Here is a 451,571-nt window from a genome sequence, read left to right on the forward strand (position 1 = left end):
CATCACGCGCTGTTCGATACCGGCGCGGGCTATTGTGTGTTCAACGACCTCGCCGTGGCGGCCAACCGTCTGATCGCGGAAGGCGATGCGACCCGCATCCTCATCATCGATCTCGACGTGCATCAGGGCGACGGCACCGCCAGCCTGACCGCTGCGCGCGACGATGCCTTCACGCTCTCGCTCCACGCCGAAAAGAACTTTCCGGTGCGCAAGGCGCGGTCCAGCCTCGACGTGCCGCTGGCCGACGGGATCGACGACGACGGCTATCTCGATGCGCTCGACCGGCATCTGCCGCAGGTCCTGGCCGGGTTCGATCCCGACCTCGTGCTCTATCAGGCCGGGGTGGACGTCCATGCCGAGGACCGGCTCGGCCGCCTCGACCTCAGCGACGAGGGGCTGGACCGCCGCGACGCCTATGTGGTGCAGGCCATTCGTTCGCGCGCGGTGCCCCTGGCCAGTTCGCTGGGTGGCGGATATGGGGCCGATCCGCGGGAAATCGGCGCGCGGCACGCCCGTTCGATGGTGACATGCGCCAGAACGAACGCCGAATTCGCGCGTTCAGCTATCGGTAGCAATGGCAATGCTATAGGATAGGACGACATGAACCGCCGCGACCTTCTCAAGACCACCCTCGCCGCCAGCGTCGCCACGCTCGCGCCGGCACGGGTGTTCGCGCAGGCGAGCCCTACCGCCAGCCGCGACGCGCAGCTGATCGCCATCGCGCGCGAGCAGCTGGCCCGCGTGGGCGATGTCATCTGGAAGAAGGACATCGTCGGGATTGCCGATTTCGGCCTACACTCTTCGCGGCGTCGTTTTCACTTCGTCGACCTCGTGAACGAGAGGGTCGAAAGCTATCACGTCAGCCACGGCACCGGTTCGGACAGCGAACATGACGGCTGGCTCAAGCGCTATTCCAACATCGAAGGCAGCGAGGCGACCAGCCGCGGCGCCTATATGACGCGCAGCTGGTACACGGGCCGCTACGGCACCTCGATCCGCCTCGACGGGCTCGATCCGACCAACGATATGGCCCTGCCGCGTGCCATCGTCATGCACCAGGCCGAATACGCGCGCCCCGAACATATCGACCGCTGGGGCCGCCTCGGACGCTCCAACGGCTGTTTCGCGCTTGGGCCGGACCAGTTCGATGCGGTGTTGCTACGGTTGAGCGGCGGGCGACTGCTCTACGCCGAAAGCCTAGGCCTTGCCGAGGACGGTAGTAGAGTCGCACCGCCGGTCACGCAGACGGAATTGCTGCGCGGGCCGGCTGGTGGGACCTTCGAGCGGACCAATCCGGGCGTTTACTGAGTTTTCCCCCGCCAGGAGCTTAGATGAACCTGCAGAATCTCGGCGAAGCGCTCTGGGCCGCAATTCTTAGCGCCATGATCGTCGGAATTGCGGCTACGATGGGCTTTAGCGTCTGGGCCAGCGTCTCCAGCCATTCGTGGGATTTCGGGCCGCTTCCCGGCGGGCTCGTTGCGGCCTTCGTGATGAGCTTGGTAATTGCCGGACCGCTCGTCATCATGGCCACCACGCTATTCGGCATACCTGCGGCCTTGATCGTAACCTATCTGAAGCTCCCTCGCGCCTTGAGCCTTGTCGCCGTGCTGTTTTTCGCGGCGCTCCCGATGATGCTCATTGCATGGTGGCTGGGAGACGCGCCCGAGGACACGTCGAACGGCCCGACAGTCCTCGTCATTGCCTACTGGCTTTACGCAGCACCGGCTGCCTTCACCCTGTGGCGAAAGCTGATGGCGCTGCGCCAGCCAGCGGATACAGGCCCCACCCTCAGCTGATCTGCATATCGTCGACGATCTCGACGGCTTCCTCGCTGGTTTCGCGCGCACGGTCGGACACGCGCGGCGCGTCGAGCGCTTCGAGCACCGGCTTGTCGCGGTCGTAAATGTCTTTGAACGCCTTCATCTCGCCATCGACGTCGGTCGCCATGGTGAAATAGGTGATGTAGACCGGCCACTGCTTTTCCATCGGATAGCGCGTGTATTCGCCGCTCATGGTGATTTCACTCACCTCGTCGCGGATCGCCGGGATATCGGCCTTGGTCTTGGCGTTGCCCAGCATCGACATCGTCATGGCCAGTTCGCGTGCGCCCTGCACACGGATGCAGCCATGGCTGAGCGCGCGCATCTCGTTGGCGAAGAGGTGGCGGCTCGGCGTGTCGTGGAGGAAGATCGCGTGCTCATTGGGCATATCGAGCTTCATCAAACCGAGCGAATTGGACGGCCCGGGCTGCTGGATTACCGTGATCCAACCGCCAGCTCCCTTTTTTGCGGTGTAACCCGCGTTGCGCGCCCACGTGGGGTTGTTCAGCACCTTGTTGCCCAGCCCCTCGCCCACCACGATCGACTGCGGCACGGTCCAGGTCGGGTTGTAGATCACTGCCTCGACCATTTCGGCGAGCTGCGGCGTCGCCGTGCGGCCGGGCTTGCCGACCACCACGCGGTATGTGTCGATGATGCGCCCGCGCACCGTCAGGCGCAGCATGTATTCGGGCACATTGGTCATCAGGTACTGGCGGCCCAGATCCTGCGGCAGCCAGCGCCAGCGGTCCATGTTCGCGCGGATCAGCTGGATGCGCGCCGGATCGGTCGCGGTACCCAGTTCTTCGCGCAGGGCCGCGTAATCGGGGTGCTTGGGATGGAGCGCGGTCAGCGTAGCGGCAATGTCGCCGCTCGCCAGCGCATCCTCGAGCAGTTTCCACGTCGGCAGGCGGTCCGCATCGGGATCGACAACGAACCACTGGCGACGCGATTCCATCGGGGTGCGGCCATCGCGCAAGTCCTCGACTAGCCAGACGAAGATTTCGCTGGCGAGTTTGTTCAGCTCTTCGCCCTCGCCTGCGGCAATGGCAGCGGTCAGCGCGTCGGCACGGTAATCCGACGGGTTGAGCCCCTCGGCCTTCATGCCGGGGATGAACTCGAGCAGTTCCTGGGCCTGCGTCACGGTCCATACGCCCTCGAGCGATGGGACTTCTTGAACCACCTCGCCGCTGGCCATCTGGATGTCGCCGAACGCCTCTTCGACGGTCTGCGTGGCTGCGGGCGCAGCTGATTCTTCCGTCTTTGGCTGGGGCAGGATGCTTTCGGGCGCGCTGTCCTGCGCGCCGGCCGAAGTGGCAAGGAGGACGGCTGCAATCGCCGTGCCGGTCAGGGTCTGGAACTTGGTCATGGGGGGCCCACCGAAAATTGCCGAGTGCGGTATCGTGTCCGCACCTACGGCTAGATAATGTCTAATGCAGGGCGCACAATCGGGTATCGCGGCTTAGCCCCGGCTGAACCGAGTTGCGCCTGCGGCAGGGCGCACTATGGCAGCGATGATGAGCGACACGCACGATCCTCGCGGGCCGGTTCTGGCCGTTGCTGCCGGGATCGCCATGCTGTCGCTGATGGACGCCTTCATCAAGAGCGCGGCGCTCGCGCATGGCGCTTACATGGCGGCGATCCTGCGCGTGGGCATCGCCTTCGGCCTCTCGGCACCCTTCTGGCTCGCGCTGGGGCCGAAATGGCCCGAGCGTAAGGTCCTCAAGGTGCATTTGAAGCGCGGAATTGTGGGCGCCGCGATGGCGCTGACCTTCTTCGTTGCGCTCACCAAGCTGCCGCTCGCAGAAACGATTGCGATCTCCTTCGTGGCACCGATTATCTCGCTCTATCTCGCCGCGATCCTTCTGGGCGAGACGATAAGGCCCCGCGCGATCTGGGGCGCGACGCTGGGTCTTGTCGGCGTGCTGGTCATCGTCGGCGGAAAATTCGGGCGCGGCAATCTCGACAGCGAGACGCTGGTAGGCCTTGCCGCAATCGGCGTCTCCGCGCTGCTCTATGCCTGGAACCTCGTGATCCAGCGCGAACAGGCGCTGGTCGCCAAGCCGCTGGAAGTGACGACCTTCTACATGGGGATCGCAGGGCTGTGTTACCTGCTGGCCGCCCCGTGGCTGTTCGAAATGCCGCCCGTCGCAGAACTTGGCGACGTGAGCGTGGCAGCCGTGCTTACCGTGGCTGGAGCGCTGACCATGGCATGGGCCTACGCCCGCGCCGAAGCGCAGGTGCTCGTCCCGCTCGAATATTCGGGCTTTTTATGGGCGATGCTGTTCGGCTGGCTGCTCCTGCACGAAACCGTCACATGGACGGCCATTGCAGGCGCTGGCCTGATTGTCGCCGGCTGCTGGATTGCCACGACCCGCAAGCGGACCGAGCAGTCGGCGATCTGAGCTTTCAGGTGTTAGCGCTGCGCTGCCGCGACAGTCGGCGCGGTCTCTACCGCCTGCGCTTCGCTGCCGGCAAAGGTGGCGGCGGCGGTAAACATACCGGCCACGCCAAGGGCAGCGGCAACAACAGCAAGACGAAGGGTTCGGTGCGACGTGTTCGTCGCCTCGAGCAGGGCACTCATCGGTTCAACTCCTCATGTGGGCCGCGCGCTTTCGGCGGTTTGTGGCCGTGCGCAGCGATTGCCCAGATTTTGCCTTAATAACCGATGAAGAGCTTTTCTGGTTCCCGGCGAAGCGTTTCTGACGCGCGGCCACCCTTGATTTTTCGCCCGCTTCAGCGCACAGGCGCGGCACATTTTACCGCCCTGCCCATTGGTCAGGTGACGGACCCACACTCGAAAGGAAGAAGCCCCGCATGACCCAGGTCGGCCAGGACACGCTCGGAACACGTTCAACCCTCACCGTGAACGGCAAGGATTACGCCTATTATTCCTTCGCCAAGGCTGCCGAGAAGATCGGCGACGTGTCCAAGCTTCCGTTCAGCCTGAAGGTCCTCTTGGAAAACATGCTGCGCTTCGAGGACGGCGGCTTCACCGTCTCGACCGACGATGCGCAGGCGATTGCCGACTGGCAGAAGAACCCGGCGACCGGCAAGGAAATCCAGTACCGTCCGGCCCGCGTCCTGCTGCAGGATTTCACCGGCGTGCCCTGCGTGGTCGACCTCGCCGCCATGCGCGACGCGATTTCCAAGCTCGGCGGCGACACCGCCAAGATCAACCCGCAGGTTCCCGTGAACCTCGTGATCGACCACTCGGTCATGGTCGACGAATTCGGCCACCCCAAGGCCTTCGAAAAGAACGTCGAACTCGAATACGCCCGCAACGCCGAGCGTTACGACTTCCTCAAGTGGGGTTCGAAGAGCTTCAAGAACTTCACCGCCGTGCCCCCGGGCACCGGCATCTGCCACCAGGTGAACCTCGAATATCTCGGCAAGGGCGTGTGGAACTCGGAAGGCCCTGACGGCACCGCGGTCGCCTATCCCGACACCTGCGTCGGCACCGACAGCCACACCACCATGATCAACGGCCTCGGCGTGCTTGGCTGGGGCGTCGGCGGGATCGAGGCAGAGGCCGCCATGCTCGGCCAGCCGATCTCGATGCTGATCCCCGAAGTTGTCGGCTTCAAGCTGACCGGTGCGATGGCCGAAGGCGTCACCGCCACCGACCTCGTGCTGACCTGCGTGCAGATGCTGCGCGAAGTCGGCGTGGTCGGCCGCTTCGTCGAATTCTACGGCGAAGGCGTCGCCAACCTCACCCTCGCCGACCGCGCGACGATCGCCAACATGGCGCCCGAATACGGCGCGACCTGCGGCTTCTTCGGCATCGACGACAAGACCCTGGAATACATGCGCCTCACCGGCCGCGACGAAGAGACGATCGCGCTGGTCGAAGCCTATTCGAAAGAACAGGGCATGTGGTTCACGCCCGAGAACGAGCCGGTCTTCACCAAGACGCTCGAACTCGACATTTCCAAGGTCGTGCCCAGCCTCGCCGGTCCCAAGCGCCCGCAGGATCGCGTCGCGCTGCCGCAGGTGGACGAGCTATTCAACACCGACCTCAAGTCGCTCTACAAGAAGGACGCGCCGGTCCGCGTCGACGTCGAAGGCAAGGACCATGACGTCGGCGATGGCGATGTCGTTATCGCGGCCATCACCAGCTGCACCAACACCTCCAACCCCGACGTGCTGATCGCAGCTGGCCTCGTCGCCAAGAAGGCGCGCGAGAAGGGCCTCCAGCCCAAGCCGTGGGTAAAGACCAGCCTCGCACCGGGTTCGCAGGTCGTCACCGATTATCTCGAAAAGAGCGGTCTGCAGGACGATCTCGACGCCATGGGCTTCGACCTTGTCGGCTATGGCTGCACCACCTGCATCGGCAATTCGGGCCCGCTCGCGCCGCCGATTTCGAAGGCCATCAACGGCAACGACATCGTGGCCGCCTCGGTTCTTTCGGGCAACCGCAACTTCGAAGGCCGCGTCTCGCCCGACGTGCGTGCCAACTTCCTTGCCTCGCCGCCGCTGGTTGTCGCGTATTCGATCCTCGGCACGGTGACACAGGACATCACCGAAACCCCGCTGGGCCAGGACCAGGACGGCAACGATGTGATGCTGGCCGATGTCTGGCCGACCAACGAGGAAGTGCGCGAGCACCGCACCAAGAACATCGACCGCCAGATGTTCGAAACCCGCTATGCCGATGTCTACAAGGGCGACGAGCACTGGCAGGCGATCAATGTAGAGGCGTCGGACACCTACACCTGGAACCCGACCAGCACCTATGTCGCCAGCCCGCCCTATTTCGAAGGCATGGGCATGGAACCGGCTCCGCTGACCGACATCACCAACGCCAAGCCGCTCGCCATCCTCGGCGATTCGACCACGACCGACCACATTTCGCCCGCCGGTTCGATCAAGGAAGATTCGCCTGCCGGTGAATACCTGAAGAGCCACCAGGTCGCGAAGCAGGACTTCAACTCCTACGGTTCGCGCCGCGGCAACCACGAAGTCATGATGCGTGGCACCTTCGCCAACATCCGCATCAAGAACGAGATGGTCCCGGGAGTCGAAGGCGGCGAGACGGTCTACAACGGCGAACAGATGCCGATCTACGACGCTGCGATGCGCCACAAGGCCGACGGCACGCCGCTGGTCGTGGTGGCCGGCAAGGAATACGGCACGGGCTCGAGCCGCGACTGGGCGGCCAAGGGCACGATCCTGCTCGGCGTGCGCGCAGTCATCGTCGAAAGCTTCGAGCGTATCCACCGCTCGAACCTCGTCGGCATGGGCGTGCTTCCGGTCCAGTTCAAGGACGGCGACACGCGCCAGAGCCTCGGCCTGACCGCGAGCGACAGCTTCACGATTCTGGGCCTTGCCGACCTGACGCCGGGGCAGGACATCGAAGTCGAAGTCACCCGCGAAAACGGCGAGACCTTCAGCTTCACCGCGCTGTGCCGCATCGATACGGCGAACGAGATGGAATATTACCGCAACGGCGGCATCCTCCACTACGTGCTGCGCAAGCTCGCGGCATCGTAAGCTGAGAGGGCGGCGGCAATGCTGGACTGGCTGCGCCGCCGCCTCGCTTCTGGCACTTTCGACGAGAAAGCCGATCCCGCGCGCCTTTCCGCGATTGGTCGGAAGGTCGCAGAACGGCTGCGCGCTACCGACGATGTAAGCGAGCGGGGCGGCAAGAAGGCCGAGCTGTTCCTTATGCCCGGCTTCCTCGCGCCGACGGAATGCGCGCGGTTGATCGAGCTGATCGAAAGCAATCTCCTGCCCTCACCCCTGTTTTCCGACCCGACCGGAACCGGCGCGCGCACCAGCCAGACCCACTATTTCTCCGCCGAGGAGCCTGAGGTCGCGGCGCTGTGCGCCAAGCTCGACGACCTGCTCGGCCTCGAGCGGCGGCATGCCGAAACCGTGCAGGGCCAGCGTTACGACGTCGGGCAGGAATACCGGCACCACCGGGACTTCTTCCGGGTCGAGCGCGAACACTGGCAGCTCGAACGCCGCCGCGGTGGCCAGCGAACATGGTCGGCCATGGTCTATCTCAACGCGGTAGAGGCCGGGGGCGAGACCGATTTCCCCGTGCTCGACCTGAGCGTCGCGCCGGAGCCGGGGTTGCTCGTCGCCTGGAACAATGTGGACCGCCACGGTCACCCCAATCCGGCGACCCTCCACGCAGGCATGCCGGTCGAAGCCGGGCGCAAATATGTCGTGACGCAGTGGTACCGGATGGAAGACTGGTGCCGCAGTCCGCGACCGGCCGAGAGCGACTAGGCGTCGTCTTCGAACAAACCGCCCTGCGGGGGCTGCGAAGCCTGCGGGGGACGCATTCCGAGGTGGTTCCAGCCCCCATCGTTGAGCATCCGCCCACGCGCGGTGCGCGCGATCAGGCCCAGCTGGATGAGATAGGGCTCGATCACTTCCTCCACCGTGTCGCGCGGCTCGCTGAGACCCGCCGCGAGAGTTTCGACGCCGACCGGCCCGCCCTTGTAGGTCGTGGCAATCATGGTGAGGTAGCGCCGGTCCATCGCATCGAGGCCGAGGCTGTCCACCTCCAGCCGGGTCAGCGCCTCGTCGGCAACCTTGGAGGTCACGACCGGCTCGCCCAGCACCGATGCGAAGTCGCGCACACGGCGCATCAGGCGCCCTGCGACACGCGGGGTGCCGCGCGAACGGCGAGCAATCTCGCGCGCGCCGCCCTCGTCGATACCCATGCCGAGCAGCCCTGCCCCGCGGGTGACGACCTTCAAGAGTTCGTCCTCGGTGTAGAAATTGAGCCGCACCGGGATGCCGAAACGGTCGCGCAAGGGCGTGGTCAGCAGCCCCTGCCGCGTGGTCGCGCCGACCAGTGTGAAAGGCGGCAGGTCGATCCGCACACTGCGCGCCGAGGGCCCCTCGCCGATAATGATATCGAGCGCGCGATCCTCCATGGCCGGATAAAGCACTTCCTCGACCACCGGATTGAGCCGGTGGATCTCGTCGATGAAGAGCACGTCGTTGGGCTCGAGATTGGTGAGCAGCGCGGCGAGGTCGCCCGCCTTCGCGATCACCGGCCCGCTGGTCGCGCGAAAGCCGACGCCCAGCTCCTTGGAAACGATCTGCGCCAGCGTGGTCTTGCCGAGGCCCGGAGGACCGAAGAACAGCACATGGTCCATCGCCTCGCCGCGATTCTTGGCCGCCTCGATAAACACGCGCAAATTCTCGCGCGCCGCCTTCTGCCCGACGAATTCGGCGAGCGATTTCGGACGCAGCGCCGCATCCGGGTCTTCGGGTTGCCGCGAGGGCGAATGGAGGGGGACGGGTTCGGTCATCAGAGCGCGCCACTATCCCGCAGGATCGCCGCACAGTCGAGGGTCTGCCGGACGACGTCACCAACCACTTTCGCGTCGTGCCGGTTGCAGTCACCATAGGCCGCAAGATGCTGGTTCAACGTCACGCGCGGCCTCGCCCAGACGAGGATCGCCGAATTCATCCGTGCTAGATCCACATGCCAAGCTTCGGCTTCGAAGCTCTTGACCGAACGTGCGCCTGACATTTGGTAGACGCGCCAATCGGTGAGCTTAGCTCCGGTTTGGTCGGGCGCGTCCTCGCGGTACTTACCGATATGGTCCAGCACCGCCTCGCCCAAGCGCTCGTTCTCGCAAGTTTCTTCAAGAACGGAGGGCTCTCCGTATTCCGAGATGCCGGCAACGCTGGAGATGAAGTAGCGGCCCGAATGGCGATAGAGACGTGCCTTCGCCTGATACTGGACGTCGGCCTCTTCCGCATGACTCGAGCCGGTGAACAGGCGCGCAAACCTCCTCAAAACGGGTTCACCGTGTAGCTGCGCTGCTGGAGCTTGGCGTGGGCAGTCATAGCGGAGAGGTCCATCTCGACGCCCTCGATCAGCTGGTCGGCGCCAACGTCCTGCGCGGTGGCGCTCTGGCCACAGACGATGAAGCGCACGCCGTGGTCGAGCATGGCGCGGACCATTGCGGCGCTGCCGTTTTCGCCCTCCTTGTCGCGCGCCGCCCATCCCGAGGCGGAGAGTAAGTCCAGGACCGCGGGCCCATGCACCACCACGGCCACGCGGATATTCTCTTCCGCCACGCCATTGGCGACATGCATGTTGATGAACCGCGCCGCGCTTTCGAACCCGCGATTGCGCGCGCCATCCTCGGCCGCTTTCGCGACATCGAAGCTGTGCGCGAATTCGGTGTCGGCGGCGAAGGGCTCCAGTCCGTCGACCACGGCGTGGGGGCCGAATTCCTCGAACACCGGGCCGGTCGCGAAGGCACTCATGTCCTGCGCCATGGCCGGGCTGGCTAACAGGGCGAGAGCCAAAAACGTAGTCTTGCGCATAGGGTCTCTCCAGTCAGTCGGTTTGGGCGTGCGTGGTCAAGTCGTAACCGCAGTCGCTGCAATTGCGCGCGGGAAACAGGAAGCGAGAAGTTGGCGCACTGCGATACCAGGTAAGCTGCGCGGGCCCGAAGATCGACGCGCCGCAATCGGGACAGGCGCTGGACACGAAATTCTCGCCGAGTGCCTCATAGATACTTCCGGTGTAATCGTCGCGGCGCCCGGCCCGCAAGCGCTGGCGCGGGCTTACGATCATGCCGAACAAAAAGATCGTCGTGAAGGCGCCGAAGAACCAGCCGCCAATGAGAGTGGCAAAGGCGAGCCAGAGCAGGATCACCGCGGAAACGGTGTAGCCATAGGCGCGCCAGAAACCGAAGGGTGCGCGTAGTGAGGCGCGTTCCACCCGCTCCACAGGCTCAGCGGTGGCAGGAGCCTCTAAACCACTGAGATCAGGACGGCCTTCGCGCGTATCGGGTATGCCGCCCATCAGCCAGCGGCCCTCTTCAACGCGACGCGGATGAGGTCGCCCTCGCTCGCGCCTTCGCCCAGTTCGCCTTGCGCCGCCGCAACCGCGCGCGCGGCAACGGCGGGCTTGAAGCCGAGGTTCTCGAGCGCGCTCACGGCATCGGCGCTGGTGCCGCCCGCAGGCGTCGCGGGAACTACGCCGCCCGCTGCGCCGCCGCCCGGAAGCGCGCCCGCCTTGTCCTTCAACTCGTTGACGATGCGTCCGGCCAGCTTCGGCCCGACGCCCTGCGCGCGGGCCACGGTGGCGGCATCGCCGTTGGAGCAGGCCTGCTGCACCTCGCCGATCGAAAGCGCGGAGAGGATCGCCAGCGCGACCTTGCTGCCCACGCCCTGCACCTGCGTGAGCAGGCGGAACCAGTCGCGCTCGGCAGCTTCGGCGAAGCCTAGCAGGCGCATGTCGTTCTCGGAAACCTGCAGGTCGGTGTAGACGGTGCAGCCCTCGCCCTTCTCTCCCAGCGCGGCGAGTGTCTTGGTCGAGCAATGGACGAGATAGCCGACGCCGGACACATCGATCACCGCCCAGTCCACGCCGGTTTCGTCGAGCAGGCCCTTAAGCTTCGCAATCATGGTTTGTTCTTGCCCCTCAAGAAGGATTTGGTCCAGCGCGAATGGACACGCGCCCACAGTTGCGACAGGAAGGCGAGCATGAGCTGGAACACATTCGGACGCGTGCTGCGCTTCACCACCTGGGGGGAAAGCCATGGCCCTGCCATCGGCGCGGTGGTCGACGGGTGCCCTCCGGGGATCGCGCTGGCGGAAGACGATATCCAGCCCTTCCTCGATGCGCGCAAGCCGGGGCAGAACAAGTTCACCACGCAGCGCAAGGAGCCGGACGAGGTCCGCATCCTGTCGGGCGTGTTCGAGGGGAAAACGACCGGCACCTCGCTCTCGCTGCTGATCGAGAACACCGACCAGCGCTCGAAAGACTATTCCGAGATCGCCAACACCTATCGCCCGGGCCACGCCGACTACGCCTACGACGCGAAATACGGCTTTCGCGACTATCGCGGCGGCGGACGGTCGAGCGCGCGGGAGACGGCCATGCGCGTGGCCGCAGGCGCAGTGGCGCGAAAGGTCATCCCGGAGGTCGAAATCCTCGCCTATGTCTCGGAAATCGGCGGCGACCGGATCGCGCCCGAGAATTTCGACCGCGAGGAGATCGTCCGCAACCCCTTCTGGTGCCCCGACGCCGAGGCGGCGAAACGCTGGGAGGCGCTGGTGGACGAGGCGCGCAAGGCCGGCTCATCGCTCGGCGCAGTCGTGGAATGCGTGGCGACGGGCGTTCCGGCCGGATGGGGCGCGCCGGTCTATGCCAAGCTCGACAGCGATCTGGCGGCCGGCATGATGAGCATCAACGCGGTCAAAGGCGTGGAGATCGGCGACGGCTTCGACGCCGCGCGCCTGACCGGCGAACAGAACGCCGACGCCATGTCACCGGGCGAGAATGGCCCCGAGTTTGCCGCCAACCACGCAGGCGGCATCGCGGGCGGCATCTCGACCGGCCAGCCGGTTGTCTGCCGCGTGGCGTTCAAGCCGACCAGTTCGATCCTCACCCCTGTCGCCAGCGTGGACCGCGAAGGCAAGGCAACCGAAGTCCGCACCAAGGGCCGCCACGACCCCTGCGTCGGCATTCGCGGCACGCCCGTTGTCGAGGCCATGATGGCGCTGGTGCTGGCGGACCACAAACTGCTCCACCGGGCGCAATGCGGATGAGCATCAGTCGCAGGACCGTTCTTGCAGGACTTTTCGCAACCTGCGCGGCCCTGCCGTTCGCCCCCGTGAACGCCTGTGTGGACCACAGTCTCTCTGCACGCATCCTTTTCGACGACGTACCGCCAGATTTGCCGGACGGGATGGTCGCGAAGCACATCCACTTGGTCAATTCCGGCCCGGAGTTCGAACGCTATACCGAGCCTATGGAATTCGAAATCGAAGGATCGGGAGACGATTTGAAATTTTTCTCATTCGTTGGGATCGGCACCTTCGTAAATCCGTGGACCTACTGGTTTACAAAAAGACTTCCGGAGTGGGTGACCGGCAAGCCGAGATTTTTCCCGATTCTTGCGCCGGTATCGTCGTGCACCGGAGGGGTCATCGGGGAAGCCGATATGGTGGAACTGTTCGTTGGAAATCTCATGTCCCAGAAGAACGGCGAACCCGTGTTTGTCGCCGCCAGCAAACGCCTCTCGTCGGACCGCTGGATCACGCAATTGGGCGTAATTGACAAAGACTAAGTTGCACACAACTCAACGGAATACGAACATTGTTGCGCTTTTCGAAAGTTCCATTCCTGTGATTGAAAATTCCGATGCTCGCAATCGCAACATATCGCTTTTGTGCATTGCAGCAGGCCCTATCTGACGCCCATGAATTTCAAACCCGAATAACGGAGAAAACCATGGGTATCATCGGAAGCACTATCAAGCCGTTCAACGCCACCGCCTTTCAGGCCGGCAAGGACTTTTTCGACGTCACCGACGAAGACGTGAAGGGCAAGTGGGCCGTATTCTTCTTCTATCCGGCCGACTTCACCTTCGTCTGCCCGACCGAACTGGAAGACCTCGGCGAGCAGTACAACATGCTCCAGAAGATGGACGTCGAAGTCTACGCCGTGTCGACCGACACGCACTTCAGCCACAAGGCATGGCACGACACTTCGGAGAAGATCGGCAAGCTGAACTTCCCCTTCCTCGGCGACCAGAACCACGTCCTTGCGCGCAATTTCGACGTGCTGCGTGAAGGCGCCGGCCTTGCCGACCGTGCGACCTTCGTGGTCGACCCGGACGGCGTGATCCAGATCATGGAACAGACCTGCGAAGGCGTCGGCCGCAACGCCAACGAACTCGCCCGCAAGATCAAGGCCGCACAGTACGTCCGCGCCAATCCCGGCCAGGTCTGCCCGGCCGCGTGGGAAGAAGGCGGCGACACGCTGGCTCCCTCGCTCGACCTGGTCGGCAAGATCTAAGGCGACAGCCCTCATTAAGGCGGGCGCGCTTAAGCGCTCCCGCCCACAAGAGCCCGAGCCCATAACTCGGGTCGCTGGAAGGCCCGGGGCATCTCCCCCCCCCCCCCCCGCCCCGGGCCTTTTCCAACTCCCCCGATTTTCAAAACCCCGTCCGCAACCCACGCCCGGAGTCCGTCCATGCTCGATGCGAACCTTACCCAGCAGCTCAAGACCTATCTCGCCAACCTGCGCGAGCCGGTCGAACTCGTCGCCTCGTTGGGCGATGACGAAAAGTCGCGGCAGACGCGCGAACTGCTCGAGGAAATTGCTGCGTTGCATGACGACGTAAGCGCCAGCTTCGACGGCACGGACGAGCGCAAGCCCAGCTTCGTCATCCGCCGCGCGAGCGATGCGGAAAAGTGGGTACGGTTTGCCGGTCTGCCGATGGGGCATGAATTCACTTCTCTGGTCCTCGCCCTGCTGTGGGCAGGCGGCCACCCGCCGAAGGTCGACGCCGACCTCCTCGAACAGGTTCGCGGGCTGGAAGGCGATTTCCATTTCGAAATGTATTTCTCGCTCTCCTGCCACAACTGCCCCGACGTGGTGCGGGCGCTGACGCTTATGGCGCTGGAAAACCCGCGCATCACCGCGACGCTGATCGAAGGCGGCACCTATCAGGACGAGGTCGAGCGCCGCGACGTGATGGCCGTCCCCGCCACGTTCCTGAACGGCGAGCCCTTCTACAACGGCAAGATGGAACTGGCCGAAATCCTCGCGAAGATCGACACCGGCGCCGACGCCAAGGCTGCCGAGAAACTGTCGGCCAAGGAACCGTTCGAAGTGCTGATCGTGGGTGGCGGACCGGCCGGCGCGGCGTCCGGCATCTACACTGCGCGCAAGGGCTTTCGCACCGGCATCGCGGCCGAACGCTTCGGCGGCCAGCTGCACGACACGCTCGGCATCGAGAACCTGCCCGGCACCGCCTATACCGAAGGCCCGAAGCTGGCCGGCCAGCTGGAGAGCCAGATCGGCGAGAACGAAATCGACCTGATGAACCTCGCCAAGGCCGTGAAGCTCGTGCCCGCGAAGGAAGAAGGCGGCCTGCACACGGTCGAGCTGGGCAATGGCGCAAGCCTCAAGGCCCGCAGCCTCATTCTTGCGACCGGCGCACGCTGGCGCAATCTCGGCGTTCCGGGCGAAGCGGAATATCGCAACAAGGGCGTCGCCTATTGCCCGCACTGCGACGGACCACTTTTCAAGGGCAAGCGCATCGCGGTGATCGGCGGCGGCAATTCGGGCGTCGAAGCTGCAATCGACCTTGCCAAGATCGTCGGCCATGTGACGCTGATCGAATATGACGACAAGCTTCGCGCCGACGACGTGCTCCAGAAAAAGCTGCGGAGCATGAGCAATGTCGAGATCGTCACCAGCGGCCAGACCACCGAAATCACGGGCAAGGACGGCAAGGTCGACGGCCTCGTCCTGAAGGACCGCACATCGGGCGATGAGCGCCGCATCGAGCTGGAAGGCGTGTTCGTCCAGATCGGTCTCGTGCCCAACACCGAATGGCTCGAGGGCAGCGGTCTCGAACTGACGAAGTTCGGCGAGATCGTCACCGACGAGGAAGGCCGCACCAACCTGCCTGGTGTCTTCGGAGCGGGCGACGTGACCGACGTGCCCTACAAGCAGATCGTTGTGGCGATGGGCGAAGGCTCCAAGGCCGGCCTCTCCGCCTTCGATTACCTGATCCGCACCGAACCGGTCGAGGATATCGCCGAGGCGGCCTGATCGGTCATCAAGCGGACACGAAAGCGTCGCCATTCCAGCGGGATGGCGGCGCTTTTCGTATGGGCGGCTCGCTTCGCCGCAAAATCGCCTCAGCCAATCAATTTGACCCGTTTAATCGATTGGACGAATTAACGGGGGAGGTTCAGGGTCGCTTTCATTCTCGGACGGGAGACCGAGTCTTTATTTGAGAGGAGAGCGATTACATGGACGCCAAAACCGGAGATATTAGCGGCTGCCCCTTCACCGGCGACAGCGGCACACGCGCACTCTTCGGCCGCCGCAACCGCGACTGGTGGCCCGATCAGCTCGATCTGGAAATCCTGACCGAAGGCGGCCGCGCGGCCGACCCGATGGGCGAGGATTTCGATTATTGCGAGGCCTTCAACGCGCTCGATTACACCGCGCTCAAGCAAGACCTCACCGACCTGATGACCGACAGCCAGGAATGGTGGCCGGCCGACTATGGCCATTACGGCCCCTTCTTCATCCGCATGGCATGGCACGCGGCAGGTACCTATCGCACCGGCGACGGGCGTGGCGGCGGCGGCAGCGGCCAACAGCGCTTCGCCCCGCTCAACAGCTGGCCCGATAACGGCAACCTCGACAAGGCCCGCCGCCTGCTGTGGCCGATCAAGCAGAAATACGGCAAGCACATCAGCTGGGCCGATCTCTTCATCCTCACCGGTAACGTCGCGATCGAGAGCATGGGCGGTCCCGTGTTCGGCTTCGGCGGCGGGCGCAAGGACGTGTTCGATCCCGAAACCGTCTATTGGGGCACAGAAGAGAAGTGGGTCGATACGGGCGCCGAAACCCGCATTCATCCCGATGAGGGCCGCGCGCTCGAAAACCCGCTTGCCGCGATCCAGATGGGCCTGATCTACGTCAATCCCGAAGGCCCGGGCGGCAATCCGCATGACGCCGAGGGTATGGCCCGTGACATGCGCGAGACGTTCAGCCGCATGGCCATGAACGACGAGGAAACGGTAGCCCTGACCGCCGGCGGTCACGCTTTCGGCAAGGCGCATGGTGCCAAGCCCTCGGACACATTCAGCGGCGCGCCGGAGGGCGAAGGCCTCCATTCGATGGGCTTCGGCTGGCTCACCGACCCCGAGGAAATCGGCAAGGGCCACATCACGACTTCGGGCATCGAAGGCGCGTGGTCGAACAATCCGACCAAGTGGGGTGGCGACTACTTCCGCCTGCTGTTCAAATACGATTACGAGCTGGTCCAGTCGCCCGCAGGCGCATACCAGTGGCAGCCGATCGACCAGTCCGAAGAGGACATGGCTCCGGATGCGCGGGACCCGTCCAAGAAGGTCCCGACCATGATGACCACCGCCGACATGGCGCTGAAGCGCGACCCGGAATATCGCAAGATTTCCGAACGCTTCCGCGACGACCAGGCCGCGCTCGACGATGCCTTCGCCCGCGCGTGGTTCAAGCTGTGCCACCGCGACATGGGTCCCAAGGTCCGCTACCTCGGCCCCGAAGTGCCGAGCGAAGACCTGATCTGGCAGGACCCCGTCCCCGCCGGTTCGCAGGTTTCGGACAGCGACTTGTCCGCCTTCAAGTCGAAGGTCCTCGACAGCGGTCTTGGCATCGCGGCACTCGTCAAGGCAGCCTGGGCCTCGGCCTCGACCTATCGCAATTCCGACCATCGCGGCGGCGCCAATGGCGCGCATATCCGCTTCGACGAGATCAAGAACTGGAAGGTCAACGATCCCGAAGAATTGGGCAAGGTCCTCTCAAAGCTCGACGAAATCCGTGGCGGCATCTCCATGGCCGACGCCATCGTCATTGCCGGTTCGGCTGCGGTCGAGAAGGCGGCGAAGGATGCCGGTTTCGATATCTCCGTTCCGGTCACCACCGGCCGCGGCGATGCTCGCCCAGAAGACTTCGATGCGGAAAGCTGGGAGCCGCTCGAGCCCTTTGCCGACGGTTTCCGCAACTACCTCAAGACCAAGGCTTCGGTGAAGACCGAGGACATGATGGTCGACCGCGCGCACCTTCTCGGCCTCTCGATCCCCGAGATGACCGTGCTGGTCGGCGGAATGCGCGCCATGGGTGCGGTGACCAAGCACACCACCCACGGCGACCGGATCGGCGTGCTGACGGAGACCCCGGGCAAGCTCGACAACAGTTTCTTCAAGAACCTGCTCGGCATGGGCGTGATCTGGAAAGAGGTCGACGACAGCGGCGACGAGGAATTCGTCGGCACCTGCCGCAAGACCGGCAAGGAACTGTGGCGCGCCACGCGCACCGACCTCGTCTTCGGTTCCAACTCGCGCCTGCGCGCGGTGGCGGAAGTCTATGCCGAGAACGGCAACGAAGAGAAGTTCGTGCGCGATTTCGTCAAGGCCTGGACCAAGGTCATGGACGCCGATCGCTTCGACCTGACCTACGCGAAATACCACAAGTAAGGGGGCCAGACCCTTCGGGACCGCACCAAGCCCCCCGGCAGCAATGCCGGGGGGCTTTTTACGTGCTTACTCAACCGATCAGGCTGTGCGGTATTTTGAAGCTTGCAAACCGGAACGCCATGCGCGGCCCGTCCGTATGTCTTTCATCCTCCAGCAGAAAGGCACGTCGCCATGGCCGACCGCACAGTTCCCCCCACCACCACCGATGCCGGCATCCGCGCCCCGAGCGACGAGCATTCGCTGACGCTTGGCCGCGATGGCCCGATCGTGCTCAACGATCACTATCTCATCGAGCAGATGGCGAACTTCAACCGCGAGCGGATCCCCGAGCGCCAGCCGCACGCCAAGGGTTCGGGCGCTTTCGGCTATTTCGAAACGACGCACGATGTCTCGAAATACACCAAGGCCAAGCTGTTCCAGAAGGGCGTGAAGACCGACACGGCCATGCGTTTCTCCACCGTGGCAGGCGAACGCGGCAGCCCCGATACCTGGCGCGACCCGCGCGGCTTCTCGGTAAAGTTCTACACCGAAGACGGCAATTTCGACATGGTCGGCAACAACACGCCGATCTTCTTCATCCGCGATCCGCTGAAGTTCCAGCACTTCATCCGCAGCCAGAAGCGCCGCGCCGACAACGGCCTGCGCGATCACGACATGATGTGGGATTTCTGGACCCTGTCGCCCGAAAGCGCGCACCAGGTCACCTATCTCATGGGCGATCGCGGCGTGCCGAAGAACTGGCGCGAGATGAACGGGTACGGCAGCCACACATACATGCTGATTAACGAGGCGGGCGAGAAGTTCTGGGTCAAGTTCCACTTCATGACCGATGTCGGCGAGATGAGTGGCAACGCCCATTTGACGCAGGACGAGGCGGTCAAGAAGGCGGGCGAGGACAGCGATTACCACCGCCGCGACCTGTTCGACGCGATCCACAAGGGCGATTTTCCCAGCTGGACGCTCAAATGGCAGATCATGCCTTACGAGGACGCCAAGACCTATCGCATCAACCCCTTTGATCTCACCAAGACTTGGCCGCATGCCGATTATCCGCTGATCGAGGTCGGCAAGCTGGTGCTGAACGAGAATCCGGTCGACTGGGACACGCAGATCGAGCAGCTTGCCTTCGAGCCCAACAATATGGTGCCCGGCATCGGCCTGTCGCCCGACAAGATGCTGCTGGCACGCGGGTTCTCCTATGCCGACGCGCATCGCCACCGGCTCGGGGTCAATTACAAGCAGATCCCGGTGAACTCGGCGAAGAATGCCGAGGTCAATTCCTATTCGCGCGCCGGCGCCATGCGGGTGACGAATGCGGTGGACCCGGTCTATGCGCCCAATTCCTATGGCGGCCCGGCCGCTCAGCCCGAAGTGGGCGGCGAGGCGACTTGGCACGCCGATGGCGACATGGTGCGACAGGCCTATACCTTGCGCGAAGATGACGACGACTGGAGCCAGGCACGCGCGCTGGTGAACGATGTCATGGACGACGCGCAGCGCGAGCGGTTCGTGTCGAATGTTGCCGGGCATCTTGCCGACGGGGTGAGCGAGAAGATCCTCCAGCGCGCCTTCGAATACTGGAAGAATGTCGACGAGACGATCGGCGCGCGGATCGAGAAGGCGGTGCGCGACAAGCTGGGCGGCAAATCCACCGCGCCGGGTCTCGGTTCGGCCAAATCGACCACCGACGAGGCTACTCTGGGGCCCGATGTCGTGGAGGCGAAAGCGCGCGAGGCGGAACCCGCCGAATAGGGCGTCACGTAGCTCTGGCATTACGCAAGCAGTGCGTTAGGAGGCAGGGATGGACACCGCCTTCTCTCGCACCGCTCGGCTTTGCGCTGCGCTCGTTTCGCTCATCGCCATCGTCTCGCTGATGGTGCAGTCGGTCGGCAATCTGGAACGAGACGGCACGATGTTGGCCGCGTGGAGCGCGATGCTGCAATGGTTCACCATCTGGGGCAATGTCGCGGCTTCTTCGGCTGGATCGCGCTTCGCGGTCGGATCGAGCCGCGCATTCCTTTCGCGCTTGCCGCAGCGCTGATCATCATCGCGGCGGTCTACCACGTCCTGCTGGCCTCTTTTCACGACCCGCAAGGGATGGAATGGTGGACGAACATCGCGCACCACACCGTGGTTCCGGCAGGCGGCGTTGTGTGGTGGTTGGCCTTCTCGCGCGACGGCTTAGCCGGCTGGCGCTCGCTCCCCATCGTGATGCTGGTGCCGGTAGTCTACGGCGGCTTTGCACTGGTGAATGGCGCGCTTACCGGGTTCTACCCTTATTTCTTCCTCGACCAGCCGAGCCTTGGCCTTGGCACGGTGCTGCTCAACATGGTCGGTCTGGCAGTCCTTTTCCTGCTCGTCGCCGCGCTGCTGCTGGCGATCCGCAAGCTTATCCGCGCTCGCGCCTGAGCACGATGTAAAGCGCGCCATCGCCGCCGTGGCGGATATGGGCGCGGCGTACGGCGGCGATGGCCGCGTGGTGGCTGGAGGCCGCGAGCCAGTCGAGCACCTTGGCGCGGATTGCCCCGCGCTTGCTGCCACGGTCCGCCGGATCGACCGGACGCGGCTTGCCGGTCACCAGCAGGATCGTGCGTGCGCCCATAGCGCGAGCCTGCGCGACTCCGCTCATCAGCCGGTCATAGGCCGCATCGAGACCGTGGCCGTGGAGGTCGAGTGTGACATCGGGTTGGATGCTGCCGGACTTCAGCTTCTTGTCCCAACTGGAATCGAGCGAATTTTGAGGCGCGCGCGATGGCGGTGAGGGCCGCGGCGAAGCGGCAACAGGCCTGACCGGTACCTTCTTCGCCTTGGGCTGCCGCGCTGGCGGAAGCTTGACCACGGGCTTCGGCGTTTCCACACGCCGGATAGCCGGGTGCATAGGTGCGACCGTGGCGGCGACCTTTTCCCAGGCCTCCGCCTCTTCCTCCGTCAGACCACGAGGCGCGGTCATGGCTTGAGGCGCGCAAGCGTTCCCTTGGGCAGGAGCAGATAGGCGGTCCCGCGGCTGCTCATGCCACCCGCAATCTCGCGCGCATCCGCGCCGTTGCCCCAGAATGTGTCGAAGCGGTTCGCACCCTTGATTGCGCCGCCCGTGTCCTGCGCGATCCACAGCCCGTCGGCGACATCGGCCTCCATGTCGAGATAGACCGGCGCGCCGTAAGGCACGAACTTGGGATCGACGGCCACGCTGTCCTGCCGGAACACGGGCACTTCGAGCGAGCCCAGCGGCCCTTCGGTGTCGAGTTCGCGGAAGAAGATCCAGCTCTTGTTCTCGTTGAGGATCGCGTCGGCTTGCGAAGGATTGTCGCGCAGCCAGGCAATGATCCCCTGCATGGAGGTGGGGTATTCCGTCCCATCGCCGATCAGCCCGCGCTCGCGCATGGTGCGGCCGATCGCCACATATTCGCGGCCGTTCTGCCCGGCATAGCCGATGCGCATGACCTCGCCATCGGGCAGGCGAAGGAGGCCGCTGCCCTGGATCTGGAGGAAGAAGAACTCGACCGGATCGGCGGCCCAGGCGACAACCGGGACCTTGCCGTCCAGCGCCCCGGCGACGATTTCGGAGCGTTCGTAATATTGCACGAAATCGCCGTTCTCGTCGTAGCGGCCGAGCGGTGGGCGCCCGGTGCGTTCGGCCTCGGGCATATCGGCAGGCCAGGCGCGTACGAGGTCTTCCGGCATCGCGTAAACCGGCACATCGTATCCGGGGGCGCGCGTGCGGCTGCCGAGGATTTCGGGCTCGTAATAGCCGGTGGCGAAAGCGCTGCCGTCGCCGACCATCACCGTTTCGAACTGGCTCTTGAAGAACAGCACCGGATCGCTCGACCAGTTGGCGGCAGCGCCGCAGGGCGCCTGCCAGTCAACGCGGCGGGTCAGGCCGCTGGTGTCGTCACGATAGAGGATCTTGTCGCAGGATCGCTTGAACGCGGCGAGCGCGGGGGCGGCATCCCACCCGGCAAAAGGCATGGTGTCGATGGCCGGACCCGGCGAAAGCGTTGCGGCCAGCGCGGTATCGGCAGGGATCGGCTCGGGCACTTCCACGGCGCCCGTGTCCATCGGCGGGCGCGCATCGGGAATGGCAGCGCATCCCGCGAGACTGAAGGCTGCAGCCAGCCCGGCGAGAATACGCATGTGTCCTCCGGTGAATTTCGAAGTGGGATCAGCCCTGGTCGGTCTCGTCGAGCACCCAGTTCGGGTCACGCGCGTCGACATTGCGGCTGAAGGTCCAGATGTCCCGGCTCTCCACCGCATCGTCGAGCGAGCCGGCGATGACAGTGCCGTCTTTGTCGCGCGTGAGCGAAGCGATGTCCGAGACGAACAGGACGGCGATCCGCGCGGTGCGACCATCGAGTTCGGCCGAATGGATGGTCGCATCCTCAATCCGGATGAGGCGGTTGTCGAGCGTTTCGCCCGCCGCGTCGCGCGCGTCGATCGCGCCGGAGAAACCGGTATAGACATCGTCATCGGTGAGATCGCGCAGCGTTTCCTTGTCGCCCTTCCAGAAGGCTTCGAGGACCATGCCGTATGCGGCCTTGGCGCCTTCGAGGAAGGCCAGAAGGTCAAAGCGCTGGTCAGCGCTGGCGATGGCGCGGATGGCGTTTTCGTTGGCCGAGGAGGTGTTGTCCACGCTGCGCAGGCGCACAGGCTCGCGCACCGGTGCGGCCGGGCGGTCACCGGCAGGCGGGACCTGCGCGTCGGGCGCATCGAAGCGATGGCGCGCGGGCTCTTCCTCGTGCTCCGACCGCTCTCCGAGAACGGAATAAAGGCGCAGGCCGAGGAAGGCGGCGATGGCGGCGAGGATGACGATCTCGGTGATCACAAGTACTTGTCCGTTTGATGCTTCGTACTGCCTACGGGCCAACGGCCCTCGCAGTTCCAGTCCTGTCTGCCTTAGATAGGGTGTAATTACAAACGGACAATGACTCGCCGCCCTTCGCATGAGCCGGGGCGAAATGGCTGGGGATGCGCCGCATTGCCCCGCGCGTGCGGGGGTGCTAGGCGCGCGCCGAACCAGCCGGGTCGCGGCGATGCGCGCCCTGGCGACCAATGATTCGAATATTCGCGAAAGAAGTGATTTTCCCATGGCCGACGAAAACGACGTACTGACCGACCTCAACATGGACCCCGCCGCCGGCGCCAATGGCGCGGACAACCGCCCGACGGTCGGCGTGATCAACCAGTACATCAAGGATCTTTCGGTCGAGAACCCGAACTCGCCGGGCAGCTTCCAGTGGAACGAGCAGCCGCGCGTCGACGTGCAGGTCAATATCGGGGCCAACAAGGTCAACGACGAGATCACCGAAGTCGAACTCAAGATGACGGTCCGCGCCGATGGCGACAAGGGCAATCTCTACCTGATCGAACTGGCCTATTGCGGCCTCATCGGCATCCGCAACCTGCCCGACGAGCACGCCCACGCCTTCCTGTTCGCCGAAGCGCCGCGCCTGCTCTTCCCCTTCGCCCGCGCGATCGTGTCCGACGCCGTGCGCGACGCCGGCTTCCCGCCGCTGCTGCTCGACCCGATGGATTTCGGTTCGCTTTACCAGCAGCAACTCCAGGCTCGCGCGGCGCAGCAGGGCGAAAACGCGCCTGCCGTGCCGACCGGCGACGCCTGATCACACGCGCATAGCTAGGCCATGAGCCTGCTCAAACATGTCGGGACGATCGGCTCGCTCACCATGGTGAGCCGCGTCGCCGGCATGGCGCGCGAAATGATCTTCTCCCGCGTGCTCGGCGCCAATGCGGTGACCGATGCGTGGTTCCAGGCCTTCATCATTCCCAACGTCTTCCGTCGCCTGTTCGCGGAAGGCGCCTTTTCGGCAGCCTTCGTGCCGATGTTTTCCAAGCGCCTTCACGGCGAAGGCGGGCTGGACGACGCGCGCAGCTTTTCCGACGATGTGCTGAGCGTTTTCCTGCCGGTGTTGATCCTCGTCTGCGCCGTCATGATGCTGGCCATGCCGTGGGTGATCTGGCTGCTGGGCGACAAGGGGCGCGATCCGGCCAGCTTCCAGATGGAAGTCGATTTCGCACGGATCATGTTCCCCTACATCCTGCTGGTCAGCCTCGTCACGCTGTTCACCGGCATGCTCAATTCGGTCAGCCGGTTTGCGCCGGGTGCCAGCTTTCCCATCCTGCTCAACCTCACGCTGATTGCGGCGCTGCTGTTCGGCGAATACGCGATGAGCGCCTGGGGCTGGACGGTCGAGCAAGTAGGTTACAGCCAGGCCTGGGCCGTAACGCTGGGCGGCGTCATCCAGCTCGGATGGCTTTATTACTGGACCCGCGTGGAAGGCTTCCGGCCCAAGCTGTTGTGGCCGCGGATTACGCCGGAGGTGAAGCGCCTTTCGATCATCGCGCTGCCAGCCGCAATCGGCGGCGGGGCATACCAGATCAACACGCTGGTCCAGCTCTACTTCCTCAACCAGCTCGACAGCGGGTCGATCAGCTACATGAATTACGCCGACCGACTGAATCAGTTGCCGCTGGGGATCATCGGTATCGCGCTGTCTACCGCTATCCTGCCCACGCTGTCGAAATTCGTCGGCGCCAGGAACAAGGAAGGCACCGATCGCATCCAGTCGGACGCCATCGAGCTTTCGATGCTGCTGACCATCCCGGCGGCGGTCGCGCTGGCGGTCTGCGCCGTGCCTTTCGTGACCATGATCTTCCAGGGCGGCCGCTTCAGCCTCGAACAGGCTGATCTGACCGGACAAGTGCTTGGCGCGCTGGTGCTGGGTCTGCCGGCCTATGTGCTGGTGAAGGTCCTTGTGCCCAATTTCTACGCCCGTTCGGACACGCGCACGCCGGTTTACGCGGCCTTCATTTCGCTGGCCGTTTTCGTGGCCATGAACTTCGCTCTGCTCGACCGGTTCGGTGTGGTGGGCGTGGCCTTCGCCAGCGTCATCGGCGCGTGGATCAACGTTGCCTATCTCTACATCGTGCTGGTCAGGCGCGACTATTACGCCATCCCGCTGCAGCTGGTCGGCCGTATCCTGCGCCAGCTCGTGGCCGCCGCCGCCATGGGCGTCGCCTTGTGGTTCGCGCGCGATTTGCTAACCGGATGGTATTCCGCAGGCCTGTTCGAACGCCTCGGCGCGCTGCTCGTGCTCGTCGGCTGTTCGGCGGTGGTCTATTTCGGCGTGGCCTTCGCGGTCGGCGCCATCGACCGGCAGCGCATCGCTGCCCTCACCAAGAAAAGAGAGCCCTAGAACCTCATGCGCGTAGTCTCCGGCATCCAGCCCACCGGCAATCTCCACCTCGGCAATTACCTGGGGGCGATCCGCAATTGGGTGCGCATGCAGGACGAGATGGGCGACGGCGAACAGTGTCTCTTCTTCCTCGCGGATTTGCATGCGATCTCGATGCCGCACGATCCGGCGGAACTGAAAAAGGGCACGCTGGAAATGGCCGCGGCGCTGGTCGCCTGCGGGATCGACCCGGCCAAAAGCGTGCTTTTCAATCAGGCGCAGGTGCCGCAGCACGCCGAATTGCAGTGGCTGCTGGGCGGCACGGCGCGCATGGGCTGGCTGGGCCGCATGACGCAGTGGAAGGACAAGGCCGGCAAGAACCGCGAAGGCCAGTCGGTCGCGCTGTTTACCTACCCGGTGCTGCAGGCCGCCGACGTGCTGCTTTACCAGGCGACCCATGTGCCGGTGGGCGAGGACCAGAAGCAGCATCTCGAACTGGCGCGCGACATCGCGCAGAAGTTCAACAACGACTTCGCTTCCCAAGATGCGCCCGTTTTCACCCTGCCCGATCCGATCGTGCCGCCGCAAGCCGCGCGCATCATGAGCCTGCGCGACGGGTCGAAGAAGATGAGCAAGTCGGACGTCTCCGACATGAGCCGCATCAACCTTGCCGACGACGCGGACGAGGTGATGAAGAAGGTCAAGAAGGCCAAGACCGATCCCGAGCCCCTGCCGGGCGAGGAAAAGGGTCTGGAGGACCGCCCCGAGGCGCTGAACCTCGTGACGATCTACGCCGCGCTGACCGACAAGAGCGTCGGCGATGTGCTGGGAGAATTCGGCGGCGAAGGCTTCGGCAAGTTCAAGCCCGCGCTGGGCGAAGTGCTGGTCGAAACGCTGCGCCCGATTTCGGCGCAATTCAACGAGCTGCTCGAAGATCGCGAGGCGCTCGACGCCATCCTCGCACGCGGCGCAGCGCAGGCCCGCGAGATCGCGGTGCCCACGCTGGACGCGACGTACGAGGCGCTCGGCCTCGTGCGCGGCTAGGTCAGATCTTTACCGCGGTCCCGCTGGCGGAAACCATCAGCATCGAACCGGTGTCGCCGATCACTTCGTAATCGAGGTCGACGCCGACCACGGCGTTGCCGCCGCGCGTGGCCGCCTCGGCCTGCAGTTCCTCGATCGCCTGCTCCCGCGCGTCACGCAGAATGCGCTCGTAGCTGCCCGAGCGGCCGCCGACGATGTCGCGGATATTGGCGAAGAGATCGCGGAAAAGATTCGCGCCGACGATCACCTCGCCGGTGACGATGCCCAGATATTCCCGGATCGGCTGCCCCTCGATGGTGGGCGTGGTTGTAACGGTGACGCCGCGCGCGTCTTTCCAGGGTCCGGGCATGTGCAGTTCCTCCTATCTCGATTGGTGTATTATCGAGATAGGACGCAACCTCGCAAAATCAACCCATTCCGAGCGCGGCCTTGTAGGTGTCGAGGATGGTTTCCTGCTCGCTGCGTTCGTCGGGCTTCATCTTACGCAGCTTGATGATCTGGCGCATGATCTTGGTGTCGTAGCCAAATCGACCCCTACCAAAGTGTGATATAGTGCAAAGCGAACTACAGAATCTGGAGGCAGGGGTAGCGAGGAGCTTTTCGATCGAGCGCATCGCTGCCCCTGCCTTGGCACAGCCTCGAAATAGGAACGATGGACCCGTCGCACAGCGATGGGCCACCTAGCCCGCACTTGGTTTACGACCCGACAGCTATTGCTCATGCGTTACTTCTATGGGTCTATCGGCTTCAAAAAACTTGTCGGGGCTCGTTTCCAACGCCTGCGCGAGCATAAATAACATCTTCGCCGATAAGTTGATTTGGCCGCGCTCAATTCGACCGTAGTATGCTCGATCAATCCCAAACTCTTGAGCAAACGCTTCCTGTGTGAAACCTCGTCCTTCCCGGACGCGTCGGATATTCGAACCAAGTTTTTTGAGTTTTTCCTCGAACACCAAAGCCTGATGATTGGCTGACGCTGCCACGTCCACGGCCTCTCATGTCCCCGGCTTTACATATCCCACAAACTTGATAGATATGCGCGGTCTGCAAACAGGTTCGCTATGCTGAAGAACGACGACACTGCATCACCTCCCGAAGGAGCCGAAGACCTACGGGAATGGCTGGTATATTACCTCCAACGATATGATGGCAGTCAGGAGGCCTACGACAACATACTCGCTCGACCTCGCTACATGGCTGATCCAAACGAAATTACTCAGCATGAGCACCATCGAATTGGACTGTTCAAGCGCCTCGTAGTTAATCTGGAGGAGATGCTGGGTGGCGAAGAGTCCGCGCGAAATTGGCTATTCTACGACGAGGAGCTTGAACGCAAAACCGGCCATGTTCCGTTTGATTTTCTATACGGCGGGTTTCCCGACGCACTTGAACTTTTATCCGGCCTGTCGGCAATTGCGATGGAACGTCGGCGATCTGTTCCTGCCGATACCCTAGGGGAATTTTGGAATTGCCTTTTCGTGCACTCACAATGTCCCAAGTGTGGCTTTCTGTCTGAAGGCAATGAGTAGATCTATTGGGGGCTGCTGATTGCGCCTCGACGCCGGCAGGTTATGCAGATCTAACATTAAGAGATAGCGCTTGCCTTCATGCTTTCGGCAATATCGCAGCGCATTGGGGCATGACAGCTTCAGAGCAATGCCAGCTCCTCGAAGTCGACGACGAAAAGGTCCTTCAGGACTGGAAGGAGCGCGCTCGAGCCGGTGAACAAATTTCACTTCCGAATGACGTGTTGGAAGGCATCGGCTGTGTCCTCTCGGTTTACGCCTCGCTGGTGATCCTGCTCGACCATGATCGATCGAAAGGCTGGGTGCGCGCACCAAATCGAGCTCCGCTATTTGAAGGCAAGTGCGCGATGTCCCTGATGACGAGCGGAAATCGCAAGGATCTGGAAAATGTCGCTCGGTACTTGCTTAGCGAACGCTACAGATGAGTGGGCCATTTACAAGCTCGCCGCCTATCACCTTCAGCATGCTGCGTGAGCTTTCGCGATGAAGATTTCCCTCACCGTTGCGCCAGCAGCATCAGGACCAGGGTACGATGCCGTCTTGCAGGACTGGATCATTCTACCGCTGCCATCCTACCCTGGCACGCACCTCCTGGTGGGCATTGTGACCAACGACCGCAAGAACCGCTTTGCCGATGGAAGGTGCATCCACACCTCCGCAATTGTCACTCCGCTTGAGGAAATAGTGGAGGGCTCGGTCGCCGAAACTCTCAATACCCGATACCTGCTCGGAGAAGAACGCAAACGCAACTGAATGAGAGCCAGGCAGCGCGCAGTGAGCCGGCCCAAGGATCGCGGATATCGATAGAAGGGTTTTTATTCATGGCGGTAGAATTGCACGAAAGCTTTGCAATTCATCCCGGGCCATGGCTGCGCGAGCATGTAATCAAGCCTCGTGAGATGACGGTAACGGGTGCTGCTGCTCAACTACGGGTCGCTAGGTCAGCCCTTACCCGATTCCTGTACGGCAACACTCGCCTCTCCCCCCTCATGGCAATACGCTTCGAAAAGGCATTTGGGATTTCGGCAGCAACGTTGCTTCGGATGCAGTTGTCGCACGATCTAACGAAGGCGAAGCAGAAGACATCGACGATCAGCATCAGTCGAGTTCCGCCTCCAACGGAATAGCACAAAGTTGGGAGCCTGCTGTCGGCTGATCAGGGCCAATTATTGAGACCCGGCACCTTGGCGCCAGCGTATCTGATGACGTCTGCTTTGCGCCCTCGTTTCGGACGTTCGGGCTCTCCCTGCCAATGCCTGAAAGCGGACAGGCAGCTTTGCTCAGGCAGTTCGCAAGGGCGATGTCCGACTATGGGTGGAAAGCGGTCGCGGCGTTTAATCTGCTGAATTGCAGGCAAATATAAAGGCCCCGCCGTTCCCAGCAGGGCCTTGTAAATTTCCCTCACAGCCTTTCGGCCGAATACGTCCCGTAGTTACGAAGCTACCGTAACGGTGAAGGGGGCAACCGTGTGAGCCATCATTTCCTTGCCACGCGGGATGATTGCGCTCTTGCCGGTGATGACCATCAGCGGTGCAGCAAGCACCACAGCGCCGACAGCTGCGAGAGTGTCACCTTCGCCTTCTTGGCGGTATTCACCGGCAAGTTCGATGCGCTCACCGTTTAGGTCGACATAGCGCAGCGCCACTTCCATCTTGCCGGACTTGCCAAACACGGCCCGTCCAGTCTTCCAAGTCACTTCGCCAGTGGCAGGAGTGCCCATGGGTATGACCGTAACTCCGTTCACCTTTACATCGTGGACGACGGTGAGGCGAAACATCTGTCCTTCCTTAACGCGTCCACCCTTGGTGCTGAGTTCTTCCGACATGCGCAGGAGAACTTCCGAGTTCGCGGGAAGGACTACGGTTTTCACAGCAGGTGCGGCTTCGGGAGCTGCAACAGGTGCGGATGCGGCTTGAGCCGACTGCGGCTGCGCATTCATAACCTGAACGCGATTGTTCTGCGCTTCCTGAGCGTGTGCAGCGATAGGCGAAACAATAAGTGCAGCCGAAACGGCAAAATAAGTCTTATTCATTGGAATTACCCCCTTTAATGCGCTTCCTTTAAGAGAATGGACGTTTAAAAGATGCGATAATTCCTAATGAAATTTAGGTTAACATTGCAGTAGGACGGACGAAGAAACCACGATCGACATGTACATGGGCCAGGGCGGCGCACCCGAAGGTGTGCTGGCCGCAGCCGCGCTGCGCTGTGTCGGTGGCCAGTTCAACGGACGGCTGGTGTTCCGCAACGACGACGAAAAGGCGCGCGCTGCGAAATGGGGCATCACCGACCTCGACCGTATCTATACGCGAGACGATCTGGTGAAGGGCGACTGCATCTTTGCTGCGACCGGCGTCACCTCGGGCAGCCTGCTCGAAGGCGTGAAGTACCGGCGCGGCGGCAAGATGACGACCGAAAGCGTGGTCATGCGCGCCTCCAGCGGCACCGTTCGCTGGATCAAGGGCGAACATCGCGTCAGCTAGACGCCTCACTACCTGTAAACTCGACTAGGGAGACTCGGATTGGATCGCGACGCGATGGCGCTCAAGATTGCGCATGGTGACGGATTTATCGCCGCCTTGGACCAAAGTGGGGGCTCCAGCCCCAAGGCGCTCTCTGCGTATGGTATCGGTCCTGAGACCTATTCCTCTGGGGAGGAAATGTTCACGCTCATTCACGCGATGCGCTGCAGGGTCCTCAATTCGCCCAGTTTCAATTCTGATTCCATCCTCGGAGCTATCCTCTTCGAGCAGACGATGAACGGCGGAGATGGACGCGGTGGCCCATTCGTCGCCGCTTTGCGTGCCAAAGGCATCGTGCCATTTCTCAAGGTCGATCAGGGTCTCGAAGATATGCGCGAGGGAGTTCAGCTGATGAAGCCGATGACACGGCTCAGCAAACTGTGCGAACGCGCGAGATCCCTCGGTGTGTTCGGCACCAAGATGCGCGCGGTAATTCACCAAGCGAACGAAGCAGGTATCGAACGGATCGTGCGGCAGCAGATCGACTGTGGAATTCAGATTCTAGAGCACGGTCTCGTTCCGATCCTCGAGCCTGAAGTCAGTCTGGCTTGCCCAGAAAGGAGCAAAGCGGAAAGAATTCTTCTCGAGCTTGCAGAACGCGAGATAGCGCGGCTTCCCGCTGATCGGAAGATCATCTGGAAGCTCACGATTCCAGAGCAAGATGAATTCTATGACCAACTCGCGCAGTCCGAGAAGGTCATGCGTGTGCTCGCCTTGTCGGGGGGCTACACGCGAGATGAAGCTTGCAAGAAACTCTCGCATCAATCTCAAATGATTGCGAGTTTCAGCCGGGCCCTGCTCGAAGGTCTAGAGGTGAATATGAGCGCGGAAGCATTTGATCGAGCTATCGGCGAGAGCATCGAACAAATCAAACAGGCAAGTTTCTCACCTGCGTAAATGGAACCGAGGCAGTTCCGGCGAACACAGTCGGATCAGTAAAAACAGAATTCCGCTGCTGGCGATTTCAAAAATACACGTCTAAATTCATCATAAAGGCCCTGAAAGTCGAATTCGGGTGCGCAGAACCGCTCAAAACGCAAGGCCCTGCTGTTGGATCGTTGGCGGAGTCTGCTCTTAGAAGAAACTGACCGAAAGCAGACCGTCCGCTTACGGCCCCTTTTCTGACCAAGGCTCGACGCTCTCGAGATCGACAAAAATGAAAAAGGGGCGGCCCCGAAGGAGCCGCCCAATAGTAGAGAGCTTGTCGCACATCGGCTTCAAGCCCTTCGGGTCGCAAAACTGCGGGTAGCCTAGCATTATGGCGGAATGGTTTCAGTCTTTCGACAGTCCCGCATAAATTTGCTTGGCAATTGATTGAGTGTGGCGGCGGCTTATTGGTTCTCGCAAGCCGCTACCTATTGTAGAGAACCACTGCATGCAGCTCGACGATCTCTTGCGCCGCTATTTCGCCTCGACGGATTTGTCTCAGGTGACGCCCGATACGTTGGCGTCTGGTATCGAGCGATGCCTTGTCGATTTCGGCCTCGAGCAGGACCGGGGCAAACGCTTTGCGCTGTGGTCTTTCCTTCACATGTTCGGGTCCGCCCCTGCCCTCGACGTGGCGTTCGAGGAGGAAGACGATCGGGAAGCAGCGCGCAACTTTATCGATCTCCTGGCCGCATCAGAGGGCGAGCGCCAAGGCTGATCGCAGAACAGATTGGCTGTGTCCGGATGGTCTGAGTCGCACCCGAAAAGTAGTCCATCGGCCTGCGGCCCCAAAAGAGCCTGAGAGCAGAGAATAATCGGTTAGAGCAATCCTAAACTCCGGTGGATGGACTTGTCCTACCTACGGCCTCGATACGGTTCGCAAGCTATACCGTCCCCATCGCCATCCATATGCTCACCATAGCCAGGCTGTCCCCGATAAAGGGGTGTCACGCCCGCAGCCCGCGCTTCTCGGCAATTGCGATAATAGACGCTTGCTCGCGTCTGCTCAGAAAAGCTGCGAGCAGCTTCCCTGTCATTTGCCTCTTTCCTGGCCCTTTGTTCTGCGAGCATGGCACGTTCATTCTGGACAGTCGCAGGGTCTGTTGCCCGGAAGTCTTTGGGAGTTTGAAACGAACCAGCCCAAATCCCGACCTTGCGCGAGCGCGCGGCCTCTTCGTCTACGATGTAGTCGCGAGAAAACTCGGGTAGCGCGACGGCGAGACCCATCCGCACCATTGCCCGTCCTATGTCGCGCCCATCTCGTGTGCACACTGCTACAACGCGTCCATAGCGATCTACATCGCGGCTCTCGCATTGAAGGTTACCTCCTTCGACAATGGCCCCCAGGGCCGCTGCCGCATCCCGGCCACAGGCCCAAGTCTCTCCGTCGCGCTCGCAATTTTGCGAAGCCTCAACGGCATCAATCCCGAACAGCCTGATCCGCTCACCGCCAAGCTCGATGGTATCTCCATCTATTGCGAGCGCCGTACCGAAATAGACTTGGGCAAGCGCTGGAGTGCTCACGGCCAGGGTTCCCGCAATTCCACAGCAGGCGAGGACACGGCTAATAGCTTGCATCTATATGGCTTCCTTCGATCTCATCAATCATTGGAATACCGCGGCGCCCTCTATATTCGGTAAATAAACTAGTTCGTGGCGACGATAAGTCACAGATTTTATTCGGAGTATGCTGCACTGATTGCGCGGCTGGTTTCAGCGACTCTGTTGCCAATTGCGGACAGTCCGCTAACGGCCCCATTCCAGTCATTCAGTGCTACTTCCTCACGACGGCAGCTTTGGGGCCGTCTGCGGACCGTCCGGTCTTGGAGAATGCTGATATGAGATCGGACATTCCCCGAAACCAACATGCCCTCACGCCCTCAGCCCGATGCATACTGGAACTACGGCTCAGGGTATTCGAGACGAGCATTCCGGACAGGAAAACGTCCATCGAGGCGCAGGTAAACAGGATCACCAGACAGCAGCGGTCCTGATTCCGGCAATTCCTGCGCATGAATATGGAGATGCGGTTCGGTTGATTGCCCGGAGTTTCCGACCTCTCCAACCTGTTCTCCGGTTCGGACCCTCGCTCCTTGCGCCACACGCACACTGCCTTGGCGAAGATGAGCCACGAGTATGGCCTTGTTGCCGCATTTCAGGACGACGTGATTACCTTCAAGACGAGAAGTGTCGGTGACCGGCACTTCCATGTCGGGCATCCCGTCGTACATGCGCAGCACCTCTCCATCGCATGGCGCGAACACTGGTTTACCGAAAATCAGGTAGGCCGTGGGATCCGACGGGCGCCAACCTGTCGCCCTCAACCCCCAGCTGTCGACCTCGATAAGATCAACCGCGTAAGACTGCCCGCGATACGCTCGCTGCCGATCCGTTCTTGGATTGAGTGTAAGAAAGTGGCCGTTGATGCTCTCGCTCGCTCCGCCGCTCGCCACGAGATAATTGCCGGGGCCAAGCGGGAAGGCAAGATCGAGTACGTCTGAGCCGGGTGGGGCTTGACGACCCTTCAGCGCATCTGTCGTCATTGCTGCTCCCCAGATCCCCAGCAAAAAGAAAAGTGATGGCAAAACCCAACCCCGCCAGTTCTGGGGCCACCAGCGTGCAGGTATTCCCTTACGCCGGATAACCCTGGCGACCGTCACAATCAGCAATCCGAGATAGACGTACGGAACCCACCATGGCGGCACCATCCATACGGCGACCAGCAACAGCGCCAGCAGTGCCGATCCTGCCCCGAAAACACACACGGCCAGTTCAAGGCCACTTTTGCCCGCCAACAATACAACCGACGCAATGAGCACTAGCGGCAAGATGATTTGGAGAGCGACTGTAATCAGGTCGAGCATGGCCATTTCCACCTTCCCGCACGCTTCACTAATACCGATTGCTGCCTATTCCGATTCAATACGCAAGCCGGCGATCGCAATAATTGATCTTGATAAATCAATTGTTCGCGAAATGCTCTATGAGAATAGCTGACATCAACCTGAGTCGCTCCCTTCCAAATGGAGGCGTTATGGCGTGGTCTCGACGTGAATTCATTGCCGCGAGTGGGGTGGCTTCGACACTGGCTCTGGTCGGAGGATGCAGCGGCAGCGGCATGAGCGAGTATGATGCGGCGGCTGCCGACCTACGAGCCAAACTGCCGATGGAGCCGCAGCTCAATGACCTCGTGAGATACGCGACACTTGCTCCCAATTCGCACAACACTCAGCCATGGAAATTCCGGCTCGGATCCAATCAGGTCGATATCCTCCCCGACCTCGCCCGCAATTGCCCTGTCGTGGACCCGGACGATCACCATGTTTTCGTCACGCTCGGTTGTGCTGCGGAAAACCTGCTGATTGCCGGACGAGCACGGGGGCAACCGGGGCAGGCTACTATCAACCTTGATGGCAAGAACACTTCGATCAATGTGGGCCTCGGCCAGGGCGCAGTCAGCGATACAGAGCTGCTCGATGCTATCCCAATGCGTCAATCGACCCGCTCGGATTATGATGGGCAGGCGCTGTCGGCAAACGATCTCCGCCTGCTTGAACAAGCTGCAACAATGCCGGGCGTCGAGACACTTTTCATCACCGACCGCGCCCGGTTGGACGGCGTGCTCGACTATGTGATCGAGGGCAACAGCGTTCAGTGCGACGATCCGGCGTTCGTCCAGGAACTGAAGGACTGGATCAGATTCAATCCAGACGCGGCCTTAGAAACCAATGATGGACTGTTCACCGCCTGCTCGGGCAATCCGACGTCTCCCAACTGGCTTGGCAAGCTGATGTTTGACCAGTTCTTCTCGAAAGACTCCGAGAGCGAGAAATACAAGGGCCATATGAACAGCTCGGCTGGAGTGGTGATTTTTGTTGCCGACCGGGAAGACGAAGAGGGCTGGATCAATGTCGGGCGCAGCTTTCAGCGCTTCGCACTTCAGGCAACGGCACTTAGTGTCCGCCACGCGCACCTCAACATGCCAATCGAAGTGGCCGACGTCCGCCCAGAATTCGCAAGCTGGCTCGGCATTCCCGGCAAACGCCCCGACCTGGTGATCCGGTTCGGCAAGGCACCGGCCTTGCCGATGTCGCTCAGGCGGCAGGTGAGCGAGGTGCTGACGTAAGGAGGACGACTGTGCCCAAGACAGCAATTCTGTATTATTCTAGAACCGGCACTACAAAGAAGGTCGCCGAGACACTCGGAAGGGCCTTGAACGCTGAGGTTTTTCGCATTGGATGCCGTCGCTACGAAGGGGGCTGGTTCCGATACCTTTTGGCGGGCTATGACAGTGTCAAAGGTCGACTTCCACCGATCGAAATACCAGACGTCTCGTTGGAAGACCTCGATCTGGTCATTCTCGGCTCGCCCATCTGGACCAGCTATCCTGCGCTGCCGCTAAGGTCATTCCTGGAACGGAAGCCGCAATTGCCGGAACGGGTGGCGCTTCTCTTGACATGTGGCGAACACTCTCCTCCACGAAAAGCGATTGATCTGGTTGCCGAACTCCTGCCCGTGCCGCTGGAGCAGACGCTGACACTTTCCCAAGACGCGGTCGATGCCGATCAGTTTGATGATGCGCTGAACCACTTTGTGGACAAGTTCCAATGAAGAGGAGAACCATCATGTGGTTTGTGGGCGCTGGCGCGCTGGTCGCAATCGGTGGTGGTATCTATGCCTGGTCGACCAGTCTTTCGCGCGCTTTCAATGCACGCCGGGCCGACGCGGCGGCAGAGCCGATGGCGAAAATGCCCGTGCTGACCGAGGAGGACATTGCGCCGCTGCCCGAACCAGTCCGGCACTACATTGGACTCACTGGCTCGATTGGGCGACCTATTGTCACTGAAATCGTGATGCATTTCGATGCCGCCATGTTCGATGCGCCCGGCGAACCCGGCATGACCGGGCCGGTGGTGCAGTACGAGCGCTTCGACGTGCCTCACCGCCTGTTCTTCATGAACACGAAGATGAAGGGGCTTCCTGTCGCCGTGCTCCATGATTTCAACCGCGATCAGGCGACCATGCGCGTGCGGCTCGCGGGACTGGCTAACGTCGTCAACATTAGCGGACCAGAGCTGACCCGGACCGAGACCGTTACCATCCTCAACGATATTGCGTTCTATGCGCCCTCGCGCCTGACAGATCCGCGCCTTGAGTGGACCGCGATTGATGATGCTCGCGCCAAGGTCGACTTCACCCTCGGAAGCAACACGGTATCAGCCGAGCTGATCTTCAACGAAGCGGGCGAGCTGGTCGATTTCGTCTCCGACGATCGCGGCATGCTCGAAAAGGACGGCAGCCTGACGATTGCCCGCTGGACCACGCCTCTAGGCAATTATCGCGAGTTCGATGGCTGGCGGCTCGCGAGCGAAGGCGTTGCGATCTGGCACCTGCCCGAAGGTCCGTTCACCTACGGCCATCTGCGCCTGACCCATTACGAGGCGCGCTAGTCGTGAAACGACGCTGGCAGGCAGGGTTGGCACTTCTAGGCAGCCTTGCGATCCTGGGCGCAAGCGTCTCCGTTCTCGGCAATCGCGCAGCCGACAAGCGCAGGTCCGAACTGGCGGCGGAGCGCGCCCTCGCAGAAACGCGCCACGGGCAGATCGAGTACGTGAGCTGGGGTAAAGGCCCGCCAGTGCTTGTGGTCCATGGCGCGGGCGGCGGGTTTGATCAGGGGCGTCTGCTGGCAGAGGCCGTTGGCGGTGATGGTCACCTTTTTATTGCGGTATCGCGTTTCGGATATCTGGGTAGCGCCATGCCCTCCGATCCGTCCACCGCTGCGCAGGCTGAGGCCATGCTTGACTTGCTGGACCGGCTCGGGATTGGGCAGACGAGCATTCTTGCAATGTCCGGCGGGGTGCCTCCCGCGCTCAAATTCGCGGAGTTGTTTCCTGATCGCACGGAGCGGCTCGTGCTGTTGTCCTCCGCCCCGTTTTCCCCTTTCAGCCCGGAGGTTGAGGAACGCCCGATCCCGACCTGGGCTTACTCTACTCTGCTCGGCAATGACGCGGTCTATTGGGCGCTAACGAAGATTGCACCCGGCCAGTTGCGCAGCGCATTTGATGCGCGGTCAAAGTTGATGGATGGCTTGCCTGCCGATGAGGTGGTGTTCGTCGATCAACTGGTGGACGGCTTCCTTCCGGCATCCGACCGGCTCGCCGGTGTCGCAAACGAAGGCGCGGCGGTCGATTCTGATGCAACCTACAAGCTCGAAGCGATCAGCGCGCCATCACTTGTCGTGCACACCAAAGATGACAGCCTCAATCCCTTCGCGATCGCTGTGGAAATGGCGCAGCGTATCCCCAGGGCTCGCCTCGTCAACTTCGATCAGGGTGGGCACCTTCTGCTAGGCCACCATGGGGAGCTGCGTGTCGAAATTGACCAGTTCCTGGAAGCGGGAAGCCAATGACCGGCCTGATGATCTTTCTGGCTTTCGTTATTGGTTGCGGCGGCTCAGTTCCGTTTCTTACTGCTACGATGCGGTTTGCTGACGCGGTGAGATGGGTCAAGCAATGGCCGCTTTCGGGCTTTCTATTCATCACCGTGGATGAAAGGGATTGGAGCGCAAAGCGGACCTTTGTGCGAACGTCCGCAAACGGGTCGTTAGCGGCCCGTCAGCTTCTGGCACATAGCTAGCTCGGCGAAAGCGTCGTCAGATGGGTGGAAAGCGGAAGTCGGTTCGACGATTTCACTGTCTGGCTCAACGAGCGCTTTTATAAGAGACCGCCCCGAGACTAAGGTTCTCTTACCACCCACTGTCTTTCAGTCTCAAACGTCTCCAACACTTGGCTAAATAACTGGCATGATCCGTTGCAATCGGATGAGATTTCGACACTCAATGGAGTTCCCTGATCAGCAACTCTTTCCAACGCGATGACGGCCGTCCTGCCTTTCTCAGAAACCGTTGCCAAACCGCGATAGTCGCCGATGGGCGTCTCAGTTCCGCCTTCTGCCTCAAGCCACCCGTAGTAACCTAATTGCGGCGTGATGGTCACCTTTTCGTTTTCGCTCGCAATGACCCTCGGCAGGAACCCTTCGATTGGCACGGAACCATCGCTCTCCTTAAGAGCCCCGCTCGTGCGAAACGAGCAACATCCTGTGATCTCAACGAGAACCGATTCGCTCTCGCTTGCGGATGTCTCCTGATTTGATGGCGTCGCGCATCCGAAGACTGGAAGGGCAATTCCTGTAAAGAACGCTATTGCTTGGAAATATCGCATAATGAAGCGAACGCACCGGCCAATGTTCTGTGCCGATGTCCGCAATCGGGTCGTTCGCCGCCCGTCTGCTCCTGGCGCATCGCTAGCTCGGTGAAACTGTCGCCAGATGGGTGGATAGCGGATTGTCTGGTTTTATAGAATATATCGCCTCAAGCTGCCGCTGAATCGGATAGACCCTGAGTGATTGGTTACAAACTAAACAGTTGCGCAATCGATCGGGCACGACCCCGACTGCCATGAGGTTCGCGCGCTCTCTTTCGATTGCCGCGGTCGTTTTCGGACCTGCGCTATTTTTCGTGGGCTGGTATTTTCTGTCACCTCGTTACGCTATCTCACAGCTCAGTGATTGGAACACAGCGTCTCAGGAACTGACCGCATTTTACGATCGTGACAAAGTGCGATCGAGCTTCGAGAAGCAGATGTTGCCGCAATTCGAGACATATCCGCCTCCTTTGACAAAACACGTTGTTCTCGATGCGATGACCGATCCAAATGCGATCAGAGCCTTCGTCGTCGAGCCTTATGGAGACTGGCAATTCGCGGCCGCTTTAGGCCTACCCGACGAACTTAACTCTGAGGATCCGACAGGAGTGATGCCACGATTGATGGAGACAACGGAGAATTGGGAGTTTGAACGAATAGGGATCGATGAGTTTATCGCCTCTCCTTCTGATCGCGATGACCAGAAAGGTAACTCGTATCGGTTCGAGCGAGATGGATTGCGCTGGCGCCTGGTCAGCATCAAACTGACGACAAAAATCAGGTAATCAAAAGCCATCTGACAACGACCGTAAACGGGTCGTTAGCTGCCCGTCCGCTCATAGCACATTGCGAGCTAGGCGAAGCAGTCACGAATTGGGTGGTTTTGCGACCGTCTGCTTCTGGCGGCAGATGAAAAATAGCGGACAGCGGACTGACGACAAAGTAGGGCCGATAGCTGAAAGTCGGCCTTTAGCCTCGCAATTTTCGCATGATTTGAGACGCTTTCAAATAAGTAGCCACATTCCACCCAGAAGGGTTAGTGACGCAATTCCCATCAAAGTCGCCACAAAGCGCAGGTTCACCCGTCGTAGTGGTTCAATCGAATGCGGATCGAGACGTTGGAGAACTTTGCAGGCACTGCGTTCAGCCAGATAGAAAATGATTACGCCGGATATGATGAAGCCGGTGGCGATGAGCTTGGGTAGCCATTCGGGTTCCATTTTTCCGAATAGAGCGTTGAAGCCTAGCCCAATACCGACTGCCGCTAAGCCTGTGCGCATCCAACCTGCAAAGGTTCGCTCGTTTGCCAGAACCGTCCGATCCTCCGCCAAGTCGGTGCGCGTTGATGCGAGATCTATCGGTGCTTTATCTTCGTCAGCCATCACGACCGTCTAGACAACACGGTCCTCCTGACAATTGATGAATGTTTAGAAGGCGTAACGAACGATCCGAGGTTGGTGAAAAAAGTACCGACTAGGCGCCGTAATTACGCCCCCCGGCTCAAATTCGCGCTCGGCATATCTGACTAACCGATATCAGTTCTGGCTCGGCAATCGTGGTCGCCCGTTGAGGGTCAAAGCGATCCTGAACCTGTCCAAATTTCAGCGATCGCAGGCGTGAGGTAAGGCGACAACCGTCTTCACCTCACGCCACCACCGTTTGGCCATCACGAGGGTATATGTTCACGCAGCTTAATCCGCCTTTGCCAGTGACGGTACTCGACAAAGGGAACGGGTTTGCCATCGCCGTTATCGACTACGGACTAGAACACAATCTTATCTGGGTCACTGCGCTCGACAACTCAGGCGAGATCTGGTGCGCTCCCAATCCAAAGGTCAGGATGCAAGCCAACTGGACAGCGGGCCGGTTTATGGATGAAAATTTTCATACCTCCAGCGGAGAGGTTGCGCCAGCATGAGGCCGGGGATGCTTGCTGTTGAAGACCGGCTTGCTGGTCGCCTTGCGGAGGAGTTCGAAGCGCATATCGCTCAGACCCCTTTCCCTTGCGTCGGTGCGAAATCGGCACTTGCAAAGGATCTTTTGGAGATCGTGATTGCTTTCGACATGCGAAGCGGCTGGGATGATCTGCGCATACATGATCGACTTATAGGGTGGGCGGAAACCTACCGTGACGATCCGGAAGGCTTACGAAGCATCGCCGTCATCTTCTCACAACCGTCGAGGCTCGACGAGAAGGAATTCGAGCGGCTGCTGTGGGAGCGACTGCAATCGTTTGCCGAAAAGGACAATTGGCTCGGCCAGCCATACGATCCCGCGGTCAGTCCCGACCCACGCGATCGGCACTTCTCCCTGAGCTTCGGGGGACAGGCCTATTTTGTCGTCGGCCTCCATCCCGCTGCTTCACGACCGGCTCGACGGTTCTCGCATCCCGTGATGGTTTTTAACCTGCACGACCAGTTCGAAAAGCTACGCGCGGGCGGGCGATACGAGCGGATGCGTGAGGCTATCTTGGAGCGCGACAGACAGCTCGCCGGTGACATAAACCCGATGCTGGCGCGTCACGGCGAAAGCAGCGAGGCGCGTCAGTACAGCGGACGGATGGTCGGCGAGGATTGGCAGTGTCCTTTCCGCGATCCGAGAATGGAGAGAGAATGAAACGCATCGATCCACGAAGCGGCGTCGCCTTCACTATGCGCCGCGGGGCGACCCTCACGGTCAGCGATCCACAGGGTCAGCAAGTCTCCGACCTTGTTGCCTATAACCGTGATGACGTACGGGAGGTCATCTCCAATGGACGAACCTTCGATTATGAAGAAACCATCCATCTGGGCTGGGGCAATCGATTATGGTCGAACCGCTCGAACCCCATGCTCACGATCACCAACGATACTGCGCAATGCCATGACTTCCTGCTGACCCCTTGTTCGGAGCAAACCTTCAGGCATTTCTATCCGGACAAGCCCCTCCACCGCGGCTGTTTTGGCAATCTGGTAGAAGCGCTCGAGCCATATGGCATCGGTTCCGATGATATTCCCACCGCGTTCAACATTTTTATGAACGTGCCGGTGGATGGCGAGAGCGGATTACTCGCCGTGAAGCCGCCCATATCAAAGGCTGGCGACAAAATTCAGCTGCGCGCGGAGATGGATTTGATCATCGGTTTGACCGCGTGCTCCGCCTACGATTCCAATGGTGGGTCGTTCAAACCAATCGATTATTCGGTGAGCGAAATTGTCTGAAACCCTGAATATCTGGTCGAATTGGGAGCGGGTCGTGGAGATTTCCGCGAACGCGTTTCTGTTCTACATTCTCATCATCGTCATGGTCCGGGTCGTCGGAAAACGAACCACCAGCGAGTTCAACAATTTCGATTGGATCATCAACGTCGCCGTGGGCAGCCTGGCGGCAAGCGGGATCTTGCTGCGCAATGTCGCAAGTATCGATGCGATAGCGGCAATTGTGGTTCTCGCCGCCTGCCAGTTCGTCACGACGAAGCTTGTTCTGAGGAGTGAAGGTGTCGCCGATATCGTGAAGGCGGAACCGACCTTGCTCACTCACAAGGGTGAATATCTGCGCGATGCGATGGCCCGAACGCGTATCTCGGAAGAAGAGATAAAGACGGCCCTGCGCGCCGCCGGAATCACGGCGAATTCCGATGCCAACTGGGTGGTTCTGGAAACCAACGGCACCATGTCCGTGATACCGCGACAGGATGTCCATTGGGGCGACGCCGACGCCTTGTCGGACGTCAATTGTCCTGATGAACTGAAAGGTTAGTCCCAGTCTTCCTTCACCTTCAGCGGACCGTCGCCATAGAGATAGTCCGGATCGAACTGAGCGAAATCTTTCAGTGCGCTCCAGTCGTTGGTGTATAGGTCGCCCCTCCGAATTTCCGCGATCCCAAGCTCGCGTAGCTTACCCACGGCACGGTTGGCGTGGATCGCACTGACCCCGCACATGTCGGCCATGTCGAACTGGGTGAATGGAGTACGCAAAGCCCGCGTGACACTGCGACCGATCAGGTCGAGGCGAGTGTGCAACTCGGAATAAAGGTGCGCTATGCGGCGGGGTGCGTCCAGCTGTTCCAAGGTCTGGATCCATTTGCGATGTATTGCCGCATCGAGAAGCGTGGCGAACCACATTGCTCGGGCAACGCCCGGTCGATCCCTCATGACCCGGCGAAGCGTGTCATGACTGACGCAGCCCACTCTCACGCGTCCGGCAGCATCAATGTTGTGGTCCAAACGTTTTAAAGCGAAACCGTGCAGATCAACGAAATCGCCCGGAACGTGCACCCCCGTGATGAACCGCTTGTCCTCAATCTCGATAGTGCGGAAGATGTAGCCCTCGATCAGGATTGTGCTGCGATCGGTCCTGATGCCCCGTTCGAGCAGGCGCGAGCCGTCCTCGTGCTCCTCCACGTTCTCGACGAGTTCTTCGATGTAGTTCAAATCATCGAGACTAAGATTTCGTCGCAACCTGCCAGCGAGAAAATCGCCGGTGAGGGGGAAGCGACCGAGCTCGATGTCTCCAGTCTTTGCGTCCATAACGCGCGATTAAGCAAAGCTTTGGAAACGCGTCTATTGACGGATGTTAGCTTTCTGTTCTTTTTGTTCAGAAGGCTCGGATTTTATGAATTGATCCAATTTCATGGCGCGTGTGACCCCCTCGCGGATATCCCGCAAAGGGTGCCGACATATCGGCTCGAAAGGATCGCACTGACCGCCAGTTCGATAGCCCCAGTGCTGCATCCGTACTGCCAGCTCTTCGTCCAAGTCGTCTGATACGCGATAGCGGCGATTACCATCCATGATCTCGAGCCCGGTGGGCTGATCCTCGAGCGCTAGGAAGGCGAATGCCGCCCGGCGTACTGCGTCCGTGTCTGCCACCAGATCCTCATACCTGATTACAAGCGCTGAATGGAGGTAATATAGGTCCGTCGCCATCAGGTCATAGGCATCGAGCGCGTACCGAACGAGCTCCTGCGGATCCCTATCGACCCATTTCGCGAGTGCAGCTGCCATGACCTGTGGGTGACGCAGGATCACGATGAATTGCGATGTGGGGAACAACTGCTGATACAGTCTCATCCTCGTCAGGTTTACTGGCGACTTTTCGATCCACCACGGCTTGTCCGGCGCGAACCAGGGGCCCCAATCCGCGAGTAGGCGGTTCTTGGTTTCTAGCGTGTTGTAGGCGGAAGCCTCGGTATGGTGCTCCTCAGGGGCAGTGGCGTAGTGACCTGGTCGTCCATGGAGCGCCGTATGGGGGATCACGCCTTGGAGATAGCAGCCTTCGTTCTCCGGCACCGGAGAAGCCTGAATCGCGGAAACTTTCGGATGTGATCCGATAATCCGTGCGAGGAGCGTGGTCCCTGTGCGATGCAACCCTGCGACGAAAACGAACCTGTTTTTCCGAGGGTTCACCCCATCTTCCTTATCGCCAGTTCGCCTTCGCCGTAGAGATAATCGGGGGTAAAGCCAGCGTAGTCTTCAAGCATCCGGCGATCCGGAATCCTCACTTCCCCACGCTGAAAATTGACAAGCCCTTGCTTGCGTAAGTCGGCAAGCGCGCGATTTGTGTGGATAGGGGTGGCCCCGCACATATCGGCGATGTCGGCCTGTGTCAGCGGGGTCTCGAAACCGTCCGGATATCCAAGCCCCACCATCTCCAGCCGTCGCCAGATCTCGGCGAAAATATGCCCGATCCGCTTTGGCGCGGTCAGCTGTTCGAGCTTCATGATCCACTCGCGGTGCATCGCAGCATCCAATAGGGTAGAGAACCAGAAAAGGCGTGCCAGATGCGGCTTTTCCTGCATGATGCTGGCGATGGCCGTATGAGGAACCTGCGCAACTTTTGTGGGGCCGACGCAATCGATGTTGTGATCGAGCCGCTTCAACGCGAAACAGTGGAGGTCGACGAAGTCGCCCGGCACGTGAAAACTCACTCCATAGCGCCGGTCCTCGCTCTCCAAGGTTCGGAGCATGAACCCTTCGACGAGCATCGTGGAGCAGTCGCAAACGTCGCCGCGAGAAATCAGACGATGCCCATCTTCGAAGGCTTGCACATCGCCGGCCAGAGCCTCGAGTTCGGCCTTCTCGGCATCGCTCATGTCGTGCCGAAGCCGCCCAGCAAGGAATTGGCCAGTTTTCGGGTAAAGCTCCAGTTCGCTTGCGGCAGTCATCACACCTCCTATCCAATGAACCCAACGGCCCGCCGCCCGTTCCAGTCGCCTGTTCGACGAATGTTAGCTTTGCCGCGGCCAGGCAAATCGGCCCGTTCTGCGGGACATGTCAGATCGTCTTGAGATTATCCGGTGAAAATCGCCGTTCTCGCCCATATTCGCCATGCCATTGCCGAGCCATTCAGCGGGGGCATGGAAGCGCATTGCGACATGCTATGCCGCGGCCTGCGCGCAGCCGGCCACGAAGTCGATTTGTTCGCGGCCGACGGATCCAGCGACCCCGGCCTCGTTCCCATCTGCGATGCGCCTTACGACGAGGTGCTGCCATGGCGTGTCTATAGAGGCACACGGGAACTCGCCGCTTACCAGCGCGACGCATTCGAGCGGGTTCTAGCGCGGATTGGGACTGGCGAGTACGATGTGGTGCACAACAATTCGCTCTTCCCGGAGATCATCGTGTGGTGCGCTCACGCAGGTATCCCCTGCGTAACGTCGCAGCATGTCCCGCCCTTCGGCTCGATGTTCGATGCCGTCCTGACTGGCAGCCAACACCCCAACATCGGCGCCACCGTCACATCGCGCGATCAACTGTCCATATGGTCGCAAAAGGGGTTTACGGAACTGGAGGTCGTCCCGAACGGCATCGATACCCAAGCCTGGCTGCCGGAAGGACAGGTTGGCGATTACTTCACTTGGACAGGACGCATCGTACCGAACAAGGGTCTCGGACCAGCGGTAAGAGCCGCACGCCTTGCGGACGTTCGTTTAAAAATCTTCGGCCCGGTCGAAGATGCGAGCTATTTTGCGGACGAGGTCGAGCCCTTCCTTACGGACGGGATCGAGTTTCATGGCCACAAATCAGGGGACGTTCTCCGCAAGGCAGTGGCAGGCGCTCGCGGCGCTTTGGTCACACCGTTGTGGGATGAGCCGTTTGGCTTGGTGGCCGCCGAGGCGCTTTCCTGCGGCACTCCGGTCGCGGGTTTTGATCGGGGCGCGGTCGCCGAGGTAGTCGGGGATTGCGGCCACCTCGTGCAGGGCGGCGACGTCGAAGCGCTCGCGCATGCGATGGGCCGCATCGGACAAATCGAACGTGAGGCATGTCGTCGACGCGCAGTTCGACACCTCTCAATTCGAGCGATGATCCGCGGTTACGAAAAGTGCTATGCCAGGGTAATTGCCGGTGCCCGGCTCGCCTCCTTGCCGCGTCTGGCCTGGTCTTCTAGCGCCTCGAGTACGAGCGCACTGCTCGCATAAGGTCGATCTTCCTGCTGACGTGTCATCGCCAGATCGGCCCGATCGGGCTCCTTGAGCTTGGTCCAGCCGCCGTGCCCATCAGGCTCGATCAATCCCATCAGGCGAAAAGCCCGCAGCCAGTGCTGCATCGTGGGTTCGCCCCACTTCTCGGCGAAGATGCCAGCATTCTGTACCACGCTGTCGAGGTGATGGACCGGCGGCATGTGATGCTTGTGATATTGGTGATAGGCCTTGGCGCCTCGCGCCCACCAAAGCGGAATGTCCTTCGACACCAGCGTCCGACCGAAATCCGTGTCTTCTCCGCCGTAGCCGACATATCGAGGGTCGAACCCGCCGATCTCGTAGAAAGTTCGCGCCGGAAGGGCAAAATTCAGCGACCAGAAACAGCGGTAGTCTCCGCACTGTCCGACCATACCGCTAGGCGGACCTGCACGCTCGGAATGCTTGACCGCCAGGCTTTCGAACCTCTCGAAATCGATCCCTCTGTCGGTTGCGCCTTTAGGGAGGTATCCCACCTCGCCCATGAATACGCCATCGTTGAAGGCCGAAGCGGCGACATAATCCTCGACCAGCCGCGGCGCCGGGATGCAGTCGACATCCAGAAATACGAGCAGGTCGCCTTTAGCCTGCGCGGCCGCACGGTTACGCGCCTCCGCCAAGCATATCCCGGAATTCCCGAGCACCACCTGACGCACAGGGAAGCTCGTCGCCGGAAGATCGTATCGGCTCTCCTGCATGACAGAGATTACAAGTTCACCCGGCGGGCGGGTCGAGTGGTTCAGTCCCTTAACCAGATTGGCGAGATGCGTTTCGCGGCCATGTGCCAAGGTGCAGACGGTGATGGTCATGCCACGATCTCCAGCGCTGGCTTCTCTCCGGATCCCGCCCACAATCGCTGACACAAATCCTCTAGCCAGTCGGCTGCTTTCTGCGGTGCCTTCGGGTCGATCACCGCCCGCTGCCGCTCAACGTCGATCATCCGTGCTGCTGTCCAGAGCTTCTCCCAAGCCTGAGCATGCGACGGCCAGTGCCGCGACACCGCCGCAAGACCCTCACGATCGAGTACTTCGGCCTTGCAGAACTGCTCGTCGAAATAGCGCCATTCGGGAATGACGACCCATGGCTTGCCAGCGGCGAGGATCATATGAACCGTAGTGTTGCCGCAGGAAGAGACCACGCGATCTGCGGCGGCGATCCATTCATGGGGATTGTCCATCCAGCCCCTGTGTTCGAGATTGCCGGGGGGGGTCTCATGCCACTCGCTGCGTACCTTTCCGATGGTGACCCACTGCACGTCTGGTTCCGCGCGGGCACCGAGGGTTAATGGAGCTGATGGGCTGCCTTCCCCCCCGCCACCTGCGATCACGAGCACAAGCTCTTGCTCCGGATCGAGACCAAGCTTCTCACGGGCCGCGCTTTTGTCGATGTTCTGAGCACATTCCACGCCAACACCTGATGCGTAATGCGTTTTTCGACGCAAATTTACAGGACGGTCAGACTGTTCCAAACTTGGTGCAAACGGCGCAAGCAGCCCGACAGCGCTTTCGTAAGCCGCCATGTGTCCTGGGTCTGACCTCTCGCCATGCTGCAGCACGGCGACATGCGGTACGGAACAGAGGCGAGCCAGCTGGCCTAGTTCAGCCGAAACGTCAGTTACGAAGAGCGCAGGTTTCTCCTCTGCAAACCAACTTACGATACGCGAGACCGCTGAAGTTATCGCAGGCCAGCCGAGGGGAGCACAATGCACCGTATGGGGCATCGCGATTGAGGCCATGGCTGGTGCCTCGTCACCTTGAGGTTCAAAGAGGGAGGGGATAGCGATCACCTCGATACGCTTATCCAGATCAGGGAATATCTCCGGTTTTGCGCAGAAGAGAGTCACGCCTCGATGTCCCGCGATGCAGTTGGCAATAGAGGCGGCACGCTCGGCGTGACCGCGGCCCTGATGGTGCACGAAATAGGCAACGGGTCCGTTCTTGCTCATGCCGGAACCCCTGCCGCTTGGCGCATTCGCAATGTTCGCGCGCGATGGTGAACCAGAACGCCTTCCAACGCACCGGAAGCATTCTCCCGCCGCGAACGATAAACATTGCTACGCGCTGCCAGCGAAGCTACTTCCTCAGCATGATTGCCGACGAGGATCGCGTTTTCGCAAGCGGTTAGCATGTCGGCATCGTTGCCGCTGTCACCAGCAGCGAAAACATTGCTCTCCGGCACTTTGAAGCGTTCAGCCACATAATGCATCGCAGCAGCCTTGCCAGCCTTTGGCGGCAAAATGTCGAGTAGCCGACTGTGACTAAAGACAATACGGGCCGCTACACCCCCCGATCGCAGTGCCTTTTCGATTTCCGCGGCACGTCCTTCGTTTTCGACGAAATAACTACGCTTGTAGGGTCGCTGTTCGTAGGATGGTTGGGCAACAAGGTCCGGATACCCATCCAGCAAGCTGTCTACGGCTACAGCATCCCAATCCGCTTCGATCAACCGTGAATACTCTTGATCGAGCGTCAATTCGCCCCCTTCTTCATGGTACACCTCCGTTCCCACCGAGGTGATCCAGGCGAGGGGTCTCGGCAATCCCCAGTCGCGCACAAGTCGTCTGGCTTCGACAATCGATCGCCCGGTCGCCACGACAAAACCGATTTCTCGACGTCGTTCCATGAAACGTCGGAAGCGGCGGATGCCTTCGGGACAGCCAGTCAGTGTGTTGTCAAGATCGCTGACCAGGAGGTGCGTATGCTGTTTCTTCGGTTTTGGCTGCGCTAGCACCTCTCGGGCGATCTGTGTGAAACCGGCTGCGTATCTTTCCCAGTTCATCTCAAGACTGTTGGTCAGAGCATTGCGTGAGTACCGGTTCCACAGCTGCCGGTCGGTCACGAGGCGCTTTATAGCCGAGACGATCTCCGACATATCGCAGGGATCGACAAGCAGTCCGTGCTCCAGATCCGCAACAATGTCCTGCGGTCCTCCGACCTTGGTCGCTACAACGGGGAGGCCATGCGCCGCGGCTTCTACCAGCGTCAGACCGTAAGGCTCCATGAAAGCTGGATTGACAAAAACCCCGCGTGTTCGTGCAGCGAGCGCATAGAGTGCTTGAACGTCATCACGCGAATGGGACTTAGGGTAGGCTACGCAACCGTAGAGATCATGGCGGTCGATACGATTGACCAATTCGCGCTGGACCTCCTGCTGTTCTACGCTCCCGGTTTCTAGGTCGTCACGCAGTCCGGCAAGGATAACGAGATTGCACCGGTCCCGCAGCGTTGGGGAAGACGCGAAAGCATCAATTAGCGTGGCGAGGTTCTTCTTGCGGACAGGCCGTGCAATCGCGAGCACCATAGGCTTGGCGGGGTCACGGAGAAAGGGAGCGATAAGATTCGTAGCCGAGGCCAAGCTTGCAGCGCGCTGCTGCCGGTCGATACCCGGCACGAGCCGGTTTACCTTGCCAATTCGAGCCGACGGATAGGCGGTAAGCTGGCGTTCGCACTCGTCACGTGAGGACCCGATGACAGCGCAAGCTCGATCGATAGCCCGGTTTTCTTCTGCGATGCGGGCCTCAATTGCGTGAGAGTGCTCCGCCATAGCGGACCGCTTATCCAGCCCGAGCGAATGGGCGGTATAAACGAATGGGATGCCTAGTTCTTCTTCGACTTTGATCGCTACATCGGCTGCATCGGCGAAATGGGCGTGGATCACGTCCGGCAGTCGTTCGCGCTGGCGGAATTCGGCGATCAGAGCATCCGTAAATGCCTCGCGATCGGCTGTGAGCGCTTCCTTGGCCAGGTACTCAGAATTTCCGCTATCGATCCTTGTGATCACAAGCTTAGGGTTGATCCATTCTTCTGCTTGCTGGTGGACGATGCCAAGCCTTGGGGAATCGAAGCGGCGCGTTATGATCTCGGCAAAACTCACATCTTCCCGCCGGGACAACGCCTCCATTTCGCCCAAAATATAAGTAATGTGCCCGCCCGTATCCTCGGTCAGGCCATAACGGACGGGTTCGGCTTTGAGGCAGCCGCCGAGCGCGAGCGAAACAATATGCAACAGCAATCCCCTTGAAGGTTCAGTCCATCGAACAAGGGGAAGCGAGAGTCGGGTCATTAACCAACCAATGTTGGTGGAGAACCCATTTTCAGAAGGTTCAATCCGCGCTCGGCGACCCGTCGTGACTAGGCGATGCGCGAACCTGGCGCGATGTTTCGGTCAGGGCTGCTCTTTGCGGATTAGATAGCGCCAGACCCCCCAAGCATTGATGACAAGCAGAACTAAATTCATTGCCGCGATCGGCATAGCATCCTCGTTGAGACCGGAATAGATCCACATAAGGGAAACCGCAGTAAAGAGGACGAACCCCCATCCGGTCAGCCTCCGCCCCATATCGAGCGCAATCAGTCCGGCCGCGATTATCGTTCCTACTGATGCGATCCACTCGACCGGTCCTTCCATGCGACGCTCCTTTCACCCTCGATAAAAGATCAGATGGTTCAGAATTTACTGCGGGCACAACTCTTCCAAAGGTTAGGAAGCGGTGGTTCACCCACAGGGCCTCGGGTCGCTGGATCGTATTAGACGTGGCCCTTGGCAGAAGCTCTTGGCCAATTGCTTGGTGGGCGTGTGAGCGCTTGTGTGACGAGCTTACTACGATTTTGGCGTTGGTCTTTAAGGCAGTCGAATATAGCCTCGTAATGGCTGGAGGGGGGCGATAAGCTGGAAAGCCCCGTTTGTCGGAAATGTCTGCTCACCGCATCGGCCCTTCATCGCAATAACGTCAGAAATCGGGTCGTTAGCGGAAGTTCTGCTTTTGCGAAAATCTGGCAAGAAGCAGACCCACCCTTGGTGGCATCCCTATAGCCATACAGACCGCCGATCCACGATCCGCTGGAAGCCTGCAGCGAATGAGGTCGCTCTGGCTCGCAGCAAAGTTCGTCTGCCGTCCGCAGTCCGTGTGAACACGAGCTTTGATGAGCCAACATCCCTACGCCAGAGTTCAGCAAATCGTTCGGCATTTTCCTTGCGAGCACCGAGCACAGCGGGAACGGCGTGGTAATCAACCCGCTTCTTTATGCCGAGCCATGAATTGCGCACGTGCAGGTATCGTGGGTTCTGCACCGGTCCGAGAATTTCCGCGATCGCCTGCATGACCTGCCGTTCGGCGGCCCGGCTCACTCCGGTCAGGACGATATCCTTGCGCCCGTCCAAGCTTGTGCGGATTTCGACCTGCGCGGTATCCTGTTCGCGCTCGCTAATGACGTCGGCATCGAACAGCGACCTCAAGACGACAAGGGTTACCGCTTCCAGACTGCTTTCCAAAGAACCGTTGCGCCAAGCAAGCCTCCCAGCCTTTGCCAGACGGGGCAGGCTTGCGAGCGTGGCAACACCGGCAAGCCCCATCGCGATGACCCCAATTCCTTCGTAGGATGCAGGTCCCCGCAGTTCGTTGGCCGCTGCAAATGCTCCGCTAGCCGCCGCGCTCCAACCTAGAGCCTGCAAAGTGTCGAACCAGCTTAGCGCTCGCGGTGCGTAACGGGGAGCCGCAGTTTCGCGCACCTGCGCTCGCTCGGCCCCTTCACCGAGCGAAACCTTCCAGCGTTCTGCAATGGCTGGACGGTCCGCTGCGGCTGCAAATGTCGCGAGGTTCGCGAATGCCGCCGGTTTTGAAGGATCGAGGCCCAGGCGGGCAACACCGTCTTCGATAAGGGTAGACGCTCCATTGGAAATGCCTTCAAACGCCTTGAAGCGGCGCGCGACCACCTCGATGTCGGACAATCCGGGTGCCCCTCCATCGTTGAGGAAGCCCCAGTTGAATGTCGAGACAACCGCATCCCAACTTTCGCGATCTTCCGGATCGACTGTCGCCAGATGCCAGATATTGGCTACCTTGTCGGGCCTAGCCGGATCGATCCGGATTGCTCGTCCGCGCATCTGGTTGGACAGCATGAAAGAAGCCGTATTGCTCGCAAGTACCAAGCTGTTGAGCGCTGGCGCATCCCATCCCTCGCCGAGTAGCGACTGCGTGCCAACGAGTATGCGAATGAAGCCGCGTGTGAACAAAGCCGTGACGAGGCGGACCAGTTCAGCGGTGCCACCGGTCCTACATTCGATACGCACGTGTTCCGGGCAACCCGGCAGATCGCTTGCTCGAAACTTGCCAGGATCGATGTGCAAGTCTGCGGCGACCCGGTCGAGCTTCGGCAGGGCGCGCTTTGGAAGGATGACCAGGCTACCAGTCAGAACGCCGAGATAATCATCGGCGATGCCTGAGCGCCGCAGTTTTTCGAAGATTGGCACTACGCCGAGCTTGGCAGGCTTAAACTCTGCATCCGGACGGTTTGGGAGCTCACCAGCGCGAATATGATCGGATAATACGACCATGCGCAAATCGTCGTCCAGCGCAGACTGTTCTGCTTTCGCAATGTCCACAATCGAATCCAGTTTTGCGAGGCTGGAGGCCATCAGTTTGAACACTGAACGTGTGTGCTGCAGACGAACCCGGCCGCCTTCGATCAGGCCATGACGGCTCAGCCGATCGCACAGGCTCTTGAGCCGCGCCGGATCGAGCGGAAACGAGGCCGTTTGTTGCGATATCACTCCGTCCAGAAAGCGTTCGAGCCAGAACAGCGATGGCTGCGGCACATTGCGCGTCGACACGCCGAGGAGCTTGAGCGGGGGGCGGGGCAGTTCCCGTCCGGCTGATGCCAGCAGAACGAGCGCTGCCGATAGCATCTCGGGCGCTTCGAGGATCTTTTCGACATGTGCTTCCGATTCAGTGAGCCAGGGGTGTTCTGCCAGCCAGTCCAGCAACCCGTCGTCTTCGCGCAATTCCATGTGCAGCGAACCGATGGCCGCCCGCCTTCTATCGAGTTGCGCCAGAGCATCTTCGGTCGGTTCCGACAGGATGAGGTGATCCTGATGAGGACATAGATCGCCATTGCGCACCAGTTCGGGAATGCCGATTTCGAGGTCTATCGGCCCGCACAGTTCCTCGTAGCGAGACCATTCGGCGAAGCTGGCATCATAAGGCGGCGTTGCAGTTAGCGCGACCAGACGAACATGCTCTAGCCGGTTGGCCAGCTCGTTGAGGCATTTCCACCACTCCCGGCGCAGGTGATGTGCTTCGTCCAGAACCAGCGTCAGCGATCCTCGACCATTCAGCTTTTCAATCAAAGCATCGAGTTCCTCACCGCGACGCAGGCTATCGAGCGACTGGTAAGTCGCCAGTGTCAGTTCCTGGGGGTTTTCCAGATCGCGAGAGATTTCTGCAGCTTGAGGTGGGATGTCTAGAAACAGCGGGCAAAGACGGTGTGCCCACTGTTCGCGAATGGCGATCGTCGGAGCAAATACCAGAGCCGGCCTTCCGATCCGGCGCATGATCTCGAGCCCGAGAACGGTCTTTCCAGCGCCAGGAGCTGCAACAACGTGCAGTCTATCGTCAGCAAAATGCTCGTCCATCTCTTCAAGGACCCTCGCCTGATAGTCGCGCCAGGTCCCTTTGAAGTTCATATCCTTGAGCATGTCGTATGGGTTAGCGCCGTTCGCGGAATTCGCCTATCGCGATGTCAGCTATTTGCACTCGGCATATGCAAAGCTGACTGTCTCCTTACGGCCCCAAATCTGACTTGAGGGCTAGTCTCGCTGGATGACTGAAATTGGGCCGTTACCGGACCGTCCGCTGGTGGTTGCCAGTTACGGCAAAGCGGACATTCGTTGGCAACCCGATTGCGGCATCTCAGAATTGATGATGAGCGCCTGGCTTCGGGGACGTTGCGTAATCGGTGATCGCGATCATGGTCCTGTAGCTACTTACTAACAAGAGTCCGCTCACGACGCAGATCGCGACAGGTGTGCAGAGTTAAAAATGCGCGGAGAGCGAAGTGTCGGCCAAATGAGCGCAAACGTACATCGACGCACAACCGCGTTCGGCCCTAAAGCTGCATATCGATGAGGCCCGAGCACTTCAGCAATCGCGCTCCTATTACCCTCAGTTGCAAAGGCGGCCCACAAATACAGAAGCGGTGATCGCTTTCATAATGCGGTTTCACCGACCGCTTTCCAAGCTCCTCGCAAGGGTAGGATTGGCGAACTGAAGGCCCGCTTGATTTCGGATGACCTTTAGAAGGAGTACTTGGTCGAAACTTGGACCTTCTGCAGGTTTCCGGACTCTCCGCTCTCGAGCGTGCGCTCGGCGTACATGTATTCGAGGCCGATATCGATCGGGCTTGACGGCGAGTATATGACGTTTGCCAGCACGTTCCAGCTTTCGTCGGTCACCGCGCCGCTGGTGAGCACGACCGGGTTGTCCGCCTTGAAGTAGGCCCCAGCCACGCTCGAGCGAAGCTTGTCCGACCATAGGTGGCGATAGGCAGCGAAACCCGAATAGGTGAAGATCGGGTCGAGATCTCCGTTGGCGTCGAGCGCCGCGTCATTGACGATGTTGAGACCGATGTAACGGCCAAGGCCGTCGCCGACCGTGCCCATGAAGCGGAGGTCGTCCTTGGCGCCAAGCGCGATCTTGCCCGACAGGCTGAAGCCGTAGCCGACTGCACTGTCCTCGCCGGTACCGAAGTCGTCATCGGTAATGCGCAGGTTGCGCAGAATGCCTGAAGCGGTAATCGAGCCCCAGTCACCGCCGAGATTGTAACGGGCAACGAAGTCGGGGAGCGTGTCGTCACCGGCCAGCAGACGGCCACCCGCAGGCGTCGTCACAGTCGTTTCCGGCTGTTCGACTGCCAGCATCAGCCCGCCATTGGTATAGCGGACCATGGGTTGGCGCGCGAAGACCGTGCCAGGCGTCGTTCCAATGAAATCAAGGCTGTCAGGCAGCGCGCCGACGTTCTGGAAAGTCGACCACGTCTGGCCGAACAGCCAGTTGTCATAGGTAATGAAGGCCTGACGCAGGCGCGGCTGGTAGCTGTTGGAGATGCGCTCGTCGCCGTTCGGCGTGACCATGAAGTCCAGCTCGATCTGCGAGTTAAGCTTGTGCTCGGCACCAACGTCGGTCGACGTCTTGAAGATGAAGCGCGACTGGCGGGCGTTGAAATCGGTATCCCAGCCCGAGGCTTCCCCGCCGACCGGAATGACGCCGGGAATGAGGAAATCGCGCACGATGCTGCCCGAGGCGACCTGCCCGCCGCTGGTGCGCTGGGAAATCGCATCAAGCTTGACGTATCCGGCATAGGAAACCGTGGTGTTGCCGACGCGGAAGCCCTTGTCTTCCTGCTTCTTGGGCTCCTCGATCTGCGCGGCAAGCTCTTCCTGGCGTGCCTGCATTGCCCTGGTTTCGGCGAGGGCCGCCTCGGCCGCTGCAGCGCTTTCGGCCTGGTTGGCCTCCATCTGGCCTTCCTGCGCATCGAGTCGTTCGATCAGCCCCATGACCAGCGTCTCGAGCCGGTCGAGCCGCGCTTCGAACTCTGCGTCCTGCGCTGCGGCTGGCGTCGCCGCGAGGCAGGTCCCCGCCAGAAGAGCTACGCGAAATCCTTTCCTTACCTTGCAGCCAAGCATGTCCAATCTCCCTCGTTTGTTATGGGGAGGGACAATGCACCTCCATCATAGGAAGGATAAATCGGCAGATAGTCGTAAGACCTTGGTCTGACAGCGAAGCCCCTTGCCCTAGTGCTATTCCGAGTCGGGAAAGGGAGACCGACCATGCTCAATGCAGTTCACCGGATCAGCGACGCCACCGAAACCCACTGCACGCCGGAACAGTATGACGAGCTGTACCGCCGTTCGGTCGAGGACAGCGAGGGTTTTTGGCTCGAACAGGCAAAGCGACTGGACTGGACGTGCGCGCCGACCAGGGCCGGCCATTGGTCCTTTGACCCGGTCGAGATCAGCTGGTTCGCCGACGGCACTCTCAACCTATGCCACAATGCAGTTGATCGCCACCTGGCAGAGCGCGGCAATGAAACCGCGCTGATCTTCGAACCCGACGATCCGCAAAGCCCCGGTCGCACCCTCACCTATCGCCAGCTTCACGCTGAAGTTGTCGCGATGGCGAATGCGCTCAAGGCGCTGGGCGTCACCAAGGGCGAGCGCGTGACCATCTACATGCCCATGGTCGTGCAGGGCGTCACCGCGATGCTCGCCTGCGCAAGGCTGGGCGCGATCCACTCTGTCGTGTTCGGCGGGTTCTCACCCGAGGCGCTGGCCGGCCGGATCGAGGGTTGCGGCAGCCGCTTCGTGATTACTGCCGACGAGGGCCTGCGCGGAAGCAAGCGCGTGCCGCTCAAGGCCAATGTCGATGCTGCTCTCGACCAGCTAGGCGAGGACACGGGCGTCAAAGGCGTCCTCGTCGTTAGCCATACCGGCGGCGAGATTGCCATGACAGCCGGCCGCGACCAGTGGTACCACGAGCTTGCCAGTGATGCCGATTGCCCGTGCGAGGAAATGAACGCGGAGGACCCGCTGTTCATCCTCTACACCTCGGGCTCTACAGGAAAGCCCAAGGGCGTGGTTCACACGACCGGTGGCTACGGCGTCTGGACCGCCACGACCTTCAACTACGTATTCGATTACCAGCCCGGCGAAGTGTTCTGGTGCACTGCCGATATCGGATGGATCACCGGCCACAGTTATATCGCCTACGGCCCGCTCCTGAACGGAGCGACACAGGTCATCTTCGAGGGCGTGCCTAGCTATCCCGATCACAGCCGCTTCTGGGAGGTGGTCGAGAAGCACAAGGTCAACATCCTCTACACTGCGCCCACGGCGATCCGCGCGCTGATGCGCGAGGGCGACGACTTCGTGACCAGGCACGACCGGTCCTCGCTCCGCCTGCTCGGCACCGTGGGCGAGCCGATCAATCCGGAAGCCTGGCGCTGGTATTTCGAGACTGTCGGCGAGAAGCGCTGCCCGATCGTCGATACCTGGTGGCAGACCGAAACCGGCGGGGTGATGATCACCACGCTACCTTCGGCACATGACATGAAACCCGGTAGCGCGGGATTGCCCTTCTTCGGGATCCAGCCGCAGCTGGTCGATAATGAGGGCGCTGTTCTCGATGGCGCGACCGAGGGCAATCTGTGCATCACGCATAGTTGGCCCGGGCAGGCGCGGACGGTCTATGGCGATCACGAGCGCTTCGTGCAGACCTATTTCAGCACCTACGAAGGCAAGTATTTCACCGGAGACGGCTGCCGCCGCGACGAGGACGGTTATTACTGGATCACCGGCCGCGTCGACGACGTGATCAACGTCTCGGGCCACAGGATGGGCACGGCCGAGGTCGAGAGCGCGCTGGTGAGCCACGCGAAGGTCGCCGAGTCTGCGGTCGTCGGGTACCCGCACGATATCAAGGGACAGGGCATTTACTGCTACGTCACCTTGAACGCCGGCGAAGAGGGTTCGGACGAGCTCTATGCCGAACTGCGCGGCCACGTCCGCAAGGAAATCGGCCCGATCGCCTCGCCCGACCATATCCAGTTCACCGACGGCCTGCCCAAGACGCGGAGCGGCAAGATCATGCGCCGGATCCTGCGCAAGATCGCGGAGAACGAATATGGTTCGCTGGGCGATACTTCCACACTGGCGGACCCAAGCCTTGTTGATCGGTTGATCGAAGGACGGCAGAACCGCTGAGCATCATGGCCCAGCGCATCATCATCGCCGACGACCACCCGCTGTTCCGCACGGCGCTCAGCCATGCGGTGGCCAAGGTGTGGCCAGATGCGGAGATCGTCGAAGCGTCGAGCGCGGGAGAAGCGCGCCGCGAGGTCGAGCAGGGGGCGGAAGCCTTGTTGCTCGATCTTCACATGGAGGATTCGAACGGTCTTTCGACGCTGATGGACTTCCGCCAGGATCATCCCGCCCTGCCGGTCATCATTGTGTCGGCAAGCGAGGACCCGAGGGTGTATGCCGCGGCCAACCAGCTTGGCGCTGCAGCCTTCATCCCGAAATCCGCCAGCCTCGACGAAATGCGCGAGGCGCTCTCTTGCGTCCGCGAGGGCGACCGCTGGTTTCCCGACAGCGAAGACGAAACCGATGACGACCTCGCCCGCATCGCGTCACTCACCCCGGCGCAGCGTCGCATCCTCGGCCAGCTCAACGAGGGCCTGCTGAACAAGCAGATCGCCTATGAGCTCGATATCAGCGAAGCGACCGTGAAAGCCCACATTACGGCGATCTTCCGCAAGCTAGGCGTGGTCAATCGCACACAGGCCGTCCTGCTGGCCGGCAAGCTTATCGTCGATCAGGACACGGCGGATCCGGCCGAGGCCTGACCGCCTGCCTGCGCCCGGGCGATGCAATCGGAAATCAGGGCCCGTAGCGCAGCCGGCGAAGACGGTTTGAGCAACCGGTTCGCGCCCATCCGCTTCGCCGCAGCTTCGGTCTCCTCGCCTGCCTCCGCGGTGAGCAGGATCGCGGGAGGCCGCACCCCCCATTCCTTCGTCAGCGCATCGTAGACACCGTCACCACGTTCATCGTCGTCCAGGCGGAAATCCATGATTGCCATATCGGGTGCTGCCGGACATACGGCCCGCGCCTCGGCAAGACTGCCGGCACAGGTGACCTGAAGGCCCCACTTCGAAAGCACGGTCGATGTCGCGCTGAGAGCGGCGGGATCGTTATCGACCACCAGCACCCTTGCATCCGCAATCGCCGAGGCGCGCCGCTTCGGTTTGGCCTTGGGCCGCGTCTGCCAGCGCAGGACCGGCAGGCTGGCGGAAAAGCGGCTTCCCTTTCCGATCACCGAGCGCGTGACGATTTCGACGTCGAGCAGCGCGGCGATCCTGCGCACGATGGCAAGCCCGAGGCCGAGGCCTTCCCGGTTGCTCGAGGCGCCGCGCTGGAACTCGCCGAACAGCCGCTCGACATCCTTCTCCGCGATCCCCGGACCGGTATCGTAGACGCATAGAGAAATATCCTCTCCATCCCTGCGCACGCCGAGCAGGACCCCGCCCTCTTCGGTGTAGCGCACAGCGTTGCTCACGAGGTTGCGCGTAATGCTCGCCAGAAGGGCGCGGTCGGTATGCAACCACGCACTCGTCCGCACGCAGCGGAAACGCAGCCCCTTTTCCTCCGCCTGCACGGCAAACTCGCGCTCGATCTCGCGGAAGATCTCCTCGAGCGCGACAGGTTCGAGCTTCGGCTCGATCCCGCCGCCGTCGAGCTTGGAGATATCGAGCAGCGCGCGGATCAGGCGGTCGGCAGAGGAAATCGAACCGTCGAGATCCCTGACGAGGCGCTCGAGCTGGTCGCGTCCGCGCACCTCCTCGCCGAGAGCGGAGGCGAACAGCCTCGCCGCATTGAGCGGCTGGATCAGATCGTGACTGGCAGCAGCAAGGAAGCGCGTCTTGGACTGGGTCGCAGCTTCGAGCTTCTCGTTTGCCTCGATAAGCTGACGCGTACGCTCCGCGACCTTCTGCTCGAGCGCCTGCTCGGCCCGGCGCTCTGCCGTCACATCGCTGTAGCTGGTCACATAGCCGCCGCCCGGTGCCGGATTGCCGACGATCAGCATGATGCGCCCGTCGGGCTGCTCGCGTTCCATGCGGTGCGTCCTGCCTGCCCGCATGTGGTCGAGGCGGCGCGCGATCTGGCGCTCGATCTCGTCTTCGTCAGTGCCGCCGAGCCGCAGATTGAAGCGGATGAGCTCTGCGATTGGCGTTCCCACACTGGCCAGTTCGTCGGGCAGTCCGAACATTTCCTGATAGCGGCTATTCCATGCCACGAGGTTCATGTCGGCATCCACCAGCGCCACGCCCTGGTCGATGTTCTCGATCGCGAGCTGGAGCAGGGCGCCGCTGAAAGTCAGGCGCCGGTTGGTCTCGTCGAACATGGCGACGACCTTTTCCAGTGGCACCGGGTCGCCCTGTGACCAGCTCGCCATCAGCATCCGGGCCGACGGCGTTCCGACGACCCCAGCAATAGTGCGCTCGGCAAGCGCCATCACTTCCTGGTCGGCAGGCGCGTCGTCGCGATAGGCGTCCCCGAGGGTTTCGAGCGCCCGCTTCTGGCCGACGAATTGCGCGAGCAGGAGACGGATGTCGCCGACGCGTTTGCTGGTTGCGAAAGAAGGGCGCGTACCCGGGGGTGTCATGCCCACGAATGCCGCAGCCTGCGCGGCATCCACAAGCGTTTCCTGGCCGAAAGCGGAACCGGTCCAATAGGCAGCGACATTGGCGCCGAGGCTGAGGAGCACGCCTGAAACGAGCATATCGGGATGGATTGCAAGCGGCGGGGCCTGTCCTGTCGCCGAGGGAAGGATGAGCAACGTCAGCCAGCACACGAAGCCCGCGACCAGCCCGCAGACCATGCCGACCTTGTTGCCGTGGCGGCTGACCATGCCCAATACCAGCCCGGGCGCAAACTGCGCCATCGCTGCGAAGGCCAGCGTACCGAGGCCAGCAAGGTTCGCGGCGGCACCGAAGCCCAGATAGAACAGGTAGGCGAAGAACAGGAGCGCCGCGATGACGAGGCGCCGTACCATGAGGAGGCGGGTCGCAAGCCGGGAACGGTCCCCTCGCCCGCGCAGCTCTCGCCGGAATACAAGCGGCGACACGAGGTCGTTCGTAATCATGGCCGAGAGCGCCACGCTGGCGACCACGATCATGCCGGTCGAAGCCGCGAAACCGCCGATAAAGACGAACAGTGCGAGAGCCTCGTTCCCCCTGGCCAGCGGCAGGGCCATCACGATCATGTCCGAAGGCGTGGACGCTGGCAGGATGGCCAGGCCCGCCAACACGATCGGGACAATCACCAGAGAGGTCAGCAGGAGGTAGCCAGGGAAGAGCCACTGCATCGTGTGGCTTGCCCGGTCGGTCTGGGCCTCCACGAAGGTCATGTGGAACTGCCGCGGAAGGCATAGCGCGGCACAAGCTGCGATAAGCGTCAGTATGGCGAAGCGGGCATCGATCTGCGTGGCGGAAAAGGGCGAGGCCCCGGCCATCGTGGTGCTTTCCGTGGCGAAGATGAGCATTAGGGCAAAGGCTGCCACAGCCAGCAATGCGAGAAGCTTCACGACAGATTCGACGGCGATCGTGAGGACCAGCCCCGCATTGTCGCCGGCGCTGTCTCCCCTGCGCGAACCGAACAGGATCGCGAACAATGCCATGCTCCCCGCCACGAGCAGGACCAGTTCATCTGCCGAAACGCTGGATTGCAGGTCGGGATCGAGGGCAAGCAGCGTTGCGCCGACCGATTGGAGTTGCAGCGCCATGTATGGCAGCGAGCCAATGGTGGCGATAACCGTCACCAGCGCCGCAACCAGTGCACTCTTGCCGTAACGGGCCGAAAGGAAGTCGGCGATCGAGGTGGAATGCTGCGCCTTCGCCTGCGCGAGGATGCGCCGCACCAATCCGTAGCCGACTGTGAAAACGAGGATCGGTCCAAGGTAGATGGGCAGGTAGTGCCAGCCCGCACTCGCCGCCGATCCTACCCCGCCGAAAAAGGTCCAGCTGGTGCAGTAGACCGCGAGGCTGAGGCCGTAGATCCAGTCGCGCCTGCGCCGGGAAAGCGCGTGCCCCGACTGGCCGAGCCGGTCCTGCCGCGCAGCCAGCCAGAATAGCAGCGCGAGATAAAGCGTAGCCGCCAGGATTGCTGCACCAAACAGCATCTCATCCTCCCTCCGCTTGCCAGCCTAACCCAAGGCCGTGAACTTGCAAAGAAAAGGGCGACACCGCGCGGTGCCGCCCCTCTTCTGTGAGAGCCACGAAGGGCTTAGTGGGCGTGGGCTTCCCCTGCTCCGCGCGGGACGCGGATAGAGTCCACCAGCTTCTTGATCTCGACCGGCGGACTGGCCGTCATCTTCGAGACCGCGATGGCGATGGCGAAGTTCAGCACCATGCCGACCACGCCGATGCCTTCGGGAGAGATGCCGAAGAGCCAGTTCTCCGCCACGTTCGCTTCCGGGTTCATCAGCTTGAAGTAGAAGATGTAGCTGAAGGTGAAAGCGAGGCCTGAGACCATTCCCGCGATCGCCCCTTCTTTGTTCATCGACTTCGAGAAGATGCCCATGAAGATGGCCGGAAACAGGCTGGCAGCGGCAAGGCCGAAGGCAAAGGCGACCACCTGCGCCACCCATCCTGGCGGATAGATGCCGAGATAACCTGCCACCACGATCGCCGCTGTTGCCGCAATTCGCGCTGCCATCAGCTCGCCCTTCTCCGATATGTCCGGCTTGAAGGTCGATTTGAGCAGGTCGTGGCTGACCGAGCTGGAGATCACCAGCAACAGGCCCGCTGCCGTCGACAAGGCTGCGGCTAGGCCACCGGCTGCAACCAGCGCGATCACCCATCCCGGCAGATTGCCGATCTCGGGGTTGGCGAGGACCATGATGTCGCGGTCGACATAGATCTCGTTCTCGCTGTCGGCGACCGGCGCATTGGTCACCATGCGTTCGCCCGAGGCGCCAGTGCCTTCACCGAATTCCGGTGCGCCTGCGAAGGCATCACCGTTGCGATACTGCATGACGCCGTCGCCGTTCTTGTCCTGGAAGGCGATGAGGTCATTGCGCTCCCAGTTCTTGAACCACTCGGGAGCCTGCGAATACTCGGTCTCGTTCACCGTATCGATGAAGTTGATCCGGGCGAAGGCACCGACCGCGGGTGCGGTAGTGTAGAGCAGCGCGATGAATACCAGCGCCCAGCCAGCCGACTTGCGGGCATCCGACGCCTTGGGAACGGTGAAGAAGCGCACGATCACATGCGGGAGACCCGCCGTGCCCACCATCAGCGCAAGCGTGATGCAGAACACGTCGATCATGCTCTTCGACCCGTCGGTATACTCCCCGAAACCCAAGTCGCTCAGCACGAGATTGAGCTTCTGCAGGACGTACAGGCCGGACCCGTCGTTCACCGTCGAACCCAGGCCGATCTGCGGGATCGGGTTGCCCGTGATCATGAAGCTCAGGAAGAACGCCGGCACCATGTAGGCGAAGATCAGCACGCAGTATTGCGCGACCTGCGTATAAGTGATGCCCTTCATCCCGCCGAGCACGGCGTAGACGAAGACGATGCCCATGCCGATGATGACGCCCCAGAAGATCTGCACGTCGAGGAAGCGCGAGAACACGATCCCCACGCCGCGCATCTGGCCTGCGATATAGGTGAAGCTGATGAAGATCAGGCAGATCACCGCCACCACTCGCGCGGTCTTGGAATAGTACCGCGTGCCGATGAAATCAGGGACGGTGAACTGGCCGAACTTGCGCAGGTACGGCGCCAGCAGGAGGGCAAGCAGCACGTAGCCGCCGGTCCAGCCCATCAGGTAGACGCTGGCATCATAGCCGAGGAAGGCGATGAGGCCCGCCATCGAGATGAAGCTAGCCGCGCTCATCCAGTCGGCGGCGGTTGCCATGCCGTTCACGACCGGGTTCACCCCGCCGCCGGCAACGTAGAATTCCTTCGTCGAACCGGCCCGCGACCAGATCGCGATACCAATGTACAGCGCGAAGCTGAGGCCGACGAAAATGTAGATCAGGGTCTGTGTGTCCATAATCGCCTCCTCAGTCGTCGAGATCGTACTTGCGCTCGAGCGCCTTCATACGGACGACGTAGAAAACGATGAGCGCGATGAAGATGTAGATGGAGCCCTGCTGGGCGAACCAGAAGCCGAGAGGGTATCCGCCGAGCATGAATTGGTCGAGGAAGTCGCGGAACAGGATTCCGGCCCCGAAGGAGCAGGCGAACCAGATCGCCATGAGTGAGACCAGCAGGCGGATATTGTCGCGCCAGTAGGCGCCCTCCGCTTCGCTGGTGGTGTGGGTGTCTGTCTCGTCGGCCATCGCCTCCCCCTTTTCTCTCTCTGTTCGCCGCCCGTAGATTCGGGAGCTTCAAAGCAAGGCTAGGCAGGCCATGTCACCGCGACGAGCGCGACATTAGTCTAATGGCTTTCGATGGCTCCAAGCCGCGTGTCCGCCGACATTCGCGACAACTGGGCGAGCAGCAGCTCTGCAGCCGCAATGGCATCGGCCAGCGCGTCGTGTTGATCGTGCGCTGGCAGATTGTAACGTTCGCGGGTTGCGGCGAGGCGATAGGCCTCGCCGCCCGGCAGATTGGGCTTCAGCTTGCGTTCGAGCGCCAGCGTGCAGACGGTCCTGACCGGAATGGCGAGACCCAAGGCGGCTTTGGAAATGCGGGCAATGGCATCACGCTCGACGCTCGCCCCATGCGCAACGATGATCTTCCCGGCGAATTCGCGCAGAAAAAGATCGACGGTGTCCAGCAAGGCAGCGCCGCCGCGCGCACGCTGCTCTCCGATCCCGTGAACGGTCACTGCCTGATCGTCGAGCTGTCGCAAGCTGCGGACGTCGGTGCTTCGCGCCGAAGAAAGATCGATGCCTCCGTAGCTCACTGCGACCCAACCGGCCTGCAACACATGCGCGCCGCGTGCAAGGCCGTCCAATTCGAAGTCGAGCGCCATCAGCGGCGCTTCCAGAACGGGCGTATCTGATGAAGGCCAAGAGGCAGCCGAGTAGGCTTCCAGAGCGGGTATTCCGCTCTCTTGGCACGCGCGCAGCGCTCGCTCGAACCGCCAGCGGTGGACGCGCTCAAACAATGCCGCCGGCCATGTTGCGCTTCACCGATTCCAGCCCGTCGCGAATTACGGAAAAGCTGTCCTTGAGATAGTCGCGCTCAAGCGGCGAAAGCTCTCCGGGCGCGATGGCATTATCGGGATCCTTGCCACTGCGCAGTTGCTCTGCGTGGTGCGCGATCCTGAGTTCGTTCACGAACAGCATCGCATCTCTCAGGCTGTCGGCATCGCTTCGAGCCATGTGGCCGGTTTCGGCGAGCCATTCCAGCCGCTCGAGAGTTCCGACGGCAGGGCTTCCTTCCGCCAGCGAAAGCGCGCGGGCAATATCTATGATTGGAAGGATCGCCTGCTTCTTGGCATCGAAGACCTTCTGGCCGTCGCTCGATTTCTCGAGCACCAGATTGCGGAAAATGCCCAATGGGATGCGGGTGCGCTGGGCATCGCGGGCAAGATAGCTTAGGAAGAGCGAATTGGATTTGGCCTTCTGCCGCACGTCGTCGCGGAGCTGCCGGGCAAGTTCAATATTTCCCGACACCACGCGCATGTCGAAGAAAATCGTTGCGCGCAGGATGCGGTCTTCGTCCGGTTCGCTGATCCATTGGCCGAACCGGTCGCGCCACCCTGAAAGCGTGAGGCGCTGCGCGGCATTCTTCGCCATGATGCCGCCCTTGCAATAGACGAAGCCGCATTCGTGGAGGAGGTCGGAAAGCCATTTTCCGAAAGCTTCGAAATATCTCTCGCCAGCCGCGTCGACATCGTCGGACAGAATGAGGCCGTTGTCCTGGTCCGACCCTACCAATTGCTCGCCGCGGGCCAGCGAGCCGAAGACGAGCAGCGCGTAGGGACAGGGTGGCGGTCCTAGCTCGATTTCGGCGAGCTCGGCTGCGCGCCGGTGGACGGCTTCGCCGAGCGCGGAGGTGAAGCGCATCACGTGGCTCGCGTGAAAACCGCTCGATTCCATCCGCGCGAAGCCTTCGGGGATGCTTTGTGCCGCTGCGATCAGCGCCTCGCGGTTGCGGGCCTTCGCCACTTTCGTACCGGTATCGATCGTGCTGTCGCCGAGGAAGGCGAGGATGTCGGTGGCGCTCAGGATGGAGCGCAGATCGCCCTCGGCTGAAACGACGGGCACATGGCGAAAACCGCCAGCAGTCATGCGGGCCATTGCCTCGGACAGGCTAGCGGTCTCAGGCAGCAACACGGGGTCTGGCGTCATGACTTCGCTTACGGGCGTATCGAGATCGATCCTCGCCGCAACCACGCGGTTGCGCAGGTCCTTGTCCGTCAGGATGCCGCAGATCCGTTCGTTCTCGCACACTGCCAGCGTGCTGACATTGTGTTCGCTCATGGTCTTCGCGGCGTCGGCGATCCGGTCTTCCGGTTGGCACGAGACCGGCGGGCGATGCCTCTGAAGTCCGGCAATGCTCGTTTCTTCGAGGATATTGGAGCGCTTCTGCGAGAGGTCGCGCACGGCACTGCGCAGCCGCTCGCTCTCGTTCTCGGCGAAGAAGTCGCGCACCTCCCGCGATCCGTCGCGTAGGCGGTGGAATTCGGCCGCGGGGAGGAGGTAGGCGAGCGTATCTTCGAGGGCAACGGTCGTGTTTCGCACCTCACCGCCGCGCAAGAGCGAAGGGTAAGCGAACAAGCCGCCCAGCTCCATGCGCGCGGTCAGATCTTCGCCCGCCAGCCGCAATTCCACCGCGCCCGACCGAATGATGAACAGATGTTCGTTGTGCGAACCGGCTTCGAGAATGGTTTGCCCCGCACGAAAGTATCGCACGCTGATCTTGCGGGCGAGGGCGGCGATGCGCTCGCCATCGAGGCGATCGAGCGGAGGCACGGTCTTGAGGAAGGTCTCGATCGAAGCCAGTTCGCTATTCATGCCCCTATGCTAGCACCTGCTTGCCGCAAGTCGTCAGAGACTTTGGTAGCAAAGGCCCCGCGTAAAGCAGAGGGACCACTTTCAATCCAGGGTCCGACATTGGCGGTGCCGATTACCGGAGCAGTTCTGCAGGTCCGCTTTCAGCTATCCTTAGGAAGAGTTCGAAAGTCTGAAATGAGGGCGCATTGCTGCCCGGCAGCTTTCGGCATAAGCAGTCTGACGGCTTTTGGGCCGTCAGCGGAAGGTCCGCTTTTATCGCTGCGCTCAGGAAAGCGGTCATATTGAGCCACCTTGCTTCGAGTAATCAACGCGCCATTCCACCGCGATGTCGACCTATCGATCTAAATCGACGCCTTCCATACGTTAACTGATTGACGAAGCTCGCTGATCTACTAGCATTTCTCTCAAACAGGGGGAAATAATGGAAATTGAAGCCAGCATCGCAGAACTGCAGTCCACGCTCCGCAAGCACCGTGATAAGCTCGCCACTGAGGAGGCGGCCAAGACCACGCTTGTCCTGCCGTTTCTTCGAGCACTCGGCTACAACATCTTCGACCCTGATGAAGTTGTGCCTGAATTCACATGCGATGTTGGCACAAAGAAGGGCGAGAAGGTCGATTACGGAATCTGTGTTGGGGGCGAGATTAAGATTCTTGTCGAATGCAAGCCGGCCAATGGCGACCTGTCCATCAAGCATGCGAGCCAACTTTACCGTTATTTCGCTGCCACCGATGCGCGTCTTGCGCTCCTGACAAACGGAGTAATCTATCGGTTTTTCACAGATGCTGAGAAAACCAACATGATGGATGATCGACCGTTCTTCACTTTCGATCTCGACAACTACAAAGCCTCTGACCTCCGCACGCTTGCGACCTTTCAGCGTGCTGACTTCAATCTCGACCGGATTGTCTCACACGCGGGCGCCTTAAAGCTTCAGTCTGAAGTCCTCGCAGAGCTTCGAAAGGAGTTCGATGAGCCCTCGGACGATCTCGTGAAAATCATCGCTGGTCGGCTTCACGATGGCATCATCACGAAAGCCGTGAGGGATCGGTTCCGCTCAGCGATCACCCAAGCCTACGGCTCATTGATCAGGGACGGTGTACACCAGCGACTTGAGAAGGCGATTAGCGGCGGCGGTGATGAGCCGGACATTGAGATCGCTGAGGTAGACGATAATGGGGTAGAGACAACAGACGTCGAGATTGAGGGTTTCAACATCGTTCGAGCCATCTGTGCGGAGAAGGTCGATCCAACTCGCGTTGTGATGCGAGACGCTAAGTCCTACTGCGCGATCCTCTTGGACGATAACAACCGACGCACAATTGCAAGAATGCACTTCAATAGTCCGACCGCTCGCCATCTTGGGCTGTTCTCCGACAAAGTAGAGACGAGAGAGAGCATTGCGGGGCCCGTCGACATCTTCAAGCACAGGCGAGCGATCCTGAAGCGCATCGCTGAGCTTGAAGAGGAATGAGGGTGATTTTCCTATTTAGCGCCGTATTGGCCGCGTTTGGATGCTCGGAATCGCGGGTTCAACCTGAGGTCGAACCTCGCTCTGAAGCAATCTCTGAGGAGAGGTCTGTTACCTACACGCTCTATCGCAATTCAGATCTGTCGCGGGAACTCAGGGTGCATTGGGCATCCTTCGACGCTGATGATTTGCCCGGATACAACCTCAGTAACTGCCAAATGGCTGCGCGCCTTTTGAACGCCAACATCACGCAATCCGCGGAAGCAGATGGAAAGCGACCATATCAGTCGGTGGGATTTTGGTGTGAGGAAGGAAAGTATCGGGAGGAGGGAGACGTCCCTCTGCAATTCGACTCCGCTTTCCCAACCGATGTAAGCTGATCCAAGGCGCTCCATCAACTTTCCCTCTAGCTAATCCTCCCGCTTAATACGGCTCAGGGGCCGGTAGTGGAAGGTCCGCTCTCGAGATGTGGAGCGCATTACCGGACGTTTGGAAACTAACGCCTGAAAATTTCGTGTATTAGCTGCGTCCAGGAATGCGATAATTCGGCTTCTTCAGAGAGAGTTGATGTGCGACTGGGTCGTCTCTGCGGTATACCCCGCCTCCGAGGAACGACGATGTGCGCTGACCAAGCAGACGAGGAACCAATCACGGCTTTTGATGACATCCCTCGGGAGGGACAGGAACCTGCGAGCCACCTGATCGGGCAGTTCGACTATCTCAATTCCTCGGGCCGCCCCGAAGCCGCTGCAGTGCGGGGGCTAGTCGATGCGTGGCTCCTTGGCTATCCCGCCTTCCACCGCCCGGATTTGATCCGCCGGCTGCGTTCGCGCGACGACGTATCGCACCGGAGCGCGCTGTTCGAACTGATGCTGCATGCGCTGTTGCTGCGACAGGGCTTCACGATCGTTGAAATTGAACCGCGGCTGCCGAACGGTAAGGCACCCGACTTCCTTGTGGAGGCGCCCGACGGCCGTCGCTTCTATCTCGAAGCCACACTCGCTTCGGGAATAGACAATGTCGCAGCGGGCGCTGACCGACGGATGCGCGAAGCGCTCCAGGCGATCGACGATGTCCAGTCGCCTGATTTCTTCCTGCACTTGCACACACGCGGGACTCCAAACCAACCGATCGCTACCGCTCGCTTGCGCCGTGCGGTGCAGCGTTTCATCGACGAGTTAGATTACGACCAAGCGGTCGAGAGGGCCGAGGCTGGTCAGCCGCCCGCCCCGGTCTGGCGACACACCGAACACGGGGCACATTTCAGGATACATCCGGTGGCAAAAAACATTCGGCGGCGAGAGGGTCGCGCGATAGGTGGAAGGATGCTGCCAGGCGGAGTCATTCGCCCCGAGATTGCGATCAAGTCGGCAGTGGAGGGTAAGGCGGGGCGCTACGGCGATATCGGCCTTCCGTTGGTGATCGCGGTAAACGCTCTCGAAGAGTTCGCACGCCCAGACGACGCCATCGACGCGTTATTCGGCACGACAGGTGTGATCGTCTCGCCGGATGGTGGCGCGCGCAGAGTGAGGAACCGTGACGGCGCATGGCGCGGTCCTGGCGGGCCGGTTTACACCCGCTCGAGTGCCGTCCTGTTTGTTGCGCGCTTTTCCGCCTGGAACGTAGGGCAAATCTCGATGAGCCTTATTCTCAACCCTTGGGCGCGGAGCCCGATAGCGGGTCTTCCGCTGGGGGTTGAAGTTCGGGAGGTCCTTGAAGGCCGTTTGCAAACCCAACCCGGGCAATCGCTGCGCGAAACATTTGGCCTGCCCGAGGGCTGGCCTGAATAGAACCGAACCGGGGCGAAACGTGCGCGGTAGAACGTTTCACCCTAGATTGGCCTGCATACCGCTGCATCGCCGTTTGCAAGTGAAGATCCGGAGAGGAATTCGATGTCTGACGACTTCGACGAGTTTATCCAACTTGACCGCACGTTTCACGATCTCGCCCTTAGCGACGAGGAGGGCAAGGAGTCCGAGCTCTTCCGGCTGATGCGCCGCGACAAGCCGACACATTGGTCCGACCTGCTCGAGGAGCCCCGCGTCGTCCTTCTGTCGGAGGCAGGTTCGGGTAAGACGGAGGAGATCCGCCACGTCTGCCGCGACCTCCGTCGCCGCAGGAAATACGCCTTTTTTCTTCGCATCGAGCACTTGGGAGAAGATTTCGACGCCTCATTTGAAGAAGGAACGTTAAAGGAATTCGATGACTGGATCGCGTCCGGTGAGGACGGCTGGCTCCTGCTGGATTCCGTCGATGAGGCGAGGCTCAAGGACCCTAAGGACTTCGAGCGCGCGATTAGGAAGATTGGCCGCAAGCTCAGTGGCATCCTGCAGCGCGTCCACGTCGTCATCACCGGCAGAACCGACGCTTGGCGGCCCAAGACCGATCTCCTGATTTGTGAGAGGGCACTGCCGTGGACGCCGCCGGCGAGTGCGCCCACAGAGGATCAACAATCCGACGAGGCCGTGATTACCTCGGACACACCGAGAACCGAGCGGCAGAAGTCGCCCTTTCGCATCGTGGCGCTAGACGATATCACCGGTGTTCAGGTCGATCGCTTTGCTAGCGCCAAGGGCGTCACCGACATCAGGGCCTTCAAGAAGGCGCTCGACCGGGCCGAAGCATGGTCGTTTACCGCCCGCCCCCTCGACCTGGCCGAGACCGTGGAGTTTTGGATCGCCCACGAAAAGATCGGTTCGCGCCTCGACCTGATGCGGGCTAGCATCGACAAACGACTGGAGGAACGCGACCAAGACCGCGCCGACGCCAACCCGATCTCCAAGGAGCGCATCCGCGATGGCGCGCGCCTCGTCGCGGCGGCCGCGACGCTGGTCAAAGAGTCGGCGATCCGCGTGCCCGACGGCCAGCAAAACGACCGCGGCCTTCCGATCAAAGAGGTGCTGAGCGATTGGAACGACGCCGACTGCCGCACGCTCCTGACGAGGCCGATATTCGACGAAGGCATTTACGGGACGGTCCGCTTCCATCACCGTTCAGTGCGTGAATTCCTCACGGCAGAATGGCTCAGCACCATGCTCGTGGACGAGGGGTCGCGGGCGAAAATTGAGAACCTCTTCTTCCGACGTCAATATGGCATCGAAGTCGTGGTTCCAACGATGCGTCCGATCCTTCCTTGGCTCGCGCTTCTCGACCAGCGGATCCTCCAACGCGTCGTACGGTTAGCGCCCGAAGTGCTGTTCGAGGGCGGAGATCCCGCGCAGATCCCGGTGGATACACGCGCCCAGATTCTGCGCGAAACCTGCGAGCAGCTCGCTCAGCCGGCGCACGGCCGAAGCGCCACCGAATACTCTGCGGTGCAGCGCTTCACAAATTCCGATCTGGCGGAGGTGATTCGGGAGCTTCTCGGCAAGCATAGCGACGACGAGGACATCGTCTGGTTTCTGCTACGCATGGTCCAGCAGGGAGGCATCGCCGCACTGGCAAAGGAGGCCATGCACTTCGCCCTCACCTCGCGCGCCAAGTATACGCGGATAGCCGCCATCAGGGCAGTAACTGAGGTCGGGTCGCCCGATGCTGCCGCCGAGGTCCGCAAGTCGTTTATCATGGAAGCACCGCCGCTCCGTCGGAACTGGCTCAGCGAACTTATCGACGGGCTTGGCCAAACGAAGGATGACGTAAACTGGCTGATTGCTGCCCTTGAGCTCGCGGCGCCGAAGAAGCGGTTCCAAATCGATCCCCTCTCGGATGCACTCGCCAGTTATGTCGCCGCACTCCCGCCCGATCTCCTCTCCTCGCTACTCAACGGAATCGGCAAGCTACTGAACCGCAGGCCAGTCTCAGAGCAGCGCCACTGCGAAATCTCCAAGCGATACAGCTCACTCGGTCAGACCGCCGGCCAGATCCTGATGCGGATGATCGGACACCACGATCCAATGACGCTGCAGAAGACGGCGCTTTCAATCCTGCGAAAGCTACCGATCGCCGAAGACTACGGGCGCGGCGTGTTTGAAGAAATCCGCAACGAACTGCCTCAGCTAGTCCGCGGATGGCCCGAGCTGAACCGAGCGCTGTTCTGGCACAGCGTCGCCGAGGAGCGCGCGCGTAGGAAGCGCAAGAACGGCGAGCGGCTGACCGACTACTGGCACGTTTCGATCTTCGGCTCCTATTGGGCCTTCGACGGCTCAGACTTCGACTACATGCGCGACCAGATCGTCGCTCGCCGGCTCTTGGATAACAAGCTGGTGGCGCTAACGCTTGCCTTCGCGCTCTACCAGCAGAACGGCCGCCCCCGTGCTTGGCAAGGAGCCCTTAAGAAGGCGGCATCGATCGATCCCGCTGTTGAGGCGGAGCTCAACAGGCTGCTTAATCCACCCAAGGGTGCCAACGCCACGTTCAAGCGCCAGCAGGCCGCGTGGAAGCGGCGGTCCGAAAGGGAGGCGGCGAAGGAGACTGCGGCCAAGATAAAGGCTAAGCAAATCTTAGCGGGCCGCTTGGCAACGATCCGCGACTTCGGCAGGCCGGGCAAAATCTCCAACGACCAGCACTATCTCCACGAACAAATGCGTAGCTGCGAAAGTCAAAACAACTGGTGGACCGAGGGCAATTGGCAATCGCTCATCAAAGAGTTCGGTGAAGACATCGCGCTTGCGTTCAGGGACGGGGCCGTTGGATACTGGCGACAAAATACGCCTCAGCTCCGCTCGGAAGGCGCCGTCGCGAATACAACGCCGTTCTCGACGATCTTTGGTCTCACCGGGCTGTCGATAGAATCGCGGGAGATCGCTGAATGGCCATCCGCTCTAACCCCAGCAGAAGCGGAGATCGCAGCTCGATACGCGCTTCAAGAACTTAACGGCTTTCCCGAGTGGTTTCCTCGTCTGCACAAGGCATTTCCCTCACAGGTCCTCGACGTCCTGCTGCAGGAGATCAAATACGAACTTTCGACCGAAACGGCGGAGGGCGAGAGCCACTACGCGCTCTCCGACGTCAGCTGGCATGGCGACTGGGTTTGGGACCAGATCACACCGGCGCTGCTTCCCCAACTTCGGGCGAAGCGGGTCAACACCCGGAACCTGGGCTATTTGCTGGCGATCATCAACCGGTCATCGCTCGACGACAAGTTGATCGCCGCTATCGTTTCGCAGAAGGCGAGCGCCACCCGCAACCTCACTTTTTCTCCGATCTGGTTCGCCGCCTGGGTGGGCGTTGATCCCGCTGCTGCAATCCCTGCCCTCGCCGCCCGATTAGCTAATATGAATGACCCGGCCGACCAGACAAAGCTGGCGCTCACCTTCATCGTGGCCCTCATCGGCGGAAGGTCGCAGGAAGGCCGCGCCCGGGAGGCTTTCCGCACAGTCGAACATATGAAGTCGCTCTACCTGCTAATGGCTCGCTACATCCGGCGACAGGACGACATCGAGCGCGCGGGGCAAGGCGTGTATTCACCTGGCCTCCGCGACGACGCACAGGACGCGCGTAATGCGCTGATCGCCTTTATTCGCGAGACGCCCGGCAAACCGGCTTTCCTCGCGCTGCTCGAGATGGCGCGCGCGCACCCCGATGAGGAGACTAGACCGTGGATGGGATATCACGCGAAGTCGAAGGCGACCGCAGACGCCGACGTCGACTCGTGGACGCCGCTACAGGTGCGAGAATTTGGCAAGTCGCTAGTCAGCACACCGACTAATCATCGCGAACTCTGGTATCACGCCGTCGACAAACTGGGCGCGCTAAAGCACGACCTCGAGAACGGAGACTCCTCGATCGCGTCGATCCTCCAGGCTGTTGACCAAGAGACTGAATTCAGGAAATTCATCGGCGGGTGGTGCCGCGACCACGCCGCCGGTCGCTACGTTATTCCCCAAGAGGAGGAACTTGCCGACGCCAAGCGCCCAGATCTCCGCTTCTTCGGAGCAGGCTTCGACGCACCTGTTCCGGCCGAGTTGAAGCTAGCTGACAAGTGGACCGGTCCGCACCTATTCGAGCGTCTCGAGATACAGTTGTGCGGCGACTATCTGCGCGATCCGCGCTCTTGCCGCGGCATCTTCCTCCTCGTTTACCTCGGCACGAAGTCCTATTGGGACCTGCCCAACGGGAGGCGCGCCCACACATTTGAAATGTTGATCGATGAGCTCCAGCGACATTGGACGCTCATTTCTAACGACTATTCGGGTGTCGAGGACATCCGGGTTATCGGCATTGACCTAACCCGGCGGGGCCTAGACGCGAGGGCCGCTAAGGCCGCCTAAAGGGCAAAGAAGGCCACCAAGTCAGTGGCGAAACCGCCGAAGCCCGAATCGGGAAAGCGCAGGGCCGCTGCGGCTCCCCCTTCTTACCTCGAGATAAAGTCGAGCCCGTCTACCCAGAACGGCAGGAAGGGCGCAAAGAAGGGAATGAAAGGGAAGGGGCCCTAAGCGGCCGCTTCTAAAGTTTAGATTTGAGCGTCGAATGACCGAAATTAGGGCGCATTGCTGCCGTTAGAGTTTCGTCAACTCAGTCGCTGATTTTCATACAGCCGACAAGGGTTTCTACCGCCTGCGGTGTTTATGGGTCCAAAATATGCGTAATTGGTTCCAAATTCACTTTATATGGTTCCACTAAGATCTTTTAGTGCTGTAGCTCGGCCTCGATGTACTGGCGAACCGTTTTCAGATTCTTGATGACGCTATCAGCTATCGAACCAAGCTCAGTCCGATCGTCGGACGTTGCAGTTGCATTCGTCTGCTTCACCCATGCGGCTGCGATATCGCGGCCCGGCATCAGCGTGCCGCTCGCGTGGAAGTTGGCGAGGTTGTGCGAGACACGCAAGACAGTCTCCTTGCCGGAATCTGGCCTACTTCCATCCTTCTAAGCGCGCAGTAAGTTTCGTTCGGGCTGGCCAAGGATGGCCGCCTCGTCGTCGTTGTTCATGGCTGCTCTCCGACTTATCGGAGATCTATCAGCGGTGGGTCGTCCGAGCCCCAAAGCTGGTCTTGCAAAACGTCTTGCGCATCAGATTCTGCATTGAGCCACACAAGCGCAAGCCCGCTGCACGTGTAAACTGGGGCAGCCTTCGCGATTTCTATCTGCCTACGATATTCGGCCCAGACTCCTTTGGGCTTAACTCCAGCCCTTCTGAAAATGGCTTCTGCCGGATAGCCGGATGGTACAGTGTGCCGAAGGAGGGTGCGGTCATGCCGAGGTAGGCAGCCCGTGCCCGTAGGTCGGCATGGGGGTAGGGCAATTCCCTGAAGGTGTCGCGCCATGGCCCCTGCAGATCACCGCAGCCGATTACTCCGCTCAGGATAATTGGGGCAAAAGCCCGACAGCTTTAGGGAAAAATTCCCTTCCTCGTGGAAACATTACTGCTTCCGCCAAGTTCTGACGAAAGGATATATCTAGCCTGCAATTTTCCAGAAATTCACCTGCCCATTCAGGCCAATTTTCTCAGTTGTCCCGAATTAATCCCAGGTATTTCCTGAATTATACTAAATTATCCTAAATTATCCTGATTTGAACCACCAACAATCCACATATTATCGTAATCCTTATGTTTTCGGATCGTGATGCTCACATATTTTTATTATTGACTCGCCAGATTTTCATTCCTTATTATCAATGGCTGGTGGTAGTGGAGAGCGTGATGAACGGTCCGAAAGAAGGATTGATCTTGCCGATCACTTACCATGTGGTGGAAACGGTTCCGACATCGCCCCATGGAGAGTGCTTCCCGACCCTATTCATCGAAACCGCCGGAGAATATGGTGAGCACGCGAAGGCAAACCGGTGGGCTCACGACAACCGTCCCTTGAGGGCGCAGAAGACGATTGCTGCGGACCTAAGAGTGCTCGGCCGCCTGCATGATTATCACTTGGTCGGCTGGCTTGGCGAAGTCATTAGACCAATCGATCTCAGGCAATTTTTGCTGTCGTATCTTCACGTGAGGCTTCAAGGCACGGCCTTCATTGAACCGCTGAAACACCTTTGTTGGGCTCCCGCCCCTTTCACTACCGTCCGAAGTGAATTTAGAATTTTGGTCCGGTACTTGGCATCTCAGGAAAGCTCCGAACATAGTGACATTCTGAGTTTGTTTTCGTCGGATGAGCTAAAGGCAATTGGGAAGGTTTGCGAGACATCGAATAAGCAAAGTCTTCTCTCGCATTTGGCTGCGGGAAGTGCGCGGTGGGCCGAACTTTTCGGCGAGAAACTTCCGATGCCAAGTTTCCCTATCCGCGATACCAGCGCCCGATCCTCTACATATCTTGTCGATCGAACCATGGACCTCGAGGAAGTCCAAGAACTCGTCGATAGGGAGCCAAACCCGTTCTACAGGGCGATCTGGCTTCTGGCTGCGTTCGGAGGGCCCCGGTCCAGCGAAATTCTTCATATGTGGCAGTGTGATGTGCTGCCCCCAACAAGTGGTGAATTGATTACAGGCTATCGCTTATCGACCCATCTTGTATTGATAGCTAACCCCACGGAATCCAGATACACAGGTGATTTGAACCACTTGGGTAAAACCAGGTCTCAACATCTTAGAGCCAAGTACGGTCTGAAGCCACGCAACATGGTGTCAGGCTACCGGCATGTTGGATGGAAACATCCTATCGAGACGGATCGAAACCTGCGCGCTTCTCTGGTGTTCTGGTCTGATGAACGGCAAGCGAAGGCATTCGCAGAGGCAATCGCCGAGGTGCGCCACTTTCACTCGAACAATTGGACTAGTGAAAGACATCCATGGCTATGGGTCAATTCGAGAGTTGGTCCTGGCTTTGGATCGCCCATCGCGTCATCCCAGCTAAGAAAGGCATTTGATCGCGCTTGTAAGCGCGCCGGGCTGCGGCCGCACATTAATGGGAGGCGCCCCCACGGATTACGACATGCATATAAACTGCAGCTTGAACTGGCCGGCCTGACACGGAAGCAAATTCAAATCGCGATGAGGCATCAGTCGATCGAGAGCCAAGACGATTATGGCCGAGAGACCAGGGAACTGCGTCGAAGCCTCGAGATATGGCATAAAAGAGACGCATCGTGGAGGTAGTGCCGGCTGAAGATGGCGAACTAGAGACGTTCGAAAACGATCAATTCGCCCTCATCAACACCGGAAGCAGCGCGGCAGTCCTAAACCTCCCACCATTGGACCGGCTCGGAATTCTTTGGGAAGAATTTCTGGGCGAACTGCGGACCGAACTGCTGGCGCTGTTCACGATGACACAGGAGGAAGTCGCAGCTCAATTTGGACAACTAGGAACCAATAAGAAAAACAATTTATTACGGCAAGGAACTATCTTTGGGATTTCACCCCGAATATTCGCTCAAGACAAGGGCCTTGCTCGAGTAAAGCGCGATGCTGCGGTAAAAGCGATTATTGACGCCAAGTTGCTAAGCGCTGACGAATGCGGAGAGACTAAATTCAAGCCAAAGCAGGGTTTGGCAAAATTCCTAAGCCAACTGAGCTTACGCAATCAGAAGAAGTTCATATCGGCACTTTTGTCTTCCGACAGGCCGCTGGATGAAATTTTACAGTTCGCGCAGGGATGCGCATTTGATGCCGAAGAAGTTGATAGGCTTATGAAGTTTGCCGAAACCTCGGAAAGCTTTCTTCAGGGTCTTTCAGACGTGATGTGTGCGAACCTCGAGATACCAACACAAACGAGCAAGCGAAAACGAAACGTAAAGCGAAAGTATGCGGCGACTTGGTTTTCGGCCTACTTGGCAAAGCGTGAGGTGTGGCTACTCCCGCTGTCGCTAGTGACCAACATTCGCGAAGCCTTCCCAAATTGGACGACCCCCCTTTTGTGCGGCTTGCTGTTTCCTGCGAACAGGCGGGACTTTGCGGCCAAACTAATGAAAGATCATCTCGCTTCAGGCTCGAAGCAATCTGACCCGCTAGTAGTGTTCACAGCTCTGAAGCTATCGTGGTCGTCAAACATTTGGCAGCAAGGCTCTCTCTGTGCGGGGCCCCTCTTAGCATACAAGAAATTCGAACTGTCAGGACCTGAAACCTCGGGAAACCACTCATCCACTCACCGCTCTTGGGCGGCGAACAGACTATGGGATGCGCAGTTGGAGTATTTTGCGCTTTCACCCCTTGATCATCCAGACTCTCACGCATTCGTTATTGGGAAGCGCCTTGTCTCAAAAGGTCGCAGACTTTTTGAATGGATAAGACATCCAAACTCAAAAAATTTGAAAGATTATGAAAGAATTTACGGAACACCTCCGAGGCAGTTTCCGCGATGGTTAGTAGCATGGACGGACGCCCTTGAAGAACTTCTTCCACTATTCAATGTTGAGTCGATCAACCAAAAGATTGGTCCCCTCAACCTGTGGCTCCTCTACTTGATTGGCTGCCCAAATCCGCCCAAATCTTTCTCGGAAATTTCCAGAGAACAGCATATCGTGCCTTCTAAAGGAAACGATGGAACCGATTTCATCTCGTTCTTGACAAAGCATTACCAGGATAACCAAACGCGAACGGCCGGGATGGCGATGTCAGCGCTGCGTCAAGCTTGGGCTTTGGCTGCCGAAAAGGAAGGCTTTGCGTCGACCAAATCGAATCCAGTCGATTCGAAGGACTCCCCCATAAAATTTAGACCTGCATCGTTCCGCACTAGCAGACGCGCGCTCGATGCAGCGGTCGCTGACATTATCATCCGGGAGAACTCGCGCGATGACATGGCGTTTGCGCGTGGCCTGGGTCCGCCAAGTCGGAGGACGTGCAACAGAAAAGTTCGGTGTCCATACACTGGCGAGATCATCGAAGCATTCTTTCCCGCGGCTCCGATCCTCGTTCACGTAATCCTCCACACAGGCATGCGAGGCCTTCAAGCAATATGGCTGGATAGTGGAGAGGGGGACGAAGAAAGCATAGACGCAGTTTCGATCACGTCAGCTCCAAACGATAATCCTATCGCGATCAAGGGGCGCCGCGAAGGCTTTCTTAGAATTTGCCACGTTTTTGGAGACAAACGATCTGAAGTAATCGGTATGTGGGTAAACTCGGGAAAATCTGGGCCGCACGAGGTTCCCTGGGTTCATGAAAACATCGTCGAACCCATTCGACAAATGATAGCATTTCAGAAAACCTATTATCCCATTTTTCAACCGGTCGAGATCGATAATGCTCCAAATTTCGACTCAAGGTTCAAAAAAAAGAAGGGCTCTGCATTCCCCCTTTTTAGAGATCCGGTAAACAAGATTGGTTATCCGATATCGAAAAATCGCTTATTCAACTATTATACGAGCCTCCTCAAACATTGTCAGCCTATAGTCGATAAGGAATTGGGGTACCATTATCCTCTTTTCTCCGCCGATGGCACTTGCCTTTATGACCTTCATAGCTTGCGGGTGACTGTAATCACAACATTGTTGGATCACGGTGTCCCAGCATATGTTGTTCAATGCCTGGTCGGTCATAAATCACTGATCATGACTTGGTACTATTACGACAGCACCGACTATAAGGTCCATTCTGCGCTCCAAGCGGAATTTGAGCGACGTAAGAGACAAATCTCGGGCCTGACGTCGACAAAAGAGATTGATCAATCCTTATATTCCGACGCAGTTAGCTTTCGAGATGAGCAAGACTATGCGGGCGTTGAGCTTCTCAAATCTCACTGCGAGACCAAAACTTCCTTTGACGTATTCTCGCACGGAGTTTGCCCTAGCGGCGATTGCAACCACGGGGGTAAGCGCGTGATGCCGGGGAAATATGCGCCAGTGTGGCGGCCAAGAGCCTGCTCCTTTTGCCGTTACCGAGTTACTGGGCCCGCCTTCCTAAATGGTCTTGTCCAGCGTTCAAACACCCTTCTTTGGGAAATCAAGACTTCGGTGAGGAAGGAAAAGGACCTATATTGCTTGATTGAAGATGAAGAAGATGCTGGCCGCGAGGTCGCTCATTTGCGGTCAAGCGTCCGACAAGAGCAGGAACTTCGCGATCACCTGTTTGAGGAGTGGGCGCTTGAAGTCCGAACTATTATGGATTGCAACCGTAAACTCAAATCTTCGGCGGGATTGCAGGCAGATCTAGGAACGGAGATCTCGGAGAAAAGTCTCACAACTCATGATTCAGAACCGCGGCTACGCGAGGTTCACGACTTTGAGTTAGCACAGCGGCTTTCGAAAGATGCCGAGATTGTTCACTCGGCCTTGGAACTTCCACCGGACGTTATTCTCTTTAGAGATAAGGTATTAAATCGCATCGCGAATACCAATGATGTTGGCGCCTACTTCTTCAATCTGAAACCTGAAACTGCCAAGAAAGCTCTAGATCTTTTTGGCGAGCTACTCGTAACACATTGCGGCATTGAGGAGCTTGATGCGCTGATCGAAGGCACGATGCTGATTGAGGAAATTCCCGAACTACGGGACGCTCTCGTCGCCAACAATATTCCGTCACCTGGACAATTGCCGCCCCCAGCAAACCTGAACTGATGTCAAATACCGGTGACTCAAGAGAGGACACCTTGGCATTCCTCCATGCGCAGGTCGAGGCAACACACCATTCACAAATCCGCGAAACAATCCTCGACGCGATCTCGGAAGCGGAAAGGTACGACGATCCGAGGCCCCTCGCCACCTTGCGACGTACTGTAATGGCCTGTGAAGCGATCCTGAATGGAGACGCTGCGAAAATGTCCCGGCAGTTTAATATGTTCGAAGGGAGGTTCAGGAAAGACCGGCCTGCCTTAAACTCGAAAGCGGTCGAAGCCTATATCAAGTTGCGATATCAAAGTGACGTTTCCAAAGGAGTTACGGACTCCGAATGGACTGGCCCAAGAGCAGAAACACTGCGTCGAGGCGGTCCTGCAAGTCGTTATCTTTCTGCAATGCGGGACTCGCAGAAAAGCGGGGGGATTCGGCGCAGGTCAAACCGTCAAAGACAGCTCGAAGAGATCATTTCCAAGCTAAAGCGGGAAGAAGATCGGTACGTCCTCAGAGAAGAACTTGCTAGAGGTTCTCTAGCTATCCGCCGATTTTCAATACTGAGAAATTCCTTTGCCAAAGCCAACCCCGCGGTCGACATTGACAACCTAGAATCATACGATGTGAAGCACCGCCAAAAAAGCATCGCGTCAAACAGCGCTCATTTAATTCCAGCAATGATCTCTCTTAAAAATAGACTGCAAGACAACGATCAACTTCGGCACTTCGGTCTTGAAACTGACGGGAAGCGGCTGAAGACCACTTCCGGTCAGCACGTCATTCCGAAGGAGGAGTACGAAATCCTGATCGAGCTATTAGACAAGGCAATAGAACGCTAAATCATACCTAGTGCTGCCATATAGGTTTCCAGGATAGCTTCCTCCTCCTGATAATCTTCCTTCTTTTTCTTCCTGATTTTCAGGATCGTACGAATTGCTTTTGTATCAAAGCCGCGGGCTTTTGCTTCCGCCATCACGTCTCGGATGTCGTCCGCGATACCCTTCTTTTCCTCTTCGAGCCGCTCGGCCCGCTCGATGAGTAGGCGCAGCTCGTCGCCCGTGTTTGTACCTTGTCCGCCTATCGCATCAGCCATTTATTAATTCTCCTAAATACCCCGCGTCACACCGATAGATCACATGCGACGCGGATAACTAAATAAAAACTTTACTAAATCACGCGAATTGGGGTCGCTTAGTAGCCCACGGCCTTCGCTTCGGCGTAAACGTCGCGGATATCGTCGGCGATCCCTTTCTTTTCTTCCTCGAGGCGTTCGATGCGCTCGATCAGAAGGCGCAGGCGGTCGTCGGTGGCTTCGGCCATTTTCGTGAAAACTCCAGTGAAGGTGAGAATCGGTTGGCGGTTCGATAGCCATCCGCCAGCGCCGGGTGAAGGCGGCGACTCGTCAGTCCACGCGATTTTTCGCGATGCTCGCGTCCATACGCGCCAATTGCTCTTCGGTCGCGGGTGTCTGGCGGGTCGCCTTCCACTCGTCTTGCGGCATGCCGTGGATCAGCTCGCGCGCGGCCAGCTTGTCGCCTTCGAAGCCCGCATCCATGATCCAGTCGGCGAGGCAATTGCGGCAAAAACCGGAAAGGCCCATGAGATCGATGTTCTGCGCATCATGGCGATGCTGCAAGTGGCGCACCAGCCGGCGAAAGGCCGCTGCCGCTACGTCATCGGGGAGGTTTGCGAGGGCGTCTGAATTGGTATCCATCGAAAGCTTGTCCTTGAGTTGCCACACGTCTCTGCCATAGGCGGTGTCCATGCAAAAGCTCGATCCCAAACGCGTCGATCCCCGGGGCCGCAAGGTCAAGATCCTCGCCACCGTCGGCCCTGCCAGCCGTTCGCCCGAAATGCTCGCCCGCCTGTTCAAGGCCGGGGTCGATGCCTTCCGCGTCAACATGAGCCATGGCGAACACGCCGACCACGAAAAGACGATCCAGGCGATCCGCCAGATGGAAAAGGACTTCCATCGCCCGATCGCGATTCTGGCCGACCTTCAAGGCCCCAAGCTGCGCGTGGGCAAGTTCAAGGACGGACAGGCGGTGATCCGCCATTCGGGCCACTTCACGCTCGACCGCAAACCGGAGCCGGGCGACGAGACGCGCGTCGAGCTGCCGCACCCCGAGCTTTTCGGCCTGCTCGAAAAGGGCCAGCGCCTGCTGATCAACGACGGCAAGATTCGCCTCAAGGTCATCCGCGCCGACGAGAATGAAATCCTCTGCTCGGCAGAGGTCGGCGGGGTTATCTCCGACCGCAAGGGCGTCAACGTGCCCGATGCCGAGGTGCCGATCCCGGCGCTGACCGACAAGGACCGCAGGGACCTCGCCTTCGCCATGTCGCAGGGCGTCGACTGGATCGGCCTCAGCTTCGTCCAGCGACCCGAGGACCTTGCCGAAGCGCGCCGTCTGATGGGCGGCAAGGGTTCGCTCTGCGCCAAGATCGAAAAGCCGATGGCGGTGCGCCGCCTCGACGAGATCATCGAGATGTCGGACGGCATCATGGTCGCGCGCGGCGACCTCGGCGTCGAACTCGAACCGCAGGAAGTCCCGCCGCTGCAGAAGCGCATCGTCAACGCGGCGCGCACCGCTGGCAAGCCGGTGATCGTGGCGACGCAGATGCTCGAAAGCATGATCGAGAGCCCCGCCCCGACCCGCGCCGAAGTCTCCGACGTGGCCAATGCGGTTTACGACGGGGCCGACGCGGTGATGCTTTCGGCCGAAACCGCTGCGGGCGACTGGCCCGAGGAAGCGGTGACGATCATGCACAAGATCGCGCGGCAGGTGGAAAAGGACGACGCCTATCTCGAACGCGTGCGTTTCCTCGACACGCCGCCCGACAAGACTACGGCCGACGCGCTGGCCCATGCCTGCATGACCGTGGCCGACACCGTCGCGATCGAAGCGATCACAGTCTTCACCGGCTCCGGCTCCACCGCCCGCCGTGTCGCGCGCGAGCGGCCGAGCGTGCCGATGCTGGTGCTGACCCCCAGCATGACCACGGCGCGCCGTCTCGGCCTCCTGTGGGGCGCGCATGCGGTGGCGACCAAGGACATCGGCAGCTTCGAAGAGATGATCGCCAAGGGCAAGCGCATGGCGCTGCGTCACGGGTTCGGCAGCGCCGGTTCGAAGCTCATCGCGCTCGCAGGGGTTCCCTTCGGCACGCCTGGCTCGACCAACCTCATGCATGTCGTCACCATCAGCGGCGACGAGTTGGACAAGCACGAGGGCTGATTACTCAGGTCGGGGCAATCTCGGTCTGGAGATAAACCCCGCAGCCCTCCTCGACCGCCTGGCCGACGGTGCGGTGGAAGCGGCAAACCTGGCTGTCGAGCGAGGTGAGGCTGGCCGCAATCGGCTCGTGCACCTCGGCGAAATGCAGCGCGATGCCTTGCGACTTCAGCCGCTGGACCGAGCGGCGCAGCATGGCGACACCGCTTGCGTCGATGTCGTTCACCGCGCTCATGTCGAGCACCAGGCTGGTCACCCCTTCGTGGCGCGACAGCCGGTTGAACAGCTCTTCTTCGATATAGGCCGCGTTGGCGAAATAGATCGAACGGTCGATCCGCACCACGAGGGCAGGCAGCGTCGTCAGTTCGACATCGTCGCGCTCGATCGATCGGAAACTGGTGCCGCCATCGTCGGTCCCGACGCGCGTGACGCGTGGCACGCTGGAAAACCACAGGAAATAGGCGAGACCCAGGAGCGCGCCGACCGCAAGGCCCAGCCGCACCCCGAAGGCCAGCGTAGCGAGGAAAGCAGCAAGGATGATAACGCCTTCCATCCGGTCGTGCCGCCATACCGCGCGCATTTCCCGCAGGTCGATGAGGCCGAAGACCGCGCTGATGACGAGCGCCGCCAGCGCGGTGCGCGGAAGATAGGACAGCAGCGGGGCGAGGAAGAACAGCACGGCCACGATCGCCAGCGAGGCTATGGCCGAGGCAAGCGGCGTGCGTCCGCCGCTGTCGCGCACCAGGGCCGAGCGGCTGAGGCTCGCCCCGACCGCATAGCCGCCGGTCAGCGCCGCCGAGACGTTCGCCGCACCCAGCGCCACGGCCTCGCGGCTGGTGTCGAGCTTGCTGCGATCCTCTCCGGCCAGCGCCTTGGCGACGGCCGTGGCGGTCACGAAGATGATGACCGCAACCGCCAGCGCGCTCGGCAGGAGGCCGATCCAGTCGGACAGTGTCACGAAAGAGGTGAAGGGACTGGGCAGGCCGCCTTCGATGGACTGGACCGTAGGCACATTCGCACCGCGCAGGCTGAGCGCAATCCAGCCGGCAATCACGATCACCAGCAGAGGTAAGGATTTCGCCAACGCCAGTCGGAAGGGCGGCTTGACCCCCATCTTCCAGAGGATCGCGGCGGCGTAGCGATTGGCGAACAACAGGGCGATAAGCGCCGCTCCGCCGATCAAGGCCGTGGTTGGGCGCAGCTCGGAAAGGCCCGCCCATAGGCCGGAAAGGGCGGTCGGCAGGTCCCCGGCGCGCGCTGCGTCGATGCCCAGCAGGGTCGGCAACTGGCTCGCAGCAATCAGGAAGGCGGCCGCGGCGGTAAAGCCCAACAGCACGGGTTCGCTGATGAAATTGACCAGCCGCCCGAGGCCGAACCCTCCGAGCAGAAGCAGCAGAACGCCCGCCTCGATGGCAATGATCGCGGCGCCCACTTCGGGAGCAAGACCCGTGTTGCCGACCGCCTCACCGATGACCAGCGAGACGAGGGCCACAGGCCCTACCGACACAAACGGGCTGGTGCCGAAAAAGAGGTAGAGCAGCGGCGGTGTAAGCGCCGCAAACAGGCCCATCTGGGGCGGCAGGCCGGCAAGCTGGGCGTAAGCCATCGCCTGGGGCACGAGCAGGATCGACAGCACGAGCCCCGCAACCGCATCGCGCATCGCACTGCCCGCGCTCGTCGCTGCGAGCCAGCGTTTGGTAGGCACCAGTGCCTCGCCTGCCATCGTATCGTGTGCCCCCGCTTCTTTCCTGCGTATGGGGGCTTGAACGCGGTTAGGCGGCCGCGCGTTCCAGTCGGGCGCGCGCCTCCTCCTCGCCAATCAGGGGGAGGAGTTCCTTCATGTCGGGCCCATGGTCCATTCCGGTGAGCGCGCGGCGCAGCGGAAGGAACAGCTCTTTGCCCTTGCGGCCCGTCGTTTGCTTGAGCGCGCCTGTAAGGTTCTGCCAGGGCGTGCCGCTCCATTCCAGCTTGCCGGCGGCTTCGCGCAGATACGCCCGATCCTCGTCTGAGAAATCAAGCGCGGGGACGGGACCGGTCACCACCTGCCACCATTCGATAACCTCGCTCGCCTTTTCGAGGTTCGGGCGGATCGCGTGCCAGGCCTCGGGCGTGAAGTCTTCGGGCACGAAACCTTTCACCGCCTCGAAAGGCAGCTGGTGGACGATGTGCGCGTTGAGACGTGCCAATTCGACCTCATCGAACTTTGCCGGTGCCCGGCCGAAGGTGGACAAGTCGAAGGTGTCGATCAGGGGCGCGGGATCGGCAAAGGCCTCGACCGGCTGGCTGGTCCCCAGTCGACCCAGCAGCGAAACGATTGCCATCGGTTCGTACCCCTGCTCGCGAAAGGCATCGCAGCCGAGCGAGCCGAGCCGTTTCGACAACTTGCCTTCCTTGCCGACCAGCAGCGCCTCATGCGCAAAACGCGGCTTCTGCGCTGCGGCATATTGTGCAGCGATAAGCGCGGTAAACATCTGAATTTGTACGGCTGTGTTCGACACATGATCCTCACCGCGCAGCACGTCGGTCACGCCCATGTCGAGATCGTCAACCGCGCTCGGCAGCATATAGAGCCAGCTGCCGTCGGCGCGGCGAATGACGGGATCGGACAGCTGCGCCGCGTCGAATTTCTGCGGTCCCCGGACGCCGTCGTCCCAACGGATCGGCTCGTAATGGTCGAGCTTGAAACGCCAATGGGGTGCGATCCCTTCCGCTTCTTTCGCGCCGCGCTCTTCCTCGCTCAGCTTGAGCGAGGCGCGGTCGTAGATCGGGGGCAGGCCGCGGCCGAGCTGGATCTTGCGCTTGAGTTCCAGTTCCTGCGCAGTCTCATAGGCGGGATAGACCCGTCCCGCAGCTTTCAGCGCCTCGAACGCGGCTTTGTATTTCGCGAGCCGCTCGGACTGGCGGTACTCGGCATCTGGCGCAAAGCCGAGCCAGGCGAGATCGGCGCGGATCGCCTCGACATATTCCTCGCGGCTGCGCGCGGCGTCGGTATCGTCGATGCGCAACAGGAAGCGCCCGCCGGCCTTGCGCGCCAGAAGCCAGTTGTGCAGCGCGGTGCGGATATTGCCGACATGGAGGCGCCCGGTCGGAGACGGGGCGAAGCGAGTGATCGTGCTCATGGAGCGCGCCGATAGCAGCAGCCGCGCGCTATTGCGAGAAGAGGAGTAGGCTGCGCTCGTTTCCGTGGATCAGCACCCCGTTTTCGGGTGTGCGCTCGATGGTGTCGGCGGCTTCGAGCGCCGACCAGACCTGTTCGAGTTCGGGCGGATAGCCGATGTCGCACACCTCGAGATTGGCGTTCGACCGCGTCGGCGCCGTGAAGCGCGAGCCGGAGATGCTGTATTCGCGATATTGCAACGCACATTCGGGTTGCCACCAGATGTTGGTCTCGTCGGCGACCAGAGCAATGGCATAGGAAGCATCGAGCGGTGCGCCGTCGATCCCCGCCACACGCCACGCGCCCACAAGGCTGACCGCAGGCGCTTCGCTAGCCGCGGTCACAGTCGGCTCCGGTTGAGGAGTGCCGTCTTTGTCCGGAGCCGGTGAGCAGGCGCCAAGGAGGAGCGCCGCAAGGCCGACGAGGCGAGTCACGCCTTGCGCTTGGAAAGTTCGTTGCGCCGGGCAGCGCGGTATTCGAGATACTCTTCGCTCAGTTCCATGCCCTGTTCGTCACCCTCCCCTGTCCCGTCGGAAGCAATGAGGGTCACCTCTTCGGGTGGGACGGGGCGCGAGATGAGGAAGCCTTGGGCTTCATGCACGCCCAGTTTGCGCAGGATATCGAGCTGGCGGCGGTCCTCGATCCCTTCGGCCGTAGTGTCCATGCCCAGCGCGTCGGCAAGGCGCGTAATCGTCGAGATGATCGCCTGGCTACCGATATCGCTGGCGACATCGGTGACGAAGGTGCGGTCGATCTTGATCCGGTCGAAAGGGAAGCGCCGGAGGTAGGCGAGCGAGGAGTACCCCGTCCCGAAATCGTCCAGCGCGATGCGCACGCCCAGTTCGCGCAGCCGCAGCAGCGTGACGTGCCCGGCCTCGCCCTGGTCCATGAGGACGTGTTCGGTGATTTCCAGTTCGACCCGCTCGGGCACGATGCCAGTCGCGTGGATCGCCTGCGCGACGGTGGCGACGAGATTGGGATTCTTGACCTGCGTGGGCGAGAGATTGATCGCGATGCGGAATTCGCCAGGGATCGAGGCGGCGTCGCTCAGCGTCTGGCGGATGACCCATTCGCCCAGCGCCGTGATCATGCCGGTCTCTTCGGCAATTTGCAGGAATTCCCCGGGTGCAATGATCCCGCGGGAAGGATGGTACCAGCGAAGCAGCGCCTCGAAACCGGTCGTCTCGCCGCTGTCGAGGTCGACGATCGACTGGTAATGCATCCGCATCTGGCCGCGAGTCAGCGCTTCGCGCAAGTCGTTCTCGGTCTCGCGTCGCTCTCGCGCCTTGCGGTCCAGCGCGGGCTCGAACAAGGCGAGATTGTCGCGCCCCTTTTCCTTGGCGGCATAGAGCGCCAGATCGGCGCGGCGCATCAATTCCTCCGCATCGCAATCGCCTTCGTGGCAGCGCGCCACGCCCACGCTGGTGGACACGCGGTAGCTGTGACCGTCGATTTCGTAGGGCGCGCGGATCACGGAAAGGAACCGGTGCGCACGCTCGATCAGCAATCCGTCGCCCGCACGCGTTTCGATCAGCACCGCAAACTCGTCGCCGCCGAGGCGCGCCACGAGGTCCTCGTTGCGCACTTCCTGTTCGAGCCGCGTCCCGACTTCGCGCAGCAGACGGTCGCCGACCAGGTGCCCGCGCGTGTCGTTGATGGCCTTGAAGTCGTCGAGGTCGAGATAGAACAGCGCGATGTTGGAGCCGGTCGAACGGTTCTCCCCTGCAAGCGAGCGCAACCGCTCGTTGAAGAGGTAGCGGTTCGCGAGCCCGGTGAGATTGTCGTAATGCGCCATGAAGGCGACGCGTTCTTCGATCAGCCGGTCCGCCGTGACGTCGCGCGCGACACCGCTCAGGCGGCCATCCTCGCGCGGACGGGCGGAAAGGCGCCAATAATGGAGCTCGCCGTTGATACGCAGTTTGACGAGCAGGTCGCGAAACGGGCTGCGTTCCACGATCCGGGTCGCCAGCGCGTCGCGTTCTTCGCCCGGCAGGAAAAGGTCGAGGAACGGCGTTCCCTCCACATCGCGCGGCGACCGATGCAGCGCGCGTCCCAGCCGCTCGGACACATCGCGCATGTTTCCGCGTGGCCCCACGGTCCACAGCGAGTCGGAACTCTGCTCCTCGTAATCGTTGAGCAGCATGCGCACCGTCGCGCCGCTTTCGCGCCGCTCCATCTCGGCCTTGGCCGCCCCGACGAAATAGGATTCTTGCGTGCGCGTCGCGCTGATGAGCGCAATGGCGAAGGTGGCGATGAGGACCACAGTCGGCCAAGCGCTCCACGAACCGATGAGGATTGCGGCAAGGATGAGTGACGGGGACATGGTCAGCGTGTGGAAGATCGCTGCCGTTGGAGCGGTACGGTGAACCAGCAAGGTCCCGCTGAGGATTGCTGTACCCACGATCCCCAGCAGGGCAATATCAAGTCCCCGCGAGTAAGGCGCGAGAGCGGGGAAGACCACGACCCAAATCAGGCTGCCGATCGCCTGAAGGATGAGAAAACGGCGCCATTGTCGGCGCATTGCCTCATAGTCGGCAGTCTCAAGGTCGATTTGCCGGTCGAAGACGACAAAAACGGCCAGTTGCAGGATTTGGGAAGCAGCCCACAGGCCAAGGAGCAATTGCGGCGCGTCGTTCCAGAATGTCCAGACAAGAACGAGAATAGAAGCGAGCGCCGGCAGGAGTGATGCCGTGGCCCCGGCGCTGAAATTCTTGAGGCGCCGATAAAGGAGCAGGTAGTCGAGCGGGTCTTCGGCAGAAGCCCGCTGTTCGATCACCTGATCACCAGACCCGTTGTCGGGTTGCGACACAACAATCCCCCGTACGCAGTGGTCAAGCAGCCATTTGCCAAACTGCGGACTGCATTGGTGCAGGCTCATCCAATCCTGTCAAGTAAAGAGCGAAAGCGGCACTTTAACTTCGTCTAATGTGCCCCAAGGAAACCCTGTCTTCCGGGCAAAGAAAAAGCCCCGCCGGAGTGATCCGGCGGGGCCAATTCTTGGGGCTAGGGGAGCGACTTATTCGCCGTCCTTGGCCTCTTCGTTGAGGTAGTCGCCCGCATCGGCATCGGTGCCGTGGGTTTCCCCTTCCATCGCCGCCAGCGGATCGTCGCCGATCGCCGCTTCGGGGCCCTGGGCGAGTTCCGCCTCATGCTCTTCTTCGGCAGTGTTGGCCGCGATGATCGCTTCCTGTGCCTTCTTCCACGAAGCACGCAGCGCAGCGTCGCGGCTGGAGGCGGTCACGCGCATGCGGTTCATGCCCGCGCCGGTACCGGCGGGGATGAGACGGCCCACGATGACGTTTTCCTTGAGGCCGACCAGCGTGTCCTTCTTGCCCTCGACCGAAGCCTGGGTGAGCACGCGGGTGGTCTCCTGGAAAGACGCAGCCGAGATGAACGAACGCGTCTGGAGCGAGGCCTTGGTGATGCCGAGAAGGATCGGGGTGCCCTTGGCAGGCTCCTTGTTCTTCGCCAGCTTCGCGTTGGTCTCGTTCATCTCCTCGAGGTCGACCTGTTCGCCCGGCAGCAGCACGGTATCGCCGCTGTCGGTGATCTCGACCTTCTGCAGCATCTGGCGAACGATCACCTCGATGTGCTTGTCGTTGATCTTCACGCCCTGCAGTCGATAGACTTCCTGGATCTCCGTGCAGAGATACTCGGCCAGCGCCTCGACACCCAGAACTTCGAGGATATCGTGCGGGTTCGGCGAGCCCGAGATCAGCGTGTCGCCCTTCTTGACGAAGTCGCCTTCCTGGACGTCGATGATCTTGGTCTTGGGGATCAGGTATTCTACCGGATCACCCTCCTCCGGAACGATCGCGATCTTGCGCTTCGCCTTGTATTCGCGAACGAATTCGATCTTGCCCGAAATCTTGGCGATGATCGAATTGTCCTTCGGCACGCGGGCCTCGAACAGTTCGGCGACACGCGGCAGACCACCGGTGATGTCGCGGGTCTTGGCGGCTTCACGCGAAGCACGGGCAAGGATGTCACCGGCCTGCACTTCCTGACCGTCCTCGACCGACAGCACCGTGCCCGGAGCGAGCATGTAGCGCGCCGCTTCGCTGTCGTCGCCGGCATCGTTGAAGAGCGTGAGACGCGGACGCAGGTCGTCCTTCTTGCGGCCGGTGGCGCGCATTTCGGTGACCACGCGCTGGGCGATACCGGTGGCATCGTCGACGCGTTCTTCCATCGTCTGCGTGTCGACGAGGTCCTGGAAGCGGACCACACCCGACTGCTCGGTGATGATCGGGAGCGAGAACGGATCCCACTCGGCGAGACGATCGCCTTCCTTCACCTTGCCGCCATCCTTGTGCATCAGCACGGTACCGTAAGGCACCTTGTGGATTTCGCGTTCGCGGCCTTCGGCGTCAATGACGGCCAGTTCACCGTTACGGGCGAGCGACAGGATACGGCCCTTCTTGTCGGTGATCGTCGGCATGTCGCGATATTCGACCTTGCCGTCCGACACGGCTTCGAGATGCGAGGTCTCGTTGAGCTGTGCGGCACCGCCGATGTGGAAGGTACGCATGGTCAGCTGCGTGCCGGGTTCACCGATCGACTGCGCGGCGATGACGCCGACAGCTTCACCGATGTTGACCGGCGTACCGCGCGCAAGGTCACGGCCGTAGCAGGTGGCGCAAACGCCCTGCTTGGCTTCGCAGACCAGCGGCGAGCGGATCTTGGCAACCTGCGTTTCGGCTTCCTCGATCTGCTTGACCATCGGCTCGTCGACGAGCGTGCCGGCCTTGACGATCACTTCGCCGGTGGCGGCGTTGACGATGTCTTCGGCAACCGTACGGCCGAGGATACGCTCACCGAGCGAGGCGATAACGCTACCGCCCTGCACGATGGCGCGCATTTCAAGCGCGTTGTCGGTCTTGCAGTCCTCTTCGACGATGACGCAGTCCTGCGACACGTCGACGAGACGGCGGGTCAGGTAACCCGAGTTCGCCGTCTTCAACGCGGTATCCGCGAGGCCCTTACGGGCGCCGTGGGTCGAGTTGAAGTATTCGAGGACGTTCAGGCCTTCCTTGAAGTTCGAGATGATCGGGTTCTCGATGATCTCGCCCGAAGGCTTGGCCATGAGGCCGCGCATACCGGCCAGCTGCTTCATCTGGGCCGGGCTACCACGCGCACCGGAGTGCGACATCATGTAGATCGAGTTGATCTGCGCTTCCTTGCCGTCCTTATCGACCGGCTGCGAGCGGATTTCTTCCATCATGGCGTCGGCCACGCGGTCGCCGCACTGGCTCCACGCGTCGATGACCTTGTTGTACTTTTCCTGCTGCGTGATCAGGCCGTCCTGATACTGCTGCTCGTAATCGGCAACCAGCGCCTTGGTCTCTTCGACCATGCCCGCCTTGCTGTCGGGGATGATCATGTCGTCCTTGCCGAAGGAGATGCCGGCCTTGAACGCGTGGCGGAAGCCCAGCACCATGATGGCGTCGGCGAACAGCACAGTGTCCTTCTGGCCGGTGTGACGATAGACCTCGTCGATCACGTCGGCGATGTCCTTCTTCGTCAGCAGGCGGTTGACGATGTCGAAGGGAACCTTGTGGTTCTTCGGCAGGCATTCGCCGATGAGCATGCGGCCAGGCGTCGTGACGAAACGCTTCATCTCGACCTTGCCGTTCTCGTCGGCCTGGGGGACGCGCGCCATGATCTTGGAGTGAAGCGTGACCGACTTCACTTCCAGGGCCTGGTGCACTTCGGCCATGTCGGCGAACATCGGCAGCTGCTCGTGCTTCTCGCCATCGTCGCCTTCGATGAACTCGGGCGTCTTCTCCTGGCGCTCCATCGACAGGTAGTAGAGGCCGAGGACCATGTCCTGCGACGGCACGATGATCGGCTTGCCGTTGGCGGGCGAGAGGATGTTGTTGGTCGACATCATCAGGACGCGTGCTTCCAGCTGTGCCTCGAGGCTCAGCGGAACGTGGACGGCCATCTGGTCACCGTCGAAGTCGGCGTTGAAGGCGGCGCAGACCAGCGGGTGAAGCTGGATTGCCTTGCCTTCGATCAGCACAGGCTCGAACGCCTGGATGCCGAGGCGGTGAAGCGTCGGCGCGCGGTTCAGAAGGACCGGATGCTCGCGAATGACTTCGTCGAGGATGTCCCAGACTTCCTTGCGCTCCTTCTCGACCCACTTCTTCGCCTGCTTCAGGGTCATGGAGAGACCCTTGGCGTCGAGGCGGGCGTAGATGAACGGCTTGAACAGCTCGAGCGCCATCTTCTTCGGCAGGCCGCACTGGTGCAGCTTGAGTTCCGGACCGGTCACGATGACCGAACGGCCCGAATAGTCGACGCGCTTACCCAAAAGGTTCTGACGGAAGCGGCCCTGCTTGCCCTTGAGCATGTCGCTGAGCGACTTCAGCGGACGCTTGTTCGCGCCGGTGATGACGCGGCCGCGGCGGCCGTTGTCGAACAGCGCGTCGACGGCTTCCTGCAGCATACGCTTTTCGTTGCGGACGATGATGTCCGGCGCGCGCAGCTCCATGAGGCGCTTGAGGCGGTTGTTACGGTTGATCACACGACGATAAAGATCGTTGAGGTCCGAGGTCGCGAAGCGGCCACCGTCCAGCGGGACAAGCGGGCGTAGTTCGGGCGGAATGACCGGCACGACTTCGAGGATCATCCATTCCGGACGGTTGCCGGATTCGATGAAGCTTTCGACAACCTTGAGGCGCTTGATGATCTTGGCCGGCTTGAGCTTCGACTTGGTGGTCGCGAGCTCTTCCAGCAGATCGTCACGCTCCTGCTCGAGGTCGAGATCCATGAGCATAGTCTTGACCGCCGAGGCGCCGATGTCGGCCGAGAAGGCGTCTTCGCCATACTCGTCCTGCGCTTCGAGCATTTCGTCTTCGGTGAGAAGCTGGTTCTTCTCGAGCGGGGTCAGGCCCGGCTCGGTGACGATGTAGCTTTCGAAGTAGAGGACGCGTTCCAGCTGCTTGAGCTGCATGTCGAGCAGCAGGCCGATGCGCGACGGCAGCGACTTCAGGAACCAGATATGCGCAACCGGAGCCGCGAGCTCGATGTGGCCCATGCGCTCGCGGCGGACCTTGGTCACGGTGACTTCGACGCCGCACTTTTCGCAGACGACGCCCTTGTACTTCATGCGCTTGTACTTGCCGCACAGGCATTCGTAGTCCTTCACCGGACCGAAGATTCGCGCACAGAACAGGCCGTCACGCTCGGGTTTGAACGTACGGTAGTTGATTGTTTCCGGCTTCTTGATTTCGCCGAAGGACCACGAGCGGATGCGCTCGGGGCTGGCGATGCCGATCTGGATCTCGTCGAAGGTTTCGGGCTTCGCGAGCTGGTTGGTGAATTTGGTCAGTTCGTTCATGACGTAATTCCCTAAGGGGTATTTCTAATGGGCGGAAAGCGGGGGGGAGCGGTGCGCTCCCCTATTCCGCCGCGATCGCGAGGCCGTCGTCGTCTTCGTCGTCGCTGAGCGACTTGAGTTCGACGTTGAGACCCAGGCTGCGCATTTCCTTGACGAGAACGTTGAAGCTCTCCGGAATGCCGGCCTCGAAGGTGTCGTCGCCCTTGACGATGGCTTCGTAGACCTTGGTACGGCCGATCACGTCGTCCGACTTCACGGTGAGGATTTCCTGCAGCGTGTAAGCTGCGCCGTAGGCCTGGAGTGCCCAGACCTCCATCTCACCGAAGCGCTGGCCGCCGAACTGCGCCTTACCGCCCAGCGGCTGCTGGGTGACGAGGCTGTAGGGGCCGATCGAACGGGCGTGGATCTTGTCGTCGACGAGGTGGTGCAGCTTGAGCATGTAGATGATGCCCACGGTGACCTTGCGGTCGAAAGCTTCACCCGTGCGACCGTCGAAGAGGACCGACTGGCCGTCCGCGTCGAGACCGGCACGCTCCAGCTCCACGGTCACATCGCCTTCGCGTGCGCCGTCGAACACCGGGGTACCCATCGGGACGCCGCGGCTGAGGTTCGTGGCGAGCTCCACGATTTCCTCGGTCGAGCGCGCCTTCAGGTCCTCGGTATAGCGATCGCCATAGACGTCGTTCAGGCGCTCGATCACGGCTTCGGGCGGCTTCGCCTTGGCGTAATCTTCCGAAGCGTTCGGATTGGCCTTCTTCCAGTCTTCGAGCTGCTCGCCGATCTGCATGCCCAGGTTGCGGGCCGCCATGCCGAGATGCGTTTCGAAGATCTGTCCGACGTTCATGCGCGACGGCACGCCCAACGGGTTGAGCACGATGTCGACCGGCGTACCGTCGGCGAGGAACGGCATGTCCTCGACCGGCAGGATGCGGCTGATGACACCCTTGTTCCCGTGACGGCCGGCCATCTTGTCGCCCGGCTGCAGCTTGCGCTTCACCGCGACGAAGACCTTGACCATCTTGAGCACGCCCGGAGCGAGTTCATCACCACGCTCGAGCTTTTCCTTCCGGTCTTCGAACTTGTCGTCGATGACCTTCACGCTCTCGTCGTACTGCGACTTGACCGCTTCGAGCTGCTGCTGGCGGTTGTCGTCCGCAACGGCGAACTTGAACCACTCGTGCTTGTCGACGCCCTCGAGCACCTCTTCGGTGATCTCGGTGCCCTTCTTCACGCCCTTCGGTGCGGCCGAGGCCGTCTGGCCGACAAGCATGTCGCGCAGGCGGTTGTAGGTCGCACGGTTGAGAATGGCGCGTTCGTCGGCGGCGTCCTTGCGGAGGCGTTCGATTTCCTCGTTCTGGATCGCACGCGTACGGTCGTCGATCTCGATACCGTGACGGTTGAAGACGCGGACTTCGACGACGGTGCCGGCAACGCCCGGCGGCAGGCGAAGCGAGGTGTCGCGCACGTCGCTGGCCTTTTCACCGAAGATGGCGCGCAGGAGCTTTTCTTCCGGCGTCATCGGGCTTTCGCCCTTCGGCGTGATCTTGCCACACAGGATATCGCCCGGATGCACTTCGGCACCGATGTAGACGATGCCCGCTTCGTCGAGGTTGCGCAGGGCTTCCTCGCCGACGTTCGGGATGTCGCGGGTGATGTCTTCGGGGCCAAGCTTCGTGTCGCGAGCCATGACTTCGAATTCCTCGATGTGGATCGAGGTGAAGACGTCGTCCTTCACGATGCGCTCGGAGATGAGGATACTATCCTCGTAGTTGTAGCCGTTCCAGGGCATGAAGGCGACGAGCGTGTTACGGCCCAGCGCCAGTTCGCCCAAATCGGTCGAGGGACCGTCGGCGATCACGTCGCCCGGCTCGACCGTTTCACCCACCTTCACCAGCGGGCGCTGGTTGATGCAGGTGTCCTGGTTCGAACGCTGGAACTTCTGCAGCGTGTAGATGTCGACGCCCGACTGGCCGGGTTCGACATCGCCGATCGCACGGATCACGATACGCGTTGCGTCGACCTGGTCGACCACGCCGCCGCGCTTGGCGGTGATGGCCGCGCCGGAATCGCGCGCAACGGTTTCTTCCATGCCGGTGCCGACCCAAGGCGCTTCCGCCTTCACGAGCGGAACGGCCTGGCGCTGCATGTTGGCGCCCATCAGCGCGCGGTTCGCGTCATCGTTTTCCAGGAAAGGAATGAGCGATGCACCGACCGAGACGAGCTGCTTGGGGCTCACGTCCATCAGCGTGATGGTTTCGCGCGGAGCCATGAGGTTATCGCCCGCCTGACGCGCCGAAACCAGCTCTTCCACGAAGCCGCCGTTGTCGTCGAGTTCGGCCGAAGCCTGCGCGACGGTGTGCTTCTGCTCTTCCATCGCCGAGAGGTAGATGACCTCGTCGGTGACCTTGTTGTCCTTCACCTTGCGATACGGCGTCTCGATGAAGCCGTATTTGTTGACGCGCGCGAAGGTCGAGAGCGAGTTGATCAGACCGATGTTCGGGCCTTCCGGCGTTTCGATCGGGCAGATACGGCCATAGTGCGTCGGGTGAACGTCGCGCACTTCGAAGCCGGCGCGCTCGCGGGTGAGGCCGCCCGGGCCAAGCGCCGAAACGCGGCGCTTGTGGGTGACTTCCGACAGCGGGTTGGTCTGGTCCATGAACTGCGAGAGCTGGCTCGAGCCGAAGAACTCGCGCACGGCCGCGACGGCGGGCTTTGCGTTGATGAGGTCGTTCGGCATCACGGTCGACACGTCGACCGAGCTCATGCGCTCCTTCACCGCGCGTTCCATGCGGAGCAGGCCGACGCGGTACTGGTTTTCGAGCAGTTCGCCGACCGAGCGGACACGGCGGTTGCCGAGGTTGTCGATGTCGTCGACTTCGCCCTTGCCGTCCTTCAGGTCGACCAGCTCCTTGACCACGGCGAGGATGTCTTCCTTGCGCAGCGTGGTGACAGTGTCTTCCGCATCGAGCTCGAGACGCATGTTGAGCTTGACGCGGCCCACAGCGGAGAGATCGTAACGCTCGGCATCGAAGAACAGGCCTTCGAACAGCGCTTCGGCGGTTTCCTTGGTCGGCGGTTCGCCGGGACGCATGACCTTGTAGATCGCTTCCAGGCCCTCATCACGGTTCTCGGCCTTGTCGACCTTCATCGTGTTGCGGATCCAGGGGCCGGTGTTGACGTGGTCGATGTCGAGCAGATCGAGGCTGTCGACGCCGGCAGCGTCGAGAACTTCGAGGTTCTCGGCCGAGACCTCGTCACCCGCTTCGATGTAGATGCGGCCGGTGCTTTCGTCGATCAGGTCTTCGCTGGCGTAACGGCCGAAGACTTCCTCGGTCGGCAGCAGCAGGGTTTCGAGACCATCCTTGGCCGCCTTGTTGGCTGCGCGCGGGCTGATCTTCTGGCCGGCGGGGAAGACTTCCTCGCCCGTCTTGGCATCGACCAGCGGGAAGGCCGGCTTCTGACCGCGCCAGTTTTCGGCGACGAAGGGCAATTCCCAGCCATCCTTGGCGCGCTTCCAGGTGACCTTGTCGTAGAAGTGCGAGAGGATGCCCTCGCTGTCGAGGCCGAGCGCGTAGAGCAGCGCGGTGACCGGCAGCTTGCGCTTGCGGTCGATACGCACGTTGACGACATCCTTGGCGTCGAATTCGAAGTCGAGCCACGAACCGCGGTACGGAATGATGCGGGCAGCAAAGAGGAGCTTGCCCGAGCTGTGGGTCTTGCCGCGGTCATGGTCGAACAGCACACCCGGCGAACGATGCATCTGCGACACGATAACGCGCTCGGTACCGTTGATGATGAAGGTACCGTTGTCCGTCATCAGCGGCATGTCGCCCATGTAGACGTCCTGCTCCTTGATATCGAGGACGGAGCGGGTCTCGGTTTCCTGGTCGACTTCGAAGACGATCAGGCGCAGCGTGACCTTCATCGGGGCCGCATAGGTGATCCCGCGCTGGCGGCATTCGACGATGTCGTATTTGGGCGCTTCGAGTTCGTAATGGACGAAGTCGAGTTCGGCGGTGCCGGCAAAGTCGCGCAGCGGGAAGACCGAGCGCAGCGTCTTTTCAAGGCCCGAGACATGGCCGGTCGCCTTGTCGGAGCGCAGGAACTGTTCGTAGCTCTCGCGCTGCACCTCGATGAGGTTGGGCATGTCGACGACTTCGTGGATGTCGCCGAAGATCTTGCGGATACGCCGCTTTGCAGTGCCCGACGCGGTGTTGCGGGGTGCCTTCGCCTTGGTAGCCATAAGGGGTAGTTACCTCTTCTCGTGTTCGCCGACCCAAGTGTTCCGCTTGCGGGCGCGGAAACGGGCCGGAAATCTGTAAGTCTCATGCGCGTGAGAACCGTATCGCGAGACGCAAAAAGGCCGCAGCGAATGCACACCAATAGCGGCGGCAGCTGCAGCTCATCAAAAGCGTCGCGATATGGAAACGCCGCTTCCATCCTGTGTCCGATCCCCGCGCATGAATCAGACTCGCTCGAAGCGTGCGGTCGAGGGGGCATGTAGGAAGGGCGCAGGCGAAAGTCAAACCTCCTTCGACCATGTGAAGAACGCCCTGCGGCTGGGCGCGAATTCGTGCTATGCTGCTGCTCGATACGAAGGGATGAGAGATGCGGCACCTGCTGCTCCTGCTGGCGGCCCTGATGGGTTTGGCCGCGACCTCCGCAACCGCGGAGGCCGAGACACGCGTCCCTGACCGCATTGTCGCGATCGGCGACCTTCACGGCGACTACGAAGCGTGGGAAGAAATCGCGCGCGAGGCGGAACTCGTGGATGACAAAGGCCACTGGTCGGGGGGCACGACAACCCTCGTCCAGCTCGGCGACATTCCCGATCGCGGCCCCGAGTCCCTGAAGATCATCCGCCAGCTGCAGTCCCTGCATGAGGAGGCCGCCGCTGCCGGTGGCGAGGTGGTTGTCCTGCTCGGAAATCACGAGGCGATGAATGTCGTCGGCGACCTGCGCTACGTGCATCCGGGCGAGTACGAGGCGTTCGAGGACCGTCGCTCGGCAGGTCGGCGCGAGGCGACATGGAAGGCGAACCGCGAGAAACTGCTCGCCTTTTATCGGCAGGAGAACCCGGACCTGTCCGAGAAAGAGGTGAAAGCCTTATGGATCGCCGATACGCCGCTCGGCATGTTGGCCCATCGCAGGGCTTGGAGCCCGGGAGGCGAGCTCGGCACGTGGGCGGCGAGCCTTCCCGCAGTCGTCCAGATCGGGACGACGCTTTTTGCCCATGGCGGGCTCAGCGAGGAACGAACGCGTGAACCACTCGATGCGATAAACGGACGCTACCGCTACGCCCTGGGCGCAGATCCGCTGACCGACCGGAGCGTTCTCGAGGATCCGCTCGGTCCGCTATGGTATCGCGGAAATGTGATGCGCCCGGCTGCGCCTGAGGAGGGCGGAGTGAGTGATGCGAGCGATGCGCCCCCGCCGCGCCTTGGCCGTATGGAGGAGCTTGAACTCGTGCTCTCACGCTACGAGGCGCAAAGGCTGGTCATTGCCCACACGCCCTCGATGAAAGGCATCGTGACCGAGCTCGGCGGCAGGCTTATCCGGGTCGATACGGGCATATCGGCGCATTACGGCGGGCCCCGAAGCTTCCTCGTCATCGAAGGAGACGAGGTGCACGCCTTTCGGCAGGAGCCGGACGGTACGTGGCGACAGCAGCCGCTGGATGATGGCGAATGATGAAGGGGCTGTCCTGCGCTCTGGCCCTCGTGGCGATGCTCGCTTCGCCCACCCGGGCACAGGACAGCCACCAAGCTGTCACGCCTCTCTTCGCTTCCGACGACACGCTCGAAGTGACGATTACCGGGCCGATACGCAAGATCGCGCGCAATGCCGAGAAGTCGACCGAGGCGTATGCCGCGCGGCTGGAGGCCTCGGGCGAAACCTTTGCCATCACCTTGGCCGCGCGCGGAAAGACTCGGCGCCTCAAGGAAAGCTGCCAGTTCCCTCCCCTGCGCATCGCTTTCTCGGACAAACCGGGCGAACAATCCCTCTTCCATCGAAACGGCCGCATCAAGCTAGTCACCCATTGCCGCGACAACGACCGGTCGGAACAGACGGTGCTGCGCGAATACGCCGCCTATCGGCTTTATAACCGCCTGACACCGGAAAGCCTGCGCGTACGCCTCGCACAAATTACCTATATCGACGACGGCAAGGCCGTGGCCGAACGGCTCGGGTTCTTTATCGAGGATGTGGACGACGCCGCGCGCAGGCTGGGACGCAAGGAGGTGGACGTGGTCGAGGTCCCGCTGTCCGCGCTCGACCAGCAGGACGCCGCGCGATACGCGCTGTTCCAGTACATGATCGGCAACACCGACTGGGCCATGGCCGTCGGCCCTCCGGGCGAGCGCTGCTGCCACAATTCCCGGCTTGTCGGGGACGATGGAAACGCGCGTGAGGCCCTCACCCCGATCCCCTATGATTTCGACAACGCGGGTCTCGTGAACGCCAGCTACGCCGTCCCTAACGCGCAGCTGAGGACACGGTCGGTCCGCCAACGCGTCTATCGCGGGCTGTGCCGCTTCAACGCGCTCGTCCCTGCCGAGGCGGAACGGCTGCGAAACCTTCGCCGGGACCTCGAACAGGAAATCGCCGCGATTCCGTACGCCTCGGAGAGAACGCGCGAGAGCATGATGGATTATCTCGAAACCTTCTACCGCGACCTTGCCGAGTTGGATCGTAAGGTTTTGGCCGACTGCCGCTAGCGCGGATGCCTATTCGCTACCTTCGCCGGACTGGTCGTGATCGTCGTCGCCGGTGCTTGCAGGTTCACGGTCGGGTGAGCGCAAGTAACGGTGGGTGCCATCTTTGCCGCCATAATCCGCCATCCACAGCAGGGCGAAGGCGTAGTTGAAGGTGATGGTCATGACGAGCGCAATCTCCAGCGCCCCGATCCCCGCTGCCAGCCCGATCCCGATGGCAAGCAGGATGTAGATCGCATCGCCCGAGCTCTTCAGCGTGTTGCGAAAGCGTACCCCGCCGACGATCCCGGCAAGCGAGAACGCCAGCGCGAGCGAATTGTGCACCATGACAACGATGGCGGTCACTGCAATCGGCAGCACGATCATGGTTTCGACCAGCGCCTGGTCGTATTCGGCCCGGCTCCGGCTCGCCATATAGGTCCAGGTGACCGGCAAGGTTGTGAGCACAGCCCCGGCCACGGCGACGAACAGCCACAGCACCGAGCTTCCGAGGTTCGCCACTTGCTCCGCGCCGATCCTCACCCCGCTCAGCGGATCGGCGGAGGACTGGCTGAGGAGGGTTTGCGCCCCGCCAAGCGGCAGGAAGTCGGCGAGCGCCGGATTGAGAGTGACGGCCGCCACGGCAGCTCCTGTCACCACGAGGTAGAAGAGCGTGAGCCGGACGAACAGCTTGCCGAATATCATGGACCAAATCTCTCCCCGCGCCGGCTATATAACAAAGGACACGGGACGCCAAACCGCGCGCCCGAAATGGGGCATATCGAATTTCGATATTATTGATTGACAATAAGTGCGACTCGACTTATTGAATATCGATATTGAGCATCAAGGAGTTCGATAAATGCCTCGCTTCTCTCCCAATATCGCCGCCGCTTTCGCCGCTGCACTGATCACGGTTGCCAGCTTCCATGCGGTCACCCTCGTCCCCGCCGCCCACGCCGCCGTGCTGGCTGCGCCGGCCCTAGCCTGATCGAAGGAAAGTTCGAGATGACCAAGCTCACCTCCGACCCGCTGCTCGCGCTCGGCAAGATCGTCGTTATCCTCGCCCAGGCCCTCATGGGCCTCGCGGCCGCGGCTGTCGCGATCGGAACGCCCATCGTCCTCCTCATGAAGGATAAGGCCCAGGCCGACCTTCGCGCCGAACTGGGCAACCCGGACTTCATTTTTCCCGCCTTCTCCATCGCCGGCCTGCTCATTCTGGCTCTCGCGATCCTGCTGATGGCCTTTTTCTTCTTCGACCGGTTGCGCCGCATCATAGACTCCGTGGGTGCGGGGGATCCGTTCGAGCCGGCAAATGCCACGCGCCTCACCGCAATGGCCTGGCTGATGCTGGGCATCCAGCTGCTCGCCATTCCAGCAGCAGGGCTCGGCCTCTACCTCGTGAAGATCATGGAAGAAACCGAGGCCACCGTGGACGCGAGTCTCGACCTCAGCGGCATCGTCATGGTGGTGACGCTGTTCATCCTCGCCCGCGTTTTCCGTCACGGCTCCGCCATGCGCGCCGATCTTGAAGGGACCGTGTAATGCCAGCCGAAGAAGGAACCCATATCGTGGTCAAACTGGACGACCTCCTCCACGCAAAGCGCATGACGCTGACCGAGCTTGCAGACCGGGTGGGCCTGACCCTCGCCAACCTCTCGATCCTCAAGACCGGCAAGGCCAAGGCCATCCGCTTCTCCACGCTTGAGGCGATCTGCCGCGAGCTGGAATGCCAGCCGGGCGACCTGCTCGCCTACATGAGGGATTGAAGGAACAGGCTGCGGCGCCGAAGCGTTGCAATTAGGAAGAAAACGGAGTTGACCATGAAATTGCCCGTAATTGCCGCAGCCCTGTCCCTTTCGATCGGCCTCGTCGCCTGTGGAGAGCCCATCGACGGCAGCGACACTGCCGATATGGCGCCGGACGCAGTCTCCGGGGAAACCATCGATACCAGCGCAGCCGAATACAAGCCCGGCGAGGATGGCCCGCTGCAGTCCGATGGTATGGTCGATGATACTCAATACACGACCGAGGAATCCCTTGAGGAGGATCCGGCGGTAAACGAAGATGCGGCTATGTAAGCGCCAAGCTTTGGCTTGACAGAATCGCTCAAATCCTTAGAGGCCCGCCACCGAAGGCGGGTCTCTTTGTATCCGCCCTCATCCGTCCGAGACAGTTGGTGACCGGGATCTGCCGGTCTTAATTTCCAGCCTAGACGGGGAAAAGAGATTTTCATGGTGGGCCGCAAGACCCGCCGTTTCGCGCCAGATGGCGCACTCCTTCCCCCCTCAACGGACTCGCCCGTGTCGTGGTTTCGGCCCAAGCCGTCTCACGACAAGGACAAACGTAGCCGGTCGTCACGGAAGTCTCCGGGGCGGCCATAGTGAAGGAGTATGGCATGGATCGTTCGCAAAAAGCCGATTCGGTCGCCCAGCTCAACGAAGTCTTCAACCAGGCTGGCGTGGTCGTCGTGACCCGCAACCTGGGCCTGACGGTCGCTCAGTCGACTGAACTGCGTACGAAGATGCGTGAAGCCGGTGCGTCCTACCAGGTTGCGAAGAACCGTCTCGCCAAGCTCGCTCTCGACGGTACCGATTACACCGGTATCGCCGATCACCTCAGCGGCCCGACCGGCCTCGCGTACAGCGAAGACCCGGTTGCGGCTGCGAAGGTGGCGGTGGAATTCGCCAAGACGAACGACAAGCTCGAAATCGTCGGCGGCTCCATGGGAGCGACCGCACTCGACGAAGCCGGGGTCAAGGCGCTTGCCTCGATGCCGAGCCTCGACGAACTGCGTGGCACGATCGTGGGCCTGGTCAACGCGCCGGCAACCAAGGTTGTCCGCACGATCAAGGAACCCACCTCGATGCTCGCTCGCGTCTTCGGTGCCTATGGCGCCAAGGAAGCCGCGTAAGAGCTGGTTCTCGCGTAAGAACACATATTCATCGGGGCAGAGCCTTTCACGGCACCCCGGCCTATTATTTTGGAGTGAAACATCATGGCTGATATCGCCAAGCTTGTTGAAGAACTGTCGAAGCTGACCGTCATGGAAGCCGCTGAGCTTGCCAAGGCACTTGAAGAAGAGTGGGGCGTGAGCGCCGCTGCTGCTGTTGCTGTTGCTGGCCCGGCCGGCGGCGGTGACGCAGGTGCCGCTGCTGAAGAAAAGGACGAATTCGACGTCGTCCTCACCGGCGACGGTGGCAAGAAGATCCAGGTCATCAAGGAAGTCCGCGCCATCACCGGTCTCGGCCTCACCGAAGCCAAGGCTCTCGTCGAAGGCGCACCGAAGGCCCTCAAGGAAGGCGTCAACAAGGCTGAAGCCGAAGAAATCAAGGGCAAGATCGAAGCGGCCGGCGGTACCGTCGAACTCAAGTAAGCTTCGCTTACGCTTCGATCTCCTCGCGAGATCTAACGGAAAGGGCGGTGCCGCAAGGCGCCGCCCTTTTCGTATCTGGGCACTACGTCGGCAGCAGAGATAGGCGACGAGCGAAGAACGCAATCGCCCGAAAGTGCATCAGCCCTAAAAACGGCGATTCACGCGCAAGCCCATCATGTCGATGCCAGGGTTCTGTTCGCGGTTGAAGAGGCGGGCGTTCGATATGTGCACCCAACTCGCCTCAACGGACCATCTCTCGTCGAGGTCGACGCCGAGCGCGATTTCGGGCTCAAACAGCACGCGGCTGCCCAGATCGGTGCGATAGCCGGTCTCCGGGTCGACCCTGAGTTCGGGCGCATCATGCACGACCAGCCCGCCCCCCGGGCGCAGATAGACCGGACCCAGTTCCGCCTTCCAGCTCACGCCGACGCCCACGAAGCTGGTATCGCCCGAAAGGTTGGCCGAGCCGAAGACATAGGGCTGGACATCGGCCAGGCCTTCGATCGGATCGAAGCGGACGCCCGCCTGCACATCCGTGCCGCCTTCGCCCGTGTCGAAGGTGAACGGGGTGTCGACGGCATGGGCGTAGACCCCGCCATAGACTTCCTGCGCCGACAGCGAGGCGGGAACGGCAGCCGCAAGCACGGCGAGCGAGGTCAGGGTACGGGCTAGGCGCAAGATCGAATTCCCAAGTTTTCGTGAAGAGCCGTTAGGGATTATTACAGGGCAGCTTTCCGGGGGCTGAAGCAAACTGTTACCCCGCCGTTAACCTAGAGGCGAAACCGTTCCTTGAGCTTGCCCTCCTAGCAAGGGGGCATGATCAGAGCCGCCTCCTCGTCCGCCACGCTTCGCACCGCCTTGTTCGGTGCCGCCATGCTGGCGTGCATGCCGCAGGCGGCGCAGGCCGCAACGCCGGTTGTGGCGGTGCAGGCAGCAGAGATGGTTGCCAGCGATTGCAGCGCTTCGCTGCTCCGACCTTCCGCCACGACCGCCCCAATCTCCATCGCGGCACCGGCGCCCAGCAAGGCGGCACAGATCCTCGGCGGCGAAAGCGCGCTCGACGCGATCCGCGCCCGGCAGGCTGGCGCTCCGGCATCGCACCCGCTTCTTTCCGGCAGCCCGACCAAGGCGTTCGAGCCCGCTGCCGCTCCCATAGCCGCCCGCCCGGCAGGCTGCGCCATCGCGGCCAGCCCCTTTGCAGCCAATGCGCCGATCGATCTCGGCACTCCCGCACTCGCGCTTCCGCGCCGGGACGAGCCGGTACTCGGCGCCGCGCCCCAGGCCGACCGCGTGCTCGGCAGCCGCATGGTCCGCATCTCGCGCACCAGCTTCGATGCGCAGTGGCAGCGCGTTGGCGCCAGCCGCGCTGACCTTTCGGCCACGCTCGCCCGCGTCGGCTCCGCTTCGCAGGACCGCGCGGCCTTGGCGGCCAGCGTGAACGCCTGGGTCAATCGCGAGATTGCCCATGCCGAGGATATCGAGCTTTTCGGTCGCAGCGACTATTGGGCCGATGCCGCCACCACGCTGCGCCTGGGCCGCGGCGATTGCGAAGACTTCGCCCTGCTCAAGATGGAACTGCTCGCCGCCGCCGGCGTCGCGCGCGAAGACATGATGCTGACCCTCGCCCGCGATCTGATCCGCCGGCAGGACCACGCCGTGCTGATGGTCCGCACCGAGGACGGCCTGCTCATGCTCGACAATGTCGGCAGCGCGCCGCTCGATGGCACGCAGAGCCACGGCTACCGCCCGGTGATGAGCCTTGGCGCCAATCAGAGCTGGCTCCACGGCTATTAATCGCAAAAGGGGCGCGAGCGCCGTAGCGCCCACGCCCCTCGCTCTCCCCCAAGAAAGCCCTTAGCGCTCGGTCATCGCGCGGTCGAAGGCGCGGTTCACCGGCTTGAAGAGATAGGACAGCACGCTGCGGCGCGCGGTCAGGATCTCGACGTCGCAGATCATACCCGGGACGATGGGCAGGCGCGCCCCGCCCTTCTCGATGAAGGAGCGGTCGGTCTCGATGACCACCGAATAATAGGCTTCGCGCTCGACCTCGTCGAAGATGCTGTCGGCGCTGACCTGCACCACGCGGCCGCGCATCCCGCCATAGATCGAGAAATCATAGGCCGTGACCTTCACATTGGCACGGTCGCCGACCTTCACGAAGGCCCGGTCGCTCGGCGAGATTTTTGCCTCGATCAGCAGCTTGTCGCCCACAGGCACGATCTGCATGATCTTTTCGCCCGCGTTGACGAAGCCGCCTTCAGTAGTGACCTGCACATCGTTGACGATACCGTCGGAGGGTGCGCGCAATTCGTTGCGGTCGCGACGGGCCGAGGCCCCGCGAATGCTCTGCTCGTTGACCGCGATGCGCGTGGCAATCTCGCTGCGTTCGGCAAGCGCCTGCTGGCGGAAGTCGGCACGCGCCTGGCTTAGATCCGCCTGCGCCTGGCTGATCGCGGCCGACGCCCGGCCCGCCGCCTGGCGCGCGGCCGAAAGACGGCCCTGCAGGTCAACGACCTCGCGCTGGGCCTGCAGCAAGTCGGTCTGCGGTACGATGTTCTTGGCTGCGAGCGGACGCAGCATGTCGACTTGCTCTCGCGCCAGCCTCAAGCTGCTTTCGAGGCTGGAAGCGGTCGCCTGCGCTTCGGAAAGATCGCGGCGGCGCTGCTCGACAGCCGAGGCCAGCGAGGCTTCGCGTGCCCGGGCGGTGTCGCGGCGTGCCTGCGCAAGCCGCGCTTCTTCCGCGCAGGGCGTGCCGGGTTCGCACCCCAGCGCGCCGCCGGAGGCCTCGGTGTCGAGGCGCTGCGCACGGGCCGAGAGCCGCTCGTTTTCTGTCTGCAACTCGCCCAGCGCCGAGGCGCTCTGCGAATCGTCGAGGCGGACGAGGAGGTCGCCCTTCTTCACGCTCTGCCCGCTGCGAACGAGGATCTCGGACACCACCGAAGGCTCGGCCGGCTGCACCAGCTGCGCCTTGCTCGACGGGATGACCGTGCCAACGCCGCGCGTGATCTGGTCGACCTGCGCCACGGCGGCCCAGGCGAAGAGCAGCGCCATGCCCACCGCCGCAGTGACGATCAGGCGGCGCGAGGCGGTCATCATGTTCCAGCGCTGGAAAACACTCATTGCTCTTGCTCCGAAACCTCTGCGGGGGCAACTTCATCGGCGATGAGCGCGCCTTGCGAGGAAAGCGTGTTGCGATAGCCGGCGCTGGCCTCGACCGGATCGGGAATGGTCAGGCGCCAGGTCTTGGTCGTGTCGATCCGTCCGCCGACATCGGCCTTGGCGTGGCGGTCGGTGACGTCGGGTACGACGGTAAGACCGGGTATGTAGGTGGGCTCTGCCACGCGCGCCACACGCTCTTCGGTGTCATCGGCAAGGAAGCGTGCGAAGTCGACCTGTGGCTTGAACTCGCGGCCGGCCCAATTGCCGTAGAAACTTGCCGCGCGGCCGGGCGAACCGGGGAAGCGGTAGAAGATGTGCCGACCGATGGTGGCGAGCTTGCCCATCTTGAACGCCCAGTAGGGGACGACATAGTCGGCGTGGTAATGGGTGGCGGTGCCCACCTCGGCCACTTCACGTCCGGCAAGGGCCTCGCGCGCGATCTGCTTCGACTGGCGCCAGAGATTGGCTTGCGGCGCACGCATCAGGGCGCCGTCGCAGGTGAAACTGAACTGGCAGACGGGCTGGTTCCAGCCCTGGTAGACCACGCCGCAGACGGTGTTGGGATAGGCCGGGTGCCGCACGCGGTTGAGAACCACCTGCGCCACCGCGCGCTGGCCCTGTTCGGGCTCCAGAGCGGCTTCGTAATAGACCGCCTGCGCAAGGCACTCGCTCGCCGTACCATAGTGGCGCGAGGACATCGGGATGCCCGAGAAACCGCCCGCGCGCTCGATCCGCCCGGCCAATGTCGGGATGGCGAGGTTGCGTGCGAGCGCACCGCCCTCGTCGATCTCGACCAGCGTGCTTTCCGCCTCGGTGGAAGTCGTCATGTCGGCAAGGTCGGCCTGCATTTCGGGCGCGAGCTTGGCCATGGCGATAGCCTTATCCTGCGGCATCAGCAGCGAGGACGTGCCGATCAGGAAGCTGGTCGCCACGAGGAAGGCATAGCCCCAAGCGCGGCGGATGCGGGTGACGGCGGCCTTGCTCACGACACGCCTCCGCGCGAGGCGCCGGCCTTCGCGAGCACTTCCTTGATCGGGCCATCGGCGGCCACCCGGCCCTTGTCGAGCACGATCAGGCGATTGCAGATCGCGAAGAGCGCGGGGCGGTGGGTCGAGATGACCAGCGTCTGCTCGGGGCGCATCGCGCCCGACAGCCGTTCGACGAACATCTTCTCCGTCTCGCTGTCCATCGCGCCGGTCGGTTCGTCTAGGAACAGCAGCTCGCGCGGCTCTACCAGCGCGCGGGCGAGCGAGAGGAAGCTGCGCTGGCCGCCGGAAAGCTGGCGTCCGTCTTCGCCGACCGAACGGTCGAACCCGCCTGCATCGCGGCTGAGGAACTGGTCGGCTCCGGTCGAGCGCATGGCTTCGAGCAGCGCCTCCTCCGAAAGGCCCATGCGGCCGAGCGTAAGGTTGTCACGCACCGACCCCGAAAACAGCGCCGCGTCCTGCCCCACGAAGCCCAGGGCCTCGCGAAGCTGGTGCGGTCGGTACTGGCGGCTGTCGATGCCGTTGACTATCATCGCGCCCTTGCTCGGCGCGTAGAGGCCGCATAGCAGGCGGCCGAAGGTCGACTTGCCCGAGGCCACGCGGCCCACGATGGCGATCCGCTCGCCCGGCTCAATGGTGAGGTTGAGGCCGGTCAGCGCGGCAGGCGCTTCCTCGGCATAGCGGAATTCGGCATCTTCGAAGACGATGCGCGGACGCGTGATCGCAGCCGGCGCCACGCTCGCGCCAAGCTTGCGCTCGTCCGAGCCTTCGAACATCCGTTCGATGCTGGCGAGCGTTTCCTTCGCCTGCCGTCCGCGGGTCAGCAGGAAGGCGATCTGGCCAGCCGGGGCAAGCGAGCGCGAGGCGAGCATGACGATGGCGATGATCGCGCCCATGGTGATCTCGCCCGCCGCGAAGAGATAATAACCGCCGATGATCAGCGCGACGGTCGAGATCTGCTGGAACACCTGCGCGAGGCTGACTGCGACCGAGTTGATGTTGCGCAGGCGCAGCTGCGAATGGCCGCCGATATCGGCGAGGCGATGCCAGCGCGAGAGCATGCCGCCTTCCCCGCCCATGGCTTTCAGCGTTTCCGCACCGGTCAGCGATTCCACCAGCAGGGTCTGCTGCAATCCGTAATCGGCTTGCGCGTCCTGCGAGGCCTCGACCACCTTTTTCTGCAGGATGAAACCGGCGATCGCCATGGCGGCGATGATGGTCAGCGGCACCAGCGCGAGCCAGCCCGCGATGATGGCGATGACCGCCACGAAGACCACGAGAAAGACCACGTCGACCACCAGCACGACCGAGGTTGAGGCGAAGAAATCGCGCACGGTCTGGTATTCGGTGACGCGCGCCGCCATCGAGCCGGTGTGTCCCTTGCGCTCGGCGAGCGGCATGGCGAGCAGGCGGGAGAAGATTTTCTGGCTCAGCTTGAGATCAAGCCGCTGGGCGATCTCGTCGACGATGCCGGTGCGCGCGCGGCGCAGGGCGAATTCCAGCGCGAAGGCCAGCAGCACGCCGGTGCCGAGTACCCAGAGCGTTTCCTGCGCTTGGTTCGGAATCACCCGGTCATAGACGTTCATAGTGAAGATCGGCAGCGAGATCGCCAGCAGGTTCACCAGCAGCGAGGCGAGGATGACCGGCATGAAGGCGCTGCGTTCACGGCGCAGTTCGCCCCAGAACCAGTGGGTGCGGGCCTTGGCGTGCCAGGGTGCCTCGTCGGCGCGCATGCGGTCGGGATCGCCATAGACGGGCCACAGCGTGCCCTCGAAAGTCTCGCCGATATCGAGGCGCTTTTCCCAGCTCTCGGTGCCGGTTTCCGGGCGCCAGACGAGCAGTTCATCCTCTTGCGCCTCGAGGAGCAGGATGAACCCGCCCTCTTCCAGCGCGGCGATGGCCGGCAGAGTTTTTGCACTCGTAGGCAGGCGGCGCTGGCGCACGAGGTCGTGATGCAGCCCGGCGAGGTCAAGCGCGGCGGGTGCCTGGTGTGCGGGCAGCAGGCCTTCAGGGTTGCGGGGAAGCTGGGCGAGCGTGCTGCGCGCGAACGGCAGGCCGTATCGCTTCGCTGCTTCACCAATGCAATCGACGAGCGGGTCCAGGACCCGCCCGTCGATCTGTTTAGCCCTTGCTTGTTCCATAGCCCTCGAAGGCCCTTTGCGCTTGCGTCTAGTCTCCGTCGACGCGGCGCTGCAGTTCGGCTTCGACCGGCGGGCCGTAATCGAACCGTGCGCGTTCCTGTTCACCGGCTCCGGCACCCGGAGCGATGTTCAGTGCGTCGAGGAAGCGGTTGGTAGCAGCAAGCGTCTGGTACTGCGCGAACAATTGCGAGAACCGTGCCGTTTCGAGACGCACCTGCGTGTTGAAGCGCGTGTTCTGCGCATCGAGCACGTCGAGCAGCGAGCGGCGACCGATGTTGAACTGGCTGCGATAGCTCAGCAGGAGGTCGTCGCTGACCTGGCTCTGGCGGTCGAGCTGCTGCGTCACGCGGCGCTGCGTGTCGAGCTGCTGCCATGCGAGGCGGACGTCTTCTTCCGCTTCGCGCTGGCGATCGTGCAGGGCGTAGCGCGCAAGGCTGGCCTGGCGAATCGTTTCCTGCAGCTTGGCGCGGTTGATGCCGCCATCGAACACGTCCCAGCGCAGCACGACGCGGGCCTGAAGGTCGTTGGTCTCACCCTGAAAACCGTCGATATCCTCGCCCGTACGACCGCGGGCCTCGAGGCTGATGGTGGGCCAGAGGTCGCCCTCGGCCGAACCGACCAGTGCATTCGCAGCATCGACATCGGCCTGCGCTTCGCGAACCAGCGGGTTGTTCAGGCGGGCAAGGCCGACAGCGGTCGGCAGGTCGGCCGGCATGGCGCTCGAGAGATCGGGCGGCAGCGTGCCGACGTTGATGTCGAGACCGGTCAGGCGGCGCAGCGAGATATAGGCGTTCTGGAGTTCCAGATCGGCTTCCTCGTTGCGGACCAGCGCCGACTGCAACCGCTCTTCGGCCTGCTGCTGGTCGGCGATGGAGATCGAGCCCTCGTCGACACCGCGCGACAGGTCACCCACCAGCGTTTGGTGGAAAGCGGCGTTGTCACGCGCGGCGGCGGCCACGCGTTCCTGCAGCAGCACGTCCAGATACTGGCGCGCGATCTGGAGGGCGATGAATTCCGAACGCTCGACCACGCGCAGCGAGGCGCCGTCGACACGAGCCGCCTGGCGCAGCAATTCGCCGCGGCGACGACCGAAGTCGAACACGGTCCATTCGGCGTTGATGCCGGCTTCGAGCGGATAGAGCTCGTTATCGGAAATGCCGAGCGTACGGCGCGTCTGGTTTTCCAGGCGACGGACGCCCGCGCTCGCTTCGATGCCCACGCGCGGCAGGTAGAGGCCCTGCGCCTGGCGGCGTTCGAATTCGATCGCTTCCTTGTTGTACTGGGCCTGAAGGATGTCCGGGTTCGACTGCATGGCGATCGAGATCGCATCCTGCATCGAGACCGTATCGGCCGTGGCAGTCTGGGCGAAGGCTGCCGGAGCCGATCCTGCGAGCAGGAGCGCCGCGGCGGTGGCCAGGGTTGTCTTGCGCATTGTTCGTCCCCTCTCTTACTGGTTGACCAGGATTTCGACGCGGCGGTTCTGCAGCTCGCGTACGCCATCGGCGGTCGGCACGCGGGGCGTTTCTTCGCCCTTCGCCTGCGTGGTTATGGCCGCGCCCGAGATACCGCGGCTGGTCATGAGGCCTTCGATCGCATCGGCGCGGCGTTCGGACAGGCCCTGGTTATAGGCGTTGCTGCCCGCACGGTCGGTGTGGCCGACGACGGTGAAGCTGGTCCAGTTGCACGGTCCGGCGTTCTCGACGACATATTCCACCGTCTCGACAGCGTCCTGCTGCGGCGTGGCGGAATCGAATTCGAAGAAGATCAGGCCCGGCGCCTGCGCGGTGCAGACTTCGGGGCGCGGTGCCGGGGCTTCCGGCATCGGTGCGGCCACGCGGGCCTGCGGCGTGCGGTTCATCATGTCGTAGGCGAGCGCGCACTTCGACAGGCTGACTTCGTCCTTGGTGTTCGACTTGAGGTAACCGAGCGCGATCCCGCACTGGGCCTTGGCCTCGCTCGCCCAGATGTAGCGCGGGTCGTTGGCGGCGACGATGGCGCTGTTGTTGGTCATCGCCAGCGCGGCGTCGTAGCGCATCTGGACCGCATCGCGCAGCGTGTCCCCGTCCAGTGCCATCAGGTCATCTTGCGCGAAGGCCGCGGTGGGGGTGAGTCCCACTGCGGCTCCGGCCAACGCGAAAATCGCGGTTACTTTTTTCATTGCCAAGCCCCTTGTTGCTTAGATTTCATGGCGATTAAGCGGAAGCTGCTGCCAGCGCGGCGGCTTCGTCGTTCTGCTCCTGCGTCATCAGCGGTCCCCCGTGTGGGGTTAGGCCCGAATTGATGACATTGTCGAGAAGGCCCTCGGTCACGCTCATGGCGATAGCCGGAGCGTCGGTGGGTGCGAAGTGGTCGACGATGGCATCGACCTGCGCCTCGGCGTGGAGGTCGGCCAGGGCTTCACCCAGCGCGATTCCCTCGACGCGAGCCAGCGCGCCCTCGGCGATCTGTGCCGGAGCCTCGAGCATGAGCAGGGCTTCCATCGCGCCGCTTGCGTTGCCGTTGGCGAAGCCTTCGAAGACGCTCGGGCCACCTGCGAACTCATGCGCCGAAGCCATGTCGGCGATGAAGTCGGCAGCCTGAGCTTCGAACGCGGGAGCCGCGGCGAAGGAGGTGGCCGCAAGGCCGTCCATATCGCCCAGCAGATTGGCCATGCCGGCATCGAAGTCGAAGCCGCCGTCCATGTCGACCGTACCTTCGAAATTCGCCGCATAGGCCTCCGGCAGGTCCATCGGACGGATGTCGGGCGCCGGTGCAAACTCGAAATTAACCATCTCGTGTCCGGCGAAATCGGCGGCGGAGAAGGTCTGCGAAAGGTCCTGCTGGACCTGCGGCAGGGCAAGGCCGGTCGCCATGGCGGCGACGGTTGCCGTTTCGAGCGGACGCATGTCGATGCGCGAGCTTTCGAGGTTCTGCTTGGTCATGCCAGCGACCATGTCGTTGTCGTTGGCAAGCTCGGTGCTCAGCAGCGACTTCAACGCGGCCATTTGCGCCGGAGCGTTGGGATCGACGTCGATGGAGATCGTCGACACGGCGGTCGAGTCCCCGTCGGAGTCGGTCGCACTGACATCGAAATCAACGGTGAAGCCATCGGGCAGGATGTTCTGCGTGTAGCTCAGGTTGTCGAAGCGTGCGCCCTGACCCGAACCGCTGATCGCTTCGACCGTGAAGCGGTTGAAGGTATCGAGAACGCTCGGGTCGATGATGGCGACCGAGTTGTTGGCCGGCAGCGTACCGACGAACACCACTTCCGACGTCCCATCGGCATCGTTGTAGACGGTGATTTCATACACGGTCGAAGTGCTGCCGCGGTTCACCTGGAGCTCTGCGCTCGAGACATAGAGCGGATCGGTGAGCGGATCCTGGTCGCCCACAGCGCCCGCCGAGTGGAATTCCACCTCGAAGGCTTCGCCGTTGGCCACGAACTGGTTGTCGACACCAAAGCCCTGGCCGCCCGAGTTGACCCCGCGATTGGGATCCACCGCGTTGGGGTCGGAGAACTCGATGAAGCCATCGGGCGTCTCGAGGAACGGCGTCGGGCCGCCTGCGGACAGGCCGATCAGCGAAACCGTCGTGGTGGTGCCGGCATCCGGCTCGAGGAGCTGGAATTCGTAATTGCCTTCCACATCGACAGCGAACTGGAAGACCGGCGTGTTGCCGTCGGTCGTCGCGCCGACCAGCACTGCACCCTGTTCCATCACACCATCACCGTCGAGGTCGAGCATCGTCTGCGTGACCGTCTGATAGGTGATGCCGTCGAGTGCCGTTCCGGTGATCGCGAAGGACCCGTGTCCGTCGCCACCCGGCGAGTAGGAGAAGGTTCCTTCCGCGGTCGCGTTGTCCTCGTTCGGGATCGTCTGCGTGCCCGGCGTGAACGAGCCGATGATCGGGCTGTCGTCCTCGAACACCACGGTGATTGCCGTCGTGTTTGTGGTCGAAGTCGTGCCATCGTCTGCGGTGACCGGGATGACCAGCGAGGAGGTCAGAGCGTCTTCGACGTTGGCGGTCGGGTGGTCGATCTGCTGGAGCTGGTTGACCGTGAAGCTGCCGTCATCGGCGATCGTCACGGTGACAACCGGGTCATTCACATCGTTGGTATAGCCGACGAGTGTGGTGTCGTTGTCCTGCAGCGTCCACTGCACCGCAACGCCGCCCGAGCTGAGCGAGCCGACGGTCGGCAGGCCGAGCGTGACTTCCAGAGTGTCGCCATCGGTGTCGGACACATTTACCTGGCCGTTCGCCGTGTTCGAGTTGGTGGTGTCCTGCGGCGTGCCGACACTGTCGGGATTGCCACCGAGCAAGCCTTCGTCCGAAGTCGCCACCGCATCGGCGCCCACGACAGGTGCATCGTTGGTGCCGTTGATCGTGATTTCCAGCGTCGCGGTCGACGTGTCGCCGTCCGCATCGGTGATGGTGTAGGTGAAGGTGTCGGTCAGCGTGTCGCCCACACCCAGCCCCTGCACCGCCGAAAGGCCGTTGCTCAGCGTGTAGGTGTAATTTCCTTGCGCATCGATGGTCAGCGTACCGTAGCTGCCCGGTGTGTTGCCGCCGATGACGCCAGCTGCCGTGCCAACGATGGCCATGACCGCTCCGGCGCCGTCGGCACCGTAGCTGTCGGCACCCGCGGCGTTGCCGTCTTCACCGACGCCGGTGACGACATTGCCGCTGGCGCTGGTGTTGGTGTCTTCGGTGACCGCATCGGTGTCGTTGGCGGCCGAGGGGCCGTCGTCGCGGAATTCGATGGCGTTGCCGATGGCTGCGCTCTGCCAGACAAAGTCGCCATCGCCATCGGTCAGCGTGACCGTTGCGTCGACAAGGCCCGCCAGGTCGAGCGTATCGTCATGCTCGCCAGCCGAATTGTCGCCGTCTTCAAGGTGCTCGAGAGCGACATTCTGCTCCAGCGTGACCGTGCCGTTGGCGTTGATCGTCAGCGTGAAGGCCGTGAGATCGTTAGCGCCGTCGTTATAGACGCCGGTGATGACGTTCGGCGTGTTCGCATCCTGCACGAGGGTGATCGGGTAATCGCCCTGCGCCGTCTGCAGGCCGGTCGCGGCCTGGGTGATGTCGAGCGTGTAGACGACCGAATTGGCCGCTGCCGCGCCGTCCGTGCCGAAATCGCCAGTGTAGCTGATGATTGCCGCAGCGCTGGTGTCGGAGATCGGGAAGCCGGCCGGGCTACCCGCATCGGTTTCGTCGACCTCGACGCTGCTGTTTACGGCAACGTTGGTGATCGCCGGGCCATCGTCCTCGAAGGCGATGATGCCGCCGATGTCGATGGCTGCCGACTGGGCCGTGTCGCCGTCGCCGTCCTGCGCCGTGACCACCGCGTTAAGCGCGCCGGCCGCCAGGGTTTCGGGCGTCAGCGCTTCATCCGCATCGAGCGGATCGTCATGCTGGACCGAAAGGTACTGTTCGACCGAGACGACGCCCGTCGCCGGGTCGATCTCGACCGCGAAGGCTGCAGTGTTCGTGCCGTCGACCACGCCGACTACGACCGTGTCGCTGACGGCCACCAGGGTAATCGCCGTACCGTCGGTGGTGGAGACGCCTGAAGCGCCGCCATTGCCCACGGTCAGGCTGTAGGTCAGCCCGCCGCCGTTGACGTTGGAGTCCGCACCGAAATCGGCGATGACGGAGAGCACGTTGGTGCCCGAAGTCGAACCGATCAGGGTCGGCGAACCGCTGACGTCGCTGTCGCTGCCCTGCGTGTAGGTCGCGCCGAGATCGATGCTGCCGGCTGCGGCAACAAGGTCCGTCTCGTCGACCACGACCGAGGCACCGCCTGCCAGCGTCGCGCTGACGGTCGGACCGTCATCGAGGATCTGGAACGCGCCGCCGATATCAGCAGTGGCCGAGGCCGTGTCGCCATCGCTGTCGACGATGGTCGCCGTCAGCGTGATGAGATCGGCCGCCCAGCCCGGAACCGGCTCGGCGTCGTTGTGATCAGTGGTGATGTCGTGCTGGACGGCACGCAGCTGGTCGAACTCGACGCTGCCGGTGCTGTCGACCGTGATGGTGAAAACCAGGTCTCCGCCGAGCGCGGTGCGGCCTTCGACGACGCCGTTGTTCATGCCGAGGACGACCGCTTCGCCCGACAGCGTGTCGGTCAGGCCGGTGGCCGTGCCGTTCAGAGCCAGCGCGTAGCTGACCGGCGTGCCCGGATTGTCGGCGTTGAAGTCCGAGGTGAACAGGGTCGAGAAGTCGGCCGTCGCATCGGTATCGAAATCGGTTTCGTCGACGCTGAGGCTGTCGGCGGCCGGATCGGTTGCGCTGATGCTGGGCAGGTCGTCCGAGACCGAGACGCTGACCGTCGCGCTGGCGGTGTCGCCGTCGATATCGGTCGCGATGACGTCGACATCGCCGAGATCTGCGAGATCATCGACACTGATGGTCGGGTGATCGTCGTAATTGTCGTTGAGCGTCGCCGTGACGGTCGCAACATTGTTGGTGACCGAGAGATCGAGCGTGACGACCAGGCGTCCGCCGTCCGAACCGGTGATCTGCGTGTCGCTGACGCGGGTCCAGGTCAGGCCGCCATCGAGGGCACCGATGCCGCCGAAGACGATCGAGGCGATATCGTCCGAGCCTTCGGTGAACGTGATCGTGTCGCTATCGGTGGTCGCACCCGGGGTGGAGCCGTCGGCCAGGTTCTGGTCGTCGACGGTCAGCGAGATGTCGGGACCCGCCATCGGATCGGCACCATCGGTGATGCGGATCGGCTGGGTGGCGGTGTCGAAATCGCCGTCGCCATCGGTCAGCGTGTAGCTGAAGTCGGCGACGATCAGACCGTTCGTCTGGTTGAGGTTCGGGTTGGGATCGAAGGTCCAGTCACCGTTCGACTGGATGGTGTAGGTGCCGTTGGTCGTGATGACCGTGGCTTCGCCGTTCACCAGCTCGGTGGTGATGCCGCCGACGGTGATAGCCGTGACCATCGCGCCGTCCGCACCCTCGGTGTCGGGCGTGCCGTCGGTCATGACGTTGCCGCCGATGGCAGCCGCGTCTTCGGCGACATTGACCTGCGCCTGGTCGGTCGCAGTCGGGATGTCGTCGATGATGTTGACGACGATCGTGTCCGAACCGATCAGATTGCCCGAAGTGTCGCGCACTTCGTAGTTGAAGCTTTCCGCGCCGAGCACGGTGTTGGTGCTATTCTCATCGACCATGTCGGTGAAGGCGGTGTCGAGCGTGTAGGTGTAGGCGCCGGTCTCGGTGTTCAGCACGATCGTGCCGTAGGTGCCGTCGATCTGCACTTCGTTCGCGCCCGGACCTGCCACCGCGCCGTTGAGCGAGAAGGTGAAGGGACCGGTTGCGTCGGTGACCGTAATCTGGCCGTCGGCATCGATTTCGCTGTCGGACGCCGCGTCGCTGCCGGTAGCAAGTCCGGCTTCGTTCACCAGCACATCGTTGTCGGCGACATTGCCGGCAACGTTGGTGATGGCGATGTCGAGCGTTGCCTCGGCGATGTCGCCGTCGGCATCGATGATGCGATAGGTGAAGCTGTCGGTGACATCCGCATTGGTGGCGTTGGCGAAGCTTTCGTAGCTGTAGCCGCCATCCGCAAAGACGGTCAGTTCGCCATAGAGGCCGGTCACCACGAAGGGCGCACCGTTGTCGCTGCCGCCTGCGCCGCTCACGTCGAGGATGGTGAGCGAGCCGTCGGCGCCGTTCACGTCGACACCGAAGCCATCGTCATCGGTCAGCAGGTTGCCCGCAGTCGTCATGCCTTCGACAACCGCGTTAGTGTTGTCGGTGGCCGTCGGGGCGTCGTCGTCGAAGGTGATGTCGAGCGTTGCGGTGGCGGTCTCGCCCTCGCTGTCGGCGACGGTGAAACCGATGCTGGCGAGCGCGTCGTTTTCATCCATGCCATCGGCGTGGAGGACGTTCTGCAGCAGCGTGACGGTGTAGGTGCCGGTGGCCGTATCGGTGATCTCGACGGTGAAGATTTCGCCGCGAGCGCTCGATGCGGTCAGCGTGGTGCCGACGACCGAGTAAGTGACCATTTCGGCGCCCAGCATCGCGGTCGAACCGTCGAGGGCGGCGTCGAAGCCGATCGTTGCCGGAGTGTCGTTACCGACATCGAAGCTCAGCGTCCCGTTGAAGACGCTCTCGTCGGCCATGCCGGTGTCGAGGTCGCCCGTGACGGAGTCCGGGTTGCCAGCAGGCAGGCCGTCGTCATCGACAGCCGCAGTGACGGTGGCGCCGCTCGGCTCGCTGTCGGGCTGGAGCGTGACCGTGACCGAGGCGGTCGAGCTGTCGCCGTCTTGGTCCACGATCGTGTAGGTGAAGCTGTCGGTCAGTCCGCCGTTCGAACCGGCGCCTGCGACCGGCGTGTAGGTGAAGAGGCCGGTGGTGGCGTCATAAGTGACAGTGCCCTGCGTGGGCTGGGTTGCCACGAACACATCGGCAACGTCGGTGGTGTCGACGCCATCGGCGCCGAACACGTCGTTGGCGAGCGCGTCGATGGTGATCGAGGCGTTCTCTGCCGCCTGGGTGGCCGTATCGTTCACAGCGGTCGGCACGTCGTCGATGACTTCGATGTCGAGCGAGGCGCTGTCCTGCGAACCGTCGGTATCGGTTGCGACGACTTCGAGGCTGTCGATCAGCGAGTCTTGGCCCGCGACGTCATGCACCAGCGTGTTGTCGGAAAGCGTGTATTCGTAGGTGACGGTCGCATCGACCACGTCGCCATTGGCGTCGAACACCGGGGTGACGCCGGTGATGCGCACCGTGCCATAGGCGCCGGGGATCTCGATCGGGTAGGTTTCACCGCCACCCCAGACCTGCACGCCGCCCACGGTGAGCACGCTCAGGCCGTCCGGGCTGTCGACCGTGAACTGGCCGCTCTGCGTGAGAGCACCGGCATCGGGCGAGGAGCCGTCGGCCAGATCGTCTTCGTCCACCGTCAGTTCGGGCGTCTCGAGGTCGAGGCCGTTGATGGTGACGATATCGTCCGCGCCGTTGATGGTGACGGTCAGCGTGGTGACGCTGGTGTCGCCGTCGCCATCTGTCAGCGTGTAGGTGAAGACTTCGGTCAGGCTCTCGGTCGCGTCGAGGCCCTGGACGAACGCGTTCGTGTTATCGAGCGTGTAGGTATAGCTGCCGTCCGCGTTGAGAACGAGCGAGCCATAGGCACCGGCGGTCGCGCCATCGACCGTTCCGGCCATGCCGCCGAATTCGACGGCGGTCACGGTTGCGCCGTCGGCACCGGTGGTGTCGGCGCCCATGTCGCCATTGGCTTCGGCGTTGGTTATGACGTTGCCATCGGCAGTCAGCGGGCCGTCCTCGGTCACGCTGTCGGTATCGGCAACTGCGGTCGGCACGTCGTCGACGATGGCAATGTCGAGATTGCCGCTGGCGATGTCGCCATCCTGGTCGGTCACGACCACGGCGAAGCTGTCGAAGGTGTTGTCGCCGCTGGTGTTGGTGGTGAGCTCGTAGCTGTAGCCGATCGCGCCTTCGGCAATCGAGGTGATCGTCAGCGTGCCGAAGCTGCCGGTGATCGTCTGGCCGACCGTGGTCACGGCCTGGCCGTCGATGGTCACCGTGGCCGGGCCGTCGGGCGCGTCATAAGTGAAGGTGCCGCTGGTAAGCTCGCTGTCGCTGGCTGCGTCCGAACCGGCGGGCAGGCCGGCTTCGTCGACCAGCGTGCCGTCGCCGCCGACGACCGGCAGATCGAGAACGACCGGGCTGTCGGCAATCGCGATCACGAGGTTGGCGGTAGCCGTGTCGCCGTCGCCATCGGTGATGGTGTAGCTGAAGGTGTCGGAGACGCCGCCGTCCGTGCCCGGATTGCGGGTGTAGGTGTAGCTGCCATCGGCTTCGATGGTGAGCGTGCCGTATTCGCCCTGGATCGTGTCGCCTGCCGCGCCCGTGCCGTTCGCGCCGGTGAAGGAGGTGACATCGGCATCATCGGCACCGACGGTGTCGTTGGCGATGACATTGCCGGTGACCGGGCCGTATTCGCCGGCAGCGATGCTGTTGGCGTCGTCGGCTGCGGCAGGGTTGTCGTCGACGATGGTGAGCACCAACGTCGTTTGTGCGCTGTCGCCGTCGCTGTCGGTGACCACCAGAGTGAAATCGTCGGTGCTCGGATCGGTCAGCGTGTTGTCGGTGAGTTCGTAGCTGTAGCCATACTGGCCGTCGGTCAGCGTAACGGTCAGCACACCGCTTGCCGTGGTGACCGTGCCGCCGCCGGTGACATCGACGCCGTTGATGACGAGCGAAGCGACGGTGTCGCCGCCGGTCGCGATGGTGATGGCGCCGGTGGCGAATTCGCCGTCGCTGGCCTCGTTCGAACCGGCCGGCTCGCCGTCGCGGGCCGCCAGCGCTTCTTCGAAGACGGTGTCTTCGCCGCTCACGCCGATTTCGGGCGTCGAGTCGGGCTGCAGCGTGATGGTGACCGTCGCGGTCGCGGTGTCGCCGTCACCGTCGGTGATGGTGTAGTCGAAGGTGACCGGCGCTTCCTCGCCCGGAGCGGGCGCGTAGGTGAAGGTGCCGTCGCCATTGTAGGTGAGCGTGCCGCCGCCCGAGAGCGAGCCGTCGACAACGGCCACACCGGTGGCAAGATCGACGCCGTCGGCGCCGGGCGTGTCGTTGTCGATCACATCGACGGTGATCGAGGCGTTTTCGCTGCCCTGGGCGGCGAAATCGTCCAGCGCCTCGGGCGTGTCGTCGACGATGGTGATGACGAGATCGTCTTCGGCGGTGTCGCCGTCGAGATCGGTGATGACGATCGGGAAATCGACCGTGGTGCCGTCGGTATCGCCCGTGTTGTCGGTTAGCTCGTAGACATAGGTGATCGTGCCTTCACCGGTCACCGGATCATACGTGTAGCCGGTTACGGTGAGCGTGCCGGTTTCGTCGCTGACGACGACCTGCGGAAGGTTGTCGGGATCGACCACCGTGCCGCCGATGGTCACCGAGCCGACGCCATCGGGCGAGCGGAATGTAATCACGCCGGTAGCGGTTTCGGTGTCGCCGTCGAAGTCCGAACCCTGCGGTTCGTCGTCGCGCGTACCGGTGGTCGGCGGCAGCTGGCCTTCGTCGACCACGGTGGCGTCGTCGCCGGTCGGGACGTCGGTCACCGCATCGGGCGCGTCGCCGATGTTGATGGTCAGCGTTGCGGTGCTGGTGCTGCCGTCGCTGTCGACAATGGTGTAATCGAAAGTCTCGCTCACACCGCCCGGCGTGTTGACGAAGCGGGTGTAGCTGTAAGTGCCGTCGGCGTTGAGGGTCAGCTCGCCATATTCGCCAACGAGCGTGTCGCCAGGCTGGGCCGAGCCGCCGGCGTTGGAGAACCCGGACACGGCGCCTTCGGCGGCATAGCTGTCGGCACCCGATTCGTCGTTCACCAGCACATCGCCGGTGATCGGGCCATGCGTTCCGGCGGCCACTTCACCCGTATCATCGCGGGCGATCGGTGCGTCGTCGATGACATTGATCTGCAGCGTTGCGTCCGCACGGTCGCCATCGGTGTCGATGACGGTCATGACGAAGGAGCCGTCAAGGCCACCGCCGACCATGTTGTCGCCCAGCGTGTAGCTGAAGCCGATCTCGCCATTCGCCAGGTCGATGCTGGTGATGGTGAGCGTACCCATCGCGCCTTCGAAGGTCTGACCGATTTCGGTGATGGCCACGCCGTTGATGAGAACGGAAGCGACGCCGTCCGGCGCGTTGAAAACGATGGTGCCGGTCGCGGTTTCGCTGTTCGTTGCCTCGCGCGTACCTTCCGCTTCGGCGACGCCGTCGACCGTGCGTGCGGGCAGGCCGTCTTCATCGACGGTGGCGATGGCGTTGATGACACCGATCGGATTGTCCGGCGTTTCGATCACGATGACGGGGTCTTCCTCGACATCGTAGGGGATGATCTCGCGCTCTTCGGGCTGCGGGAACTGCAGCTCGGTGTAGGGCAGCAGGTTGCCGATCGCATAAGCTGCCTGGATGTTGCCCGGATCGACTTCGAAATTGCCGCCCGAGCTCTGCGGGTCGCCAGCGGCCGGCTGCGGTTCGTTGCCGGTGAGCAGGGCGGCGAGGTTGGCGGCAGGGACGGTAACGCCATCGACGACGATCTGCGGCACGATGATCGCGCCTTCGGGAATGATGATGCGCGAGCCGTCTTCCATCACGATGACGAGATCGCGGCCCTGAACACTCAGGTCGTCGAGCGAGATGCCGGCGGGGAGTTCGACCACTCCGTTCGCATCGGGCTGAAGGATGACATCGCCGCTGCGCGCTGCGCGGGTCGACGCGTTATCGGCCTGCGTGTCGGCAGCCTGGTTTTCGCTGTTATCCGTGCCAGCGAAGTCGTTGCGCGTTTCGAAGCTGTCCATGTCATCCGTCCTTGCTCCGCCGGGTGGAAGGAAGATCCTTCCGGTGCGGACAGTGGGCGGATGAGGAGCCGATCAGATCGGCCGTGGGCCTCTTATGCGGCTTGGCAATAGGCCGTTGCCTGAAGAGGTCATCCGTACTGTCTCGCGGTCCCGACTTGTTGTCCTGCCCCCCAAGGCGACTCAGCCAAGGGAATGTATGTCGTTGCAATTGAAGTAACCTTCGGAGCACACTCTATGCAATCGAATTAACGTTCTCTTCATGGTGCACACGAGGTCAATCGGGCCGCATATGACTGCTTTTCTACCCTAAAATGCTGATTTTGCTTGATAGTATGACCGCCTCCCGTTTTGGGACAGCGAGTCATGAGCGGAGGAGGCAGTGGCCGGTGGAGATACCCGCTTTACCATTTAAGCACAGGCGAATCGCAGCATCGGACGCCGTGGGACATGCAAATCCGGAAGGCGATTCCCCCTTGGAATTCATTCCAATGAAACGATTCGCTGCGAATCGGCCACGCAGTGCGCGCCAAATGTCACAATCGGCCAGGAAATTAACCTTGCCCCTTAACATCCCCAACACGTAAATCGCTGTTTTTAGAAGATACTTTTTATTGGTTGCAAGAAAGTTGACCCCAAGCTGCAATTCAGCGAACTTCTAAGGGCTTCGAAGGGAGCCAGCGTGCAACGATCGGCGCAAGGGCCGATAATAATAATCGGGCCGCGCCGGTTCCACACTACCCCCTTCGAGCGGCGGTTATCCGGAAATAGATGCCGGGACCTTCGACAAATTGGACGGGCAAATCCCAGCAGGGGGCCTTTCCGGATTAAACTTGGGGTAAATTACTATGTTCAAGAACTTTCTTCGTGACGAATCGGGTGCCTCGGCAGCTGAATACGCTCTGATCCTCGCCGTCGTCGGCGCCGGCATCGCTTTCGCTGCTTACGCACTTGGCCAAGCTGTTGACGGCTCGATCAAGGCAGCGACCTCGCAGGTCACCAAGTGCTCGCCGGGTGCAGCCGCTGGTGCATGCACCGCATAAGCACTAAAATTGAGGCCCCCGCGACACAAAGGTCGCGGGGGCCTTTCTTCTTTCATGCATTGGCGCATGACTTGAAGCCTTAAATACGTTAATCTTATTCTCGGGCGGCATATTCGCCTTGCCAAAGGGGGGCCTAGGCATGCGAGGAAGAAACCTCATTATCCTGGCGGTCGCGATATTCATCGGCCTGATCGCCGTTTTTCTTGCCAACTCCTATTTCAGCGGCGTCCAGGAACGCGAAGACCGCCGAGCCGAAGAGCTGCAAATGGCACGCATCGTCGTTGCCACGCAGGAAATCCAGTTCGGCCAACCGTTGACCGAGACCAATACCCGCCTTGTGAACTGGCCGGCCGGCTCGGTTCCGCAGGGCTCCTACACCAGTCTTCAGGAAGCGCTCGCCAACGGGCGTGTTGCGCTTCGTCCGATCACGATCGGCGAACCCATTCTTACCAGCAAGGTCAGCGGCGCAGACGGGCGCGCGACCCTGTCCGCCAATCTTCCGCCCGACATGCGCGCCGTGGCCATTCCCGTGAACCGGGTTGCAGGCGTCGGCGGCTTCGTGCGCCCTGGCGATGTCGTCGACATCATGCTGACGCGCCAGATTCCCGGCGAAGGTTCGGGCAACGCCGACAAGATGACCACCGTGGTCCTCGAGAATGTCCTCGTCCTCGCCACCGACCAGGTCGCCAACGACAAGGCAACCGAACCGCAGGTGAGCCGCACGGCTACCGTACAGACCGACCTGTTCGGCGCGCAGAAGCTGGCTCTCGCCCGCGAAGTCGGCACTTTCACCCTGGCGCTGCGCAATGTCGAGAACCAGGAAGTCGGCGCGACCGAGACCGTCGTGACCAACGATCTGGGCGGCAGCGGTTACCGTATCTACGGCCGTCGCGGTTCGTCCGGCGGCGCCAACGCTGGCGGCGGTGGCACCACGCCCGTCATCAACATCACGCCTGCCATGCTCGGGGGAGCAACGCAGGCCTCGCGTGCCGCCTCGGCCGCACCGAGCCGTCCGCGCGGGCCGACGATGAGCGTCGTTCGCGGCACCGACAGCAAGACTTACGAAGTGGAGCGCTAAGATGACCAGGTTCACGACGCCGCTCGCCGCACTTGCGCTGGCCTTGGCCGGCACCGCCCTCGCCCCGACCGCCGCCAGCGCGCAGGTCCAGGCGCAGAACGGGATGACCATGCACGCCGGCACGGTCGATATCGCCGTCAACAAGAGCCAGGTGCTCACCGCGGACACCGCGATCGACCGGGCGATGATCGGCAATGAGGAAGTCGCCGACATCCTCCCGATCTCCAGCAATTCGATCTATGTCCTCGGCAAGTCCGTCGGCACGACATCGCTGACGCTTTACGATCGCAACAACCGCGTGATCGCGGTGATGGACATCTCGGTTGGGCCCGACGTGGTCGGCCTGCGCGAGCAGATGGGCCAGCTCATGCCCGGCCAGCCGGTCGAGACACGCGTGTCGAACGGTGCCATCGTGTTGTCGGGTACGGTCAGCGATGCCGGCGTTGCGGACCGCGCGATGCAACTTGCTCGCGCCTATGCACCTGACGACAAAATCGTGAACCTGATGACGCTCGGCGGAAGCCAGCAGGTCATGCTGGAAGTTCGCTTCGCCGAAGTGTCCCGCACGATCGGCAAGGATCTCGGCGCCGGCGCCTTCTTCAGCAATGGCACCGATTTCGAAGGCGTGACCGGTGACGGCGCGCGGCTCGTAAACGGCGCGACCAACGCCGACGGTATCGTCGGGTCATTCGGCATCATCCGCGGCATCTTCAACGATGTCTTTGGCCTCACGGTCGATGCCACGCTCGATGCGCTGGAAGAAAAAGGCCTCGCCAAGACGCTGGCCGAACCGACCCTGATCGCGCTTTCGGGCGAGAGCGCCAGCTTCCTCGCTGGCGGCGAATTCCCGATCCCGGTCGTCCAGAGCGGCGGCGGTGGCGGGCAGGACGGCAACAACGCCGTCACCGTCCAGTTCAAGCCCTTCGGCGTCAGCCTCGGATTCACGCCGACGGTGCTGTCCGACAAGGTGATCAACCTGGTTGTCGAGCCGGAAGTGTCCTCGATCGACCCGACCGCCTCGATCAACATCAACGGCCTGCAAATCCCGGGTCTCCAGACCCGCCGGGCGAGCACCGTGCTCGAACTGCGCGATGGCGAGAGCTTTGCCATCGCCGGCCTGCTGCAGCGCGACTTCAAGACCACGGTCAACCAGGTCCCGCTGCTCGGCTCGATCCCAATCATCGGCACACTGTTTCGTTCCTCCTCTTTCCAGAAGGGCGAGACGGAGCTGCTGATCGTCGTCACGCCGCGCCTCGTTGCGCCGATCAAGCCCGGCCAGGTGCGCCTGCCGACAGACCGGATCTACGACCCGAGCGAGGCCGACGTGCTGCTCAACGGCGAAGCCTATCGCCCCAAACCGCTCGATCCCATCGCGGGCCCCGTGCCTGCCGATGCCACCGCTACGGAGGCCGACGACTATGCCTTTTGATCGCAAGAATCTCGTCCTTGCAAGCCTCGCCGCGCTGGCCGCAGGTGGCTGCACCAACACCGAAGGCCGGTTCGACCTGACGCAGGGCGACCCGACCTGGGGCGATGCCAACCGCGCCACCATGGCCGCGCAGGTGATCGATCCTTCGCCCGAATACGCCGATCCGATCCCGCCGACCTCGGCTGCCAACGCCGTTCGTGCTGCCGACGCCTATCGCGAAGGCCAGGTCGAACAGCCCGAGCGGATCAGCACCACCGACAACATCGACAACTGAGCGATACAATTGCGAGCATGAACCATGAAGGTGAACACGGTTAAGCGGTTCCTTGGCGACGAGAGCGGGGCGGTTGCGGCCACCTATGCACTCGCGCTGATACCGCTTGTCGCGTTCGCCGGCGTGGCAATGGACTATGCCCGCGTCATGGGCATGGACAGCGAGCTGCAGAACGGCGCGGACCAGGCAGCGCTTGCCGCGGCAAGCCAGCTCGACGGGCGTGCAGGAGCGTGCGAGCGCGCTGCCAACGCGGCCTCGGGCATGTTGCAGAACCTCGTCGTCCTGTCTTCCGACAGCCAGTTCGTCACCGTAACGGCCGAAACCGCCTGCGACGCGACGGGCCAGATCCGGTTCTACCAGGACAAGGAAAAGACCACCGCCGCCGATGCCGACGACAACGCCAATTATGTCGAGGTCTGGGTCGATGCGCGCTCGGTCGATTATTACCTCCTGCCGATCACCGGCCTGCTGACTTCGCCCGACATCCAGGGCATTGCCTTTGCCGGTCTGGGGTCGGCGATCTGCAAGGTCCCGCCGGTGATGATGTGCAATCCGGAGGAAGCGACCGGCTCGCTCGATTTCGACACCACGGCGCATGCCGGCAAGGGCCTGCGCCTGATCGCGAATGATCAGGGCGGCTATGTCCCAGGCGTCTTCGGTTATTTGGAAACCGACGCGGGATCGGGCGCCTCTGCGACCCGCGCTGTGCTCGGCCTGCCCACGCCGCCGGGCAATTGTATTGCGACGGACGGCGCGGACATCAAACCGGGTGTGCAGGTAAGCGTGCTGGACGCGCTGAACACCCGCATGGGCGTCTACGCCAACGGTCTAAACATCTGCGGTACCGACGGGGTCAACTGCCCCGCCTCCGGCAATTCGCGAATCGATCTCGTGAAGCCCAACCTGAATACCAATGGCAACGCTTGCGCAATCGGTCCGCAGGGCTTCAGCGTCGGCGGGGCCCCTTACCGACCGAACCAGTCGGGAGCGCTACCGGGTGGCACGGACTACACATTGCTCGACCCGATGGGCTACCCGCGCGACAAGTGTCATGCCTGGAGCAAGCTGGGCGACTGCGCATTCGGACGTATGGGCGACGGCAATTGGGACCGCGACGCCTACTACGGAAGCTATCAGGGCTATTTCGGCACGCGCCCGACGAGCTGGGACAGCTATGGCTATGACGAGCTAGAGGGCCGCACTCAGCCGACGCGATACCAGCAGTACCGCTGGGAATATGACGAAGGCCTGACCGGCACGCGCGGTGCGCTTACATCCGGTTATGTCCAAGGCGCTCCAATCTGCGGTCCGGCAGGGATTCCTCCGGCCAGCACCCCCGATCGCCGCGTGCTCTCCATCGCGATCATCAATTGCATCGACGAGGCGGTCAGCGCCAGCAGCACCGACGCGCCGATCCTGAAGTTCATCGACGTCTTCCTTGTCGAGCCTTCAGCGGCTCGTGGAAGCGGTGGCAACCAGCTGACCGAAGCGAGCGACGTCTATGTCGAAATCATTGGCGAAACCGTGCTGGGCGGCGGCGCTACGGAAGGGCAGAAGGTCCGCAAGGACGTTCCGTACTTGATCGAATGAGCAGTCTCTCCGCCTTCCTTCGCGACACGCGCGGTGCCGCAGCGACCGAAATGGCGCTGATGGTGCCGCTGCTGCTGGTGCTGATGTTCGCCGGGTTCGAAGCGGGCCACTACTTCTATACCGAACAGAAGATCATCAAGGCCGTGCGCGAGGGCGCTCGCTACGCCGGTCGTCTCGGTTTCAGCAACTATCCCTGCGGCGGCACGATCGATTCGACTGCCGTGGCACAGGTGCAGCAGGTGACGCGAACGGGCACGATCTCCGGCCAGACCGCACGCGTCCCCAACCTCGCCCTTGCCGACATAAGTGTCTCGCACCGGTGCGACGATTCTTACGAGGATCTCGGGATCTTCCGCGGCACCAATGGCGGCGCACCCATCGTGCTGGTGCAGGCGAGCACGAATTACAACTCGCTCTTTGAGGCGCTTGGTTTGATCGATTCCTCGGTCAAGGTGCAGGCGAGCGCCGAAGCCGTGGTGAACGGCATATGAGACGTTTCGCCGCCTTCTTGCGCAACAGCGCCGGCGCCATGGCGGCCGAGTTTGCGCTGGTCCTGCCGATCCTGATCCTGTTCCTGCTCGGCATCATCGATGTCGGCTTTTACGCCTGGACCCTTAACCGCGGCGAAAAGGCGAGCCAGATGGGCGCGCGCTGGGCCGTGGCGACCGATCTCGTACCCTCGGGCCTTGCGACCTATAGCTTCGCGACCGACGGCGGCATCCCGCAGGGAACCGTCGTCCCGCAATCGTCCTTCCCCGGGGTTACCTGCACCAGCACCGGCTGCACCTGCAAAGGCCAGTGCGATTTCAGCACCACGGCAAACAGCGACGCTTTCGACGCGATCGTCGAGCGGATGCAGGACTTCAAAAGCAACATCACCCCCGCAAACGTCCAGATCGATTACGACTGGTCGGGGCTCGGATATTCAGGAGACCCCAACGGTCCCGACGTCGCACCCATCGTCACCGTAAGCTTGATCAACATGGAGCACCGACCGCTCTATGGCATCCTGATCGGCTCGGTCGACTTACCTGACTTCACCTATTCGCTGACCTCCGAGGACGGCGAAGGGGATTACGCGAATTGATATGAGCATGAGCAATTTCGAAAACATCAACACGGCGGGGACAAGCGCAATGGCCGGACTCCCGGAACAGGTCTTCGTCTTCGCCCGCCCCGACGCTCTCGACGGGCTCGACTCGCTGGCCGAAACGGTCACGCTGGTCGAAATAAACCCGTCGCAGGCGCTGCCGGCGGAACTGGTGGAGCAGGCGCGGATCGCAGTGGTCGAAGTCGACCCGTCCGACCGCCGCTCGATCTCCCGGCTCGACACGCTGCGCGCCGCACGACCGGATCTCGCAATCATTGCCGGCCTGCCGCAGGTCGATCTTTCGATCACCCGCCTGATGCTGCGCAAGGGCATTGGCGACGTGGTGGCGATGCCCTTCACCGTCGACGAATTGCTCACCGCCGTGCTCGAGGTCGAGCGCGAGCTGGGCGATGCGCCGCAGGAGCAGGACGTGCAGCTGGCGCCCGTCATTGCGGTCCAGAAATGCGTCGGCGGCGTAGGGGCGACGACGCTGGCGACCCATCTTGCCGACGCGATGAGCCGCGAGCTTGGCCGCGATGCGCGGGCCTGCGTGATCGATCTCGACCTTCAGGCCGGCGATGTCGCGTCCTATCTTGAAACCGGTTCGAAAAAGTCGCTGATCGATCTCGTCGAAGCCGGTACTCGCCTTGATGACGAGCTGTTCAAATCGGTTGCCGTAGCCGGGCGCAAGACCTTCGACGTCATTGCCGCGCCCACCGACATCGTGCCTATCGAGGAGATCGAGCTCAGCGCGCTCAACGCGGTCGTCGCCCTCGCCCGGCGCAAATACGATGTCGTCCTGTTCGACATGCCCGCCAGTCTCACAAACTGGGCGATGTCGACGCTGCTGGCCGCCGATGCGGTCCTGCTTGTTGGTAACAGCACGATTGCCTCCCTGCGCCAGGTCAAGCGCAAGCTGCAGCTGCTGCAGGGCTTCGACTATCGCCCCGACCGCGTCGCCATCGCGCTCAACAACGAAGCCTCCGGCATGTTCAAGAAGCTCGACCGTCGCGGCATCGAGGACGCCCTCGGCCACATGATCGCGGGCGTGGTCCATTCCGAGACACAGCTGATCGAGCAGGCACAGGCCCAGGGCGTTCTGGTACGTGATGTCCAGCGCAAGAGCCGGTTCGCCTCCGATGTCGAGGCGCTGGCCGACCACTTGCTTGCGCTTGTCGAGGAGGGCTGAGCCATGTGGAAAGTCAGGCGTGCGGACGAACCGCAACAGGGATCTGAAATCGAAACCGCCTTCGTCCCGGACGAAGAGGAGCAGGAACGCATCCTGTTCGGCGAGAAGGACCAGCAGCGCGAAGCGATGCTGGACCTCAAGGTCTCGATCCACAAGGCCCTGCTCGACCGGCTTAACCTGGGGATGCTGGACAAGACCCCGGTCGACCAGATCAAGAGCCAGATCGCGGCGATCATGCCCGAGCTGGTGGCCGATTTCGACAAGCCGCTGAACCGCCAGGAACGCGAGGACCTCATCCAGGAGGTGGTCGACGAACTGCTCGGGCTCGGTCCGCTGGAGCCGCTGCTGCAGGACGACACGATTACCGATATTCTGGTCAACGGCCACGACACCGTCTTCGTCGAAAAGCGCGGCCAGCTCGAACGCGTATCGACCCGCTTCCAGGACGAAAAGCACCTGATGCGCGTGATCCAGAAGATCGTCAGCGCGGTCGGTCGCCGGGTGGACGAAAGCTCGCCCTTCGTCGATGCCCGCCTTGCCGACGGCAGCCGCGTCAACGCCATCGTCGCGCCGCTCGCGATCGATGGCTCACTGCTTTCCATTCGTAAGTTCGCCAAGTCGCCTATCAGCATCCAGAAGATGATCGGTCTGGGCTCGATCCCTGAAGATATGGCGCAGGTGCTCGAAGCGATTGTCGCCTCGCGCCGCAATGTGCTGATCTCGGGCGGTACGGGTTCGGGCAAGACGACGCTCCTCAACGCCATGTCGAGCTTCATCGACGAGCAGGAGCGTATCGTCACGATCGAGGATTCGGCCGAGCTCCAGCTCCAGCAGGCGCACGTCGCCCGCCTCGAAACCCGCCCGCCCAATATCGAGGGCAAGGGCGAAGTCACCCAGCGCGATCTCGTCAAGAACGCCCTGCGTATGCGCCCCGACCGCATCATCGTGGGCGAAGTTCGCGCCGGTGAGGCCTTCGACATGCTCCAGGCCATGAACACGGGCCACGACGGTTCGATGACCACGGTCCACGCCAACACCCCGCGCGATGCGCTTTCCCGCGTCGAGCAGATGATCGGCATGAGCGGAATCGACATCACCGCGAAATCCTCGCGCGCGCAGATCGCATCGGCACTCAACGTCGTGGTGCAGGTCGGACGCTTGTCCGACGGTCGCCGCAAGGTGAAGAGCCTGTCGGAACTGACCGGCATGGAGGGCGAGACCATCACCATGCAGGAAATCTTCCGCTTCAAGATGACCGGACGCGACGATGACGGCACCGTGCAGGGCCACTTCGAGGCGACCGGGATCCGACCCAAGTTCCTGCAGGACGCCGAGGCGCATGGCATCAAGCTGCCGCCCGAACTGTTCCGCCCGGAAATGAGGATCGGCTGACATGACCGAAATCATCGTCCGCGTGCTCTTCCTCCTCGCCGTGTTCATCGCGGTGTTTCTCGCGGCGCAAAGCTTTGCGCGCGCGGCGGCGGAGAAGAAGTCTTATTCCAACGCGGTCAACCGCCGTCTCCAGCTGATCCAGTCGGGCGTGGACCGGGACGAATTGATCGCGCAGCTGCTCAAGAACAGCCCGCGCCAGTATGTCGGCCTGCCGCCGATCATCCGTGGCCTGGTCGAGAATTTCAATCGCGCGGTCTTCGCCTCGGCCATTCCCTTCGGCACCGCGCAGGTCGCCTCGGTCATGGGTATCGCCGCGCTGTGCGTCTTCGCGCTGGTGATCGTCGTATCGCTGAGCTTCGGTGTGGGCATCGGGTTCGGTGTGATCCAGCTTGCGCTGCTCTTCTCGATCGCGCTTGCCGTGGTCCTGCCCTACCTCGTCCTCCAGCGGATCGCAGCTGCCCGCCGGCGAAAGGTGGAAAAGCAGTTCCCCGTCGCGCTCGATATCTTCGTGCGCGCCCTGCGTTCGGGCCATCCGGTCGCTTCGGCGATCGAACTGCTCACGCGCGAAATGGAAGATCCCATCGGCACCGAATTCGGTCTTGTCGCCGACGAGGTGACCTATGGCGCCGACCTCGTCACCGCGCTCAACGCCATGGCCGAACGCTGGGACCTGGAAGACATGCGCATGTTCGTCGTCTCGCTGGCCGTCCAGAGCGAGACCGGCGGCAACCTCGCCGAAATCCTCGAAAACCTTGCTACGGTCATCCGCGCCCGCGCCTCGATGTTCATGAAGGTCCGCGCGCTCAGTTCGGAAGGCCGCATGACCGGCTGGATGCTGACGGTGCTCCCCGTGTTCGCTTTCGTCAGCGTCTTCGTGGGCACGCCGCAATTCTATCTCGACGTGATCGAGGACCCGATCTTCATCTACGGCTCGATCACCCTCGTCGTCCTCTACATCTTCGGCGTGATCGTGATCCGCAAGATGATCGACATCAAGGTCTGACATGCTTGAACTTGCGATCTCCAACTGGTTCGTCCGCATCCTGATCCTGGGGCTGATCTTCGCTCTGGCCGTCGTGATCGTGCTGATCGGCGTCAATTGGGCCGCCAACCGTCGCACGGCCGGACGCCAGCTGGCCAAGCTCGGCACCGAGGAATCGCAAAGCTTCCAGACAAGCGTGCTCCAGCGCGAGCGTGAAGGTCGCTGGGCCAGGATCACGGAGTCGATCGAAAGCTCCGGCATCAAACTGACCGACACCGAAAACGACAAGATGGTGAAGCTGCTGAAAGCCGCCGGCTTCCGCAGCTCCGCAGCCCCGCGTATCTACACGCTCATCCGCGTCATCATGGTGCTGGCGGTTCCCTCGCTCGTGCTGCTCACGGTCTTCACCTCGCCCGAACCGCCCAGCGCCCTGAAAATCTATTTCTTCTGCGCGGCTGGTGCCCTTTTCGGTTTTTACGTTCCCTATCTCTTCGTGCAGGCGAAGGCCGATCGCCGCCAGCAGGCGATCATCAACGGTTTTCCCGATGCCCTGGATTTGCTGCTGGTCTGCGTCGAGGCAGGCCTCGGCCTCGAGGCGGCACTCGACCGCGTCGGCCGCGAGATTGCGTCTACCCACCCGCTCGTCGCCGCGCTCTTCACGGAGACGACGCTGATGATGCGCGCCGGTGCCAGCCGCGAGGAAGCCATGCGCCGCCTCGGCAGCACTTCGGGCGTCGACGAAATCAAGAGCTTTGCGACCCTGATGATCCAGTCGGACAAGCTCGGCACCAGCATCTCCAGCACGCTGCGCGTCTATGCCTCCGAAATGCGCGAGGCGCGCCGTATGCGTGCCGAGGAGAAGGCGCACCGGCTGCCGGTCCTCATCTCGATCCCGCTCGTCACCTGCATGCTGCCGGTGATGATCGGCGTTCTCATCCTGCCCGCGGCCGTTGGCGTCGTGCGCGAAATCTTGCCATCAATGGGGGGCTAAATCATGAAACCCGCAACCACTCTGGCGCTCGTAGCGCTCGCCACCAGCCTCGGCGGCTGCAAGAGCTTCGTCCAGGCGTTCGATTTCTCGCGCCATTCCTCCGCGCCGCAATACGCCATCGGCGAGGCGGATCTGGAAGAGGGCAAGGATGCCCTGCGCGCTGGCGCTGCCGGCAACGCGCTTTCTCCGCTGCATCGCGCCGCGCTCAACCCGCAGACCTGCGGCGAAGCGCTGAACGCGCTCGGCGTCGCTTATGCGCGCCTTGGACGCGGCGATCTTGCGGAGCGCTATTTCATCGCCGCCACGCGCGTCGATGCCGATAACGAGCGCTTTGCCGCCAATCTCGACCGTTTCTATCGCAGCGACCTTTCGCGCAGCGCCCGGGCGCTCCACGCCCAGCGCCAGACCGTCGCCGAAGCTTTTGCCGAATACGCGCAGAGCGAGGCGGCCGTGCCGGCCGAACCAGTGGCCGACACGCGTGTCGTCGAGAGCGGCGGCGAAAAGCGCACGATCACGCTTTCGGGTCCCGCCACTTCGACCCGCGTGTCGACTTCGAGCCCCGCGCCGGTTCGCACCGCGGCGACCCCCATCCGGGTTCGCATCTCCGGCGAGGCACCGAGCGCACCGCAGACCGCACGTCCGGCGGAGATGCGTATCGGTTCGGCCGCGCCCGCTATGCAGCCGCGCGTGCGCGTCGGCGTTGCGCAGGGTAATGCAAACTATCCGGTTCGCGTGACCCTGCCGGCGCGCCGCGCCGGTTCCGACAAGAACTGACTGGGCTGATGGGCGCGGCGACAATCTGGCTTGGCACACTTGGGGTCTTGGCCGCCTCCGGCGCAGCCCTGGATGTAGTCACCCGTAAACTGCCGAACATCCTGTGCGCGATCATGCTGGTGGCGGGCCTCGCCCTTGCCTTCGCCAGCAGCGCGTGGACTGGCCTCGGCCTGCATTTCGCCCACGCCGCCGCGGCGTTTGTACTCGGCTACGTCATATATCTGACCGGCCTGTTCGGCGCGGGCGACGCCAAGTTCTACACGGCCTGCGCAGCCTTTTTCCCGATCGCCGACATGCTGGGCCTGTTCGTCACGATCATCGGCGCAGGTTTTGTCCTGCTGCTGGCCTGGATGGTGGCCAAGCGTACGATCCGCACGCCCAAGGGCGCGGACGATTTTGCCAAGCTTCCTTATGGGGTGGCGATTGCCGCCGGTTCGATCGGCTTCGCCCTCCTCAAATTGCCATGATCCGGATGCGCGCTAGCCAAGGGCAGATGGTGCCCCTGATCCCGGCACAAGTCGGCCGCTGGATGGTGCTGCTTGTCACCCTGGCGACGATCTGCCTTTTCTCGTGGAGCATGCGTCCTGCCCATTCGAGCGGGGCGGTGGTTCGCGTGTCTCTGGCCAAGGTGCCTGAAGAACGTATCGTCACCTTCGGACACGAAAATCACGACTACGCGGCCTTGCAGCTATCGCCTCGCGATCCGCTTGGAATCGAATTCCCGGAGAGTCAGGAGGACAGTCCGGTGATGCCTCGCCCGGCAACCCGCTTGGCGAGTCGGCCGGAGACGCAACGCAAGATCACGCCTGCAGCGCGCGTAAAAGCCGATGCCAACGGGATATTGCCGATCGACTATTCCCTCCCCGAAGGTGTGTCCTCCACCAAGGGCGGGGTGAGCGTTGCCAAGACACTCGCAGCGGAAGGCGGTGAGGCTACCGGGCTCACGATCTTCCTGATCGGAGACGCCCTGATCGAAATCGATCGTAACGAACTTCTTGGCGCCTTGGCCCGGCTCGGCGCTGGAGAGCGCGTCAGCCAGGTACCCCCGGCTAGCGATAGCGGGCGGCTTTCGCTCGACCGAGTGCGAACGGCGGGTATCGACCTGCGCTACGATGCGGTCCGGGACCGGTTGGTCCTTCGCCCCTGAGAGGCCTCAGCCGTTATCCCAGTTGATATTGATGTCGACGCTGGCCTCATCGACGCCAGCGGCCTGCGCGATCCGCCTGCGGCTCACCCGCACCAGTTCGGCAAGCGACAAGGTCGCGTCCGCTTCGCCTTCGGCAATGGCCGCCGCCTTGCCCAGCCCCGGCGCGCCGTAAACCAGCTCGAGTTCGCTGACTTCGAGTTCATTCGCCAGGCGCTGCATCGTTTCGTGGCGGGGACGCACCTGGTCGCCCTCCCACTTCCAAAGCGTCGGCTTGCTGACCCCGACGCGCTCGGCAAGGCCGCGCATGGTGTGCCCACGTGTGACGCGCAGGCGCTTGATCCGGCTTCCCAGCGTCTCGTGGTCGACACCGAAGCGATGGTCCGGATCGTCGTCGAGCGAGGCGACATCGTTCGCAGCCTCAAGCTCTTCCTGCGAAATCGGGGTGGCGAAACTGCAGCCGTAAAGCTCGTCCGCGCCCCAGACGACTTTTGCTTTTACGGCGCCGCTTTGCGGCAAAACGACTTCGAGCGGGTCGTCCAACGACAGCTCGGCCTGGGTTTTCACCAGCATCCCTTCGCGCGAGAGATTCAGGATTTCGGCATCAAAAGCTCGGCCCGATTGGCCCACGCCGGTGCTCAGCCGCAGCACCAGCCGCGGTTGCCGCCGGTCCCTTTCGTCTGCTTCAGTCACATCAACCCCGTTTGTTATCCCCGTTTGAAGGACTGCCTAGCACGTTCCACATGCCAGTGCTTGTCCAATTTTGGCAGCCTTTTCCAGCCCGAACGACCGCTAATCGGGTTTTTTCGGTTCCTTGCGGTAAACAGTTCGACAAGGGCTCCATCTGCATTTCCGGTAGAGTAAGTCTTCGGAAACGGCACATAATTCCGAGGGCAGCAACTTAGGTCGTCGCCCCTGCAGAGCGGGCTGTCGCTCTTCGAAACCATGAAAAATCCAGCTTTCGGTAGCTTTCGGTTTACACTTAGCTGGCATTACCAGTTTCGTAACAAGACCAAACGTCATTGGGATCGTGACATGCAAACCGCCGCCTTGATCGCGGTGCCGGCCTATCTGGCCAGCACCTTCCTCCTGAGTGCCCTGATCGTGCGCTTCGCACCCAAAGCGCACAGCTCGCGCCAACTGCGCAAACATCTCGTCCTGTGCATGGTGCTGCCGATCCTGCTGGTGGTCGACGCGATCATGGCTGTCGACGCGCTGCGCAAGCTCGCGACGCGCATCATGCGCGGCGCGTTTGAGATCATCTCGGGCCGCCAACTGCTGTCGGGCGACGAATACGCCTATGCCTATTTCGGCTATAGCCGCCGTCGCCAGAACCGCCGCAAGAGCGATCGCCGGGCGAGCGCAGCGGCCGCAGGCAAGAAGGTTGCCGTCGGCGGCTGATCGCCCTCGCCACAGATTCAGTGTTTGAGCTATGGAGCCGATCCGCCTAAGCGGGTCGGCTCTTTTGCGTCCGGCGCCTAAGAGCGCGATGCGATGACACAAGACATCACCCCTTTGCCCCTGCCCCCCGAAACGGGATCCGGCAGCGAGGGCTGGCGCGGCGAATTTGCCGCGACCCTGAAGCTGAGCTGGCCGCTTGCTGCGGCGAACCTGCTGCAGATGCTGACTTACGCCATCGATGTGATCTTCATCGCTCGCCTGGGAGAGGCCCAGCTTGCCGCATCGGCGCTCGCCATCGCGCTGTTCGGTTTGGTCATGTGGGCGCTCTCGGGCCTGACCGGGGCCGTAGCTCCTGTTGCCGCTGCCGAGCTGGGCGAACGTGCGCCTGCGCTTAGGCCCGTGCGCCGTTCGGTCCGCATGGCCCTGTGGCTGGCGGTCTTCAGCGGTATTGCCGGTATGGGCATCTGCCTGCTGCTCGGGCCGCTGATGCGGGCGACGGGGCAGGAAAGCGAGATCATCGCGCTGGCGCTCGAATACAACACCATCCTGGTGTTTTCGATGGTGCCTTTTCTCATCAACAACGTCCTGCGCAGCTTCGTCTCGACACTGGACCGACCCATTTTCGCCACCGCGATTACCGCCGCCGGAATCTTCGTGAACGCGCTGGCGAACTACGCCTTCATCTTCGGCAATCTGGGCGCACCGGAGCTTGGGCTGCGAGGCGCGGCGGTCGCCACGATCATCACCACCCTGGTGACGCTGGCGGCCTATGTCGCCGCGATCCGGCTCGACCCGCGGCTTTACCGCTACCGCATCTTCGGACGCTGGTGGTTCCCAGACTGGCCGCGCTTCTGGCATATCACCCGCATCGGCACGCCGATCGCGCTCACCATCTCCGCCGAGGCCGGTATCTTCGGCGCCGCGGCCTTCCTGATGGGCAATATCGGCGCGACCCAGCTCGCGGCCCACACGGTCGCACTGCAGATCGCCGCGCTCGCCTTCCAGATACCCTTCGGCGTCGGGCAGGCAGCGACAATTCGGGTGGGCTACTTCTACGGCGCGCGGAATCGGGAAGGCATGCGCCGTGCCGGCTGGGCGGGCATTGTGATCGGCACCGGTTTCATGGCGGTGACCGCGCTGGCGATGATCGTCATCCCCAAGCCGCTGCTCGCAATCTATATCGACCCGTGGGACCCGAAAAACGCGGTTCTGGTGGGTTTTGCGTTCCAGTACATCGCTATCGCCGCCGCCTTCCAGCTGTTCGATGGCATGCAGGCCGTCGCGGCGGGCGCGCTGCGGGGACTACAGGATACGCGCGTGCCGATGTGGATCGCCGCCTTCTCATACTGGGTGCCGGGGATCGGGACGTCGGTCTATCTCGGTTTCTTCACCCCGCTCGAAGGCATGGGCGTGTGGATCGGCCTTGCGACCGGCCTGACCGTGGCCGCCATCCTGCTGACGTACCGGTGGGCGCGCCGAGACCGGCTAGGGCTGACGGTCAGGCCAGAGGCAATCAAGCCGCCCGCTGCGTGACCTCGCGCTGCGGGAACGGGATCGAGATACCGACATCGTCGAAGCGGGCCTTGGCCCGTTCGGTCAGGTCCCAGCTCACCGCGACGAAATCGCCCGTCGTACACCAGACGCGCAGGCCGATGCCCACCGAACTGTCGTCGAGCGAGGCGACGAAGGCTACTGGCTTGGGATCGTCCAGCACGCGCTCGTCGGCAGCGGCCAGCGCCAGCAATTCCTTGCGGGCCTGCTCCATGCTGTCCGAGTAAGCGATGCCGACGATCAGCTCGAAGCGGCGGATCGGGTGGCGATGGAAATTGACGATCGCCTGGTTCCACAGCTCGGAATTGGGCACCATCACAAAGAGGCCGTCGAACTGCTTGAGCTCGGTCGTGAAGAGCCCGATCTGCTGGACGGTGCCGGTGACCGACGCCGCCGAGATCGCCTCGCCGATCTTGAAAGGTCGCTGGACGAGGATCATCACGCCCGAGGCGACATTGCTCAGCGTGCCCTGCAGCGCGAGGCCGACCGCCAGCGCCATGCCGCCTAGCGCGGCCAGGATAGAGGTCGTCTCCACTCCGAATTGCGTGAGCACGGTGACGATCACCAGCGCCCAGAGCGCGTATTTGACGAGGTTGGAGAGGAAGTTCGCGACCGTCGCATCGAACCGGTCCGAACGCGCCAGCGCCCGTTCGACCCAGCTAGAAATGAGCTTGGCGGCGAGCAGTCCGAAGATCAGCACGGCGAAGGCGCCGGCGATGTCCATCATGTTGAGCCGCAGCCACAGAAGGGCGTGCTCGGGGATGGTCAGGGCCGAAACGGCCTTGTCGGTCTGCATGAATTGGGCTCCAGTGATCGAATAAAGGGCGAATTTTCGCGGCTCGATAGGAGTTGTGATGCGGTCTGGCCACCCCAGGCCACGGCCCAGCCCATTACGCGGAAATTTTTTGCATGTGCACCCGTTGACTCCGCGCAGGCGCGTCAACATATCCGCGCCACTGGCACTCTCGCACCGGGAGTGCCAACCAACATTTCAAACCAACTGAAAGGTCATCACTATGGCATTTCGTCCGTTGCACGACCGCGTTCTCGTGCGCCGCATCGAAGCAGAAGAAAAGACCGCCGGCGGGATCATCATTCCCGACAGCGCCAAGGAAAAGCCGAGCGAAGGCGAAGTCGTCGCTGTCGGCGCAGGTGCGAAAGCCGAAGACGGCACCGTCACCCCGCTCGACGTGAAGGCTGGCGACCGCGTTCTGTTCGGCAAGTGGTCCGGCACCGAGATCAAGCTCGACGGCGAAGACCTGCTGATCATGAAGGAAAGCGACATCATGGGGATCATGGGCTGAGCCCGATCCGCCACGCTTTCCAACACTAGAAACCAATTCCAGGAGAAACACCAATGGCAGCCAAGGACGTTAAGTTCGGCCGCGACGCGCGCGAAGGCATCCTGCGCGGCGTCGACACCCTCGCCAACGCCGTCAAGGTCACGCTCGGCCCCAAGGGCCGCAATGTCGTGATCGACAAGAGCTTCGGCGCACCCCGCATCACCAAGGACGGCGTTTCCGTCGCCAAGGAAATCGAACTCAAGGACAAGTTCGAGAACATGGGCGCGCAGATGCTCAAGGAAGTCGCTTCGAAGTCGAACGACGCCGCCGGTGACGGCACCACCACTGCAACCGTTCTTGCCCAGTCGATCGTGACCGAAGGCATGAAGTCGGTCGCAGCGGGCATGAACCCGATGGACCTCAAGCGCGGCATCGACCTCGCTGTCGAGAAGGTCGTCGCAGACCTCGCCAACCGCTCGAAGGAAGTGTCGGGCAGCGAAGAAATCGCGCAGGTCGGCATCATCTCGGCCAATGGCGACCGTGAAGTCGGCGAGAAGATCGCCGAAGCCATGGAAAAGGTCGGCAAGGAAGGCGTGATCACCGTCGACGAGAGCAAGGGTCTCGAATTCGAGCTCGAAACCGTCGAAGGCATGCAGTTCGACCGCGGCTACCTGTCGCCCTACTTCATCACCAACCCGGAAAAGATGACGGTCGAACTCGAAAACCCGTACATCCTGATCCACGAGAAGAAGCTCTCGAACCTTCAGGCGATGCTCCCGGTTCTCGAAGCGGCTGTCCAGTCGGGCCGTCCGCTGCTGATCATCGCGGAAGACATCGAAGGCGAAGCGCTGGCGACCCTCGTGGTCAACAAGCTGCGCGGCGGCCTCAAGGTTGCAGCCGTCAAGGCACCGGGCTTCGGCGATCGTCGCAAGGCCATGCTGCAGGACATCTCGATCCTCACCAAGGGCGAGATGATTTCCGAAGACCTCGGCATCAAGCTGGAAAACGTCACGCTGGGCATGCTCGGTGAAGCGAAGCGCGTCACCATCGACAAGGACAACACGACCATCGTCGACGGTGCCGGCTCGGAAGACGACATCAAGGCCCGCGTTTCGGAAATCCGTACGCAGATCGACAACACCTCGAGCGACTACGACCGCGAGAAGCTGCAGGAACGCCTTGCCAAGCTCGCTGGCGGCGTGGCCGTCATCAAGGTCGGCGGTGCTACCGAAGTCGAAGTGAAGGAACGCAAGGACCGCGTTGACGACGCTCTCCACGCCACCCGCGCAGCCGTTGAAGAAGGCATCGTCCCGGGCGGCGGTACCGCGCTGCTCTACGCTTCGAAGGCTCTCGAAGGCCTCGCTGGCGTCAACGACGACCAGACCCGCGGCATCGACATCGTCCGCCGTGCGCTGACCGCTCCGGTCCGCCAGATTGCCACCAACGCCGGCCATGACGGTGCGGTCGTTTCGGGCAAGCTGTTCGACAGCAATGACGAAACCCTCGGCTTCAACGCAGCCAACGACACCTACGAAAACCTCGTGGCTGCCGGCGTCATCGACCCGACCAAGGTCGTCCGCACCGCGCTGCAGAACGCTGCTTCGGTCGCCGGCCTGCTGATCACGACGGAAGCTGCCGTCGTCGACAAGCCGGAAGACAAGGCCGCGCCCGCAATGCCCGACATGGGCGGCATGGGCGGTATGGGCGGCATGGGCTTCTAAGCCTTACCGACCAGCCGAGAGGCACCGACAAAGAGGCCCGGCGGGAGCGATCCTGCCGGGCCTTTTTTGCGTGATGGTCCGATTGATGCCGGGCGGATCGGTGAAGTTAACTGCCCGGATAGCTCGACCAGACCGCGCGGCCTTCGGGACCGAACGCGATTACCTGATAGGCATCCTTGCGGTCGCCCATTTCCATGCCGGGCGAGCCGATGGGCATACCCGGTACGGCCAGCCCGGTCACGCCCTCGGGACGCGCGGCAAGCAGCCGCTGGACATCGGCGGCCGGGACATGGCCCTCGATCACATAGCCCTCGATAATCGCCGTGTGGCAGGAGACGAGGTCAGCCGGTACGCCGAACTCTTCCTTCACCGATGCGATGTTCTGGCTCTCGATGGTCTTCGTCGACACCTCGTCGTCCGCTTCGCCGAACCAGCTCTTCGCGTGGTCGAGCCAGGCTAGGCAGCAACCGCAATTGGGATCGCGATACATGGCGATCTCGGTTGCCTGCGCGGCCCCGGCGCAAGCCGTCAGCGCAAGGCCGAGCGAGAGGACAAGCGGGCTACGGGTCAGGGCGGATAGCGTCATCGGGTAGGTCTCCTCCTAAGGTTCTTACCAGAAGTCCAGCCCGATGCGCCAGTCGCCAGCGCACGCCCGAAAGGCCCGCGCTCCACGCCCTTAGCCTAGCCGCCCTTGCGGCTGTCCTCTGCGGCGCGCACCACTTCGTCGGGCCAGGTCACTTGCGTCTGAGTCTGCGGATTGAAGAGATCGCCTTCATAGGTCGCAGCCTCGGCGGCGGCGATTTCCTCTGCGGTCAAGAATTCGCTCGGTTCGAGGGCAAACACATCCAGTCCGCGCGCGATCTCGGTGGCGTAGATGCGGCCGTTGTACCAATAGGCGGACCAATAGCCGCCGGTAATCAACTGGTCCTCATCCACCGGACCGCGGTCGAAATAGGCGATTTCGAAGGGGTTGGTGGCGTCGGTGAAGTCGATCACCGAAATGCCGCCTTGGTACCACGCCTGCACGAAGATATCGCGCCCCGGTACGGGAATGATCGAGCCGTTGTGCGCGACGCAGTTCTCCTTGTCGCCCTGCGGTGCCGGCAGCTTGTACATGCCGCGGTATTCGAGCTTGCCGTCCTCGATGGCGTAGAACGCATCCGCCCCCCAGTTCGTGGGATCGCCCGCCTGGCAGCGCGGACGTCCGCCCCCGCCCCATTCGTCGGTGAAGAGCACCTTGGTGCCGTCGTTGTTGAAGGTGGCCGAGTGCCAATAGGCGAATCCCTTGTCGGTCACATCATCGATGCGGGTGGGCTTCAGCGGATCGGAAATGTCGAGGATGATCCCGTTGCCCGAACAGGCGCCTGCGGCAAGGTTCTTCGCCGGGAAAACAGTGATGTCGTGGCACATATTGGTGATGTAGGTGTCCTGCGTACCATCGCCGTGATTGCCGCCCTTCCACAGGCCTGCGATCTGGCCGTCGGCGGCAAAGATGCGCGGGCTGTCGATGATGCGCGCAGCGGCCGGATTGGCGACCGGCACTTCGATCACGTCGATGCTGAACAGCGCGGTCTCGTCGCCGGCGCTGTCGAAGCAGCCTTCCAGCTCCTCATTGTCGCGCACATAGCTCGTACCCGAATTGTAGAGGATGATGCGGTCGGCATCGGCGCTGACGATCGAATGCGTGTGGCTGCCACGGCAGGTCTGGACCTGACCGACCTGGCGCGGGCGGGTGATGTCCGAAATGTCGAAGATGCGCACTCCGCGGAAGCGCTCGGCGTTGACCTTGCCGGCCACGCCTTGAAGTCCGCAGTCGACGCGCGCGCGGCTGTCCTGCACGCTCATCACCAGCAGGTCGCCGACAATCGAGACGTCACCCTGCCCGCCGGGGCAGACGGTTGAGCTGACCAGCGTGGGCACGCCATCCTCGCCGAGGCGATAGGCGTTGAAGCCGTGGTAGCTGCCGGCAACCATCAGGTCGCCAGAGAAGGCGATATCCGTGTTGGCGAAGTCGAGCAGCGAACCGCGCTTGCCGAACTGGGGCTCGTCCTCTTCCTCGTCATCGCGCGTGGCGGCTTTGGCCTTCTCGGCGTCGCTCTCCTCCTCGTCCTTTTCGATCAGCGGCTGGAGCTGGGCAGGATTTTCCGGGTCGAAGAAGCCAGCAGGCTTGGGCTGCGCGACAACGAGGCGCAGGTTCGAAATCGCCTCGCCCGCATCGCGGAAACCGGCGGCCAACGTGGCGCGGGGATCGGTCGACAGCGAGGCGAGGACCGCGTTCATTCGGTCGATTTCGGCCTGCTGGTCGCTCACGACCTCGTTGGTGAATTCGAACATCACCGGATCGTAAGCGCTACCCGGGGACTCGTGCAGGTCCTTGACCATTTCGAGCGCGCCCTGGTGGTGGGCCACCATCCGCATCAGAAAGAGGCGATCGAACTCTGTGCCGTTGGCGGCGGCCAGCGCGGCCATCTGGTCCGGCGTGGCCATGCCCTTCATCGCGCCATGGCCATGCGCGCCGTGCTGCATGGAGTGCGGCATGGCGACCGGCTCGCTGCGCGCCTCGAGCCATTCGCGCATGAATTTCATCTCGTCCTTCTGCCCGGCCTCGATCCGGTCGGCCGTCTTCAGGATCGCGTCGTTATTGGTGCGCGCCTTGACCAACTGCGCCATGTCGACCGCCTGCTGGTGGTGGACGATCATGCCTTGCATGAAGTGCACGTCGGCTGGCGAATAGCGCGTGTCCGACAGCTTGATCGCTTCGGCTTCCCCGATGACGCGCGGCGCTTCGCCGGGCGCGCCGGGAAGGACGATCGACACTTCCTGGGCAAGCGCCAGGGTGGAAGTGCTCAGCAGGAGGCCGCCGGCTGCGACGCGAAGAAGTGAATGCATGATGTAAGTCCCCAAGATTGAAACGCGAATGAGGCAAATGCGCCGGGCTTGGTCAAGCCGAACTTCTGCCAACGACATGGGAGCGGGGTCTAAAGAGAGCCGTAGCGCCCTTTTCGCGGCCCCAGATAGCCGAACAGATACGCGCCGACCTTGCGCATCTGGATCTCCTCCGCACCCTCGGTAATCCGGTAGCGGCGGTGGTGGCGATAGATGTGCTCGAACGGCTTGTGCCGCGAATAGCCGATGCCGCCATGCACCTGCATCGCGCGGTCGGCGGCCTCGCACACCAGCCGGTTCGCCCAGTAATTGCACATGGAAACCTTGTCGGAGAGCGTCTTTTCGATCTCCTCATGCGGCATGCTGTCCATCTCCCACGCCGTCTTGTAGATCAGCAGGCGCAGCATCTCGCACTGGGTGGCGAGCTCGACCAGCGGGAACTGTATCGCCTGGTTCTGCGCGAGTTCCTCGCCAAAAGGCTTGCGGGTCCGGGCGTATCGGACGCTTTCCTCAACGCAATAGGTCGCCGCGCCGAGACTGCTCGCCGCCTGCCTAATGCGGTTCTGGTGGACGAAGCTCTGCGCCAGCGCGAGGCCGAGGCCTTCCTTCCCGAGCATCGCGCTTTCCGGCACCCAGACATCCTTCACCGACAGGCGAGGATGATCGGTGGGCATGTTGAAGGTCCACATCCACTCCTCGATCTCCAACCCCTCGGTCGGGTTGGGCACGAGCAGGCAGGTGATGCCACGCGCGTCGCCCGCTTCGCCGCTGGTGCGGCAGAACATGGCGCAATGGGTGGCGACGTGCATGCCGGTGATCCACATCTTCTCGCCATTGATCCGCCAGCCATCCACGCCATCGCAGGTTTCGCGCACGGCGGTTGTTTCCATGTGGGTTGCGTCCGAGCCATGGTCGGGCTCGGTCAGACCGAAGGCGACGCGACGGCTGCCCTCGAAGCCGCCGAGAATGAATTCCTGCTTCTGATCCTCGGTCCCCCACGCCTCGAACATGGCGACGAAGGGAAAATTGCCGACAATCGAATGCTCGTTCTGGAGGTCGTTGTGGAGACCCAGCCCGCGCTGCGCGAACCGATCGCGGATCACCGCCATCCAGAGGTTCGAGCCATCCTTCCCGCCGTATTTTTTCGGCACGGAAAAGCGCCAGTGTCCTGCCTCGTCCGCGACCTCGCGCGCCTGTCGCAGAAGGTTTTCCCACTCATGGTTCGGAAGTCCGCCCCGCTCCCAATCGGTCCGCGCGTTTTCGCGGCGGTGGTCGAAGAAACGGATGTTGTCATCCTTCGCGACCAACGGCTCGATCTCGGCCTCGATGAAGGAGACGAGTCCGGCGTAATAGTCCTCGAGGTCTTGCGGGATGGTGAAGTCCATCAGTTTTGCACCTTCGGGATTGTCCATCTATCGAGCGCGACCTGAAGCGAGGGATATTTGGGCGAGTCGACGGTAACCTTCTCAAGCGCTGCCTGACGGAGCCTGCCGATCACACCGTGCTGGTCGAGCCGCTTTGCTCCCGATATTATGTCTTGCGCCATTCGTTTGTTCGCATGGAGATGGGGCAGATAGCGGTCATCCCTGATGGCAATGCCCAAGGCGTTTATGGCTACGGCAAGCTGGAACCGGTCATGCCCTTCGACACGGTCTTTCATGGATGCAAGCCACTCCGAAACAGCGATAAGGATTTCCTCCATCGACGCGTCGCCAGTGTCTTCGTCCGGTCGCGGTTGCGGTTCCCATAGCTGTCGCACAGTGCAGTCTGTAGGAGCATCCTCTTCGAGAAGCAGCAGCAGGTCCACTTCCTGCTCACTCGTCCGCCGTGAAATCACGACCCGCTCGAGCATCCGGTCCTGACCTTCGCGCCAGACCCTCGCGTTCTTCAGGCAACCCAGCGCCCACCACACGGTGCGGTAGATCGTCCAGAAGCTAAAGCGCGCCGGATCGACCGTCCTACCGCCCGCCGCCTCATAGGCCGTGAAATAGTTCTCCAGCGAACCAAGCCCGAGCGCGGGGCGATCATATGCCCCGAAGCGCCAGACCGGCATGCAGCCGAAAGCCAGATCCTCGTGCCAGTCGCCGAAATGCGCCAGCTCCCAATCGAGCACGCCGGTGAGGTGCGAATCTTCGGCGAGCAGGTTGCCGAGGCGAAAATCGCCATGGTTGAGCACAGGCTCCACCGGCTCCGGCAGATTGTCCAGCAGCCAGCGCAGGCCCAGCGCGATGATGGGGCGATCGCCGCCCGCCTCCTCGAACTGCTCGCGCAGCTTCTCGACGCCCTCGCGGTAGTCGAGCATCGGAACATCGGCGGCCAAAGCGGCAGGCGCTAGCGAATGGATCCGGGCAAGGTCGCGTGCGGCCTCCGCAAGTATGACCTCCGGTTGCTCCATTGCCAGAATGGCGCGCGGATCGGGCGTCCCCGGTAGCGCGCGCATCACGAAGCCGCTGCCGATCCCGTCGCTCTCATCCAGTTCCACCACCACTTCCGGCGCGGTCACTCCGGCGTCGCGCGCGGCGCGGATCAGGGCCGCCTCGCTATCGTGACCGAAGGGGCGTTCCTCCATGAAGGCGAGGCTCGGCGCACGGCGCAGGACATAGGCCATGCCCTCTGCCTCGAAGCGCCAGCTTTCCATGGTTGCGCCGCCCGTCAGTCGTTGCAGTTCGGCGGGCGCACCGATCCCGGCGCGGCGAAGCGCGCGCGTCAGTCCTTCGTGCAGCAGGCTCTCGCCCTCGCTCTCTCCCATAGGCACTTTGTGGCGCAGAGCGGGAATGGCCACAAGCCCGGACCTCAAAGCGCGCTCGCCCGTTGGCCTAGTGAACCCCAACGAATTCAGGAGACAATCCCCATGAAGCTGCCGCACAAGGCCCACGTAGCCATCGTCGATGGCGAACATTTCACTGTCATGCAGAACAGCGGCCAGCCCTTCGAGCCCAAGCTCGGGGGCGCGCAGAAGCCCGACCTTAGCGCGACCAATTTCAGCGCCGGGGTGAAGCACCAGGACGATGTGGGCCAACGAACCGGCGCGACCGATCTCAACGAGCTGGCGCATGGCGCAGCCGCCGCCGAATGGCTCAACGCCAAGGCTATCTCGGGCGAGATCACCGATGTGCTGGTGATTGCCGATCCCAAGACGCTTGGCGAGATGCGTCGTCACTATCACTCGGAGCTGGAAAAGCGCCTCGTGGGCGAGATCGACAAGACGGTGACGGGCGAAACCACTGCGCGCATCGAAAAGGTCATATCCGCGGCCTGAGAGCTTTATGGAAATTTCCTTGCGCGGAAATAGTCCGCCGCATGCGCGACACAATTCGTGGTTATCACACTTGCGCAGGATTCAGAACCTGCGTTAAGGTTTTGATAACCACGAATTCGCTATTGAGAGGGCCATGCGGATCACAACACTCGGGAGATTGCTGGCAGCGGGCGCCTTGGCGCTGGGCCTGCCGGCACAGGCGCAGACAACCGGTCAGACCGCAAGGACGGCCTATTCCGCCCAGTTCGACCAGATACTGGGCACGGAAGTCCGCGCGCCGCAGGATTTCCGAGCCACTTACGATACCGGTCTCGAACGCACCGTTGCCCAGCTGGCGGACGGTTCGCGTGGCCGCATCGGCGTTTACGCGCTCGACCTGACGACCGGTCAGGAAGTCGGCGTCCTGGCCGACCAGCGCTTCCCCATGGCTAGCACCAGCAAGGTGGCGATTGCCGCCGTGTATCTTGCCGGTGTCGACGCCGGGAAATGGACTCTGACCAGCGAATGGCGCCTGCCGCGCCCGGGCGGGGCCTATCTCTCCGCGCAACAGCATATCGATCTGATGATCAGCAAGAGCTGCAACGCCTGCACCGACGCTATGCTGAACGCTGTCGGCGGACCGGCTGCGGTCAACGCCTGGATGCGCCAGGCCGGGATTACCGAATTCCAGCTCAATCGCGACATCGCCACGCTTATTCGCGAGGACGGACGGATTGACCCCGCCTCGAGCGTGGACCTGCGCGACAGTGCAACGCCGCGGGCCATGGGCCAGCTGCTCGCCGGCATTTATCAGGGCAAGTGGCTCAGCCCCTCGTCCCGCGCCGTGATCATGAACGCCATGCGCGCGACGACCACGGGCAAGAAGCGCATGCGCTCGGCCCTGCCGGTCAGCGCGGGGCTCGCTCACAAGACCGGAACGCTCAGCCGCACGGCAAGCGATATCGGTATCTTCCACACGCCCGATGGTCGCGCCGTCGCCGTGGCAATCTATGTCACCGGCCAGAGCTCCTCCATGGCCGCCGAAAACGGCAGCCGCGGGCTCAAGCTGCAGGCGCGCCAGATGCGCGATGCGCGGATTTCGACCATTGCCGGGGCCCTTTATCGCGGCTTCGCCTCACAGGGTGACGATGGCCGCGTTTGGGCCGACGCCGACTACGGCGGTTAAGTCCCCACACCGATCTGCATCACGCAAAGAGAAAGGGCGGAGCCTCGCGGCTCCGCCCTTCCTTGTTCGAAACGGTAAACCGTTCGCGAAACGAAGTCCGAATTAGTCGGCTTCTGCTTCTGCGGTGGTTTCGCCCTGAACTTCAGCTTCAACTTCAGCAGCTTCAGCGTCGACTTCAGCAGCAGCGTCTTCAGCGCCGGCTTCGATGGCTTCAGCGTTTGCTTCGGTGTCAGCAGCAGCCGATTCCATGGTGTCTTCAGCTGCGTCTTCGGTTGCTTCCGAGCAAGCTGCGAGCGAGAGAGCGGCGGCCGAAGCGGCGGCGACGAGTGCGATCTTGCGCATAATATGTAATCCTTAATCAGCGAGTTCTGGTGCGAAGGAAAAGGGAACCCATCCCCTCGCGCAAGGTCCGGCAATTCGGGCCTTACAATGTCTAAATAGTGGCCGGATTGTGGCGTAGCAAGCGCTTTCGCCACATTTCGCCATCATCTTGCCTCAATTCGACGCAATTCCGCGCTTTTCCAGCCCACATTTTTCCTGCCCTTATTCCTCCCCAAGCGCTCGACTCGCTGCTAACGCCTTGCCGATGGCCGACAAGCAGCACCTCTATCTCGTCGATGGTTCCGCCTATATCTTCAGGGCTTACCACCGCCTGCCGCCGCTGACAGATCCCGAAGGCACGCCGGTCGGCGCGGTCTACGGCTATACGACCATGCTGTGGAAGCTGGCCGACGATCTCGACAAGGCCGACGGCCCGACGCACCTCGCCGTGGTGCTCGACAAGTCGAGCCACTCCTTCCGCAACGAGATTTACGACCAGTACAAGGCGAACCGCCCCGATCCGCCGGAAGACCTGGTGCCGCAATTCCCGCTGATTCGCGACGCCACCCGCGCCTTCAGCCTGCCGCTGGTCGAAGAGCCCGATGTCGAGGCGGACGACATGATCGCCTCTTACGCCCGCGCCGCGCAGGCCGAAGGCTGGGATGTCACCATCGTCTCCTCGGACAAGGACCTCATGCAGCTCGTCGGCGAGAAAGATGGCGCGCGGATCGACATGCTCGACACGATGAAAAGCGCGCGCATCTATATCGAGGAAGTGGAGGAGAAATTCGGTGTGCCGCCCGAGAAGGTCGGCGATGTGCTCGCGCTGATGGGCGATTCGGTCGACAATATTCCCGGCATCTTCGGCGTCGGCCCCAAGACGGCGAGCAAGCTGATCGCCGAACATGGCGACCTCACCGCCGCGCTCGACGCGGCCGAGGAGATGAAGAAGAGCAAGCTCAAGGAGCGCCTGATCGAGCATCGCGAGGATGCGGAACTCAGCCGCGTGCTCGTGACGCTGAAGGAGGACTGCCCCCTCCCCATCGCCATCGACGACATGAAACTCAACGGCGTGCCGAGCGAGCCGCTTGCCGCCTTCCTCGAAAAGCACGGCTTCACCAGCCTTCTCCGGCGGCTCGAAACCGGCAGTGGCAGCCCCAACCGGGCGACCGATCTCAACCCGCCCAAGCAGGAAACCAAGGGCGCGGAGGCCGAGGCCGGCGGCAACAGCCAGCCGCTGCCCGAATTGCCCGCAATCGACCGCTCCGCCTACGAATGCGTGCAGTCGATGGAGCGTCTCACCCACTGGATCGAGCGGGCCGGAGCCGCGCGGCTGGTTGCGGTCGACACCGAGACCGACAGTCTCGATTCGATCCGGGCCGAGCTGGTGGGCGTGAGCCTCGCTCCCGGCCCGAACGAAGCCTGTTACATTCCGCTCGGCCATGGCGGCAGCGACATGTTCGCTGAGAAGCCCGAACAGATCGGCAAGGCCGAAGCCCTCGCCGCGCTGAAACCGCTGCTGGAAGACGACGCAGTGCTCAAGGTCTTCCAGAACGGAAAATACGACCTCAACGTGCTCGCGCGCGAGGGCATCGCGGTTGCGCCCATCGACGACACGATGATCATCAGCTTCGCGCTCGACGCCGGGCGCAGCGAGAGCGGTATCGGCGGCGGCCACGGCATGGACGAGCTTGCCGAACGCCATCTCGGCCACACCTGCATCAGCTTCAAGGAACTGTGCGGTACGGGCAAGAAAGCGATCCCCTTCGCCGAGGTCCCGCTCGACAAGGCAACCGAATACGCCGCAGAGGATGCCGATGTCACCTGGCGCCTCCATGCGATGCTGAAGCGTCGCCTGCCGGTGGAAGGCGGTACGAAAATCTACGAACGCGTGGACCGCCCCCTGGTCCCGGTCGTCGCCGGGATGGAGCGCCACGGCATCAAGGTCGACCGCGCGCGCCTCGCCAAGCTTTCGGAGGAATTTGCCACCGAAACCAAGCGGCTCGAAGGCGAGATCCACGAGATCGCCGGGCAGGAGTTCACCGTCGGCAGCCCCAAGCAGCTCGGCGAAATCCTGTTCGACAAGCTCGGCTTCAAGGGCGGCAAGAAGGGCAAGAGCGGCCAGTATTCGACCGACCAGTCGGTGCTGGAGAAACTGTCGGGCGATGGCGCGGAAATTGCCGACAAGGTGCTCGAATGGCGCCAGCTGGCCAAGTTGAAGTCCACCTATACCGACGCGCTGCAGGAAGCGATCAATCCCGAGACGGGTCGCGTCCACACAAGCTACAGCCTCGTCGGCGCGCAGACCGGGCGCCTGTCCTCGACCGATCCGAACCTGCAGAACATCCCGATCCGCACCGAGATCGGGCGCCAGATCCGCGACGCTTTCGTAGCCGAGGACGGCCATGTCCTGCTCGCGGCTGACTATTCGCAGATCGAGTTGCGGCTGGCCGCGCACATGGCGGACGTCGCCCCGCTCAAGGAAGCTTTCGCGGAAGGCGAGGACATCCACGCCCGCACCGCGACCGAGATGTTCGGCGAAGTTACCCGCGACACCCGCGCGCGCGCCAAGACGATCAATTTCGCCATCCTCTACGGCATTTCCCGCTGGGGCCTCGCAGGCCGGCTTGGTGTCGAAGCCGACGAGGCGCAGGCGATGATCGACACCTATTTCCAGCGCTTCCCCGGGATCCAGAAATACATCCTCCACACGCTCGAAAGCGTGCGGGAGAAGGGCTATTCGGAGACGCTCTTCGGCCGGAAAACGTGGTTCCCGCGCATCAATTCCAAGAACCAGGCCGAACGGCAGGGCAGCGAGCGCGCAGCGATCAACGCGCCGATCCAGGGCACCAGCGCCGACATCATCAAGCGCGCCATGGTGCGGATGAACCCCGCGCTGGAAGAGGCAGGGCTCGGCCATGTCCGCATGCTGCTACAGGTGCATGACGAACTGGTGTTCGAACTTCCTGAAGCCGATGTCACAGCGGCGTCCGAGGCCATCGAACGCGTCATGGCGCAGGCCGCCGCGCCCGCGGTCGAGCTGGCCGTTCCGCTCGGCGTGGAAATCGGCACGGGCAAGAGCTGGGGAGCGGCGCATTGAGCCGGTTCACCGCGACCCTGCCGCGCTGGCCGAACGCCGTGCTGCTGCTCTTCATCAGCGGCGCGATGCTGGGGCTGATCTATCTCGTCTACCAGACGGTCGAGGCCGAGCGGCAAGAGCGTGAACAGGCCGCCTTCACCAGCGACGTGCTCGAACAGCTGGTCCGGGTTCACACCGCTGCGCTTAGCGGCGAGACGGGACAGCGTGGCTACCTCATCACGCTCGACCGACGCTACTTGCGCTCCTACCAGGAGGGTAGCGAGCAAATCGAGCCGGCGCTGGAACGCCTGCGGTCATTGCTGAGCGACAACGCCACGTCGCGGCAGGAGGAATTGCTCGACGAGATCGACGCGCTTTCGCGGGCGAAATTCGACGAGATGCAGTCCTCCGTGCTCCTCTTGGAAGATGGGCGCCTCCTCGATGCGCGGCGCCAAGTCCTAACCGACGAGGGGCAGGAAACCATGGAGCGCCTCAACCGCGCGATCGACGAGATGGAGGAGATCGAACGCCGTATCCTTGCCGACCAGCGCAGCGAAACCGCGCGGATCGAGGGGCGTGTTCTGCCCTTGCTGCTGGCTCTGATCACGCTCCTGCTGCTAGCCATCCTGATCGGATCGCGGCTAGTTTCTCGTGCGGCCAAGGCCGAAGCGGAAGCCGCGCAGGCTGCTGCCATCGGCGAAGCGCGCGACCGGGCCGACCTGCTCGCGAAGGAGCTTAACCACCGGGTGAAGAACCTGTTCGCGGTCGTGCTCGCCATCGTCCAGATGAGCGCGCGCGACAAGCCGGACGCGAAGCCCGTGACCGACGCCATCAGCGCCCGCATCCGCGCCCTGCTGACCGCGCATGAGGTAAGCCAGGGCGAACTCGACCGTGAGCTGGCCTCGCTGGAAGCGCTGATCGAGACCACGCTGGCCCCCTATCGTTCAGCCAAGCAGACTGCGCATGTCGAAGGGCCGGAAGTCCTGCTTCCCGCAAAGCGCATCACCCCGCTCGGCCTTGTCCTGCACGAGCTCACCACGAATGCGGTGAAATACGGCGCCTGGGCCAAGGGCGGTACGATCGATGTAACCTGGAGCGAACAGGATGGCATGGTAACGCTCGTCTGGCGCGAGAAAGGCATCACGCTCGATGGGGCGCCGGATCGCAAGGGTTTCGGCAGCCTGCTTATGGACAGCGCCGCCAGGCAATTCGGCGGCAGCGTGACACGCGATTTCACGGCCGAAGGCTTGGTGGTGACGATCGAGCTGCGGCAGAACAGCGCGCAAGGTGCCATTGCCAGCGCGATGCCAGCCGCCTAGTCCCCCGCACATGCTGGACCGCTACCGCCTCGAAAACTGGCCGATTTCGCAGGAAGGCTTCGTTCACACGATCATCGTGCTGGGCGGTTCCGTTCTGGCCGCCCTTGCCATCCACTGGGTGCTCTTTGCCATCCTGCGCAAGGTCACCGAGGCCTCCTCCAGCCTGATGGACGATGTGGTGGTGGAGAAGGTCCGCCGTCCCGTGCGCTGGGCGATGATCGCCTTCGCCATTTCCATCGCCGCCGAGAACGACGCGCTGGTCGGCAACGGCTGGGACGTTTTTGCCGACTTCCTGACCCCCGCCGTCATCGGCTGGGTGGCCTTCGCCACCGTGAAGGGCCTCGCCATCGGCTACGAGCGCCAGCTCGAGCTCGAAGGCGACGAGGTAGCCAAGCGCGGATACCGCACCCGTATCGCGATCCTTTCGCGCACGGCGCGTGTGGGAATCGCGATCGTCACTATCTCGCTTATCATGCTCAACATTCCCGGTGTGCGCGATGTCGGCACGACGATGCTGGCCTCCGCCGGTCTCGCCGCTCTGGCTGTCGGTGCAGCCGCGCAGCCGGCGCTCAAGTCGCTGATCGCAGGCCTCCAGATGGCGCTGACCCAGCCCTTGCGGATCGGTGATCTCGTCAAGGTCGACGGGCAGGCCGGGCGCGTGGAAGAAATCCGGATGAGCTTTGTCACCGTGCGTACATGGGACGAGCGGGTACTCGTGGTGCCCACCAGCCGCTTCCTCGACCAGAGTTTCGAGAACTGGTCGCGCGTGAGCGAGAAGCTGACCGGTCCGGTGATGCTCCATCTCGATCCCGTCGCCAAGATCGAGCCGATCCGCGAGGAATTCGAGCGGTTCGTGAAGGGTCACGCCTTGTGGGACGGGCGCAATCTCGCTCTATTGATGACCGAGGCCTATCCCGAAAGCATCGAGCTGCGCCTGTCGATGAGCGCCGACACCATCGGCGACCTCTTCACCCTGCGCTGCGACGTGCGCGAGCATATGCTGGCGTGGCTGCGCGAGAAACAGCCCGACGCCCTGATCCGCCACCGGCTCGAAGTCGAGGCGGCGAATCAGCGGGCGAAAGGCGGCTAATCAGCTCTCGGTGCTGCCGTGCTTGCGGTCGCGGGTCGGCTCCAGCATGCCTTCGTGAATGAAGCCGATGGGCTGCACCTCGGCGGCCCGCTTCTTCAGTTCGCCGCGCATTTTCTTGTACTCGGCTTCCATCTTGCTGGTGACCGTGGCGCGGCTGTCCTTGAGCGCTTCATCGAAGTCCGCCGCGGTGACGTTCTGCACATCGCCGCCTGCGCGCTTCAGTGCATTCAAACCGGCACGGCGCACCACGTCTTCCAGATCCGCGCCGGTGAAGCGTTCGGTCTTGCCGGCAATATCGGCAAGGCTCACATCTTCACCAAGCGGCATATTCGCCGTGTGGATGCCGAGAATCTGCTCGCGGCCCGGCTTGTCGGGCGTCCCGACATAGACCAGCTCGTCGAAGCGGCCCGGGCGTAGCAACGCGGGATCGACCAGCGTCGGCCGGTTGGTCGCCCCGATGACGACCACCGACTGCAGTTCTTCCAGCCCGTCCATCTCGGCGAGGATGGTATTGACCACCCGTCCCGTGACCTGCGGTTCGCCCTGCCCGCTGCCGCGCGCCGGAACGAGGCTGTCGATCTCGTCGATGAAGATCACGCAAGGCGCAACGGCTCGTGCGCGCTTGAACATCTTGGCGATCTGTTGCTCGCTTTCGCCATACCATTTGGAGAGCAGGTCCGAGCTCTTCATCGAAATGAAGTTAGCCTCCGCTTCCTTGGCCACGGCCTTGGCGAGCAGCGTCTTGCCTGTCCCCGGAGGACCATACAGCAGGAAACCCTTGGCCGGGCGGATGCCGAGGCGATGGAAGGCGTCGGCGTTCTTCATCGGAAGTTCGATGCCTTCCTTAAGCTTGTCGATCGCATCGCCGACACCGCCAATATTGTCCCAGCCGACATTGGGGACCTGGACCATGACTTCGCGCATGGCGCTGGGCTGGATGCGCTTGAGGGCCGAGAGGAAATCTTCGCGTCCGACATAAAGCTCGTCGAGGACCTCGGGTGGGATCGTCCGCTCGTCGAGATCGATCTTTGGCATGATGCGGCGGACCGCATCGATGGCCGCCTCACGCGCCAGCGCGGCGATATCCGCGCCGACGAAGCCATATGTGGCCTTGGCCAATTCGGTCAGGTCGACCTTGTCGCCCAGCGGCATTCCGCGCGTGTGAATACCGAGAATCTCGCGGCGTCCCTTTTCGTCCGGCACGCCGACCACAATCTCGCGGTCGAAGCGGCCCGGACGGCGCAGCGCCTCATCGATAGCGTCGGGGCGGTTGGTCGCCGCGATGACGACGAGATTGGACCGCGCTTCGAGGCCATCCATGAGTGTGAGCAACTGCGCGACGAGACGTTTCTCCGCCTCCCCCGGCACGCGGTCGCGCTTCGGGGCGATGGAATCGATCTCGTCGATGAAGATGATGGCAGGTGCGGCCTTTGTCGCCTGCTCGAACACTTCGCGCAGGGCCTTCTCGCTCTCGCCATAGCCCGAGCCCATGATTTCCGGGCCGTTGATGGTGAAGAACTCGGCATCGCTCTCGTTGGCGACGGCCTGCGCAAGGCGGGTCTTGCCGGTCCCCGGCGGTCCGTGCAGCAGCACGCCCTTGGGCGGATCGACACCGAGGCGGGTGAAAAGCTCGGGATAGCGCAGCGGCAGTTCGACCATTTCGCGGAGCGCCTGGATCGTGTCGTCGATGCCGCCGACATCGTCGTAATTGACGACGGCGCGCGCGTCGCGCGGGGGCTCGAATTCGGCGCGCAGTTCGACCTCGGTGTTCTCGTCGATATGGACGATGCCCTTGGGCGTGGTCGAGACGACCGAGAGGCGGATCTGCGTCAGCGCATAGGCCGGCGCGTTGAACATGCGGCGCACTTCGGGCGGCATGTTCTGGACGGGCTGCTGGCCGGTCGTCGCCACGAGGTCACCGGCCAGGAGCGGCTTGCCCGCGAAATTGCGCTTCAGCGCCTGCGACGGGCCTTGCAGCCGCATGTCGCGATTGGCGGGAGCGAAGACGACGCGGGTGGCGGGTCGCGATTCGGCGGCTTTCACGACCACATGCTCGCCCGAACCGACTTCGGCGTTGCCACGCTGGAGACCGTCGAGGCGGATGACCTCGATCGTCTGGTCCTCGTCATAGGCCGACATCGCGATCGCGACCGTGGCGCGCTTGCCGACGATCTCGACCGGATCGCCTTCGGTCACGCCGAGCGCCTGAAAGGCCGAGCGCGGCATGCGAACGATGCCCTGCCCGCTTTCTTCCTGCCGGGCGGCGGCCACCTGCAGCCTCACAGTCTTCTCGTCCACCGGGGCGGCAGTATTGGCATCGGCCATATGGGGTCAGCTCCCTCGCAACTCTTATCCGTTCGGTCCCGCAGATGGGGACAAGTGATAGAGATGCAATGAGCGAGGCCCGCGAGAGGTCCGCGCGAGAAAGCCTTTCGGGCAAGAAAAAAGCCCGGCTGGCGAACCAACCGGGCTAGAAAAGTCTTGGGAGAGGATGCCTGAAAGGCAGAGAGACATATGCTTGCCGAGACGTTTTTGTGCAAGTGCGAAAAGGACAAGGTTTGTTGCACAAAGCGCAACTCAGGCCGATAAACGCTTGATTAACTGTGCCGTAGCGCACGCGCTATTTCGCAGGTGCAGCACAGGAGCGGATGCGGCGCGGCTCTGCCTCGGTGCCGAGGAACGCGCGGTATTCGGTCTTTTCGAGCGAGAATTCGTTGGTGCAGGTGCCCTTTTCGATCGTGAGCACGAAGGGGCTGTCCCCCGGCACGGCCCCCTCCCTTGCGCGGAACACGACGGTTTCGCCGCCGCCACTTCGGGTCACGTCGATCACCCGGTAGCCGGGGTCGGCATAGCTCTGGCTGATCGCCATGCGGCTGCCGCGGTTTTCGAACTGGATGAAGGGTTCGCCGAAATTGGCCTTGAAGTCACCCGGCCGTGCCGCGCCCGTCAAATGGTCGCGGCGCTGCGTCTCCTGTTTTACCACCACAGGGTCGGCCTCCTTCGGCTCGGGCTGCGGCACCGGTTCCGGCTCGCACGCCGTGAGAAAGGGAAGGAAAACCAGCAGCAGGCTTGCGCGCATCATGCATCTCCTTGTTCCGGGGGTGACTTATCACAAACTGGGCGCTAGCAGCCAAGCCGTAACGGAGGTCCGATGAACAAGCTCTTTCCCGACGCCGCTGCCGCCCTCGACGGGTTGCTCCATGACGACATGCTGATTGCCAGCGGAGGCTTCGGCCTGTGCGGCATCCCCGAACGCCTGTTGGAGGCGATCCGGGAGAGCGGGGTTAAGGGCCTCACATTCGCCAGCAACAACGCCGGGATCGACAACGAAGGCATCGGCATGCTGCTGCGCACCCAGCAGGTGAAGAAGATGATCTCGTCCTATGTCGGCGAGAACAAGGAATTTGAACGCCAATTCCTCTCCGGTGAGCTGGAGGTGGAATTCTGCCCCCAGGGCACGCTGGCCGAACGCATGCGCGCCGGCGGCGCGGGCATTCCCGGTTTCTACACCAAGACCGGCGTCGGCACGCAGGTCGCCGAGGGCAAGGAAGTGAAAAATTTCGACGGGGAAGACTACATCCTCGAACGCGGCATCTTCGCCGATCTCGCCATCGTGAAGGCGTGGAAGGCCGACGAGACCGGCAACCTCGTCTTCCGCAAGACCGCGCGCAATTTCAACCTGCCCGCCGCCACCTGCGGCAAGGTCTGCGTCGTCGAGGTCGAGGAAATTGTCCCGACCGGCAGCCTCGATCCCGACTGCATACACCTCCCCGGTGTCTATGTGCAGCGCATGATCGTCGGCGCGCCTTACGACAAGAAGATCGAATTCGTGACCACGCGCGAGCGGGAGAGCGCATGATGTTTGGCAGGAAGAGGCCGATGGCCGGCGAAATCGACGTTTCGAACTACGACTTCCTGTCGAAGTCCCTCGAATTTGCGCGTCTGTGGGCCGGCCCAGACGCAGGCATGACCGCGATTATTGAACCGCGGCATCTGGGCGCAGACCCTTTCCTGTTTGGGATGGCGCTGGTCGATGCTGCGCGCCATGGAGCGAAGGCCTATGCCCATGCCGTGAATATCTCCGAAGAGGATGCGATGGCACGGATCTGGGAAGGCCTCGATGCCGAGCGTAGCAATCCGACCGACGACCCTCTCGCGATCGATCTTGGTGGGAGCGCGCCGTCATGAAGCGCCTTGCCCCTTTCGCCGCGCTTGCGCTTGCCGCATGCCATACCGTGCCCGCCCCTGAAGCGTCGATTGCACCGGGTCTCGATGCCGAAGCGCCCGACAGCATGCAGTGGCTTTATGGTTCGGGCGAAGCCGCCGGGGCCTCGATCCAGGCTTGGCGCAGCCTTGCCGATTACGCCGTCGCCCGCAGCCGCGAACGCCGCGTGCCGCAATCGGTCGCCATGGGAATGGGCGGAGCGGTGGCCGAGCCGCAGCTGTGCTCTGACGGTCAGACCATCAAGCCGCTGGCGGTCGTATTCGACGTCGACGAGACCGTCCTGCTCAACACAGGCTACGAATATTGGGTCGCCGCGACCGGCAAGAGCTATTCGCGCGAGACGTGGAAGCTGTGGGAAGAGACCGGCGCGAGCTACATTCGCCCCGTCCCCGGCGCAGTGACCGGCCTACGCCGCCTGCGCGAGGCGGGCATCACCCCGGTCTTCAACACCAACCGCCAGTATAGCCCCGAAGGCGCGGCCAAAGCGATCGCGGCCGCCGGTCTCGGCGAAGCGGTCCACCGCGAAACGCTGTTCCTGCGCGGGGACGACGGCGTGGACAGCAGCGACAAGGACGGACGCCGCGCCCTGATCGCCGAGCGCTATTGCGTGATCGCGCTGGCAGGCGACAATCTCGGCGATTTCGCCGATATCTTCAACGACGACGATTTGCCCGCATCCCAGCGCCGCGAACTGGCGGCGCGCGGCGATCTGGCGCAGCTCTGGGGCAACGGCTGGTTCGTCCTGCCCAACCCCGTCTACGGCGATTCGCTCAAGGGAACGGTGGGCGAAGTTTACCCCGAAGGCACCCGCTGGTCGCCCGAGACCGCTCCTTCCGCTGCGCCTGCAATCATGAACGAAGGCAACTGACATGACCGATACGAACGTCCGCACCGGCTGGGACCGCAACCAGATGGCCGCCCGCGCCGCGCAGGAGCTGGAAGACGGCTATTACGTCAATCTCGGCATCGGCATCCCGACGGTGGTCGCCAACCACATTCCCGAAGGCATGCACGTCACGCTCCAGAGCGAGAACGGCATGCTCGGCATCGGCCCCTTCCCCTATGAGGGCGAGGAAGACGCCGACCTGATCAACGCCGGCAAACAAACCATCAGCGAACTGGCCCACAGCGCCTATTTCGACAGCGCGGCGAGCTTTGCGATGATCCGCGGCGGGCATATCGACCTCACCGTGCTGGGCGCGATGGAAGTGGCCGAGAACGGCGACATCGCCAACTGGATGATCCCGGGCAAGATGATCAAGGGCATGGGCGGCGCGATGGACCTCGTCGCGGGCGTGAAGAAGATCATCGTGGTGATGGACCACACCGCCAAGGACGGCAGCGCCAAGTTCATCTCGGCCTGTACCCTGCCGCTGACCGGGCAAAACGTGGTCGACATGATCATCACCAACCTCGGCGTCTTCCGCCGCAAGGACCACGAGAGCCCATTCCAGCTCATCGAACTGGCGCCAGGTGTGAGCGAGCAGGACATCGCCGACAGCACGACCGCCAATTACGAGGTCGCGCTCGGCTGATCCGACCATGGCCGACTGGCTCGCAAACCCGCGCAACGAGAACAGCCCGCTGGCCGGACTGAAAGTGCTCGAACTCGCGCGCGTCCTGGCCGGACCATGGGCCGGGCAAATCCTCGCCGATCTGGGCGCGGACGTGATCAAGGTCGAAAGCCCCGAAGGCGACAACACGCGCATCTGGGGGCCGCCCTGGGTCGAGCATGGCGGCGAGACGACCAGCGCCTATTATCACGCCTGTAATCGCGGGAAGCGCGGCATCGTGGCCGATTTCCGTGAGGAGGCGGACCTTGCGCGCGTCGCAAAACTGGCCGCCGGGGCCGACGTGGTGCTCGAGAACTTCAAGCCTGGCGGATTGGCGAAATTCCGCCTCGACTACGAGACGCTCTCGAAGAGCAACCCAGCCCTCGTCTACTGCTCCATCACCGGCTTCGGACAGGACGGACCCCGCCGCGACGAACCCGGCTACGATTTCGTGGTTCAGGCGATGAGCGGCTTCATGGCTTTAACAGGCGAACCCGAAGGCGAGCCGATGAAAATGGGCGTCTCGATCAGCGACTTGTCCTGCGGGCTTTGGGCGGCCAACGCCGTGCAGGCCGCGCTGCTGATGCGCCATCGCACCGGCAAGGGGCAATGGATCGACATGAGCCTGCTCGACAGTTCGGTCGCCCTGCTCGCCAACCAGGCGATGAGTTACCTCGCGACCGGCGAGAACCCGCCACGTATGGGCAACGCCCATGCGCAGGTGAGCGCCTATGGCGTCTTCCCTACCAGCGATGGGCAGGTCGTGCTGGCCCCTGCCAACGACGCGCTGTTCCGCAAGCTCCTGACCGTTCTCGGCCGCGAGGACTTTCTTGCAGACGAACGCTACGCCACCAACGCCGCCCGCGTCGAGCGGCGGGACGAGGTCGACACGCTGATTGCCGAGGCCACCGCGCAATGGTCGCGCGAAGACCTGCTCGCCGCCTGCGCCACGGCGGGCATTCCTGCCGGTCCGATAAACGAGATCGATCAGGTTTTTGCCGACCCGCAAGTGCAGGCGCGCGGACTCAGGCTCGATCTCGACGGTATGCCGTCGGTGCGCAGCCCCTTCCGGTTCTCGGATGCGGATCTGGCGCTCGAGGCGCCCTCACCTGCAAAAGGGCAGCACGACTAAAAGCGGCGCAAAAGAAAAAGGGCGGCTCCGAGAGGCCGCCCTTTTCGTATCCGGAGAACTCCGGGTCAGCCAATCGCCGCCTTGAGATCGTCGACCAGGTCGGTGCGCTCCCAGGGGAAGGCATCGCCTTCGGCTTGGCGGCCGAAGTGACCGTAGGCCGCGCTCTTGCGGTAGATCGCCTTGTTGAGGCCGAGGTGTGTGCGGATGCCGCGCGGGGTCAGGCCGCCGAGCTTTTCGATACCCGCAATCGCGTTTTCCAGGCCCTCGTCCGTCACGCCGTCGGCGCAGGTGCCGTGCGTGTCGACATAGAGCGAAAGCGGCTTTGATACGCCGATCGCGTAGGACAGCTGGATCGTGCAACGCTTTGCGAGTCCGGCCGCGACGATGTTCTTAGCGAGATAACGCGTTATGTAAGCGGCCGAGCGGTCAACCTTGGTCGGGTCCTTGCCGCTGAACGCGCCGCCGCCATGAGGGGCAGCACCGCCATAGGTGTCGACGATGATCTTGCGACCGGTGAGGCCTGCGTCGCCATCGGGGCCGCCGATCTCGAAGGCGCCGGTCGGGTTGATGTGCCATTCGGTCTCGTCCGAAACCCAGCCTTCGGGCAGGATCTCGTTCACGACCTTCTTCACATAGGCCTTGAGTTCGGCTTCCTTCTCGCCCTCGTGATAGCCCTTGCCGTGCTGGGTCGAGACGACAATCGCGGTGCAGGCGACCGGCTTGCCGTTTTCATAGCGCAGTGACAGCTGGCTCTTGGCGTCGGGCTCGAGGAAGGGTGCGGTGCCATTCTTGCGATCGGCGGCGAGGCGTTCGAGGATCTTGTGCGAATAATCGAGCGTGGCCGGCATGAGGTCGGGCGTCTCGTCGCAGGCGAAGCCGAACATGATGCCCTGGTCGCCGGCGCCCTCGTCCTTGTTGCCGCTGGCATCGACGCCCTGCGCAATCTCAGCCGACTGGCCATGGAGGTGGTTTTCGAAGGTCAGCGTTTCCCAGTGGAAGCCGTCCTGCTCATAACCGATCTCGCGCACGGTGCGGCGCACGGCCTGCTCGATCTCTTCCTTGGCACCGGGAGCCCAGCCGCCATTTTCGCGCCAGTCTTCGTTGTTCTTGTCATACATCGGGGCGCAGCGGATTTCGCCCGAGAGGATGACGCGCTGCGTGGTCGTCATGGTTTCGCAAGCGACGCGCGATTCGGGATCCTTGGCCAGCATCAGGTCGACGATGGCGTCGCTGATCTGGTCGGAAACCTTATCGGGATGGCCTTCCGAGACGCTCTCGGAGGTGAACAAGTAATTGGTGCGCATGAAGACCCCAGTAAAAGATATAAAGATAGCTTTAAGTGTGGCGCATCTCGTAGCGGCGCGCGCGCCGACTTGCAACCAGCGATGCGCCTAGAAGCACTATCCCCCAGACAAGCGAAAGCCAGTGGCCGAGGCGCGCGAACAGCGTCGGCGCAGCCGCTGGCGGGACAAGCGTATCGATGCGGTCCGCCTGCGCGCGTCCAATGTGGTCGCGCACCACGCCGCGCGCATCGATGATCGCGCTGATGCCCGTGGTGGTGGAGCGCAGGACCGGCAGGCCCTCCTCGATCGCACGGAGACGCGCCTGCGCTAGATGCTGCGGCGGGCCCCAGGCGCCGAACCAGCCATCGTTGGAGGGGTTGAAGATATAGTCGGGGCGGTCGGACCGGTCGGCCACTTCGCCCGAGAAGACGATTTCGTAGCAGATCTGCATACCGGCCTTGCCGTGCGGGCCGAAGTCGATCGTCTGCGGGCCGGGGCCCGGTATGAAGTCGATGGAACCGGCCACAAGACGAGACAGGCCGAGCGGTTCGAGCAGCGCGCGCATCGGCAGATATTCGCCATAGGGAACCAGATGCGCCTTGGCGTAGCGTTGGCCCAGGTTGCCCTGCGGATCGATGGGCGTGACCGCGTTATAGGCGCCGACTGCCCTGCGGCGTCCGTCGACTTCGCCGATTTCCAGGTCGACCGCGCCAGTTAGCAGCAGGCCGCCCTCGCCGATCGTCTCCCCGATGCGCTGGCGGGCGAATACGGGATCGGCCCCGGCGGTCATTTGAATGTAGTAGCGCAGCGGATAGCCGTCGCGCAGATAGTCGGGCACACCGCTTTCGGGCCAGAGGACAAGGCGGCGGCTAACCTGCCGCTGCGGCACGCTGAGTTTTGCTATGCGCTGGAACTGCTCTTCGAACTTGCTTGGATCGTCGAGCTCTTCCTGCCGCAGGTTCGGCTGAACGAGCGTGACCGGAAGGAAGCCCTCCTCAGCCGGGCGCGACGGCACCAGCATAGCTGCGAGCACGGCGACGAGGCTCACTCCGAGCGGCAACCATCGCCGGGTCGCCACCATCCACGCCAGCAGCCCGCACAGCGCCACCGCCAGACCCGAGAGGGCGTAGGTGCCGAGCCACGGCAGTGCCAAGGCCAGCCCGGGCCGCTCCCAGTCGCCCAGCAGCATCAGCGAGAACGGACCCCAGGCGTAGCCGGTGAAGACCCAGCTGCGCAGCCATTCCGCCGCGATCCAGAACCCGCCTAGCGCCAGCGAAAACGCCGGGAGGCCGCGCCCTCGTGCGATCAGGAACGCGCCCAGCACCGCCAGCGCGGGCCAGACGGCGAGATAGAGCGAAAGCAGCGGAACCGCCGCCCAGCCGAGCGCGGCGGGCATCTCAGCCTGATAGGTAAAGGCGGTCGCGATCCAGTTGTTGGTTAGCGTGAAATGCGCGACGCCGAACAGCCAGCCGAGGAGGAAGACGCGTTTTGCGCTCTCCTGCCGGAAAGCGAGCCAGACGAAGGTCGCAATGGCGGCGAGACCCAGCGGCCAAAGGTGCAGGGGCTGGAAGCCGGTCGCCGAAGCGAGGCCGAGAAGCAGCGCGCTCCACTTCGGGTGGCGCTGCAGGAAGTCGGGGATACGATCCATCACCCCGCGCCTGTTAATTCAGCATGCGGGGATGGCAAGGAAAACAGGCAGGTGGAGCGCGATCAGCCGACCGCGCTCACATCCTCGCCTTCTTCGCTCTTGCGCTTGCGGCGCCGGGGAGCGGGCTTTTCCTCGTCGCCGCCGATGGCGGGCGGAAGGACGGCCACGTCGATTTCGCCTTCGTTGCCGGGAACGCCTTCTTCACCCTTCTTGGCCTTGCGCGGAGCGCGGCGCTTCTTGGGCGCCTCGTCCTCGCCGTCCTTGCGGGTGAAGGGGTTGTCGGCGCGCTCGAAATCGTCCGCGTCGTCCGCATCATCGGCCTTGCGGCGCGGCTTGCGGCCACGGCTTTCGTTCTGGCCCTGTTCGTCGTCGCGGCGACCGCGGGGGCGACGGTTCTTGCGATTGTCGTCGCCGTCCTCGTCACCGTCGTCATCGTCGGACTGGTTGCCGCGTTCGTCCTGGCGCTTGGCCTTGGCCTCGTCCTGACGCGCCTTGTTGTCGGCGATCACGCGGAAATAATGGTCGGCGAACTGCAGGTAATACTCGGCCTGCACGCGGTCGCCATTGTGCTGGGCGTCCTGCGCAAGCTTCTTGTACTTGTCGAGCAGCTGGGGGGCATTGCCGCGCGCACGGCTGTCGATCCGGTTGGCCGAATTGCCGCCGCCCTGGTTACGGTTGTTGTTGTTACGACCGCGGCGACGGTTGTTGCGATTGTTGTTCAAGGAATACTCGTCCTTTTCATGGCGCGGTACAGACCCTCGGCCTGCTTCTATTCCCGCGTTGTCCATCGAGCATGCCGCACCCTCTCGCAGCATGCGCGCTCCTGTCTGAGCATGGTATGCGTGAGCCGAAGCCGTGCACCAAAACTGCCATGTCGGAGCTTAGAACCGGCGGGTCGGAACAGTCCGCGCACCGCTGGCCTGTGGCCAGAGGTAAAGCCTCGAATCGGCTTTGCCAAGCCCTTTATGTCAGAATGAGGGCGCGGGGCCGTCCGGCAAGGTCATGGCGCAGCTCGACGGCAAAGCCCTCACCCCGCGCAATTTCGCTTACAGCGGGCGATTGTTCGTGTCCTATTTCGAGAATCGCGACCGCCCTTTCGCTCATCAAACTGCGCAATTGCGGAAGGATAATGCGGTAATCGTCGAGCCCCTCCGGGCCTGCAAACAGCGCGCCATGCGGCTCGTGGGCGCGCACATCGGGGTCTAATACGGCCTCTTCCTCGACATAGGGCGGGTTGCACAGGACGAGATCGAATTGCCCCAGATCATCGGCCCAGCCGTCCCTGGTCCAATCAAGAAGGTGGAATCGCGCGCGATCCTCCACGCCCAGCAAGTCGGCGTTATCATGCGCCACGGCGAGCGCGGCGGGCGAACTATCTGTCCCGACGCCCCGTGCCTGCGTTTCCGCCAGCACGGAGAGCAACAGCGCACCCGTGCCAGTGCCGAGATCGAGCACCCGCGCGGCATCGCGCTTCCGTTCGAGAGCAGCCTCGACCAGCACCTCGCTGTCGCCGCGCGGGATCAGCGTGCCGGGGGTGACCTTGAAGCTGCGCCCGAAGAACTCCTGGTGGCCGAGGATATGCGCGACCGGCTCGTGCGCAGCACGGCGCTCGACGAGGGCCTCGAAGCCCTGTGGCGCAGGATCACGCATCGCGCGCAGCAACATGGCGGAACGCTCGGTCCCCAGCGCGTGGGCCATCAGCAATTCGGCATCGAGCCGCGCGGTCTCGCTGGTCGCGGCAAGACGCCCGGCGGCGGCGCGGATGGCCTCGGCGACGCTCGCCGTATCAGTCATTCATCGCCGCAAGGCGCTTCGCCTCGTCCTCGGCGATCAGCGCGTCGACCAGTTCGGCGAGCCCCGGTCCGGCGATGATTTGCGGGAGCTTCTGCAAGGTCAGCCCGATGCGGTGATCGGTGACGCGTCCCTGCGGGTAGTTGTAAGTGCGGATGCGTTCGGAGCGGTCGCCGCTGCCGACCATGGCCTTGCGCGCCTCCGCCTCGGCGCCCTGCGTCGCCTCGCGTTGGGCATCGTAAAGGCGCGTGCGCAGGACCTGCATCGCCTTTTCCTTGTTCTTGTGCTGGCTGCGCCCGTCCTGACAGGTCACCACCGTGCCTGTAGGAAGGTGGGTGATGCGGATGGCGCTGTCGGTCGTGTTGACGTGCTGGCCGCCCGCACCGCTGGCGCGATAGGTGTCGATCTTGAGTTCGGTCGGGTCGAGCTGCACGTCGACCTCGTCCGGCTCCGGCAGCACGGCCACGGTCGCCGCCGAGGTATGGATGCGCCCGCCGCTTTCGGTTTCGGGCACGCGCTGCACCCGGTGGACTCCGCTTTCGAACTTCAGCTTGGCGAAGACATTGGGGCCGGTCACGCTGGCGACGATTTCCTTGAAGCCGCCGACCTCGCTGGCGTTCATGCTGACGGGTTCGACCTTCCAGCCCTGCTCGGCAGCATAGCGTTCGTACATGCGGAAAAGATCGCCGGCGAACAGCGCCGCTTCGTCGCCGCCCGTACCGGCGCGGATTTCGAGCATGGCGGGCTTGTTGTCGGCGGAATCGCGCGGAAGCATAGCGATGGCGAGTGCCCGTTCGGCTGCGGGCAGGCGTTCGCGCAGGGCCGCCAGTTCTTCTTCCGCCATCGCCTTCATCTCGGGATCGGCGAGCATCTCTTCGAGGTTCACGATTTCCTCGCGCGCGGCCTTCACTTCGGCGGCCACCTTCGCGACGGGTTCGAGCTCGGCATAGTCGCGGCTCGCCTGGACGAATTCGTCGCCTTCAAGTGTACCCGAAGCCATCCGCGCCTCGAGCTCGGCGAAGCGATGGGCGATCTGGTCGAGGCGTTCGGCGGGGACTTGCAAGGTTTTGGCTCAGTTTCCTGAATGATGGAACGCTTGGAACAGGGTTCAAGGGTTAAGGACTCGAAGGTGGTACGTGGCGAAGGTCAGAGGCACTTTTGCGGTCGATCGGTATGGATCAGTAGCGCCGGATCGATGGGGTAGGAAAGAGTTCGCTCTCTCGTCATCCCGGCCCCCGAGCCGGGATCCCGCTTACTTGCGTCGCGCGACAAGAAAAGCGGGACCCCGGATCAAGTCCGGGGTGACGGCTCGCTATAAGCAGTGATGACGCTGAGAACGGGTTCCTCAAAATTATCGTGGCTGACGCTGTGCCCCATATCTCTTTGCAACGAGAGGATGACTTTCGGAGTACGCTTTACGGCCTTGTCATAACGCTTGCGAGGTGATCCGCCTGAAATCATCTCAGCAGTAAAGCCCTCTGCGCGCACCTGCTTCAACACTCCAAAGGCCTCTGCCAGACGGCCGTCGTCCTCGACCACAACGATGAGATCGCATTCTGCCTCACCCTTGTCACCCACCAGCATCGCCAGCCGCTCGATACCCGCAGCCCACCCGACCGCCGGTGTCGGCGCGCCGCCGAGGCTTTCCATCAGGCCGTCGTAACGCCCGCCGCCGAGGATGGTGCTCTGGCTGCCGAGCTTGCCGGCGGCCTCGCTGCCCTCGTCGGGGATGAATTCGAAGGCGGTGTGGCGGTAATAGTCCAAGCCGCGCACGAGGCTTTCCGCGCGCTGCCACTTCACGCCTGCCGCGTCGAGGCCGCTGGTGACGGCGTCGAAAAACGCCCGCGCGTCCTCGGACAGGAACTGGTCGATCTTCGGCGCGTCGGCGACGAACTTCTGGTCGCGGCGGTCCTTGCTGTCGAGGATGCGCAGCGGGTTCTTTTCGAGCCGCTCCTGCGAATCTTCCGAAAGCTCGTCCTTCACGGCGCGGAAATGCTCGACCAGCGCGGCGCGCCAGGCCTCGCGGCTGTCGCCATCGCCCAGCGTGTTGAGGTGCAGCGTCACGTCTTCGATACCGAGTTCGCGGATAACCTGGTCGGCCATTGCGAGCAGCTCGACATCAGCCTGTGGTTCGGCCGCGCCGATGATCTCGGCATCGATCTGGTGGAACTGGCGATAGCGGCCCTTCTGCGGACGCTCGTAGCGGAACAGCGGTCCGTGCGTCGCCAACTTGAGGGGCGCGTGCTGCTGCCAGCCGTTCGACAAATAGGCGCGCGCAATGCCGGCGGTGAATTCGGGCCGCAGCGTCAGCGATTCCCCGCCGCGATCCTCGAAGGAATACATTTCCTTCGAGACGATATCGGTGGTCTCGCCGATCGAACGGGCGAACACTTCCGTTTTCTCGAAGACCGGCATTTCGGCGCGGCGGAAGCGGTAGAGCTTGCGGACGCGCTCGAAGGTTTCAACCACGAAGGCGAAGGCTTCGGCGTCGGCGCCGAATATGTCCTGCGTTCCACGAATTGCTTGCGGGGTTTTTGCCATGGCCGCGCGCTTAGTCGAGAGAACAGGTTGCCGCAATATCGCTGGGACGCTATCGGCCCGCCAAGTCTTTCTGGGGAGAGGGGCCGTCTTTCTCCGCCTTTCGGCGGAACGGTGCCGGCCCGCTCCCCCTCCCAGCCACCCGATACGCTATCAGGGCATGATCGGGTGGCTGGGAGGGGGAGCGGGCTGGAACCGCCAACCACTAGAGTGAGCACAGATGCGCATCGACATGATCCCCGTGGGCGACAGTCCGCCCGAAAGCCTCAACGTCATCATCGAAGTCCCCACCGGCGGCGAACCGGTGAAGTACGAATTCGACAAGGAAAGCGGCGCGCTGTTCGTCGACCGTATCCTGCACACGCCGATGCGTTACCCGGCCAACTACGGTTTCGTGCCGCACACGCTTTCGGACGACGGCGATCCGCTCGATGCGCTGGTCATCGCGCGCTCGCCCTTCATCCCGGGCTGCGTCGTGCGTGCCCGCCCGATCGGCGTTCTCAATCTCGAAGACGAGCATGGCGGCGACGAAAAGCTGGTCTGCGTGCCGGTCGACACGACCTTCCCCTATTATTCCGACATTGCGGAAACGAAGGACCTGCCGTCGATCATCTTCCAGCAGATCGAGCACTTCTTTACCCACTACAAGGACCTCGAAGCCGAAAAGTGGGTGCGCATCGGCAATTGGGGCGATGCGGATGACGCCAAGCGCGTGGTACTCGAGTGCATCGAGCGCTACGAAGCGAACAAGAAATAAGACACGGAGAGGGGCGCTGCGAAGCGCCCCTTTTGCTATTGCGCGCCGGTCATTCGACGGGCCGCGAGGAATCGAGCAGGTCCTTGTCCTGCTCCCCGCCGCTTTCCCGGCGCTCCTTCTCCACCATCTCGGCAATCTCGTTGACCGGCCGCACATCTTCGTCAGCTTCGGTAACGGTGACCTGCTGCACGGCCTTCCTGGGCGCGACCTTTTCGTTCGCGCGTCCGGCTTCGGCGATATTCTCGAAGGGCAGCGTGGCCGAGCGCGGGTCGAAGCGCAGGCGATAGATGGGTTCGGGCAGGCCGAAGCCCGCCTCTTCCAACGCCTCTTTGACCGCCGGTATCGCGCGGCTCTGCGCTTTCCACCAGTCGGTCTTCTCCTGGTCGATCCAACCGAGGAAGCGGATCACCACGTTGGAATCGCCCACTTCCATGATGCGCGCCTCGGGAGCCGGTTCGTCGAGCACGAAGTCGAGCGCGGCCAGCGTGTCGCGGCCCAGCTGGCGGGCGGCACGCGCGTCGTCATCGGCATCCACGCCAAGGTCGAACTGGAACCGGCGCTGTGGGTTGCGCGTGAAATTGGTGATCACCGCGCGGAACACCTGCCCGTTGGGAATGCGCAAATGGTTGCCGTCGAGCGTCATCAGCACCGTCGCCCGGCTGGTAAGGCGGATCACGCGCCCTTCGAGGTCGTCGATCAGCACCCAGTCGTTGGCGCGGAAGGGCTGGCGCAGGCTCAGCATCAGCGAGGCGAGGTAATTCTCGATCGTCTCGCGCAAGGCGAAACCGAGCGCGAGGCCGATCACGCCCGCCCCGCCCAGCACTGCGCCGAGCAGCGCGCCCGCCCCGATCAGGTCGAGCGCCACGACGAGGCCGCCGATCACGAAAACAAAGCGGATCGCACTCGCGATAAGCTCGGCCAGGAAACTGTTGGGCGCGAGCCGGTGCCACAACGTACCGAGGCTGGCGATGAGATAGCCAAGCAGCGAAATCCCCGCCCAGACCAGCAGCGCCAGCCCGATCAGCGGGAGCATGGCCACCAGCCCGTTCCAGCGGTCGGCGAGTGAGGACAGCCCCGTGCCCTGGGCCGAGATGGAGACATTGCGTTCGAGACCGTTCTCGACCGTCACGACGCCCGAAACACGTGCCGCAATCGCCTCGGCGCGGGTGATGTCCTCCTGCTTCGGCACTTCGCCCGAAAGTGTGACGACGCCTTCGCTGACGGCGACTGAAACGCCCTGAAACGCGGGCAGTTCGGCGAAGATGCCAGAGATACGCTGGGCGATACGCTCGTCGGCGCCTTCGTCCTGCGTGTCGTCGATGGTCTGGACCGGCGCTTCGGGCTCGGCGGGGGCTTCGGTTTCGGGCGCGGCCGGAAGGAGAGCGGGGGCGGGTGCCGCGGTGAGAAGGGCAAAGCTGGCGAGGAGCGCCCTCACTCGCCCGCCACCGTCATGCCGTCGATCCGCAGCGTCGGCACGTTGATCGAGCGGATCATCTCGAGATCGTCGGCAGGGGTCAGCGCGCGGAACATTTCGAGGAGATTACCCGCAATCGTAATCTCGGCAACCGGTTCGGTAATCTCGCCCTTGCGAATACGGAAGCCTGTCGCGCCGCGGCTGTAATCGCCGGTGACCCCGTTGACGCCCTGCCCGAAGAGCGAGGTTACGTAGAGCCCGTCCTCGATATCGGCCATCAGTTCCTGCGGGGAAACGGTGCCCTTCTCCATGTGGACGTTGCTGGCGCTGACGCCGGGCGAACCACCCGAGCCGCGCGAGGCGTGGCCGGTGAGGCTGAGGCCGAGCTGGTCCGCGCTCGACACATTAGTGAGCCAGCCGGTGAGCTTTCCACCCTCGACCAGCGCGCGAGGGCAGCAGGCCACCCCCTCGCCGTCGAAGGGCCGTGAGCGCATCCCACGCTTGCGCAGCGGCTCTTCGAGAATGCGCACCGCGCTGTCGAACAAGGGCTCTTCCTCGCGGTCAAGCAGGAAGCTCGCCTTTCGTGCAATGGCCGGGGCGGACATGGCGCCGAGCAGGTGCCCGACGAGACCGCCGGCAATGCGCGGCTCGAAGACGATGGGCAGCTTGCGGCTCGGCATCGACACGGGATTGAGCCGCGCAACCGCACGTTGGCCTGCCTCGCGTCCGACTTCTTCGGGAGAGACAAGATCGGCGAGGAAGCGCGCGCTGCGTGAAGCGTGGTCGGTCTGCATCGCCCCACCCTCGCCAGCAATCACGCTGGCGGACAGCGAGAAGCCGCTGCCCGCATAGCCGCGCGCGAAGCCGGTCGAGGTCGCGAGCGCGGCGACCGAACGGCTCGCGCTCGCACTGCCGCCGTTGCTGTTGGTCACGCCAGCGACGCTGCGGGCAGCCTCTTCGACCGCGAGCGCCGCTTCGCGCAAGGCTTCGGGATCGCTGCGATGTGTGTCGGCAAGTTCGAGATCGGGCAGGTCGCCGGAAAGCTGCGTCTCGGCAGGGGCGAGGCCGGCATGGCGGTCCTCCGGCGCGTGGCGCGCCATCTGCACCGCGCGCTCGGCCAGCGCCTTCAGGCCCTCGGGCGCAAAATCGCTGGTGTGGATCGAGGCGGAGCGCTTGCCGACGAAGACGCGCAGGCCGATCTCCTCGCTTTCGGAGCGCTCGACCTCCTCCAGCGCGCCCAGCCGCATGCTCACCGATTCGGAGGCGTTCGCGCGGGCGACCGCGTCGGCGGCATCCGCCCCCATGCGCTGCGCCAGCGCGACGAGGTCCTGGCAGCGCAACAGCGCGGTGTCGGTGTCGATCATGTCAGCTCACAACCCTTTGCATTGCCATCTTCCGCATTCGGCTAGGCATCCCGCGCGGCGGGCGCAAGGGTCAGGCAATCGTAAGGAACAGTGCCTTGAGGATCGCGGTGATCAGCAGCGGCAGCCCGATGGCCAGCCCCCAGATGATCGCCTGGTCGCGGCGATAGGCCCCGCGCAGATCCTCGTCATGCGCTTTTTCCTCGGGCAATTCGCGCCAGCGCTTCTCGAACGCATGGCAGGCCGGGATGATCAGCGCGACGAGGATGATGAGGGCGAAATAGGGAAGCGTCGACGAAACACCCTGCTTCAGGGCGTTGACGGTCACGAAGATGGTGAGACAGGTGTAAACCACGAGCGCCAGCGCGACATTGTCGCTCATCCCCTTGCGCCAGTCGGGCGCATGGCTGCCCCCATGCGTTTCCAGCTCGCGGCCCTTATCGATCGTGTCGACCATCATCTGTCTCCCCAGACATTTTCTGTACGGCAATGTTTCAAACTTGCGCGCATCTGGCAAGGCATGAACCTCTGATTGCCGCCGGACAAGCATTCCCTGCACGAATCCTGCCAAATCGTCACAATTCGTGGGGACGTGGGGTTTTCCTCCCTGCATCGCGTGCTATGGCGCGAGCCATGGCCGAAGATATCCTCAGCGCGGACAACGAAGCCGTCCACGATGCCGCCCCGCCCATCCCGCAGGGCGGGCTGGAAGTCATCTCGATCGCCAAGAGCTACGACAAGCGGCAGGTCCTCACCGACATCTCGCTGACCGTCGGCAAGGGCGAAGTGCTCGGCCTGCTCGGCCCCAACGGCGCGGGCAAGACGACCTGTTTCTATTCGATCATGGGCCTCGTGCGCCCCGATGCCGGCCGCATCCTGATGGATGGCGAGGATGTGACCAAGCTGCCGATGTATCGCCGCGCGATCCTCGGCCTCGGATATCTGCCGCAGGAAACCAGCATCTTTCGCGGCATGACCGTGGAACAGAACATCAATTGCGTGCTCGAGATGGTCGAGCCGAACAAGGATACGCGCGCCGCCGAGCTCGACCGGCTGCTCGACGAATTCGGGCTCACCCGCCTGCGCGAAAGCCCCGCGATGGCGCTGTCGGGGGGTGAACGCCGCCGGGCGGAAATCGCCCGCGCGCTGGCCGCCAAGCCCTCGATCATGCTGCTCGACGAGCCCTTCGCCGGGATCGACCCGCTTTCGATCAGCGATATCCGTGACCTGGTGAAAGACCTCAAGACCCGCGGCATCGGCGTGCTGATCACCGACCACAATGTGCGCGAGACGCTCGAGATCGTCGACCGCGCCTGCATCATCTATGGCGGGCAGGTGCTGTTCGCCGGAACGCCCGAAGCGCTGGTGGCGGACGAAAACGTGAAACGCCTCTACCTCGGCGAGAACTTTACGCTGTGATCACGGCGCGCGCCCGGAGTTGAAGGCATGGCGCTTGGTCCGAGGCTAGACCTACGGCAGACCCAATCGCTGGTGATGACGCCGCAGCTGCAGCAGGCGATCAAGCTGCTGGCGCTGTCCAATCTCGAAATCGAAAGCTTCGTATCCGAGGCGCTGGAGAGCAACCCGCTGCTCGAAGTAGGCGAGGTCAGTCGCGAAAAGGGCGAGGACGCTCCCGAAGCATCGGCAGGCGAGCATGAAGCCACCCCCGACTTCGACGGCGACGCGGCGCTCGACATTGCCGACTACGCGCGAGATCCCGAAGCCGCACCCGGCGACAGCGGCGACTGGGCGCAGGCCGGCGGCATGGGCCTTGGCGGCGAGGACCTCCCCGATCTCGAGAACCGCTCGACCGAGGGTCCGAGCCTTGCCGAACACCTCTCCGGCCAGATCGGAGCGCTGGCGCATGACACGCGCGAGGCGCTGATCGCCGGGCGCATCGTCCACGAGCTCGATGAAGCGGGCTATCTCCACATGGAATTGCGCGAACTGGCGGAGGAACTTGGCGCACCGCTCGCCGAGATCGAACGCGGCCTGGCGCTCGTCCAGTCCCTGGAGCCGACTGGCGTGGGCGCGCGCAGTCTTTCCGAATGCCTCGCGCTGCAGGCGAAGGAAGCGGATCGCTACGATCCCTGCATGGCACGGCTGATCGACAATCTCGACCTGCTTGCAAACGGCGATATCGCGAAGCTCAGGCGGCTGTGCGAGGTCGACGAGGAAGACATCGCCGACATGCTCGCCGAACTGCGCAGCTATGATCCCAAGCCCGGCTGCCGCTATGGCGGTGGGGGCGAAGCGGCGATTGTGCCCGATGTCCTCGTCACGCCCGGCGAGGGCGGCGGCTGGCAGATCCGGATCAACGAGGCGAGCCTGCCCCGCCTCGTGGTCAACCGCGAGTATTACGTCGAGCTGGAAGCGGGCGCGCGCGACAAGGCCAGCCGCGCCTGGCTCAACGAACAGCTAGGCGAGGCCGACTGGCTGATCCGCGCGCTCGACCAGCGCCAGAAGACGATCCTCAAGACCGCCAGCGAGATCGTGACACTGCAGGAAGGCTTCTTCCGCGAAGGCGTCTCGGCCATGCGCCCCCTCACCCTGCGCGAAGTGGCCGAGCGAATCGAAATGCACGAATCGACCGTCAGCCGCGTCACCAGCAACAAATTCCTATCCTGTCCGCGCGGCACCTTCGAAATGAAGTATTTCTTTTCGAGCGGGGTGGCGGCAGCCGATGGCGAAGGCGCCAGCAGCGAAGCAATCAAGGCCCGCATCCGCGCGCTGTGCGATGCCGAAGACCCGAAGAAAGTCCTGTCCGACCAGAAGCTTGCCGACATGCTCAACGAGGAAGGCTTCGACCTCGCGCGGCGCACCGTGGCCAAGTATCGCGAGGCGATAGGCATCGGTTCGAGCGCGCAAAGGCGCCGCGAGAAGAAACTGCGCGGGCTCTGAATCCTTTTTGCAACAGGCAAAAAAGTTAACGCCTTTTACTTCACGTTAACCTTTTCCATTCACACCCCAAATGGTTAACAAGGGACAACGCCTTTTCTCAGGGGGAGAGGCATCGGAAACCAGGGCTAGGGGGACGAACCCATGCGTGTACTGCTGATCGAAGACGAGCCGACAACGGCCAAAGCCATCGAGCTCATGCTCACCACCGAAGGCTTCAATGTCTATTCCACCGACCTCGGCGAGGAAGGTTTGGATCTGGGCAAGCTGTATGATTACGATATCATCCTGCTCGACCTGAACCTGCCGGACATGCATGGCTACGACGTGCTCAAGAAGCTGCGTGTCGCCAAGGTGCAGACGCCGGTCCTTATCCTCTCGGGCGTTGCCGAGATGGACAGCAAGATCCGCAGCTTCGGCTTCGGCGCCGACGATTACGTCACCAAGCCGTTCCACCGCGAAGAACTGATCGCCCGCATCCACGCCGTGGTGCGCCGTTCGAAGGGCCACAGCCAGTCGATCATCCGTACCGGCAAGCTCGCCGTGAACCTCGATGCGAAGACCGTCGAAGTCGACGGCGCCCGCGTCCACCTCACCGGCAAGGAATACGCGATGCTGGAGCTGCTTTCGCTCCGCAAGGGCACCACGCTGACGAAGGAAATGTTCCTCAACCACCTTTATGGCGGCATGGACGAACCCGAACTCAAGATCATCGACGTCTTCATCTGCAAGCTGCGCAAGAAATTGAGCCACGCTTGCGGCGGCGAGAATTACATCGAAACCGTTTGGGGACGCGGCTACGTGCTGCGCGACCCGAACGAAGAGGCCGAAGCCGCTTAATTCGTTTGCCTCAGGCGCCGGCGGGGCCATCCGGCCCCTCAGGCTTCCGCGCCAAAAGGCGCGACGGCCGGTCGGCCTTGCGGATCGCAAGCGATCCGAGATTCAGATATCCTCCTTGGATGGGACAGCGAAACGTCCGGGAACTTCGGTTTCCGGGCGTTTTGTTTTGCGTCGCATATCGACACCGCACCGAGGGTTCCCACACTAGGTATTCATCCGGAGACGCGCTCGTTTCGCCCCCCTGCTATTTGCGCCTTTGACAGGAGAAACGGGGGGACCATGAGAAATTGCAAGAGCGGTGCAGTCGCAATCGTCGAGGATGACGAGATGCTGCGTTTCCTGTTGCGCGAAACCGTCCGCGCAAGCGGCTGCTCGGTGGTGGGCCTCGCCGAAACGATGCGCCACGCGCGGAGCCTCTTGGCGGAAGGAACGCCGGACATTCTCATTACCGATTTCGCCCTCACCGGCGCCGAAGACGGCTTGCAGCTGATCGAAACAGCCAAACGCCACAATCCCGGCATCACCACCATCCTCGTGACCGGCTGGGATGTGGAGGTGCTGCGCGACCGGATCGAAAGGGTCGGACCTACCCACGTCCTGCGCAAGCCCGTCCTGCCGCATCAGCTTGCCAGCCTTCTCGAAGCCCACGCCGGAACCCGCGAAGCGATGGCCGAGGCCGCCTGACCGTTTAGTTCGAAGTCTCGCTTGCCGAGATCGTGCCGGAGTGGCTGTGCGGCCGACCGGCGAGTATCCGCAGATAGGGCGAGAGGCGGTAAGCGACCTGGCGCAGGCGCCCTCCCCCGTAACGCGCGACGAAACGGCGCCAGTCGCGCGCGTGGACCTTCTTGTCCTCACCACACCGCGCCCTGAGGCGAGCGAGCTTTGACCGAGCGGGATCGAGCGAACCGCCCGTCACCGGATTGGCCTCGCAGGTCCCGGCCGCATCGCGCCCCAGTACCACCGGGATCATGGCCTCCCTTGCGCGCAGGCCATAGTCGAGATCGCCATAGATATGCTCGAACAGCGGGTCGAGCGTGCCCAGTTCCTCGAACGCCGCGTGCGACACGAGAACTACATTGCCGCTGATCGTGTCGATGCCCTGCACTTCGCCCGAAGGCGCGACGAGGCGCATCCGCAGCGGCTTGCGCGCCGGTTCGGGACGGCCATGCCCGCCATAGGTGACGATGTCCGCGTCCTCCGGATCGAGCGTCGCGCCGGCGCAGATTGCGCGGCCTTCCTCACCCGCTGCGGCCTCGGCATCGGCGAGCAGCGCACCGAGCGCGCCCTCGGCCAGCACGACATCGTCGTTGAGCCAGAGATAATAGTCGTAGCCTTGCGGGCTCGCGGCGGCATGCTCCCACGCGCGGTTCATCCCGCCGTTCCAGAACAGCGAACCGTCGCCCTCTATGACGTTGGCCTGCGGATAAACCTCGCGCACCGCATCGCCGGTCCCGTCACTCGATCCGTCGTCGACGAGGTAGAGATCGCCCGCCGCAAATTCCGGCTGGCGCGCCAGCGAGGCGAGGCAGCGCAGCGTCAGCGCGCGGCGATTGTGGCAGGTCATCAGCACGGCAATCCGCGCCGCGCCGCCGCTCTTTCCCTGCCTGTCGTGTCGCTCAGCCATCCGGAAACGCGGATAGACGCATCACCCGCGCGCCGCCAGTCCTGCAAGATCGAGACCGCTCGGCTGCTGGAAAATACGCAGGCCGAATTCGGGCAGGATGGCGAGCATATGGTCGAAGATGTCCGCCTGGATCGCCTCGTACTCGCCCCAATCGACCGTGTCGGTGAAGCAGTAGATCTCGATCGGCAGACCTTCCGGTCCGGGCGGAAGCTGGCGCACCAGCAGGGTAAAGCCCTCGCCTGCAATGCGCGGGTGGCTCTTGAGATAAGCGATCACATAGGCGCGCAGCGTGCCGATATTGGTGATGCGGCGCGCGTTGATATTGTCGCAATCGCTGGAGAGTTCGTGCCGGTTCCATTCGGCGATTTCCTCCGCCTTGCGCGCAAGGTATTCATCCAGCAGCTTGAACCGCCGCAGCCCGGCAATCTCCTCTTCGCCGAGGAAACGGACCGAGTTCTGGTCGATCACGAGACTGCGTTTGATCCGCCGTCCGCCGCTCTCGCTCATCCCGCGCCAGTTGCGATAGCTGTCGGCGATGAGGCGATGGGTCGGGATCGTGGTGATGGTCTTGTCGAAATTCTGGACCTTCACCGTGTGCAGCGCGATGTCGATCACGTCGCCGTCGGCGTTCATGCTCGGCATTTCGATCCAGTCGCCCACGCGCAGCATGTCGTTGCTGGTCAGCTGGACGCTGGCGACAAGGCTGAGGATGGTGTCCTTGAACACCAACAGCAGCACCGCAGCCATCGCGCCCAGTCCGGAGAGCAGGAGCAGCGGCGATTCTTCGATCAGCACCGCGATCATCAGGATCGCCGCGCCGCAGAAGACCGCGATCTTGAGCACCTGGATATAGCCTTTGATCGGACGGCTGCGCGCCTCCGGGCGGCGCGCGTAAAGCTCGTTCACGTAATTGAGCGCCCAGCTGATCCCCATCGCGACGGAAAACACGATCAGCGCCTGCATCACATTGACCGTGACGGTGACGACCGCCTCCGGCAGATGCGGCACCAGCAGCACGCCGCGCGACATCACCAGCAGCGGTATAACCGTCGCCAGCCATGCGGCCGCGCGGTCGGCGGTGTCGCTGCGCGTATCGAGATAGGGCGCGGCGAGTTTCAGAAGCACGCGCTTGATCAGCCAGTTGATCGCCAGCGCGACAATCAGGAGCGCGAAGAGGGCGAGTGCCGCCTGCACCCACGGCGCGAGGGCGAGGTAGTCGAGAAGGATGTCGTCCATAGCTGGCGCGCCCTACCCGCCTGCCCCGACAGCCTCAAGAGCACGCGCTGCCGCACCTAAGAGTCGCCCTGTCGCAAAGAAGGCTGTGAAAAATTGGGGAACCTCAGGCTTTGGTGTAAGTATTTGTGCCTAAAGGGCTTCGCAATACCACAAGAAAAATCGAAATCGTTCGTCTGGGGGGGCGGCGCAACGAACCGACTTTCACAGGGCGAAAGAGATGGTTCATGTCGCAGGAAAGATACCCCACTGTCGTGATCGTCGAGGACGATCCCACACTCTCCTTCATGATGGGCGAAATGTGTCGTTCGGCGGGTTTTCCCGTCGTCGGCAGCGCTCCCAGCGCGGACGAGGCCATCCGCCTTGTCGACAGGGAAAGACCCGATTTCCTTATCCTCGATTTCAATCTCGAGGGTGATCGAAACGGGCTGGAGCTTATCTCCGAAGCCAAAGAGCATTATCCGTCGCTCAGCACCATTCTGGTGACTGCGTGGGACATCAACGACATCGCCTCGCGCATGGAGGGCGACCAGCCCGACCGTATCTTGCGCAAGCCGGTCCTCCCCCATGTCCTTGTCGAGGTGATCGAGCATATTCACGAGTTGCGCGGCGCAGGCGTTCCCCCCGTGGGTGCCCCGCCCCGGCACGACTCGCGTCCCGGTCGTTCGCACTAGGCGCTACCCGCCACCTCCTTGCGCTGGACAAGCGCAGGCCGATTTGCTTAGCGCGGCGGCCATGTCTGCATTCAAGGAAGGCGATCCGACGACGCTCAACCGGCTCTATGGCCGCAGCCAGGGCAAGCCCCTGCGCAGCGGGCAGCAGGAGCTGGTGGACAGACTTTTGCCGCAGATTGCCGTGCCCACCGAAGGCCCTGTGACGGCCGAGGAGCTGTTCGGCTTCGACCGCCCGCTGCATTTCGAGATCGGCTTCGGCGGCGGCGAGCACATGGCCTACCGCGCCGACATGCTGCCCGATCACGGCTTTATCGGCGCCGAGCCCTTCCTCAACGGCGTGGCGCAGGCGCTCACCCATGTGCGGGAGGGCGGCCTTGCCAACGTCCGCATCCATCACGGCGACGCGCTCGATGCGCTGGCCCGTGTGCCCGACGGCGGGCTGACCATGCTCTACCTGCTCCATCCCGACCCCTGGCCCAAGAACAAGCACGCCAAGCGTCGGATGATGAACGATGGGCCGGTGAAGATGTTCGCCGATAAGCTGAAGCCCGGCGGCGAGTTTCGCTTCGGCACCGACCACCCCGTCTATTTGCGCCACGCGCTGATGGTGATGCGGCGCTTCACCGATGTGTTCGAGTGGGTGGTCGAGGACCGTCACAGCTGGGAAGACCGCCCCTCGGGCTGGTGCGAGACGCGCTACGAGCACAAGGCGCGCACCACCTATGGCCACGAGGTCTGGTACTTCCGCTTCCGCCGGAAATAGGACGCGTGGGGCCGCAGGGCATATTGGGAGCGGCCTTCGCCCTTGGCGGCGGAGCGATGTCTGCCGCCCTCCTCTTCCAGTTTGCCGATATCAGCCGGATTGCCTTGCTGGGCGTCGAGACCGAAGGAACTGTCGTCAGCCAGGCTCTGCGCAGCTCCGCTACGACGCACACCTCCAACGCCCCGATAGTGTCCTTCACCGACCAGGAGGGTCGCGAGCATACAATCGAAGGTCGCATGGGAGTGGGGCGTCGATTGAGCAGCGCTCGCACGACGCACGCCACGGGCCGCACAGTGACCGTGAGCTATCTGCCAGACCAGCCGCAAAACGCCGTTATCCGCGGCTTTCGCCAGCACTGGATATTTCTCGTCTGGGCGCTGGTCGCAGCGAGTTTCGTGCCCATCGGCTTGTGGTTCGTAAGGCGGGAACGGCGCGAAATGCGCGAGGCTGGCTGGTAGGCAACGCTCGAAAGGAACGGCTGCGGCTGGTGGCGATTGAAGAAGGGACCATCTCATCCGGAGCCTTTCCTTGATCACCACCACCAATCCCGCGACCGGCGAGACTATCGCCACTTATGAAACGCTCGACGAAAACGGCATCGACCGGAAGCTCGAGACCGCGACACGCGCCTATCGCGACTGGCGGACATCCTCGCTGGACGAGCGCACGAAAGTCCTGACGTCGCTCGGCGATCTTTACGAGAGCAACGAGGAAGAGCTCGCCCGCCTCGCGGTGACCGAGATGGGCAAGCCGATCACGCAGGCGCGCGCCGAAGTGCAGAAATGCGCAAACCTGCTGCACTACTACGCCGAACACGGCCCGCCGATGCTGGAATCGAAGTTCTGGGACCTCTCCGATGGCGGCCGCGCCGAGGGGCGCTGGCTGCCGCAAGGTCCCGTGCTGGCGGTGATGCCGTGGAATTTCCCCTATTGGCAGGTCGTCCGCTTCCTCGCCCCTACGATCCTCGCGGGCAATGTCGGACTGCTGAAGCACGCCAGCCTCGTGCAGGGAGTCGCCGCGCGGATGGAGGAACTGGTGCTTGAGGCCGGCGGGCCCGAGGGCCTGCTCCAGAATCTGTGCGTTTCCTCCGATCCCATAGGCACGGTGATCGACGACCCGCGCGTGGTGGCGGCCACGCTCACCGGCAGCGAGGGCGCAGGCAGCGCCGTGGCGGAGCGCGCGGGCAAGAACTTGAAGAAGGTTGTGCTCGAACTGGGCGGCACAGATCCCTTCATCGTGATGCCCTCGGCCGATATGGAGCAGGCGGTGAAGGACGCGGTCACCGCGCGCGTCCAGAACAACGGCCAGTCCTGCATCTGCGGCAAGCGCACGATCGTGCATGCCGAGATCTACGACGATTTCGCGGAGCGCTTCATTGCCGCGCTCAAGGACGTGAAGCTCGGCGATCCGATGGAGGACGACACCGAGCTCGGTCCGCTGTCGAGCGAGGGCCAGCGCGACACGGTGCTGGAGCAGGTCGACAAGGCGAAGGAAGAGGGCTGCACCCTGCTGTTCGGGGCGGAGAAGATCGACAAGCCCGGAGCCTGGATGACCGCCGGGCTGCTGACCGACGTCCCGCTCGCCGGTGAGACCGGGACCGACGAGATCTTCGGCCCCGTCGGCCAGCTCTACAAGGCGAAGGACATCGAGGAAGCGACCACCATCGCCAACACCATTCCCTATGGCCTCGGCTCGGCGGTCTGGACCAATGACGAGGACGAGAAGGAGCACTTCGCCAACGCCATCGAAGCGGGCATGACCACCTTCAACGCGGTCAACGGCTCCAAGATCGAAGCGCCCTTCGGAGGCACCAAGCGCTCGGGCCACGGGCGCGAACTGGCCGAATTCGGCCTCCACGAATTCATGAACCTCAAGACACTGGTCCACCCGGCCTAGGAGACACACGAATGAGCAAGCATATCCTTATCGTCGGCGCATCGCGCGGCATCGGCCTCGGCCTCGCGCAGGAATTCAAGGCGCGCGGCTGGGAGGTGACCGGCACCGAACGCTCGAAGAGCGAAGAATTGCACGCGCTGGACGGTGTGAGCGTCGCCACGCTCGACGTGACCGATTCGGCCACCTTCGACGTCGAGGGCGAGTTCGACGCGGTGATCGTCAACGCCGGCATCACGGGCGCCGAACATCAATCGAGTGAGAAAGCGACAGCCGATGAAGTCGCCAAGGTCATGATGACCAATGCCTTCGGTCCGGCGCATCTCGGCAAAACCCTGCTTCCGCAAATCAAGGATGGCGGTTCGCTGTCCTTCATGAGCTCGCTGATGGGCTCGATCGAGGACAGCTCGGGCGGCTACGAACTCTACCGGACCAGCAAGACCGCGCAGAATATGCTGGCCAAGGGCATTGCCGAACAGGACGCGGCCGAGCGCGACATCGCCGTGCTCTCGCTCCATCCCGGCTGGGTGCAGACCGACATGGGCGGGCCGAATGCCAAGATCACGGTCGAAGAAAGCGCGAAAGGCCTCGCCGATGTCGTCGAGAATGCGAAAGCAGGCTACGCATATGTCGACTACACCGGCAAGGCCCTGCCGTTCTAGCTGAGCGCTAGCGCTTAGAAGCGAACTGCGAGACCCGCGACCACCTGGTCGGTCGTCGCTTCGCCCTGATCGACGTCGGCCAGGTCGTTGTACTTCGAGCGGCGATATTCGAGGCGCGCTTCGAGCGGGCCGGGCAGTGCGACCTGGAGGCCGGCGCCATACCGCAGGCCATCGGCGTTTTCTTCCAGCTCGCCCAGCGAACCGCTCGAGGTGAAAGCGGTGGTGTCGAGCGCGGTGTAACCGACCTTGCCGTAGGCGGCGATGCCGGGGGTCAGCGCGAAACCGGCGCGGGCGCCGATGTAATATTGGCCGCCCGTTTCAAGCCCCTCGCGCGCGCCGCCGAAGCTGTCGGGGAAGCTCGTGTCGCCATTGCTGGTCGAAAGCTCGCCTTCGATGCCGACGAAAGCGCCGCCGAGGCTGAGGTCGTAACCGGCGTTGATGCCGTAGACCGCGCTATCGGCGCTGGCCGTGGCCGTACCGTCGGCGCTTTCGACATCGACGCCTTCATAGCCGCCGATTGCGCCGACGTAGAGGCCGCCGGGAGCGGTGCTCTGCGCCATGGCGGGGGTGGCGACGAGGCCTGCGCCGAGAACGGCGGTGGCGATAATCTTCTTCATGAAATGTCCTTTGCTATGTGCGATCCCTTGCACGTGGAAAGGCGCATAGCCGCCCGGTCGCTTGCCAAAAGGTGAACCGCGCCAAGGGCGGTGGACGAGCCGTTGCGAGGCTCCGGTCAGCCGAGGCAGTCGCGCAGCGTTTCGATCAGCACTTCGGTGTCGGCCGGCGTGTTGTAGAGGTGCGGAGTGACCCGCAGCGAGGTGCCGCGCAGCGATACGTGCACCTGCCGCTCGGCAAGGGTCTCGGTGAGGCCGTCGGGAACGCCTTCGGGGAATCCCAGCGAGAGGAAATGCGGGGCGCGCGTGCCGATTGGGGCCGATGTCAGGCCAAGCGCATCGGCCTCGCGGGCAAGCTCTTCTGTGCATTGGCCCAGTTCCTCCGCGATCGCCTCGACCCCGAATTCCATCAGGAAATCGAGCGCTGCGCCTGCGCCCATCAGCAGCGGTGCGTTGGATTTCTCGCCCATGTCGAAACGCCGCGCGCCGGGCTGGAAATCGTCGCGGTAATCGACCAGCCGCGCAAAATCTTCCGATCCCGCACGGTTGATCCAATTGTGCTCGATCGGTTCGCCCCCGTGATGCTTCGGCGCGACATAGAGCATGCCTACGCCATAGGGCCCCATCAGCCATTTGTAGCAGGCGGCTACGGCGAAATCGGGCTGCACCGTCGCGAAATCGAGCGGCATGGCGCCCAGCGATTGCGTGAGGTCGAGCACCAGCGCAGCCCCGTGCTCGCGAGCTTTACGTCCGACCCGCACGAGATCGACCATCCGGCCATCGGCCCAGTGATTGTGCGGCACGGCGACCACCGCCGTGTCCGGCCCGATGGCGTCAAGGAGCGCCTCGGTCCAGCAATCCTGCGAGGAACGCTCGACCGCGATGACCTTACCGCCGCAGCGCTTCGCCTTTTCCTGCCAGATATAGACATTGGAGGGGAACTGGTCGCCCAGCGTGACGATCGCCTGACCGCGCTCCACCGGCAGGTTTGCGGCTGCCACGGCGAGGCCATAGCTCACCGAGGGAACCACGGCGATGCAGTCCCTATCGACTCCGACCAGCCGCGCAGCGCGGCTGCGGAAATCCTCGGTAATGCGGAAGAAATCCGCCGGACGGAAATTCCACGGCTGTTCCTTCGCCCGCGCGCCCGCGACCATCGCCTCGCTCACCTCATGGCTGAGCGGCCCCATATAGGCGCAATTCAGGTAGTGGACGTCGTCCGGAATCGCGAAGCGATGCCGCTGCGAAGCGATGCGCGCCAAATGTCTCTCCTCAGCCCACCACGCCCGCGCTCGCGAGCACGGCCAGGGTGAGCAAATCGGGCGCAATCGCGGTCATCGGCGCGATCTGTACCGGCTTTTCGCTGCCGATCATCATCGGGCCGATCGTGGTCTCGCCGCCCAGTTCGCGCAACAGCTTGGCCGAGAGATTTGCCGACTGGAGGCCGGGCATGATGAGGACATTCGCCGGGCCCGACAGGCGGCTGAAGGGGTAGAGCGCCATGACCTTGGGGTTGAGCGCGGCATCGGGCGCCATCTCGCCTTCGTATTCGAAATCGAGGCCCTTTTCCGCATCGAGCAGCGCCACCGCATCGCGAATGTTGCCGAGCCACTGGCCGGACGGATTGCCGAAGGTCGAATAGGACAGGAAGGCCACGCGCGGCTCATGCCCCATGCGCCGCGCCACGGCGGCGGTTTCCTTGGCGATATGGGCCAGTTCCGCCGCGGTCGGGCGTTCGTTGATCGTGGTATCGGCAAGGAAGGTGGTCTGGTTCTTGCCGACCATCATGTGGATGCCAAACGGCGTTGCGCCGGGCTTGGGATCGATCACGCGGGCCACTTCGCGCGCGGTCTGGGCAAAGGTCCTGGTGAGGCCCGAAACCATGCCGTGCCCGTGCCCCAACGCCACCAGCAGGGCGGCGAAGACATTGCGTTCCTGGTTGACCATGCGGCCCACGTCGCGCTCGGTATAACCGCGGCGCTGGAGGCGCTTGTATAGATAATCGACCATCGCCGGCACCTTGTCCGACACGTTCGAGTTTTCGATAATCCAGTCGTCCGGATCGTCGACACCCAGCTCCTTGAGCTTGGCGAGGACCTTTTCCGTGCGGCCCACCAGGATGGGCTCGCCATAACCATAGTCGCGGTACTGGATCGCCGCGCGCAGGGCCACGTCCTCTTCGGCTTCGGCGAACACCATCCGCTTGGGATTGGCCTTGGCCTGTTCGTAGATATTGGTGAGCGCGCCGGTGGTCGGGTTGAGACGCGCCTTCAGCTGGTGGCGATAGGCGTCCATGTCCTCGATCGGTTTCTGCGCCACGCCGCTGTCCATCGCGGCCTGCGCCACGGCGGAGGATACGATCTCCATCAGGCGCGGATCGAAGGGAGCGGGGATGATATATTCCTCGCCGAACTGGTGCGTCACGCCATAGGCGGCGGCCACTTCCTCGGGCACGCGTTCGCGGGCGAGTTCGGCGATAGCGCGGGCGGCGGCGATCTTCATTTCCTCGTTGATCGCGGTCGCCTGCACGTCGAGCGCACCGCGGAAGATGAAGGGGAAGCCGAGCACGTTGTTGACCTGGTTTGGATAGTCCGAGCGGCCCGTGGCGATAATCGCATCGGGGCGCACCGCCTTGGCGTCTTCGGGCATGATTTCGGGCACGGGATTGGCCATGGCGAAGATGATCGGCTTGGCGGCCATCTTCTCGACCCACTCGGGCTTGAGAGCACCAGCCGCCGACAGGCCGAGGAAGACGTCCGCCCCCTCAAGCGCTTCTTCGAGGCTGCGATGCGGCGTTTCCACCGCGTGCGCGCTCTTCCATTGGTCGACATTGTCGCGGCCCGGATAGATCGGCCCGGCGCGGTCGCAGACGATCACGTTCTCGTGCCGCACGCCCATCGCCTTGATCAGCGCGGTGCAGGCTAGCGCCGAGGCGCCTGCGCCGTTCACCACCATCTTGACCGTGTCGAGATCGCGCCCCGTCAAATGGCAGGCGTTAATAAGACCGGCGGCGGAGATGATCGCGGTGCCGTGCTGGTCGTCATGCATGACCGGGATGTTCATCTTCTCGCGCAGCGCCTGCTCGATGATGAAGCATTCGGGCGCGGCGATGTCTTCGAGGTTGATGCCGCCGAAGCTCGGCTCCATCAGCGCGACCGCGTTGATGAAGGCTTCCGGGTCTTCGGTATCGAGTTCGAGGTCAATCGAATCGACGTCGGCGAAGCGCTTGAACAGCACCGCCTTGCCTTCCATGACCGGCTTCGACGCCAGTGCGCCGAGATTGCCGAGGCCGAGGATGGCGGTGCCGTTGGAAATCACCGCGACGAGGTTGGAACGGGCGGTGTAACGTGCCGCGTCTTGCGGATTGGCGGCAATCGCCTCGACCGGGGCAGCAACGCCCGGCGAATAGGCGAGCGCGAGATCGCGCTGTGTTGCCATGGGCTTGCTGGCGATGATCTCGATCTTACCGGGACGGATCGTCTCGTGGTAAAAGAGCGCTTCGCGCGTGTTGAAACCGGTCTGCTTTTCTTCGGCCATATGGGTCCTCTGACGTTACGGCCCTGCCCCTAAGGCCATTTTTCGCCAAGTCATAGGGGAAACACCGAAGGCATCGCTTCCCGAATCGCGCGATGGCCCGCTACGGCGGAACGCAATGGCCGACAAACCCACCCCGATGATGCAGCAATATCTCGCCCTCAAGGAAGAGGCGGGCGAGGCGCTGCTGTTCTACCGGATGGGCGATTTCTTCGAGCTGTTCTTCGACGATGCCAAGCGTGCCAGCCAGGTCCTGGACATCGCGCTCACGACGCGCGGCGAGCATGGTGGCGAGCCCGTGCCGATGTGCGGTGTTCCGGTGCATTCGGCAGAAGGCTATCTTGCGCGGCTGATCAAGGGCGGCTGCCGCGTCGCAATCGCCGAGCAGACCGAAACGCCCGACGAAGCGAAAGAGCGCACCAAGCGCGAAGGCAAGCCGGTGTCCAAGGCGCTGGTGTCGCGCGATATCGTGCGCTTCGTCACCGCCGGCACACTGACCGAGGAAGCGCTGCTGGAGCCGCGGCGCGCGAACCTGCTGGTGGCCGTGGCCCCGGTGCGCGACGGGGTGGGTATCGCGGCCTGCGATATCTCGACCGGGCGGATGGAACTGGAAGAGTGCGATCCCGAACGGCTCGATGCGGCGCTGGCACGGCTCGGGGCGAGCGAAGTCGTGGGGCCGGACGATTGGGAGGACGCGCCCTTCGATACGATTTCCCGCCCCCGCCACGATTTCCGCAGCGAGGATGGCGAAGTGCGGCTCAAAGCGCTGCATGGCCTCGGCACGCTCGACGGGTTGGGCGATTTCTCGCGGCCCATGCTGGCCGCCGCGGCGGGTCTGATCGCCTATCTCGACCACGCGGGACGCGGCAAGCTGCCCTTCCTGCTGCCGCCGGTCGCGCGCGGAATCGGGGCGAATCTCGCAATGGATGCCGCCACGCGCTCGAGCCTCGAGATCCTCGCCGCGCAAAACGGCGGGCGCGAGGGCAGCCTCATTGCCTGTATCGACCGCTGCGCGACAGGCGCGGGCGCTCGGCAGCTGGCAGAAGACCTCTCAGCCCCGCTCGCCGACCTCGCCGCGATCGAAATGCGTCTTGCGAGCGTGCAGCATTTCCATGCCGACCCGCTGCTGCGCGCCGATTTGCGCGCCGTGTTGCGGCAGGCACCCGACATCGGACGCGCGCTCGGACGGCTGGTGGCAGGCCGTGGGAGTCCGCGCGATCTCGGCCAGACCCGCGATGGCCTGTCCGAAGCGCGTCGCGTGCGCGACATGCTCTCCGCCAGCGCAGATCTGCCCCCGCTCCTCGCCCGCACTATCGATGATCTGGGCGGACACGCCGCGCTGGTCGACCACCTCGCCCGCGCTCTGGTGCCCTCCCCACCGACCGAACGCAGCCAGGGCGGTTTTATCGCCAGCGGCTACGACCATGCGCTCGACGCGTTGCGCGAAACCAGCGGCAACGCGCGCAAGGCGATTGCGGCGCTCGAAGCGAAATACCGCGAGGAGACCGCGACCCCCTCACTCAAGATCAAGCACAACAAGGTGCTCGGCTATTTCATCGAAGTGCCCGCCAAGCACGGCGACAAGCTGATGGCGCAGGACAGCGGCTTCACCCACCGCCAGACCATGGCCGGCGCGGTCCGCTTCAATTCGGTCGGCCTGCACGAGGAAGCCAGCCGCATCGCCGAAGCGGGCGCCCATGCGCTGGCCGCCGAGGAATCGCATTTCGAAGAGCTGGTCGGCGAAGTCACCGCCGCGCGCGAGGCGATTGCCGCGACTGCCGCTGCGCTCGCGCGGATCGATGTCTCGGCGGCGCTGGCCGAACGCGCGGTCGAAGGCGACTGGGCGCGGCCCGCCATTCTCGACGAACCGTGCCTCGAAGTCAGCGGCGGCCGTCACCCCGTGGTGGAGCAGGCATTGGCGAAGACGGGCGAGCGGTTCGTCGCCAACGACTGTTCGCTGGGTTCGGACGACCGGCTTTGGCTGATCGGCGGCCCAAATATGGGCGGTAAGTCGACGTTCCTGCGCCAGAACGCGCTCATCATGCTGCTCGCGCAGGCCGGCAGCTTCGTGCCCGCTACCGCGGCGCGCATCGGCATTGCCGACCGCCTCTTCAGCCGCGTGGGTGCGTCGGACAATCTGGCGCGCGGGCGCTCGACCTTCATGGTCGAGATGGTCGAGACCGCCGCCATCCTCAGCCAGGCCACCGACCGCAGCTTCGTCATCCTCGACGAAGTCGGGCGCGGCACTTCGACCTATGACGGTATGGCTCTGGCTTGGGCGGTGGTCGAGGCGGTGCACGAACAGCTCAGGTGCCGGTGCCTCTTCGCCACGCACTACCACGAGCTCTCGCGCCTTGCCGAGACCTGCGACTCGCTAAGCCTCCACCACGTGCGCGCCCGCGAGTGGAAGGGCGACCTCGTGCTCCTGCACGAACTTGCTAAGGGCGCAGCGGATCGCAGCTATGGCCTCTCGGTGGCCAAGCTGGCCGGCGTCCCGCCGCCGGTAATCAAGCGCGCCAAGGCGGTGCTCGACAGACTGGAGAAGGGCCGCGCCGAAACGGGCGGCCTCGCCGCCGGGCTCGGCGATTTGCCGCTATTCGCTGCAACCGCGCAGGCCGAGGAAGAACAATGCGACGCGCTGCGTGAGGCGCTCGAGGCTCTGGATGTCGATGCGCTCTCGCCGCGCGAGGCTCTAGACGAGCTCTATCGCCTCAAGGCCGAGGCGGCGAAAAGCCGATCTTAACCATTGGCGGGGCACAAGGGCCCCATGAACCTGCGCTCGACTCTCATCGGGATGTTTCTGATCGTCGCCCTGTGCGGCGGCAGCCTCTATGCGCTGCAAAGCTATTTCAGCCGCGAGAGCCAGATGCGAAACGCCGAGCGGGCTTTCCTGACCAGCCATGAGGCCAAGGCCGCTCCGCCACGTGCGGCCCCGAAGACTTCGACGCCGCAGCCTGCCCAAGTCTCGTGGGACCTGCCGGAAGACACGGTCGCGGGGGTCGAAACAGCGGCGGACGACCAGCCCCTGACCCTCGATGCGTGGTATGCCTCTGCCGGCAGCAATGAGGGCCCGGTCGATCCGACACCCGTCGACAAAAGCTACCTCATCAACACCGCCGAACCCTATTCGGACGGCGAACCCATCGGTTAGTTTTGGAACCGCTGCTTCGCTAACCCGCTTAGAGGGGCATGGCCGAGGACGATCCCGAAGACGAACGCGACCGGAGCACCCAGTGGGCGGAGTTCCGCACCGATCTGGCCGAGGACCGCAACATCATGGCGATGGAGCGCACCTTCGCCGGATGGATGCGCACCGCCTTTGCGGCCATCGGCATCGGCCTGGGTTTTCGCGCGGTGTTCGGCGAGTTCGAGCCGCCGTGGCTTGCCAAGGCGGTGGCCACGCTCTTCATCATCGGCGGCGGCTGGCTCGCCATTACAGCCGAAAGGCGCGCCTGCAGAACCATGACGCGCCTCGATTCCCATCAATATGAGGGGATTTCCCGACCGAATTTCCGGATCATGGCCTTCGCCGTGGCGACCGGCTCGGCGGTGCTCACGGCGGGGCTATGGATCCTGAATGACGGCGATATTGCCGGCTGATCAGTCGTTTTCGTTGGGCAGGTCGGGGTCGACTTCGTTCTTCTTGCCGTACTTGCCTTCGTTATCATCGTGGTTGGGCTCGCCGCGATAGGCGTTCATGTCGATCCGGCCCGAGCTTTCCATGTCGCGCATGTGATCGACGGTGTCCTGCGTGGAATCGCCCATTAGGCCCGACGAATTGTCGCCCTTCACGCTTTCGGTCGGCGAACCGGCGCTGCCGCGTTCCTGCGCCTGCTCGGCCACTTCCTGTGCCTGGCTGCGGTGATCGTCCTGTTCGTCGTTATGCGTTTCGGGCGCGAGGCCCGACTGGCGCGCTTCTTGGCTTTTGCCGACAGGGGTGTTGGTATTGATGTCGCTCATGGCGGAAAATTCTCCTTTCCACCTGAACGGCCAGCACGCCGGGGGCGTTCCCGTCAGCGCGTCGGCTGGGGCTCCTCGCCCGAATAGTCGTAGAAGCCGCGCCCCGTCTTGCGCCCGAGCCAGCCGGCCTCGACATATTTCACCAGCAGCGGCGCAGGCCGGTACTTGGTGTCGCGGGTGGTCTTGTAGAGCACCATCAGGATGTCGAGACAGGTGTCGAGGCCGACGAAATCGGCCAGTTGCAGCGGCCCCATCGGGTGGTTGAGGCCGAGGCGGCAGCCCTTGTCGATGTCCTCGATACCCGCGGTCGACTGGCCGAGCACGAAGACCGCCTCGTTGATCATCGGCAAGAGGATGCGGTTGACGACGAAGCCGGGCTCGTCCTGGCTCAGCACCACTTCCTTGCCCAGCGCCTCGGCAAACGCCTTGGTGCGATCGGTCGTGGTCGCGGAGGTCGCGAGGCCAGGGATGACCTCGATCAGGCCCATCACCGGCACGGGGTTGAAGAAATGGAGGCCGATGAAGCGCGCCGGATCGGGCGAATAATTGGCCATGCGCGTGATCGGGATCGAGCTCGTGTTCGACGCCATGATCGCATCGGCGCCGAGCTTTTCGCCCACTTTCTCGAAGATCGCCTGCTTGATCTCTTCCTTCTCGGTCGCCGCTTCGATGATGAACTCGGCCTCGGTCATGCGCTCGTAGTCGCCGACCGGGGTGATGCGCTTCATCGCAGCTTCGGCGTCGGCGATCTCGATCTTGCCGCGACCGACCAGCTTGCCGAGCGCCTTGTCGATCCCGGCGACCGATTTTTCGGCCACCTCGAGGCTGACGTCGGCCAGCAGCACGTCCATGCCGTGCTGGGCGATCGTCTGCGCGATGCCCGAACCCATCTGGCCCGCGCCGATAATGGCGATCGTCTTGCTCATCGAGAAATTCCTTCGCATGTGCAGCAAAGCGCGCCGTCTAGCGAAGGCAGGAGGGGCTGGCTAGCGGTTAGCGCCCGGAATCCACTTCACATCGCCCTTGCCGCCATCGTTGGCAACGCGGGCGAGGACGAAGAGGTAATCGGAAAGGCGGTTGATGTAAGCCAGCGCCTGCGGGTTGGTCGCATCCACACTCGCCATTTCGGTCATCGCGCGCTCGGCACGGCGAACGGCGGCGCGGGCGACGTGGAGCCGTGCCGCCGCTTCGCTGCCGCCGGGAAGGATAAAGCTGGTAAGAGGTTCGAGGCCCTCGTTGAGCGCGTCGATCGCGCTCTCGAGCCAGTCGACCTGCGCCGAGACGATCCGGAGCACCATTTCGGACGGCGCGAAATCCTCGTCCTCGCCCGCCGGCGTCGCTAGGTCGGCACCGAGGTCGAAAAGGTCGTTCTGGATGCGGAAGAGCGGCTCTGCGTGGTCGCTACCCGCGCACGCGACGGCGGCCAGGCCGAGCGCGGAATTCGCCTCGTCCACTACGCCGATCGCCTCCATCCGCGCGGCGTGCTTGGGTAGGCGCGAGCCGTCGACGAGGCCCGTGGTCCCATCGTCACCCGTGCGGGTGTAAATCTTGTTCAGCTTGACCACGCGTATGCCTCGCGTCAGTTCGCCACGGCGAGCATGACGGCGATGACCATGATCGCGACCGCCTGCCATTTGACGCGGGCCATCATCGCCTTGTTCTGCTTCAATTGCATATCGGTGGCGTCGACCTGCTGGCCGCTTTCCAGATCGACCTTGGTGCTTTTCAGGAACGCGACCACGCCGCGAACGAGGGAGACGACCACCATGACCATGGCGGCGAGCAGGATGATGATGAAGACTGTGTTCATGACGCCAATCTAGGCACTCGCCAGCGTAATTCCAGCGGGGAATTCGCAGCCACGCAGTTGCTCTGCCAGCGCGAGGCCGTCCTCGCCCGCCTTGCGCCTGTCCGCGAGGCTGGGCGAATTGCGGCGCTTGGCCAGCTTTTCGCCATCCGCCCCGATGAGGATCGGATGGTGGTGCCATATCGGCACCGGCAAGCCGAGCAATTCCTGCAGCACGCGGTGGATATGCGTCATGGCGAAGAGGTCCTGCCCGCGCGTGACCAGCGTGACACCGTCGGCGGCATCGTCGAGCGTGGCGGCAAGGTGGTAGCTCGCCGGCGCGTCCTTGCGCACCAGCACGACGTCGCCAAAGGCGCGCGGATCGGCGATCTGGGTGCCGTTGGTCTCGTCTTCCCAGAAGAGCTCGCCCAGTTCCGCCATGGCGCGGTCGACATCCAGCCGCAGGGCGACGGGTTTCTCGGGATCGAGCACCCGCCCCTTGCAGGTGCCGGGATAAATCGCGCCTTCCGGACCCAGCCGCGGCTCCAGCGCCATGATGTCCTTGCGCGTGCAGGTGCAGGGATAAAGCAGGCCGCGATGAATGAGGTCGCTTGCCACCTTCTCGTAGGACGCGAGCCGGGTCGATTGCGCGGGGACTTCTTCCCAATCGAGGCCGAGCCAGGCGAGGTCTTCGCGAAACTCGTCGGGCTTGTCCGCCAGCGAGCGTTCGCCGTCGATATCCTCGATCCGCAACAGGAATTTCCCGCCCCGTTCCTTCGCCAAATCGTGCGCGGTCACGGCCGAAAAGGCGTGCCCCAGATGCAGCGAACCGTTCGGACTGGGAGCAAAGCGCGTGACCACCATGGGCGCCTCCTACGCGCCTCTTTGTGGATATGCACGGGATAAGACTGTGGATAGCCGGTTGGTAACAGTCTTGACGCTTTGCCATGCAAATGGATGTGTAAGGGACAAGAGTATCGGGAGGGACGCGTAGTGTTCAGGGCCGAACTGCTTGAGAGAGCCGCACGGTTTCGCAGCGCCGAGGACGATCCGACGCGCAATCTGCAGAGCTGCCCCAGCCTGGTGCTGAACGCGGACTACACCCCACTGTCCTATTACCCGCTGAGCCTGTGGCCCTGGCAGACCGCGATCAAGGCGATCTTCCTCGACCGGGTGGACGTGATCGCGACCTACGATCGCGAGGTCCATTCGCCCAATCTCGACATGAAGATCCCCAGCGTGATCGCGCTAAAGCAATATGTGCGCCCGAGCGAATTTCCGGCCTTCACGCGCTTCAACCTGTTCCTGCGCGACCGCTTCGCCTGCCAGTTCTGCGGCGACCAGAGCAATCTGACCTTCGACCATGTCGTGCCCCGCCGACTGGGCGGCAAGACAACCTGGGAGAACATCGCCACCGCCTGCGCGCCCTGCAACATGAAGAAGGGCGGCCGCACACCGAAGCAGGCGGGTATGCAGCTTTACGCCGAGCCGATCCGCCCCACGCACTGGCAGTTGCAGCAGCACGGCAAGCAGTTCCCGCCCAATTACTTGCACGAAACCTGGCGCGACTGGCTCTATTGGGACATCGAGCTGGAGGAATAGCCCCTCTGTTGCCCGAATACCGCGCGAAATCGTGGCGGTTACCTCCTGTTAGGTGACATTCTCGCAACTATGGCAACAATTTGGCGTCACCAGCACAAACGCAATCGACATGGTCGATTTCGCAAGTAAAAAAGCTGCCAGCCTCAATCCAGAGGCAGGGATCGTTCTACAGGGGACTCTATGAACAAGTTTATTGCCGCTTTCGCGGCTGTTTCCGCTATCGGCCTTTCGGGTTGCGCCACCGTCGTCAACGGCCCGAACCTCGACTATGTCGTCGACACTACGCCCGATGGTGCCGCAGTAACTTTCCTCGACGGCCGCACCTGCGTCACGCCGTGCGAACTGGTCATGCCGCGCAAGGATTCGAGCCGCGTCGACATCGTTCGCGAAGGCTATGAGCCGACCTACGTCCTGCTCTGGAGCAAGTCGGGTGCTTCGACCTTCGGCAACATCCTGCTGGGCGGCGGCATCGGCGCCGCCGTCGATGCCGGCAATGGCTCGAACCGCTTCCTCTCGCCGCGTCCGCTGATCGTGCGCCTCGCGCCGCTCGGTTCGGGCGAAGAAGCCGTCCTGCTCGACAAGAAGGGCGAAGTCATCATGACCGTGGCCGAGCACAACGCCGAAGCTTACGAAAAGGTCGCCAAGCAGATCGGCGATGCGGCTGGCGAAGCTCCGGGCACCGTGACCGCCGAAGCGGAAGCCGAAGAAGTGGCTGTCGAAGAAGCCGCAGAAGAAGCTGCCACCAACTAAGCAGCGGGCGGGGCTTCTCCCCGCGCGAAACAACAAGGCCCGGAGGCGCTACGGCACCTCCGGGCTTTTTCATTACTCCGCTCAGGTAACGGCGGCGCGTTCCTGGAAGGCGGCGTCCCGATATTCGCCGCTCTCGATGACCTCGGCGAGATGCCGCGCGGCTTCCGCCATGTCGGCGAAACGCAAATAGGCGGGCGCAAAGCCGAAGCGAAGGATGTCGGGATCGCGGAAGTCGCCGATCACGCCGCGCGCGATGAGAGCCTGGCAGATCGCGTAGGCCTCCTCGTGGCGGAAGGACAGCTGGCTGCCCCGCTGCGCCGGGTCGGTCGGGCTGACGAGTTCGAGATCCAGGCCCCGTTCGGCAAGGCACTGGCGGAAAAATTCGGACAGCTTCTGCGACTTGGCGTAAAGGTTTTCGACGCCGATCTCGGCGATGAGGTCAACGCCGACCTCCAGCGCGGACAGGCCGAGGATTCCGGGCGTGCCGCAGAGCAGGCGTTCGATGCCGGGCGCGGGCGTGTAATCGTCGCTGAAGGCGAAGGGCGCTGCGTGGCCCATCCAGCCGCTGAGGGGTTGCTGTGCGGCCTCTAGGTGCCGTTCTGCGACAAAGGCGTAAGCGGGCGCTCCGGGACCTCCGTTCAGGTACTTGTAGCCGCAGCCGACCGCGAAATCGGCCTCGCAACCGTTGAGGTCCACCGGCAGCGCGCCGCCTGAATGCGAGAGGTCCCACAGCACCAGAGCGCCGGCTGCATGGGCGGCCCGGGTGAGCTCAACCATATCGAAAAGTTCGCCGGTCTTGTAGTGCGCATGGGTGAGCAGCAGCAGCGCCACGTCCTCATCGAGCGCCGCAAGAAGTTGCTCGCGCGCGGCCAGCCGCCGGGTCGCAAGCCCTTGGCTTTCGAGCCCCTGGATCATGTAGATATCGGTCGGAAAATTGCCCGGCTCGCTCAGCACGACCTTGCGGCCGGGACGCCCGCTTTTAGATTGAAGGGCGAGCGCGGCGGAAATGAGCTTGAACAGGTTCACCGAAACGCTGTCGGCGACGATCACCTCATGCGGCTGTGCGCCGATAAGCGGAGCGATCTTGCCCCCCACCTTGGCGGGAAGGTCGATCCAGCCCGCCGTGTTCCAGCTACGGATGAGATCGCGGCCCCATTCCTCGCGCAACACTTCCTCCAGCCGTCCGGCCGTCGCCTTGGGCAGGCAGCCGAGCGAATTGCCGTCGAGATAGATCATGCCCTCGGGCAGGTCGAAGCGCTCGCGATAAACCGCCAGCGGATCGCCCGCATCGAGCACCTGCGCGCGGTCAAGCATCGAGCAGCTCCCGCAGGATCGCGCGGCACAGCCCCGCGTCGCCGCCGCCAACCTTCAATGGCAGGGCGATGAGTTCGTAGCGCCCTTCCGCCACGTCATCGAGGACCAGCCCTTCGAGAATGCGCATATCGTGTTTGAGCACCGCGTGATGCGCGTCCATCGTCTTGCTCTCCTGCGGGTCGACGCTCGGCGCGTCGGTGCCGATCAGCTTCACGCCCTGCAGCGCCAGCCACTCCACCGTCTCGGCGGCAATCGGCAGCCAGTCGCTGCGCCATTGCTCGTGCGGGAAGGCATCCCAGGTGCGGAAAAGGACGCGGTCGACGCTCTCGATATGTGGGAGGTCGGCGACATCGACCTCGCCCGACACGCCGCGCGCATCGACCACGAGACAGGTCCCGATATAGGGATCGAGCTCCATTCCGGCGGCGTCCAGCCCGTCTTCGGCATAATGCAGCGGTGCATCGGCATGGGTGCCGGAATGCGTGCTCATGGTCATGCGGCCGACGTTGACCGGCGAGCCTTCGTCCATCCGCCATGTCCGCTCGAACGCGAATTCGGTATCGCCCGGCCATACGGGCAAGCCCGGACGCAGGACCTGGCTGATGTCCCAGATCCGGCGGCTGCTTTTCCAGCTGCTCACAGCGCCGTCCTCACGCTCAGCAATTCGGGGAAGAAAGCGGCTTTGAGCACGCCCGCGAGATAGGGCACGCCCGGCGTGCCGCCGGTGCCCTTCTTGAAGCCGATGATCCGTTCGACCGTCTTCAGATGCCCGAAGCGCCAGCGCTGGAAATGGTATTCGAGGTCGACCAGCTTTTCGGCGAGTTCGTAAAGGTCCCAATACTCCTTCGGGTCGCGGTAGACCTCGGCCCATGCGGCCTCGACCTCGGGCGAATGCTCCCATGTCGCTCCATGGTCGCGTTCCAGCACTTCCTCTGGGATCGCAAAACCGCGCCGTTCGAGCAGCGCGATCGCCTCGGCGTAGATGCTCTTGCGGGTGAGTTCGTCGCGCAGGGCTTCGGCGACCTCGGGAGTCGCCTCATGCATGGTGATCATGTCGGGATTGCGTCCGCCGAGGAGGAATTCCATCATCCGGTATTGCGCACTCTGGAACCCGCTCGACCCGCCGAGAAACGGGCGGATCGTGGAGTAATCATGCGGCGTCATCGTGCTGAGCACGTCCCAGCTCTGAATTAGCTGACCCTGCGCACGCGCCACCCGGGCGAGCATCTTGAAAGAAGGGCGCAGCCTGTCCGCCTGTATGCATTCCCGCGCTTCGAACAATTCGTGCAGGCACAGCTTGAGCCAAAGCTCGCTCGCCTGATGGACGATGATGAAGAGCATCTCGTCATGCGCATCGCTGGCCGGATGCTGCGCCGAGAGGATACGGTCGAGGTCGAGATAGCTCGAATAGGTAACGTCGGATGCCATGGGCCAGAGCCCTAGCGCGCCTTGGTCACCATTGAAACTACTGGTCGATGACCTTCGTTTCGGGGTGATGCTTGTCGAGGTGCTTCTTGACCGTCTTCAGGTTCCGGCTGTTTGAGCGGTAGACGATGTCGAAGGCATCGCCGACCACCGGCACCGAGCCGACCGCCGTATCGAGCCCGATGCGCCCCATCATGTGCCACAGCTTCCACTTCGGCAGGCCGAGATTGCGCGCTTCCCAGACGAGATAGCTGCCCATGGCTGCCGTGATGATATCGCCGATGACCGGCACGAGGCCGACTATGGTGTCCAGACCGATGCGATAATTCGTGCCGGGAAGGACCATGCTGCGCTCGAGGATCATTTCCATCGCTTCGATCCGGCGGCGGACCGATTGCGGGTCATTCCCGGTAGGAAAATCGAAGCGCAGCGGGCCGGTCTGGCGCTGCGGTCCGAAACCCTCCTGTCGCGGATTTTCCGGCTCTATCGGCGTGAGGCGATTGTCTTCCATAAAGCCTAGATGGGGGCGCGCGAGAGCGGGAACAAGGGATGAAAGGCCCAGCTGTTTTCGGCAAATCCCTCGACCCCGGCGCGCACCTGCGACCAGCGAATGGGGTTGCCGAGCGGGATGTAGAGATTGGTTGCCGTCAGCGTCTGCTCCGCTTCGGACAGGTAGGAAGCCTCTTCAGCAGGGTCCGCCGCGTCGAGCGAAAGCTGGACGAGAAAGTCGGTATCGAGCGAGCAGACCGGCGCGGACAGCTCGCAATTGAACTGGTTCAGATACCAGCGCGCCCCGGCGTAACGGGCAACCGTGTCGCGCAGTCGCAGGTCGGCCGTCTCGTTCTGCGAAACGCGGCTCAGGGTGACGCCGATGGCCGCGAAATCGCGGGCAAGCGCCTCGAACAGGAAGCGCGCGCCCGGTCCTTGCGGGAGTGCGATTGAAAGCGATGGGGCAACGCCGGAACCGGCGTGCCATTGCTGCACGGTGGCGCGGGCCCGCGCGCGGCGCTGTTCGAGCGAGAGGGCTTGCCACCTTTCGCCCACAACCCCGTCATCGCCCGGAAGCCCGCCTGTCACGATCCGCGTCGATCCGGCCCATCCGCCAACATTGAATTGCGTCAGGAGGGTGGATCGGTCGATGGCCATCGCAAGCGCCTCTCGGTTGGAGGGCGATGCGAGGAAGCCCTCGGGCTTCGCGACATCGATCCCGAACAGACCGACCGCCGAATCCAGTCGCACGGTCCCCCGCGACAGGGCTCCGGTAATCGCCAGCGGCAGGCTTTGGAGCTGGCCTCCGAGGATGATGTCGACCCGCCCTTGCGAAAAGGCGCGCGCCGCCTCCTGCGCTTCGAAGGCCGAGACATGGACCTCGCTGACCAATTCCTCCCAGTCCTCCTGCGCCGACAGCCCACGCTCCTCGGGAGGCATGGCGGAGAGCAGCGCCACCCCCTCCTCGATCCGCGCAACCATCGGCCCCGCATCGGCCTCGCGCAGGGCGACGCCCAGTTCGGGCTGGGCGAGCAGGCTGAGGAAGCCCGGCATGGGGCTGCGCAGGCGAATCTCGATCACGCGGCCCGTCATCGCCCGGATGTCGGACACCTTGGCAAGATCAAGGCCGAGGCTGGTCCCGGCCAGCCGGGCGCGGGTGCGGTTGAGTTCCTGCGCCACCGCGCCCGCAGTCAGCCGCGACCCGTCGGGCAGGTCGAATTCGTTGATGCGGAAAATATAGCTTCTGCCATCGTCGGTGACGATCCAGCGTTCAGCCAAGGCCGGGATTACTTCACCGCTGGCGTTGAAGCGCACGAGGCCCTGCCGCTGAGCGGAGCGCATCAGGCGCGCGCCAGGCGTCAGCTCGGTGCCTGAGGAATAGAGACTGGCCGCGTCCCCGATATAGGCGACATCGACCACCCCGTCGTCAGCCCCGCCACCGCAGGCGGCAAGCAAGGCGCAAAAGGCAAGAGCGTTCAGGGGGCGAAGCATTGATGCGCCGGATTAGCACCCCGCCTGTATCGCGCAAGGCGTTCGCGAACGGAGTATCAGAGCTTGCGAACGCTCCAGTCACCGCTGCGAGGAGCGACCGCCGGACGGGCATAGCGCGGCGCCTCGGGCATTTCGCCGATCAGCTTCGTGCGCACCTTGCTCGCATCGACAGGCTCGTCAAAGGCGATGCCGATCCGGGCGCTCTGCGTCCACGCGATCCGACCGCCGACGCTGCCGATTTGCTTGAGTGTCACCACGACCCGCTGACCGGTGGCAGCCACCAGGGGCCCTTCGATCATCATGCCGGTATCCGAAAGATTGCGGACCTTTACCCGGGTCGGCTGTGCGCTGCCGTCGAGAGAGACGTCGGCCATCAGGAACAGGCTGTCCCGCTTCATATTCCGTGTATCGATGGAAGTCATTGTTATCGCTTCCCGTTGCGTTACCCTGTCCGGACCCTAGGCGAGGACGGTAGGCCGAAAAGTCATAAGCAAGGGTTCGCAAACAGGGTTAATTCGCTAACCCTTTTCGAGCAACTCCCTCAATCGTCGCGGGAAATCTTTTCGCGGCGCTCGTGCGCTTCCTGCGCTTCGACAGTCATGGTGGCGACCGGGCGCGCGATCAGGCGGCGCAGGCCGATGGGATCACCCGTCACTTCGCACCAGCCGTATTCGCCCTGGTCGATGCGGCGGAGCGCGGAATCGATCTTGGAGATAAGCTTGCGCTGGCGGTCGCGCGTACGCAGTTCGATACCCCAGTCGGTTTCGGACGAGGCGCGGTCGTTGAGATCCGGCTCGCGCATCGGGCCGTCCTGTAGCGATTGCAGCGTCTGGCCAGCCGCGTCGTGGATCGACTTCTTCCAGTCGAGCAAAAGGACGCGAAAGTAATCGAGCTGCTTTTCGCCCATGTATTCTTCGTCGTCCGAAGGCGTGTAATCGGGATCGACGACGGCCTTCGCCTTGGCGAGCTTTTCGGAAACATTCGAAGCCGTGGTGGCCATTGAGCTTGGTACCCTTCTTCCCAAATCTCTCTTTCGAAGCGCCGTGCTTCCCGCCGGCCCGGATTTTTCCGGTACCCGCGACGCTCCGATGGCGCGGCCTATACGGAGGCCGCCGGACCCCCGCAAGCGGGTTTCCGGAAAACTCCATAGCCTGTGACACATTAAGCGCAGCCTACCGGGACGAAGCTATCCGCAATTAGTTGCGATCCGCGTTAACCAATTATTGACCATAAGCGCCGAATTTGGGTCCTGCCGGCGGGGGGTCGGCAAGAAAATGGGGGAGTTTGTGACATGCAACTCAAGGCTATCGAAGGCGGCGCAGGCCGTATCGAACAGGGCGACGAAGCTCTCGTCACCATTGCGGAATATCTGAACGAATACGCCAAGGGCTCGATCGACGCGCTCTACGATCTGGGCGTGGCCTTCTCGACCGGCAGCCACGGCTGCACCACCGATATGATCGAAGCGCACAAGTGGTTCAACATCGCGGCCAGCAAGGGTCACGAGGAAGCTGCCTGGTGCCGCGCCGATGTCTCGGACGAGATGACTGCCCGCGAAATTGCCGAGGCCCAGCGCCGGGCGCGCGAATGGCTCAGCGAGGGTGCCCGGAAGGTTGCATGATCTAGCCGCCTTTGCGGAAAGGCGTTCGTCGCTCGAGATAGTTGCGGTCGGCGGTCACGCCTTCGCGCTCGCGCTCGAGGAACTCCGCCACCGCCGCGCGGAAGCCGGGATCGGCGAACCAGTGCGCGGAGACGGTCTCGACCGGTTCGTATCCGCGGGCGAGCTTGTGCCCGCCCTGGGCGCCCGCCTCCACTTTCGCCAGGCCTAGTTCGATGGCGACGTCGATCGCCTGGTAATAACACAGCTCGAAATGCAGGAAGCGGACCTGTTTCGTGCAGCCCCAGTAGCGGCCGTAGAGCGTGTCGCCCCCGACGAAATTGAGCGCGCCGGCAATCGGTTCGCCCTCTTCCAGTGCCAGCACCAGCACGATCTTCTCGCCCATCCGTTCACCGAACAGGTCGAAAGCTTCGCGGGTGAGGTAGGGCTGGCCCCATTTCCTCGCTCCGGTGTCTTGGTAGAAATGCCAGAAGGCGTCCCAATGCTCGGGGCGGATTGCCTCTCCCGATAGCCGGACGATCTCCAGCCCCTGCTGCGCCGCTGCGCGTTCCTTGCGCAGATCCTTGCGCTTGCGCGAAGTCAGCGTGGCGAGGAAATCCTCAAAAGTCGCGAAATTGTGGTTGAGCCAGTGAAACTGGATATCCCTCCGCAGCAGCCAGCCCGCCTCCTCGAACAATCCAAGCTGGTCCGGCTCGATGAAGGTCGCGTGGGCGGAGGAAAAGCCGTTCTGCAGGCACACCTGCTCGGCTGCCGATAACAAGGGCGCGGCCAGCGCAGGATCGGAAAGCAACAGGCGCGGCCCCGTCGCCGGGGTGAACGGCGCGGCGATCTGTAGCTTGGGGTAGTAATTGCCCCCTGCCCGCTCATAGGCATCGGCAAAGGCGTGGTCGAAGACATACTCGCCCTGGCTGTGCCCCTTGGCATAGGCGGGCATGGCGGCCAGCGGAGGCCCGCCGTCGGTCGAGATAGCCAGCGGCACGGGCTGCCAGCCGGTCCCCGGCCCGACGCTCCCCGAATCCTCCAGCGCGGTAAGGAATTCGTGGCGCATGAAGGGATTGTCGCCCGCAAGCGCGTTCCACTCCGCCCGGTCGAAGGCTCCGACCGATCCTGCCATGCGCGCGGCCAGACCCTCCTCGCTCACGCCAGCCCGTCCCCCTCGACGATCAGCGCGTCGGCGTGCTCGCTTCCATGCGCGCGGGTTTCCGGCGAGTTCACGGTCCAGGTCAGCACCGGCATCCCCCGATCCCGCAGCGCCGTGACCATCGGGTTGGGCAAGGCCGCCACGTGATAGGCGATGAATTCGGGGCGCGCCGCCCAGAGCGCGACATGGCGCTGCCACGGCTTCTGCGTCATCCCGATCTCGTCCTCGCGCATGACGAGGCCGCGCACCGTCTGCGGCGCGTGTTCCGCAAACCAGATGCACACCCGCGGATCGAAACTCATCACCGCATACGGGCCCGCATAGCCTTCGAGAGCCTTGGCCACCGCGCGGCAGCTGCGCTGGACATCGTAGCCGCGCTTCGACTTGATCTCGATCAGGATCGGGACCTGCCCCGCGACGATCGGCAGCAGATCGTCGAGCCGGGCCAGCTTGTGCTCGCTGTCGAGGAAGGCGATCTGCGCCAGCTCCTCCGCGCTGTGATCGGCCAGCGGGCCGTGGACGCCCGTCAGGCGCTCCAGCTCCCAGTCATGGACCAGCATGGCGCAGCCATCGCGGCTGCGCTGGATATCGCATTCGATGCCCATCCCCCGCTCCACCGCCAGCGCAAAACCGGCGAGAGAGTTTTCGGGTACGCCCTCCCCGTGCAAACCGCGGTGGGCGTAAGTCCAGTCGCGCAGCCAGCCGACCCGCTCGGGGTCGGGCGCGGCAACGATCAGCCGGTCAAGCGGGGCGAAGGGCGACAATCGCGTCGACCTCGACCGCGGCGTCGAGCGGCAGGACCGGCACGCCCACCGCGCTGCGCGCATGGCGGCCCGCTTCGCCGAAGACCTCGGCCATCAGGTCGCTGGTGCCGTTCACCACCTTGGGCTGGTCGGTGAAGGAAGGCACGCTGGCGACGAAGCCGCCGAGCTTCACGACCTTCTCCACCCGCTCCAGCAGGCCCGCAGCCTTCAGCTGGGCGAGGATCATCAACCCGCAGGCGCGCGCCGCTTCTTGGCCCCGCTCGAGCGTCACGTCATGTCCCAACTTACCGGTGACGAGAGTGCCGTCGACGAAGGGCAGCTGCCCCGAGATATACGCCACGTCGTTCGAGACGACGAGCGGCTGGTAGCTGGCGACCGGTGCCGCCGCTCCGGGCAGGGTGATGCCCAGTTCTTCGAGTTTCGCCTCGATGCTCATGCGTTTTCCTTCTGCAATTGTTGGCGCAGCCACGGCAACGCCTCGTCCCAGCTGTCGATCCGCGCATCGGCATGACCCGAGGTGTGGGCGCAATCGATATGCGGGGCGAGCATGGGTTCGCCGCACAGGTGCAATGTGGTTATATCGGAAATTGTCTCGCGCGCCGAACGGTGGTGCTGCGCAAGATCGTCGATGAAGATCGCGTTGGAGGGGCGGTATTCCGCAAGGATGTTCTGCAGCGCCGGACCCTTGGGGCCCTGGTTGGTGAAGACCCGGGCGTTAAGGCCGTGCCCGGCCAGCTGCTCGGTCCGCATTTGCTGCCGCTTGTCGACGAGATTGGTGAGGATGACGACGTCCGCCTCCTCGGCCAGCGTGTTGATGCCTTCGATGGCGCCGGGGATCGGGTCCTGGCGATACATCTCGGTGTCGAAGAACAGGCCGAGTTTCTTCCAGATCTCATCCGGCTCAAGCACCTCGCCGCTCTCTTGCCAGCGCAGCGCCTGCGCAAAATCGTTGCCGTTCATGCGGAAATCGACGCCTTGCGTCTCGGCCAGCCAGTCCTTGAAGGGGCTGACCATGTAGAGCAGCACCTCGTCGCAATCGGAGATAATCAGCGGGCGGCTCATGCGTTCAATTCCCTCGCGGCGGCGACCAGAGTTTCGGGTTTCGTGTTCAAAGCGTCTGCGGCGGCAATAAGGTCCGGCTCGTGATTGGCGAGGAATTCGAGCACCGCGGCCTGCACGCCGCGGTCGTCGATGCCGTGGCGCAGCCGTTCGGGCGTCAGGCCGGTGAGCGACAGCAACCGTTCGGCGCGCTTCTCGTCGGTTAGTGCCCAGCCCAACGCCTCCAGCGCGAGAACCTCCGCCGTCCGGTTTTCTCCATCCGCCGATTTATCGCCTGTGTGAATTGTCAGTGCTCCTGCTAACGCCTACGCCTACCATCCCAGTGACAGGAGTGACCCGCCCCGTGGCAAAGAGAATCCTCGTTGTCGAGGACAACGACCTCAACCGTAAGCTGTTTTGTGACGTGCTGAAGGCGAACGGTTACGAGGTGGTGCCGGTTTCCGACGGAAACAACTTTCTCGCCACCGCGAAGAGGTCGGACCCCGCGCTGGTCATCATGGACATCCAGCTACCCAATGTCAGCGGAGTCGATCTGATTACCGACCTTAAGGCCGATCCGGGAATGCAGGGCGTGCCGGTTCTCGCCGTCACCGCCTATGCCGGCAAGGGCGATGAGGAACGCATTCGCGACGCCGGGGCGCAGGATTACCTAGCCAAGCCAGTGTCCATTGGCCCCTTCATGGCTGCCGTGCGCAAGCTCTTGGCGGACTGAGCGGGACAGAGCCGAAAGCTTGACAAAACGCTGCGGAAACCGCTTTGCCGCCCCATTCGTTAAGACCTGCACTATCGCGGGTCGCATCGCATTTTGAAGAACTGGACCCTTACATGGACCGTGCCGAGGTAGACGCCAAGATCTGCAACCTCATCGAACCCTTCAACAAGAAGGGTGTCGAGATCAAGGAAGAGACCACTTTCCAGGGCGATCTCGAATTCGACAGCCTGACCGTGATGGATTTCGTCGCCGAGATCGAGGACGAGTTCGACATCATCATCTCGATGAACCAGCAGGCGGAGATCGAGAATTACGGCCAGCTCGTCGATGCGGTCCACAAGCTGCAGGCCGACGCATGAGCGAAGGTATCAGCCAGCCCGACCAGCCCCAGCCGCTCGAAGCGCATGCGAGCGACAAGGACCTGTTCTCGAAGTTCGACGACATCATCGCGCTGCGCAAAGGGCTTCTCTCGCAGGGGCGCGAAGACCCGTTCAACCTCGTCATGGAGAAGGTCCTCTCGCCCACCCGCGCGATCTGCAACGGGCGCGAAACGATCCTGCTCGGCACCTATAATTACATGGGCATGACCTTCGATCCTGACGTGGTCGAGGCCGGCAAGCAGGCGCTGGCCGACTTCGGATCGGGCACGACCGGCTCTCGCGTCCTCAACGGCACGTACCAGGGCCACAAGGAATGCGAGGAGGCGCTGCGCGAATTTTACGACATGGACCACGCGATGGTCTTCTCGACCGGCTACCAGGCCAATCTCGGGATCATCTCCACCATCGCGGGCAAGGGCGATTACATCGTCCTCGACATCGACAGCCACGCCAGCATCTGGGACGGCTGCGCGATGGGCCAGGCCGAAGTCGTGCCGTTCAAGCACAACGACATAGAGGCGATGGAGAAGCGCCTTAAGCGCATTCCTGAAGGCGCGGGCAAACTCGTTGTCCTCGAAGGCGTCTACTCGATGCTCGGCGACATTGCTCCGCTCAAGGAAATGGTCGCCGTCGCGAAGAAATACGGCGCCATGGTGCTGGTCGACGAAGCGCATTCGATGGGCTTCATCGGCGAACATGGTCGCGGCGTGGTCGAGGATGCGGGCGTCATCGACGATGTCGATTTCATCATCGGCACCTTCTCCAAGAGCGTCGGCACGGTCGGCGGTTTCTGCGTGTCGAACCATCCCAAGTTCGAAATCATGCGCCTCGTCTGCCGTCCCTATGTCTTCACCGCCTCGCTGCCGCCCAGCGTAGTGGCGACAGCGGCGACCAGCATTCGCAAGCTGATGCACGGTTCCAACAAGCGCGCGCATCTGTGGGAGAATTCGAAGAACCTCCACAAGGGGCTGCGCGATCTGGGCTTCAAGCTCGGCACCGACGAACCGCAAAGCGCGATCATCGCGGTCATCATGCCCGACCTCGAAAAGGGCGCGCATATGTGGGAGGCGCTGATCCGCAACGGCCTCTACGTGAACCTCGCAAGGCCGCCGGCGACGCCCGCCAACATGACCCTGTTGCGCTGCTCGCTGTGTGCAGAGCATAGCGAGGAAGAAGTCGGCCAGATCCTCGAGATCTTCGAGAAGTCGGGCAAGGAAACCGGCATCATCTGATGCCTGAGTGAGCGGGCGGCGGGAACACTGCCGCCCCTTCGCCCGTCTCGTGGGGGAAGGAGAATACCCCCATGAAAACCACGAATTCCGGCAGCGCGACCTACGAAGGCCTTGGCAAGGACGGCAAGGGCCACGTCTCGACAGGCTCGGGCGCGCTGTCCGCCCAGCCCTACGGCTTCAACACCCGCTTCGAAGATGCGCCCGGGACTAATCCGGAAGAACTCATCGGCGCCGCGCACGCCAGCTGCTTCACTATGGCGCTGAGCTTCAAGCTCGCCGAAGCCGGCTTTACCGACGGCAGCCTGACCACCAACGCCGAGGTCACGCTGGAAAAGGAAGACGGCGGCTTCACCGTGACCAAATCCGCCCTCTCGACCAAGGGCAAGGTGGACGGCCTCGACCGCGCCAAGTTCGAGGAACTGGCCGAGGACGCCAAGGCCAATTGCCCGATCTCGAAACTGCTGAATTGCGAAATCACCCTCGAAACCGCGTTCGAGGGCTGATCCGAGGCGGCTTCAGGCGGCCGGGTTGACCTCGGTCGCCGCCGCGCAGCTTTCGGGATCCTCGGCATCGCCCTCGCCGCCGAGCTGGGTCAGGACCAGCACGCCGCCGACCACCAGCACGACGAACAGCGTCGTCACCGTGCCGAGGTATTTGTCGATCACGCGTTTGATCGGCGCGCCGAAAGCCCGGAACAGTATGCCCACGGTCATGAAGATTAGCGCGCGGGCGAACAGGCTGGAGAGCACGAAGGTGACGAGATTCATGCCGACGAAACCGGCGGTGATCGTCAGCAGCTTGAACGGGACCGGAGTCGCGCCCGCGATCAGGATCGCCTCGAAATCGTATTTGCGCAGATGGCAGGCGGCGACCGGGAAGCTCTCGGTGAGCCCCAACGTGCCGATCAGCCAGACACCAACCGTATCGTAAAGCCCCCAGCCGATCGCATAGCCCAGCAGCGCGCCGGCGACCGAGGACAGGGTCGCGACAGCTGCGAACTTCACCGCCTTCTTCGGTTCGGCAAGGCACATCAGGCCCAGCAGTGGGTGCGGCGGGATCGGGAAAAAGCTCGATTCGACGAAGCAGAAGAAAGCCAGCCACCACACGGCGTGCGGATGGGCCGCCTTGTCCATCGTCCAGTCGTAAAGCCCGCGCAGCGGTTTCATCAGCATCTGAGGGTGATTCCCGAGGTCCCGTGGAGAGCGGCGGAGTTACGCCAGCGCGAGGCTGTTGGCAACGCTCTCGCACGAACCTATTTGGTTCTTTTTTCTTGACATCGTGACGCTATTTGGCTAGCAATACAGAACATCGCGATAGTGTGACACCGGCCAGCAGGTCGGAGAGAACGGGCGGCTCCTGCCAGGGAGGCCGCCCTTTTGCCGTCGCCTGTCGCCGCTCGACGGGAGGGAGTCATGGCCAAGGCGAAGAAGGCACGCGGTGCGCGCACCAAGATCGCCCCGATCTATCGCAAGGGCGAGAAAGACAAGCTCGACCGCCATTGGCGCGGCTTCTTCCTCGACAAGCTGGCGGAGACGTCGAACATTTCGGCGGCCGCCAGCTTCGCCGGCATCAACCCCTCGCGGGCCTACAAGGTCCGGCGCGAGGAGCCGGAATTCGCGCGCCAGTGGTACGCGGCCCTCGTCGAGGGCTACGAGCATCTCGAACTCGAAACGCTGCGCCGTCTTCGCGAAGGCGTGCCTGCCGATGGCCCCAAGTTCGACATCGCCAACGCGCTGCGCCTCCTCGTGATGCACCGCGAAACGGTGGCGCGCGAGCGGGCGCGGATCGAGAATGCGGACGAGGCGAGCGTGCTGGCCTCGCTCAACGCCAAGCTGGAAGCCATGCGCCGCAACGAACAGGCGCTGGCAACCGCGCTGGAGAAGGACGGCGTCTACCGGGTCGAACAGTCCGATGCTGGGTGAGGAATTCCTCGTCTGGCTCCGGCGCAAGAGCGATGACGAGCGGCTCGGCCTGATCCGCCAGCTCGAAGAGCGCGAGCGCCAGCTTATCCAGCATGACTGGCCGCTCTGGCGTCGGGAGGGACAGTGTCCGCCCGAAGGGGATTGGGATTGCTGGATGATCTGTGCGGGACGCGGTTTCGGCAAGACGCGCACCGGGGCGGAATGGGTGCGCGAGGTGGCGATACACGATCCCGCTGCCCGGATCGCGCTTGTCGGCAGTTCGCTGGGCGAAGCGCGTGCGGTCATGGTCGAAGGAGAAAGCGGCATAATGTCGATCAGTCCCGAGACCTATCGCCCGTTTTACGAGCCCTCGCTCAAGCGGCTGACCTGGCCGAACGGGGCGATCGCACAGCTCTATTCCGCCGCCGAGCCCGAAAGCTTGCGCGGTCCGCAGCACAGCCACGCTCGCCGGACAGGCGCAAAAAGAGTTTACCGTCAACGAAGCGCTCTCCCGCATCGACATGCTGCTTCATCCCACAGTGACCGGCACTGCGAATAGCCCGCCCGCCACCCCCGCAGTCGGCGACTGTTACCTCGTCTCGGTAAGCGCAAGCGGAGCCTTTGCCGAGCATGAGGGATGCCTCGCTGGTTGGGACGGCCAGCAATGGACCTTCGCCGAACCGTTCGACGGGATGCGGCTTTACGATCACACAGCCGGCATGACATTGCTCTTCGATGGCGGGTGGAAAAGCGCGTCCGCCCCCGCAACGCCGACGGGGGGCTCGATCGTCGATGCCGAAGCGCGCGCGGCGATCGACCAGCTTGCCGAAGCCTTGCGAACCCTGCGCCTGCTTGCGTAGATTTGCAGGAACAAGACCGCCCGACTGACGTTGGGCCAGCGTCTAAGGAGGGATCTTCAACCCGGATATCTCTGAAAACAGTCGGGAATAGCGACATTCTTGCAACAGTTCCCGGCCATTGTCAGCTTGCCACTTTGCTTGTGCGACTATAGATAAGTTTCACTCGGTGGCTCCAATTCGCAAAAAGGGGAAATAAATAATGCGGAAACTAGTCATAGGAATGGCTATGGCATCGACGGCGCTTGCGTCGCCGGCGCTCGCCAGAGACAATTCGTGGTACATCGGTGGCGAATTCGGCCCGATGATCGCGGAAGACATGGATATTGGTGTCGTCGACGATGACGGCGATGTCACGGATGCCGGCATCATCGGCTTCGAAAAGGGCTTCGATGGCGGCGGTTTCGTCGGTTACGATTTCGGTGCGTTCCGTCTGGAAGCCGAAGTCAGCTACCGTGAAGCCGACCATGACGACGTCCAGGTCGGTACCCTCGGTACCTTCCCTGCCGACGATTCGACCAGCTCGCTTGCGTTCATGCTCAACGGCATGTTCGACTTCGGCCCCGACGATGGTCTCCAGGCCTATGCCGGTGGTGGTATCGGCGTTGCACGCACCAGCGTGAACGGCGAAGTCTTCATCCCGGGCATCGACAACAACCTGGTTATCGACGATTCGTCGAGCGACCTTGCTTGGCAGCTGCTCGCCGGTGTTCGCGCACCGCTGACCGACAACATCGATGTCGGCCTGCGTTATCGCATGTTCACGGCTGAAGATGTCAGCTTCGTCGACAACTTCGGTGACGAGTACGAGGGCAAGTTCCGCACCCACTCGCTGATGGGTACGCTGAGCTTCAACTTCGGTGCGCCGGTTCCGCCGCCGCCCCCGCCGCCCCCGCCGCCGCCCCCGCCGCCGCCTCCGCCGCCCCCGCCGCCTCCGCCGCCGCCTCCGCCGGCTCCGGTGTGCCAGCAGGGTCCGTACATCGTCTTCTTCAACTGGGACGAATCGGATATCACGCCGGAAGCAGCGACGATCCTCGACAACGCGGTTTCGGCATACGCCAACTGCGGCACGGCTTCGGTCATGCTCGCTGGCCACACCGACACCTCGGGCTCGGCTCAGTATAACATTGGCCTCGCCCAGCGTCGTAACTCGTCGGTTCGCGACTATCTCTCGGCTCGCGGTATTCCCGATGGCCGGATCAGCAGCGAAGCCTTCGGTGAAACGCAGCTTCGCGTTCCGACCGCCGACGGTGTCCGCGAACTGCAGAACCGCCGTGTGGAAGTTACCTACGGCCCGGGTTCGGGCATGTAATAACTCTTCGGAGTTGAACACCGAGAAGGGGCCGGAGCAATCCGGCCCCTTTTTCGTTGGTGTGTCGAACTCGGTTGGAAAGGAAACATTTCATGCGTCGGATCTTCGCTGCAACTCTCGCCTGTGCTGCTCTAGGGGCATGCTCCACACTCGACACACTGCCGACCGTGCGCGTGGCCGAAGCACGGCTAAGCTTTGCCAATGGCGTTCCGGCTGGGACCGCTCAGCTCCTTTCTGACGGCAAGACCATGACGCTGGCCATCGCGGCCACGGGCCTTTCCGTGGGCGAGCATGGCTTTCACCTGCACACCACCGGACGCTGCGAAGCGCCCGACTTCAAAAGCGCCGGCGGACACCTTAATCCTGCAGACCGAGAACACGGCTCGCTCAATCCGCAAGGCAAGCACCTTGGTGATCTTCCCAACCTGGTAGTCGGAGCCTCCCGCGGCGCAAGCGCGCAAGTGGACCTCGGTGCGGACACGGCTGCCCTGCGCGAAGATCTCTTCGATGCCGACGGGACGGCGGTCGTCATTCACGCCGGCGCCGACGATTATCGCAGCGATCCGGCCGGCGATGCCGGCGCGCGAGTCGCCTGCGGGGTTCTTACCGCCGCGGGCTAGGCGGCTTTAGACCTTCTCGCCCGCGGCACGCGCCCGCTCGACTACGCTGGCCCCGGCCGCAGGGACAAGCTTGATAGCCAGAAGCAGAAGGACGAGGCCGAAGGGCACGGCGACGAGCGTGGAGAGCACGCCAAGCGACAAATTGTCACCGTTCGTCGCCGACACATAGCCCGCCATGAACGGGCCCAGCCCGAGGCCGATCAGTGTGGTCGACAGGAAAAAGGTTGCCGTCGCCAGTCCACGCATGCGCGGCAGCACGAGCGCCTGGCTGCTCGCCGCTGCTGCGCCGAGCGCCGCCGCTGAGAACATGTTGGCGAAGAAGCTGGCGATGTAGAAAATCGTCAGCTCGGGAGTCGTATAAGCGACGAGAATAGCCGGGATCGGCGCGAGAAGGCCGAAGAGTACAACATAGAGGCGGCCCTCGGGTCGGCGCTCGAGCAGGAAGTCGGCCATACGCCCGCCGAGGATCACGCCAAGGAAGCCGGCAACGGCGGCCGGCGCGCCGAGGAACCAGCCGAGGTCCGACTTGTCGGCTCCCAGAGCGCGCTCGGCATAAGGCGCTCCCCAATAGGAACCGGCATAGGCCATGAAGGCGACCATCCCGTAACCGAGAATGACGGTGAGAAATGCGGGCGAACCCCAAGTCAGGCGGAAGGTCGGCAGATCACGCGCCTTGAGGCCCATGGCCCAGCTGTAGACCGCGTAATAGCCGATTCCGAGGAAGAGCCACTGGTCGGAAACGACGCCGGGCAGCAGCGATGCGCTCGCCGGGGCGATCTGCGTCATGATCCAGGCAAGCGCTGCAAAGCCGAACAGGCCCGCGAGATTAATCAGCAGCGCGCCAGTCCCGCGCGAAGCCGCGCCGAAGATTGTGAACGGCGGAATGACCTGGAAAAGCTCGCGTACGAATCCGCGAAACGGCTCGGGGTCTTCCGGCGTCGGAATGCCGTCGATCGCGCCGCGAACGGGCTCGCGCAGGCTGAGCACCCACATAGCGAGAAGCAGTCCGGGAATGCCGACGGCAAGAAATGCCGCCTGCCAGCCGACGAGGCCCAGCGGACCTCCGTCCGGATAGGCACCGTTCCACGCCTCCACGACCATCGCACCGATCAGCAGCGAAATGCCGCCGCCGATGTAAAGCCCGCTCGAATAGATCGCGAGGGCGGTGGCGCGCAGCCGCGCGGGGAACCAGTCCGAGATAAGCGAATAGGCCGAGGGGCTGGCCGTCGCCTCCCCCACACCCACGCCGATCCGGGCGACGGTCAGGGTGAGCGAGTTTTTCGCAAAGCCCGAAAGCGCCGTCATGGTCGACCACAGGGTAAGGCCGATCGCCATGAGCCGGACGCGTTTCCAGCTGTCGGCGAGCTTGCCCAGCGGAATGCCGAAAAGGGCGTAAAAGACCGCGAAGGCCGTCCCGTAGAGGAAACCGAGATAGTCGTCCTCGACCCCAAGGTCCGCCTTGATGTCGTTGGCGAGGATCGACAGGATCTGCCGGTCGATAAAATTGAGCATGTAGACCACGACCAGCACGCCCAACGCGTACCAGCTGTAGGCCGGGACCTTGGTCTCTGCTGCGCCTTCGGGGATTTCGGTCTCTTCAGGGGCAGCGGGCTGGCTCAATGTCTCACTCCGTCAGTGTCGGTGCATCCGTGGAATAGACTGTGGTATCGACAAGCCCCGCATCTTCAAACCCTTTTCGGCGAAGGCGGCAGGAATCGCAGGCGCCGCATGCGGTTCCTTCGGGCGTCGGATCGTAGCAGGACCAGCTCCACGCAGGATCGAGGCCGAGCCGGTGGCACTCGCGCGCGATGTCGGCCTTGCTCATGTGCTGCAGCGGCGCGTGAATCGAGAAGGGCTCCCCCTCCACCCCCTGCTTGGTGCCGAGGCGTGCGGTTTCGGCGAAGCTGGCAATGAATTCGGGCCGACAGTCGGGATAGCCCGAATAATCCAGCGCGTTGACGCCGATGAAGATGTCGCGCGAGCCGGAGGTCTCGGCAAAGGCCGTGGTCAGTGCGAGGAACACGAGATTGCGGGCGGGCACGTAGGTCACGGGGATATCATTCCCCACGCCGGTCTTGGGCACATCAATATCGGCTGTTAGCGCAGAGCCACCGAAGCGGCGCAGGTCCAGCGGTAATTCGACATGGCGCTCGACGCCCAGCTTTTCGGCAATCGCCTTGGCCGACTGGAGCTCGCGCACATGGCGCTGGCCGTAATCGATCGTCAGCGCGTGAAGCGCGTGGCCCTGTTCACGCGCGAGCGCGGCGGTGACCATGGAATCGAGGCCGCCCGACAGAAGGATGACGGCTGGACCGGGATTTTCGCTAGTCGAAGATGTCATGCGCGCCAGCTAGGGCTTGGCGCGCTTCGGGGCAAGTCAGCGGCACGCCCCGGTGCGACGGGCTTCGGCCGAGAACTGGAACGGGCGGCCATCAGCAATGCCCTGGCTGTCGATCTGGACTAGGCCAGCACCTTCCTTGCGGATGTTCGTACGGCCATAGCCATTGCCGCGGCAGGTGTACTGCACGGTGATCTGGTTCTTGCCATCCTCGACCACGAAGCGGTTGCAGCCGCTTTCGCTGTGCCTAAGCTGGATGAACTCCTGCCCGCTGCGCACGCAGATATTGCGCGGGGCCGAGCCGTCGCGATAGCGCACCTCCCAGCCCCCGCGATCAAGCGTGCCAAGCATCGCGAGCGAAGCCTGCGCAAGCGCGGGGCCTGCGAGGACGGTCGCCGTCACTGCGGCCAGTGCCGCCATTTTCCGATTCGAGATCGCTTTCATTTCACTACCTATAGCACATCAGATGCACCGATCTCCTTACCGAACGAAGTATATCTCAGCGATGAACCGTTTTGGAACAGCGACGAACTGTGTCAGAAGGAGTGAACCGCGCGAGGCTCGTTAAGCTTCGATCGGGAACTTGCGAGAACAGAATGCGCAATCGACAACAATGATCCCGTCGTCGTCGCGCATTTCGGCACGGTCGGCTTCGGGGAATTTCGCGAGCACTTCGCGGTAGTGTTCGACCGAGCAGCGGCAGCCCTTGTCGATCATCGCGCCAGGTTCGATCCGCACTTCGTCTTCTTCGTGGAACAGCCGCCAGACAATGGCTTCGAGCGAGAGGTCCAGATCGACCAGCTCCTCGTGTTTGACCGTTCCGCCAAGGATGGCGACATGCTCCCACTCAGGATGGTCTAGCCGTGCGTGGAGGCGCTCACGCCCCTCCTCGCCATCGGGGAGGTGCTGGATCAGCATTCCGGCCGCAAGGCACTTGCCGCCGTCCGACCGCACGGCCGTCCGGATCAGCGTCGGCACCTGCTCGGACTGGAAGAAATAGGTCTCGCAAGCCTGCGCCAGCGTCTCGCCTTCCAGGGGCACGATGCCCTGATAGCGGCCCTTGCCCTCGGCGATGTCGAAGGTAATCGCGAGATACCCCTTGCCGAACAGCGCGAAGAGCGAGGGGTTCGAACCCAGTTCGGCGAGCTTCGCATGATCGAAATCGACATAGCCGCGCAATTCTCCGCCTTTGTAGTCGCAAACCAGCAGCTTCACCGCGCCCGCCTCGGTCTGGGCTTGCATGGTGACCTGCGAGCCGTCATCCTTGAGCAGCGATCCCATCAGCGTGACCAGCACGAGCGCTTCAGCGAGCAGATGCGTGATCGGCGCCGGATAGTCGTGCGCGGCGAGGATCGCATCGAGCGTGGTGTCGAGCCGGACGATACGCCCGCGCGTGTCGCGCGAGGGGATGGTGAAAGCGAGGGTGCGGCCCGAATAAGTCTCTTCGGTAGCGGAGGATATATCGGTCATGGCCCCGCATATGGGAGCGACATGGTGAATTGAACAGGGGTGGCCCGCCGGAGAGCTAGGCGCCAATCTTTCCGAAGCACCAGAGCAGGATCGATTTCTGCGCGTGAATGCGGTTTTCCGCCTCGTCGAACACGACCGACTGCGCGCTTTCGAAGACCTCTCCCGTCACCTCGTCGCCGACATGGGCTGGGAGGCAGTGGAGGAATTTCGCATCCGGCTTGGCGAGCGCCATCAGCGCGCTGTCGACGCGGAAGGGCTCCATGGCGGCGAGCTTGGCCTCTGCGTGCTCCTGCCCCATCGATATCCACGTATCCGTCACGATAATATCCGCGCCGCGTGCCGCTTCGGCGGCGTCGCGGGTGAGCGTGACATTCGCCCCGCCCTTGCGCGCCATATCGACGAATTCGCTCTCCGGCTCGTAACCATGCGGAACGCCTACGCGCACGTTGAACTTGAAAATGCTCGCCGCCTCGAGGATCGAGTGCAGCACGTTGTTGCCATCGCCCAACCAAGCAACTTCAAGTCCTGGCAGCGCCTTTCCGTGTTCGACCATGGTCAGGAGATCGGCGACGATCTGGCAGGGGTGCGAGCGGTCGGTCAGGCCGTTGATGACGGGCACATGCGCGTGATGCGCCAGTTCTTCAGCCTTCGCATGATCGTCGGTGCGGATCATGATCGCATCGACCATGCGGCTGAGAACCCGCGCCGTATCGGCAATGCTTTCGCCGCGGCCGAGCTGGCTGGTCCCAGAATCGAGGATCAACGCACTGCCGCCGAGCTGGCGCATACCCATGTCGAAGCTCACCCGCGTCCGCGTGGAATTCTTCTCGAAAATCATGCCGAGCACGTGACCCGCTAGCGGCGAGTCGCTGTCCGGCTGACCCTTGGGCCACCCGCGCCGCGCCGCCTTGCGGTCCTGCGCGTCGGCAAGCATGGCGGCGATCGCGTCCCCGCCTGCGTCCGAGAGGTCGAGGAAATTCCTCACCGCCGGGGCCAGGTCGAGCGCGTCGCCGCCGGCCATCAGCTTGCGGCCGGATCGAAGCTAGCAGCGCCTGCCGAAAGCTTGTCCATGAATTCGTCGAACTCGGCATCGTCCGCCACCAGTGGCGGCAGCACGCGGAGCGTTTGGTCGCCTGCTGCCACGGTGAGCAGCTGGTGGTTGTCGCGCAGGTGGACGAAAAAGGGCCGGCTTTCGACCTTCATGCGAATGCCGAGCATCAGGCCCTTGCCGCGCACGAAATCGAACAGGTCGGGGTAGTTGCCGATGAACTGTTCGAGGCGGCTGCGCAGGCGCTCGCCCTTCGCAGTCACTTCGGCGAGGAATTCGTCATTGGCGACGGCTTCCATCACCGCCACGCCAGCGGCCATGGCGAGCGGGTTGCCGCCATAGGTCGAGCCATGGGTGCCGAAGCCCATGCCGCGCGCGGCCTTTTCGGTCGCTAGGCAGGCACCGACGGGGAAACCGCCGCCAAGACCCTTGGCGCTGGCCATGATGTCGGGCTCGATACCGTAATGCTCATAGGCGTAGAGCTTGCCGGTACGGGCAACGCCGCACTGGACTTCGTCGAAGACCAGCATGAGATCGTGCTCATCGCACAACGCTTTCAGCCCATGGATGAACTCGTCCGAGGCCGGGCGGATACCGCCCTCGCCCTGGATCGGTTCGACGAGGAAGCCTGCGGTCTTGTCGCTGACCAGAGCCTTGGCACTCTCGAGATTGTCGAACTCGGCATACTGGAACCCGGCGAGCATCGGGTAGAAGCCCTTGTGCATCTTCTCCTGGTTCGAGGCGCTGATCGTCGCCATCGTGCGGCCGTGGAAGGCGTTGGTGAAGGTGATCAGCTCGGTGCGGTTCGAATCGCCATGCTCGTGCTGGTGATAGGCGCGCGCAGCCTTGATCGCGCACTCCACCGCCTCGGCGCCCGAATTGGTGAAGAACACCGTATCGGCGAAAGTCTTGTCGACAAGGCGCTGGGCAAGGTCTTCGCCCTGCGGGCTGCCGTAAAGGTTCGAGACATGCATCAGCGTCTCGGCCTGACGCTGGATCGCGCCGATCAGGCCGGGGTGGCTATGGCCGAGCAGGTTTACCGCGATGCCGCTGGCGAAGTCGAGGTAACGCGTGCCGTCCTCGTCGATCAGGTGGCAATGTTCGCCCTTCACGGGGCGCACGCCGCAGCGGGGATAAACGGGCATCAGCGGACTGATCGACATTTCGGGTAGCTCTCCTCAGGAAGGTCAAAGACAAATGGCGGCCCCGGATCGGGAGCCGCCATCTGCGTGTTTGCCAGCGATCTATGCCTTCGCGCGGGTTTGGTCAAACGCCATGCGGAGGCCGGTCACTTGCCTTATTCGGCAGGGACCAGGTTGACCGCGGAATATTTGCCGCGTCGGTCGACTTCGAGGTCGAATTCGTAGCGCTCGCCTTCGTTGATCTGGCTGAGGCCCGAACGCTCGACCGCGCTGATATGCACAAACGCATCCGGCTGGCCATCGTCGCGGGTGAGGAAGCCGAAGCCCTTCATCGAGTTGAAGAACTTGACCGTACCCGTGGCTTTCTCGCCCGTGAGTTCGCGGCGCGGAGCTTCGCTGCGCTGCTCGACTGCGATCACGTCACCGACGACCTGAAGGTCCTGTGCGGAAACCTTGCCGCCGCGATCGACGAGGTTGAACTCGAGCTCCTGACCTTCGGCCAGGCCTTCGAGACCGGCACGCTCGACGGCGCTGATGTGGACGAAGATGTCTTCGCCGCCGGTTTCCTGCTGGATGAAGCCGAAGCCCTTCTGGCTGTTGAAGAACTTTACCGTTCCCTTGCCGGTACCGACGACCTGAGCGGGCATGCGGTTGCCACCGCCGCCACCGCCACCGCGCGGGCCGCCGCCGAAGCCGCCGCCACCGCCACGGTTGCCGCCGCCGAAGCCGCCACCACCGCCGCCGCCGCGATTACCGCCGCCGTAGCCGCCGCGATCACCACCGCCGAAACCACCGCGATCACCGCCGCCGCCGTAGCCGCCACGGTCACCGCCGCCAAAGCCACCGCCTTGGCCGAAGTCGCTCGGGGGACCACCGAAGGGATCGTAGCTATCCTCGCCGATGTTGTCCCGCTTGTCCCGTCCGCGGCGCCGCCCTCTGTCGTAACCCATAAGTCGTAAAATACCTTGTCGTGCAGCCCGGTAATCGAAGCGAGGGCACGAGGACTGCAAGACGTGCCGGTCGCTGGTGCGTGACGATCCCAGTCAAGAAATCCTCCCGCATCGCCCAACGCATAGCGCGAAAGATCGCGTGATGCGAATGATTTAGCGTTTGACGTCCTTGTGTGCCTGAAATGTGACAGTTTCGAAGGCTATTTTCGCCCCACGACGCCCTTGCCAGAAAGGCCGCGCTTGGGCATCGCACGCGACATGGACATACTGGCGCTTCTCTCCGATCCGGCCACGTGGCTTGCTCTCCTCACGCTCATCGCGCTCGAGGTGGTGCTGGGGATCGACAACCTCATCTTCATCGCGATCCTGTCGAACAAGCTGCCCGAACACCAGCAGCAGCGCGCGCGGCGAATCGGGCTCTCGCTGGCGCTGATCATGCGCATCGGGCTCCTTATGCTGATCGGCTGGCTGGTCACGCTGCAGACCCCGCTTTTCGATCTCGGTATCGAGGGGCAGCCCGGCCCGTATGGAGAGCCGACCTTCGAAACCGCTTTCTCGGGCCGCGATATCATCCTCCTCATCGGTGGCCTGTTCCTGCTGTGGAAGGCGACCAAGGAAATTCACCATTCGATGGAGCCGGAAGACAATTCGGGCGACCTGCTCGACAAGACCCCCGGTCCGGTCGACGCGGTCAAGGCGACCTTCGGCGTCGTCATCGCCCAGATCGTGGCGATCGACCTCGTCTTCTCGGTCGATTCGATCCTCACCGCGGTGGGCATGACCGACGATATCCCGATCATGGTCACCGCTGTGGTCATCACGGTCGGCATCATGATGGTGGCCGCCGATCCGCTCTCGCGCTTCATCGAGAAGAACCCGACGCTGGTGATGCTGGCGCTGGCCTTCCTCGTGATGATCGGGCTCGTCCTGATCGCCGACGGCTTCGGCTTCCACGTGCCCAAGGGATATATCTACGCCGCCATGGGTTTCTCGGTCGGCGTGGAAATCCTGAACATCGTTCAGCGCAAGCGCCGCACGCCCGCAACACCCGCCAAGGAGAGTTGAGCGATGGCCGACTTCAAGCGTCTTACCGACACGATGCTCGCATCGGGCCAGATCGCGCCCGAGGACGTGGCCGAAGCCGCGAAACAAGGCGTCTCGCTGATCATCAACAATCGCCCCGATGGCGAGGCTCCCGGGCAGCCGACCGGTGCGGAAATCCAGGCCGCTGCGCGCCAGCATGGCATCGCCTACAAATCGATCCCGGTGAGCTCGGCAGGGTTCAGCCTCCCGCAGGTCGACGAAATGCGCTCGGCGCTCGCATCGACCCGAGGCACCGCCCTCGCCTTCTGCCGCAGCGGCACGCGCTCGACCTTCCTGTGGTCCATGGCGCAGGCGAAGGACGGCCGCGATATCGAGACCGTGGCCGGCGAGGCGCGGCGCGCAGGCTACGACATTTCGTCGATCCGTCCGACGATGGATCTGCTGAGCAAGTCGTAAGGCCGCACCCGTGCCCGACCAGCTCGTGCAGTTCCTTGGCTCGCTGGCCGCAATTCTCGTGCTGGCGGCGATCGCCCGCGGGTTCCGGCTCGGCCCCGCACCGGTATTGAAAGATGAAAGCGAAGCCCGCCGCGCCGCCGATGAGGCGGTGGACGGGTTTGCGCCCCTCGAGATTGCGCTCGATGCGTGGGGGCGCGGCGCTGTGTTGAGCGATGCGCAGGGCCGCATCCTCCTCCTCCGCCCGCATGGCACCCATTTCGCCGGGCGTTTGCTGACGGCGCGCGCCGAAGCGCGGGTCGAGGGCGAAACTCTCGTCGTCGACACCGCAGAGCGCCGCTTCGGAGCCGCGCATCTGGAGGTCGCCGATCCTCAAGCTTGGGTTCAGCGGATCGAGGCTATAGACTAGGCCTCAGCCCATGCCAGATTTCTCGCCCACCCAATACGCCGTGCCCGGTTTCGTCGCCCTGGTCCTGATCGAGATGATCTGGGCCTGGCGCCGCAACCCTGCGGCCTATGAGCCGAAGGACACGCTCACCAGCCTCGCCTTCGGATTGGGCAGCACGGTGGCGGGCCTGCTGTTCGGCGGGCTGTTCTTCGCGCTCTACCTCTTCCTGTGGGACTATCGCCTGTTCGACTTCGGCCCCGAATGGTGGACCGTCTGGTGGGCCTGGCCGCTGTGCTTCGTGCTCGACGATCTCAAATACTATTGGGTTCACCGCACCGGCCACCGCGTGCGCTGGTTCTGGGCGAGCCATGTTAACCACCATTCCTCCCAGCACTACAACCTGTCGACCGCGCTGCGCCAGACCTGGACCGGTTTCCTGACGCTGGGCTTCGCCTTCGCGCTGCCGCTGGTCCTCCTCGGTTTCCACCCGGCGATGATTGCGATCTGCGGCGGCTTCAACCTGATTTACCAGTTCTGGATCCACACCGAGGCGATCGACCGCATGCCGCGCTGGTTCGAGGCGGTGATGAACACGCCCAGCCACCACCGCGTCCACCACGCGACCAACCCGCGCTACCTCGACCGCAATTACGCGGGCGTCTTCATCGTCTGGGACAAGATGTTCGGCACCTTCGAGCCCGAGGTGAAGGGCGAGAAGATCCGCTACGGCATCGTGCGCCAGCTCGGCAGCTTTAATTTGCTGTGGGCCGTCTTCCATGAATGGATCGGCATCGCGCAGGACATGTGGCGCGCACCCTGGAAGCACAAGCTGTCCTATCTCCTGCGCGAACCGGGCTGGACCCACGACGGCAGCCGCCAGACCAGCGACCAGATCCGCGAGGCGTGGCTGGCGCGGCAGGGCGGAAGCGAGACGCCCGAACAGGTTGCATCCCAAAACCCGATTGCAGGCAAGCCCGAGGCTGCCTAACCTCTCGAATCGAGAGGAGTTCTTCATGGATGAGTTTGATGTGGTCGTCGTCGGCGGCGGCAGCGGCGGCAGCGCGGTTGCCGGTCGGCTGGCCGAGGCGGGCAAGAGGGTGTGCCTGCTCGAAGCTGGCGGGCGCAACAACGGCATGCGCATCACCACGCCCGGCATGCTCGCCATTCCGAACAAGGCGGCGAACTACATGTACGACACCGTCCCGCAGAAAGGTTTGAATGGGCGGGTCGGTTACCAGCCGCGCGGCAAGGGGCTGGGCGGCTCCAGCGCGATCAACGCCATGGTCTACATCCGCGGCAACAAATGGGATTACGACAATTGGGCTGCGCTCGGCTGCACCGGCTGGGCCTATGCCGACGTACTTCCCTATTTCAAACGCGCCGAACACAATGTTCGCGGCGAAAGCCAGTACCATGGTGACGACGGGCCGCTGTGGGTCAGCGACCAGAAATACATGAACGAAGGCAGCCTCGCCTTCGTCGAGGCTGCGCAGCAGTTGCAGCTGCCGATCAACGCCGATTTCAACGGCGAGAAGCAGGAAGGGTTCGGCCTCTACCAGGTGACGCAGAAGGACGGCGAACGCTGGTCCGCCGCGCGCGCCTATGTCGAACCGCGGCGCGGCTCGGCAAATCTCGACACGCGCATCGGCGTGACCGTGCAGAAGCTCGAGATCGAGGACGGGCGCGTCACCGGGGTCACCTATTCCATCGGCAAGCGCCGCCGCACGGTGAAGGCGCGCGGGGGTGTGGTGCTGAGCGCAGGCGCGTTCAATTCGCCGCAGATCCTCATGCTGTCGGGCATCGGTCCAGCCCAGCACCTGAAAGAGCACGGCATCGAGGTGGTCGCAGACCGGCAGGCGGTCGGCGCCGACCTGCAGGACCATATCGACTACGTCTCGAGCTGGGAGAGCGACAACAAGGGCCTCATCGGGTCGACGCTGGCGGGCAACATCCGCATGGCCAAGGCGATCATCGAGCATCGCCGCAAGCGTACCGGCATCATGACCACGCCCTATGCCGAGGCGGGCGGCTTCTGGACCGTCATGCCCGACGCTCCGGCGCCCGATATCCAGTGGCACTTCGTCCCCGCCATGCTGGAGGATCACGGTCGCACCACGGTGAAGGGCTACGGCTTCTCGCTCCACGCCTGCGTGCTGCGCCCCGAAAGCCGCGGCACCGTGCGGCTCGCCAGCCGCGATGCGAAGGACGCGCCCCGCATCGATCCCAATTTCCTCGACGACGACCGCGATATCGCCACCTTGCGCGAAGGGGTCCGCCTGTCGCACCGCATTGTCGAAAGCCCGGCGCTGCAGGCTTACAATCCCAAGGACCGCTATCCCATCGACCTTGCCGACGACGCGCAGCTCGACGAGCTCATCCGCAGCCGCGCCGACACGGTTTACCACCCCGTCGGCACCTGCCGGATGGGTCCGGGCGAGGACGATGTCGTCGATCCCACGCTGAAAGTCCGCGGGGTGGAGGGCCTTTGGGTTGCCGATGCCAGCGTGATGCCGCGCCTCGTCTCGGGCAACACCAACGCGCCGAGCATCATGATCGGCGAACGCTGCGCCGACTTCGTGAAAGACGCGCTCGCTGGGTAGGCTGGCCGACTGGGCCGGGACCCTGAAGCGCGACGTTCTCGCGCTCTGGCTCGCCGCCCGCGACAAGCGCACACCGCTGGCGGCGAAGCTCCTCGCCGGGGGCGTCGCCGCCTATGCGCTGAGCCCGATCGACCTCATTCCCGACTTCATCCCGGTGCTCGGCCTGCTCGACGATGTGCTGATCGTGCCCGCCGGGATCTGGCTGGTCCTGCGCATCATCCCCGAACCGCTCATGGCGGAATTTCGGACCCGTGCCGGCGAACTCGCAGACAAGCCTCGTTCGACGGCGGGGCTGGTATTTGTCCTCGCAATCTGGCTGGCAGCAGCGGCCGCCCTCGGAATGCTCCTGGTGCCATAGAAAAGGGGCCGGAAGCGCAATGGCTTCCGGCCCCGTCTCTTTGCGTCAGGCTTTTTACCAGCTCTGGCGCACCGTCAGGCCGAAGGTACGCGGCGTGTTGGTGCGGTAGGCGAGGCGGGCGCGGCCGCCACGTTCGCGGTCGAAGCTGAGTAGCGCGTTCTCGTCGGTTACGTTGTTCACATAGGCGATCAGCGAGAGGCCCGAGTCGAAGTCGATCCCGGCACTCAGATTGACGACGTTGTAGCTCGGCAGAAGCAGGTCGACCGTGGTCGAAGCGGTATCGGGAGCGCCGCGATAAGCCAGCCCATGCACGAAGGTGCGCGGGTTGTTTTCCTGGTCGGCCGGCTGGGTGTAGCGGTTGCCGACATGGCTCCACGAAGCCGCGATGTAGGCGTCCGAGCCTGCGCCCAGCTGCCACTCGTAGCTGCCCGATGCGGTGAACTGCAGTTCAGGCACGGACGGCAGGCGGTTGCCTTCGCGGATGCCGGTTGCGGTGACGAGCGCCGCATCGTCGCTGATCGTACTGTCGAACTCGGCCTCGATCCAGCTACCCGACAGCATCAGGTCGAAGCCCGGAACGGGCTCGAACCCGACCTCGGCCTCGATCCCCATCGTATGCGCTTCGGGCACGTTGAAGACCACGCGCGACGAGCAGCTTCCGGCATCCAGCGTCACTTGCAGATCGCTGATGTCGTTATAGAAACCGGCGACATTGGCGAAGAAGCCGTTGCCGGTCGCCTTGGCGCCGACTTCGTAGTTCCACAGGGTTTCATCCTCGTAGGACTGGAAGTTGCCGAACAGCGCTTCGTCGGCCGGCGAGCAGAGCGTCACGTTGAGCGGATCGTTCACGCCGCCGAGGCGGAAGCCCTTCGACGCCTGCGCGTTGAGCGTGACCATGTCGGAAAGGTCATAGCTCAGCAGGATGCGCGGGCTCACCCCGTCGCTTTCGGTGCGGTCGAAAGCGTTGTCGCCATTGGCGAACAGGCCGCCCGAGTTGAACTCGCGTTCTTCCTCGTAATCGTACCAGCGCGCGCCGATGGTGACATCGAACGCCTCGGTCAACGCGTAGGTACCCTCGCCGAAGATGGCGATCTGCGCGAGATCGTAAGGCAGGTCCGCGTTGTAAGGCGAATCGAGATTGTCGAACCCGTTGGCCACCGCCGCCGAGGTGCCGGCCCCGAGCGTCGCATCGGTTACCGCCGCATAGCCCGGTGTGGGAAGGCGCTGGCGATAGAAACGGTCGGTCTGCGAGTAGAACCCGCCGACAACCCACTGGAACGGACCACCGGTATCGGACGAGAACCGCAGCTCCTGCGTGATGGCAGAAACGTCCGTCGTGTCGCGCAGGTTCGATGGCAGGTCGATACCGCCCTCGTCGGGATAGCCGAGGTCGACCGAGACCGAACCGGTCAGCGCGCTGGCGTCGCGGCTAACGAGGATGGCGCGATCGGTGTAGGAACTCACCGAAGTGAAGATGACCGGACCAAGGTCGGCCTCCGCCACGAGATCGAGAATCAGGGTCTCGTCCTCGAACGCCTCGCGCAGTTTCAGATACTGCTCGCGCTCGTCATAGACCGTGGCGGGCGTGGTGAAGGGGTTGGCGTAGAGGTTGAAGATCTCCTGCCGGTTGAAACCGTTGGCGCTGACCTTCTGGTAGATCAGGCGCGGCGTGATGCTGAAGCCCTCGCCCGTATCGACGCGGAAGGCAAGGCGGCCACCGTAGCGTTCACCGTCGTTGACATCCTCGCCGCCGGCCGGGCCGATCGCGTTGATGAAGCCGCCATACTGGGTGTAGTAACCGACCGCGCGCATCGCGACCTTGTCGCCCACCGGCACGTTGACCGCACCCTTGAGATGCCAGCCCAGATCGTCGCCATCGACGAGGTTGACGTTGCCTTCGACCTGTCCTTCCGTGACGCCGATAACCGGCTGGTTGGTGATGTAGCGGATGGTGCCGCCAACGCTGCCCGAACCGAACAGCGTGCCCTGCGGGCCGCGCAAAGTTTCGACGCGGTTGAGATCGAAGAGATCGAGATCGGGGGTGAAGAGCGAGAGCGAGATCACCGACTCGTCGAGATAGACGCCGACCTGTTCCTTAACGCCCGGCTGGTCGCGCACGACTTGGCCTGCGGAGACGCCGCGCACCGAGACCTGGCTCTGGCCCGGCCCCAAGTTCTGGACCGAGAGACCCGCGACGTTGCGGCTCAAATCCTCGAGCGTGTTGGCGCCCGACTTCTGGATGTCTTCCTGCGTCTGCGCGTTAATCGAGAAGGGAACGTCCTGGATCGCCTGGTCGCGCTTGGTGGCGGTCACGATGATGACCTGGCTGTCGCCATCGGTCTCTTCGACTTCCTGCGCCGCGACCGGGGCGGCCACCATGGCGAGCGCGCTTCCTGCCAGAAGGGCGGAACGCGATACGAAACGATTGAATTGATAGGTGTTTTTCAAGGTTTCCTCCTCTTTTCGGGCCTTTACGGGCCTTCTTCGTGAGGAACTTGGTGAATCGTCATGAAACAAAAGACAATCTTGGCCGCGTTTTTCTTGGCTACTATTTCGTCAGTTGTAGCAAATGAGTCACACGCGCCTTGGCCAAAAAAAGGGGCCGGAACTCGTCGGAGTCCCGGCCCTTCAAAAGTCGGTGTTCGCAGGAGGAACATGGATGGGCGGGGCCGCCCGGGAGAGAGAGGAGAGAGTAGGCGGCCCCGCCGAGCTGGGTGTTCTGTCTGGTCGCATCGCGAAAAGCGAAAACCGCTTCCCACTTTTCGCGCAATACTCCCTAGTTGTAGGCGCGCTCTCCGTGTTCGGAGATGTCGAGCCCGTCGACTTCGGCCTCTTCGCTGACCCTGAGGCCAACCAGTGCCTTGACGATGAAACCGGCGATCAGCGTGCCGATAGCGGCCCAGAGAATCGTGACGACGACCGAGAAGACCTGGATGCCGAGCTGCGTGCCGAGCGCGGTCGAACCGTCGCCTGGACCACCGATCCACGGCTGGTAGACCACCGCCGTGCCGATGGCACCGACGATGCCGCCCACGCCGTGGATGCCGAAGGCGTCAAGGCTGTCGTCATAGCCGAATTTGGCTTTTACCTTGGCGACGAAGAAGTAGCACACCGCTGCCGAGAGGATGCCGAGCAGGATGGCGCCGAAGGGGCCCGAGTTGCCTGCCGCCGGAGTGACGGCAACGAGGCCGGCAATCACGCCCGAACAGAAGCCGAGCGCCGAGCCCTTGTGGCCGGCCAGCTTCTCGATCACCATCCAAGCCAGAGCACCGGCTGCCGTGGCGACGAAGGTGTTGATCATGGCGAGACCTGCCGAACCGTCCGCCTCGAGTGCCGAGCCGGCGTTGAAGCCGAACCAGCCCACCCAAAGGAGGCCGGTGCCAACCATGGTCAGCGTCATCGAGTGCGGCATCATCGGCTCCTGCGGCCAGCCGCGACGCTTGCCGAGGAGGTAGGCGAGGACAAGGCCCGAAACACCGGCGTTGATGTGCACCACCGTGCCGCCCGCAAAGTCGAGCGCGCCGTCTTCGAACAGCAGGCCGCCGCCCGCCCATACCATGTGCGCGATCGGGAAATAGACGATGGTCAGCCAGATCGGCACGAAGGCCATGACCGCGCTGAACTTCATGCGCTCGGCGGTCGCGCCGAGGATGAGGGCGGCCGTGATCGCGGCGAAGGTCATCTGGAAGCTGATGAAGACATATTTGCTGATGACTTCATCGGTGAAGGTGGCTGCCGTGCTGCTCGCATCGGTGCCGGCAAGAAACAGGCTGCCCCCGCTGATGAAGAGGCCGAGCGTGCCTTCGTAGGTCGTGTCGCCGAAAGCCAGGCTGTAGCCCCAGATAACCCAAATAATCATGGCCAGCGCTGCAGTCGCGCCGATCTGAGTCATGGTGGAGAGCATGTTCTTGGAACGGGTCAGGCCGCCGTAGAACAGCGCCAGGCCCGGCAGGATCATCAGCATGACGAGGACCGTAGCGGTCATCATCCAGGCGTTGTTGCCGGGGTTGGGCACGGCGGCCGCGGCTTCCACGGCCTCCGGTGCGGCTTCCTGCGCATAGGCGGCAGTAGCGGTAAAGAGCGCGGTGCCCGCAGCGGCGGCGGCGCGCATGAGATTACGCATGGTCATTGTGTCCCTCCAGGGCGTGACTTCGGGCGTCACAGCGCGGTGTCGCCGGTTTCGCCGGTGCGGATGCGGGTGGCGCTGGCGAGGTCGAAAACGAAAATCTTCCCGTCGCCGATCGCCTCGGTGCTGGCGGTTTGCTGGATCGTTTCGACCACCTGGCCGGCCAGATCGTCGCCGACGGCGATTTCGAGCTTCACCTTGGGCAGCATATTGGTCGAATATTCGGCCCCGCGGTAAATCTCGGTCTGGCCCTTCTGGCGGCCGAAGCCCTTGACTTCGGAAACGGTCATTCCGGCCACTCCAATCCCGCCCAGGGCCTCGCGGACCTCGTCGAGCTTGAATGGCTTGATGACGGCGATGATGAACTTCACAGCCACACCCCTTCGTGTTGCGCACCGGTTCAAGCACCGGCTTTCGCACTTGCAGCAAAAGGCGTGCCAAGCCGCTTCAGGCGCAAAATTGCGCGCCCGACGCCGCGAAAGCATCATTTATTGCCCATTTATTGGGCTTGTGATTATTTTTTAATCAAATCGAGCGTGGCGACAACCGGCAGGTGGTCGGACGCCACGGCGGACAGGCCGGTGTGGTGGACCTCGGCCTCGACACAGCCCCAGTGCTTGCTCGCCACGATCCGGTCGAGCGTGGCAACCGGCTGGCGCGCAGGGTAGCTCTTTCCCGGAGTCACCACCATCCAGCGGTCGGAAAACTCGCGCATCGCGCCCGTCGCCCGGCCCCACTGGTTGAAATCGCCCATGATGACCGTGGGCAGGTTGCGCGAACATTTCTCGACGAAGCCGACCAGCGAACGGATCTGATCCCGCCGCCTGAGGCCCGAAAGGTCGAGATGGGTGCCGATGATGCGCAGGCGGTGGCCTTCCACCGTAATCTCCCCGCAGGCTGCGCCGCGTGGCTCCAGCGTGGGAAGGTCGAGAGCCTCGCCCTCGTGAACCTCGAAGTGTCGCCGGACCAGCAGCGCGTTGCCGTGCCAACCGATGCTGCGCGGCCGCTTGGCCACTTCGACCAGCCGCCAGTGGCTATCGTCTATCTCCGACCGCGGAAGACAGCTCTCGCGCGCGCCGATCCGGCGGTCGGCCTCTTGAAGCGCGATCACATCGGCATCGATCTCGTGCAGCACCGACAGTATCCGTTCGGGATCGCGCTTGCGGTCGAGCCCGACGGCCTTGTGGATGTTGTAGCTGGCGAAGGTCAGGCGCACAGTATCACCAATGCCTCGCCCCGGCCCTTGTGCCGCAGGCCCTTAGAGAAAATCCCTGATGGTCGCCATGAAGCGTTCGAACTGGTCGTGATGGAGCCAGTGGCCGGCGTTCTCGAATTCGATAACCTTGGCGTTGGAGAAATGGTCGAGCCTGCCATCGCCTTGCGGGTTTGATGCCCAGCTGTCGGCGCCGTAGAGCAGCAGCGTGGGTGCAGTGATCGCGGCCCAGGTCTGGTGCAGGAACTCGTCGGCAATATCCTCGATGTGCCAGACGTTGAGGTGCGGGTCGAACTTCCAGCTGTAGGTGCCGTCCTCGTTGCGGTTGACCCCGTGGATGGTGAGGTGGCGCGCCTGTTCCTCGGTGAGGTAGCTGTTTTCCTCGATCATGCGCGCAAAGGCGGCCTCGATGCTCTCGTATTTGCGTGGGGACCGGCCTGAGGCCTTGCGCTTCTGGCCGATCCATTCGGCCATGCGCTCCGGATAGCTTTTCTCGCGCATCTCGGCCTGGCGCTTGGGACTCGGGCCCAAGCCTTCGATGGCGACGATCTTGGTGACCATCTCGGGGAAGGTCCCGGCGTAACGCAGCGAGACATTGCCGCCCATCGAGTGGCTGACGATGGTGACGGGGCCGACGCCGAGCTGGTGGACCAGCTGCGCAAGGTCATAGACCATGTCGTTGACCTGGTAATTGCCGTCGCTGACCCAGTCGCTGTCGCCATGGCCGCGATGGTCCATCGCCACCACGTGCCAGTCGTCGCGCAATTCCTCGGCCACCCAGTCCCAGCTGCGCGCATGGTCGCGGCCGCCGTGGACCAGCACGAGCGGCGGTTTGCCGCGATTGCCCCAGTCGAGATAATTGAGCCGGAGGCGCTGCGAAATGAAGGTCTGGGAGGTGGGGCCGGTAAGCGTCATGGCCGCGCTTTGCGACAGTCCCGCGCGAGTTTCAACCTTAGCGCTCTTTCGTCGCCGAGAAGGTCAGCTCGGGGTTCTTCTCTTCCTGGTAGTTCACATCCCAGGGGCTCTTGGCCATGAAGACGAGGTCCCCATCGCGGTCCTTGGCGAGGTTGGAGAGGTTGAACTTCTCGAACTCGGCCATCGCCTTGTCATCGCCCTTGATCCAGCGCGCGGTGGCAAACGGCGAGGCTTCGAGTTTCGCTTCGACCTTGTATTCGGCCGAAAGGCGGCTGATCAGCACGTCGAGCTGGAGCTGGCCGACCACGCCGATGATCCACTGGCCACCGATCTCGGGATAGAAGACCTGGATAACGCCCTCTTCGGAAAGGTCGTCGAGCGCCTTGCGCAATTGCTTCGTCTTGGTCGGATCGACCAGTGTCACGCGGCGCAGGATTTCGGGTGCGAAGTTGGGCAGGCCGGTGAAGCGGACCTGGTTCTTCTCGCTCAGCGTATCGCCGACGCGCAGCGTGCCGTGGTTGGGAATGCCGATGATATCGCCCGGCTCGGCCGTGTCGGCCACTTCGCGGTCCTGCGCGAAGAAAAGGATCGGCGAATGGATCGCGACCGGCTTGCCGAGGCCGCTCGGCGTCAGCTTCATGCCGCGCTTGAAGGTGCCCGAGACCTGCCGCATGAAAGCGATGCGGTCGCGGTGATTGGGGTCCATGTTCGCCTGCACCTTGAAGACGAAGCCGGTGACCTCGTCGCGGTCCGGGCTGATTTGCTCCTCGCCCGCGGGCTGCGGACGCGGCGGCGGGGCGTATTTCGCAATCGCCTCGATCAGCTCGACCACGCCGAAATTCTTGAGCGCCGAGCCGAAATAGACCGGCGTCAGGTCGCCATTGCGATAGGCTTCGAGGTCGAACTCGGGATAGCCGATCTGGGCCAGTTCGACATTTTCCGCCACCGCTTCGGGCAGGTCGAAATCGGCGACGCGCGTGCCCTTGAATTCCTTCGACGGACCTTCGGGCACGACCACTTCGCCGCTCGCGAAATCGAGGATGCCCTGGAATTCGCCGCCCATGCCGACTGGATACATCTGCGGCGAGACGTCGAGCGCCAGCATGTCGGCAATCTCGTCGAGCAGTTCGAAAACCGGACGGCCCTCGCGGTCGACCTTGTTGACGAAGGTGATGATCGGCACGCTGCGCAGGCGGCAGACCTCGAACAGCTTGCGCGTCTGCGGCTCGATACCCTTGGCAGCGTCGATCACCATGATGGCGCTGTCGACCGCGGTGAGCGTCCGGTAGGTGTCTTCGGAGAAGTCCTCGTGCCCCGGCGTGTCGAGCAGGTTGAAGGTGATGCCGTCCCGCTCGAAGGTCATTACCGAGCTGGTCACCGAGATCCCGCGCTGCTGCTCGATCTTCATCCAGTCGGAGCGCGCACGTCGGGCCTGCCCGCGCGCCTTGACTTCGCCAGCCAAATGGATCGCGCCGCCGGTCAGCAGCAGCTTTTCGGTCAGCGTGGTTTTACCCGCGTCGGGGTGCGAAATGATCGCGAATGTACGGCGGTCTGAAGTCATGGTTCTCTTAGGAGCGCGCGACGCGGAAGCCGGCGAAGTCCTGGCTCACCGGCATCAGTTCGAGGCGGTTGATGTTGAGATACGGGGGCAGTTCGGCGATCCAGCGGATCGTGTCGGCGATGTCCTGCCCGGTCATCGGGTCGGCGCCGCGATAAAGGTCGTCCGAAGCCTGCTGGCTGCCCGTGCGCACCACGGTAAACTCGGTCTCGACCATGCCCGGCTCGATGCTGGTCACGCGCACGCCGGTGCCGTGGAGGTCGGCGCGCAGGGCTAGGGTGAAGTGGTTCGCGAAGGCCTTCGACCCGGCATAGACGTTGCCGCCCGGATAGATGTAGCTACCAGCCACCGAGCCAATCGCGATGATCGCGCCCTTGCGCTCGATCAGCACGGGCAGGAGCTTGCGGGTGAGCACTACCATGGCCGTCACATTGGTGTCGATCATGGTCTGCCAGTCGTCGAGATCGGCTTCCTGCGCGGGCGACAGGCCCTGCGCGAGACCGGCGTTGTTCACCAGCAGGTCGATGCCCGCGAAGTCTTCGGGCAGCGAGGCAATCGCCGCATCCATCGCGTCGCTATTGCGCACGTCGAAGCACGCGGCATGCACCTTGTCTGCGCCCAGCTCGGCAACCAGCGCGTCGAGCCGCTCCTTGCGCCGCCCTGTCGCCACGCAGCGCCAGCCGCTCGCGACAAGCGTGCGCACGGTTGCCTCGCCAATGCCAGCGGTGGCTCCGGTGACTATAGCGGTCCTCATTGGGAAGTCCCTGCTGTTGGATATCGTGTGCTGTAGATTTCCTCGATCGCGAGAAATGGGGTGGGCCGTCCAGGCTCGGGATAGTCGGCAGGCGCAGCCATCTCGTCTACTGAGACTCGTACTGTCGTTAGTACATCGACACCTGAGTACGGGGCCAAATGCGAGAGGGTGCGAAACAAATTCTTAGTCTGCTCAGGCAGGTTATGCCGGAAACCGACAAGCAGCACCTTGCCCTCGCAATCGGGGTGTTTCGCGACCACGCCGTGCGGTTGGATGTCGTAAAGAACTAACTCTGTCCGATAGGACCGCGATTTGAGTTCGAGGCCGCCAGTGGCGATCTCACAAAAATCTGTCAGCGTCTGCTTCGGTGTCGAGACGCACCCAGCAAGAGCAGCTGATAGGAGGATGACAACTAACCTCACCCGCGCAGCTCCGCGCCTTGCTTGGCGGCGTTCTTCACGATGTTTTCCGAGATCGCCTTGATCTCCTCGTCGGTGAAGCTCTTTTCCCCCGGCTGGAGGACGACTTCGACCGCTACCGACTTCTTGCCTTCGGGCACTCCCTGTCCGGCGAAGACATCGAACACGCGCGCATCGACGATGGCCTTCTTGTCCGCGCCGCGCACCGCCTTCACGAGGTCGCCAGCTGCAAGGTCTGCGGGGACGAGGAAGGCAAAGTCGCGGGTGATTGCCTGCAAGGCGGGGGGCGAGTAGGTCGCGCGCGCAAATCCGCCGCCGCCCTTCTTGCCCGGAATCGCATCGAGGAAGATTTCGACCGCCATCACCGGCCCGTCGATGTCAAAGGCCTTGAGCGTGTTCGGGTGGATTGCGCCGAAGCGGGCAAGCACATTCTTGGGGCCGAGGCGCAAGGTGGCCGATTGGCCGGGGTGGAACTGGTCGCCAGCCTCGCCCATGACCATGAGGTTGCCGACCGGCGCGCCAGCGGCCTCGAGCAGCGCCACGGCTTCGGCCTTGGCGTCATAGGCGTCGAACTTCGCCGCCTTGCCGCTGGCCCAGCCGCGCGGGGTCTTCTCGCCCGAGAGCACCACGCCCAGCGTCGGCTTCTCATCGCTCGCACCGTCTTTCCCGCGGAAATAGCGGCGGCCGATTTCGAACAGGCGCGCACCATCCGCACCGCGATCGGCATTGCGCTTTGCCGCCGAAAGCAGGCCGGGGATGAGCGAGGGGCGCATGGCCTTCATGTCCTCACTGATCGGGTTTTCGAGCACCCACAACTTGTCCCGACCATCCTGAGCCTGTCGAAGGACGAAATGCTCGGCCTCGGAAGGCGGCAGGAAGGACCAGGTGATCGCTTCGTTGAGGCCGCGCGCGGCGGCTGCACGGCGAAGTTTTCGCTCCATTTGCTGCAGCGGGGTCGCGGTCGGCAGCGCCACGCCCGGGCGGCGCGGCAGCGGCGTGCTCTTCACCTCGTCGATGCCGTGGATTCGCACGACCTCTTCCACCAGATCCGCCGGACCTTCGATGTCGTGGCGACGCGGCGGGCAGGTGACAGTCCAGTCGTCCGCCACGCTAAAATCGAGCGCTTCGAGGATCGCGCGCTGCTCTTCCTGCGCCACGCCCAGCGCGCCGAGGCGCTCGGTCAGGCGGGGGTCGAACTTGATCGTCTTGGCGTCGGTCGGCGGCGTTCCTGCACGGACCACTTCGGTCGGCTCGCCGCCGCAGGTCTTCAGGATCAGCTCGGTGAGTATGGCGAGGCCATCGTCGAGGAATTCGGGATCGACACCGCGTTCGAAGCGCGTGCGCGCGTCCGAGGCAAGGCCCAGATTGCGGCCCGTCACACCGATGCGCTCGGGATCGAAATAGGCGATCTCGAGCAGGACGTCGGTGGTGGCCTCGGTCGCTCCCGAATGCTCGCCGCCCATGATGCCGGCAATGTCGTGGACGCCCTTGTCGTCGGCGATCACGGTCATGGTGTCGTCGAGCGTGTAGGTCTTCTCGTTGAGCGCCTCGACTGTCTCGCCGTTCTGTGCACGGCGAGCGACGACGGCTCCCGAGAGCTTGGCAAGGTCATAGACGTGCGCCGGACGACCGAAGGCGAGCATGAGGTAGTTGGTCGCATCGACCAGCGCCGAGATCGGGCGCTGGCCCGCCGCGATCAGGCGGCGCTGCATCCAGTCGGGCGATGCCTTGGTGTTGTCGACACCGCGAATGACGCGGCCGTAAAACGCCGGGCAGCCTTCCGGATCGTCGGTGCGGATTTCGACCGGGCACGCACCCGAAACCGCAATGGCCGAGGCTTCGACCGGCTTGAACGTACCGAGGCCTGCCGCCGCGAGATCGCGTGCGATGCCCTGAACGCCCATGCAATCGGGGCGGTTCGGCGTGATCGCCACGTCGAACACCGGCGAAGCATCATGGTATTCGGCGAAGGTCTGACCGACCGGTGCATCCTCGGGCAATTCAATGATGCCATCGTGCTCTTCGCCCAGCTCGAGCTCGCGCACCGAGCACATCATGCCGTTCGATTCGACGCCGCGGATCGCGCTCTTGCGCAGTTCCATGCCGTTCGAGGGGACCACTGCGCCGGGCAGGCCCAGCACGCCCTTCATTCCGGCACGCGCATTGGGCGCGCCGCAGACGACCTGCAGCGGATCGCCCTCACCCGTGTCGACGGTGAGCACCTGCAGCTTGTCGGCATCGGGATGCTTGGCCGCGGTCAGCACCTTCGCGATGCGGAAGCCTTCGAGCTTGTCGGCCGGGTCTTCGATGCCTTCGACCTCATGGCCGATTCGATTGAGCGCAGCCGCGATGTCCGAAACGCTCGCGTCGGTTTCGAGGAAGTACTTCAGCCATTCGAGCGAGAACTTCATGCGCCTGCTCCCACGCCTGCAGAAAGCGTCGGCTGGTCGAAGGGCGAGAAGCCGTAGTGGTCCAGCCAGCGCTGGTCGCCGTCGAAGAAGGCGCGCAAATCATCCATCCCGTATTTGAGCATTGCGAGGCGGTCGACGCCTACGCCGAAAGCAAATCCCTGCCACTCGTCGGGATCGAGCCCGGCGAATTCGATCACGCGACGGTTGACCATGCCGCTGCCGAGCAGCTCCATCCAGCCGTGACCCGGCGCATCGCCGTCGCCGCCGAGGACCTTGCGGCCGTTGACGTTTTCCCAGCCCACATCGACTTCGACCGAAGGTTCGGTGAAGGGGAAGTAGGAGGGCCGCAGGCGCAGCACGATGTCGTCGCGCTCGAAGAAGGCCTTGAGGAAGGTCTCGAGCGTCCACTTGAGGTGGCCGAGATTGATGTCGCGGTCGATCACGAGGCCTTCGACCTGGTGGAACATCGGCGTGTGCGTCGCGTCGCTATCGGAGCGATAGACGCGGCCCGGCGCGATGATGCGGATCGGTGCGCCCTGCTTCATCATGCTGCGGATTTGCACGGGGCTCGTGTGGGTCCGAAGCAACATGCGGTTCCCGTCGGCGTCGCGGTCGGGGAAATAGAATGTGTCGTGCATGGCGCGCGCGGGGTGCGTTTCGGCCATGTTGAGCGCGGTGAAATTGTGCCAGTCGTCCTCGATCTCGGGACCGGTGGCGACCGAGAAGCCGAGGTCGGCGAAGATTTCCGCCAGCTCGTCCATCACCTGGCTGACCGGGTGGACGCTGCCCTTGGGCGCTTGCGGTGCAGGCAGGGTCAGATCGAGCCGTTCGGAGGCCAGCCTGCGCTCGAGCTCTTCCGCTTCGAAGGCATCCTTACGCGCGGCAATCGCGTCGGCCACCGCCGTGCGCGCGCCCTGAATTTTCGGCGCCTGTTCCTGACGTTCCTCGGGGCTCATCTTGCCTAGCGTCTTCATCAGCGCCGAGATCGAACCCTGCTTGCCAAGGTACTCGATACGCAGCGCTTCGAGCGCTTCGGCATCGTCGGCAGCGGCAATACGGCTGAGCGCGGAATCCTGCAGGGTGGCCAGATCGGTCATGAATCTCTCGGCTGGAGTGGGTGTGCGCCGCTGCCTCTAGCGGTGAATGCGCAAATGCTAAACCCCAGTTTCGTCCTCGATGACCTGCCCCGGCCCTTTGAGCGCCTGGTGCGGCACGCCCACGCTGGCCGCGGTTACCGCAACGGCGGCTTCGACGATGGGATGCGGGGTCTGCGCATACTCGCTCGGCGTCATGCCCATCGTCGCCTTGAAGTCGCGAATGAAATGCGCCTGGTCCCAGTAATGCGTGTCGAGCGCGTTGGTCCATTTCATCGACGGATCGAGCATGTATTTGCCCAGACTGCGCAGGAACCGCTGCTTCTTGAGCAGGGCGCGCGCGGAAAAGCCGAAATGCCGCTTGCAGAACCGCTCGAAGGTGCGCGGGTTCTTGCCCGCCATCGCTGCGAGCGGCGCGACGGAGGTGGTGTCCTCCGAGAGCAGGCTGAGATGCACCGCGTGGATCGTGCTTTCTTCCTGCGGGCGCCGGCCGAGCTGGTCGCGGAAGCAGCTGTTGATACGCTCGGCGGAGGCTTCCATGTCGTCGCCATCCTCGCGCAGGGTATCGAGCAGGTCGGCAATCGGCTCCAGCCCATCGACGCTGCGGATGTCGCGGAAGCTGTTGGCCATATCGGAGGCCTGGTGACCGATCAGCCGCGCCCAGCCGGCCGGCGTCAGGCCGATCCCCCAAAACTGGCCATGGCGAATGCGCAACCGCGTCACCCGGTTGGTCGCGCCCGACAACACGGCCAGGGGAACATCGACAAGCGGGTCGTCGCCGATCGCGGCCTCGTAGATTTCGGCCGTTCCCGTGCGAAGGTTCGCCTGTTCCGGCGGAAGCCAGTCCTCGACCAGCGTGCCTTCCGCCACTTCGGTCCGGTAGCAACCGAGCGTATAGGGTGCGAGATCGGGGGCGAGGCCGATGACCCTCAGGCGCAGGCCTGAACGGCTGAATTCGTTGATGGCGGGTCCGGAGTCGCCCATGCGCGCCCTATCGAACCGGATTGCCCCTGTTGGCAAGGGCTAGCGGGCTAGGCCTCTTTCCGATGCGAGGGCGCGGCGGGTCGCTGGAGGACCTGCATAGCCTCGCCTGCCGCCGCCATTCGCGCCTTCGCCGCCGCCGACAGGACCGGATGGTCGAGCGCGGCGTATTCGCTCGGCGTCATCGTCATGAAAAAGCGGAAATCACGCACGAAATGCGCCTGGTCGGTGTAATGCTGGTCGAGCGTTTCGAGCCATTTCATCGAAGGGTCGAGCATGAATTGCGCTAAGCTTCTGAGGAATCGCTGGCGCCTCAGCAGGAGTTGCGGCGAAAAGCCGAAAGCGTCCCGGCAGAACCGTTCGAGCGTGCGGGTCGACATCGAGGCGCAATGGGCGAGGTCCGCCACGCTGTGCGTCTGCGGATCGACCAGCGCCGCCTGCACGCGCACGATCGCATCTTCGCGGCGCGCAGGGGCCGCCAGCAGTTCGCGCATGGCAGCGGCGAGACTCTCGACCTGCTGCGCGGGCTCTGCGTCTTCACGCGCCATAATCGGTTCGAGCCGGCGCAGCCCGGCCAGTTCGTCCAATTCGAACGGATCGGAGATGCGGTCGGCCAACTGGCGCGCCGAAAGCGGAGTGAGGCGGGCGAGACCAAGCGGCAGGATACCGATCCCCCAGCTATGCGACGGCAAGGCCTCGAAACGCGTGTTGCGGCTGGTCGGTCCGGTGAGGCTCAAGGGCGGTATCGGCATCGGCTCGTCTTCGCCCACCGAGGCCTTGCACGCGCCTTCTGGGAAATAGCGCAGATTGGTCCATTCGGGATGGAGGCGATCGCGCACCGGCTCGTTCCGGCTACCCGTCACCTTCATCGAATAGAAAGTGCTGAGGAACGGCCGTAGGTCCTCCGGCGGGAGGAAGAACTGAAGCGAGACCCGCGGATGCCCGCCCGCAACCTGTCCGCTCATCCCGCGTCCTCGTCGAGGTCTCCGTGGCGCGGCACGTCGAGGGTCTGCACCGGCGAGCCCCACACGCGCTGGCGTTCGGTCATGAAGGCTTCAAGCACCGGGTGGGGGCGCTGCGCATACTGGCTCGGGCTCATGCCCATGAAATTGTGGAACTCGTGCACGAAATGGGCCTGGTCGTGGTAATGCCGATCGATGGTCTCGGACCAGTTCTGGCTGTCGGACAGCATGAAGGCGGCAAGGCTGCGCATCATCCGCTGGCGCCGCAGCAGAAGGCGCGGCGGAAAGCCGAAATGGCGTGCGCAGAGCCGCTCCAGCGTGCGCTTGGTCAGGCCGACCGTATCGGCCAGCGCGCCGACTTCGAGCAGGAAGGGATCGATCATCGCCTCGTGTACCTGCAGGATCCGCTCGGCATCCTTGGGCATGGGCGCCAGTTCGCGGAAGAACCAGGTGATCGCGGTGAATTCCTCTTCCGGCGACATGCCGGGCGCATCGACGATGTCGAGCAGCGGCAGGAACTTGGCGAAGGCCTCGCTGTGCTCGCCATCGCAGATCGTGTCGGCGAAGCCATCGGCGGGCATCTGCACGAATCGCGCCCAGCCGAGCGGGAGGAGGCCGATTCCCCACATGGTGGTCGACCCGATCTCGAAGCTCATGGGGTGCGAACTGGGGCCGGTCGCCTGGAAGCGCGAGGACACCGGATCGCCGCCGAGAAGCGGCTTGGCGACAGGCGGATTGTCCTTGAAGAACCGCAGGTTGGCCCATTCGGGCTGGAGCAGATCGGACAATATCTCGCCCGGCGGCAAGCGAACTTCCATACGGTAAAAGGTGGTGAAGCAGGGCGCGAGATCGTCCGGCGGCGCGAAGAACCGCACGCTGATGGCCTTGGCGCCGCCCTGTTCCCCGGCACTCCTCATGCACGCAGCGTACCGTATTTTGGAGGCCGCCTCCATATCCCGCAAAGAAAAACGGGCGCCCTCCACTTGGGAGGGCGCCCGCTTTTTGTTCTTGATCGCGTAAACGATTAAGCCGGAAGGGCTTTCTTCGCCTGTTCGATGATCGCCTTAAAGGCTGCGCCTTCGTTCATGGCGAGATCGGCCATGACCTTGCGGTCCAGCTCGATGCCGGCCAGCTTGGTGCCGTGCATGAACTGCGAATAAGTCAGGCCTTCGGCGCGAACGGCCGCGTTGATGCGCTGGATCCACAGGGCGCGGAAGTTGCGCTTCTTAACCTTGCGGTCGCGATAGGCGTACTGGCCGGCCTTTTCGACCGCCTGGCGCGCGACGCGGATGGTGTTCTTGCGGCGACCGCGATAGCCCTTGGCCTGGTCTAGGAGCCGCTTGTGCTTCTGGCGCGTGGTAACGCCGCGTTTAATGCGAGGCATATCAGATTCTCCTTAATTCGCGATCAGTCGAGGCCGTACGGCGCCCACTTCTTGACGGCTTTCCAGTCTGCTTCGGACAGGACAGTCGTGCCGCGGTTCTGGCGGATATACTTCGCGTTGTGGCTGGACAGGCGGTGGCGCTTACCGGCGACACCATGCTTGACCTTGCCGGTAGCGGTGAGCTTGAAGCGCTTCTTCACACCGCTCTTGGTCTTCAGCTTGGGCATTTTCATCTCCTAATCGGAATCGAATCAGAGACACGTACAACCAGCCCTGGCAGCCCTTACGGCCAGACCGGCAGAGGAATCACGTGTCGGTGAAGGCCGCGCAAATAACGATTCCTGCGCGCAATGCAAGCGTTGCGGTGAGGTGGAAGCGCCCTAAAGTGTATCAGGGTCGCACCGCAGATCGCGGAAAGGCACGCGCATGGCTTACACCTATCTCGATGAACTGACCACGAAGGGCGTGCGCGAGGCGCAACGCGAGAACGATGCGCGCGAGCAGTGGGAAGGGTTTTCCGGCTCGCGCGAGTTCACCCGGTTCGACGAAAATGCCGCCGCCTTCATCGCGGCCCGCGACAGCTTCTATATCGCCAGCAATTCGCAAAGCGGCTGGCCCTATCTCCAGCACCGCGGCGGACCGCCCGGCTTCATCAAGCTACTCGACGATCGCCGCCTCGGGATCGCCGATTTCCGGGGCAACCGGCAGTATATCACGCTGGGCAACAGCAAGGAGGACGACCGCGTCTCGCTGTTCCTGATGGATTATCCGCGGCGCAAGCGGATGAAGGTGCTGGCGCATATGAGCGTGCACGGCGCCGCCGATGCCGCCCTCGCGCGGACGCTCGTCGACGAGGATTATGGCGCCACGGTCGAGCGTTTCCTGGTGTTTACGCTGGTGGCCTATGACTGGAACTGCCCTCAGCACATCACGCCGCGCTTCACCAAAGTGGAACTGGCGGAGACGATGTCCGTGATCGAAATCGAGCTTAAACGCCTGCGCGCAGAGAACGCAGAGCTACGAGCGCGGCTCGGCGAGTAGTCCAGTCAGAAGTGGGTGACGTAGCCGCCGTCGACGATCAGCGTGTGGCCGGTGATGTAGGAGGCTTCGGGCGAGGCGAGGAAGGCCACGGGTCCGGCGATTTCCTCGGGTGTGGCCCAGCGGCCGAGCGAGGTACGACGCGCGAGGTGGTCGGCGATTTCGGGACCATCGGTGAACCATTCCTCGTTGCGTTCGGTCAGCACGAAGCCGGGAGCAACCGCGTTCACCGTAATCCCTTCCGGCCCAAGCTCTGCTGCCAGCGCGCGCGTCAGCCCGTCGAGCGCGGCCTTGCTCGCCGTATAGGAGGCGTCGCCGCGCGCGATGTGCGAGGCGATCGAGGTGATGTTGACGATCCGCCCATAACCGCTCGCGCGCATCAGCGGCACGGCCCTTCGCGCCAGATCGAAGGGGGCGACGAGATTGCTGTCCATCAGCCGCGCCATATCGCCCCGCTCGATATTCTCGAAGCTGCGACGGTCGCGTTCGCCGACATTGTTGACCAGGATGTCGAGCCCGTCTTCGGCAAGGCGTTCGAAGGCGGCAGCGGTGGCGGCCTCGTCGGTGACGTCGAAGGCGAGCGGGCGCGCATCGCCTTCCAACCCGGCGCAAGCCTTCTCGAGCGCGGCAAGGTCGCGCCCGCCCAGCCATACGCTCGCCCCGTCGGCGGCGAGGCGCGAAGCGATGGCGAGGCCCAGTCCCCGGGCCGCGCCTGTCACCAGCGCGCGGCGCCCTTCGAGTTTTCCCCCTGTCGTCATGTCAGTCTTCGTAGATCATCTTCACCGTCATGCCACCATCGATGTTGAGATGCTGGCCGGTGACGAAGCTGGCGTGGTGGAGATAGTCGACAGCCTCGGCGATGTCCTCCGGCTTGCCGATCCGCCCGGCAGGGTGCTGGTCGCGGTCTTTCGCGCGGTGATCGGGATGCGAGCGCGCGCCGCTCTTCTGCCACGGCCCCGTCTCGATCCAGCCGGGGCGGATCGCGTTGACGCGGATCGCCGGGCCGAGAGTGACCGCCATCGAATGCGTCAGGGCGTCGAGCCCGCCCTTCGCCGCCGCATAGGCAAAGGTTTCCGGCTCGCTCATGATTGCGCGAGTGGAGGAGATGTTGGCCACGCTGGCGCTCTTGGCACGCCGCAGGTGCGGGAGAGCGGCGCGAGTAACGAGGAAGGCGGCCGTCAGGCTCGCATCGATCCACTCCTGCCAGCTGGCGAGGTCGAGATCCTCCAGCGGACCGCAATAGGGATCGGCGATGCCCGCGTTGTTGACGAGGCAATCGAGCGGCGCGTCGCCCAGCCACTCCGCAATGCGCTCGAAGGCACGGGCGACCTCGCCCTCGCGCCCGACGTTGCAGGTCAGCAAGAGGGCGCGCTCGCGCGGCAGGGCATCGCGCAATTCGGCCAGCGCTTCGCTATCGGTGTCGAGACCGATGGTGCGCCAGCCCTTTCCGGCAAAATGCATCAGGATCGCACGCCCGATGCCATTGCCGGCACCGGTCACCAGCAGGGTCATATCCATATCCATGCTGGTTCAATGCATGAGCCGATGAAAAAGGGGCGAGGCGCCTTGCAGCGCCCCGCCCCCAATCGCTTTGCAGCAGATCCTGCCTTAGAAGCGCAGGCCGAGCGCACCGCCGAAGTGGCGACGCTGCACGTTCACGCCGTCGAACTCGCCGACGTCGGCGTAGCCGCCTTCGATGCGGCCGTAGAAATTGCTGCCGAAGCCCTGCTCATAGCCGAGAGCAAAGGCGATGCCGCCGTTGCTGTCGCTGATCGTGTCGATGCCGTCGGTGGCTTCGAGTTCAAGCTCGCCGTAGCCGAACTTGCCGTAGAGGGCGCCGTCGGGATTGATTGCGTAGCCGAGCGAAAGACCGGCTTCGAAATAGCTTTCGCTGCTCAGGCAGATGCCGTCGACGCAGGTTTCCACCGTGCCGAGTTCATACTGCGCATAGGGGCCGACCGTAAGGTCGCCGCCGATGGCTGCGTCGTAACCGACTTCGCCGCCCCAAGCCATGGCGCTGCCCAGCTTGTAGACGTCGCCGCTCTCGATGATCGAGCTGACGGTCGGGGTTTCGTAAGTAGCACGCGCTTCGATGCGGAAACCGTCGCGAGCGTAGTTTTCGTAATCACGATCCTGCGCCTGTGCAGCGGCAGGCACGACAACGCTCGCCATTGCGAGCGCGAGAACAGTCTTCTTCATGTAACTTATGCCCTTTGAAAAATCGCTATTCGAGTAGCGATTCCACATTTTATCTCGCCACCGGTTAGAGACGAGTAAATTTGCGAAGCGGGGTTCGAAAAGCCACAGCTGTTGCGCTAATGCCGCAAATCCATGGCCTCGAGCACATCCTCCAGGCGCGCAGGATCGCCGATCGCCAGCGCAGTGCCGTCGCTTTCGGCGTGTAGCGGCTCGCCGCGCCAGTCGCACATCATCCCGCCCGCGCCTTCAACGACCGGGGCGAGCGCCGCAAAATCGTGCAACTTCAGGCCCGCTTCGCAAACCAGATCGACATGGCCGCTGGCGACGAGCCCGTAATTGTAGCAATCGCCGCCGTAGATGATCTTGCGCTCCGCCACGGCCTTGGCGAGGCCCATGAAGTGGTCGGCCTCGTGGTCGGAAAACTGGTGCGGCGTGGTGGTGGCAAGAACGGCGTTCGCCAGTTCGCGGCAACGGGCCGTCGTCACCGGCTTGCCGTTGAAGGTCGTTCCTTCGCCCGTCCGCCCGGCCCAGCGTTCGCGGCCGATAGGCTGGTCGATGATGCCGAGTACGGGGAAACCGTCCTGCACCAACGCGATCAGGGTTCCGAAAATCGGTCGTCCGGCGATAAAGCTGGTGGTTCCGTCGATGGGGTCGAGCACCCACTGGCGACCTGCCTGTTCATTGCGAATGCCGTATTCCTCGCCGATGATGCCGTCGTCGGGACGCTCGGCCTCGATCAGCTGGCGCATGACCGCTTCGGCAGCGCGGTCGGCTTCGGTCACGAAGCTCTTGTCGGACTTCTGCTCCTCGTCCCAGTCTCCGCGGAACAAGGGTCGGATCGCTTCACCGGCAAGGTCGGCGAGGCGATGGGCGAGATCGAGGTCGGAACGTGTAGCCATGTCTGCGCATTTGACGTTCGAGGGGCGCGGGTCAAGACGCCCGTGCCATGACACAGCCTCACCCTTGAGGGTCGCACCCTAAGGGGAGTTCGCAATCGGACACGGTTCTGCCAGTGCCCATGGCAAGCGAAGCCCATCCGCGTCTTCGTCGGCGCTCGTTTCAACGACGGGCCTGACCCGGGACGGCCATCCGCTCGCCTACAGTCGCCCGCCAGCCGCCGACATCGCGCCATGGGTGCAATCGCTCGCGGCCGTCGACATCGTCACCGACAAGGTGCGCAGGCAGTGCGGTTTCTTTGCCGCCAATCCGGTTATCCGCGTGTTCCTGCGAGGCAAGTGGCGCCTCGAAACGGCGGGCGGCCCGCGCGAATTCGACACGGCCGAAGGCAATCGCACAGTCTATTTCGGCCCCCAGACGAGAGAAATGCCGGTGGAGGTGCAGGGGCCGATCCGCTTCCTCCTCCTCCAATTCCACCCCGGAGCCCCGCCACTCGACCAGAGCAAGACCCATGAGGCGACGCTCGACCGTGTAGAATGTTTCGACAGCGGACTTCCGCCGTCTATCCGGCGCACGGCCTACGATCCCTCCGAGCCCCGCGAAAAATGGCTCGACACCTTTGAAGCGCTGACCCGCGAGGTCCTGTTCACGCGGGTCGACAACGAACCGCCGCCGCTGGCTCACGATATCTATCGCCGTATGCTGATTGCGCCGGACATCGATCTGCAAGAGATAGCCGAGCGCTTCGGGGTCAGTCGCCGCACGGTCGAGCGGCAGGTGCGCACCAGCTTCGGCATCAGCCCCAAGCAGGCGACCCGCCGTGCGCGCGCTCTGGATATGGCAGCTGCCCTGCTCGGCGTTGCGATGCCCGAAGAAGAGGCCAGCTTCCGGCTACGCTATTTCGACCAGTCGCACATGACGCGCGAGATCCAGCACTATTTCGGGACTTCGCCCGGCGCACTGGCACGGCAGGAGGCGATCCTCTTGCGGATTGATCTGGAGATACGACAGATGCGCAGGCTGGAAGCCATGGGCGAACTCGGGATTACCGAACCGCCTTGGCGCGATCCCGCAGCCGAGCCTGTCCCGCCCGAAGGCTGGGACCCTTCGATCTAGTCGAACAGCGAACTGACCGAGCTTTCGTCGGCAATGCGGCGCACGGCCTCGCCGATCAGCGGCGCGATGGTGAGGATGCGGACCTTATCCGAATCCTTGGCCGCATCGGTCGGCTTGATAGAATCGGTGATCACCAGCTCGTTCAGCGCCGAACCGTCGACGCGCGCAACCGCCCCGCCCGACAGAACGCCGTGCGTAATATAGGCCGTGACCGAAGCCGCGCCCTGGTCGAGCAGCGCCTGCGCCGCGTTGCACAGCGTGCCGCCCGAATCGATGATGTCGTCGATCATGATGCAGTGGCGGTTGGAGACGTCGCCGATGATGTTCATCACCTCGCTCTCGCCCGGCCGGTCACGGCGCTTGTCGACGATGGCCAGCGGCGCGTTGTCGAGGCGCTTGGCGAGCGCGCGGGCGCGGACCACGCCGCCGACATCGGGCGAGACGACCATCAGATCCTTGTCGCCGTAGCGCGCCTGGATATCGGCAGCCATGACCGGCGCGCCGAAGAGGTTGTCGGTCGGGATATCGAAGAAGCCCTGGATCTGGCCGGCGTGAAGATCGACGGCGAGGACACGATCGGCGCCGGCTTCGGTGATGAGATTGGCGACCAGCTTGGCCGAGATCGGGGTGCGCGGGCCGGGTTTGCGGTCCTGCCGGGCATAGCCGAAATAGGGCACCACCGCCGTAATGCGGCGAGCCGATGCGCGCTTCAGCGCATCGATGCAGATCAAAAGCTCCATGAGGTTGTCGTTCGCGGGATAGCTCGTGGACTGGACCACGAACACATCCTCGCCGCGCACGTTCTCGTGAATCTCGACGAAGATTTCCTCGTCGGCGAAGCGGCGCACGCCGGCATCCACCAGAGGCATTTCGAGATAGCCCGCAATCGCCCGGGCGAGCGGCAGGTTCGAATTGGCGGCCATGATTTTCATGTAAGCGAATCCCCGTCGGAAGCTTTCGGTGCCCCCCGCCTAGCCGAGCGTCATGGGATTGCAACATCGCCCTACCCGTCGCCAGTGGAAAGCGCGGGGCAGGCCCGGTCGGCTACTTCCCGCGCCTGACGAGCCGCCACACTAGCCCAAGAATGGTAAGTCCCGCACCTCCTGCCATCAATCCGTCCGACAGGGCGCTGTCGCGTCCGAAAGCGGCCTGCTGCGCGGGGCTCGGATCGGGATAGGGAATGCCGGCGAAGAGTACGCCGTAAAGGAACCCAGCCAGCATCAGCAGTCCGCCCAGAAGGATCGCCGCATTCGCAAGGGTCTTCGACATCGGACGCATCAGCCGACGCGATGTTCGCCCCTGATCCAGCGGACCGTACCGGAGCTCGCGCGCATCACCACGCTCTCGGTCGTCATGGTGCCGCCCCGGCGGTACTTCACGCCTTCGAGCAGCGATCCGCTCGTCACGCCGGTCGCGGCGAAGATGCAGTCGCCCTTCACCAGGTCGTCGCGCGTGTAGATGCGGTCGAGGTCCTCGATCCCCCACTTCGCCGCGCGGGCCTTTTCATCCTCGTTGCGGAAGACAAGGCGGCCGTTGAACTGGCCCCCGACACAGCGCAGCGCGGCGGCGGCCAAGACGCCTTCGGGCGCGCCGCCCTGGCCCATGTACATGTCGATCGTGGTGTCCTCGTCGGTCACCGCGATCACACCGGCCACATCGCCATCGCCGATCAGCACGACGCCGCAGCCGAGGCCGCGCAGTTCGGCGATCAGGTCGGAATGGCGCGGGCGGTCGAGGACGCAGACGATAATGTCGGAGGGGTCCACGCCCTTGGCCTCGGCCACCGCTTTCACATTCTCGGTCGGCGATTTGGCGAGGTCGATGATGCCCTCGGGATAACCCGGCCCCACCGCCAGCTTGTCCATATAGACGTCGGGCGCGTTGAGCAGGCAACCTTCCGCGCTGGCGGCCAGCACAGCGAGCGAGTTGGGGCCCGCTTTGGCAGTGATAGTCGTGCCTTCGAGCGGGTCGAGCGCGATGTCGATCTTCGGTCCCCTGCCCGGCGCGCCGCCAACCTTCTCGCCGATGAAGAGCATGGGCGCTTCGTCACGCTCGCCTTCACCGATCACCACCGTGCCATCGATCTCCAGCGTGTCGAAGGCCTTGCGCATGGCCTCCACCGCAGCCGCATCGGCGGCCTTTTCGTCGCCGCGACCGATCAGCTTCGAAGCGGCCACGGCAGCGGCTTCGGTGACGCGCACCATCTCGAGGACTAGGACGCGGTCGAGAGGGTTGGAAGTGGGCGAGTTCATGGGGGGTTCAGTCCTTGAAGCCAGAGGTGTGCGGGCCGGCAAGGGCGCGCGTGAATTCGTATGCGCGCGCCGATAGACAGGGAGGACCGGATTGTCGAGACGTAGCCCGACGGCGCTGGGGATGGCCCTCGCCCTCCTCGCTTCCGGAGCGGGCGCACAGGAGGCCGATCGGGACACGGCGCTCGAAGCGCAAACGGGCGAGCCGCCTGAGACCATCGATCTGACAATCCGCTCCGAGGACCTCGAAGTTAACTATGAAGATTGCACCGAGGACCAGGAAGCCGCGATCATTTCGGGCGAGATCATCGTCTGCCGCCGCAAAAGCGAGCAGGAAGATCGCCTCTATTCCAACGAAGAAGCGCAGGATCGGCACGCGCAGCGGACCATGCATCAAGGCGATCCGCAAGCTCCGGACATGTTTGGCATCCCGAACCACGGCGTTGTGGTCGCTCGCGGGTGCTTCATCCCGCCTTGCCCTAAACCGCCGGTTCACATGATCGATTTCGACGAATTGCCAGAGACGCCAAAGGGCTCCGATGCGGAGCGGGTCGGCATGGGGCTCGCCCCGCGCGGGCCGCGCAGGACCGAGGACGGGGCGATGCTGATAGCCGGTGAGCCCGCCCTGCAGGCCAACGCCGACGAGCTCGGACTTCCGCCGCCGCTCGCCGGGGAGGAGAGCGATGTCAGTCCTTCAGGATCGGCATCACCAGAGGCGGAGCCGTCAGGCTAGCCGAGCCTTCGAGCAGATCGAGCGCCTTCCCGACGCAATGCTCGGGCCCTTCGTGCGTGACCATGGCAACCGCCACATTGCCCCCTTCGGTGTCGCGTCCACGCTGGATCAGGCTCTCGATCGAGACGCCGGCGTCGCGCATGGCCGCAGTAATCTCGGCCAGCACACCCGGGCGGTCGGCCACCGTGAAGCGGATATAGTCGCGCCCGATGCGCTCGCCCGGATCGGCAGGAGCGCATTCGACGAGGCTGGTACTGGGCACCGAGAAGGGTGCCCCGGCCTGCCCGCGTGCGATGTCGATGAGATCGGCCACAACGGCGCTGGCCGTCGGCTTGTCGCCCGCGCCCGCGCCCTGAAACAGGAGGCGGCCCGAGAAATCGCCCTCGGCCACAACCGCGTTGGTCGGGCCGGTGACGGCAGCGAGTGGGTGACGGAAGGGAACGAGGCAGGGCCGCACGCGCTGGAGAAGCCTACGCGCCTCGCCCTCGCCCGAGAGCGTGGCGATGCCGACGAGCCGGATCACGTAGCCGAGGCTGTCCGCCTGCGCGATATCGTGCGCGCGGACCTGCGTGATCCCTTCGGTGCGCACCGCCTCGAAATCGATCCGCGTACCGAAGCCGATGGCGGCCAGAATGGCGAGCTTGTGCGCGGCATCGACGCCCTCGATGTCGAAGGTCGGATCGGCCTCGGCATACCCCTTCTCCTGCGCGCTCGCGAGCATTTCGCCGAAGTCCGCACCGGTCTGCTCCATCTCGGAGAGGATGTAATTGCAGGTGCCGTTGAGAATGCCGTAAATCCGGTCGAGCGCGTTGGCGGCTGTGCCTTCGCGCAGCCCCTTCACCACCGGGATCCCGCCCGCAACCGCCGCCTCGAAAGCGAAAGCGGCCTGCTTCATCGCCGCCAGTTCCGCCAGTTCGAGCCCGTGGTGGGCGACCATGGCCTTGTTCGCGGTGACGAAACCCTTGCCCGCATCGAGCGCGGCGCGCGCCAGCGTGAGCGCCGGTCCGTCCGACCCGCCGACGAGTTCCAACACCACATCGACATCGGCGCGCGTGGCCATGGCCTGCATGTCGTCGACCCAGGCATAGGGCGAGAGATCGACACCACGATCCTTGCCGCGTTCGCGCGCGGTGACGGCGACGATCTCGATCGGCCTTCCGGCACGCGCAGCGATCATGTCGCGATTGGTCTCGATCAGCCGGATGACTCCGACGCCGACCGTGCCGAGGCCGGCGAGCGCGATACGCAGAGGTTCAGCCATCCACCGTCTCCCGTGCCGGGAATCCGAAGGCGCGGCGCACCGTGTCCGGCACCGGCGTCGGGCGGCCTTCGGGCAGGTCGACATGGACGGTGAGCAAGCGGATTTCGGCGCGCAAACTCCCGTCTTCCGCACCATGGAGCGTGATGAACGTCTTCATGCTCGACGCGCCGATCGATTCAATTGTCAGCCGGCCCTCGATGAGCTCGTCGAGCCGGATTGGAGCGAGGTAATCGACCTCGGCCTTGCGCACGTGGAATTCGACATCCTCGGGCATGCCGCGGGTGCGGGCCTCGCGAAAATGCTCGCTGACGAGAATGTCGGCGTATTCGAGATAGCGCGAATTGAAGACGACGCTCTGCGGGTCGACCTCGGCATAGCGCACGCGGAATGTGTGGCGGAATGGCTCCATGGGCCACCGCCTAGCGCAAGGCGTGAGGCAGCGGGAACCAGTTTGTCTTTGGACAGCCTAAGCTGGGCGTTCAGCCCGGCGCGCGGATCACAGCGAGCGCTGGCAGCTTCCCAGCTGTTCGAGCACGAAGGCGTAATCGCGCGCGGCAAGTTCCCGTGCGCGCGGGTCGCGCGACAGGTTGGCCTCGCTCGGCAGTTGCGCCGGCAGCGTGCAGGCGAGGCGATACCAGGCCAGCGTCTGGGCCTGCGGCGGGCGGGCCGACTGGTCGACGATCTCGGTCCAGGAAACGCCCCAGCGCGGCTGCTGGTTCGGACGGCGCACGACGGTGATCGAAACCGGCCCGTCGTTTTCGGTGTCGAGGAAAAGCTGGGTTTCCGATTCGCCTACCAGCGTGCCCTCGACCGCGAGCGCATCGGCCACGCGGGTAACGCGGGGCGGCGCGTCGGGAGCGACAAGCGAGGTGAGGACCGGACGCAGGCGCGATTCGAGATCGGCGCTGTAGATCTGCTGCGCGCCTTCGCCCACAAGCTGGAGCTCGCCCGGGCGCCCGGGGACGGTGCGCGCAAAAAGGAGCACTTCGGTTTTCTTGAGCTTGGGCGCCTTACCCTTGCTGGTGAGCGGGACATCGACGAGATAGCGCAGTTCCTCGCCCAGAGGTACGTCGCCCGCGATCAGCGCCTTTGTCCGCGCCTCGATGTAGAGACGCACATGACCCTGCGCGAGGCCCGGCGACCGCTCTGGCTCAAGTGCGGCCTGGTCACGGATTTCTGCCCGCACGACGAGCGGGGCAGCCTCCGCGAGACCGACGAGATCAGCATAGGTCAGAGCTGCGACATCGGATGCGGGCGCATCCTGTGCAACCGCGGGAACCGTCAGGGCCAGCGTCAGGGCTGCAGCGATAGAAGGAAGTGCTTTCATGACCTGCGGTCAATCCTCTCGTGAAATCCGTTGTTTGGGCTACTCGGAAACTTCGCGCGCCCGTCAAGCGTTCCCTGACCGACACGCCGTGAATTCGTCCTTAACCGATAAAGCGTTTGCCCAGTATGCCTCGCAAGGCTAAGGCGTGCACCAGAACCGGGTTCATGATACAATATTGCCTGAGAGTTGCCTTTGGCGAATTTATCAGGAACAAGCCCGGATAAGCGCCGACGTTCCTTTACGGGTTCGCCTAGGTGTGATTACGGAATGCGGCGCCGGGGACACAGTCTTGTGTTCACCCCCACGGCGTCGAACTTGGCCCGGTGCGAATCGGGCAGACACGATGGAGTGATGCAACCGAATGGCTTATGCTGACCAACAGATGAGTGGGAATCGCGTCGTCGCGATCATCATCGTTGCCCTCATACACATTGCCCTCGGTTACCTGCTTATCACCGGACTGGCCGTCGATGCGGTCAAGAATGTGGTCGAGCGTGTAACTACGATCGATGTGGATGAGCCCCCGCCGCCGGAGCCGGAAGACGAACCGCCGCCGCCGCCGCCGGAAGATATCCCGCAGACCGTGCCGCCGCCCGTCGCGCCGCCGCCGCCGATCAATATCGCGCGTACGCCGCCGCCGGTGCAGGTCACGCCGAATATTCCGCCGCCGTCACCGCCGGCAATCCGCATTCCGCCGCCGGCACCGCCGGCTCCGGCTCCGGCACCGCCGGCTCCGCCTTCGCAGGCGCGTGGCGCATCACCAGACGGCATCGGCCGCTGGGCTGCCCGCATCCAGGGCGACTATCCTTCCAGCGCGCTTCGTCGCGAGGAACAGGGGACCGTCACCATGCGGATCACGATCGGGGCCAACGGCCGCGTCGAGGCCTGCGCAGTCACTGGCTCGTCCGGGTCGAGCGCGCTCGACCAGGCCGCTTGCCGCGGGATGCAGCGTTACGCACGCTACAACCCGGCGCTTAACGCCGCTGGCGATCCGATTTCCGATACCACCACGCAATCGATCCGTTACGTCCTGCCCGACTAGGGACTTCGGCAGGTAACAGACGCAATTTTCTAGAGGACTTTCGCTTATGTACATCCAACTTCTTACCGCGGCGGCCGAGGCCCCCAAGAGCTCCTTCGGCTTCTGGGAAGCCATGGAAGAAGGCGGCCCCGTCGCCTGGTCGATCCTTGCCGTCATGGTCATCATGTCGGTCGGTTCGTTCTACATCCTCTTCACCAAGCTGTTCGAGCAGAACAAGGTGATGAAGCAGTACAAGAGCGTGCGAACCAACTTCTGGCGCACCAACAGCCTCAAGGAAGGCGCGACCAAGCTCGACAAGAACAGCGCATGGCGCCAGCTCGTCGACGATGCCCTCATCGCCGAAGAGAAGCACGCCAAGCTGAGCGACCAGATGGAAGCGCACGACTGGATGCACGGTTCGCTGGCCCGTTCGGAGCACGCCATCCAGGCGAAGCTCAACGGCGGCCTCCCGTTCCTCGCGACCGTGGGCGCGACCGCTCCCTTCGTCGGCCTGCTGGGTACGGTTATCGGTATCTACCGCGCCCTGATCAACATCGGTGTTGCCGGTTCGGCCTCGATCGACAAGGTCGCCGGTCCCGTCGGTGAAGCGCTGATCATGACCGCCATCGGTCTGCTCGTCGCCGTTCCTGCCGTGTTCGCCTACAACTGGCTGCAGAGCCGCAACCGCAAGATCTTCGACATGATGAGCGGTTTCTCGACCGATCTTCTCGCCAACATCAACTCGGGCGGCACCATCAAGCCGGCCACGATGACGGCAACCTCGACGCAGACCGCAGGCAAGGCCGCTGCTGGCCGTACCGTTCCGGGCGCCAAGCCCGCAGCCGGCACGACCACCACGACGACCACCACCAAGCGCTAAGACGAGCGGCGCGGGTCCGAAACACGGATCCGCGCCCTCCTCTTCGCAAGCGTGTGAAATTCAGTACGGATAGGATGTAAGCTATGGCGATTTCGATGGGAGGCGGCACTGAGACGCCCATGTCGGACATCAACACCACGCCGCTTGTCGACGTGATGCTGGTGCTTCTGATCATCTTCCTCATCGCGGTCCCGGTCGCGATCCAGACGATCGATCAGTTGGAAATCCCGGTTCTCGAATCGGTTGAATCGAAGGACAAGGTCGAGAACCTTCTGCTCACGGTCAGCACCAGCGACGAAAACGGTCTGAGCGCGGGCGACACCGGATATACGGGCGCCTCGCGCAATGGCGAGTGCCGCATCTACTTCAACAACATCACCCCCGTGACCTCGCAGGAACTCTATGACGAAGCGTTCAAGCGCCTCGACACGATCGTCCAGCGCGCAGGCGGACCCGAAGCGATCATGAACGATCCCGAGGCGATCCCGCAGGTTCACATCCGCGGCGACGTCAACGCCCCGTGGTCGTGTGTCGCGGGTGCGATCTACAACGTCCAGGCTGCCGGTTATCCGACTGTCGGCTTCATCTCGAACCCGATCGATCCGAACGGCTGATCGCCCGCAGGCGTATCGGTCCCGGTTCAAGAATTCAGGAGTAACCCACCATGGCAATGGCAGGCGGCAAGGATGATGGCGCCCCGATGATGGAAATGAACATGACGCCGTTGATCGACGTCCTGCTCGTTCTCCTCATTATGTTCATCATCACCATCCCGGTCGCGACCCACTCGGTCGATATCGACCTCCCGCAACCCAACCCGACCCCGGAAGACATCACTGTCGAGCCGGACAAGAACAAGCTCATCCTCACCCAGGATGATCGCATGTTGTGGAACGGCGAGGAGATCAATCAGGGCCAGCTCGTCACGCTGCTGCAGCAGTCGCTGACGATCAATCCCGAGCCCGAGCTTCAGTTCGAGCCCGAAGCGCTCGCCAGCTACGATCTGTCGGCGCGCACGCTGCAGATCATCAAGGCCAGCGGCGTGACCAAGTTCGGCTTCGTGGGCAACGAGCGCTACCGCACCTTCGGCAAGGCCGGAATGCAGTAAGCCAAGGCTTGCAAATCGATTACGGGAAAGGGGCGGAGCAATCCGCCCCTTTTTCTTTGCCTGCGCCCCTGAAGACAGCCTGCACGCGAAAGAACCCGCTCGCTACGGCTGCGGCCACCCTCGAAATTCTCGCCCCCTTGACCTCTACCTCATATTTGTGATGTTATTACATCAAATAACGAGGAGATGGCCGATGCCCTATGGAATGCACCGCAGCCCCGCTCACCAGCCGATGTTCAGCGATATGAACGTCACGCCCTTCATCGACGTGCTGCTGGTGCTCTTGATCATGTTCATCATGGTCATCCCCATCGCCACCCACGCCCTGCTCATCCCGCTCCCCGACGCTCGCGGCAAATTCGAGGTGCGCGACACCAACGTGGTCCATATCGACCGCAACGACGCGCTCTATTGGAACGGCAACGCTCTCGACCGCCAGGAATTGCTCAACCAGCTCGTCACCGCCGCCGAGGTCGATCCCCAGCCCACCCTCCGCTTCGAACCCGATGCGCGCGCCAGCTATGCAACCTCCGCCCGCACCATCGCCCTCATCAAGGATTCGGGCACCGAGAACTTCGCCTTCGTCGGCAACGAGCGGTACAAGGACTTCGGCAGGTGAGAAGCAGCACGGTCCGTCGCCGACGCCAACGGCGCTATCGGCCACCGCCCCTGCCGGTAGATGGGCCGATCCACCGGATCCCTCACCTCCCGATACTGATATTCTGCTCCATCGTGACCTGTGTGCTGCTGGTGCCAAATGGGATGCTCAGATCGCATGCCGTGATGATCGACCTTCCTTTCCCCTCGTCCTCGCCTGATCTCGCGCTTGGCTTTCCGACCGACCGGATCATCCTCACAGATGATTCCCAGGCCCTCTGGAATACCGTTCCCGTATCGACAGACGAATTGACCGACCTTCTGGTCGAGCGAGCGGAGCGCGGCGATAGGTCGGGACTGGTCTTCGATCCCAGCGGATCGGTCGATTACGACAGCGCCCTGCGCGTTCTGGCGCTCATCAAGGCCACCGGGAATGCCGAGGCGGGCTTTTGTTTTGGCGACCTCTCCCCCTATCGCCACTTCGACAAATACCCCGGCCCACCAATACCCCACGGGGAAAGCGATATGCGGCCCTGCAATCCTGCCGCCGACAGCCGCTTCGACCAACCGCCGCGCATGCCGGGCATAGTTACAGCCCCGGCAGATCCTCCACCCGCATAGCCGCGCCTGCAAGGCTTTCGGCTTCGAGCAACAGTTCGTCGTCCACCGACCCCTGCGGCGTCGCCTCGCGACCGATCATTACCATGACGGGCACGGCAAGCGGGCTGACGCGATCCAGTTCGACATGGACCAACTGTTCCGCCGAACGGTCGAGCAGATCGCCCAGCCGCCCCACATCGGTCATCCGCGTCCGCGCGTCCGCCCATGCGGCCTCAAGCAACACATGGTCGGGCTCGTATTTGCGCAGGACGTCGTAGATGAGGTCGGTCGAGAAGGTGACCTGCTTGCCCGTCTTGCGCTTGCCGGGATGCTGCCGCTCGACGAGCCCGCCGATGACCGCGACCTCGCGGAATGCGCGCCGCAGCAGGTGCGAGTTCTGCACCCACTCGATGAATTCGTCCTGCAGGATGTCGGGCGAGAGCAGCGGCGCAGGGTCCTCGACCGGCTTCAGCCCCCACACGGCGAGGCTGTAATCATTCGCCACGAAACCTCCGGGCAGCAGCCCCCTGTCCTCCATCCGCCGTGTAATCAGCATGCCGAGGCTCTGGTTCGCGTTCCAGCCCTCGAAAGTATAGTAGACCGAGTAATGACGCTTGGCGTGGGGGAAGCTCTCGACCAGCAATTGTCCCGGCCCCGGCATCTGGCTGCGCCAGTCCTGCACCTCCAACCACTCGCGCACGTCGTCGGGGAAGCGTGCCCAGCCCGCGCGATCGACCAGCATGGTCCTCACCCGCTCGGCAAGGTGCGTTGTCAGCGGCATGCGCGCGCCGCCATAGCTCGGTATCATCGCATTGGAGGTGGCGGCTTTTACCAGCACCTCCATGTCCTGCAGCTTGACCACTTCGAGGCTCATGCCGGCAAAGGCGAAGGTATCGCCTGGCGATAGCTGCGCGGCGAAGCGCTCCTCAATCTTGCCGAGGCTGCGCCCGCCCCGCCCGCGGCCTGAATTGATGCGCACCTCCAGCATCTCGCTGTCGATGATGATGCCCGCATTGAGGCGATGCCGCGCGGCCTGTTCGGGATGGGTTAGCCGCCACACCCCCTGTTTGTCGCGCACGATACGCTTGAACTTGTCATAGGCCTGCAGCGAGTAGCCGCCGGTGGCGACGAAGGTGAGCACGCGCTCCCACACCTCCTCGTCGACCCAGGCATAGGCGAGGCTGGAGCGCACCTCGCGCAGCAACTCGTCCTCCTGGAACGGCGCGGCGCAGGCGCAGGCCATGACATGCTGGGCGAGCACGTCGAGACCGCCGGGGCGGAAGTCCTCGCCATCGCGCTTGCCCTCGTCGACCGCCTCCTTGGCCGCGGTCGCCTCGAGGAATTCGAACCGGTTGCCCGGGACCAGCAGCGCGCGGCTAGGCTGGTCGAGCCGGTGATTGGCGCGCCCGATGCGCTGCAGCAAGCGGCTGGAGCCCTTGGGCGCGCCCATCTGCACCACGAGGTCGATATCGCCCCAATCGACGCCGAGGTCGAGGCTGGCAGTCGCCACCAGCGCGCGCAATTCGCCCCGCGCCATCGCGCCTTCCACCTTGCGCCGCGCCTCTTTCGACAGCGAGCCGTGGTGGATGCCAATGGGCAGGTTCTCCTCGTTCACATCCCACAGGTGCTGGAAAATATATTCGGCGAGGAAACGCGTGTTGGTGAAGACCAGCGTCGTGTTGTTGCGCCGGATTTCCTCGTAAAGCTGCGGGATGGCCCAAGTGGCCGCATGACCGCCCCAGGGCACGCGCTGTTCCTCGGGCAGCAGGATCTCGACCTCGGCAGGTGCGCCCTGTTCGCCCTCGACGAGCTCAACACTGTCAATATCACCCCACGGCGCGAGCCATTCGCGAAAACCCTCCGGCCCCGCCACCGTCGCCGAGAGTGCAGCACGCTGCATGTCGGGTGCAATCGCCTGTAATCGCGAGAGGGCAAGTGCGAGCAGGTCCCCGCGCTTACCGGTGGCGAAGGCATGGACTTCGTCGATGACGATGCGCTTGAGGCCGGAAAACATTTCGAAGCTGTCGGGATAGGACAGCAGCAGAGACATGCTTTCGGGCGTGGTCAGCAGGACATTGGGGGGCTTGGTACGCTGACGCTTCTTACGGTCCGAGGGCGTGTCCCCGCTGCGCGTCTCGACGGTGAGCGGCAGACCCATTTCCTCGACCGGCGTGAGAAGGTTGCGCTGCACATCATGCGCCAGCGCCTTCAGCGGTGAGACGTAGAGCGTGTGGAGACCTTCAGGCGGCTCACCCCCGGTGCGCGAAGACGCAAAGGCGGCCAGCGTCGGCAAGAATCCCGCCAGCGTCTTGCCCGCACCCGTATCGGCCACCAGCAGTGCATGGTGCCCCGCATCGCTTGCGCTGAGCATCTCGGCCTGGTGCCGCCGCACGCGCCAGCCGCGGCCGGCGAACCAGTCGGCAATCTCGGGCGGGATCTCGGCGGCGCTCACGCTACAAAAGCGCGAAGACGCTTCACGGGTTCCTAATGCCCGACGCTTTCCCCGCGTTCGAGGCCGGAGAGCGACAATTGCTCGTCGATTTGCCCGACGAGACGCTCCAGCCCTGCCTCGCTGTCGCTTTCGGCGCGGGCGACGAGCACGTCCTGCGTATTCGAGGCGCGCAGCAGCCACCAGCCGTCCGAAGTGTTCACACGCACGCCATCGGTGCCGTTCACGTCCGCATCAATACCCGAAAGGCGCTCCTTCACCTCCTCGATGGCGGCAAACTTGCGGCTCTCGTCGACCTGGAAGCGCATTTCGGGGGTATTGATCATCTGCGGCATATCGCTACGCAGCTGGGTGACCGATTTGCCCAGTCTTGCCGATGCCGCCATCAGGCGCACGCCTGCGTAAAGCGCGTCGTCAAACCCGTAATATTCGTCGGCGAAGAAGACGTGGCCGCTCATTTCGCCTGCCAGCGGCGAACCCGTTTCCTTCATTTTGGACTTGATGAGGCTGTGGCCGGTCTTCCACATCAGGGGCTCGCCCCCGCAGGCCGCGACATGGTCGTAAAGCGCGCGGCTGGCCTTGACGTCGGCGATGATGGTCGCACCCTTACGGGTTTTGAGCAGGTCCTCGGCGTAAATCATCAGCAGCTGGTCGCCCCAGATGACCCGCCCCTCACCGTCGATGGCGCCGATACGGTCGCCGTCACCATCGAAGGCCACTCCGAAATCAAGGGACTTTGCGGAGACCAGGCTTTTCAAATCTGCAAGGTTTTCCTCGACAGTAGGATCGGGATGATGATTGGGAAAACCGCCGTCGACCTCTGTGAAGAGGACGTGATGCTCGCCCGGCAGCTTCGCCACGAGCTTTTCGAGCGCGGGACCGGCCGCGCCGTTGCCCGCGTCCCAGCCGATCCGCATGCCGTCGAGCGCGCCTGTGTCGATGCCGTCGAGCGCGGTCAGCATGCGCGCGACGTATTCGTCCATGATCTCGCGATCCTCGACCGCGCCGGCCCCGTCGCTCCATTCTCCTGCGCCCGAACGGCGCCCAAGCTCCTGAATGTCGCTGCCGAAAAACGGGCGACCCTGAAACACCATCTTGAAGCCGTTGTAATTGGGGGGATTGTGGCTGCCGGTTATCTGGATGCCGCCGTGCACGTCCTCGTCGCTTGCTTCGGCGTAATATAGCATCGGGGTCGCCCCCAGCCCGACGCGCACGGCATCGCAGCCGCTTGCGGTCAGCCCTTCGACCAGCGCGTGTTCGAGCATGGGCGAGGACCGGCGGCCGTCATAGCCCACCGCCACGCGGCTGCCGCCCGCTTCGCGCAGCATCGAACCGAAGGTGCGGCCGATCGCGCGCGCGTCGTCCGCCCCCAGCGTTTCCCCGATGATCCCCCGAATATCGTATTCACGCAAAACGGTGGGATCGAAGGTATGGGTCACTGGGGAGGCTCCGGCGTCTCGTAAGGGAGTTCATCTAGAAGAAGGTCGCGCGCAGCGTTGAGTTCCTGCATCTGCGCCTTGCTGCCGCCCTTATCGGGATGCGCCATGGCCGACAAGCGCCGGTGCGCCTCGCGGATTTCCTTGTGATCGGCGCGCGCCGAAACATTCAGCAGGCTCCGCGCCTTGAACAGCGCCTGCTGGCGCGTCGGAGTGGGCTTCAGGTAATCCCAAGGCCACTTGCCAAGCGCCCAGCGGCACAGGACCGAGAGGACGGCCAGCAGCATAAGGAACTTGATCATGCGTGGACTTCTTCCAGCGGCAGCTCGACCTTCTGCGGCTCTGGCAGGCGCAGCGCTTGCATCAGCTGGCGAAGTTCCTGCCGGGCGACGAGGTGGCTGGTGCCGAGATCGCCCAGATGCCCCTTGTCGAGCAGCGTGAGGCCCGAGGGGAAGAGCTCGCGATAGATGACGCGTTCGGAAAGGCCGTGCGAGACACGGAAGCCGACACGCTTGGACATTTCCTTCAGCGCATCCTCGATCCGCGTGCGGTTGCGCGCCTCGGTATGGCCGGTGCGGTTGCGCACGACCACCCAGTCCATTTCGGGGCGGTTTTCCTCGATAGCCTTGCGGCTGCGCTTGATCCGCGCCTCCCAGATCAGTTCGGCGTAGAAGGACAGCTTGCGAACCTTGAAACTTTCGCCCTCGACCTGTCCGATGAGGTCGAAATCGACGAAGCTGTCGTTCATCGGCGTGACCAGCGTATCGGCATGGGTCGCGGCAAAGCGCGCCAGCGGATCATCGCGGCCCGGCGTGTCGATGAGAATGAAATCCGCATCGGCCGCGTGCTTTTGAACCAGATCGCCAAATTCCTCTTCGGGAATGGGCGGCACGGTATAGCAATCGATGGTCGGAAGATTGATCAGACGACGATGCGAGGTTTCGGCGCGATTTTCGATATAGCGGTTCAAGGTGCGCTGGCGATGGTCGAGATCGAAACCCACGATCTTCGCGCCCTTGTAGGCGAGCGCGATCGCCACATGCACCGCCGTGGTCGATTTGCCCGTGCCGCCCTTTTCGTTGGCGAAGGTAATCCAGTGAGGCGCGGCGTGGGGCAAAAGCGGGTGCTCGTCTTGTGGTTTTGCAGAATGCCCCGCAGTCGCTAGGGCAAGATTTTCGAAACCATATCCGAGGGGATTCCGCGTTGCAAACCGCTCGCACACTGGAAGTGTTGAGGAATTCGCTGTCTGTCCTGCGGCGGGACGGTGGCCGTGTGGCGCTCGTGCCAACCATGGGCGCGCTGCACGAAGGGCATCTGACGCTGGTGCGGCGGGCGAAGGAAGCGGCCGACCAAGTGGTCGCCTCGATCTTCGTCAATCCGCGCCAGTTCGGTGCGGGCGAGGATCTCGACGCTTATCCGCGGCAGTTGCAGCGCGATTCCGAACTGCTGGAGGCCGAGGGCGTGGCGCTGCTCTGGGCCCCGACGCCCGAGGAGGTCTACCCGCAAGGCTATGCCACCAACATCTCGGTTGCGGGCGTTTCTGAGGGTTTGTGCGGGGGTGACAGGCCCGGTCATTTCGACGGCGTCGCCACCGTGGTGTGCAAGCTCTTTAACCAGGTCATGCCCGACATGGCCTTCTTCGGCGAGAAGGACTGGCAGCAACTGGCGGTCATCCGCCGCATGGCGCGCGACCTCGACCTTACGCGGCCGCATGTCGATGCCATCCACGGCGTGGCCATCGTGCGCGAGGAGGACGGGCTCGCGATGAGCAGCCGCAACGCCTATTTGTCGGAAGGTCAGCGCGCATCCGCCGCGAGCCTGCCGCGCGCAATGAAGGACGCAATTGCGGTGCTTGCCGAAGGCGGCCAAGCCGAGCGACCGCTCGGCAATCTGCGCGAGGTGTTGCAGGTGTCGGGCTTCGACAGCGTCGACTACGCCGAGATACGCGATGCGGACAGCCTGGAACGGCTCGAGGCGGACAATGGCAACGCCCGCCTCTTCGTCGCCGCACGGATCGGCGGGACGCGGCTGATCGACAATATGCCGGTCAGCCGCACCGCCTGAGGGTCAGCTCCAGCTCCGCTTCCGCACTTCGTCGAAGCTGTGGCGGACGAGCAGTTCGCCGTTGCGCCAGACGGGCTTGAGCTGGTCCGCCGCCGGATCGATTCCGTCAAGCCGCTTGGCGACCAGCCTGCCGCCCTCTTCGACCACTGCCTGGCGTCCGGCCTTGCTGGCCTTGCTCGGATCGGTGGCGGGCTTTTTCGAGACATCGTGCCAGCTGCCGTCCTCGACCTGCATCGCGTTCGCCTTCATGGCGAAGCGCAGCGTATCGCGGTTGACCAGCTGCAGCAGCCCGCCGCCCATGCCGAAGGCGATGTTGTCGACTGCGAAACCCGCATCGCCGACAGCCTGGACGAGGCGCGCGATACTTTCCACATTCATGCCATCGCCCTGGATCACGCGGACATGCGGGTCGAGCACCTTGTAGCCCTTGCTGTTCGTCTCTCCGCCGAACAGGTCCCACAGCTTTCGAAGCGTGCGCAGCGGCGTTTCGACCGGGTCGCCGCTGTCGGGGCGGACCACCAGCGTGCCCTTGCGGCTGAGCACCTTGTCGCGAAGGCTGTCGCCCCAGATCTTCTCGACCGCGTGGTCGAGATCGTAGCTGTCCGAGACCACCGCCACGAGCGCGTTCTCGCCTTCGAAACGGTCGAGCATGTTCTCATAGGCCGCTTCCTCGCGCTCCCTTCCCCAGCTCGTCATCGTGCTGTGTTCGGCGGCAGGGATCGAGAAGCCGGGCATATCGGCCCCGTAGAACCGCCGCGCGGCAAGGATGCCTTCCAACGTATCGGTGCCGCTGAAGTTGACGAGATGCGCCATCCCGCCCAGCGCCGCGCTCTCCGCGCTCGACACTCCGCGCGCGCCGAAATCGTGCAGCTTGAAGGGGAGTTGGCCCGCCGGATCGTCGCTCGTGCGATCGAGGCCGGCGGCGATCACGCTCTTGCACTTGCGGCTGAGCGTGCCGACCGTCGTCGGATACCAGACCGCGCGCAGCAGGGCCGTTTCGATGAAGGTCGCCAGCCACGGCATGCGCGGGTCCGTGTTCACCACCTGGAACAGCGGAACCGAAGTCGGCACCATGCGCCCTTCCTCGAGCGCGCTGATCTCGATCGGGAGGTATCCGCCGTGATCGGCCAGGATGGCCTCCCAGCCCTCGCGGTTGAAGGGTACGCCATGGGCTTCGCACAGTTCCGCGGCTTCCTCGATATCTTCGCGGCTTAAGGGCTTGGCGAGATAGTCGAGCAGGAAGGCCTGCAGCCCGAGAAACAGGACCTCGTCCGCGAAATCGTTGGTGCGGCTCTCGCCATAGGCGCTGATCGCGCGCGCTTCGGGCGGGTACTGGAGGAAGTGGCTGTGCTTGTAGCTATCCGTCGACAGGATGATGTTGTTGGCCATGATGTGAACTCCTCACGTTTGGCTTTGCATTTGGTCCGGAACTCCTCCGAACCGGTTAAAATTCTAGAGATCTGCCATTTGTTCGATGATCGACCAGTGGTCCTCGAACATCTGTTCGGGGCGGAGTTCGCCGAGGCGATACCATTGGGCATGGGCCGCATCGTCCCCGCCCTTGACCTGTGCCAGTTCGCGGCGCTCGGGCAGGCGGAAGAGGAAGGCGTGGGTGATGATCCGGCCGCGCAAGGACCGGCTCGGCGCATCGAAGACGCGCGTTTCGCTGTCCTCGATGAAACTGGCCAGCATGGCGGGCGGGATTTGGCCCTTGCCGTCGGAAATTCCCGTTTCCTCGCGCAATTCGCGGATTGCGGCGTCGCGGATGCGCTCGTGCTTGTTCACGAAGCCGCCGGGTAGGGCGAGGAGGCCCTTGCCGGGCAGCTGGCCGCGTTCGACGAGGAGGATATGCCCCGCCTGGACCACTACCGCATCGGCGGTGACGAAGGGCCCCTCGCCCCATTCCTTGGGATAGGCGTCGAGATATTCGCGTTCGGCAAGCAGCCGCCGGAAATCGGCGCTGAGAGCGAAAGCTTCGAGTTGCTCCGCCACACCCTTCGACAGCGCGCGCTGCGGCACTTCGGGGATGCGCTGGAAGAAGCGCTCGCGCACCTCGGTCGCGCCGAAAGTGGAATCGCTCGATTCCAGCTGGATTGAGCCCCATTCGGGAAAGAGCTTGAGGTAATAGCTCGTGTTGTCCTTGCCGAAACCGGCGAGCACGACGCTGAAATCCTGCGTACCGTGGAGGCCCAGCCCTTCGGGGTTCGCCTCGCGCAGGATCACCTCGTTCACGCGGCGCTGCGCCTCGGCGACCCAAGCGGTGTCGGAATAGAGATGGTCGTCGAGCGGCTGGACGACGATGCGCCCCTGCGCCATTTCATAGGCGAAGGAGCCGCGCAGCATGTGCTCGCGCTCTTCGAAGGTGAAGGGGTTGCGCGGATCGCGCGCGACATTGGCCGATCCGACCAAAACGATCAGCTTCGCAACGCGTTCGAGCGCATCGCGGATGACGTGTTCGTGACCAAGGTGGAGCGGCTGGAAGCGTCCGATGAAGACGCCGTAATCGGCTTCGTATGCCATGATCGAGACTCCCTCGATTGAGATGTGCGCCGATGGACTCCCCATCGACGTATACGTATGTGATACAGGGGTACGGGGAAGTCAATTGTTCGTTTCGCAACAGGGACTTGCAGCAAAGTACGGTTAATTTTGCGCACCTCCTGTCCCCCCACCGGGGGACTGGTATTTCAGGATTCGCTAATTTAGGGGCTCAAGTCCGTTTAGGGCCGAAGATGCCCTTCGGGTTGCCATGGCCGGATGCGCGCACCTCCCCGCTCGCGTCCGGCCATTTTATTTGGGCCATGCGCGAATTTCTGCGGCTCTGGAGAGAGTGGAGCGGGTAAGGGGAATCGAACCCCTCTAGCCAGCTTGGAAGGCTGGAGCATTACCACTATGCTATACCCGCACAGCCAGCGCCCCTGTCAGGACGTTCGAGCGGAGGCGCAAATGCCACCGGCGATGGGGTTTCGTCAACCGCTCATTGCGATGGATTGCGCGCCTCTTTACGAGCCGGAGAGGAGGCTGCGGCCGCATCGCTTTCCTCCTCGCCTTCGGTGAGCGTCTCGATAAGCGTCTGCTCGCGCTTCGCGCGTCCGGTTTCGACCGTGACCTCGACCCGGCGGTTGGTGGCGCGCCCCTCTTCGTTTGGCGAGCCGTCCGGCAGGGCGTTGGGAGAGATGGGGTTCTGCTCGCCGAAAGCGATGACGGTGATTCGCTCCTCGGCGATGCCATTCTCGACGAGGAAATCGCGTACCGCTTCGGCCCGCTCGCGCGAGGCTTCGAGGTTTTCCTCGTCGCTGCCGACCGAATCCGAATGGCCGCGCAACACGATTCGCCCGCCCGCGTCGACCTGCTGCGAATCGAGGATTGTGGCGAGTTCGGCGCGGACTGCTTCGGTGAGATCGCTGGTGTCGTCGGCGAAGGAGAGCGTCGTTTCCAGCGGCGGAAGCTGCGGCACGGGAAGAACGCCTTTGCCGCCTTCGGCCGGATCCTCCTGGAAGATGGAGCGCGGGGTATCGCCGCCAGCGCCCTCGGCATCGCCGGCAGGCTCTTCCTTGCGATCACAGGAAGCCAGCGCCAGCGCAGCCCCGAGCGCCACCATCGGCATCAGCGAAAATCGTACAGCTTTCATGTGGCCGGTGCCCCCTTGCTCTTGGCCGCTTTCTTGGCCGCCACGTCTTCCGCCGTCTTCGGCTGGGGTGGCGAGAAACTGAGGATGACGTCGCCAGCGCGCGGCTCGGGCTTGGCGGCGTGGGTGAAGAAGCGGATCGTGCCGTTGTCGCGCACCAGCAGCAGCATGTTAGCGGCGTTGGGCAGCTTCTCCTGCATCTTCTCGAAGTCGAATTCTTCCGACAGGCGCGTCTTGCGGAAGACCCAGCCCTGGCGCTGCCGCTCGCTCACGTCCTCGACGCCGAAGCCGCTTTCGAACAACGCGCGGCCGCGCAATGAGGCGGGCAGCGCGTGGCGATCCTCGCCATCGGCGCTCTCGCCCAGCTGGAACACGCTGTCGCGCCCAATCTCATGCGCGAACTCGTTGCAGACCAGCGCGTTATAGGCCTCGTTCTCGGTCGCCGCGACGAGGTTCTGGTAAGGCGCGAGTTCGAGATTGTGCTCGGTCGCCTCGTTGAGGATTTCGCCGTGGTAGAAGGGAATGCCCTTTTGCCGGGCGAGCGCGAGGCGCTGCCAGCTGGCGTCGACCACGATCACCGGCGCTTTCATGTCGCGCATCTGCTCGGCCAGCGCGATGGTCCAGGGCGTGCTGCCGACGATCAGCATGCCGGGCCGCGTCACACCCTTTACCTTGAGCAGCTTGGCGACGAAATCGACCGAGAAGCCATGCGCGACGATGGTCACCACGACCACCGCGAAACTCAGGCCGATAAGGAGGTTGCCATCGGTGAAGCCAAGGTCGGAGAGGCGGAGCGCAAACAGGCCCGAAATGGCCACCAGCACGATCCCTCGCGGCGCGATCCAAGCAAGGAAGAGGCGCTCGTTCCAGGGGATGTTGCTGCCAAGCAGGCTCAAGAGGATCGTCGCGGGCCGTACGAGGAAGAGCAGCGCGAGGAGGAACCAGGCGATGGGCCAGTTGATGTAGCGCACATCCTCGATGCTGAGCGAGGCGGACAGCAGGATAAAGATACCCGAAACCAGCAGGACCGCGATGTTTTCCTTGAAGGGATGGATCGAGCGCAGCGATGTCACGTTCATGTTCGCCAGCGCCACGCCCATCACGGTGACCGCGACGAGACCTGCCTCGTGTTCGATCAGGTTGGAGATCACGAAGACGCCGATGACTGCGGTCAGAAGGACCGGAACCTTGAGATATTCGGGCACGGCACCGCGCGGGAAGGACCAGGCAATCGCAAGCGCGGCGACATAGCCGATGAGGCCGGCAAGGATCGCGGCGATGATCAGCGGCGGGACGACTTCGAACAGCGAGGCGCCCGGGCTTTCGGCGACCTTGCGGAAGTATTCGTAGGCGATGACGGCGCACAGCGCGCCGGTCGGATCGTTGACGATCGCTTCCCATTTGAGGATCGAGGCGGGGCGCGACTTGACCGAGCTCTGACGCAACAGCGGTATCACCACCGTTGGTCCGGTGACGACGAGGATGCCGCCGAACAGGATCGCGACCTCAGGCGCAAGGCCCGCGATGTAAATTCCAGCCAGCGCGCCGAAGAGCCAGCCGAGCACTACGCCGATGGTCGCCAGCCGTGCGACCGCGCCGCCGGTATGCCGGAGCTCGCGAAAATCGAGGCTGAGGCCGCCCTCGAACAGGATCAGCGCGACGCCGACAGCCACGATCGGTTCGAGCAATTCGCCAAAAGCGTGCTCCGGATCGAAGACGCCGAAGACCGGCCCTGCGAGGAAACCTGCTGCCAGCATAAGGACAATGGCCGGCCAGCCCGTGCGCCAGGCAATCCATTGCGCCCCGATGCCGAGAATTCCGACCAGCGCTATGACGAGTGTCTGTTCCATGCCCCTCGCGTGGTTACGGCCCCCTGCGAGCCGGCTCGTCCCTTCAATGCCTTAGCCGCGCGATTTATCCAAATTGCGCGGGAAAATTTTCAATCGCCCTCGAACTCCATCAGCGCGGCAACCGCCACGCCGCAGTCTTCGAGTTTCTTGGCGCCACCCAGATCGGGCAGGTCGATAACGAAGAAGGCGTGCTCGACCCGCGCCCCGGCCTGCCGCAGCAGTTTGGCGGTGGCGCACGCCGTGCCGCCGGTTGCGAGCAGGTCATCGACCATCGCCACGCGCTGGCCCTCATGCACCGAGGCCGGGTCCATCTCCAGCGTGTCGGAACCGTATTCGAGCGCGTAGTCCACCGAGATCGTGTCGCAGGGCAGCTTGCCCGACTTGCGCACGGGCAGGAAGGGAAGCGAAAGCCGGGCCGCCACCGCGGCTCCGAAGATGAAGCCGCGCGCTTCCATTCCCGCGATCGCCTCGGCCCCACTGGCGGTGACCTTTTCGGCCAGCCAGTCGACGGTGGCGGCGAAGCCTTCGCCATGGCCGATGAGCGTGGTGATGTCGCGGAACTGGATACCCTCGATGGGAAAATCCGGAATGGTGCGGACCAGCGATTTCAGCTCATGCGGCGCGATTGTCTTTCTCCCGGAAACGAAACCGCCCCTCGCATCGCGTGGATGGAGGGGCGTTTCAAGTCGCTTGTGCGAAGAGCCTTACTTCTTCGGCTTCACCGCCGACCAGATCTGCTTCTTCGACATGTAGGCGAGCACGGTCGCGAACAGGAGGAAGATCAGCACGGGCCAGCCGGTCTGCTTGCGCTTCACCAGCGTCGGCTCGGCGGTCCAGGTAAGGAAGGCGGCGACGTCCTTGCTCATCTGCTCGACCGAGGCTTCGGTGCCGTCGTCATAGGTCACCTGTCCGGCGCTGGTGAGCGGCGGAGCCATCGCGAGGTTGAGGTTCGGGAAGTAGGGGTTGTGATGCAGACCCGGTCCCGGTGCCGCTTCGGGATGCTCTTCGAGAAGCTCGGCCGACGGCGCCTGATAGCCCATGAGCAGCGAAGCGACGTAGTTGGTGCCGTCGCCGCGCGCTTTGGTCATCAGCGAAAGATCGGGCGGGATCGCGTTGTTGTTCGCCGCAGCCGCTGCCACATTGTTGGGATAGGGCGACGGGAAGTAGTCGGTCGGCAGACCTGCGCGCGTGGTCGCTTCGCCGGTGTTCGGGTCGATGCCAGGAACCTGCTTGGTCGCGGCGTAGGCCTTCACCTGAGCTTCGGAATAGCCGAGCTGCTCGAGATCGCGGAAAGCGACATACTTGAGGCTGTGGCAGGCCGAGCAGACTTCGTCATAGACCTTGAGGCCGCGCTGGAGCTGCTGCTGGTCCCACTTGCCGAAGGGCCCGTCGAAGGACCAGGCGAGGTCACGCGGGTGTTCGTAGGGCACATGGCCTGCGGCCTCTTCGGTCGCGGCGTTGATAGCGCCGACGACGAAGGCCCACAGGACGGCGACGGCAAAGCCGAGGCCGACGAGGATAGCGACAAGGCGGACGCTGAGAAGCTTGGTCATGGGTCTCTCGTTAACTCGCTTAGACGGCCGGCGACGTGTTTTCGCCTTTGACGACCTTCTTGTCCGAGCCGAGGACGGCTTCGGTGATCGAATAGGGCAGCGGTTCGGGTTTCTCGACGCTCGAGATGATCGGCAGGATCACCAGGAAGTGAAGGAAGTAGTAAGCCGTCGCGATCTGGCTGAGCATCACATAGGGTTCTTCAGCCGGCGCGCCGCCGCAGATGAACAGGACGATCATCGCGGGGATCAGGCCGAACCAGAAGAACTTGCGGAACAGCGGACGGTAGTGGCCGCTGCGCACCGGCGACTTGTCGAGCCAGGGCAGGAAGAACCACAGCAGGATCGATGCGAACATCGCGATGACGCCCATCAGCTTCGCCGGCACGAAAAAGAAGTCGACCGTGAAGGCACGCAGGATCGCGTAGAACGGCCAGAAGTACCATTCGGGCACGATGTGCGCCGGCGTCGAGAGCGGGTTCGCCTCGATGTAGTTGTCCGGATGGCCCAGCGCGTTGGGCAGGAAGAAGACCATCGCGAAGTAAAGCAGCAGTGCGATGCCGAGGCCGAAGCCGTCCTTCGCCGTGTAATACGGGTGGAAGGGCACGGTGTCGCTTTCGCTCTTCACTTCCACGCCCGTCGGGTTCGACGAACCCGGGATATGCAGCGCCCAGATGTGCAGGATCACGACGCCCGCGATCACGAAGGGCAGCAGGAAGTGCAGGCTGAAGAAGCGGTTCAGCGCGGCGTTATCGGGGGCGAAACCGCCGAGCAGCCAGACCTGGATAGGCTCGCCCACCAGCGGGATAGCGCCGAACAGGCCGGTAATGACCTTGGCACCCCAGAAGCTCATCTGGCCCCAGGGAAGCACGTAACCCATGAAGGCGGTGGCCATCATGAGGAGGAAGATGACGACGCCGAGCAGCCAGATCATCTCGCGCGGGGCTTTGTAGCTCGAATAGAACAGGCCGCGGAAGATGTGCAGGTAGACGACGATGAAGAAGAAGCTCGCACCGTTGGCGTGGGCATAGCGCATCAGCCAGCCCCAGTTGACGTCGCGCATGATGTGCTCGGTCGTGGCGAAGGCGACCTGCGCGTTCGCCGCATAATGCATGGCGAGCACCACGCCGGTGACGATCTGTACCACGAGGAAGAAGCCGGCGAGGACGCCGAAATTCCAGAAGTACGAAAGATTGCGCGGGACCGGATAGCCGGCACCGACGGCGTTGTAGACGAGGCGCGGAAGCGGCAGCTTCTCGTCAAGGAACTTGGTCAGACCGTTCTTCGGTTCGTACTGGCGTGCCCAGGGAAAGCTCATGTGTCTGTCTCTCGTCTTCTAACTCAGCCGACCTGGATGACCGTATCCGAGGTGAACTCGTATTCCGGCACTTCGAGGTTGGACGGCGCCGGGCCTTTACGGATTCGGCCTGCGGTATCGTAATGCGAACCGTGGCAGGGGCAGAAATAGCCGCCGAACTCACCCTTCACTTCGCCTTCGGCAGCGCCCAGCGGCACGCAGCCGAGGTGGGTGCAGACGCCCATGGTGACGAGGATGTCCTCGTGCCCTTCCTTGGTGCGGTCGGCTAGGCTCTGCGGGTCGCGCAGTGAACCGGTGGCGGTGGCGTTGGCGGCCTGGATTTCCGCAGGCGTCAGGCGCTTCACGAAGAGCGGCTGCTTGCGGAACACGGCCTTGATCGCCTGGCCCGGCTCGATGCCCGACACGTCGACTTCGGTCGAGCTGGCGGCGAGCACGTCCTTCGACGGCGCCATCTGGCTGACCAGCGGATAGACCACGGCGAGACCGCCGATGCCTGCCGCGCTGACCGCTGCGATATCGAGGAAATCCCGGCGACGGATACCGTCTTCGGTGGTGGTCACCGTCTCGGGGGTAGCGGGTGCAGTCGTGTCTGCCATCAGCGCCTTGCCTTGCCTGCCTTACATGCCGCGCCGAAGGAGCGCGGCGGAAAAAATTGTTGCGAACCTGACCGGAGCGGGAACCGGTTGCACCCGCATAGGCGGATTCAGCCTGCGCGAAAGCCCCCGGTGTTCCGGTTTGGACGCGCCTCTAGCCTCTCTGTCGCGCATTGCCAACCGCCATTTTGGCAACAACACTGCCGTCCGGAGCAAGCCTGCCCCCCCCACTGGCGACTGGACGTTACGGCAGGGCGATGGCGCTGATCTGGCGTCCGGCGGTCGGCTCGCCGCGATGCGTCGCCCGTCGATAGGAGAAGAAGCGCGCCTCGTCGGCATAGGTGTCGAGCCCGAGATCGGCGATTCGCCCCGTACCTGCGGTCTCCAGCCGGTGCGCGACATAGACGGGCAGGTCGAATTGCCAGTGTCCCTCGCGACCCGGTGCGAAGAAGCGCTCATCTGCCTCTTCGAATTGCGCGCGGAAGGCTTCGTCCACCTCGTAGCTCGCCTGCGCGATGGTCGGGCCGATAACCGCAGTGATACGCACCCGGTCCGCGCCGAGGTTTTCCATCGCTTCCAGAGTGGCCTCCAGCACACCGGCGCGCGCGCCTTTCCAGCCCGCATGGGCGGCCCCGACGACCCCGGCCTCGGCGTCGACGAAGAGCACCGGCGCGCAATCGGCGGTGACGATGCCGAGCAGGAGGCCGGGCCTGTCGGTGACCATAGCATCGCCTTCGCGCACCTCGCCGCCTGCCTCGCGCATCACGCATACATCCGCAGAGTGCACCTGCCTGAGCTTCACCAGCGGCGCGCCGGGCAGCACGTCGACGCTTTCCAGCCCCGCGCGGGTCGAGAAGCCGTGCGGCACCGTGCCGAGCGCCGCGCTGGTCAGTACCTCAGCCAAGCGAGCGGGTGACCTGCTCGAAGGTGTCGCGCGACAGCTTGGGCGCGGCGGCGATCCGTTCCAGCTGCTCGCGCATCAGGGCGCTGCGTCCCGGCTCCATCTTCCGCCAGCGGCCCAGCGCCGGGACGAAGCGCGCCGCGGTCTGGGCGTTGATCGGATCGAGTTCGAGGATCAGATCCGCGATCATCCGGTAACCCTCGCCGCTCGCATCGTGGAAGCCGTGAGGATTGGCGGCAAACGCCATGTAGAGCGAGCGCACGCGATTCGGGTTCTTGAGGGTGAAGTCCGGATGATCGGCCAGCGCCTTCACATGCTCGATCACCTTGGGGTGGAGAGACATGGCCTGGAGCGAGAACCACTTGTCAGTGACCAGTGCATTGCCTTGGTAACGGTTGTAGAAGTTCATCAGCCTTGCCGTGCGTTCGGCGCTGTCGATGCCGGTCAGCACCATCAGCGCGCCCTGCCGGTCGGTCATATTGTCGGCCCGGTCGTACTGGTGCGCGGCAAGCTCGGCGGCCTTTTCGGGGTCGCTGGCGGCGGCATAGACGAGGATCAGCGTCTTCAGCTTGCGCGCACCCTTCGCTTCGGCGCTCATCGAATAGGAGACCTTCTCGGCACGCTCATAGAGGCGGTGGAGCTCATCCTTGAGCGCGCTGCCGATAGCGCCCTTCAGCGCCTCGCGTTCGGCGAAGATGCGGCCCGGATCGGCGGCCTCGATCTGCTCGGAGATATAGGTCTGGCTCGGCATCGAGAGAAGTTCGCCGCGCATGAGGTCGTCGAGCGCTTCATCCTCGACGATGGCCTTGAGCGCCGCGACGATATCGCCGCGACCCGCCTCGCGGTCGGCATCGGACAAAGCGCCCGTGCTGGCGGCCACGAGATGGCCGACCATCAAATCCTGCATCGCCTCGTAGCGGGCGAAGGGATCGTCATCCTTCGCGGCAAGGAAGACGAGATCCTCGCCCGAAATGTCGCGCTGAATGGTCACGGGCGCGGAGAAATTGCGGTTGATCGAAAGCACCGGCTTTTCGGCAAAGCCGCCGAAGCGGAAGGTGTCGCTCGCCTTGTCGAGCACGATGAGCTGCTCGCCCGAATGCGTGCCGCTGGCGCGATCGAACAGCGCAATCTTCAGCGGGATCGGCATGGGCTGCTTGTCCGACTGGCCCGGCGTGTCGGGCACGGTCTGGGTGAGGGTCAGGACAGCTTCCTCGCCCTCATGCGCAAGGTCAACGGCGACCTTGGGCGTGCCCGCCTGGCTGTACCAGAGGCGAAACTGGGTGAGGTCCATTCCGGTGCCGTCCTCGATGGATTTGACGAAATCCTCGCAGGTCGCCGCCTCGCCATCGTGGCGGTCGAAATAGAGATCGGTGCCTTTGCGGAAAGCCTCTTCGCCCGCCATCGTGCGCATCATGCGGATGACTTCGGCGCCCTTGTTGTAGACGGTCGAGGTGTAGAAGTTGCTGATCTCTCGGTAGCTGTCGGGACGGATGGGATGCGCCAGCGGGCCCGAATCTTCGGGGAATTGCACGCCGCGCAGGACGCGCACGTCCTCGATGCGTTTGACCGGCTCGGACCCCATGTCCTGGCTGAACAACTGGTCACGCAGCACGGTGAAGCCTTCCTTCAGCGACAGCTGGAACCAGTCGCGGCAGGTGATGCGATTGCCGGACCAGTTGTGGAAGTATTCGTGGCCGATCACGCCTTCCACACCGTCGTAATCGCCGTCGGTGGCGGTTTCGGGGTCGGCCAGCACGTATTTCGTGTTGAAGACGTTGAGACCCTTGTTCTCCATCGCGCCCATGTTGAAATCGGAGACGGCGACGATGTTGAAGAGGTCGAGGTCGTATTCGCGTCCGAACACCTCCTCGTCCCATTTCATGCTGCGCTTGAGGCTTTCCATCGCGTGTTCGGTACGGTCGAGATCGCCGTCGCGGACATAGACATTCAGCTCGACCTCGCGCCCGTTCATGGTGGTGAAGCTGTCGCTTCGCGCGACGAGATCGCCCGCCACCAGCGCGAAGAGATAGGACGGCTTGGGCCAGGGATCGTGCCATTCGGCCCAGTGGCTGTCGCCCTCCTCGCCGGTTTCGACGCGGTTGCCGTTGCACAGCAGCACGGGGAACTGGGCCTTGGGTCCGCGTATCCGCACAGTGTAGGTCGAGAGGACATCGGGGCGATCGGGGAAGAAGGTGATGCGGCGAAAGCCTTCGGCCTCGCACTGGGTGCAGAGCATCCCCGAAGAGGCATAGAGGCCCATCAGTTGCGAATTGGCGCTGGGGTCGATCTCGGTGACAATTTCGAGCGTGTGCTTATCGCCCTCGAGCGTCACTACGAGATCGTCGCCTTCCATTGCGTGGCCGGCGCACTCGCCGCCATCGCATTTCAGAGAGACGAGCGCGATGCCGTCGCCGTTGAGGCGGATGCTGGGGGAATGGTCGGCGCTCGCGTTGCGCTCGACCTCGATCCGTGTGGTGACGCGGGTCTTCTCCAGCCCGAGCTCGAATTCCATGTGGGTCGTCGGCACGAGCCAAGGGAACGGCGTGTAATCCTCGCGGCGGATGACGGCCGGCTCTTTCGGTTCGACGGCGGCGTCGGCCATCTCGATATTGCCATCGGGGGTTGCGGGGGTGCGTGCAATATCCATGGTTTTCCTGTCATTTCCGGGTTCGTGAGCTAATACGCCCCGATGGCCCGATTGTTCATCTTCGGCCTCGGCTACACGGCGGGGCGTTTTGCGCAAGAGATGCGTGGGCGCGGATGGCAGGTCGACGCCACTGGCAGCGCGGGGAATATCGACTTTGCGGACGCCAATGCGGTGTCGGAAGCGCTGGTGGCGGCGAGCCATGTGCTGAATTCGGTCCCGCCCTCGGACGGCAGCGATCCCGTGCTCGACCGCTATGGCGCAGAGCTGGGCGGAAAGTGGCTCGGCTATCTCTCGTCCACCGGCGTATACGGCGATACGGCCGGGGCGTGGGTCGACGAGGCCAGCCCGACCGGCGGCGGCCGCCGCAGCGCCCGCGCCGAATGCGATACGCGCTGGCTGCACAAGGGCGCGCGGGTGTTTCGCCTGCCGGGCATCTACGGCCCTACCCGCAGCGCCTTCGAGCGGGTGGAGAGCGGCAAGGCGCACCGTATCGATCTGCCCGGGCAGGTCTTCAGCCGGGTGCATGTCGATGACATCGTCGCTGGCGTGGTTGCCGCGATCGAGAGGGATGCTCCGGAAGGCGCCTACAATCTTTCGGACGATCTCCCCACCAGCCAGAACGCGGTGATCGAGGAAGCCTGTCGTCTGATGGGCGTCGCTCCGCCGCCGCTTCAGGCTATCGAGGAGGCCAATCTCTCGCCCATGGCGCGCGGCTTCTATGCCGAGAACCGCCGCGTGGCGAACGGCAAGGCGAAGCGTGTGCTCGGCTGGGAGCCGCGCTATCCGACCTATCGCGAAGGTCTGGCGGCGATCAGAGCTCTGGCGTAGCGCGGCGCGGCGGAGGGGCCGCGCGTCCGCGCATGGCGACGACCATGCCGACCAGCGTAATCGCTGCGCCTGCTGCGGGAAGCGGACCCCAGACGAAACCCTCGAACAGCGTCGACAGTGCCATGGCGACAATGGGCACGATGACCGAACTATAGGCCGCAGTCCCCGCCCCGACCTTGCGCACCAGCCCGTAATACAGCGGGAAGGTGATCACCGACCCGGCAAGGCCGAGATACAGGGTGCCAAGTACGTAGGCCGGCCTTGTGTCGAATTGCGGAGGGCCTTGAGTCGCGAGACCATAAAGCGCGTTCATCACGACACTCAGCGCCATCGACCAGGCGAGCAGCGTCAGCAGCGGCTGGCGCTTCGCCCCCTCCATCGCCTGCACGATATTGGCGGCGCTGGCCGACAGGATGCCGCCCACCGTCAGCCCCGCGCCGAGCAGCACCTGCCCGAGCGTGGCAGGCGTAGCGCGGTACTCCTGCGCGAACAGCATCGCCACGCCGATGGCCGCGATCAGCGAACCGATGACGAATTCGCGCCGGATCGGCTGGCCGAGGACGAATTTGCCGAGGACCGCGTTGGGCACCACCAGCAGCGCGAACATCACCGCGACGAGGCCGGAGGTGATGTAATGCTCGGCATGGTAGACGAAGGTGAAGTTGAGCGTGAACTGGAACAACCCCAGCGCCGCTGCCCAGCGCCAGCCCCCCACCCCCAGCATCAGCGGCTCGCCGCGCAGTTTCGCGAGCGCAAACATGCCGAGCGCGGCCACGATGAAGCGCCAGGTGATCGACCAGCTCGGCGGCACGCTGGAAATCTGGTCGCGAATCACCAGCCAGGTGCCGCCCCAGATCAGGCTCACCAGCAGGAAGGCCGCAAGGTTCTTCGGGGCGAGCAGGCTCTCGCCGCCACTGGGCGCGCTCATAGGCTTGCGATGGCCTTTGCCAGCGCGAGGGCGTCGTCTTCGCGCGTGTTCCAGGCCGTGACGAAGCGCGCCGCGTCTTCGCCCCAGTCGTAAAAGCCGAAGCCCTGTTCGCGCAGCGCCTCGCGCTCCTCCGGGGTGCAGCGCACGAAGAGCTCGTTGGCCTCGACCGGATGCATCAGCCGGTCGGCGCAGGCGCCCGCGATTTCCGCAGCCGCGGCGTTGGCGCTGCGCGCGTTGCCCAGCCAGAGATCGCCGTCGAGCATGGCGTGGATTTGCGCGGCGAGGAAGCGGCCCTTGCTCTGGAGGTGCCCCGCCCGCTTGCGACGATAGCGCGCGATATCGGCCTGCCCTTCGTCGAAGAACACGATGGCTTCCGCGCTCATCGCGCCGTTCTTCACGAAGCCGAAGCTGAGCGCATCGACCGCGCCCGCAACATCGCCTGCCGGAGAGTCAAGGAAAGCGGCGGCGTTGCCGAAACGCGCGCCGTCCATATGGAGGCCGAGCCCCCGCTCGCTCGCCAATGCGCGGATCGCCGCGATCTCTTCGGGCCGATAGACGCGCCCGTATTCGCTCGCCTGCGTGATCGAGATTGCGTGCGGCTGGACCTGGTGCACATCGTCACGGATGGGGTCGATGACGGCGCGGATCGTGTCGGGCGTTAGCTTGGCGCCCTCGCCCTGGCACAGGAGCAGCTTCGCCCCGTGGAGAAAGAAGCCCGGAGCCCCACCCTCGTCCATCTCGATATGCGCTTCCTCGTGGCACACCACCGCGCCGTGCGGCGGCACCATGGTGGCGAGCGCAAGGCAGTTGGCGGCCGTTCCCGTCGCCACCCACAGCGCCGCGCAGTCGCGCCCGAAGAGCGCCGCCATCTTTTCGTCCAATGTGACGCTCAGACTGTCGCCATCGTAGGGAGAGGCGGCCGCGTCGGCCTTGCGCATTGCCTCCCATACGGCAGGATGAACACTGGCGGCATTGTCGGAGAGGAACTGCATCGGAACGCGTTTAGCGACCTGCGCATTGGTTGTGTAGCAAGGAAAGAAAAGAACATGGGTATCGCTCAAATCGAAATAGAACGCCGCGATCGCGTCACGCACGGCGATTATGTCGCAAAATTGGATAAAACCGACAGCATGGCGAAGCTCAGCTGGACCGACCGGGGTGGTGTACGCCATGCCGAACACACCTTCGTGCCGCCCGAAGCGCGCGGCAAGGGCGTGGCCGAGGAGCTTGTGAAAGCGCTGGTTGCCGATGCACGCCAGCAGGGTTTCAAGATTGCGCCCGACTGTTCCTACGTCGAACGCTATTTCGACCGGCACAAGGATCTGGCCGATTTGCGCGCTTAATTGAGGCGGGAGAAGTCGCGCCTTTGCATCGACCCCATCAGCTCTGCGCGAATCGCATGGGCGCGCGCCAGCGGGAGGCCTTCGATGGTCGGATAGGCTCCGGCCACTCCCAAATGAAGATAGGCGAAGCCGAAGTGCCGGGCGATAACCCCCTGCCCGATAGAGACCGTGTGCAGCTTCTCGCGCGGGACCAGTTCGAGGATGGAGGATAGCCAGCCGCTCCGGATATAGACCTGTTCCTCATCCATCGCGTAGCGCAGGCGCAGCAGCGCCATCAGCGTGCGCAGTGATTTCCACGCACCGATGACCACCGGGACCAGCGCCAGCCGAGGCGAGGCCAGCAGCCCGTCAGGCTCGGCGACATACTGGAACACCAGCACCGCCATCGCCAGTGCGGCCCACCAACGCAGGCGCCAGAGCGCCGTTGCTACCGCGTGGGCTGGGGACACGCGCTCCCACGTCAGGCCTTCATGCGGCATGCACAGCTTCGCTTCCGTAATGATCGGGGCAATCTCCTCGGGCCGGGCGAGCGGCGCGACGTCGTGATGGCTCGCGCCCGCATCGGCGGCGAGGCTGACGAGCGCGGCCCCGCGCCAGCCGAACAGCGCCTCGACCGGTCGCGCATCGACGATTGCCGCCTGCACCCGCCGGATGGGCAGGGTCACATCGGTGCGCGTGAACATCCCGCGCCGGCGGCGGAAGTCTTTCTCGGTCCGGTCGAGCCGAAAATTCCATTGCGCCAAGGCTGTGCGCACGATCCCGGTCAAAACGCCGAGGATGCCGAGCGTGGCGACCAGCACCGCAATCCCGATGGCCTGCGCCAGCGCGCCGAGACCCGCCAGCCAGGCTCCCGGGCCGGCAAGGCGCTCCCGCCAGCCGTCGATGTCCCACACATCGAAGGGCAGGAAGTCGTCGAACTGCGCAAGGAACGCGCCCGTAACGCCGAAAACAATGAGCGAGAAGTTGAACACGCCGAAGGTGAGGATGCGCCGCGGCGACATGGCGAAAAGTGGCGGTCGCTCGGCCTCTTCCTCGCTGTACGCTGCGTCGGCCACGGCGTCCGCTTCCCCTGCGCGATCGCGAATGACCTGCCGCAGACGTTCGCCTTCTTCCTCGCCGAGATAGGAGAGTGCGATATCCTCGCCCGCGCCCGCGCCGGTTTCAAAGGTGATTTCGACAAGGCCCAGCAGGCGGGCAAGGAAGCCCTGCGTGGTCGAGACATCCTGGATGCGCTCGATCGGGACCGAGCGGACCTTGCGCGACAGGAGGCCGCTTTCGACGCGAATTTCGGTCTCGCCGAGCGAATATGTGAGCCGCGTCCACTGGAGATAGGCGATCACGCCGCCGACCAAAGTGGCAAGCGCGCTCATGACGGCGCCGATGATCAGGATCGTCGATCCCTCGTCGGCCTTGGCAAAAAGGAAGATGCCGATCGGCAGGATCGTCGGGCGCAGGTTCTCGACCGTCTTGATTAGGAAACCGCGCGGATTGGTGCGCTGCCCACGGACAGCCGGATCGGGGCTCACCGGCTGCGCGCCTGCACGACGTCGCGCACATGGTCGCGCATGGCGATAGCGTCCTCATGCGCCAGCCCCTCGACCGAAACCGAGGCCGCTGCCGTTCCCGCCGTATGCAGGACCAGCGTAGCAATACCGTTCGCCCGCTCCAGCGGCCCTTGGTGCACGTCGATATGCTGGACGCGGCCGAATGGGACGACGATGTCCCAGTGGTTCCACACGCCTTGCACCGTGCGCAGCTCGTCCTCGCCCATGCGATAGCCGCGCGAACGATAGCGCCGCCCCGGCAGCACACCCGCCTGCACGATCCAGAAGATGAGCGCGGGGATCCACAGCACATCCGGCCAGTCGTCCAGGACGAGATCGGCCACGATGGCCCCCGCCATTACGACGAGCCCCCACAGGAGACCCTGCACCATGAGCACACGCTTGAAGCGAGGGTCGAGCCTCGTCAGTTCCTCGTCACCGTCCATGCGTTTGCTGACTAGTGCCGCCGTGCGCGCGGTCAACGCCTTTGATCGAAGCGCCGTCCGACGATGGCCGCCGCAATGTTGGTTTTCTGCACATCGGTCGTCCCGCCGGCAATGCCCCATGCGAACCCGTCGCGCACGCGCTGCTCCATACCGTAATCCTTGTGATAGCCGTAACCGCCCATCACCTGCATGCCGTTGGCGGTGACGCTGCGGACGATCTCATTGGCATAGCACTTGGCGGTAGAGCTTTCGTAGACGCTCGGCAGGCCGTCCGCATTGTGCGCAGCGTTGGCGGCGGCGCGGTAGATAAGGAGGCGCGCGGCCTCGACCTGCATCGCCATTTCGGCCAGCCGCATCTGCACCGCCTGGAAGTCGACGATGGGTTTGCCGAAGGCCTCGCGCTCCTGAACGTATTCGGTCGCCTGTTCGAGCGCGGCGGCGGCAAGGCCGAGCGATTGCGTTGCGTTCCCGCAGCGTTCGAGACCGAAGGCGCTCATCAGTTTCCCGAAACCGCCTGCGGGCACGATGAGGTTTTCGCGCGGCACTTGCACGCCGTCGAAGGTGATGTCGCGCGTCTCGATCCCGCGGAAGCCCATCAGCTGTTCGCGCCCCCCGAAGGACACGCCCTCCATCGCCTTGTCGACCAGCAGCGCGCCGATCCCCTTGGCGCCCGGCGCATCGGAAAGCCGCGTATAGACGACGTAATACCGCGCGTGGCCCGCGCCCGAGGTCCAGCGCTTGTTGCCGTCGAGGATGAAGTGGTCACCCTCCTCGCGGGCGCGTGTGGAAAGATCGGTCAGCGCGGTCCCGGCATCGGGTTCGGACATGGACACGGCCACGGTCGCCTCTCCGCTGACGACCTGCGGGATGATCTTCGCCTTGAGCGCGTCCGAACCGAATCGCTCGATCGTGCGGGCGGGACCCACCAACGCCTCGAAAATCGGAAAGGCGACCGCGTTGGAAATCATCGCAAACTGCTCGAGCACCAGGAGCGCCTCAAGATGGCCGAGCCCCAGCCCCCCATACTGCTCGGGCAGATTGACCCCGAGAAAGCCCATCTCGCCATACCGCCGCACCATCTCGGCCGGCACGGAGAAGTCCTTCTCCTCCATCTCGCGCGCGAGATCGGGCAATTCCTTGCGCGCAAACACCCGCGCCGCATCCTGAAGCTCGCGCTGCTGCTCGGTAAGGCGGAAATCCATTAGCGTCTCCTCTGGCGGCGAGGGGTGCCGTCCTGAGAAAGCGGGCGCAAGGGGAGAGCGATGAGTTTTTGTTTTTCGAACCGACCTCCGTCGGTTCGTCCTCGGGGCTGTTCCTCCGCTTCGCTACGGGCCCCTGCGGGCGGCCGGTCGGCCTTGCCGGGCCTCCGCCGGCCCGGTTTTGGTGCCAAACGCGAGCCGAAGGCGAGTGCAAGCGCGACTGCGCGCCCGCAGCGACGCGACCTTCAGGTCGTGTGAGCGAGGATAGCCAAGTGAGCGGATGCGAACGCCGGCGCTTGAGGCGTAACAAAAAACCATTTCCACCTGCGGTGGAAATGGTGCTGCTGGGGAGGATTGAACTCCCGGCCTCACCCTTACCAAGGGTGCGCTCTACCACTGAGCTACAGCAGCACATGCTGCCCGTCGGTCATACCGATGGGGTGGAGGCGCGCGCTATTGGCAGACGCGGCGGATAAGTCAACCTTCGCTTGCCCGGATTGGCGAAATTCGCAAAAGGAATGCGCCATGAGCGCCGCAAACGACAAGATGACACGCGAGGAACGCCTCGCCGCGAAACTTCGTGAGAACCTTCGCCGCCGAAAAACCCAGACCCGCGAAATGCGCGAATCGGGCGAGGACGGGGTTTCCAAGCCAGATACGGAGCGCTAACGCACGGCACTCCTAGCGAAAACCGGAGTAATCATGTCGAAGCTGATCCTCGTTCGCCACGGCCAGAGCGAGTGGAACCTCGCCAACCGTTTCACCGGCTGGTGGGATGTCGACCTCACCGAGAAGGGCGAAGCCGAGGCGCGCGAAGCGGGCCGGCTGATGAAAGCCAAGGGCGTGCTGCCGACGGTGTCTTTCACCTCGCTCCAGAAACGCGCGATCAAGACACTCAACCTGGCACTGGAGGAATGCGACCGGCTGTGGATCCCGGTGACCCGCGACTGGCATCTGAACGAGCGTCACTATGGCGGCCTCACCGGCCTCGACAAGCAGCAGACCCGCGACAAGCATGGCGACGAGCAGGTGCATATCTGGCGCCGCAGCTTCGACGTGCCGCCGCCGGAGATGGAGCGCGGCAGCGAATTCGACCTGTCGGACGACCCGCGTTACGCCGGGATCGACGTGCCGCTGACCGAAAGCTTGAAGCTCACCATCGAGCGGGTGCTGCCCTATTGGGAAGAGGCGATCCTGCCGCAGCTCGCCAAGGGCGAGACGGTCATTATCTCGGCCCACGGCAATTCCTTGCGCGCGCTGGTGAAGCATCTCTCGAACATCTCGGACGAGGAAATCACCGGCCTCGAAATCCCGACCGGCCAGCCGATCGTCTACGAATTCGACGGCGCGACGGTCTCGGGTGAACGCTATTACCTGAAGGACGCATAAGATGGCGCAAGGGGGAGGAGCAAAGGTCGCGATCGTCATGGGGAGCCAGTCGGACTGGTCGACCATGAAATGCGCGGCCGAGGTGCTGGAGGAACTGGGCGTCGCCACCGATGTGCGCATCGTCTCGGCCCACCGGACACCCGAACGGATGTACGATTTCGCCAAGGCAGCCGAAGGCGAAGGCTTTCACGTCATCATCGCTGGCGCAGGCGGGGCGGCGCATCTGCCGGGCATGATCGCCGCACTGACACATGTCCCCGTGCTGGGCGTCCCGGTCCAGTCGCGCGCGCTGTCGGGGCAGGACAGCCTGCTCTCCATCGTCCAGATGCCCGCCGGCGTCCCTGTCGGCACGCTGGCCATCGGCGAGGCCGGGGCGACCAACGCCGGTCTGCTGGCCGCGGCCATCCTCGCGAATAACGATGCGGAGCTCGGCCAGCGCCTGAAGGACTGGCGCAGCGCCCGCAGCGCCGCCGTCACCGAAAGGCCTGCCGACTGATGCTCAAACGCGGCTCCACCATCGGCATCCTCGGCGGCGGCCAGCTGGGCCGGATGATGGCGATGAGCGCCGCACAGCTCGGCTATCGCTGCATCGGCTACGCGCCCGAAGGCGACAATGTGATGAGCGCGGTCTGCGACGGCTTCGTCACCGCCGAATGGGACGATGAAGCCGCGCTCGCCGGTTTCGCCGCGCAATGCGATGTCGTGACCTGGGAATTCGAGAACGTCCCCGTCACCACCGCGCGCGCCATCCCGGCCGAGAAGATCTTCCCCGACCCCATTGCGCTGGAAACCGCTCAGGACCGCCTGACCGAAAAGCGCTTCATCGAAGGGCTTGGCGGCAAGCCCGCGGCCTATGACAAGGTCGATTCCACAAACGACCTCATCACCGCGGTCGACCGTTATGGCGCGCCCGGCATCCTCAAGACCCGGCGCGACGGCTATGACGGCAAGGGCCAGTGGCGCATCATGTCGGTCCGCGAGGCGCAGGCCCTGCGCGTGCCCGATGTGCCGTGCGTCTACGAAGGCTTCGTCGAATTCGACGCGGAATTCTCGGTCATCCTCGTGCGCACGCAGGACGGCGAAATCCGCTTTTGGGATTCGACCCGCAACATCCACGAAAGCGGCATCCTTGCCGCCTCGCGCTATCCGGCGGGGGCCGAGATCGAGCATCATGTCGCTCACGCCCGCGAACTGGCGCGCAAGGTGGCCGATGCGCTCAAATACGTCGGCGTGCTGACGCTGGAATTCTTCGCCACCCACGAAGGCCCCGTGTTCAACGAGATGGCGCCGCGCGTGCACAATTCCGGCCACTGGACGATCGAGGGTGCGGCCACCAGCCAGTTCGAGAACCACATCCGCGCCGTCGCCGGCCTGCCGCTGGGCGATACGCGCACCACCGCCGCCGCGGTCGAGATGCGCAATATCCTCGGCAGCGAGATCGACGGCGCCGCAGCGAAGCTGAGCGATTCGCGCGTCCACCTCCACGACTACGGCAAGGCCGAGGCGAGCGAGGGCCGCAAGATGGGCCACATCACCCAGATCTCCCGCGACACGCGCGCATGAGCCTCTTCCTGATCTACGCGCGCGCCGCCAATGGCGCGATCGGCAAACAGGGCCGCCTGCCTTGGCACCTGCCGGCCGATTTGAAGCGCTTCAAGGCGCTGACCATGGGCAAACCCATGATCATGGGCCGCAAGACGTTTGAGAGCCTGCCCGGCCTCCTCCCCGGACGCCGTCACATCGTGCTCACCCGCAAGGAGCGCTGGGATTCGACCGGTGCGGAAGTGGTCCGCTCGGTCGAGGAAGCCGTGGCGAAGGCGGGCGATGGCGACATCGCGGTCATCGGCGGGGCGGCAATCTTCGATGTCTTCATGCCGCTCGCACAAAAGGTTGAACTGACCGAAATTCACCGCGAATTCGACGGCGATGTCTTCATGCCGCCGCTCGGCCCCGAATGGGATCTGGCGGCGACCGAGGATTTCGAAGCGGATGGCGAAACCCCCGCCTACAGCTTCCACACCTATCGGCGTGTCGGGGAGGCGGCGAGCCTGTGAGGTTCCTCGACCACCGCGATCCGCTCCCCGAAAGCCTGCGCGGTGCGATCATTGCGCTGGGCAATTTCGACGGCTTCCATCTCGGCCACCAAGCGGTGGCGAAAGAGGCTATCGACTGGGCGCGCACCGAGGGGCGACCTTCCATCATCGCGACCTTCGATCCGCATCCGGTGCGCTTCTTCAAGCCCGACGCCGCGCCCTTCCGCCTGACCACGCTCGAGCAGCGTCAGGAACTCTATCTCGCCGCTGGCGCCACCGCCATGCTGGTGTTCCATTTCGACGGCGAACTGGCCGGGACCACGGCGGAGGATTTCGTCCGCGTGCTGCTCGCCGAAAAGCTCGGCGTGAAAGGCGTCGTAACCGGCGGGGATTTCACTTTCGGCAAGGCCCGCGGCGGCAATTTCGAGAAGCTGGTCGAACTCGGCAAGGAAGTCGGCATCGAGGCGCGCGCGGTCGATCCGGTGCTGGATGGTGGCGCTCCGGTGTCCTCCAGCCGCGTGCGCGAGGCCTTACGCGAGGGCGATCCGCAGGAAGCCGCGCGTCTCCTCACCCGCCCCTTCGCCATCCGCGGCGTGGTCCAGCACGGCGACAAGCGCGGCCGCGAGATCGGCTATCCCACCGCCAACCTCTCGATCGAGCAATACCTGCGCCCGAAATACGGCATCTACGCCGTCATAGGGCGCATCCTTTCGACCGGACAGGAGTTGCAGGGCGCGGCCAATATCGGCGTGCGCCCGCAGTTCGAACCGCCCAAGGAATTGCTCGAACCCTATTTCTTCGATTTCTCCGGCGATCTGTATGGCCAAGAAATCGAGGTGGCCTTCCACCACTTCCTGCGCGGCGAGGCGAAATTCGACAGTCTGGAAGCACTCACGGAGCAGATGGAAAAGGACTGCAACGAGGCACGGCGGCTGCTCTCCTCGTCACCCCGGACTTGATCCGGGGTCCCGCTTTTCTTCGATCCAAAGCGCCTCGCCAAAAGTTTAGCGGGACCCCGGCTCAGGGGCCGGGGTGACGGAAGTCGGTTGCAGGCGCGACTCTCCACTTTATTGCTTCGCGCAAATCCCCTAACGGCCACACCCTATGTCCGAACAGCGCGATTACAGAGACACGGTCTTCCTTCCCAAGACCGATTTACCAATGAAGGCCGGCCTCCCCCAGAAGGAGCCGAAGATCCTTGCGCGCTGGCAGGAAGAAAACCTCTACGAAGAGCTGCGCGAGAGCCGCAAGGACCGCGAGAAGTTCATCCTCCACGACGGCCCTCCCTACGCCAATGGCGACATGCATATCGGCCATGCGCTGAACCGCATCCTGAAGGACATGGTGGTGCGCAGCCAGACGCTGCTCGGCAAGGACGCGCCTTTCGTGCCGGGCTGGGACTGCCACGGCCTGCCGATCGAGTGGAAGGTCGAGGAACAGTTTCGCAAGAAAAAGCGCGACAAAAATGCGATTCCGGCCAGCGAATTCCGCGCCGAATGCCGCGCCTATGCGCAGAAATGGGTCGACGTTCAGCGCGAACAATTGAAACGCCTCGGCCTGATGGCGGATTTCGACAATCCGTATCTCACCATGCAGTTCGAGAGCGAGGCGACCATCGTTGCCGAGCTGATGAAGTTCGCCGAAGCCGGAAACCTCTATCGCGGATCGAAGCCGGTGATGTGGTCGCCGGTCGAGGAAACCGCGCTGGCCGAAGCCGAGGTCGAATACGAGGACATCACCTCGACCCAGATCGACGTGGCGTTCGAGATCGTGGAATCGCCGATCGAGGAGCTGGTGGGCGCGCATGCGGTGATCTGGACGACCACGCCGTGGACGATCCCGGTGAACCAGGCGATCGCTTTCTCACCGGACGCTGAGTATACGCTGTTCGAAGTTCGAGTTGCTCAAAAATTCCTCAAGCCCGAGGAATGGAATGACGCAGAATGGAAGGTCCACGGGCGCTATTTGACCGCCAAGGATCTCAACGGGACCATGTTCGGACGCATGCCGTCTGAATTGAGCGGCACGAGTGAACCGAAAATAATTTGGAAGGGCAAAGGCTCCGACCTAGCCGGAACCGTTGCCCGTCACCCGATGCACCATCTCGGCGGGTTCTACGCCAAGCCCCGCCCGCTGCTCGCAGGCGATTTCGTCACCACCGACAGCGGTACGGGCCTCGTCCATATGTCGCCCGACCATGGCGAGGACGACTTCCTGCTTTGCCGCGAGCACGGTATCGAGCCGGTCTTCGCAGTCATGGGCGACGGGCGCTATCGCGACGACTGGGAGTGGCTCGGCGGCAGCGACGACCGCCGCCGCGCGGTGATCAACAAGGCCTTCAACGCGCCCGACGGACCGATCTGTTCGGACCTGCGCGAAGCAGGCGCGCTGCTTTCGGCCAGCGACGATTACCAGCACTCCTACCCGCACTCATGGCGCTCCAAGGCCAAGGTCATCTACCGCTGCACGCCGCAGTGGTTCGTGCCGATGGACAAGGATCTGGGAGACACCTCCCAGTCCGTTCGCCCTGAGCCTGTCGAAGGGCCGCACTTCACTTCTGATGTGGCGCAAGAAGAAAAGGACGGGGCTTCGACAAGCTCAGCCCGAACGGTCGAGGGGAAGACGCTCAGACAGATCGCTATGCGCGAGATCGAGCGGGTGAAATTCTATCCCGAAAAGGGCCGCCGCCGCATCGGTTCGATGGTCGAGGGCCGCCCCGACTGGGTGCTCTCCCGCCAGCGCGCATGGGGCGTGCCGATCACGCTCTTCGTCCGCAGCGACGGCACCTATCTCCAAGACCCTGCGGTCAACGCCCGCGTGGTCGAAGCGGTGCGCGAACAGGGCGTCGACGCCTGGGACGAAAGCCGCAAGGCCGAATATCTCGGCACCGATCACGATCCGAACGAGTTCGAGATGGTCACCGACATCCTCGATGTCTGGTTCGATTCGGGCTGCACCCACGCCTTCACATTGGAAGGCGACCGCTGGCCCGAACAGCGCTGGCCCGCCGACCTCTATCTCGAGGGCAGCGACCAGCATCGCGGCTGGTTCCAGTCGAGCCTGCTCGAAAGCTCCGCCACCCGCGGCCGCGCGCCCTATGACGCAGTGCTCACCCACGGCTTCACCATGGCGAGCGACGGCAAGAAGATGTCGAAGAGCCTCGGCAACACCATCGATCCCTTGAAGGTCATGGAACAGTACGGCGCGGACATCATCCGCCTCTGGGCGCTCTCGGTCGATTTCACCGAAGACCACCGCATCGGCGATGAAATCCTCAAGGGCGTGGGCGACCAGTACCGCCGCCTGCGCAACACCTTCCGCTACCTCCTCGGCGCGCTCGACGGGTTCGTGGGCGATATGGGCGATGCGGGCGAGATTCCCGAGCTGGAGGTCTACATCCTCGCGCTGCTGGCGGACCTCGACGGCAAGCTGAAGAAGGCGCTCGAGGAGTACGACTTCAACACCTACACGCGCCTGCTTGTCGATTTCTGCAACGAGGATTTGTCGGCCTTCTATTTCGATATCCGCAAGGACACGCTCTATTGCGACGGTCCGGATTCGACCCGCCGCAACGCCTATCGCACCGTGCTCGACCTCCTGTTCCACGCGCTGGTCCGCTACGCCGCGCCGGTGCTGGTGTTCACCGCCGAGGAAGTCTGGACCACGCGCTATCCGGAAGGCGGCAGCGTCCACCTGCTCGACTGGCCGCCGGTCCCCGGTGTCACCGCCGACGGCGCGCGCTGGGACGCCCTGCGCGCACTTCGCGAGCGCGTCACCGAGGCGATCGAGCCGCTGCGCCGCGACAAGACCATCCGCTCCAGCCTCGAAGCCGATGTGGTGGTCCCGGCCAGCGCGGTGCCCGAAGGCTTCAGCGACGAAGATCTCGCCGAACTGTTCATCACCGCGTCAGTGACGCGTGGGCAGAGCGACACGGTGACTGTCTCGCGCACCGACGAAAACAAGTGCGGCCGCTGCTGGCGCCTGCTGCCTTCCGTTGAGGAAGACGGCGCGCTGTGCGACCGCTGCGAACCGGTCGTCGCCCAATTGGACGCAGCAGAATGAACCCGCTCCTGAAACTGCGCCTGATCGGCGTCGTCATCGCCTTTGCGATCTACGCGGTCGACCAGTGGGTCAAATGGCTGATGGTCGCCCCGCTGCAATTGCGGCAGGTCCGCGTGATCGAACTGCTGCCCTTTTTCGACCTGCGCTGGACGCAGAATTTCGGCGTGTCGATGGGCATGTTCGAGGCGGACAGCTTCGAATCGCGCTGGATCCTCGTCGGCGTGACCGCGCTGATCGCGCTGGTCGTCACCATCTGGATGTTCCGCGAGAAGGCCTTTGGCGACATCCTCGGCCTGTCGATGATCCTCGGCGGCGCGCTGGGCAATATCAAGGATCGCTACGAGCTCGGCTATGTCATCGACTACGCCGACCTCCATTTCGGGGATTTCCGCCCCTTCCTCATTTTCAACGTCGCCGATGCCGCTATCACCATCGGCGTCCTCATTATCCTTGCTCGCGCCTTCTTCATGCGCGACAAGGACGAAGACGAGGTCGACGACCTCATGCAAGGCAAGCCGGCAGACGCCGCGGAGAATACGAAATGAACACCATCGCCCGTATCGCCCTTCTCGGCGCCACTTCCAGCCTGCTCGCAGCCTGTGGCGGCGGCGGTTTCCTCAACCGTGACCGTCCGGACGAATTCGCCGTGCAGCGCCAAGCACCGCTGGTGGTCCCGCCCGATTTCAACCTCGTGCCGCCCGCACCCGGCGCCCCGCGCCCGGCCGAAGGTTCAGCTGCCGAACAGACGCTCGAAGCACTCTTCGGCGGCCCGGCCCAACGCAGCGCGGTGGAAACCAGCGCGCTTGACCGCGCGGGCGTGGCCGAACCCGGCATCCGCAGCCAGGTCGGCTCGGAAGGCACCAACACGGTCGCCAAGGGCCGCGTGACCCGCGACATCATCGCCGCCCCCGAAGGCGACGGTGCTACGGCGCAGGTCGTAATTCCGGGCTGACGCCCGCAATTACTTTTTCTTGTTTTGGGAGCCCGCCTCCGCGGGCTCATCCTCGGTGTTGTTTCGACGCGTGACCGCGTCGAGCACCTGCGGGCGCGCGGTCGCGCTTTGGCTGCCGCGACCAAGATAAAACCTAATTAGTTGGCGATGGTTCGGGCTGCGCCTAGCAGCCCGCAAGGCCGACCGGCCGCCCGCAGCGGGTGCGGCTTGCCGCACATCTAGCGAGGACGACTCCGCGGAGGCGGGTTCGAAAAACAAGAAATCTCAGTCTCCCGAGACGTCCTCGTCCTTTGCGGGTCCGACCGCGCTCACCAGCACCTTGTCGATACGGCGTTCGTCGAGGTCGATCACTTCGAAGCGCCAGCCCTGTTCCTCGAACCATTCGCCTTCGACGGGTAGCTTCTTCATCACGGCGAGGCAGAAGCCCGCCACCGTGGCGAATTCGCGGTCGTCGCCGTAGTCGAGGCCCAGTCGGTCGGCGAGCGCATCGGCGCTGAGCGAACCGGCGACCAGCAGCGAGCCGTCCTCGCGCTCGACGATGCCGGGCGTATCGTCCGGGTCCTGGTCGCTCGCGAAATCGCCCACCAGCGCGGTGAGCAGGTCGACCGGGGTCACGATACCGTCGAGATGGCCGTATTCGTCATGCACCATCGCCATGGCGATATCGGCCTGCTGCAGCACGCGTAGCGCGTCGACTGCATCGAGCTGGTCGGGCACGACCTCGGCCTTGGTCATCAGCTGTTCGAGCCGGACGCCCTCGCCCGCCAGCAAGGCACCCAGAACTTCGCGCACGCGCACGAGGCCCATGACCTTGTCGGGCGTGCCGTCCGCCACCGGCCAGACCGAGTGTGGGCTTTCTTCCAGCAGCGCGCGAATCGCTTCTTCGTTGGCGTTGACATCGATCCAGTCGAGATCGGTGCGCGGCGTCATAACTTCGCGCACGGGACGCTCGGCAAGCCGCACGACACCGGCGAGCATCTGGTGCTGCTCGGTCTCGATGATGCCCGTCCGGGTGGCCTCGGCGAAGAGCATGTGGAGCTCTTCCGCCGTCACGGCGCTCTGGCCCGCCGGCTTGACGCCGAGCAGGCGGATCAGCGCGCCCGAGGACGCGTCGAGCAGCCAGACCAGCGGCGCAGCGACCTTGGCGAGCAGCGCCATGGGGCGCGACATGGCGATGGCGATCGGCACGGCGGCGCGCAGGGCGACCTGCTTGGGTACGAGCTCGCCGACCACGAGGCTGAAATAGGTGGTGAGCGCGATGACCAGCGCGAAGCCTGCCTGATCCGCCCAGTCGGACGGCACACCGATGGCTTCGAGCCGCTCGCCGACCGGACCACCAAGGCTCGCACCCGAATAGGCGCCCGCCACGATGCCCACCAGCGTGATGCCGATCTGCACGGTCGAGAGGAACTTGCCCGGGTCCGCGGCAAGGTCGATCGCGGTCTTCGCGCCCGAGCTCCCCTGGTTGGCAGCCGAACGCAGCCGGCCGGTGCGCGCGGAAACGATGGCGAGCTCGCTCATGGCAAAGATGCCGTTGAGCAGGATCAGCCCGGCGATGATGAGAAGGTCGGTCCAGGGAAAGGGTGTCACGCACCCCCGCTAGCACAAAAGACCGGCTCTGCCAGCGTCTCTCGGAACACTGCGTGCTTTGAGTGGTTTGACCCTTCTAGAGACGCCGGTGGGTGCGTCCCACCGCAACCGGGCATGGGAGGGGCTGGAGCGCTCCGCCAAAACCCGGCTCGATAAAAGGGAACAGAACATATGAAAAAATCACGCTTTTTGCTCGCAGGCCTCTCCTCGATCGCCCTTCTGGGCACTTCAGCCTGTGTGACCGACCCCAACACGGGTGAGCGCAAGGTTTCGCGCACCGTCCTCGGCGGTGTCGGCGGCGCAGTGGCAGGCGGCCTTCTGGGCGGCGTCATCGGCGGCAAGACCGGACGCATCATCGGCGCAGCTGCCGGCGGCGCGGCAGGCGGCTATGTCGGCTATCGCATGGACCAGCAGATCAAGGAGCTGAAGGAGCAGACCGCCGGTTCCGGCGTGGACGTCACGGAAACGGACGGCGGCGAGGCCATCCTCGTGAACCTGCCCGACGGCGTGACCTTCGCCACCGGCAGCGCGACGATCAACTCGGCCTTCCGCGCCACGCTCGACAATGTCGCGGCGAGCATGGTCCAGTATCCGAACAGCCTGATCGACGTCTATGGCTACACCGACACCACCGGCTCGACCGAACTGAACCAGCGCCTGTCCGAACAGCGCGCGCAGGCGGTTGCCAACTACCTTATCAGCCGCGGCGTGAGTTCCTCGCGCATCCGCTGGCAGGGCTATGGCGAGCAGTACGAACACCTGAAGGTCAAGACCGGCGACGGCGTGAATGAGCCGCTGAACCGCCGCGTCGAAATCAAGATCATCCCGTTCGACCAGCAGGATGTGGAAGCGGCGCAGGCAAACCAATAGGTTGCTTCGCCAAAGAGTTCTTCGGGACTGTCGCAGAAGAAGGGTCGGGCGCAAGCCCGGCCCTTTTTATTGGGCGGAGACCTTTGCGGCACGCTCTGCCAGGTGATCGATCGTCGCCTGGTGGATGGCAGGGGAGCTGGCGACCACGCCGAAGGCACGCGGGTCGCGCTTGTTGTAATCGAGCTTGCGGCCGAAACTGTCCGACACCGCCGCCCCCGCTTCGCGCGCGATGAGCCCGGCGGCGGCGATATCCCATTCGAAGCCCCAGCGCAGCGTCGCCACGAGGTCGGCTTCGTCGGCGGCGACCATGGCGATGCGCAGCGCAATCGAGTTGGGCTGGTCGACCTTGGTCAGCATCCGGTCCTGCTTCATCAGGTCGGCAGCAGGCACGCGGGCACCGGCAAATTCAGCGCGCGTGGAGGCGGCGAGCTTTTCGCCGTTGCGAGTCGCCCCCTGCCCCGCCACCGCGTGCCAGACCTCGCCGCGCGCCGGGGCGCAGAGCGAGCCGATCAGAGGCCGCCCGTTGCTGATCAGCGCGACCGAAACCGCCCAACCCTTGCGCCCGCGGATGAAATCGCGCGTGCCGTCGACGGGATCGACCATCCAGATCAGGTTGTGCTCGAGCCGGATCGGATCGTCGGCGGTCTCTTCCGACAGCCAGCCGGCGGAGGGCAGCAGGGCGCCCAGTTCGCGCTTGAGGAAAGCGTCCACCGCGAGGTCCGCCTCGCACACCGGGCTGCCGGGAGATTTTTCCCAGGATTGCAGCTCGGCGCCCGCCCCGGGCCACAGGCCAAGGGCGATCTCGCCGGCGTGAGCGACGATGGATTCGAGGCGTTTACTGTCGATCATGGAAGTCGCCAGCGCCCTGCACCCGAATCCGGCTCTTTTCAAGAAGGCCTACGTATGCTTATGCGCGCATCGACTCCCTACCCCCCAAACGCGCGGCCTCGCGCGAAGGAATAGCGACCGACATGAACATCCACGAATATCAGGCCAAGGAACTCCTCGCGAAATACGGCATCGCCGTTCCCGCAGGACACGCAGCAATGACCGTCGAAGAGGCTGTCGAAGGCGCGAAACAGCTTCCCGGGCCGCTCTATGTCGTGAAGGCGCAGATCCACGCCGGTGGCCGAGGCAAGGGCAAGTTCAAGGAACTGGGCCCCGATGCCAAGGGTGGCGTCCGCCTCTCGCAAAGCATCGAGGACGTCGAAGCCAACGCCAAGGAAATGCTCGGCAACACGCTGGTGACCATCCAGACCGGCGACGAAGGCAAGCAGGTCAATCGCCTCTATGTCACCGATGGTGTCGACATCGAAAAGGAATACTACCTCTCCATGCTGGTCGACCGCGCCACCGGCCAGGTCGCGATGATCGCTTCGACCGAAGGCGGCATGGACATCGAGGACGTCGCGCATGAGACGCCCGAGAAGATCACCACCATCACCATCGACCCGGCGCAGGGCTTCATGCCCCACCACGGACGCGCGGTGGCTTTCGCGCTCAAGCTGACGGGCGACACCAACAAGCAGGCACAGAAGCTCGCCAAGCAGCTCTACACCGCCTTCATGGACCTCGACATGGAAATGCTCGAGATCAACCCGCTGGTGGAAGACAAGGAAGGCAACCTCCTCGTCCTCGACACCAAAATGAGCTTCGACGGCAATTCGCTCTACCGCCACAAGGACGTGGAAGCGATGCGCGACGAGACCGAGGAAGACCCGGCTGAAGTCGAAGCATCCGAATACGACCTCGCCTACATCAAGCTCGACGGCAACATCGGCTGCATGGTCAACGGCGCAGGCCTCGCCATGGCGACGATGGACATCATCAAGCTGAACGGCGCCTTTCCGGCCAACTTCCTCGACGTGGGCGGCGGTGCGACGACCGAGAAGGTCACCGCAGCGTTCAAAATCATCCTCAAGGACCCGGCAGTCGAGGGTATCCTCGTCAACATCTTCGGCGGCATCATGCGTTGCGACACGATCGCGGAAGGCATCGTGGTTGCGGCGAAGGAAGTCGACCTGGACGTGCCGCTGGTGGTTCGCCTCGAAGGCACCAATGTCGAGAAGGGCAAGGAAATCCTCGCCAACTCGGGCCTGCCGATCGTTCCGGCAGACGATCTGGGCGACGCCGCCCGCAAGATCGTGGCCGAGGTCAAGAAGGCGGCGTAAGCCTCCTTGCCGATCAAATACGAAGGCCGTGCCAGCTTCATGCTGGCGCGGCCTTTGCTTGTCAGGGGGTCGGCTGTGGCTCAGGCAGGGCAGGCGACTTCCCATCCGGGTAGGTCAGCCAGTTCTGCCAAATCGCACGCGTTCGCTGTTGGGTCAGGTCCCGCATGCAGGCAAGCATCTCGATGGTCCTGATCGAACCCATTTCCCGAGCGACTATCAGGCCACATTCTGCATTGCGATAGACTTCGAACGCTCTTTCGCTCGCCCTCATGCCATCCTCGAGCCCCGCTGCAGGCACGTAACCGGATTGGCTCCGTTCAGATGCCCTGGCCAATGCAGCTTTGAAGTAGCGGAGGCGTTCATCATCCGCGTGATTCAAGAGACCGGCAAAACACCGGTTCAACTCGCGAGTAGACCCTTCACATTGGTTTGGGTTCGATACGATCTGTCCGTCGGACGCCGACTCTCCCATCCGTTTGAAGCGGAAAATCAGTTCGTTGATCTCGTCGCCTTCACTCTTCATCCGCACGGCGGCGAGCAGTCCGTTTTCTCCATCGCACCTGAGCGTCAGCGAGCGGAAATAGGCGGCACACTCCTCCACCGCGATCAGGCGGAAGGTCAGCGTGCCGTCCTTCTCCTCCCACCCGGTGAGGTCGGCGTTGAAGTGCTTGAGCCGCAGCACCAGCGTGCCCTCTTCCTCCATCAGATAGAGATGCTCGGTGAAGCGGATGCCGCCCTCGGCGGTTTCCTGCACGAAAGTTCCGACCATCGTGTTGCCGCTCGGGGGTAGCCAGCTTTCCATCGCAGGCGCGCCGCCGATCCCGGTGCCGGTCCATTGCCCGACCAGCCAGTCCATCTGTTCGAGGGTGGCGGGCGGAGGCACGTAGTCTTCGGGCGCCACCCGCGTCTCCTGCGCAGCCAGCGGGCTCGAAACAAGGCCAATACCGCTGAAAGCATCATCCAACCGCGCATCGCAAACCTCCTGCCGTTCACCTGAAACTATTCGCCGCCCCGTCCATAGTAAAGATGAACGGCCCGACGCCGCTTGACCTCAGCTTTCCTGCGGGCAAGGGGCGGTGCGAAGGGTCACGATATAGCGCCCAGCGCAACTTGACGTTTACGTAAACGCAAGCTAGGCGGGCGCCACAGTTTCTTATCGAGAGGAAGGTACACCCATGAAAATCCTCGTCCCCGTCAAGCGGGTGATCGATTACAACGTCAAACCGCGCGTGAAGGCCGATGGCTCGGGCGTGGACCTCGCCAACGTCAAGATGAGCATGAACCCCTTCGACGAAATCGCCGTCGAAGAGGCCATTCGCATCAAGGAGGCCGGCAAGGCGGAAGAAATCGTTGCGGTCTCCATCGGCCCGGCAAAGGCGCAGGAAACGCTGCGCACCGCGCTCGCCATGGGCGCCGACCGCGCAATCCTCGTCGAAACCGATGACGAAGTCGAACCGCTCGCCGTCGCCAAGATCCTCAAGGCCATTGCCGAGGAAGAGAACCCGGGCATCGTGATGCTCGGCAAGCAGGCGATCGACGACGATTCGAACCAGACCGGCCAGATGCTCGCCGCCCTGATGGGCCGCCCCCAGGGCACCTTCGCCAACACGGTCGAAGTCGACGGCGACAGCGTCACCGTGAAGCGCGAGGTCGACGGCGGCCTCCAGACGGTCAAGCTGACCATGCCCGCCATCGTCACCACCGACCTGCGCCTGAACGAGCCGCGCTACGCGTCGCTCCCGAACATCATGAAGGCGAAGAAGAAGCCGCTCGATACCAAGAGCCCGGCCGATTACGGCGTCGACACCGCGCCACGCCTCAAGACCACCAACGTCTCCGAACCGCCGGTCCGCCAGGCGGGTGAGAAGGTCGAAGACGTCGATGCGCTGGTCGCCAAGATCAAAGCGCTCGGCATCGCCTGAAGCCCCACGGACGAGAAGGAACGAAAGCTATGAAAACCCTCGTTTGGGTCGAACATGACAACAAGACCGTCGCCGATGCCACGCTGGCCGCGGTGACCGCTGCTTCGAAGCTGGGCGAAGTCCACCTGATCGTGGCGGGCTCGGGCTGCCGCGCGGTGGCCGACGAAGCCGCCAAGATCGCGGGCGTGGGCAAGGTCCACCTCGCCGACGACGCCGCGTACGAGCACGCGCTCGCCGAGAACGTCGCGCCGCTGATCGCCGACCAGATGGGCCATCACGACGCCTTCGTCGCGCCGGCCACCACCACGGGCAAGAACATCGCCCCGCGCGTCGCCGCCCAGCTCGACGTGATGCAGATTTCGGACATTCTCTCGGTCGAAGACGACAAGACCTTCACCCGTCCGATCTACGCCGGCAACGCGATCGCCACGGTCGAAAGTTCGGACGAAAAGCTTGTCATCACCGTGCGCGGCACGGCCTTCGAAAAGGCCGCAACCGAAGGCGGTTCGGGCACGATCGAAGAAATCTCCGGCCCTGCCGACGCGGGCATCTCCAGCTTCGTCAGCGAGGAAATCGCCGAGAGCGACCGCCCCGAACTGACCAGCGCCAAGGTCATCGTTTCGGGTGGCCGCGCGCTGAAGGACGCGGAGACCTTCGAGCAGGTCATCACCCCGCTCGCCGACAAGCTTGGCGCCGGCATCGGTGCCAGCCGCGCCGCGGTCGATGCGGGCTATGTGCCGAACGATTACCAGGTCGGTCAGACCGGCAAGATCGTCGCTCCGGAAGTCTATTTCGCCATCGGCATCTCCGGCGCGATCCAGCACTTGGCCGGTATGAAGGATTCCAAGACGATCATCGCGATCAACAAGGATGAAGACGCCCCGATCTTCCAGGTCGCGGACATCGGCATCGTCGGCGATCTCTATAAGATCGTGCCGGAGCTGACCGAAAAGCTTTGACCCGATACTGCTTTTAATTCAGACCCCTTCGAACTGTTACTGGTTCGGAGGGGTTTTTCTATGTGGTCGCTTGCCAAATCACTGCCGTCTTTGCTCGCGGCAATTTCCATCGTCGCGCCCCAGTCGGCTGCAGCGAATGATGATCCGACGCTGATAGTGCTCCAACCCTCCAGCCCTTGGAACCTCGACATGGGCGAGCACAAGTGCCGTATTGCTCGGCTGTTTGGCGAGGGCGAGAACCAGACGATCTTCCTGATCGACCAATGGGACCCTTCCACGACGGCGCAATGGACTTTGGCCGGACCGGCCCTGGAAAAATACCGTAACGGCCGCGCTACGGAATATGAATTCGGCAATGGCGGCGACGCAGGAGAATTCGAGCTTCTGGGCTCCTCCTTCGGCGAATTCGGTAACGCCGTGCAGAGTTCGAGCGGTTTCGTTACGGGAGACCCTCTCGGCGATGAAGAGGATCAAGAGCGCGACTATCTCGTCAATCCACTTGGCCTGCCCGCTCTCGATGCAAAGGGTGCGGTCGGTATCGAATGGCTGACGGTGAGCCAGCGCGGGCGCACGCCGGTGCGGCTCCGGCTCGGTTCGCTCGAAGGTCCTCTTGCCGCGCTGAACGTGTGCATGGAGAACCTGGTCGAATTCTGGGGCTTCGATCTCGAAGAGCAGCGTCGCATCGCCAGCCCGCCCGAGGTCTCGAACATGCCGCAGGTCACGCGCGAGGTAGCCGAGCACTATCCCAATTCCGCCCTTCGCCGCGGAGCGCAGGCGGACTTCCACATTCGCATGACCATCGATACGCAAGGGCAGATTGAGAATTGCGTGCTTCTCAGCCAGACGGTGGCGGATAAGTTCGAGCTGGGCGGCCATCCCTGCACTTCCTTCGAGCGCTACGCCCGGATCGAGCCTGCACGCGACAAGACGGGCCAGCCCATCCGGGCCTATCTGACCAACCGGATCGTATACCGCATACCCTAGGCGAAGAGTTCCATCAGACCGTGAAGGGTTAAGCCAACCAGTCCGCCAACCAACGTGCCGTTGATGCGGATGAATTGCAGGTCGCGGCCCACCGCGCTTTCGACGCGGTCCGTCAGCGTGGTCGCGTCCCAGCGGCGCACGGTTTCGCTTACCAGCTGGACAATCTGGTCGCCGTAGCGTGTGGCGATGCCCACGGCCGTGCGACGGGCGAAGCGGTTGACTTGTTGCTGGAGGCGGATGTCGTCGCTCAGCGCGCCGCCCAGCTCGGCCAGCGTCTCGCCCAGATAGCCTCCGCCCGTGCCGCCGCTTTCACGGATCGACCGGATGAGGCGGGCGCGGATACGCTCCCACACCGATTGCCACCAGCTGGCGATGGCGGGGTTGTTGAGAAGCTCGACCTTCATCCGCTCGACCTTGGCCTGCATTTCCGGGTCTTCGCGCAGGCCCTTGGCGAGCTCTTCGAGCCCTTCCTCGATCTTGTCGCGCAAGGGATGCTCAGGATCCACCAGCACTTCGGCGAGCAGCTTGTAGAGACCGTCGATCACCGAATTGGCCAGCCGCTCGTCGAGGCCGGTGAAGCGCAAGACCGCGTTGGCGCGGCGGTGCACCATTTCGCGGACCATTTCCTCGTTGTCTTCGAGCACGAGGCCAGCCCAGCGAATGATCTTGTCGATCAGGATCGTATGCCGCCCATCCTCGATCATCGCCTCCAGCATGCTGCCGAGGAGCGGAGAGATTTCCAGCTTCTCGATCTGCGAGGCGAGCCCGGCGCGCACTTGGGTGCCGAGCCGTTCGGGATCGAGCGATTCCAGGACCTCCACCGCCAGCTCGCCCGCCCCGACGCGCACCCGTGAATCGCGCGAGGCCTTGGGATCGGCGAGGTAGCTGCCCACCGCGCCGGCGAGGTTCATCGCCCCCATCCTGCGCGCGACGACCTGCGGCGTGAGGAAATTCTCGCGCAGGAAGCCCGCCATGGTGTCGGCTATGCGGTCCTTGTTTTCCGGGATGATCGCGGTGTGCGGGATGGGCAGCCCGAGCGGACGGCGGAACAGAGCGGTCACGGCGAACCAATCAGCCAGGCCGCCCACCATCGCCGCTTCGGCAAAGGCGTGGACGTAGCCCCAGGCGGGATGCGCCTCGAGCCAGCGACCCGAGGCGATGAAGATTGCCGCCATCAGCACCAGCATGCCCGTTGCTGTGTGGCGCATAATGCGCGCACGGTCGGGCGAGAGCGGAGCGCCGCCCAAGGATACCGGTGTTTGCGAAGTGCCCGCCATATCCTAGGCGACGCTTACTCCGCCGGTTCGATCCCGGGCTGTGATCCGGAAGCCGTAACCTTGCGGTCCTCGTCGCCGGGGCGATAGGTGAGGAACTTGTTCCGCATCCACGGTCCGATGCGCTTTTCGAAGCCGTCGGCGAGGCTGAAGCCAGCCGGCACGATCAGCAGCGTGAGAAGCGTCGAGAGGATCAGCCCCCCGATCACCACCGTGCCCATCGGCGCGCGCCAGGCGCCATCGCCCGAAAGGCTGAGCGCGGTCGGGACCATCCCTGCAGTCATCGCGACCGTGGTCATGACGATTGGCTGCGCACGCTTGTGCCCCGCGTCGATGATCGCGTCGATCTTGCGGGTGCCGCGCTCCATCTCCTCGATGGCGAAGTCGATCAGCAGGATCGAGTTCTTCGAGACGATACCGAGCAACAGCAGGACCCCGATGAGGACCGGGAAGGACAAGGGTTGCCCCACGATCCAGACGAGGAAGATCCCGCCCAGCGGCGCGAGGGCCAGCGAGGTCATATTGACCAGGGGACTCATCACGCGCTTGTAAAGGAGCACCAGCACCGCGAAGACCAGCAGAATGCCCGCCATCAGCGCGATACCGAAGTTGTCGAGCAATTCCTGCTGCAATTCGTCCTCGCCCACCTGGTCGCGGATCACGCCCTGCGGCAGGTTGGTGAGAGTAGGCAGGGCGTTGATCTGCTCCATCGCGTTGCCGCGCAGCACGCCGCTGGCCAGGTCGGCGCCGATGAAGACGCGGCGGTTCTGGTTGTAACGCTGGATCGTCGTCGGACCCGAGCCGAAGCTGATGTCGGCGATACGGCCCAGCGGGACCGAGCTGCCATTGGCGGTCGGTACCGGCAGGTTGCGAATGGTTGTAATGTCCTCGCGCGCGGCCTCGGGCAGGCGAACGGTGATCGGGATCTGCCGATCGGACAGCGAGAATTTCGCCGCGTTTTGCTCAATTTCGCCCATGGTCGCGATCCGGATTGCCTGGCTGACCGAAGCGGTCGAGACACCAAGGTCCGCCATCAGCTCGGGACGCGGACGGATGATGATTTCCGGGCGCGGCACATCGGCGGTGATGCGCGGCGCAACCACCGAATCCAGATCCTTCATCTCCTCGACCAGCGCCGAGGCGGTGGCGTTGAGCAGGACCGGATCGGACCCAGCTAGCATGATCGTGAGATCGCGGCCGCTGCCTCCGCCGCCCGGGCCGTTCATCGAATTCCAGCGCACGCGGGCGTCGGGGATCTTGGCCAGTTCGGGCGCGAGATCGCGTTCGAAGACGTAGGACGGACGTTCACGATCCTTTGCAAGAGTGATGTAGAGCGTTGCGTCGCCTTCATTCACGCGTTCGAGCACAAGATCGACTTCCTGCTGCTCGTAAAGCAGGCCTGCCACACGATCGGCGACCCGTTCGGTCGATTCGAGCGTGGTGCCTGGCACCATTTCGATCCGCACCTGCGAATTGTCGCTGTCGACCTCCGGATTGAACTGGAACGGGGTCTGGCCGAACAGCAGGATCGTCAGCAGGAAGGAGAACCAACCGAGGCCAAGCATCCACACGCGATGATCGTAGAAACGCGCCTCGAGATAGCGCCAGGTCTGAGCAAGACGCTGGCCGAAAATACGAGTGATCAGGCCGAGCAGCTTGAGGAAGAGGAAGACAAGCGCGAAACCGGCGGCCGTTGCGACTGCTAGCTGGATGAGCTGCAACGGACGCATCACGATTGCATGGAAGAAACTTTCCTCGCTGGCCACGGCATCCGCAAGTGTTTTGGGCACATTGAGGCCGTCGATCGCCCCGAAGGTCATGAATACACCTGCACCCGAAATGCCCAGGAGAGCGAGGACAATCAGGAAAAGCGAAATGACATAAAGCCAGCGATATTTCGGTCCGGGCAAACCGTCACGGCGCGCGTGCATCTTCCCGCGCTCGAGCGACCAGTGAAGGACGCTCATGTAGCGGTCCATCCATTTTCCTTCACCATGCTCGGCGTGACCCTTGGCTTCGAGGAAATAGGCTGCGAGCATCGGGGTAATCATACGAGCGACAGCAAGGCTCATCAGCACCGCGACGACGACGGTAAGGCCGAAATTCTTGAAGAACTGCCCCGTCACGCCGGGCATCAGGCCGACCGGGAGAAAGACCGCGACGATGCAGAAACTCGTTGCCACCACCGGCAGGCCGATTTCGTCGGCCGCGTCGATGGATGCCTGATAGGCGGTCTTGCCCATGCGCATGTGTCTGACGATATTCTCGATCTCCACAATCGCATCATCGACCAGCACACCCGCGACCAGACCAAGGGCAAGCAGGGACATCTGGTTGAGGTTGAAGCCCAGCAAATCCATGAACCAAAAGGCCGGGATCGCGGAGAGGGGAATGGCGACCGCGGAAATGAAGGTCGCCCGCCAGTCGCGCAGGAAGAAGAAGACGACCACAACAGCGAGGATCGCCCCCTCGATCATGGCCGCGATCGAGCTGGAATACTGGTCCTTCGTGTATTTGACCGTATTGAACAGCTGGATGAAGCGGACGTCGGGATTCTCCGCCTCGATCGTCGCGATCAGCTCCTGCGCGTCGGCGAAAACGGTCACGTCCGAGGCGCCCTTGGCCCGGCTCATGTAGAAATTGACGACCTCCTTGTCGCGGACCTTCGAAATGGTGCGCTTCTCGGAATTGCCGTCGCGAACAGTCGCAACGTCGCCCAGCTTGAGCGTCGTGCCATTAGCAAGGCGGATCTGGCGTTGCGACAGCTCATAAGCGGTTTCGGTATTGCCGAGCACGCGAACCGACTGGCGGGTACCGCCCACTTCGGCCATCCCGCCCGCAGCGTCGAGATTGTCGCGGCGCAGGACCTGGTTGATCTCGCTCGCGGTGACGCCGAAAGCCTGCATCTTGGCAAGGTCGAGGGTGACCTCAATCTCGCGGTCGACGCCGCCGAACCGGCCCGCTTCGGCCATGCCTTCGATCGAGAGCAGGCGCTTGGCAACCGCATCGTCGATGAACCAGCTGAGCTGTTCGAGCGTCATGTCGCTGGCTTCGACGGCGTAGATGCCGAGGAAGCCCCCGGCGATGTTCACCTTTTCGATGCGCGGCTCGAGGATGCCGTCAGGCAGGCTCGAACGCACGCCGTCGATAGCGTTCTTGACCTCGGCGACCGCGTTGTTGGTGTCGGTGCCGATTTCGAATTCGATGAAGGTGTTCGAACTTCCTTCGCGCGCGGTCGAGGTGATCTTGTTCACCCCGTTGACAGCGCGCACCGCCGATTCCACGCGCTGCGTAATCTGGTTCTCGATCTCGGTCGGCGCGGCGCCGGGCTGCGAGATCGTGACGTTGACGGCCGGGAAATCGATATCCGGATTGTTGACCACGTCCATCCGCGCAAAGCTGAGGATGCCGGCCAGTAACAGCGCGGTGAAGGCAACCAGCGGAATGACCGGGTTGCGGATCGACCAGGCGGAAATGTTCTGGAAGTTCATCGCGGGACCCCCGTCACTTGCCCAGCGGGCGCGGGTTGACCGTTTCGCCTTCGGTGAGGAAGCCGCCGGCCTGCAGCACGATCTTCTCCGTGCCGTTGATACCGCTCTGGATGACGATGCCTTCGCTGGTCACGATGCCCGTTTCTACTGCTACGCGCTGCGCCTTGTTTTCCGAGTCGATCACGTAAACGAAGCTGCCCTTCTCGTCCGAGAGGACGGCGCTTTCCGGAAGGAGCGGCGCGGTCGTCGTGCCGCTCAGGATGCGCGCGGTGGCAAAACCACCCGGGCGCAGTGCGGGATCGTAGGACAGGGCAATGCGCGCCGTGCCCTGACGGGTGCGGTTGTCAATCGTGGGGGCGACCTGCCAAACTTGGCCACTAAAACTTTCGCTGGAACCCACCGGCGTGACTTCGGCGGAAACGCCGGCACGCAGGCGCGCCAATTCTTCCTCGCCCACCTGCGCTAGCATTTCGAGTTCGCCGCCGCGCGCAATGCGGAACAGCGGGCCGGAGCCTGCCGACACGGTTGCACCAATTTCGACATTGCGCTCGAGCACGAGGCCAGCCGAAGGCGCGACGATGTTGAGGCGAGCGTTGCGGGCCTGCAGCTCACCGACCTGCGCGCGAGCGACCTGCACACGGGCCACGGCGGCATCGCGCGTCGCAGTGAGACGGTCGACATCGGCTTTCGAGACGAAGCCACGCTCCACCAGCTGGAGGGCGCGGTCGAGATTCGACTGGGCAAGATTGGCGTCGGCTTGGGCAACCTGCACCTGCGCGGAAGCGGCGCGAGCCTGCTGCGTCTGGACCGAACGATCGATCACGGCGAGAACCTGGCCCTGGCGGACCCAGTCACCGGCATCGACCGGCACGGAAACGACACGCCCGCCTTCGCCGACCACACCGACAGGCGCTTCACGGCGCGCGGCGAGTACGCCGGTGGCGATAACCTGGCCTTCAACCGTCGTGCGGCCCGGCGAGATCACAGTGATCGCCGGAGCCTGCGAGCCGCGATCAGCCTCTTCCTCTTCTGCACCGGCGGTGAGCAGGACGTAGGCGGCGGCAATGGCCGCGAGCAGGAGGATTGCGCCGATGATGATGGCGCGGCGGCGCCGGGTAAGTGCCGACCCCCGCTCGGGCGGATCGTAGTCCAGATGCACGCTGCTGGCTTCGCCCCCGGAAGCCTTGATTTCGGACTCATACGTCATTGTTCTTGCCCCATCCGGCGCCAAAATTCTATTCAAGCGGTGTATTAGTCGACTAAATCACAAACCGCAAGTCCACGTTTTCCGAGGTATAACAGGATGGAAAATTCGGCAATCTTGCACTCGACCGGAGTAGTAAGCGGAAGGACGAATAGCGTCGATCCGAGGTTTTCAGGTCATGAGCGAAAAGAAAAGGGCGGCCCGGATAGACCGGACCGCCCTCAATTCTCTGCGAAAGTTCGCGCCGGATTTACCGGACGCGGCCACGCTGGACGAGATTGGCGATGCCGAGCAGCACGATGGCGCCGACGATCGCGATAATGAAGCCGGTGAGGTTGAAGGACTGAATCGTGCCTTCGATACCCAGAAGCGTGCCGGCAAGGAAATTGCCGATCAGCGCGCCGATGATGCCGACGATGATGTTCCAGAAGATGCCCATCGAGGCATCGCGATTCATGACCAGGCTTGCGAGCCAGCCGGCGACACCGCCGACGATAATTGCGATAATCCAACCCATTGCAAATCCTCCTGTTTCTCTCCCGTCCGACCCTGTATCAGCCCAACGTCGGGCAGGATCGGCGGTTCCCCTTGTCTGCATGGGGACAGAAAAGGAGCGGATTCAGGAGGTTTTGGTTCCCGCGAGGATGCGGAAAGGCGCGCGCCTAGTACTTGAACTGGCGTTCGTAGAGATCGCGATAGTGCTGGATTCGCGTCACGCGCAGCCCCTGCATGCCCGACCGGTCGACGGCGCGCTGCCAGGAAGCGAATTCCTCCAGCGTCAGGCCGTAACGTTCCAGCACCTCGTCGATCGTCAGCAGCCCGCCGTTCACGGCAGCCACGACTTCGGCCTTCCGGCGCACCACCCAACGTTTCGTCGAGGGAGACGGCAAATCCTCAAGGGTCAGCGGCTCGCCAAGCGGGCCGATTACCTGTGCAGGGCGGATGTCCTGATTTTCGATCATCTATTTCTCTCGGTCGCCTTGCACCGCACCAGTTGCGGCTCGGCCCTGACCTAGCGCCTCGCCTTTGCCATGCGCTAAAGCAGTGTGGTTAACAGCCCGTTTACTTTCCTCGCCGTTTTCGCGGCGGACATCGCCAAAGGCTTCGAATCCCCCGGGTTCCCCCCGTGCAAGCTCCTCGCGCAATTCGCGAGTCGCCGAGAGCTTCGCCACCAGTTCCGTCCAGCGAAACTGGTGCAGACCCGTGCTTTCGCGCGCGTCTTCGAGCGTTTTCTTGTTGATGTGCCCCTCAAACATGCTGCCGTGATAGGACGACATGGTAAAAGACCTGTGAATCATCGTCTGCCGCGCAAATCCGGTAATACTGGCGAGCGCGGCCAAGCTTGTGTACAGGGCCGCCATGCCCGAATCCCGTCTTCTCGAACCGGCGCTTGCCGCCGGATTGTTCGACCTTGAAAAGCCCGCGTCCGAAAGCCGGATCGTGGTCGCCATGTCGGGCGGCGTCGATTCCTCTGTCGTCGCGGCGCTGGCGGCCAAGAGCGGTGCCGAGGTAATCGGCATCACGCTGCAGCTTTACGATTATGGCGCGGCGACGGGCCGCAAGGGCGCCTGCTGCGCGGGCGACGATATCGCCGATGCGCGCGCCGTGGCCGACCGGCTGGGAATCGCGCATTACGTTTCCGACCATGAGAGCGCCTTTCGCGAGGACGTGGTCGAGACCTTCGCCGACGAATATCTCGCCGGGCGCACGCCGGTGCCCTGCATCCGCTGCAACATGGGGCCCAAGTTCACCGACCTGTTCGCCATGGCGCGCGAGCTGGGGGCGGACTGCCTTGCGACCGGCCATTACGTCCAGCGGCTGATGGGGCCGGCCGGCCCCGAGCTGCACCGCGCGACCGATCCGGCGCGCGACCAGTCCTATTTCCTCTACGCGACGACCGAGGACCAGCTCGATTTCCTGCGCTTCCCGCTGGGCGGCCTGCCCAAGGCGCAGGTACGCGAACTGGCCGAAGCCGCCGGCCTGCGCAACGCGGCCAAGCCCGACAGCCAGGACATCTGCTTCGTGCCTGACGGCGATTACGCCAAGATCGTCAAGAAAATGCGCCCCGAAGGCGCAGCGCCCGGCGCAATCGTCCACGCGGCCACGGGCGAGGAGTTGGGGACGCACAAGGGTGTAATCCATTATACCGTCGGTCAGCGCCGCGGTCTCGAAATCGGGGGGCAGCCCGAACCGCTCTATGTCGTCGGCATCGACGCAGGCGAGGCGCAGGTGAAAGTCGGCCCCAAGCGCATGCTGGCCGTGTCCGCGGCGCATCTTGTCGAGACGAACCGCATCGGGCCGCTTCCCGACGTTCCGCTCACCGCCAAGGTCCGCAGCCTTGCCAAGCCGGTCCCCATCACGCTCGACGGGCCGCTCGGCGAAGGCGCGCCCACCACCTTGCGCTTCGAGACGCCCGAATTCGGCGTGGCGCCGGGTCAGGCGGCGGTCATCTATGCCGGAGACCGGGTGCTCGGCGGCGGCTGGATCGATTCCACCACGCGCTGCGACGGGCATACCGCCTAGCCTTCCCACTTCCTGAGCACGCAGCCGTAACCTTCGCGATAGCTCGCCGTATCGGAGGCGACGAAGGGGATCGAGGCGGTCACGCTCTTGGTCGTCTCGTTGTCGCTCAGCGAGACGAGTTCCATGCCTTCCAGCTTGTCCTTCGCGCAATCCTCGAGACTGCGGCCCGCGACGAAGCGGCACGAGCACCCGACCCGCGCCGCATAGGCCGTGCCCGCCTCGCCGGTGCGCGTAAGCTCCTCTCCGCGCAAGAGCCAGGCAGCGCCCAGCCCCAGCACCACGAGCAGCGCCAGCCAGAACCACCAGCTGGACAGGAGAGAACGTTTTTTGGCCATTGCGCGGGTCATTTCCTCATGCGAGTGACGCGAGGGTATGTTCACTCGGTCGCGCCCTCTTATCGCCCTTGCCCTTGCCATGACAAGCCTTGCCGCGTGCGGTTCGCCCGGCCCTGCCGAAGCGCCCGAACTAAGCGAGGAAGCGCTCTCCGCCGTCACCAAGGACGCTGGCGCACCGGCCAAGGCGCTGGCGCGCGAGGTGGACGATCTCTTCACCATGGATGGCCTTGGCGAAACACGCGCGCTGATCGTGATGAAGGACGGCAAGATTGCGGCCGAGCGTTACGCCGATGGGTATGACCAGGACACGCGCTTCGTCAGCTGGTCGATGGCCAAGACGGTCACCGCGCTGCTGATCGGCCAGCTGGTGGGCGACGGCCTGCTCCGCCTCGACCAGCCTGCCCCGGTCCCGCGCTGGCAGCGCAGCGGCGATCCTCGCGCCGACATCACCTTGCGCCACCTCCTCCAGATGCGCAGCGGGCTCGAGCACACCGAGGCCGGCCCCGTGCCCTACGAGAGCAGCGAAGTGCGGATGCTCTTCCTCGACGGGCGCGACGACATGGCCGATTATGCCACCGCGCAGCCGCCCGAAGCCGAGCCGGGCGAGCGGTTCGAATACTCCTCCAACACCACGGTCATTCTCGCCGACATCGCCGCGCGGGCGCTGAGCGATGCCGACCATCCCGAAGCCCGCCGCCGCGCGGTGAGCGACTATCTCTCCGCCCGGCTGTTCGAGCCGCTGGGCGCGACCTCGATGGTCCCCGAATTCGACCGCGCTGGCACGCTGGTCGGCGGCAGCCTGATGCACGCCACTGCGCGCGACTGGGCGAGGCTCGGCGAACTGATGCGCCGCAAGGGTTCGCATCACGGCGAACAGCTGGTGCCGCGCAGCTGGGTCGAGGCGATGGTCACGCCCAGCCCCAAGTCGCCGCAGTACGGACTGCAGACCTGGCTCAACCGCCCGACGGGCGAAGCCGAGCACCCGCTGTTCCCCGACCGCGCGCCGCAATCGGCGTTCTCGATGATCGGCCACATGGGGCAATATGTCTTTGTCTCGCCCGAACAGGGGCTGACGGTGGTGCGCCTCGGCCATTCGAACCGCGAAGAGCGGATGGCCATGCTCCAGCAGCTCGCCGATGTGGTCGAGCTCTATCCCTACGAGGGCAGGTAGAAGCTTCCCTCCACTACGGTGACGCACTGGCCGCCCAGCACGGCCGTGTCGCCATCCTTGCGGCACTGCGCATAGCCGCCGCGCTGCGAGGCCTGGAAGGCGCTGAAGCTCTCCCGCTCCAGCTTGGCGGTCCAGAAATGCGTGAGGCAGGCGTGCGCCGAGCCGGTAAAGCTGTCCTCGTCCACTCCGCCGCCGGGCACGAAGACGCGGCTGACGACATCGGTGTTCTGGCCGAAGGCGGTGCAGATGAACTGGTCGTTCCCGAGCGCCTTCAGGCCTTTAAGGTCCGGGTCCAGCCCAAGCACCTCAGCCTCGCTGCCGTAATAGTAGATGCCGTAGCCATCGGGGTTGAGCCAGACTTCCTTCGGTTTCGCACCCAGCAGGGCCACTGCCTCGTCCCATTCGCCCCTTTCAGTCGGGATGAGCGGGAGGGCGAGTTCGTAGCCGGCCTCGCTCCGGCGCACTTCGAGGACGCCTGCCTGCCGCGTGCGGAAGGTCACCGCCTCGCCGCCGTCGCGGGTGAGGAGGACATGCCCGGAAGCCAGCGTCGCATGGCCGCACAGGCGCACCTCTTCGGTCGGAGTGAACCAGCGCAGTTCGTAATCAGCCTCGCCGCTCGCGTCCTTCACGAGGAAGGCGGTTTCGGCGAAGTTGTTCTCTTCCGCGATGGCCAGCAGCGTCGCATCGTCGAGCCAGGCCTCGAGCGGCATCACCGCCGCCTGGTTGCCGGTGAAAGGCCGCGAGGCGAAGGCATCGACATGGGTATAGGGCAGTTTCATCGCTCGTCCTGTTCCAGCTTGGCGAATTCGTCTTCCTCGACCAGCGGGTTGTCGGGCTCGTCGACATGGCCTTCGGGGTCGATGTGGATCAACAGCTCCATATGCGGGAAGCGCTTGCACAGATCCTCTTCCACCCGCTCGATGATGTCATGCGCTTGCTCCACGGTCATCGCGCCGGGCAGGTCGACATGGAACTGCACAAAGTCGCGGTTGCCGCTGGTGCGGGTGCGCAAATCGTGGAGGTTGGAGAGCTCCGGATGGCGCGCCGCGGCTTCGACGAAGGCGAGCCGCTTTTCCTCCGGCCATTCGCGGTCCATCAGGTCGTCCACAGCATCGCGCGCGGCGGTGAACGCCCCCCAGCCGAGCCAGGCCGCAATCGCAAGGCCGAACAGCGGGTCGGCCAGGCCGAAGCCAAGGAACTGGTCGAGTACCAGCGCCGCGATGACGGCGAGGTTGAGGAAGAGGTCCGACTTGTAATGCAAGTGATCGGTCTGGATCGCGAGGCTGCGTGTCCGGTTCATCACATATCGCTGCCAACCGAGCAGCGCGAAGGTGAGCGCGATGGCAATGACCGAAACCGCGATGCCCTCCTCCGCGGCGGCGGTCTGCCCGCCCTCCACCAGTTGGGTGATGGCGCGCACCGCGATGCCAAAGGCGGAAAGCGCGATCAGCATGACCTGGAAGATCGCCGCCAGCGCTTCGGCCTTGCCGTGGCCGAAGCGGTGATCCTCGTCGGCGGGCATGGAGGCGATCCACACGCCAGTGAGCGTGGCGATCGAAGCAATCAGGTCGAGCGCAGAATCGGCCAGGCTGCCGAGCATGGCGGTCGAACCGGTCTTCCAGCTTGCCCATGCTTTCAGGGCAACGAGGATCACCGCCACCGAGATCGAGGCGATGGCCGCCGAACGGGCGAGGCGGGCGCGATTGTCGGTCATGGGTAGAGCAGCGTGTTGGACCACGCCTCGCCCGGCCCTTCGCGGGTGAAGCGGCGGCGGTCATGTAGGCGGAATTCACGGTCGGACCAGAACTCGATGGCCGTCGGGGTGAGCAGGAAGCCGGTCCAGTGCTGGGGACGCGGAATGTCGCCTTCGGGATAGCGCTCCTCCAGCGCGGCCACACGGTCAAGATAGACCTGCCGGTTCGGCAAGGGCCGCGACTGGTCGCTGGCCGCCGAGCCAATCTGCGAGACGCGCGGGCGCGAATGGAAGTAGGCGTCCGCCTGCTCGCTCGACACTTCGGCCAGCGGGCCTTCGATGCGGATCTGGCGGCGCAAGCTCTTCCAGTGGAACAGCAGGCTGGCCTGCATATTGGCCCGGATCTCCTCGCCCTTGCGGCTTTCGGCGTTGGTGTAGAAGACGAACCCGCCGCCCTCGCCCCAGTGGCTGCCATGTCCTTTCAGCAGCACCATGCGCACCGACGGCCGCCCCTCGGGCGTCGCGGTGGCCAGCGCCATGGCGTTGGGATCGTTCGGCTCCGCTTCCTTCGCTTCGGCGAACCAAGCTTCGAACAGCGTGAAGGGGTCGGTGACGGGAATTGCGCTTTCGGTCTCGTTCATCGGGCCATCCTACAGCTTGGAGCACATGGAGCACGGTCCTGCGGGAAAAAGCGCCAGGCGCTGATTTCGCCCGTCAAATGCGGAACTTCTGCGGTTTGCGGACGGTTGGAGAGGCACATGATGCGCACCCCTAGCCCCCTTGCAAAAAGTAGGAAAGGCCGATCGGGCCGGTGCTCGCCCGCGCCCCACTTGCGCGCTGCCACCGTCGCAACTAGCTAACACACCATGGCAGACCCCTATTCCACCCTCGGCGTCACGCGCAGCGCAGACGAAAAGGCGATCAAGAGCGCCTATCGCAAGCTCGCCAAGGAACTGCATCCGGACCGCAACAAGGACAATCCCAAGGCGGCGGAGAAGTTTTCCGACGTCACCAAGGCCTATGACCTCCTGTCCGACAAGGACAAGCGCGCCCAGTTCGACCGCGGCGAGATCGACATGGAAGGCAATCCGACCAACCCCTTCGGCGGCATGGGCGGCGGCGGCTTTAATGGTGGCGGCTTCGGCGGCACGCGCGGAGCCGGCGGCCAGCGCGGCTTCCGGGCAGAGGACTTCGAGGGCTTCGGAAACGAGAACGTCGACCTCGGAGATATATTCGAAGGCCTCTTCGGCGGCGGCCGTGGCGGCGCGCGTGGGCGGGCCGGCGGTATGGGCGGCGATCCTTTCGGCGGCCGGCGGCCCCCGCCGCAGAAAGGCGCGGACATTGCGTATAACCTGCGGGTCGCCTTCACCGATGCCGCCACGCTGAAGGACCAGCGGATCACGCTGGCCGACGGCAAGACGATCGACCTGAAACTGCCCAAGGGCCTCGAGGACGGCACCCAGATGCGCCTCAAGGGTAAGGGGCAGCAGGGCCCCGGCGGCGCGGGCGACGGTCTCGTCACCATCAAGATCGACCGGCACAAGCTCTTCACGCGCGACGGTTTCGACGTGCGTTTCGACCTGCCGATCACGCTCGACGAGGCGGTGAACGGCGGCAAGGTCCGTGTGCCCACCGTCGATGGTCCGGTGATGATGAGCATCAAACCGGGCACCAATGGCGGGACCGTGCTGCGCCTCAAGGGTAAGGGGTTCACCAAGAAGGACGGCAGCCGCGGCGACCAGCTGGTGACGCTGGAAATCCAGCTCCCGAAAGACCTCGGCGAACTTGCCAAGCGGCTCGATGGGTGGAAGGACGAGAGCGACCCGCGAGCCGACCTCGGAGCCTAAGGACTGTCCGCCGCCCACCTTCCCCCGCCCAAAGAGCGCGAAGTCCATTCGCTCTCGCCCGAGGCGCGCCGCAAGGAAGCGCATCACCTGCGCGGGCGGATCAAGCACCACGTCGGCCCCGGAACGCGCGCGTGGGAAGTGGCCAAGCGCACGCTGGTCGGCACCTATAACGACGGTTTCATCCACGCCGGCAATCTCGCCTATCTGGCGATGCTGGCGATCTTCCCCTTCTTCATCCTCGGCGCGGCGATCTTTTCCGCCATCGGCGAGGAAAGCGAGCGCGCGGCGACGATCAACGCCGTGCTCTATGCCCTGCCCCCCGTGGTCGGGAATGTCATCGAGCCGGTCGCGCGCGACGTGGTGCAGGCGCGCAGCGGATGGCTGCTGTGGGCAGGCGCGCTGATCGCGCTGTGGACCGTCGGCAGCCTTGTCGAGACCATCCGCGACATCCTGCGCCGCGCCTATGGCACCGAGGCGACCAAGGCCTTCTGGAAGTACCGCCTGTTCTCGACGGGCGTGATCCTGGGCGCGGTGCTGCTGTTGATGCTGAGCCTGATGGCGCAATTCGTGATCGGCACGGCGCAACAGGTGATCGAGGCCTATTTCCCGCAGCTGGTCGACCGGCTGCTCGAACTGCAATTGTCGCGCATCGTGCCCGCCTTCGGCCTGTTCGGGTCGCTCTACCTCATCTTCTACACGCTGACCCCGTCGAAATACCGTCGTCGCCGCTATCCCAAATGGCCGGGCGTCCTGCTGACGACCTTGTGGTGGATCGCCGTCACGACGATCATGCCGGCGGTGCTAAGCCGCTTCTTCACCTACGATCTCACCTATGGCGGGCTGGCAGGCGTGATGATCGCGCTGTTCTTTTTCTGGCTTGTCGGCCTCGGTGTCGTTATCGGCGCGGAACTGAACGCTGCCTTGGCGGAAACTCCGGAAGAGGAGATGAACACCATCGGGCAGGAAGACGATCGGCGAAGGGCGCAGCTCGCCAAGGAAATGCTGGAAGAACTGGAAGGAACAGAGGAATGAGCGGTCTGATGAAGGGCAAGCGCGGCCTCATCATGGGGTTGGCCAACGACAAGTCGCTGGCCTGGGGCATTGCCAAGCAGCTGCACGAGCAGGGCGCCGAAATGGCGTTCTCCTATCAGGGCGATGCGCTCAAGAAGCGCGTCATCCCGCTCGCCGAGCAGCTGGGCAGCGATTTCACCATTGAATGCGACGTGTCGAACATGGAGGCGCTCGACCGCGCCTTCGACACGCTGAAAGAGCGCTGGGACACAATCGATTTCGTAGTCCACGCCATCGGCTTTTCCGACAAGAACGAATTGCGCGGAAAGTATCTCGACACCAGCCTCGACAACTTCCTCGTGACGATGAACATCTCGGCCTATTCGCTGGTCGCCGTGGCCAAGCGTGCGCGCGGGATGATGCCCAATGGCGGCTCGATCCTGACGCTGACCTATTACGGCGCGGAAAAGGTCATGCCGCATTATAACGTGATGGGCGTGGCCAAGGCGGCGCTGGAAACCTCGGTCCAGTATCTCGCCAACGATCTCGGCCCCGAAGGCATCCGCGTGAACGCCATCAGCGCCGGACCCATCAAGACGCTAGCCGCCAGCGGCATTGGTGATTTCCGCTACATCCTGAAGTGGAACGAGCTGAATTCGCCCCTGCGCCGCAATGTTACCATCGACGATGTGGGCGGCTCGGGCCTCTATTTCCTCTCCGACCTGTCCTCCGGCGTGACTGGCGAGACGCATCACGTCGATGCGGGCTATCACATCGTCGGCATGAAGCAGGAAGACGCGCCCGACATCGCGCTCGACAAGGGCTGACAGCTTCATGCGGATCCTCGTCACCGGGGCGGCGGGCTTTATCGGCGCGGCCGTCGCCGAGCGGCTTTGCGTGCGCGGCGACGAGGTGCTGGGGATCGACAGCGTCAACGACTATTACCAGGTCTCGCTGAAGCGCGACCGCGTGGCCCATGTCGAAGGCAGCGCCGGTGGGCGTTTTGCATTCAAGCAGGTCGATTTCGCCGATTGGTCCGCGCTGAGCGCAGCGCTGGAAGGCGAGAGCTTCGACCGCATCGTCCATGTCGGCGCGCAGGCCGGCGTGCGCTACAGCCTCGAAAACCCGCGCGCCTATGTCGAGGCGAACCTGATGGGGCACCTGAATCTCCTCGAGGTCGCCCGTGCGCGCGGTAGCTCGCACATGGTCTATGCGAGCTCGTCCTCGGTTTATGGCGGCAACGAAAAGCTGCCCTTCGCGGTGGAGGACCGTGTCGACCATCCCGTCTCGCTCTACGCCGCGACCAAGCGCGCCGACGAACTGATGAGCGAGACCTACGCCCATCTCTACGGCATCCCGCTGACGGGCCTGCGCTTCTTCACCGTCTACGGCCCCTGGGGCCGCCCCGACATGGCCGCCTGGCTCTTCACCGAAGCGATCCTGAAGGGCGAGCCGATCAAGGTCTTCAACCAGGGCGAGATGTGGCGCGATTTCACCTATATCGACGACATCGTCGCGGGCGTTCTCGCTTGTGTCGACAACCCGCCCGCCGATGACGGCGCGCCCAAGGCCGGCGGCAGCACCAAAGTCCACGCGCTCTACAACATCGGCAACCACCGCAGCGAGAAACTCACCCGCGTGATCGAGCTGATCGAGGACGCCTGCGGCAGGAAGGCGGAGGTCCAACTGCTCCCCATGCAGCCGGGCGATGTCGCACGAACCTATGCCGATATCGACGCAATCCAGCGCGATCTTGGCTACCAGCCGACCACGCGGATTGAGGACGGCATCCCGAAATTCGTCGCGTGGTACCGCGAGTACCACGGAGTCTAGCTTTTAGACCCAGCCCAATATCAAGGTAACTGCGTAGACGAGAAGCGCCAGCAACAGGAAATACAGGAAGCTGCGCGGAATCAACTGGCGTTCGCGCGCGTCTTCGGGATGACCTTGTGCGAAGGTGAGCCTCTCAGTCGAACCAATATCGGCCCGACCCTGGAAAAACCGGTCCGCTTCGTACTCTTGCCCTTCGTACTCGAACCGATAGCGGGCGGTCGGACCTTCCCGGTAAAGGAAGCCCGTGTGGCGGACGTTCGCGACCACTTGCGCGTCGACTGCCACTATCGGCCGCGTCATCCGCCGGAAATCCACGCGCAATAACCGCCACAGCGCGTAGCTGACGAAGGCGAGAATGATGGATCCGGCGATCAGCGCTCGCTCTCCGCCAACAGGTCGCAAATACGCTGCGAGGACTTCCCGTCGCCGAACGGATTATGCGCGCGGGCCATTTCGGCATAGGCGGCCTCGTCGTCGAGCAGGCGGTCGGTTTCGCGCACGATGGTGTCGGCATCGGTGCCTACCAGCTTTGCCGTGCCCGCCTCCACGCCCTCGGGGCGTTCGGTGGTCTCGCGCATGACCAGCACCGGCTTGCCCAGCGCAGGCGCTTCTTCCTGCACCCCGCCGCTGTCGGTCAGCATGAGGTGGCTGATGTCGAGCAACCGCGCGAAATGCGGATAGTCGAGCGGCTCGATCAGCGCGACATTGTCCAGCCCCTCGAGCTCGGCGTTCATGACCGCGCGCACATTGGGGTTCATATGGACGGGGAAGATAACCGCAACGTCATCGCGCGATGCAATCCGTTTAACCGCATTGGCAATATTCTGAATACCGTCGCCGAAATTCTCGCGCCGGTGACTGGTCATGCCGATGATGCGCTTGCCCGCAAAGCGCTCCTCCAGAGCGGCAAGGCCTTGGGCAAGCGAAGGCTGCACCTCGATACGCTTCGTCACCCATTTCAGCGCGTCGATCACCGTGTTGCCGGTGACTTGGACAGTGGCCGGATCGACGTTCTCGGCCAGCAAAGCCTCAGCGCTGGTCTGCGTCGGCGCGCAATGAAGGCGGGCGAAGGTCCCCACCACCCGGCGATTCACTTCTTCGGGCCAGGGCTGGTAGATATCGCCGCTCCTGAGCCCCGCCTCGACGTGGCAGACCGGGATCTTGCGGTAATAGGCAGCGATCGCGCCAGCCATGACGGTGGTCGTATCCCCCTGCACCACCACCCAATCGGGCTTTTCTGCGTCCAGCACGGCTCCGATCCCGGTCAGCGCCCGCGCCGTCAGCGCGTCGAGCGTCTGGCCGTCGGTCATCAGGTCGAGATCGTGATGCGGCTCCACCCCCGCTATCGCGAGCACCTGGTCGAGCATCCCGCGATGCTGCGCGGAAACGCAGACGCGGCTCTCGAAGCGGTCGTCCGCGTCCAGCGCGTGGATCAAGGGAAAGAGCTTGATGGCTTCGGGGCGGGTCCCGAAAACGGTAAGGATGCGGGGTTTGCTCATCAGCCAGAGCTAGTCCTAAACCCCGAGGCTACAAAGAAAAATCAGTCGTCCGGATCGCCCGCGACGACCTCGGCCTCGGCGGGCGGGCCGACGTCGGGCAGCGCCTCTTCCTCGCCCGGCGTGGCAGCCGCGCGTTCGCGTTCGAGGCGTTCCATATATTCGCGCTCGATCATCTCGACTTCGGCCTGCGTGCGCTCGGCATCGGCGTCGATCGTCGACAAACGCTCGGCGCGCGCGGCTGCAATGACTTCGCTGAAGCGCACGTCGGAGGAATTTTCCTTGTCGGCATAGGCCTTGCGGATCATTTCCTGCGTGCAGCCGGTCATGCCGCCAGCCCCGGCGGGCGAGCAAGACAGCGTGCCGAAGGCGCCGACCATTTCGAGGCTTTCGACGCGGCTGGCCCAGCTCTGCGCCTGCGGACCGTCCGTAAAGCGCAGGCTTTCGGGGATGCGATAGCGTTCGCTTTCCGCCTGGCGCGCGCACACGACGATGGTGCCATCATCGCTCTGCGGGCATTCGTCATCGCCGTAGACGATGACCATGTTGTAACTGTCGTCACCGGTTTCGACCGGGGTCTGCGCGTGGGCGGGCGCGGCCAGCGCGGCGGCGCCGAGGGCGGTAAGGGCGAGCAGGGAACGGGTCATGACGAGGCCTTCGAATTGGGACGACGCTATCAAGCGCCTTGCCGGGTGAACTCTTGATGAAGCGAGCGAGAGCGGGTGGGTGTTCCCGTCAGATCCGCTCCGAAATCCGGATCGCGGCCTTGCAGCCCAGCCGAATGAGACCCGAAAGCAACGGATAGGCCGGCGCGCGCTCGGCTCCGGCGGCCAGCGCCGCGTCGCGATGCTCGCGCTCGTCTTCGCGAAATTCCTCGATCATCGCGGCGAGTTCTGGGTCTTCGTTGGTCGCCTCGAGCTGGTCGAGCTGGTCCGAATAATGCTTGTCGATTTCGGTTTCGACCGCCGCCGTGCAGGCCATCGCCGCTTCGGGACCGATCAGCGCCGTGGCGGCACCCAGCGCGAAGCCCGCCTTGTCCCAGAACGGCTGGAGCGCTGTGGGCCGAACGCCGCGGCGCGCCATCAGCGCATCGAACTTGGCGCGGTGCCCGGCTTCCTGTTCTGCCATGCCGGCAATTTCGGCCGAATCGGGCGCGCGGTCGCCCATGACGGCAAGCTGTCCGGCGTAGATGCGGGTCGCCCCGAATTCCCCCGCCTGGTCGACGCGGATCATGCGCGCGATGTGATCGGGCGTGGCGGTTTTGCGCGTCGTAGTCATGCCTTGGCGTCCTTGCGCAGGAGAGTGAAAATGAACAGCGCGGCCCCGGCGGAAATCAGGAAGTTGAACCCGGCAAGGCTAATGCCGAGCAGCGTCCAGGGCGCTTCGTCGCAGCGGACCACCGGAGCGTTCATGATCGCGTCGAGCGCGCTCTGCCCCTCGGTCGCCTGAGGAATCGCCGCGCAGGAAGTGACACCCTCCCAAAGGTCGTATTCGACCCCTGCGTGGAAGAAACCGATGAGGCCCGACGTCAGGATGCCGCCCGCGGCCAGCGCGACCCAGAGCCGCTTGGGTGCGGCAAAGAAGGAGAGCAGCGCGAAGGCCACCGCGGCAAAATGCGGATAGCGCTGCCACCAGCACATCTCACACGGATAGAGGTCGAAGCCGTATTGCGAGATATAGGCGCCGGCAAGCAGCAAGGCAGGCACGGCCAGCGCAATACGCTGGGCGAGGCGAAACTGCGGATTTTCTATCGTGCTCACGAAGCGAGCGCTAGCCTCACTTGCCGCGCGAGGCAACGGCGCTCGGGCTGGTGCGGCGCAGGGTCTCGAGCGCGTAATGCAGCTGGAAATCCTCGATGCCCTGCTCTTCGAGCTGCTCGGCGGTCAGCTGGAAGCGCGGATCCTCGCGCTCGTCGCTTTCGAGGTCCTCGTCCTTGATGCCCAGCTCGTTGATCAGATGGCCGCGCAAATCGCTCTCGCGCATAGTGAAGCGGCTGCGCTTGGCGAGGTCCGGGTCGGAGAGCTGCGGCACCTTGATGTCGGGCGTGATGCCGCCCTCCTGCACCGAATGGCCCGAGGGCGTGTAATAGCGCGCCGTGGTCAGCTTGAGCGCCGCATCCCGGCCCAGCGGGAGGAGCGACTGCACGCTGCCCTTGCCGAAGCTGCGCACGCCCATGACGACCGCGCGGCGGTGATCCTGCAACGCGCCGGCCACGATCTCGCTGGCGGAGGCGGAGCCGGCGTCGATCAGCACGACGATCGGCAGGCCCTCGGCAATGTCGCCGCGGAAGACTGTTTCGGCATCATAGGTAATCGATTCTCCCCGGGCGCGACCGCGCTGCGAAACGATCTGGCCCTTGGAAAGGAACAGATCGGACAGCGCCACCGCCTCGTCGAGCGAGCCACCCGGGTTCGAGCGCAGGTCGAGCACGAGGCCGGTAAGCCGGCCCGTCGCCTCGCCCTGAAGCGCCTTCCACGCGGCAAAGACGTCGCTGCCGACATCGCGCGAGAATTCGTTGACCATGATGTGGCCGATGTTGCCGTCCTGCAGTTCCCAGGTGACCGGCTCCAGTTCGATGACACCGCGCGTCACGTCGACTTCCAGCGGTTCTTCGGCGCCGGGGCGGAAGACGGTCAGCCGGATGGAGGTGCCCGCCTGTCCGCGCATGCGGGCGACAGCCTCGTCGAGCTCGAGACCGTAGATCAGTTCACCGTCGAGATGGGTTATGTAATCGCCTGCCTTGATCCCAGCCTTGTCCGCCGGGCTGCCGCGGAAGGGCGAGATTACCTTGACCGCGCCGTCTTCGCCGACGACCGAAAGGCCGAGGCCCGAGTAATTGCCGTCGATCATGGTTTCGAGGCGCTGGAGATCGCTGCCGTCGAGATAGGCGGAGTGCGGATCGAGCGCAGACAGCATCCCGCTGATCGCACCGTTGATCAGGACATCGTCCTCGACCGGCTCTACGTAACTCGCCTTAACCCGCTGGTAGACCGCGAAAAGCTTGGAAAATTCCGGACCGGCGCTGCCGTCCACGCGGGCCATGCCGGCGGTGGTAGCGGGCACGAGCGCGACGGCGGTGACGAGAGCGGCCGAACGAACGAGGGCGGCGAATTTCATAAGAGGCAGGACTCCAGGCTTTGCGCGAAGTCTATATCGCATCGCCAGTGAATGAAAGATGAGCCGAAAAGTGCCGCCTGCGCGATGGTTTTTCGACCGACCACTCCCAGCGTCTATCAGCGCAGGCGATCGAGCGGGTTCACGGGCGTGCCGCCGCGGCGCAATTCGAGGCCTATCGAAGGGTCGCTGCGCGGCGCGAGGCCAAGCGGAGAACCTGCGCCGACCTCCTGCCCCGTGCGCACGGAAATCGAGGCAAGACCGGTCAGGAGGCTCGTCCAACTACCTTCGTGTTCTATGATAACGATCCTGCCATAACCCTCGTACTCGCCTGCAAAGGCGATCCGTCCCGCTCCGGACGCAACAACCTGGGCGCCCGGGCGCGGCGCCATGACGATGCCGGGACGGCGCGATCCGCCGGCGATCTGTTCGCCGAAGCCTGCGCTCACGCGTCCGGTGACGGGGAGGATATATTCGTCGAGCCCTCCGCTGCTCGCGGCACGCCGTGCGGGAGGGGGCAACGGGGCGGCGCCCGGTTCGGCGGGGCGTGCAATGGGTCCGTCGAGTGCGGCCAGCCGCGTGCGGAGCGCAGCGTTCTGTTCGAACCCGCCGACCAGCTCGTCGAGGTCGCGCGCTTCCTCGGCCAGGGCGAGCGCACGGGCCGCTTCGCGATTCGCGCCGCCGGCCGCCTGCGCTGCGAGCACGCGCTCCCTTTCGGCGAGCGTCGCCATGTCGCGCCGGCGCTTTTCGAGCCGTGATTCGGCCGCGCGCCGTTCGCCGAGGGCGGCGCGGCGCTGGTTTTCGAGGTCGCGGGCGCGCGCCAGCTCGCCGCGCAGGCCTGCCGTGCGCTGGCGGACGACGGGAATCGCGCTGCCGAGCACGGCGCGGGTGTGGACGACGTCGCGGAGCGATCCGGGCTGGAGCGCGGCCAGCGCCAGCGGGCGGCGCGCCATGGTCTCGAGCGCGGCAGTCAGGCGGACGAGCGGCTCGCGGCGCTCGGCCAGGCGTCGGTCGAGGGCGCGCCTCTCGCGCGTGACCAGCGCCAATTCCGCCTGCGCGGCGGCGACGCCGGCTTCGGCCTGCTGCACGCGCGCGGCCAGAGCGGCTGCCTCGCTGAGCGCCTTGGCCTCCGCTTCCTTGGCACGCGCGGTTTCCTGTTCGAGATTTTCCGCGCGGCGACGAGCGTTGCGCTGCTGCTGGCGCGCGATGTCGAGCGCCTGCCGCGCGCTTTCGAGATCCGGCGCGGTTGAGGACGTTTGTGCGGTAAGCGGCGCAAGCCCCTGCCATCCGGCGAAAATCGCCAGGCTGGCGGCAAGCAGGTAGGCGGCGGCGCGGTTCATGACGTCACAGGCTGTGCCCGATTATCCGCTACGATGGTAGGGGTGTCCGGCAATGATCGTCGTCGCACGGTAAAGCTGCTCGGCAAGCATGGCGCGGGCAAGGAGGTGCGGCCACGTCGCCTTGCCGAAGGCGAGCAACAGGTCCGCATCGCGCCGCTCCTCCTCCGAATGGCCATCGGCCGCCCCCAGCACGAAGCGACATTCGCGCATGCCGGCATCGCGCCAGCGTTCGAGGATTTCGGCGAGTTTTTCGGAAGGGAGATCCTTGCCCCGCTCGTCGAGCAGGACGGTCTTGTACGGCGTCTGCGGATCGGGAATGCGTCCGCCCGTTTCGGGCAGCTCGGTAAACTTCACCGGCCAGGTCAACCGCTTCTCATACCGCGCAACGAGTTCGGCCTCGGGAGACCGTGCGATTTTCCCTCGCGCGATGACATGGAGAAGCAAAGACAGACCTCACGAAACGCACGAGTTCTAGGTCACGGCAGTCAGAGGGCGACCGCCCGCCCGCAGGCGCTCGACGCTGCAAGCGTCGAATTTGCGCCGAGGATGCTCGCGCGGAGGCGCGAGCGAAAAACAAATTACGCCGTGCCGGCCACGGGCGGCGCATCGCCGAAGGCCCACATGCGCTCCAGATTGTAGAAGCTGCGGACTTCGGGGCGGAACAGGTGAACGACGATGTCGCCCGCGTCGAGCAGCACCCAGTCGGCCGCCGGAAGCCCTTCGAGCTTCACCGGGCCATAGCCGTTCTGCTTGAGCTTTTCGGCGAGTTTCTGCGCGATCGAGGCCACTTGGCGCGTCGAACGGCCCGAGGCGATCACCATGTAATCGGCGATCGAGCTCTTGCCGGCGAGATCGATGGTCACGACCTCCTGCGCCTGGTCGTCGTCGAGCTGTTTGAGCACGAAGTCGAGCAGTTCCTGCTTGTCGGCGTCAGTCATGCGAATAACCTTCGCATTCGTGGTCCCGGAGGCAGCCGGGTCTGTATGCGCCTGAGTCATAGGCGTTTGTCTTGCTCCTGAGTTGGTAGGCCCTCGAGATAGGGTGCGTCATGGAAAGAACAACGCGATTCCTCACGTGGTCGTTTCCTCCCTTGCGGGAATAAGACGGTGTGTAACCTGGTCTCGCGGGGAAAAACCGGCGTGGCGCGATGCCCAGTCGGGGTCGGCGCGGCGGATGGCCGTGGCCGAACGCGGGTCGGGATCGAAACGCAATGTCACCAGTGCCGGTGCGCTCCATTCGCCCCCATTTCGAAAACTGGACAAAGGCCGCTGGAAGCGTCTGAGCCAGGCCATCGCGGGGCTTGCGACAGCTTCAGCATCATAGCCGGGCCGCGCGATCACCGCAATCGGCATCCTGCGGGCGATCCCCCGCCAATCGCGCCAGAGGTGGAATTGCGCGAGGTTGTCCGCCCCCATCAGCCAGACGAAGCGGCGCTTGGGAAAGCGGTTGGTGATCGCGCGGAGAGTGTCGACCGTATAGCGCGTGCCGAGCTCGCGCTCGATCGCGGTGACGCGGATCGGGGCCCTTTTCGCCTGCGCCGTAGCGGCCGCGACTCGCGCAGCCAGCGGCGCCATGCCCTTTTTCGGCTTGAGCGGGTTTCCGGGCGACACCAGCCACCAGACCTCGTCGAGCCCCAGCGCCTCCTTCGCGAACAGCGAGACACGCCGGTGCCCGCCATGCGCCGGATTGAAACTGCCGCCGAGCAGGCCGATTCTCGGGCCGGTCCGACTCACGGGTGGGCGTACATCGGCAGCGTCTTCATTCCCCCCACCTAACAGGGTGCTTGCGCCCTGTCAGCGCATGAGAACGTTCACGATTCGCGAGGCCATGGTTAACGAGTTTGAAACTTTTTGAGCCTGCGATTTGTCGAAAATTCTTCAACGATGAAACGCTTCGTCCCGTCGATTACTCAACTCGTGGATTCTACGGGAACCCGGATTCGATTTTATTAGGATTCTCGCATACCACCGGTCTCAGGGATAAAAGACCAAGGGACGGGTCGTTTTGGACAACACACAAGCCAAGCTCGGCTGGGTAAGCCGTATCAACAGCTGGTTTCCGGATCGCGAATTTTTCATGCGTTCGGAAGGCCAGGTTCGATTCATCACCATCTCCTCGCGAGTGCAGAAGGCTGCGGCCGGTACGGCTGTTTTCGTCGCGCTCGTCTGGGCGGTGTCGCTGGCGATTGCCGGCTGGGCGCAGTACAGCGCCAGCGCCGACCGCGCGAGCCTGCTGAGCCGCGAAGCCAAGGTGGCCACCTCCGAAGAACGTCTTGCCGCTTACGGTGACAATCTCGAAGCGGTCAGCAGCGACCTCGATCGCCGCATGGAATTCATCGAAGGTGTCGCCGAATTGCTGCCCGCCGACATGAAGGTCGACACGCGCATCAGCGATTCCTCGGGCGAAGCCGCCGCCACGGTCGAAAAAGTCAGCGCCGCTTTCCCTCAGGCCGCCGAACTCGCCCGCATCGAAGCCCGCCAGCTGGCCGTCGTCGAAGGGCTGACCCGCTACGCCGACTGGCGCGCCCAGCGCGCCGCCGATGCGCTCAAGAAGCTCGAAATCAATCCCGACGCCGTCGTGCGTCGCAGCGAACGCCAGGCGATGGGTGGTCCGCTCGAAGGCCTTTCCACCGACGCCAACGGCACGATCGACCCGCGTTTTGAGCGTCTCGGCCTTTCGATGGCCCGCATGAGCGCGCTCGAGCAGGCGCTGGAAGGCGTGCCCCAGTTCGCTCCGGCCAACGGCATCATCACCTCGAAGTTCGGTTATCGCCGCGATCCGTTCAACCGCCGCGCCGCCATGCACAACGGCCTCGATTTCCGCGGCGCCACCGGCGCCCCGATCTACGCCGCCGCCAAGGGCCGCGTCACCTTCGTCGGCCGCAAGGGCGGTTACGGAAACACGGTCGAGATCACGCATGGCAACGGCCTCATGACCCGCTACGCCCACATGTCGGCTTTCCGCACCAAGGTCGGCGAAACGGTGCAGCCGGGCGAGGTCATCGGTGCTATCGGCAGCACCGGACGTTCGAGCGGCCCGCACCTCCACTTCGAGGTTCGCAGCAACGGACGGCCTCTCAACCCCCGCACCTTCCTGGAGACAGCCCCCAATGTTCTCGAAGAAATCCGCCGAGCCCCAGAGCTCGCCCACGCCGCCCACTAATCCAGGACGCACTTCCTCCATGGCTTCCAAGAACAGCTCCACTTTCTCGGTCCTCGGTTCGGACCTCGCCATCAAGGGCGACATCAAGGCCTCGGCCGACCTTCACATCGACGGCAGTGTCGAAGGCGACATCGCCTGCACCAGCCTCGTGCAGGGCGAAACCAGCAAGGTCACCGGCGCGGTGGAAGCGGAAACCGCCCGCCTTGCCGGCACGGTCGACGGGTCGATCACCGCGCGCGAGCTGGTGATCCTCAAGACCGCCCGCATCACCGGCGACGTGTTTTACGACGCGCTGACCATCGAGCAGGGTGCGCAGGTCGAAGGCCGCTTTGCCCATCGCAACCCGAAGAAGACGGCCGCCGCCGCGCCCAAGGGCGACGCGAAGCCGGAGCTTCAGCTCGCGAACTGATTTCCTCCGTTTGGAGAGGATGAAGGCCGTCCCTGCCAGAGAGCAGGGGCGGCCTTCTCCATATTTGCGTTCGGAAAACTAGATGCCGAGTTCGGCGCGCAGGGCCTTGCGGTCGAGCTTGCCGACAAGCGTCTTCGGCAGTTCCTCGCGGATCACGATGCTTTCGACCCGCTCGTGCTTGCCGACGCGGGCGTTGAGCCATTCGCAAAGGTCCTCCGCCGTCGCGTTTTCGTCGTTGAGCGTCACATAGGCCCGCGGGCGCTCGCCGAGGTATTCATCGGGTACGCCGATCACGAGGACCTCTTTGACTGCGTCGTTTTCGAGCAATACGTCCTCGACCTGGCTCGGGAAGACCTTGAAGCCGCCGACGGCAATCATGTCCTTGATGCGGTCGACGATCTCGAGAAAGCCGTCCTCGTCCATCACTGCGACATCGCCTGTGCGCAGGTAGCGCTTGCCGTCGCGTTCCACGAAGGTGTCGTTGCCTGTCTCGGGCTTGTTCCAGTAGCCGCGCATGATCTGCGGGCCGTGGACCGCGAGTTCGCCCGGCTCGCCTTCAGGGGCGAGCTTTTCGGGATCTTCCTTGTCGAGTAAAATCACTTCCGTACCCATGACCAGCTGGCCGATCGTGCCCTTCTTGCGCACACCCTCATAGGGATTGGCCGAGACCACGCCCGAACTTTCGGTCAGGCCATAGCCTTCGACCACGCGCACGCCGGTCACCGCCTCGAACTTGTCGTGCACGGGCGCGGGCATGGGCGCACCACCCGAAATGCAGACCTTGAGCGAGGAAAGATCGGTCTTGGCGAGCTTGGGATGGTCGAGCAGCGCCTGGAACATCGTCGGCACGCCCGGGAAACCGGTGGCCTTGTACCTGGCAATGGTGTCTAGCACCTGTCCTGCATCGAAGCGCGGCACCATGGCGATCGAGCCGCCGGTGACCATCGCGTGATTGAGCAGGGCGGTGTTGGCGAAGACATGGAAAAAGGGCAGCGCGCCCATGAAGATTTCGTTCGATGGATCGCCGAAGGGATTGAGCCCCGCGGTCTGCTGCGCGTTCATGGCCAGCTGGGAATGGCCGAGCATGGCGCCCTTGGGTCGGCCCGTGGTGCCGCCGGTGTACTGCAGCAGCGCGATGTCCTGGGCCGCATCAATGGGCGGGAAGCTGGTCTTGGCCGGATCGCCAAGCATATCGCCGAAACCGACAATAGTGTTCGAATAGGCGACCTTGGCCACCTTGCTCCGCCCCAGCGTCTTGAGCGCCAACCCCTTGTACCACGGCAGCATGTCGGCCAGCGAGCCGACGACCAGCGTCTCCAGCTCCGAACACTCGAGCACGCTCGCGGCGGTGGCGTAGAGTTCGGGCACGTCGAGCGAGACCAGCAGGCGCGTGCCCGAATCGGCGACCTGCCAGGCCAGCTCCTCCACCGTGTAAAGCGGCGAGAAATTCACCACGATGGCGCCGGCCATCATCGCCCCGTAATAGGCCGAGGCATAGATCGGGACATTGGGCAGGAACAGCCCCACCCTGTCGCCCGGCTTGATGCCCCGCGCGATCAGCCCCGCGGCGAATTGCTGCGCCTCGCGATGCATCTCGGCGTAGGTGTAGCTGCGGCCGAGGAAATGGAGAAAGGGCTTGTTCGAATACTTCGCCACCGTCTGCTCGAGCAGCTCGGGCAGGCTCGCCAGCTGGAACTGCGCGTCCCACCTCGTGGGATGGTGATAGGTGTAGCTATTTACATCCATGTCAGTAGCATGGCGCAACTGCATTCAAACGCAAGCAAAAAGGGCGGGAAAAGCTGCTGCCCTTCCCGCCCTTCCTGTAATTTATCAGCCACGGATCAGGCTTCGCCCGCGCCCTCTTCGGCTTCGGCGGCCCGCTTGGCGGTGAGCCATGCCTCGGCCTCGGCTTCCTGCGCGGCTTCGGCAGCAGCCTTTTCGTTGGCGTCACGCTCGGCGCGCAGTTCCTCGATCAGCTTCTCGCGATCGCTCGCGCCGCTGGGGGCGGCAGGCACTTCCGCGCCTTCTTCGGGAGCCGGCAGGTTCTTGGCCGCCTTGGCCACCACGGCGTCGAGCTCGCGCTGCGAGCACAGGCCGAGCGTCACTGGATCCTTGGGCTGGATGTTCTGGATGTTCCAGTGGCTGCGCTCGCGGATCGCGGTGATCGTGTTGCGCGTGGTGCCGATAAGCTTGGAGATCTGCGCGTCCGACACTTCCGGATGGCTCCGCAGCAGCCAGGCGATGCCGTCGGGCTTGTCCTGACGCTTGGAAACCGGCGTGTAGCGCGGACCCTTGGTGCGGCTGACCGCGACCGGCGCGCGCTGCATCTTGAGGCGGTATTCGGGGTCCTGCTGGCCCTTCTCGATCTCTTCCTGCGTCAGCTCGCCGGAATGGAGCGGGTCGCGGCCCGTGTACTTGCTGCCCGCGAGATCGTCCGCCATGGCCTGCACTTCGAGGATATGAAGACCGCAGAATTCCGCGATCTGTTCGAAGGAAAGCCCGGTGTTGTCGACCAGCCAGGTGGCGGTCGCGTGCGGCATCAGCGGGGTGGGTTGGTCGGCCATGGAATATGCCTTCTCGAATGTCTCAAAATAGAAGGGCCGCCCCTCGCGGAGCGGCCATTGCCCGGCTCATGTAGGCGAGAGCGGCGGATTCGGCAAGCGAATGCGGCGCGCAAGACTTGCTTAACGCAGCGCTGGTAAATGGCGTGGTGAACAAATGGGGGTTTGTGATCATGCGTAACTGGGTCGTTTCTCTTGCCGCGCTGGCGCTTGCCGGGTGCGGCTCGTCCAATTCCACCGACTTCACGCTGGATGTTTCGGGCAACGCTTCGGCGATGAAGCAGAACCTCGCCGTGATGCACGACCAGACCCTCTCGCTGCCCGGCGTGCTGGCAGCGACGATGACATCGGACGCCGAAGGCCTGACCTTCACCATTCCCGCCGCCGATGGCTACGACCCGGCGGAAATCCGCATGGACTTCACCCAGCAGGGCCCCTCGACCCAGATCGCGGTCGCCGTGGATGTGCCACAAGTCGACATGGGCGCCGCGCAATATCTCAGCGAGGAAAAGGTCGAGGCGGAACTGAAGAAGAACCTCCTCGCCTGGAAAGAGCAGTGGCGCATGACGGGCGATGCGGCGAGCACCAAGGAGCTGCAGCTGACCCTCGCGCTGGTCGCACTGGCGGCGCAGCAGGTCGATCCGGCAAAGGCCTATATGGGCGGTTTCGACGGCTTCGACTTCGGCGCGATGGAAAGCGAAGCGGCCGGCTGGGGCGAGGACAACGAACTTCCCGAGCGCGACTACCCCGCTGATGACGGCGGATGGGGTGCGGATGCAAGCGGGGACGGAGACGATGGCGGCTGGGGCGCCGGAGCCTGAGGCTCTCTCTTAGACCGGCAGCGGCTCGGGATCGAGCGCGGCGAGGCCTGACAGGAACTGCTCCGTCGCCGCTTCCCAGCTGAAGCGCGCGCCGTATTCGGCGCAGGCCCGGCGGTCGCAATAGAGCGCCGCGTCGATCGCCCGGTCGAGATCCTCCGACAGCGCGCCCACCTCGTCGGTCACGATATCGCGCGGCCCCGCTACGGGATAGGCGGCCACGGGCGTGCCGCAGGCCAGCGCCTCGATCATGACGAGGCCGAAGGTGTCGGTCCGGCTGGGGAAAACGAAGACGTCCGCCCCGGCGTAGCACCCGGCCAGCTCGGCGCCCGACTTGCGGCCCAGGAACAGGGCCTCGGGATATTTACGCTTCAGCGCCTCGAGCGCCGGGCCATCGCCCACCACCACCTTGCTGCCGGGATGGCTGGCCTCGAGGAACGCCTCGATATTCTTCTCGACCGACACGCGCCCCACATAAAGCTGGATGGGCTTGGGCAGGTCGGCGTATTCGCTCGGAGGCGGGGCGACGGGATCGAAACAGGCGAGATCCACACCGCGCGTCCAGTGATGCAGTTTGCCCAGCCCGTGGGTGCGCAATTCCTCGCGAATGCTTTCGGTCGCTACCAGCACTCGGCGCGCAGGCGCATGGAACCACTCGATATAGCGCCAGAACCACGCGGCCGGCAGGTGGGTCCTCCGGGCAAGGTATTCGGGGAATTGCGTGTGATAGGCGGTGGTGAACGGCGTGCCGCTGCGGGCGCAATAGCGCCGTGCCGCCACACCCAGCGGACCTTCCGTGGCAATGTGGATCGCGGAAGGGCCGAAGTCTCGCAGCTTGCGGGAAATCGCGCCCGGTGGACTGATCGCCAGGCGGATTTCCGGATAGGTCGGGCACGGCAGCGAAGTGAACTGGTCGGGCGAGACCACCAGCAGTTCGTGCCCCTGCTCGCGCAGGATTTCGCATGTTGTCGTGAGCGTACGAACCACACCGTTCATCTGCGGCAGCCAGGCGTCGGTCACGATGGCGACCCGCTGCTTCTCCTCCGAGCGGATACGCGGGGCGGGCATGCCGTCCTTGAGCAATTTCATGCCGCTGCCAGATTTTTGGCAGCCAGCCGCGCCTCGCGCGCCGCGACTTCCTCGGGCCAGTGGAGCAGTTCCATCGTGCCGTCGAAATGTTCGACCAGCGCGTTGCATCCCTCGACCCAGTCGCCGTCGTTGTAATAGGCGATCTGGCGTCCTTCATGCTCGAAATCGCGGATTTCGGCGGTGTGGATGTGGCCGCAGACGACGCCGTCGACTCCGCGTTCGCCGGCGACGCGGGCGACGACTTCTTCGTATTTCGAGATGAACTCGACCGCATTCTTGACCTTGTGCTTGGCCGCCTTGCTGATCGACCAGTAGGGCAGGCCGAAAAGCTTGCGCACGCTCGCGACCCAGCCGTTGAGCTTCATCATCATGTGGTAAAGCGCGTCGCCCACGAAGGCGAGCCAGCGATGGGCGAGCATGATCGTGTCGAATTCGTCGCCGTGGAGCACCATCAGGCGGCGGCCGTCCGCGGTGTCGTGGAAGGCGGCGCGGCGGATCTCGACCCCGCCGAAATCCATGCCCGAGAAGGGGCGCACCATCTCGTCGTGATTGCCGGGAATGTAGACGATCCGCGTGCCGCGCTTGGCGCGCTTGAGGATACGCCAGACGATGTCGTTATGCTCGGGCGGCCAGTAGAACTTCTTCTTCAGGCGCCAGCCGTCGATGATGTCGCCCACAAGGTACATCGTCTCGCTGTCGGTATGGTCGAGGAAGTCGATCAGCAGCTCGGCGTTGCAGCCCTTGGTGCCGAGATGGACGTCGCTGATCCAGATTGTGCGATACTTGCGTCGCTCGCCCACGGTGCGCTCGGGCACGCTGGGTCCGACGGGCGGAAACCCCGCGACATTGGTGAAGTCGGACAGGTTTCGCGGCAGTTCGGTCATGCTTCATCCCCCGAAGCTGTATTGGGGGACGGCTAGCAGCCGAATGTTACGTGCGAATCTCTTTTCCGTTACACAATCAGGTAATTGCTACGCTTTGGCGTCACTCCGCCGGACGCACCTCGAGCACGATCTTGCCGATATGGTCGCCCGCTTCCATCCGCGCATGGGCGGCGGACACTTCGGCGAGCGGGAAGGTCGTGTCCATCACCGGCGCGATGGTCCTGTCCTCGAACAGCGGCCAGGCGTGGGTGTAGATCTCGTCGGCGAGCAACGCCTTGAATTCGTCCGAACGCGGACGCAGCGTCGAGCCGGTCATCACCTGCCGCTTGCTCATCAGCTTGGCCATGTTGATCTCGGCCTTGAGCCCGCCCAGCACGGCGATGGTCACATGGCGTCCATCCACCGCGAGACAGTCGAGATTGCGCTGAACATAGTCGCCCGACACCATGTCCAGAATGACGTCGGCGCCCTTCCCGCCGGTGAAGTCGTTGACCTTCTCGACGAAGTCTTCGGTCTTGTAATTGATCGCAAGGTCCGCGCCCAACTCGCGGGCGGCGTTGCACTTTTCCTCGCTTCCGGCGGTCGTGACGACGTCGAGTTCGAAGGCCTTGGCGAGCTGGATCGCCATGGTGCCGATCCCGCTCGTGCCGCCATGGACCAGCAGGGTCTCGCCATCGACAGCAAAGCCGCGCTCGAAGACGTTGTGCCACACGGTAAAGAGCGTTTCGGGAATGGCGGCCGCTTCGGCCATGTCCATATGCGGCGGAACCGAGAGGCAATGCGCCGCGTGGGCGAGGCAGTATTCGGCATAGCCCCCGCCGCTCACCAGCGCGCAGACGCGGCGGTTGAGCATTTCTGGCGCAACGCCCGGCCCGATGGCGACGACCTTGCCCGACACCTCAAGCCCCGGGATCGGCGAGGCGCCCGGGGGCGGCGGATAGAAGCCCTGCCGCTGGATGACGTCGGGGCGGTTCACCCCGGCGTGGCTGACCTCGATCAGCAGCTGGTCCGGCCCCGGCTGGGGCAGATCGAGCGTTTCTGCACGGAAAACTTCGGGACCGCCGGGCGTATCGAAACCCATTGCAGTCATGGTCTTAGGTAAGCCAGTCGCCAAAAGAGCCCCCTGAAAGCGTGGCGTCATCGCCTGAACGAGCGGTGCATTACCTTGGGGGCGTGTTGACAGCAACCGGGGTGCGGTGGATTGTGGAGGCGATGGAAGACGACGATCGTCCCCGCCCCAAAGGCGACGCCGCGAGCAAGCTCGCCGCGGAGGACCTCGGCCCCTATTCGCAGGACGAATTGGACGAACGCATCGCCCTGCTGGAAGCGGAAATCGCCCGCGTGGAATCGCACCGGCTGAAGGCCGCGGCCCATCGAGACGCGGCCGATGCGCTGTTCGGCCGAAAGGATTGAGACGGTGCAGGGCCTTCAATCCTGCCGCCTCGACCCCATATCTTCGGAACATACAGCTTTGGCTAACCTTGAAGAGGTAGCCTGTCGCCATCGCACTTCCACGCGAGTCCTTCGGAAAGCAGAGACCTGATGCCCAGTTTTGCCGCCAACCTCGAAAAGACCCTCCATACCGCGCTCACCGATGCGGGCGAGCGCCGCCATGAATACGCCACGCTCGAGCACCTGCTGCTCGCGCTGATCGGCGACGAGGATGCTGCCGCGGTGATGAAGGCCTGCGGCGTGGACACCGGCGAGCTTGCGGCGGTGGTGAAGCAGTATCTCGAACAGGAATACCAGGCGCTGAAGAGCGAGGAAGGCGCGGACCCGCAGCCGACCGCCGGCTTCCAGCGCGTCATCCAGCGCGCCATCCTCCATGTCCAGTCGTCGGGCAAGGATACAGTGACCGGCGCCAACGTGCTCGTCGCGCTGTTTTCCGAGCGGGACAGTTACGCCGTCTATTTCCTGCAGCAGCAGGACATGAGCCGTCTCGATGCGGTGAGCTACATCAGCCACGGCATCGGCAAGGGCGGCAAGCAGGTCGAAGGCAAGCCTCCACAGGGCGCGGAAGAAGCGCAGGGCGAACCGGGCGCCGAGGCCGGAAAGCCCGGCGACAAGAAAGAAACCGCGCTCGACCAGTTCACGGTCAATCTCAACCAGAAGGCCGAGGACGGGCGTATCGACCCGCTGATCGGCCGTGGTCCGGAAGTCGATCGGACGGTGCAGATCCTCTGCCGCCGCTCGAAGAACAACCCGCTCTATGTGGGCGATCCGGGCGTCGGCAAGACCGCGATTGCCGAAGGCCTCGCGCGCAAGATCGTCGAGGGCGACGTGCCCGAAGTGCTCGAAGACGCGGTGATCTATTCGCTCGACATGGGCGCGCTGCTTGCCGGCACGCGCTATCGCGGCGATTTCGAGGAGCGGCTGAAGCAGGTCGTCAACGAGCTGGAGGACATGCCCGAGGCAATCCTCTTCATCGACGAAATCCACACGGTGATCGGTGCCGGCGCGACCAGCGGCGGGGCGATGGACGCCTCGAACCTCCTGAAGCCTGCGCTTTCCAGCGGCGCGATCCGCTGCATCGGGTCGACCACCTACAAGGAATTCCGCAACCACTTCGAGAAGGACCGCGCATTGCTGCGCCGGTTCCAGAAGATCGACGTCAACGAACCGACGATCGAGGACACGGTGGCCATACTCAAGGGCCTGCGTTCGGCATTCGAGGAGCATCACAAGGTCAAATACACGCCCGACGCGATCAAGACCGCGGTCGAGCTGTCGGCGCGCTACATCAACGACCGCAAGCTGCCCGACAAGGCGATCGACGTGATCGACGAAGTCGGCGCGATGCAGATGCTGGTCCCGCCCAGCCGTCGCAAGAAGAAGATCACCGCCAAGGAAATCGAGGCTGTGATCGCGACTATGGCGCGCATCCCGCCCAAATCGGTGTCGAGCGACGACAAGAAGGCCCTCCAGAACCTCGACCGCGACCTCAAGCATGTCGTGTTCGGGCAGGACGCTGCCGTCGACAAGCTTGCGACCGCGATGAAGCTCAGCCGCGCCGGTTTGCGCGATCCGGACAAGCCGATCGGCTCGTTCCTGTTCAGCGGCCCGACCGGCGTCGGCAAGACCGAAGTCGCGCGCCAGCTCGCCAGCATCATGGGTATCGAATTGAAGCGCTTCGATATGTCCGAATACATGGAGCGCCACAGCGTTTCGCGCCTTATCGGTGCGCCTCCGGGCTATGTCGGATACGACCAGGGCGGTCTCCTCACCGACGCGATCGACCAGAACCCGCATTGCGTGCTGCTGCTCGACGAGATCGAGAAGGCGCATCCCGACCTCTTCAACATCCTGCTGCAGGTGATGGATAACGGCCGCCTGACCGACCATCACGGCAAGACGGTCGATTTCCGCAACGTGGTGCTCATCATGACCACCAATGCGGGCGCGTCCGATATGGCCAAGCAGGGCATCGGCTTCGGCGACGTGTCGAAGGAAGATGCGAGCGAAGAGGCCGTGAAGCGCATGTTCACGCCGGAGTTCCGCAACCGCTTGGATGCCATCGTGCCCTTCGGCTATCTCGGCAAGAGCACCGTCGCGCGCGTCGTCGACAAGTTCATCCTCCAGCTCGAACTGCAGCTGGCCGAACAGAATGTCGACATCCAGTTCGACAAGGAAAGCCGCGCCTGGCTGGCCGACAAGGGCTACGACAAGCTCTACGGGGCGAGGCCCATGGGCCGCCTGATCCAGGAAAAGATCAAGCAACCGCTCGCCGAGGAACTGCTGTTCGGCAAGCTGGCCGATGGCGGCGAGGTTTCGGTGACGATGAAGGACGGCAAACCCGCCTTCCAGCTCACCCCGGCCCCGCCCAAGGAAAAGCCCAAGAAGAAACCGGCGCCGAAGAAGAAACCTGCGGCCAAGAAGAAGCCGGAAGCGGGCGCCAGCGAAGGCAAGAGCGAGGGGGACGGCGAAAGCTGAGCCTGCTTCCCGTAAATCACCAAGAAAGGGGTCGGCGCTTGTCGGCCCCTTTTGCGTTTTGGTCGCGCAAACGCTTGTCGCATCCGCAAATCCGCCATAGCCCTGTACTGGGTTTTGGGGAACGACATGAGCACGCCGGTTCTGGAAGTACGCAATCTGGTCAAGCGCTTCGGCGATGTGCTCGCCGTGGACGGTCTGTCCTTTTCCGTCGCGCCGGGCGAGATCTTCGGTTTTCTTGGCGGCAATGGCGCGGGCAAGACGACGACCTTGCGCATGGTACTCGACATCATCCGGCCGACCTCCGGCGAAATTTCCGTGCTCGGAAGCGCCCCCGACCGGCGCCAGGCCGCCGCCATCGGCTTCCTGCCCGAGGAACGCGGCCTCTATTCCGGCATGAGCGCGATCGACACGATCGTCTATTTTGGTCGCCTCAAGGGCATGGACACCGCCTCTGCGCGCAGCCGGGGCATGGAACTGCTCGAACGATTCGACCTCGCCGACCGCGCCAAGAGCGATATCGGCGATATGTCCAAGGGCATGGCGCAGAAGGTCCAGCTTGCGACCAGCCTCGTGAACCAGCCGCAATTGCTGATGCTGGACGAGCCTTTTTCCGGCCTCGATCCCGTTAATCAGGGCCTGCTCGAGAACGAGATCCTGCGCGCATCGCAGCGCGGCGCGGCAGTCATTTTCTCGACTCACGTCATGCAGCACGCCGAGCGGCTCTGCAACCGCCTGCTGCTGTTGCGCAAGGGCCGCAAGCGCTTTGAGGGTACGCTGGAGGAGGTCCGCCGCAAGCTGCCCGCCAGCCTGATCGCCAACAGCCGGGGCGATCTTGCCGCCCTGCCCGGCGTCGCCTCGGCCGAAAGGCTCGGGACGCCGCAGGACGGCTGGCAGGAATGGCAGGTCGAGCTCGACCAGGGCGTCGAGGCGGCCAGCGTGCTCGAACATTGCAGCACCCACGGCGTTGCGCTTCGCCGCTGGGACGAACGCCATGCCAGCCTGCACGATATCTTCGTCGAACTGGTCGGCGGGGAAGGAGTGGAGGAATGATGACCAACGTCCTGCTCGTCGCCAGGCGCGAGATCCGCCAAATTCTTGCAATGAAGAGCTTCTGGCTCACCCTGCTCATCCTGCCCGTCGCGCTGGCGCTGGGGCCCTTGCTTGGCGACAATCTGTCGGACGAGGAGCCGACCCGCGTGGCCGTGGTCGACCGCTCGCAAAGCGGTGTGGCCGAAGCCCTCGAAGCGCGCTTTGCCGAGGATGATGACCGCAACACACTGCGCAATCTCTCGCGTCATGTGCAGCGCTACGATCTCGAGAGCGCCGATCCCGACGCGCCCTGGTCGCAGCACGACCGCTGGTACACCGCCGAGGATATTGCCGCCTTCCGCGAAGCGGGCGGCGTTGATGCCGCCATCGAGAAGATCGAGGCGGTGCGCCCCGAAGGCGTGCCCGAATTCGAACCGGAAGAGCCGCTCTACACCTTCCAACCCGCCCCTGCCTCGCTAGACGCACTGGAAGGCGAGGGATTTGCCGAAGCCGCGCAAGAACTCTTCGACAGCGATGCCGCGGACGCGCCCGAAGTGGTCCTGCTGATCGGCGAGACCTATCCGGCGGACCCGCGCATAGGGCTCTATTCCGCCAACCAGCCACGTTCGAGCTTCGTCACCGTGCTGCAGGAGGTCCTCACTGGTGACCTACGCACGCAATTGCTCGCCCAGCGCGGTATTTCGGGTGACGAGGCCCGCGCGATCCAGTCCGCCGCACCCGCTATTGCCGTCACGACACCGCCGCCGGGCGACGGCGCGCGCGAGGCGCTGCTGGTGCGCTCCATCGTGCCGCTGGCGCTGTCCTATATCCTGATGATGAGCCTGATGCTGTCGGGCAGCTGGATGCTGCAGGGCTCGGTCGAGGAACGCTCGAACAAGCTGCTGGAATCGCTCCTCGCCTGCATTCGCCCCGAAGAGCTGATGTATGGTAAGCTGCTGGGTGGCCTTTCGGTCGGGCTGCTGATGATCCTCGTATGGGCAGGTTGTGCAGGCATCGCAGCCTACGCGACCCACGGCGTGATTGCCGACATGATCCGCCCGGCGCTGGAGCCCATCTCCTCGCCCGGGATCATTCTCGCGATCGTCTACTTCTTCATCGCTGGCTATATCGGCATCTCGGCCATCTTCGTCGCCATCGGGGCGATGGTGGATTCGATGAGCGAGGCGCAGGGCTATCTCATGCCCGTGCTGCTGGCGATCCTGCTGCCGATCACCTTCCTCCTGCAGATGATCGTTGCGGGTAAGGACGGGCTGATGGTGCAGGTGCTGACCTGGGTCCCGCTGTGGACGCCCTTCGCCGTGCTCGCGCGGCTCGGCATGGGGATCGAGACCTGGGTGCTGATCGGGTCGGGCCTCCTGCTTGCCGTGGCCATCGCGCTCGAACTCGTGTTTCTCGGCCGCCTTTTCCGCGCCAGCCTGCTTTCGACCGGGCAGAAACCGACCTTGAAGCGCGTGTTCGAGCGGCTGCGCGCCAAGCCCGAAAGCGCCTGACGGGAACCCAGGCCGGGAACGCACAGGCGCTGCCCTCGCTTAACCAAGCGATGGCCGCGCCCTTTTCCTGGATCAAACCCGAACCGCACGGGATCTACATCCCGCCCGCCGATTGTTGGGTCGATCCCAGCCGCGCGGTCGACCGGGCGCTGGTCACCCATGGCCACGCCGACCATGCACGCGGCGGCCATGGCGAAACGGTGGCGACGCCCGAAACGCTGGCGATCATGGAATTGCGCTATCGCACAGGCGCCGAAGACGACGCCGGCGAGATCCCCCACCGCGCCGTGCCGGTCGAATATGGCGAGACGATCCGGCTGAAGGGCGGCGTCGACGCGACCTACATTCCCGCCGGCCACGTGCTAGGCAGTGCGCAGATCTTGCTGGAACACGCCGGCGAGCGGGTGATCGTCACCGGCGACTACAAGCGCCGCGCCGACCCCACTTGCCCGCCCTTCGAAGTCACGCCCTGCGACATTTTCATCACCGAGGCGACCTTCGGCCTGCCCGTCTTCGAGCACCCTCCCATCGAAGAGGAAATGGCGAAACTGCTCGACCGCCTGCGCGCCTATCCCGACCGTTGCGTGCTCGTCGGCGCCTACGCTCTGGGCAAGGCGCAAAGGGTCATCGCCGAACTGCGCGCGGCAGGGCATCACGATCCGATCTATCTCCACGGTGCGATGGAGAAGATGTGCCGCCTTTATGAGGAGCATGGCGTCAATCTCGGCGAATTGCGGCTGGTCGCCGACGCCACGAAGGATGACATCCGCGGCCATATCGTCATCTGCCCGCCGTCTGCGCTCAACGACCGTTGGAGCCGCCGCCTGCCCGAACCGATCACGGCCATGGCCTCGGGCTGGATGCGCGTTCGCCAGCGGGCCCGCCAGCGCAATGTCGAGCTGCCGCTGGTGATCTCCGACCACGCCGACTGGGGCGAGCTGACGCGGACGATCCGCGAAGTCGACGCGCAGGAAAACTGGATCACCCACGGGCGCGAGGACGCGCTGCTGCGCTGGTGCCAACTCCACCAGCGCCGCGCCCGCGCCTTGGCGCTGGTCGGTTACGAGGACGAGGACGACTAGGCGTGGAAGAGTTCGCCGCCCTCATCGACGCGCTGGTCTACACCCGCAGCCGCAACGAGAAGCTGCGGCTGATCGCCGAGTACCTGTGCGCCACGCCCGATCCTGATCGCGGATGGGCGCTGGCGGCGCTGTCCGACGGGCTCGACTTCCCGGCGGTCAAGAGTTCGACCATCCGAAATCTCCTGAAGGACCGCATCGACCCCGTCCTCTGGACGCTGAGCCGCGACTTCGTGGGCGATACCGCCGAAACGGCAAGCCTGCTCTGGCCCGCGCCCGACGAGCCCCCCTCCCCGCCCACGGTCAGCGAAACGGTCGCGCTGCTGGACGAGATGAACCGCAAGACGGTGCTAACAGAGCTTCCCAAGCTGCTGGACCGGCTCGATTCTTCGGGTCGCTACGCGCTGCTGAAGCTCGCCACGGGCGGCATGCGGATTGGCGTCTCCTCGCGTCTTGCCAAGACGGCGTTCGCGCAGGCCTTCGATGTCCCGGTGGACGAGGTGGAGGAGTATTGGCACGGCCTCACCCCGCCCTACGCCGATCTCTTCGCCTGGGCTGCCGAGGGGGCCGACCCGCCCGATATCGAAAACCTCCCCACCTTCCGCCCCTTCATGCTCGCGCATCCGCTGGAAGAGACGGTCGTCGACCTCGCGGATTACGCGGCGGAATGGAAATGGGACGGGATTCGCGTGCAATTGGTGCGCGCGGGCGGCGAAACACGCCTGTTTTCCCGCTCGGGCGACGATATTTCGGCCACTTTCCCGGAATTTCTCGACATTTTGCCGATGAACGCGGTGCTCGACGGGGAATTGCTGGTCCGCGGCACACACCAGGGCGGCGAAGAAGGCGGGGCGGCAAGCTTCAACGCCCTCCAGCAGCGCCTTGGCCGCAAGACCGTCTCCAAGAAGATGCTCAAGGAATACCCCGCCTTCATAAGGCTTTACGACGCGCTCCTGATAGAAGGTGTCGATGTGCGCCCGCTTCCTTGGACCGAGCGGCGCGGGCGGCTCGAAGCGCTGGCGTCACGCCTGCCCGACTCGCATTTCGACCTGAGCTCCGTCGTGGAGGCAAAGGATTTCGACCATCTGGCGCAAATTCGCGAAGGCAGCCGCGAGGACGCCATCGAAGGGCTGATGCTCAAGCGCAAAGACAGCCCCTATATCGCCGGGCGGCGCGTGGGATACTGGTACAAGTGGAAACGCGACCCGCTGCTGGTCGATTGCGTGCTGATGTACGCCCAGCGCGGGAGCGGAAAGCGGTCGAGCTTCTTTTCGGACTACACCTTTGGCTGCTGGGACGGCGATCCCGACCGGGGTGCGGACCTGCTGCCCGTGGGCAAGGCCTATTCGGGCTTCACCGACGAGGAGCTGAAGAAGCTCGACCGCCATGTCCGCAGCAACACGATCAACCGCTTCGGCCCGGTGCGCGAGACCGACAAAAGCCTCGTCTTCGAGGTGGCTTTCGACAGCGTGCACGAAAGCAAGCGCCACAAGTCCGGCCTCGCCATGCGCTTCCCCCGTATCCACCGCATCCGCTGGGACAAGCCGCCCCACGAAGCCGACCGGATCGAGGCGCTACGGGCGTTGATCGCCGATTGAAGCGCGCGCGGCGCGCGCTACATATATCCCGCACCCATGGGAGAATGTTGCGATGAGTTACGCCGAAAGCGCCTTTGCCACCTTCGATAATATGCTGGGATCGCTGCTGAACGTGGTCGGCAAGGCTATGAAGGCGGACATGGGCGATGCCGTGCTCGAGACGAAACTGGCCGAGGACATGTTTCCGCTCGAAACGCAGTTCCGCGTTGCGATCAACCAGCTCAACATCGCGCTCGAGCGCGTTTTCGGGATGAAGCAGGTACTCGATGAAGAGGCTTACGCCTCGCTCGAGGAAGTAGCGTCCAAGTTACAGGAAATGAAAGGTAAACTCGCCACAGTGCGCGAATCCGGTACCACCGGACCGGATGGCGAGATCGACTTTACCCTGCCCAACGGCATGCGCTTCGTAATGAGCGCGGAGGAATATATCCGCGACTGGACCATGCCCAATTTCTACTTTCACACCACCATGGCTTACGCCCTCCTGCGGCACAACGGCCTGGCGATCGGAAAGGCCGATTTCGTGCCGCACATGGTGCGCTACGCAAGACCGGCCTGACGCTAGCGGTCGATCCGGAACAGTTTCTCGCGCGACGTGGCACCGTGCAGCAACGCGACACGTGACGGTGGCACGCCATAGGCGGCGGCGAGGAGCTTGCGCACCGCTTCGTTGGCGGCCCCGTCCTGCGGCTTGGCGCGGACCTTTGCCGCCAATCCGCCCTCATTGAGAGTGAGGCTTTCGGTGCGCGCTCCGGGTGTGACGCGGATCACCACCCTGCCCTCGCTATCGAGCAAGGCCGTTAAGGCATCGCGGGGCGGGAATTCAGCCCTTGAGCGTTTCATCGACCGCCTGGGAATGCGCCTTGGCGTTCTCGGCGTAATGCGCCACGCCCATGCGCATTGCGGCCACGGCGGCATCGTCGAGATCGCGCATCTTGCGCGCGGGGCGGCCACCCCACAGTTCGCGCGCGCCCATGACCTTGCCCTCGGTGAGCATGGCACCGGCCGCCAGCATGGCGTCGCTGCCGATCACCGCCTTGTTCATCGCGATGGCGCCAAGGCCGACAAAGCCGCGGTTCTCGATCCGGCACCCATGGATCATCGCCATATGGCCGATGAGTACGTCATCGCCGATAATAAGCGGGCTGCCGTCAGGGTCACCCGGGCGTTCCGGGTCGCAATGCAGCACGCTGCCGTCCTGCACATTGGTCCTCTCGCCGATCTCGATGCGGCTGACGTCGGCGCGCAGCACGCAATTGTACCAGATCGAGCTTTCGGCCCCGATGGTGACATTGCCGATGATCGTGCATCCGGGCGCGATGAAGGCGCTGTCGTGGATCTTCGGCGTCTTGCCGTGGATCGGGATGATGTTGACGCCGGGGCGGTTCATGACGCGGTCTCCCATTGCTCGCGCGTGAGCGAATACTGGATCACCGGATTGTCCCTTGCAGGCCTATCCGGCTCTTCGAAATCGAGGTCCTTGCGGCGGACCATGCCGAGTTTTTCCATCAGCTTCCAGCTTGCGGTATTCGCCTCGCTGGTGAGCGCGACGACATGGGGTGCATCGACCCGCCCGAACGCCCATTCGAGCACGGCTTCCATCGCCTCTCGCGCATAGCCGCGCCGCCAGCGGTCCTCGCGGATGAGCCAGCCGATCTCGTGGTCGCCCGGGTTCGGGGCATGGGGGTTGTCGACCTCCTTGATGCCGGCATGGCCGACGAGTTCGCCGGTGTCCTTCTCGATAAGCATCAGGAAGCTGAAGCCGCGCCGGGCGTAGAGCTGCATCCCCTTGGCGTGCTTCGCCTCGATCTCATGCGCTTCCTTCGGCCCGCCAAGATGCGCCATTACCGTGGGCGTGTTGAGCACGCGCATCTGGCGTTCGACATCGCCCTCTTCGATCGTGCGCAGGATCAGGCGGTCGGTCTCGGCAATGATATCAGCCATCGAGGCCTCTCCAGTCCGCTCGGCCAATCGAATAGACGATGATCGTGTCCGCGCCGAAATCGTCGTTGGGAAAATCGAGATCCGCGCGCCGCTCCATGCCGAGCCACTTCATCAGGCCCCAGCTCGGCGCGTTGGGTTCGACCGTGAGGGCGATCACCTGCTCCGCGCCGAAGCGGGTAAAGGCGAGATCGAGCGCAGCCGCAGCCGCCTCCTTCGCATAGCCCTTGCCCCAGGCGTCTTCGCGCAGCCGCCAGCCGACCTCCATCTCGCCCAGCGGTCCGCCTTTCTGGTTGCAGCGCTTGAGGCCGCAAAAGCCGAGGATGACGCCATCCTCCTTGCGCTCGACAGCCCAGAAGGTGTGGCCATGATCCTCTTGATAGGACAGCAATCTCTGCTGGGCTGCGTCGCGCTTGGCGTCATTGCACACGCCGCCCAGCCACTCCATGACGGCAGGCGTGTTGGTGGCGTGCCAGAACGGCTCCCAATCCTCCTCGCGCCAGTCGCGCAAGATCAGGCGGTCGGTTTCGTGGCGAAAGGCAGTCACGTGGCTTTCCATTCTTCGGCGGTGAGGCGCCAGACCGTGGTCGGGTTGTCGCGCGGCGGATAGAGCGGATCGACATAGCCGAGCTGCGGCAAATGCGTGAAACCCAGCCGTTGCATCATCTTCGTCGAGGGCTGGTTGGAATCGCTGGTCTGCGAATATATCCGGGCGAGCCCCAGTTCCCGGAAAGCGAAGCCGAGCAGTGCGCGCGCCGCCTCGGTGGCGTAGCCGCGGCCCCAGAACGGCTCGGCGAGGGTCCAGCCGATCTCGTGTTCGGCCTGCAAAGCCTCGGGTGCGGCTTCAGTATAAACACGGAAGAGGCCGCAGCGGCCCACGCGGCACTCGTCCTCCCGCAACCAGACGGTCCAGCGGCGATGGCCTCCGCTGTCGAAGGCCTCGAGATCGGCCTGGAAGCTTGCCGCCACCTCGTCTTCGCTGCGCGGCGTGCCGCCGAGGAAGCGCATGACGGCAGGCGTGTTCATCTGCGCCTGCACGAAGGGCAGGTCTCCGGCCGCGGGAGGTCTCAGGATGAGGCGTTCGGTCGTAAGGACCGTATCAGCCATTGAGCAGCCGTGCCGCCACGGGGGCGTGATAGGTCAGGATGCCTGAACAGCCCGCGCGCTTGAAGGCGACCAGCTTTTCCATCAACAGCCCGTCGCGATCTCCCACTCCGGCCGCGGCGCCCGCCTCGATCAACGCGTATTCGCCGCTAACCTGATAGGCGAACACGGGCACGCCGAACCGCTCCTTCGCGCGCCAGATCACGTCGAGATAGGCAAGGCCCGGCTTGACCATCACGCTGTCCGCCCCTTCGGCGATGTCGAGCGCAATTTCGCGCAAGGCCTCGTCGCCATTGGCGGGGTCCATCTGGTAGCTTTTCTTGTCGCCTTTCAGCAGGCCGCCCGACCCCACCGCATCGCGGAACGGGCCATAGAAGGCCGAGGCGTATTTCGCCGAATAGGCCATGATCTGCACATTCGGATGGCCGTCCATCTCCAGCGCCATGCGGATCGCCTTCACACGCCCATCCATCATGTCCGAGGGCGCGATGATGTCCGCGCCCGCGTTCGCCTGGTTGACCGCCTGGTCGACGAGCACCGAAACAGTCTCGTCGTTGAGGACATAGCCCTGCGCGTCGACCAACCCGTCCTGCCCGTGGCTGGTATAAGGGTCGAGCGCGACGTCGGTCAGGATGCCGATATCGGTCCCGCAGGCGTCGCGCACGGCCTTGATCGCGCGGCACATGAGATTGTCGGGATTGAAGGCCTCGTCCCCGCCTTCGCTGCGCTTTTCGGCCGGAGTGTTGGGGAACAGCGCGATGCAGGGGATACCGAGCTCGACCGCTTCCTTTGCCCGCTTGGCAATGCCGTCGACCGACCAGCGTGAGACGCCGGGCAGGCTTGCGACCGGTTCCTCGACACCCGAACCGCTGGTCACGAACAGCGGCCAGATGAGGTCGGCGGAGGTGAGCACGGTCTCGCGGTGCATCGCCCGGCTCCAGGCATGGGCACGGGTGCGGCGCAGGCGCGTGGCGGGATAGGCAGCGTCAGTCATGGGTCCGAGCCTTGCCGCAATCGGCGAGGCATAGCAATCGCAGCGCTTGGAGAGCGGTGTCAGCCGATCGGGCGCGGCTTGTCGAGCTTGTCGATCTCGCGCTCCGGCTCTTCGCTCGCCACTTCGTCCGCCGTCGGGGTGAGATCGGCGAGCGCCGCGCCTTCCTCGACATCGCGCAGCGTACCCAGCGCATCACGGAACCGGGTGAGTTCCTCGCCCGAAAGCTGCTTGCGAGTGACGAAGCTGACCGATGCGGGGTTCACGGCCTTGCCGCCGCGATACATTTCGTAATGGAGGTGCGGGCCGGTCGAAAGGCCGGTCGAGCCGACATAGCCGATGACCTGTCCGCGGCGCACGCTCGCCCCCCGGTTCACGGCGATCCGGCTCATATGGCAGTAGCGCGTGTCGACACCGTTGGCGTGGCGCAGGCGCACCGCATTACCGCAGCCGCCCATGCGTCCGGCGCCCGTCACGAGGCCATCGGTGACGGCGACGATCGGCGTACCGTGGCGCGCGCGGAAGTCGACCCCTGCGTGCATGCGGCGATAGCCGAGAACGGGATGGCGGCGCATGCCGTAACTCGAGCTCATCCGTCCGGGGACCGGGGCGACGAGACCGCCCTTTTCCTCGCCCGTACCGTCGGCATCGAAGAAATCGCCATCGCTGCCCCAGCGCATCAGTTGCACCGCGCCTCGTGAGCCACGTTCGAGCCCGGCAAACAGCAGCTGGCCCGCCTGGCGCTCGCCCGTAGCGGCGCGGCGGTGCGAAACGATCATGTCGAAAGTGTCGGTGGCGCGGACGTCCCGCTGGAGGTTCACCTGTGTGCCGAGCGCCTTGAGATAGGCCTGCACTGCGCTGGCCGGAGCGCCGGCGGCGCGGGCCGAACGGTAGAGGCTGTCGCCCACCGTCCCGCGAATGCGCAGCGGGGTTTCGTCCACGCGGATGATACGGCGCGTCAGGCTCAGCGGCCCGTCGCCGTCCATCCGGTCAACCTTGAGTTCGAGATCGAAGCGGGCGCGGAAGCTCAGGCGTTCGAGCGGGCGGGTGGCGCCCGGTTCGGGGCGGCGGCCCAGGGTGATGTCGATCTGCGTGCCCGGTTCAAGCTCGTCGAGCGGCACGGCGCGGCCGATCAGCGAAGCGACCTCGTCCGCCTCCGCGCTGCCGATACCGGCGCGGCGCAGCGTGCGGTCGAGACTGTCGCCGCGGCCCAGCGTGGCGAGCATCTGCATCTGCGGGCGCTCGGGCGCTTCGGCGAGCGGACGGACCAGCGCGGTCGGGCCCATCCGGCGACCGGTGTCGGCTCCAAGGCCGAGCGGCATGATCATCTGGCTGCGATATTCGCTGCGCACCTGCTGATCGTCGGGCAGCGGCGGCGCAGCTTCGAGCGGTGCGAAGTCGGGCCAGAACGCGAGCGCGACCACCGAAAGGCCGACGAAAGTGCCAAGCCCGCGGAACCATCGGCGCGATCCGATGTCCGCACCGAGATCTGGCGCGATGTCGAGGCCCTCAATGCGCGAATAGAGGCGATCCTTGACCGCGCGGAAGCTTTCCGGGCGCGCAGGCTCGGAGGATGCATCGCCGCCGAGACCGGCAACGACCTTCTTTTCGCCTTTCGCTTTTCGCTCGATGGAAAGGTCCACCATGGCCCCCGTTGATTCATGCCCCATGCGACAGTGCGGCTGCCGCCTTTCGGCCAGATTGCGCGAATTGCTAGATAAACAAAGTGAAATTCGGGTTAACCGTCGGTAAGGCGAGTCACGTGAGCGACGAAACGAGCGCGGAAAACGGCGGGCGGTTGCGCCCCGCGCCTGCCGATGCCACCTAGGAAAGTGTGAACGACGCCAAGATTACGGCGGTCCTTGGGCCCACCAACACCGGCAAGACCCATCTCGCCATCGAACGCCTCTGCGCGCGTTCGAGCGGGGCGATGGGCTTTCCGCTGCGCCTGCTTGCGCGCGAGGTCTACGACCGGGTGGTCGCGATCAAGGGCGAGAAAGAAGTCGCGCTGATCACGGGCGAGCAGCGGATTGAGCCGCCCGGCGCGCGCTACCTGTGCTGCACCGTCGAGGCCATGCCGCGCAGCGCCAACGAGCGCGCCTTCGTGGCGCTGGACGAGGCGCAATTGTCCGCCGACCGCGAAAGGGGGCATGTCTTTACCGATCGGCTCCTCAGCGCGCGGGGACGCGAGGAGACGATGCTGCTGGGCGCCGCAACGCTGGCTCCCATGGTCCGCTCGCTCCTGCCCCAGGCCGAGATTACCGAACGCCCGCGCTTTTCCACGCTCAGCCATATCGGCCCGCGCAAGCTGTCGCGCCTGCCCCCGCGCAGCGCGATCGTCGCCTTCAGCGCGGAGCAGGTCTATGCGGTGGCGGAAATGCTGCGGCGGTTCCGAGGCGGGGCGGCGGTGGTCATGGGCGCGCTTTCACCGGAAACGCGTAATCGCCAGGTCGAATTGTTCCAGAATGGTGAGGTCGACTACATCGTCGCCACCGATGCCATCGGCATGGGCCTCAATCTAGACGTGACCCATGTCGCCTTCGCCGGCCTCACCAAGTTCGACGGCGTGCGCATGCGGCGGCTGTTTCCCGCCGAAATGGCCCAGATTGCGGGGCGTGCGGGCCGCCACCAGCGCGACGGCACGTTCGGCACGCTCGCCGGGGCGGGCGGCAAGATGGGCCCCTCGCCCGAGTTTACCGAGGAAGAGATCTACGCGATCGAGGAGCATCGCTTCGCGCCGATCACCAAGCTGTTCTGGCGCGAACCCGAGCCGCGCTTCGACAATCTTGCCACTCTTATCGCCGACCTCGAGACGCCGCCCGAGCACGAGGCGCTCCGACTCGCGCCCGAGGCGATCGACCTCGCGACGCTGAAACGCCTCGCGGAGGAACCGTTTGCCGCCGAAGTGCGCGGGGCAGGCAAGGTGCGGCGCTTTTGGGAAGCCTGCTCCCTCCCCGATTTCCGCGCGCGCGGCCCCGACGTCCACGCCCGATTCGTCGCGCGGCTGTGGCAGGATCTGCGCGAGGGGTATATCGGGGCCGATTATGTCGCCGCGCGCATATCCGAACTCGACAACACCAGCGGCGATATCGATACGCTGCAGGGGCGGATCGCGGCGATTCGCAGCTGGGCCTATATCTGCCAGCGCCCCGACTGGGTGCTTGCCCGCGACGAAATGGCGTCGCGCGCACGCGGGGTTGAAGCCAAATTGTCGGACGCGCTCCACGCGCGGCTGACCGAGAGATTCGTAAATCGAAGGACTGCCATACTGATGAAATCGCTGGGACAGGACGCATCCATGCTCCCGATCACCCTGGGGGACGACGGCACGCTGCTGGTCGAGGACGAGGCGCTGGGCAAGGTCGAAGGCTTCCGCTTCGCGGTCGACCAGGCCGCAAACCACGCCGACCGCAAGATGCTGCTCGCCGCGGCCGAGAAGGCGCTGCCCCGTATCCTCGGCGAGAAAGCGGAGGCGCTGGCCGCATCCGACATGGCTGACGTCGAGTTGTCTCGCGGCGCGATCCGCTGGCAGGGCCATCTGCTCGCCAAGCTCGAACCGCGCGAAGGACAGGTCAAACCCGCCCTTGCGCCTTCACGCGAGATCGCAAGCCTGCCCGACAAGCCGCGGAAATCATTGCTCGATGCCCTCGATGAATGGCTCGACAAAAAATTGGAGCCGCTCGAGCCTTTGCGCAAGATGCACATTGCCTCAGCCAATCCCGAAGCAGGCAGCCAGGCGCGCGCGCTCCTGCTCAACCTCATTTCCGGTCATGGCTTCGTGACGCGCGAGAAGGCGGGGATCGAGCACCTGCCCAAGGAAATGCGCCCCTTCCTGCGCAAGATCGGCGTCACCTTCGGCGCGCTCGACATCTTTTCACCCCTGCTGCTCAAGCCCGCGCCGCGCCAGCTGCTGAGCGCGCTCGGCATCGACCGGCGTCCGCTGCAGGAGGCGATGCTGCCGGTCATCCCCGACGCGAAGAAGCTTCCCGCTGGCTATCGGCACGCGGGCAGCCAGGCGATCCGTCTCGATCTGGCGGAGAAAATCTTCCGCGCCGCGCATGAAGCGCGCCAGAAGGCGGACAAGAGCCGCCGTTTCCGGCTGAGCCTCGCCCTGCCGATCTCCATTGGCCTTGAAGAGAAGAACGCCGAGCGCCTTCTCGGCCAAGCCGGTTTCCGCGTCCAGCGCGCCAAGCCGCTGGCCGAAGGCGTTTTCGGGCCTCCCCGCCCCGACAGCTGGGAATGGCGCCCCTCGCGCCGCAAGCAGGAGCGCCAGAAGCCCGCCCGCTCGCAGCCGCCGCGCGAAGGCAGCGCCTTTGCCGGGCTCGCCGATCTGATGAAACAAGGCTGAGGCTTGCGGATCGACCGCCTGCTCTGCGCCCTGCGCTTCGTGCGCACCCGGAGCGCAGCGCGCAAGCTGGTCGACGAGGGCCATATCCGCCGCAATGGCGAGCGCGTGCTGCGTCCCAGCCGCGATGTTGCGGTGGGCGATGTCCTGACCCTGCCCGTCGGCAAGCACGTCAAGCTGATCGAGGTACTCGAGCTTCCCGAGCGCCGCGGCCCTCCGCGCGAGGCGCAAGAATGTTATCGGGAACTTGACCCCGGCGCATGAATAGCCATAGCAGCGCTGAACCACATTTCTGACAGGGAAACCGCACCCCATGACCTACGTCGTCACCGACGCCTGCATCAAATGCAAATACACCGACTGCGTCGAGGTCTGCCCGGTCGATTGCTTCTACGAGGGCGAGAACATGCTCGTCATCAACCCTAGCGAATGCATCGATTGCGGCGTGTGCGAACCCGAATGCCCGGCCGAGGCGATCCTGCCCGACACCGAGGACAATCTGGAAAAGTGGCTCGAACTGAACACCAAGTTCAGCGCCGAATGGCCGAACATCACGAGCCAGAAGGAACCGCCCGCCGATGCCGACGAGCACAAGGGCGAAGAGGGCAAGTTCGACAAGTACTTCTCGCCCGAACCCGGCGAAGGCGACTGATCGCGCCATCGCGCTTTTCACCGACCTGAAGGCTGCCTGGGCTGCGGGTGGCGACGACAATATCTCGCTGATCGCGGCAGGCATCGCGCATTACGCGCTGCTGGCGCTCGTGCCAGCGCTGGGCGCGCTGGTGCTGGGCTATGGCCTCTTTGCCTCACCCGAAACGGTCGCAGGCCATATCGAGGCGCTATCGGCCAACCTGCCCGAAGCGGCGGCCGGGATCATCGGCGACCAGCTGCGCAACGTTAGCGAAGGGGATAGCGGCCCCAAGGGCTTTGGGCTTGCCCTGGCGCTCGGTATTGCGCTGTGGGGCGCGCGTAACGGCGCACGGGCGGTCATGACCGGGCTCAACATCGCCTTTCACGCTGGCGAGGCGCGCGGCTTTGTGCGCGGCAATCTCGTCGCTCTGGCGATTACGCTAAGTGGGATTACTGGCCTGATCGTGCTCGGAGGCTTGAGCACTACTCTAGCCGTCATTGCAGGACCGCTCGGCGGATTGGCAAGCTTCCTGCTTCTCTTCCTCGCAGCGACCGGCGGCGCTGCCGGCCTTTATCGCTTCGCCCCGAACAAGCCATCACCCGCCTGGCACGAAATCTTCCCCGGCGCCCTGCTCTTCGCCGCGGGCTGGCTCGCCGCGACCGCGGGTTTTGCCTTTTATGCCGCAAATTTCGGCAGTTACAACGCAACCTATGGTTCGCTTGGCGCCGTCGTGGTGCTGATCACCTGGTTCTACGTCACCGCGCTCCTACTCCTCCTCGGCGCGGAGTTCGCCGCGGTGAAAGCTTCGGCTAAGCATGATGGCACGCACAAAACTGCCAAGACTCGCAATAAACCCTAGGTTGTGCTATATAATGCAACAACTGCGCCGGTCATGGCCGGGCAGATGTGAGAATTGAAAGGTCCGCACCACCAGCAACACCATCGGGAAGGGTTTCGCCGCGCGCCGCTTTGCCGCTCGCGGACAGGCTTTTTTTACGGTGTTCTATCCCCCCGCGCGGCCCGGACGAAAGGATTGATGCATGGCGAGCAAGGCAGACGCCTTCGACGTTGGCGATTACGTTGTCTACCCCAAGCACGGCGTGGGCCGTGTCATCGAACTGCAGAGCGAGGAAATCGCCGGAATGCAGCTCGATCTCTATGTCCTCCGTTTCGAGAAAGAGCGCATGACGCTGCGAGTTCCGGTCAACAAGGTCGAATCGATCGGCATGCGCAAGCTGTCCAGCGACAAGACCCTCAAGGAAGCGATGGAAACGCTGAAGGGCAAGCCCAAGGTCAAGCGCACCATGTGGAGCCGCCGCGCCCAGGAATACGAAGCCAAGATCAACTCGGGCGAAATCGTCCTGATCGCGGAAGTGACGCGCGACCTGTTTCGCCCCGACGACCAGCCCGAACAGAGCTATTCGGAGCGCCAGATCTTCGAAGCGGCCTCGAGCCGTCTCGCCCGCGAACTCGCGGCGATGGAGAAGACCGACGAGTCGACCGCGCTGGAAAAGATCCTCGACGTCCTGCGCGAGCATGCGCCGCAGTATTACGAGAACACCGAAGAAGCCTGATCGGCCAACGCCCGAAGGCACTCGACGAAGGGGCCGCTCCGCAAGGGGCGGCCCTTTTGCTTTGGCTTGAAGATATCCGGTTGCCGTATTATATCACCAATACGGCTGTCGAAGCACACAGGAATTCAAGGGAAGGAAATCTCGCCATGATTCACAAGGTTCTCAAAGGCCTCGCCCCGGTCGCCGCTCTGGCGGCAAGCGCGATGCTTTCCGGCTGCAACGTCGATATGCAGATCGGCGACGGCAAGGGCGTGCCTCTGGCCGAACTCGACACCAGCGGCGCCTCGCCCAGCGAGATCGTTCTGGCCGGTCCCGACACCATCATCGTGTCGCGCGGAGAGGCTTTCGATATCGACGTTTCTGGTGACCAGCGCGCGGTCGAGGCCCTTCGCTTCCATCTCGAAGACGATGCCCTCGCCGTCAGCCGCGAGAAAAACAGCGGCAAGAATATCGGCACCGCGACGGTGCGCGTGACCATGCCCAGCCTGACTGCCATGGTGATGGCCGGTTCAGGCACGATCGAGGCCGACGAGATCACCGAACGCGCGGACGCGACGATCGCCGGCTCCGGCACTATCAAGGTTGCGCAGCTAAACGCCTCGCGCTTCGACCTCACGGTCGCCGGATCGGGCGATTTCGAAGCCGCCGGAAGCGTCGAATCGCTCGATTTGACGGTAGCTGGCTCCGGCTCGGCGCGGATGGCCGATCTGTCGGTCGACAAGGCGGAAATCTCGATCATGGGATCGGGCGACGTCGAATTCGCATCCGATGGCACGGTCGATGCCAGCATCATGGGCTCGGGCGACGTCAAGGTCGCGGGCAGCGCGACCTGCACGGTCAGCGCCATGGGTTCGGGCAAGCTACGCTGCTCGGCGGGCACGGCTCGCTCGGCCGACGCTGGCGACGCTCCTGCTGCACCGGAAGCACCGGAGGCGCCCGAAGCGCCCTGATTCATCGAAAACTCACCCAATCTGCTGTAGGGCAGGTGCATCGAAAGGATTTTCCATGCGCCTGCCCGCTTTTTTTGCCCTACCCTTAGCCGCCGCTTTGCTGGGCGGCTGTATCTCGACGGTCGCGGATGTCGTGACGGCGCCGGTGCGCGTGGCTGCCAAGGGCGTCGATCTTGCTACCACGAGCCAGTCCGAAAAGGACGAGAAGCGCGGGCGCGAACTGCGCAAGCGCGAGGAGCGCTTGGGCAAGCTTGAGCGCGAGTACGAAAAGCAGCTCAAGGAATGCAACGAGGGCAATCGCCGCGCCTGTGACCAGGCAACCGATACTTATGCCGAGATCCAGCAGATCCTGCCGACCATCCCGGTCGAGCCGGACGATACCTAATCCGGTGGTGTGGCCGCGCGGCGCAACCGGTCGTTGATTGCGCGCCCGATGCCTTCTTCCGGAACGGGAGCGATAGCGATCCGGGGCTTGTGCGACGCGGCGCCCTCGTGAAGGCACGCGTAGAGCCGTGACGCCGCTTCCTCCAGATTGCCTTCGGACGAAAGCGAGCAATCGCCCCTAACCTCCCCGAAACCGATATAAAATTCGTCCTCGACCGAGCGGATGACGTCGAGACGCACGGGCTTGCCCGGCGCGTAATGGCTGGCGAGCTGGCCGGGGGCCTCGATACTGCTCTCACTACTTTGCGCCATAGCCCCCGTGTCCAGTTGCACCGGCCCCGGACGCAGCACTTCCACGCGTCCATCGACGCGCACCGCTGCGATGGTCGATTCCACACCCGCCCGGCATTCGCCGCCGTCGAGCACGGCATCGATGCGCCCGTCGAGCGACGTCAACACATGATCCGCCGTCGTCGGGCTGATGAAGCCACTCCGGTTGGCCGAAGGCGCGGCGAGCGGCACATCGACGGCGCTCAGGATTTCGCGCATTATCGGGTGGTTGGGCATGCGAATTGCGACCGTTTCGAGCTCCGCCGTCACGGTCTCGGCCAGCTTGGCGTCGGCGCGGCGTGGCAGGACCAGCGTCAGCGGGCCGGGCCAGTGCGCCTGGGCGAGCGTCTCCGCTTCCGGTGAGAATTCGGCGAGTTCCCGCGCCGCTTCCATCGACGCGACATGGACGATCAGCGGGTTGAAGCTGGGCCGCCCCTTGGCTTCGTAAATCAGCGAGACGGCAGCGACGTCGTCGGCCCTTGCGGCGAGGCCATAAACCGTTTCGGTCGGCACCGCGACGAGGCCGCCTGCGCGCAGGATCTCTGCGGCGCGCGCCATGCCACCTTTGTCCGCTGCAAGCGTTTCCGTAGCGTATTTGCCGCTCATGCCTGCGCGCTATATCTGCAGGGCGCCAAAAGCCAAGAGGATACCCCGTGACCTACACTCCCGCCACCCAGGACCAGTTGCTCGCCATCCGCGTGAACGCCGGAATCGAGGAGCTTGCGCAAAGCGAACGCTTCGCCGCCGCCGAGCCCGACATGGTGGAAGCGATCGTCGAGGGTGTCGGCCAGTTCGCGGCCGGCGAGTTTGCCCCGCTCAACCGCGTGGGCGACCTTGAAGGCGCAAAGCTGGAAAACGGCGTGGTGCGCCTGCCCGATGGCTATGCCGAGGCCTATGCGCATTATGTCGAGCAAGGGTGGAACGCCATCGCCTCGCCGGTGGAGTTCGGCGGTCAGGGCCTGCCCTTCACGCTTGCCTGCAATGTGCTGGAGAACCTCGGCACGGCGAACATGGCCTTCAACCTCCTGCCCATGCTGTCGGTCGGCGCGATCGAGGCGCTGGAGCACCATGGCTCGGAGGAATTGCAGCAGAAATACCTGCCCGACCTCGTCAGCGGCAAATGGTCCGGTACGATGAACCTGACCGAACCGCAGGCCGGTTCCGACGTCGGGGCGCTTCGTACCACCGCGAAACCGATTGCGGAGGGCGAGCACGCAGGCAAGTTCCTCATAAAGGGCCAGAAGATCTACATTACCTGGGGCGAGCACGAGCTGGCTGAGAACATCATCCACCTCGTCCTCGCGCGCCTGCCCGATGCGCCGGAGGGAAGCCGCGGCATCTCGCTTTTCACGGTGCCCAAATATCATGTGAAACCGGATGGTTCGCTCGGCGCGCGTAACGATCTTCGCTGCGTCAGCCTCGAACACAAGCTCGGCATCAACGCTTCGCCCACCTGCGTGATGAGCTATGGCGATAACGACGAATGCATCGGCGAGCTGGTCGGTGCGGAAAACCGCGGGCTGGCGGCCATGTTCACGATGATGAACAACGCGCGCATCAACGTCGGCAACCAGGGCGTGCAGATCGGCGAACGCGCAACACAGCAGGCGCTCGATTACGCCAAGGAGCGCGTCCAGTCGGCGCGCGCCGGCTCGCCGGACAAGGCCCCCGTCTCGATTATCGAGCATCCCGACGTGCGCCGCATGCTGCTGCGCATGAAGGCGCTCACCGAGGGTGCGCGGGCGCTGCTTTATTATACCGCAGGACAGGTCGATCGCGGCGTGTTGGATGACGAGGCCGCCAAGGCGCGCGGTGAAGTCCTGACCCCGCTGATCAAGGCCTGGGGCACCGATATCGGCATCGAAGTCGCCAGCCTTGGCATCCAGGTCCACGGCGGCATGGGCTTCGTCGAGGAAACCGGCGCCGCGCAGCACTGGCGCGATTCGCGCATCGCTCCGATTTACGAAGGCACGAACGGCATCCAGGCCGCCGACCTCGTTACGCGCAAGCTCGGGCTCGACAACGGTGAGGCGCTAATCGGCCTGACCGAAGAGATCACACGCGATTGCGCCGACTATCCTGCGCTTTTCGCACTGGCAGGCGACTGCGCGGCGGTGGCCAAGTGGATGCGCGAGGAAGCGAGCCTCGACGACAAGCTCGCAGGCAGCGTGCCCTTCTGTACCATGCTCTCGGTAGCGGTGGCGGGCTGGCAGCTGGTGCACCAGCTACGCGCCGTCGAGGCCGGTGATGCGCCCGCACTGGCGGCGACGAAACCGGCCACGGTGCGCTTCTTCCTCGAGCGTATCGTGCCCGAAGCTTCAGGCCTTAAAGCCGCAGCCACCGCTGGGGGCGCGGCGCTCTACGAGATCGAGACCGCCGCGCTGCTCGGTTAGCCTTCAGGCACGATCCGCGCGTAATCGTCGGCGCCAAAGGAGGCGTCCTGTCCGCGCAGTTCACGCTGCGGCGGGAGGCGGTCGCCGGAGATCCTCTGAATCGCGCCTTGCGGCTTCGCACCCGGCGATGTCACGCGCCAGATGATCCCGGCCGTATCGTCGCTGACGAGAAGCGATCCGTCACCGGCCCACTCCACCCACGTCGGGCGTCCGCGCGTGTCGCCATCGGGCTTCAGGAAGCCAGTAAGGACCGGAATCGGCTTTCCGGTCGGATTGCCGCGCCCGTCGAAGGCGACATAGACGACGTCGTACCCTGAGGGCGGCTTGCGGTTCCACGAGCCATGCCGCGCGATGAAGGCACCGCTGGAGAAATTCTCGCCCATCGCCGCGCCCTCCTTGCTGAAGACGAGACCTAGCGCGGCCACATGGGGACCGAGCGCGTATTCGGGGCGGCGCACGTAGCTGATATACTGCGGCGCAGGCTCTTCCACGCGGCGATCATAATTGTCGCCCCAATATACCCACGGCCAGCCGTATTGCGCGCCGACGGGCACATTGGTGAGGTAATCGGGCACGAGGTCCGAGCCGAGCATGTCGCGCTCGTTGACCGTGGTCCAAAGTTCGCCCGACCAAGGGTTGAAATCGAGGCCGTTGGCGTTGCGCAGGCCACCGGCGAACTGGCGGCGGCTGCCGGTTTCGAGGTTCACCTCCCAGATCAGCGCACGGCCTTCTTCGGCCGCCATGCCCTTGTCGCCGATATTGGTGTCCGAACCGACTGCGACATAGAGGAGATTGCCGTCGGGGTGCAGCTCGAGATTGCGCATCCAGTGTCCGCCTCCGCCGGCGAGATCTGTGACCTTGCGGGGCTTCGACGCCACGCTGTCGCTGCCGAGTTCGTATTCAAAAGCAAGGACTTCGTCGTGGTTCGCGATGTAAAGTGTGCCGTCGCCCCAAGCGAGGCCCGACGGCGAATCGAGACCGTCGACAAGCACGCGGCGGGTCTCCGCCGTGCCGTCACCATCGGCATCGCGCAGCAGCACCACCTGGTTGGCCGAAGGACCGTTCGCGCCGGCTTTGGTCATGAGCTTGTTGGCGATCCAGCCCATCAGCCCGCCGCCGCCCTGGTTGGGCGAACGTGTCAGCGAGACGAGGATGTCGCCATTGGGCAGCGCGTAGACCGTGCGCGGGTGGTCGAGCCCCTCGGCGAAGCGGTTTACGGCAAGGCCCTCGGCGGCTTCGGGGGCTTCACCGTCGGCCCAGCCCACCGGATCGGCGATAGCCACCGTCGGGAAGGTTTCGGCCTGGGCCTCCTGCAGCGTCGGGTCGGTGCCGGTAACTTCGTCGATCGGGAGGTCGGCCGTGTCGCCCCGCGTCACGATGAAGGCGAAAATCCCCAGCAGGAGGAGGATGACGAGAAGGGCGATGCCCAGCTTCTTGAGAATGCTCATGAGTTTGGGGATAGTGCAGGCCTGCCCGGGCCGCAACGCCCCTTGCACATGAGCGCGGGGCCCCTAATTGACCGGCCATGTTCGATTTTCGCCCCGCGGACGATTGTCCCAAGCCCGAAGCCTACCGCCAACTGCACGAGGCCGCCGACGCGCTGACCGCCGGCGAGCCCGATGGCGTGGCCAATATGGCCAATATCGCCGCGTTGTTGTGGGATTTCCTGCCCGATGTGAACTGGACCGGCTTTTATCGCATGGTCGAGGGAGAACTGGTGCTCGGGCCTTTCATGGGACGTCCCGCCTGTATACGCATCCCGCTCGGCAAGGGCGTGTGCGGCGTAGCGGCAACCGACGCGGCGACCCAGCTGGTCAAAGACGTCCACGCCTTTCCCGGCCATATCGCCTGCGATTCGGTGACCAATTCCGAGCTGGTCGTCCCCGTTCTGCGAGATGGCGACGTCGTGGCGGTGATCGATCTCGACAGCCCGTCCAAGGCGCGCTTCGATGAGGAAGATCGCGCCGGAATTGAACGTCTTGCCGAGATTATTTCCGACCGTATCTAAGGATCAGATATCGCCGCCGGTAAGCCGCTGGCAGATCAAATCGAGCTGGTCGAGCGTACGGTAACCGATCGTCACCGTGCCATTGCCTGGCGCGCCTTCGGTCTTGATCCGCACGGGCAGGCCGAGAAATTCCTCGAGATGGCCTTGCACCGCCGCGATATCGGCGTCGTTTGCCGCTTCCGCGACTGGCTTGGCGCCCCCGTCAGTCTTTGCCTTCTTCGGCTTCTCTCCGCGCGCAAGCTTTTCGACGTCGCGCACCGAGAGATTGTCGTTCACCGCTTTCCGAGCGATTTCGGCGGCGGCCTCGTTGCCGATCAGCGGTCGCGCATGACCCATGGTGAGCTTGCCTTTAGCAAGCATTTCAAGGACTTCGTCGGGCAAGGCGAGAAGGCGCTGGAAATTCGCCACATGGCTGCGCGACTTGTCGACCAGCTGGGCGATTTCGGCCTGGGTCATGCCTTCCTCTTCGGAAAGCTTCTGGTACGCGCGGGCCTCCTCCAGCGGGTTGAGGTCTTCGCGCTGCAGGTTCTCGATCAGCGCCAGCGCCATGATCTCGCGCTTGTCGAGATCGCGGACGATGGCGGGAATGGCATGCAGCCGTGCGCGCTGGGCCGCACGCCAGCGGCGTTCGCCGGCGACGAGCTGGTAGCGCCCTGCCCCATTCGGTGTGACGATGACCGGCTGGATGACGCCGCGCTGCGCGATAGACGCGGCAAGCTGGTCGAGCGCATCGTCGTCGAAATGCGTACGGGGCTGGCCGGGAAGCGGCGAGATGTCCGCTACTGGAATATCCTTCAAGCCAGATGTCGAAGCGCCCGTAGCAGCAGCCGTCACCTCGTTGCTATCGTTACTATTTTCGCGGACCAGCGGTTCCTCGCGCTGGATCTCGCCCATCAGCGCGCCAAGGCCGCGGCCAAGTTTCTTCTTGCGATCGACGGCGGCGCTCATGCGGCTTTCCTCTTCTCGGGCAGGCGTCCGATCAGCTCGCGCGCCAGACCGATGTAGGCGCGGCTTCCGGGACAATTGTGGTCGTATATCAGGGCGGGCATGCCGTGGCTCGGCGCTTCCGATAGGCGCACATTGCGCGGAATGACGTTCTCGAAGACGAGATTGCCGAGGCAATCGCGCACGTCGTCGGCCACCTGGTCTGTGAGCTTGTTGCGGCGGTCGAACATGGTCAGAGCGATACCGACAATACCCAGATCGGGGTTGAAACGCTGCTGAACGCGCTCGACGGTTTGAAGAAGCTGGCTGAGGCCCTCCAGCGCAAAGAATTCGCACTGCAACGGCACCATCAGCGTGTCGGCTGCGCCGAGTGCGTTAAGCGTCAGCAGGCCGAGCGACGGCGGGCAGTCGATGAAGGCGACATCGTATCCGGCGAAACCGGTTTGCTGTGCCGCCAGCGCCTTCTGCAGGCGATGGGTGCGATCCTCGACCGAAACGAGCTCAACCTCGGCGCCCGAAAGATCCTGCGTTGCCGGCACGATGTCCAGGCCAGGGATTTCGGTCTTCTGCGCCGCCTGCGCCAGCGTCGCGTCGCCCACGAGGAGGTCGTATGTCGTGTATTCGCGCGCGGCGTTGTCGATCCCGAGACCCGTCGAAGCGTTACCCTGCGGATCGAGGTCGATCAGCAGCGTTTTCCAGCCCGATGCCGCCATCGCGGTGGCGATGTTGATGGCGGTGGTCGTTTTGCCCACCCCGCCCTTCTGATTTGCGATCGCGATCGTGATCATTCTTACGCCCCTACCTTGCCTTTTCCGACGACGACCCCGGCTTCGCCATCCGTTTTGGAGTGTTCCACGTGGAACATCTTGCGCAGTTTACGCGGCAGTTCCTCGACTTCTTGCGCCGCCGACCGCCCCTTGGGCAACACCCAGTATGTGCGGCCTGTGGAGAAGCGTGCGGATAAATCGAGAAGCTTCGGCAGTGGAGCGAAGGCTCGCGCCGAGATTACCGCGGCTTTTCGGGTGTCGACAAGTTCGAGACGTTTTCCCTCGATTTCGCAATTCGCAAGCTCGAGCTTACTGATCATCGCCTGCAACCACCCGATTCTGCGCTTGCGCGATTCGACGAGGACCGTCGGTTCTTCGGGCCGGAGAAGCGCGAGCACGAGGCCGGGGAAGCCCGCGCCGCTGCCGAGGTCGAACCAGGCCCCTTTTGTTTCACGTGGAACATGCGGGATGAGTTGCGCGGAGTCCGCAAAATGACGCACCCATACTCCGTCCAGCGAGCCACGTGAGACGAGGTTCTGCCGCTCGTTCTCCTCGCGAAGGGCAGCGGCGAGCAGCTCTAGCTTTTCGATGGTCTCGTTGTCGGACAGGCCCAGAATGAATGTGCGGGCCTGCTCTTCGTTCGTGATCATGCCGCCTGACCCTCAAGCCTACGCGCGTGCACAAGCAGGGCAGCAAGAGCCGCTGGCGTGATACCAGGGACACGCCCAGCGGCCGAGAGCGTCTCCGGTTGGGCCCTACTCAGCCGTTCGATCATCTCGTTCGAAAGACCCGGCACACGGGTGTAGGGGAAGTCTGCGGGAAGGCGCAGCATCTCACCTGCCTTGAGGTCGCGCAGCTCCGCCTCTTGGCGCAACAGATAAGGCTCGTAAATCGCGTCCTCCACCATCTCGACCGTAAGTGCGTCCTGCGGGTCGATGCCGCCGACGATACTGGCCAACTCGTCGATGGAGATTTGCCCTCCCCTGAGCCATTCCCTCAGGCGCTGCGAGCCGCGATCAGCCTTGGCTCGGATGCCACCCTCGATGAGGGTGTTGGCGTGCAACTCTTCCTCGAGCTGGTTGTCGATGACCGAACGTCGCGCTTCGCGATGGCTGAACCACTCGGCCCGCTCAGCTCCGACAAGTCCGGCTTCGATGCCGAGCCCGGTGAGGCGCGTATCCGCATTGGCGGCACGCAGGCGCAGGCGATATTCGGCGCGCGACGTCAGCATCCGATATGGTTCACTGACGCCCTGCAGCGTCAAATCGTCGACCATGACCGCGATATAGGAATTGGATCGGTCGAGACCGACCGGGTCGCGCCCCAGGACGGTCGCCGCGGCGTTCATGCCGGCAACCAGCCCCTGAGCGGCAGCCTCCTCGTAACCCGTGGTCCCGTTAATCTGCCCGGCACAATAGAGGCCCGGTATTGCCTTGACCTCCAGCGATGTCCGGAGAGCGCGAGGATCGATGTGGTCGTATTCCACGGCATAGCCTGGGACTGCCATCTCGACCCGCTCCAGCCCCTTCATCGCGCGCAGCATGTCGTGCTGCACATCCGTCGGCAGCGAAGTGCTGATGCCGTTGGGATAGACGAGATCGGTCGAAAGACCCTCAGGCTCGAGGAAAATCTGATGCCCTTCCCTATCACCAAAGCGATGGATCTTGTCTTCGATCGAGGGGCAATAGCGCGGACCCGCAGCGCCGATGGCTCCGGAGAAAAGCGGCGAGCGATCAAGATTGGCGCGGATGATGTCATGCGCTTTTGCGCTCGTGCGGGTGATAGCGCAGAAGACCTGGGGATTCAGTCGCTGCGTCGAAAGGGACGACATTGTCCATGCTTCGCCATCGGAGGGCTGTTCTTCGAGCACCGCCCAGTCGATGGTCTTGCCGTCCAGACGCGGCGGCGTGCCCGTCTTGAGTCGCGCCATGGGCAGGTCGCCCTCGCGCAGCTGCGACGCCAACACGCGCGCCGCATCCTCCCCAATGCGGCCACCCTCAAAACGTTTCTCGCCGCGAAACAGCGTGCCGCCGAGAAAGGTACCCGTGCAAAGGATTACCGCTGGAGATGAGAGGATCGTGCCTTCAGCAAGCGCGAGGCCCGTGACCCTTCCCCCTTCAAGGACCAGTGATGCTGCCTCACCCTCGACCAGTTCGAGGCTATCCTGCGATTTCACGATCCCCTGAACAGCACGATGGAACAACGCTCGGTCGGCCTGCACCCTAGGGCCCCACACCGCACTCCCCTTGGACCGGTTGAGCATGCGGTAATGGATCGCCGCCGCGTCGGCTGCGCGCCCGATCACGCCATCGAGAGCGTCGACTTCGCGGACGAGATGCCCCTTCCCCAAACCCCCAATGGCCGGGTTGCAGCTCATCGCACCGATCTTGGTGAGATCGAAACTGACAAGCGCCGTCGCCGCGCCCATGCGCGCCGCGGCACAAGCCGCCTCGACGCCGGCGTGTCCGCCGCCGACTACGATGATATCGAAATTCCGCATGCCCGCGCCGATACCGCAATGCGTCACGCAGGCAAAGGCCTAAGAGTGTTCCACGTGGAACAATCCGAGCGATTACTTGCCGATACAGAAGCGACCGAAGAGCGCGTCGAGCATATCTTCGGTGGAATGACGTCCCAGCAGGCGATCGAGAGCGAGGCGTGCCAGCCTCAGCCGTTCACCCGTCAACAGCGCATCGTCACCCTCGACGATACCGTCCAGCGCGTCATGCGCATCCCTCAACGCCGAAGTCTGGCGCAAGTTCAAGGCAACCTCTCCCGGACGAGGCAGGAGCTCGCGCGAACGCTCGACAAGCCCCCGCGCCAAATCCTCGATCCCCGAACCGGTTACAACCGAAACCTCGTAGTCCGGCGAGGTTTTCCGAGCCTCGTCCAAATCCGCGCGCGCTCCGATTTCGAGAGAGCCTTCCGGGCCCTGCCCCTCATCGCCGAGCCAGAGGATAATGTCCGCTCGCTCGAGCTGTTCGCGCGCCCGGTCGATACCCATCCGTTCGATCTCTCCTGCGCCGTCATCGCGCAAGCCTGCCGTATCGACCAGCACGAAAGGCACACCGCCAAGCGCAATCGGTCGCTCAATGACATCGCGGGTCGTCCCTGCCTCTGCCGAGACAATGGCCGCTCCCTCGTCGAGGAGGGCGTTGAACAGCGATGACTTTCCCGTGTTGGGTGGACCAGCCAGCACCACTCGAATGCCGTCCTTCAATCGCTCAACTGGAGGGGCATCGAGCGCGCGTCTCCATTCTTCTACTAATCCCGAAAGTTCCACGTGGAACATTTCCGGCAAGTCGCCAACATCGTCCTCGTCACCAAAGTCGAGCTGCGATTCCACCAAGGCAGAAAGCCCCAGCACACGCGTGCGCCAACCCTCGACTTTCCGCGATAGGCCACCGCCAGCCGCCGCTTCGGCAGTGCGCCGCTGCAATTCGGTTTCAGCTGCAAGGAGATCGCCTAGACCCTCCGCCTCGGCCAGGTCGATTACGCCATTGGCAAAGGCGCGACGCGTAAACTCGCCCGGCTCGGCGCGGCGGAGCCCTTCGCGCGCGGCCAGATCGGCCTCGATTGCGGCAATGACCGCCCGGCCGCCGTGGCAATGAAACTCGGCAAGATCCTCGCCGGTCGCGGTCCTGGGTCCGGGGAACCACACCACGAGCGCCCGGTCGAGCACACGGCCATCTGAACCCTTGATCGCTCGAAGACCGGCGCGCCGCTCTTCGGGCAAGGCGCCCGTCATCGCCTCGACGGTCTCACCCGCCCGTGGGCCACTTATCCGAACGACACCGATGGCAGCCGGCGGCGCTCCGCTGGAAAGGGCGAAGATCGTGTCGGTCATTCTCCGAGTGAGACCCTAGTCGCTGGGCGTGTCGGGCTTCTTGCCCGGCCCCTTGGCCGCCTGCGCGCCTTCCATGAAGCTCTGGAAAAGCTTGAACCCGGCCTGCCCCATCGGCGCGAGCTGGCGTGCGTAATCCTGGAGCTGGTCGGTGCTGGTCACACCTTTCATCGCCTTAGACATCATGTCGACATAGATGTCGTTCGCCTTGCCCACATCGGGCAGCCCCATGAAGGTCCGCGCCTCTTCGGGCGTGCAGTCGATTTCGATTTGGACCTTCATCGCGTTTCCTCCGTTAGGGCTTGCATGGCGAGCGTTTGTGCGCCCTATCTGGGACCGGATAGCGCGTCATGCAAGCATAAGACACTTAAAGACCCGAGGGAGAGCCTTACCGATGAGCGAGACCGTAACGATTGCCACCCTGTCCGGCGACGCCAACTTCGACGCCTATGTCGCCCGCCCGGCCGATACACCCAAGGCGGCGATCCTCGTCATCCAGGAAATCTTCGGCGTGAATGCGGGCATCCGGCGCAAGTGCGACAAGCTGGCCGAGGACGGCTATCTTGCCGTTGCGCCCGACCTGTTCTGGCGGCTCGAACCGGGTGTGGAGCTCGATCCCGATGTGGAGCCCGAATTCCAGCGCGCGCTCGACCTGATGGGCAAGTTTGACCAGGACCAGGGCATTCGCGATATCGAGGCGACGATCCACCACATCCGCCGCGGAGAAGGTGTCGAGAAGGTCGGGTGTGTCGGATACTGCCTCGGCGGGCGGCTCGCCTATATGACCGCCGCGCGTACCGATGTGAACGCCTCGGTCGGCTATTATGGCGTCGGGATCGACGGGCTGCTCAACGAAAAGCACGCGATCGCTCACCCCCTCCTGCTCCACGTTCCCACCGAAGACGGTTTCGTCGACAAGGACACGCAGAAGGCGATGCACGAAGGTCTGGACGATCACCCCAAGGTGACGCTCTACGATTACGAGGGGCTCGATCACGGCTTCGCCACCGAATTCGGCAAGCGCCGCGACGAAAAGGCCGCGAACCTCGCCGACGGGCGGACTGCCGACTTCTTCCGGGAGCATCTCGCCTGAGCATGCGCGCATGATCGAGCGCCTGCCCTTTCGCTATCTCGTTCCGCTCGCGCTGCTGGCCCTCGTCGCTGGCGCGTGTGCTTGGGAGCCCGCACACTGGAGCCTTTGGGTTCTTGTCCCCGCGCTCGTGCTAGCAGTATGGGATTTTTTCCAGTCCGATCATACACTTAGGCGCAACTACCCACTCCTCGCCCGCATTCGCTGGCTGATGGAAGACCTCCGGCCTTTCGCGCAGGCCTATATCGTCGAGGACGATCTCGAAGGGCGTCCCTTCAGCCATCAAGCCCGTTCGCTGGTCTATGCGCGCGCCAAGGGTGATCTCGACAAGCACCCGATGGGCACCGAACTCGACGTCTATTCGGACGAATACGAGTGGGTCGGCCACTCCATCGCACCTACCAGCGATGTCGCCGAGGAATGGCGCGTGACGGTGGGCGAAGGCAGCTGCGCCAAGCCCTATTCCTCCTCGCTGCTCAATATCTCTGCGATGAGCTTTGGTTCGCTCTCCGCCCGCGCAATCGAGGCGCTCAACATGGGCGCCAGGCTGGGCAATTTCGCGCACAATACGGGCGAAGGCTCAATCAGCCGCTACCATCGCGCTCCCGGCGGCGACCTCATCTGGGAGCTGGGCAGCGGCTATTTCGGCGCGCGGCGCGACGACGGGCGCTTCGATCCGGACAAGTTCCGCGACAATGCGGCGAGCGATCAGGTGAAAATGATCGAGCTCAAGCTGAGCCAAGGCGCGAAGCCCGGCCATGGCGGCGTGCTCCCAGGGGCAAAGGTCACCAAGGAAATCGCCGAAGCCCGCGGCGTGCCGCAGGGGCAGGACGTGAACTCCCCCGCCGCCCATCCCGAATTCGACACGCCGATCGAATTGCTGGAGTTCGTCACCCGGTTGCGCGAGCTCTCAGGAGGCAAGCCAACCGGCATCAAACTGTGTGTCGGCCAGCCGCACGAAATCTTCGCGCTCGGCAAGGCCATGTTGGAAACCGGCATGCATCCCGATTTCATCACCGTCGACGGCGCGGAAGGTGGGACCGGGGCAGCGCCGCTGGAGCTTTCCAATTCGGTCGGAATGCCGCTGCGCGAAGGGCAGATTTTCGTGCGCAACATGCTGGTGGGCACCGGGCTCAAGCATAAGGTGAAGATCGCCACTTCGGGCAAGATTCACTCGGGCGCCCAAATGGCCAAGAGCTTCGCCCTGGGCGCCGACTGGTGCAACGCCGCACGGCCCTTCATGTTTTCCTTGGGCTGCGTCCAGTCGATGAACTGCCACAAGGGCACCTGCCCCACAGGTATCGCGACGCAGGAAGAATGGCGCCAGCGCGGCCTCGTCATCGAAGACAAGGCTCCACGCGTCGCGCGTTTCCAGCGCCAGACGCTGCATTCGCTGCGCGAAATCACCATAGCCATGGGCTTGCAAACGCCGTGGGAAATGAAACCGCTCGACATGCGCGAACGCATCAACGGCGCACGCTCGGACGCTTTCGACAAAATCTACTACTTCGCCGAGGAAGGCGTCTTGCTCGACAGGCCCGAAACCACGCCGCTCGCGCGCCATTGGGAAGCGGCCCGGGCCAACAGTTTCAGGAGGGGCGGATGACCGCACACAAGGGATTGGCACGCTGGCATCAGGTTATCGAAAACGGCTCCTCACCCGCCGAACTGGCCGCAATTATCCGGGAGGACGCGCAATTCCATTCGCCCGTCGTCCATACCCCGCAAAAAGGCCGGGACCTCGTCGTCGCCTACCTCGCAGCAGCGGGCCAGACGCTCGGCAACGACAGTTTCACTTACGTCCGCGAACTGGTGGACGGCGACAACGCTTGCCTCGAATTCACGACCGAGATGGATGGCATCCACGTCAACGGCGTCGACATCATCCGCTTCGACGAGAACGGCCTGATCACTGACTTCAAGGTGATGGTGCGGCCCCTCAAAGCGGTCAACAAGGTGTGGGAGCAGATGGCCGCCATGCTGGAGCGCATGAAGGGCTGACACGAAAAGGGCCGCGCGGCAATCCGCACGGCCCCTCCTTATTTCGATCTTTGAACCGCTTACTGGTTCATCGTCGCAAAGAAGTCTTCGTTGGTCTTGGAATCCTTCATCTTGTCGAGGAGGAATTCCATCGCGTCGACCGTGCCCATCTGCATGAGGATACGGCGCAGGACCCACATCTTCGAAAGCTTGTCCTTCTCGACCAGCAGCTCTTCCTTGCGGGTGCCGGACTTGCCGACGTCGAGCGCCGGGAAGATGCGCTTGTCGGCGACCTTGCGGTCGAGGACGATTTCGCTGTTACCGGTGCCCTTGAATTCTTCGAAGATGACCTCGTCCATGCGGCTGCCGGTGTCGATCAGCGCGGTGGCGATGATAGAGAGCGAACCGCCTTCCTCGATGTTACGGGCGGCACCGAAGAAGCGCTTCGGACGCTGGAGCGCGTTGGCATCGACACCGCCGGTCAGCACCTTGCCCGAGCTGGGCACAACGGTGTTGTAAGCGCGGCCGAGGCGCGTAATCGAGTCGAGCAGGATCACGACGTCCTTCTTGTGCTCGACGAGGCGCTTGGCCTTCTCGATCACCATTTCGGCGACCTGGACGTGGCGGTTGGCCGGTTCGTCGAAGGTCGAGGAGATGACCTCGCCATTCACCGAACGCTGCATGTCGGTGACTTCCTCCGGACGCTCGTCGACGAGCAGGACCAGCAGGAAGACTTCGGGGTGGTTGTCGGTGATCGCCTTGGCGATGTTCTGCAGCAGCACCGTCTTACCGGTACGCGGCGGCGCCACGATCAAGGCGCGCTGACCCTTGCCCTGCGGCGAGATGATGTCGATCACGCGGGCCGACTTGTCCTTGACCGTCGGATCGAGCGTGTCGAGGTTGAGCTTCTCTTCCGGGTAAAGCGGCGTGAGATTGTCGAAATTGGTGCGCGTGCGCACGTTCGCCGGGTCTTCGTAATTGACCGAGGTGAGGCCGGTCAGCGCGAAATAGCGCTCGCCTTCCTTGGGCGCGCGGATCTGGCCTTCGACCGTGTCGCCGGTGCGCAGGCCCCATTTGCGGATCTGGTTGGGTGAGACGTAAATATCGTCCGGGCCGGCGAGGTAGTTCGCCTCGGGGCTGCGCAGGAAGCCGAAGCCATCCTGCAGCACCTCGATGGTGCCGATGCCCATGATTTCCTCGTTATATTCCTCATCATCCGCCAGTTCGCGCAGGATGCAGAACATCAGGTCCTGGCGGCGCATGGTGCCGGCCGCCTCGACACCCAGTTCCTCGGCCATTGCCACGAGGTCTGCGGGTGCTTTCGCTTTCAAGTCTTTGAGATGCATATAGGTTCTCGGATATTCAGAAGTGGTAATGGCCGGCAGGTCTTAGGGGCTTGGAGAAAGCGGACCTGGTCCCGTCGCGTTTCGGAGGGGACCTCTCGCCGGTCGGTAGGACGATCAGATAAATTCGCTTGGAGGCCGCGTCAATCGATTACGAGTGCCTGTCACAGGTAGCGCAGGACCACCACCGTCACCACGATCAGCGCCAGCAGCACGCCGGGAGCCTCGCCCCACATGCGTAGCTGCTTCTCGGTGAGTGGCCGTTCACCCGCCGCCATCTTCTTCGACTGGGCAACCATATAGCCGTGGAAGCCGCTCAGAAGGACGACAAGCAGCAATTTGAAGTGCAGCCACCCCTCACCCCACACCTGCAGCGTTTGAGCCAGCAGCAGGCCTAAAATCCACACTACGAGGATGCTGGGCGTGAGGATGATTTTGCGCAGCAGGCCCATGCGCTTTTCCCAGAGCGCGGATTCGGGCGATCCGGGCTCGGCCGGATGGAGGTAGATCATTTGGCGCGGAAGCATGAAGAGGCCCGCCATCCAGAAGACCATGAAGATGATGTGGCCTGCCTTGAGCCAGAGATAGGTCATCGAAAGCACATCCTGCATGCGCGCAATCTAGGGGATCGCGCAGGCAATTTCACCCCTGCCATCCCCGCACCGCGGCAATCAGGCGCTCGACATGAGCGATCGGCGTGCGCCGATCGATCCCGTGGCCGAGATTGAAGACATGCGGCCGGTCGGCAAAGGCTTCGAGGATTGTGTGAACACGCTTCTCGAGCTGGTCCGAGCCCGCCAGCAGCAACAGCGGATCCAGATTCCCCTGCACCGCCATGCCCGCAGGCAATTCGCGTGCCACCCAGGCAGGGTCGAGCGTCTCGTCCACCCCGACCGCCTTCACGCCCGTTTCGCGCGCATAGGCCGGCAGTTTCTCGCCTGCCCCCTTCGGAAAGCCGATGACCGGCGTATGGGGATGCATCTCGGCGAGCGCCGCCACGATCCGCGCGTTGGGCGCGATGACCCAGCGTTCGAACTCATCCGGAGCAAGGCTGCCCGCCCAGCTGTCGAACAGCTGCACCGCTTCGGCACCCGCCTCGATCTGGCCGGAGAGATAGGTGATCGTCTGCTCGGCAATTGTATCGATAATTGCCTGCAGCGCGCCCGGATCGCGATAGGCAAGCGCGCGCGCTTCGTGCTGGTCCCGGCTGCCCTCGCCCGCCACCATGTAGGTCGCCACGGTCCAGGGACTCCCCGCAAAGCCCAGCATCGTCACCCCTTCGGGCAGCCGCTTACGGCAGAGGCGCACGGTTTGGTAGATCGGTTCGTAGCGCGAAGGATCGCGTGTCAGGGCATCGAGCGATGAATCGACCAGCTTCGGCGAAAGCCTGGGCCCCTCGCCTGCCAGGAACTCGAGATTCTGGCCCAGCGCATGCGGCACGATCAGGATATCGGAAAACAGGATCGCGCCGTCGAAGCCGAAGCGGTCGATCGGCTGCAAGGTGATCTCGCACGCCGCCTCGCTGTCGTAGGCCATGGCGAGGAACCCGCCCTTACTCGCGCGCAGCTCGCGATATTCGGGAAGGTACCGGCCCGCTTGGCGCATGAGCCAGAGAGGGACCTGCGAGTGTCGCGTACCGTTTAGCGTGTCGAGAAGGAGACCGGGCATTCAGGAGTCCAATAATACCTAGTTATTATAAGGATTGATGGAGTCTGTTGGCCCTGTGGATATCGGGCACAAGCCGCCCCTGCCCTATTTCCGGGTCCGATGGAAGGCTTGCGTGGGCACAGGCGAATCGTGACGTGGCCTGAGTCGAGTCAATTTTGTCCCCACTGTCCCCAGCCTGCGCAAAACACGAAGCTTGCTGTGCGGGAATCACCCCCGAACAGGACTCGTAACGGGGAGGGAATTCGTCACCGAACTTGTCGCCAGACCTGTCCCGTGGTTTATCCCGAAGCTGTCCACACCCCCAAATCCGAGGCGATCATAGCCGACCGTATCCACCTCCACCTCCTGTCGGACAGCACCGGCGAAACGCTGGAAATGCTCGCAAAAGCGGCGCTTGCGCAGTTCGACGACGCCGCCGTGGTGCGCCATTTCTGGCCCATGGTGCGCTCGAAACAGCATCTCGACCGGATCGTGCCCGAACTCAAGGCCAATCCGGGCCTCGTGCTCTTCACCCTAGTCAACCAGGAAGCGCGATCGCGGCTGGAAGAGGTCTGCGCGCAGAACGGCCTGCCCGCCGTGCCGATCCTCGACCGCGTGACCGAGGCGCTGGAAAAGGCGCTGGGGCAGGAAGCGCACGGGCGACCCGGCCGCCAGCACCAGATGGACAAGGCCTATTTCGATCGGGTCGAGGCAATCCAGTTCACCATCGCGCATGACGACGGGATCGGCTGGGACAATTGGGAGCAGGCCGATATCCTGCTGGCCGGTGTGTCGCGCAGCTCGAAAACGCCGACCAGCATCTATCTCGCCAACCGCGGCTACAAGGTCGCCAACATTCCGCTGGTGGTCGAAAGCCCGCCGCCGCCCAAGCTGTTCGAGTTGAAGAACCCGATGGTCGTAGGCCTCACCACCGCGCCCGAACGGCTGGTGCAGATCCGTCGCAACCGCCTGCTGACGCTGAACGAAAAGGCCGAAACCGACTATGTCGACAACGAGCGCGTAAAGAGCGAGGTGGCCTTTGCGCGCCGGATGTTCGCCGATAACGGCTGGCCGGTGATCGACGTGACGCGCCGCTCGATCGAGGAAACCGCCGCCGCCGTGATCCGACTCTATGGCGAGCGTGCCCAGCGCCAGGATGGCGAGTTCGAGGGAGTGAAGGCGATATGAGCCCTCTTGCGGGAAGCGGCATCGTGCTCGCGTCCAATTCCGCGTCGCGCAAGGCGATGCTGGAGGCCGCCGGGGTCGCGTTCGAAGCGCGTCCTGCCGATGTCGACGAGCGCGCGCTCGAGGCGGAGATGGAAGGCGCGGAACCGGCCGAAGTGGCGCAGGCTTTGGCGGGGGCCAAGGCGGCCGCCGTTTCGGATGCGCGGATCGTGCTCGGCAGCGACTCGCTGGTCGAGGTCGATGGCCGCCGCTTCGACAAGCCCGCCAGCCGCGAACAGGCGGCCGAGCATTTGCGCTTCTTCTCGGGCAAGGTGATGACGCTTCACAGCGCCGCCGCGCTGGCGAAGGACGGCCAGATCGTCTGGGTCGGGTCCGATTTCGCGCGGCTCCGCGTGCGCGAGCTCTCCGAAGACTTCATCGCGGCCTATCTCGAGGCCGAATGGCCCGAAGTGTCCTATTGCGTCGGCGTCTTCCGGATCGAAGGCCCGGGCGTGCAATTGTTCGAAAGCATCATGGGTGATCAGTTCACCGTTCTCGGCATGCCGCTTTTGCAAGTGATTGATGCGCTGCGCAAGGAAGGCGTCCTCACCTCGTGAGCCACTATGCCGAAGTGATCGGCGATCCGATCGCCCAGTCGAAATCGCCCGCGATCCACGGCTTCTGGATCGAAAAGCTGGGGCTCGACGCGGGCTACCGCGCGCATCACGTCACAGCGGAAGACCTTCCCGCCTATATCGCCGCGCGGCGCGAGGATGCAGACTGGCGCGGCTGCAATGTCACCATGCCGCACAAACAGGCGGTGCTGCCGCTGGTCGACCGTCTCGAGCCGCTGGCGAAGCGCGTGGGCGCGGTGAACACTATCCACCGGGCGAAAGACGGCGCGCTCGTCGGGCGAAACACCGACGTGGCCGGTTTTCTCGAGCCCTTGCGCGAACGGCTGAGGCAGCAGCATTATTTCCGCATGGCACGCGTGCTTGGCACCGGCGGTGCGGCGCGCGCGATCGTCGCAGGGCTTGCGAACGAGGGTTTCACGCTGGTGGTCGCCGGGCGCGATCCTGCGAAGGCGCAGGCGCTGCTCGACGAACTGGCACCCGGAGAGCACCACACCGCCCCGCTCACGCATTTCGCCAAGGCCACCGATTTCGCCTTCGACGACCGCGAGGGCTGCTGCGACCTCGTGATCAACGCCAGCCCGCTTGGTATGCGCGGCCAACCCCCGCTCGCCTTCGACTGGAGCCACGCCCCGCCCGGCTCGCTCGCCTACGATATCGTCACCGATCCGGTGGAGACCGATTTCCTCATGGCCGCCCAAAAAGCCGGTTTCGAGACCGTCGACGGCCTCGCCATGCTCATCGGGCAGGCGGCTGCGGCCTTCACCCATTTCTTCGGCAAAGAACCCCCGCGCGAGCATGATGCCGAGCTGCGCGCGAGGCTCGCCGCATGACCAAACCGCTGATCATCGGCCTCACCGGCTCCATCGGCATGGGCAAGTCGACCGTGGCCTCCATGTTCGAAGCAGCGGGCGTGCCCGTCTTCGATGCCGACGCCGAGGTGCGCGCCATGCAGGGTCCAGGCGGCGAACTCGTGGCCCGGATCGAGGCGGAATTTCCCGGCAGCAGTGACGAGACCGGCGTGCTGCGCGAAAAGCTCGGCGCGCAGGTGTTCGGCGATCCGGAGGCCCTCGCCCGGCTCGAAGCCATCGTCCATCCCGCCGTCGGCCGGAAGCGCGAGGCTTTCCTGATCGAGCATTTCGGTGCGCCCTTCGTCGTCTTCGACATCCCGCTCCTGTTCGAGAAAGGCGGCCACGCCCTGGTCGACCGCATCGTGGTCGTCTCGGCACCGGCCGAAGTGCAGCGCGCCCGTGTGCTGGCGCGGCCCGGCATGACGCCGGAGAAATTCGCTCATATCCTCGAGTTGCAGACACCCGACGCCGAGAAGCGCGAACGCGCGACCTATATCATCGATACGGGACAATCGCTGGCCGAAACCGAGGACGAAGTGCTGGCGCTTATCGCCACACTCCGAAGCGAACGCACGGACGGCGCAGGCCAGAAATAGGGACTGTAACCCCCTTGTAATCTGCGCGCACGAGTCCGATAGGTTAGCTAATGCGTGAAATCGTCTTCGATACCGAAACCACCGGCTTGGACCCCAAGACAGGGGATCGGATGGTGGAAATCGGCTGCGTCGAGATGGTCAATCTCGTGCCCACGGGAAACACCTTCCACGCCTATTACAATCCCGAGCGTGACATGCCCGCCGGCGCCGAAGCGGTGCACGGCCTGTCTGCCGCTTTCCTGTCCGACAAGCCGCTGTTCCGCGATACCGCGCACGAATTGCTGGACTTTATCGGCGACGCGCCGCTGATCGCGCATAACGCGGGCTTCGACTTCGGCTTCCTCAACGCTGAACTGGCTCTGTGCGAGCGTGAGGCGGTTTGCATGAGCCGCATGATCGACACGGTTGCCCTGGCGAAGAAGCGTCATCCCGGCGCGAAGCTCTCGCTCGACGCACTTTGCACGCGCTACGGAATCGATCGCAGCCACCGCGTGAAGCACGGCGCGCTGCTCGATGCCGAATTGCTCGCGCAGGTCTATGTCGAACTGAAGGGCGGCCGCCAGATTGGTCTCGAACTCGCGGCCGAAACCGCAGCTGTCGAAGTTACGCAGGAAGCCGTCGCCGTGCGCAAGGCGCCCGAAGGGCCACGCCGCGAACCGCGGCCGCACGCGCCCAGCGCCGAAGAGCTGGCGCGGCACAGGGAATTCATGGCCGGGATCGAAAACCCCCTTTGGGGGTAAGTCCCAGGCCCGAAGACCGGCGGACGGGGCCGGGTGGATCGTTCGGGGCGCGACAATAAGGAGAAAGACTCTATGGATATCCGTGTTTCGGGCCACCAGATCGACACCGGCGCAGCCTTGCAGACCCATGTCGAAGACCGAATGCAGGGCATTGTCGAAAAGTACTTCAACCGCGCGATCTCCAGCCACGTGACCTTCGGCAAGGCCGCGGGCGGCGCCTATTCCTCCGATATCGTCGCGCATGTGATGCAGGGCCTCATCCTGAAGGGCCATGCCGAGGCGCACGACGTCCACCAGGCCTTCGACGCGGCGGCCGCAAAGATCGAAAAGCAGCTGCGCCGCTACAAGCGCCGGATCAAGGACCGCCACGAACAGGCCGACCACGCGATGCGCGAACAGGAAGCGGCCTATACGATTTTCGCCGCTCCCGATTCCGACACCGAGGCCGAGGTCGAGCATGACAGCCCTCCGGTCATCGCCGAAACCAGCGCGCTCATTCCCGAATGCTCGGTTGCCGACGCGGTGATGTTGCTCGACTTGCAGAACGCCAGCGCGCTGTTCTTCAAGAACGGCGCGACCGAAGCGCACAACATGGTCTATCGCCGTGCCGACGGATCGATCGGCTGGGTCGAGCCGCGCGGCTGAAACGGCAGATCCAAGAGGCATTGCAGTGAACGGGGCGGCAAGCAGCGGGGCTGGGCACCATTTTCGTGCGCTCGAGACCCTATACGCCTCCGCCCCGGTCAACGCGCTGTTCGATTCGGCGCTCGAAGTGACCGGTGAAGGCGCAGCGCGGATCACCTTCGAAGTAACCGAAAGCGTCTTCCACGCCGCCGGTGCCGCGCACGGCACGATCTACTTCAAGATGCTCGACGATGCCGCCTTCTATGCCGCCAACACGCTGGTCACCGACCGTTTCCTCCTCACCACCAGCTTCAACCTCCATTTCACCAAGCCGGTGCGCGAGGGCAAGGTGGTGGCCGAGGGGCGCTGGGTGAGCGGACGCCGCCGCGTCTTTGTCGCCGAATCGCGGCTGGTCGATGCCGAGGGCGAGGAAATCGGCCGCGGGACCGGTACTTTCATGAAATCGCGAATCCCGCTCTCCAGCCTCGATGGCTACACGGGATGAGCGAGGACGCACGGCTGCCCGCCCACCTCGAAGTCGCCGGCCTGATCAAGCTCGCCCAAGGTCTCGGCGGCTTCGGAATGGTTCTGCAAAAGGGTGAATACGATGCCGGGACCATCGTTATATTAACCATGCATAGTGGCAATAATGCACGCCTGTGGGAGCGTATGCCGCAGATGGACGGGTCCCGCCGCTTCACCTGCACGCGTGAGCAGGACACTGAAAATCCACGAGAATTTGACGAATATGTCGCCAAAAGGCAACGTCAAGATCCAGACTGCTGGTTCGTCGAGCTCGACGGTCCCGAAGTGGAACGGCTGGTAGATTCATCCCCTCGTTAACTTGACGCAGTTTCAAATGAGACTATTTGGGGCCGCAGCTTCGATGCGCAGGCGGTCCGATTGGCAATGGGGTCGATGGACTAGCACGCAGACGGGGAGCAAGCGGCAGGCCCGCTAACGGAACCAGACTTTCAGACGCAAGCAACGCGCACCGGTTCCCAGCCTGCGACAGCTACTCACCGCCCAGATAAGCGGAACTATGCGAAAGTCTGTTCTCGGTTTTGCGGCAGCCGCCGCAACCATGATTGCAACGTTTGCCGGTGCGGAAGAAACCGGCGCACAGGTCGCCCAGGCGACCGAAACCGAGGCCACCAAGCCGACTGCCGAACTCACTCAAGAGGTGGTTCCGGTCTTCGTCAGCGAAGAAGTGGTCCAGGAGCTTCCCGAGGAAGCACCCCAGGAATTCAACGGAAACCTGCCCCAGGCCGATAGCCTGCGCGACCTTGTCGCTGCGATGCCGGCTGCGGGCGAGCTTTCCGACGAGATGCGCTGCCTCGCCGGCGCCGTGTACTTCGAATCGCGCGGCGAGCCGCTGGCCGGCCAGCTGGCCGTGGCGCAGGTCGTGATCAACCGCTCGGAATCGAGCCGTTTCCCCGAAAGCTATTGCGGCGTCGTCTACCAGCGCGCCCAGTTCAGCTTCGTGCGCGGCGGTTCCATGCCCCGTATCAAGACCGGTTCGGACGCGTGGAAGCGCGCCACCGCGATTGCCCGCATCGCCCATCAGGGCCTGTGGGATAGCGAGGCGCAGGATTCGCTCTATTTCCACGCCACCTACGTGAAGCCGCGCTGGGCGTCGCGCAAAACGCGCCGCGCCGCGATCAAGACGCACATCTTCTATCGCTGATTAGCGGATAGTGAAGAAACACGAGGGGCCGTCGCCAGCGTGCGGCGGCCCTTTTCGCGTGCTCAGTCGCGCAGTTCGACCCAGACGGGCGTGTGGTCGCTCGATTTCTCCCGGCCCCGATATTCCTTGTCGACACCTGCGGCGACCATACGGTCGGCGGTTTCGGGCGAAAGGAGCAGGTGGTCGATGCGGAAACCGTGGTCGCGCTGCCAGGCGCCGGCCTGGTAATCCCAATAGGTCCACACCCCGCCGCGCGGGTTCAACGTGTCGATTGCGTCGGTCCAGCCGTCGGCGAGAAAGCGCCTGTAGGCGTCGCGGCATTCGGGCTGCATCAAAGCATCGCTGGCCATGGCCTTGGGCGACCAGACGTCCTTGTTTTCAGGAATGACGTTGAAATCGCCTAGCACGACGGCGGGCACTTCCTCGGCCCAGATCTGCGCCATGCGCGCGCGCAGTTTCTCCATCCAGGCGAGCTTGTAGTCGAACTTGGGCCCCGGGTGCGGGTTGCCGTTCGGCAGATAAAGGTTGCAGATCCGCACTCCGTTCACCTCGGCTTCGAGATAGCGCGCTTGTTCGCCCTCGCCTTCCTTGGGCCCGTCGATGCTCAGGCCGCGCTGGATTTCGACCGGCTTGGTCCCGTCGGCTAGGATCGCGACGCCGTTGAAGCTCTTCTGCCCGTGCCAGATGGCGTGGTACCCGATCTTCTCGAATTCTTCCGCCGGGAAGCCCTCGTCCATCGTCTTGATTTCCTGCAGGCAGGCGACGGTGGGACGGGTTTCCTCAAGCCATTCGAGGAGGCGCGGCAGGCGCGCCTTGATACCGTTGATGTTGAAAGTGGCGATTTTCATACACGGAGCTTTATGGCGTCTGACCGGACATGGCTAGCGCCACGTCCTGCGCCCGGTTCCGGGGGAGTGGGCTGGTGCCGTAAGGACGGGACGGAGGTCCCGGCCGCACCTGAACGCTAACTCTAATCTAAATCCCGAAGCTCGATCCGCAGCCGCAACCGGCCGCCGCATTGGGATTTTCGACGCGGAACGCCGCGCCGCCAAGCGATTCGACGAAATCGACCGTGCTGCCTGCGACAAGGTCGAGGCTGACCGCATCGACGACAAGCTTCACCCCATCGGTATCGCTCACCGAATCGTCCTCTTCCGGCCCTTCGGCGAGGTCGAACTTGTACTGGAAGCCCGAGCAGCCCCCACCCTCCACCGAAAGGCGCAGGATCGCGGGTTTCGCCTGCTTCTCGGCGATGGCGGCAACGCGCTTGGCGGCGGCTGGGGTCAGGGTGAGCATTTCGGCCATGCAGGCGATGTAGGGAGCGCGGGGCCTGCCCTCAAGCGGTCTGGATATATTCGCGCATCGCTTCGGCTTCGTGCTGAATCTCGTCGAGCCGCGCTTTCACGAGGTCCCCGATCGAGATGAAGCCACACATGGTCTCGCCGTCGACCACGGGAAGATGGCGGATCCGGCGCTTGGTCATGAGCGAGAGCGCATCGAGGATCGGGGTATCGCGCGTGGTTGTAATGGCGGGCGAGGTCATAACCTCCCCGATGGGGCGCGTCAGGCAACTCTCACCCTCGTGGGCCAGCCGGTAGATCACGTCGCGTTCGGAGAAGATCCCGGCGACCTTGCCTTCCGACATCACCGGAAGCGCACCGATCCGCTTGGAGGCGAGCAGCGCGATGGCTGTGCCTACGGACTGGTCGACGGTGACCGAGATAATGTCCGAACTGCTGCGGGTTTCGGTAAGGGTCGCGATGTTCATGCATGCCTCCACGCTGCCAATGCGCGCGAGAATGCCATTTTTCCGGCCAAATGGCGAATCGCAGAGCGGTGCGACGTTGCAAGCCGCTGGCATGGGGGCCATGGGGGGGCGATGGTTGGTAAATCCCCTCTCGACGATCCCGAAGCGGCCGCCTTCGCCTGGGCGCGTTACCGACGGATCATGCGCTTCATGTTCCTCGTCACGCTCGGGCTCGTGGCGATAGCCATGGCGCTGCTCTACAAGTTCGGCGGCGAGGTTTCGGTCCATTTCTACATCGCCACCGCGCTCGGCGTCGGCTTCGTGATGCTGCTGGCGAGCGCGCTCATGGGGCTGGTTTTCCTGTCGTCCGGCACAGGGCACGACGAATCGGTCGACAACACCCTGCCCGACAACCGGATCGACGAAGACTAGGCGTCTTCGGCGCTGCACAGCCGGTATTCCTCCACCGGAACACCGCCGATCAAATGGCGCTGGATGATCGCCTCGAGCACTTCCTCGGTGCAGGAGTGGTACCAGACGTTCTCCGGCCAGACGACCGCGATGGGGCCGTGCGCGCAGATCTGCAGGCAATCGGCCTTGGTCCGCTGGACCACGCCGCCCCGCCCGACGAGATCGAGCTCCTTCAGGCGCTTCTTGAGGTAATTCCACGCGGCTTTCCCGTCCTCGCGTGAGCAGCATTTTTGCTTCTCGCTGACCGCGCAGAGGAAAATTTGCCTTTGCGCGGTCTCGCCGCCGATCTTGCCGAGTGCCGCCTGCGCCTTGGCGAGGCCCTTCTTACTCATCCGGCTTCAGCCAGCGGTCGAGCCAGGCAAAGACCGTGTTGTGCCACTGGAGCGAGTTCTTTGCGCCCAGCACCCAATGGTTTTCTTCCGGGAAGACCAGCAGTTGCCCCGGCACGCCCTGTTCCTGCAGCGCGGTGAAGCTGGCGAGACCCTGCGTATAGGGCACGCGGAAATCCTTCTCGCCCGCGACCACCAGCATCGGCGTCTTCCAGTTTTCGACGTAGTTCACCGGGTTCCAGCGCTCGTAGTTTTCCGGGTTCTCGGCGTAGCTTCCACCAAAGTCCCACTTGGGAAACCACAGTTCCTCGGTCGTATAATAGAAGCTGCGCATGTCGAAGAGGCCGTCGTGCTGGACGAGGCAGTCGAACCGGTCGGGCCAGTTGCCAGCAATCCAGTTCATCATATAACCGCCATAGCTTGCCCCCATGGCGCAGGCGCGGCTGCCGTCGATCTGCTCGTCACGCTCGAGCGCGGCGGCGAGGCCCAGTTTCAGGTCTTCCAGAGGCTTGCCGCCCCAGTCGCCGTTGATGCTGTCGGTGAAGGCCTGCCCGTATCCGGTGCTGCCGTGGAAATCGACCGAGATGACGGCATAGCCCTGGCTTGCGACGACGCGCGGGTTCCAGCGGCTCGACCAGCCATCGTTGAACGAGCCCTGCGGTCCGCCATGGACATAGAGGATTGCGGGCATGGGGCCCTCGTGCCCTTCCAGTTTGGTGATCTGGCCCCAGACCGTGTCGCCGTTCGCGCCAGCAAAGCTGAAGCGCTCGACCACGACGGGGGCGAACTGGCCGATGGTGGGCGTGGCGACCTGTGTCAGTGGTTCTGCCATGCCCCAGTTCTTCGAAAGGAACAGTTCGGCAGGCGCGCCGATCGAATCGCGCGTGAAGAGGATATCGCCGGAGGACAGCGGGGTGATGTTGCCGAGATGCGCCTCGTTTCCGGCCATGAGGTCGAGCTTATCGACCGCGCCGCTGCGTGGATCGATGCGGAAAGCAGGGGTGTCGAGCACGTCCTGCGCCGCGGCGACCAGCCAGCGCGAATCCGGCGTCCATGCGAGACTGCCGAAGCTGCGGTCGAAATCCTCCGTCAGCGCGGTGGTCACCCCGCTCTTGAGGTCGCGCAGCATGACCACCTGCCGGTCCGCCTCGTAGCCCGGGCGCGCCATGGCGACATAGGCGAGAAACTGGCCATCGGGCGACGGCGTCGGCAGCATGTCCAGCGCTTCGTTGGCCGCCGTGAGATTGGTCGGCGCAGAACCGGAGAGGTCGCTCCACCAGATGTCGAAATTGACGGTGTGCGGCTCGTCGGCCCCTGCCTCACGCGCGGCGAAGTAGATGCCGGACCCGTCGGGCGCGAAGGCGATGTCCTCGCCGCCGCCGAAGGGCGCGCTCGGCGTGTCGCCACTGGGGCCGCCAGCGCCCATCGGGCCGTCGACCGGCATGCCGGTGCCGGTAGCGACGCCGTTTTCGAGCGGGAAGGCGAAGACTCGGCTGTAGGTGCCCGGTGTTTCCCAAGCGTCCCAATGGCGGAAGAAGCCGTCTTCCGCGTTGTAGAGCCGCCCGTCGCCGGGCCCGGGCGCGTAGGCTTTGGCGCTGTCGTCGCAGTCGATCGCAGTGCAGCTGCGGGCGATGTCGGTCCAGATCGCGATACGGTCGCCCGCATCGGCGACGTGGAACCCGTTCACGCCGCGCGCAATGTCGGTCACCTGGCTGGCGCCGGTCACGCTGCCGTTTGCGCCGATCCGAGCGCGCCAGACCTGCGTGCTGTCGCTGTCGGCGTCGCTGGCGAGGTAATAGAGCCAGCCGTCGCCGCCGAAGGTGGCGCCGCTACCCTTGAGATCGAGTGTGACGGGCTTGGCGTCGGTATCGGCGAGCGAGCGAAGGTAAAGCTGGCTCGAGCGCGCGTAACTCTCGCTATCCGTCGTGGTGACCGAATAGACGGCCACAGTGCCGTCGGGAGAGACCGTGGGGCTGCCCAGGCGCGGCATCGTCACCAGGTCTTCCGCCTGCATGGGCTCGCGCGCCTCCTGCGCGGCGAGCGGGGTGGCGAGAAGCGCAAAGGCGCTGGCGAGCGGGGCGGCGACCCGGATGCGTGTTGTCATGGCTGCGCGGTGTAGCGCGGCCATTGAGCGATGGGTAGTGCTTTAGCGGGCCGCGTTGAGTCGGCTCAGCCAAATCGCCCTGTCCCGCTGGTCCGCAGACCGATTGTGGGCAACGCGTTCGAAAACGACATGCCATTCTGCATCGCTCAGGCAAACGCTCTTGGGAGCGTCCTTCGCGCTGGATGTATCAAGGCATTTGACGTCCGCGGGAGCCTCCGCAGAAATAGCGCGCTGGGCTGCATCGGAAACGAAGGTGGCTGGATCTCGGAGTAACGGATCATCGGCCGCGGCCGGGGTCAACACTACTGCGGCGGTCAAGAGCGCAAGCATAACCTTCTCCCCTTATGAACCAAGCCAATCAGCCGCCGCCGCGCTGAACGGGAGATGAATTTGCGCCTTTAGCGCTTCTTGCCGGCGATGCGGGCGATTTCGGCTTTCACCAGCTCTTCGACCATAGGGGGAAGATTGTCGTCGAGCCACTTGGCCAGCATCGGACGGAGCATTTCGCGCACCAGCCCTTCGAGCGAGGTTTCGCCCTGCCGCACGATCTGCGGCTGCTTGCCGGGCTTGGCGAGCATGGTGAGCGCGGCGAAGTTCTGCTGCATCGCGCTGCGCGTGGCGTCGGCGATCAGGCCGGCCTCCTCGGCCTCATCCTCACCGGGTTCTTCACCATAGACGGCGTCGAGGTCGGCATCGTCTTCGAGGATGAGCTCTTCGCCCAGCCCTGCGCCCAGTTCGAGCACGTCTTCGGCTTCCTCGGCATCGACCGGATCGGCCCCGCCGGCCACGAGGCCGCGGCGACGCAGCGGCATGGCCGCGCGGGTTTCGGTGTCGCGCGCGATCACTTTCTTGATCGAATCGAGGATCTCTTCGACCGACGGTTCGCCGTGATTCTGCATTGCGCGCTGTGTCCCTTGCTCAAACCCTGTCCGATCCCGATTCGGGACCGTGAGGCGATGCTAGTTGCTAACCGGCTCGTCGGCAATCTCGGGAATGTCCGCCGTCTGTGCCGGGATGGTCGCGGTCGAGGTGCTGGTGGCTTCGGGCGCGGGATCGCGGTCCCAGTCCCAGATCTGGCCGCTGACGCGCTCGTAATTGGTGAGCGGATCGTAGAGGACGCCCTCGTCGCCCAGCCCCAGATCGCGCGCTTCGGCGCGGCCCATGGCGGCAAGCAGCGAGAAACCTGCGACATAGGCGTTGCGCCGCGCGGTTACGAGCTGGACACGGCTCTGCAGCAGCTCCTGCTCGGCGTTGAGCACGTCGAGAATGGTGCGGTTGCCGATCGAGTTTTCCGCCCGCACGCCTTCGAGGCTGAGTGCGGCGGCGTCGACCGCCGATTGCGAGCTTTCGATGATGGCGAGGCTGGCCTGCCAGCTTGAATAGGCGGCGCGGACCTGCGCGATGACGTCGCGTTCGGCGGCGATCACCTGCTCGAGCGCGGCAGTGGCGCGTGCGGTCGCCTGGCGTTGCAGCGCAGCCGGGCGGCCGCCTTGGAACAGCGGGACGCGCAGCGAAACTCCGGCAGTGGCCGCAGTGGCGGTCTGGGTGCTCGGAATAAGCGGGCTGTCGGGGTCGGTCGGATCAAGCGGACCGTCGGCGACGCTGCCGAGGTAATTGTCGTAGTCATAGCCCGCGAAGACCGAGATGCGCGGCAGGCGGCTCGAACCGGCGACTTCGATATCGTAGCCTGCCGCGGCTGCGCGTTCGCGGGCGGCGATGAGGTCGGGGTTGCTTTCGAGCGCGATATCGACGGCGGTTTCGACGCTCGCCGGGAGGCCCGGAAGCGGCGGGGGTGCCTGGAGATCGGTGGGCGCTTCGCCGACAAGCGCGATGTAATCCTCGCGCGCGGCGATCAGATTGGCCTGGGCGCTGCGCAAATCGCCCTGCGCGATCGCGAGGCGCGCCTGGGATTGCGCCACGTCGGTGCGGGTAAGATCGCCGATCTCGAAGCGGTCGCTCGTTGCCTGCACGTTGACGCCCAGCACATCGACCTGGTTGGCCGACAGCGCGACCAGCGCCTGTCCACGCAGCACGTCCATGTAAGCGGCGACAACGCGGGTGAAGATCGCGCTTTCGGTGCCGCGCAGGTCGGCGCGACCGGCCTCGACGCGTTCCTTGGCGGCGCGGATCGAGTTTTTGACCGCCCCGCCCGAATAGATCGGCACACCGAGGTCGACCCCGGCGGTCAGCGCGCGGTCGGGAGTGAAGAAGCTGGTCGAACGCTGCTTGATGAATTCGGTCACCGCGGCGGTGCCTTCTACGGAAGGAAGGCCGGCGGCGCGTTCGATCTGGACGTTCTCGTCGGTGGCGCGCTGCCCGGCGCGTGCCGCTTCGAGTGTGGGGTTATTGATATAGGCCTGCGTCAGCGCTTCCTGCAGCGTGTCCGCCTGCGCGGGACTTGCCGCGAGCGCGAGCGCGCATACGCTGCCCGACAGTGCCAGATTCTTCACGACCCCTCCCCTCATCATACTCAGAAGCTCCAGCTCTCCGGCTTGTCGAACGCACCCATGCGCGGCACGCCCATTTCGGCGAGCGGCAGCAGCGCGAGCGCCTTGCCCGACTTGCGGCCCGTGGCGAGGCGGGTGACGCCGCGCTCCACGAGGCCAGTGACGATCCGGCCGCCTTCAGCAACCAGCTTGGCCATACTGGCCGGAACATGCTCGATCGCGCCGTCCACCAGCACGAGCGAGTAATCGCCCTTCTTGGCCGATAGGGCCTCGGTGGCAGAAATGGTCTTCACCGAGGCAACCAGCGGCTCGACCAGCGCGGTGAGGTAGCCGCTGCCGCCGCCGACCACGAGGACCGTGTCTTCCGCGGTCGGGCGCGCTTCGGCCAGCATGGCACCATGGAACAGCGGCGCGGGCAGCGAACCGCCGCCTTCGAGACGGATCGCGCGGTCCATATAGGCCGTGCCCTTCGCCGCCTCGGGCACGAAATCCTCGCGCGCCACCGCGCCCATGCGTTCGAGCACGAAGGGTTCGTTGACGCCGCTGGTGCGCAGCTGGCTATCGATCATCGCCTTGCGGGCGACGGCATAATCGGGGCGGGTCTTGGTCGTCTGCATAAGAAATCCGAATGCTGTATTACATTGATAACACGGCTTGGCAAGCCCCGTGGTCTGGAGGCGCGCCAATCGCCGGTTGCCTTAGGCGCAAGACCTCTTGTGTCCAAGCGCTTTGACCGATGGCGGCAAACGCGCCTATCGGGGAGCGCAAATCTGCAACATGGGAATTGGCAGCGATGAGCGACATGGTGGTCATCAAGGAAGAAGACCTTATCGAGAGCGTGAAGGACGCGCTCCAGTATATCTCCTACTACCATCCGATGGATTACATCCGCGCGCTGGGCAAAGCCTATGAAGCGGAAAAAGGGCCCGCGGCAAAGGACGCGATCGCGCAGATTCTGACCAACAGCCGCATGTGCGCGGAAGGCCATCGCCCGATCTGCCAGGATACGGGCATCGTCAACGTCTTCGTCAAATGGGGCATGAACTGTCGCCTCGACACTACCCGCAGCCTGCAGGAAGTCGTCGATGAAGGCGTGCGCCAGGCCTACAACCATCCCGACAACAAGCTGCGCGCCTCGATCCTTGCCGACCCGGCCTTCACGCGCCGCAACACGCGCGACAACACGCCGAGCGTGCTCTCGGTCGAGATGGTGCCGGGCGACACGATCGACGTCGACGTCGCGGCCAAGGGCGGCGGCAGCGAGAACAAGTCCAAGTTCAAGATGATGAATCCCAGCGACAATATCGTCGACTGGGTGGTCGAGCAGTTGCCCGCGATGGGCGCGGGCTGGTGTCCGCCGGGGATGCTCGGCATCGGCATCGGCGGCACGGCGGAGCATTGCATGAAGCTCGCAAAGCTCAGCCTCATGGACCCGATCGACATGGGCCAGCTGAAAGAGCGCGGCGCCCAGACCGACATCGAGCAGCTGCGGATCGACATTTTCGACGCGGTGAACGCTCAAGGCATCGGCGCGCAGGGGCTGGGCGGCCTCTCCACAGTGCTCGACGTCAAGATCCTCGATGCGCCCTGCCATGCAGCAGGCAAGCCGGTCGCGATGATCCCCAATTGCGCCGCCACGCGCCACGCGCATTTCACGCTCGATGGGTCGGGCCCCGCCTATCTGGACCCGCCCAATATCGACGAATATCCCGATGTCACCTGGCAGCCCGATGCGGCGGCCAAGCGCGTCGACCTCGACAATCTCACGCCCGAAGAGGTCGCCAGCTGGGAGCATGGCGACCGCCTGCTGCTCTCAGGCAAGATGCTCACCGGGCGCGATGCGGCGCACAAGCGTATCCACGACATGCTCGATAAGGGCGAGGAGCTGCCGGTCGAGTTCAAGGGCCGCGCCATCTACTATGTCGGGCCGGTGGATCCGGTGATGGGCGAGGTCGTCGGCCCCGCCGGCCCGACCACCGCCACACGCATGGACAAGTTCACCGAGATGATGCTCGACCTCGGCCTGCTCGCCATGATCGGCAAGGCCGAGCGCGGGCACGACGCCGTGGAAGTGATCAGCCGCTTCAAGGTTGCCTATCTCATGGCAACGGGCGGCGCGGCCTATCTCGTCAGCCGGGCGATCAAGGGGGCCAAAGTGGTCGCCTTCGAGGACTTAAGCATGGAAGCAATCTACGAATTCCAAGTGCAGGACATGCCGGTGACCGTCGCAGTCGACGCGGCCGGCAACAATGTCCACACGCTGGCGCCCGCCAAATGGCGCGAAAAGATCGCGAAAGGCGAAGTCGAACCCGCCGAATAGCATACCCGCTCGACCAACGGTCCAGCGCCGTCGATGGCGGCGCTGGCTTTTGGCGCCTGGGCGAGGCAAAAAACACCTGTTTTGAACAGTGAACCCCAGATGAATGCGGAGAACCCGCGCGTACCGGCCAAGGTCGTCCTTTTTTCGATTCTTGGACTTTGGGCGGCCTATTTCCTGCTGATCACCGCGCGCGGTGCCGTGGTCGGCCTCGAATTGCAGGACGAACTCCTTTGGCGCCGGGTTATTGTGAGCCTCGCCGGTTGCGGCGTCACCGTCCTGCTGTGGCTCTTCCTGCGCTTTTTCGACGAACGTAGCCTTGCGCTGAAGGTCGGCGTGGCGATCGTCGCGGCCATCCCGGCCTCGCTGGCCATTGCCCAGATCAACACCATGGTCTTCGCCCCGATCGAAGACCAGGTCCGCCAGAAGATCGGCGAGCAGCGCGGCCTCAACATTCGCCGCGACGAATCGGGCAATCTGTTGCTGGATATTCCCGGCGAGGCGACCGGCACCGATGCGGCTGGGGGCGAGAGCGAAGGCGCTCCTGCCGCCGCCTCGATCGTCATCGAACCGGCCCCGACCGCAGCGGATTACTGGCGCCGCCTGACCGACCTCGCGCTCAGCCGCTATTTCCTCCTTCTCGCCTGGGCAGCGCTCTACCTTGCCATCGTGGCAGGCGCCCGCGCGCGTGCGGCCGAGCGACGCGGCGAACGCTTTCGCAGCGCGGCCAAGGCGGCGGAGCTGCGCAGCTTGCGCTACCAGGTGAACCCGCATTTCCTTTTCAACACACTCAACTCGCTGTCCGCGCTGGTAATGACCGGCAAGGAAGAGCGCGCCGAGCAGATGATCCAGTCCATCTCGCGCTTCTACCGCCATTCGCTCGCCGACGACTCGACCGGCGATGTGAGCCTCGACGACGAAATCGACCTGCAAGAACACTATCTCGAAATTGAAGCGGTCCGCTTCCCCGAACGCCTCAAGGTCCACGTCGACCTGCCGCGCGAACTCGGACAGCTGAAGGTGCCGGGCATGATCCTCCAGCCGCTGGTCGAGAACTCGGTCAAATACGGCGTCTCTGCGAGCAACCGTCCAGTCACGATCAGCATCGTGGCGCGCGAGGAATACGGACGGCTGGTGCTGCGCGTCAGCGACGACGGGCCGGGGCTCCCCTCCGGACACACCGGTGGGTTCGGCATCGGCCTTGCCAATGTCCGCGACCGGCTCGAAGCCCGCTTCGGGCGCGAGGCCAGCATTACCTCCGGCCCGATGATGGGCGGATACGAAACCGAACTCAGGCTACCGATGGTGAGACATGGCTGACGAAACCACCTCGAAGCTGCGCACGCTGATCGTTGACGACGAACCGTTGGCCGTCGAACGCATGCAGGTCATCTGCGCCAAGATGGACGATCTCAACGTGGTGGGCACGGCGAGCGACGGCGCGCAGGCGCTGCGGCTGATCGAAGCGCTCGGGCCGGACCTCATCCTTCTCGACATGACTATGCCCGAAGTCGATGGTTTGTCGGTTGCCAAGGCGCTCGTGAAGAACGCCGAGCGGCCAGCCGTCGTCTTCGTCACCGCGCATGACAATTACGCGGTCGAAGCCTTCGATCTCGACGCGGTCGATTATGTTCTCAAGCCCGTCAAACCCGAACGTCTAGCACGCGCCATCCAGCGCGCCCTGGAGCGTCGGGGTGCAACCGGCAGTGCAGCCAGCAATTGGCTGGAGGAGTTGTGGATCCCGCACCGCAGCGAGCTAATCCGCATCGACACGGAAGAGGTTTCCCGTATCGACGCCGAGCGCGACTATGTGCGGCTCCATGTCGAGGACCGCAGTTACCTGCTGCTGCAGACGATTGCAGGTCTTGAAAAGCGGCTCGATCCCGCCAAATTCATCCGAATTCATCGCTCCACCATCCTGCGCAAGGATCGCATCAAGGGCCTGAGACACGACGGCCTCGGCGTATGGTCGGCGGAGATGGAGGATGGGGAAGCGCTGCGCATCGGGCGAACCTACCTGCCCAAGGTCAAGGCGATGGCCGGTCGCGGAAAAGCGTGAGCGCAAAAGAAAACGCCCCGGCCGGGGGACTGCAGTCCGGCCGGGGCGCCTGGCTGGCTGAGCGTTAGCTCAACCGCCTTTGGTTTCGCGGTCGATAATCACCGCGAACTGCTTTTGCGCCTTGGCGCGCAATTCTTCGTAACAGGCCTTCGCATCGCGCGACGGAAGCCGCGATCCCACAGGGACCTTGTCGTAGCCACACGCCTTGCGAGCAGCCTTGTCGATACGGTTATCGAGCAACTGCTGACCTTCAGGGCTGGCAAGGTTGATGTCGCGGTAATCGACTTCGAACTGGACGTTCTCGGCAATCGCGGGGGCTGCGATGGCTCCGAGAGCTGCGGCGGCGATAAGCATTTTCATGCGGTTTCTCCTCTAATGCGACGGGCCCGGGGAGTTCTGGGGGACTGGGGAAGGGCCCGTCGCAGGAGTTGTATTACCCAGCTACAACTGTAGTTGCACGCACTGATCGATGGACGCAGAGGCGATTTGGATGGGGGCGTGAAAAGCTCCGACGAAAGGCAATTGGCAATCGGCGAACGGCACAGCTATCCTTTCGCCATGCTGCTTATCCTCCTGTTCCTGCTCGGTGTTGGCAATTTCGCCGTGCACAAGGCGGTGCTGGAGAGCGGCCACCCCATGCTCGATGCTCTCCCTTCCTTCTACCGGTCGGGCGGCGGGCGGTTCTCGCTCGGCTTCGAATTCGTGCTGCTGCTGGCGGCCATGCTGCTGACGGCGAACGGATGGGCGGGCATGGCGATCGCCTATGCCATCTACAGCCTGTTCAATTTCGCCACCGGCTGGCTGATCCTTTCCGGCCGCATCTGAGCCTCGCGGGAACTACACCGCCAAGCGCGCGCTTTTGCAGCATGTCCGGCGATAAACCCATATGGCTGCTCACCAATTCCCGGTCGGGCAGCAACAGCGACGCAGCCGTCGAGGCGCTCCAGACCCACTGCCGGCAGAAGGGGTTCTCGATAGCGCACCAGATCGGATTCCCGGACGAAGACCTGCCGACCATCGCTGATCTGGATTCGGCAGGGGTGGGTCGCCTCGCGATTTTTACCGGCGACGGAACGCTCAACGCGGCGATTACGAGCCTTTCGGGCTGGGCCGGCGAAATCATTGTCCTGCCGGGCGGGACAATGAACCTGCTTTCCAAGCGCCTGCACGGTCCCGAAGCCGAGCTTGAAACCATCATCGAACGGATCGCCAGCGGTGCTTCGCGTGCCGTGCGCCCCCTGATGGCGCGCTGTGAGGAGGGAGACGCGCTCGCCGGGCTGCTCGCCGGACCCGGCACGTCCTGGGCGAGCGTGCGCGAGGCGATGCGCGATTTCGACATCCCCGCCATTGCCGAGGGCGCGGGAGAGGCTCTCTCGGAGACCACCGGCGGCGCCATGGTCCGCTGCGTTCAGCCTCAGATCGGCAAGCAGGAAGGCTATCCGCTGATCGAGTTCACGCCCAGTCACCGCGGTATCCAGCTTGACGCGTTCCATGCCGAGGGGGCGGGCGAATTCCTCCAGCAAAGCTGGGCGCTGCTTCGCCGCAACTTCCGTGAAGGTCCGCATACGCGTCTCGGCCTGGTCGACGAGCTGGAGCTTGAGACCTGCGACGGCAGCCCGCTCCATGTGCTGATCGACGGGGAGCCGGCCACCCTGTCTTCGCGCGCGAAGTTCACGGTGGCCCCTTGCGAGGTCGATCTGCTAGCGACGCATTATGGCTTCTGACGCACGGCGCATTTTCCACCTTTCGGACATTCACTTCGGGCTCGAGAACAATCGCGCGCTTGACTGGGTGAAGCAGGAAATCGCCGAGAGGCAGCCCGATGCGGTGGCCATCACCGGCGATCTCACCATGCGCGCACGCCATCGCGAATTTGAAGCGGCGACGCACTGGATCAACTCGCTCGAAGCCCCGGTCACGGTCGAAGTGGGCAATCACGACATGCCCTATTTCAACCCGATCGAACGCTTCTTCGCGCCGTACAAGCGGTTCCGCGGAATGGCCGAGAAGGTGGAGAAAGAACTCGATCTCGGCTGCCTCACCATCGTCCCGCTGAAGACCGCAGTACGCGCACAGCCGCGGCTCAACTGGTCGAAGGGCTGGGTGACCGACGATGCGCTGGAGAAATGCCTCGCCGCCATCGACGCCCTGCCCGAAGGCACGCGCGCGCTAGTGGCCGTGCATCATCCGCTGCGTGAGGTCGGCACACAGGGCACCGCGCTCACCAAGAATGGCGACAAGGCTTTGCGCGCCTTGGCGAAGCGTTCGGTCGAGGCGGTCCTGTCGGGCCATGTCCACGACGCCTTCGATATCATGGAATCCACCGAGGAAGGTCCTGTTCGGATGATCGGGGCCGGTACGCTGTCGAAACGCACCCGCTCGACCCCGCCCAGTTTCAACGAAATCGAATGGGATGGTGCTAAGCTAAGCGTCTGTGTCCGCAATCTCGAACACGTCGAGACGCGCGACATGCAGATCGACGACGTGCCGGAGAACGCCCTGCCTCCCCGCGAGCCGGGCGAGGCAGTCGCCCCCGTGCGGCAAATCCCGCGCGTCGACCCGCCGGTGCATTAACCAGACCCGCTCGGCGAATCTAAACCATTGTGCGGAGATTGTGGCAGGCCTCAATCGGGGTAGGCGCAATGGAACTCATCAAGGCCGTGCCGCTCGGCTTCATCCTCTCCTTCGCGATCGCACTTATCATCGGCAGTCAGGGGTCGCGCGGCGGCCAGCTGATGATCTACCGCGCGGAAATCTACCAATACGAGTTGTGGTGGTCTTGGCCGGTGTTCATCTTCGGCACCGGGCTGGCCTGGGGCATTTTGATGCTTCAGCGCTGAGCGGTTTCGAAAGCAGCAAAAGAAAAAGGGCGGCCCCGCGAGGGACCGCCCTTTTCGTATCCGGCAAGCTCCGGGTTCGAAGCGCTTAGCGCTTGCTGAACTGGAAGCTGCGACGGGCCTTGGCGCGGCCATACTTCTTACGCTCGACCACGCGGCTGTCGCGGGTGAGGAAGCCGGCGGCCTTGACCGTCGAACGCAGGGCCGGCTCGTACTTGGCGAGAGCCTGCGAGATGCCGTGCTTGACCGCACCGGCCTGACCCGAGAGACCGCCGCCCTTGACGGTGGCGACCACGTCGTACTGGCCTTGGCGTTCGGTGATGGCGAACGGCTGGTCGATCACGAGGCGCAGGGTCGGACGGGCGAAGTAAACTTCCTGGTCCTTGCCGTTGATGGTGATCTTGCCGCTGCCCGGAACGAGCCATACGCGCGCGGTGGCGTCCTTGCGGCGACCGGTCGCATAGGCACGGCCCTGGGCGTCGAGTTCCTGCTCGCGCAGCGGAACGTCGGCCTTGGCGGCGATGTCCGCGCCGTCAGCCTGCGGTGCGTCGGAAGCGATGTCCTTCAGATCGGCGAGATCCGAGACGGTGTCGTTCTTGGTTTCGTCAGCCATTATGCAACAGCCTTGTTCTTGCGGTTCATCGAAGCGACGTCGAGCGTCTTGGGCTTCTGGCCCTCATGCGGATGCTCGGTGCCGTTGTAGAGGTGGAGCGCCTTCATCTGCGCACGGCCGAGGGGGCCACGCGGGATCATGCGCTGCACGGCCTTTTCGAGGACGCGCTCGGGGAAACGGCCGCCGAGAACCTTGCTCGGGGTGGTTTCCTTGATGCCGCCCGGGTGGCCGGTGTGCTTGTAATAGATCTTGTCGTCCATCTTCTTGCCGGTGAACTTCACCTTGTCGGCGTTGATGACGATGACGTGATCGCCGCAATCGACATGCGGGGTGTAGCTCGGCTTGTGCTTGCCGCGCAGGATGTTGGCGATGATGACGGCAACACGGCCGACGACGAGATTCTCGGCGTCGATGATGTGCCAGTCCTTTTCGACCTCTGCCGGCTTGGCCGACTGGGTCACCTTGGTGAGAGCCTTCATGGCTGAATGTCCGTTTGCTCGAGTTAGAGCGCCGTGCTGTTGGCGCCAAACGATTGCGCGGCCCCGTCGCCGGAACCGCTAAGCGAGCGCCAAATGGAGGTGCAGGCGCGATTCGTCAAGCGTTTCTGCGGGTCTCGGGTGGGGTAAAATAATACCCAACCGTCAGAGGATGGTCCAGCTCTCGCGCGAAACCCGGCTGCTGTCCCCTACCCGCGTGACGATCCGGCGCTCGCTATGGTCGAGCAGCGCGCGGCCCGGCTTGGTGCTGGCGAGCATGGTCACCTCGTAGCTGCCCTTCACGCCGCCTGCGAGCGGAAGGTCGCGCTGTTCGTACAGCTCCCCTGTTTGCGGGAAAAACAGGTCGCGCGGAACCTGGCTGACCAGCGTGGCTGCGGTCTTGCCGATCTCAGCGAGGTATCGCTTTGCATCGGCGCCCGCGTCCTGCTCGGCGGCCTTGCGGTCCATCGCGATGGCCGCTTGCCGGACGGCTTGCGCAATGTCTCCCGAGACTTCCGGCCAATCGACGATGAGGCCGCGCGTATCGATCTCGAGCGGAAAGAGGCCGGTCACCTCGCGCTTGCGCTCGATCTCGGCGAGGGCGGCAAGCGGCGCGGGAGCTTCAACGTCTACGGCCACCTGCCTGCCTTCGACGCGCGCGCCTCTCGCAGTGAGGATGAAGCGGCATTCCCAGTCGCGCGTCACCACGATCGCCGCGCCATCCCCCAGGCCGCGGACGAGTTCGCGGCGCAGGCGCACAGGGCCTTTCGGAAAAGCCACCGCAGCTCGTGCCGCCGTCACTGTCGGCAGTCCGAAGCCGAGGCTGGCGCTGCACCAGGCCAGCGCCTGGAGCGCGGCCCTGCGAGTCGTATATGTCACTCCGGTTCCCCCTCGAGACCCCCAAGCCATTCTTGCGTACCCTTGCTGGCCTGGCAGGGCCATCCGACTATTGCCGGGGTATCGTACGGGTGCAAGGCCTCAAGCCGCGCCATGGCCCGCTCGAGCAGTCGCGCGTCGGTCTTGATCAGGGCGGGTGTCTCTTCGCCCGAGCCTCGCTCGCCGTCCCAGCTGAAGAGCGAAACTATGCCCGCCCCGATGTTGATGCAGCCGATCAGGCCTTCGTCGAGCAGGGTTGCGCCCACCGACTCTGCGCTCTCCCCGTCGGGGAAGGGGCAATAGATCAGCGCCGTCATTCGCTCCGTCCGAGGGCGTGCGCGCCCCAGGCGTAAGCGGCGACCAGTAAGGCCCCGACCAGCTGGTGCAGCACTGCAAGATGGAATTCGACGCCGCTCATCACGGTCGCGATGCCGAGCAGGATCTGGGTCCCGAACGCCGCATGGATGGCGAGCGACGCCTTGCGGTTCACCGGCTTCACCTTGCGCGCCATGAGGACGAGCGCTGTGACCGCTACCCAAGCCCACCAGCGATGCATCCAATGAATGAGGAAGGGGTCGTGGGTGAGCGCCCAGAACAGCCCCCGCGAGCTGTCGAATTCGGGCAGGAAGCGGCCCTGCATCAGCGGCCAGCTGTCCGAGGCAAGCCCGGCGTTGAGACCCGCCACCCAGGCTCCGAGCAGCAATTGCACAAAGAGGATGATCCCGGTCCACGTCGCCACCGGGCGCAGGCGCGCCGGCGTGGTGTCGCCCTTTGCCAGCGCCTTGAGGTCCAGCGCGGTCCAGATGAGGCCGCCGAGCAGGATGAGCGCGGTGCAGAGGTGGATCGCGAGGCGGAAATGGCTGACATCGGTACGCGTCTCGAGGCCTGAGGCGACCATCCACCAACCGAAGCTGCCCTGCAGGCCGACCAGCGCCACCAGCGCGAAGAGCCGCCAGAAATAGCCCTGCGGAATGATCCTGCGCACCGCAAAGATCGCCAGCGGCACCGCCAGCGCGAGCCCGATCAGGCGGCCGAGCTGGCGATGGATCCATTCCCACCAATAGATCGACTTGAACGCTTCCAGATCCATCCCCGCCGGACCGTTGATCTGCGTGTATTCGGGAATCTGCTTGTAGAGCCCGAATTCGGCCTGCCAGTCGGCCTCGCTCATCGGCGGCAGCGCACCCAGCAGCGGCTTCCATTCGGTAATCGACAAGCCGCTTTCGGTAAGGCGCGTAATGCCGCCCACCGTCACGATGATCACGACAAGCGCGGCGACGGCGAAAAGCCAATTGGCCAGCAGGTTCGGGCGGGCGCGGGAAACACTCTCGGTCATGGGCCGCAGGTGTTTGCCGCGCGCGCGCGTTTTCGCAAGTGCAAATGGCTCAATCGGCGTAGCGCGCACGGCAAGCGACGAACTGCGTTCTTTTTTGCAACCCGCTCTTGTAACAGGTGATACTATCACATATCTAACGTGACATGTTGCAACGCGCCATCAATCCGATTCGGGAGCGGCTGGACCGCATCGGCATTGGCCTTTCCGGCTTGTGCGCGCTGCATTGCCTCGCCAGCATCGTGCTGGTGTCGGGCCTCGGCATCGGCGGCGAGTTCTTTCTCGCGCCGGAAATCCATCGCTGGGGTCTGGTGATTGCAACGCTCGTAGCCGCCGTCGCCATCGGCTGGGGCGCTCTGCGCCACCGGATGGCCATGCCCTTCGTCATCGCCATGACCGGGCTTACCTTCATGGGAGCCGCTTTGGCCGTGCCGCATGGCTACAAGGAAGCGGTGCTGACGATCATTGGCGTTGCGCTGGTCTCGCTCGGCCACATCCTCAATATGCGCCATTGCCACTCCACCGCTTGCAAGGAGCGCTGCGGGGACTAAGTGGCGGGGGCTATGATTGCCCTGACCGTCAACGGCGAAAGCCGCCGCACCGCCGCCACCACCATTGCCCAGCTCGTTCGCGAGCTCGAACTCGATCCTGCGAAGGTGGCGGTCGAGCACAACGGCACGATTGCGCCGCGCAGCGAGCTCGACACGCACGCGCTTGGCGAAGGCGATACGCTGGAGATCGTGCATTTCGTGGGCGGCGGGCAGGACGACGACACGTGGAGCGTGGCGGGTCGCACCTTCAAGAGCCGCCTCATCGTCGGCACCGGCAAGTACAAGGATTTCCAGCAGAACGCTGCCGCGCTCGAGGCAAGCGGGGCGGAAATCGTCACCGTTGCGGTGCGCCGGGTCAATGTCAGCGATCCCAAGGCGCCGATGCTGACCGATTACATCGATCCCAAGCAAACCACCTACCTCCCCAACACCGCCGGCTGCTTCACCGCCGACGACGCGATCCGCACCCTGCGCCTCGCGCGCGAGGCGGGCGGTTGGGACCTGGTGAAACTCGAAGTGCTCGGCGAGGCGAAAACGCTCTATCCCGACATGCGCGAGACGCTGAAGGCGACCGAGGTGCTGGCCAAGGAAGGCTTCCACCCGATGGTCTATTGCGTCGACGATCCGATCGCGGCGAAGCAGCTCGAAGAAGCGGGCGCAGTGGCAATCATGCCTCTGGGCGCGCCGATCGGTTCGGGCCTCGGCATCCAGAACCAGGTCACGATCCGCCTGATCGTCGAGGGCGCGAATGTGCCCGTGCTCGTCGACGCAGGCGTCGGAACGGCTTCCGACGCGGCGGTGGCGATGGAACTCGGCTGCGACGGCGTGCTGATGAACACCGCCATTGCCGAAGCGAAGGACCCGATCCGCATGGCGCGCGCGATGAAGCTGGCCGTCGAGGCCGGCCGCGACGCCTATCTCGCTGGCCGCATGGGGCGGCGCAAATATGCCGACCCGTCGAGCCCGCTGGCAGGGCTGATATAATCGGGCCGCAGGCCCGCAAGGCCGACCGGCCGCCCGAGCCTATGCGAGGAAGCCAAGCGACGCGGATGCGTCGCGCCCAGCGTTTGAGGGCCGAAAAAACCGCCCACCATCAAAAATTAACCATCTTGGCGGAGACTGTGATTCGACGAAGGGAATCGAATCATGGCCGTGACCAATGCCGCATCGCTGACCATTGCCGAAATGCGCGAGTTCGCCAGCTTCACCGCGGCCGAGCAGCGTTACATCCGGCGCAGCCTCGATATCGGCCTCAGCCGCTGCGACGCGTTCCGCATCTGGGGGCGCACGCAGGGCGAGACCGCCGCAATCCGCAGCCAGTATGTTGCCTATCAGGAATTGAAGGCGCTGCGCGGCGCGATCCCGCACGAATCCGGCTTCGACGCGATCGAGGGCTTCATCGGCAAGATCACCCGCGTGGCCGCCTTCGATCTCGCGCAGGAGCGCATCGAGTGCTTCTCGGCCTTCCGCTTCCTTTACGAACGCCTGCTCGGCCCTGAGGCACGCCCCTGGCTGCCCAGCGCCTTCTGCGCCGCCGCCGCGCTGCCGCAGATTCGCCCGGAACGCCGCAAGATGCTCCTCCAAAGCCTGAGCGAAGCCGCCGCGACCGCCCCTGGCTGGTCCGACCGCGCGCCGAGCTTCTTCCCGGAATTCATCGAGGAAGTGGCTGCTTAGTCGGTATTGCTCTAGCATCGTTGTGAGTGCGCCAGCTAAGCCATGTGATAACTCGTGCGTGTCACCTCGCCATGTGCCGGACTCCGTCCGAAAGAAGGGAATTGGTTGTCAGCGCTATTGCCAATGGCTTGAACAGCAAGCGAGGAATTGCCGCGCTCGCGATACCAAGGCAGCACGCCGACCTATCGAAGAATATCGCGAAGCGATCCACAAAGCAGTGCTCAAGAGCAATGGATTGGATTGCTACACCGGAGAAGAACTAGAGTGGAACCGCCTGAATCATGAAAAGCCAAAGGGCCGCGGTCAGCGCAATCACCGGATCGTCGGTCGCTATCCTTCGATAGATCACTACCACGGCATCGACCGGTTGAATTATCGCATCTGCGCGGGATCTGTAAATCACGCGAAGGGTGCATTGGATCATCAACAGTTTGTGGATCTTTGCCGCAAGGTGGCGCAACACCACGACAAATGGGGTAATTGTTAAGTCGCGGCTTGGTGCAATTCGTTGCTAGAGTTCTTCCACGATCAGATAGGTCACCGTGGCCTCGCCCACGTTGACCACTTCGTGCCACTGCACCCCGTCACTCGAATAATCTGAGCCCGTCGCCAGCGTTGCGGTGCGCGTGCCGCTCTCACTGGTAAGCTGCATCGTGCCGCCGCTCAGCGCATAGCCGTAATGCGGCGGGTGATAATGTCGTTCGTGGCCCACGCCCGGCGGGAAGGTGCAGCGCAGGACCCGGTGCGTTTCGGTCTGGTGCTGGAGCGTGCAAACGCGGCTGCCCTCCCAGCCCGCTTCCAGCGCGGAGGGCAGCGCTTCGCTGATATGCTGGCGCGTGGTGCAGCCGCCCAGCAGCAAGGTGCTGGTGAGGATTATCGCTATTTCACGCATGGTTAGCTGCGGTAGAGCCCATCCAGCCGGTCGCCGTAGCGGTCCTTGATCTTGTGGCGGCGGATTTTCATCGAGGGCGTCATTTCCTCGTTCTCGATGGTGAAGCCCTCGTCCGCGAAGGTGAACTGGCGGACCTTTTCGATCACCGAGAGGTCCTTGTTCACCCGATCGACCGCCTTGCGGACCGCACTGCGGAATTCGGGATCGTCCTGCAGCGTTTTCAAGTCGAATTTCTTGCCGTTCGCTTTGGCCCAGTCGAGCGCCCATTCCGCGTCGGGCACGATCAGGCCGACGATATAGGGACGCTTGTCGCCCGCCACCATTGCCTGACCGATCTCGGGCTGCAGCGTCAGCATGCCCTCGACCTTCTGCGGGGCGATGTTGTCGCCCTTGTCGTTGACGATCATGTCCTTCTTGCGGTCGGTGATGACGATACGGTCCTTCTCGTCGAGATGGCCGATATCGCCGGTGTGGAGCCAGCCGTCTTTGATCGTGCGGTCGGTTTCGGCCTCGTTTTGCCAGTAACCGTGCATCACCAACTCGCCGCGGCAGAGGATTTCGCCATCCTCGGCAATCTTGACCTCGACCCCGCGCATGGCTGGGCCGACCGAGTGCATCGCGATGCCCGCCTTGGGGCGGTTGCAGGCGACCACGGGGCCCGCCTCGGTCTGGCCGTAGCCCTGAAGCATGGTGAGACCCATGCTCTCGAAAAAGATGCCGACCTCGGGGTTGAGCGGCGCGCCGCCCGACACCATCGCCTTGATCCGGCCGCCGAAGCGCTGGCGGATCTTGGGCTTGAGCAGCTTTCCGACCACCGCGTCCTTGAGCCCGTCGCCAAACTGCTTCTTGCCCTCGGCGCGGCGTTCGCCGACTTCCAGTGCGGTGTTCATGAGCTTTTCGGCCAGACCACCCTGCTTCTGGACCTGTTTCATGATCCGCGTGCGCAGCACCTCGAAAAGGCGCGGAACGACGACCATGATCGTCGGCCGGGTTTCCTCGATATTGCTGGCGAGCTTTTCGAGACCTTCGGAATAATAGATCTGCGCGCCGATCGAGATGGGCAGATATTGCCCGCCCGTGTGCTCATAGGCGTGGCTGGCCGGCAGGAAGGAGAGGAAACGCTCCTCCTCGTCGATGCCGAAATCTTCCGCCAGGATCTCGGCGGCGCCGGCGATATTGCACAGGATGGCCCCGTGGTGCTGCATCACGCCGCGCGGCGCGCCGCCCGTGCCGCTGGTGTAGATGATGCAGGCGGTGTCGCCGCGACCGATATGGGCGATCCGTTCCTCGACCGCCTTGCGCGCCGCCGCGGCGTCGCCGTCGACCAGCGCGTCCCACTGATGGTATCCGAAGCTGCCCGATTGCTGACGGTGAAGGTCCTCGATGCCGATCACATGGTCGGCAATGCCGGTTGCCTGAAGCGCGCCGTGCAGCGGCCCGAGCAGCTTTTCGGTCGAGACGATCACCGCCCTGGCACCCGAATTGTCGAGGATATGAACGTGGTCCCGCTCGGTGTTGGTGACATAGGCCGGAACCGTAATGCAGCCGGCGGCCATGATCGCGAGGTCGGCGATGCACCATTCGGGGCGGTTTTCCGACACAAGGCACACGCGGTCGCCGGGTTTGAGGCCGAGGCCGAGAAGGGCTTCGGAGAGCAGGCATACGCGGTCGGCCGCCTCGCCCCATGTGATCGTCTGCCATTCGCCGTCGCGTTTTGCTCCGAGGAAGGCCCGGTCGGGGCGCTCATCGGCGCGTTTCAGGAAAAGTTCGACCAGATTATTGGCGGAATCGATATCCGACAGCACAGGCAGGCTCCTCGCGAAAGTTCTGTTCTATTCTTTTGTTGTGCGACCAACGAAACGCAGGGGCTTAAGCTCCCGTTGTCGCTACCGCAAGTGGAGCCGCGCTCTTGTCAGGGGAGTTCGAGTTGTCCCACGAGGCGCGGGTCGCGCGCGCTCTGCCATTCGCCTGCCCCATGCAGCAGCGCCCCGCCCTTGATCGGGGCCGCGCGGATGATCAGGTCCTCATGGCCCAAGGCGCGGAAGGCCTCGGCGGAGGTTTCGAGCCAAGTTCCTTCCTCCAGCAGTACGCGGCTGCCAAAGGCCATGGTGAAGGGCAGGCCGAGCGAACCTTCTGCGGACAGGCCGAAGTCGATGGCGCCGATTATGGCGCGCGCCGTGGTCACGGGGATGGTGCTGCCTCCTGCTGCACCCACGACCATGAAGGGCTGGCCTTCGGGATCGTAGACCACGGTCGGCGACATGGAGCTGCGCGGGCGTTTGCCCCCCTCCACGCGGTTCGCCACCAGCCGCCCGTCGACCTGCGGCGACCGACTGAAATCGGTGAGTTCGTTGTTGAGGTAGAAGCCGGCCACCATCAGTCCCGAGCCGAAAGGGCCTTCCACGGTGGAGGTGTAGCTGACCATGGTGCGCGCGCTATCGATGACGGCGAAATGCGATGTGCCGTGCTCCACCGACTCGTCGCCATCGGCCAGCGCCAGTGGCGCGCCGCGTGGCTTTCCGGCCTGCGGATCGGCGAGCGAACGGTCGGGCGAGATCAGCGCGCTGCGTTCGGCCAAATAGGTCGGCTCGAGCAAGCCTGCGACAGGCACGGAGACGAAATCGCTGTCGGCGAGATAGATCTCGCGGTCGGCATAGGCGAGGCGCTGCGCCTCGAGGAACAGGTGCCAGGTGACCGGATTGTCTGCGCCCAGCGCCGCGAGGTCGAAGCGTTCGAGCTGGCCGAGGATCTGCTGGACCGCGACCCCGCCCGAGGTCGGCGGCCCCATCGAACAGATGCGATACTCGCGATAGGGCGTGCAGACCGCGTCGCGCTCCTTCGCTTCGTAGGAGGCGATGTCGGCATAGGTCATGGCGCCGTCGCGCGGCGTGTCGGCGGCGATGGTGGTGGCGAGCGCCTGCGCGATCTCGCCGGCATAGAAGGCCTCGGGTCCACGCGCGGCCAGCGCCTCGAAGGTCTTTGCAAGCGCTTCGTTGCGCACCAGCGTGCCGACCGGAAGCGCCGCGCCTTCGGCATCGAAGAAGAGCGCACGGCCTTCCGCGCTGAAGGCTGCGCGGTTCTTCGCGCTTTCGAGCGAAGTGTTGAGGCGCGGATTGATGCGGAAGCCTTCGCGCGCGAGCCGGATCGCCGGTTCGAACAGCGTGGCCCAGTCGAGCCGTCCGTGCGCGGCATGGGCCTTGGCGGCGAGAGCGATATTTCCGGGCACGCCCACGCTCAGCCCGCTGCGGACAGAATCGATAAAGGGGGGCAACTCGCCCGTCTCGCTCAGGAACCAGTCGGGCGTCGCGCCTGAAGGGGCGGTCTCGCGGCCGTCGAAGGTGGTGACCGAGCCACCCGCTTCGCCTCGCACCAGGAACCCGCCGCCGCCGATCCCCGAGCTTTGCGGCTCGACCACCGTTAGCGCCAGCATCACTGCGATCGCGGCATCGGTCGCGCTGCCGCCGCGTGCGAGGATTTCCTCGCCTGCGGCCTGCGCGCGCGGGTCGGCGGCGCTGACAGCACCGGTGAAGGCGGGCGCTTCGGTTCGCGGCTCGGCCGTGTCCGCTTGCGTGTAGGTAATGCAGCCCGAGAGGGTGAAGGCGACGAGCGAGAGGGGCAGGGCGCGAAGCATGGCCGCCATCGCTATTCGGTTCCGACCGCTTGGGCAATCGAAGCGAAGCCTTCGCGCCGCATCAGCGTGGTCAGGCCGCGCGTGATCCGGTTTGGGAGCCCGGGGCCTTCATAGACCATCGCGCTGTACAGCTGGACGAGGCTCGCGCCCGCCTTGATCCGCGCCCAAGCGTCTTCCGCGCTGGCGATCCCGCCGACGCCGACGAGAGAGATCGACCCGCCGGTCGCCTTGCGGAAGTCGCGGATCCGCTGGAGGGCCAGGTCGCGCAAGGGCGCCCCCGAAAGCCCGCCCGCTTCGCCCGCATGGTGCGACCGCAGTTTCGGGCGCGAGATAGTTGTGTTCGACACGATGAGCGCGCCAAGTTTCTTGTCCGCGGCAATCCGGGCGATCGCGTCGATATCGGCGGGTTCGAGATCGGGGGCGACCTTGAGGAAAACCGGCGGTCCGTCTTCGCCGCGCGCCTCGAACACGGCGTCGAGCAGGCCGGTCAGCGCGCTTTCGTCCTGCAGCGCGCGCAGGCCCGGCGTATTGGGGCTGGAGATATTGACCGCGAGATAGGTCGCGAGCGGGGCCATGATGCGCGTCATCGTGGCGTAGTCGGCAATCCGGTCCTCGCTGTCCTTGTTGGCGCCGATGTTGATGCCGAGCACGCCCGGGCGGCCCTGCCGCGCCGCGAGTCGCTCCGCCGCGATCGCCGAGCCGCCGTTGTTGAAGCCCATCCGGTTGATCACCGCGCGGTCCTCGACCAGCCGGAACAGGCGCGGCTTGGGATTGCCTGCCTGCGGGCGCGGCGTGATCGAGCCGACCTCGGCAAAGCCGAAGCCCAGCGCCAGCAGCTTGTCGGGGACCTCGCCATCCTTGTCGAAGCCCGCCGCCATGCCCAGCGGATTGGGGAAGGCGATTCCTGAGACTTCGGTCGCTAAAGCGCCGGGCTTTGCGGGCTTGCCGAGCGGTGCCGTCTTCAGCGCCGCCAGCGTCAGCTTGTGGGCGCGTTCGGGGTCGAGGGCGAAGAGGGCGGGGCGGGCAAGATCGAACAGCATGGCGCGCGCCTATGGCCGAGCCCCGCGCCCGTGTCGAGCATCCGGGGTGACCTCGCGCCGAATCTCGCTCTGGCACAGCTTTGTAAATATCCGACAAAGTTGCCCCTAAGGTTACCCGATGTCGCGTGCATACAATCGAAAAAAGTGATTCTCGATTATCACTCTTTTTGCGACCCGAAGGGCTCGAGGCAGAAATGCAACGAGTTCTCACCTATAGGGGGCGGCTCTTTGCGGGCCGCCCTTTTTTTGTCGCGAGTTCCGATACTTGGCGATTGATGTCGTAAATATACATTTACTGGACGCGCGGCGCGTGCTTGGAGTGATTCGGGCCGGGTCGCAAACCGAACGCCAAGCGCTTGCTGGGAACAGGCGCGAGGTGGTGGCTACCCGACCGGATCGTAGGTATTCATTCGCGGGGGCGCGCACTTCATGGCCGCAGGGGCTATCGGAACAGAACCATATGCATTCGAGTGGGTGGAGGCGCCGCAAGAGATCGCGCCCTATCTAAACTCGCTTTATGTCCTTCGCGCCGGCAGCGCGCTGGTGGAAGACACAATGCCCGCTTATTCGGGCCAGATGGTGCTCACCCTTCGCGGGGGCGGCACGATGCGCTTTGCTTCAGGCGAGATCGCCCGATCGAGCGACGCCTTCTTCCAGTGCCCGCTGACCCAGGCGCACCGCTTCGAACTCGAACCGCATACGGTGATGCTGGGCGTCTCGCTCAACTTCCGCGGCTGGGCCGCGCTGACGCAGCTTCCCGTCGATAGCAATCGCGACACCTATCTGACGGTTCGCGAAGTTCTGGGCGACACTGTGGGGGACCGCGTGGACGCGCTGCTCGCCCGTATCCATTCGGGTGCGGTGGACGAAAAGGGCGCGCTCGACGAACTTGCCCGGATCGTCGCAGACGAGATCGCTCCGCTCTCCGAACGCCACCAACAGGTGATCGACCGGACCCTCGAATGGCTGTCCTCCTCCTTCAAGCCGGAGGTGGCGACGCTTTACGACAAGCTCCCCTATTCCGAACGGCAGGTGCAGCGACTCGTCACGCGGTTCTTCGGTCAGCCGCCGGTGCGTCTGATCCGTCGCTACCGTGCGATTCGCGCTGCGACCCTGCTCGCCATGCCGGACCTCTCGCCCACGCTGGAGGCGGAAATCCGCGAGGCGTTTTACGACCAGGCGCACATGATCAAGGAAATCCGCCAGTTCACCGGCCGCACCCCGCGCCGTCTGCGGCCGAAGGAACAGTCGGTGGTGAAAGAAACGCTTGGCGAAGCTGGGTATGGCTCGGTCGACCTGTTTGGCGGCAACCAGGACGAAATGCTGGGGCGCAAATCCGACTGACGCCTTTTGCTAACGACTCGCAACTGGCGGTTTTCCGTTGAAATCGGCGCGCCCCGCTCATAGCTGGCTAATCGGAACGAAATCGTCCGATTTAACGCCATGCGCCTTTCGAACCTTGCAGATTACGCTGTCGTCACGATGAGCCAGGCAGCTCGCCATTGCGGCGGGGGCAGGGTCAGCGCGTCCGAACTTGCGGCCCAGACCGGCCTTCCTGCGCCCACGGTGCAGAAGCTGGTGAGCAAGCTGGTCGGCGCAGGCCTCCTGCGTTCGGTGCGCGGGGCGGGCGGCGGCTTGCAGCTGGCGCGCCCGGCGGCGGCGATCACGCTGGCGGATATTGTCGAGGCGGTCGAGGGACCCATTGCGCTCACCGCGTGTATCGAGGGCAATGATTGCTCGGTCGATCACGATTGCCGGGTGCGGCCGCATTGGCCCTTGGTGAACGAAACGCTGCGCAGCGCGCTGGCTGGCATCAGCCTCGTGCAACTGGCGCAGGAAAAGGAACTCGCGTGAACGAGCAAGTGGACATCCAAGACCGCGAAGCGAAGGAGGCTGCCGCAAAGGTCGCCGAATACGAACACGGCTGGTCTTCGGACATCGAAACCGAATTTGCCGAGAAGGGCCTGACCGAAGACACGGTCCGCTTCATCTCGGCCAAGAAGAACGAGCCTGAATGGATGCTCGACTGGCGCCTCAAGGCCTTCCGCCTATGGCAGGAGATGGAAGAGCCGGACTGGGCCAAGCTCGGCTATCCCGAGATCGACTACCAAGACGCCTATTACTACGCCGCGCCGAAAAAGAAGCCGGAGCTGGAATCGCTCGACGAGCTCGATCCGGCGATCCGCGAGACTTACGAGAAGCTTGGCATCCCAATTGCCGAGCAGGAAGTGCTTGCCGGGGTGAAGGGCGCGCGCAAGGTCGCGGTGGACGCCGTGTTCGACAGCGTTTCGGTTGCTACCACCTTCCGCGAGGAGCTGAAGAAGGCGGGCGTCATCTTCCTTTCGATCAGCGAGGCGATCCGTGAATATCCCGAGCTGGTGAAAAAGTGGCTCGGCAAGGTCGTGCCGCAGAAGGACAATTTCTTCGCGACGCTGAACTGCGCGGTCTTTTCGGACGGCACCTTCGTCTATGTGCCCGAGGGCGTGCGCTGCCCGATGGAGCTATCGACCTATTTTCGCATCAACGCCGAGAACACCGGCCAGTTCGAACGCACGCTGATCGTGGCCGAAAACGGCAGCTATGTCAGCTATCTCGAAGGCTGCACTGCGCCGATGCGTGATGAAAATCAGCTCCACGCCGCCGTGGTCGAGCTGGTCGCGCTGGACGATGCCGAGATCAAATATTCGACCGTCCAGAACTGGTATCCGGGCGACGAGAACGGCAAGGGCGGGATCTACAATTTCGTCACCAAGCGCGCGCTTTGCCAGGGCGCGCGCAGCAAGGTCAGCTGGACGCAGGTCGAAACCGGCAGCGCGGTGACGTGGAAATACCCCTCCTGCGTGCTCAACGGCGAAGACAGCGTGGGCGAGTTTTATTCGGTTGCGGTTACAAACAACTACCAGCAGGCCGACACAGGAACCAAAATGGTTCACAACGGCAAGGGCAGCCGCTCGACGATCATCTCCAAGGGCATTTCCGCCGGAAGATCGAACAACACCTATCGCGGCCTCGTGCGCGTGGCCGCCAATGCCGACGGCGTGCGCAACCGCACCGAATGCGACAGCCTCCTGATCGGCGACGAATGCGGTGCGCACACTGTGCCCTATATCGAGGTGAAGAACCCGAGCGCCCAGATCGAGCACGAGGCGACCACCAGCAAGATCAGCGACGACCAGCTCTTCTACGCCATGCAGCGCGGCCTCGACGACGAGGAGGCCATCGCGCTGATCGTCAACGGCTTTGCGAAAGAGGTGCTGAAAGAGCTGCCGATGGAGTTCGCGGTTGAGGCGCAGAAGCTCCTGGCTATTTCGCTTGAGGGGAGTGTCGGTTGATGCTCCAGAACCGATACACGGTCAAAAAGATCGGCAATGCTGAGTATATCGTAACGCCCGCTTGCTTTGAGGATATCGAGAAGGAATTTTCTCCTTTGGGGATCGAACCTGATCCTGTCGATTGGCCGCGATGGCAAGCAGGTCGTCGCTGTAAGCTGAGTAGGCTCAGCGAGCACGACTCATTACTTCTGAGACTCAAATACGTATGACTGACCGCAAGACCCTCCAGCTCCGCAACCCTAGCGAAACAGCCGACACCGCACCCGCGCTCAAGAAGAAGGGCCGTGGGTGGGAAATTTCGGAGAAGCGGCTCGATGCGCTGCACGAGCAGGCGCGCGACATGCGCCGCCACTCGACCGAGGCGCACAAGGCGCTCGCCGAGAAATTCGCGCATGCCGACATGGGTCCCTTCACCTTCAAGCGTCACGCCGTGGTCGGCAGTGCGATCGTCGATTTCAACTGCCACAAGCTCGGTATGGCGATCATGATTGACGAGGAAGGGCAGGACGAGACGCTCAGCCGTCGCCGCGACAAGAGCCTCGAGACGGTCGGCATCCGCGTGATGCGCATCGCCGCCAAGGACATTCTGGAAGACATGGACGCCGTCCTCCAGAGGATCACCCTCGGCATGCGCAGCCGCATTGCCGACAAGCGCGAAAGGCGCGCGGCCCACAACGCATCATCCCGGGGAGACCGCTCATGATCACCAATGTTGCCAGTGCCATCGTCCTGCTTTTCTCGCAGCAGGCGGGGTCGAGCCTTGAGGCCGCTTACAGCCAGGACGAATGGGCGCTGGAATATCCCGCGCTGATCGGCGGCTTCGTCGATGAGTACAAGACGTGCCTGCGCTCGGGCTCATACCTGATCGACGCGAGCACGGGTTTCGAGGGCCAATACCGCAAGGACATTCCGCGCTGCGCCGAACTCGGTGTGCGGATGGAGCGCGACAGCAACGCGCTGCTCGCCAAGCGCGACCGCACGAGTCAGTTCGGCGCCGCCCAGGTCGCGGCGGTCTTCGAAAGCATGCGCCAGATCCATATCGAGCGCGGAGCAAGCCTCGACCGCGCTTCGCGCAGCGCCATCGTCGCCGCCCGCGCCCATACCGGCGCCGACACCGCGCCCGACACCATTTGCGGTCAGGTTGTCGCCGAAGCCCGCGCTGAGCGGCGCGCGCTGCTCGCCAGGCAGGACGAACGTCTCCGCGACTTGCACGACAAGGACGAACTCACCGACGAAGAGCGCGGCGAGATGCAGGGCATGTTCCGCGCTCTCGAGGCGGCTGGCACCAAGGTCCGCATGGAACTCGCCCGGTGCCCCAGCGCGCATTACGCCGTCGCCGATGCTGCCGACGCAGCCGAGCCGGAAAACGAAGGATTGTAACTTTTTCAATGCTTAAGATCGAAAACCTCACTGCCGAAATCGACGGCAAGCAGATCCTCAATGGCCTGACGCTCGATGTCGCGGCTGGCGAAGTGCACGCCATCATGGGCCCCAATGGCGCGGGCAAGTCCACTCTGTCCTATGTGCTCGGCGGCCGGCCGGGTTACGAAGTGACCGGCGGTTCGGTGACGTTCAACGGTGAAGACCTGCTCGACATGGAACCGCACGAGCGCGCGGCGGCGGGCCTTTTCCTCGGTTTCCAGTACCCGGTCGAGATCCCCGGCGTGTCGAACGTCCAGTTCTTGCGCGAGGCGTTGAATTCGCAGCGCAAACAGCGCGGGGAAGAACCGCTTTCGGGTGGCGAATTCCTCAAGCTCGCCAAGGAAAAGGCCGGTCTTCTCAAGCTCGACATGGGCATGCTCAAGCGCAATGTGAACGTCGGCTTTTCGGGCGGCGAGAAGAAGCGCGCGGAGATGGTCCAGATGGGCATTCTCGACCCCTCCTTCGCCGTGCTGGACGAGACCGACAGCGGCCTCGACATCGACGCGCTGCGCGTGGTCGGCGAAGGGATTAATTCGATCATGCGCTCGCCCGACAAGGCCGTGCTGCTGATCACGCATTACCAGCGTCTGCTCGAAGTGGTGAAGCCCGACCGCGTGTCGATTCTTGCCAAGGGCCGGATCGTGCGCACGGGTGGCCCGGAACTCGCCACGCGCCTTGAGAACGAAGGCTATGACGCGGTGATGGCGGAGCCGGCATGAGCGACGTCGCGACCCTCCCCACGCGCAAGGATGAGGCGTGGCGCTATGCTGCGGTCGACCGCTTGCGCAATAGCGACCTTGCATGGCGCCAGATCGACGTGGCGGCGGGTGAGAGTGCGCGTGAACTGCTGCTCGTAACCGACGAAAATTCCTGCGAAACCGAAGTAACCCGCCTGCGCGTCACGGTCGGTGAAGGCGCGCGGTTCGAACTGTTTGGCGTCATTGCTTCGGCCGACTACGCGCGGGTCGAAGTCGAGGTGACACTCGGCAGGGGTGCGCATTTCGAGATGGGCGGCATCACGGTCGGCGGCCGCGAGACGGTGCGCGAATTCGTCACCCGCACGACCCATGCCGAGCCCGATGGAACCAGCAACCAGACCGTTCGCGCGGTCCATTGGGGCAAGGGTACGGGCAATTTCCTCGGGTCGATCGACGTGGTGCGCCACGCGCAGAAGACCGACGCCGCGCAGGACTTCAAGGGCCTGCTGCTCGAAAAGGGTGCGAGCGTGAATGCCGTGCCGCAGCTCGAAATTTTCGCCGACGACGTGAAATGCGCCCACGGCGCCACCGTCGGCCAGCTCGACGAGAGCGCGCGTTTCTACATGGCGGCACGCGGCCTCACACCTGAACTTTCGCGCCGCCTGCTGGTGCAGGCCTTCATCGGCGATGCGCTGGTGAGCCTCGATGACGAGGAGGCGCAGGAACGCCTGCTGCAAGCCGCGCTGGACAAGCTGGACAAGCACCTGTGAGCGAGGCGGCCACGCTCACCCGCAAGGCGGACTTCCCCGGCCTCGTGACGCCGGAAGGCGAGGTCTGGCACTATCTCGACACCGCCGCTTCGGCGCAGAAACCGCAAGCCGTGGTCGACGCGATGGCCTGCGCGCTGGGGCGCGACTACGCGACCGTGCATCGCGGCGTTTACGGCCGCTCGGCGCAGATGACGCTGGGCTATGAAGCCGCCCGCCGCCGCGTGGCGGAGTTCATCGGCGCCGCATCGGAGAACGAGGTAGTCTTCGTGCGCGGTGCGACCGAGGCGATCAACCTTGTCGCCGCGACCTGGGGCATGACCCGCATAGGCGAAGGCGATCGGATCATCCTCTCCACGCTCGAACACCACTCGAATATCGTGCCCTGGCAAATGCTTGCCGAGCGAACCGGAGCAAAAATCCAGGTTTGCCCTCTGACGCCAGACGGTCAAATCGATCTCGGCGCGCTCGAGGCCCTGCTGACGCCGCGAACCAAACTGGTTTCCTTGGCGCACGTTTCGAACGTCTTGGGCTCGGTCCTCGACGCGCGCAAGGCGGCCGACCTCGCCCATTCGGTCGGCGCGAAAATCCTCCTCGACGGGTGCCAGGCCGCGCCGCGCATGACGCTCGACATGACGGCGCTCGATTGCGATTTCTACGCCTTCTCCGGCCACAAGCTCTACGGCCCCACCGGTATTGGCGTGCTTTGGGCGCGCGAGGAATTGCTCGAACACATGCCCCCCTACCAGGGCGGCGGCGCGATGATCGAGACCGTGGCCTTCGACAGGACCACCTACGCCCCGCCCCCGCAGCGTTTCGAGGCGGGCACTCCCATGATCACCGAGGCCATCGCACTTCATGCGGCGATCGATTACGTCGACGCGCTGGGCCCGGACATGCTCTTCGCCCACGAGGCCGGCCTCGCCCGCACGCTGCGCGAGGAACTGCGAAAGCTCAACGCCGTGACGTTGTTCGGCCCGGAGGAGAGCGCCGGTATCGTGTCTTTCGCCCTCGACGGGGTTCACCCGCACGATCTTGGCACCATATTGGACGAAGAAAACGTCGCGATCCGCGCCGGACACCATTGTGCGCAGCCGTTGATGGCCAACCTCGGCGTCCCCGCCACCGCCCGAGCGAGCTTCGGTCTCTACAGCGACGAAAGCGACATCGACGCGCTGCTGCGCGGAATTGAAAGGACCCGGAGGATTTTCGGATGAACAAACCCCCTGACGACAAGGATTTCATCGCCGCCCCCTCGCCTGCCGATGCGGTGGTCGAAAAACCGCCGCGCGCGCGCGTCGAGGACGCCATCGACCCCGACGAGACGGCGGGCGAGAAGCTCGGGCGCAAGCGCGATTACTTGGAAGGCTTCCTCGCCAAGCAGCCCGAAGCCGAAGGCGCGACCGGCGCGGGCGGCAAGCTGCAGCAGGCGGTGGTCGATGCGCTGAAGGAAATCTACGATCCGGAAATCCCGGTGAACATCTACGATCTCGGCCTGATCTACGGGGTCGAGGTGGATGACGAATGCGATGTCACCGTCACCATGACGCTGACCACGCCGCACTGCCCCGTCGCCGAAACCATGCCGGGCGAAGTCGAACTGCGCGCCGCCAGCGTGCCGGGTGTGCGCGATGCCGAGGTCAATCTCGTCTGGGACCCGCCCTGGGGACCCGACAAGATGACCGACGAAGCACGCCTCGAACTGGGGATGCTCTGATGACCGAGACAACCACCCGCTCCGCACCCAAGGCCGCCGTGATCCTGACACCGCGCGCGGAAGAGCGGATTGCCGAGCTTATGTCCAAGGCGCCCGAAGATGCGATCGGCGTGAAGCTATCGACCCCGCGCCGGGGATGTTCGGGCCTCGCCTATTCGGTCGATTACGTCACCGAGGAAGCCAAGTTCGACGAGAAAATCGAAACCCCGGGCGGCATCTTCTATATCGACGGCGCCAGCGTGCTCTACCTCGTCGGTAGCACGATGGACTGGGTGGAGGACGATTTCTCCGCCGGATTCGTTTTCGAGAACCCCAACGCCAAGGGCGCTTGCGGCTGCGGCGAGAGTTTCATGGTCTGATCGCGGGCGAGGCCTTCTTGCCCCGCCGCTGATCACTCCTCGGCCAGGAATTCGAGCAAGGCGCGCTCGTATTCGTCGACCTTGCCGTCTGCGCCGATCTTCGCGTCGAGCCAGTCTTTCTCGCTGCGCGTCACATCCTGCGCCGCGGCGACATCGTCCTCACGCGACGAGGCATCCGTACCGTCATCGAAGAGGCTCCCGAAACCGCTCGGACGGCTGCGCGCCACGCGGCCGAGGAAGCTGCCGATGCCGTGGTTGGTGTCGGCCATGAAGGCCTGCAATTCGGAAGCACGCTCGCGGCTGATCTGCGCGTTGGCATCCGAGTAGCCCTGCAAATAGTTCGCCACGCCCTGCACGAACAGGCGCTTCCATTCGGGCGAGTTGTCCGCGCCAAGCGTCGCGTCCTTCAAACGGAAAAGCATTTCGGCCTCAGTCTTGCCGACGGCCGCCGGGCGTTCGCTGGCAGGGGCGAAGATCGCGCGGCGTAGCAGCTTCGCCTCGGTTTCGTTGACATTGCCCGCTTCGAGCTGGCCGCCATCGCGCGTAGGTCCGGTGCCTTCAAGGACGGCATGCTCGATCTGGCGCACAGCGTAGTCCTTGAGCGCAACCGGCACGTTCTGCGCACGCTCGAACACGCGCACCAGCACTTCGAGTTCGGCCATGGAGCCGAGCTTTCCGTCGGCGTCGATCTGCTCCATCAGCCACGCCGCATTCGCCTCGCTGACATAGCCGCGCGGCTCCATCTGGTTGATGACGTATTCGCCGATCGCCTCGACGAAGAAATCGGTCCATTCCGGTCCGCGTTCGGTCAGCTCGCGGTTGAGCGCGAAGATCGCTTCGGCCTCTTCCTGCGAGATACGCCCATCGGGCCAGCATTCTCGGCGCAGGGTCTGCACTTCGAGCGGTGTTACCGTTCCGTCGGCGCCCACGCGCTGTGCGATGGCCTGAAACTGTGCGGTCATGGTCGAATTCGCCCCTTGTTGGATTCGGGGCAACGCTAGCGCCTCGCGGTTAAAACCGCCTTACCGCCGCAGCGCTGCGACGCAGGCGGCCCGGTCCACATTTTCGCCATCGCTGGCCCGGCGCGCCTCGACATGGGTGGCGCTAGGGCGCCCACCGGGCTGGAGCGGGTAGAGGTAGATGTCGAGCACGCAGGGGCTGCCGCTGAATTGCAGCTTCACCGCATCGCCTTCCTTCACCTCCAGCCGGGGCGGGCCGAAGAGGTTGGCGAGCGCGGTCGCATCGCGGCCGATCACGCCCTCCAGGCCCGGCAGGTCCATGACGCGCGGCGCGATAAAGCCGCCGCCCGAAGGTGCGGTGCGAACGGGTTGCTGCGGGGGCGTCGCCGTCGGCGCCGATGACGCGCGCTCTCCGGGGAAGTAATCGGGCGGCGTGCTGACGCAGGCCGAGAGGCTGCCGGCAACGGCAATCAGGGTGACGAGGTTACGCAAGGGCGGCTCTCCCGCGGTGGACCATATGGGTGGCGCTCGCCGCGCCGAGCACGGGGGCGAGCAAGTTGAGGAAGGGGACCATCATCAGCCCGGCGACCGTGCCGCCGAGGAGAAAGCGGTTGCCGCCGCCCAGCGGCGCGCGCTCGCCCTCGTCCTGCCGGTGCCGCAGCCAGACCATGTCCTGAAGCTCTCGCCCCAGGAGAAAGCCGTTCACCGCCCAGAACAGGATCGCGGTGCCGATACCGGTCACCAGCAGCATGATTGCAAAGGGCAGCGCGGCGAGGTTCACCAGCAGCGCGCGGCTGGTCGAGCGGATGCCGTTCGCCATCTCGGTGCGAAACCCGAGCGAACGCGCGGCGCTGGCTTCCTGCGGGTAATGCCGCGCCTCGACTGCGCGCACGACATCTTCGGCAAAGAATTGCAGCACGAAAAGCGCGATGAAGCGGAAGAGCAGCCACGCCGCCAGCACCATCACCAGCGCGGTCAGCAAGGCGGACAGTCCTCCGGAAGCATCCCATCCGGCCCAGTCGAACACCCATGCCAGCCCGTGAAACGCCGCAAATCCGAGGCCTGTGAAGATGACCAGCGTGATCGCGAGGCTTTTCACCAGCACCTTCACGATGGCCGGATCGCCCAACTGGCTGAACGACAGGGCAAGGGCGCGGGGGAGCGACATCATAGGCCGATGCGAATCGCGCGTCGCCGCCGACAAGTCAACGCCGCCCTTGGCCTTCCTGCGATGAACCGCTAACCGCGCCCGACAAACCTGTCATTCCTTTCCAAGATTCTTCCGGAGTTACCATGACCGACCCCCGTTACGACGTCGTCGCAATCGGCAATGCCATTGTCGACGTGATGGCCCCCTGTTCCGACGACCTCATCGAGGAGCTGGGCCTTGCCAAGGGCGGCATGACCCTCGTCGATACCGAGCGCGCCAGGGAGCTTTACGACGCCATGGGCCGCGCCACCGAGATCTCCGGCGGTTCGGCCGCCAACACGCTCGCCGGCATGGCTGCTCTCGGCGCGCAGTGCGCCTTCGTCGGGCAGGTCGCCAAGGACCAGCTGGGCGACATCTTCGCGCACGACATTCGCGCCGTGGGCATCGATTTCGACACCGCTCCGCGCGACGCCGAACCGCCGACCGCGCGCTGCCTCATCTTCGTCACCCCCGATGGCGAGCGTACGATGAACACCTTCCTCGGCGCATCGCAGTTCCTGCCGCCCGCCGCGCTCGACGAAGAACTGATTGCCAGCGCCGGTGTGCTCTATCTCGAAGGCTATCTCTGGGATCCGGAAGAGCCGCGTAGCGCCATGCGCCGCGCGATCGACGTAGCGCGCGATGCGGGTCGCAAGGTCGCCTTCACCGCGAGCGAAAGCTTCGTGATCGACCGTCACGGCGACGATTTCCGCGCGCTGATCGACGAGGGCAAGATCGACATCCTCTTCGTCAACGAACACGAGCTGGCCTCGCTCACCGGCAAGGACAATTTCGAAGAGGGTCTCGACGCGCTGAAGGGCAAGGTGCCGACCGTCGTCGCCACGCGCAGCGCCAAGGGCGCGGTCGCGATCCAGGACGGCACGCGCGCCGAAGTCGCCGCCGAGCCGATCGACAAGGTCGTCGACACCACCGGCGCGGGCGACCTCTTTGCTGCCGGCTTCCTCACCGGTCACACGCGCGGCGAAGACCTCGAGACCTGCCTGCGCATGGGCGCGATCTGCGCCGGCGAGATCATCAGCCACATCGGCGCGCGTAGCGAGAAGGACTTGAAGGCGCTGGTCGCCGAAAAGCTCGCCTGATCCACAGCGCTTGCTGAGAAACACGAAAGCCCCGCCCGATACGGCGGGGCTTTTTGCATGGGCGCAGATTTTTCTCCCCGCCCCGCCCCCCGGCCTCTCCGTAGCGGCGGGGCCACCCCGGCGCCCTTCCACCACCCCGCAGCGCGTTAAGAATTTCGATTTGCAACCTTGCGTCCGCGGCGCGCTTGGTGAAAACCGGGCCGCGACAGAGCCCGGCCATCCGGGCCACCAGCGGACAGGCAGCGGAGAGTGACCCCATGAATCTCGACTTCACCCCCGAAGAACAGGCTTTCCGCGAAGAGGTTCGCGCCTTCATCGAGGAAAACTATCCCAAGCACCTCGGCGATGTGGGCCTTCGCGAAGACCTCTCGCGCGAGGATTTCCTCGCCTGGCACAAGATCCTCGGCGAAAAGGGCTGGTCGGTGCCCGCATGGCCCGAACAGTATGGCGGCACCGGCTGGACCCCGACGCAGCGCTACATCTGGTCGGAAGAGAACGCGCGGGTCAACGCGGTCATGCCGCTGCCCTTCGGCGTCTCCATGGTCGGGCCCGTGATCTACACCTTCGGCAATGAGGAGCAGAAGGCGCGCCACCTCCCCGGCATCCGCAGCGGCGAGGTGTGGTGGTGCCAGGGCTATTCTGAACCCGGCGCAGGCTCCGACCTCGCCTCGCTTAAGACCACTGCGGTGCGCGATGGCGACCATTACGTCATCAACGGCCAGAAAACCTGGACCACGCTGGCGCAGTATGCCGACTGGGGCTTCTTCCTCTGCCGCACCGATACGGACGCCGCCAAGCCGCAGGAAGGCATCAGCTTCATCCTCGTCGACATGAAATCGCCCGGCGTGGAGGTGAAGCCGATCAAGCTTCTCGACGGAGGCTACGAGGTCAACGAAACCTGGCTGACCGATGTCCGCGTGCCGGTCGAGAACCTCGTCGGCGAGGAGAACAAGGGCTGGACCTACGCCAAGTTCCTCCTCGCCCATGAACGCAGCGGCATCGCCGGTGTCGCCCGGTCCAAGCGCGGAGTCGAGAAGCTGCGCGAGATCGCAGCCAACGAGACATTGGACGGCGCGCCGCTGATCGAGGACATGGATTTCGCCCGCAAGGTGAGCCAGCTCGAAATCGACCTTGCCGCGCTCGAAATCACCGAACTGCGGACGCTGGCGGGCGAACAGGCGGGCAAGGGTCCGGGACCGGAAAGCTCGATCCTCAAGATCAAGGGCACCGAAATCCAGCAGCGCCTGACCGAACTCACGCTGGAAGCCGTCGGCAGCTACGCCGCGCCCTATTATCACAGCGTCGCGAACGATGACGGCTCGAACGAATATCCGGTTGGCCCGGACTATTCGGCGCATGCGGCGGAAACCTATTTCAATATGCGCAAAACTTCGATCTACGGCGGATCGAACGAGATCCAGCGCAACATCATCTCGAAGATGATCCTCGGCCTCTAAGGGCCCCGAACGGCACGGAAAGGGACGACACGTGGATTTCAACTTCACCGAAGAGCAGGACATGGTGCGCGACGGGCTGTCGCGCCTCGTCCGCGAGCTATACGACTGGGAAACGCGCCGTAAGGCCATTGAGAGCGAGGCCGGATGGCGCCCCGAAATCTGGGCGCAGCTGGCGGAACTCGGCATTCTCGGCATGCCGTTTTCCGAAGAGGTCGGCGGTTTTGGCGGCGGCGCGATCGACCGGATGATCGTGATGGAGGAATTCGGGAAAGGCCTCGTCGTCGAACCCTTCGTCCCCACCGTGGTTTGCGCGGGCGGATTCCTTAAGCACGCGGGCAGCGAGGCCCAGCGCGAGGAGCATCTATCCGCGATCATCGATGGCAGCCGGGTCTTCGCCTTCGCCTATGCCGAACCGCGCGGCCGCTACGATTACGCCGACCTTGAAACCACGGCGAAAAAGGACAGCGACGGCTATGTCCTCAATGGCCACAAGGCGGTCGTCATCGGCGCGCCCTGGGCGAGCCACCTTGTCGTCACCGCGCGCACCGGCGGCGATCGCCGCGACCGCGAAGGCGTGAGCGTCTTCATCGTCGACAAGAGCGCGGACGGTATCGTCACACGCGATTACGAGACCGTCGACGGCCGCCGCGCCTCGGAAGTCTATTTCGAGAACGTCTCCGTCCCCGCCGACGCGCTGATCGGCGAGGAAGGCGCGGCCCTGCCGCTGATCGAGCAGGTCACCGACGAAGCCATCGCCGCGCACTGCGCCGAGGCCTGCGGAGCGATGAAGGTCGCCCATGCGATGACGCTCGAATATTCCAAGCAGCGCAAGCAGTTTGGCGTCCCCATCGGCAAGTTCCAGGTCCTCCAGCACCGCATGGTCGACATGTACACCGCCTACGAGACCGCTGTCTCGCTGACCTATCTCGCCACGATCAAGCTCGACGCGGGCGAAAAGGAGCGCAAGCGCGCCGCCTCGTCAGCCAAGGTCGGCGTCGGCCAGTCGGCCCGCTTCATCGGGCAGGAAGCGGTCCAGATCCACGGCGGCAACGGCGTCACCGACGAATATGCCATCGGCCACTATTTCAAGCGCCTAACGATCTTCGAGAACGAATTCGGAAACGTAGATCACCACCTGAAGCGGCATGTTTCGCTGGCATAGACGAGAAACGGCGCTCCACTCCGACTTAAGTTGTCCAGTAAGCTTCTAGTGGCTGTCCTATTAATTTCGTTGAAAGGTCAACTGGTTTGTGTATCCAGCCAAGCCTCGCAAACTCTATGGAATTCATAATCTTGGGCAAACCAACGTCTAAGATTTTTCTTCGCCTTTTCGCTTAGCGCTGGTGTACCCACATAATTGTTAGCATGGCTCCGATTCTCAGGCCTGATTGCAGGGCGATTTAGGCCGGCCTTCCGCAGAAAAGCGTCAAAATCTTCTTCGAATTTCTCTTGACGGATGATCCAGACTGGGGGGCGAACCTCGAGAAGATTCCCCTGCAGAAAGAACCAACTGACAAGATTTTGGCCTGTATGGCGAATTGACACCATAGCCTGGGTAGCAGCAATTCCTTTTTCGCCTGGGTCGAATAATGCCTCGGCCAAATCATTGGCATGTTCAAAGTCCCGGAATGAAGCTCTCTCGCTTTCTGTCCATGGAACGTTATATACAGGCTGTCCTTTGCGCTTTCTGGAATAAAATCCGGAATAGAAGCGCGTGATTGGGTCTCTAATTGAAAAGAAGTACGAAGCGCCTTGAGGAAGGTCTTTTAAAGAGACGTCATGAGGATGCGGAACAACTTTACGCGGATATTGATCCGCCAGTTTTGTGATCTGCGTTCCAGCTGCTTTCCCGATATGCAAAAAATGGTAAGCATCCGGAGCGTACTTCAAGTTGTTTGTGAGGCGTTGAATTCGGCTGGCAATACCCACGCGCGTACTCCTTATTTGGCAATCGATTTGGGCAAGCGATAGGTCGTTGGATTTCCGAGGACAATTGGCTTCGCTCTGTGAGGGCTTGAAGAGGCCAGCCCTTCCCAAGATTTTACCTAATAGTAGGCAAACGGATTTCTGCCCAGCCATTCGATATGCTCGTAAGAAGGACCGGGCTCAACAGCCATGAATTAGTTTTGGACTTAGGAACGACGCCAAAATCGGTGGGCGCAAAAGCCCTTCGTGCGTTCGAGATGAAAGCGGCGAACTCGACCGCAAGTATCAAGCATCTAATATCTAACCGATCGAAATCGCCGGTCGATGAAAGCCGTGTTTTAGCTTTTCGTGCCGTACGATAAAGCGCCGAAGGGGGGCCATAGATACAACCGGTTGCAGCCACAAATCATTTTGACGAGGTTTTCGGATGCGACTTGAGACTTTTCCAGATTAACCGAAGGTTCGTTCACGCGGCCTTGCAGATGGGTTAGCTAAAGGGGGGCGCGCAACAAGGGCGGAAACTGATTATTTTATGACCGGTCCACACGATGAGAGGCTGGCATCCTTCGAATTAGCCGTCGAGCTACGCTGCGACCGAGCTGCTTCACAAGTTGCCGAATGAGATCTGGTTTGGGTGGTTTGGGCCCTAATTGTTTCTATGACCGAGAAGTTTATCGAAACATAATCGAGCGACTAGATTTGCCTCTTAAAATGTTTAACGAACCGTGCTATTGAGCATCGGTGTAAGGGCCGCTGAAAATCAGTGAATTTTACCTATCCATCCAGGTTACGAATTATCTATGAAGCCTGTGATAGGGTGGTCTCACGTCGGCAACTGTTAAAGCGATTGCGAGACTTCAAGCGCATATCTGCATGTATCGGCACCAGGCTTTTTCTATTAGCGACTTGTTCGACCTATTTTAGCCAACTTTGGACGCTTGCTGTATCGAAGGGCAAGTCCAAAGCTTTCTTGAGAGGGTCAAGCCAAGGCCTGAAATGCTCCCAAGCATCTTGTCCACTTCGGTTTATCGGCTGGCGAACCTGCTCGCTGCTCGCAGTCCGCACGGCGAGGCCAGACTTATGGAAGTCGCGACAGGCTTCTTCAAGCGGAAGTCCACCATAATCTAGCATCCGTCGGGTCTGGCCTTCGACATCATCGAGCACGTCTTCGTGCCGCACGCGCAGTACCTTTCCCGGCAGGACGCGATCCCAGTGGTCAAATAGAGAAACACAGTCGAAGTAATAACGGCCGATTTCTTCAAGCCCGTAGGTAAACTCCTGCCCTTCAGCGAAGAATTGCTTGTGCCCGGAGAAACAGCAATCCATCGGTGCACGCCGGGCATCGATGATTTTTGCATTGGGCAGGATCAAATGGATCGGGCCAATGTGCCGAAAGTTATTCGGCATCTTGCCGATAAAATAGGGTGCGCCGTGCCGGTGCCGGCGGGTGTTCTCGATGTACTTCTCACCCAATTGTGTGAGGTCCTCGCGAGTAAGGTCCTGTAGTCCCTCCGGATACCGCGAACTGCCTGCTTCGCGCCCTCTCAGGAGATGCTTAAGCGCGAGGATATCGGGTAGCTCTAGCGCGCCATCCACTTCGCTGTGGTTGGATAGGATCTGCTCCAGCAAACTCGATCCCGCCCGGGGAAGTCGGAGAATGAAGATTGAGTCGGCTGCGGAATGCCCCGCACAGGCACGGGAGTCGAACAATTGAAGCGTAAAAACTTCGGCTTGCCTCGCCAGTTCCTCGCGCATCGAACTGGCGCTGTATCGCGTTTGCGCCCTCTTGAGTGCGTTACCTTCGTCGTAGGGGGCGAAGGAGGTCTCGTATTCCTCTCTATCCTCAAATGCCTTGCCAAGCGCAAAGAAAAGATGGACGCGGTCCATGAATGCGAGATCCGGCCGAACAAGCTTTTCGCGCATAGCGCCGATCTCGCTGTCCTAAAACCTGAATTCCTTGAGGTCCGCGAGCGCATATTGGGCGTCGCCATGATCATGCTTTGCGGAAAAGGCGGCACGATAGCTCTCAGTGGCATCCGTCTGCCAGCCCGTTGTCTTTAGTGCGTGGCCGCGGCTGGTTAGCGTCGCCGGATCACGCGGCAGCTTTTCGAGAACCGCGTCGAAAAGCTCGAAGGCCCTGTCATAGTCACCGGTCTGCATGCTTTCGATTGCGAAATGCGACTGGACCAAAGGATCGTCGGGATCATGGACGTAAAGCGCCTCGGCCTCAGCGCGCGCCCTCTCGAACTTCTGACGGCGGCGTAGCGCATCGGTTTAGTCGAGGCGAATCTGGATAATCTCCGGCTCAAACACCGCAGCGGTATCTAACAAAAATCGGCATCTTCAAGAACGCCTATTTGCTTGTCTATCATTGCCAGCAACCGCATGCCTTCAACATTCTTTGGATGGCCGCGTAAATAGTGGCGACAGATCTCCTCGGCTCGCGGCCGCGGTGAGCGTTTCGTTGGCACTCACGGGGAAAATATCGTTCACATAATCAGCAGCGAGGCGATAATCTTCGATGGGATCGTCACGGCCCGACTAAGCACTTCGTAGAAGCCGCGATCGTGTGTGTTTATCGGTAGTTCCACCAGGGGTGGGGCAGGGCGCGCATCGTTTTCGGAAGACATGCTCCCAATTTTAGGGAAGGCGACACATGATGCAAATTCGAGCCGCGAATGTTAATCTTAGGCTGAGGGGGGGCGGGGGCTTACCGAAGTCAGGGATCGAGCGCCTCACGGCGCCCCGAAACCCGAGATAGCGATAATCGATTGAAGTTGTCGGAATGGGTCTGCTGTCCACTCTGCTTCAGCCTTAGCCGCCAAGTTCGACATCGCATAGTAGCGGACATGACGGACAAGCATCCGGCCTCACCCGTGCCGTTCCCGCCTCACTTCCCTCTGGCCGATATCGCGGCGGCAGAAGCCGTCGGCGAAGTCGATCGCGTCGACGGCCTCATAGGCACGCTTCTGGGCTTCGGTGGCGCTGGTGCCGCGGGCGGTCACGTTGAGGACGCGGCCTCCGGCGGCGACTAGCGTTCCATCCACGCGCTTCGTGCCGGCGTGGAAGACTTTGGCCCCGCTTGCCTCGGCGTCACCCAATTCGATCCTCCCGCCCTTCTTCGGCGTGCCGGGATAGTCCTCCGCCGCCATCACTACGGTCAGCGCGTAATCCTCGCTCATCGTCGGCGCCTCGATTTCGCCGAGGCGTTTTTCGGCGCAGGCCAGCATCAGCTCCACCAAGTCGCTTTCCAGCCGCATCATCAGCACCTGGCATTCGGGATCGCCGAAGCGGACGTTGTATTCGATCAGCTGGGGGCCGGTCTTGGTCAGCATCAGCCCGGCGTAGAGCACGCCGGTGTAGGGCATGCCTTCCTCGCGCATGGTGCGCACGGTGGGCTCGATGATTTCGGCCATGGCCTGTTCGCGCAGGGCATCGGTCAGCACCGGGGCGGGGGAATAGGCGCCCATGCCGCCGGTGTTGGGGCCTTCGTCGCCATCGCCCACGCGCTTGTGGTCCTGCGCGCTGGCGAGCGGCACGATGGTCTCGCCATCGGTGAGCGCGAAGAAGCTCGCCTCCTCGCCGGTGAGGAACTGTTCGATCACCACTTCGGACCCTGCGCTGCCGAACTTGCCGTCGAACATTTCGGACAGGGCTTCCTGCGCGTCCTCGCGGGTTTCGGCGATCACCACGCCCTTGCCTGCCGCCAGGCCATCGGCTTTCAGCACGAAGGGCGCGTCGAAATTCTTGAGCGCGCCCCAGGCGGCTTCGAGCGAGGTGCAGCGCACGAACTTGGCGGTCGGGATGCCGGCGCGCTCGCACAATTCCTTCGTGAAGCTCTTGCTGCCTTCGAGCTGGGCGGCGGCTTTCGACGGGCCGAAGCTGAGTATGCCAACGTCCTTCAGACTGTCCGCCAGCCCTTCGACCAGCGGCACTTCGGGGCCGATCACGACGAGGCCAATCGCGTTTTCCTCGCAGAACTTGACCACGGCGGCGTGGTCGCTGCTATCGAGGGGAACGCACTCTGCGCATTCGTCCATGCCGGGGTTGCCGGGGCTCGCCCACAGCTTGTCGCATTGGGGCGATTGCGCCAGCTTCCACGCCAACGCATGTTCGCGTCCGCCGCTGCCGAGCAAAAGGATATTCATGGCCGCCGATTTCCCACCCGATGATGACACTGACGGCTTGGTAGCGAAGCGCCGCCCCGGCGACAACGCCGAGCCGCTGTCGGTGAGCGAAATCTCGAACATTTTGAAACGCACGGTGGAGGACCGCTTCGGCTTCGTGCGACTGCGCGGCGAATTGTCGGGCGTGAAGCGCGCGGCTTCAGGGCATCTCTACGCGGCGCTGAAGGACGAGAAGGCCGTGATCGACGCGGTCATGTGGCGCGGCAACACCCAGCGCCTGCCGTTCAATCCGGAGGACGGGCTGGAGGTGGTCGCCTCCGGCAAGCTCACCACGTATCCGGGCCGCTCGAAATACCAGATCGTGGTCGAGCGGATGGAGCTGGCTGGCGAAGGCGCGCTGCTGGCGCTCCTGGAAAAGACCCGCGCGCGGCTGGCAGCCGAAGGGCTGTTCGACGAAGGCCGCAAGCGCCGCCTGCCGTTCCTGCCCAGGACCATCGGCGTGGTCACCTCGCCCACCGGCGCGGTGATTCGCGACATTCTCCACCGCCTTGCCGATCGTTTCCCGAGCCGCGTGGTCGTATGGCCGGTGCTGGTGCAGGGGCAGGGCGCGGCGGACCAGGTCGCGGGCGCGGTGCGCGGTTTCTCGAACCTGCCGGAGGGCCATCCCGACCGCCCCGACCTCGTGATCGTCGCGCGCGGAGGCGGCTCGATCGAGGATCTATGGAGCTTCAACGAGGAACAGGTGGTGCGCGCCATCGCCGAGTGCTCGATCCCCACGATCAGCGCGGTCGGGCACGAGACCGACACGACGTTGGCCGACTTTGCTGCCGACCGCCGTGCGCCGACACCCACCGCGGCGGCCGAGATCGCCGTGCCGGTCCGCGCCGAACTCGCCGCGACGCTGGCCGATTTCGAAGCGCGTACCAAGCGCGCGATCCTGCGCCCCGTGCAACTGGGTCGCGAGCGGCTGGAAGCGCGCGCCGACCGGTTGCCCTCGGCCCAGACGCTGCTGCAACCGCAGGGGCAGGCGCTCGACGATCTGGCCGACGCCCTGCGCCGCGGCCTCATGGACCGCACCGGCAAGGCGCGGGAGGCGCTGGCGCGGCACCGGCTTTCGCCCGGCACGCTCAAGGGAATTGTGCGCGAAGGCCAGAACAAGCTCGATGGCTTGCGCCTGCCCCCAAGCCTGCTCACGCGGCCGTTGGGCGAGAAGCACAGCCAGCTCGACGCGCTTGCCCGGCTGGCGAGCCAGCTCCACCCCGACCGACCGCTCAGCCGTGGTTTTGTCCGGGTCACGACGAGCGACGGGCGCACGCTGACCGACCGCGCCGAAGCGGCGAAGGAGGCTGCGCTCACGCTCAAGTTCCGCGATGGCGATCTTACGGTCTCGACCGGCGATGCCCCGCCGCCTCCCCGCCCCGCCCCGCCGAAGAAGCGCGCCGCGCCGAAAAAAGGAACGCCGCCCGCGCAGGACGATTTGTTCGGATAGACACGTCCTGCTAGGATAGAGCCCATGTTGATGAACAAGAACGCCGGCCCGCCCCCGGGCGAGGCCAAGCTGCATTACGGACCCAACGGATTTCGCGTCCTGCGCACGGGCAACCACGTCTTCTGCGCCGCCAGCGGCGTGCCGATCCCGCTTGAGGAATTGCGTTACTGGTCGGTCGAGCACCAGGAAGCCTACGCCAGCGCCGAACTGGCGACCGAGCGGCTGAAACCGTGAATCTGCGAAGGGTCGCTCCGTTTCTCTTTCTCGCTGCGAGCGCCTGTTCGGTGGCAACACCGCAGGCCGATATCATGACCGCTCCGGTGGCGGAGGAAGCTGTGGAGGCCCCGGAGGCTGCCAAGCCTGAACCGGTGGCGGCGGCACCGGCTCCCGTTCGAACGGTGGACCTGACTATTACGCTGGAAGACAGCGCGCTGACGCAGGGTGGTTGGGTGCGCGGGACGGTGCCCGCAGGCACGCAGAGCGCGATGATCGGCGACACGCCGGTCACATTCGACGAAGACGGCAATTTCTTCGCCGCCTTCGACCGGGACGCGCCATCCTCGCTCCTGCTGACGGCAGAGCACGAAATTGGTCGCAGCCTCGTCCAACCGCTCGCCATTGCCCCGCGCGCATGGGACATCGAGCGCGTCAATGTCGCCAAGGGCACCGGTGGCGGCGGCGAGGCGTGGTGGGCCAAGCGCGAGCCGGAATGGCTGGCGATCAAGGAAGCGCGCGAGCGGGAGACGGGCGCGCAAGGGTGGCGGCAGGAGTTCATCTGGCCGGTCACCGGACGCATATCAGGCCGGTTCGGGCGCCAGCGCATCTATCGCGGCGAGCCGGGCAGCTACCATTCGGGAATCGACATCGCGCCGGGTGACGGCACGCCCTTCGTCGCTCCTGCCGATGGAGTCGTGGTCCTCGCCCGGACCGGTTTCAGCCTTGAGGGCGGGATCATCATCCTCGACCACGGCGCAGGCCTCAACAGCGCCTTCATCCACCTCTCGCAGCTTTCGGTCAGCGAGGGCGAGACGGTCCGGCAGGGCCAGAAGCTCGGCAATGTCGGGGCCTCGGGCCGCGCGACCGGGCCGCATCTTCACTGGAGCCTTGTGTGGAAGGACAATCGCCTCGATCCGCTCCTTTTCCTGCCGCCCATGCCATGACGCGGCTTTCGCTCAGGGTAGCGACAGACTAGCAGCGCCACGGCGATGCCCGTGAAACGCAAAACCCTTGCCCTCCTGGTCGCGCTCGGCCTTGCGCCCGGTACCTTCGTGCGCAGCGAACCCGCGCCGCCCGATTACACCTCTCCGGTGACGATCGAGCGCCTCGACGTGGAGCGACTGCGGTCGGGCCCGCTGGTGCTTGACGGCGCGTGGGAGCTCTCGAGCGAGAACGACCATTTCGGCGGGTATTCGGCGCTGGTTATGCGACCGGAGGGGGAATTCCTCGCCGGGAGCGACGCCGGGCGGCTGATGCACCTGCCCCGGCCCGACCGTTCGGATGCGCCTCCGCGGCTCGACAAGTTCCTCAATTTCGAACGCGCCGACAAGACTCATGTGGACTTGGAATCGCTCACCATCGACCCAGCGACCGGCACGGTCTGGGCCGGTCTGGAATGGGCGCAGCAGATCATCCGCTTCGGGCCGAAACTGCGCCCGCAAAGCCAGGTCCGCCCGCCGGAGATGAAGGATTGGGGCAGCAATTCGGGCCCCGAATCGCTGGTGCGCCTCAGCGACGGGCGCTTCGTGGTGATCGAGGAGCATTCGCCCGGCCATGCGCGCCACGCGGCCCTCCTCTACCCCTCCGACCCGACCGAGGGTGCCGAGCCGATCCCCTTCACCTTCATGGGCCGCTCCGGTTTCCGTCCCTCCGACGCCGCCGTGTTGCCCAATGGCAAGATCGTGGTGCTGATGCGTGGGCTGGAGCTATGGCTGCCGCCACGCTTTCCTGCCCTGCTCCTGATTCTCGATCCCGCGGATATCGAGGCGGAGGCGGAGGTGGAGAGCCGCTTCCTCGCGCGGATCGAAGACCCATTCCCCAGCGACAATTACGAGGGCCTCGCCGTGGTCGACGAGCGTGACGGCAGCTGGAGCCTGTGGCTGATCTCGGACGACAATTTCGCAAGTTACCAGCATACCTACCTGCTCAAGCTGCGCTGGGATCTGCGGCAGAAGGCGGGCGGCAAGCAGGCACGGCAAAAGGCGCGCAGGTAAGCCCCGCGCGCCTTTCGCGTGATCGATTGAGAACCGACGCCGAAGCGCCGCCAGACCTTAGGAGGCGGCGGCAGCCTTCTTCAGCTCGCGCTTTACCTTGAGCGCATTGGCCGACAGCTTCTCGTCGCTGGTCTTCATCAGCCAGTTGTCGAGGCCGCCATTGTGCTCGACCGAACGCAGGCCCTGCGTCGAAACGCGGAACTTGAAGCTGCGGTCCAGCTTCTCGCTCATCAGCGTGACGTTCTGCAGGTTGGGCAGGAAGACGCGCTTGGTCTTGTTGTTGGCGTGGCTCACATTGTTGCCGACCTGGCGGCCCTTGCCGGTGAGTTCGCAAATACGCGACATGATAAGTCTCTTCGTTCGAATGGGCGGGGCGAGTTCCCGTGACCGCGTGTGGGCGGGTCGGGGGCTCATTATTCCCGGAAAGCGGCGCGCATAGCGGTGAGGGTGCGAATCGTCAAGCGCGTTGCGCGCCGGCCCGCCGGGGGCTAGCGAGGCGCTGGTATGGCTTCCTGGACCCTCCCGCAACCCATGAAACGCGCGCTCGAACTAGCGCAAGCGAGCGCGGCGGCGGGCGAGGTGCCTGTTGGCGCCGTGATTACGCGCGACGGGGCGATCATCGCCGAGGCGCACAACACCCCGCGCGAGACCTGCGACCCCACCGCCCACGCCGAAATCCTCGCGATTCGCCGCGCGGCCGAAGCGCTGGGGCAGGAACGCCTCAACGACTGCGAGCTATGGGTCACGCTGGAACCTTGCGCCATGTGCGCCGGAGCCATCGTCCATGCGCGGTTGGCCAAGGTCTATTACGGCGCGAGCGACCCCAAGGGCGGCGCGGTGGAGCACGGCGCAAGAGTCTTCGAGCAGGAGCAATGCCTGCACAAGCCTGAGGTCTACGCGGGGCTGGGCGAGGAAAAGGCGGCGGATATGCTGCGCGAGTTTTTTCGGGAGCGGCGGTAAGCTGGCGCCGCGGCTGACGACCTGATTGCAGAAGTTCAGCGCCTTAATCCTTCCACGTAGAAGCGGAGTTCCTCAGCGACTGTCATGGCTCGCTCGCGAAGTCCAGGCATCGCGCTGAGTCCCATATGCTCGGTTTCAATTTGGACAAGGTATTCAGCAACATCGGCATTTGATTGCCCATTCCAAAGTTTCGCAGCTGCGTGAAGCAAGTAGCAATCGTATTCGTCTGCGGCCTCCTTAGGCCAGCTGCCATTTGGCCCAGCAATCCCAATAGGGTCCCAGTGCCCCCATCCAATATCGCGCAGACATGAAAGCTTGAAAGTCGGAACGGCATTCATTGTTCTAGTATACTTTGGATTAGGGAGATTTTCACACGATAGCCGACATCGGCAAGCTTGCTACAAGCCCCGCCAGATCTTCGCCGCCTCGCCATCGCCCGCACCGAAGCGCCGCCGGTCGCAGGCCTTGGGCATGAAGCGCGTGTCGTAGCAGAGCCGCAGTTCTTCCAGCCAGCCCTTGCGGTCCAAGTGGACGCCGATAGCTTCGGGAAACCAGCCGGGGTTCGCGTCGGCGAGGCGGGTGCGGATGGTGCCGGCGGTGAGGTCGTCCTCGCGGCTGATCCGCACGAAATCGGGCCAGCGCAGGCCATTGTAGAGGATACGGGTGACCTTGAGATAAGTCGCGGGCGCGTTGGCCATGCAGGTGCCGTGCTTTTCCCACTGCCGAGTGACGAGCGCGGCGTCGGGGCTGATGCAAAGGTTCTTGCGCAGATCGACCGCGCTCATGTCGCGGCCCCCGCACCATTGCGGCCAGCCTCCCCTGCTTTCGGGCCAAAGGCCGTGGACGGTGAAGCCGAAGCGCCCCTCGCGGCCCGAGCATTGGCGCGCATGGCGGCGCTGGCTTTCGCGGAAGCGGCAGAATTCCGGCGCCCAGTTCAGCGCGAGCGTGTAGCCGGCCACCGGCAGGCGGCGCGGCGCCTTGGTCGCAACACGCGGAACCTCAACACTGCGCGGTAGGCTGCATTGATAGGCTTGTGCGGAGGCCGCAACCGGCAGGGCCTCGGCGCATGCGACTGCGGCGGCGAAAGCTCTACGGATCGCTGCGCAGCGCCGCATCGTCCCCCCGGAACCACGCGTTCGCTGGTGGCAGGAAGCTGAAGACGATCGCCGCCGCCTGCAGCACCAGCGATGCGGCTGCGACGATAACGCCTCTGCCACGGTCGTCGGACAGAGCGGTGACGATCGGCCATGCCTGCCAGATGAGGAAAGCGACGAGTAGGTAGCGCACGAAACCGATCCGTAGCCGCGCGGCCATGAACCACAGGACCAGCATGATACCGACTACGAAGGCAATGCTGGCCACCAGCAGCGTGTCGGGATCGAGCCCGCGGCGCACCAGATCGCCCGCCGCGCTCTCGCGCATCGCGGCGTAATCGCGCACGGCGTTGGCGAGGACCAGCGCAATCGCGCCGAAGTAAAGCAGTTCGAATGTACGGATAGCCTTGGGCCGCATGGCCACCTCCTCCCTGTCCCCACGTCTTTTGATAAGATCTAGAGAGGGGTGAAGTCCAGCCCGATATCCGCCGCAGGCGCGCTCTGGGTCAATCTGCCCACGGAAACGTAATCGACGCCGGTCGCAGCCTTGGCCCGGATGGTGTCGAGATTGATTCCGCCGCTTGCCTCGGTCGGGACGCGCCCGGCGACGAGCGCGACCGCTTCGCGCAAGGTGTCGGGCTCCATATTGTCGAGCAGGAGGCGGGTGGCGCCGGCTTCCAGCGCGGGTTCGATCTGGTCGATCCGGTCGACCTCGCAAATGATGTCCTTCACCCCGGCCTCGACCGCACGGCGTACGGCCTCGCCGACGCTTCCGGCGACGAGGACGTGGTTGTCCTTGATCATGGCGGCATCCCACAGGCCCATGCGGTGGTTCGCCCCGCCGCCCATGCGCACGGCGTATTTCTCGAGGTGGCGCAGGCCCGGAATGGTCTTGCGCGTGTCGAGCAGCGTGCAGTCGGGATTATCCATCGCGGAGACATATTCGGCGACCATGGTGGCGATTCCCGAGAGGTGCTGGACCGTGTTGAGCGCCGCGCGTTCGGCAGTGAGCATGGCGCGCGCGTTGCCTTCGAGGCGCATGAGGTCGGTCCCGGCGGATACCTGCGCCCCTTCCTCGACGAGGATGTCGATGGCCATGTCCGGGTCGAGCGCGCGGAAGAATGCCTCGGCCACTGGAAGCCCCGCGACGTGGATTGCATCGCGCGTGTCCATGACGCCCGAAAAGCGCGCATCGGCGGGGATGACGCTTTCGCTGGTGACATCCTTGCCGCCGCCGGGAAGGCCCTCGCCGAGGTCCTCCGCCAGCGTATCGCGAACGAATGCGTCGAGGTCGAAGCCTGTTAGATTAAATGCCACACCGAATTCCGTTCGCCCTGAGCCTGTCGAAGGGCCGTTCTTTTTCTTTGAGCACGGCACTGGAAGTGAAGTGCAGGGCTTCGACAGGCTCAGCCCGAACGGGTTGAGATATTTGGTCCTAGTGCACGAACCTTGCGACGACGTCACGGTAGCTGCGCGACACCTTCACCTCCGCCCCACTATCGAGCACGAGGAAGCATTCGCCGTTCGTGTGCGGCTTAACCTGCCGGACCTGGTCGAGATTGACGATGGTCGAGCGGTGCACGCGCTGGAAGGTGCGCGGGTCGAGGCGGCGCTCGAGGTCCTTCATCGTCTCGCGCAGGATCAGCGAATTGTCGCCGGTATAGATGCACATATAGTCGCCCGCGGCTTCGATATGCTCGATCGTGTCGACCTCGACGCGGAAGATCTGGCCGCGGTCCTTCACATTGATGAGCTTTTCGTAGCGACCGGCGGCCTCGGCGTCCTCGCCCTCCATATCCTCGACCGCTTCAGGCGCCACTTCGGAGAGAACGCCGCGCAGGCGGTCGGCCTCGTCGCTGCTTTTCTTTTCGGCGAGGCGCTGGCGCACGCGTTCGATCGTGTCGGCGAGCTTGTCCTCGTCCACCGGCTTCATCAGGTAATTGACTGCATTCGCCTCGAAGGCGCGGATCGCGTGCTCCTGGAAGGCGGTGACGAAAACGAACAGCGGCGGGTCGATCTCCATGACGCCCTGGACGACGGAAAAACCGTCGAAACCGGGCATCTGGATGTCGAGGAAAACGAGGTCGGGCTTGAGCGTCTTGATCGCGCGGATCGCCTCGCGACCGTTCTGGCAGGTTTCGATCACCTCGACATCCTCGAAAGGCTCGAGCCGCAATTGCAGGCCCTGGATGGCGAGTTTCTCGTCGTCGACGAGGATCGTTCGAATAGTCATTTCGCGGTACTTACCTTCTGGGGGGACTTCACGGATGCAACGGTCGAGGGGCTGGAGGGTTTCGGCAGCGCTGTCTTCCCGTCTGCGGCAGAAAGCTCCGCCTCATCGGCGAATTCGTGGGGAATTTCGATCAACACGGTGAAACCGCCGCTTTCCGGGCTGCGGATTTCGAAACGGTGGTCGTCGCCATAGGCCTGCGCCAGCCGATCGCGGATATTGGCGAGGCCGACACCGGTCGAATCGCGGCGCTTGTGCGTGGCCATGACGGCGGGCAAGTCGTCCGCCATCCCGCCGACGTCGACACCGGGGCCGGTATCGGAGACGGTGATCCTGAGCCGCGGCCCTACGATCTGCGCCAGCAACGAGATTTCCGCGCCCTCTTCCTGCGGGCTGACCCCGTATTTGATCGCATTCTCGATTAGCGGCTGCAGCAGCATGGAAGGGATCTGCGCCTTGGACGCCCGTTCCTCGACGCGAAATTCGGTCTGGAGGCGTTCTTCGAACCGCATCCGTTCGATCTCGAGGTAGAGCTTCAACGTCTCTACCTCCTGCGCCACCGTGACCTTGCCCCCAGGTTGAGTGACGAGCGTGTGCCGCAGGAAGCTGGACAGCCGGGTCAGCATGGCGTTGGCAGGCTTGGTCTGGTTGAGCAGCACCAGCGTGCTGATCGAGTTGAGCGTGTTGAACAGGAAGTGCGGGTTGAGCTGGTAACGCAGCATGGCCAGCTGCGCGCTGGTTGCCTGCGCTTCCAGCCGCTCCAGCCGGTCGGCCTGCTGTTCGACCTGGAGGAAGAAATTGATTGCGTAATAGAGCGCGGACCAGGCGCCGAGCAGGGTGAGGTCGAAGAAGTAGATGCCGATGAAGATGCGCACGAAGCCGGTTTCGGCCGTCGGGCGGGTGAGGCCGAGCACCCAGCTGTCGATGAAGGAATAGACGCCGACCGCGACCGCCAGCACCATCGCGGTGCCGCCCCATGTCACCAGCGGCTTCTGGCGAATGAGCTGGGCGTAGACGACCGAGAGGATGAGGCTGATCGAGAATCCCGTGATCGTGGCGATCAGGATGACGAACAGAAACTCGAGCGGCTGGCCGTTGGCAAAGGCCGACATGGCGCGCAGCACCGCGGTTCCGCCCCAGCCCGCCAGCTGGAGGTTCCAGAACGCCTGGTTCTTGTTGTCGAAGAACGGCGTCGGATTAAGGGGCAACACAGCCATCTGCAGAGCCTCCTAGCCCGATTGCACGCCGCTTTGCCAGCAGCTACTCTTGCCTGAGATAGTTGGAGAGAGCCGATGAACAAGCCGGAGAACCTGACCCACGCCATCATGGAGCGCGCAAAGTTCCGCGAAATGAAGGAAGGGACGAAGGAAGACTGGGCCATCATCGGCGCGGAATACCGCGCTTTCGCCAAGGACTTGCCCGATCGCGTGCTGGAGCATCTGAAGCTGCTGGACGGCGATTTCGGGGGGTTTCCCGTGTGCCGGCTCGAACATTCGCTCCAGACCGCGACTCGCGCCCATCGCGACGGGCGGGACGAGCAATATTCGGTCATGGCGCTGCTCCACGACATCGGCGATACGCTGGGAAGCTACAACCACCCCGAGGTCGCCGCAGCGATCCTCAAGCCCTTCGTGACCGAGGAAATCCACTGGATATGCCAGAACCACGGCGCCTTCCAGGGCTACTATTACTTCCATCACCTTGGCATGGACCGGGAGATCCGCGAGGAATTCCGCGACAACCCGCATTTCGATGCCTGCGCGGAGTTCTGCGAGAAATACGACCAGGCCGCCTTCGATCCCGATTACGAGAGCGAGAGCCTCGAATTCTTCGAGCCGATGGTGCGCCGCGTGATGGCCCGTCCGCTCGCCTCGATGTACAAGGTAGCGGTCGAGGAATAGCGCCTAGTCGGCGGCGAAACGGCTCGCCCAGTCGGCCTCGCCCGGCTGCCAGCGGTTGCGTGCGACCTGTGCTTCTAGGATGGCGATCTCCTCCTCGATCATCTGCAACCGCTCGTCCCACCCGTCATGCGTGCGCTTGCGCAGCAGGCCGCCCGAATGCTTGGGCCCCCAAGCGCGCATGAACTGTGCCGCACCCTGCGGATCGTATCCCGCGTTGAAAAGCAGCCACGGCATCATCCTGTCGGCCACGCGCTCGCTTTCGCGCGTTTCGTCCATGCCCCAGTCTTCCGCGAGCTTGCGTGCGGGATGCGCGAGGACGACATGGGCCAGTTCGTGCGCGACGGCCGCGGCAAAGGCGTCCTTCGAAAGGCCGAACGCCATGAAGCTGTCCCCGAAGAACACGGTTTCGTCTCCGGCATAGGCGCGCTTGCCGGGCTCGAGGCGGAAGGTGGCGGTGCAGGTTTCCACCCCTCGCAGGCTTACCTCGCCCACAGGTCCGGAAAACTGCAAGTCGATCACGCCGTCGGCAAGGCTGGTTGCCATGGCTTCCTCGATGCGCAGGGTGCGTTCCACGCTTGGCTGGGTCGGCGTGAAACGCTCTTCCAGCGGCGTCCCGTCGAGCGCGAAGATCGTGCGGTTGACCTGCGCACCGGCCGTCGCGGCAGGCGAACCTGAGGCTACGGCCTGAACGCCGATATCGCCTTCCAGCGACAGGGCGCGGCGTACCTCGTCGCTGCGGGCGTAATTGCTGGCATCGTGGATGAGCAGTCCGATCGAGGGCTCGCCGCGGCCGCAATAGGCCCGGTTGGCCCGCGCCAGCTGCCAGCCGGTATCGAAGAGCCGTCCTTCACGCTGCTGGAACACGGCCAGCGGATTGTCCGCATCCCCGGCGGATAGAGGGGTTGCTGCGCAACTCAGCGCCAGGGCGGCGAGGCCCGCAAGGCGTGCGCGCAGGCCCATCGTCAGCCTTCGTCTTCGGCCATTATCTCGCGCAGCTGCTGGTAACCGACGGCGCCTTCGAAGACGGTATCGCCATAGACCCAGCTCGGCGTGCCGGTGAAGCCCAACTGCCGGGCGAAGGCCGCGTTTCGCGCCAGTTCGCCAGTGACCTCGTCCGAGGTGCCGAAGCTGCGGGCCGCCTCCATGTCGATCCCGGCCGTGCGGGCAGCGGCGGCGATATTCTCCGCCGTCGGCGTGCCGAGCGCGAAGAGCGCGTGATAGAAAGCGTCGTACTTGCCCTGGTCGGCGGCGGCGAGGCCCATGCGTGCGGCTGCCTCGCTGCCATCGAAGATCGGCCATTCGCGCACGACTACGCGAAGCTCGGGATCCTCGGCGATCAGCCGGTCGACGTCCTCCACGCTTGCCCGGCAATAGCCGCAGCCATAATCGGTGAACTTCACCAGCGTCTTCGACCCTTGGGGATTGCCCAGCACCGCGCCTTCGAAGGGGCGTTCCAGATTGGACGCCACCGAGGCGAGGCGATCGCGCGATTCTTCCTTTTTCCACGCGTCGATCATCTCGGGCAGGATGTCGGGATTGGCGAGGAGATAGGAACGCGTCTGCGTATCGCCGAGCCCGCTATAGTTGAAGGCCGCAGCTCCGGCGAAGCCGCCGAGGACGGCAATCAGCACGGTCAGGAGGTATTTCATGGAGGTCTTTCGTCTATCCTAGCGCCGGCGCCCGTCGCATCGCGCGCGCTTCATGTCGCACAATTGCTCCATCAGCGCACGCGCTTCCATCGCAATATCCTGTGCGCGAAGCCAGTCGGGCGATCCGTAGGGCAATTGCGCCTCAGCCGCCTGCGCACTGCGCAGGGCAAGCGGGTACTGGCGGCTCATCACCTGCTGTTCGGCGCTGGCGAGGCGGGCGCGCGCCATGTCGCCGCGCGCGGCGTAGACCACGCCCAGCTGGTACCACGCAAAGGGATTGTAGCGGTCACGACCAACGGCGGCGCGCAGGACCTGTTCGGCCTCTTCGTAATGCGTTTCGTCCTCGGTCGCGATCAAGGCGTGACCCAGCATGGAGGCGATCAGCGGCTCCGAAAGCGTGAGGTCGCTCGCCTGCCGCAGCGGAACGATAGCCTCATCGGCACGCCCCGATTCGAGCAGGACCTGCCCTTTCAATTCGAGGAAATAGGGATCGGTGGGCGAACGGGCGATCAGCGTGTCGGCCGCGTCGAGCGCGCGCTCGATCCGCGCTTCCTTGTGATAGGCATAGGCGCGCGCCAGCAGCGCCGGCGTGGACGTGTCGCTTTCCGGATAGTCGCGGAAGGTGGCCTCCGGCTTGGCGGTGTAGCCCTGCAGCTTGGCCTTCACGCGGGCGAAGCGTGCTTCCCAATCCTCGTTGAGCGGAGTGTCCCACGCAGGGTCGACGACATAGGTCTCGCGCAGCTTGGCGATACGATCGCCTGAAAGCGGGTGGGTGCGGTAGAAGCCGGCTTCGTCGTCCTGGCGAATGCCGCGGCGGAACTCCTCTCCCAGCAGCTTGCCGAAAAAGGCGAGCGAGCCCTTGCCGGTAATGCCTGCGTCGGAGAGGTATTGCGCGCCTGCCGCGTCGGCGCTGGCTTCCTGCGTGCGGCTGAACGACAGGAACTTGTTCATCGCGGCCTGCTGGCCGGCGGCCATGATCCCCATCGCCGCCTCGCCGCCGCCGGCAAGCGCGGCGCCGATTCCGGCCAGCATCGAGAGGATCGAGATGCGGCTGGCGGCCTGGTAGCCCTCGCCGATGCGGATCACGTGACCGCCGGTGACATGGCCGAGCTCGTGGGCGATGACGCCCTGCACCTCGTTCGCGGTATCGGCCGCATCGATCAGGCCCGAATGGATATAGACCACCTGTCCCCCGGCGACGAAGGCGTTAATCGACGGGTCGTTGACCAGAACCACATCGACATTTTCCGGCTCCAGCCCGGCGGCCTCGACCAGCGGGGCAGAAATGTCGCGCAGGAACGCTTCGGTCTCGGCGTCGCGCAGGATCGATTGCGCCGCGGCGGGCTGCGCTGCAAAGAGCGACAGCGCGAGAAGGGCGAGCAAATGGGTGAGAAGGCGCATCGGGGCGGAGCCTAAGGGCTTCCGGCCTGAACCGGAACTGAAACCTGCGCGGCCATGAAGGCACTCACCCGGTCGAACACCAGCGGATCGCGCCGCCAGGGGTTGGTCAGGGCAAGCAGCGGGTCGTTATGGGTCTTGCCGGGAAGGTACAGCGTCTCGACCCGCGCCCCGGCCTCGCCCAGCGCTTTTTCCAGGGCGCGCGAATTGCGGATGCGCACCACCGTATCGTCCTCGCCATGGACCAGCAGCATGGGCGGCGCATCGGCGCGCGCATGGTTGACCGGCTGACTTTCCGCACCGGCACCGACGCTCCCGAACGCCGCGCGGCTGCGGTCGGTGTCGAAGGGGTAGAAGTCATAGGGCCCGGCAAGGCCGACTACCCCGCGAATGGCGCTGGACGGCACCTGTTCCTTCGCCAGCCAGCGCGGCTCCAGAGCCACCTGCGCTACGTTATAGGCGCCGGCGGAATGGCCGGAGAGGAAGATGCGCTCCGGGTCCCCGCCGAAATTTGCAATATTGCGATGCGTCCAGCCGACGACGGCGGCCGTGTCTTCGAGCATGGCGGGGTATCGCCCCGGCTCGTTCATCCGGTACCCGCCGAGCACCACGACATAGCCGTCCGGCGCCACATTCCGCGCGATGAAGCCGTAGTCGACGGGGCTGCCATGCGCCCACGCCCCGCCGTGGAAGAAGATGAAGACCGGTAGCGGCGCATCGCTGTCCTTGGCGCGATAAACGATCAGCCGCTGCTCTTCATGGTTGCCGGTGCTCGCCTGGTGGACCTTCTCGACGCCCGAGGCCGGTCCTGCAACGCTGTCGATCGTGTCGAGCACGGCAGGCGCGTTTCGCTGGAGCGCGATCCACAGCGCGAGCCCTGCCAGCAGCGCAAACCCGATGAGGATGGCGAGCGTCCACACGATGCGCCGCCTCACGCCTCGACCTCGACGCTTTCGGTGGTTTCGCCCTTGCCCACCGAATCGACGATGGTGCGTGCTTCGGCATCTTCGAGCAGGCCGATCGAGGCGAGGAACTTCTCGCCCTCTTCATATCCCTCTCCCAGCCAAAGCGGGATATTCGCGGCCTTGAGCGCAGCCTCGGCGGCCAGCTCTTCGGGGCTCATCGCCTCGCCCACCTTGCGGATGAAGACGGCGCGGACGCGGTGGGGGTTGTCGACCGCAATGGCCGAAAAGGCGGTGAGGTCGCCCTGCGAATCGTCGCCGAGCAGGGCGAACTTGATGTCGGGATAGGTCTCCAGAATGCCCTCGATCGCCGCACGCTTGTGCGCGCCGTGGCTGGAGGAGCCGAAGGTCTCGCGGTTGAGCCCCCAGTCGCGAAGGCTGATCGGCCCCAAGGGCAGGCCGCGCCCCTTCATGTAGGTGACGAGGTAGGAGAACAGGTTCCACGGGCTCGACGACACGTAAAAGAAAGGCCGGCGCGAGGCGGGTTGGTGGTCGCCTGCATGGCCCTTGCCCTCGGGGAGCCCTTCGTTGCCGCCCAGCGCGTTGTAGAACATGTCGGCTCCGGGAACGAGGATGCGTTCGGAGGGCATCTGCATCAGCACGCGGCGCCAGTTGCGCAGGACCGCGCGGAAATTGCCCGTGATGCCGGTTTCGATGATCGTGTCGTCGATGTCGGAAATCATCGCGAGTCCGGTGGATTCACCGGGGGCGAGGATATGGCCATCGACGCATTGTTCGCCCGCGCCGTTCTTCCAGTGAAAGGTCACCGTCTCCCAGGCCGGATGCTCTTCATAGGGCCAGTCGCCCTCAAGCCGGATGTCGAAATGGACGAAGCCTTCCTTGTCGCTGACCCCCTGGTGGCGGCGCGTTTCCCCGGAAGGCGAGCGCACTTCCAGCTCGACCGGCAGTTCCTTCACCTCGTGGCTCGCGAACTGCGCCATCATGGTGCGCATCGCCCGCCACTTGCCGCGCTTTTCGAATTCGCTTTTGCGCGCGCGCAGGGCGCGGACAGTGACGAACAGGCGCTCCCGGTTGCGATAGCCGAAATAGGGCTGGATGCGGACGGGTGCTGTGGGGAGAAAAGGCATGGGGCGGATCGCTAGCCTGCGATCCGCCCCATCCTCAAGTGTTTAGTATGGGTAGACGGCCTTACTTGGCGGCGAGCTTGAGCGCAGCCGTCTCCATCAGGATGCTGTCGTGCGGCACTTCGCCGACGATCTCGGTGCCGCCATTCGCGGTCCGGCGAACCATGACCAGCGCCATCTCCGGGCCCTGTTCGGGCAGGATATCGACCGGCAGGTGCTCGATAACATTGCCGCGCTGCCCGGCATGGGCCTCGGCCGCGATTACCGCCTTGATGCTGACATCGAAAGCGCGTCCGACCGCTTCGTAAAGCGCGCGGCGGCTGAGATCGTCCGTGCTGCGCGCGGCCTCGGCAAGGTCGCGGACGGCTGCTTGCAGGCCGACGAGACTGTCTTCCTGTGCGGGCACGGTGGTGGCGGGCAGGTCCTCGGAAACCGGTGCGATTTCGTCTGCCGGCACCTCGTCAACGTCCACGCTCTCGGCTTCGATCTCGACCGGAGATTGCTCGACCTCGGTGTAGGTTTCTTCGGCCTGCACCACGTCTACTTCGACAGCGGCCTGATCGGCGACTTCTTCGAGAATAAGCTCTTCGCCGAGTTCGAGCGGCTCTTCCTCTGCAACCGGTTCGATCACCTCGGCGACAGCTTCCTCGGTGAAGCTCTCGGCCGTTTCGGTCTCTTCGACGACCGGCGCATAGCCGTAGACATCGTCTTCGACGCGCTGGCCCTCGACGGGCTCGTCGTATTCGTAGGCGGCGTGTTCCTCGGCTTCTTCGGCCTCGGCATCATAGGGCTCGGGCGACAGCAATGTGTCGACCGAAGGCGCCTTGGGCCGGAACAGCTGGCGTGCGTCGACCCGTTCTTCCTCCTCCTCGGCTGGCGTGTCCGTTAGGGTTGCAAGATCCACGGTCTTCTTGCCGCGCGTTCCGGCGTTGACCAGCGAGAGGAGGCGGCTGTTGAGGTCGATATCGGCGAGCGGATTCACCAGGTCGTCGACATCCTCGCCTTCGGGTTCTTCGTCGTCCCATTCGGGCAGGCCGTAATCGGCCGCGGTGGTGATGCCGCCGGTGGCCGGTTCGTCGGATTCCTCTTCCTGCGCCGCGCCGCCGATCGGATTGCCGAGCGCGTCGACCAGGCGGTCGCGTTTGCGCGGAGCGGCGTCGTATGCGTAGGCCGGGGCGGCTTCGACGTCGGGTTCGACGGGCGCCTCATAGGATTCGCTGCCTTCGCCGACATAGCCTTCTTCGCCGTAGAGCGGGGCGTAGTCTTCCTCATCCTCTTCGCTTTCGGCGCCGACATAGCCGTCTTCGCCATAAAGCGGCTCATGCTCGTCTTCGCCTTCCACCTCGCCTGCCGGCTGGCCGAAGCTGGGAGCGGGAAGGTCTGCAAAATCGCTTTCACCGGCCTCGTCGCCATCGCGCAGTTCGAGGATATTGACGTCGCGAGCCCAGGGATCGGCCACCTGCGCCTCTTCCGGCTCGATCGGCTCGGCAACCGGTTTTGCCTCGGTCTTTGCCGCGCGGTGGAACTGGACGATCTCGGCCACGGAGCTCGGAGAGGCGTGCTCGATCGTGTCGCGCACTTCGCTCGGCTCGTCCTGCACGACCGGGGCGCTGGCCTCCATCGCGCGGTCGATTTCTGCGAGCAGTTCGTCGGCGGTGCGGCTGTCGGCCACTTCCTTCCAGTTGATCACGGCGTAGACGAAATCGATCGTGTCGTGATCGCTCGAGTAGGGCAGCAGGATGCCGCGATAGGCGACCTTCTGCCCCCTGGCGTTGGTGCACTCGTCCTCGAAGGACACCGGACCTTCTTCGGAGACGACCTTCAGGTAGTTGTCGGCAATGCGCGCCAGCAGCGAATCGCGCGGGATGTCGCCCAGCTCTTCGACGAGGTCGTGCATGCGGCATTCGCCGCGCAGCTCGGAGCCGATGAACTGGACCGTCGGCGTGGTGCTGCCGGTCGAGAAATCGAGCAGGACCGAATAGGGGCCGAAATCGCCGAGGAACTCGGGTTCGAGATCCTCGATATGCGGCAGGGCCTGGCCGCCGAGCAATTCGGACCAGTGGTTGAAGGCGCGCACCTGCATGCGGCGCTCGTCCTGGCCGACGGGCGAGGGCGGTGGGTTGGAATGCGCGCCGTGGTCTTCAGCGCGATCTTCAGCGTGATCGTCGTATTCGCCTTCGCCATCGAACGAATCGAATGTGCCGCCTAGCCTGTCCATTGCTTCAAATGCCCCCGGAAACGAGTGGTTATCGTCTCCGGCTATGCGCGCAGCGTGCTGAAAAAATGGTTAAGGTTAATCCAATCCTGCCGCGGCAGGGCCCTCCGTCAGAGCATGTAGCGCATGCGGATGGTCATCGCCTTGTCCGCTTCGTCGATAGCGAAGACGGCATCGGAAAAGCTTGGCGGTCCCATGCGCACCGGCGCGTCGCGCGAAAAGCCGAAGCCTTCCTTGGGCATCATGCCGAGCGCGCGGTCGGCCTTGCCGTTGTCGTTCTCGTCATGGAGCAGCGCGATGGCGTAGCGCCCGGGCGTGACATCTTCGAAGGTCAGCGTGAGCTTGCCCTCGTGCGCCTCAACGATGGCAGCATGGGCGCCCGCGACGCCGCGACATTTGGGAAAGCTCTTTTCCGCAGTGGTCATGCAGGCGCGCACGACGCCTTTGGCGTTGCGCAGATTGGTAACGGTGACGGTCACGCTCGCGCCCTCCTTTGCCGGGGCCGGAGCGGGCGCGCCCGCGCCCAGCGCCAGGGCGGCCAGCGGGAGCAGGGCAGGGCGCGTCATATGCGCTCGCTCAGACCCTTGTCGGTTCTGCAAAGCCGGTCCCAATGCCGGAAATAGAGGCCGTAATTGCATCGATACTCTTCGTGATGTCGTTGGTGGTGGCTCGCCGTTATCAGCCATCCTCCTAACCTCGAGTGAACCAGCGCGCGAGGAAACATTTCCCAGCCCATGTGGTTGGTGACGCCCATCACCGTCATCACCAGCAGCACGAGGCCGAGCATAGTGACGTGGATCGGCACGAGGAACACGAGCAGCGGGATCACCATGGCCCCGGTGATCGCTTCCCACGGATGGAAGCTCATCGCGGCCCAAGCCGTCGGCGGACGGCTGGCGTGGTGGACCGCATGCATCGCCTTAAACCAGCGCGGACGGTGCATCAGCCGATGGGTCCAGTAGAACCACGCGTCATGTAGGAGGAGGTAGAGCAGCGGCGCCAGCGGCAGGTACCACAGCGGCATTGCGTCCGATTCGGTATAGATGCGGGTCCAGCCGCGTTCCTGCCATCCCCAGGCGACGATGCCGGCCGGTATGCCGTAGATCGCGGCGGAGGCGAGCGACCAGCCGATCTCGCTGCGGATCTGCTTTCCGAGCTTTGCGTGGTATCCCGGCAGCCGCCGATTGGTGGCGAGCGCGAAGATACCGCTCGAGGCGAGGTAACGCAGCGCGACGATGGCGGTCATCGCCGCGGCGGAAAGGAGGATCGCAGTCCACATGGTGGCCTATGCTATGCCGCAAAGCGGTTGGCGTTAACAACCGCCTCTATTCGCTGTCACCCCTATTCGCTGTTGCCCCAGGGCGCGCAATGCGGGTCGGCGCCCACGGTCGCGCGGCGCATGGCGGCGCGGGCGATCCGCTCCACCTCGGTCTTGCGGCGTGCGGCGGCAAGCGGCTGGAGCGGGGCGGGGCGGACGATCTCGCCGTCATAGCCATCGGCCACCACGATGCCGCAGCAATCGGGGCGATAATCCTCCTGGTCGAGCACTGCGCGGTCGAGATGCGGCGGCAGGCCCCAGTAAAAGCGGTCGCAGAAATCGAGATAGTCGGGCCATTTCCCGTCACCCAAGAGGTCGCCGCGCTGGACCTTGACCTCGACGATCACGATCCGGCCCTTGGGGTCGAGCCCCATCAAATCCGCGCGCCGCCCGTTGCGAAGGGGCATTTCTGGTAGCAGCCACACGTCGTTGCGCGCGAACAGGCGCTGGATACCGCGGCAAACGCTGCCTGCGTCGGGAAGGGTGTCGATGACAGGAGAATCGCTCATGCCGATCGAATGGAACAGAATAAGAACGCGGTCAAGCCGCGCGGCGATGATCTGCCGGGCTTATTCTTCCGGCACGAGCGCCAGCACTGCGAAACGCGCCGTGTGGAATTCGCGCCAGAGCGTGAGTGCCGCGCTGGTCGTGTCCTGCCCCTTGGCGGTCAGCGCGAGCAAAGCGCGCAGGCCCGGCTGCATCACCGCAGCAAGGTCGTCGATCCCGCGCCGCGCGAGCTCAAGCTGCGTACCGCTCTTTGCCACCGCGCGTTCGGGCAGGGTGCGGATCGCATCGGATACCTCTTCCTCGCCGAGCTGGGCGAGGATCGCGACCGCCGCGGCCGCTTCGTGCACCGCGTCCCATTGCACCGCCAGCGCCGCCGGCTCGCTCAGCCGCGCATCGGGTTCGCCCCGGGCCGGGAGCATCGTCGCAAGCGACAGGTCGAATTCGTGGGACATAGCGCTCATGGCAAGGCACGCTACGCGCCCCCGCTTGCCAAATTCCTAACGCGCGATTCAGCAAATGCGTTTTTTCTGGCAGGCGCGCCAGCGGCTTGCTAAGCGCCCCCGCCACGGCATGCACCCGTAGCTCAGCTGGATAGAGCGCTGCCCTCCGAAGGCAGAGGCCACAGGTTCGAATCCTGTCGGGTGCGCCACTCTTGAATTGACGCCGGAACGCGAGAAATTTGGATAGGCTGTGTGTCGTGCAGGGCGCCACCGTCTTAGATCCAGTAAGTTCATGATTAGTTCGCGCGACTCTTGTTTCGGTCTCGCTACCAACATGTTCGACTCACTGCCGCCGCAACGCCACTATAACCTAGGCCGCTAGGCGCAGGCATTGGCAGATCGAAGCTGTACCGCGACCCAAGAGGAGAACCTAAGCTTCGTGTTTCCCTCCGCCCAAGTCGGCGCTAAGGGAGGTGTGTGTCACAATCTTCCTCATCGGTGCGAGCCAGGTTTCTTCGTGCGACTGCTAGCGGCGGAGCGATAAAGGCTTTCGGGTTAGGTCTAAATTTTTTGTTCCTGTTGGTTTTTTCTAACCGACTTTCTGCCGACGACTTTGGTTATTTCGGAACTGGTTTGGCCGCAGCAGCCCTGCTTTCGAGTCTTTTAGGACTTGGTTATTCTGAAACAATACTACGTTCGGGACCGAACTACATAGTTAAGAAGGAGGCGAAGAAGCTAGCGGTGTTGCTGCGAACCTCTCTCATCCATATCGGTACAGTCACTTTAAGCGCGACGGCCCTTGCTTTTGCCGCACACTATATAGCAGACCTTGCCAATTTCCAATTCAACAGTTCAAAACTCACCGCAATAAACTACGTAGTTGGGGTAATCTTGTTGGGCGGATTGCTGGCCTATGGCGATGTTCTTGCTGCCTGCTGGCGAGCGAAACGTTCAAACTTTTTGGCGCTAGCTCCGCGCGAGGTTGTTTGGCGGCTTGTTTGCATTGCCATTGTTGGCTTAGTCTATACACCTACGTTAATCGGAGCTATCTTCTCGATAGGCGCCGTTTTGAGTATGGTCCTATTAATTCAGGCGGGTGTATTGAGCGCTAAGTTACCGCGCGCTTCTTTACTTCCATTCGCAAAATACGAGGATTATTCAAAGCGTTTCTGGGGTCTTGCCGTACTTCAAAAGCTTAAGGCAAACATCGGTACTTTAGTTGTCGCAGCTTTATTGGGGCCTTTAGAGGCGGGAATATTTTTTGCAGCTGACCGCATTGCAAAACTTTCAAATTTTGGATTGGAAGCGACTAACCTTACTACTTCTCCGGAAATTTCGCGCGCGTATGCTGAGGGTAGACAGCAAAAGATGTTGACTTGGGTCATCACAGCATCAGTTTTCGCGTTTCTATTCTGGCTTGTATGCATGATGGCCATCGTAGCTTTTCCAGAGAGAATTCTGTCGGTTTTTGACCCCCTCTATGCACAGGGTGCGGGGGTGTTGGTTATAATAGCGCTGTCTTACGGGGTGAGTAGCGCAACAGGCCCCAATGGGGTGCTATTGAAAATGACAGGGCATGAGAAACAAGTGCTGAAGATCAATATTGCTTGGTCTTTTCTTGCGCTGGCACTTTTCCCCTTCGGCACTTTCGCAGGAGGCTTATTGGGGGCGGCGCTGGCAGACGCATTGATTAGGACAGGGGTGAACCTACATACCGCTTTCGTAGCAAAACGTTTGGCAAATTGTCCATTTCTGCCGGCCGTTAGGTTTCGACAAATTTTCAGTAAGCAATAATCACCTTCCCGATGAAGGCGTTCGAACGCGACGCGTTTCTCGCGGCGCAACTTCCGCCTGACGAGATGCTAATTACCCCTGAAGACGAATGTACAACCGGACAGTTTGTATGCGGGGCCGCGAATAAGTTCACAACCTAGTCAACCACCGAAATGATGCAAAAAAGAAAAGGAAATGGGCCCGTTACTAATGTGAGCTCGAAGGCACTACCTAAGCGCCAATTCATCCCACCAAGCAGCCCAGCCCCAATCATCGCGGGGTAGCTTTCGTCATTCAAGGTATTGTTGAAGGAGCGAATTAAGGACTTTGCAATGGACATTCCGAAAGTTAGCATAATTTTACCGGTTTATGGCGTTGAAGAATACCTGAGGGAGTGCTTAGATTCCATTCTTTCGCAAGATTACACGGATTTTGAAGTCATAGCAGTAAATGATTGCTCTCCTGACAAAAGTTTGGAAATTCTTCGGGAATATGCGGCGCAAGATCGTCGTATATGTGTAGAAAACCTTCCAAAAAATGTGGGTTTGGGCAGGGCGCGCAATGCTGGATTCGGCAAGGCCCGCGGCGAATACGTTTGGTTTATTGATAGTGATGATAGGCTGCTGCCCCAAGCCTTAACACTCTTGATTGGTCGCGTAGAGGATACTCATGCAGATGTAACTATTTGCGGATGGTTGAGAAGCTATCCTGACGGCACGGTCGAAAAACCTCTGGCGCTTTTGCATTTGAGTAATGCTCCCGATGAATTTACGGTCGCATCATACCCTCAAATCCTTCAAGTCTTTCATGTGGCGTGGAACAAAATTGTAAAGCGCGAAATTTTGCGAAATCATTCGATCGATTTCGAAGAGGGATGGTACGAAGACATCGATTTTACCTATCCACTTCTTGCTCGTGCAGCTTCGATTTCGACTCTCCCAGAGCCTTGCGTAAGCTATAGACAGGAACGTCAAGGTTCAATTTTGGCGACTAGAAGCGACAGGCATTTCGAAGTTTTCGATCATTGGGAGCGGGCTCTCGGCAGACTAGAGGGAGCAGAGTTTGATCACATCAGAAGCTTGCTAGTCCCTCGCTTGATAGATTCACTTTTGGCGATCCTTTTCCATCCTGGACGGTTACCATCACGGGATACCCGACGCTTCCTCAAGCAATCATCGAGTTTCATCCAGCGCTGGCAATCAACTGTGACGAGTGTAGGGTCGCTGGATAGGGCGGCTGTCAATTGGATGAAGCGCGGAAAGGTGAGGCTTCTATATTTGCTGTGGCGATTGCGACGCCTCGCGCTACGAGCCAAACTGGAGATGAACTCGCGATTTCGATGAGGGTACAGCGCCCGCTTTGGATGTTCAGGTCAGGTGAGAATGTGGATTACACGGACTCGTGTCCTGCTGGCCGATTGGGCAGTACCCGCGCGCTCCTAGTTGCGAATGGAACCACCTCCAACCTCGCCAAAGCCGCCGAAACCGCCTAGACCCGCGGCGAGAGCCAGCCATGGAGCGCGAAATCTACCAGTTCGACGATCTTCCCGACCACGCCGGGGCGGACATTCCGCAGGCGAAGGGCTCGGTGCGTGAACAGCGGATCGGCGTGATTTTCAACGCGCGCAGTCACCACAACAAGGGGCGCGAACCCGATTTCGGGAACCGCTCGGACGTGACGGTCGTCCGCCCGGACACGCGCCGGGACATCGCCGTGGCGCTGGCCGATTTCGCGCGATCGGGCGTCGAATTCCTCGTTATCAGTGGCGGCGATGGCACGGTGCGCGACGTCCTCACCATGGGGCAAGCCGCCTTTGGCGAGAACTGGCCGGAGCTGGCGGTGCTGCCCCGCGGCAAGACCAACGCGCTCAACGTCGATCTCGGCAGCCCGCGCGACTGGTCGCTAGCCGGAGCGATCGCGGCCTTCGAAGATCGCACGCAGGGCCGCCGGGTCCAGCGCCGTCCGCTTGCCGTGAGCAGGGTCGGTAACGAGGAGCCGCCCATGCTCGGTTTCATCATGGGCGCAGGCGCGTTCACGCTCGGTGTCGATGCCGGGCAGGACGCGCACAAGATCGGCTTCTTCAATTCGCTCGCGGTGGGGATGACCAGCGCCTGGGGCGTGCTGCAGGCGCTCTTCGGTAGCGACGCCAATATGTGGCGGCGCGGCGCACGGATGGAACTCGAATACCTGCCCTCGGGCGAGCCCCTGCCGCATTCGCGCCATGGCGATCCGGCGCGGCGCAATATCGTGCTTGCCTCCACGCTCACCACCATGCCGCTCGACATCAAGCTGTTCGGCAAGGGCCAGGGCGATATCCGCCTGCTGGTGCTCGACCATCCGCGCCGCCGGGTGCTGTTCTCCGTCCCGGCAATCCTCGCCGGCTGGCATCCGCGCTGGCTCAAGGCGGCGGGCCTGCACCATTTGTCGGCCAAGGGCTTCGCGATCACGCTGGATTCGCAGTTCATCCTCGATGGCGAGCATTTCCCGGGCGGCAGCTACCGCGTCGAACAGGGCGCGCCGCTGACCTTCGTCGCCGGGTGAGCGAGACGCTGCACGAGAGGGTCGCAGCGGGCCTGACGCGCGCGATCCGTCCCGAAGTGGCCGAATACGCGCGTAAGCTGGGCGAAGCGGTCGGGGCCTGTGCGGTGCTGTTCTATGGCTCCAATCTGCGCACCGGATCGCTTGAGGGCGTGCTCGATTTCTATGTCCTCCTGCCCGGCCCGCAGCAGGACCGTATCTGGCCGCGCGTGAGCTATCGCGAATGGGAGCGCGAGGGCGAAGTTCTGCGCGCAAAGATCGCGACCATGAGCTTGGAAAAATTTGCCGAGGCTGCGATTGGAGAGAGTCGCGATACGACGATCTGGACGCGCTTCGTCCAGCCGAGCGCGCTGATCTGGGCGAGCGGCGACGACGCTCGCGACCGGACCTCGAAGGCCGTGGCGCAGGCGGCACGCACCGCTTCGCGTTTTGCCGCGGTTCTCGGGCCGGGAAAAGGGTCGGCCGAAGACTATTGGCGGGCGCTTTTCCAGGCCACCTATCGCGCGGAGTTCCGGGTGGAGAAACCGGGGCGTGAGGATTCGATCCTTTCGGTCAACACCGCGCATTTCGAAGGCTTGCTGCCGCTAGCCTGGCAGGCGGAGGGCATCGTGTTCGAACGGCATGACGGGATGCTGGAGCCAAAGCTAGATCCTGGAACTCGCGCCCGGACTGCCAAGGCGTGGAAGCAGCGCGAGCGAACAGGCAAGGCGCTCAATATCCTCCGCCTCGCCAAGGCGACCACCACCTTCGAGGGCGCCGCGCGCTACGGCGCGTGGAAGCTGGAACGGCACACGGGCATCGCGTTGGAGGTCACGCCCTTCCGAGAGAAACACCCACTGCTCGCCATGCCCGGCGCGGCCTGGGACCTTTGGCGCGCGAAACGCCGTCGCGATTAGGCTTTAGCGGTAGCGCATCCGGATCGAGATATTCTCGACCCCGCTGCCGACGTCGAAGCCGACTTTCTTGTAGCTCGGCTTGCCGAGGTTGAAGATGTTGATGCTGGGGTTGTTCGACATCGCACCGCCATCGCCGAAGATATCGGTTTCGCCATCCCCGTCGAGATCGTGCCGCACCGCGATGCCATAATGGCCTGCCTTGGGCAGCGGCATGCAGAAGCGCATCGTGCCCGCCTTGGCCGGCGCCTCCATGCGGTAGATCCAACGGCCCTTCTCCAGCCAGTCGGCCTTGGTGGCGCGATAGGACTGGATGCGGATCGTGCCCTTGCTTTCCTTGATATCGGTCACCGAAACCATGACGGCGGGACCCTTGCCCGCCGCGCACTTGCCGGGATCGTGCGCGATCTTCTCGCGGTACTGGGCCTGCGCCGGAACGGTCGCCGCAAGGCCGGTGATGGCCAACGCTGCGCCCGCGGTGATAGCTGCAATCTTGCTTTTCATGTCGAATGCCCCGTCAATCTTTCGTCTGCGCGCTCATCCGGGCGCGCCTCTTCGGCGGCGAAGGCCGCCGTTGGTTAGGGATGTATCTAGAGATGACACGCTTAATTCGGGCTGAATTGATCGGGCGCGTCGATCCGTCTGGCAATCGCTTCCCCAAGTCGGTCGCCGGTGGATAAGCCTGCGGACAAGCTTGTGGAGTGGCGGTCGAGACGGGTATTTCCCGCTCGCGCACGCACCCCTTTCAACGCCGGACAGGGCTCTATGACCGCTCCGCTGATTTCTCCTAGCATCCTCTCCGCCGATTTCGCACGGCTGGGCGAGGAGGTCCGCGCGGTCGATGAGGCCGGGGCGGACTGGATCCATATCGACGTGATGGATGGCCATTACGTGCCCAATATCACCATCGGTCCGGCCGTGGTGAAGGCGTTGCGCCCGCATACGAAGAAGCCCTTCGACGTCCATTTGATGATCGAACCGGTCGACCCTTACCTTGAGGCCTTTGCCGAAGCCGGCGCGGACATCATCACCGTCCATCCGGAAGCTGGCCCGCACATCCACCGCACGCTGCAGGCGATCAAGAACCTCGGCAAGCAAGCGGGCGTGGTGCTCAACCCGGGCACGCCTGCCAAGATGCTCGATTACCTCATCGAGGAAGTCGACCTCGTGCTGGTGATGAGTGTCAATCCCGGTTTCGGCGGACAGAGCTTCATTCATTCGCAGCTGCGCAAGATCGAGGCGATCCGCACGATGATTGACGAGGCAGGCAAGGACATCCGCCTCGAAGTCGACGGCGGGGTCGACCCGACCACTGCGCCGCTGTGCGTCGAGGCCGGTGCCGATGTGCTGGTTGCCGGATCGGCCACTTTCCGCGGCGGGCCCGATAAATACGCTTCCAACATTGCTGCTCTGAAGGGGCAGGGATGAGCGAGGGGCAATCCGACCTTCTCAGCGCCGCACGGGACGATGCCGGGCACGAGGTCCAGGTCGCCCTGCCGCTGTTCGACGATCCCGAGCCTCTGGTGGAGGACGAGGAAGAGTCCGACCAGATCGATATCGAAGAGGCGATCGAGGCGGCAACATCCGTGCCTGCGCCCGAAACGGTTTCCGAGGCCAATATCGCGGTCGAGCCCGAGCCGGTTGCAGCGAAGCCTGCCCCTGCAGCCAAGGCCGCACCCAAGCCGCCCGAGATTCCGGTGCCCCAGCCCGAGATCGATCCCGAGCCGCTCGAACCGGCGCGCGCGCTCGTGCCGGCCGATTTCGCCCTTCCGCATGGCGGCGCGCTCGATGCGCTAATCCGCTGGGGTTACAAGATGGGCGTGCCCGGCTCGGTGCTCGCCGCGCCGCTGCGCAAGCCCGCCCGTCCGCGCTTCCTCGCCATGGTCGAAACCCCGCTGGCGGGCGACCGCGTGGCTGGCATGTCGCTGCGCGCGGGCCAGATGCAGGTCGCCGGGCTGAAAGTGCCGGTGGCGAAGCTCGATTTCGGCTCGCCCTCCAAGCTGACCGAGCCGTTCGTGCGGGCGGTCCACGGCTTCATCTGGATGCGCGACCTATCCTCCTGCGCGCCGCGCGGCCAATGCGCGGATACCTCGGGCGCGATCTTCGAGAAGTGGCTCGCCAAGAACTCCACGCCGGGCAAGGGTCCGGCGTGGGATGTCGAACTTGCGGGCCTGCGCCTCCTCAACTGGCTGGTGCATACGCCCGTGCTGCTTTCGGGCGAGGGCGAGAGGCTCAAGACCCCGCTGCTCGAAGCGATCGAGACGACCGCGCGCTGGCTCGATCGGCAGGTTGCGAGCGGCGAGGACCGGATGGCGCAGGTCACCGGCTGGACCGCCATCGTGGCGGCCGGCCTGCTGCTTCCCGACGGCAAGCCGCGCCGCTTGCATGGCGAAGCCGGATTGCTGCGTACGCTGGGCGAACTGGTGAGCGACGATGGCGGAGTGCTTTCGCGCAGTCCGACCGCGCAGGCGCAGGCGATCGCGCTGCTGACCGATCTTCGGGCCTGCTACGAGGCGGTCAAGGAAGAGACGCCGACGGTTCTCGATTCGCTGCTCGGCCTGCTCGTCCCGGCGTTGTTGTCGCTGCGCATGGGGGACAAGGGGCTCGGCAGCTGGCAGGGCAGCGCCGCCATGAGCGAACCGGCGCTCGACGCACTGGTGACCGCCAGCGGTGTGCGCGCACGGCCGATGGTCGATGCGCGGCACTGGGGATACCAGCGGGTCCGCGCGAAGGACGGCGTGCTGGTGATTGATGCCGCCCCGCCGCCCAAGCCGCGCCACGCGCGCCACGGCTGCGCTTCGACGCTGGCCTTCGAATTTTCGCATGGGGCCCAGCGGATTGTCGTCAATTGCGGCGGCGCGGAGCTCGCCGGGGCGCTGGTGCCTGCGCGGATCGAACAGGGGCTGCGCGGGACTTCGGCGCATTCCACGCTCGTGCTCGACGAAGCGAACTCGACCGCCGTTCTCCTGCACGGCCAGATCGGGAAGGGGGTCGAGGAAGTCGATTTCCACCGCGAGACGGTCCACACGAACGAACGCAAGGCGGCCAAGCTGGAAGCCTCGCACAACGGGTATGTCGCACGCCACGGGCTGCTTCACCGGCGTATACTCATCCTGTCGGACGACGGGCAGGAGCTGCGCGGCGAGGATGTGCTCGAACCCTCCACCCGGAAGGGGAAACGCGGCAAAATCGGGTTCGCCATCCGCTTCCACCTCGGGCGCGGGGTAGAGGCCAGGCTGACCGAGGATGGCATGGGCGTCCATCTGGCGCTGGCCGACGCAAGCTACTGGCAATTCCGCCTCGCAGGCTCTAGCGGCGAGGCGCACTGCGCGCTGGAGGACAGCCTCTGGGTCGATGGACAGGGCCGTCCGCATGGCACGCAGCAGATCGTGGTCGAAGGCATGGCCGCTCGCAGCGGGGAACGCTTCCCCTGGCTGCTCAAACGCATGGGGTAAGTTTTCTGATGTCGGATGTGGCGATCAAGCGGGCACTTCTCTCGGTGTCCGACAAGAGCGGTTTGGTGGATCTGGGCAAGGCGCTTGCCGCCAAGGGTGTCGAGCTGGTTTCGACCGGCGGTACGGCCAAGGCGCTGCGCGAAGCCGGCCTTGAAGTGAAGGACGTCTCCGACCTCACCGGCTTTCCCGAAATGATGGACGGCCGCGTGAAGACGCTGCACCCGATGGTCCACGGCGGCCTTCTCGCCGTGCGCGACAATCCCGAGCACGCCGCCGCCATGGACGAACACGCCATTGGCGCGATCGACCTCGTGGTGGTCAATCTCTATCCCTTCGAAGCGACCGTCGCCAAGGGCGCGGAGCGCGACGAGATTATCGAGAACATCGACATCGGTGGGCCTTCGATGGTGCGCAGCGCGGCGAAGAACCATCAGTTCGTCACCATCGTCACCGACCCCGCCGATTACGACTCGCTGCTGGGCGAGCTTGAAGCCAGCGGGGCGACCAGCCTCGACTTTCGGCGCAAATGTGCGGCCAAGGCCTTCGCTGCTACGGCGGCTTACGACAGCATGATCAGCCAGTGGTTCGCATTCGCCGACCAGCAGCAGATGTTCCCCGACTTCCTCGCGGTGAACGGCAAGGCCCCGGTGGAGCTGCGCTATGGCGAGAACCCGCACCAGAAGGCGGCGCTCTACACCCCGGTCGGCCCGCACGGCAAAGGCATCGCGCAGGCCGAGCAGCTGCAGGGCAAGGAACTCAGCTACAACAATTATAACGATGCCGACGCCGCGCTCGAACTCTGCGCGGAATTTGCCGGCGGCGAACCGGCTGTCGTGATCGTGAAGCACGCCAACCCCTGCGGCGTGGCGCAGGGTACGAAGCTGATCGACGCGTGGAACGAGGCGCTGCAGTGCGACAGTGTTTCGGCTTTCGGCGGCATCGTCGCGGTCAACACAGAACTCGATGGCGAGACTGCCGAGGCGATCTGCCAGATCTTTACCGAAGTCGTCATTGCTCCGTCCGTTAGCGATGCCGCACGCGAGGCGTTTGCCAAGAAGAAGAACCTCCGTCTGCTCGTCACCGGAGACCTGCCCGATCCGCGTCGCGGCGGGCTGCTCGTCAAGCCGATCACCGGCGGGCTTTTGGTGCAGACGCGCGACAACGGCGCGATTTCACAAGCCGATCTCAAGGTCGTCACCAAGCGCGGGCCGACCGAACAGGAACTCAAGGACTGCCTCTTCGCCTGGACCGTGGCGCGCCATGTGAAGTCCAACGCCATCGTCTATGCGAAGGACGGCGCGACGGCAGGTATCGGTGCAGGCCAGATGAACCGCCGCGACAGCTCGCGCATCGCAGCGATCAAGGCCGCCGAGGCCGCCGAGAAATACGGCTGGGACCAAAGCCGCGCCGTGGGCAGCGCCGTGGCTTCGGACGCCTTCTTCCCCTTCGCCGACGGCCTGCTGGCTGCTGCCGAGGCGGGCGCGACCGCGATCATCCAGCCGGGCGGCTCGATCCGCGACGAGGAAGTGATCGCCGCCGCGGACGAACAGGGCCTCGCCATGGTGTTTACCGGAATGCGACACTTCCGGCACTAGGGAGGCTCGGCGGGGGCGAAAAACCCTCCTGAACGCCGCACAACCAAGCCATTCAGCGCCTTTACATCGGGCGAAGTGTAACCACGTGGGATAAGTCCACGAAAGAATACGACATGAACCTCTTCAGCCCCGACCTCTATCGCAATTTCGGCATCGGCTTCCTCGCCGGAACCCTTGTCGTTGCTTTTTCCAACGGGACGGAAATCGTCTCGGCCATCGCGGCGGTCTTCTGATGCGCCGCGCCGCCCTATTGATGGCGGCAGGCGCGCTGACCTTCGCTTCCGCCTGCCAGCAGCCCGCCTTCGCCGCCGAAAAGGTCGTCGAGGCACCCGCCGCTGCGCGCAAGGCCAGCGAAGGCAAGGGCCTCAAGACGGCGATCTTCGCCGGTGGCTGCTTCTGGGGCGTCGAGGCGGTGTTCAGCCACACCAAGGGCGTGACCAGCGCCGTTTCGGGCTATCACGGCGGCACGAAGCGTCAGGCCGATTACAGCCTCGTATCCTCGGGCGTGACCGACCATGTCGAGGCGGTGAAGGTCACCTACGACCCCAGCGTCGTGCGCTATGACGAGCTGCTGCGGATCTTCTTTTCGGTTGTGATCGACCCCACGCTCAAGAACCGGCAGGGCCCCGACCGCGGCGCGCATTACAACGCAGAACTGATCCCCCTGTCCGCTGAGCAGCGTACCGTGGCGCGAAGCTACCTTGCCCAGCTCAGGAAGAGCGGCAAATGGGACGCGCCCATCGTCACCAGCGTCGAGCCGGCCCGCACCTTCTACGCCGCCGAAACCTATCACCAGGATTTTGCCGCGAAGAACCCGCGCCACGGCTATATCCTGCGTTGGGACGCGCCCAAGGTGGCGGCCCTCAAGCGGCTGTACCCCGCGCTCTACCGGGCCGAGTTCCGCCGCAACTGACTTGCGCCCGCGCGCGGCGCGTCTTACCTCCTGACCCATGGCAGGACACGTACACGCGCATCACGAACATTCGGGCGACGATCTCATCGACGCCGCCCGCCTCACGCTGACCGACGCCGGCGAGCAGTGGACCGGCATGCGCCAGTCCGTGTTCGAGGAACTCGCGCGGCACGAGAAGCCCGCCAGCGCTTATGACATTGCCGACAATCTCTCGGCCGCGCGCGGCAAAAGGGTCGCGCCCAACAGCGTCTACCGCATCCTCGACCTCTTTGTGCGGACCAATCTCGCCAACCGGATCGAGAGCGCAAACGCCTATCTCGTGAACACGCACCCGGGCTGCCGCCACGACTGTATCTTCCTGATCTGCGACGATTGCGGCAAGGCCACCCATATCGACGACGACCGTGTCACTGGCGCCCTGCGCGACGCGGGCAAGGACGCGGGCTTCACCGATGTCCGCCCCGTAGTCGAGCTGCGCGGCTTGTGCGACGATTGCGCGGCCTGAGGGTCAGCGCCGGACCGTGCATTTTCAGCGGCAAACCGTTCATCGACAGTTCGGAAATCCGCGTGTAGAGCATTCGTATGAGTGAACGCCCCCATACCCCCCTGCTCGACACGGTCGACACCCCCGCCGACCTGCGCAAGCTGAAGCAGGAACAGCTCCGCCAGCTCTCCGACGAATTGCGCACCGAGATGATCGACGCGGTCGGACAGACCGGCGGCCACCTCGGGTCGGGCCTTGGCGTGGTCGAGCTGACCACCGCTATTCACTACGTCTTCGATACGCCGACCGACAAGCTCGTGTGGGACGTCGGCCACCAGTGCTATCCCCACAAGATCCTGACCGGTCGCCGCGACCGTATCCGCACCCTGCGCCAGGGCGGGGGCCTATCCGGCTTTACCAAGCGTGCAGAGAGCGAATACGATCCCTTCGGCGCTGCGCATTCCTCGACCTCGATCAGCGCAGCGCTCGGCTTTGCGATGGCGAACAAGATGCAGGGCCGTCCGGGCCGCGGCATCGCGGTGATCGGCGACGGCGCGATGAGCGCCGGCATGGCCTATGAGGCGATGAACAACGCCGAACAGGCGGGCAATCGCCTGGTGGTGATCCTCAACGACAACGACATGTCGATCGCGCCGCCGGTGGGCGGGCTGTCGGCCTATCTCGCGCGGATGGTGTCATCGAGCGAATATCTCGGCATCCGTTCCATGGCCTCGCGCATCGCCAAGAAGCTCGGCCGCCGCGTCTGGGGCGGGCTCGAGAAAGCGGAAGAATACGCCCGCGGTATGGTGACCGGCGGGACCATGTTCGAGGAACTCGGCTTCTACTACGTCGGCCCGATCGACGGGCACAATCTCGACCACCTCATCCCGGTTCTGGAAAACGTGCGCGACAGCGAACAGGGCCCGGTGCTGATCCACGTCGTCACCAAGAAGGGCAAGGGCTATGCCCCGGCCGAAAACAGCGCCGACAAGTATCACGGCGTTGCCAAATTCGACGTTGTGACCGGCGAGCAGAAGAAGTCGAGCGGCGGACCGCCCGCCTACCAAAATGTCTTCGGCGAAACGCTGGCCAAGCTCGCCGACAGCGATCCGCGCATCTGCGCCATCACCGCCGCCATGCCCTCCGGGACGGGCGTCGACAAATTCGCCAAGGCGCATCCCGACAAGGCCTTCGACGTCGGCATCGCCGAACAGCACGGCGTGACCTTCGCCGCCGGCCTTGCCGCGGAAGGCATGCGCCCCTTCGCCGCGATCTATTCGACCTTCCTCCAGCGCGCTTACGACCAGGTGGTCCACGACGTGGCGATCCAGAACCTGCCCGTGCGCTTCGCCATCGACCGCGCCGGACTCGTCGGGGCCGACGGCTGCACGCACGCCGGCTCGTTCGACATCACCTATCTCGCCACCCTGCCCAACATGGTCGTGATGGCCGCCGCCGACGAGGCGGAGCTGGCGCACATGACCTATACGGCGGCCGAGTATGACGACGGCCCCATCGCCTTCCGTTATCCGCGAGGGAGCGGCACGGGCGTCGAAATTCCCGAGCAGCTCGAGAAGCTCGAAATCGGCAAGGGCCGCATCGTGCGTGACGGCAGCAAGGTTGCCATCCTCTCGCTCGGCGCACGGCTGGAGGAGGCCAAGAAGGCCGCCGACCAGCTCGAAGCCAAGGGCCTTTCGACCACGGTCGCCGACATGCGCTTCGCCAAGCCGCTCGACACCGCACTGATCGAAAAGCTCATGCGCAGCCACGAGGTGGTGGTGACCATCGAGGAAGGCGCCGTGGGCGGCCTCGGCGCCCATGTCCTGACCTTCGCCTCGGACGAAGGCCTGACCGATGGCGGTCTCAAGGTCCGTACCATGCGCCTGCCCGACATCTTCCAGGACCAGGACGATCCGACGAAGCAGTATGACGAAGCCGGCCTCAACGCGCCGCATATCGTCGACACGGTGCTCGGCGCGCTGCGGCACAACAGCGCTGGCGTGGAAGAGGCGCGGGCCTGATCGTAATGAAAGCGGAGCGGTATCGCTTTTCGGGAGGAATGGGAAAGTGATGACGAAGCGCATCCGGGTCGCAGCCTTGGCGGCCAGCGCAGTGGCAAGTGTAGGTTTGTTGGTAGCCCCCGTGGCTGCAAGCGGACTGATCAACCGCATGAGCGATCTCGCCTGGGCATTGGCCCCGAAACCTACCGTGGTCGATGAAGGCGTGTCCTCTACTGCTCTCGGAGATTTCCTGTTCGAGCAGCAACTCTCGCCGCATTCGGAGGCCGTACCCGATCCGGCTCACCAGCTGACCCTGTCGGGTCGGCTGGGGAATAACACAGCACGCTCGCTCCGCACGATGCGCTTCGGCCTGACCAAGGGCAGCGTAAATGGCACGACCTATTGTTCGATCGTCGGGCCGAAAAGCTCCACGCAGCGCCTCTGCCTGATCGATCCCGATGATGACGGCGTGTTCGATTACTACGCCCGCGCCTTTTCGGCAGAGGGCCAGTTCACCAAGATCCAGCTGCTTGCCAAATTCGAACCCATCGCTCTCCCCTACACGACGAAAGAGCGCAGTGGTCCGGGACTGGTGCGCGCCGGGATCGTCGTCCACAAAAAGGGTGACGGCTACCTTGCTCGCTTCGCCGTCGATAACGGCACGCGTCCGCAGTTGTTGCAGACCTTCGAAGAGGTCGGTGGCTTCTGGAAAGTGCGTAAGGGAGATAATCCTGGCGTATCGTTCACCGAGGCAGACCTCCCGGCGACCTTCACGCTTCACGGGGCCGAGATCGAAGTACTGGAAATCGAAGGCAAGACGCTGCGGTATCGCGTGATTAGCCCGTTTGCCGAGGACGAACTCTTCGCCATCGCGCACGGCGGGACCTTCCAGTAGAAATTCAAATGGGCGCATGCACGTGCCCAAGTTAGGGGATAGGGATGTGAGCCTGCTTGATACTCATTTCGCCGACCACGTCACCACGCTCACCCTGAACCGGCCCGACAGCATGAACCCGCTCGGCGCCGCGGGGGACGGAGACGCGTTTGTCGAGGCCTGCGATGCCATCAACGCCGATATGGATGTGCGCTGCGTCATCCTCACCGGGTCTGGGCGCGCCTTTTCGGCGGGTGGCGACATCAAGGCAATGAAGGAGAAGACCGGCAATTTCGGCGGCACTGCGCCCGAAATCGCCGATGGCTACCGCAACAACATCCACAAGCTATTGCGCGCGCTTTATTCGCTTCGCGTGCCTCTGGTCGCGGCGGTCAATGGGCCGGCCATCGGGCTGGGGTGCGATCTTGCCTGCCTCGCCGACATGCGCATTGCCAGCGACAAGGCGAAGTTCGGCGTCACCTTCCTCAAGCTCGGCATCATTCCGGGCGATGGCGGAACGTGGATCCTCCCGCGCATCATCGGCGAGGCGCGCGCGGCGGAGCTGTTCTACACCGGCGACGTGATCGATGCAGCCACCGCGCTCGACTGGGGCCTCGTGAGCCGCGTCGTCGAGCAGAACGCTCTGATAGGCGAGGCGCAGGCGCTTGCCGCCAAGGTCGCGGCCATGCCGCCGCACGCGCTGCGGCAGGCGAAGAATCTCATGCGGCAGGGGCGTTCGACATCCTACGACGCGGCGCTCGAGATGGCGGCCAACGCGCAGGCGCTGATGCACTCGACGCGCGATCACATGGAAGGGGTCGACGCGCTGCTCGAAAAGCGCGCGCCCCAGTTTACCGGCGAATAACCGCTGTTAGGTCAGCCCACCCAGCGCCAGATGCCTGCGGGCACGCCGTTTGCATGAATATGGCCGTAGGTCGCCCCCAGCCAGATCACGAGCCCGCCGATCCACGCCGCCGCGCCCGCCTTGCCGATCCGCCCGAGCCGCGGCCAGTAGCTGGTCTGCGCCTCCCAGCCCTCCCACGCCGCGCCCATCAGCTGCTCTTTCTTCCGGTCCTGCATATGCGCGCCGACAAGGGCGAGGAAGCACACGGCTCCGGCAAGCACGAACTGGCGCGGTGTCGGGCTGAGGAGAATATGCATCGCCGCCCACAGCGCAAAGCTCCACATCATGGGGTGGCGGGTGATGTGAAAGACGCCGTGCGGCCCTGCTTCGGCGTGGCGCGCGGCGCGCGGGTCGGGCAGCGCGGGGTTGCGGACGAAGGAACCGGCCAGCAGGACCGAGGCGAGCAGCATCACGAGGGTGGCGATGATCCAGGGGATCTCGCCCATGCCGTTCCACAGCATGGCTCCGCCCGGGCCGACCGCGCGAAACGCCGTCACCGCCCAGACGAAAGTCCCGAGCGCAACGAGCGAATAGACCCCGCGAAAGCCGTTCTCGCCAAGCACGCCGACCAGCGGAGCGCGCAAGGGGTGCGACAACGCGAAATGCGTGCCGACGAAAGCCAGCGACGCGGCGACGAGCGAAACCAGTGGGTCCATGACAGCCTTCCCTCTTTACAAGGAAGCTATCACAGGCGGGCCATCCCGCAAAAGCGCGTCAGTCTTCGGCGATGCCGATCAGCTTGACCGTGAAGAGCAGCGTAGCGCCGCCGGGGATTGGCCCCTTGCCTTTCGGACCATAGGCGAGGTCGGCCGGGGCCGCGATTTTGATCGTGTCGCCCACACCCATCTGCGGGATCGCCATTTGCCACGCCTCTACCAGACGGTGCAGCGGGAAAGTGGCGGGTTCGCCGCGATCGAAGCTGGAATCGAAGGTTTCGCCATCGATGAAGGTGCCGGCGTAATGAACCGTCACGCGGTCGTTGAGCCGCGGCTTTTCGTCGGAACCTGCGTATTCGACATAGCGCCAGCGCAGGCCGCCTTCCATCGTGCGCCAGCCGTCTTCCGCCTTGAGTCCCGAAAGGTAGGCCTGCTGGGCGCTCATCCATGCGAGGTCCTGCGAACGGTCGGGACCACCGTCCTGCGCGGTCGCAGCGTGAAAGCCCACCGCCGCAGCGGCTGCGCCGAGCGCGGCAAGAGTGAAGCGCATCTCGCGAAGGAAGGCCGGGCGGCGCGGGTCGGAAGTATTAGTCATGTCCTGCCCAGACACGAAAAAGGGCGCGGTTTCAAGCCGCGCCCTCTTCCTGTGTCGATGCCCTATCAGGCGGTCGGCTTGGTCGTCGGGTGGACCCCGCCTTCCTGCGATTCGAGACCGGCACCAGCCTGGCCTTCGAGATCGTCGCCGACATTGTCGTCGCGGATCGTGTCGAGATGCATCAATTTCTTGATCAGCGGGCTGACCACCATCACGGCGACACCGATGCCGACCGCGTACCAGCCGACGGTCGAATAGACGTCGAGTACGACCTGTTTGCCCGCTTCCTCGCCAACCCCTTCGGCACCCGTTGCGGCGGCGATGAGGCCGGCTGCGAAGTTACCGGTGGCCGAAGCGAAGAACCAGGTGCCCATGACGAGGCTGGCCATATGGGCCGGGCTCAGGCGGTTCATCGCCGACAGGCCTACGGGCGAGAGGCAAAGCTCGCCGGTGGTGTGCAGCAGGTAGATGAGGAAGATGAAAATGACCGGCGTCGGGACGTTCACGCCCACGCTCTCCGCGCCCCAGACGAGAACGAGGAAGCCGAGGCCGACCTGGATCACGGCAAGGCCAAACTTCAGCGGCGTGCTGGGTTCCTTGCCCTTGCGCGCCAGACCCTGCCACAGCATCGCGA

445 protein-coding genes, 3 tRNA genes and 4 pseudogenes (2 of these 452 cut by a window edge) are annotated in these 451,571 nt (G+C 63.6%); 219 read left to right on the forward strand and 233 right to left on the reverse strand.

What is annotated here, in order from left to right; genetic code table 11:
- The 3 genes in view from K3148_RS03590 to K3148_RS03600 are tightly spaced (at most 23 nt apart) and all read left to right on the forward strand, a layout consistent with a single transcriptional unit that may run on beyond the window.
- A protein-coding gene (locus K3148_RS03590; RefSeq protein WP_221425956.1) for a histone deacetylase family protein crosses the window boundary here: on the forward strand, positions 1-594 show its 3' portion. The gene continues 348 nt to the left of window position 1, outside the view; only the last 594 of its 942 coding nucleotides appear in the window; its start codon lies beyond the left edge, outside the window; the stop codon is at positions 592-594.
- A gap of 6 nt (positions 595-600) precedes the next feature.
- A complete protein-coding gene (locus tag K3148_RS03595) occupies positions 601-1,308 on the forward strand; it encodes a murein L,D-transpeptidase catalytic domain-containing protein (RefSeq protein WP_221425957.1) in 708 nt (235 codons plus the stop codon).
- Between the two features lie 23 nt (positions 1,309-1,331).
- Positions 1,332-1,796, forward strand: coding sequence for a hypothetical protein (locus K3148_RS03600; RefSeq protein WP_221425958.1), 465 nt, complete (start codon positions 1,332-1,334; stop codon positions 1,794-1,796).
- Here the strand turns inward: K3148_RS03600 and K3148_RS03605 are convergent.
- A complete protein-coding gene (locus tag K3148_RS03605) occupies positions 1,789-3,186 on the reverse strand; it encodes a L,D-transpeptidase family protein (RefSeq protein ID WP_221425959.1) in 1,398 nt (465 codons plus the stop codon). The genes K3148_RS03600 and K3148_RS03605 overlap by 8 nt on opposite strands.
- A gap of 136 nt (positions 3,187-3,322) precedes the next feature.
- Here K3148_RS03605 and K3148_RS03610 point away from each other — a divergent pair, with 136 nt between their 5' ends.
- The gene (locus tag K3148_RS03610; RefSeq protein ID WP_247711633.1) at positions 3,323-4,222 is read left to right on the forward strand and encodes a DMT family transporter; all 900 of its coding nucleotides are present in this window, start codon (positions 3,323-3,325) and stop codon (positions 4,220-4,222) included.
- Positions 4,223-4,233: 11 nt separating this feature from the next.
- On the opposite strand, the gene K3148_RS03615 is transcribed toward K3148_RS03610, so the two are convergent.
- Complete coding sequence (locus K3148_RS03615) at positions 4,234-4,401, reverse strand: hypothetical protein (RefSeq protein WP_221425960.1); 168 nt, start codon at positions 4,399-4,401, stop codon at positions 4,234-4,236.
- 233 nt (positions 4,402-4,634) lie between these two features.
- Between K3148_RS03615 and acnA the strand changes: the two genes are divergently transcribed.
- Both acnA and K3148_RS03625 read left to right on the forward strand, forming a co-directional pair.
- Positions 4,635-7,310, forward strand: coding sequence for an aconitate hydratase AcnA (gene acnA, locus K3148_RS03620; RefSeq protein ID WP_221425961.1), 2,676 nt, complete (start codon positions 4,635-4,637; stop codon positions 7,308-7,310).
- A gap of 18 nt (positions 7,311-7,328) precedes the next feature.
- Complete coding sequence (locus tag K3148_RS03625; RefSeq protein WP_221425962.1) at positions 7,329-8,054, forward strand: prolyl hydroxylase family protein; 726 nt, start codon at positions 7,329-7,331, stop codon at positions 8,052-8,054.
- On the opposite strand, the gene ruvB is transcribed toward K3148_RS03625, so the two are convergent.
- From ruvB to ruvA, 5 genes are read right to left on the reverse strand one after another with little or no spacing between them, the layout of a single operon-like run.
- A complete protein-coding gene (gene ruvB / locus K3148_RS03630) occupies positions 8,051-9,091 on the reverse strand; it encodes a Holliday junction branch migration DNA helicase RuvB (protein WP_221425963.1) in 1,041 nt (346 codons plus the stop codon). The genes K3148_RS03625 and ruvB overlap by 4 nt on opposite strands.
- On the reverse strand, positions 9,091-9,585 hold the full coding sequence (locus K3148_RS03635) for a hypothetical protein (RefSeq protein ID WP_221425964.1): 495 nt from the start codon (positions 9,583-9,585) through the stop codon (positions 9,091-9,093). Before K3148_RS03635 ends, ruvB begins: the two co-directional genes overlap by 1 nt.
- Complete coding sequence (locus K3148_RS03640; RefSeq protein ID WP_221425965.1) at positions 9,582-10,121, reverse strand: DsrE family protein; 540 nt, start codon at positions 10,119-10,121, stop codon at positions 9,582-9,584. The genes K3148_RS03635 and K3148_RS03640 overlap by 4 nt, the downstream gene beginning before the upstream one ends.
- A 13-nt stretch (positions 10,122-10,134) precedes the next feature.
- Positions 10,135-10,605 carry a hypothetical protein gene (locus K3148_RS03645; RefSeq protein ID WP_221425966.1) on the reverse strand — a complete coding sequence of 157 codons (471 nt, stop codon included), beginning with the start codon at positions 10,603-10,605 and terminating at the stop codon, positions 10,135-10,137.
- Positions 10,605-11,210 carry a Holliday junction branch migration protein RuvA gene (gene ruvA, locus K3148_RS03650; RefSeq protein WP_221425967.1) on the reverse strand — a complete coding sequence of 202 codons (606 nt, stop codon included), beginning with the start codon at positions 11,208-11,210 and terminating at the stop codon, positions 10,605-10,607. The genes K3148_RS03645 and ruvA overlap by 1 nt, the downstream gene beginning before the upstream one ends.
- Before the next feature lie 78 nt (positions 11,211-11,288).
- Here ruvA and aroC point away from each other — a divergent pair, with 78 nt between their 5' ends.
- From aroC to K3148_RS03690, 8 genes are all read left to right on the forward strand, one after another.
- The gene (gene aroC, locus K3148_RS03655; protein WP_221425968.1) at positions 11,289-12,356 is read left to right on the forward strand and encodes a chorismate synthase; all 1,068 of its coding nucleotides are present in this window, start codon (positions 11,289-11,291) and stop codon (positions 12,354-12,356) included.
- Positions 12,353-12,877 (forward strand): hypothetical protein, encoded by a 525-nt coding sequence (locus K3148_RS03660; RefSeq protein WP_221425969.1) that lies wholly within the window; start codon positions 12,353-12,355, stop codon positions 12,875-12,877. The genes aroC and K3148_RS03660 overlap by 4 nt, the downstream gene beginning before the upstream one ends.
- 164 nt (positions 12,878-13,041) lie before the next feature.
- Complete coding sequence (gene ahpC / locus K3148_RS03665; RefSeq protein WP_221425970.1) at positions 13,042-13,608, forward strand: alkyl hydroperoxide reductase subunit C; 567 nt, start codon at positions 13,042-13,044, stop codon at positions 13,606-13,608.
- A 177-nt stretch (positions 13,609-13,785) separates the two neighbouring features.
- The gene (ahpF, locus tag K3148_RS03670) at positions 13,786-15,375 is read left to right on the forward strand and encodes an alkyl hydroperoxide reductase subunit F (RefSeq protein WP_221425971.1); all 1,590 of its coding nucleotides are present in this window, start codon (positions 13,786-13,788) and stop codon (positions 15,373-15,375) included.
- 203 nt (positions 15,376-15,578) lie between these two features.
- Positions 15,579-17,795: a catalase/peroxidase HPI gene (katG, locus tag K3148_RS03675; RefSeq protein WP_221425972.1), complete on the forward strand. Its 2,217-nt coding sequence runs from the start codon at positions 15,579-15,581 to the stop codon at positions 17,793-17,795.
- 171 nt (positions 17,796-17,966) lie between these two features.
- The gene (locus K3148_RS03680; protein ID WP_221425973.1) at positions 17,967-19,547 is read left to right on the forward strand and encodes a catalase; all 1,581 of its coding nucleotides are present in this window, start codon (positions 17,967-17,969) and stop codon (positions 19,545-19,547) included.
- Positions 19,548-19,596: 49 nt separating this feature from the next.
- Positions 19,597-19,836, forward strand: a complete 240-nt coding sequence (locus K3148_RS03685) for a hypothetical protein (RefSeq protein ID WP_221425974.1) — start codon at positions 19,597-19,599, stop codon at positions 19,834-19,836.
- Positions 19,737-20,204, forward strand: coding sequence for a Pr6Pr family membrane protein (locus tag K3148_RS03690; RefSeq protein WP_221425975.1), 468 nt, complete (start codon positions 19,737-19,739; stop codon positions 20,202-20,204). The genes K3148_RS03685 and K3148_RS03690 overlap by 100 nt, the downstream gene beginning before the upstream one ends.
- Here the strand turns inward: K3148_RS03690 and K3148_RS03695 are convergent.
- Genes K3148_RS03695 through K3148_RS03705 form a run of 3 tightly spaced genes read right to left on the reverse strand, consistent with a single transcriptional unit; the run spans position 20,185 to position 22,614 of the window.
- Positions 20,185-20,745 carry a Smr/MutS family protein gene (locus K3148_RS03695; protein WP_221425976.1) on the reverse strand — a complete coding sequence of 187 codons (561 nt, stop codon included), beginning with the start codon at positions 20,743-20,745 and terminating at the stop codon, positions 20,185-20,187. The genes K3148_RS03690 and K3148_RS03695 overlap by 20 nt on opposite strands.
- Entirely contained in the window at positions 20,742-21,926 is a 1,185-nt protein-coding gene (mltA, locus tag K3148_RS03700) for a murein transglycosylase A (RefSeq protein ID WP_221425977.1), read from the reverse strand. Before mltA ends, K3148_RS03695 begins: the two co-directional genes overlap by 4 nt.
- 28 nt (positions 21,927-21,954) lie before the next feature.
- Positions 21,955-22,614 (reverse strand): Tim44/TimA family putative adaptor protein, encoded by a 660-nt coding sequence (locus K3148_RS03705; protein ID WP_221425978.1) that lies wholly within the window; start codon positions 22,612-22,614, stop codon positions 21,955-21,957.
- A 262-nt stretch (positions 22,615-22,876) separates the two neighbouring features.
- Here K3148_RS03705 and secB point away from each other — a divergent pair, with 262 nt between their 5' ends.
- Genes secB through trpS form a run of 3 tightly spaced genes read left to right on the forward strand, consistent with a single transcriptional unit; the run spans position 22,877 to position 26,026 of the window.
- The gene (gene secB, locus K3148_RS03710) at positions 22,877-23,410 is read left to right on the forward strand and encodes a protein-export chaperone SecB (RefSeq protein WP_221425979.1); all 534 of its coding nucleotides are present in this window, start codon (positions 22,877-22,879) and stop codon (positions 23,408-23,410) included.
- A 21-nt stretch (positions 23,411-23,431) separates the two neighbouring features.
- The gene (gene murJ / locus K3148_RS03715; protein WP_221425980.1) at positions 23,432-25,003 is read left to right on the forward strand and encodes a murein biosynthesis integral membrane protein MurJ; all 1,572 of its coding nucleotides are present in this window, start codon (positions 23,432-23,434) and stop codon (positions 25,001-25,003) included.
- 6 nt (positions 25,004-25,009) lie between these two features.
- The gene (gene trpS, locus K3148_RS03720) at positions 25,010-26,026 is read left to right on the forward strand and encodes a tryptophan--tRNA ligase (RefSeq protein ID WP_221425981.1); all 1,017 of its coding nucleotides are present in this window, start codon (positions 25,010-25,012) and stop codon (positions 26,024-26,026) included.
- Between the two features lies 1 nt (position 26,027).
- Here trpS and K3148_RS03725 read toward each other — a convergent pair whose 3' ends face one another.
- From K3148_RS03725 to K3148_RS03735, 3 genes and pseudogenes are all read right to left on the reverse strand, one after another.
- Positions 26,028-26,375, reverse strand: coding sequence for a heavy metal-binding domain-containing protein (locus tag K3148_RS03725; protein ID WP_221425982.1), 348 nt, complete (start codon positions 26,373-26,375; stop codon positions 26,028-26,030).
- A gap of 58 nt (positions 26,376-26,433) precedes the next feature.
- Positions 26,434-26,550 (reverse strand): annotated as a pseudogene (locus K3148_RS13845) (DUF2312 domain-containing protein); the annotation flags it as partial.
- 186 nt (positions 26,551-26,736) lie between these two features.
- Positions 26,737-27,009 carry a helix-turn-helix domain-containing protein gene (locus tag K3148_RS03735; protein ID WP_247711634.1) on the reverse strand — a complete coding sequence of 91 codons (273 nt, stop codon included), beginning with the start codon at positions 27,007-27,009 and terminating at the stop codon, positions 26,737-26,739.
- Positions 27,010-27,087: 78 nt separating this feature from the next.
- Between K3148_RS03735 and K3148_RS03740 the strand changes: the two genes are divergently transcribed.
- From K3148_RS03740 to K3148_RS03755, 4 genes are all read left to right on the forward strand, one after another.
- Entirely contained in the window at positions 27,088-27,555 is a 468-nt protein-coding gene (locus K3148_RS03740; protein WP_221425984.1) for a hypothetical protein, read from the forward strand.
- Between the two features lie 110 nt (positions 27,556-27,665).
- Positions 27,666-27,977: an antitoxin Xre/MbcA/ParS toxin-binding domain-containing protein gene (locus K3148_RS03745; RefSeq protein WP_221425985.1), complete on the forward strand. Its 312-nt coding sequence runs from the start codon at positions 27,666-27,668 to the stop codon at positions 27,975-27,977.
- 58 nt (positions 27,978-28,035) lie between these two features.
- Positions 28,036-28,305 (forward strand): hypothetical protein, encoded by a 270-nt coding sequence (locus K3148_RS03750; protein WP_221425986.1) that lies wholly within the window; start codon positions 28,036-28,038, stop codon positions 28,303-28,305.
- Positions 28,306-28,373: 68 nt separating this feature from the next.
- Positions 28,374-28,679 carry a HigA family addiction module antitoxin gene (locus K3148_RS03755; protein ID WP_221425987.1) on the forward strand — a complete coding sequence of 102 codons (306 nt, stop codon included), beginning with the start codon at positions 28,374-28,376 and terminating at the stop codon, positions 28,677-28,679.
- Positions 28,680-28,984: 305 nt separating this feature from the next.
- Here the strand turns inward: K3148_RS03755 and K3148_RS03760 are convergent, their stop codons facing one another.
- On the reverse strand, positions 28,985-29,584 hold the full coding sequence (locus K3148_RS03760; RefSeq protein WP_221425988.1) for a hypothetical protein: 600 nt from the start codon (positions 29,582-29,584) through the stop codon (positions 28,985-28,987).
- 94 nt (positions 29,585-29,678) lie between these two features.
- On the opposite strand from K3148_RS03760, the pseudogene K3148_RS03765 reads away from it, so the two are divergent.
- The 3 genes and pseudogenes from K3148_RS03765 to K3148_RS03775 form a co-directional block, all read left to right on the forward strand.
- A pseudogene (locus tag K3148_RS03765) lies at positions 29,679-30,035 on the forward strand (fructose-bisphosphatase class II); the annotation flags it as partial.
- A 39-nt stretch (positions 30,036-30,074) separates the two neighbouring features.
- A complete protein-coding gene (locus tag K3148_RS03770; RefSeq protein ID WP_425594649.1) occupies positions 30,075-30,971 on the forward strand; it encodes a fructose bisphosphate aldolase in 897 nt (298 codons plus the stop codon).
- 478 nt (positions 30,972-31,449) lie between these two features.
- Entirely contained in the window at positions 31,450-31,719 is a 270-nt protein-coding gene (locus tag K3148_RS03775; protein ID WP_221425989.1) for a hypothetical protein, read from the forward strand.
- 137 nt (positions 31,720-31,856) lie between these two features.
- Here the strand turns inward: K3148_RS03775 and K3148_RS13975 are convergent, their stop codons facing one another.
- Positions 31,857-32,435: an excalibur calcium-binding domain-containing protein gene (locus K3148_RS13975; RefSeq protein ID WP_425594655.1), complete on the reverse strand. Its 579-nt coding sequence runs from the start codon at positions 32,433-32,435 to the stop codon at positions 31,857-31,859.
- Here K3148_RS13975 and K3148_RS13855 point away from each other — a divergent pair.
- On the forward strand, positions 32,316-32,642 hold the full coding sequence (locus tag K3148_RS13855; RefSeq protein ID WP_247711698.1) for a hypothetical protein: 327 nt from the start codon (positions 32,316-32,318) through the stop codon (positions 32,640-32,642). The two genes, K3148_RS13975 and K3148_RS13855, sit on opposite strands and share 120 nt — an antisense overlap.
- A 260-nt stretch (positions 32,643-32,902) precedes the next feature.
- On the opposite strand, the gene K3148_RS03785 is transcribed toward K3148_RS13855, so the two are convergent.
- Positions 32,903-33,871, reverse strand: a complete 969-nt coding sequence (locus tag K3148_RS03785) for a M23 family metallopeptidase (protein ID WP_221425991.1) — start codon at positions 33,869-33,871, stop codon at positions 32,903-32,905.
- A 248-nt stretch (positions 33,872-34,119) separates the two neighbouring features.
- Here K3148_RS03785 and K3148_RS03790 point away from each other — a divergent pair, with 248 nt between their 5' ends.
- The 4 genes from K3148_RS03790 to K3148_RS03805 are packed head-to-tail and all read left to right on the forward strand — an operon-like array spanning position 34,120 to position 37,410.
- Positions 34,120-35,127, forward strand: coding sequence for an Acg family FMN-binding oxidoreductase (locus K3148_RS03790; RefSeq protein ID WP_221425992.1), 1,008 nt, complete (start codon positions 34,120-34,122; stop codon positions 35,125-35,127).
- An 11-nt stretch (positions 35,128-35,138) separates the two neighbouring features.
- On the forward strand, positions 35,139-35,612 hold the full coding sequence (locus tag K3148_RS03795) for a flavodoxin family protein (RefSeq protein WP_221425993.1): 474 nt from the start codon (positions 35,139-35,141) through the stop codon (positions 35,610-35,612).
- A complete protein-coding gene (locus tag K3148_RS03800; protein WP_221425994.1) occupies positions 35,609-36,451 on the forward strand; it encodes a DUF6544 family protein in 843 nt (280 codons plus the stop codon). The genes K3148_RS03795 and K3148_RS03800 overlap by 4 nt, the downstream gene beginning before the upstream one ends.
- Before the next feature lie 2 nt (positions 36,452-36,453).
- Positions 36,454-37,410, forward strand: coding sequence for an alpha/beta fold hydrolase (locus K3148_RS03805; protein WP_221425995.1), 957 nt, complete (start codon positions 36,454-36,456; stop codon positions 37,408-37,410).
- Between the two features lie 325 nt (positions 37,411-37,735).
- On the opposite strand, the gene K3148_RS03810 is transcribed toward K3148_RS03805, so the two are convergent.
- Entirely contained in the window at positions 37,736-38,047 is a 312-nt protein-coding gene (locus K3148_RS03810) for a hypothetical protein (RefSeq protein WP_221425996.1), read from the reverse strand.
- Between the two features lie 410 nt (positions 38,048-38,457).
- Here K3148_RS03810 and K3148_RS03815 point away from each other — a divergent pair, with 410 nt between their 5' ends.
- Positions 38,458-38,988 (forward strand): hypothetical protein, encoded by a 531-nt coding sequence (locus tag K3148_RS03815; RefSeq protein ID WP_221425997.1) that lies wholly within the window; start codon positions 38,458-38,460, stop codon positions 38,986-38,988.
- A gap of 219 nt (positions 38,989-39,207) precedes the next feature.
- Here the strand turns inward: K3148_RS03815 and K3148_RS03820 are convergent, their stop codons facing one another.
- A complete protein-coding gene (locus K3148_RS03820) occupies positions 39,208-39,585 on the reverse strand; it encodes a YidH family protein (protein ID WP_221425998.1) in 378 nt (125 codons plus the stop codon).
- Positions 39,586-39,881: 296 nt separating this feature from the next.
- On the opposite strand from K3148_RS03820, the gene K3148_RS03825 reads away from it, so the two are divergent.
- Genes K3148_RS03825 through K3148_RS03840 form a run of 4 tightly spaced genes read left to right on the forward strand, consistent with a single transcriptional unit; the run spans position 39,882 to position 41,941 of the window.
- Positions 39,882-40,121 (forward strand): hypothetical protein, encoded by a 240-nt coding sequence (locus tag K3148_RS03825; RefSeq protein ID WP_221425999.1) that lies wholly within the window; start codon positions 39,882-39,884, stop codon positions 40,119-40,121.
- Positions 40,122-40,129: 8 nt separating this feature from the next.
- On the forward strand, positions 40,130-40,819 hold the full coding sequence (gene gntA, locus K3148_RS03830; RefSeq protein ID WP_247711635.1) for a guanitoxin biosynthesis heme-dependent pre-guanitoxin N-hydroxylase GntA: 690 nt from the start codon (positions 40,130-40,132) through the stop codon (positions 40,817-40,819).
- Entirely contained in the window at positions 40,816-41,403 is a 588-nt protein-coding gene (locus K3148_RS03835) for a DUF1989 domain-containing protein (protein ID WP_221426001.1), read from the forward strand. The genes gntA and K3148_RS03835 overlap by 4 nt, the downstream gene beginning before the upstream one ends.
- Complete coding sequence (locus K3148_RS03840; protein WP_221426002.1) at positions 41,396-41,941, forward strand: DUF421 domain-containing protein; 546 nt, start codon at positions 41,396-41,398, stop codon at positions 41,939-41,941. Before K3148_RS03835 ends, K3148_RS03840 begins: the two co-directional genes overlap by 8 nt.
- On the opposite strand, the gene K3148_RS03845 is transcribed toward K3148_RS03840, so the two are convergent.
- The 3 genes from K3148_RS03845 to K3148_RS03855 are packed head-to-tail and all read right to left on the reverse strand — an operon-like array spanning position 41,938 to position 44,348.
- Positions 41,938-42,711 (reverse strand): Crp/Fnr family transcriptional regulator, encoded by a 774-nt coding sequence (locus K3148_RS03845; protein ID WP_221426003.1) that lies wholly within the window; start codon positions 42,709-42,711, stop codon positions 41,938-41,940. The genes K3148_RS03840 and K3148_RS03845 overlap by 4 nt on opposite strands.
- A gap of 33 nt (positions 42,712-42,744) precedes the next feature.
- The gene (locus K3148_RS03850) at positions 42,745-43,590 is read right to left on the reverse strand and encodes a sulfotransferase family protein (protein ID WP_221426004.1); all 846 of its coding nucleotides are present in this window, start codon (positions 43,588-43,590) and stop codon (positions 42,745-42,747) included.
- Positions 43,587-44,348 carry a Crp/Fnr family transcriptional regulator gene (locus K3148_RS03855; RefSeq protein ID WP_221426005.1) on the reverse strand — a complete coding sequence of 254 codons (762 nt, stop codon included), beginning with the start codon at positions 44,346-44,348 and terminating at the stop codon, positions 43,587-43,589. The genes K3148_RS03850 and K3148_RS03855 overlap by 4 nt, the downstream gene beginning before the upstream one ends.
- A 132-nt stretch (positions 44,349-44,480) precedes the next feature.
- Here K3148_RS03855 and K3148_RS03860 point away from each other — a divergent pair, with 132 nt between their 5' ends.
- Positions 44,481-45,602 (forward strand): glycosyltransferase, encoded by a 1,122-nt coding sequence (locus K3148_RS03860; RefSeq protein ID WP_221426006.1) that lies wholly within the window; start codon positions 44,481-44,483, stop codon positions 45,600-45,602.
- Here the strand turns inward: K3148_RS03860 and K3148_RS03865 are convergent.
- The 6 genes from K3148_RS03865 to K3148_RS03890 form a co-directional block, all read right to left on the reverse strand.
- The gene (locus tag K3148_RS03865) at positions 45,509-46,450 is read right to left on the reverse strand and encodes a glycosyltransferase family 2 protein (protein WP_221426007.1); all 942 of its coding nucleotides are present in this window, start codon (positions 46,448-46,450) and stop codon (positions 45,509-45,511) included. The genes K3148_RS03860 and K3148_RS03865 overlap by 94 nt on opposite strands.
- The gene (locus tag K3148_RS03870; RefSeq protein ID WP_221426008.1) at positions 46,447-47,586 is read right to left on the reverse strand and encodes a hypothetical protein; all 1,140 of its coding nucleotides are present in this window, start codon (positions 47,584-47,586) and stop codon (positions 46,447-46,449) included. Before K3148_RS03870 ends, K3148_RS03865 begins: the two co-directional genes overlap by 4 nt.
- A complete protein-coding gene (locus tag K3148_RS03875; RefSeq protein WP_221426009.1) occupies positions 47,583-49,646 on the reverse strand; it encodes an HAD-IIB family hydrolase in 2,064 nt (687 codons plus the stop codon). Before K3148_RS03875 ends, K3148_RS03870 begins: the two co-directional genes overlap by 4 nt.
- A 159-nt stretch (positions 49,647-49,805) precedes the next feature.
- Entirely contained in the window at positions 49,806-50,048 is a 243-nt protein-coding gene (locus K3148_RS03880; protein WP_221426010.1) for a hypothetical protein, read from the reverse strand.
- Positions 50,049-50,447: 399 nt separating this feature from the next.
- Entirely contained in the window at positions 50,448-53,114 is a 2,667-nt protein-coding gene (locus K3148_RS03885; protein ID WP_221426011.1) for a DEAD/DEAH box helicase family protein, read from the reverse strand.
- 597 nt (positions 53,115-53,711) lie between these two features.
- Complete coding sequence (locus K3148_RS03890) at positions 53,712-55,100, reverse strand: DcaP family trimeric outer membrane transporter (protein ID WP_221426012.1); 1,389 nt, start codon at positions 55,098-55,100, stop codon at positions 53,712-53,714.
- A 144-nt stretch (positions 55,101-55,244) separates the two neighbouring features.
- On the opposite strand from K3148_RS03890, the gene acs reads away from it, so the two are divergent.
- Together acs and K3148_RS03900 are read left to right on the forward strand one after the other, a co-directional pair.
- Positions 55,245-57,176: an acetate--CoA ligase gene (acs, locus tag K3148_RS03895; protein WP_221426013.1), complete on the forward strand. Its 1,932-nt coding sequence runs from the start codon at positions 55,245-55,247 to the stop codon at positions 57,174-57,176.
- 5 nt (positions 57,177-57,181) lie between these two features.
- Positions 57,182-57,817: a response regulator transcription factor gene (locus tag K3148_RS03900; RefSeq protein ID WP_221426014.1), complete on the forward strand. Its 636-nt coding sequence runs from the start codon at positions 57,182-57,184 to the stop codon at positions 57,815-57,817.
- Here K3148_RS03900 and K3148_RS03905 read toward each other — a convergent pair.
- From K3148_RS03905 to K3148_RS03925, 5 genes are all read right to left on the reverse strand, one after another.
- Positions 57,787-61,149, reverse strand: a complete 3,363-nt coding sequence (locus tag K3148_RS03905; protein WP_221426015.1) for a PAS-domain containing protein — start codon at positions 61,147-61,149, stop codon at positions 57,787-57,789. The genes K3148_RS03900 and K3148_RS03905 overlap by 31 nt on opposite strands.
- Positions 61,150-61,253: 104 nt before the next feature.
- Complete coding sequence (locus K3148_RS03910) at positions 61,254-63,029, reverse strand: sodium:solute symporter family protein (RefSeq protein ID WP_221426016.1); 1,776 nt, start codon at positions 63,027-63,029, stop codon at positions 61,254-61,256.
- Positions 63,030-63,039: 10 nt separating this feature from the next.
- Positions 63,040-63,318 (reverse strand): DUF4212 domain-containing protein, encoded by a 279-nt coding sequence (locus K3148_RS03915; RefSeq protein ID WP_067503060.1) that lies wholly within the window; start codon positions 63,316-63,318, stop codon positions 63,040-63,042.
- A gap of 98 nt (positions 63,319-63,416) precedes the next feature.
- Complete coding sequence (locus K3148_RS03920; protein ID WP_067672175.1) at positions 63,417-63,956, reverse strand: 3'-5' exonuclease; 540 nt, start codon at positions 63,954-63,956, stop codon at positions 63,417-63,419.
- A 127-nt stretch (positions 63,957-64,083) separates the two neighbouring features.
- Positions 64,084-65,946: a DUF294 nucleotidyltransferase-like domain-containing protein gene (locus K3148_RS03925; protein WP_221426017.1), complete on the reverse strand. Its 1,863-nt coding sequence runs from the start codon at positions 65,944-65,946 to the stop codon at positions 64,084-64,086.
- Positions 65,947-66,367: 421 nt separating this feature from the next.
- Here K3148_RS03925 and K3148_RS03930 point away from each other — a divergent pair, with 421 nt between their 5' ends.
- The 3 genes from K3148_RS03930 (at position 66,368) to hyoA (ending at position 73,626) form a co-directional block, all read left to right on the forward strand.
- Positions 66,368-67,420 (forward strand): type I restriction endonuclease, encoded by a 1,053-nt coding sequence (locus K3148_RS03930; RefSeq protein ID WP_221426018.1) that lies wholly within the window; start codon positions 66,368-66,370, stop codon positions 67,418-67,420.
- Between the two features lie 614 nt (positions 67,421-68,034).
- Positions 68,035-69,207, forward strand: a complete 1,173-nt coding sequence (locus K3148_RS03935; protein WP_221426019.1) for a hypothetical protein — start codon at positions 68,035-68,037, stop codon at positions 69,205-69,207.
- A gap of 102 nt (positions 69,208-69,309) precedes the next feature.
- The gene (hyoA, locus tag K3148_RS03940; protein ID WP_221426020.1) at positions 69,310-73,626 is read left to right on the forward strand and encodes an NACHT domain-containing antiphage protein HyoA; all 4,317 of its coding nucleotides are present in this window, start codon (positions 69,310-69,312) and stop codon (positions 73,624-73,626) included.
- Between the two features lie 358 nt (positions 73,627-73,984).
- Here hyoA and K3148_RS03945 read toward each other — a convergent pair whose 3' ends face one another.
- Positions 73,985-74,185, reverse strand: coding sequence for a hypothetical protein (locus tag K3148_RS03945; protein WP_221426021.1), 201 nt, complete (start codon positions 74,183-74,185; stop codon positions 73,985-73,987).
- 721 nt (positions 74,186-74,906) lie between these two features.
- Here K3148_RS03945 and K3148_RS03950 point away from each other — a divergent pair.
- The 3 genes from K3148_RS03950 to K3148_RS03960 are packed head-to-tail and all read left to right on the forward strand — an operon-like array spanning position 74,907 to position 80,625.
- The gene (locus K3148_RS03950; protein WP_221426022.1) at positions 74,907-76,400 is read left to right on the forward strand and encodes a tyrosine-type recombinase/integrase; all 1,494 of its coding nucleotides are present in this window, start codon (positions 74,907-74,909) and stop codon (positions 76,398-76,400) included.
- On the forward strand, positions 76,400-79,795 hold the full coding sequence (locus K3148_RS03955) for a VPA1269 family protein (RefSeq protein ID WP_221426023.1): 3,396 nt from the start codon (positions 76,400-76,402) through the stop codon (positions 79,793-79,795). The genes K3148_RS03950 and K3148_RS03955 overlap by 1 nt, the downstream gene beginning before the upstream one ends.
- Positions 79,795-80,625, forward strand: a complete 831-nt coding sequence (locus tag K3148_RS03960; RefSeq protein WP_221426024.1) for a hypothetical protein — start codon at positions 79,795-79,797, stop codon at positions 80,623-80,625. The genes K3148_RS03955 and K3148_RS03960 overlap by 1 nt, the downstream gene beginning before the upstream one ends.
- On the opposite strand, the gene K3148_RS03965 is transcribed toward K3148_RS03960, so the two are convergent.
- From K3148_RS03965 to K3148_RS03975, 3 genes and pseudogenes are all read right to left on the reverse strand, one after another.
- Positions 80,622-80,879, reverse strand: a complete 258-nt coding sequence (locus K3148_RS03965; RefSeq protein WP_221426025.1) for a DUF2312 domain-containing protein — start codon at positions 80,877-80,879, stop codon at positions 80,622-80,624. The genes K3148_RS03960 and K3148_RS03965 overlap by 4 nt on opposite strands.
- Positions 80,880-80,980: 101 nt before the next feature.
- A pseudogene (locus tag K3148_RS03970) lies at positions 80,981-81,106 on the reverse strand (GapR family DNA-binding domain-containing protein); the annotation flags it as partial.
- Between the two features lie 82 nt (positions 81,107-81,188).
- Positions 81,189-81,500 carry a DUF1244 domain-containing protein gene (locus K3148_RS03975; RefSeq protein ID WP_221426026.1) on the reverse strand — a complete coding sequence of 104 codons (312 nt, stop codon included), beginning with the start codon at positions 81,498-81,500 and terminating at the stop codon, positions 81,189-81,191.
- Positions 81,501-81,549: 49 nt separating this feature from the next.
- On the opposite strand from K3148_RS03975, the gene pyk reads away from it, so the two are divergent.
- Positions 81,550-83,019: a pyruvate kinase gene (gene pyk / locus K3148_RS03980; protein ID WP_221426027.1), complete on the forward strand. Its 1,470-nt coding sequence runs from the start codon at positions 81,550-81,552 to the stop codon at positions 83,017-83,019.
- A 4-nt stretch (positions 83,020-83,023) separates the two neighbouring features.
- On the opposite strand, the gene K3148_RS03985 is transcribed toward pyk, so the two are convergent.
- The 6 genes from K3148_RS03985 to rpoB form a co-directional block, all read right to left on the reverse strand.
- On the reverse strand, positions 83,024-84,739 hold the full coding sequence (locus K3148_RS03985) for a SulP family inorganic anion transporter (RefSeq protein WP_221426028.1): 1,716 nt from the start codon (positions 84,737-84,739) through the stop codon (positions 83,024-83,026).
- Positions 84,740-84,788: 49 nt separating this feature from the next.
- On the reverse strand, positions 84,789-86,135 hold the full coding sequence (gltX, locus tag K3148_RS03990) for a glutamate--tRNA ligase (RefSeq protein ID WP_221426029.1): 1,347 nt from the start codon (positions 86,133-86,135) through the stop codon (positions 84,789-84,791).
- Positions 86,136-86,163: 28 nt separating this feature from the next.
- A complete protein-coding gene (locus tag K3148_RS03995; RefSeq protein WP_221426030.1) occupies positions 86,164-86,607 on the reverse strand; it encodes a hypothetical protein in 444 nt (147 codons plus the stop codon).
- Complete coding sequence (locus K3148_RS04000) at positions 86,604-88,982, reverse strand: putative bifunctional diguanylate cyclase/phosphodiesterase (protein ID WP_221426031.1); 2,379 nt, start codon at positions 88,980-88,982, stop codon at positions 86,604-86,606. Before K3148_RS04000 ends, K3148_RS03995 begins: the two co-directional genes overlap by 4 nt.
- Before the next feature lie 207 nt (positions 88,983-89,189).
- Positions 89,190-93,515 carry a DNA-directed RNA polymerase subunit beta' gene (gene rpoC / locus K3148_RS04005; RefSeq protein WP_221426032.1) on the reverse strand — a complete coding sequence of 1,442 codons (4,326 nt, stop codon included), beginning with the start codon at positions 93,513-93,515 and terminating at the stop codon, positions 89,190-89,192.
- Between the two features lie 61 nt (positions 93,516-93,576).
- Positions 93,577-97,758 carry a DNA-directed RNA polymerase subunit beta gene (rpoB, locus tag K3148_RS04010; RefSeq protein WP_221426033.1) on the reverse strand — a complete coding sequence of 1,394 codons (4,182 nt, stop codon included), beginning with the start codon at positions 97,756-97,758 and terminating at the stop codon, positions 93,577-93,579.
- 365 nt (positions 97,759-98,123) lie between these two features.
- Here rpoB and K3148_RS04015 point away from each other — a divergent pair, with 365 nt between their 5' ends.
- Positions 98,124-99,206, forward strand: a complete 1,083-nt coding sequence (locus tag K3148_RS04015) for a metallophosphoesterase (protein ID WP_221426034.1) — start codon at positions 98,124-98,126, stop codon at positions 99,204-99,206.
- Complete coding sequence (locus tag K3148_RS04020) at positions 99,203-100,234, forward strand: CotH family protein (RefSeq protein ID WP_221426035.1); 1,032 nt, start codon at positions 99,203-99,205, stop codon at positions 100,232-100,234. The genes K3148_RS04015 and K3148_RS04020 overlap by 4 nt, the downstream gene beginning before the upstream one ends.
- Before the next feature lie 9 nt (positions 100,235-100,243).
- On the opposite strand, the gene K3148_RS04025 is transcribed toward K3148_RS04020, so the two are convergent.
- Complete coding sequence (locus tag K3148_RS04025) at positions 100,244-100,915, reverse strand: DUF4956 domain-containing protein (RefSeq protein WP_221426036.1); 672 nt, start codon at positions 100,913-100,915, stop codon at positions 100,244-100,246.
- 157 nt (positions 100,916-101,072) lie between these two features.
- Between K3148_RS04025 and K3148_RS13945 the strand changes: the two genes are divergently transcribed.
- The 6 genes from K3148_RS13945 (at position 101,073) to rplL (ending at position 103,586) form a co-directional block, all read left to right on the forward strand.
- Complete coding sequence (locus K3148_RS13945) at positions 101,073-101,201, forward strand: hypothetical protein (RefSeq protein WP_282099604.1); 129 nt, start codon at positions 101,073-101,075, stop codon at positions 101,199-101,201.
- 17 nt (positions 101,202-101,218) lie between these two features.
- Positions 101,219-101,755 carry a DUF2975 domain-containing protein gene (locus K3148_RS04030; protein WP_221426037.1) on the forward strand — a complete coding sequence of 179 codons (537 nt, stop codon included), beginning with the start codon at positions 101,219-101,221 and terminating at the stop codon, positions 101,753-101,755.
- Positions 101,755-101,979 carry a helix-turn-helix domain-containing protein gene (locus tag K3148_RS04035; protein ID WP_221426038.1) on the forward strand — a complete coding sequence of 75 codons (225 nt, stop codon included), beginning with the start codon at positions 101,755-101,757 and terminating at the stop codon, positions 101,977-101,979. Before K3148_RS04030 ends, K3148_RS04035 begins: the two co-directional genes overlap by 1 nt.
- 54 nt (positions 101,980-102,033) lie before the next feature.
- The gene (locus tag K3148_RS04040; RefSeq protein WP_221426039.1) at positions 102,034-102,291 is read left to right on the forward strand and encodes a hypothetical protein; all 258 of its coding nucleotides are present in this window, start codon (positions 102,034-102,036) and stop codon (positions 102,289-102,291) included.
- 317 nt (positions 102,292-102,608) lie between these two features.
- Positions 102,609-103,124 (forward strand): 50S ribosomal protein L10, encoded by a 516-nt coding sequence (gene rplJ, locus K3148_RS04045; RefSeq protein ID WP_221426040.1) that lies wholly within the window; start codon positions 102,609-102,611, stop codon positions 103,122-103,124.
- Positions 103,125-103,208: 84 nt separating this feature from the next.
- Entirely contained in the window at positions 103,209-103,586 is a 378-nt protein-coding gene (gene rplL / locus K3148_RS04050; RefSeq protein ID WP_090477479.1) for a 50S ribosomal protein L7/L12, read from the forward strand.
- A 144-nt stretch (positions 103,587-103,730) separates the two neighbouring features.
- On the opposite strand, the gene K3148_RS04055 is transcribed toward rplL, so the two are convergent.
- Positions 103,731-104,264 carry an acyloxyacyl hydrolase gene (locus tag K3148_RS04055; RefSeq protein ID WP_221426041.1) on the reverse strand — a complete coding sequence of 178 codons (534 nt, stop codon included), beginning with the start codon at positions 104,262-104,264 and terminating at the stop codon, positions 103,731-103,733.
- Between the two features lie 138 nt (positions 104,265-104,402).
- On the opposite strand from K3148_RS04055, the gene K3148_RS04060 reads away from it, so the two are divergent.
- The gene (locus tag K3148_RS04060) at positions 104,403-105,380 is read left to right on the forward strand and encodes a transglutaminase-like cysteine peptidase (protein WP_221426042.1); all 978 of its coding nucleotides are present in this window, start codon (positions 104,403-104,405) and stop codon (positions 105,378-105,380) included.
- Positions 105,381-105,440: 60 nt separating this feature from the next.
- Here the strand turns inward: K3148_RS04060 and K3148_RS04065 are convergent, their stop codons facing one another.
- The 6 genes from K3148_RS04065 to K3148_RS04090 are packed head-to-tail and all read right to left on the reverse strand — an operon-like array spanning position 105,441 to position 122,198.
- Positions 105,441-106,706, reverse strand: a complete 1,266-nt coding sequence (locus K3148_RS04065; protein ID WP_221426043.1) for an HlyD family type I secretion periplasmic adaptor subunit — start codon at positions 106,704-106,706, stop codon at positions 105,441-105,443.
- Positions 106,703-107,731, reverse strand: a complete 1,029-nt coding sequence (locus K3148_RS04070; RefSeq protein WP_247711636.1) for a cell wall hydrolase — start codon at positions 107,729-107,731, stop codon at positions 106,703-106,705. Before K3148_RS04070 ends, K3148_RS04065 begins: the two co-directional genes overlap by 4 nt.
- Positions 107,728-109,872: a type I secretion system permease/ATPase gene (locus tag K3148_RS04075; protein WP_221426044.1), complete on the reverse strand. Its 2,145-nt coding sequence runs from the start codon at positions 109,870-109,872 to the stop codon at positions 107,728-107,730. The genes K3148_RS04070 and K3148_RS04075 overlap by 4 nt, the downstream gene beginning before the upstream one ends.
- Positions 109,873-109,900: 28 nt before the next feature.
- Positions 109,901-111,304 (reverse strand): TolC family protein, encoded by a 1,404-nt coding sequence (locus K3148_RS04080; RefSeq protein ID WP_221426045.1) that lies wholly within the window; start codon positions 111,302-111,304, stop codon positions 109,901-109,903.
- A gap of 15 nt (positions 111,305-111,319) precedes the next feature.
- Positions 111,320-112,030, reverse strand: coding sequence for an OmpA family protein (locus tag K3148_RS04085; RefSeq protein ID WP_221426046.1), 711 nt, complete (start codon positions 112,028-112,030; stop codon positions 111,320-111,322).
- A 34-nt stretch (positions 112,031-112,064) separates the two neighbouring features.
- On the reverse strand, positions 112,065-122,198 hold the full coding sequence (locus tag K3148_RS04090; protein WP_221426047.1) for a DUF5801 repeats-in-toxin domain-containing protein: 10,134 nt from the start codon (positions 122,196-122,198) through the stop codon (positions 112,065-112,067).
- A gap of 845 nt (positions 122,199-123,043) precedes the next feature.
- Here K3148_RS04090 and K3148_RS04095 point away from each other — a divergent pair.
- The 14 genes from K3148_RS04095 (at position 123,044) to K3148_RS04160 (ending at position 135,174) form a co-directional block, all read left to right on the forward strand.
- The gene (locus tag K3148_RS04095) at positions 123,044-123,238 is read left to right on the forward strand and encodes a Flp family type IVb pilin (RefSeq protein WP_221426048.1); all 195 of its coding nucleotides are present in this window, start codon (positions 123,044-123,046) and stop codon (positions 123,236-123,238) included.
- Between the two features lie 139 nt (positions 123,239-123,377).
- The gene (gene cpaB, locus K3148_RS04100) at positions 123,378-124,316 is read left to right on the forward strand and encodes a Flp pilus assembly protein CpaB (protein ID WP_221426049.1); all 939 of its coding nucleotides are present in this window, start codon (positions 123,378-123,380) and stop codon (positions 124,314-124,316) included.
- A 1-nt stretch (position 124,317) separates the two neighbouring features.
- A complete protein-coding gene (locus K3148_RS04105) occupies positions 124,318-125,745 on the forward strand; it encodes a type II and III secretion system protein family protein (RefSeq protein WP_221426050.1) in 1,428 nt (475 codons plus the stop codon).
- Complete coding sequence (locus tag K3148_RS04110; protein ID WP_221426051.1) at positions 125,735-126,019, forward strand: hypothetical protein; 285 nt, start codon at positions 125,735-125,737, stop codon at positions 126,017-126,019. The genes K3148_RS04105 and K3148_RS04110 overlap by 11 nt, the downstream gene beginning before the upstream one ends.
- Before the next feature lie 24 nt (positions 126,020-126,043).
- Entirely contained in the window at positions 126,044-127,609 is a 1,566-nt protein-coding gene (locus tag K3148_RS04115) for a TadE/TadG family type IV pilus assembly protein (RefSeq protein ID WP_221426052.1), read from the forward strand.
- Complete coding sequence (locus tag K3148_RS04120) at positions 127,606-128,100, forward strand: TadE/TadG family type IV pilus assembly protein (RefSeq protein ID WP_221426053.1); 495 nt, start codon at positions 127,606-127,608, stop codon at positions 128,098-128,100. The genes K3148_RS04115 and K3148_RS04120 overlap by 4 nt, the downstream gene beginning before the upstream one ends.
- Positions 128,097-128,696 (forward strand): TadE/TadG family type IV pilus assembly protein, encoded by a 600-nt coding sequence (locus K3148_RS04125; protein ID WP_221426054.1) that lies wholly within the window; start codon positions 128,097-128,099, stop codon positions 128,694-128,696. The genes K3148_RS04120 and K3148_RS04125 overlap by 4 nt, the downstream gene beginning before the upstream one ends.
- A 7-nt stretch (positions 128,697-128,703) precedes the next feature.
- The gene (locus tag K3148_RS04130) at positions 128,704-129,888 is read left to right on the forward strand and encodes a CpaE/TadZ family protein (protein ID WP_221426055.1); all 1,185 of its coding nucleotides are present in this window, start codon (positions 128,704-128,706) and stop codon (positions 129,886-129,888) included.
- Positions 129,889-129,891: 3 nt separating this feature from the next.
- Positions 129,892-131,280, forward strand: a complete 1,389-nt coding sequence (locus K3148_RS04135; protein WP_247711637.1) for a TadA family conjugal transfer-associated ATPase — start codon at positions 129,892-129,894, stop codon at positions 131,278-131,280.
- Position 131,281: 1 nt separating this feature from the next.
- Positions 131,282-132,283: a type II secretion system F family protein gene (locus K3148_RS04140; RefSeq protein WP_221426056.1), complete on the forward strand. Its 1,002-nt coding sequence runs from the start codon at positions 131,282-131,284 to the stop codon at positions 132,281-132,283.
- Position 132,284: 1 nt separating this feature from the next.
- Positions 132,285-133,253 carry a type II secretion system F family protein gene (locus tag K3148_RS04145; RefSeq protein WP_221426057.1) on the forward strand — a complete coding sequence of 323 codons (969 nt, stop codon included), beginning with the start codon at positions 132,285-132,287 and terminating at the stop codon, positions 133,251-133,253.
- A gap of 3 nt (positions 133,254-133,256) precedes the next feature.
- Complete coding sequence (locus K3148_RS04150; protein ID WP_221426058.1) at positions 133,257-134,027, forward strand: tetratricopeptide repeat protein; 771 nt, start codon at positions 133,257-133,259, stop codon at positions 134,025-134,027.
- Between the two features lie 47 nt (positions 134,028-134,074).
- Positions 134,075-134,494, forward strand: a complete 420-nt coding sequence (locus K3148_RS04155; RefSeq protein ID WP_221426059.1) for a prepilin peptidase — start codon at positions 134,075-134,077, stop codon at positions 134,492-134,494.
- Between the two features lie 26 nt (positions 134,495-134,520).
- Positions 134,521-135,174, forward strand: a complete 654-nt coding sequence (locus K3148_RS04160) for a hypothetical protein (protein WP_221426060.1) — start codon at positions 134,521-134,523, stop codon at positions 135,172-135,174.
- A gap of 6 nt (positions 135,175-135,180) precedes the next feature.
- On the opposite strand, the gene K3148_RS04165 is transcribed toward K3148_RS04160, so the two are convergent.
- The gene (locus tag K3148_RS04165) at positions 135,181-135,864 is read right to left on the reverse strand and encodes a PilZ domain-containing protein (RefSeq protein WP_221426061.1); all 684 of its coding nucleotides are present in this window, start codon (positions 135,862-135,864) and stop codon (positions 135,181-135,183) included.
- Positions 135,865-136,206: 342 nt separating this feature from the next.
- Here K3148_RS04165 and K3148_RS04170 point away from each other — a divergent pair, with 342 nt between their 5' ends.
- Together K3148_RS04170 and K3148_RS04175 are read left to right on the forward strand one after the other, a co-directional pair.
- Positions 136,207-136,572 carry a hypothetical protein gene (locus K3148_RS04170; protein ID WP_221426062.1) on the forward strand — a complete coding sequence of 122 codons (366 nt, stop codon included), beginning with the start codon at positions 136,207-136,209 and terminating at the stop codon, positions 136,570-136,572.
- Positions 136,573-136,665: 93 nt separating this feature from the next.
- Positions 136,666-138,105 (forward strand): MATE family efflux transporter, encoded by a 1,440-nt coding sequence (locus K3148_RS04175; protein ID WP_221426063.1) that lies wholly within the window; start codon positions 136,666-136,668, stop codon positions 138,103-138,105.
- Here the strand turns inward: K3148_RS04175 and K3148_RS04180 are convergent.
- The gene (locus K3148_RS04180; RefSeq protein WP_221426064.1) at positions 138,086-138,919 is read right to left on the reverse strand and encodes a mechanosensitive ion channel family protein; all 834 of its coding nucleotides are present in this window, start codon (positions 138,917-138,919) and stop codon (positions 138,086-138,088) included. The genes K3148_RS04175 and K3148_RS04180 overlap by 20 nt on opposite strands.
- Before the next feature lie 220 nt (positions 138,920-139,139).
- Here K3148_RS04180 and groES point away from each other — a divergent pair, with 220 nt between their 5' ends.
- Together groES and groL are read left to right on the forward strand one after the other, a co-directional pair.
- On the forward strand, positions 139,140-139,427 hold the full coding sequence (gene groES / locus K3148_RS04185) for a co-chaperone GroES (protein ID WP_040966275.1): 288 nt from the start codon (positions 139,140-139,142) through the stop codon (positions 139,425-139,427).
- Between the two features lie 53 nt (positions 139,428-139,480).
- On the forward strand, positions 139,481-141,127 hold the full coding sequence (gene groL, locus K3148_RS04190) for a chaperonin GroEL (protein ID WP_221426065.1): 1,647 nt from the start codon (positions 139,481-139,483) through the stop codon (positions 141,125-141,127).
- A gap of 106 nt (positions 141,128-141,233) precedes the next feature.
- Here groL and K3148_RS04195 read toward each other — a convergent pair whose 3' ends face one another.
- The 4 genes from K3148_RS04195 to K3148_RS04210 all read right to left on the reverse strand — a co-directional run bounded on the left by K3148_RS04195 (position 141,234) and on the right by K3148_RS04210 (position 146,795).
- Complete coding sequence (locus tag K3148_RS04195) at positions 141,234-141,713, reverse strand: DUF411 domain-containing protein (RefSeq protein ID WP_221426066.1); 480 nt, start codon at positions 141,711-141,713, stop codon at positions 141,234-141,236.
- 95 nt (positions 141,714-141,808) lie between these two features.
- Complete coding sequence (locus K3148_RS04200; protein WP_221426067.1) at positions 141,809-144,016, reverse strand: DUF305 domain-containing protein; 2,208 nt, start codon at positions 144,014-144,016, stop codon at positions 141,809-141,811.
- Positions 144,017-144,105: 89 nt separating this feature from the next.
- The gene (locus tag K3148_RS04205) at positions 144,106-145,398 is read right to left on the reverse strand and encodes an acyl-CoA dehydrogenase family protein (RefSeq protein ID WP_221426613.1); all 1,293 of its coding nucleotides are present in this window, start codon (positions 145,396-145,398) and stop codon (positions 144,106-144,108) included.
- A complete protein-coding gene (locus K3148_RS04210) occupies positions 145,398-146,795 on the reverse strand; it encodes a phosphotransferase (RefSeq protein WP_345719538.1) in 1,398 nt (465 codons plus the stop codon). Before K3148_RS04210 ends, K3148_RS04205 begins: the two co-directional genes overlap by 1 nt.
- Positions 146,796-146,864: 69 nt before the next feature.
- On the opposite strand from K3148_RS04210, the gene K3148_RS04215 reads away from it, so the two are divergent.
- On the forward strand, positions 146,865-147,272 hold the full coding sequence (locus K3148_RS04215; protein ID WP_221426068.1) for a baeRF12 domain-containing protein: 408 nt from the start codon (positions 146,865-146,867) through the stop codon (positions 147,270-147,272).
- Between the two features lie 133 nt (positions 147,273-147,405).
- Positions 147,406-148,437: a serine hydrolase gene (locus K3148_RS04220; protein WP_221426069.1), complete on the forward strand. Its 1,032-nt coding sequence runs from the start codon at positions 147,406-147,408 to the stop codon at positions 148,435-148,437.
- Positions 148,438-148,539: 102 nt separating this feature from the next.
- On the opposite strand, the gene K3148_RS04225 is transcribed toward K3148_RS04220, so the two are convergent.
- On the reverse strand, positions 148,540-148,779 hold the full coding sequence (locus tag K3148_RS04225) for a hypothetical protein (protein WP_221426070.1): 240 nt from the start codon (positions 148,777-148,779) through the stop codon (positions 148,540-148,542).
- A 244-nt stretch (positions 148,780-149,023) separates the two neighbouring features.
- On the opposite strand from K3148_RS04225, the gene polA reads away from it, so the two are divergent.
- From polA to K3148_RS04240, 3 genes are read left to right on the forward strand one after another with little or no spacing between them, the layout of a single operon-like run.
- Positions 149,024-151,858 carry a DNA polymerase I gene (gene polA, locus K3148_RS04230; RefSeq protein ID WP_221426071.1) on the forward strand — a complete coding sequence of 945 codons (2,835 nt, stop codon included), beginning with the start codon at positions 149,024-149,026 and terminating at the stop codon, positions 151,856-151,858.
- Positions 151,855-153,156 carry a sensor histidine kinase gene (locus tag K3148_RS04235; RefSeq protein ID WP_221426072.1) on the forward strand — a complete coding sequence of 434 codons (1,302 nt, stop codon included), beginning with the start codon at positions 151,855-151,857 and terminating at the stop codon, positions 153,154-153,156. The genes polA and K3148_RS04235 overlap by 4 nt, the downstream gene beginning before the upstream one ends.
- 10 nt (positions 153,157-153,166) lie before the next feature.
- The gene (locus tag K3148_RS04240) at positions 153,167-154,246 is read left to right on the forward strand and encodes a mechanosensitive ion channel family protein (RefSeq protein WP_221426073.1); all 1,080 of its coding nucleotides are present in this window, start codon (positions 153,167-153,169) and stop codon (positions 154,244-154,246) included.
- On the opposite strand, the gene K3148_RS04245 is transcribed toward K3148_RS04240, so the two are convergent.
- On the reverse strand, positions 154,247-156,571 hold the full coding sequence (locus K3148_RS04245) for a CDC48 family AAA ATPase (protein ID WP_221426074.1): 2,325 nt from the start codon (positions 156,569-156,571) through the stop codon (positions 154,247-154,249).
- Positions 156,572-156,866: 295 nt separating this feature from the next.
- Entirely contained in the window at positions 156,867-157,328 is a 462-nt protein-coding gene (locus K3148_RS04250; RefSeq protein ID WP_221426075.1) for a hypothetical protein, read from the reverse strand.
- Positions 157,329-157,397: 69 nt separating this feature from the next.
- Between K3148_RS04250 and K3148_RS04255 the strand changes: the two genes are divergently transcribed.
- The 5 genes from K3148_RS04255 to K3148_RS04275 are packed head-to-tail and all read left to right on the forward strand — an operon-like array spanning position 157,398 to position 161,156.
- Complete coding sequence (locus K3148_RS04255; protein WP_221426076.1) at positions 157,398-158,105, forward strand: CoA transferase subunit A; 708 nt, start codon at positions 157,398-157,400, stop codon at positions 158,103-158,105.
- A 20-nt stretch (positions 158,106-158,125) separates the two neighbouring features.
- Positions 158,126-158,434, forward strand: coding sequence for a DUF5076 domain-containing protein (locus K3148_RS04260; RefSeq protein WP_221426077.1), 309 nt, complete (start codon positions 158,126-158,128; stop codon positions 158,432-158,434).
- The gene (locus tag K3148_RS04265) at positions 158,431-159,339 is read left to right on the forward strand and encodes a 5'-nucleotidase, lipoprotein e(P4) family (protein WP_221426078.1); all 909 of its coding nucleotides are present in this window, start codon (positions 158,431-158,433) and stop codon (positions 159,337-159,339) included. Before K3148_RS04260 ends, K3148_RS04265 begins: the two co-directional genes overlap by 4 nt.
- A gap of 1 nt (position 159,340) precedes the next feature.
- Positions 159,341-160,006, forward strand: coding sequence for a 3-oxoacid CoA-transferase subunit B (locus K3148_RS04270; RefSeq protein WP_221426079.1), 666 nt, complete (start codon positions 159,341-159,343; stop codon positions 160,004-160,006).
- 7 nt (positions 160,007-160,013) lie between these two features.
- On the forward strand, positions 160,014-161,156 hold the full coding sequence (locus tag K3148_RS04275) for a CaiB/BaiF CoA transferase family protein (protein WP_221426080.1): 1,143 nt from the start codon (positions 160,014-160,016) through the stop codon (positions 161,154-161,156).
- 65 nt (positions 161,157-161,221) lie between these two features.
- On the opposite strand, the gene metK is transcribed toward K3148_RS04275, so the two are convergent.
- The 6 genes from metK to hisS all read right to left on the reverse strand — a co-directional run bounded on the left by metK (position 161,222) and on the right by hisS (position 168,419).
- Positions 161,222-162,460 (reverse strand): methionine adenosyltransferase, encoded by a 1,239-nt coding sequence (metK, locus tag K3148_RS04280; RefSeq protein ID WP_221426081.1) that lies wholly within the window; start codon positions 162,458-162,460, stop codon positions 161,222-161,224.
- 31 nt (positions 162,461-162,491) lie between these two features.
- Entirely contained in the window at positions 162,492-164,087 is a 1,596-nt protein-coding gene (lnt, locus tag K3148_RS04285) for an apolipoprotein N-acyltransferase (RefSeq protein WP_221426082.1), read from the reverse strand.
- Between the two features lie 62 nt (positions 164,088-164,149).
- On the reverse strand, positions 164,150-164,809 hold the full coding sequence (locus tag K3148_RS04290; RefSeq protein ID WP_221426083.1) for a DUF4167 domain-containing protein: 660 nt from the start codon (positions 164,807-164,809) through the stop codon (positions 164,150-164,152).
- 241 nt (positions 164,810-165,050) lie between these two features.
- The gene (gene prmC, locus K3148_RS04295) at positions 165,051-165,881 is read right to left on the reverse strand and encodes a peptide chain release factor N(5)-glutamine methyltransferase (RefSeq protein ID WP_221426084.1); all 831 of its coding nucleotides are present in this window, start codon (positions 165,879-165,881) and stop codon (positions 165,051-165,053) included.
- Positions 165,874-166,941 carry a peptide chain release factor 1 gene (gene prfA / locus K3148_RS04300; protein ID WP_221426085.1) on the reverse strand — a complete coding sequence of 356 codons (1,068 nt, stop codon included), beginning with the start codon at positions 166,939-166,941 and terminating at the stop codon, positions 165,874-165,876. The genes prmC and prfA overlap by 8 nt, the downstream gene beginning before the upstream one ends.
- Positions 166,942-167,168: 227 nt before the next feature.
- Entirely contained in the window at positions 167,169-168,419 is a 1,251-nt protein-coding gene (hisS, locus tag K3148_RS04305; RefSeq protein WP_221426086.1) for a histidine--tRNA ligase, read from the reverse strand.
- A gap of 217 nt (positions 168,420-168,636) precedes the next feature.
- Between hisS and ppa the strand changes: the two genes are divergently transcribed.
- Entirely contained in the window at positions 168,637-169,173 is a 537-nt protein-coding gene (gene ppa / locus K3148_RS04310; protein WP_221426087.1) for an inorganic diphosphatase, read from the forward strand.
- 49 nt (positions 169,174-169,222) lie between these two features.
- Here the strand turns inward: ppa and K3148_RS04315 are convergent, their stop codons facing one another.
- From K3148_RS04315 to K3148_RS04325, 3 genes are all read right to left on the reverse strand, one after another.
- Positions 169,223-170,608 (reverse strand): mechanosensitive ion channel family protein, encoded by a 1,386-nt coding sequence (locus K3148_RS04315; protein WP_221426088.1) that lies wholly within the window; start codon positions 170,606-170,608, stop codon positions 169,223-169,225.
- Complete coding sequence (locus tag K3148_RS04320) at positions 170,605-171,951, reverse strand: TldD/PmbA family protein (RefSeq protein ID WP_221426089.1); 1,347 nt, start codon at positions 171,949-171,951, stop codon at positions 170,605-170,607. Before K3148_RS04320 ends, K3148_RS04315 begins: the two co-directional genes overlap by 4 nt.
- Before the next feature lie 70 nt (positions 171,952-172,021).
- Complete coding sequence (locus K3148_RS04325; RefSeq protein WP_221426090.1) at positions 172,022-172,408, reverse strand: hypothetical protein; 387 nt, start codon at positions 172,406-172,408, stop codon at positions 172,022-172,024.
- 173 nt (positions 172,409-172,581) lie between these two features.
- Here K3148_RS04325 and lptB point away from each other — a divergent pair, with 173 nt between their 5' ends.
- The 4 genes from lptB (at position 172,582) to K3148_RS04345 (ending at position 176,370) form a co-directional block, all read left to right on the forward strand.
- Complete coding sequence (lptB, locus tag K3148_RS04330) at positions 172,582-173,367, forward strand: LPS export ABC transporter ATP-binding protein (protein WP_221426091.1); 786 nt, start codon at positions 172,582-172,584, stop codon at positions 173,365-173,367.
- A 27-nt stretch (positions 173,368-173,394) separates the two neighbouring features.
- Complete coding sequence (gene rpoN / locus K3148_RS04335) at positions 173,395-174,849, forward strand: RNA polymerase factor sigma-54 (RefSeq protein WP_221426092.1); 1,455 nt, start codon at positions 173,395-173,397, stop codon at positions 174,847-174,849.
- Between the two features lie 141 nt (positions 174,850-174,990).
- On the forward strand, positions 174,991-175,686 hold the full coding sequence (gene ctrA / locus K3148_RS04340; protein WP_006833027.1) for a response regulator transcription factor CtrA: 696 nt from the start codon (positions 174,991-174,993) through the stop codon (positions 175,684-175,686).
- A 279-nt stretch (positions 175,687-175,965) separates the two neighbouring features.
- Positions 175,966-176,370 (forward strand): response regulator, encoded by a 405-nt coding sequence (locus K3148_RS04345; RefSeq protein ID WP_221426093.1) that lies wholly within the window; start codon positions 175,966-175,968, stop codon positions 176,368-176,370.
- A gap of 4 nt (positions 176,371-176,374) precedes the next feature.
- On the opposite strand, the gene K3148_RS04350 is transcribed toward K3148_RS04345, so the two are convergent.
- Both K3148_RS04350 and K3148_RS04355 read right to left on the reverse strand, forming a co-directional pair.
- Positions 176,375-177,310: a glycosyltransferase family 2 protein gene (locus K3148_RS04350; RefSeq protein ID WP_221426094.1), complete on the reverse strand. Its 936-nt coding sequence runs from the start codon at positions 177,308-177,310 to the stop codon at positions 176,375-176,377.
- Between the two features lie 21 nt (positions 177,311-177,331).
- Complete coding sequence (locus tag K3148_RS04355) at positions 177,332-178,546, reverse strand: mechanosensitive ion channel family protein (protein ID WP_221426095.1); 1,215 nt, start codon at positions 178,544-178,546, stop codon at positions 177,332-177,334.
- Between the two features lie 224 nt (positions 178,547-178,770).
- Between K3148_RS04355 and K3148_RS04360 the strand changes: the two genes are divergently transcribed.
- The 5 genes from K3148_RS04360 (at position 178,771) to K3148_RS04380 (ending at position 182,535) form a co-directional block, all read left to right on the forward strand.
- Positions 178,771-179,217 (forward strand): response regulator, encoded by a 447-nt coding sequence (locus K3148_RS04360; protein ID WP_221426096.1) that lies wholly within the window; start codon positions 178,771-178,773, stop codon positions 179,215-179,217.
- A gap of 61 nt (positions 179,218-179,278) precedes the next feature.
- Positions 179,279-179,980, forward strand: coding sequence for a tRNA (guanine(46)-N(7))-methyltransferase TrmB (gene trmB / locus K3148_RS04365; protein ID WP_221426097.1), 702 nt, complete (start codon positions 179,279-179,281; stop codon positions 179,978-179,980).
- Between the two features lie 56 nt (positions 179,981-180,036).
- The gene (locus K3148_RS04370) at positions 180,037-180,438 is read left to right on the forward strand and encodes a DUF3592 domain-containing protein (protein ID WP_221426098.1); all 402 of its coding nucleotides are present in this window, start codon (positions 180,037-180,039) and stop codon (positions 180,436-180,438) included.
- A gap of 70 nt (positions 180,439-180,508) precedes the next feature.
- Positions 180,509-181,876: an NAD-dependent succinate-semialdehyde dehydrogenase gene (locus tag K3148_RS04375; protein ID WP_221426099.1), complete on the forward strand. Its 1,368-nt coding sequence runs from the start codon at positions 180,509-180,511 to the stop codon at positions 181,874-181,876.
- A gap of 11 nt (positions 181,877-181,887) precedes the next feature.
- A complete protein-coding gene (locus tag K3148_RS04380; RefSeq protein WP_221426100.1) occupies positions 181,888-182,535 on the forward strand; it encodes an SDR family NAD(P)-dependent oxidoreductase in 648 nt (215 codons plus the stop codon).
- Between the two features lie 14 nt (positions 182,536-182,549).
- On the opposite strand, the gene K3148_RS04385 is transcribed toward K3148_RS04380, so the two are convergent.
- The 3 genes from K3148_RS04385 to K3148_RS04395 form a co-directional block, all read right to left on the reverse strand.
- Positions 182,550-183,152 carry an outer membrane protein gene (locus K3148_RS04385; protein ID WP_221426101.1) on the reverse strand — a complete coding sequence of 201 codons (603 nt, stop codon included), beginning with the start codon at positions 183,150-183,152 and terminating at the stop codon, positions 182,550-182,552.
- Between the two features lie 116 nt (positions 183,153-183,268).
- Complete coding sequence (locus tag K3148_RS04390; RefSeq protein ID WP_221426102.1) at positions 183,269-184,411, reverse strand: aminotransferase class V-fold PLP-dependent enzyme; 1,143 nt, start codon at positions 184,409-184,411, stop codon at positions 183,269-183,271.
- A gap of 10 nt (positions 184,412-184,421) precedes the next feature.
- On the reverse strand, positions 184,422-186,686 hold the full coding sequence (locus tag K3148_RS04395) for an NADP-dependent malic enzyme (protein ID WP_221426103.1): 2,265 nt from the start codon (positions 186,684-186,686) through the stop codon (positions 184,422-184,424).
- A gap of 115 nt (positions 186,687-186,801) precedes the next feature.
- Here K3148_RS04395 and mutS point away from each other — a divergent pair, with 115 nt between their 5' ends.
- From mutS to K3148_RS04410, 3 genes are read left to right on the forward strand one after another with little or no spacing between them, the layout of a single operon-like run.
- Complete coding sequence (gene mutS / locus K3148_RS04400) at positions 186,802-189,426, forward strand: DNA mismatch repair protein MutS (protein ID WP_221426104.1); 2,625 nt, start codon at positions 186,802-186,804, stop codon at positions 189,424-189,426.
- A 24-nt stretch (positions 189,427-189,450) separates the two neighbouring features.
- Positions 189,451-189,834, forward strand: a complete 384-nt coding sequence (locus K3148_RS04405) for a hypothetical protein (protein ID WP_221426105.1) — start codon at positions 189,451-189,453, stop codon at positions 189,832-189,834.
- Between the two features lie 38 nt (positions 189,835-189,872).
- Positions 189,873-190,283, forward strand: coding sequence for a YidH family protein (locus K3148_RS04410; protein WP_221426106.1), 411 nt, complete (start codon positions 189,873-189,875; stop codon positions 190,281-190,283).
- Here the strand turns inward: K3148_RS04410 and K3148_RS04415 are convergent, their stop codons facing one another.
- From K3148_RS04415 to gluQRS, 5 genes are read right to left on the reverse strand one after another with little or no spacing between them, the layout of a single operon-like run.
- On the reverse strand, positions 190,284-190,643 hold the full coding sequence (locus K3148_RS04415; RefSeq protein ID WP_221426107.1) for a hypothetical protein: 360 nt from the start codon (positions 190,641-190,643) through the stop codon (positions 190,284-190,286).
- 53 nt (positions 190,644-190,696) lie between these two features.
- Positions 190,697-191,569: a 3-hydroxyacyl-CoA dehydrogenase NAD-binding domain-containing protein gene (locus K3148_RS04420; RefSeq protein ID WP_221426108.1), complete on the reverse strand. Its 873-nt coding sequence runs from the start codon at positions 191,567-191,569 to the stop codon at positions 190,697-190,699.
- A gap of 60 nt (positions 191,570-191,629) precedes the next feature.
- Positions 191,630-192,208 carry a cob(I)yrinic acid a,c-diamide adenosyltransferase gene (locus K3148_RS04425; protein ID WP_221426109.1) on the reverse strand — a complete coding sequence of 193 codons (579 nt, stop codon included), beginning with the start codon at positions 192,206-192,208 and terminating at the stop codon, positions 191,630-191,632.
- 14 nt (positions 192,209-192,222) lie between these two features.
- Positions 192,223-192,453, reverse strand: coding sequence for an HIG1 domain-containing protein (locus K3148_RS04430; RefSeq protein ID WP_221426110.1), 231 nt, complete (start codon positions 192,451-192,453; stop codon positions 192,223-192,225).
- Between the two features lie 9 nt (positions 192,454-192,462).
- On the reverse strand, positions 192,463-193,293 hold the full coding sequence (gene gluQRS / locus K3148_RS04435; RefSeq protein WP_221426111.1) for a tRNA glutamyl-Q(34) synthetase GluQRS: 831 nt from the start codon (positions 193,291-193,293) through the stop codon (positions 192,463-192,465).
- A gap of 129 nt (positions 193,294-193,422) precedes the next feature.
- Here gluQRS and K3148_RS04440 point away from each other — a divergent pair, with 129 nt between their 5' ends.
- Together K3148_RS04440 and K3148_RS04445 are read left to right on the forward strand one after the other, a co-directional pair.
- Positions 193,423-194,031 (forward strand): HNH endonuclease, encoded by a 609-nt coding sequence (locus K3148_RS04440; RefSeq protein WP_221426112.1) that lies wholly within the window; start codon positions 193,423-193,425, stop codon positions 194,029-194,031.
- A 180-nt stretch (positions 194,032-194,211) separates the two neighbouring features.
- Positions 194,212-194,781, forward strand: a complete 570-nt coding sequence (locus K3148_RS04445; RefSeq protein ID WP_221426113.1) for a PEGA domain-containing protein — start codon at positions 194,212-194,214, stop codon at positions 194,779-194,781.
- 81 nt (positions 194,782-194,862) lie between these two features.
- On the opposite strand, the gene kynU is transcribed toward K3148_RS04445, so the two are convergent.
- The 7 genes from kynU to dksA form a co-directional block, all read right to left on the reverse strand.
- Entirely contained in the window at positions 194,863-196,095 is a 1,233-nt protein-coding gene (gene kynU / locus K3148_RS04450) for a kynureninase (RefSeq protein WP_221426114.1), read from the reverse strand.
- On the reverse strand, positions 196,088-196,735 hold the full coding sequence (gene kynB, locus K3148_RS04455; RefSeq protein WP_221426115.1) for an arylformamidase: 648 nt from the start codon (positions 196,733-196,735) through the stop codon (positions 196,088-196,090). The genes kynU and kynB overlap by 8 nt, the downstream gene beginning before the upstream one ends.
- A complete protein-coding gene (locus K3148_RS04460; RefSeq protein WP_221426116.1) occupies positions 196,732-197,523 on the reverse strand; it encodes a tryptophan 2,3-dioxygenase in 792 nt (263 codons plus the stop codon). Before K3148_RS04460 ends, kynB begins: the two co-directional genes overlap by 4 nt.
- A 37-nt stretch (positions 197,524-197,560) precedes the next feature.
- The gene (locus tag K3148_RS04465; RefSeq protein ID WP_247711638.1) at positions 197,561-198,031 is read right to left on the reverse strand and encodes a DUF4112 domain-containing protein; all 471 of its coding nucleotides are present in this window, start codon (positions 198,029-198,031) and stop codon (positions 197,561-197,563) included.
- A 5-nt stretch (positions 198,032-198,036) separates the two neighbouring features.
- A complete protein-coding gene (locus K3148_RS04470) occupies positions 198,037-199,500 on the reverse strand; it encodes an ABC transporter substrate-binding protein (RefSeq protein ID WP_221426117.1) in 1,464 nt (487 codons plus the stop codon).
- A gap of 56 nt (positions 199,501-199,556) precedes the next feature.
- Positions 199,557-199,922 carry a PilZ domain-containing protein gene (locus K3148_RS04475; RefSeq protein ID WP_221426118.1) on the reverse strand — a complete coding sequence of 122 codons (366 nt, stop codon included), beginning with the start codon at positions 199,920-199,922 and terminating at the stop codon, positions 199,557-199,559.
- A gap of 119 nt (positions 199,923-200,041) precedes the next feature.
- Positions 200,042-200,500: an RNA polymerase-binding protein DksA gene (gene dksA, locus K3148_RS04480; protein WP_221426119.1), complete on the reverse strand. Its 459-nt coding sequence runs from the start codon at positions 200,498-200,500 to the stop codon at positions 200,042-200,044.
- Positions 200,501-200,791: 291 nt separating this feature from the next.
- On the opposite strand from dksA, the gene K3148_RS04485 reads away from it, so the two are divergent.
- Positions 200,792-201,121 carry an SEL1-like repeat protein gene (locus K3148_RS04485; protein ID WP_221426120.1) on the forward strand — a complete coding sequence of 110 codons (330 nt, stop codon included), beginning with the start codon at positions 200,792-200,794 and terminating at the stop codon, positions 201,119-201,121.
- Position 201,122: 1 nt separating this feature from the next.
- Here K3148_RS04485 and K3148_RS04490 read toward each other — a convergent pair whose 3' ends face one another.
- Genes K3148_RS04490 through K3148_RS04510 form a run of 5 tightly spaced genes read right to left on the reverse strand, consistent with a single transcriptional unit; the run spans position 201,123 to position 204,372 of the window.
- Positions 201,123-202,259 (reverse strand): GNAT family N-acetyltransferase, encoded by a 1,137-nt coding sequence (locus K3148_RS04490; protein ID WP_247711639.1) that lies wholly within the window; start codon positions 202,257-202,259, stop codon positions 201,123-201,125.
- Positions 202,256-203,023: a glycerophosphodiester phosphodiesterase family protein gene (locus K3148_RS04495; RefSeq protein ID WP_221426121.1), complete on the reverse strand. Its 768-nt coding sequence runs from the start codon at positions 203,021-203,023 to the stop codon at positions 202,256-202,258. Before K3148_RS04495 ends, K3148_RS04490 begins: the two co-directional genes overlap by 4 nt.
- Positions 203,001-203,459 (reverse strand): RidA family protein, encoded by a 459-nt coding sequence (locus tag K3148_RS04500; RefSeq protein WP_221426122.1) that lies wholly within the window; start codon positions 203,457-203,459, stop codon positions 203,001-203,003. The genes K3148_RS04495 and K3148_RS04500 overlap by 23 nt, the downstream gene beginning before the upstream one ends.
- Positions 203,456-204,085, reverse strand: a complete 630-nt coding sequence (locus tag K3148_RS04505) for an HAD family hydrolase (RefSeq protein ID WP_221426123.1) — start codon at positions 204,083-204,085, stop codon at positions 203,456-203,458. Before K3148_RS04505 ends, K3148_RS04500 begins: the two co-directional genes overlap by 4 nt.
- Complete coding sequence (locus tag K3148_RS04510) at positions 204,082-204,372, reverse strand: DUF3572 domain-containing protein (RefSeq protein WP_425594656.1); 291 nt, start codon at positions 204,370-204,372, stop codon at positions 204,082-204,084. Before K3148_RS04510 ends, K3148_RS04505 begins: the two co-directional genes overlap by 4 nt.
- A gap of 53 nt (positions 204,373-204,425) precedes the next feature.
- On the opposite strand from K3148_RS04510, the gene K3148_RS04515 reads away from it, so the two are divergent.
- From K3148_RS04515 to K3148_RS04530, 4 genes are all read left to right on the forward strand, one after another.
- Positions 204,426-204,794, forward strand: a complete 369-nt coding sequence (locus K3148_RS04515; RefSeq protein WP_221426124.1) for a response regulator — start codon at positions 204,426-204,428, stop codon at positions 204,792-204,794.
- A 113-nt stretch (positions 204,795-204,907) separates the two neighbouring features.
- Positions 204,908-205,153 carry an acyl carrier protein gene (locus K3148_RS04520; RefSeq protein ID WP_221426125.1) on the forward strand — a complete coding sequence of 82 codons (246 nt, stop codon included), beginning with the start codon at positions 204,908-204,910 and terminating at the stop codon, positions 205,151-205,153.
- Positions 205,150-206,406, forward strand: a complete 1,257-nt coding sequence (gene spt / locus K3148_RS04525) for a serine palmitoyltransferase (RefSeq protein ID WP_221426126.1) — start codon at positions 205,150-205,152, stop codon at positions 206,404-206,406. Before K3148_RS04520 ends, spt begins: the two co-directional genes overlap by 4 nt.
- A gap of 71 nt (positions 206,407-206,477) precedes the next feature.
- Positions 206,478-206,909 (forward strand): OsmC family protein, encoded by a 432-nt coding sequence (locus K3148_RS04530; RefSeq protein ID WP_221426127.1) that lies wholly within the window; start codon positions 206,478-206,480, stop codon positions 206,907-206,909.
- A gap of 12 nt (positions 206,910-206,921) precedes the next feature.
- Here the strand turns inward: K3148_RS04530 and K3148_RS04535 are convergent, their stop codons facing one another.
- Positions 206,922-207,578, reverse strand: coding sequence for a YqaA family protein (locus K3148_RS04535; protein ID WP_221426128.1), 657 nt, complete (start codon positions 207,576-207,578; stop codon positions 206,922-206,924).
- Between the two features lie 240 nt (positions 207,579-207,818).
- Here K3148_RS04535 and K3148_RS04540 point away from each other — a divergent pair, with 240 nt between their 5' ends.
- From K3148_RS04540 to K3148_RS04560, 5 genes are all read left to right on the forward strand, one after another.
- Complete coding sequence (locus K3148_RS04540) at positions 207,819-208,328, forward strand: hypothetical protein (RefSeq protein ID WP_221426129.1); 510 nt, start codon at positions 207,819-207,821, stop codon at positions 208,326-208,328.
- Positions 208,318-208,866 (forward strand): terminase large subunit domain-containing protein, encoded by a 549-nt coding sequence (locus K3148_RS04545; RefSeq protein ID WP_221426130.1) that lies wholly within the window; start codon positions 208,318-208,320, stop codon positions 208,864-208,866. Before K3148_RS04540 ends, K3148_RS04545 begins: the two co-directional genes overlap by 11 nt.
- Positions 208,847-209,167, forward strand: a complete 321-nt coding sequence (locus tag K3148_RS04550) for a DUF2793 domain-containing protein (protein WP_247711640.1) — start codon at positions 208,847-208,849, stop codon at positions 209,165-209,167. Before K3148_RS04545 ends, K3148_RS04550 begins: the two co-directional genes overlap by 20 nt.
- Before the next feature lie 199 nt (positions 209,168-209,366).
- A complete protein-coding gene (locus K3148_RS04555) occupies positions 209,367-210,476 on the forward strand; it encodes an OmpA family protein (protein ID WP_221426132.1) in 1,110 nt (369 codons plus the stop codon).
- A 92-nt stretch (positions 210,477-210,568) separates the two neighbouring features.
- A complete protein-coding gene (locus K3148_RS04560) occupies positions 210,569-211,096 on the forward strand; it encodes a superoxide dismutase family protein (RefSeq protein ID WP_221426133.1) in 528 nt (175 codons plus the stop codon).
- Positions 211,097-211,102: 6 nt separating this feature from the next.
- Here the strand turns inward: K3148_RS04560 and K3148_RS04565 are convergent, their stop codons facing one another.
- The 7 genes from K3148_RS04565 to K3148_RS13950 form a co-directional block, all read right to left on the reverse strand.
- Complete coding sequence (locus K3148_RS04565; protein ID WP_247711642.1) at positions 211,103-212,716, reverse strand: spinster family MFS transporter; 1,614 nt, start codon at positions 212,714-212,716, stop codon at positions 211,103-211,105.
- A gap of 4 nt (positions 212,717-212,720) precedes the next feature.
- Positions 212,721-213,437, reverse strand: a complete 717-nt coding sequence (queC, locus tag K3148_RS04570) for a 7-cyano-7-deazaguanine synthase QueC (RefSeq protein WP_221426134.1) — start codon at positions 213,435-213,437, stop codon at positions 212,721-212,723.
- 36 nt (positions 213,438-213,473) lie between these two features.
- Positions 213,474-213,854 carry a hypothetical protein gene (locus tag K3148_RS04575; RefSeq protein ID WP_247711643.1) on the reverse strand — a complete coding sequence of 127 codons (381 nt, stop codon included), beginning with the start codon at positions 213,852-213,854 and terminating at the stop codon, positions 213,474-213,476.
- A gap of 144 nt (positions 213,855-213,998) precedes the next feature.
- Positions 213,999-214,904, reverse strand: coding sequence for an Hsp33 family molecular chaperone HslO (hslO, locus tag K3148_RS04580; protein WP_221426136.1), 906 nt, complete (start codon positions 214,902-214,904; stop codon positions 213,999-214,001).
- Positions 214,905-214,959: 55 nt separating this feature from the next.
- Positions 214,960-215,925, reverse strand: a complete 966-nt coding sequence (argF, locus tag K3148_RS04585; RefSeq protein ID WP_221426137.1) for an ornithine carbamoyltransferase — start codon at positions 215,923-215,925, stop codon at positions 214,960-214,962.
- The gene (locus K3148_RS04590) at positions 215,925-217,115 is read right to left on the reverse strand and encodes an aspartate aminotransferase family protein (RefSeq protein ID WP_221426138.1); all 1,191 of its coding nucleotides are present in this window, start codon (positions 217,113-217,115) and stop codon (positions 215,925-215,927) included. Before K3148_RS04590 ends, argF begins: the two co-directional genes overlap by 1 nt.
- A gap of 134 nt (positions 217,116-217,249) precedes the next feature.
- Positions 217,250-218,044 (reverse strand): cold-shock protein, encoded by a 795-nt coding sequence (locus tag K3148_RS13950; RefSeq protein WP_221426139.1) that lies wholly within the window; start codon positions 218,042-218,044, stop codon positions 217,250-217,252.
- 258 nt (positions 218,045-218,302) lie between these two features.
- On the opposite strand from K3148_RS13950, the gene K3148_RS04600 reads away from it, so the two are divergent.
- The 6 genes from K3148_RS04600 to K3148_RS14015 all read left to right on the forward strand — a co-directional run bounded on the left by K3148_RS04600 (position 218,303) and on the right by K3148_RS14015 (position 222,887).
- Positions 218,303-219,109 carry a TerC family protein gene (locus K3148_RS04600; RefSeq protein WP_221426140.1) on the forward strand — a complete coding sequence of 269 codons (807 nt, stop codon included), beginning with the start codon at positions 218,303-218,305 and terminating at the stop codon, positions 219,107-219,109.
- 3 nt (positions 219,110-219,112) lie between these two features.
- Positions 219,113-219,544 (forward strand): protein tyrosine phosphatase family protein, encoded by a 432-nt coding sequence (locus K3148_RS04605; protein WP_221426141.1) that lies wholly within the window; start codon positions 219,113-219,115, stop codon positions 219,542-219,544.
- 10 nt (positions 219,545-219,554) lie between these two features.
- Positions 219,555-219,950: a hypothetical protein gene (locus tag K3148_RS04610; RefSeq protein WP_221426142.1), complete on the forward strand. Its 396-nt coding sequence runs from the start codon at positions 219,555-219,557 to the stop codon at positions 219,948-219,950.
- 10 nt (positions 219,951-219,960) lie between these two features.
- Positions 219,961-220,917: a sterol desaturase family protein gene (locus K3148_RS04615; RefSeq protein WP_221426143.1), complete on the forward strand. Its 957-nt coding sequence runs from the start codon at positions 219,961-219,963 to the stop codon at positions 220,915-220,917.
- Between the two features lie 25 nt (positions 220,918-220,942).
- Positions 220,943-222,529 (forward strand): GMC family oxidoreductase, encoded by a 1,587-nt coding sequence (locus K3148_RS04620; protein ID WP_221426144.1) that lies wholly within the window; start codon positions 220,943-220,945, stop codon positions 222,527-222,529.
- 154 nt (positions 222,530-222,683) lie between these two features.
- Positions 222,684-222,887, forward strand: coding sequence for a hypothetical protein (locus K3148_RS14015; RefSeq protein ID WP_425594650.1), 204 nt, complete (start codon positions 222,684-222,686; stop codon positions 222,885-222,887).
- Between the two features lie 54 nt (positions 222,888-222,941).
- Here K3148_RS14015 and K3148_RS04630 read toward each other — a convergent pair whose 3' ends face one another.
- The 14 genes from K3148_RS04630 to rpmI form a co-directional block, all read right to left on the reverse strand.
- On the reverse strand, positions 222,942-225,266 hold the full coding sequence (locus K3148_RS04630) for a TonB-dependent receptor (RefSeq protein ID WP_221426620.1): 2,325 nt from the start codon (positions 225,264-225,266) through the stop codon (positions 222,942-222,944).
- Between the two features lie 397 nt (positions 225,267-225,663).
- The gene (locus K3148_RS04635) at positions 225,664-227,016 is read right to left on the reverse strand and encodes an ammonium transporter (RefSeq protein WP_221426145.1); all 1,353 of its coding nucleotides are present in this window, start codon (positions 227,014-227,016) and stop codon (positions 225,664-225,666) included.
- A gap of 29 nt (positions 227,017-227,045) precedes the next feature.
- Positions 227,046-227,384: a P-II family nitrogen regulator gene (locus tag K3148_RS04640; RefSeq protein WP_221426146.1), complete on the reverse strand. Its 339-nt coding sequence runs from the start codon at positions 227,382-227,384 to the stop codon at positions 227,046-227,048.
- A 143-nt stretch (positions 227,385-227,527) separates the two neighbouring features.
- On the reverse strand, positions 227,528-228,229 hold the full coding sequence (locus K3148_RS04645; RefSeq protein ID WP_221426147.1) for an endonuclease/exonuclease/phosphatase family protein: 702 nt from the start codon (positions 228,227-228,229) through the stop codon (positions 227,528-227,530).
- A 42-nt stretch (positions 228,230-228,271) separates the two neighbouring features.
- Positions 228,272-229,141, reverse strand: coding sequence for an alpha/beta fold hydrolase (locus tag K3148_RS04650; protein ID WP_221426148.1), 870 nt, complete (start codon positions 229,139-229,141; stop codon positions 228,272-228,274).
- Between the two features lie 37 nt (positions 229,142-229,178).
- Positions 229,179-230,702 carry a peptide chain release factor 3 gene (locus K3148_RS04655; RefSeq protein ID WP_221426149.1) on the reverse strand — a complete coding sequence of 508 codons (1,524 nt, stop codon included), beginning with the start codon at positions 230,700-230,702 and terminating at the stop codon, positions 229,179-229,181.
- Between the two features lie 7 nt (positions 230,703-230,709).
- Positions 230,710-231,453 carry an SDR family NAD(P)-dependent oxidoreductase gene (locus K3148_RS04660; RefSeq protein ID WP_221426150.1) on the reverse strand — a complete coding sequence of 248 codons (744 nt, stop codon included), beginning with the start codon at positions 231,451-231,453 and terminating at the stop codon, positions 230,710-230,712.
- A gap of 418 nt (positions 231,454-231,871) precedes the next feature.
- Positions 231,872-234,283, reverse strand: a complete 2,412-nt coding sequence (gene pheT / locus K3148_RS04665; RefSeq protein ID WP_221426151.1) for a phenylalanine--tRNA ligase subunit beta — start codon at positions 234,281-234,283, stop codon at positions 231,872-231,874.
- Positions 234,280-235,380 carry a phenylalanine--tRNA ligase subunit alpha gene (pheS, locus tag K3148_RS04670; RefSeq protein ID WP_221426152.1) on the reverse strand — a complete coding sequence of 367 codons (1,101 nt, stop codon included), beginning with the start codon at positions 235,378-235,380 and terminating at the stop codon, positions 234,280-234,282. The genes pheT and pheS overlap by 4 nt, the downstream gene beginning before the upstream one ends.
- A gap of 57 nt (positions 235,381-235,437) precedes the next feature.
- Positions 235,438-236,361 carry a helix-turn-helix domain-containing protein gene (locus K3148_RS04675; protein ID WP_221426153.1) on the reverse strand — a complete coding sequence of 308 codons (924 nt, stop codon included), beginning with the start codon at positions 236,359-236,361 and terminating at the stop codon, positions 235,438-235,440.
- Positions 236,362-236,408: 47 nt separating this feature from the next.
- The gene (locus K3148_RS04680) at positions 236,409-237,323 is read right to left on the reverse strand and encodes a helix-turn-helix domain-containing protein (protein ID WP_221426154.1); all 915 of its coding nucleotides are present in this window, start codon (positions 237,321-237,323) and stop codon (positions 236,409-236,411) included.
- Entirely contained in the window at positions 237,320-238,237 is a 918-nt protein-coding gene (locus K3148_RS04685) for an AraC family transcriptional regulator (RefSeq protein ID WP_221426155.1), read from the reverse strand. The genes K3148_RS04680 and K3148_RS04685 overlap by 4 nt, the downstream gene beginning before the upstream one ends.
- Before the next feature lie 107 nt (positions 238,238-238,344).
- Entirely contained in the window at positions 238,345-238,704 is a 360-nt protein-coding gene (rplT, locus tag K3148_RS04690) for a 50S ribosomal protein L20 (protein ID WP_067464943.1), read from the reverse strand.
- Positions 238,705-238,727: 23 nt separating this feature from the next.
- Positions 238,728-238,931 carry a 50S ribosomal protein L35 gene (rpmI, locus tag K3148_RS04695; protein WP_221426156.1) on the reverse strand — a complete coding sequence of 68 codons (204 nt, stop codon included), beginning with the start codon at positions 238,929-238,931 and terminating at the stop codon, positions 238,728-238,730.
- Positions 238,932-239,130: 199 nt separating this feature from the next.
- Between rpmI and K3148_RS04700 the strand changes: the two genes are divergently transcribed.
- Positions 239,131-239,745 (forward strand): pyridoxamine 5'-phosphate oxidase family protein, encoded by a 615-nt coding sequence (locus K3148_RS04700; protein WP_221426157.1) that lies wholly within the window; start codon positions 239,131-239,133, stop codon positions 239,743-239,745.
- A gap of 5 nt (positions 239,746-239,750) precedes the next feature.
- On the opposite strand, the gene K3148_RS04705 is transcribed toward K3148_RS04700, so the two are convergent.
- From K3148_RS04705 to hisN, 4 genes are all read right to left on the reverse strand, one after another.
- On the reverse strand, positions 239,751-240,500 hold the full coding sequence (locus tag K3148_RS04705) for an SDR family oxidoreductase (protein ID WP_221426158.1): 750 nt from the start codon (positions 240,498-240,500) through the stop codon (positions 239,751-239,753).
- Position 240,501: 1 nt separating this feature from the next.
- Positions 240,502-241,266 carry an SDR family NAD(P)-dependent oxidoreductase gene (locus K3148_RS04710; protein WP_221426159.1) on the reverse strand — a complete coding sequence of 255 codons (765 nt, stop codon included), beginning with the start codon at positions 241,264-241,266 and terminating at the stop codon, positions 240,502-240,504.
- An 84-nt stretch (positions 241,267-241,350) separates the two neighbouring features.
- Entirely contained in the window at positions 241,351-241,941 is a 591-nt protein-coding gene (locus tag K3148_RS04715) for an outer membrane beta-barrel protein (protein WP_221426160.1), read from the reverse strand.
- A 116-nt stretch (positions 241,942-242,057) separates the two neighbouring features.
- The gene (gene hisN / locus K3148_RS04720) at positions 242,058-242,840 is read right to left on the reverse strand and encodes a histidinol-phosphatase (protein ID WP_221426161.1); all 783 of its coding nucleotides are present in this window, start codon (positions 242,838-242,840) and stop codon (positions 242,058-242,060) included.
- Positions 242,841-243,075: 235 nt separating this feature from the next.
- Here hisN and K3148_RS04725 point away from each other — a divergent pair, with 235 nt between their 5' ends.
- Positions 243,076-243,954, forward strand: a complete 879-nt coding sequence (locus K3148_RS04725) for a helix-turn-helix transcriptional regulator (protein ID WP_221426162.1) — start codon at positions 243,076-243,078, stop codon at positions 243,952-243,954.
- Here the strand turns inward: K3148_RS04725 and K3148_RS04730 are convergent.
- From K3148_RS04730 to glpX, 3 genes are all read right to left on the reverse strand, one after another.
- Positions 243,951-244,886 (reverse strand): ribose-phosphate pyrophosphokinase, encoded by a 936-nt coding sequence (locus K3148_RS04730; protein ID WP_221426163.1) that lies wholly within the window; start codon positions 244,884-244,886, stop codon positions 243,951-243,953. The genes K3148_RS04725 and K3148_RS04730 overlap by 4 nt on opposite strands.
- A gap of 112 nt (positions 244,887-244,998) precedes the next feature.
- On the reverse strand, positions 244,999-245,223 hold the full coding sequence (locus tag K3148_RS04735; RefSeq protein ID WP_221426164.1) for a hypothetical protein: 225 nt from the start codon (positions 245,221-245,223) through the stop codon (positions 244,999-245,001).
- 8 nt (positions 245,224-245,231) lie between these two features.
- The gene (gene glpX / locus K3148_RS04740) at positions 245,232-246,206 is read right to left on the reverse strand and encodes a class II fructose-bisphosphatase (protein ID WP_221426165.1); all 975 of its coding nucleotides are present in this window, start codon (positions 246,204-246,206) and stop codon (positions 245,232-245,234) included.
- A gap of 91 nt (positions 246,207-246,297) precedes the next feature.
- On the opposite strand from glpX, the gene K3148_RS04745 reads away from it, so the two are divergent.
- The gene (locus K3148_RS04745) at positions 246,298-246,936 is read left to right on the forward strand and encodes a hypothetical protein (RefSeq protein ID WP_221426166.1); all 639 of its coding nucleotides are present in this window, start codon (positions 246,298-246,300) and stop codon (positions 246,934-246,936) included.
- On the opposite strand, the gene K3148_RS04750 is transcribed toward K3148_RS04745, so the two are convergent.
- The 3 genes from K3148_RS04750 to K3148_RS04760 all read right to left on the reverse strand — a co-directional run bounded on the left by K3148_RS04750 (position 246,890) and on the right by K3148_RS04760 (position 249,524).
- Positions 246,890-248,197 (reverse strand): homoserine dehydrogenase, encoded by a 1,308-nt coding sequence (locus K3148_RS04750; RefSeq protein ID WP_221426167.1) that lies wholly within the window; start codon positions 248,195-248,197, stop codon positions 246,890-246,892. The two genes, K3148_RS04745 and K3148_RS04750, sit on opposite strands and share 47 nt — an antisense overlap.
- The gene (locus K3148_RS04755; RefSeq protein ID WP_221426168.1) at positions 248,190-248,606 is read right to left on the reverse strand and encodes an acyl-CoA thioesterase; all 417 of its coding nucleotides are present in this window, start codon (positions 248,604-248,606) and stop codon (positions 248,190-248,192) included. Before K3148_RS04755 ends, K3148_RS04750 begins: the two co-directional genes overlap by 8 nt.
- A gap of 87 nt (positions 248,607-248,693) precedes the next feature.
- Complete coding sequence (locus K3148_RS04760) at positions 248,694-249,524, reverse strand: hypothetical protein (RefSeq protein WP_221426169.1); 831 nt, start codon at positions 249,522-249,524, stop codon at positions 248,694-248,696.
- Positions 249,525-249,906: 382 nt separating this feature from the next.
- Here K3148_RS04760 and K3148_RS04765 point away from each other — a divergent pair, with 382 nt between their 5' ends.
- The 6 genes from K3148_RS04765 to K3148_RS04790 all read left to right on the forward strand — a co-directional run bounded on the left by K3148_RS04765 (position 249,907) and on the right by K3148_RS04790 (position 253,751).
- Positions 249,907-250,566, forward strand: a complete 660-nt coding sequence (locus K3148_RS04765) for an energy transducer TonB (RefSeq protein WP_247711644.1) — start codon at positions 249,907-249,909, stop codon at positions 250,564-250,566.
- Positions 250,567-250,612: 46 nt separating this feature from the next.
- A complete protein-coding gene (locus K3148_RS04770) occupies positions 250,613-251,425 on the forward strand; it encodes a MotA/TolQ/ExbB proton channel family protein (RefSeq protein ID WP_221426171.1) in 813 nt (270 codons plus the stop codon).
- Positions 251,426-251,508: 83 nt separating this feature from the next.
- Entirely contained in the window at positions 251,509-252,039 is a 531-nt protein-coding gene (locus tag K3148_RS04775; protein ID WP_221426172.1) for an ExbD/TolR family protein, read from the forward strand.
- 50 nt (positions 252,040-252,089) lie between these two features.
- Positions 252,090-252,533 carry an ExbD/TolR family protein gene (locus tag K3148_RS04780; protein WP_221426173.1) on the forward strand — a complete coding sequence of 148 codons (444 nt, stop codon included), beginning with the start codon at positions 252,090-252,092 and terminating at the stop codon, positions 252,531-252,533.
- Between the two features lie 193 nt (positions 252,534-252,726).
- On the forward strand, positions 252,727-253,152 hold the full coding sequence (locus K3148_RS04785; RefSeq protein WP_221426174.1) for an ExbD/TolR family protein: 426 nt from the start codon (positions 252,727-252,729) through the stop codon (positions 253,150-253,152).
- A 113-nt stretch (positions 253,153-253,265) separates the two neighbouring features.
- Positions 253,266-253,751, forward strand: a complete 486-nt coding sequence (locus K3148_RS04790) for an ExbD/TolR family protein (protein ID WP_221426175.1) — start codon at positions 253,266-253,268, stop codon at positions 253,749-253,751.
- On the opposite strand, the gene K3148_RS04795 is transcribed toward K3148_RS04790, so the two are convergent.
- From K3148_RS04795 to K3148_RS04810, 4 genes are read right to left on the reverse strand one after another with little or no spacing between them, the layout of a single operon-like run.
- Entirely contained in the window at positions 253,720-256,182 is a 2,463-nt protein-coding gene (locus tag K3148_RS04795) for a ligase-associated DNA damage response DEXH box helicase (protein ID WP_221426176.1), read from the reverse strand. The genes K3148_RS04790 and K3148_RS04795 overlap by 32 nt on opposite strands.
- Before the next feature lie 32 nt (positions 256,183-256,214).
- Positions 256,215-257,618 (reverse strand): phosphoglucomutase/phosphomannomutase PgmG, encoded by a 1,404-nt coding sequence (gene pgmG, locus K3148_RS04800; RefSeq protein ID WP_221426177.1) that lies wholly within the window; start codon positions 257,616-257,618, stop codon positions 256,215-256,217.
- The gene (locus K3148_RS04805; protein ID WP_221426178.1) at positions 257,615-257,917 is read right to left on the reverse strand and encodes a J domain-containing protein; all 303 of its coding nucleotides are present in this window, start codon (positions 257,915-257,917) and stop codon (positions 257,615-257,617) included. Before K3148_RS04805 ends, pgmG begins: the two co-directional genes overlap by 4 nt.
- Positions 257,914-258,732, reverse strand: a complete 819-nt coding sequence (locus tag K3148_RS04810) for a division plane positioning ATPase MipZ (RefSeq protein ID WP_221426179.1) — start codon at positions 258,730-258,732, stop codon at positions 257,914-257,916. The genes K3148_RS04805 and K3148_RS04810 overlap by 4 nt, the downstream gene beginning before the upstream one ends.
- 86 nt (positions 258,733-258,818) lie before the next feature.
- On the opposite strand from K3148_RS04810, the gene panC reads away from it, so the two are divergent.
- A complete protein-coding gene (gene panC / locus K3148_RS04815; protein ID WP_221426180.1) occupies positions 258,819-259,679 on the forward strand; it encodes a pantoate--beta-alanine ligase in 861 nt (286 codons plus the stop codon).
- A gap of 3 nt (positions 259,680-259,682) precedes the next feature.
- On the opposite strand, the gene K3148_RS04820 is transcribed toward panC, so the two are convergent.
- From K3148_RS04820 to pepN, 11 genes are all read right to left on the reverse strand, one after another.
- Positions 259,683-261,068: a nicotinate phosphoribosyltransferase gene (locus K3148_RS04820; protein ID WP_221426181.1), complete on the reverse strand. Its 1,386-nt coding sequence runs from the start codon at positions 261,066-261,068 to the stop codon at positions 259,683-259,685.
- A gap of 63 nt (positions 261,069-261,131) precedes the next feature.
- Entirely contained in the window at positions 261,132-262,199 is a 1,068-nt protein-coding gene (locus K3148_RS04825; protein ID WP_221426182.1) for a bifunctional nicotinamide-nucleotide adenylyltransferase/Nudix hydroxylase, read from the reverse strand.
- 311 nt (positions 262,200-262,510) lie between these two features.
- A tRNA-Gly gene (locus K3148_RS04830) sits at positions 262,511-262,584 on the reverse strand.
- Between the two features lie 72 nt (positions 262,585-262,656).
- Entirely contained in the window at positions 262,657-263,310 is a 654-nt protein-coding gene (locus K3148_RS04835) for an OmpA family protein (RefSeq protein WP_221426183.1), read from the reverse strand.
- Entirely contained in the window at positions 263,307-265,157 is a 1,851-nt protein-coding gene (locus K3148_RS04840) for a cation:proton antiporter (protein WP_221426184.1), read from the reverse strand. The genes K3148_RS04835 and K3148_RS04840 overlap by 4 nt, the downstream gene beginning before the upstream one ends.
- An 89-nt stretch (positions 265,158-265,246) precedes the next feature.
- Positions 265,247-265,783, reverse strand: a complete 537-nt coding sequence (locus K3148_RS04845) for an adenine phosphoribosyltransferase (protein ID WP_221426621.1) — start codon at positions 265,781-265,783, stop codon at positions 265,247-265,249.
- 78 nt (positions 265,784-265,861) lie between these two features.
- A complete protein-coding gene (locus K3148_RS04850) occupies positions 265,862-266,710 on the reverse strand; it encodes a cytochrome c1 (protein WP_221426185.1) in 849 nt (282 codons plus the stop codon).
- A gap of 19 nt (positions 266,711-266,729) precedes the next feature.
- Entirely contained in the window at positions 266,730-268,025 is a 1,296-nt protein-coding gene (locus K3148_RS04855) for a cytochrome b (RefSeq protein ID WP_221426186.1), read from the reverse strand.
- Between the two features lie 23 nt (positions 268,026-268,048).
- Positions 268,049-268,621, reverse strand: a complete 573-nt coding sequence (gene petA / locus K3148_RS04860) for a ubiquinol-cytochrome c reductase iron-sulfur subunit (protein WP_221426187.1) — start codon at positions 268,619-268,621, stop codon at positions 268,049-268,051.
- A gap of 241 nt (positions 268,622-268,862) precedes the next feature.
- Complete coding sequence (gene pgeF, locus K3148_RS04865; RefSeq protein ID WP_221426188.1) at positions 268,863-269,522, reverse strand: peptidoglycan editing factor PgeF; 660 nt, start codon at positions 269,520-269,522, stop codon at positions 268,863-268,865.
- Positions 269,515-272,166, reverse strand: coding sequence for an aminopeptidase N (gene pepN, locus K3148_RS04870; RefSeq protein WP_221426189.1), 2,652 nt, complete (start codon positions 272,164-272,166; stop codon positions 269,515-269,517). The genes pgeF and pepN overlap by 8 nt, the downstream gene beginning before the upstream one ends.
- 42 nt (positions 272,167-272,208) lie before the next feature.
- Here pepN and K3148_RS04875 point away from each other — a divergent pair, with 42 nt between their 5' ends.
- Complete coding sequence (locus K3148_RS04875; protein ID WP_221426190.1) at positions 272,209-272,994, forward strand: Rossmann-fold NAD(P)-binding domain-containing protein; 786 nt, start codon at positions 272,209-272,211, stop codon at positions 272,992-272,994.
- Here K3148_RS04875 and K3148_RS04880 read toward each other — a convergent pair.
- Both K3148_RS04880 and K3148_RS04885 read right to left on the reverse strand, forming a co-directional pair.
- Positions 272,978-273,922, reverse strand: a complete 945-nt coding sequence (locus K3148_RS04880) for a DMT family transporter (RefSeq protein WP_221426191.1) — start codon at positions 273,920-273,922, stop codon at positions 272,978-272,980. The two genes, K3148_RS04875 and K3148_RS04880, sit on opposite strands and share 17 nt — an antisense overlap.
- Complete coding sequence (locus K3148_RS04885; RefSeq protein ID WP_221426192.1) at positions 273,919-274,914, reverse strand: threonine aldolase family protein; 996 nt, start codon at positions 274,912-274,914, stop codon at positions 273,919-273,921. The genes K3148_RS04880 and K3148_RS04885 overlap by 4 nt, the downstream gene beginning before the upstream one ends.
- A gap of 54 nt (positions 274,915-274,968) precedes the next feature.
- On the opposite strand from K3148_RS04885, the gene K3148_RS04890 reads away from it, so the two are divergent.
- Positions 274,969-275,265: a GNAT family N-acetyltransferase gene (locus K3148_RS04890; RefSeq protein ID WP_221426193.1), complete on the forward strand. Its 297-nt coding sequence runs from the start codon at positions 274,969-274,971 to the stop codon at positions 275,263-275,265.
- On the opposite strand, the gene K3148_RS04895 is transcribed toward K3148_RS04890, so the two are convergent.
- From K3148_RS04895 to K3148_RS04910, 4 genes are all read right to left on the reverse strand, one after another.
- Positions 275,262-276,791 (reverse strand): PH domain-containing protein, encoded by a 1,530-nt coding sequence (locus K3148_RS04895; RefSeq protein WP_221426194.1) that lies wholly within the window; start codon positions 276,789-276,791, stop codon positions 275,262-275,264. The two genes, K3148_RS04890 and K3148_RS04895, sit on opposite strands and share 4 nt — an antisense overlap.
- Positions 276,788-277,255: a PH domain-containing protein gene (locus K3148_RS04900; RefSeq protein ID WP_221426195.1), complete on the reverse strand. Its 468-nt coding sequence runs from the start codon at positions 277,253-277,255 to the stop codon at positions 276,788-276,790. The genes K3148_RS04895 and K3148_RS04900 overlap by 4 nt, the downstream gene beginning before the upstream one ends.
- Positions 277,256-277,287: 32 nt before the next feature.
- Positions 277,288-278,457: an acyl-CoA dehydrogenase family protein gene (locus K3148_RS04905; RefSeq protein WP_221426196.1), complete on the reverse strand. Its 1,170-nt coding sequence runs from the start codon at positions 278,455-278,457 to the stop codon at positions 277,288-277,290.
- Positions 278,458-278,790: 333 nt separating this feature from the next.
- Positions 278,791-278,865 (reverse strand) — tRNA-Thr (locus tag K3148_RS04910).
- Between the two features lie 114 nt (positions 278,866-278,979).
- On the opposite strand from K3148_RS04910, the gene K3148_RS04915 reads away from it, so the two are divergent.
- The 9 genes from K3148_RS04915 to K3148_RS04955 all read left to right on the forward strand — a co-directional run bounded on the left by K3148_RS04915 (position 278,980) and on the right by K3148_RS04955 (position 286,890).
- Positions 278,980-279,123, forward strand: coding sequence for a hypothetical protein (locus tag K3148_RS04915; RefSeq protein WP_221426197.1), 144 nt, complete (start codon positions 278,980-278,982; stop codon positions 279,121-279,123).
- 33 nt (positions 279,124-279,156) lie between these two features.
- Positions 279,157-279,843, forward strand: coding sequence for a 2,3-diphosphoglycerate-dependent phosphoglycerate mutase (gpmA, locus tag K3148_RS04920; protein WP_221426198.1), 687 nt, complete (start codon positions 279,157-279,159; stop codon positions 279,841-279,843).
- A 1-nt stretch (position 279,844) separates the two neighbouring features.
- Positions 279,845-280,339, forward strand: a complete 495-nt coding sequence (gene purE, locus K3148_RS04925) for a 5-(carboxyamino)imidazole ribonucleotide mutase (protein WP_221426199.1) — start codon at positions 279,845-279,847, stop codon at positions 280,337-280,339.
- Positions 280,339-281,406: a 5-(carboxyamino)imidazole ribonucleotide synthase gene (locus K3148_RS04930; protein WP_221426200.1), complete on the forward strand. Its 1,068-nt coding sequence runs from the start codon at positions 280,339-280,341 to the stop codon at positions 281,404-281,406. The genes purE and K3148_RS04930 overlap by 1 nt, the downstream gene beginning before the upstream one ends.
- Positions 281,403-281,897: a dihydrofolate reductase gene (locus K3148_RS04935; protein ID WP_221426201.1), complete on the forward strand. Its 495-nt coding sequence runs from the start codon at positions 281,403-281,405 to the stop codon at positions 281,895-281,897. The genes K3148_RS04930 and K3148_RS04935 overlap by 4 nt, the downstream gene beginning before the upstream one ends.
- Positions 281,894-282,835, forward strand: coding sequence for a bifunctional riboflavin kinase/FAD synthetase (locus tag K3148_RS04940; RefSeq protein WP_221426202.1), 942 nt, complete (start codon positions 281,894-281,896; stop codon positions 282,833-282,835). The genes K3148_RS04935 and K3148_RS04940 overlap by 4 nt, the downstream gene beginning before the upstream one ends.
- Before the next feature lie 145 nt (positions 282,836-282,980).
- Positions 282,981-285,938: an isoleucine--tRNA ligase gene (gene ileS / locus K3148_RS04945; protein ID WP_221426203.1), complete on the forward strand. Its 2,958-nt coding sequence runs from the start codon at positions 282,981-282,983 to the stop codon at positions 285,936-285,938.
- Positions 285,935-286,483 (forward strand): signal peptidase II, encoded by a 549-nt coding sequence (lspA, locus tag K3148_RS04950; RefSeq protein ID WP_221426204.1) that lies wholly within the window; start codon positions 285,935-285,937, stop codon positions 286,481-286,483. Before ileS ends, lspA begins: the two co-directional genes overlap by 4 nt.
- A complete protein-coding gene (locus tag K3148_RS04955) occupies positions 286,480-286,890 on the forward strand; it encodes a DUF3035 domain-containing protein (RefSeq protein WP_221426205.1) in 411 nt (136 codons plus the stop codon). The genes lspA and K3148_RS04955 overlap by 4 nt, the downstream gene beginning before the upstream one ends.
- Positions 286,891-287,154: 264 nt before the next feature.
- Here K3148_RS04955 and K3148_RS04960 read toward each other — a convergent pair whose 3' ends face one another.
- Positions 287,155-288,480 (reverse strand): hemolysin family protein, encoded by a 1,326-nt coding sequence (locus K3148_RS04960; RefSeq protein WP_221426206.1) that lies wholly within the window; start codon positions 288,478-288,480, stop codon positions 287,155-287,157.
- 171 nt (positions 288,481-288,651) lie between these two features.
- On the opposite strand from K3148_RS04960, the gene K3148_RS04965 reads away from it, so the two are divergent.
- Complete coding sequence (locus K3148_RS04965) at positions 288,652-289,350, forward strand: YiaD family glycine zipper/OmpA-like lipoprotein (RefSeq protein ID WP_221426207.1); 699 nt, start codon at positions 288,652-288,654, stop codon at positions 289,348-289,350.
- 66 nt (positions 289,351-289,416) lie between these two features.
- On the opposite strand, the gene K3148_RS04970 is transcribed toward K3148_RS04965, so the two are convergent.
- Complete coding sequence (locus tag K3148_RS04970; RefSeq protein WP_221426208.1) at positions 289,417-290,199, reverse strand: 3'(2'),5'-bisphosphate nucleotidase CysQ; 783 nt, start codon at positions 290,197-290,199, stop codon at positions 289,417-289,419.
- Positions 290,200-290,321: 122 nt separating this feature from the next.
- On the opposite strand from K3148_RS04970, the gene sucC reads away from it, so the two are divergent.
- The gene (sucC, locus tag K3148_RS04975) at positions 290,322-291,521 is read left to right on the forward strand and encodes an ADP-forming succinate--CoA ligase subunit beta (RefSeq protein ID WP_221426209.1); all 1,200 of its coding nucleotides are present in this window, start codon (positions 290,322-290,324) and stop codon (positions 291,519-291,521) included.
- A 61-nt stretch (positions 291,522-291,582) separates the two neighbouring features.
- Here the strand turns inward: sucC and K3148_RS04980 are convergent, their stop codons facing one another.
- Positions 291,583-292,485: a DUF6265 family protein gene (locus K3148_RS04980; RefSeq protein WP_221426210.1), complete on the reverse strand. Its 903-nt coding sequence runs from the start codon at positions 292,483-292,485 to the stop codon at positions 291,583-291,585.
- A 211-nt stretch (positions 292,486-292,696) separates the two neighbouring features.
- Here K3148_RS04980 and K3148_RS04985 point away from each other — a divergent pair, with 211 nt between their 5' ends.
- The 3 genes from K3148_RS04985 to K3148_RS04995 are packed head-to-tail and all read left to right on the forward strand — an operon-like array spanning position 292,697 to position 295,386.
- A complete protein-coding gene (locus K3148_RS04985) occupies positions 292,697-293,443 on the forward strand; it encodes an electron transfer flavoprotein subunit beta/FixA family protein (protein WP_221426211.1) in 747 nt (248 codons plus the stop codon).
- A 29-nt stretch (positions 293,444-293,472) separates the two neighbouring features.
- Positions 293,473-294,402, forward strand: coding sequence for an electron transfer flavoprotein subunit alpha/FixB family protein (locus K3148_RS04990; RefSeq protein WP_221426212.1), 930 nt, complete (start codon positions 293,473-293,475; stop codon positions 294,400-294,402).
- Between the two features lie 60 nt (positions 294,403-294,462).
- Positions 294,463-295,386 carry an energy transducer TonB gene (locus tag K3148_RS04995; protein WP_221426213.1) on the forward strand — a complete coding sequence of 308 codons (924 nt, stop codon included), beginning with the start codon at positions 294,463-294,465 and terminating at the stop codon, positions 295,384-295,386.
- On the opposite strand, the gene K3148_RS05000 is transcribed toward K3148_RS04995, so the two are convergent.
- From K3148_RS05000 to K3148_RS05025, 6 genes are all read right to left on the reverse strand, one after another.
- The gene (locus K3148_RS05000) at positions 295,383-296,594 is read right to left on the reverse strand and encodes a DUF445 domain-containing protein (RefSeq protein ID WP_221426214.1); all 1,212 of its coding nucleotides are present in this window, start codon (positions 296,592-296,594) and stop codon (positions 295,383-295,385) included. The two genes, K3148_RS04995 and K3148_RS05000, sit on opposite strands and share 4 nt — an antisense overlap.
- Before the next feature lie 83 nt (positions 296,595-296,677).
- Positions 296,678-300,151, reverse strand: a complete 3,474-nt coding sequence (locus tag K3148_RS05005) for an efflux RND transporter permease subunit (RefSeq protein WP_221426215.1) — start codon at positions 300,149-300,151, stop codon at positions 296,678-296,680.
- Positions 300,152-300,164: 13 nt separating this feature from the next.
- Positions 300,165-301,358, reverse strand: a complete 1,194-nt coding sequence (locus K3148_RS05010) for an efflux RND transporter periplasmic adaptor subunit (RefSeq protein ID WP_221426216.1) — start codon at positions 301,356-301,358, stop codon at positions 300,165-300,167.
- Positions 301,359-301,605: 247 nt separating this feature from the next.
- Positions 301,606-301,872 (reverse strand): GlsB/YeaQ/YmgE family stress response membrane protein, encoded by a 267-nt coding sequence (locus K3148_RS05015; RefSeq protein WP_221426217.1) that lies wholly within the window; start codon positions 301,870-301,872, stop codon positions 301,606-301,608.
- 145 nt (positions 301,873-302,017) lie between these two features.
- The gene (gene sciP / locus K3148_RS05020) at positions 302,018-302,317 is read right to left on the reverse strand and encodes a CtrA inhibitor SciP (RefSeq protein ID WP_221426218.1); all 300 of its coding nucleotides are present in this window, start codon (positions 302,315-302,317) and stop codon (positions 302,018-302,020) included.
- Positions 302,318-302,716, reverse strand: a complete 399-nt coding sequence (locus K3148_RS05025) for a hypothetical protein (protein ID WP_221426219.1) — start codon at positions 302,714-302,716, stop codon at positions 302,318-302,320.
- Between K3148_RS05025 and mnmA the strand changes: the two genes are divergently transcribed.
- Positions 302,715-303,878 carry a tRNA 2-thiouridine(34) synthase MnmA gene (mnmA, locus tag K3148_RS05030; protein WP_221426220.1) on the forward strand — a complete coding sequence of 388 codons (1,164 nt, stop codon included), beginning with the start codon at positions 302,715-302,717 and terminating at the stop codon, positions 303,876-303,878. The two genes, K3148_RS05025 and mnmA, sit on opposite strands and share 2 nt — an antisense overlap.
- Here mnmA and K3148_RS05035 read toward each other — a convergent pair.
- Entirely contained in the window at positions 303,875-304,213 is a 339-nt protein-coding gene (locus tag K3148_RS05035) for a hypothetical protein (RefSeq protein WP_247711645.1), read from the reverse strand. The two genes, mnmA and K3148_RS05035, sit on opposite strands and share 4 nt — an antisense overlap.
- A gap of 37 nt (positions 304,214-304,250) precedes the next feature.
- On the opposite strand from K3148_RS05035, the gene K3148_RS05040 reads away from it, so the two are divergent.
- Positions 304,251-305,384: a serine hydrolase domain-containing protein gene (locus K3148_RS05040; RefSeq protein WP_221426221.1), complete on the forward strand. Its 1,134-nt coding sequence runs from the start codon at positions 304,251-304,253 to the stop codon at positions 305,382-305,384.
- Here the strand turns inward: K3148_RS05040 and K3148_RS05045 are convergent.
- From K3148_RS05045 to pdxH, 3 genes are read right to left on the reverse strand one after another with little or no spacing between them, the layout of a single operon-like run.
- On the reverse strand, positions 305,369-306,163 hold the full coding sequence (locus K3148_RS05045; RefSeq protein ID WP_221426222.1) for a PhzF family phenazine biosynthesis protein: 795 nt from the start codon (positions 306,161-306,163) through the stop codon (positions 305,369-305,371). The genes K3148_RS05040 and K3148_RS05045 overlap by 16 nt on opposite strands.
- Positions 306,160-307,098 carry a cation diffusion facilitator family transporter gene (locus tag K3148_RS05050; RefSeq protein WP_221426223.1) on the reverse strand — a complete coding sequence of 313 codons (939 nt, stop codon included), beginning with the start codon at positions 307,096-307,098 and terminating at the stop codon, positions 306,160-306,162. Before K3148_RS05050 ends, K3148_RS05045 begins: the two co-directional genes overlap by 4 nt.
- Positions 307,095-307,718, reverse strand: coding sequence for a pyridoxamine 5'-phosphate oxidase (pdxH, locus tag K3148_RS05055; RefSeq protein WP_221426224.1), 624 nt, complete (start codon positions 307,716-307,718; stop codon positions 307,095-307,097). The genes K3148_RS05050 and pdxH overlap by 4 nt, the downstream gene beginning before the upstream one ends.
- Before the next feature lie 225 nt (positions 307,719-307,943).
- Here pdxH and K3148_RS05060 point away from each other — a divergent pair, with 225 nt between their 5' ends.
- The 4 genes from K3148_RS05060 to K3148_RS05075 all read left to right on the forward strand — a co-directional run bounded on the left by K3148_RS05060 (position 307,944) and on the right by K3148_RS05075 (position 311,768).
- Positions 307,944-308,924 carry a DnaJ C-terminal domain-containing protein gene (locus K3148_RS05060; protein WP_221426225.1) on the forward strand — a complete coding sequence of 327 codons (981 nt, stop codon included), beginning with the start codon at positions 307,944-307,946 and terminating at the stop codon, positions 308,922-308,924.
- Positions 308,925-309,062: 138 nt separating this feature from the next.
- On the forward strand, positions 309,063-309,956 hold the full coding sequence (locus K3148_RS05065) for a YihY/virulence factor BrkB family protein (protein ID WP_221426226.1): 894 nt from the start codon (positions 309,063-309,065) through the stop codon (positions 309,954-309,956).
- The gene (gene fabI, locus K3148_RS05070; protein WP_221426227.1) at positions 309,953-310,762 is read left to right on the forward strand and encodes an enoyl-ACP reductase FabI; all 810 of its coding nucleotides are present in this window, start codon (positions 309,953-309,955) and stop codon (positions 310,760-310,762) included. The genes K3148_RS05065 and fabI overlap by 4 nt, the downstream gene beginning before the upstream one ends.
- Positions 310,763-310,769: 7 nt before the next feature.
- The gene (locus K3148_RS05075; protein WP_221426228.1) at positions 310,770-311,768 is read left to right on the forward strand and encodes an NAD-dependent epimerase/dehydratase family protein; all 999 of its coding nucleotides are present in this window, start codon (positions 310,770-310,772) and stop codon (positions 311,766-311,768) included.
- A 3-nt stretch (positions 311,769-311,771) separates the two neighbouring features.
- On the opposite strand, the gene K3148_RS05080 is transcribed toward K3148_RS05075, so the two are convergent.
- The 10 genes from K3148_RS05080 to K3148_RS05125 all read right to left on the reverse strand — a co-directional run bounded on the left by K3148_RS05080 (position 311,772) and on the right by K3148_RS05125 (position 319,451).
- On the reverse strand, positions 311,772-312,053 hold the full coding sequence (locus K3148_RS05080) for a hypothetical protein (protein ID WP_221426229.1): 282 nt from the start codon (positions 312,051-312,053) through the stop codon (positions 311,772-311,774).
- Positions 312,054-312,139: 86 nt separating this feature from the next.
- On the reverse strand, positions 312,140-313,267 hold the full coding sequence (wecB, locus tag K3148_RS05085; protein ID WP_221426230.1) for a non-hydrolyzing UDP-N-acetylglucosamine 2-epimerase: 1,128 nt from the start codon (positions 313,265-313,267) through the stop codon (positions 312,140-312,142).
- Positions 313,268-313,308: 41 nt separating this feature from the next.
- Positions 313,309-313,911 (reverse strand): hypothetical protein, encoded by a 603-nt coding sequence (locus K3148_RS05090; protein ID WP_221426231.1) that lies wholly within the window; start codon positions 313,909-313,911, stop codon positions 313,309-313,311.
- 88 nt (positions 313,912-313,999) lie between these two features.
- Positions 314,000-314,542, reverse strand: coding sequence for a demethoxyubiquinone hydroxylase family protein (locus tag K3148_RS05095; protein ID WP_221426232.1), 543 nt, complete (start codon positions 314,540-314,542; stop codon positions 314,000-314,002).
- Positions 314,539-315,024: a disulfide bond formation protein B gene (locus K3148_RS05100; protein ID WP_221426233.1), complete on the reverse strand. Its 486-nt coding sequence runs from the start codon at positions 315,022-315,024 to the stop codon at positions 314,539-314,541. Before K3148_RS05100 ends, K3148_RS05095 begins: the two co-directional genes overlap by 4 nt.
- Before the next feature lie 16 nt (positions 315,025-315,040).
- Entirely contained in the window at positions 315,041-316,381 is a 1,341-nt protein-coding gene (locus K3148_RS05105; protein ID WP_221426234.1) for a S41 family peptidase, read from the reverse strand.
- 116 nt (positions 316,382-316,497) lie between these two features.
- Positions 316,498-317,718: a murein hydrolase activator EnvC family protein gene (locus K3148_RS05110; protein ID WP_221426235.1), complete on the reverse strand. Its 1,221-nt coding sequence runs from the start codon at positions 317,716-317,718 to the stop codon at positions 316,498-316,500.
- Between the two features lie 21 nt (positions 317,719-317,739).
- On the reverse strand, positions 317,740-318,162 hold the full coding sequence (locus K3148_RS05115; protein WP_221426236.1) for a 23S rRNA (pseudouridine(1915)-N(3))-methyltransferase RlmH: 423 nt from the start codon (positions 318,160-318,162) through the stop codon (positions 317,740-317,742).
- Positions 318,163-318,296: 134 nt separating this feature from the next.
- Positions 318,297-318,656: a ribosome silencing factor gene (gene rsfS, locus K3148_RS05120; RefSeq protein WP_006832883.1), complete on the reverse strand. Its 360-nt coding sequence runs from the start codon at positions 318,654-318,656 to the stop codon at positions 318,297-318,299.
- Positions 318,657-318,788: 132 nt separating this feature from the next.
- Complete coding sequence (locus K3148_RS05125) at positions 318,789-319,451, reverse strand: nicotinate-nucleotide adenylyltransferase (protein WP_221426238.1); 663 nt, start codon at positions 319,449-319,451, stop codon at positions 318,789-318,791.
- Positions 319,452-319,722: 271 nt separating this feature from the next.
- Here K3148_RS05125 and K3148_RS05130 point away from each other — a divergent pair, with 271 nt between their 5' ends.
- Both K3148_RS05130 and K3148_RS05135 read left to right on the forward strand, forming a co-directional pair.
- The gene (locus K3148_RS05130) at positions 319,723-320,880 is read left to right on the forward strand and encodes a peptidoglycan DD-metalloendopeptidase family protein (protein ID WP_221426239.1); all 1,158 of its coding nucleotides are present in this window, start codon (positions 319,723-319,725) and stop codon (positions 320,878-320,880) included.
- A 19-nt stretch (positions 320,881-320,899) separates the two neighbouring features.
- Positions 320,900-321,289: a bactofilin family protein gene (locus K3148_RS05135; protein WP_221426240.1), complete on the forward strand. Its 390-nt coding sequence runs from the start codon at positions 320,900-320,902 to the stop codon at positions 321,287-321,289.
- 78 nt (positions 321,290-321,367) lie between these two features.
- Here K3148_RS05135 and K3148_RS05140 read toward each other — a convergent pair whose 3' ends face one another.
- Both K3148_RS05140 and K3148_RS05145 read right to left on the reverse strand, forming a co-directional pair.
- Complete coding sequence (locus tag K3148_RS05140; RefSeq protein ID WP_221426241.1) at positions 321,368-323,035, reverse strand: long-chain-fatty-acid--CoA ligase; 1,668 nt, start codon at positions 323,033-323,035, stop codon at positions 321,368-321,370.
- A 95-nt stretch (positions 323,036-323,130) separates the two neighbouring features.
- The gene (locus tag K3148_RS05145; protein WP_221426242.1) at positions 323,131-323,853 is read right to left on the reverse strand and encodes a DUF1013 domain-containing protein; all 723 of its coding nucleotides are present in this window, start codon (positions 323,851-323,853) and stop codon (positions 323,131-323,133) included.
- A gap of 170 nt (positions 323,854-324,023) precedes the next feature.
- On the opposite strand from K3148_RS05145, the gene K3148_RS05150 reads away from it, so the two are divergent.
- On the forward strand, positions 324,024-324,671 hold the full coding sequence (locus K3148_RS05150; RefSeq protein WP_221426243.1) for a hypothetical protein: 648 nt from the start codon (positions 324,024-324,026) through the stop codon (positions 324,669-324,671).
- 9 nt (positions 324,672-324,680) lie between these two features.
- On the opposite strand, the gene K3148_RS05155 is transcribed toward K3148_RS05150, so the two are convergent.
- The 3 genes from K3148_RS05155 to K3148_RS05165 all read right to left on the reverse strand — a co-directional run bounded on the left by K3148_RS05155 (position 324,681) and on the right by K3148_RS05165 (position 327,731).
- Positions 324,681-325,757 (reverse strand): glycosyltransferase family 4 protein, encoded by a 1,077-nt coding sequence (locus K3148_RS05155; RefSeq protein ID WP_247711646.1) that lies wholly within the window; start codon positions 325,755-325,757, stop codon positions 324,681-324,683.
- Entirely contained in the window at positions 325,754-326,641 is an 888-nt protein-coding gene (locus tag K3148_RS05160) for a UDP-2,3-diacylglucosamine diphosphatase (RefSeq protein ID WP_221426244.1), read from the reverse strand. Before K3148_RS05160 ends, K3148_RS05155 begins: the two co-directional genes overlap by 4 nt.
- Before the next feature lie 100 nt (positions 326,642-326,741).
- Complete coding sequence (locus tag K3148_RS05165; RefSeq protein ID WP_247711647.1) at positions 326,742-327,731, reverse strand: NAD(P)H-quinone oxidoreductase; 990 nt, start codon at positions 327,729-327,731, stop codon at positions 326,742-326,744.
- A 122-nt stretch (positions 327,732-327,853) separates the two neighbouring features.
- Here K3148_RS05165 and K3148_RS05170 point away from each other — a divergent pair, with 122 nt between their 5' ends.
- From K3148_RS05170 to K3148_RS05200, 7 genes are all read left to right on the forward strand, one after another.
- The gene (locus K3148_RS05170) at positions 327,854-328,054 is read left to right on the forward strand and encodes a DUF1192 domain-containing protein (RefSeq protein ID WP_006832873.1); all 201 of its coding nucleotides are present in this window, start codon (positions 327,854-327,856) and stop codon (positions 328,052-328,054) included.
- Positions 328,055-328,183: 129 nt separating this feature from the next.
- Positions 328,184-330,571 (forward strand): ATP-dependent Clp protease ATP-binding subunit ClpA, encoded by a 2,388-nt coding sequence (gene clpA, locus K3148_RS05175; protein WP_221426245.1) that lies wholly within the window; start codon positions 328,184-328,186, stop codon positions 330,569-330,571.
- Positions 330,572-330,697: 126 nt separating this feature from the next.
- Positions 330,698-331,621: an ABC transporter ATP-binding protein gene (locus K3148_RS05180; protein WP_221426246.1), complete on the forward strand. Its 924-nt coding sequence runs from the start codon at positions 330,698-330,700 to the stop codon at positions 331,619-331,621.
- The gene (locus K3148_RS05185) at positions 331,618-333,111 is read left to right on the forward strand and encodes an ABC transporter permease (RefSeq protein WP_221426247.1); all 1,494 of its coding nucleotides are present in this window, start codon (positions 331,618-331,620) and stop codon (positions 333,109-333,111) included. Before K3148_RS05180 ends, K3148_RS05185 begins: the two co-directional genes overlap by 4 nt.
- Before the next feature lie 50 nt (positions 333,112-333,161).
- On the forward strand, positions 333,162-334,193 hold the full coding sequence (locus tag K3148_RS05190; RefSeq protein ID WP_221426248.1) for a ligase-associated DNA damage response exonuclease: 1,032 nt from the start codon (positions 333,162-333,164) through the stop codon (positions 334,191-334,193).
- 2 nt (positions 334,194-334,195) lie between these two features.
- The gene (locus K3148_RS05195; protein ID WP_221426249.1) at positions 334,196-335,788 is read left to right on the forward strand and encodes a cisplatin damage response ATP-dependent DNA ligase; all 1,593 of its coding nucleotides are present in this window, start codon (positions 334,196-334,198) and stop codon (positions 335,786-335,788) included.
- A gap of 52 nt (positions 335,789-335,840) precedes the next feature.
- Positions 335,841-336,347, forward strand: coding sequence for a DUF1993 family protein (locus K3148_RS05200; RefSeq protein ID WP_221426250.1), 507 nt, complete (start codon positions 335,841-335,843; stop codon positions 336,345-336,347).
- A gap of 2 nt (positions 336,348-336,349) precedes the next feature.
- Here K3148_RS05200 and K3148_RS05205 read toward each other — a convergent pair whose 3' ends face one another.
- From K3148_RS05205 to K3148_RS05235, 7 genes are read right to left on the reverse strand one after another with little or no spacing between them, the layout of a single operon-like run.
- Entirely contained in the window at positions 336,350-336,631 is a 282-nt protein-coding gene (locus tag K3148_RS05205; RefSeq protein WP_221426251.1) for a DUF167 domain-containing protein, read from the reverse strand.
- Complete coding sequence (locus K3148_RS05210) at positions 336,612-337,178, reverse strand: gamma carbonic anhydrase family protein (protein WP_221426252.1); 567 nt, start codon at positions 337,176-337,178, stop codon at positions 336,612-336,614. Before K3148_RS05210 ends, K3148_RS05205 begins: the two co-directional genes overlap by 20 nt.
- Entirely contained in the window at positions 337,175-337,732 is a 558-nt protein-coding gene (locus K3148_RS05215; protein ID WP_221426253.1) for a GNAT family N-acetyltransferase, read from the reverse strand. The genes K3148_RS05210 and K3148_RS05215 overlap by 4 nt, the downstream gene beginning before the upstream one ends.
- Entirely contained in the window at positions 337,725-338,288 is a 564-nt protein-coding gene (locus K3148_RS05220) for a GNAT family N-acetyltransferase (protein WP_221426254.1), read from the reverse strand. Before K3148_RS05220 ends, K3148_RS05215 begins: the two co-directional genes overlap by 8 nt.
- Positions 338,273-338,836, reverse strand: a complete 564-nt coding sequence (locus K3148_RS05225; protein ID WP_221426255.1) for a GNAT family N-acetyltransferase — start codon at positions 338,834-338,836, stop codon at positions 338,273-338,275. Before K3148_RS05225 ends, K3148_RS05220 begins: the two co-directional genes overlap by 16 nt.
- Positions 338,829-339,827 carry a porphobilinogen synthase gene (gene hemB, locus K3148_RS05230; protein WP_221426256.1) on the reverse strand — a complete coding sequence of 333 codons (999 nt, stop codon included), beginning with the start codon at positions 339,825-339,827 and terminating at the stop codon, positions 338,829-338,831. The genes K3148_RS05225 and hemB overlap by 8 nt, the downstream gene beginning before the upstream one ends.
- A gap of 59 nt (positions 339,828-339,886) precedes the next feature.
- Positions 339,887-341,494, reverse strand: a complete 1,608-nt coding sequence (locus tag K3148_RS05235; protein WP_247711649.1) for a M23 family metallopeptidase — start codon at positions 341,492-341,494, stop codon at positions 339,887-339,889.
- Positions 341,495-341,658: 164 nt separating this feature from the next.
- On the opposite strand from K3148_RS05235, the gene K3148_RS05240 reads away from it, so the two are divergent.
- From K3148_RS05240 to K3148_RS05270, 7 genes are all read left to right on the forward strand, one after another.
- Complete coding sequence (locus K3148_RS05240; protein WP_221426257.1) at positions 341,659-344,172, forward strand: helicase-related protein; 2,514 nt, start codon at positions 341,659-341,661, stop codon at positions 344,170-344,172.
- Between the two features lie 3 nt (positions 344,173-344,175).
- Positions 344,176-344,433 carry an RNA-binding S4 domain-containing protein gene (locus K3148_RS05245; protein WP_221426258.1) on the forward strand — a complete coding sequence of 86 codons (258 nt, stop codon included), beginning with the start codon at positions 344,176-344,178 and terminating at the stop codon, positions 344,431-344,433.
- A gap of 49 nt (positions 344,434-344,482) precedes the next feature.
- Positions 344,483-344,821 carry a ferredoxin FdxA gene (fdxA, locus tag K3148_RS05250; RefSeq protein ID WP_040964444.1) on the forward strand — a complete coding sequence of 113 codons (339 nt, stop codon included), beginning with the start codon at positions 344,483-344,485 and terminating at the stop codon, positions 344,819-344,821.
- The gene (locus tag K3148_RS05255; protein ID WP_221426259.1) at positions 344,748-345,659 is read left to right on the forward strand and encodes a YihY/virulence factor BrkB family protein; all 912 of its coding nucleotides are present in this window, start codon (positions 344,748-344,750) and stop codon (positions 345,657-345,659) included. The genes fdxA and K3148_RS05255 overlap by 74 nt, the downstream gene beginning before the upstream one ends.
- 181 nt (positions 345,660-345,840) lie before the next feature.
- Positions 345,841-346,374: a CarD family transcriptional regulator gene (locus K3148_RS05260; protein ID WP_221426260.1), complete on the forward strand. Its 534-nt coding sequence runs from the start codon at positions 345,841-345,843 to the stop codon at positions 346,372-346,374.
- A gap of 146 nt (positions 346,375-346,520) precedes the next feature.
- Positions 346,521-347,324, forward strand: a complete 804-nt coding sequence (locus tag K3148_RS05265) for a head GIN domain-containing protein (RefSeq protein ID WP_221426261.1) — start codon at positions 346,521-346,523, stop codon at positions 347,322-347,324.
- A 55-nt stretch (positions 347,325-347,379) separates the two neighbouring features.
- Positions 347,380-347,709, forward strand: coding sequence for a hypothetical protein (locus K3148_RS05270; RefSeq protein ID WP_221426262.1), 330 nt, complete (start codon positions 347,380-347,382; stop codon positions 347,707-347,709).
- Here the strand turns inward: K3148_RS05270 and K3148_RS05275 are convergent.
- Positions 347,706-348,644 carry an L-threonylcarbamoyladenylate synthase gene (locus K3148_RS05275; RefSeq protein ID WP_221426263.1) on the reverse strand — a complete coding sequence of 313 codons (939 nt, stop codon included), beginning with the start codon at positions 348,642-348,644 and terminating at the stop codon, positions 347,706-347,708. The two genes, K3148_RS05270 and K3148_RS05275, sit on opposite strands and share 4 nt — an antisense overlap.
- 47 nt (positions 348,645-348,691) lie before the next feature.
- Between K3148_RS05275 and K3148_RS05280 the strand changes: the two genes are divergently transcribed.
- Positions 348,692-350,431: an acyl-CoA dehydrogenase family protein gene (locus K3148_RS05280; RefSeq protein ID WP_221426264.1), complete on the forward strand. Its 1,740-nt coding sequence runs from the start codon at positions 348,692-348,694 to the stop codon at positions 350,429-350,431.
- Here the strand turns inward: K3148_RS05280 and K3148_RS05285 are convergent.
- Positions 350,428-351,879, reverse strand: a complete 1,452-nt coding sequence (locus K3148_RS05285; RefSeq protein ID WP_221426265.1) for a PQQ-dependent sugar dehydrogenase — start codon at positions 351,877-351,879, stop codon at positions 350,428-350,430. The two genes, K3148_RS05280 and K3148_RS05285, sit on opposite strands and share 4 nt — an antisense overlap.
- A 77-nt stretch (positions 351,880-351,956) precedes the next feature.
- Here K3148_RS05285 and K3148_RS05290 point away from each other — a divergent pair, with 77 nt between their 5' ends.
- Positions 351,957-352,439 carry a GAF domain-containing protein gene (locus K3148_RS05290; protein ID WP_221426266.1) on the forward strand — a complete coding sequence of 161 codons (483 nt, stop codon included), beginning with the start codon at positions 351,957-351,959 and terminating at the stop codon, positions 352,437-352,439.
- Positions 352,440-352,442: 3 nt separating this feature from the next.
- Here the strand turns inward: K3148_RS05290 and K3148_RS05295 are convergent, their stop codons facing one another.
- From K3148_RS05295 to K3148_RS05320, 6 genes are all read right to left on the reverse strand, one after another.
- Positions 352,443-353,387 carry a ParB/RepB/Spo0J family partition protein gene (locus K3148_RS05295; RefSeq protein ID WP_221426267.1) on the reverse strand — a complete coding sequence of 315 codons (945 nt, stop codon included), beginning with the start codon at positions 353,385-353,387 and terminating at the stop codon, positions 352,443-352,445.
- The gene (locus K3148_RS05300; protein ID WP_221426268.1) at positions 353,384-354,172 is read right to left on the reverse strand and encodes a ParA family protein; all 789 of its coding nucleotides are present in this window, start codon (positions 354,170-354,172) and stop codon (positions 353,384-353,386) included. Before K3148_RS05300 ends, K3148_RS05295 begins: the two co-directional genes overlap by 4 nt.
- 2 nt (positions 354,173-354,174) lie before the next feature.
- Positions 354,175-354,801, reverse strand: a complete 627-nt coding sequence (gene rsmG, locus K3148_RS05305; protein ID WP_221426269.1) for a 16S rRNA (guanine(527)-N(7))-methyltransferase RsmG — start codon at positions 354,799-354,801, stop codon at positions 354,175-354,177.
- Positions 354,798-356,651, reverse strand: coding sequence for a tRNA uridine-5-carboxymethylaminomethyl(34) synthesis enzyme MnmG (mnmG, locus tag K3148_RS05310; protein ID WP_221426270.1), 1,854 nt, complete (start codon positions 356,649-356,651; stop codon positions 354,798-354,800). The genes rsmG and mnmG overlap by 4 nt, the downstream gene beginning before the upstream one ends.
- Positions 356,652-356,723: 72 nt before the next feature.
- Positions 356,724-357,998 (reverse strand): tRNA uridine-5-carboxymethylaminomethyl(34) synthesis GTPase MnmE, encoded by a 1,275-nt coding sequence (gene mnmE / locus K3148_RS05315; protein ID WP_221426271.1) that lies wholly within the window; start codon positions 357,996-357,998, stop codon positions 356,724-356,726.
- A 15-nt stretch (positions 357,999-358,013) separates the two neighbouring features.
- Positions 358,014-358,277 carry a DUF6489 family protein gene (locus K3148_RS05320; protein WP_221426272.1) on the reverse strand — a complete coding sequence of 88 codons (264 nt, stop codon included), beginning with the start codon at positions 358,275-358,277 and terminating at the stop codon, positions 358,014-358,016.
- Positions 358,278-358,389: 112 nt separating this feature from the next.
- Here K3148_RS05320 and K3148_RS05325 point away from each other — a divergent pair, with 112 nt between their 5' ends.
- The 3 genes from K3148_RS05325 to K3148_RS05335 are packed head-to-tail and all read left to right on the forward strand — an operon-like array spanning position 358,390 to position 361,086.
- A complete protein-coding gene (locus tag K3148_RS05325; RefSeq protein WP_221426273.1) occupies positions 358,390-359,088 on the forward strand; it encodes a dienelactone hydrolase family protein in 699 nt (232 codons plus the stop codon).
- Between the two features lie 10 nt (positions 359,089-359,098).
- Positions 359,099-360,691: an FMN-binding glutamate synthase family protein gene (locus tag K3148_RS05330; RefSeq protein WP_247711650.1), complete on the forward strand. Its 1,593-nt coding sequence runs from the start codon at positions 359,099-359,101 to the stop codon at positions 360,689-360,691.
- Positions 360,688-361,086, forward strand: a complete 399-nt coding sequence (locus tag K3148_RS05335; protein WP_221426274.1) for a nuclear transport factor 2 family protein — start codon at positions 360,688-360,690, stop codon at positions 361,084-361,086. The genes K3148_RS05330 and K3148_RS05335 overlap by 4 nt, the downstream gene beginning before the upstream one ends.
- A 59-nt stretch (positions 361,087-361,145) precedes the next feature.
- Here the strand turns inward: K3148_RS05335 and rho are convergent, their stop codons facing one another.
- The 3 genes from rho to hemE all read right to left on the reverse strand — a co-directional run bounded on the left by rho (position 361,146) and on the right by hemE (position 364,076).
- On the reverse strand, positions 361,146-362,411 hold the full coding sequence (gene rho / locus K3148_RS05340; protein WP_221426275.1) for a transcription termination factor Rho: 1,266 nt from the start codon (positions 362,409-362,411) through the stop codon (positions 361,146-361,148).
- Between the two features lie 161 nt (positions 362,412-362,572).
- Positions 362,573-363,019 (reverse strand): CopD family protein, encoded by a 447-nt coding sequence (locus K3148_RS05345; protein WP_221426276.1) that lies wholly within the window; start codon positions 363,017-363,019, stop codon positions 362,573-362,575.
- A 31-nt stretch (positions 363,020-363,050) separates the two neighbouring features.
- Positions 363,051-364,076, reverse strand: coding sequence for a uroporphyrinogen decarboxylase (hemE, locus tag K3148_RS05350; protein WP_221426277.1), 1,026 nt, complete (start codon positions 364,074-364,076; stop codon positions 363,051-363,053).
- 273 nt (positions 364,077-364,349) lie between these two features.
- Between hemE and K3148_RS05355 the strand changes: the two genes are divergently transcribed.
- The 9 genes from K3148_RS05355 to K3148_RS05395 all read left to right on the forward strand — a co-directional run bounded on the left by K3148_RS05355 (position 364,350) and on the right by K3148_RS05395 (position 370,349).
- A complete protein-coding gene (locus K3148_RS05355) occupies positions 364,350-365,243 on the forward strand; it encodes a pyruvate, water dikinase regulatory protein (RefSeq protein ID WP_221426278.1) in 894 nt (297 codons plus the stop codon).
- Complete coding sequence (locus K3148_RS05360; protein ID WP_221426279.1) at positions 365,240-365,836, forward strand: Maf family protein; 597 nt, start codon at positions 365,240-365,242, stop codon at positions 365,834-365,836. Before K3148_RS05355 ends, K3148_RS05360 begins: the two co-directional genes overlap by 4 nt.
- Entirely contained in the window at positions 365,833-366,684 is an 852-nt protein-coding gene (locus K3148_RS05365) for a shikimate dehydrogenase family protein (protein WP_221426280.1), read from the forward strand. Before K3148_RS05360 ends, K3148_RS05365 begins: the two co-directional genes overlap by 4 nt.
- Complete coding sequence (gene coaE / locus K3148_RS05370; RefSeq protein WP_221426281.1) at positions 366,681-367,298, forward strand: dephospho-CoA kinase; 618 nt, start codon at positions 366,681-366,683, stop codon at positions 367,296-367,298. Before K3148_RS05365 ends, coaE begins: the two co-directional genes overlap by 4 nt.
- Positions 367,299-367,348: 50 nt before the next feature.
- Positions 367,349-368,038, forward strand: a complete 690-nt coding sequence (gene dnaQ / locus K3148_RS05375; protein ID WP_221426282.1) for a DNA polymerase III subunit epsilon — start codon at positions 367,349-367,351, stop codon at positions 368,036-368,038.
- Positions 368,039-368,110: 72 nt separating this feature from the next.
- Entirely contained in the window at positions 368,111-368,683 is a 573-nt protein-coding gene (gene hpf / locus K3148_RS05380) for a ribosome hibernation-promoting factor, HPF/YfiA family (protein WP_221426283.1), read from the forward strand.
- A gap of 25 nt (positions 368,684-368,708) precedes the next feature.
- The gene (locus K3148_RS05385) at positions 368,709-369,167 is read left to right on the forward strand and encodes a PaaI family thioesterase (protein WP_221426284.1); all 459 of its coding nucleotides are present in this window, start codon (positions 368,709-368,711) and stop codon (positions 369,165-369,167) included.
- Positions 369,164-369,505, forward strand: a complete 342-nt coding sequence (locus tag K3148_RS05390; RefSeq protein WP_221426285.1) for a DUF1491 family protein — start codon at positions 369,164-369,166, stop codon at positions 369,503-369,505. The genes K3148_RS05385 and K3148_RS05390 overlap by 4 nt, the downstream gene beginning before the upstream one ends.
- Before the next feature lie 199 nt (positions 369,506-369,704).
- A complete protein-coding gene (locus K3148_RS05395; protein ID WP_247711651.1) occupies positions 369,705-370,349 on the forward strand; it encodes a cell wall hydrolase in 645 nt (214 codons plus the stop codon).
- 62 nt (positions 370,350-370,411) lie between these two features.
- Here K3148_RS05395 and xth read toward each other — a convergent pair whose 3' ends face one another.
- The 3 genes from xth to K3148_RS05410 all read right to left on the reverse strand — a co-directional run bounded on the left by xth (position 370,412) and on the right by K3148_RS05410 (position 372,117).
- Complete coding sequence (gene xth / locus K3148_RS05400; protein WP_221426286.1) at positions 370,412-371,197, reverse strand: exodeoxyribonuclease III; 786 nt, start codon at positions 371,195-371,197, stop codon at positions 370,412-370,414.
- Between the two features lie 127 nt (positions 371,198-371,324).
- Positions 371,325-371,654, reverse strand: a complete 330-nt coding sequence (gene erpA, locus K3148_RS05405; protein WP_221426287.1) for an iron-sulfur cluster insertion protein ErpA — start codon at positions 371,652-371,654, stop codon at positions 371,325-371,327.
- A gap of 31 nt (positions 371,655-371,685) precedes the next feature.
- Positions 371,686-372,117 carry a CBS domain-containing protein gene (locus K3148_RS05410; protein WP_221426288.1) on the reverse strand — a complete coding sequence of 144 codons (432 nt, stop codon included), beginning with the start codon at positions 372,115-372,117 and terminating at the stop codon, positions 371,686-371,688.
- A gap of 111 nt (positions 372,118-372,228) precedes the next feature.
- On the opposite strand from K3148_RS05410, the gene K3148_RS05415 reads away from it, so the two are divergent.
- Positions 372,229-372,528, forward strand: a complete 300-nt coding sequence (locus tag K3148_RS05415; protein ID WP_221426289.1) for a hypothetical protein — start codon at positions 372,229-372,231, stop codon at positions 372,526-372,528.
- On the opposite strand, the gene K3148_RS05420 is transcribed toward K3148_RS05415, so the two are convergent.
- From K3148_RS05420 to K3148_RS05440, 5 genes are all read right to left on the reverse strand, one after another.
- Entirely contained in the window at positions 372,525-372,899 is a 375-nt protein-coding gene (locus tag K3148_RS05420) for a (2Fe-2S) ferredoxin domain-containing protein (RefSeq protein ID WP_221426290.1), read from the reverse strand. The genes K3148_RS05415 and K3148_RS05420 overlap by 4 nt on opposite strands.
- A complete protein-coding gene (locus K3148_RS05425) occupies positions 372,892-375,000 on the reverse strand; it encodes an alpha/beta hydrolase family protein (protein WP_221426291.1) in 2,109 nt (702 codons plus the stop codon). The genes K3148_RS05420 and K3148_RS05425 overlap by 8 nt, the downstream gene beginning before the upstream one ends.
- Positions 375,001-375,398: 398 nt before the next feature.
- Positions 375,399-375,899 (reverse strand): DUF2497 domain-containing protein, encoded by a 501-nt coding sequence (locus tag K3148_RS05430; protein ID WP_221426292.1) that lies wholly within the window; start codon positions 375,897-375,899, stop codon positions 375,399-375,401.
- A gap of 60 nt (positions 375,900-375,959) precedes the next feature.
- Positions 375,960-377,450: a TolC family outer membrane protein gene (locus K3148_RS05435; protein WP_247711652.1), complete on the reverse strand. Its 1,491-nt coding sequence runs from the start codon at positions 377,448-377,450 to the stop codon at positions 375,960-375,962.
- Between the two features lie 20 nt (positions 377,451-377,470).
- Positions 377,471-378,064: a protein-L-isoaspartate O-methyltransferase family protein gene (locus K3148_RS05440; protein WP_221426293.1), complete on the reverse strand. Its 594-nt coding sequence runs from the start codon at positions 378,062-378,064 to the stop codon at positions 377,471-377,473.
- Between the two features lie 185 nt (positions 378,065-378,249).
- Here K3148_RS05440 and K3148_RS05445 point away from each other — a divergent pair, with 185 nt between their 5' ends.
- The 3 genes from K3148_RS05445 (at position 378,250) to K3148_RS05455 (ending at position 381,823) form a co-directional block, all read left to right on the forward strand.
- Positions 378,250-379,767 (forward strand): fumarate hydratase, encoded by a 1,518-nt coding sequence (locus K3148_RS05445; RefSeq protein ID WP_221426629.1) that lies wholly within the window; start codon positions 378,250-378,252, stop codon positions 379,765-379,767.
- A gap of 99 nt (positions 379,768-379,866) precedes the next feature.
- The gene (locus tag K3148_RS05450) at positions 379,867-381,084 is read left to right on the forward strand and encodes a sensor histidine kinase (protein ID WP_221426630.1); all 1,218 of its coding nucleotides are present in this window, start codon (positions 379,867-379,869) and stop codon (positions 381,082-381,084) included.
- Complete coding sequence (locus K3148_RS05455) at positions 381,077-381,823, forward strand: LytR/AlgR family response regulator transcription factor (RefSeq protein WP_221426294.1); 747 nt, start codon at positions 381,077-381,079, stop codon at positions 381,821-381,823. The genes K3148_RS05450 and K3148_RS05455 overlap by 8 nt, the downstream gene beginning before the upstream one ends.
- 69 nt (positions 381,824-381,892) lie before the next feature.
- Here the strand turns inward: K3148_RS05455 and K3148_RS05460 are convergent, their stop codons facing one another.
- Entirely contained in the window at positions 381,893-382,183 is a 291-nt protein-coding gene (locus K3148_RS05460) for a UrcA family protein (protein ID WP_221426295.1), read from the reverse strand.
- Positions 382,184-382,321: 138 nt separating this feature from the next.
- Between K3148_RS05460 and K3148_RS05465 the strand changes: the two genes are divergently transcribed.
- From K3148_RS05465 to K3148_RS05480, 4 genes are all read left to right on the forward strand, one after another.
- On the forward strand, positions 382,322-382,648 hold the full coding sequence (locus tag K3148_RS05465) for a hypothetical protein (RefSeq protein WP_345719542.1): 327 nt from the start codon (positions 382,322-382,324) through the stop codon (positions 382,646-382,648).
- 41 nt (positions 382,649-382,689) lie between these two features.
- A complete protein-coding gene (locus K3148_RS05470) occupies positions 382,690-383,547 on the forward strand; it encodes a diacylglycerol/lipid kinase family protein (protein ID WP_221426296.1) in 858 nt (285 codons plus the stop codon).
- Positions 383,537-384,397 (forward strand): metallophosphoesterase family protein, encoded by an 861-nt coding sequence (locus K3148_RS05475; protein WP_221426297.1) that lies wholly within the window; start codon positions 383,537-383,539, stop codon positions 384,395-384,397. Before K3148_RS05470 ends, K3148_RS05475 begins: the two co-directional genes overlap by 11 nt.
- A 68-nt stretch (positions 384,398-384,465) precedes the next feature.
- Positions 384,466-384,663 carry a hypothetical protein gene (locus K3148_RS05480; RefSeq protein ID WP_221426298.1) on the forward strand — a complete coding sequence of 66 codons (198 nt, stop codon included), beginning with the start codon at positions 384,466-384,468 and terminating at the stop codon, positions 384,661-384,663.
- A gap of 85 nt (positions 384,664-384,748) precedes the next feature.
- Here the strand turns inward: K3148_RS05480 and rpsI are convergent, their stop codons facing one another.
- The 5 genes from rpsI to K3148_RS05505 form a co-directional block, all read right to left on the reverse strand.
- Positions 384,749-385,273, reverse strand: a complete 525-nt coding sequence (gene rpsI, locus K3148_RS05485; RefSeq protein ID WP_247711653.1) for a 30S ribosomal protein S9 — start codon at positions 385,271-385,273, stop codon at positions 384,749-384,751.
- Positions 385,273-385,752 carry a 50S ribosomal protein L13 gene (gene rplM / locus K3148_RS05490; RefSeq protein WP_221426299.1) on the reverse strand — a complete coding sequence of 160 codons (480 nt, stop codon included), beginning with the start codon at positions 385,750-385,752 and terminating at the stop codon, positions 385,273-385,275. The genes rpsI and rplM overlap by 1 nt, the downstream gene beginning before the upstream one ends.
- Positions 385,753-385,914: 162 nt before the next feature.
- On the reverse strand, positions 385,915-386,628 hold the full coding sequence (locus K3148_RS05495) for a hypothetical protein (RefSeq protein WP_221426300.1): 714 nt from the start codon (positions 386,626-386,628) through the stop codon (positions 385,915-385,917).
- Positions 386,625-386,942: a divalent-cation tolerance protein CutA gene (gene cutA / locus K3148_RS05500; RefSeq protein WP_221426301.1), complete on the reverse strand. Its 318-nt coding sequence runs from the start codon at positions 386,940-386,942 to the stop codon at positions 386,625-386,627. Before cutA ends, K3148_RS05495 begins: the two co-directional genes overlap by 4 nt.
- Complete coding sequence (locus K3148_RS05505; protein WP_221426302.1) at positions 386,939-387,961, reverse strand: COX15/CtaA family protein; 1,023 nt, start codon at positions 387,959-387,961, stop codon at positions 386,939-386,941. Before K3148_RS05505 ends, cutA begins: the two co-directional genes overlap by 4 nt.
- A 143-nt stretch (positions 387,962-388,104) precedes the next feature.
- Between K3148_RS05505 and K3148_RS05510 the strand changes: the two genes are divergently transcribed.
- From K3148_RS05510 to K3148_RS05525, 4 genes are all read left to right on the forward strand, one after another.
- Complete coding sequence (locus K3148_RS05510) at positions 388,105-388,509, forward strand: MerC domain-containing protein (RefSeq protein WP_221426303.1); 405 nt, start codon at positions 388,105-388,107, stop codon at positions 388,507-388,509.
- Between the two features lie 12 nt (positions 388,510-388,521).
- A complete protein-coding gene (thiS, locus tag K3148_RS05515; RefSeq protein ID WP_221426304.1) occupies positions 388,522-389,493 on the forward strand; it encodes a sulfur carrier protein ThiS in 972 nt (323 codons plus the stop codon).
- Positions 389,494-389,655: 162 nt separating this feature from the next.
- Positions 389,656-390,183, forward strand: coding sequence for a hypothetical protein (locus tag K3148_RS05520; RefSeq protein ID WP_221426305.1), 528 nt, complete (start codon positions 389,656-389,658; stop codon positions 390,181-390,183).
- Between the two features lie 58 nt (positions 390,184-390,241).
- Positions 390,242-390,670, forward strand: a complete 429-nt coding sequence (locus tag K3148_RS05525) for a hypothetical protein (RefSeq protein ID WP_221426306.1) — start codon at positions 390,242-390,244, stop codon at positions 390,668-390,670.
- A 24-nt stretch (positions 390,671-390,694) separates the two neighbouring features.
- On the opposite strand, the gene K3148_RS05530 is transcribed toward K3148_RS05525, so the two are convergent.
- The 4 genes from K3148_RS05530 to K3148_RS05545 all read right to left on the reverse strand — a co-directional run bounded on the left by K3148_RS05530 (position 390,695) and on the right by K3148_RS05545 (position 395,746).
- Entirely contained in the window at positions 390,695-391,075 is a 381-nt protein-coding gene (locus K3148_RS05530; RefSeq protein WP_221426307.1) for a cupin domain-containing protein, read from the reverse strand.
- Positions 391,076-391,077: 2 nt separating this feature from the next.
- On the reverse strand, positions 391,078-392,880 hold the full coding sequence (locus K3148_RS05535; protein WP_425594651.1) for an AMP-dependent synthetase/ligase: 1,803 nt from the start codon (positions 392,878-392,880) through the stop codon (positions 391,078-391,080).
- 107 nt (positions 392,881-392,987) lie between these two features.
- Entirely contained in the window at positions 392,988-394,706 is a 1,719-nt protein-coding gene (gene ggt, locus K3148_RS05540) for a gamma-glutamyltransferase (protein ID WP_221426308.1), read from the reverse strand.
- 11 nt (positions 394,707-394,717) lie between these two features.
- Entirely contained in the window at positions 394,718-395,746 is a 1,029-nt protein-coding gene (locus tag K3148_RS05545) for a quinone-dependent dihydroorotate dehydrogenase (protein WP_221426309.1), read from the reverse strand.
- Positions 395,747-396,175: 429 nt separating this feature from the next.
- Between K3148_RS05545 and K3148_RS05550 the strand changes: the two genes are divergently transcribed.
- From K3148_RS05550 to K3148_RS05595, 10 genes are all read left to right on the forward strand, one after another.
- Complete coding sequence (locus tag K3148_RS05550; RefSeq protein ID WP_221426310.1) at positions 396,176-397,090, forward strand: AraC family transcriptional regulator; 915 nt, start codon at positions 396,176-396,178, stop codon at positions 397,088-397,090.
- Positions 397,091-397,189: 99 nt separating this feature from the next.
- Positions 397,190-397,600 (forward strand): SUF system Fe-S cluster assembly regulator, encoded by a 411-nt coding sequence (locus K3148_RS05555; RefSeq protein WP_221426311.1) that lies wholly within the window; start codon positions 397,190-397,192, stop codon positions 397,598-397,600.
- The gene (gene sufB / locus K3148_RS05560) at positions 397,597-399,078 is read left to right on the forward strand and encodes a Fe-S cluster assembly protein SufB (protein ID WP_221426312.1); all 1,482 of its coding nucleotides are present in this window, start codon (positions 397,597-397,599) and stop codon (positions 399,076-399,078) included. The genes K3148_RS05555 and sufB overlap by 4 nt, the downstream gene beginning before the upstream one ends.
- Positions 399,079-399,283: 205 nt before the next feature.
- Positions 399,284-399,781, forward strand: coding sequence for an endonuclease domain-containing protein (locus tag K3148_RS05565; protein ID WP_221426313.1), 498 nt, complete (start codon positions 399,284-399,286; stop codon positions 399,779-399,781).
- Positions 399,778-400,458 carry a hypothetical protein gene (locus K3148_RS05570; RefSeq protein ID WP_221426314.1) on the forward strand — a complete coding sequence of 227 codons (681 nt, stop codon included), beginning with the start codon at positions 399,778-399,780 and terminating at the stop codon, positions 400,456-400,458. The genes K3148_RS05565 and K3148_RS05570 overlap by 4 nt, the downstream gene beginning before the upstream one ends.
- An 8-nt stretch (positions 400,459-400,466) precedes the next feature.
- On the forward strand, positions 400,467-401,219 hold the full coding sequence (gene sufC, locus K3148_RS05575) for a Fe-S cluster assembly ATPase SufC (protein WP_221426315.1): 753 nt from the start codon (positions 400,467-400,469) through the stop codon (positions 401,217-401,219).
- Positions 401,216-401,968, forward strand: coding sequence for a SufD family Fe-S cluster assembly protein (locus K3148_RS05580; RefSeq protein ID WP_221426316.1), 753 nt, complete (start codon positions 401,216-401,218; stop codon positions 401,966-401,968). The genes sufC and K3148_RS05580 overlap by 4 nt, the downstream gene beginning before the upstream one ends.
- Positions 401,965-403,182, forward strand: a complete 1,218-nt coding sequence (locus K3148_RS05585; RefSeq protein WP_221426317.1) for a cysteine desulfurase — start codon at positions 401,965-401,967, stop codon at positions 403,180-403,182. Before K3148_RS05580 ends, K3148_RS05585 begins: the two co-directional genes overlap by 4 nt.
- A complete protein-coding gene (locus K3148_RS05590) occupies positions 403,179-403,682 on the forward strand; it encodes an SUF system Fe-S cluster assembly protein (RefSeq protein WP_221426318.1) in 504 nt (167 codons plus the stop codon). The genes K3148_RS05585 and K3148_RS05590 overlap by 4 nt, the downstream gene beginning before the upstream one ends.
- Positions 403,682-404,041 (forward strand): HesB/IscA family protein, encoded by a 360-nt coding sequence (locus tag K3148_RS05595; protein WP_221426319.1) that lies wholly within the window; start codon positions 403,682-403,684, stop codon positions 404,039-404,041. The genes K3148_RS05590 and K3148_RS05595 overlap by 1 nt, the downstream gene beginning before the upstream one ends.
- Before the next feature lie 32 nt (positions 404,042-404,073).
- Here K3148_RS05595 and K3148_RS05600 read toward each other — a convergent pair whose 3' ends face one another.
- Genes K3148_RS05600 through K3148_RS05610 form a run of 3 tightly spaced genes read right to left on the reverse strand, consistent with a single transcriptional unit; the run spans position 404,074 to position 406,171 of the window.
- Complete coding sequence (locus K3148_RS05600; RefSeq protein WP_221426320.1) at positions 404,074-405,003, reverse strand: hypothetical protein; 930 nt, start codon at positions 405,001-405,003, stop codon at positions 404,074-404,076.
- A gap of 60 nt (positions 405,004-405,063) precedes the next feature.
- Positions 405,064-405,492: a hypothetical protein gene (locus K3148_RS05605; RefSeq protein WP_247711654.1), complete on the reverse strand. Its 429-nt coding sequence runs from the start codon at positions 405,490-405,492 to the stop codon at positions 405,064-405,066.
- Positions 405,485-406,171: an EI24 domain-containing protein gene (locus K3148_RS05610; protein WP_221426321.1), complete on the reverse strand. Its 687-nt coding sequence runs from the start codon at positions 406,169-406,171 to the stop codon at positions 405,485-405,487. The genes K3148_RS05605 and K3148_RS05610 overlap by 8 nt, the downstream gene beginning before the upstream one ends.
- Positions 406,172-406,293: 122 nt before the next feature.
- On the opposite strand from K3148_RS05610, the gene K3148_RS05615 reads away from it, so the two are divergent.
- From K3148_RS05615 to K3148_RS05625, 3 genes are all read left to right on the forward strand, one after another.
- Positions 406,294-407,289 carry an adenosine kinase gene (locus K3148_RS05615; RefSeq protein WP_221426322.1) on the forward strand — a complete coding sequence of 332 codons (996 nt, stop codon included), beginning with the start codon at positions 406,294-406,296 and terminating at the stop codon, positions 407,287-407,289.
- Between the two features lie 257 nt (positions 407,290-407,546).
- Entirely contained in the window at positions 407,547-408,746 is a 1,200-nt protein-coding gene (locus K3148_RS05620; protein WP_221426323.1) for an acyl-CoA dehydrogenase family protein, read from the forward strand.
- A gap of 31 nt (positions 408,747-408,777) precedes the next feature.
- Positions 408,778-409,908, forward strand: a complete 1,131-nt coding sequence (locus K3148_RS05625; protein ID WP_221426324.1) for an acyl-CoA dehydrogenase family protein — start codon at positions 408,778-408,780, stop codon at positions 409,906-409,908.
- A 77-nt stretch (positions 409,909-409,985) separates the two neighbouring features.
- Here K3148_RS05625 and K3148_RS05630 read toward each other — a convergent pair whose 3' ends face one another.
- The 3 genes and pseudogenes from K3148_RS05630 to purD form a co-directional block, all read right to left on the reverse strand.
- On the reverse strand, positions 409,986-410,675 hold the full coding sequence (locus K3148_RS05630) for a hypothetical protein (protein ID WP_221426325.1): 690 nt from the start codon (positions 410,673-410,675) through the stop codon (positions 409,986-409,988).
- Between the two features lie 912 nt (positions 410,676-411,587).
- A pseudogene (locus K3148_RS05635) lies at positions 411,588-413,116 on the reverse strand (tetratricopeptide repeat-containing sulfotransferase family protein); the annotation flags it as partial.
- A 426-nt stretch (positions 413,117-413,542) separates the two neighbouring features.
- The gene (gene purD / locus K3148_RS05640; protein ID WP_221426326.1) at positions 413,543-414,820 is read right to left on the reverse strand and encodes a phosphoribosylamine--glycine ligase; all 1,278 of its coding nucleotides are present in this window, start codon (positions 414,818-414,820) and stop codon (positions 413,543-413,545) included.
- On the opposite strand from purD, the gene xseA reads away from it, so the two are divergent.
- From xseA to K3148_RS05660, 4 genes are read left to right on the forward strand one after another with little or no spacing between them, the layout of a single operon-like run.
- Positions 414,819-416,288, forward strand: a complete 1,470-nt coding sequence (gene xseA / locus K3148_RS05645; RefSeq protein WP_221426327.1) for an exodeoxyribonuclease VII large subunit — start codon at positions 414,819-414,821, stop codon at positions 416,286-416,288. The two genes, purD and xseA, sit on opposite strands and share 2 nt — an antisense overlap.
- 24 nt (positions 416,289-416,312) lie before the next feature.
- Positions 416,313-416,522 (forward strand): DUF2093 domain-containing protein, encoded by a 210-nt coding sequence (locus K3148_RS05650; RefSeq protein WP_006832779.1) that lies wholly within the window; start codon positions 416,313-416,315, stop codon positions 416,520-416,522.
- 50 nt (positions 416,523-416,572) lie between these two features.
- Positions 416,573-417,448, forward strand: a complete 876-nt coding sequence (locus tag K3148_RS05655) for a M23 family metallopeptidase (RefSeq protein WP_221426328.1) — start codon at positions 416,573-416,575, stop codon at positions 417,446-417,448.
- A gap of 51 nt (positions 417,449-417,499) precedes the next feature.
- Positions 417,500-418,498 carry an esterase-like activity of phytase family protein gene (locus K3148_RS05660; RefSeq protein ID WP_221426329.1) on the forward strand — a complete coding sequence of 333 codons (999 nt, stop codon included), beginning with the start codon at positions 417,500-417,502 and terminating at the stop codon, positions 418,496-418,498.
- Between the two features lie 57 nt (positions 418,499-418,555).
- Here K3148_RS05660 and rpmB read toward each other — a convergent pair whose 3' ends face one another.
- A complete protein-coding gene (gene rpmB, locus K3148_RS05665; RefSeq protein WP_006832776.1) occupies positions 418,556-418,843 on the reverse strand; it encodes a 50S ribosomal protein L28 in 288 nt (95 codons plus the stop codon).
- A gap of 159 nt (positions 418,844-419,002) precedes the next feature.
- On the opposite strand from rpmB, the gene K3148_RS05670 reads away from it, so the two are divergent.
- On the forward strand, positions 419,003-419,458 hold the full coding sequence (locus tag K3148_RS05670) for a nucleoside deaminase (RefSeq protein WP_221426330.1): 456 nt from the start codon (positions 419,003-419,005) through the stop codon (positions 419,456-419,458).
- A gap of 398 nt (positions 419,459-419,856) precedes the next feature.
- On the opposite strand, the gene K3148_RS05675 is transcribed toward K3148_RS05670, so the two are convergent.
- From K3148_RS05675 to K3148_RS05695, 5 genes are all read right to left on the reverse strand, one after another.
- Positions 419,857-420,573 (reverse strand): ribonuclease T2 family protein, encoded by a 717-nt coding sequence (locus K3148_RS05675; protein ID WP_221426331.1) that lies wholly within the window; start codon positions 420,571-420,573, stop codon positions 419,857-419,859.
- The gene (locus K3148_RS05680; RefSeq protein WP_221426332.1) at positions 420,548-420,970 is read right to left on the reverse strand and encodes a hypothetical protein; all 423 of its coding nucleotides are present in this window, start codon (positions 420,968-420,970) and stop codon (positions 420,548-420,550) included. The genes K3148_RS05675 and K3148_RS05680 overlap by 26 nt, the downstream gene beginning before the upstream one ends.
- Before the next feature lie 38 nt (positions 420,971-421,008).
- Positions 421,009-421,869 carry a carboxylating nicotinate-nucleotide diphosphorylase gene (nadC, locus tag K3148_RS05685; RefSeq protein WP_221426333.1) on the reverse strand — a complete coding sequence of 287 codons (861 nt, stop codon included), beginning with the start codon at positions 421,867-421,869 and terminating at the stop codon, positions 421,009-421,011.
- A gap of 118 nt (positions 421,870-421,987) precedes the next feature.
- Positions 421,988-422,785, reverse strand: a complete 798-nt coding sequence (locus tag K3148_RS05690; protein WP_221426334.1) for a LytR/AlgR family response regulator transcription factor — start codon at positions 422,783-422,785, stop codon at positions 421,988-421,990.
- Positions 422,782-423,999, reverse strand: a complete 1,218-nt coding sequence (locus K3148_RS05695; RefSeq protein ID WP_221426335.1) for a sensor histidine kinase — start codon at positions 423,997-423,999, stop codon at positions 422,782-422,784. Before K3148_RS05695 ends, K3148_RS05690 begins: the two co-directional genes overlap by 4 nt.
- 75 nt (positions 424,000-424,074) lie before the next feature.
- Between K3148_RS05695 and K3148_RS05700 the strand changes: the two genes are divergently transcribed.
- Positions 424,075-424,683 (forward strand): HD domain-containing protein, encoded by a 609-nt coding sequence (locus K3148_RS05700; protein ID WP_221426336.1) that lies wholly within the window; start codon positions 424,075-424,077, stop codon positions 424,681-424,683.
- Between the two features lie 3 nt (positions 424,684-424,686).
- On the opposite strand, the gene K3148_RS05705 is transcribed toward K3148_RS05700, so the two are convergent.
- The 10 genes from K3148_RS05705 to K3148_RS05750 form a co-directional block, all read right to left on the reverse strand.
- Entirely contained in the window at positions 424,687-425,643 is a 957-nt protein-coding gene (locus tag K3148_RS05705) for a M48 family metalloprotease (protein ID WP_221426337.1), read from the reverse strand.
- 2 nt (positions 425,644-425,645) lie between these two features.
- The gene (locus K3148_RS05710) at positions 425,646-426,332 is read right to left on the reverse strand and encodes a DsbA family protein (RefSeq protein ID WP_221426338.1); all 687 of its coding nucleotides are present in this window, start codon (positions 426,330-426,332) and stop codon (positions 425,646-425,648) included.
- A gap of 18 nt (positions 426,333-426,350) precedes the next feature.
- The gene (locus K3148_RS05715; RefSeq protein WP_221426339.1) at positions 426,351-427,733 is read right to left on the reverse strand and encodes a M48 family metalloprotease; all 1,383 of its coding nucleotides are present in this window, start codon (positions 427,731-427,733) and stop codon (positions 426,351-426,353) included.
- A gap of 11 nt (positions 427,734-427,744) precedes the next feature.
- Positions 427,745-428,650 carry an alpha/beta hydrolase gene (locus K3148_RS05720; RefSeq protein ID WP_221426340.1) on the reverse strand — a complete coding sequence of 302 codons (906 nt, stop codon included), beginning with the start codon at positions 428,648-428,650 and terminating at the stop codon, positions 427,745-427,747.
- An 11-nt stretch (positions 428,651-428,661) separates the two neighbouring features.
- Entirely contained in the window at positions 428,662-429,780 is a 1,119-nt protein-coding gene (locus K3148_RS05725) for a phosphatase domain-containing protein (RefSeq protein ID WP_221426341.1), read from the reverse strand.
- A gap of 61 nt (positions 429,781-429,841) precedes the next feature.
- Positions 429,842-431,995, reverse strand: a complete 2,154-nt coding sequence (locus K3148_RS05730) for a hypothetical protein (protein ID WP_221426342.1) — start codon at positions 431,993-431,995, stop codon at positions 429,842-429,844.
- Between the two features lie 107 nt (positions 431,996-432,102).
- On the reverse strand, positions 432,103-432,558 hold the full coding sequence (locus K3148_RS05735; RefSeq protein ID WP_221426343.1) for a DUF2141 domain-containing protein: 456 nt from the start codon (positions 432,556-432,558) through the stop codon (positions 432,103-432,105).
- The gene (locus K3148_RS05740) at positions 432,555-433,271 is read right to left on the reverse strand and encodes a sterol desaturase family protein (RefSeq protein WP_221426344.1); all 717 of its coding nucleotides are present in this window, start codon (positions 433,269-433,271) and stop codon (positions 432,555-432,557) included. Before K3148_RS05740 ends, K3148_RS05735 begins: the two co-directional genes overlap by 4 nt.
- A gap of 62 nt (positions 433,272-433,333) precedes the next feature.
- Positions 433,334-433,819 carry an MmcB family DNA repair protein gene (locus K3148_RS05745; protein WP_221426345.1) on the reverse strand — a complete coding sequence of 162 codons (486 nt, stop codon included), beginning with the start codon at positions 433,817-433,819 and terminating at the stop codon, positions 433,334-433,336.
- A gap of 60 nt (positions 433,820-433,879) precedes the next feature.
- A complete protein-coding gene (locus tag K3148_RS05750) occupies positions 433,880-434,278 on the reverse strand; it encodes a hypothetical protein (protein ID WP_247711657.1) in 399 nt (132 codons plus the stop codon).
- A gap of 111 nt (positions 434,279-434,389) precedes the next feature.
- On the opposite strand from K3148_RS05750, the gene K3148_RS05755 reads away from it, so the two are divergent.
- From K3148_RS05755 to K3148_RS05775, 5 genes are all read left to right on the forward strand, one after another.
- Positions 434,390-434,466: transfer RNA gene (locus tag K3148_RS05755), tRNA-Arg, on the forward strand.
- 361 nt (positions 434,467-434,827) lie between these two features.
- A complete protein-coding gene (locus tag K3148_RS05760) occupies positions 434,828-436,051 on the forward strand; it encodes a lipopolysaccharide biosynthesis protein (protein ID WP_221426346.1) in 1,224 nt (407 codons plus the stop codon).
- A 311-nt stretch (positions 436,052-436,362) separates the two neighbouring features.
- Positions 436,363-437,373, forward strand: coding sequence for a glycosyltransferase family 2 protein (locus K3148_RS05765; RefSeq protein WP_221426347.1), 1,011 nt, complete (start codon positions 436,363-436,365; stop codon positions 437,371-437,373).
- A gap of 169 nt (positions 437,374-437,542) precedes the next feature.
- Positions 437,543-438,571 (forward strand): diacylglycerol/lipid kinase family protein, encoded by a 1,029-nt coding sequence (locus K3148_RS05770; protein ID WP_221426348.1) that lies wholly within the window; start codon positions 437,543-437,545, stop codon positions 438,569-438,571.
- Positions 438,568-439,464, forward strand: coding sequence for a hypothetical protein (locus K3148_RS05775; protein WP_221426349.1), 897 nt, complete (start codon positions 438,568-438,570; stop codon positions 439,462-439,464). Before K3148_RS05770 ends, K3148_RS05775 begins: the two co-directional genes overlap by 4 nt.
- A 3-nt stretch (positions 439,465-439,467) precedes the next feature.
- On the opposite strand, the gene K3148_RS05780 is transcribed toward K3148_RS05775, so the two are convergent.
- A complete protein-coding gene (locus K3148_RS05780) occupies positions 439,468-439,965 on the reverse strand; it encodes a DUF2141 domain-containing protein (RefSeq protein WP_221426350.1) in 498 nt (165 codons plus the stop codon).
- Between the two features lie 261 nt (positions 439,966-440,226).
- Here K3148_RS05780 and rpe point away from each other — a divergent pair, with 261 nt between their 5' ends.
- The 8 genes from rpe to K3148_RS05820 all read left to right on the forward strand — a co-directional run bounded on the left by rpe (position 440,227) and on the right by K3148_RS05820 (position 449,647).
- Positions 440,227-440,889 carry a ribulose-phosphate 3-epimerase gene (gene rpe, locus K3148_RS05785; protein WP_221426351.1) on the forward strand — a complete coding sequence of 221 codons (663 nt, stop codon included), beginning with the start codon at positions 440,227-440,229 and terminating at the stop codon, positions 440,887-440,889.
- Positions 440,886-442,916, forward strand: coding sequence for a heparinase II/III family protein (locus tag K3148_RS05790; protein ID WP_221426352.1), 2,031 nt, complete (start codon positions 440,886-440,888; stop codon positions 442,914-442,916). Before rpe ends, K3148_RS05790 begins: the two co-directional genes overlap by 4 nt.
- Before the next feature lie 8 nt (positions 442,917-442,924).
- Positions 442,925-444,511, forward strand: a complete 1,587-nt coding sequence (gene purH, locus K3148_RS05795; protein ID WP_221426353.1) for a bifunctional phosphoribosylaminoimidazolecarboxamide formyltransferase/IMP cyclohydrolase — start codon at positions 442,925-442,927, stop codon at positions 444,509-444,511.
- Positions 444,512-444,743: 232 nt separating this feature from the next.
- Positions 444,744-445,424, forward strand: coding sequence for a peptide-methionine (S)-S-oxide reductase MsrA (gene msrA, locus K3148_RS05800; protein ID WP_221426354.1), 681 nt, complete (start codon positions 444,744-444,746; stop codon positions 445,422-445,424).
- A gap of 37 nt (positions 445,425-445,461) precedes the next feature.
- Complete coding sequence (locus tag K3148_RS05805) at positions 445,462-445,929, forward strand: Fur family transcriptional regulator (RefSeq protein ID WP_221426355.1); 468 nt, start codon at positions 445,462-445,464, stop codon at positions 445,927-445,929.
- A 77-nt stretch (positions 445,930-446,006) separates the two neighbouring features.
- Complete coding sequence (gene dxs, locus K3148_RS05810; protein ID WP_221426356.1) at positions 446,007-447,929, forward strand: 1-deoxy-D-xylulose-5-phosphate synthase; 1,923 nt, start codon at positions 446,007-446,009, stop codon at positions 447,927-447,929.
- A gap of 121 nt (positions 447,930-448,050) precedes the next feature.
- On the forward strand, positions 448,051-448,803 hold the full coding sequence (locus tag K3148_RS05815) for a hypothetical protein (protein WP_221426357.1): 753 nt from the start codon (positions 448,051-448,053) through the stop codon (positions 448,801-448,803).
- A 46-nt stretch (positions 448,804-448,849) separates the two neighbouring features.
- Positions 448,850-449,647: a crotonase/enoyl-CoA hydratase family protein gene (locus K3148_RS05820; RefSeq protein WP_221426358.1), complete on the forward strand. Its 798-nt coding sequence runs from the start codon at positions 448,850-448,852 to the stop codon at positions 449,645-449,647.
- A gap of 11 nt (positions 449,648-449,658) precedes the next feature.
- On the opposite strand, the gene K3148_RS05825 is transcribed toward K3148_RS05820, so the two are convergent.
- The 3 genes from K3148_RS05825 to K3148_RS05835 all read right to left on the reverse strand — a co-directional run.
- Positions 449,659-450,342 carry an NnrU family protein gene (locus tag K3148_RS05825; RefSeq protein ID WP_221426359.1) on the reverse strand — a complete coding sequence of 228 codons (684 nt, stop codon included), beginning with the start codon at positions 450,340-450,342 and terminating at the stop codon, positions 449,659-449,661.
- 58 nt (positions 450,343-450,400) lie between these two features.
- Positions 450,401-450,937 carry an FKBP-type peptidyl-prolyl cis-trans isomerase gene (locus K3148_RS05830; RefSeq protein ID WP_221426360.1) on the reverse strand — a complete coding sequence of 179 codons (537 nt, stop codon included), beginning with the start codon at positions 450,935-450,937 and terminating at the stop codon, positions 450,401-450,403.
- A gap of 65 nt (positions 450,938-451,002) precedes the next feature.
- A protein-coding gene (locus tag K3148_RS05835; protein WP_221426361.1) for a peptide MFS transporter crosses the window boundary here: on the reverse strand, positions 451,003-451,571 show its end. The gene runs 1,273 nt beyond the window's last position; only the last 569 of its 1,842 coding nucleotides appear in the window; the start codon falls outside the window, past its right edge — the gene reads right to left on this strand; the stop codon is at positions 451,003-451,005.

It is taken from the genome of Qipengyuania aurantiaca (genome assembly GCF_019711375.1).
Classification (GTDB): Bacteria; Pseudomonadota; Alphaproteobacteria; order Sphingomonadales; family Sphingomonadaceae; genus Qipengyuania; species Qipengyuania aurantiaca.

Bases quoted from the DNA above. Each gene is read 5' to 3' on its own strand.
- K3148_RS03595 (WP_221425957.1), top strand. From the start codon at position 601: ATGAACCGCCGCGACCTTCTCAAGACCACCCTCGCCGCCAGCGTCGCC.
- K3148_RS03600 (WP_221425958.1), top strand. From the start codon at position 1,332: ATGAACCTGCAGAATCTCGGCGAAGCGCTCTGGGCCGCAATTCTTAGC.
- K3148_RS03605 (WP_221425959.1), bottom strand. From the start codon at position 3,186: ATGACCAAGTTCCAGACCCTGACCGGCACGGCGATTGCAGCCGTCCTC.
- K3148_RS03610 (WP_247711633.1), top strand. From the start codon at position 3,323: ATGGCAGCGATGATGAGCGACACGCACGATCCTCGCGGGCCGGTTCTG.
- K3148_RS03615 (WP_221425960.1), bottom strand. From the start codon at position 4,401: ATGAGTGCCCTGCTCGAGGCGACGAACACGTCGCACCGAACCCTTCGT.
- acnA (WP_221425961.1), top strand. From the start codon at position 4,635: ATGACCCAGGTCGGCCAGGACACGCTCGGAACACGTTCAACCCTCACC.
- K3148_RS03625 (WP_221425962.1), top strand. From the start codon at position 7,329: ATGCTGGACTGGCTGCGCCGCCGCCTCGCTTCTGGCACTTTCGACGAG.
- ruvB (WP_221425963.1), bottom strand. From the start codon at position 9,091: ATGACCGAACCCGTCCCCCTCCATTCGCCCTCGCGGCAACCCGAAGAC.
- K3148_RS03640 (WP_221425965.1), bottom strand. From the start codon at position 10,121: ATGCGCAAGACTACGTTTTTGGCTCTCGCCCTGTTAGCCAGCCCGGCC.
- K3148_RS03645 (WP_221425966.1), bottom strand. From the start codon at position 10,605: ATGGGCGGCATACCCGATACGCGCGAAGGCCGTCCTGATCTCAGTGGT.
- ruvA (WP_221425967.1), bottom strand. From the start codon at position 11,210: ATGATTGCGAAGCTTAAGGGCCTGCTCGACGAAACCGGCGTGGACTGG.
- aroC (WP_221425968.1), top strand. From the start codon at position 11,289: ATGAGCTGGAACACATTCGGACGCGTGCTGCGCTTCACCACCTGGGGG.
- K3148_RS03660 (WP_221425969.1), top strand. From the start codon at position 12,353: ATGAGCATCAGTCGCAGGACCGTTCTTGCAGGACTTTTCGCAACCTGC.
- ahpC (WP_221425970.1), top strand. From the start codon at position 13,042: ATGGGTATCATCGGAAGCACTATCAAGCCGTTCAACGCCACCGCCTTT.
- ahpF (WP_221425971.1), top strand. From the start codon at position 13,786: ATGCTCGATGCGAACCTTACCCAGCAGCTCAAGACCTATCTCGCCAAC.
- katG (WP_221425972.1), top strand. From the start codon at position 15,579: ATGGACGCCAAAACCGGAGATATTAGCGGCTGCCCCTTCACCGGCGAC.
- K3148_RS03680 (WP_221425973.1), top strand. From the start codon at position 17,967: ATGGCCGACCGCACAGTTCCCCCCACCACCACCGATGCCGGCATCCGC.
- K3148_RS03685 (WP_221425974.1), top strand. From the start codon at position 19,597: ATGGACACCGCCTTCTCTCGCACCGCTCGGCTTTGCGCTGCGCTCGTT.
- K3148_RS03690 (WP_221425975.1), top strand. From the start codon at position 19,737: ATGGTTCACCATCTGGGGCAATGTCGCGGCTTCTTCGGCTGGATCGCG.
- K3148_RS03695 (WP_221425976.1), bottom strand. From the start codon at position 20,745: ATGACCGCGCCTCGTGGTCTGACGGAGGAAGAGGCGGAGGCCTGGGAA.
- mltA (WP_221425977.1), bottom strand. From the start codon at position 21,926: ATGCGTATTCTCGCCGGGCTGGCTGCAGCCTTCAGTCTCGCGGGATGC.
- secB (WP_221425979.1), top strand. From the start codon at position 22,877: ATGGCCGACGAAAACGACGTACTGACCGACCTCAACATGGACCCCGCC.
- murJ (WP_221425980.1), top strand. From the start codon at position 23,432: ATGAGCCTGCTCAAACATGTCGGGACGATCGGCTCGCTCACCATGGTG.
- trpS (WP_221425981.1), top strand. From the start codon at position 25,010: ATGCGCGTAGTCTCCGGCATCCAGCCCACCGGCAATCTCCACCTCGGC.
- K3148_RS03725 (WP_221425982.1), bottom strand. From the start codon at position 26,375: ATGCCCGGACCCTGGAAAGACGCGCGCGGCGTCACCGTTACAACCACG.
- K3148_RS03740 (WP_221425984.1), top strand. From the start codon at position 27,088: ATGCTGAAGAACGACGACACTGCATCACCTCCCGAAGGAGCCGAAGAC.
- K3148_RS03745 (WP_221425985.1), top strand. From the start codon at position 27,666: ATGACAGCTTCAGAGCAATGCCAGCTCCTCGAAGTCGACGACGAAAAG.
- K3148_RS03750 (WP_221425986.1), top strand. From the start codon at position 28,036: ATGAAGATTTCCCTCACCGTTGCGCCAGCAGCATCAGGACCAGGGTAC.
- K3148_RS03755 (WP_221425987.1), top strand. From the start codon at position 28,374: ATGGCGGTAGAATTGCACGAAAGCTTTGCAATTCATCCCGGGCCATGG.
- K3148_RS03760 (WP_221425988.1), bottom strand. From the start codon at position 29,584: ATGAATAAGACTTATTTTGCCGTTTCGGCTGCACTTATTGTTTCGCCT.
- K3148_RS03775 (WP_221425989.1), top strand. From the start codon at position 31,450: ATGCAGCTCGACGATCTCTTGCGCCGCTATTTCGCCTCGACGGATTTG.
- K3148_RS03785 (WP_221425991.1), bottom strand. From the start codon at position 33,871: ATGGCCATGCTCGACCTGATTACAGTCGCTCTCCAAATCATCTTGCCG.
- K3148_RS03790 (WP_221425992.1), top strand. From the start codon at position 34,120: ATGAGCGAGTATGATGCGGCGGCTGCCGACCTACGAGCCAAACTGCCG.
- K3148_RS03800 (WP_221425994.1), top strand. From the start codon at position 35,609: ATGAAGAGGAGAACCATCATGTGGTTTGTGGGCGCTGGCGCGCTGGTC.
- K3148_RS03815 (WP_221425997.1), top strand. From the start codon at position 38,458: ATGAGGTTCGCGCGCTCTCTTTCGATTGCCGCGGTCGTTTTCGGACCT.
- K3148_RS03820 (WP_221425998.1), bottom strand. From the start codon at position 39,585: ATGGCTGACGAAGATAAAGCACCGATAGATCTCGCATCAACGCGCACC.
- K3148_RS03825 (WP_221425999.1), top strand. From the start codon at position 39,882: ATGTTCACGCAGCTTAATCCGCCTTTGCCAGTGACGGTACTCGACAAA.
- gntA (WP_247711635.1), top strand. From the start codon at position 40,130: ATGCTTGCTGTTGAAGACCGGCTTGCTGGTCGCCTTGCGGAGGAGTTC.
- K3148_RS03835 (WP_221426001.1), top strand. From the start codon at position 40,816: ATGAAACGCATCGATCCACGAAGCGGCGTCGCCTTCACTATGCGCCGC.
- K3148_RS03845 (WP_221426003.1), bottom strand. From the start codon at position 42,711: ATGGACGCAAAGACTGGAGACATCGAGCTCGGTCGCTTCCCCCTCACC.
- K3148_RS03855 (WP_221426005.1), bottom strand. From the start codon at position 44,348: ATGACTGCCGCAAGCGAACTGGAGCTTTACCCGAAAACTGGCCAATTC.
- K3148_RS03865 (WP_221426007.1), bottom strand. From the start codon at position 46,450: ATGACCATCACCGTCTGCACCTTGGCACATGGCCGCGAAACGCATCTC.
- K3148_RS03870 (WP_221426008.1), bottom strand. From the start codon at position 47,586: ATGAGCAAGAACGGACCCGTTGCCTATTTCGTGCACCATCAGGGCCGC.
- K3148_RS03880 (WP_221426010.1), bottom strand. From the start codon at position 50,048: ATGGAAGGACCGGTCGAGTGGATCGCATCAGTAGGAACGATAATCGCG.
- K3148_RS03885 (WP_221426011.1), bottom strand. From the start codon at position 53,114: ATGCTCAAGGATATGAACTTCAAAGGGACCTGGCGCGACTATCAGGCG.
- K3148_RS03890 (WP_221426012.1), bottom strand. From the start codon at position 55,100: ATGCTTGGCTGCAAGGTAAGGAAAGGATTTCGCGTAGCTCTTCTGGCG.
- acs (WP_221426013.1), top strand. From the start codon at position 55,245: ATGCTCAATGCAGTTCACCGGATCAGCGACGCCACCGAAACCCACTGC.
- K3148_RS03900 (WP_221426014.1), top strand. From the start codon at position 57,182: ATGGCCCAGCGCATCATCATCGCCGACGACCACCCGCTGTTCCGCACG.
- K3148_RS03905 (WP_221426015.1), bottom strand. From the start codon at position 61,149: ATGCTGTTTGGTGCAGCAATCCTGGCGGCTACGCTTTATCTCGCGCTG.
- K3148_RS03910 (WP_221426016.1), bottom strand. From the start codon at position 63,029: ATGGACACACAGACCCTGATCTACATTTTCGTCGGCCTCAGCTTCGCG.
- K3148_RS03915 (WP_067503060.1), bottom strand. From the start codon at position 63,318: ATGGCCGACGAGACAGACACCCACACCACCAGCGAAGCGGAGGGCGCC.
- K3148_RS03920 (WP_067672175.1), bottom strand. From the start codon at position 63,956: ATGGCGCTCGACTTCGAATTGGACGGCCTTGCACGCGGCGCGCATGTG.
- K3148_RS03925 (WP_221426017.1), bottom strand. From the start codon at position 65,946: ATGAATAGCGAACTGGCTTCGATCGAGACCTTCCTCAAGACCGTGCCT.
- K3148_RS03930 (WP_221426018.1), top strand. From the start codon at position 66,368: ATGGAAATTGAAGCCAGCATCGCAGAACTGCAGTCCACGCTCCGCAAG.
- K3148_RS03935 (WP_221426019.1), top strand. From the start codon at position 68,035: ATGTGCGCTGACCAAGCAGACGAGGAACCAATCACGGCTTTTGATGAC.
- hyoA (WP_221426020.1), top strand. From the start codon at position 69,310: ATGTCTGACGACTTCGACGAGTTTATCCAACTTGACCGCACGTTTCAC.
- K3148_RS03950 (WP_221426022.1), top strand. From the start codon at position 74,907: ATGTTTTCGGATCGTGATGCTCACATATTTTTATTATTGACTCGCCAG.
- K3148_RS03960 (WP_221426024.1), top strand. From the start codon at position 79,795: ATGTCAAATACCGGTGACTCAAGAGAGGACACCTTGGCATTCCTCCAT.
- K3148_RS03965 (WP_221426025.1), bottom strand. From the start codon at position 80,879: ATGGCTGATGCGATAGGCGGACAAGGTACAAACACGGGCGACGAGCTG.
- K3148_RS03975 (WP_221426026.1), bottom strand. From the start codon at position 81,500: ATGGATACCAATTCAGACGCCCTCGCAAACCTCCCCGATGACGTAGCG.
- pyk (WP_221426027.1), top strand. From the start codon at position 81,550: ATGCAAAAGCTCGATCCCAAACGCGTCGATCCCCGGGGCCGCAAGGTC.
- K3148_RS03985 (WP_221426028.1), bottom strand. From the start codon at position 84,739: ATGGCAGGCGAGGCACTGGTGCCTACCAAACGCTGGCTCGCAGCGACG.
- gltX (WP_221426029.1), bottom strand. From the start codon at position 86,135: ATGAGCACGATCACTCGCTTCGCCCCGTCTCCGACCGGGCGCCTCCAT.
- rpoC (WP_221426032.1), bottom strand. From the start codon at position 93,515: ATGAACGAACTGACCAAATTCACCAACCAGCTCGCGAAGCCCGAAACC.
- rpoB (WP_221426033.1), bottom strand. From the start codon at position 97,758: ATGGCTACCAAGGCGAAGGCACCCCGCAACACCGCGTCGGGCACTGCA.
- K3148_RS04015 (WP_221426034.1), top strand. From the start codon at position 98,124: ATGCGGCACCTGCTGCTCCTGCTGGCGGCCCTGATGGGTTTGGCCGCG.
- K3148_RS04020 (WP_221426035.1), top strand. From the start codon at position 99,203: ATGATGAAGGGGCTGTCCTGCGCTCTGGCCCTCGTGGCGATGCTCGCT.
- K3148_RS04025 (WP_221426036.1), bottom strand. From the start codon at position 100,915: ATGATATTCGGCAAGCTGTTCGTCCGGCTCACGCTCTTCTACCTCGTG.
- K3148_RS13945 (WP_282099604.1), top strand. From the start codon at position 101,073: ATGCCTCGCTTCTCTCCCAATATCGCCGCCGCTTTCGCCGCTGCACTG.
- K3148_RS04030 (WP_221426037.1), top strand. From the start codon at position 101,219: ATGACCAAGCTCACCTCCGACCCGCTGCTCGCGCTCGGCAAGATCGTC.
- K3148_RS04035 (WP_221426038.1), top strand. From the start codon at position 101,755: ATGCCAGCCGAAGAAGGAACCCATATCGTGGTCAAACTGGACGACCTC.
- K3148_RS04040 (WP_221426039.1), top strand. From the start codon at position 102,034: ATGAAATTGCCCGTAATTGCCGCAGCCCTGTCCCTTTCGATCGGCCTC.
- rplJ (WP_221426040.1), top strand. From the start codon at position 102,609: ATGGATCGTTCGCAAAAAGCCGATTCGGTCGCCCAGCTCAACGAAGTC.
- rplL (WP_090477479.1), top strand. From the start codon at position 103,209: ATGGCTGATATCGCCAAGCTTGTTGAAGAACTGTCGAAGCTGACCGTC.
- K3148_RS04060 (WP_221426042.1), top strand. From the start codon at position 104,403: ATGATCAGAGCCGCCTCCTCGTCCGCCACGCTTCGCACCGCCTTGTTC.
- K3148_RS04065 (WP_221426043.1), bottom strand. From the start codon at position 106,706: ATGAGTGTTTTCCAGCGCTGGAACATGATGACCGCCTCGCGCCGCCTG.
- K3148_RS04075 (WP_221426044.1), bottom strand. From the start codon at position 109,872: ATGGAACAAGCAAGGGCTAAACAGATCGACGGGCGGGTCCTGGACCCG.
- K3148_RS04080 (WP_221426045.1), bottom strand. From the start codon at position 111,304: ATGCGCAAGACAACCCTGGCCACCGCCGCGGCGCTCCTGCTCGCAGGA.
- K3148_RS04085 (WP_221426046.1), bottom strand. From the start codon at position 112,030: ATGAAAAAAGTAACCGCGATTTTCGCGTTGGCCGGAGCCGCAGTGGGA.
- K3148_RS04090 (WP_221426047.1), bottom strand. From the start codon at position 122,198: ATGGACAGCTTCGAAACGCGCAACGACTTCGCTGGCACGGATAACAGC.
- K3148_RS04095 (WP_221426048.1), top strand. From the start codon at position 123,044: ATGTTCAAGAACTTTCTTCGTGACGAATCGGGTGCCTCGGCAGCTGAA.
- cpaB (WP_221426049.1), top strand. From the start codon at position 123,378: ATGCGAGGAAGAAACCTCATTATCCTGGCGGTCGCGATATTCATCGGC.
- K3148_RS04105 (WP_221426050.1), top strand. From the start codon at position 124,318: ATGACCAGGTTCACGACGCCGCTCGCCGCACTTGCGCTGGCCTTGGCC.
- K3148_RS04110 (WP_221426051.1), top strand. From the start codon at position 125,735: ATGCCTTTTGATCGCAAGAATCTCGTCCTTGCAAGCCTCGCCGCGCTG.
- K3148_RS04115 (WP_221426052.1), top strand. From the start codon at position 126,044: ATGAAGGTGAACACGGTTAAGCGGTTCCTTGGCGACGAGAGCGGGGCG.
- K3148_RS04120 (WP_221426053.1), top strand. From the start codon at position 127,606: ATGAGCAGTCTCTCCGCCTTCCTTCGCGACACGCGCGGTGCCGCAGCG.
- K3148_RS04125 (WP_221426054.1), top strand. From the start codon at position 128,097: ATGAGACGTTTCGCCGCCTTCTTGCGCAACAGCGCCGGCGCCATGGCG.
- K3148_RS04130 (WP_221426055.1), top strand. From the start codon at position 128,704: ATGAGCAATTTCGAAAACATCAACACGGCGGGGACAAGCGCAATGGCC.
- K3148_RS04135 (WP_247711637.1), top strand. From the start codon at position 129,892: ATGTGGAAAGTCAGGCGTGCGGACGAACCGCAACAGGGATCTGAAATC.
- K3148_RS04140 (WP_221426056.1), top strand. From the start codon at position 131,282: ATGACCGAAATCATCGTCCGCGTGCTCTTCCTCCTCGCCGTGTTCATC.
- K3148_RS04145 (WP_221426057.1), top strand. From the start codon at position 132,285: ATGCTTGAACTTGCGATCTCCAACTGGTTCGTCCGCATCCTGATCCTG.
- K3148_RS04150 (WP_221426058.1), top strand. From the start codon at position 133,257: ATGAAACCCGCAACCACTCTGGCGCTCGTAGCGCTCGCCACCAGCCTC.
- K3148_RS04160 (WP_221426060.1), top strand. From the start codon at position 134,521: ATGGTGCCCCTGATCCCGGCACAAGTCGGCCGCTGGATGGTGCTGCTT.
- K3148_RS04170 (WP_221426062.1), top strand. From the start codon at position 136,207: ATGCAAACCGCCGCCTTGATCGCGGTGCCGGCCTATCTGGCCAGCACC.
- K3148_RS04175 (WP_221426063.1), top strand. From the start codon at position 136,666: ATGACACAAGACATCACCCCTTTGCCCCTGCCCCCCGAAACGGGATCC.
- K3148_RS04180 (WP_221426064.1), bottom strand. From the start codon at position 138,919: ATGCAGACCGACAAGGCCGTTTCGGCCCTGACCATCCCCGAGCACGCC.
- groES (WP_040966275.1), top strand. From the start codon at position 139,140: ATGGCATTTCGTCCGTTGCACGACCGCGTTCTCGTGCGCCGCATCGAA.
- groL (WP_221426065.1), top strand. From the start codon at position 139,481: ATGGCAGCCAAGGACGTTAAGTTCGGCCGCGACGCGCGCGAAGGCATC.
- K3148_RS04195 (WP_221426066.1), bottom strand. From the start codon at position 141,713: ATGACGCTATCCGCCCTGACCCGTAGCCCGCTTGTCCTCTCGCTCGGC.
- K3148_RS04200 (WP_221426067.1), bottom strand. From the start codon at position 144,016: ATGCATTCACTTCTTCGCGTCGCAGCCGGCGGCCTCCTGCTGAGCACT.
- K3148_RS04205 (WP_221426613.1), bottom strand. From the start codon at position 145,398: ATGGACTTCACCATCCCGCAAGACCTCGAGGACTATTACGCCGGACTC.
- K3148_RS04215 (WP_221426068.1), top strand. From the start codon at position 146,865: ATGAAGCTGCCGCACAAGGCCCACGTAGCCATCGTCGATGGCGAACAT.
- K3148_RS04220 (WP_221426069.1), top strand. From the start codon at position 147,406: ATGCGGATCACAACACTCGGGAGATTGCTGGCAGCGGGCGCCTTGGCG.
- K3148_RS04225 (WP_221426070.1), bottom strand. From the start codon at position 148,779: ATGCGCAAGATCGCACTCGTCGCCGCCGCTTCGGCCGCCGCTCTCTCG.
- polA (WP_221426071.1), top strand. From the start codon at position 149,024: ATGGCCGACAAGCAGCACCTCTATCTCGTCGATGGTTCCGCCTATATC.
- K3148_RS04240 (WP_221426073.1), top strand. From the start codon at position 153,167: ATGCTGGACCGCTACCGCCTCGAAAACTGGCCGATTTCGCAGGAAGGC.
- K3148_RS04245 (WP_221426074.1), bottom strand. From the start codon at position 156,571: ATGGCCGATGCCAATACTGCCGCCCCGGTGGACGAGAAGACTGTGAGG.
- K3148_RS04250 (WP_221426075.1), bottom strand. From the start codon at position 157,328: ATGATGCGCGCAAGCCTGCTGCTGGTTTTCCTTCCCTTTCTCACGGCG.
- K3148_RS04255 (WP_221426076.1), top strand. From the start codon at position 157,398: ATGAACAAGCTCTTTCCCGACGCCGCTGCCGCCCTCGACGGGTTGCTC.
- K3148_RS04260 (WP_221426077.1), top strand. From the start codon at position 158,126: ATGGCCGGCGAAATCGACGTTTCGAACTACGACTTCCTGTCGAAGTCC.
- K3148_RS04265 (WP_221426078.1), top strand. From the start codon at position 158,431: ATGAAGCGCCTTGCCCCTTTCGCCGCGCTTGCGCTTGCCGCATGCCAT.
- K3148_RS04270 (WP_221426079.1), top strand. From the start codon at position 159,341: ATGACCGATACGAACGTCCGCACCGGCTGGGACCGCAACCAGATGGCC.
- K3148_RS04275 (WP_221426080.1), top strand. From the start codon at position 160,014: ATGGCCGACTGGCTCGCAAACCCGCGCAACGAGAACAGCCCGCTGGCC.
- metK (WP_221426081.1), bottom strand. From the start codon at position 162,460: ATGCGCACCAATTACTTGTTCACCTCCGAGAGCGTCTCGGAAGGCCAT.
- lnt (WP_221426082.1), bottom strand. From the start codon at position 164,087: ATGGATCGTATCCCCGACTTCCTGCAGCGCCACCCGAAGTGGAGCGCG.
- prmC (WP_221426084.1), bottom strand. From the start codon at position 165,881: ATGACTGATACGGCGAGCGTCGCCGAGGCCATCCGCGCCGCCGCCGGG.
- hisS (WP_221426086.1), bottom strand. From the start codon at position 168,419: ATGGCAAAAACCCCGCAAGCAATTCGTGGAACGCAGGACATATTCGGC.
- ppa (WP_221426087.1), top strand. From the start codon at position 168,637: ATGCGCATCGACATGATCCCCGTGGGCGACAGTCCGCCCGAAAGCCTC.
- K3148_RS04320 (WP_221426089.1), bottom strand. From the start codon at position 171,951: ATGATCGACACCGACACCGCGCTGTTGCGCTGCCAGGACCTCGTCGCG.
- K3148_RS04325 (WP_221426090.1), bottom strand. From the start codon at position 172,408: ATGATGGTCGACACGATCGATAAGGGCCGCGAGCTGGAAACGCATGGG.
- lptB (WP_221426091.1), top strand. From the start codon at position 172,582: ATGGCCGAAGATATCCTCAGCGCGGACAACGAAGCCGTCCACGATGCC.
- rpoN (WP_221426092.1), top strand. From the start codon at position 173,395: ATGGCGCTTGGTCCGAGGCTAGACCTACGGCAGACCCAATCGCTGGTG.
- ctrA (WP_006833027.1), top strand. From the start codon at position 174,991: ATGCGTGTACTGCTGATCGAAGACGAGCCGACAACGGCCAAAGCCATC.
- K3148_RS04345 (WP_221426093.1), top strand. From the start codon at position 175,966: ATGAGAAATTGCAAGAGCGGTGCAGTCGCAATCGTCGAGGATGACGAG.
- K3148_RS04350 (WP_221426094.1), bottom strand. From the start codon at position 177,310: ATGGCTGAGCGACACGACAGGCAGGGAAAGAGCGGCGGCGCGGCGCGG.
- K3148_RS04355 (WP_221426095.1), bottom strand. From the start codon at position 178,546: ATGGACGACATCCTTCTCGACTACCTCGCCCTCGCGCCGTGGGTGCAG.
- K3148_RS04360 (WP_221426096.1), top strand. From the start codon at position 178,771: ATGTCGCAGGAAAGATACCCCACTGTCGTGATCGTCGAGGACGATCCC.
- trmB (WP_221426097.1), top strand. From the start codon at position 179,279: ATGTCTGCATTCAAGGAAGGCGATCCGACGACGCTCAACCGGCTCTAT.
- K3148_RS04370 (WP_221426098.1), top strand. From the start codon at position 180,037: ATGTCTGCCGCCCTCCTCTTCCAGTTTGCCGATATCAGCCGGATTGCC.
- K3148_RS04380 (WP_221426100.1), top strand. From the start codon at position 181,888: ATGAGCAAGCATATCCTTATCGTCGGCGCATCGCGCGGCATCGGCCTC.
- K3148_RS04385 (WP_221426101.1), bottom strand. From the start codon at position 183,152: ATGAAGAAGATTATCGCCACCGCCGTTCTCGGCGCAGGCCTCGTCGCC.
- K3148_RS04395 (WP_221426103.1), bottom strand. From the start codon at position 186,686: ATGGCCGAAGAAAAGCAGACCGGTTTCAACACGCGCGAAGCGCTCTTT.
- mutS (WP_221426104.1), top strand. From the start codon at position 186,802: ATGGCCGACAAACCCACCCCGATGATGCAGCAATATCTCGCCCTCAAG.
- K3148_RS04405 (WP_221426105.1), top strand. From the start codon at position 189,451: ATGAACCTGCGCTCGACTCTCATCGGGATGTTTCTGATCGTCGCCCTG.
- K3148_RS04410 (WP_221426106.1), top strand. From the start codon at position 189,873: ATGGCCGAGGACGATCCCGAAGACGAACGCGACCGGAGCACCCAGTGG.
- K3148_RS04415 (WP_221426107.1), bottom strand. From the start codon at position 190,643: ATGAGCGACATCAATACCAACACCCCTGTCGGCAAAAGCCAAGAAGCG.
- K3148_RS04420 (WP_221426108.1), bottom strand. From the start codon at position 191,569: ATGAGCAAGACGATCGCCATTATCGGCGCGGGCCAGATGGGTTCGGGC.
- K3148_RS04430 (WP_221426110.1), bottom strand. From the start codon at position 192,453: ATGAACACAGTCTTCATCATCATCCTGCTCGCCGCCATGGTCATGGTG.
- gluQRS (WP_221426111.1), bottom strand. From the start codon at position 193,293: ATGGTGGTCACGCGCTTTGCTCCCAGTCCGAACGGTTCGCTGCATCTG.
- K3148_RS04445 (WP_221426113.1), top strand. From the start codon at position 194,212: ATGAACAAGTTTATTGCCGCTTTCGCGGCTGTTTCCGCTATCGGCCTT.
- kynU (WP_221426114.1), bottom strand. From the start codon at position 196,095: ATGCTTGACCGCGCGCAGGTGCTCGATGCGGGCGATCCGCTGGCGGTT.
- K3148_RS04460 (WP_221426116.1), bottom strand. From the start codon at position 197,523: ATGGCATCCGACGTTACCTATTCGAGCTATCTCGACCTCGACCGTATC.
- K3148_RS04465 (WP_247711638.1), bottom strand. From the start codon at position 198,031: ATGGAAGACAATCGCCTCACGCCGATAGAGCCGGAAAATCCGCGACAG.
- K3148_RS04470 (WP_221426117.1), bottom strand. From the start codon at position 199,500: ATGCTTCGCCCCCTGAACGCTCTTGCCTTTTGCGCCTTGCTTGCCGCC.
- K3148_RS04475 (WP_221426118.1), bottom strand. From the start codon at position 199,922: ATGACTTCCATCGATACACGGAATATGAAGCGGGACAGCCTGTTCCTG.
- dksA (WP_221426119.1), bottom strand. From the start codon at position 200,500: ATGGCCACCACGGCTTCGAATGTTTCCGAAAAGCTCGCCAAGGCGAAG.
- K3148_RS04485 (WP_221426120.1), top strand. From the start codon at position 200,792: ATGCAACTCAAGGCTATCGAAGGCGGCGCAGGCCGTATCGAACAGGGC.
- K3148_RS04500 (WP_221426122.1), bottom strand. From the start codon at position 203,459: ATGAGCATCGAGGCGAAACTCGAAGAACTGGGCATCACCCTGCCCGGA.
- K3148_RS04505 (WP_221426123.1), bottom strand. From the start codon at position 204,085: ATGAGCCGCCCGCTGATTATCTCCGATTGCGACGAGGTGCTGCTCTAC.
- K3148_RS04520 (WP_221426125.1), top strand. From the start codon at position 204,908: ATGGACCGTGCCGAGGTAGACGCCAAGATCTGCAACCTCATCGAACCC.
- spt (WP_221426126.1), top strand. From the start codon at position 205,150: ATGAGCGAAGGTATCAGCCAGCCCGACCAGCCCCAGCCGCTCGAAGCG.
- K3148_RS04530 (WP_221426127.1), top strand. From the start codon at position 206,478: ATGAAAACCACGAATTCCGGCAGCGCGACCTACGAAGGCCTTGGCAAG.
- K3148_RS04535 (WP_221426128.1), bottom strand. From the start codon at position 207,578: ATGCTGATGAAACCGCTGCGCGGGCTTTACGACTGGACGATGGACAAG.
- K3148_RS04540 (WP_221426129.1), top strand. From the start codon at position 207,819: ATGGCCAAGGCGAAGAAGGCACGCGGTGCGCGCACCAAGATCGCCCCG.
- K3148_RS04545 (WP_221426130.1), top strand. From the start codon at position 208,318: ATGCTGGGTGAGGAATTCCTCGTCTGGCTCCGGCGCAAGAGCGATGAC.
- K3148_RS04555 (WP_221426132.1), top strand. From the start codon at position 209,367: ATGCGGAAACTAGTCATAGGAATGGCTATGGCATCGACGGCGCTTGCG.
- K3148_RS04560 (WP_221426133.1), top strand. From the start codon at position 210,569: ATGCGTCGGATCTTCGCTGCAACTCTCGCCTGTGCTGCTCTAGGGGCA.
- queC (WP_221426134.1), bottom strand. From the start codon at position 213,437: ATGACATCTTCGACTAGCGAAAATCCCGGTCCAGCCGTCATCCTTCTG.
- K3148_RS04575 (WP_247711643.1), bottom strand. From the start codon at position 213,854: ATGGCGGCACTGGCCGCAGTGACGGCGACCGTCCTCGCAGGCCCCGCG.
- hslO (WP_221426136.1), bottom strand. From the start codon at position 214,904: ATGACCGATATATCCTCCGCTACCGAAGAGACTTATTCGGGCCGCACC.
- argF (WP_221426137.1), bottom strand. From the start codon at position 215,925: ATGGCCGGCGGCGACGCGCTCGACCTGGCCCCGGCGGTGAGGAATTTC.
- K3148_RS04590 (WP_221426138.1), bottom strand. From the start codon at position 217,115: ATGTCGATCAGTCCGCTGATGCCCGTTTATCCCCGCTGCGGCGTGCGC.
- K3148_RS13950 (WP_221426139.1), bottom strand. From the start codon at position 218,044: ATGGGTTACGACAGAGGGCGGCGCCGCGGACGGGACAAGCGGGACAAC.
- K3148_RS04600 (WP_221426140.1), top strand. From the start codon at position 218,303: ATGGACATACTGGCGCTTCTCTCCGATCCGGCCACGTGGCTTGCTCTC.
- K3148_RS04605 (WP_221426141.1), top strand. From the start codon at position 219,113: ATGGCCGACTTCAAGCGTCTTACCGACACGATGCTCGCATCGGGCCAG.
- K3148_RS04615 (WP_221426143.1), top strand. From the start codon at position 219,961: ATGCCAGATTTCTCGCCCACCCAATACGCCGTGCCCGGTTTCGTCGCC.
- K3148_RS04620 (WP_221426144.1), top strand. From the start codon at position 220,943: ATGGATGAGTTTGATGTGGTCGTCGTCGGCGGCGGCAGCGGCGGCAGC.
- K3148_RS04630 (WP_221426620.1), bottom strand. From the start codon at position 225,266: ATGGTGGCCGCCCCGGTCGCGGCGCAGGAAGTCGAAGAGACCGATGGC.
- K3148_RS04635 (WP_221426145.1), bottom strand. From the start codon at position 227,016: ATGACCATGCGTAATCTCATGCGCGCCGCCGCCGCTGCGGGCACCGCG.
- K3148_RS04650 (WP_221426148.1), bottom strand. From the start codon at position 229,141: ATGACGCTTACCGGCCCCACCTCCCAGACCTTCATTTCGCAGCGCCTC.
- K3148_RS04655 (WP_221426149.1), bottom strand. From the start codon at position 230,702: ATGACTTCAGACCGCCGTACATTCGCGATCATTTCGCACCCCGACGCG.
- K3148_RS04660 (WP_221426150.1), bottom strand. From the start codon at position 231,453: ATGAGGACCGCTATAGTCACCGGAGCCACCGCTGGCATTGGCGAGGCA.
- pheT (WP_221426151.1), bottom strand. From the start codon at position 234,283: ATGAAGTTCTCGCTCGAATGGCTGAAGTACTTCCTCGAAACCGACGCG.
- pheS (WP_221426152.1), bottom strand. From the start codon at position 235,380: ATGACCGATCTGGCCACCCTGCAGGATTCCGCGCTCAGCCGTATTGCC.
- K3148_RS04675 (WP_221426153.1), bottom strand. From the start codon at position 236,361: ATGGGCGACTCCGGACCCGCCATCAACGAATTCAGCCGTTCAGGCCTG.
- K3148_RS04680 (WP_221426154.1), bottom strand. From the start codon at position 237,323: ATGAGCGGACAGGTTGCGGGCGGGCATCCGCGGGTCTCGCTTCAGTTC.
- K3148_RS04685 (WP_221426155.1), bottom strand. From the start codon at position 238,237: ATGAGGAGTGCCGGGGAACAGGGCGGCGCCAAGGCCATCAGCGTGCGG.
- rplT (WP_067464943.1), bottom strand. From the start codon at position 238,704: ATGCCTCGCATTAAACGCGGCGTTACCACGCGCCAGAAGCACAAGCGG.
- rpmI (WP_221426156.1), bottom strand. From the start codon at position 238,931: ATGCCCAAGCTGAAGACCAAGAGCGGTGTGAAGAAGCGCTTCAAGCTC.
- K3148_RS04700 (WP_221426157.1), top strand. From the start codon at position 239,131: ATGGCTTACACCTATCTCGATGAACTGACCACGAAGGGCGTGCGCGAG.
- K3148_RS04705 (WP_221426158.1), bottom strand. From the start codon at position 240,500: ATGACGACAGGGGGAAAACTCGAAGGGCGCCGCGCGCTGGTGACAGGC.
- K3148_RS04710 (WP_221426159.1), bottom strand. From the start codon at position 241,266: ATGGATATGGATATGACCCTGCTGGTGACCGGTGCCGGCAATGGCATC.
- K3148_RS04715 (WP_221426160.1), bottom strand. From the start codon at position 241,941: ATGAAGAAGACTGTTCTCGCGCTCGCAATGGCGAGCGTTGTCGTGCCT.
- hisN (WP_221426161.1), bottom strand. From the start codon at position 242,840: ATGGCTACACGTTCCGACCTCGATCTCGCCCATCGCCTCGCCGACCTT.
- K3148_RS04730 (WP_221426163.1), bottom strand. From the start codon at position 244,886: ATGAAAATCATGGCCGCCAATTCGAACCTGCCGCTCGCCCGGGCGATT.
- K3148_RS04735 (WP_221426164.1), bottom strand. From the start codon at position 245,223: ATGTCGAAGACCCTTGCGAATGCGGCGATCCTTCTGGGCGGACTGCTG.
- glpX (WP_221426165.1), bottom strand. From the start codon at position 246,206: ATGAACTCGCCCACTTCCAACCCTCTCGACCGCGTCCTAGTCCTCGAG.
- K3148_RS04750 (WP_221426167.1), bottom strand. From the start codon at position 248,197: ATGGCTGAACCTCTGCGTATCGCGCTCGCCGGCCTCGGCACGGTCGGC.
- K3148_RS04755 (WP_221426168.1), bottom strand. From the start codon at position 248,606: ATGGAGCCATTCCGCCACACATTCCGCGTGCGCTATGCCGAGGTCGAC.
- K3148_RS04760 (WP_221426169.1), bottom strand. From the start codon at position 249,524: ATGAAAGCACTTCCTTCTATCGCTGCAGCCCTGACGCTGGCCCTGACG.
- K3148_RS04765 (WP_247711644.1), top strand. From the start codon at position 249,907: ATGAGTGGGAATCGCGTCGTCGCGATCATCATCGTTGCCCTCATACAC.
- K3148_RS04770 (WP_221426171.1), top strand. From the start codon at position 250,613: ATGTACATCCAACTTCTTACCGCGGCGGCCGAGGCCCCCAAGAGCTCC.
- K3148_RS04775 (WP_221426172.1), top strand. From the start codon at position 251,509: ATGGCGATTTCGATGGGAGGCGGCACTGAGACGCCCATGTCGGACATC.
- K3148_RS04780 (WP_221426173.1), top strand. From the start codon at position 252,090: ATGGCAATGGCAGGCGGCAAGGATGATGGCGCCCCGATGATGGAAATG.
- K3148_RS04785 (WP_221426174.1), top strand. From the start codon at position 252,727: ATGCCCTATGGAATGCACCGCAGCCCCGCTCACCAGCCGATGTTCAGC.
- K3148_RS04805 (WP_221426178.1), bottom strand. From the start codon at position 257,917: ATGATCAAGTTCCTTATGCTGCTGGCCGTCCTCTCGGTCCTGTGCCGC.
- K3148_RS04820 (WP_221426181.1), bottom strand. From the start codon at position 261,068: ATGGCCAACAACATCATCCTGTCGACGGATAGCTACAAGCACAGCCAC.
- K3148_RS04825 (WP_221426182.1), bottom strand. From the start codon at position 262,199: ATGGCATACGAAGCCGATTACGGCGTCTTCATCGGACGCTTCCAGCCG.
- K3148_RS04835 (WP_221426183.1), bottom strand. From the start codon at position 263,310: ATGAAAGCTGTACGATTTTCGCTGATGCCGATGGTGGCGCTCGGGGCT.
- K3148_RS04840 (WP_221426184.1), bottom strand. From the start codon at position 265,157: ATGGAACAGACACTCGTCATAGCGCTGGTCGGAATTCTCGGCATCGGG.
- K3148_RS04850 (WP_221426185.1), bottom strand. From the start codon at position 266,710: ATGACCAAGCTTCTCAGCGTCCGCCTTGTCGCTATCCTCGTCGGCCTC.
- K3148_RS04855 (WP_221426186.1), bottom strand. From the start codon at position 268,025: ATGAGCTTTCCCTGGGCACGCCAGTACGAACCGAAGAACGGTCTGACC.
- petA (WP_221426187.1), bottom strand. From the start codon at position 268,621: ATGGCAGACACGACTGCACCCGCTACCCCCGAGACGGTGACCACCACC.
- pepN (WP_221426189.1), bottom strand. From the start codon at position 272,166: ATGGATATTGCACGCACCCCCGCAACCCCCGATGGCAATATCGAGATG.
- K3148_RS04875 (WP_221426190.1), top strand. From the start codon at position 272,209: ATGGCCCGATTGTTCATCTTCGGCCTCGGCTACACGGCGGGGCGTTTT.
- K3148_RS04880 (WP_221426191.1), bottom strand. From the start codon at position 273,922: ATGAGCGCGCCCAGTGGCGGCGAGAGCCTGCTCGCCCCGAAGAACCTT.
- K3148_RS04885 (WP_221426192.1), bottom strand. From the start codon at position 274,914: ATGCAGTTCCTCTCCGACAATGCCGCCAGTGTTCATCCTGCCGTATGG.
- K3148_RS04890 (WP_221426193.1), top strand. From the start codon at position 274,969: ATGGGTATCGCTCAAATCGAAATAGAACGCCGCGATCGCGTCACGCAC.
- K3148_RS04900 (WP_221426195.1), bottom strand. From the start codon at position 277,255: ATGGACGGTGACGAGGAACTGACGAGGCTCGACCCTCGCTTCAAGCGT.
- K3148_RS04905 (WP_221426196.1), bottom strand. From the start codon at position 278,457: ATGGATTTCCGCCTTACCGAGCAGCAGCGCGAGCTTCAGGATGCGGCG.
- K3148_RS04915 (WP_221426197.1), top strand. From the start codon at position 278,980: ATGAGCGCCGCAAACGACAAGATGACACGCGAGGAACGCCTCGCCGCG.
- gpmA (WP_221426198.1), top strand. From the start codon at position 279,157: ATGTCGAAGCTGATCCTCGTTCGCCACGGCCAGAGCGAGTGGAACCTC.
- purE (WP_221426199.1), top strand. From the start codon at position 279,845: ATGGCGCAAGGGGGAGGAGCAAAGGTCGCGATCGTCATGGGGAGCCAG.
- K3148_RS04930 (WP_221426200.1), top strand. From the start codon at position 280,339: ATGCTCAAACGCGGCTCCACCATCGGCATCCTCGGCGGCGGCCAGCTG.
- K3148_RS04935 (WP_221426201.1), top strand. From the start codon at position 281,403: ATGAGCCTCTTCCTGATCTACGCGCGCGCCGCCAATGGCGCGATCGGC.
- ileS (WP_221426203.1), top strand. From the start codon at position 282,981: ATGTCCGAACAGCGCGATTACAGAGACACGGTCTTCCTTCCCAAGACC.
- lspA (WP_221426204.1), top strand. From the start codon at position 285,935: ATGAACCCGCTCCTGAAACTGCGCCTGATCGGCGTCGTCATCGCCTTT.
- K3148_RS04955 (WP_221426205.1), top strand. From the start codon at position 286,480: ATGAACACCATCGCCCGTATCGCCCTTCTCGGCGCCACTTCCAGCCTG.
- K3148_RS04965 (WP_221426207.1), top strand. From the start codon at position 288,652: ATGAAAAAATCACGCTTTTTGCTCGCAGGCCTCTCCTCGATCGCCCTT.
- K3148_RS04970 (WP_221426208.1), bottom strand. From the start codon at position 290,199: ATGATCGACAGTAAACGCCTCGAATCCATCGTCGCTCACGCCGGCGAG.
- sucC (WP_221426209.1), top strand. From the start codon at position 290,322: ATGAACATCCACGAATATCAGGCCAAGGAACTCCTCGCGAAATACGGC.
- K3148_RS04985 (WP_221426211.1), top strand. From the start codon at position 292,697: ATGAAAATCCTCGTCCCCGTCAAGCGGGTGATCGATTACAACGTCAAA.
- K3148_RS04990 (WP_221426212.1), top strand. From the start codon at position 293,473: ATGAAAACCCTCGTTTGGGTCGAACATGACAACAAGACCGTCGCCGAT.
- K3148_RS04995 (WP_221426213.1), top strand. From the start codon at position 294,463: ATGTGGTCGCTTGCCAAATCACTGCCGTCTTTGCTCGCGGCAATTTCC.
- K3148_RS05000 (WP_221426214.1), bottom strand. From the start codon at position 296,594: ATGCGCCACACAGCAACGGGCATGCTGGTGCTGATGGCGGCAATCTTC.
- K3148_RS05005 (WP_221426215.1), bottom strand. From the start codon at position 300,151: ATGAACTTCCAGAACATTTCCGCCTGGTCGATCCGCAACCCGGTCATT.
- K3148_RS05010 (WP_221426216.1), bottom strand. From the start codon at position 301,358: ATGACGTATGAGTCCGAAATCAAGGCTTCCGGGGGCGAAGCCAGCAGC.
- K3148_RS05015 (WP_221426217.1), bottom strand. From the start codon at position 301,872: ATGGGTTGGATTATCGCAATTATCGTCGGCGGTGTCGCCGGCTGGCTC.
- sciP (WP_221426218.1), bottom strand. From the start codon at position 302,317: ATGATCGAAAATCAGGACATCCGCCCTGCACAGGTAATCGGCCCGCTT.
- mnmA (WP_221426220.1), top strand. From the start codon at position 302,715: ATGCCCGAATCCCGTCTTCTCGAACCGGCGCTTGCCGCCGGATTGTTC.
- K3148_RS05025 (WP_221426219.1), bottom strand. From the start codon at position 302,716: ATGGCGGCCCTGTACACAAGCTTGGCCGCGCTCGCCAGTATTACCGGA.
- K3148_RS05035 (WP_247711645.1), bottom strand. From the start codon at position 304,213: ATGGCCAAAAAACGTTCTCTCCTGTCCAGCTGGTGGTTCTGGCTGGCG.
- K3148_RS05040 (WP_221426221.1), top strand. From the start codon at position 304,251: ATGTTCACTCGGTCGCGCCCTCTTATCGCCCTTGCCCTTGCCATGACA.
- K3148_RS05045 (WP_221426222.1), bottom strand. From the start codon at position 306,163: ATGAAACTGCCCTATACCCATGTCGATGCCTTCGCCTCGCGGCCTTTC.
- K3148_RS05050 (WP_221426223.1), bottom strand. From the start codon at position 307,098: ATGACCGACAATCGCGCCCGCCTCGCCCGTTCGGCGGCCATCGCCTCG.
- pdxH (WP_221426224.1), bottom strand. From the start codon at position 307,718: ATGAACGAGACCGAAAGCGCAATTCCCGTCACCGACCCCTTCACGCTG.
- K3148_RS05060 (WP_221426225.1), top strand. From the start codon at position 307,944: ATGGCAGACCCCTATTCCACCCTCGGCGTCACGCGCAGCGCAGACGAA.
- fabI (WP_221426227.1), top strand. From the start codon at position 309,953: ATGAGCGGTCTGATGAAGGGCAAGCGCGGCCTCATCATGGGGTTGGCC.
- K3148_RS05075 (WP_221426228.1), top strand. From the start codon at position 310,770: ATGCGGATCCTCGTCACCGGGGCGGCGGGCTTTATCGGCGCGGCCGTC.
- wecB (WP_221426230.1), bottom strand. From the start codon at position 313,267: ATGAGCAAACCCCGCATCCTTACCGTTTTCGGGACCCGCCCCGAAGCC.
- K3148_RS05090 (WP_221426231.1), bottom strand. From the start codon at position 313,911: ATGACCCGTTCCCTGCTCGCCCTTACCGCCCTCGGCGCCGCCGCGCTG.
- K3148_RS05095 (WP_221426232.1), bottom strand. From the start codon at position 314,542: ATGACTACGACGCGCAAAACCGCCACGCCCGATCACATCGCGCGCATG.
- K3148_RS05105 (WP_221426234.1), bottom strand. From the start codon at position 316,381: ATGAAATTCGCCGCCCTCGTTCGTTCGGCCGCTCTCGTCACCGCCGTC.
- K3148_RS05110 (WP_221426235.1), bottom strand. From the start codon at position 317,718: ATGAACCGCGCCGCCGCCTACCTGCTTGCCGCCAGCCTGGCGATTTTC.
- rsfS (WP_006832883.1), bottom strand. From the start codon at position 318,656: ATGACTGACGCCGACAAGCAGGAACTGCTCGACTTCGTGCTCAAACAG.
- K3148_RS05135 (WP_221426240.1), top strand. From the start codon at position 320,900: ATGGCTTCCAAGAACAGCTCCACTTTCTCGGTCCTCGGTTCGGACCTC.
- K3148_RS05140 (WP_221426241.1), bottom strand. From the start codon at position 323,035: ATGGATGTAAATAGCTACACCTATCACCATCCCACGAGGTGGGACGCG.
- K3148_RS05145 (WP_221426242.1), bottom strand. From the start codon at position 323,853: ATGGCCGACCAACCCACCCCGCTGATGCCGCACGCGACCGCCACCTGG.
- K3148_RS05150 (WP_221426243.1), top strand. From the start codon at position 324,024: ATGCGTAACTGGGTCGTTTCTCTTGCCGCGCTGGCGCTTGCCGGGTGC.
- K3148_RS05155 (WP_247711646.1), bottom strand. From the start codon at position 325,757: ATGAAATTGCTCAAGGACGGCATGCCCGCCCCGCGTATCCGCTCGGAG.
- K3148_RS05160 (WP_221426244.1), bottom strand. From the start codon at position 326,641: ATGACCGAACTGCCGCGAAACCTGTCCGACTTCACCAATGTCGCGGGG.
- K3148_RS05165 (WP_247711647.1), bottom strand. From the start codon at position 327,731: ATGACTGCAATGGGTTTCGATACGCCCGGCGGTCCCGAAGTTTTCCGT.
- K3148_RS05170 (WP_006832873.1), top strand. From the start codon at position 327,854: ATGGAAGACGACGATCGTCCCCGCCCCAAAGGCGACGCCGCGAGCAAG.
- clpA (WP_221426245.1), top strand. From the start codon at position 328,184: ATGCCCAGTTTTGCCGCCAACCTCGAAAAGACCCTCCATACCGCGCTC.
- K3148_RS05180 (WP_221426246.1), top strand. From the start codon at position 330,698: ATGAGCACGCCGGTTCTGGAAGTACGCAATCTGGTCAAGCGCTTCGGC.
- K3148_RS05185 (WP_221426247.1), top strand. From the start codon at position 331,618: ATGATGACCAACGTCCTGCTCGTCGCCAGGCGCGAGATCCGCCAAATT.
- K3148_RS05190 (WP_221426248.1), top strand. From the start codon at position 333,162: ATGGCCGCGCCCTTTTCCTGGATCAAACCCGAACCGCACGGGATCTAC.
- K3148_RS05200 (WP_221426250.1), top strand. From the start codon at position 335,841: ATGAGTTACGCCGAAAGCGCCTTTGCCACCTTCGATAATATGCTGGGA.
- K3148_RS05205 (WP_221426251.1), bottom strand. From the start codon at position 336,631: ATGAAACGCTCAAGGGCTGAATTCCCGCCCCGCGATGCCTTAACGGCC.
- K3148_RS05210 (WP_221426252.1), bottom strand. From the start codon at position 337,178: ATGAACCGCCCCGGCGTCAACATCATCCCGATCCACGGCAAGACGCCG.
- K3148_RS05215 (WP_221426253.1), bottom strand. From the start codon at position 337,732: ATGGCTGATATCATTGCCGAGACCGACCGCCTGATCCTGCGCACGATC.
- K3148_RS05220 (WP_221426254.1), bottom strand. From the start codon at position 338,288: ATGGAAAGCCACGTGACTGCCTTTCGCCACGAAACCGACCGCCTGATC.
- K3148_RS05225 (WP_221426255.1), bottom strand. From the start codon at position 338,836: ATGGCTGATACGGTCCTTACGACCGAACGCCTCATCCTGAGACCTCCC.
- hemB (WP_221426256.1), bottom strand. From the start codon at position 339,827: ATGACTGACGCTGCCTATCCCGCCACGCGCCTGCGCCGCACCCGTGCC.
- K3148_RS05235 (WP_247711649.1), bottom strand. From the start codon at position 341,494: ATGGGGCATGAATCAACGGGGGCCATGGTGGACCTTTCCATCGAGCGA.
- fdxA (WP_040964444.1), top strand. From the start codon at position 344,483: ATGACCTACGTCGTCACCGACGCCTGCATCAAATGCAAATACACCGAC.
- K3148_RS05255 (WP_221426259.1), top strand. From the start codon at position 344,748: ATGCCGACGAGCACAAGGGCGAAGAGGGCAAGTTCGACAAGTACTTCT.
- K3148_RS05260 (WP_221426260.1), top strand. From the start codon at position 345,841: ATGGCGAGCAAGGCAGACGCCTTCGACGTTGGCGATTACGTTGTCTAC.
- K3148_RS05265 (WP_221426261.1), top strand. From the start codon at position 346,521: ATGATTCACAAGGTTCTCAAAGGCCTCGCCCCGGTCGCCGCTCTGGCG.
- K3148_RS05270 (WP_221426262.1), top strand. From the start codon at position 347,380: ATGCGCCTGCCCGCTTTTTTTGCCCTACCCTTAGCCGCCGCTTTGCTG.
- K3148_RS05275 (WP_221426263.1), bottom strand. From the start codon at position 348,644: ATGAGCGGCAAATACGCTACGGAAACGCTTGCAGCGGACAAAGGTGGC.
- K3148_RS05285 (WP_221426265.1), bottom strand. From the start codon at position 351,879: ATGAGCATTCTCAAGAAGCTGGGCATCGCCCTTCTCGTCATCCTCCTC.
- K3148_RS05290 (WP_221426266.1), top strand. From the start codon at position 351,957: ATGTTCGATTTTCGCCCCGCGGACGATTGTCCCAAGCCCGAAGCCTAC.
- K3148_RS05295 (WP_221426267.1), bottom strand. From the start codon at position 353,387: ATGAGCGCCGCCGTCGATCGCAAGAAGAAACTTGGCCGCGGCCTTGGC.
- K3148_RS05300 (WP_221426268.1), bottom strand. From the start codon at position 354,172: ATGATCACGATCGCGATCGCAAATCAGAAGGGCGGGGTGGGCAAAACG.
- rsmG (WP_221426269.1), bottom strand. From the start codon at position 354,801: ATGATCACGAACGAAGAGCAGGCCCGCACATTCATTCTGGGCCTGTCC.
- mnmG (WP_221426270.1), bottom strand. From the start codon at position 356,651: ATGCGGAATTTCGATATCATCGTAGTCGGCGGCGGACACGCCGGCGTC.
- mnmE (WP_221426271.1), bottom strand. From the start codon at position 357,998: ATGACCGACACGATCTTCGCCCTTTCCAGCGGAGCGCCGCCGGCTGCC.
- K3148_RS05320 (WP_221426272.1), bottom strand. From the start codon at position 358,277: ATGAAGGTCCAAATCGAAATCGACTGCACGCCCGAAGAGGCGCGGACC.
- K3148_RS05325 (WP_221426273.1), top strand. From the start codon at position 358,390: ATGAGCGAGACCGTAACGATTGCCACCCTGTCCGGCGACGCCAACTTC.
- K3148_RS05330 (WP_247711650.1), top strand. From the start codon at position 359,099: ATGATCGAGCGCCTGCCCTTTCGCTATCTCGTTCCGCTCGCGCTGCTG.
- K3148_RS05335 (WP_221426274.1), top strand. From the start codon at position 360,688: ATGACCGCACACAAGGGATTGGCACGCTGGCATCAGGTTATCGAAAAC.
- rho (WP_221426275.1), bottom strand. From the start codon at position 362,411: ATGCATCTCAAAGACTTGAAAGCGAAAGCACCCGCAGACCTCGTGGCA.
- K3148_RS05345 (WP_221426276.1), bottom strand. From the start codon at position 363,019: ATGCAGGATGTGCTTTCGATGACCTATCTCTGGCTCAAGGCAGGCCAC.
- hemE (WP_221426277.1), bottom strand. From the start codon at position 364,076: ATGCCCGGTCTCCTTCTCGACACGCTAAACGGTACGCGACACTCGCAG.
- K3148_RS05360 (WP_221426279.1), top strand. From the start codon at position 365,240: ATGAGCCCTCTTGCGGGAAGCGGCATCGTGCTCGCGTCCAATTCCGCG.
- coaE (WP_221426281.1), top strand. From the start codon at position 366,681: ATGACCAAACCGCTGATCATCGGCCTCACCGGCTCCATCGGCATGGGC.
- dnaQ (WP_221426282.1), top strand. From the start codon at position 367,349: ATGCGTGAAATCGTCTTCGATACCGAAACCACCGGCTTGGACCCCAAG.
- hpf (WP_221426283.1), top strand. From the start codon at position 368,111: ATGGATATCCGTGTTTCGGGCCACCAGATCGACACCGGCGCAGCCTTG.
- K3148_RS05390 (WP_221426285.1), top strand. From the start codon at position 369,164: ATGAGCGAGGACGCACGGCTGCCCGCCCACCTCGAAGTCGCCGGCCTG.
- K3148_RS05395 (WP_247711651.1), top strand. From the start codon at position 369,705: ATGCGAAAGTCTGTTCTCGGTTTTGCGGCAGCCGCCGCAACCATGATT.
- xth (WP_221426286.1), bottom strand. From the start codon at position 371,197: ATGAAAATCGCCACTTTCAACATCAACGGTATCAAGGCGCGCCTGCCG.
- erpA (WP_221426287.1), bottom strand. From the start codon at position 371,654: ATGGCCGAAATGCTCACCCTGACCCCAGCCGCCGCCAAGCGCGTTGCC.
- K3148_RS05410 (WP_221426288.1), bottom strand. From the start codon at position 372,117: ATGAACATCGCGACCCTTACCGAAACCCGCAGCAGTTCGGACATTATC.
- K3148_RS05415 (WP_221426289.1), top strand. From the start codon at position 372,229: ATGGTTGGTAAATCCCCTCTCGACGATCCCGAAGCGGCCGCCTTCGCC.
- K3148_RS05420 (WP_221426290.1), bottom strand. From the start codon at position 372,899: ATGAGTAAGAAGGGCCTCGCCAAGGCGCAGGCGGCACTCGGCAAGATC.
- K3148_RS05425 (WP_221426291.1), bottom strand. From the start codon at position 375,000: ATGACAACACGCATCCGGGTCGCCGCCCCGCTCGCCAGCGCCTTTGCG.
- K3148_RS05430 (WP_221426292.1), bottom strand. From the start codon at position 375,899: ATGCAGAATCACGGCGAACCGTCGGTCGAAGAGATCCTCGATTCGATC.
- K3148_RS05440 (WP_221426293.1), bottom strand. From the start codon at position 378,064: ATGCAGACGACCAAGACCCGCCCCGATTATGCCGTCGCCCGCAAGGCG.
- K3148_RS05445 (WP_221426629.1), top strand. From the start codon at position 378,250: ATGGTGGTCATCAAGGAAGAAGACCTTATCGAGAGCGTGAAGGACGCG.
- K3148_RS05450 (WP_221426630.1), top strand. From the start codon at position 379,867: ATGAATGCGGAGAACCCGCGCGTACCGGCCAAGGTCGTCCTTTTTTCG.
- K3148_RS05455 (WP_221426294.1), top strand. From the start codon at position 381,077: ATGGCTGACGAAACCACCTCGAAGCTGCGCACGCTGATCGTTGACGAC.
- K3148_RS05460 (WP_221426295.1), bottom strand. From the start codon at position 382,183: ATGAAAATGCTTATCGCCGCCGCAGCTCTCGGAGCCATCGCAGCCCCC.
- K3148_RS05470 (WP_221426296.1), top strand. From the start codon at position 382,690: ATGTCCGGCGATAAACCCATATGGCTGCTCACCAATTCCCGGTCGGGC.
- K3148_RS05475 (WP_221426297.1), top strand. From the start codon at position 383,537: ATGGCTTCTGACGCACGGCGCATTTTCCACCTTTCGGACATTCACTTC.
- K3148_RS05480 (WP_221426298.1), top strand. From the start codon at position 384,466: ATGGAACTCATCAAGGCCGTGCCGCTCGGCTTCATCCTCTCCTTCGCG.
- rpsI (WP_247711653.1), bottom strand. From the start codon at position 385,273: ATGGCTGACGAAACCAAGAACGACACCGTCTCGGATCTCGCCGATCTG.
- rplM (WP_221426299.1), bottom strand. From the start codon at position 385,752: ATGAAGGCTCTCACCAAGGTGACCCAGTCGGCCAAGCCGGCAGAGGTC.
- cutA (WP_221426301.1), bottom strand. From the start codon at position 386,942: ATGACGGCGCTGATCTATTGCCCCTTCCCCGACGGGGAGAGCGCAGAG.
- K3148_RS05505 (WP_221426302.1), bottom strand. From the start codon at position 387,961: ATGACCGAGAGTGTTTCCCGCGCCCGCCCGAACCTGCTGGCCAATTGG.
- K3148_RS05510 (WP_221426303.1), top strand. From the start codon at position 388,105: ATGTTGCAACGCGCCATCAATCCGATTCGGGAGCGGCTGGACCGCATC.
- thiS (WP_221426304.1), top strand. From the start codon at position 388,522: ATGATTGCCCTGACCGTCAACGGCGAAAGCCGCCGCACCGCCGCCACC.
- K3148_RS05520 (WP_221426305.1), top strand. From the start codon at position 389,656: ATGGCCGTGACCAATGCCGCATCGCTGACCATTGCCGAAATGCGCGAG.
- K3148_RS05530 (WP_221426307.1), bottom strand. From the start codon at position 391,075: ATGCGTGAAATAGCGATAATCCTCACCAGCACCTTGCTGCTGGGCGGC.
- ggt (WP_221426308.1), bottom strand. From the start codon at position 394,706: ATGCTTCGCGCCCTGCCCCTCTCGCTCGTCGCCTTCACCCTCTCGGGC.
- K3148_RS05545 (WP_221426309.1), bottom strand. From the start codon at position 395,746: ATGCTGTTCGATCTTGCCCGCCCCGCCCTCTTCGCCCTCGACCCCGAA.
- K3148_RS05550 (WP_221426310.1), top strand. From the start codon at position 396,176: ATGGCCGCAGGGGCTATCGGAACAGAACCATATGCATTCGAGTGGGTG.
- K3148_RS05555 (WP_221426311.1), top strand. From the start codon at position 397,190: ATGCGCCTTTCGAACCTTGCAGATTACGCTGTCGTCACGATGAGCCAG.
- K3148_RS05565 (WP_221426313.1), top strand. From the start codon at position 399,284: ATGACTGACCGCAAGACCCTCCAGCTCCGCAACCCTAGCGAAACAGCC.
- K3148_RS05570 (WP_221426314.1), top strand. From the start codon at position 399,778: ATGATCACCAATGTTGCCAGTGCCATCGTCCTGCTTTTCTCGCAGCAG.
- sufC (WP_221426315.1), top strand. From the start codon at position 400,467: ATGCTTAAGATCGAAAACCTCACTGCCGAAATCGACGGCAAGCAGATC.
- K3148_RS05580 (WP_221426316.1), top strand. From the start codon at position 401,216: ATGAGCGACGTCGCGACCCTCCCCACGCGCAAGGATGAGGCGTGGCGC.
- K3148_RS05590 (WP_221426318.1), top strand. From the start codon at position 403,179: ATGAACAAACCCCCTGACGACAAGGATTTCATCGCCGCCCCCTCGCCT.
- K3148_RS05595 (WP_221426319.1), top strand. From the start codon at position 403,682: ATGACCGAGACAACCACCCGCTCCGCACCCAAGGCCGCCGTGATCCTG.
- K3148_RS05600 (WP_221426320.1), bottom strand. From the start codon at position 405,003: ATGACCGCACAGTTTCAGGCCATCGCACAGCGCGTGGGCGCCGACGGA.
- K3148_RS05610 (WP_221426321.1), bottom strand. From the start codon at position 406,171: ATGATGTCGCTCCCCCGCGCCCTTGCCCTGTCGTTCAGCCAGTTGGGC.
- K3148_RS05615 (WP_221426322.1), top strand. From the start codon at position 406,294: ATGACCGACCCCCGTTACGACGTCGTCGCAATCGGCAATGCCATTGTC.
- K3148_RS05620 (WP_221426323.1), top strand. From the start codon at position 407,547: ATGAATCTCGACTTCACCCCCGAAGAACAGGCTTTCCGCGAAGAGGTT.
- xseA (WP_221426327.1), top strand. From the start codon at position 414,819: ATGGCCGCCGATTTCCCACCCGATGATGACACTGACGGCTTGGTAGCG.
- purD (WP_221426326.1), bottom strand. From the start codon at position 414,820: ATGAATATCCTTTTGCTCGGCAGCGGCGGACGCGAACATGCGTTGGCG.
- K3148_RS05650 (WP_006832779.1), top strand. From the start codon at position 416,313: ATGTTGATGAACAAGAACGCCGGCCCGCCCCCGGGCGAGGCCAAGCTG.
- rpmB (WP_006832776.1), bottom strand. From the start codon at position 418,843: ATGTCGCGTATTTGCGAACTCACCGGCAAGGGCCGCCAGGTCGGCAAC.
- K3148_RS05670 (WP_221426330.1), top strand. From the start codon at position 419,003: ATGGCTTCCTGGACCCTCCCGCAACCCATGAAACGCGCGCTCGAACTA.
- K3148_RS05675 (WP_221426331.1), bottom strand. From the start codon at position 420,573: ATGCGGCGCTGCGCAGCGATCCGTAGAGCTTTCGCCGCCGCAGTCGCA.
- K3148_RS05680 (WP_221426332.1), bottom strand. From the start codon at position 420,970: ATGCGGCCCAAGGCTATCCGTACATTCGAACTGCTTTACTTCGGCGCG.
- K3148_RS05690 (WP_221426334.1), bottom strand. From the start codon at position 422,785: ATGACTATTCGAACGATCCTCGTCGACGACGAGAAACTCGCCATCCAG.
- K3148_RS05695 (WP_221426335.1), bottom strand. From the start codon at position 423,999: ATGGCTGTGTTGCCCCTTAATCCGACGCCGTTCTTCGACAACAAGAAC.
- K3148_RS05700 (WP_221426336.1), top strand. From the start codon at position 424,075: ATGAACAAGCCGGAGAACCTGACCCACGCCATCATGGAGCGCGCAAAG.
- K3148_RS05705 (WP_221426337.1), bottom strand. From the start codon at position 425,643: ATGGGCCTGCGCGCACGCCTTGCGGGCCTCGCCGCCCTGGCGCTGAGT.
- K3148_RS05710 (WP_221426338.1), bottom strand. From the start codon at position 426,332: ATGAAATACCTCCTGACCGTGCTGATTGCCGTCCTCGGCGGCTTCGCC.
- K3148_RS05715 (WP_221426339.1), bottom strand. From the start codon at position 427,733: ATGCGCCTTCTCACCCATTTGCTCGCCCTTCTCGCGCTGTCGCTCTTT.
- K3148_RS05725 (WP_221426341.1), bottom strand. From the start codon at position 429,780: ATGCCTTTTCTCCCCACAGCACCCGTCCGCATCCAGCCCTATTTCGGC.
- K3148_RS05730 (WP_221426342.1), bottom strand. From the start codon at position 431,995: ATGGACAGGCTAGGCGGCACATTCGATTCGTTCGATGGCGAAGGCGAA.
- K3148_RS05735 (WP_221426343.1), bottom strand. From the start codon at position 432,558: ATGACGCGCCCTGCCCTGCTCCCGCTGGCCGCCCTGGCGCTGGGCGCG.
- K3148_RS05740 (WP_221426344.1), bottom strand. From the start codon at position 433,271: ATGTGGACTGCGATCCTCCTTTCCGCCGCGGCGATGACCGCCATCGTC.
- K3148_RS05745 (WP_221426345.1), bottom strand. From the start codon at position 433,819: ATGAGCGATTCTCCTGTCATCGACACCCTTCCCGACGCAGGCAGCGTT.
- K3148_RS05750 (WP_247711657.1), bottom strand. From the start codon at position 434,278: ATGAGCGCTATGTCCCACGAATTCGACCTGTCGCTTGCGACGATGCTC.
- K3148_RS05765 (WP_221426347.1), top strand. From the start codon at position 436,363: ATGGACATTCCGAAAGTTAGCATAATTTTACCGGTTTATGGCGTTGAA.
- K3148_RS05770 (WP_221426348.1), top strand. From the start codon at position 437,543: ATGGAGCGCGAAATCTACCAGTTCGACGATCTTCCCGACCACGCCGGG.
- K3148_RS05780 (WP_221426350.1), bottom strand. From the start codon at position 439,965: ATGAAAAGCAAGATTGCAGCTATCACCGCGGGCGCAGCGTTGGCCATC.
- rpe (WP_221426351.1), top strand. From the start codon at position 440,227: ATGACCGCTCCGCTGATTTCTCCTAGCATCCTCTCCGCCGATTTCGCA.
- K3148_RS05790 (WP_221426352.1), top strand. From the start codon at position 440,886: ATGAGCGAGGGGCAATCCGACCTTCTCAGCGCCGCACGGGACGATGCC.
- purH (WP_221426353.1), top strand. From the start codon at position 442,925: ATGTCGGATGTGGCGATCAAGCGGGCACTTCTCTCGGTGTCCGACAAG.
- msrA (WP_221426354.1), top strand. From the start codon at position 444,744: ATGCGCCGCGCCGCCCTATTGATGGCGGCAGGCGCGCTGACCTTCGCT.
- K3148_RS05805 (WP_221426355.1), top strand. From the start codon at position 445,462: ATGGCAGGACACGTACACGCGCATCACGAACATTCGGGCGACGATCTC.
- dxs (WP_221426356.1), top strand. From the start codon at position 446,007: ATGAGTGAACGCCCCCATACCCCCCTGCTCGACACGGTCGACACCCCC.
- K3148_RS05825 (WP_221426359.1), bottom strand. From the start codon at position 450,342: ATGGACCCACTGGTTTCGCTCGTCGCCGCGTCGCTGGCTTTCGTCGGC.
- K3148_RS05830 (WP_221426360.1), bottom strand. From the start codon at position 450,937: ATGACTAATACTTCCGACCCGCGCCGCCCGGCCTTCCTTCGCGAGATG.